This window comes from Pseudomonas sp. B7 (assembly GCF_016735645.1).
GTDB classification, from domain to species: Bacteria; Pseudomonadota; Gammaproteobacteria; order Pseudomonadales; family Pseudomonadaceae; genus Aquipseudomonas; species Aquipseudomonas glycinae.
Map to the genome: position 1 here is coordinate 279,301 of NZ_JAERRE010000002.1, position 461,373 is coordinate 740,673.

The 461,373-nt window shown below is 61.4% G+C and carries 413 protein-coding genes, 2 tRNA genes, 5 pseudogenes and 1 riboswitch (1 of these 421 only partly in view); of the genes and pseudogenes, 175 read left to right on the plus strand and 245 right to left on the minus strand.

The annotated features are described in order from the left end of the window. Window positions 1-35: 35 nt before the first annotated feature. Entirely contained in the window at window positions 36-779 is a 744-nt protein-coding gene (locus tag JKA62_RS06145; protein WP_011332747.1) for a tRNA-uridine aminocarboxypropyltransferase, read from the minus strand. A 189-nt stretch (window positions 780-968) separates the two neighbouring features. Between JKA62_RS06145 and JKA62_RS06150 the strand changes: the two genes are divergently transcribed. Continuing rightward, entirely contained in the window at window positions 969-1,394 is a 426-nt protein-coding gene (locus JKA62_RS06150) for a PA3611 family quorum-sensing-regulated virulence factor (protein ID WP_011332746.1), read from the plus strand. On the opposite strand, the gene JKA62_RS06155 is transcribed toward JKA62_RS06150, so the two are convergent. Then, window positions 1,395-1,589 (minus strand): hypothetical protein, encoded by a 195-nt coding sequence (locus JKA62_RS06155; protein WP_011332745.1) that lies wholly within the window; start codon window positions 1,587-1,589, stop codon window positions 1,395-1,397. Between the two features lie 353 nt (window positions 1,590-1,942). On the opposite strand from JKA62_RS06155, the gene JKA62_RS06160 reads away from it, so the two are divergent. Then, on the plus strand, window positions 1,943-3,061 hold the full coding sequence (locus JKA62_RS06160; protein WP_011332743.1) for a TIGR00730 family Rossman fold protein: 1,119 nt from the start codon (window positions 1,943-1,945) through the stop codon (window positions 3,059-3,061). A 65-nt stretch (window positions 3,062-3,126) separates the two neighbouring features. On the opposite strand, the gene recX is transcribed toward JKA62_RS06160, so the two are convergent. The 43 genes from recX to JKA62_RS06375 form a co-directional block, all read right to left on the minus strand. Then, on the minus strand, window positions 3,127-3,597 hold the full coding sequence (recX, locus tag JKA62_RS06165) for a recombination regulator RecX (RefSeq protein WP_011332742.1): 471 nt from the start codon (window positions 3,595-3,597) through the stop codon (window positions 3,127-3,129). 8 nt (window positions 3,598-3,605) lie between these two features. Beyond that, window positions 3,606-4,664, minus strand: a complete 1,059-nt coding sequence (gene recA / locus JKA62_RS06170; RefSeq protein WP_003222269.1) for a recombinase RecA — start codon at window positions 4,662-4,664, stop codon at window positions 3,606-3,608. Between the two features lie 83 nt (window positions 4,665-4,747). After that, window positions 4,748-5,248, minus strand: coding sequence for a CinA family protein (locus tag JKA62_RS06175; protein ID WP_041475156.1), 501 nt, complete (start codon window positions 5,246-5,248; stop codon window positions 4,748-4,750). Between the two features lie 68 nt (window positions 5,249-5,316). Next, entirely contained in the window at window positions 5,317-5,847 is a 531-nt protein-coding gene (locus JKA62_RS06180) for a lysis system i-spanin subunit Rz (RefSeq protein WP_201816853.1), read from the minus strand. Continuing rightward, window positions 5,829-6,392, minus strand: coding sequence for a glycoside hydrolase family 19 protein (locus JKA62_RS06185; RefSeq protein ID WP_011332739.1), 564 nt, complete (start codon window positions 6,390-6,392; stop codon window positions 5,829-5,831). Before JKA62_RS06185 ends, JKA62_RS06180 begins: the two co-directional genes overlap by 19 nt. Before the next feature lie 56 nt (window positions 6,393-6,448). Beyond that, window positions 6,449-6,691, minus strand: coding sequence for a hypothetical protein (locus tag JKA62_RS06190; protein ID WP_011332738.1), 243 nt, complete (start codon window positions 6,689-6,691; stop codon window positions 6,449-6,451). A gap of 11 nt (window positions 6,692-6,702) precedes the next feature. Next, a complete protein-coding gene (locus tag JKA62_RS06195) occupies window positions 6,703-7,905 on the minus strand; it encodes a carbohydrate binding domain-containing protein (protein WP_011332737.1) in 1,203 nt (400 codons plus the stop codon). Between the two features lie 29 nt (window positions 7,906-7,934). Beyond that, the gene (locus tag JKA62_RS06200; protein WP_011332736.1) at window positions 7,935-8,375 is read right to left on the minus strand and encodes a phage tail assembly chaperone; all 441 of its coding nucleotides are present in this window, start codon (window positions 8,373-8,375) and stop codon (window positions 7,935-7,937) included. Between the two features lie 2 nt (window positions 8,376-8,377). Then, complete coding sequence (locus tag JKA62_RS06205) at window positions 8,378-9,298, minus strand: gp53-like domain-containing protein (protein ID WP_011332735.1); 921 nt, start codon at window positions 9,296-9,298, stop codon at window positions 8,378-8,380. Between the two features lie 14 nt (window positions 9,299-9,312). Further along, window positions 9,313-9,879: a tail fiber assembly protein gene (locus JKA62_RS06210; protein WP_201816857.1), complete on the minus strand. Its 567-nt coding sequence runs from the start codon at window positions 9,877-9,879 to the stop codon at window positions 9,313-9,315. Window positions 9,880-9,886: 7 nt separating this feature from the next. Next, window positions 9,887-10,981, minus strand: a complete 1,095-nt coding sequence (locus tag JKA62_RS06215; RefSeq protein ID WP_011332733.1) for a hypothetical protein — start codon at window positions 10,979-10,981, stop codon at window positions 9,887-9,889. A 127-nt stretch (window positions 10,982-11,108) separates the two neighbouring features. Then, entirely contained in the window at window positions 11,109-11,624 is a 516-nt protein-coding gene (locus JKA62_RS06220; RefSeq protein WP_011332732.1) for a hypothetical protein, read from the minus strand. Then, window positions 11,621-12,772: a hypothetical protein gene (locus tag JKA62_RS06225; protein WP_011332731.1), complete on the minus strand. Its 1,152-nt coding sequence runs from the start codon at window positions 12,770-12,772 to the stop codon at window positions 11,621-11,623. The genes JKA62_RS06220 and JKA62_RS06225 overlap by 4 nt, the downstream gene beginning before the upstream one ends. 11 nt (window positions 12,773-12,783) lie before the next feature. Next, window positions 12,784-13,383 carry a YmfQ family protein gene (locus tag JKA62_RS06230; protein WP_011332730.1) on the minus strand — a complete coding sequence of 200 codons (600 nt, stop codon included), beginning with the start codon at window positions 13,381-13,383 and terminating at the stop codon, window positions 12,784-12,786. Further along, window positions 13,371-14,414 carry a baseplate J/gp47 family protein gene (locus tag JKA62_RS06235; protein ID WP_201816859.1) on the minus strand — a complete coding sequence of 348 codons (1,044 nt, stop codon included), beginning with the start codon at window positions 14,412-14,414 and terminating at the stop codon, window positions 13,371-13,373. Before JKA62_RS06235 ends, JKA62_RS06230 begins: the two co-directional genes overlap by 13 nt. Continuing rightward, a complete protein-coding gene (locus JKA62_RS06240; RefSeq protein ID WP_007954906.1) occupies window positions 14,404-14,802 on the minus strand; it encodes a phage GP46 family protein in 399 nt (132 codons plus the stop codon). The genes JKA62_RS06235 and JKA62_RS06240 overlap by 11 nt, the downstream gene beginning before the upstream one ends. Then, window positions 14,802-15,311 (minus strand): phage baseplate assembly protein V, encoded by a 510-nt coding sequence (locus tag JKA62_RS06245; protein ID WP_115076756.1) that lies wholly within the window; start codon window positions 15,309-15,311, stop codon window positions 14,802-14,804. Before JKA62_RS06245 ends, JKA62_RS06240 begins: the two co-directional genes overlap by 1 nt. 27 nt (window positions 15,312-15,338) lie before the next feature. Beyond that, on the minus strand, window positions 15,339-16,382 hold the full coding sequence (locus JKA62_RS06250) for a phage baseplate assembly protein (protein ID WP_201816861.1): 1,044 nt from the start codon (window positions 16,380-16,382) through the stop codon (window positions 15,339-15,341). Window positions 16,383-16,385: 3 nt separating this feature from the next. Beyond that, window positions 16,386-17,621: a DNA circularization protein gene (locus tag JKA62_RS06255; RefSeq protein ID WP_201816870.1), complete on the minus strand. Its 1,236-nt coding sequence runs from the start codon at window positions 17,619-17,621 to the stop codon at window positions 16,386-16,388. Then, window positions 17,608-19,380 carry a phage tail protein gene (locus JKA62_RS06260; protein WP_201816871.1) on the minus strand — a complete coding sequence of 591 codons (1,773 nt, stop codon included), beginning with the start codon at window positions 19,378-19,380 and terminating at the stop codon, window positions 17,608-17,610. The genes JKA62_RS06255 and JKA62_RS06260 overlap by 14 nt, the downstream gene beginning before the upstream one ends. 130 nt (window positions 19,381-19,510) lie before the next feature. Next, window positions 19,511-19,807: a phage tail assembly protein gene (locus JKA62_RS06265; RefSeq protein WP_003222226.1), complete on the minus strand. Its 297-nt coding sequence runs from the start codon at window positions 19,805-19,807 to the stop codon at window positions 19,511-19,513. After that, entirely contained in the window at window positions 19,804-20,151 is a 348-nt protein-coding gene (locus JKA62_RS06270; protein ID WP_007908779.1) for a phage tail tube protein, read from the minus strand. The genes JKA62_RS06265 and JKA62_RS06270 overlap by 4 nt, the downstream gene beginning before the upstream one ends. 67 nt (window positions 20,152-20,218) lie before the next feature. Then, on the minus strand, window positions 20,219-21,715 hold the full coding sequence (locus JKA62_RS06275; protein WP_011332724.1) for a phage tail sheath subtilisin-like domain-containing protein: 1,497 nt from the start codon (window positions 21,713-21,715) through the stop codon (window positions 20,219-20,221). Next, entirely contained in the window at window positions 21,715-21,894 is a 180-nt protein-coding gene (locus tag JKA62_RS06280) for a DUF2635 domain-containing protein (RefSeq protein WP_007954893.1), read from the minus strand. The genes JKA62_RS06275 and JKA62_RS06280 overlap by 1 nt, the downstream gene beginning before the upstream one ends. Continuing rightward, window positions 21,891-22,475, minus strand: coding sequence for a phage tail terminator protein (locus tag JKA62_RS06285; RefSeq protein WP_011332723.1), 585 nt, complete (start codon window positions 22,473-22,475; stop codon window positions 21,891-21,893). The genes JKA62_RS06280 and JKA62_RS06285 overlap by 4 nt, the downstream gene beginning before the upstream one ends. Window positions 22,476-22,536: 61 nt before the next feature. Next, window positions 22,537-23,565 carry a hypothetical protein gene (locus tag JKA62_RS06290; protein WP_011332722.1) on the minus strand — a complete coding sequence of 343 codons (1,029 nt, stop codon included), beginning with the start codon at window positions 23,563-23,565 and terminating at the stop codon, window positions 22,537-22,539. Between the two features lie 9 nt (window positions 23,566-23,574). After that, window positions 23,575-23,787, minus strand: a complete 213-nt coding sequence (locus tag JKA62_RS06295; protein ID WP_011332721.1) for a tail protein X — start codon at window positions 23,785-23,787, stop codon at window positions 23,575-23,577. Beyond that, entirely contained in the window at window positions 23,780-24,163 is a 384-nt protein-coding gene (locus tag JKA62_RS06300; RefSeq protein ID WP_011332720.1) for a phage tail protein, read from the minus strand. The genes JKA62_RS06295 and JKA62_RS06300 overlap by 8 nt, the downstream gene beginning before the upstream one ends. Continuing rightward, complete coding sequence (locus JKA62_RS06305; protein WP_201816876.1) at window positions 24,160-26,640, minus strand: phage tail tape measure protein; 2,481 nt, start codon at window positions 26,638-26,640, stop codon at window positions 24,160-24,162. Before JKA62_RS06305 ends, JKA62_RS06300 begins: the two co-directional genes overlap by 4 nt. Before the next feature lie 128 nt (window positions 26,641-26,768). Further along, complete coding sequence (locus JKA62_RS06310) at window positions 26,769-27,350, minus strand: phage tail assembly protein (RefSeq protein WP_011332718.1); 582 nt, start codon at window positions 27,348-27,350, stop codon at window positions 26,769-26,771. Between the two features lie 80 nt (window positions 27,351-27,430). Next, complete coding sequence (locus JKA62_RS06315) at window positions 27,431-27,937, minus strand: phage major tail tube protein (protein WP_011332717.1); 507 nt, start codon at window positions 27,935-27,937, stop codon at window positions 27,431-27,433. Then, entirely contained in the window at window positions 27,937-29,103 is a 1,167-nt protein-coding gene (locus JKA62_RS06320; RefSeq protein WP_201816881.1) for a phage tail protein, read from the minus strand. Before JKA62_RS06320 ends, JKA62_RS06315 begins: the two co-directional genes overlap by 1 nt. Before the next feature lie 2 nt (window positions 29,104-29,105). Next, window positions 29,106-29,291, minus strand: a complete 186-nt coding sequence (locus tag JKA62_RS06325) for a hypothetical protein (protein WP_039771239.1) — start codon at window positions 29,289-29,291, stop codon at window positions 29,106-29,108. A 101-nt stretch (window positions 29,292-29,392) separates the two neighbouring features. After that, a complete protein-coding gene (locus JKA62_RS06330; RefSeq protein WP_201816884.1) occupies window positions 29,393-29,938 on the minus strand; it encodes a DUF4376 domain-containing protein in 546 nt (181 codons plus the stop codon). A gap of 9 nt (window positions 29,939-29,947) precedes the next feature. After that, window positions 29,948-32,917 carry a phage tail protein gene (locus tag JKA62_RS06335; RefSeq protein ID WP_236676453.1) on the minus strand — a complete coding sequence of 990 codons (2,970 nt, stop codon included), beginning with the start codon at window positions 32,915-32,917 and terminating at the stop codon, window positions 29,948-29,950. Further along, window positions 32,918-33,553: a phage tail protein I gene (locus JKA62_RS06340; RefSeq protein ID WP_201816887.1), complete on the minus strand. Its 636-nt coding sequence runs from the start codon at window positions 33,551-33,553 to the stop codon at window positions 32,918-32,920. Next, complete coding sequence (locus JKA62_RS06345) at window positions 33,550-34,545, minus strand: baseplate J/gp47 family protein (RefSeq protein WP_201816902.1); 996 nt, start codon at window positions 34,543-34,545, stop codon at window positions 33,550-33,552. The genes JKA62_RS06340 and JKA62_RS06345 overlap by 4 nt, the downstream gene beginning before the upstream one ends. Further along, on the minus strand, window positions 34,542-34,874 hold the full coding sequence (locus JKA62_RS06350; RefSeq protein WP_007954853.1) for a hypothetical protein: 333 nt from the start codon (window positions 34,872-34,874) through the stop codon (window positions 34,542-34,544). The genes JKA62_RS06345 and JKA62_RS06350 overlap by 4 nt, the downstream gene beginning before the upstream one ends. Window positions 34,875-34,888: 14 nt before the next feature. Beyond that, window positions 34,889-35,497, minus strand: a complete 609-nt coding sequence (locus JKA62_RS06355) for a phage baseplate assembly protein V (RefSeq protein ID WP_201816906.1) — start codon at window positions 35,495-35,497, stop codon at window positions 34,889-34,891. A gap of 3 nt (window positions 35,498-35,500) precedes the next feature. Beyond that, window positions 35,501-36,022: a hypothetical protein gene (locus tag JKA62_RS06360; RefSeq protein WP_011332710.1), complete on the minus strand. Its 522-nt coding sequence runs from the start codon at window positions 36,020-36,022 to the stop codon at window positions 35,501-35,503. A 70-nt stretch (window positions 36,023-36,092) separates the two neighbouring features. Beyond that, window positions 36,093-36,431 carry a phage holin family protein gene (locus tag JKA62_RS06365; RefSeq protein ID WP_011332709.1) on the minus strand — a complete coding sequence of 113 codons (339 nt, stop codon included), beginning with the start codon at window positions 36,429-36,431 and terminating at the stop codon, window positions 36,093-36,095. Window positions 36,432-36,556: 125 nt separating this feature from the next. Then, window positions 36,557-36,838, minus strand: a complete 282-nt coding sequence (locus tag JKA62_RS28895) for a tail fiber assembly protein (protein ID WP_236676454.1) — start codon at window positions 36,836-36,838, stop codon at window positions 36,557-36,559. 685 nt (window positions 36,839-37,523) lie between these two features. After that, entirely contained in the window at window positions 37,524-38,258 is a 735-nt protein-coding gene (locus JKA62_RS06375; RefSeq protein ID WP_041475154.1) for an XRE family transcriptional regulator, read from the minus strand. 210 nt (window positions 38,259-38,468) lie between these two features. Between JKA62_RS06375 and mutS the strand changes: the two genes are divergently transcribed. Together mutS and fdxA are read left to right on the plus strand one after the other, a co-directional pair. Then, a complete protein-coding gene (mutS, locus tag JKA62_RS06380; protein ID WP_011332706.1) occupies window positions 38,469-41,051 on the plus strand; it encodes a DNA mismatch repair protein MutS in 2,583 nt (860 codons plus the stop codon). Between the two features lie 163 nt (window positions 41,052-41,214). Next, the gene (gene fdxA / locus JKA62_RS06385) at window positions 41,215-41,538 is read left to right on the plus strand and encodes a ferredoxin FdxA (protein ID WP_007908827.1); all 324 of its coding nucleotides are present in this window, start codon (window positions 41,215-41,217) and stop codon (window positions 41,536-41,538) included. A 489-nt stretch (window positions 41,539-42,027) separates the two neighbouring features. Here fdxA and rpoS read toward each other — a convergent pair whose 3' ends face one another. The 8 genes from rpoS to JKA62_RS06425 form a co-directional block, all read right to left on the minus strand. Continuing rightward, window positions 42,028-43,035 carry an RNA polymerase sigma factor RpoS gene (gene rpoS, locus JKA62_RS06390; RefSeq protein ID WP_007954831.1) on the minus strand — a complete coding sequence of 336 codons (1,008 nt, stop codon included), beginning with the start codon at window positions 43,033-43,035 and terminating at the stop codon, window positions 42,028-42,030. A gap of 106 nt (window positions 43,036-43,141) precedes the next feature. Beyond that, window positions 43,142-44,023 carry a peptidoglycan DD-metalloendopeptidase family protein gene (locus JKA62_RS06395; RefSeq protein ID WP_201816910.1) on the minus strand — a complete coding sequence of 294 codons (882 nt, stop codon included), beginning with the start codon at window positions 44,021-44,023 and terminating at the stop codon, window positions 43,142-43,144. A gap of 212 nt (window positions 44,024-44,235) precedes the next feature. Further along, window positions 44,236-44,871 (minus strand): protein-L-isoaspartate(D-aspartate) O-methyltransferase, encoded by a 636-nt coding sequence (locus JKA62_RS06400; protein ID WP_181457888.1) that lies wholly within the window; start codon window positions 44,869-44,871, stop codon window positions 44,236-44,238. Between the two features lie 41 nt (window positions 44,872-44,912). Then, window positions 44,913-45,662, minus strand: coding sequence for a 5'/3'-nucleotidase SurE (surE, locus tag JKA62_RS06405; protein ID WP_007954824.1), 750 nt, complete (start codon window positions 45,660-45,662; stop codon window positions 44,913-44,915). Next, window positions 45,650-46,708 carry a tRNA pseudouridine(13) synthase TruD gene (gene truD / locus JKA62_RS06410; RefSeq protein WP_201816913.1) on the minus strand — a complete coding sequence of 353 codons (1,059 nt, stop codon included), beginning with the start codon at window positions 46,706-46,708 and terminating at the stop codon, window positions 45,650-45,652. The genes surE and truD overlap by 13 nt, the downstream gene beginning before the upstream one ends. After that, window positions 46,705-47,178: a 2-C-methyl-D-erythritol 2,4-cyclodiphosphate synthase gene (ispF, locus tag JKA62_RS06415; protein WP_085688687.1), complete on the minus strand. Its 474-nt coding sequence runs from the start codon at window positions 47,176-47,178 to the stop codon at window positions 46,705-46,707. The genes truD and ispF overlap by 4 nt, the downstream gene beginning before the upstream one ends. Before the next feature lie 53 nt (window positions 47,179-47,231). Beyond that, the gene (gene fghA, locus JKA62_RS06420; protein WP_085748121.1) at window positions 47,232-48,077 is read right to left on the minus strand and encodes an S-formylglutathione hydrolase; all 846 of its coding nucleotides are present in this window, start codon (window positions 48,075-48,077) and stop codon (window positions 47,232-47,234) included. A 54-nt stretch (window positions 48,078-48,131) separates the two neighbouring features. Beyond that, entirely contained in the window at window positions 48,132-49,244 is a 1,113-nt protein-coding gene (locus JKA62_RS06425) for an S-(hydroxymethyl)glutathione dehydrogenase/class III alcohol dehydrogenase (protein WP_007954819.1), read from the minus strand. A 116-nt stretch (window positions 49,245-49,360) separates the two neighbouring features. Here JKA62_RS06425 and JKA62_RS06430 point away from each other — a divergent pair, with 116 nt between their 5' ends. Beyond that, window positions 49,361-50,257: a LysR substrate-binding domain-containing protein gene (locus JKA62_RS06430; protein ID WP_011332699.1), complete on the plus strand. Its 897-nt coding sequence runs from the start codon at window positions 49,361-49,363 to the stop codon at window positions 50,255-50,257. On the opposite strand, the gene ispD is transcribed toward JKA62_RS06430, so the two are convergent. The 23 genes from ispD to rpsB form a co-directional block, all read right to left on the minus strand. Then, window positions 50,254-50,961 carry a 2-C-methyl-D-erythritol 4-phosphate cytidylyltransferase gene (gene ispD / locus JKA62_RS06435; RefSeq protein ID WP_201816916.1) on the minus strand — a complete coding sequence of 236 codons (708 nt, stop codon included), beginning with the start codon at window positions 50,959-50,961 and terminating at the stop codon, window positions 50,254-50,256. The genes JKA62_RS06430 and ispD overlap by 4 nt on opposite strands. Then, the gene (gene ftsB, locus JKA62_RS06440; RefSeq protein ID WP_003222158.1) at window positions 50,958-51,236 is read right to left on the minus strand and encodes a cell division protein FtsB; all 279 of its coding nucleotides are present in this window, start codon (window positions 51,234-51,236) and stop codon (window positions 50,958-50,960) included. Before ftsB ends, ispD begins: the two co-directional genes overlap by 4 nt. 171 nt (window positions 51,237-51,407) lie before the next feature. Continuing rightward, entirely contained in the window at window positions 51,408-52,697 is a 1,290-nt protein-coding gene (gene eno, locus JKA62_RS06445) for a phosphopyruvate hydratase (protein WP_011332697.1), read from the minus strand. A gap of 156 nt (window positions 52,698-52,853) precedes the next feature. Next, window positions 52,854-53,699 carry a 3-deoxy-8-phosphooctulonate synthase gene (kdsA, locus tag JKA62_RS06450; RefSeq protein ID WP_007954807.1) on the minus strand — a complete coding sequence of 282 codons (846 nt, stop codon included), beginning with the start codon at window positions 53,697-53,699 and terminating at the stop codon, window positions 52,854-52,856. Between the two features lie 5 nt (window positions 53,700-53,704). Further along, entirely contained in the window at window positions 53,705-55,336 is a 1,632-nt protein-coding gene (locus JKA62_RS06455) for a CTP synthase (protein ID WP_011332696.1), read from the minus strand. Between the two features lie 274 nt (window positions 55,337-55,610). Further along, window positions 55,611-56,939: a tRNA lysidine(34) synthetase TilS gene (gene tilS, locus JKA62_RS06460; protein ID WP_011332695.1), complete on the minus strand. Its 1,329-nt coding sequence runs from the start codon at window positions 56,937-56,939 to the stop codon at window positions 55,611-55,613. 146 nt (window positions 56,940-57,085) lie between these two features. Continuing rightward, window positions 57,086-58,033: an acetyl-CoA carboxylase carboxyltransferase subunit alpha gene (locus JKA62_RS06465; RefSeq protein ID WP_011332694.1), complete on the minus strand. Its 948-nt coding sequence runs from the start codon at window positions 58,031-58,033 to the stop codon at window positions 57,086-57,088. Window positions 58,034-58,172: 139 nt separating this feature from the next. Then, window positions 58,173-61,694 (minus strand): DNA polymerase III subunit alpha, encoded by a 3,522-nt coding sequence (gene dnaE / locus JKA62_RS06470; protein WP_011332693.1) that lies wholly within the window; start codon window positions 61,692-61,694, stop codon window positions 58,173-58,175. Window positions 61,695-61,770: 76 nt separating this feature from the next. Next, window positions 61,771-62,397 carry a ribonuclease HII gene (gene rnhB / locus JKA62_RS06475; RefSeq protein ID WP_201817371.1) on the minus strand — a complete coding sequence of 209 codons (627 nt, stop codon included), beginning with the start codon at window positions 62,395-62,397 and terminating at the stop codon, window positions 61,771-61,773. An 11-nt stretch (window positions 62,398-62,408) separates the two neighbouring features. Next, window positions 62,409-63,539 (minus strand): lipid-A-disaccharide synthase, encoded by a 1,131-nt coding sequence (gene lpxB, locus JKA62_RS06480; protein ID WP_201816919.1) that lies wholly within the window; start codon window positions 63,537-63,539, stop codon window positions 62,409-62,411. A gap of 2 nt (window positions 63,540-63,541) precedes the next feature. Continuing rightward, window positions 63,542-64,318: an acyl-ACP--UDP-N-acetylglucosamine O-acyltransferase gene (gene lpxA, locus JKA62_RS06485; protein WP_007954792.1), complete on the minus strand. Its 777-nt coding sequence runs from the start codon at window positions 64,316-64,318 to the stop codon at window positions 63,542-63,544. Then, window positions 64,315-64,755 carry a 3-hydroxyacyl-ACP dehydratase FabZ gene (gene fabZ, locus JKA62_RS06490; protein ID WP_003222142.1) on the minus strand — a complete coding sequence of 147 codons (441 nt, stop codon included), beginning with the start codon at window positions 64,753-64,755 and terminating at the stop codon, window positions 64,315-64,317. The genes lpxA and fabZ overlap by 4 nt, the downstream gene beginning before the upstream one ends. 106 nt (window positions 64,756-64,861) lie before the next feature. Next, on the minus strand, window positions 64,862-65,917 hold the full coding sequence (gene lpxD, locus JKA62_RS06495) for a UDP-3-O-(3-hydroxymyristoyl)glucosamine N-acyltransferase (RefSeq protein ID WP_011332690.1): 1,056 nt from the start codon (window positions 65,915-65,917) through the stop codon (window positions 64,862-64,864). 3 nt (window positions 65,918-65,920) lie between these two features. After that, the gene (locus tag JKA62_RS06500; protein WP_003222140.1) at window positions 65,921-66,424 is read right to left on the minus strand and encodes an OmpH family outer membrane protein; all 504 of its coding nucleotides are present in this window, start codon (window positions 66,422-66,424) and stop codon (window positions 65,921-65,923) included. A gap of 45 nt (window positions 66,425-66,469) precedes the next feature. Then, entirely contained in the window at window positions 66,470-68,860 is a 2,391-nt protein-coding gene (bamA, locus tag JKA62_RS06505) for an outer membrane protein assembly factor BamA (protein ID WP_011332689.1), read from the minus strand. Between the two features lie 74 nt (window positions 68,861-68,934). Beyond that, window positions 68,935-70,287: a sigma E protease regulator RseP gene (gene rseP / locus JKA62_RS06510; protein ID WP_011332688.1), complete on the minus strand. Its 1,353-nt coding sequence runs from the start codon at window positions 70,285-70,287 to the stop codon at window positions 68,935-68,937. Between the two features lie 53 nt (window positions 70,288-70,340). Continuing rightward, window positions 70,341-71,531, minus strand: coding sequence for a 1-deoxy-D-xylulose-5-phosphate reductoisomerase (ispC, locus tag JKA62_RS06515; RefSeq protein ID WP_201816927.1), 1,191 nt, complete (start codon window positions 71,529-71,531; stop codon window positions 70,341-70,343). After that, window positions 71,528-72,334: a phosphatidate cytidylyltransferase gene (locus tag JKA62_RS06520; protein ID WP_201816928.1), complete on the minus strand. Its 807-nt coding sequence runs from the start codon at window positions 72,332-72,334 to the stop codon at window positions 71,528-71,530. The genes ispC and JKA62_RS06520 overlap by 4 nt, the downstream gene beginning before the upstream one ends. Further along, window positions 72,334-73,089, minus strand: a complete 756-nt coding sequence (uppS, locus tag JKA62_RS06525; RefSeq protein ID WP_064379010.1) for a polyprenyl diphosphate synthase — start codon at window positions 73,087-73,089, stop codon at window positions 72,334-72,336. The genes JKA62_RS06520 and uppS overlap by 1 nt, the downstream gene beginning before the upstream one ends. Window positions 73,090-73,103: 14 nt before the next feature. Then, window positions 73,104-73,661 (minus strand): ribosome recycling factor, encoded by a 558-nt coding sequence (gene frr / locus JKA62_RS06530; RefSeq protein WP_011332684.1) that lies wholly within the window; start codon window positions 73,659-73,661, stop codon window positions 73,104-73,106. After that, window positions 73,658-74,401, minus strand: a complete 744-nt coding sequence (gene pyrH, locus JKA62_RS06535) for a UMP kinase (RefSeq protein WP_011332683.1) — start codon at window positions 74,399-74,401, stop codon at window positions 73,658-73,660. The genes frr and pyrH overlap by 4 nt, the downstream gene beginning before the upstream one ends. A gap of 211 nt (window positions 74,402-74,612) precedes the next feature. Beyond that, window positions 74,613-75,476 carry a translation elongation factor Ts gene (tsf, locus tag JKA62_RS06540; RefSeq protein ID WP_011332682.1) on the minus strand — a complete coding sequence of 288 codons (864 nt, stop codon included), beginning with the start codon at window positions 75,474-75,476 and terminating at the stop codon, window positions 74,613-74,615. A 190-nt stretch (window positions 75,477-75,666) separates the two neighbouring features. Next, entirely contained in the window at window positions 75,667-76,404 is a 738-nt protein-coding gene (rpsB, locus tag JKA62_RS06545) for a 30S ribosomal protein S2 (protein ID WP_008052780.1), read from the minus strand. 374 nt (window positions 76,405-76,778) lie between these two features. On the opposite strand from rpsB, the gene map reads away from it, so the two are divergent. The 5 genes from map (at window position 76,779) to JKA62_RS06570 (ending at window position 83,301) form a co-directional block, all read left to right on the plus strand. Beyond that, a complete protein-coding gene (gene map / locus JKA62_RS06550) occupies window positions 76,779-77,561 on the plus strand; it encodes a type I methionyl aminopeptidase (RefSeq protein ID WP_011332681.1) in 783 nt (260 codons plus the stop codon). Window positions 77,562-77,601: 40 nt separating this feature from the next. Next, entirely contained in the window at window positions 77,602-80,304 is a 2,703-nt protein-coding gene (locus JKA62_RS06555) for a [protein-PII] uridylyltransferase (RefSeq protein ID WP_007954768.1), read from the plus strand. Between the two features lie 43 nt (window positions 80,305-80,347). Beyond that, a complete protein-coding gene (gene dapC / locus JKA62_RS06560; RefSeq protein ID WP_108559814.1) occupies window positions 80,348-81,547 on the plus strand; it encodes a succinyldiaminopimelate transaminase in 1,200 nt (399 codons plus the stop codon). Between the two features lie 165 nt (window positions 81,548-81,712). Then, the gene (locus JKA62_RS06565; RefSeq protein WP_201816931.1) at window positions 81,713-82,447 is read left to right on the plus strand and encodes a M12 family metallopeptidase; all 735 of its coding nucleotides are present in this window, start codon (window positions 81,713-81,715) and stop codon (window positions 82,445-82,447) included. A gap of 182 nt (window positions 82,448-82,629) precedes the next feature. After that, on the plus strand, window positions 82,630-83,301 hold the full coding sequence (locus tag JKA62_RS06570) for a hypothetical protein (protein WP_201816933.1): 672 nt from the start codon (window positions 82,630-82,632) through the stop codon (window positions 83,299-83,301). A gap of 24 nt (window positions 83,302-83,325) precedes the next feature. On the opposite strand, the gene JKA62_RS06575 is transcribed toward JKA62_RS06570, so the two are convergent. Beyond that, window positions 83,326-84,957, minus strand: a complete 1,632-nt coding sequence (locus tag JKA62_RS06575) for a Na+/H+ antiporter (RefSeq protein WP_011332677.1) — start codon at window positions 84,955-84,957, stop codon at window positions 83,326-83,328. A 181-nt stretch (window positions 84,958-85,138) separates the two neighbouring features. On the opposite strand from JKA62_RS06575, the gene JKA62_RS06580 reads away from it, so the two are divergent. From JKA62_RS06580 to JKA62_RS06595, 4 genes are all read left to right on the plus strand, one after another. Beyond that, window positions 85,139-85,501 (plus strand): ArsC family reductase, encoded by a 363-nt coding sequence (locus JKA62_RS06580; RefSeq protein ID WP_003222107.1) that lies wholly within the window; start codon window positions 85,139-85,141, stop codon window positions 85,499-85,501. A gap of 31 nt (window positions 85,502-85,532) precedes the next feature. After that, window positions 85,533-86,567 carry a 2,3,4,5-tetrahydropyridine-2,6-dicarboxylate N-succinyltransferase gene (gene dapD / locus JKA62_RS06585; protein ID WP_011332675.1) on the plus strand — a complete coding sequence of 345 codons (1,035 nt, stop codon included), beginning with the start codon at window positions 85,533-85,535 and terminating at the stop codon, window positions 86,565-86,567. 125 nt (window positions 86,568-86,692) lie between these two features. After that, on the plus strand, window positions 86,693-87,898 hold the full coding sequence (locus JKA62_RS06590) for an aminotransferase class V-fold PLP-dependent enzyme (RefSeq protein ID WP_041475152.1): 1,206 nt from the start codon (window positions 86,693-86,695) through the stop codon (window positions 87,896-87,898). Continuing rightward, window positions 87,895-88,299, plus strand: a complete 405-nt coding sequence (locus tag JKA62_RS06595) for a SufE family protein (RefSeq protein ID WP_201816935.1) — start codon at window positions 87,895-87,897, stop codon at window positions 88,297-88,299. Before JKA62_RS06590 ends, JKA62_RS06595 begins: the two co-directional genes overlap by 4 nt. Window positions 88,300-88,323: 24 nt before the next feature. Here the strand turns inward: JKA62_RS06595 and tcdA are convergent, their stop codons facing one another. Continuing rightward, the gene (tcdA, locus tag JKA62_RS06600; protein WP_039762445.1) at window positions 88,324-89,142 is read right to left on the minus strand and encodes a tRNA cyclic N6-threonylcarbamoyladenosine(37) synthase TcdA; all 819 of its coding nucleotides are present in this window, start codon (window positions 89,140-89,142) and stop codon (window positions 88,324-88,326) included. A gap of 274 nt (window positions 89,143-89,416) precedes the next feature. Here tcdA and JKA62_RS06605 point away from each other — a divergent pair, with 274 nt between their 5' ends. The 4 genes from JKA62_RS06605 to JKA62_RS06620 all read left to right on the plus strand — a co-directional run bounded on the left by JKA62_RS06605 (window position 89,417) and on the right by JKA62_RS06620 (window position 94,520). After that, window positions 89,417-92,008, plus strand: coding sequence for a glycosyltransferase (locus JKA62_RS06605; protein WP_163974102.1), 2,592 nt, complete (start codon window positions 89,417-89,419; stop codon window positions 92,006-92,008). Between the two features lie 98 nt (window positions 92,009-92,106). Beyond that, on the plus strand, window positions 92,107-93,258 hold the full coding sequence (gene dapE, locus JKA62_RS06610) for a succinyl-diaminopimelate desuccinylase (RefSeq protein WP_201816939.1): 1,152 nt from the start codon (window positions 92,107-92,109) through the stop codon (window positions 93,256-93,258). Then, window positions 93,258-94,067, plus strand: a complete 810-nt coding sequence (locus tag JKA62_RS06615) for a putative RNA methyltransferase (protein WP_201816951.1) — start codon at window positions 93,258-93,260, stop codon at window positions 94,065-94,067. Before dapE ends, JKA62_RS06615 begins: the two co-directional genes overlap by 1 nt. Window positions 94,068-94,142: 75 nt before the next feature. Further along, complete coding sequence (locus tag JKA62_RS06620) at window positions 94,143-94,520, plus strand: hypothetical protein (protein WP_064378976.1); 378 nt, start codon at window positions 94,143-94,145, stop codon at window positions 94,518-94,520. A gap of 138 nt (window positions 94,521-94,658) precedes the next feature. On the opposite strand, the gene JKA62_RS06625 is transcribed toward JKA62_RS06620, so the two are convergent. Next, entirely contained in the window at window positions 94,659-94,868 is a 210-nt protein-coding gene (locus JKA62_RS06625) for a cold shock domain-containing protein (RefSeq protein WP_007954750.1), read from the minus strand. A gap of 237 nt (window positions 94,869-95,105) precedes the next feature. Between JKA62_RS06625 and plsB the strand changes: the two genes are divergently transcribed. The 3 genes from plsB to JKA62_RS06640 are packed head-to-tail and all read left to right on the plus strand — an operon-like array spanning window position 95,106 to window position 98,774. Next, complete coding sequence (gene plsB / locus JKA62_RS06630; RefSeq protein ID WP_201816963.1) at window positions 95,106-97,610, plus strand: glycerol-3-phosphate 1-O-acyltransferase PlsB; 2,505 nt, start codon at window positions 95,106-95,108, stop codon at window positions 97,608-97,610. Window positions 97,611-97,661: 51 nt separating this feature from the next. After that, complete coding sequence (locus JKA62_RS06635; protein WP_085605193.1) at window positions 97,662-98,060, plus strand: YbaY family lipoprotein; 399 nt, start codon at window positions 97,662-97,664, stop codon at window positions 98,058-98,060. Window positions 98,061-98,084: 24 nt separating this feature from the next. Continuing rightward, window positions 98,085-98,774 (plus strand): DUF4197 domain-containing protein, encoded by a 690-nt coding sequence (locus JKA62_RS06640; RefSeq protein WP_011332665.1) that lies wholly within the window; start codon window positions 98,085-98,087, stop codon window positions 98,772-98,774. On the opposite strand, the gene JKA62_RS06645 is transcribed toward JKA62_RS06640, so the two are convergent. From JKA62_RS06645 to JKA62_RS06655, 3 genes are all read right to left on the minus strand, one after another. Beyond that, the gene (locus JKA62_RS06645; RefSeq protein ID WP_201816966.1) at window positions 98,771-100,165 is read right to left on the minus strand and encodes a Fic family protein; all 1,395 of its coding nucleotides are present in this window, start codon (window positions 100,163-100,165) and stop codon (window positions 98,771-98,773) included. The genes JKA62_RS06640 and JKA62_RS06645 overlap by 4 nt on opposite strands. Window positions 100,166-100,803: 638 nt before the next feature. Continuing rightward, window positions 100,804-103,872, minus strand: coding sequence for an efflux RND transporter permease subunit (locus JKA62_RS06650; protein WP_201816980.1), 3,069 nt, complete (start codon window positions 103,870-103,872; stop codon window positions 100,804-100,806). 6 nt (window positions 103,873-103,878) lie between these two features. Beyond that, complete coding sequence (locus JKA62_RS06655; protein WP_011332662.1) at window positions 103,879-104,979, minus strand: efflux RND transporter periplasmic adaptor subunit; 1,101 nt, start codon at window positions 104,977-104,979, stop codon at window positions 103,879-103,881. A 94-nt stretch (window positions 104,980-105,073) separates the two neighbouring features. Here JKA62_RS06655 and JKA62_RS06660 point away from each other — a divergent pair, with 94 nt between their 5' ends. Then, entirely contained in the window at window positions 105,074-105,709 is a 636-nt protein-coding gene (locus JKA62_RS06660; RefSeq protein WP_201816982.1) for a TetR/AcrR family transcriptional regulator, read from the plus strand. Between the two features lie 45 nt (window positions 105,710-105,754). Here the strand turns inward: JKA62_RS06660 and JKA62_RS06665 are convergent, their stop codons facing one another. Further along, window positions 105,755-106,537 carry a class I SAM-dependent methyltransferase gene (locus JKA62_RS06665; RefSeq protein WP_007954738.1) on the minus strand — a complete coding sequence of 261 codons (783 nt, stop codon included), beginning with the start codon at window positions 106,535-106,537 and terminating at the stop codon, window positions 105,755-105,757. Between the two features lie 93 nt (window positions 106,538-106,630). Here JKA62_RS06665 and JKA62_RS06670 point away from each other — a divergent pair, with 93 nt between their 5' ends. Next, the gene (locus JKA62_RS06670; RefSeq protein WP_011332659.1) at window positions 106,631-107,245 is read left to right on the plus strand and encodes a hypothetical protein; all 615 of its coding nucleotides are present in this window, start codon (window positions 106,631-106,633) and stop codon (window positions 107,243-107,245) included. 4 nt (window positions 107,246-107,249) lie between these two features. Here JKA62_RS06670 and JKA62_RS06675 read toward each other — a convergent pair whose 3' ends face one another. The 7 genes from JKA62_RS06675 to ppc form a co-directional block, all read right to left on the minus strand. Continuing rightward, on the minus strand, window positions 107,250-107,942 hold the full coding sequence (locus JKA62_RS06675; protein ID WP_201816984.1) for an extensin-like domain-containing protein: 693 nt from the start codon (window positions 107,940-107,942) through the stop codon (window positions 107,250-107,252). A 2-nt stretch (window positions 107,943-107,944) separates the two neighbouring features. Further along, window positions 107,945-108,781: an isocitrate lyase/PEP mutase family protein gene (locus tag JKA62_RS06680; RefSeq protein ID WP_201816986.1), complete on the minus strand. Its 837-nt coding sequence runs from the start codon at window positions 108,779-108,781 to the stop codon at window positions 107,945-107,947. Window positions 108,782-108,813: 32 nt separating this feature from the next. Continuing rightward, window positions 108,814-109,674 carry a DUF72 domain-containing protein gene (locus JKA62_RS06685; RefSeq protein WP_201816988.1) on the minus strand — a complete coding sequence of 287 codons (861 nt, stop codon included), beginning with the start codon at window positions 109,672-109,674 and terminating at the stop codon, window positions 108,814-108,816. After that, complete coding sequence (locus JKA62_RS06690; protein WP_201816990.1) at window positions 109,674-109,982, minus strand: hypothetical protein; 309 nt, start codon at window positions 109,980-109,982, stop codon at window positions 109,674-109,676. The genes JKA62_RS06685 and JKA62_RS06690 overlap by 1 nt, the downstream gene beginning before the upstream one ends. 173 nt (window positions 109,983-110,155) lie before the next feature. Next, a complete protein-coding gene (gene tsaB, locus JKA62_RS06695; RefSeq protein ID WP_201817002.1) occupies window positions 110,156-110,830 on the minus strand; it encodes a tRNA (adenosine(37)-N6)-threonylcarbamoyltransferase complex dimerization subunit type 1 TsaB in 675 nt (224 codons plus the stop codon). A 93-nt stretch (window positions 110,831-110,923) separates the two neighbouring features. Beyond that, window positions 110,924-111,574: an adenylate kinase gene (adk, locus tag JKA62_RS06700; RefSeq protein WP_007954716.1), complete on the minus strand. Its 651-nt coding sequence runs from the start codon at window positions 111,572-111,574 to the stop codon at window positions 110,924-110,926. 288 nt (window positions 111,575-111,862) lie between these two features. Further along, window positions 111,863-114,493, minus strand: coding sequence for a phosphoenolpyruvate carboxylase (ppc, locus tag JKA62_RS06705; RefSeq protein WP_201817009.1), 2,631 nt, complete (start codon window positions 114,491-114,493; stop codon window positions 111,863-111,865). Window positions 114,494-114,707: 214 nt separating this feature from the next. On the opposite strand from ppc, the gene JKA62_RS06710 reads away from it, so the two are divergent. From JKA62_RS06710 to JKA62_RS06720, 3 genes are all read left to right on the plus strand, one after another. Further along, window positions 114,708-115,052, plus strand: a complete 345-nt coding sequence (locus JKA62_RS06710; RefSeq protein ID WP_011332654.1) for a hypothetical protein — start codon at window positions 114,708-114,710, stop codon at window positions 115,050-115,052. Window positions 115,053-115,416: 364 nt separating this feature from the next. After that, the gene (locus JKA62_RS06715) at window positions 115,417-115,821 is read left to right on the plus strand and encodes a DUF4398 domain-containing protein (RefSeq protein ID WP_011332653.1); all 405 of its coding nucleotides are present in this window, start codon (window positions 115,417-115,419) and stop codon (window positions 115,819-115,821) included. 55 nt (window positions 115,822-115,876) lie between these two features. Then, window positions 115,877-116,671: an OmpA family protein gene (locus JKA62_RS06720; RefSeq protein WP_011332652.1), complete on the plus strand. Its 795-nt coding sequence runs from the start codon at window positions 115,877-115,879 to the stop codon at window positions 116,669-116,671. A 289-nt stretch (window positions 116,672-116,960) separates the two neighbouring features. Here JKA62_RS06720 and JKA62_RS06725 read toward each other — a convergent pair whose 3' ends face one another. From JKA62_RS06725 to JKA62_RS06795, 15 genes are all read right to left on the minus strand, one after another. Further along, window positions 116,961-117,290, minus strand: a complete 330-nt coding sequence (locus JKA62_RS06725) for a hypothetical protein (protein WP_011332651.1) — start codon at window positions 117,288-117,290, stop codon at window positions 116,961-116,963. Then, window positions 117,287-118,201 carry an alpha/beta hydrolase gene (locus tag JKA62_RS06730; protein ID WP_201817011.1) on the minus strand — a complete coding sequence of 305 codons (915 nt, stop codon included), beginning with the start codon at window positions 118,199-118,201 and terminating at the stop codon, window positions 117,287-117,289. Before JKA62_RS06730 ends, JKA62_RS06725 begins: the two co-directional genes overlap by 4 nt. A gap of 58 nt (window positions 118,202-118,259) precedes the next feature. Continuing rightward, a complete protein-coding gene (locus tag JKA62_RS06735; protein ID WP_129974054.1) occupies window positions 118,260-119,537 on the minus strand; it encodes a flavohemoglobin expression-modulating QEGLA motif protein in 1,278 nt (425 codons plus the stop codon). 33 nt (window positions 119,538-119,570) lie between these two features. Beyond that, window positions 119,571-120,125 carry a hypothetical protein gene (locus tag JKA62_RS06740; protein WP_201817013.1) on the minus strand — a complete coding sequence of 185 codons (555 nt, stop codon included), beginning with the start codon at window positions 120,123-120,125 and terminating at the stop codon, window positions 119,571-119,573. A 145-nt stretch (window positions 120,126-120,270) separates the two neighbouring features. Then, complete coding sequence (locus JKA62_RS06745; protein WP_011332647.1) at window positions 120,271-120,975, minus strand: TetR/AcrR family transcriptional regulator; 705 nt, start codon at window positions 120,973-120,975, stop codon at window positions 120,271-120,273. Window positions 120,976-121,093: 118 nt separating this feature from the next. Beyond that, window positions 121,094-122,593 (minus strand): lysine--tRNA ligase, encoded by a 1,500-nt coding sequence (lysS, locus tag JKA62_RS06750; RefSeq protein WP_011332646.1) that lies wholly within the window; start codon window positions 122,591-122,593, stop codon window positions 121,094-121,096. A gap of 115 nt (window positions 122,594-122,708) precedes the next feature. After that, a protein-coding gene (gene prfB / locus JKA62_RS06755; RefSeq protein ID WP_102621447.1) for a peptide chain release factor 2 occupies window positions 122,709-123,804 on the minus strand; the annotation gives its coding sequence in 2 pieces (ribosomal slippage) (window positions 122,709-123,731 and window positions 123,733-123,804; 1,095 coding nt in all). A gap of 106 nt (window positions 123,805-123,910) precedes the next feature. Continuing rightward, on the minus strand, window positions 123,911-124,912 hold the full coding sequence (locus JKA62_RS06760; protein ID WP_011332645.1) for a response regulator: 1,002 nt from the start codon (window positions 124,910-124,912) through the stop codon (window positions 123,911-123,913). Between the two features lie 48 nt (window positions 124,913-124,960). Further along, the gene (locus tag JKA62_RS06765; RefSeq protein ID WP_011332644.1) at window positions 124,961-125,971 is read right to left on the minus strand and encodes a chemotaxis response regulator protein-glutamate methylesterase; all 1,011 of its coding nucleotides are present in this window, start codon (window positions 125,969-125,971) and stop codon (window positions 124,961-124,963) included. Continuing rightward, a complete protein-coding gene (locus JKA62_RS06770) occupies window positions 125,968-128,262 on the minus strand; it encodes a hybrid sensor histidine kinase/response regulator (RefSeq protein WP_201817016.1) in 2,295 nt (764 codons plus the stop codon). The genes JKA62_RS06765 and JKA62_RS06770 overlap by 4 nt, the downstream gene beginning before the upstream one ends. Further along, the gene (locus JKA62_RS06775) at window positions 128,259-128,942 is read right to left on the minus strand and encodes a chemotaxis protein CheW (protein WP_011332642.1); all 684 of its coding nucleotides are present in this window, start codon (window positions 128,940-128,942) and stop codon (window positions 128,259-128,261) included. Before JKA62_RS06775 ends, JKA62_RS06770 begins: the two co-directional genes overlap by 4 nt. Next, the gene (locus JKA62_RS06780; protein WP_011332641.1) at window positions 128,939-130,216 is read right to left on the minus strand and encodes a CheR family methyltransferase; all 1,278 of its coding nucleotides are present in this window, start codon (window positions 130,214-130,216) and stop codon (window positions 128,939-128,941) included. The genes JKA62_RS06775 and JKA62_RS06780 overlap by 4 nt, the downstream gene beginning before the upstream one ends. Further along, complete coding sequence (locus JKA62_RS06785; protein ID WP_011332640.1) at window positions 130,213-130,749, minus strand: chemotaxis protein CheW; 537 nt, start codon at window positions 130,747-130,749, stop codon at window positions 130,213-130,215. The genes JKA62_RS06780 and JKA62_RS06785 overlap by 4 nt, the downstream gene beginning before the upstream one ends. After that, window positions 130,749-132,371, minus strand: coding sequence for a methyl-accepting chemotaxis protein (locus JKA62_RS06790; protein ID WP_011332639.1), 1,623 nt, complete (start codon window positions 132,369-132,371; stop codon window positions 130,749-130,751). Before JKA62_RS06790 ends, JKA62_RS06785 begins: the two co-directional genes overlap by 1 nt. 259 nt (window positions 132,372-132,630) lie before the next feature. Further along, window positions 132,631-133,353 carry a tellurite resistance TerB family protein gene (locus tag JKA62_RS06795; protein WP_011332638.1) on the minus strand — a complete coding sequence of 241 codons (723 nt, stop codon included), beginning with the start codon at window positions 133,351-133,353 and terminating at the stop codon, window positions 132,631-132,633. 177 nt (window positions 133,354-133,530) lie between these two features. On the opposite strand from JKA62_RS06795, the gene JKA62_RS06800 reads away from it, so the two are divergent. The 8 genes from JKA62_RS06800 to JKA62_RS06835 all read left to right on the plus strand — a co-directional run bounded on the left by JKA62_RS06800 (window position 133,531) and on the right by JKA62_RS06835 (window position 143,442). Continuing rightward, entirely contained in the window at window positions 133,531-134,445 is a 915-nt protein-coding gene (locus JKA62_RS06800; RefSeq protein ID WP_007954670.1) for a LysR family transcriptional regulator, read from the plus strand. Between the two features lie 99 nt (window positions 134,446-134,544). Then, the gene (locus JKA62_RS06805; protein WP_011332637.1) at window positions 134,545-136,032 is read left to right on the plus strand and encodes a gamma-aminobutyraldehyde dehydrogenase; all 1,488 of its coding nucleotides are present in this window, start codon (window positions 134,545-134,547) and stop codon (window positions 136,030-136,032) included. An 82-nt stretch (window positions 136,033-136,114) separates the two neighbouring features. After that, a complete protein-coding gene (ydcS, locus tag JKA62_RS06810) occupies window positions 136,115-137,266 on the plus strand; it encodes a putative ABC transporter substrate-binding protein YdcS (RefSeq protein WP_011332636.1) in 1,152 nt (383 codons plus the stop codon). Window positions 137,267-137,563: 297 nt separating this feature from the next. Further along, window positions 137,564-138,601 (plus strand): ABC transporter ATP-binding protein, encoded by a 1,038-nt coding sequence (locus JKA62_RS06815; RefSeq protein WP_011332635.1) that lies wholly within the window; start codon window positions 137,564-137,566, stop codon window positions 138,599-138,601. Window position 138,602: 1 nt separating this feature from the next. Beyond that, a complete protein-coding gene (locus JKA62_RS06820; RefSeq protein WP_007954664.1) occupies window positions 138,603-139,538 on the plus strand; it encodes an ABC transporter permease in 936 nt (311 codons plus the stop codon). Further along, window positions 139,528-140,337: an ABC transporter permease gene (locus tag JKA62_RS06825; RefSeq protein WP_007954663.1), complete on the plus strand. Its 810-nt coding sequence runs from the start codon at window positions 139,528-139,530 to the stop codon at window positions 140,335-140,337. Before JKA62_RS06820 ends, JKA62_RS06825 begins: the two co-directional genes overlap by 11 nt. 50 nt (window positions 140,338-140,387) lie before the next feature. Then, on the plus strand, window positions 140,388-141,812 hold the full coding sequence (locus tag JKA62_RS06830; RefSeq protein WP_011332634.1) for a gamma-aminobutyraldehyde dehydrogenase: 1,425 nt from the start codon (window positions 140,388-140,390) through the stop codon (window positions 141,810-141,812). Window positions 141,813-141,957: 145 nt separating this feature from the next. Then, window positions 141,958-143,442, plus strand: coding sequence for an APC family permease (locus JKA62_RS06835; protein WP_011332633.1), 1,485 nt, complete (start codon window positions 141,958-141,960; stop codon window positions 143,440-143,442). A gap of 61 nt (window positions 143,443-143,503) precedes the next feature. Here JKA62_RS06835 and JKA62_RS06840 read toward each other — a convergent pair whose 3' ends face one another. Both JKA62_RS06840 and JKA62_RS06845 read right to left on the minus strand, forming a co-directional pair. After that, window positions 143,504-144,130 (minus strand): RloB family protein, encoded by a 627-nt coding sequence (locus JKA62_RS06840; RefSeq protein WP_011332632.1) that lies wholly within the window; start codon window positions 144,128-144,130, stop codon window positions 143,504-143,506. Window positions 144,131-144,132: 2 nt separating this feature from the next. Next, window positions 144,133-145,398 carry an AAA family ATPase gene (locus JKA62_RS06845; RefSeq protein WP_041475508.1) on the minus strand — a complete coding sequence of 422 codons (1,266 nt, stop codon included), beginning with the start codon at window positions 145,396-145,398 and terminating at the stop codon, window positions 144,133-144,135. A gap of 295 nt (window positions 145,399-145,693) precedes the next feature. Between JKA62_RS06845 and JKA62_RS06850 the strand changes: the two genes are divergently transcribed. Both JKA62_RS06850 and JKA62_RS06855 read left to right on the plus strand, forming a co-directional pair. Further along, window positions 145,694-146,206, plus strand: coding sequence for a BRO-N domain-containing protein (locus JKA62_RS06850; RefSeq protein ID WP_011332630.1), 513 nt, complete (start codon window positions 145,694-145,696; stop codon window positions 146,204-146,206). A 99-nt stretch (window positions 146,207-146,305) separates the two neighbouring features. Further along, complete coding sequence (locus JKA62_RS06855; RefSeq protein ID WP_011332629.1) at window positions 146,306-146,509, plus strand: hypothetical protein; 204 nt, start codon at window positions 146,306-146,308, stop codon at window positions 146,507-146,509. 10 nt (window positions 146,510-146,519) lie between these two features. Here JKA62_RS06855 and JKA62_RS06860 read toward each other — a convergent pair whose 3' ends face one another. Continuing rightward, complete coding sequence (locus JKA62_RS06860) at window positions 146,520-146,705, minus strand: hypothetical protein (RefSeq protein ID WP_007954656.1); 186 nt, start codon at window positions 146,703-146,705, stop codon at window positions 146,520-146,522. Between the two features lie 403 nt (window positions 146,706-147,108). Between JKA62_RS06860 and JKA62_RS06865 the strand changes: the two genes are divergently transcribed. After that, window positions 147,109-148,737 (plus strand): glucan biosynthesis protein D, encoded by a 1,629-nt coding sequence (locus JKA62_RS06865; protein ID WP_011332628.1) that lies wholly within the window; start codon window positions 147,109-147,111, stop codon window positions 148,735-148,737. 121 nt (window positions 148,738-148,858) lie between these two features. On the opposite strand, the gene JKA62_RS06870 is transcribed toward JKA62_RS06865, so the two are convergent. The 4 genes from JKA62_RS06870 to JKA62_RS06885 form a co-directional block, all read right to left on the minus strand. Next, window positions 148,859-149,392 carry a GNAT family N-acetyltransferase gene (locus JKA62_RS06870; protein ID WP_011332627.1) on the minus strand — a complete coding sequence of 178 codons (534 nt, stop codon included), beginning with the start codon at window positions 149,390-149,392 and terminating at the stop codon, window positions 148,859-148,861. A 91-nt stretch (window positions 149,393-149,483) separates the two neighbouring features. Continuing rightward, window positions 149,484-150,590, minus strand: a complete 1,107-nt coding sequence (locus JKA62_RS06875; RefSeq protein ID WP_011332626.1) for an NADH:flavin oxidoreductase/NADH oxidase — start codon at window positions 150,588-150,590, stop codon at window positions 149,484-149,486. Between the two features lie 231 nt (window positions 150,591-150,821). Then, window positions 150,822-152,531, minus strand: a complete 1,710-nt coding sequence (recJ, locus tag JKA62_RS06880; protein ID WP_011332625.1) for a single-stranded-DNA-specific exonuclease RecJ — start codon at window positions 152,529-152,531, stop codon at window positions 150,822-150,824. A 54-nt stretch (window positions 152,532-152,585) separates the two neighbouring features. After that, window positions 152,586-153,128 carry a YaeQ family protein gene (locus JKA62_RS06885; RefSeq protein ID WP_011332624.1) on the minus strand — a complete coding sequence of 181 codons (543 nt, stop codon included), beginning with the start codon at window positions 153,126-153,128 and terminating at the stop codon, window positions 152,586-152,588. 146 nt (window positions 153,129-153,274) lie between these two features. Between JKA62_RS06885 and JKA62_RS06890 the strand changes: the two genes are divergently transcribed. Both JKA62_RS06890 and JKA62_RS06895 read left to right on the plus strand, forming a co-directional pair. After that, the gene (locus JKA62_RS06890) at window positions 153,275-154,474 is read left to right on the plus strand and encodes a CaiB/BaiF CoA transferase family protein (protein WP_011332623.1); all 1,200 of its coding nucleotides are present in this window, start codon (window positions 153,275-153,277) and stop codon (window positions 154,472-154,474) included. 13 nt (window positions 154,475-154,487) lie between these two features. Beyond that, on the plus strand, window positions 154,488-155,381 hold the full coding sequence (locus tag JKA62_RS06895) for a TIGR02285 family protein (RefSeq protein WP_011332622.1): 894 nt from the start codon (window positions 154,488-154,490) through the stop codon (window positions 155,379-155,381). A gap of 174 nt (window positions 155,382-155,555) precedes the next feature. On the opposite strand, the gene JKA62_RS06900 is transcribed toward JKA62_RS06895, so the two are convergent. The 7 genes from JKA62_RS06900 to xerD form a co-directional block, all read right to left on the minus strand. Then, the gene (locus JKA62_RS06900) at window positions 155,556-155,837 is read right to left on the minus strand and encodes a DUF3509 domain-containing protein (protein WP_011332621.1); all 282 of its coding nucleotides are present in this window, start codon (window positions 155,835-155,837) and stop codon (window positions 155,556-155,558) included. A gap of 164 nt (window positions 155,838-156,001) precedes the next feature. After that, complete coding sequence (locus JKA62_RS06905; RefSeq protein ID WP_041475150.1) at window positions 156,002-156,409, minus strand: response regulator; 408 nt, start codon at window positions 156,407-156,409, stop codon at window positions 156,002-156,004. Between the two features lie 118 nt (window positions 156,410-156,527). Next, window positions 156,528-157,898: a transporter substrate-binding domain-containing protein gene (locus JKA62_RS06910; protein ID WP_201817372.1), complete on the minus strand. Its 1,371-nt coding sequence runs from the start codon at window positions 157,896-157,898 to the stop codon at window positions 156,528-156,530. A 119-nt stretch (window positions 157,899-158,017) separates the two neighbouring features. After that, window positions 158,018-159,427, minus strand: a complete 1,410-nt coding sequence (gene thrC / locus JKA62_RS06915) for a threonine synthase (protein WP_064382412.1) — start codon at window positions 159,425-159,427, stop codon at window positions 158,018-158,020. Window positions 159,428-159,493: 66 nt separating this feature from the next. Next, window positions 159,494-160,798 (minus strand): homoserine dehydrogenase, encoded by a 1,305-nt coding sequence (locus tag JKA62_RS06920; protein ID WP_201817018.1) that lies wholly within the window; start codon window positions 160,796-160,798, stop codon window positions 159,494-159,496. Window positions 160,799-160,930: 132 nt separating this feature from the next. Beyond that, complete coding sequence (dsbC, locus tag JKA62_RS06925; protein WP_201817027.1) at window positions 160,931-161,662, minus strand: bifunctional protein-disulfide isomerase/oxidoreductase DsbC; 732 nt, start codon at window positions 161,660-161,662, stop codon at window positions 160,931-160,933. Window positions 161,663-161,805: 143 nt separating this feature from the next. Beyond that, window positions 161,806-162,702, minus strand: a complete 897-nt coding sequence (gene xerD, locus JKA62_RS06930) for a site-specific tyrosine recombinase XerD (protein WP_011332616.1) — start codon at window positions 162,700-162,702, stop codon at window positions 161,806-161,808. A gap of 107 nt (window positions 162,703-162,809) precedes the next feature. Here xerD and JKA62_RS06935 point away from each other — a divergent pair, with 107 nt between their 5' ends. After that, on the plus strand, window positions 162,810-164,618 hold the full coding sequence (locus JKA62_RS06935) for a cation:proton antiporter (RefSeq protein WP_011332615.1): 1,809 nt from the start codon (window positions 162,810-162,812) through the stop codon (window positions 164,616-164,618). Between the two features lie 27 nt (window positions 164,619-164,645). Here the strand turns inward: JKA62_RS06935 and JKA62_RS06940 are convergent, their stop codons facing one another. From JKA62_RS06940 to ffh, 6 genes are all read right to left on the minus strand, one after another. Further along, window positions 164,646-165,059, minus strand: coding sequence for an acyl-CoA thioesterase (locus JKA62_RS06940; protein ID WP_201817030.1), 414 nt, complete (start codon window positions 165,057-165,059; stop codon window positions 164,646-164,648). A gap of 90 nt (window positions 165,060-165,149) precedes the next feature. Beyond that, on the minus strand, window positions 165,150-165,500 hold the full coding sequence (rplS, locus tag JKA62_RS06945) for a 50S ribosomal protein L19 (protein ID WP_003175895.1): 351 nt from the start codon (window positions 165,498-165,500) through the stop codon (window positions 165,150-165,152). A gap of 45 nt (window positions 165,501-165,545) precedes the next feature. Then, on the minus strand, window positions 165,546-166,298 hold the full coding sequence (gene trmD / locus JKA62_RS06950) for a tRNA (guanosine(37)-N1)-methyltransferase TrmD (RefSeq protein ID WP_003221981.1): 753 nt from the start codon (window positions 166,296-166,298) through the stop codon (window positions 165,546-165,548). A 3-nt stretch (window positions 166,299-166,301) separates the two neighbouring features. Continuing rightward, a complete protein-coding gene (gene rimM, locus JKA62_RS06955; RefSeq protein WP_011332613.1) occupies window positions 166,302-166,838 on the minus strand; it encodes a ribosome maturation factor RimM in 537 nt (178 codons plus the stop codon). A gap of 5 nt (window positions 166,839-166,843) precedes the next feature. Next, on the minus strand, window positions 166,844-167,095 hold the full coding sequence (gene rpsP / locus JKA62_RS06960; protein WP_003185073.1) for a 30S ribosomal protein S16: 252 nt from the start codon (window positions 167,093-167,095) through the stop codon (window positions 166,844-166,846). 249 nt (window positions 167,096-167,344) lie between these two features. Beyond that, window positions 167,345-168,721 carry a signal recognition particle protein gene (gene ffh / locus JKA62_RS06965; RefSeq protein ID WP_011332612.1) on the minus strand — a complete coding sequence of 459 codons (1,377 nt, stop codon included), beginning with the start codon at window positions 168,719-168,721 and terminating at the stop codon, window positions 167,345-167,347. 209 nt (window positions 168,722-168,930) lie between these two features. On the opposite strand from ffh, the gene JKA62_RS06970 reads away from it, so the two are divergent. From JKA62_RS06970 to JKA62_RS06980, 3 genes are all read left to right on the plus strand, one after another. Beyond that, window positions 168,931-169,743: a cytochrome C assembly family protein gene (locus JKA62_RS06970; protein WP_039769548.1), complete on the plus strand. Its 813-nt coding sequence runs from the start codon at window positions 168,931-168,933 to the stop codon at window positions 169,741-169,743. A 12-nt stretch (window positions 169,744-169,755) separates the two neighbouring features. Continuing rightward, window positions 169,756-170,997, plus strand: a complete 1,242-nt coding sequence (locus tag JKA62_RS06975; RefSeq protein ID WP_201817044.1) for a transporter associated domain-containing protein — start codon at window positions 169,756-169,758, stop codon at window positions 170,995-170,997. Between the two features lie 235 nt (window positions 170,998-171,232). Beyond that, on the plus strand, window positions 171,233-172,549 hold the full coding sequence (locus JKA62_RS06980) for an MFS transporter (protein ID WP_201817045.1): 1,317 nt from the start codon (window positions 171,233-171,235) through the stop codon (window positions 172,547-172,549). Between the two features lie 47 nt (window positions 172,550-172,596). Here the strand turns inward: JKA62_RS06980 and purT are convergent, their stop codons facing one another. From purT to JKA62_RS07005, 5 genes are all read right to left on the minus strand, one after another. Continuing rightward, the gene (gene purT, locus JKA62_RS06985; RefSeq protein ID WP_011332608.1) at window positions 172,597-173,778 is read right to left on the minus strand and encodes a formate-dependent phosphoribosylglycinamide formyltransferase; all 1,182 of its coding nucleotides are present in this window, start codon (window positions 173,776-173,778) and stop codon (window positions 172,597-172,599) included. Window positions 173,779-173,878: 100 nt separating this feature from the next. After that, on the minus strand, window positions 173,879-174,346 hold the full coding sequence (locus tag JKA62_RS06990; RefSeq protein ID WP_011332607.1) for a preQ0 transporter: 468 nt from the start codon (window positions 174,344-174,346) through the stop codon (window positions 173,879-173,881). 64 nt (window positions 174,347-174,410) lie between these two features. Then, window positions 174,411-174,626, minus strand: coding sequence for a DUF1289 domain-containing protein (locus JKA62_RS06995; protein ID WP_007954618.1), 216 nt, complete (start codon window positions 174,624-174,626; stop codon window positions 174,411-174,413). Further along, window positions 174,623-175,147, minus strand: coding sequence for a gamma carbonic anhydrase family protein (locus JKA62_RS07000; protein WP_011332606.1), 525 nt, complete (start codon window positions 175,145-175,147; stop codon window positions 174,623-174,625). Before JKA62_RS07000 ends, JKA62_RS06995 begins: the two co-directional genes overlap by 4 nt. A 47-nt stretch (window positions 175,148-175,194) precedes the next feature. Next, a complete protein-coding gene (locus JKA62_RS07005; RefSeq protein ID WP_011332605.1) occupies window positions 175,195-175,794 on the minus strand; it encodes a CoA pyrophosphatase in 600 nt (199 codons plus the stop codon). Window positions 175,795-175,941: 147 nt separating this feature from the next. Between JKA62_RS07005 and JKA62_RS07010 the strand changes: the two genes are divergently transcribed. From JKA62_RS07010 to nagE, 7 genes are all read left to right on the plus strand, one after another. After that, window positions 175,942-176,493 carry an NUDIX hydrolase gene (locus JKA62_RS07010; RefSeq protein ID WP_011332604.1) on the plus strand — a complete coding sequence of 184 codons (552 nt, stop codon included), beginning with the start codon at window positions 175,942-175,944 and terminating at the stop codon, window positions 176,491-176,493. 102 nt (window positions 176,494-176,595) lie between these two features. Beyond that, window positions 176,596-177,111 carry a L,D-transpeptidase family protein gene (locus tag JKA62_RS07015; protein WP_007954614.1) on the plus strand — a complete coding sequence of 172 codons (516 nt, stop codon included), beginning with the start codon at window positions 176,596-176,598 and terminating at the stop codon, window positions 177,109-177,111. Window positions 177,112-177,442: 331 nt separating this feature from the next. Then, window positions 177,443-178,174, plus strand: a complete 732-nt coding sequence (locus tag JKA62_RS07020; RefSeq protein WP_409438508.1) for a GntR family transcriptional regulator — start codon at window positions 177,443-177,445, stop codon at window positions 178,172-178,174. Between the two features lie 30 nt (window positions 178,175-178,204). Then, entirely contained in the window at window positions 178,205-179,311 is a 1,107-nt protein-coding gene (gene nagA, locus JKA62_RS07025) for an N-acetylglucosamine-6-phosphate deacetylase (protein ID WP_085747015.1), read from the plus strand. Beyond that, on the plus strand, window positions 179,292-180,314 hold the full coding sequence (locus JKA62_RS07030; protein ID WP_102686926.1) for an SIS domain-containing protein: 1,023 nt from the start codon (window positions 179,292-179,294) through the stop codon (window positions 180,312-180,314). The genes nagA and JKA62_RS07030 overlap by 20 nt, the downstream gene beginning before the upstream one ends. A gap of 35 nt (window positions 180,315-180,349) precedes the next feature. Further along, window positions 180,350-182,863 (plus strand): phosphoenolpyruvate--protein phosphotransferase, encoded by a 2,514-nt coding sequence (ptsP, locus tag JKA62_RS07035; RefSeq protein ID WP_201817047.1) that lies wholly within the window; start codon window positions 180,350-180,352, stop codon window positions 182,861-182,863. 23 nt (window positions 182,864-182,886) lie between these two features. Beyond that, window positions 182,887-184,605, plus strand: a complete 1,719-nt coding sequence (gene nagE / locus JKA62_RS07040) for an N-acetylglucosamine-specific PTS transporter subunit IIBC (protein ID WP_011332598.1) — start codon at window positions 182,887-182,889, stop codon at window positions 184,603-184,605. A gap of 688 nt (window positions 184,606-185,293) precedes the next feature. Here nagE and JKA62_RS07045 read toward each other — a convergent pair. Both JKA62_RS07045 and purL read right to left on the minus strand, forming a co-directional pair. Further along, window positions 185,294-185,605, minus strand: coding sequence for a Nif3-like dinuclear metal center hexameric protein (locus tag JKA62_RS07045; RefSeq protein ID WP_201817050.1), 312 nt, complete (start codon window positions 185,603-185,605; stop codon window positions 185,294-185,296). Between the two features lie 5 nt (window positions 185,606-185,610). Then, window positions 185,611-189,507 carry a phosphoribosylformylglycinamidine synthase gene (gene purL, locus JKA62_RS07050; protein ID WP_064382426.1) on the minus strand — a complete coding sequence of 1,299 codons (3,897 nt, stop codon included), beginning with the start codon at window positions 189,505-189,507 and terminating at the stop codon, window positions 185,611-185,613. Between the two features lie 285 nt (window positions 189,508-189,792). Between purL and mltF the strand changes: the two genes are divergently transcribed. Beyond that, window positions 189,793-191,253, plus strand: coding sequence for a membrane-bound lytic murein transglycosylase MltF (gene mltF / locus JKA62_RS07055; protein ID WP_011332593.1), 1,461 nt, complete (start codon window positions 189,793-189,795; stop codon window positions 191,251-191,253). A gap of 53 nt (window positions 191,254-191,306) precedes the next feature. Here mltF and pdxJ read toward each other — a convergent pair whose 3' ends face one another. Next, on the minus strand, window positions 191,307-192,050 hold the full coding sequence (gene pdxJ / locus JKA62_RS07060) for a pyridoxine 5'-phosphate synthase (protein ID WP_201817053.1): 744 nt from the start codon (window positions 192,048-192,050) through the stop codon (window positions 191,307-191,309). Window positions 192,051-192,089: 39 nt separating this feature from the next. Next, window positions 192,090-192,779 (minus strand): DNA repair protein RecO, encoded by a 690-nt coding sequence (gene recO, locus JKA62_RS07065; protein ID WP_011332591.1) that lies wholly within the window; start codon window positions 192,777-192,779, stop codon window positions 192,090-192,092. A gap of 220 nt (window positions 192,780-192,999) precedes the next feature. On the opposite strand from recO, the gene hutH (JKA62_RS07070) reads away from it, so the two are divergent. From hutH (JKA62_RS07070) to JKA62_RS07130, 13 genes are all read left to right on the plus strand, one after another. Continuing rightward, window positions 193,000-194,523, plus strand: a complete 1,524-nt coding sequence (hutH, locus tag JKA62_RS07070; protein ID WP_201817056.1) for a histidine ammonia-lyase — start codon at window positions 193,000-193,002, stop codon at window positions 194,521-194,523. Between the two features lie 117 nt (window positions 194,524-194,640). Then, entirely contained in the window at window positions 194,641-196,173 is a 1,533-nt protein-coding gene (gene hutH, locus JKA62_RS07075; RefSeq protein WP_201817058.1) for a histidine ammonia-lyase, read from the plus strand. A 128-nt stretch (window positions 196,174-196,301) separates the two neighbouring features. Then, the gene (gene hutI, locus JKA62_RS07080; RefSeq protein WP_201817060.1) at window positions 196,302-197,507 is read left to right on the plus strand and encodes an imidazolonepropionase; all 1,206 of its coding nucleotides are present in this window, start codon (window positions 196,302-196,304) and stop codon (window positions 197,505-197,507) included. A gap of 10 nt (window positions 197,508-197,517) precedes the next feature. Beyond that, window positions 197,518-198,318, plus strand: coding sequence for an N-formylglutamate deformylase (hutG, locus tag JKA62_RS07085; protein ID WP_039764730.1), 801 nt, complete (start codon window positions 197,518-197,520; stop codon window positions 198,316-198,318). Window positions 198,319-198,579: 261 nt separating this feature from the next. After that, on the plus strand, window positions 198,580-199,527 hold the full coding sequence (locus JKA62_RS07090; protein ID WP_201817062.1) for a choline ABC transporter substrate-binding protein: 948 nt from the start codon (window positions 198,580-198,582) through the stop codon (window positions 199,525-199,527). Then, the gene (locus tag JKA62_RS07095; RefSeq protein ID WP_085667685.1) at window positions 199,527-200,444 is read left to right on the plus strand and encodes an alpha/beta hydrolase; all 918 of its coding nucleotides are present in this window, start codon (window positions 199,527-199,529) and stop codon (window positions 200,442-200,444) included. Before JKA62_RS07090 ends, JKA62_RS07095 begins: the two co-directional genes overlap by 1 nt. A gap of 104 nt (window positions 200,445-200,548) precedes the next feature. Then, window positions 200,549-201,520 (plus strand): prolyl aminopeptidase, encoded by a 972-nt coding sequence (pip, locus tag JKA62_RS07100; protein WP_007952436.1) that lies wholly within the window; start codon window positions 200,549-200,551, stop codon window positions 201,518-201,520. Then, the gene (gene dtd / locus JKA62_RS07105) at window positions 201,517-201,954 is read left to right on the plus strand and encodes a D-aminoacyl-tRNA deacylase (RefSeq protein WP_064592873.1); all 438 of its coding nucleotides are present in this window, start codon (window positions 201,517-201,519) and stop codon (window positions 201,952-201,954) included. The genes pip and dtd overlap by 4 nt, the downstream gene beginning before the upstream one ends. Window positions 201,955-202,275: 321 nt before the next feature. After that, window positions 202,276-204,090, plus strand: a complete 1,815-nt coding sequence (locus tag JKA62_RS07110; protein ID WP_011332055.1) for a glucan biosynthesis protein G — start codon at window positions 202,276-202,278, stop codon at window positions 204,088-204,090. Then, window positions 204,083-206,653 (plus strand): glucans biosynthesis glucosyltransferase MdoH, encoded by a 2,571-nt coding sequence (gene mdoH, locus JKA62_RS07115; protein WP_064592875.1) that lies wholly within the window; start codon window positions 204,083-204,085, stop codon window positions 206,651-206,653. Before JKA62_RS07110 ends, mdoH begins: the two co-directional genes overlap by 8 nt. Before the next feature lie 248 nt (window positions 206,654-206,901). Further along, window positions 206,902-207,699 (plus strand): transporter substrate-binding domain-containing protein, encoded by a 798-nt coding sequence (locus JKA62_RS07120; RefSeq protein ID WP_011332057.1) that lies wholly within the window; start codon window positions 206,902-206,904, stop codon window positions 207,697-207,699. Window positions 207,700-207,848: 149 nt separating this feature from the next. After that, the gene (locus tag JKA62_RS07125; protein ID WP_007952431.1) at window positions 207,849-208,808 is read left to right on the plus strand and encodes an amino acid ABC transporter permease; all 960 of its coding nucleotides are present in this window, start codon (window positions 207,849-207,851) and stop codon (window positions 208,806-208,808) included. Then, complete coding sequence (locus tag JKA62_RS07130; protein WP_064592877.1) at window positions 208,801-209,535, plus strand: amino acid ABC transporter ATP-binding protein; 735 nt, start codon at window positions 208,801-208,803, stop codon at window positions 209,533-209,535. The genes JKA62_RS07125 and JKA62_RS07130 overlap by 8 nt, the downstream gene beginning before the upstream one ends. Before the next feature lie 167 nt (window positions 209,536-209,702). Here the strand turns inward: JKA62_RS07130 and JKA62_RS29190 are convergent, their stop codons facing one another. From JKA62_RS29190 to ubiE, 11 genes and pseudogenes are all read right to left on the minus strand, one after another. After that, a complete protein-coding gene (locus JKA62_RS29190) occupies window positions 209,703-210,575 on the minus strand; it encodes a methyl-accepting chemotaxis protein (RefSeq protein WP_371850981.1) in 873 nt (290 codons plus the stop codon). Next, window positions 210,558-211,619 (minus strand): annotated as a pseudogene (locus JKA62_RS29195) (methyl-accepting chemotaxis protein); the annotation flags it as partial. The gene JKA62_RS29190 and the pseudogene JKA62_RS29195, both read right to left, overlap by 18 nt. A gap of 92 nt (window positions 211,620-211,711) precedes the next feature. Then, window positions 211,712-212,419 carry a 16S rRNA (uracil(1498)-N(3))-methyltransferase gene (locus tag JKA62_RS07140; protein WP_201817064.1) on the minus strand — a complete coding sequence of 236 codons (708 nt, stop codon included), beginning with the start codon at window positions 212,417-212,419 and terminating at the stop codon, window positions 211,712-211,714. Beyond that, complete coding sequence (gene tatC / locus JKA62_RS07145) at window positions 212,416-213,210, minus strand: twin-arginine translocase subunit TatC (protein WP_011332061.1); 795 nt, start codon at window positions 213,208-213,210, stop codon at window positions 212,416-212,418. The genes JKA62_RS07140 and tatC overlap by 4 nt, the downstream gene beginning before the upstream one ends. Before the next feature lie 256 nt (window positions 213,211-213,466). Beyond that, complete coding sequence (gene tatB, locus JKA62_RS07150) at window positions 213,467-213,913, minus strand: Sec-independent protein translocase protein TatB (protein ID WP_011332062.1); 447 nt, start codon at window positions 213,911-213,913, stop codon at window positions 213,467-213,469. Between the two features lie 10 nt (window positions 213,914-213,923). Beyond that, window positions 213,924-214,202 carry a twin-arginine translocase TatA/TatE family subunit gene (locus JKA62_RS07155; protein ID WP_007952423.1) on the minus strand — a complete coding sequence of 93 codons (279 nt, stop codon included), beginning with the start codon at window positions 214,200-214,202 and terminating at the stop codon, window positions 213,924-213,926. Window positions 214,203-214,227: 25 nt separating this feature from the next. Then, window positions 214,228-214,560, minus strand: a complete 333-nt coding sequence (locus tag JKA62_RS07160; protein ID WP_047699744.1) for a phosphoribosyl-ATP diphosphatase — start codon at window positions 214,558-214,560, stop codon at window positions 214,228-214,230. After that, the gene (gene hisI / locus JKA62_RS07165; protein WP_007909357.1) at window positions 214,553-214,954 is read right to left on the minus strand and encodes a phosphoribosyl-AMP cyclohydrolase; all 402 of its coding nucleotides are present in this window, start codon (window positions 214,952-214,954) and stop codon (window positions 214,553-214,555) included. The genes JKA62_RS07160 and hisI overlap by 8 nt, the downstream gene beginning before the upstream one ends. 80 nt (window positions 214,955-215,034) lie before the next feature. Continuing rightward, window positions 215,035-216,639: a ubiquinone biosynthesis regulatory protein kinase UbiB gene (gene ubiB / locus JKA62_RS07170; protein WP_201817071.1), complete on the minus strand. Its 1,605-nt coding sequence runs from the start codon at window positions 216,637-216,639 to the stop codon at window positions 215,035-215,037. Next, window positions 216,636-217,259 (minus strand): ubiquinone biosynthesis accessory factor UbiJ, encoded by a 624-nt coding sequence (locus JKA62_RS07175; RefSeq protein WP_007952419.1) that lies wholly within the window; start codon window positions 217,257-217,259, stop codon window positions 216,636-216,638. The genes ubiB and JKA62_RS07175 overlap by 4 nt, the downstream gene beginning before the upstream one ends. Then, window positions 217,259-218,029, minus strand: coding sequence for a bifunctional demethylmenaquinone methyltransferase/2-methoxy-6-polyprenyl-1,4-benzoquinol methylase UbiE (gene ubiE, locus JKA62_RS07180; protein WP_007952418.1), 771 nt, complete (start codon window positions 218,027-218,029; stop codon window positions 217,259-217,261). Before ubiE ends, JKA62_RS07175 begins: the two co-directional genes overlap by 1 nt. Window positions 218,030-218,194: 165 nt before the next feature. Between ubiE and JKA62_RS07185 the strand changes: the two genes are divergently transcribed. The 3 genes from JKA62_RS07185 to JKA62_RS07195 all read left to right on the plus strand — a co-directional run bounded on the left by JKA62_RS07185 (window position 218,195) and on the right by JKA62_RS07195 (window position 219,943). Beyond that, window positions 218,195-218,470, plus strand: coding sequence for a polyhydroxyalkanoic acid system family protein (locus JKA62_RS07185; protein WP_011332064.1), 276 nt, complete (start codon window positions 218,195-218,197; stop codon window positions 218,468-218,470). A 161-nt stretch (window positions 218,471-218,631) separates the two neighbouring features. Beyond that, window positions 218,632-219,054, plus strand: coding sequence for a phasin family protein (locus JKA62_RS07190; protein ID WP_007952416.1), 423 nt, complete (start codon window positions 218,632-218,634; stop codon window positions 219,052-219,054). A gap of 10 nt (window positions 219,055-219,064) precedes the next feature. Further along, entirely contained in the window at window positions 219,065-219,943 is an 879-nt protein-coding gene (locus JKA62_RS07195) for a phasin family protein (RefSeq protein ID WP_201817078.1), read from the plus strand. A gap of 70 nt (window positions 219,944-220,013) precedes the next feature. Here the strand turns inward: JKA62_RS07195 and JKA62_RS07200 are convergent, their stop codons facing one another. From JKA62_RS07200 to JKA62_RS07245, 10 genes are all read right to left on the minus strand, one after another. Continuing rightward, entirely contained in the window at window positions 220,014-220,634 is a 621-nt protein-coding gene (locus JKA62_RS07200) for a TetR/AcrR family transcriptional regulator (protein WP_007952414.1), read from the minus strand. A gap of 28 nt (window positions 220,635-220,662) precedes the next feature. Continuing rightward, a complete protein-coding gene (gene phaC, locus JKA62_RS07205) occupies window positions 220,663-222,345 on the minus strand; it encodes a class II poly(R)-hydroxyalkanoic acid synthase (RefSeq protein WP_011332066.1) in 1,683 nt (560 codons plus the stop codon). A 151-nt stretch (window positions 222,346-222,496) separates the two neighbouring features. Beyond that, window positions 222,497-223,351, minus strand: a complete 855-nt coding sequence (gene phaZ, locus JKA62_RS07210) for a poly(3-hydroxyalkanoate) depolymerase (protein ID WP_007952412.1) — start codon at window positions 223,349-223,351, stop codon at window positions 222,497-222,499. 68 nt (window positions 223,352-223,419) lie between these two features. Continuing rightward, on the minus strand, window positions 223,420-225,099 hold the full coding sequence (phaC, locus tag JKA62_RS07215) for a class II poly(R)-hydroxyalkanoic acid synthase (protein WP_011332067.1): 1,680 nt from the start codon (window positions 225,097-225,099) through the stop codon (window positions 223,420-223,422). A 258-nt stretch (window positions 225,100-225,357) separates the two neighbouring features. Then, window positions 225,358-225,735 carry a gamma-butyrobetaine hydroxylase-like domain-containing protein gene (locus JKA62_RS07220; protein ID WP_011332068.1) on the minus strand — a complete coding sequence of 126 codons (378 nt, stop codon included), beginning with the start codon at window positions 225,733-225,735 and terminating at the stop codon, window positions 225,358-225,360. A 76-nt stretch (window positions 225,736-225,811) separates the two neighbouring features. Further along, window positions 225,812-227,149 carry an ATP-dependent protease ATPase subunit HslU gene (gene hslU, locus JKA62_RS07225; protein WP_007952406.1) on the minus strand — a complete coding sequence of 446 codons (1,338 nt, stop codon included), beginning with the start codon at window positions 227,147-227,149 and terminating at the stop codon, window positions 225,812-225,814. Between the two features lie 55 nt (window positions 227,150-227,204). Further along, window positions 227,205-227,735, minus strand: a complete 531-nt coding sequence (gene hslV, locus JKA62_RS07230) for an ATP-dependent protease subunit HslV (protein WP_003196958.1) — start codon at window positions 227,733-227,735, stop codon at window positions 227,205-227,207. A 257-nt stretch (window positions 227,736-227,992) separates the two neighbouring features. Beyond that, window positions 227,993-228,709 (minus strand): SPOR domain-containing protein, encoded by a 717-nt coding sequence (locus tag JKA62_RS07235; RefSeq protein WP_011332070.1) that lies wholly within the window; start codon window positions 228,707-228,709, stop codon window positions 227,993-227,995. 1 nt (window position 228,710) lies between these two features. Then, complete coding sequence (gene argS, locus JKA62_RS07240) at window positions 228,711-230,447, minus strand: arginine--tRNA ligase (RefSeq protein WP_011332071.1); 1,737 nt, start codon at window positions 230,445-230,447, stop codon at window positions 228,711-228,713. A 142-nt stretch (window positions 230,448-230,589) separates the two neighbouring features. Beyond that, entirely contained in the window at window positions 230,590-232,809 is a 2,220-nt protein-coding gene (locus tag JKA62_RS07245; RefSeq protein ID WP_201817087.1) for a primosomal protein N', read from the minus strand. A 168-nt stretch (window positions 232,810-232,977) separates the two neighbouring features. Here JKA62_RS07245 and rpmE point away from each other — a divergent pair, with 168 nt between their 5' ends. The 3 genes from rpmE to JKA62_RS07260 all read left to right on the plus strand — a co-directional run bounded on the left by rpmE (window position 232,978) and on the right by JKA62_RS07260 (window position 235,473). Then, window positions 232,978-233,196, plus strand: a complete 219-nt coding sequence (gene rpmE / locus JKA62_RS07250; RefSeq protein WP_007952398.1) for a 50S ribosomal protein L31 — start codon at window positions 232,978-232,980, stop codon at window positions 233,194-233,196. A gap of 41 nt (window positions 233,197-233,237) precedes the next feature. Next, window positions 233,238-234,020, plus strand: a complete 783-nt coding sequence (locus JKA62_RS07255; protein WP_201817089.1) for a thermonuclease family protein — start codon at window positions 233,238-233,240, stop codon at window positions 234,018-234,020. 184 nt (window positions 234,021-234,204) lie between these two features. Continuing rightward, on the plus strand, window positions 234,205-235,473 hold the full coding sequence (locus JKA62_RS07260) for a malic enzyme-like NAD(P)-binding protein (protein ID WP_007952395.1): 1,269 nt from the start codon (window positions 234,205-234,207) through the stop codon (window positions 235,471-235,473). Between the two features lie 201 nt (window positions 235,474-235,674). Here the strand turns inward: JKA62_RS07260 and JKA62_RS07265 are convergent, their stop codons facing one another. Further along, the gene (locus tag JKA62_RS07265) at window positions 235,675-238,122 is read right to left on the minus strand and encodes a penicillin-binding protein 1A (RefSeq protein ID WP_201817091.1); all 2,448 of its coding nucleotides are present in this window, start codon (window positions 238,120-238,122) and stop codon (window positions 235,675-235,677) included. A 217-nt stretch (window positions 238,123-238,339) separates the two neighbouring features. On the opposite strand from JKA62_RS07265, the gene JKA62_RS07270 reads away from it, so the two are divergent. From JKA62_RS07270 to hemE, 11 genes are all read left to right on the plus strand, one after another. Continuing rightward, window positions 238,340-239,404 carry a pilus assembly protein PilM gene (locus JKA62_RS07270; RefSeq protein WP_011332076.1) on the plus strand — a complete coding sequence of 355 codons (1,065 nt, stop codon included), beginning with the start codon at window positions 238,340-238,342 and terminating at the stop codon, window positions 239,402-239,404. Further along, entirely contained in the window at window positions 239,404-239,970 is a 567-nt protein-coding gene (locus JKA62_RS07275) for a PilN domain-containing protein (RefSeq protein ID WP_011332077.1), read from the plus strand. The genes JKA62_RS07270 and JKA62_RS07275 overlap by 1 nt, the downstream gene beginning before the upstream one ends. Further along, a complete protein-coding gene (gene pilO, locus JKA62_RS07280; protein ID WP_011332078.1) occupies window positions 239,967-240,590 on the plus strand; it encodes a type 4a pilus biogenesis protein PilO in 624 nt (207 codons plus the stop codon). The genes JKA62_RS07275 and pilO overlap by 4 nt, the downstream gene beginning before the upstream one ends. Further along, on the plus strand, window positions 240,587-241,111 hold the full coding sequence (locus tag JKA62_RS07285) for a pilus assembly protein PilP (RefSeq protein ID WP_197869308.1): 525 nt from the start codon (window positions 240,587-240,589) through the stop codon (window positions 241,109-241,111). Before pilO ends, JKA62_RS07285 begins: the two co-directional genes overlap by 4 nt. Window positions 241,112-241,125: 14 nt before the next feature. Further along, window positions 241,126-243,204, plus strand: a complete 2,079-nt coding sequence (gene pilQ, locus JKA62_RS07290; RefSeq protein ID WP_201817092.1) for a type IV pilus secretin PilQ — start codon at window positions 241,126-241,128, stop codon at window positions 243,202-243,204. Window positions 243,205-243,208: 4 nt separating this feature from the next. Then, window positions 243,209-243,727, plus strand: coding sequence for a shikimate kinase AroK (gene aroK, locus JKA62_RS07295; RefSeq protein ID WP_011332081.1), 519 nt, complete (start codon window positions 243,209-243,211; stop codon window positions 243,725-243,727). 152 nt (window positions 243,728-243,879) lie between these two features. Next, a complete protein-coding gene (gene aroB / locus JKA62_RS07300) occupies window positions 243,880-244,980 on the plus strand; it encodes a 3-dehydroquinate synthase (RefSeq protein WP_201817093.1) in 1,101 nt (366 codons plus the stop codon). 10 nt (window positions 244,981-244,990) lie between these two features. Continuing rightward, window positions 244,991-246,592, plus strand: coding sequence for an AAA family ATPase (locus JKA62_RS07305; RefSeq protein WP_201817097.1), 1,602 nt, complete (start codon window positions 244,991-244,993; stop codon window positions 246,590-246,592). A gap of 353 nt (window positions 246,593-246,945) precedes the next feature. After that, window positions 246,946-251,391, plus strand: a complete 4,446-nt coding sequence (gene gltB, locus JKA62_RS07310) for a glutamate synthase large subunit (RefSeq protein ID WP_201817100.1) — start codon at window positions 246,946-246,948, stop codon at window positions 251,389-251,391. A 33-nt stretch (window positions 251,392-251,424) separates the two neighbouring features. Beyond that, window positions 251,425-252,843: an FAD-dependent oxidoreductase gene (locus JKA62_RS07315; protein ID WP_007909438.1), complete on the plus strand. Its 1,419-nt coding sequence runs from the start codon at window positions 251,425-251,427 to the stop codon at window positions 252,841-252,843. 190 nt (window positions 252,844-253,033) lie between these two features. Beyond that, window positions 253,034-254,101, plus strand: a complete 1,068-nt coding sequence (gene hemE, locus JKA62_RS07320; RefSeq protein ID WP_007968321.1) for a uroporphyrinogen decarboxylase — start codon at window positions 253,034-253,036, stop codon at window positions 254,099-254,101. A 69-nt stretch (window positions 254,102-254,170) separates the two neighbouring features. Here hemE and JKA62_RS07325 read toward each other — a convergent pair whose 3' ends face one another. Continuing rightward, window positions 254,171-255,385 carry an MFS transporter gene (locus JKA62_RS07325; RefSeq protein ID WP_236676480.1) on the minus strand — a complete coding sequence of 405 codons (1,215 nt, stop codon included), beginning with the start codon at window positions 255,383-255,385 and terminating at the stop codon, window positions 254,171-254,173. A gap of 178 nt (window positions 255,386-255,563) precedes the next feature. On the opposite strand from JKA62_RS07325, the gene JKA62_RS07330 reads away from it, so the two are divergent. Further along, entirely contained in the window at window positions 255,564-256,460 is an 897-nt protein-coding gene (locus JKA62_RS07330) for a LysR family transcriptional regulator (protein WP_039766450.1), read from the plus strand. On the opposite strand, the gene JKA62_RS07335 is transcribed toward JKA62_RS07330, so the two are convergent. Then, window positions 256,461-256,898 (minus strand): hypothetical protein, encoded by a 438-nt coding sequence (locus JKA62_RS07335; RefSeq protein WP_011332087.1) that lies wholly within the window; start codon window positions 256,896-256,898, stop codon window positions 256,461-256,463. A 44-nt stretch (window positions 256,899-256,942) separates the two neighbouring features. Between JKA62_RS07335 and JKA62_RS28900 the strand changes: the two are divergent. Continuing rightward, window positions 256,943-257,050: pseudogene (locus JKA62_RS28900) on the plus strand (addiction module antidote protein); the annotation flags it as partial. Between the two features lie 48 nt (window positions 257,051-257,098). Here JKA62_RS28900 and JKA62_RS07340 read toward each other — a convergent pair. From JKA62_RS07340 to JKA62_RS07440, 21 genes are read right to left on the minus strand one after another with little or no spacing between them, the layout of a single operon-like run. Beyond that, window positions 257,099-257,539: an excinuclease gene (locus tag JKA62_RS07340; RefSeq protein WP_201817104.1), complete on the minus strand. Its 441-nt coding sequence runs from the start codon at window positions 257,537-257,539 to the stop codon at window positions 257,099-257,101. Between the two features lie 20 nt (window positions 257,540-257,559). Then, window positions 257,560-258,795 carry a beta-ketoacyl-ACP synthase gene (locus JKA62_RS07345; RefSeq protein ID WP_074689577.1) on the minus strand — a complete coding sequence of 412 codons (1,236 nt, stop codon included), beginning with the start codon at window positions 258,793-258,795 and terminating at the stop codon, window positions 257,560-257,562. Beyond that, window positions 258,795-259,523 carry a 3-ketoacyl-ACP reductase FabG2 gene (locus tag JKA62_RS07350; RefSeq protein ID WP_011332092.1) on the minus strand — a complete coding sequence of 243 codons (729 nt, stop codon included), beginning with the start codon at window positions 259,521-259,523 and terminating at the stop codon, window positions 258,795-258,797. The genes JKA62_RS07345 and JKA62_RS07350 overlap by 1 nt, the downstream gene beginning before the upstream one ends. Then, window positions 259,516-259,980, minus strand: a complete 465-nt coding sequence (locus tag JKA62_RS07355) for a hotdog family protein (RefSeq protein WP_011332093.1) — start codon at window positions 259,978-259,980, stop codon at window positions 259,516-259,518. Before JKA62_RS07355 ends, JKA62_RS07350 begins: the two co-directional genes overlap by 8 nt. Beyond that, entirely contained in the window at window positions 259,977-261,173 is a 1,197-nt protein-coding gene (locus JKA62_RS07360) for a beta-ketoacyl-[acyl-carrier-protein] synthase family protein (RefSeq protein WP_201817106.1), read from the minus strand. Before JKA62_RS07360 ends, JKA62_RS07355 begins: the two co-directional genes overlap by 4 nt. Continuing rightward, window positions 261,170-261,652 (minus strand): hypothetical protein, encoded by a 483-nt coding sequence (locus JKA62_RS07365; protein WP_201817111.1) that lies wholly within the window; start codon window positions 261,650-261,652, stop codon window positions 261,170-261,172. The genes JKA62_RS07360 and JKA62_RS07365 overlap by 4 nt, the downstream gene beginning before the upstream one ends. Further along, window positions 261,652-262,377, minus strand: a complete 726-nt coding sequence (locus tag JKA62_RS07370; RefSeq protein WP_127796691.1) for a class I SAM-dependent methyltransferase — start codon at window positions 262,375-262,377, stop codon at window positions 261,652-261,654. The genes JKA62_RS07365 and JKA62_RS07370 overlap by 1 nt, the downstream gene beginning before the upstream one ends. Continuing rightward, the gene (locus JKA62_RS07375; protein ID WP_201817119.1) at window positions 262,374-263,621 is read right to left on the minus strand and encodes an NAD(P)/FAD-dependent oxidoreductase; all 1,248 of its coding nucleotides are present in this window, start codon (window positions 263,619-263,621) and stop codon (window positions 262,374-262,376) included. The genes JKA62_RS07370 and JKA62_RS07375 overlap by 4 nt, the downstream gene beginning before the upstream one ends. Then, entirely contained in the window at window positions 263,608-264,768 is a 1,161-nt protein-coding gene (locus tag JKA62_RS07380; protein WP_201817122.1) for a sodium:proton antiporter, read from the minus strand. Before JKA62_RS07380 ends, JKA62_RS07375 begins: the two co-directional genes overlap by 14 nt. Beyond that, window positions 264,765-267,104 carry an MMPL family transporter gene (locus tag JKA62_RS07385; protein WP_201817127.1) on the minus strand — a complete coding sequence of 780 codons (2,340 nt, stop codon included), beginning with the start codon at window positions 267,102-267,104 and terminating at the stop codon, window positions 264,765-264,767. The genes JKA62_RS07380 and JKA62_RS07385 overlap by 4 nt, the downstream gene beginning before the upstream one ends. Further along, entirely contained in the window at window positions 267,088-267,690 is a 603-nt protein-coding gene (locus JKA62_RS07390; RefSeq protein ID WP_201817129.1) for an outer membrane lipoprotein carrier protein LolA, read from the minus strand. Before JKA62_RS07390 ends, JKA62_RS07385 begins: the two co-directional genes overlap by 17 nt. Then, window positions 267,687-268,112, minus strand: coding sequence for an acyl-CoA thioesterase (locus JKA62_RS07395; RefSeq protein WP_201817131.1), 426 nt, complete (start codon window positions 268,110-268,112; stop codon window positions 267,687-267,689). The genes JKA62_RS07390 and JKA62_RS07395 overlap by 4 nt, the downstream gene beginning before the upstream one ends. Beyond that, the gene (locus JKA62_RS07400) at window positions 268,105-269,649 is read right to left on the minus strand and encodes an HAL/PAL/TAL family ammonia-lyase (RefSeq protein ID WP_201817132.1); all 1,545 of its coding nucleotides are present in this window, start codon (window positions 269,647-269,649) and stop codon (window positions 268,105-268,107) included. The genes JKA62_RS07395 and JKA62_RS07400 overlap by 8 nt, the downstream gene beginning before the upstream one ends. Next, window positions 269,630-270,577 (minus strand): LpxL/LpxP family acyltransferase, encoded by a 948-nt coding sequence (locus JKA62_RS07405; protein WP_039766474.1) that lies wholly within the window; start codon window positions 270,575-270,577, stop codon window positions 269,630-269,632. Before JKA62_RS07405 ends, JKA62_RS07400 begins: the two co-directional genes overlap by 20 nt. After that, window positions 270,574-271,308, minus strand: a complete 735-nt coding sequence (locus JKA62_RS07410) for a glycosyltransferase family 2 protein (protein WP_011332103.1) — start codon at window positions 271,306-271,308, stop codon at window positions 270,574-270,576. Before JKA62_RS07410 ends, JKA62_RS07405 begins: the two co-directional genes overlap by 4 nt. After that, complete coding sequence (locus JKA62_RS07415) at window positions 271,301-272,980, minus strand: acyl-CoA synthetase family protein (RefSeq protein WP_201817134.1); 1,680 nt, start codon at window positions 272,978-272,980, stop codon at window positions 271,301-271,303. The genes JKA62_RS07410 and JKA62_RS07415 overlap by 8 nt, the downstream gene beginning before the upstream one ends. Next, the gene (locus JKA62_RS07420; protein ID WP_011332105.1) at window positions 272,977-273,522 is read right to left on the minus strand and encodes a membrane protein; all 546 of its coding nucleotides are present in this window, start codon (window positions 273,520-273,522) and stop codon (window positions 272,977-272,979) included. The genes JKA62_RS07415 and JKA62_RS07420 overlap by 4 nt, the downstream gene beginning before the upstream one ends. Continuing rightward, on the minus strand, window positions 273,519-273,773 hold the full coding sequence (locus JKA62_RS07425; protein ID WP_007947135.1) for an acyl carrier protein: 255 nt from the start codon (window positions 273,771-273,773) through the stop codon (window positions 273,519-273,521). Before JKA62_RS07425 ends, JKA62_RS07420 begins: the two co-directional genes overlap by 4 nt. Window positions 273,774-273,782: 9 nt before the next feature. Then, a complete protein-coding gene (locus tag JKA62_RS07430) occupies window positions 273,783-274,043 on the minus strand; it encodes a phosphopantetheine-binding protein (protein ID WP_007952344.1) in 261 nt (86 codons plus the stop codon). Then, a complete protein-coding gene (locus tag JKA62_RS07435; protein ID WP_041475120.1) occupies window positions 274,024-274,833 on the minus strand; it encodes a lysophospholipid acyltransferase family protein in 810 nt (269 codons plus the stop codon). The genes JKA62_RS07430 and JKA62_RS07435 overlap by 20 nt, the downstream gene beginning before the upstream one ends. After that, window positions 274,809-275,534 carry a beta-ketoacyl synthase chain length factor gene (locus JKA62_RS07440; protein WP_201817137.1) on the minus strand — a complete coding sequence of 242 codons (726 nt, stop codon included), beginning with the start codon at window positions 275,532-275,534 and terminating at the stop codon, window positions 274,809-274,811. The genes JKA62_RS07435 and JKA62_RS07440 overlap by 25 nt, the downstream gene beginning before the upstream one ends. Window positions 275,535-275,903: 369 nt before the next feature. On the opposite strand from JKA62_RS07440, the gene JKA62_RS07445 reads away from it, so the two are divergent. Further along, on the plus strand, window positions 275,904-276,674 hold the full coding sequence (locus JKA62_RS07445) for a ParA family protein (protein WP_064382864.1): 771 nt from the start codon (window positions 275,904-275,906) through the stop codon (window positions 276,672-276,674). 7 nt (window positions 276,675-276,681) lie between these two features. On the opposite strand, the gene trxC is transcribed toward JKA62_RS07445, so the two are convergent. The 6 genes and pseudogenes from trxC to JKA62_RS29205 form a co-directional block, all read right to left on the minus strand. Next, window positions 276,682-277,116, minus strand: a complete 435-nt coding sequence (gene trxC / locus JKA62_RS07450; RefSeq protein WP_011332109.1) for a thioredoxin TrxC — start codon at window positions 277,114-277,116, stop codon at window positions 276,682-276,684. A gap of 81 nt (window positions 277,117-277,197) precedes the next feature. Then, complete coding sequence (selO, locus tag JKA62_RS07455; protein WP_201817142.1) at window positions 277,198-278,661, minus strand: protein adenylyltransferase SelO; 1,464 nt, start codon at window positions 278,659-278,661, stop codon at window positions 277,198-277,200. A gap of 48 nt (window positions 278,662-278,709) precedes the next feature. Then, window positions 278,710-282,063, minus strand: a complete 3,354-nt coding sequence (gene mscK, locus JKA62_RS07460; RefSeq protein ID WP_201817144.1) for a mechanosensitive channel MscK — start codon at window positions 282,061-282,063, stop codon at window positions 278,710-278,712. A gap of 34 nt (window positions 282,064-282,097) precedes the next feature. Continuing rightward, window positions 282,098-283,840 carry a potassium/proton antiporter gene (locus JKA62_RS07465; RefSeq protein WP_011332112.1) on the minus strand — a complete coding sequence of 581 codons (1,743 nt, stop codon included), beginning with the start codon at window positions 283,838-283,840 and terminating at the stop codon, window positions 282,098-282,100. Between the two features lie 341 nt (window positions 283,841-284,181). Then, window positions 284,182-285,054 carry a methyl-accepting chemotaxis protein gene (locus JKA62_RS29200; protein ID WP_371850982.1) on the minus strand — a complete coding sequence of 291 codons (873 nt, stop codon included), beginning with the start codon at window positions 285,052-285,054 and terminating at the stop codon, window positions 284,182-284,184. After that, window positions 285,037-285,915 (minus strand): annotated as a pseudogene (locus tag JKA62_RS29205) (MCP four helix bundle domain-containing protein); the annotation flags it as partial. The gene JKA62_RS29200 and the pseudogene JKA62_RS29205, both read right to left, overlap by 18 nt. Window positions 285,916-286,087: 172 nt before the next feature. Here JKA62_RS29205 and JKA62_RS07475 point away from each other — a divergent pair. Together JKA62_RS07475 and JKA62_RS07480 are read left to right on the plus strand one after the other, a co-directional pair. Continuing rightward, entirely contained in the window at window positions 286,088-286,318 is a 231-nt protein-coding gene (locus JKA62_RS07475) for a hypothetical protein (RefSeq protein WP_011332114.1), read from the plus strand. Beyond that, entirely contained in the window at window positions 286,315-286,617 is a 303-nt protein-coding gene (locus JKA62_RS07480; protein ID WP_201817150.1) for a cell division protein ZapA, read from the plus strand. Before JKA62_RS07475 ends, JKA62_RS07480 begins: the two co-directional genes overlap by 4 nt. Window positions 286,618-286,709: 92 nt before the next feature. Here JKA62_RS07480 and JKA62_RS07485 read toward each other — a convergent pair whose 3' ends face one another. Beyond that, window positions 286,710-286,928, minus strand: coding sequence for a hypothetical protein (locus JKA62_RS07485; RefSeq protein ID WP_201817153.1), 219 nt, complete (start codon window positions 286,926-286,928; stop codon window positions 286,710-286,712). Between the two features lie 339 nt (window positions 286,929-287,267). On the opposite strand from JKA62_RS07485, the pseudogene JKA62_RS29210 reads away from it, so the two are divergent. Next, window positions 287,268-288,293, plus strand: a pseudogene (locus JKA62_RS29210) (cache domain-containing protein); the annotation flags it as partial. A 135-nt stretch (window positions 288,294-288,428) separates the two neighbouring features. Continuing rightward, the gene (locus JKA62_RS29215; RefSeq protein WP_425273009.1) at window positions 288,429-289,160 is read left to right on the plus strand and encodes a methyl-accepting chemotaxis protein; all 732 of its coding nucleotides are present in this window, start codon (window positions 288,429-288,431) and stop codon (window positions 289,158-289,160) included. 64 nt (window positions 289,161-289,224) lie between these two features. Here JKA62_RS29215 and JKA62_RS07495 read toward each other — a convergent pair whose 3' ends face one another. Then, window positions 289,225-291,027, minus strand: coding sequence for an acyl-CoA dehydrogenase (locus JKA62_RS07495; protein WP_011332117.1), 1,803 nt, complete (start codon window positions 291,025-291,027; stop codon window positions 289,225-289,227). A gap of 143 nt (window positions 291,028-291,170) precedes the next feature. Then, entirely contained in the window at window positions 291,171-295,124 is a 3,954-nt protein-coding gene (gene putA, locus JKA62_RS07500; RefSeq protein ID WP_201817162.1) for a trifunctional transcriptional regulator/proline dehydrogenase/L-glutamate gamma-semialdehyde dehydrogenase, read from the minus strand. A gap of 456 nt (window positions 295,125-295,580) precedes the next feature. On the opposite strand from putA, the gene putP reads away from it, so the two are divergent. The 5 genes from putP (at window position 295,581) to JKA62_RS07525 (ending at window position 301,795) form a co-directional block, all read left to right on the plus strand. Continuing rightward, window positions 295,581-297,065: a sodium/proline symporter PutP gene (gene putP / locus JKA62_RS07505; protein ID WP_011332119.1), complete on the plus strand. Its 1,485-nt coding sequence runs from the start codon at window positions 295,581-295,583 to the stop codon at window positions 297,063-297,065. A gap of 227 nt (window positions 297,066-297,292) precedes the next feature. Then, window positions 297,293-299,308: a type VI secretion system Vgr family protein gene (locus JKA62_RS07510; RefSeq protein ID WP_011332120.1), complete on the plus strand. Its 2,016-nt coding sequence runs from the start codon at window positions 297,293-297,295 to the stop codon at window positions 299,306-299,308. Continuing rightward, entirely contained in the window at window positions 299,298-300,005 is a 708-nt protein-coding gene (locus tag JKA62_RS07515) for a DUF4123 domain-containing protein (RefSeq protein ID WP_041475121.1), read from the plus strand. The genes JKA62_RS07510 and JKA62_RS07515 overlap by 11 nt, the downstream gene beginning before the upstream one ends. A gap of 329 nt (window positions 300,006-300,334) precedes the next feature. Further along, window positions 300,335-300,652, plus strand: coding sequence for a hypothetical protein (locus tag JKA62_RS07520; RefSeq protein WP_201817164.1), 318 nt, complete (start codon window positions 300,335-300,337; stop codon window positions 300,650-300,652). A 303-nt stretch (window positions 300,653-300,955) separates the two neighbouring features. Beyond that, on the plus strand, window positions 300,956-301,795 hold the full coding sequence (locus tag JKA62_RS07525; protein ID WP_201817167.1) for a 23S rRNA (adenine(2030)-N(6))-methyltransferase RlmJ: 840 nt from the start codon (window positions 300,956-300,958) through the stop codon (window positions 301,793-301,795). Between the two features lie 49 nt (window positions 301,796-301,844). Here the strand turns inward: JKA62_RS07525 and msrA are convergent, their stop codons facing one another. From msrA to aceE, 5 genes are all read right to left on the minus strand, one after another. Continuing rightward, a complete protein-coding gene (gene msrA, locus JKA62_RS07530; protein ID WP_102716943.1) occupies window positions 301,845-302,510 on the minus strand; it encodes a peptide-methionine (S)-S-oxide reductase MsrA in 666 nt (221 codons plus the stop codon). Between the two features lie 105 nt (window positions 302,511-302,615). Further along, on the minus strand, window positions 302,616-305,312 hold the full coding sequence (locus tag JKA62_RS07535) for a putative bifunctional diguanylate cyclase/phosphodiesterase (RefSeq protein WP_201817176.1): 2,697 nt from the start codon (window positions 305,310-305,312) through the stop codon (window positions 302,616-302,618). Window positions 305,313-305,551: 239 nt separating this feature from the next. After that, the gene (locus tag JKA62_RS07540) at window positions 305,552-306,949 is read right to left on the minus strand and encodes an alkaline phosphatase D family protein (RefSeq protein WP_041475122.1); all 1,398 of its coding nucleotides are present in this window, start codon (window positions 306,947-306,949) and stop codon (window positions 305,552-305,554) included. Window positions 306,950-307,228: 279 nt separating this feature from the next. Next, entirely contained in the window at window positions 307,229-309,184 is a 1,956-nt protein-coding gene (gene aceF, locus JKA62_RS07545; protein WP_011332128.1) for a dihydrolipoyllysine-residue acetyltransferase, read from the minus strand. Window positions 309,185-309,195: 11 nt separating this feature from the next. Next, window positions 309,196-311,841, minus strand: a complete 2,646-nt coding sequence (aceE, locus tag JKA62_RS07550) for a pyruvate dehydrogenase (acetyl-transferring), homodimeric type (protein ID WP_011332129.1) — start codon at window positions 311,839-311,841, stop codon at window positions 309,196-309,198. A 262-nt stretch (window positions 311,842-312,103) separates the two neighbouring features. Between aceE and JKA62_RS29025 the strand changes: the two genes are divergently transcribed. The 16 genes from JKA62_RS29025 (at window position 312,104) to JKA62_RS07625 (ending at window position 330,115) form a co-directional block, all read left to right on the plus strand. After that, on the plus strand, window positions 312,104-312,229 hold the full coding sequence (locus tag JKA62_RS29025; RefSeq protein ID WP_255261909.1) for a hypothetical protein: 126 nt from the start codon (window positions 312,104-312,106) through the stop codon (window positions 312,227-312,229). Next, a complete protein-coding gene (gene glnE / locus JKA62_RS07555; protein WP_011332130.1) occupies window positions 312,226-315,165 on the plus strand; it encodes a bifunctional [glutamate--ammonia ligase]-adenylyl-L-tyrosine phosphorylase/[glutamate--ammonia-ligase] adenylyltransferase in 2,940 nt (979 codons plus the stop codon). The genes JKA62_RS29025 and glnE overlap by 4 nt, the downstream gene beginning before the upstream one ends. A 51-nt stretch (window positions 315,166-315,216) precedes the next feature. Continuing rightward, on the plus strand, window positions 315,217-316,251 hold the full coding sequence (gene waaF, locus JKA62_RS07560; protein WP_011332131.1) for a lipopolysaccharide heptosyltransferase II: 1,035 nt from the start codon (window positions 315,217-315,219) through the stop codon (window positions 316,249-316,251). Between the two features lies 1 nt (window position 316,252). After that, a complete protein-coding gene (gene waaC / locus JKA62_RS07565; RefSeq protein ID WP_011332132.1) occupies window positions 316,253-317,314 on the plus strand; it encodes a lipopolysaccharide heptosyltransferase I in 1,062 nt (353 codons plus the stop codon). Beyond that, window positions 317,314-318,435, plus strand: coding sequence for a glycosyltransferase family 4 protein (locus JKA62_RS07570; RefSeq protein ID WP_201817178.1), 1,122 nt, complete (start codon window positions 317,314-317,316; stop codon window positions 318,433-318,435). The genes waaC and JKA62_RS07570 overlap by 1 nt, the downstream gene beginning before the upstream one ends. Then, on the plus strand, window positions 318,436-319,242 hold the full coding sequence (rfaP, locus tag JKA62_RS07575) for a lipopolysaccharide core heptose(I) kinase RfaP (RefSeq protein WP_201817182.1): 807 nt from the start codon (window positions 318,436-318,438) through the stop codon (window positions 319,240-319,242). Next, entirely contained in the window at window positions 319,242-319,976 is a 735-nt protein-coding gene (locus JKA62_RS07580) for a lipopolysaccharide kinase InaA family protein (protein WP_201817184.1), read from the plus strand. The genes rfaP and JKA62_RS07580 overlap by 1 nt, the downstream gene beginning before the upstream one ends. Next, the gene (locus tag JKA62_RS07585) at window positions 319,973-320,725 is read left to right on the plus strand and encodes a lipopolysaccharide kinase InaA family protein (protein ID WP_011332136.1); all 753 of its coding nucleotides are present in this window, start codon (window positions 319,973-319,975) and stop codon (window positions 320,723-320,725) included. Before JKA62_RS07580 ends, JKA62_RS07585 begins: the two co-directional genes overlap by 4 nt. Further along, window positions 320,725-322,176 carry a lipopolysaccharide kinase InaA family protein gene (locus tag JKA62_RS07590; protein ID WP_201817186.1) on the plus strand — a complete coding sequence of 484 codons (1,452 nt, stop codon included), beginning with the start codon at window positions 320,725-320,727 and terminating at the stop codon, window positions 322,174-322,176. The genes JKA62_RS07585 and JKA62_RS07590 overlap by 1 nt, the downstream gene beginning before the upstream one ends. A 159-nt stretch (window positions 322,177-322,335) precedes the next feature. Further along, the gene (locus JKA62_RS07595; protein WP_041475123.1) at window positions 322,336-322,671 is read left to right on the plus strand and encodes a YceK/YidQ family lipoprotein; all 336 of its coding nucleotides are present in this window, start codon (window positions 322,336-322,338) and stop codon (window positions 322,669-322,671) included. A 172-nt stretch (window positions 322,672-322,843) separates the two neighbouring features. Further along, window positions 322,844-324,601 (plus strand): carbamoyltransferase family protein, encoded by a 1,758-nt coding sequence (locus JKA62_RS07600; protein WP_007952261.1) that lies wholly within the window; start codon window positions 322,844-322,846, stop codon window positions 324,599-324,601. After that, entirely contained in the window at window positions 324,585-325,715 is a 1,131-nt protein-coding gene (locus tag JKA62_RS07605; protein ID WP_011332139.1) for a glycosyltransferase, read from the plus strand. The genes JKA62_RS07600 and JKA62_RS07605 overlap by 17 nt, the downstream gene beginning before the upstream one ends. After that, entirely contained in the window at window positions 325,715-326,611 is an 897-nt protein-coding gene (locus JKA62_RS07610) for an antimicrobial resistance protein Mig-14 (protein ID WP_011332140.1), read from the plus strand. The genes JKA62_RS07605 and JKA62_RS07610 overlap by 1 nt, the downstream gene beginning before the upstream one ends. An 8-nt stretch (window positions 326,612-326,619) precedes the next feature. Further along, the gene (locus JKA62_RS07615) at window positions 326,620-328,065 is read left to right on the plus strand and encodes a PIG-L deacetylase family protein (protein ID WP_201817188.1); all 1,446 of its coding nucleotides are present in this window, start codon (window positions 326,620-326,622) and stop codon (window positions 328,063-328,065) included. Then, window positions 328,062-329,216 carry a glycosyltransferase family 4 protein gene (locus JKA62_RS07620; protein ID WP_011332142.1) on the plus strand — a complete coding sequence of 385 codons (1,155 nt, stop codon included), beginning with the start codon at window positions 328,062-328,064 and terminating at the stop codon, window positions 329,214-329,216. The genes JKA62_RS07615 and JKA62_RS07620 overlap by 4 nt, the downstream gene beginning before the upstream one ends. After that, the gene (locus tag JKA62_RS07625; protein ID WP_011332143.1) at window positions 329,213-330,115 is read left to right on the plus strand and encodes a glycosyltransferase; all 903 of its coding nucleotides are present in this window, start codon (window positions 329,213-329,215) and stop codon (window positions 330,113-330,115) included. Before JKA62_RS07620 ends, JKA62_RS07625 begins: the two co-directional genes overlap by 4 nt. An 18-nt stretch (window positions 330,116-330,133) precedes the next feature. Here the strand turns inward: JKA62_RS07625 and JKA62_RS07630 are convergent, their stop codons facing one another. Together JKA62_RS07630 and JKA62_RS07635 are read right to left on the minus strand one after the other, a co-directional pair. Beyond that, a complete protein-coding gene (locus JKA62_RS07630) occupies window positions 330,134-331,351 on the minus strand; it encodes an acyltransferase family protein (RefSeq protein ID WP_201817191.1) in 1,218 nt (405 codons plus the stop codon). Continuing rightward, window positions 331,351-333,213 (minus strand): bifunctional O-antigen ligase/aminoglycoside phosphotransferase family protein, encoded by a 1,863-nt coding sequence (locus JKA62_RS07635; RefSeq protein WP_201817193.1) that lies wholly within the window; start codon window positions 333,211-333,213, stop codon window positions 331,351-331,353. Before JKA62_RS07635 ends, JKA62_RS07630 begins: the two co-directional genes overlap by 1 nt. Window positions 333,214-333,367: 154 nt before the next feature. On the opposite strand from JKA62_RS07635, the gene msbA reads away from it, so the two are divergent. From msbA to hldE, 4 genes are all read left to right on the plus strand, one after another. Then, window positions 333,368-335,170, plus strand: a complete 1,803-nt coding sequence (msbA, locus tag JKA62_RS07640; protein WP_011332146.1) for a lipid A export permease/ATP-binding protein MsbA — start codon at window positions 333,368-333,370, stop codon at window positions 335,168-335,170. Between the two features lie 164 nt (window positions 335,171-335,334). Beyond that, window positions 335,335-336,039, plus strand: coding sequence for a sulfotransferase family 2 domain-containing protein (locus JKA62_RS07645; RefSeq protein ID WP_011332147.1), 705 nt, complete (start codon window positions 335,335-335,337; stop codon window positions 336,037-336,039). Further along, on the plus strand, window positions 336,032-336,643 hold the full coding sequence (gene cysC, locus JKA62_RS07650; RefSeq protein WP_201817195.1) for an adenylyl-sulfate kinase: 612 nt from the start codon (window positions 336,032-336,034) through the stop codon (window positions 336,641-336,643). The genes JKA62_RS07645 and cysC overlap by 8 nt, the downstream gene beginning before the upstream one ends. Before the next feature lie 102 nt (window positions 336,644-336,745). Beyond that, entirely contained in the window at window positions 336,746-338,170 is a 1,425-nt protein-coding gene (gene hldE, locus JKA62_RS07655; protein WP_011332149.1) for a bifunctional D-glycero-beta-D-manno-heptose-7-phosphate kinase/D-glycero-beta-D-manno-heptose 1-phosphate adenylyltransferase HldE, read from the plus strand. Window positions 338,171-338,236: 66 nt separating this feature from the next. Here hldE and JKA62_RS07660 read toward each other — a convergent pair whose 3' ends face one another. The 4 genes from JKA62_RS07660 to JKA62_RS07675 form a co-directional block, all read right to left on the minus strand. Next, a complete protein-coding gene (locus JKA62_RS07660) occupies window positions 338,237-339,205 on the minus strand; it encodes a hypothetical protein (protein WP_011332150.1) in 969 nt (322 codons plus the stop codon). 31 nt (window positions 339,206-339,236) lie between these two features. Continuing rightward, window positions 339,237-340,049: an aldo/keto reductase gene (locus JKA62_RS07665; protein WP_011332151.1), complete on the minus strand. Its 813-nt coding sequence runs from the start codon at window positions 340,047-340,049 to the stop codon at window positions 339,237-339,239. Then, a complete protein-coding gene (locus JKA62_RS07670) occupies window positions 340,046-341,221 on the minus strand; it encodes an NAD(P)/FAD-dependent oxidoreductase (protein WP_011332152.1) in 1,176 nt (391 codons plus the stop codon). The genes JKA62_RS07665 and JKA62_RS07670 overlap by 4 nt, the downstream gene beginning before the upstream one ends. Window positions 341,222-341,350: 129 nt before the next feature. Then, a complete protein-coding gene (locus JKA62_RS07675) occupies window positions 341,351-341,683 on the minus strand; it encodes a DMT family transporter (protein ID WP_011332153.1) in 333 nt (110 codons plus the stop codon). Window positions 341,684-341,785: 102 nt separating this feature from the next. Here JKA62_RS07675 and JKA62_RS07680 point away from each other — a divergent pair, with 102 nt between their 5' ends. Next, window positions 341,786-342,688 carry a LysR family transcriptional regulator gene (locus tag JKA62_RS07680; protein WP_011332154.1) on the plus strand — a complete coding sequence of 301 codons (903 nt, stop codon included), beginning with the start codon at window positions 341,786-341,788 and terminating at the stop codon, window positions 342,686-342,688. A gap of 11 nt (window positions 342,689-342,699) precedes the next feature. Further along, a complete protein-coding gene (waaA, locus tag JKA62_RS07685; protein WP_011332155.1) occupies window positions 342,700-343,980 on the plus strand; it encodes a lipid IV(A) 3-deoxy-D-manno-octulosonic acid transferase in 1,281 nt (426 codons plus the stop codon). Window positions 343,981-344,011: 31 nt separating this feature from the next. Here the strand turns inward: waaA and JKA62_RS07690 are convergent, their stop codons facing one another. Further along, window positions 344,012-345,445 (minus strand): TolC family outer membrane protein, encoded by a 1,434-nt coding sequence (locus JKA62_RS07690; protein WP_011332156.1) that lies wholly within the window; start codon window positions 345,443-345,445, stop codon window positions 344,012-344,014. Window positions 345,446-345,641: 196 nt separating this feature from the next. Next, window positions 345,642-345,747, plus strand: a riboswitch (TPP riboswitch). Between the two features lie 147 nt (window positions 345,748-345,894). On the opposite strand from JKA62_RS07690, the gene thiC reads away from it, so the two are divergent. Continuing rightward, on the plus strand, window positions 345,895-347,784 hold the full coding sequence (thiC, locus tag JKA62_RS07695; RefSeq protein ID WP_011332157.1) for a phosphomethylpyrimidine synthase ThiC: 1,890 nt from the start codon (window positions 345,895-345,897) through the stop codon (window positions 347,782-347,784). Between the two features lie 120 nt (window positions 347,785-347,904). Beyond that, entirely contained in the window at window positions 347,905-349,197 is a 1,293-nt protein-coding gene (cytX, locus tag JKA62_RS07700; RefSeq protein ID WP_011332158.1) for a putative hydroxymethylpyrimidine transporter CytX, read from the plus strand. On the opposite strand, the gene JKA62_RS07705 is transcribed toward cytX, so the two are convergent. Continuing rightward, window positions 349,166-349,912, minus strand: coding sequence for an RsiV family protein (locus tag JKA62_RS07705; RefSeq protein ID WP_201817198.1), 747 nt, complete (start codon window positions 349,910-349,912; stop codon window positions 349,166-349,168). The two genes, cytX and JKA62_RS07705, sit on opposite strands and share 32 nt — an antisense overlap. A 221-nt stretch (window positions 349,913-350,133) precedes the next feature. Here JKA62_RS07705 and JKA62_RS07710 point away from each other — a divergent pair, with 221 nt between their 5' ends. The 10 genes from JKA62_RS07710 to JKA62_RS07755 all read left to right on the plus strand — a co-directional run bounded on the left by JKA62_RS07710 (window position 350,134) and on the right by JKA62_RS07755 (window position 360,826). Continuing rightward, window positions 350,134-350,751, plus strand: coding sequence for an NUDIX domain-containing protein (locus JKA62_RS07710; RefSeq protein ID WP_011332160.1), 618 nt, complete (start codon window positions 350,134-350,136; stop codon window positions 350,749-350,751). Then, window positions 350,742-351,194, plus strand: coding sequence for a DUF1249 domain-containing protein (locus JKA62_RS07715; protein ID WP_007952222.1), 453 nt, complete (start codon window positions 350,742-350,744; stop codon window positions 351,192-351,194). Before JKA62_RS07710 ends, JKA62_RS07715 begins: the two co-directional genes overlap by 10 nt. Before the next feature lie 105 nt (window positions 351,195-351,299). After that, window positions 351,300-352,115, plus strand: a complete 816-nt coding sequence (gene cpdA, locus JKA62_RS07720; protein ID WP_011332161.1) for a 3',5'-cyclic-AMP phosphodiesterase — start codon at window positions 351,300-351,302, stop codon at window positions 352,113-352,115. Window positions 352,116-352,211: 96 nt separating this feature from the next. Beyond that, window positions 352,212-352,820: a YqiA/YcfP family alpha/beta fold hydrolase gene (locus tag JKA62_RS07725; RefSeq protein ID WP_064382909.1), complete on the plus strand. Its 609-nt coding sequence runs from the start codon at window positions 352,212-352,214 to the stop codon at window positions 352,818-352,820. Between the two features lie 42 nt (window positions 352,821-352,862). Then, complete coding sequence (gene parE, locus JKA62_RS07730) at window positions 352,863-354,770, plus strand: DNA topoisomerase IV subunit B (RefSeq protein WP_011332163.1); 1,908 nt, start codon at window positions 352,863-352,865, stop codon at window positions 354,768-354,770. After that, entirely contained in the window at window positions 354,770-355,759 is a 990-nt protein-coding gene (locus JKA62_RS07735) for an esterase-like activity of phytase family protein (RefSeq protein ID WP_011332164.1), read from the plus strand. The genes parE and JKA62_RS07735 overlap by 1 nt, the downstream gene beginning before the upstream one ends. Window positions 355,760-356,083: 324 nt before the next feature. Next, window positions 356,084-357,091, plus strand: coding sequence for an esterase-like activity of phytase family protein (locus JKA62_RS07740; RefSeq protein ID WP_041475492.1), 1,008 nt, complete (start codon window positions 356,084-356,086; stop codon window positions 357,089-357,091). After that, window positions 357,088-357,612, plus strand: coding sequence for a retropepsin-like aspartic protease family protein (locus JKA62_RS07745; RefSeq protein ID WP_007952204.1), 525 nt, complete (start codon window positions 357,088-357,090; stop codon window positions 357,610-357,612). Before JKA62_RS07740 ends, JKA62_RS07745 begins: the two co-directional genes overlap by 4 nt. Window positions 357,613-357,619: 7 nt before the next feature. Further along, on the plus strand, window positions 357,620-359,884 hold the full coding sequence (gene parC, locus JKA62_RS07750) for a DNA topoisomerase IV subunit A (RefSeq protein WP_011332166.1): 2,265 nt from the start codon (window positions 357,620-357,622) through the stop codon (window positions 359,882-359,884). A gap of 231 nt (window positions 359,885-360,115) precedes the next feature. Further along, window positions 360,116-360,826, plus strand: coding sequence for a PqiC family protein (locus JKA62_RS07755; protein ID WP_041475125.1), 711 nt, complete (start codon window positions 360,116-360,118; stop codon window positions 360,824-360,826). A gap of 376 nt (window positions 360,827-361,202) precedes the next feature. Here JKA62_RS07755 and JKA62_RS07760 read toward each other — a convergent pair whose 3' ends face one another. Then, complete coding sequence (locus tag JKA62_RS07760; RefSeq protein WP_011332168.1) at window positions 361,203-362,717, minus strand: AhpA/YtjB family protein; 1,515 nt, start codon at window positions 362,715-362,717, stop codon at window positions 361,203-361,205. 134 nt (window positions 362,718-362,851) lie between these two features. Here JKA62_RS07760 and serB point away from each other — a divergent pair, with 134 nt between their 5' ends. Next, the gene (serB, locus tag JKA62_RS07765; protein ID WP_011332169.1) at window positions 362,852-364,066 is read left to right on the plus strand and encodes a phosphoserine phosphatase SerB; all 1,215 of its coding nucleotides are present in this window, start codon (window positions 362,852-362,854) and stop codon (window positions 364,064-364,066) included. Between the two features lie 39 nt (window positions 364,067-364,105). Here serB and JKA62_RS07770 read toward each other — a convergent pair whose 3' ends face one another. Then, window positions 364,106-365,860, minus strand: a complete 1,755-nt coding sequence (locus JKA62_RS07770) for a molecular chaperone (protein ID WP_201817201.1) — start codon at window positions 365,858-365,860, stop codon at window positions 364,106-364,108. 222 nt (window positions 365,861-366,082) lie between these two features. On the opposite strand from JKA62_RS07770, the gene JKA62_RS07775 reads away from it, so the two are divergent. Further along, window positions 366,083-366,484 (plus strand): lectin OAA family protein, encoded by a 402-nt coding sequence (locus tag JKA62_RS07775; RefSeq protein WP_039766619.1) that lies wholly within the window; start codon window positions 366,083-366,085, stop codon window positions 366,482-366,484. Window positions 366,485-366,544: 60 nt separating this feature from the next. Here the strand turns inward: JKA62_RS07775 and asd are convergent, their stop codons facing one another. From asd to JKA62_RS07790, 3 genes are read right to left on the minus strand one after another with little or no spacing between them, the layout of a single operon-like run. Further along, on the minus strand, window positions 366,545-367,405 hold the full coding sequence (asd, locus tag JKA62_RS07780) for an archaetidylserine decarboxylase (RefSeq protein WP_011332172.1): 861 nt from the start codon (window positions 367,403-367,405) through the stop codon (window positions 366,545-366,547). Between the two features lie 18 nt (window positions 367,406-367,423). Then, the gene (locus JKA62_RS07785; RefSeq protein WP_201817204.1) at window positions 367,424-368,239 is read right to left on the minus strand and encodes a rhodanese-like domain-containing protein; all 816 of its coding nucleotides are present in this window, start codon (window positions 368,237-368,239) and stop codon (window positions 367,424-367,426) included. Window positions 368,240-368,278: 39 nt separating this feature from the next. Next, on the minus strand, window positions 368,279-369,817 hold the full coding sequence (locus tag JKA62_RS07790; protein ID WP_201817206.1) for an HDOD domain-containing protein: 1,539 nt from the start codon (window positions 369,815-369,817) through the stop codon (window positions 368,279-368,281). A gap of 167 nt (window positions 369,818-369,984) precedes the next feature. Between JKA62_RS07790 and motA the strand changes: the two genes are divergently transcribed. Continuing rightward, entirely contained in the window at window positions 369,985-370,836 is an 852-nt protein-coding gene (gene motA / locus JKA62_RS07795) for a flagellar motor stator protein MotA (RefSeq protein ID WP_007952169.1), read from the plus strand. A gap of 3 nt (window positions 370,837-370,839) precedes the next feature. Further along, the gene (gene motB / locus JKA62_RS07800; protein ID WP_201817209.1) at window positions 370,840-371,907 is read left to right on the plus strand and encodes a flagellar motor protein MotB; all 1,068 of its coding nucleotides are present in this window, start codon (window positions 370,840-370,842) and stop codon (window positions 371,905-371,907) included. 55 nt (window positions 371,908-371,962) lie between these two features. On the opposite strand, the gene rsgA is transcribed toward motB, so the two are convergent. Further along, the gene (rsgA, locus tag JKA62_RS07805; RefSeq protein WP_007950741.1) at window positions 371,963-372,994 is read right to left on the minus strand and encodes a small ribosomal subunit biogenesis GTPase RsgA; all 1,032 of its coding nucleotides are present in this window, start codon (window positions 372,992-372,994) and stop codon (window positions 371,963-371,965) included. Between the two features lie 107 nt (window positions 372,995-373,101). Between rsgA and orn the strand changes: the two genes are divergently transcribed. Beyond that, the gene (gene orn, locus JKA62_RS07810) at window positions 373,102-373,644 is read left to right on the plus strand and encodes an oligoribonuclease (protein ID WP_011332176.1); all 543 of its coding nucleotides are present in this window, start codon (window positions 373,102-373,104) and stop codon (window positions 373,642-373,644) included. Between the two features lie 83 nt (window positions 373,645-373,727). Continuing rightward, entirely contained in the window at window positions 373,728-374,339 is a 612-nt protein-coding gene (locus JKA62_RS07815) for a trimeric intracellular cation channel family protein (protein ID WP_039766632.1), read from the plus strand. Here the strand turns inward: JKA62_RS07815 and queG are convergent. After that, window positions 374,321-375,400 carry a tRNA epoxyqueuosine(34) reductase QueG gene (queG, locus tag JKA62_RS07820; RefSeq protein ID WP_201817218.1) on the minus strand — a complete coding sequence of 360 codons (1,080 nt, stop codon included), beginning with the start codon at window positions 375,398-375,400 and terminating at the stop codon, window positions 374,321-374,323. The genes JKA62_RS07815 and queG overlap by 19 nt on opposite strands. Before the next feature lie 63 nt (window positions 375,401-375,463). Between queG and JKA62_RS07825 the strand changes: the two genes are divergently transcribed. The 12 genes from JKA62_RS07825 (at window position 375,464) to JKA62_RS07880 (ending at window position 390,456) form a co-directional block, all read left to right on the plus strand. After that, entirely contained in the window at window positions 375,464-376,963 is a 1,500-nt protein-coding gene (locus JKA62_RS07825; protein WP_011332179.1) for a bifunctional ADP-dependent NAD(P)H-hydrate dehydratase/NAD(P)H-hydrate epimerase, read from the plus strand. Beyond that, window positions 376,951-377,421, plus strand: coding sequence for a tRNA (adenosine(37)-N6)-threonylcarbamoyltransferase complex ATPase subunit type 1 TsaE (tsaE, locus tag JKA62_RS07830; protein WP_007950729.1), 471 nt, complete (start codon window positions 376,951-376,953; stop codon window positions 377,419-377,421). The genes JKA62_RS07825 and tsaE overlap by 13 nt, the downstream gene beginning before the upstream one ends. Before the next feature lie 51 nt (window positions 377,422-377,472). Then, complete coding sequence (locus tag JKA62_RS07835) at window positions 377,473-378,858, plus strand: N-acetylmuramoyl-L-alanine amidase (protein ID WP_373423135.1); 1,386 nt, start codon at window positions 377,473-377,475, stop codon at window positions 378,856-378,858. Next, window positions 378,855-380,762, plus strand: coding sequence for a DNA mismatch repair endonuclease MutL (gene mutL / locus JKA62_RS07840; protein ID WP_011332182.1), 1,908 nt, complete (start codon window positions 378,855-378,857; stop codon window positions 380,760-380,762). The genes JKA62_RS07835 and mutL overlap by 4 nt, the downstream gene beginning before the upstream one ends. Then, a complete protein-coding gene (gene miaA, locus JKA62_RS07845; protein WP_011332183.1) occupies window positions 380,762-381,733 on the plus strand; it encodes a tRNA (adenosine(37)-N6)-dimethylallyltransferase MiaA in 972 nt (323 codons plus the stop codon). Before mutL ends, miaA begins: the two co-directional genes overlap by 1 nt. A gap of 93 nt (window positions 381,734-381,826) precedes the next feature. Further along, complete coding sequence (gene hfq / locus JKA62_RS07850) at window positions 381,827-382,087, plus strand: RNA chaperone Hfq (protein ID WP_007902656.1); 261 nt, start codon at window positions 381,827-381,829, stop codon at window positions 382,085-382,087. 12 nt (window positions 382,088-382,099) lie between these two features. Then, window positions 382,100-383,401: a ribosome rescue GTPase HflX gene (gene hflX / locus JKA62_RS07855; RefSeq protein ID WP_011332184.1), complete on the plus strand. Its 1,302-nt coding sequence runs from the start codon at window positions 382,100-382,102 to the stop codon at window positions 383,399-383,401. Between the two features lie 96 nt (window positions 383,402-383,497). Continuing rightward, the gene (gene hflK / locus JKA62_RS07860) at window positions 383,498-384,667 is read left to right on the plus strand and encodes an FtsH protease activity modulator HflK (RefSeq protein ID WP_011332185.1); all 1,170 of its coding nucleotides are present in this window, start codon (window positions 383,498-383,500) and stop codon (window positions 384,665-384,667) included. Beyond that, complete coding sequence (gene hflC / locus JKA62_RS07865; protein WP_007950723.1) at window positions 384,667-385,536, plus strand: protease modulator HflC; 870 nt, start codon at window positions 384,667-384,669, stop codon at window positions 385,534-385,536. Before hflK ends, hflC begins: the two co-directional genes overlap by 1 nt. 313 nt (window positions 385,537-385,849) lie before the next feature. Beyond that, complete coding sequence (locus JKA62_RS07870) at window positions 385,850-387,037, plus strand: ATP phosphoribosyltransferase regulatory subunit (RefSeq protein ID WP_011332186.1); 1,188 nt, start codon at window positions 385,850-385,852, stop codon at window positions 387,035-387,037. Window positions 387,038-387,091: 54 nt separating this feature from the next. Further along, window positions 387,092-388,381, plus strand: a complete 1,290-nt coding sequence (locus JKA62_RS07875) for an adenylosuccinate synthase (RefSeq protein ID WP_011332187.1) — start codon at window positions 387,092-387,094, stop codon at window positions 388,379-388,381. A gap of 140 nt (window positions 388,382-388,521) precedes the next feature. Further along, window positions 388,522-390,456 (plus strand): methyl-accepting chemotaxis protein, encoded by a 1,935-nt coding sequence (locus tag JKA62_RS07880; RefSeq protein WP_041475493.1) that lies wholly within the window; start codon window positions 388,522-388,524, stop codon window positions 390,454-390,456. A 41-nt stretch (window positions 390,457-390,497) separates the two neighbouring features. Here the strand turns inward: JKA62_RS07880 and JKA62_RS07885 are convergent, their stop codons facing one another. The 4 genes from JKA62_RS07885 to JKA62_RS07900 form a co-directional block, all read right to left on the minus strand. Continuing rightward, on the minus strand, window positions 390,498-392,063 hold the full coding sequence (locus tag JKA62_RS07885) for an ABC transporter permease (protein ID WP_201817220.1): 1,566 nt from the start codon (window positions 392,061-392,063) through the stop codon (window positions 390,498-390,500). Then, window positions 392,063-393,073, minus strand: a complete 1,011-nt coding sequence (locus JKA62_RS07890) for an extracellular solute-binding protein (RefSeq protein WP_201817222.1) — start codon at window positions 393,071-393,073, stop codon at window positions 392,063-392,065. Before JKA62_RS07890 ends, JKA62_RS07885 begins: the two co-directional genes overlap by 1 nt. A 192-nt stretch (window positions 393,074-393,265) precedes the next feature. Continuing rightward, window positions 393,266-393,352 (minus strand) — tRNA-Leu (locus tag JKA62_RS07895). Between the two features lie 182 nt (window positions 393,353-393,534). After that, window positions 393,535-393,621 (minus strand) — tRNA-Leu (locus tag JKA62_RS07900). A 225-nt stretch (window positions 393,622-393,846) separates the two neighbouring features. Between JKA62_RS07900 and rnr the strand changes: the two genes are divergently transcribed. The 7 genes from rnr (at window position 393,847) to dnaB (ending at window position 401,146) form a co-directional block, all read left to right on the plus strand. Beyond that, complete coding sequence (gene rnr, locus JKA62_RS07905) at window positions 393,847-396,477, plus strand: ribonuclease R (protein ID WP_064379105.1); 2,631 nt, start codon at window positions 393,847-393,849, stop codon at window positions 396,475-396,477. After that, window positions 396,474-397,241 (plus strand): 23S rRNA (guanosine(2251)-2'-O)-methyltransferase RlmB, encoded by a 768-nt coding sequence (rlmB, locus tag JKA62_RS07910; protein ID WP_007950704.1) that lies wholly within the window; start codon window positions 396,474-396,476, stop codon window positions 397,239-397,241. Before rnr ends, rlmB begins: the two co-directional genes overlap by 4 nt. 306 nt (window positions 397,242-397,547) lie before the next feature. After that, window positions 397,548-397,976 (plus strand): 30S ribosomal protein S6, encoded by a 429-nt coding sequence (gene rpsF / locus JKA62_RS07915; protein WP_007950702.1) that lies wholly within the window; start codon window positions 397,548-397,550, stop codon window positions 397,974-397,976. A 28-nt stretch (window positions 397,977-398,004) separates the two neighbouring features. Further along, the gene (gene rpsR / locus JKA62_RS07920) at window positions 398,005-398,235 is read left to right on the plus strand and encodes a 30S ribosomal protein S18 (RefSeq protein WP_002551829.1); all 231 of its coding nucleotides are present in this window, start codon (window positions 398,005-398,007) and stop codon (window positions 398,233-398,235) included. Window positions 398,236-398,271: 36 nt separating this feature from the next. Beyond that, window positions 398,272-399,162: a hypothetical protein gene (locus JKA62_RS07925; protein WP_085611056.1), complete on the plus strand. Its 891-nt coding sequence runs from the start codon at window positions 398,272-398,274 to the stop codon at window positions 399,160-399,162. Window positions 399,163-399,181: 19 nt separating this feature from the next. After that, window positions 399,182-399,628 (plus strand): 50S ribosomal protein L9, encoded by a 447-nt coding sequence (gene rplI, locus JKA62_RS07930; protein ID WP_003186385.1) that lies wholly within the window; start codon window positions 399,182-399,184, stop codon window positions 399,626-399,628. Window positions 399,629-399,748: 120 nt separating this feature from the next. Beyond that, on the plus strand, window positions 399,749-401,146 hold the full coding sequence (dnaB, locus tag JKA62_RS07935; protein WP_011332193.1) for a replicative DNA helicase: 1,398 nt from the start codon (window positions 399,749-399,751) through the stop codon (window positions 401,144-401,146). Between the two features lie 9 nt (window positions 401,147-401,155). Here dnaB and JKA62_RS07940 read toward each other — a convergent pair whose 3' ends face one another. Beyond that, entirely contained in the window at window positions 401,156-403,735 is a 2,580-nt protein-coding gene (locus tag JKA62_RS07940) for a hypothetical protein (protein ID WP_011332194.1), read from the minus strand. A 157-nt stretch (window positions 403,736-403,892) separates the two neighbouring features. Here JKA62_RS07940 and JKA62_RS07945 point away from each other — a divergent pair, with 157 nt between their 5' ends. From JKA62_RS07945 to JKA62_RS07960, 4 genes are all read left to right on the plus strand, one after another. Further along, entirely contained in the window at window positions 403,893-406,196 is a 2,304-nt protein-coding gene (locus tag JKA62_RS07945; RefSeq protein WP_201817224.1) for a YgiQ family radical SAM protein, read from the plus strand. Between the two features lie 212 nt (window positions 406,197-406,408). Next, window positions 406,409-409,684 (plus strand): transglutaminase family protein, encoded by a 3,276-nt coding sequence (locus tag JKA62_RS07950; RefSeq protein ID WP_201817227.1) that lies wholly within the window; start codon window positions 406,409-406,411, stop codon window positions 409,682-409,684. 88 nt (window positions 409,685-409,772) lie between these two features. Then, entirely contained in the window at window positions 409,773-412,259 is a 2,487-nt protein-coding gene (locus JKA62_RS07955) for a circularly permuted type 2 ATP-grasp protein (protein ID WP_201817231.1), read from the plus strand. Beyond that, window positions 412,259-413,149: a transglutaminase family protein gene (locus JKA62_RS07960; RefSeq protein WP_201817233.1), complete on the plus strand. Its 891-nt coding sequence runs from the start codon at window positions 412,259-412,261 to the stop codon at window positions 413,147-413,149. The genes JKA62_RS07955 and JKA62_RS07960 overlap by 1 nt, the downstream gene beginning before the upstream one ends. 64 nt (window positions 413,150-413,213) lie before the next feature. Here the strand turns inward: JKA62_RS07960 and JKA62_RS07965 are convergent, their stop codons facing one another. Both JKA62_RS07965 and JKA62_RS07970 read right to left on the minus strand, forming a co-directional pair. Beyond that, window positions 413,214-413,393 (minus strand): hypothetical protein, encoded by a 180-nt coding sequence (locus JKA62_RS07965; protein WP_007950694.1) that lies wholly within the window; start codon window positions 413,391-413,393, stop codon window positions 413,214-413,216. Between the two features lie 68 nt (window positions 413,394-413,461). After that, a complete protein-coding gene (locus tag JKA62_RS07970; protein WP_064379113.1) occupies window positions 413,462-414,049 on the minus strand; it encodes a TIGR00730 family Rossman fold protein in 588 nt (195 codons plus the stop codon). A 343-nt stretch (window positions 414,050-414,392) separates the two neighbouring features. Between JKA62_RS07970 and azu the strand changes: the two genes are divergently transcribed. Then, entirely contained in the window at window positions 414,393-414,839 is a 447-nt protein-coding gene (azu, locus tag JKA62_RS07975; RefSeq protein ID WP_007950684.1) for an azurin, read from the plus strand. Window positions 414,840-414,894: 55 nt separating this feature from the next. On the opposite strand, the gene nadE is transcribed toward azu, so the two are convergent. From nadE to JKA62_RS07990, 3 genes are all read right to left on the minus strand, one after another. Then, window positions 414,895-415,722: an ammonia-dependent NAD(+) synthetase gene (nadE, locus tag JKA62_RS07980; RefSeq protein ID WP_064379115.1), complete on the minus strand. Its 828-nt coding sequence runs from the start codon at window positions 415,720-415,722 to the stop codon at window positions 414,895-414,897. A 4-nt stretch (window positions 415,723-415,726) separates the two neighbouring features. Further along, on the minus strand, window positions 415,727-416,950 hold the full coding sequence (gene pncB / locus JKA62_RS07985; RefSeq protein WP_011332202.1) for a nicotinate phosphoribosyltransferase: 1,224 nt from the start codon (window positions 416,948-416,950) through the stop codon (window positions 415,727-415,729). Between the two features lie 107 nt (window positions 416,951-417,057). Next, window positions 417,058-417,963: a LysR family transcriptional regulator gene (locus tag JKA62_RS07990; RefSeq protein ID WP_011332203.1), complete on the minus strand. Its 906-nt coding sequence runs from the start codon at window positions 417,961-417,963 to the stop codon at window positions 417,058-417,060. A 161-nt stretch (window positions 417,964-418,124) separates the two neighbouring features. Here JKA62_RS07990 and amaB point away from each other — a divergent pair, with 161 nt between their 5' ends. From amaB to JKA62_RS08035, 9 genes are all read left to right on the plus strand, one after another. Next, window positions 418,125-419,615, plus strand: coding sequence for an L-piperidine-6-carboxylate dehydrogenase (gene amaB / locus JKA62_RS07995; RefSeq protein ID WP_011332204.1), 1,491 nt, complete (start codon window positions 418,125-418,127; stop codon window positions 419,613-419,615). Between the two features lie 167 nt (window positions 419,616-419,782). Further along, window positions 419,783-421,066 (plus strand): L-pipecolate oxidase, encoded by a 1,284-nt coding sequence (amaA, locus tag JKA62_RS08000; RefSeq protein WP_201817234.1) that lies wholly within the window; start codon window positions 419,783-419,785, stop codon window positions 421,064-421,066. A gap of 364 nt (window positions 421,067-421,430) precedes the next feature. After that, window positions 421,431-422,564 carry an ABC transporter substrate-binding protein gene (locus JKA62_RS08005; protein ID WP_011332206.1) on the plus strand — a complete coding sequence of 378 codons (1,134 nt, stop codon included), beginning with the start codon at window positions 421,431-421,433 and terminating at the stop codon, window positions 422,562-422,564. A gap of 229 nt (window positions 422,565-422,793) precedes the next feature. Continuing rightward, window positions 422,794-423,708: an ABC transporter permease subunit gene (locus JKA62_RS08010; RefSeq protein WP_039766704.1), complete on the plus strand. Its 915-nt coding sequence runs from the start codon at window positions 422,794-422,796 to the stop codon at window positions 423,706-423,708. Between the two features lie 3 nt (window positions 423,709-423,711). Beyond that, on the plus strand, window positions 423,712-425,013 hold the full coding sequence (gene livM / locus JKA62_RS08015; RefSeq protein ID WP_011332207.1) for a high-affinity branched-chain amino acid ABC transporter permease LivM: 1,302 nt from the start codon (window positions 423,712-423,714) through the stop codon (window positions 425,011-425,013). Then, entirely contained in the window at window positions 425,010-425,882 is an 873-nt protein-coding gene (locus JKA62_RS08020) for an ATP-binding cassette domain-containing protein (RefSeq protein WP_007950657.1), read from the plus strand. The genes livM and JKA62_RS08020 overlap by 4 nt, the downstream gene beginning before the upstream one ends. Beyond that, complete coding sequence (locus JKA62_RS08025; RefSeq protein WP_201817235.1) at window positions 425,879-426,595, plus strand: ABC transporter ATP-binding protein; 717 nt, start codon at window positions 425,879-425,881, stop codon at window positions 426,593-426,595. The genes JKA62_RS08020 and JKA62_RS08025 overlap by 4 nt, the downstream gene beginning before the upstream one ends. Window positions 426,596-427,334: 739 nt before the next feature. Then, a complete protein-coding gene (locus JKA62_RS08030) occupies window positions 427,335-428,099 on the plus strand; it encodes an SDR family oxidoreductase (RefSeq protein ID WP_011332209.1) in 765 nt (254 codons plus the stop codon). 129 nt (window positions 428,100-428,228) lie between these two features. Beyond that, window positions 428,229-429,134, plus strand: a complete 906-nt coding sequence (locus JKA62_RS08035) for a cation diffusion facilitator family transporter (protein WP_011332210.1) — start codon at window positions 428,229-428,231, stop codon at window positions 429,132-429,134. 39 nt (window positions 429,135-429,173) lie between these two features. On the opposite strand, the gene JKA62_RS08040 is transcribed toward JKA62_RS08035, so the two are convergent. From JKA62_RS08040 to JKA62_RS08070, 7 genes are all read right to left on the minus strand, one after another. Then, window positions 429,174-430,307 carry an AGE family epimerase/isomerase gene (locus JKA62_RS08040; protein WP_201817236.1) on the minus strand — a complete coding sequence of 378 codons (1,134 nt, stop codon included), beginning with the start codon at window positions 430,305-430,307 and terminating at the stop codon, window positions 429,174-429,176. A gap of 100 nt (window positions 430,308-430,407) precedes the next feature. Then, window positions 430,408-430,980 carry a HupE/UreJ family protein gene (locus JKA62_RS08045; protein WP_201817237.1) on the minus strand — a complete coding sequence of 191 codons (573 nt, stop codon included), beginning with the start codon at window positions 430,978-430,980 and terminating at the stop codon, window positions 430,408-430,410. A gap of 27 nt (window positions 430,981-431,007) precedes the next feature. Next, window positions 431,008-431,622, minus strand: coding sequence for an urease accessory protein UreG (gene ureG, locus JKA62_RS08050; protein WP_008001031.1), 615 nt, complete (start codon window positions 431,620-431,622; stop codon window positions 431,008-431,010). A gap of 22 nt (window positions 431,623-431,644) precedes the next feature. Then, the gene (locus JKA62_RS08055; protein ID WP_201817238.1) at window positions 431,645-432,319 is read right to left on the minus strand and encodes an urease accessory protein UreF; all 675 of its coding nucleotides are present in this window, start codon (window positions 432,317-432,319) and stop codon (window positions 431,645-431,647) included. Further along, on the minus strand, window positions 432,316-432,816 hold the full coding sequence (gene ureE, locus JKA62_RS08060) for an urease accessory protein UreE (protein WP_201817240.1): 501 nt from the start codon (window positions 432,814-432,816) through the stop codon (window positions 432,316-432,318). The genes JKA62_RS08055 and ureE overlap by 4 nt, the downstream gene beginning before the upstream one ends. Window positions 432,817-433,022: 206 nt before the next feature. Then, window positions 433,023-433,655, minus strand: a complete 633-nt coding sequence (locus JKA62_RS08065; RefSeq protein WP_007950628.1) for a TetR family transcriptional regulator — start codon at window positions 433,653-433,655, stop codon at window positions 433,023-433,025. Window positions 433,656-433,829: 174 nt separating this feature from the next. Beyond that, complete coding sequence (locus JKA62_RS08070) at window positions 433,830-434,294, minus strand: hypothetical protein (RefSeq protein WP_011332215.1); 465 nt, start codon at window positions 434,292-434,294, stop codon at window positions 433,830-433,832. Between the two features lie 382 nt (window positions 434,295-434,676). Between JKA62_RS08070 and JKA62_RS08075 the strand changes: the two genes are divergently transcribed. Beyond that, window positions 434,677-436,752: an AsmA family protein gene (locus JKA62_RS08075; protein WP_201817243.1), complete on the plus strand. Its 2,076-nt coding sequence runs from the start codon at window positions 434,677-434,679 to the stop codon at window positions 436,750-436,752. 101 nt (window positions 436,753-436,853) lie between these two features. Here the strand turns inward: JKA62_RS08075 and JKA62_RS08080 are convergent, their stop codons facing one another. Further along, window positions 436,854-437,384 (minus strand): ferritin-like domain-containing protein, encoded by a 531-nt coding sequence (locus tag JKA62_RS08080; RefSeq protein WP_011332217.1) that lies wholly within the window; start codon window positions 437,382-437,384, stop codon window positions 436,854-436,856. 31 nt (window positions 437,385-437,415) lie between these two features. Then, a pseudogene (locus JKA62_RS08085) lies at window positions 437,416-438,385 on the minus strand (LysR substrate-binding domain-containing protein). Window positions 438,386-438,504: 119 nt separating this feature from the next. Between JKA62_RS08085 and JKA62_RS08090 the strand changes: the two are divergent. The 3 genes from JKA62_RS08090 to JKA62_RS08100 all read left to right on the plus strand — a co-directional run bounded on the left by JKA62_RS08090 (window position 438,505) and on the right by JKA62_RS08100 (window position 440,431). Next, window positions 438,505-439,143: an FMN-dependent NADH-azoreductase gene (locus tag JKA62_RS08090; protein ID WP_011332219.1), complete on the plus strand. Its 639-nt coding sequence runs from the start codon at window positions 438,505-438,507 to the stop codon at window positions 439,141-439,143. Beyond that, window positions 439,144-439,449, plus strand: coding sequence for a DMT family transporter (locus JKA62_RS08095; RefSeq protein ID WP_011332220.1), 306 nt, complete (start codon window positions 439,144-439,146; stop codon window positions 439,447-439,449). It abuts the gene before it with no gap. Window positions 439,450-439,540: 91 nt separating this feature from the next. Continuing rightward, window positions 439,541-440,431 carry an esterase/lipase family protein gene (locus JKA62_RS08100; protein ID WP_201817246.1) on the plus strand — a complete coding sequence of 297 codons (891 nt, stop codon included), beginning with the start codon at window positions 439,541-439,543 and terminating at the stop codon, window positions 440,429-440,431. Here the strand turns inward: JKA62_RS08100 and JKA62_RS08105 are convergent. Beyond that, a complete protein-coding gene (locus tag JKA62_RS08105) occupies window positions 440,428-441,321 on the minus strand; it encodes a DMT family transporter (RefSeq protein WP_201817249.1) in 894 nt (297 codons plus the stop codon). The two genes, JKA62_RS08100 and JKA62_RS08105, sit on opposite strands and share 4 nt — an antisense overlap. A gap of 98 nt (window positions 441,322-441,419) precedes the next feature. Here JKA62_RS08105 and JKA62_RS08110 point away from each other — a divergent pair, with 98 nt between their 5' ends. The 3 genes from JKA62_RS08110 (at window position 441,420) to JKA62_RS08120 (ending at window position 443,945) form a co-directional block, all read left to right on the plus strand. Further along, window positions 441,420-442,214: an AraC family transcriptional regulator gene (locus JKA62_RS08110; RefSeq protein WP_201817252.1), complete on the plus strand. Its 795-nt coding sequence runs from the start codon at window positions 441,420-441,422 to the stop codon at window positions 442,212-442,214. 63 nt (window positions 442,215-442,277) lie between these two features. Then, window positions 442,278-442,583: a PsiF family protein gene (locus JKA62_RS08115; protein WP_011332224.1), complete on the plus strand. Its 306-nt coding sequence runs from the start codon at window positions 442,278-442,280 to the stop codon at window positions 442,581-442,583. A 348-nt stretch (window positions 442,584-442,931) separates the two neighbouring features. Continuing rightward, window positions 442,932-443,945 (plus strand): AI-2E family transporter, encoded by a 1,014-nt coding sequence (locus tag JKA62_RS08120; RefSeq protein ID WP_011332225.1) that lies wholly within the window; start codon window positions 442,932-442,934, stop codon window positions 443,943-443,945. 48 nt (window positions 443,946-443,993) lie between these two features. Here JKA62_RS08120 and JKA62_RS08125 read toward each other — a convergent pair whose 3' ends face one another. Next, window positions 443,994-445,268 carry an Hsp70 family protein gene (locus JKA62_RS08125; RefSeq protein WP_011332226.1) on the minus strand — a complete coding sequence of 425 codons (1,275 nt, stop codon included), beginning with the start codon at window positions 445,266-445,268 and terminating at the stop codon, window positions 443,994-443,996. 293 nt (window positions 445,269-445,561) lie between these two features. Here JKA62_RS08125 and JKA62_RS08130 point away from each other — a divergent pair, with 293 nt between their 5' ends. Continuing rightward, on the plus strand, window positions 445,562-446,512 hold the full coding sequence (locus JKA62_RS08130) for a DnaJ C-terminal domain-containing protein (protein ID WP_011332227.1): 951 nt from the start codon (window positions 445,562-445,564) through the stop codon (window positions 446,510-446,512). A gap of 23 nt (window positions 446,513-446,535) precedes the next feature. Further along, window positions 446,536-446,841, plus strand: a complete 306-nt coding sequence (locus JKA62_RS08135) for a chaperone modulator CbpM (RefSeq protein ID WP_201817254.1) — start codon at window positions 446,536-446,538, stop codon at window positions 446,839-446,841. A 9-nt stretch (window positions 446,842-446,850) separates the two neighbouring features. Here the strand turns inward: JKA62_RS08135 and JKA62_RS08140 are convergent, their stop codons facing one another. The 16 genes from JKA62_RS08140 to JKA62_RS08215 all read right to left on the minus strand — a co-directional run. Further along, window positions 446,851-447,978: a sensor histidine kinase gene (locus JKA62_RS08140; RefSeq protein WP_011332229.1), complete on the minus strand. Its 1,128-nt coding sequence runs from the start codon at window positions 447,976-447,978 to the stop codon at window positions 446,851-446,853. A 156-nt stretch (window positions 447,979-448,134) separates the two neighbouring features. Next, the gene (ureC, locus tag JKA62_RS08145; RefSeq protein WP_085685440.1) at window positions 448,135-449,835 is read right to left on the minus strand and encodes an urease subunit alpha; all 1,701 of its coding nucleotides are present in this window, start codon (window positions 449,833-449,835) and stop codon (window positions 448,135-448,137) included. A 155-nt stretch (window positions 449,836-449,990) separates the two neighbouring features. Beyond that, window positions 449,991-450,296: an urease subunit beta gene (locus JKA62_RS08150; protein WP_201817269.1), complete on the minus strand. Its 306-nt coding sequence runs from the start codon at window positions 450,294-450,296 to the stop codon at window positions 449,991-449,993. Further along, a complete protein-coding gene (locus tag JKA62_RS08155) occupies window positions 450,296-450,829 on the minus strand; it encodes a GNAT family N-acetyltransferase (protein WP_201817272.1) in 534 nt (177 codons plus the stop codon). Before JKA62_RS08155 ends, JKA62_RS08150 begins: the two co-directional genes overlap by 1 nt. Before the next feature lie 5 nt (window positions 450,830-450,834). Further along, window positions 450,835-451,368, minus strand: coding sequence for a GNAT family N-acetyltransferase (locus tag JKA62_RS08160; protein WP_201817274.1), 534 nt, complete (start codon window positions 451,366-451,368; stop codon window positions 450,835-450,837). A gap of 9 nt (window positions 451,369-451,377) precedes the next feature. Further along, window positions 451,378-451,680 carry an urease subunit gamma gene (gene ureA, locus JKA62_RS08165; protein ID WP_011332234.1) on the minus strand — a complete coding sequence of 101 codons (303 nt, stop codon included), beginning with the start codon at window positions 451,678-451,680 and terminating at the stop codon, window positions 451,378-451,380. 33 nt (window positions 451,681-451,713) lie between these two features. After that, window positions 451,714-452,553: an urease accessory protein UreD gene (locus JKA62_RS08170; protein WP_011332235.1), complete on the minus strand. Its 840-nt coding sequence runs from the start codon at window positions 452,551-452,553 to the stop codon at window positions 451,714-451,716. A gap of 30 nt (window positions 452,554-452,583) precedes the next feature. Beyond that, window positions 452,584-453,282 (minus strand): urea ABC transporter ATP-binding subunit UrtE, encoded by a 699-nt coding sequence (gene urtE / locus JKA62_RS08175; protein WP_011332236.1) that lies wholly within the window; start codon window positions 453,280-453,282, stop codon window positions 452,584-452,586. A gap of 137 nt (window positions 453,283-453,419) precedes the next feature. After that, window positions 453,420-454,289 (minus strand): urea ABC transporter ATP-binding protein UrtD, encoded by an 870-nt coding sequence (gene urtD, locus JKA62_RS08180; RefSeq protein WP_007950599.1) that lies wholly within the window; start codon window positions 454,287-454,289, stop codon window positions 453,420-453,422. Next, entirely contained in the window at window positions 454,286-455,365 is a 1,080-nt protein-coding gene (gene urtC / locus JKA62_RS08185; RefSeq protein WP_011332237.1) for an urea ABC transporter permease subunit UrtC, read from the minus strand. Before urtC ends, urtD begins: the two co-directional genes overlap by 4 nt. Further along, window positions 455,365-456,867 (minus strand): urea ABC transporter permease subunit UrtB, encoded by a 1,503-nt coding sequence (gene urtB / locus JKA62_RS08190; RefSeq protein ID WP_011332238.1) that lies wholly within the window; start codon window positions 456,865-456,867, stop codon window positions 455,365-455,367. The genes urtC and urtB overlap by 1 nt, the downstream gene beginning before the upstream one ends. A gap of 159 nt (window positions 456,868-457,026) precedes the next feature. Beyond that, window positions 457,027-458,292: an urea ABC transporter substrate-binding protein gene (gene urtA / locus JKA62_RS08195; RefSeq protein WP_011332239.1), complete on the minus strand. Its 1,266-nt coding sequence runs from the start codon at window positions 458,290-458,292 to the stop codon at window positions 457,027-457,029. Between the two features lie 205 nt (window positions 458,293-458,497). Then, window positions 458,498-459,508: a FecCD family ABC transporter permease gene (locus tag JKA62_RS08200; RefSeq protein ID WP_201817277.1), complete on the minus strand. Its 1,011-nt coding sequence runs from the start codon at window positions 459,506-459,508 to the stop codon at window positions 458,498-458,500. Next, window positions 459,505-460,452 carry an ABC transporter substrate-binding protein gene (locus JKA62_RS08205; RefSeq protein ID WP_085655587.1) on the minus strand — a complete coding sequence of 316 codons (948 nt, stop codon included), beginning with the start codon at window positions 460,450-460,452 and terminating at the stop codon, window positions 459,505-459,507. Before JKA62_RS08205 ends, JKA62_RS08200 begins: the two co-directional genes overlap by 4 nt. Beyond that, the gene (locus JKA62_RS08210; RefSeq protein WP_201817280.1) at window positions 460,449-461,237 is read right to left on the minus strand and encodes an ABC transporter ATP-binding protein; all 789 of its coding nucleotides are present in this window, start codon (window positions 461,235-461,237) and stop codon (window positions 460,449-460,451) included. The genes JKA62_RS08205 and JKA62_RS08210 overlap by 4 nt, the downstream gene beginning before the upstream one ends. A 12-nt stretch (window positions 461,238-461,249) precedes the next feature. After that, on the minus strand, window positions 461,250-461,373 hold the 3' portion of the coding sequence (locus JKA62_RS08215; RefSeq protein ID WP_201817283.1) for a TonB-dependent receptor. The gene runs 2,003 nt beyond the window's last position; the window shows 124 of its 2,127 coding nt (coding positions 2,004-2,127); its start codon lies beyond the right edge, outside the window; the stop codon is at window positions 461,250-461,252.

The following is a 461,373-nucleotide window of genomic DNA, read 5'->3' on the forward strand; positions in this document are numbered from 1 at the left end:
CCGCACGGCCACTGCTTTAGCAGTATGGGCCAGGATCAGGCCGGTGCTGGCGCCGCGTTTCGGATATAGGGCAGCAATTCGGCATGGGCCGGCGTCGACACATTGACGTCCAGTTGCTGCTTGGCCCCCAGATAATGCTGGCTGAACACATCGAAATAGGCATCCAGCGCCGATGCGGCGTCAGAATCGCCGGCCAGTTCCAGGCACAGCGCCGCCACTTCGGCGGTGCACAGGTGCTCGCTGCGGGTCGAGCGGCGCAGGCGATAGCGCGACAGCTTGTCGGGCAACAGGCTCAGAATCGGCAAACGGTCGAAATACGGGCTCTTGCGGAAAATCTTCCGGGCTTCGGTCCAGGTCGCGTCCAGCAGGATGAACAGCGGACGCTTGCTGCTATCGAGATCCACGGTGTTGGTCACCCGCGAAGGTTCGACGTACTCGCCGGGGAACACCAGATACGGCTGCCATTGCGGGTCGTTCAGCAGCGCCAGCAGTTGCTCGTCGGGCTCGGTCCGCGACCAGATAAAGGCATGGTTGTCGCGCACGATGTCGGCGATCAACCAGCCGGTGTTGCTGGGTTTGAACACTTCCTTGCCGGTCATGATCAGGCAAACGCCCGAACGCGCATCGACCGTCGGCCGCCAGGCACACAGGCAATGGCTGATGATCACCCGGCAATCGCGGCAACGCGGGGAGCGAAAGCCCCGGGCCTGGATCGGCTTGATGCCCTCGTCCTCGCGCTGATCGCGCAGGCGGGCCACGGCGTTGGGGGCATGATTCATCGCAGACGGCACCGGCAGGCAGGGAAACTCGACACGAACGACACTCAGCAGGGCAATAAAGGCCGGCAGTTTACCAGAGCGACGGGCACAAGCCTGTACCCTCCCGACCGGCTCCCCTATAATTCGCCGCCACTGAACGCACAGTCACGTGGCTGGTCGAACCACCAGTCACTGAACCAGGAGAGTTTCATGCTGCGCCTTATCGTTCCCACCGCTGCCATTCTGCTGGCCTCGTCCTTCAGCGCTCAGGCTGCATCCCTGAGTGAGCAGAATCTGAACCGAGAGCTGCGCAATGTCGCCGCACAAAGCAGCGTCGGCACGCCACGGGCGATCAACGAAGACATTCTTGATCAGGGCTACACCGTCGAAGGCACCACGCTGGTCAATCACCTTAGCGTGCAAAAGAGCCACGCCGACAAAATGCGCGCCGATCCCAAAGCCGTGTATTTCCAGCTGGGCGCTTCGGTCTGCAACAACCCGTCGTACCGCAAGCTGATGGCCAAGGGCGCGATCATGCGTTACGACTTCACCGAAGTGAAAACCAACAAGGCGATCGGCTCCGCCAGCTACCAGGAATCGGATTGCCCGAAAGCGGCTCCAGCGAAGAAGAAGTAATCATCTCGACGTGGCGCGCCGCTGTTCATCCTCGGCGCGCAGTTCGGCCAGCAAGGCCTGCAAGTAACGCGAGCGGCGCTCCCCTCCCGCCAGGCGTCGGCAGCACTCCTCTTCGAGACTCACATGATTGGTCTCGGCTGATGCTTTCAACAATCGATACAGCTGCGCATCGATCTCCAGAATGACTCTGGTCATGTGTCCCGCCTCCTTGCCACCCGCAAATCCTTGAATAGCGTGCACCTTGCGTACGGTCGTTGACGCAAAGTTGTCGTACGGCGCCTTTAACTTAGTAAATCAGAGCATTCAGCCCTCGACGTGGCATCGGACGAGCGGTGAAAACACTTCGAAAAGCGGCAATAAGCAGTTGCCAGGAAAGACTTTGCGGCGTAATGCTCGATGAGCGAAAAATGCTTTGAGGGTCTAGATTCAACGTATTCCCGTTCATTTTTCTAACGGCAGGAAAGGAGCTGCCGGCTGTTTGTTTTCTTGCAGCGCGGCACTGACGCCGCACGTCAGGGCCGAAAGCTCTGTGCAGAAGGAGAAGTTGCATGCCTTACCAACCGAATGACCTGCTCAGCCGTCATTTTCAGGAAAGCGGCCACGACCTCATCAGCAAGGTCGAAGAACAACTCAACCTGGTGTCACCCGACAGCCCGAATTCCCCCATTTACCGAGACATGATCCTGACCGTGCTGCGCATGGCCCAGGAAGACCACAACCGCTGGAACGCCAAGATCACCCTGCAAGCCCTGCGCGAACTGGAGCAGGCCTTTCGCACCCTTGAACAGTTCAAGGGGCGACGCAAGGTCACGGTGTTCGGTTCGGCTCGAACCCCGGTCGAACATCCCCTTTACGCCATGGCTCGGGAACTCGGGGCCTCGCTGGCTCGCTCGAACATGATGGTCATCACTGGTGCCGGCGGCGGAATCATGGCCGCGGCCCATGAAGGCGCCGGCCGCGATCACAGCCTGGGGTTCAATATCACCCTGCCCTTCGAACAACATGCCAACCCCACCGTGGACGGCACCAACAACCTGCTGCCGTTCCATTTTTTCTTCACCCGCAAGCTGTTCTTCGTCAAGGAAGCCGATGCGCTGGTGTTGTGCCCCGGCGGGTTCGGCACCCTGGACGAAGCCCTGGAAGTGCTCACGCTGATCCAGACCGGCAAAAGCCCCTTGGTGCCGGTGGTTCTGCTGGACGCACCGGGCGGGACGTTCTGGCAAGGCGCGCTGGACTTCATCCGCCAGCAACTGGAGGAAAATCGCTACATCCTGCCGACCGACCTGAAGCTGATGCGCCTGGTCTACAACGTTGAAGAGGCGGTGGAGCAGATCAACCAGTTCTACGGCAACTTCCATTCCAGCCGCTGGCTCAAGCGCCAGTTTGTCATTCGCATGAACCACAAGCTGAGCGATCAGGCCCTCGACCATATGCAGGAAGCGTTTGCCGATCTGTGCCTGAGCGATCAGTTCCATCAACACGCCTACAGCGGCGAAGAACACGACGAGGCTCAATTCAGCCACCTCACGCGTCTGGCATTCGCCTTCAACGCCCGGGATCACGGGCGTCTGCGGGAGCTGGTGGACTACATCAATCTGCCGGAAAACTGGGCCCAGTCAAAACCCCAGACCGCGCAACGCACCCGCGAACCGTCGAAGGTAACGTGAAGGCAAAAAAAAACGGCCCGCTATCGAAATAGCGGGCCGTTTTTTTTGATTGAAGCTGGAGCGATTTAATCGTCCATTCCTCTGCCGCTGAACAAGCGGTTGATCATCTCCATCGAGAATCCCCGGTACGCCAGGAATCGACCTTGTCTGGCGCGTTCCTTGGCATCGCCGGGAAGTTGTCCGGAGAACTTCCGTTGCCACGTGTCCGTTAGCTGCTCCTGCCAGTTGATGCCGCTATCGCGCAAGGCGAGTTCGATATCGGCGCGTTGCAAACCGCGCTGGCTCAGTTCTTCGCGAATCCGCAGAGGGCCATAACCGGAGCGGGCGCGATAGGAAACAAAGCTTTCAAGATAGCGGGCTTCGGAAAGCAGCCCTTCTTCCGTCAATCGGTCGAGGGCTGTTTCGATCATCTCGGGGGGAGCGCCACGCTGACGCAGTTTGCGCGTCAGCTCGACTCGACCGTGCTCGCGGCGTGCGAGCAGGTCCATGGCGGTTCGCCGCACCGCGACGAGGGTATCGAGTACGGCGGTTGTCATCGGTGCAATCAGATGTCAGCGTCAGCCAGGTCGTCTTCGGTCTCTTTGACCGCAGAAGCCTTGGAGTCGGCGATCACGGCTGGCGACAGCAGCTTGTCACGCAGTTGCTTCTCGAGCTTGGCCGCGACTTCCGGGTTGTCCGCCAGGAACTTGGCCGAGTTGGCCTTGCCCTGACCGATCTTGGTGCCTTCGTAGGCATACCAGGCGCCGGACTTCTCGACGAACCCGTGCAGAACGCCCAGGTCGATCATCTCGCCGTTCAGGTAGATACCCTTGCCGTAGAGAATCTGGAACTCGGCCTGACGGAACGGCGAAGCCACCTTGTTCTTCACAACCTTGACGCGGGTTTCGCTGCCGACCACTTCGTCGCCTTCCTTCACCGCGCCGGTACGGCGGATGTCGAGACGAACCGAGGCGTAGAACTTCAGCGCGTTACCACCGGTGGTGGTTTCCGGGCTGCCGAACATCACGCCGATCTTCATGCGGATCTGGTTGATGAAGATCACCAGGCAGTTGGCGTTCTTGATGTTACCGGTGATTTTACGCAGCGCCTGGGACATCAGACGGGCTTGCAGGCCCACGTGCATGTCACCCATTTCGCCTTCGATTTCTGCCTTCGGTACCAGAGCGGCCACGGAGTCGACGATGATCACGTCAACGGCGTTGGAGCGCACCAGCATGTCGGTGATTTCCAGGGCCTGCTCGCCGGTGTCCGGCTGGGAAACCAGCAGGTCGTCGACATTGACGCCCAGCTTGCCGGCGTACTCTGGGTCGAGGGCGTGTTCGGCGTCGACGAAGGCGCAGGTCGCACCGGCTTTTTGAGCCTGGGCGATCACGGACAGCGTCAGTGTGGTTTTACCGGAAGATTCAGGACCGTAGATTTCAACGATACGGCCTTTTGGCAGGCCGCCGATGCCGAGTGCGATGTCCAGACCCAGAGAGCCGGTGGAAATGGCCGGGATCGCCTGACGGTCCTGATCGCCCATACGCATTACGGCACCCTTGCCGAATTGACGTTCGATCTGACCCAGGGCCGCAGCCAAGGCTTTCTTCTTGTTGTCGTCCATTAAAGTCCTCACGTAATCAATAAGGCCTGACGGCCAACACCTGTATAAGTAGCCAGTATTATTCCACAGCGTTCACGGATCGCCTACCCCTGATTTTCGATTTCTCGTGCCGCTAGTCGCAGCAAGCCCTCTAGCGCGGCCTTCACCGTTTGTCGGCGGACGTCGTCGCGGTTGCCGGGGAAGTGCTGGACCTCGCTGGAAACCTGGTCGCCCACGCCCCACGCCAGCCAGACGGTGCCCACCGGTTTGTTCGGCGAACCACCGTCCGGCCCGGCCACGCCGCTGACCGCCACGGCAAACCGCGCCAGGCTTTTCTCCCGGGCGCCGCGCACCATGGCCTCGACCACCTCGCGACTGACCGCACCCACAGTGCCGAACAGCTCCGTCGGTACATTCAGCTGCTGGGTTTTCTGGCGGTTGGAGTAGGTCACGTAACCCGCTTCGAACCACGCCGAACTTCCCGGAATCCGGGTGATGGCTTCGGCAATCCCGCCACCGGTACAGGACTCGGCCGTCGTGACGTGGGCATTGAGCAACTGCAGGCGTCGGCCAAGTTCGGCCGCCAATTGAGTGATTTCTTTCACGGCGCGCTCCGGATCGGATGGAATGGGTACCACCGTACACGAGCCGGTTGCGCTTTCAATACACAAGCTTATTCAAAATGTGCGGGCGCCAGCGCTCTGATATAGGCCTGACAAGCCTGCAAGGCAATCAGTCCGCGGTCGCCTTCGCCGGTGATGGCGACAATTCGTCGAGCATGCGCCGGGTCAAGTCGGGCGCGTACGGCTGCATGATCCACGCCGCCGGCGCCGGAGGTGGCTGGCACACCGCAGCCTTGGGCAGCGTCGCCTGCGTCGATGAGGACTGACAGGCGCAGATCAGCAGTGGCAAGACGATCACGCAAGCGATCCTGATCACGTTGGGCATCGTTCAGTGCTCGGTAATGGGTTTGTTCACTGGCCGTGAGTCGTTGCTCCAGGGCCATGCGCTTGTCCTGTTCGGCCTGTTGCGCGGTGGCGGCCGTCAGAGTCAGTTGATTGAGGGTTTCGGCGTGCAACCGCGCCTGTTCGGCCAGTTGGCGGCCGTAGCGCCAATCCTGAAACTGCCAGGCCAGCGCCGCCGAACCTGCGGCCAGCAGCATCAGACCGATCAGCCGCCAGACGCTCAGACCGAAGGCAGGCATAACACCGCCCTCGCCCGCCCCCAGAGTTCCAGGCGATCCTGCAAACCGTTCAACCCTCCGTTGATCCGCCGGGTAATGCTGTTGAACTGATCCTGATCCGCCAGCGCGTTCAAACCGTTCTGCGCCCAGAACCACGCGGCGGACTCGGCCGCCCATTGCGGTTGTTCCAGCAGTTCCGGCAGCGCCAGCAAGCGCTCGTCACCGAACAGCCCGAGGCTGCACTGGCGATAGTTGGCGCGGCCGGTGATCTGGATCAGCCCGCGCCCGCGATACTTCTGCCCGTCGCCATCGGCCTCGGGCGTGTTGCCCAATCGCAACGCCAGCGTACCGGTGTCGTACTTGCTCAGGTATTGGTTGTTGCCCAGTTCACGCACGTACTGCAATTGCCCCGATTCGTGTCCGATCTGGGCGAGAAACGCGGCAATACGCTTGGGCGTGTCGATGCGATGGCGCGCCATCGCATCGTTGAGCGGTGAAACAAAAACGCCCGCTTGGCGGCGGGCGTTGGGCATGATGTTGAGTAGGTTGTCTTCAGTGATTTGCATAATGCTCGGTCCTCCCTGGATGCGCCGATTGAATCACGGATGGCGACCAAAGCTGATCAGCCATTGTTTACCTCAGTTTTCAGCGTGCTGTCCGGGGACACCTGGATCATTCGCTTGAACAACCCCAGCATGCCTTGATTGGCCGTCAGCCTCTCTAGCGGCGGGTCCAGTGGCAGTACCTGTCCTCCGGACACCAGCCACTCCTGGTACTCGAGCCAGTCCCGATTAACGGGATCCTGTGGAATAAACGCTGAATCACTCAGGCGCAGAACGCCATACGATGTGAGCTGATAACTCATGGACTTGTCCCCTAGATTTCCGCGTCCGCGGTCCAATCGACCTGCAATGCCTGCCCGGGAAAGCTGCCTACGGGCGTCACGGTGGCAAGCGCAAACCCTCGCTCGCTCACACTTTGCAGGATGGTTCCTGTGCAGGCCTTCGCAAGCGATGAATGCCAGACTTGATTGCTCGCCTCACCAGGGCAATACGTCACGACCGTTGGCTGAACTCGCTTGGGCACCTGCATATCGATGCACATTCCATATTGGCCGGAATTGGCTGCCGCTACTTGGGAAAAGGTGGCGATACAGGTTCCTGGACCGTTGTTCGAACGGATCGGCAAACGGTTTACAAAAGATTTTTCGAAATAGCGCTGACAGAGAGTCAACTCTTCCGCCGCTGGACGGTATTCAAACGGTGTTGCAACCGGCCCCTCCTCCAATTGCATCTGTGCCAGATCGACGGTCTGCAACACGTTGAGCGGCAGATCGAACGACAAGGTCAGGCAGTCATTCACGCCCAGCATTTTCCCGGCGATGGTTGGCACCTGAAACGTTGCGCTGTATTTCTTCCACGACGTACTCAGTTGAAAGACGTCGACAACCTTCACCACACCCTCCGAACCGCCCGTTCCGAACTGCTGAGCAATCGTGACGCGCAAAGGACGCGTCGCATCGGATCGCGCCCAGAAGCTGACCGTAGCCGTTCGCCCGGCCAGAGTCCTCACCGATTCAATGCTCTGGGCGACTTTATGCACCGTTGCTCCCGTGCCTGCGGTGGCCTGCTGCCAGCGCAGGAAATAAGCGGGTTCACCCACGACTTCCGTTTGACCGAGGGGAAAATCCTGGCGCGAAATGCTGACACCTGCGTTGCCGTTCCAGTCGCACCGGAAACGATCCGCTACATACCCACCGATGTTCGGCGCCTGATTGGTCGTGCCGCGTTGCCAGATATTGAATCCGCCATTGATCAACAGATTCTTGCGATACACCTGCACAGGAAACTGCTGCAGCGGATCGGGCTTGGCCAGTTGCCGAATGGCCTGTGCCAGTTGATCGGTCTGCTCCTCATCCGGCGTCAGGCCGGCGGCCGTGATCGCGTTGAGAATCTCCTGCGTCACACTGTTGCCCCAACTGGCCGGGATCAACGATCCCGGTTTTCCGGCAATCGGGTCTTCATCGACGAACTTGCCATTCTCCAGGCCTGAGCCGGGAACGCTTTTCGGATAATCCACTTTGATTCCTCATTGATCGGGTCAACGGTTCAGCCGTTCGACCGCAGCAAGCCTTCAAGCCAGTCGGGCTCTACAGGGCGAGCCTGGGCATCCGGAAATTCCGGATCATTGGGCCAGTCGCGCAGTGCCTGTCGATAGGCAAGAAGCTGTTTGAATTCTTCGGTACGCAGCGTCGTGCCCTCGCCGACTTCCAGTTCTTCAGCGTCACGCCACACCAGCCATTGAGTGTCTTGCAGGACGTTGTCGCGCCACGCGCGCTCCCGGGAAGCCAGTGCCTGCGGGGAGATGACCGGGTCGTTCAATACGGGCTGACCGCTGGCACTGGCGCTGATGACCTTGCCGCTTGCCTGCCCGGCAAACAGTTCGGCGTATTGGGCGCGGGTGATTTCCACGGCGCCTTCAGGTGGTTCCGGATAGGGGCTGTCGACCAGTTCAAAGCCGCGTGTCTGTGCATGAAAATAAATAGCCATGGTTATCGTCCCCAAACCAATATGCGCCCCGAGATTCCAGGTTCAGCCTTCACACTCGACGCCAGGACATTGCGAACCCTGGCAACAACCGTCGATGTCGTGGAGTTGGCCCCGTCGAATGCCCAGACAGTGACGTTGGAACTGCCCCAGCCTGCCGGATAACCCTCATTGGCGATCCCGCCGAGGACAGCATTGGGAAACATCATCGGCAACGACACCGTCATGACTCCATTCGCATCGGAGCCCCCGGTCACCCACTGCACGATCAAGCCGCTGGGAAGTTTCTGATATCCGGCCGTGGCGAACTGCGACGCATAGAGCGCCGAATACTTCAACGCTGCGGTGCCGTAAACGACCCAGACACCCGACTCCCGGACGAAGGTTGCGCTCTCGCCCGCGTTCATCGTGATCGAACCCAGATAGGCCCCCTGGGGGCTGATCTGCGTACCGGTTTTACTGGCAACCGTGACCGCTGCGCTGTTTCGGCAGTGCAGGCTGATCGTCGCGCCGCTGGGCACTGCAGTGGCGTCCGGCAAGGTCACGGTGTACGCAGCGTTACCGCCCATCCCGATCGAGCAGCCGATATCGGCCAGGGTCAGTTGGGTCGAGCCGGAGATGCCGCGAGCGCTGGCGTAGTTGCCCAGCGCCCGCTGGACAAACTCGGCCGTTGCAGCCGATCGGCTGACATCGAATTGCGCAGCCGTCGTGAACAACCCCGGACTGCGCAGTGCGTCGAGCAGTTGATGAGTGTTCGCCTCGTTGGGCGTCATGCCGGCGGCCTGTACGACACTGAGAATTTCCTGCGTGACGCCGTTGCCCCAAGCGGCAGGAATCAGCGAGCCGGGTTTTCCGGCGACGGGATCCTCATCGACAAATTGCCCGTTCACCAGCCCGACGCTGGGTACGCTTTTGGGATAGTCCAAGATTCATCTCCTTATCAATCGGTGGTGACGGGGCCTGGCAGCGAAGGCCAGGTGATTTCCCGGGGGAAGCCTGTCTGCTTGTCGATGCGATTGAGCTCCACGCTGTAGAGCTTCCATTCGAGCAACTGCATCTGTTCTTCGTGAGTGGCATCGCCGATGTCCTCGGCGTATTGCAGGGGGGCGATGCGCAGGACGGCTTCGCGCAGCAGCGTGTCGCGCTGCTCCAGCATCTGCTGGCTGATGCTGAGCAAACGGGCCTGCTCATCCAGTTGCCAGGCGTCGCCGCGCCACACATGGAATTCCCCAGGCCAGGGCTGCGTTGTGAGGGTATCGGGCAACTCCCCAAACTCACTCCAGATCTGCTGCCCGCCACCGTCCTTGCGGAAAACCGGACCGCGCCGGTCTATCACCTCTCGCGGAACACCGTTGATCAAGGCCCAGATACGACCGGCTTCAGGCGCGGGCAGCTCGAAGGACAACTCCACCGCATTGCCGGGCAGTTGAATACCGATGCCCGGGGTCACAAAAAACTCGACAGGCCCGGACAAGGCGCCCGAGCCGTCAAAAAGATAATTGAACATAGGCACCTCAGATGAGCTTGATACGGCCGGGATAGGCGATGTTGCGAGGGCGCGACTTGAACGCCAGCAGCAGAGCGTTGGCGGCATCCCGCTGATAACTCGTACCGGCAGGGAAGACCGGGCCACCGTTGTACAGCCCGGACACGTATTGCGGTTCTTCACGAGTATCGGCACCAAAACTCGTCAGGCTGTCCGACCACCACGCGCCGACCGCTCCGGCACCATTGGCGCCCATGGCATACGAATGCGTCGAGCCCACCTGAAAAGAACCCATCGCACGTGCCGCATCCACGCCCCGCCCCTCGTCCAGCACTCGCAGAAACTCGCCACGCCCTTCAGGGCCACGAAAGGTTGCTGCACCGTCACCCGACGTCCATTTACCTTCGTTGCCCGCACGAGCGGCTTCGGTACCCAACATTCCGGATAGCTGCGCGTGGTCCCACAACCAGGGCCACTCGGCACGCTTCATGACTGTACCGTTGAGCGCACCGTAGCCACCGGGACTGAGCAGGATGGTCGTTTCAAAAAACGGCCGGCCGAGTGGAGTGTTGTCGAACCGGCCGACTGGCCACCAGCTACCCGCAGCATCGCTGCGCAACTGCCACCAGTCCCCGCCGCCCATCAACACCAGAAACGGATAACCGCTGGGTGACAGGTGCGTGTGAAAACGAATGCGGTCGGAACCTGACGCCTGAACGATCAGACGGTTGCCGCTGTTATCCATGCGCCGAACAATCACATCGCGCACACCCAGCGCCGCGCTTGCCGGCGGCAACGTCACCGTCACGGCACTGGATCCGCCATCGATCAGCACCAGGCCCAGCTCCGGGTCGGTCAGCGCCTTGGAAGCCGTCAGCCGTGTCACCACTGAGCGCATAGGACTGGCATTGCCGACAATCGATTGAATGGCTCTGAGCAACTGACCGGTATCGGCTTCGGCGGCTGTCAGCCCGGCGCCGGTAATCACGTTGAGAATTTCTTGTGTAACGCTGTTACCCCACACCGCCGGTATCAATGAACCCGGCGTTCCCGCCACCGGGTTTTCATCGACGAACCGGCCATCGACCAGGCCGACGCTGGGGACGCTTTTTGGGTAGTCCATTGGTGCTCGTTCCTCTGTAATGACAAATGAAACGTAGCCGCGCGCAAGCTTTTGCTACGACGCCGACGTTTCTGTTCCTGAAAATAAAAAGCCCACACGAAGTGGGCTTGGGTAACCCGAACTGTGCTTACGAGGTCGGGTTGGCGGTCAGTTCACGAATGGCCTGCAGCGCCTCATCGGCGGCAGCTCGGGCCTGATCCATCTGGCTCTTGCTCGCAAACGCACGGATCCGGGTCTTGGCTTTCAGGCGCAAGGTGCGCAGGGTCAGCAGGCTGTCGCTGAGCTGGGCGGCCTTGTCGAGAATCTGCTCGGCCGACTGCTTTGCCGAACGGCCCTTGGCGATCCAGGCAGCGACGGACAGCGGCACTTCCTTTTTTGGATAACCGGCGTCTTGAAAGGCTTGAGCGTCAACAGCCGCCTGGGCGTATTCCAGCGCTTTGAGCGGGTCGCCGGCCAAAGTCGTGCGCGCACTGTCGGCGGCGGCATCGACCCGGTCGCACAGGCGTTCGGTTTCCTGCTGTTCCAGTAACGCGGCTTTGTCAGCGCTGGCATGCCATTGCTCACCGTCCCAGTCATGGGCGGCAGAAGGTGGTACCGGACGCAAGCCGTCTTCGAATTGATGCAGTTCCTGAATGATGTTCATCGGATCAACTCCCAAGACAAATGCACATTCACGGCCGCCGTGAAATTGACTGCGATGCCGTTCGAATAATCGGTTTGAGAAAAGCTTTTGATCCCCATCCCGAATAGCAATTCGTCACTGACGGCATTCCCTGCGTTCCAGGTGTGCTCGGCTTGGTACACCTGCCACAGCGAACGCAGTTCCGAGTGATCGAAACCGGCCGTCAACGTTGAAAGCGTGGTGTCGTTGACGACGTTACTGGTGAAGATTCCCACCGATGCGCCTGCCGTTCCCCAGCCGTCCCAATTATTGGACGTACCGATAGTCGGATTGAGGAAACAGTAATTCCCTCCCAGCCAGCCGCCCGGTGCAAACGACACACCAGTGATAGCCGTCGGGTGCGGGGTCGGATTCCCGACCACCAGACGTGCTGTTCGAGCATGAGGGTCGAGCGGCAGATAGACCACGCCATTGCCATTGACCACCTGAGTCCAGGACAACCGGTTACGGTTGTAGATCTGCCGGACAATCGGCACGGATCCCGGACCCGCCGTGACGACCCAGGCGAGACAAATATCCAGCGGTGTCGACTGGAAACCACCACCTGCCGCCCCATTGACCGTCCCCTTCAAGCTATCGGGGCTGGCGTCATAAATCGTCCCGCGCTGCATGTAAAACGTCAGCGCACCACCCACCACCTGCGCCCGCAGAAAGTAACCCGAGCTCGGCAGCAGATCGGCGCTGCTCCAGGCCTGAGTGGTGAACGTTCGCGAACGTCCCAGCTGCCCCGCCACCACTTCCTGACCGATGCTGACGTAAACACCCGCCGGCACCGAAACTCGCCCGCCACTGGTCGATGCGGCTGCCGGTGTGATCGGCATCCGGGCATCCGACGTGGCCACGGTCGGCAATGGCAATGCTGCCAGCGGCAACGCCAGATCCTGATTCCAGCCTTTGGCCGTCACCGTCTGAATCGCCTGCAACAACTGATCGTATTTCTTCTCGTCCGGGGTAAGATCCCCGGCCTTGATCACGCTGAGAATTTCCTGCGTGACACTGTTGCCCCAGTCAGCGGGGATCAACGACCCCGGCGTCCCGGTCAGCGGGTTCTCATCGATAAATTTCCCGTTCACCAGACCGGCGCTGGGGACACTCTTCGGATAATCCATTGCGTTATTCCCTAGTCATAGTTGATATGCACCTTCGTATGCGCCGGTGCTGCCCGATGAATCAGGCATTCCAGCGCCGAGCCCGGATTCACGCCAAAGCGTTCGCCCCAGTAACTCGCGCCATAACGCCGGCCGAGCAAAAGTCGGCCGCCGGTATTGAGCGTCCACATGAATTGCGCTTCCCAGGTGCCCCAGTGCGCCGCGCCGAAACGCGAACGGCCCATGCGCGGGGCTTCGAGTTCGGTGATGGTGGCGTTGGGGTAACCCTGGCTTTTGGCGATTTCCAGGTAGTAACCGACAGCCTGGCTGCCGACCGCCAGCAAGCGGCGGCGCACGGCGAGGCGACGGTCGTCGAACAGCGGCGTAGCGCCGAGGCACGGGTCGGGCAGGTTCATTACCTGTTCCCAGTCCGGCACCAGTTCGCTGACGCCGGCCGGGTCCATCTCGTTGAGCAGATCGGCGGCACGGGCATCGAGGCGCGCCAGTTCGACGGCGACGCCTTGCAGCACTTCCTCGAGTTCCGGCACGCGCTCCGGATCCCATGCCGGACCGCTCGGCAGCAAGGCGCGCAGTTGCGCCTGGTATTGCGCGGCGGTTCTTATGGCAGCCATACGCAACCCCCGAAGGTCAGCAGTTCGCTGTCACCCGCGGCCACGTTCGCCACCGGGGCCGAGAGGACATGGTCGGTCTCACCTGCCGCGCTGCTGATCGCTTCGCGGATATGGCTGATCAACAGATCCGCGCCCAGATCGGCTTCGCGGTTGTGCAGATCGCGCAACTGGGTTTCGACAGCCGCGCGCACGGCGGTGGTGTCGGGGGTCAGCTTCAGTTGATAGGTCACCGGCTTCTGCACCGGCGGGCGTACATGCACTTCGGCAGTCACCGGGCGCAACGGCTCGATGTAGGCCTGCACTTCGGCCAGTTGATCGGCATTGGGCACCGGTTGCGGATCGTCGTCGCGCATGATGTACACGCCGACGGTGCCCGGCCCGAGGAAGCCGCCACGGCACCAGGCGCGGGTCACGCCCGGCACTTCCAGCGCCCAGGTCTCATAGTCGCTGGCCGAACCGCCGTGGGGGATCACGCGATAGGAACGAATGACCCGCGAGCGCAACGACTCCAGGCTTTCTCGCGCCACGCCGCCGTTCAGTCCGGGCGCCAGCACCACGAAACTGTTGCCGACCACGCCGGCGATCGGCTGTACCGGCGTCAGTGCCAGCCCGGCTTCGGCGTTGCCCAGGCTGCCGGCCTCCAGCGCGGCGATGCTGGTCGTGTTGACGCCATTGACGGTGGTGCGGGTGGCGGTGACCTTGAATGTGCGGCCATCACCCGCCTGCAGCAACGTATCAGCATCCAGCACTGCGCCCGCCGTCGCGTTGAAGCTGACGTTGCCGGTGGCGACCTGGGCCGGTTTGCGCGGCTGGTTCAGGCGCAGCGCGGCGATGCGTTCCAGGGTCGATTCATCGGCGGTGTCGGGCAGGATCTGCTCGGCAATCCAGTCGAGGTAGCCGTACAGGCCATAAGCGGCGCCGCCGAGTGTGCGGGCCAGGACTTGCGCATCGGACTGGCGCAGCGAATCGCCGGCCAGGTCGCTTTGGGTGCGCTTGATCAGCACCGGCAGCGAAGGGGTTTCAAACGGCATAGATCACCTGCCAACTGTTATCGGGGTTGATGTCCAGGCGCTCGCCGTCGGCCAGGGTCAGGACCGTGCGCAGGTTCAGGCGCTGGGCGTCGAGGCGTTCGCTGATGATGTCGATGGCGCTGCAATGGCCGTCGTCGATCAGCCACTGCAAGGCTTCGCGGGCATAGAACTCGGCGTCCATCTGGGTCTGGCGGGTCAGCTTGACCCGGCGCAACAGCCACAGCCGTGAGCCGATGCGATCGTCGGCCACCGTGGGAAAGGTGTCGCCCCACCAGCCGAAGCGCTCCTCGTCGTCGAGGGCATCGTCGTCGGCGGCGCGGCGCCAGGTGAACAGGCTGATCAGCACCGCACGGGTCAGCGCGGCGTGGAGGTTCTGACTGAACAGCATCACTGACCTCCCGCCGGCGCGCCGGTCTGGCCACTGCCCGCCTGCACGCCAACGTGCACGTGCTTGATCTGGCTGATGCCGCCGGCCACTTGATCGCCCTTGGAAACGATCTTGCCGGTCTGGTTGATCACCGGCGTCTCGAAGTTCACGGCGGTGCTGGCGCGGATGTTGAGCGTGGCGGTTTCGATGTCGATGATCCGCCCGCGCTTGAAGTGAATCTTATCGCCCTCGTCGGTGTAGATCGCCACCTCACCGGCCGCCAGCGATTGCAGGCGGTAACGGCGGTCGGCGACCACCAGGGCGATGGCGTGGGAACGGTCGCCGCCGAGAAACGTGACGACGCCTTCGGCACCGGCCAGCGGATGGCTGGTGAAGCCGTAGGGTTCGAAGTGCTCCAGGTCGTCGTTCACTTCACCGGCGGTGAGGCGCATTTGCAGCGATTGCAGCTTGGATGCCGAATTGGCGAGCACGACAGTGCCGCGCGCCAGCAGGCGTGTCAGTAGGCTCATAGGGTTTCCTTGGAGGGAGGTGCCGGCTCAGGCTTTTTTCGGTGGGGTCGGATTGGCGTCGAAGGTATGCGGCGGCGCCACTTGTAGCGTGGTCACCGAGCCTTGTGCCGACAGCGAGTACGTCACCTTGGAGATCAGCATGTCGCCATCGAAACCGAGCACCGGATCCTTGACCTTCACCAGCGTGTTGTGGCGCCACAGATCGCCGTTGGACTGGCGCCAGCCCTGCACCTGATAAGTGGTGGTCAGCGCCCGGCCCATGCGCGTGGCGCTTTCCCACTGGGCCCGTTGCTGGGCCAGTTCGAACGTCAGTTGCGAGCCTTCGTTGATGATCGTGGTGCGCCGACGCTTGAAGCTCAGGTCGGTGGCGCTGGATTCAACCTCGCTGACCGCCGCCCCGCTCTTCTTGTCGCTGCCCTTTTGCTGGCCGATCACCTTGTATTCGGAGAACACCTGGCTGTGATCCATCGGCGCATTGGCCGAGAGAATGTTCTTGCCCAGCTCCAGCGCATCACTGGCACGGCCGCCGCTGCCCGGTTTGGCCAGCACCAGCCGGCCCTCGGCGTCATCGGTGGAAAACACCCGGTACAGCGAGAGCAGACGGTCGATCGACTGAAACACGGTTTCACCCGGAACGATGGTGTGTTTGCTCAGGCGTGCGGTCTCGGGAATCTCGTTGACCACAAACTGCGAGTACTCCCCGGCCAGGGCCTGGACGATGTTCAACAGCGGCTGCTCCTGCCATTGGCCGGGGATGTTTCGCGCCGCACAGTCGACCAGATCCTGGGTCTTGGAACTGCCTTCGATGCTCAGGCTGATCTGCCGCCCGTCATAGCTGATCGGGGCCTTGAACACATAACCGGTGAGCACCAGATCCTGGCCGATCCGCACTTCGCACGGGTCGCCGGCCTTGATCCGCTGATCCACGGTCTGCCCCGGCCATTGCCAGGTGATGTCGAGTTTGAAGGTGCGGAACTGACGCTCCAGGTCCGCGGTGATCTGCACGCTTTTCCAGCCGCCGTACTCCATGTTGTCGACGGTCAGCGTGACGCGGTTGTCAGTCTCGTTCATGGCTCACTCCCGGGAAACCTTGACTTCGTTGGGTGAGTACCCCGGATGAGACAGACCGTTGCGCTGAATGACCTCGGTCACACGGGTGGCATCGCCGAACTGCTTGTAGGCCACGACCACTGCAGGAAAGGTTTCCTGGAACGTTTTGCTGACCAGTCGCACACCGGACGAAGCCACTGCCTTGAGGTGCGCGATCAGCGCCTCCTTCACATCGGCGATGGCTTGATAGTGCGCGGGGTCGGCCTTGTCCTGGGCCTTTTGCAGCGCGTCGTTCAACTCTTTTTGCAGGGCTTGCAGATCGTCGGTGACCGGAACTTCCTGACGGCTGACCGGCTGCTTCGATTGCTGATCCAGCGAAGGTGTCGAGTTGAGTTTCACCGGCGTCGACGCCACCGGCATCGAGGCCACCCACTGCGCCACTTTGACGATCAGCGTGTCCTGCACCAGGTTGGCCATCGCTTGCGCGGCGGCGTTGGTGTCCTTGCCGGTGGTGATTTTCGGCGCATCGGCCTTGCGGATGGCTTCGATCTGTTGGGACACGTCGGCAATCACGCCACGGTAGCCCTCCTTCGCGAATGCCTTCAGCTCCTTGATATCGCCAAGCAACCCCTTGAACTCCGCCGCCACTTCCTTGGGCAGTTCCTTGACGGCCCTGACCAGTTCGGTGATCTGCTTGTACTGCGCGATCAGCGGCTTGAGCTGCTCCTTGATCACGTCGTACACACCGGTGAGGCTGTTGCGCAGATTGGCGATACCGATCCGCGCGGCCTTGATCAGGGTCATCGCCTGTTCGAAGCGCGCCACCGCCGAGCCGAGCAAACCGTCGGCCTTGGCCAGCAGCACTTTCTGCGTGCTGACCGTCGCCGTCGGAAACGGCAGCGGCCGGTCGGGGTAGAACTTCAGGCTGAACGTCACCATCCCGCCGTCCTGGCGGGTGTGAGTCATGTCGCACTCACCGACCTTGACCTGCAAGCGCCCCAACCACGGATGCACCAGTTCGCCGCTGCCCTGTTCCAGCGCCTGGAGCAGCTTGTCGCGCTGTTCCAGGCAATTGGCGCCGATGATGAACGCCGTCAGGTCGTGGGTCTTGGCCTGCTGGCCAAGGTCCTCGAAGAACGGCAGATCCCGTTGCGGATACTCGTGCAACTGCCCCTTGCGACCGACCGGGGTTTTCGCCTGATCGATCCAGAAACCGACACCGCGAAAGGATGCCGGCAACAAACGGTCACGCCAGTTCATTGGAACCTCCCATGGACAGCGAGCGATAGCCGATGCGCGAACTGAGCGCCAGCCCCGGCTGATTGGTTTGCGGTTGATCGGTGCGCAGCCCCGCCGGCGCATTTTCGAAGCGCACCGTCAGGCCGCCTTCGAGTTGCGTGCGGTTGTTGGCGGCGCTTTGCTGGATCAGGGCGCCAGAGGATTGCGGCAACGAACCGCCTTGCAACGCACCGCCACCCTCGGTTTTCGCACTGGCACCGAAGAAGGCCGGCGCCAGTTCGCCCTTGCCTTCGGCATTGGTCTGGCGCTGCGCTTCGGTCAGGGTTTCGACCTTGCCGGTGACCTTGGCGATCAGCCCGGCGAAGCCACCGTCGAACAGTTCCTTGATCGGTGCAATGACGGTTTGCAGCTTTTGCCACAGCTCGCCGAACCATTCGGTGATCGGTCCCCAGTTCTTGATGATCTGCCCCAACGGTGTCCATTCGAACATGTTGTGCAGGAACTCCAGCACCGGTGCGGCCAACGCCTGTACAACGCCCCACAGCGCCGAAAACACTTCGCTGATCGGCTGCCAGTACTGCGCGATCTGCTCCAGCGGCGACCATTCGAACAGGCTCTGGAAAAAGCTTTTGATCGTTTGTGCCGACGTTTGCAGCGCGGCCCAGACCGGTTCGAAAAAGGTCACGACGCTGCCCCAGTTGTTGACGAGCATCCCCAGCGGGGAAGAGTCGAACAGGCTGCCGAAGAAGTCCTTGATGGCTTGCGCCGCCGGCTGCAGCGCGGCCCAGATCGAAGCGAAGAAACCGCTGATCGCGCCCCAGTTGTTGATGATCATGCCCAGTGGCGTCCAGTCGAACAGCCCCTTGAGGAATGAAATCACCGGCACACTCAAGGCCTTGAGCAATTCCCAGATCGCCGAAAACAGACCGGTCAACGGCCCCCAGTTTTCCAGGATCATGCCTGCGGGCGACCACGAGAAAACCGACTTGAAGAAGTCGATCACCGGCGCGGTCACAGCTTTGACCTTGTCCCAGATTCCGGAGAAGAAAGCCGTGACCGGTTCCCACAGCGCCGCCAGTGCCTCCAGCGGCCGCCAGTCGAGCACCGAGCGCAACGTCGCCATTGCACTGGCTCCGGCGTTTTTCACGCCCTCCCACAATCCGCTGAAGAACGCGGAAATCGGTGTCCAGTTGGCCACGATCAGACCGGCCGCCACGGCAATGCCCATGGCGATCAGCATGATCGGATTGGTCTTGAGCACCATGCTCATGACGTCCATCACCTGAGTCATGCCGGTGACGGCGGTCTGCATGGCGGAAAACGCAATCGCCCCCGCTGCCAGGCCTTCGACCAGTTTCGGGTTGTCGGCCAGCAGGCTGCCGACCTGGGTCAGCATCGGCTCCAGCCCGACCACCAATGCGCCCACCGCCGGCACCAGTGCGGCGTCCACCGCAGCGGACACCTTCTCCATGGATGCGCTGAACACGTTCATGTTCTGCGCGGCGGCTTTCGGAGTTTCCGGCAGGTCGACGGTTTTCGCCGTCTCGCTGACCTCGGCAAGCTTGCCCTGAAACGCCGCAGCCGATTTGATGCCGTCCACGAACGGCGTAATCACGCTGCCGCCCTTGAACAGGTCGCTGATGTCCAGTTTGCCGAGGCCGGTCTGTTCGAGGTTTTTCTTGAAGTCATCGACCTTCACTCGCAGGGCGCCGAGTTTGGGTGACAGTTCGTCGATGCCGGTAAGCAGCACCGACGCTTTAGCTTTGGTTTCTTCTGCCATCACTGCACCTGCTGCATCGCATTGATCCGTTGCGCGTGCTCCAGCGATTCGCGAAGCACATCCAGTGGCCTGGCCATCATCTGTTCGGGGTCAACCTTCCAGAACCAGGCCAGGTCATAGGCGACCGAAATCAGGTCGGTGATGGCTCCGACGCCGCACTCATGAAAAAACTCGCAACGGCCCAGCTCAGCGCATTGAGGTCAGCCAGGTCCAGCTGGTTGACCGACGACGGCGGAATGCCGGCGCACACGGCGATGTATTTGGCCGCCACGTCCATGTCGAGGCTGACCTCTTCGCTTTTGTCGATCTTGTACGGCAGCGCCTTGATCGCTCGCACTTCCTGCACCGTTGGACGGCGCAGGACGAGTTCGGTCAGGGGCTCGCCGTGAGCTTCGATCGCAACCTGAAGCTTCACGGCGCCGCTCATTGCCAGGTCCCCTTGATGCCTTCGAATTTCAGTTCGATGGTGGCGTCATCGCCTTTGGAGACTGGCTCTTCGACCAGGTAGGCACCGGCCAGTACGTAGACTTTGCCGTTGCTGAATTCGCAAGTGACGGTGATGTCGGTGCCTTCGATCAGCTTCTTCAGCGGGAAGTCGGCGGTGTGCAGCGCGGTCACCTTGAACGATGGCGCGATGTCGGTTTCCTTGTAGAAGCCCGGCACGACGGTTTCGCGTTTGACGGCCATCAGCGGGGCTTCGCAGCCACCGTTGATAGTCAGTTGTGCACCGTCGACCTTGACGTAGCAGGTGCCTGCAATCAGTTGACCCATGGTGTTACTCCCTTCAAATAAAAAGCCCACGCGAGGTGGGCTGAAATCACAGTGTCAGACGCGCCGATCAGGCGACGTCGTCGTACTGCAGGCGGAACTGGTTGAGCAGTGCGAACACGCGCAGACCGTTGATGTAATCCGGCGGGAACAGCACGTTCACGCGGCTCGGGTCCTGCACGTCGCGCTCGACGATCAGGTGCTCGGCGAACAGCTCGGCGTTTTCCACGTGGCCTTCGAGTTCGAGCTTGGCGTACTGGGCGATCAGCTCGCCGCGAATGGTCGCCGGGGTGACGATCGGCTGGCCGGCGCCGAAACGGGTGCCGTCGGAAGCCAGTTTGTGGCGACCGTACTTGCTGGTGATCACGCTTTGCAGACGACGCACGATGAACGCCGACTGGTGCATGGTTTCGCTGTCCAGGTACGAGTTGTCAGCCTGGCCGTAAGCGTTCTTCTGGTAGGTGGTGATCGAGCGCTGGATGCGCACGTAGCCGCCTTCGTAGTACGCGGTGGCGATGCCGTAGTTGAGCAGCGACTGACGCTCGGTCAGGGTGAAGCGCTCGCTCGCTGGCGCCGGATCGACGCCCGGCAGACTGCCACTCTGGGTCGGACGGCTGGCGTCGGCGGAGATGAACACCGCCGTGCGTGCGGCCAGTGCTGCGGCCTGTACCCACACCGGTTGCGGAACGCCCGGCTCCAGCGCCTGAATGGTCATGTGCTGGTCGTTGCGTGCCTGACCGGCTGCCACCAGCGTGCCGACGGTGCCGCGCTTGGCGCTGTAGACGTGACCGAACAGTTGCTTGGCCCACGACCAGCGACCGGTGCTGTCGTCCATCACCGCTTGCCAGGTGTTGAGGGTGGCCAGGTCGGACCATGGCAGTGCGATGAATTCGAACGGCTCATCGCCCAGTGCTGCAACGGCAGCCACTTGATCCGGTACACCGACGCCGCCGGTCATGGCGGTGATGGCGGTGGTCAGGCCGGCCGGGGTTTCTTCGCCGTTGCTCTTGCCCAGGCGATTGAATTGCAGGCTGATGTCGTTGCCGCTCTCGCCGGTCCATTTGGCGTTCAGAGTGACCACGCCTTCGGCCGCTGCTGCGCTCACCGGCAGATCGGCGGTGGCGTTGATTTTCTGGGCCAGAGCAGTCGCAGCCTGTGCAGCCGTGGCACCGTTGACCACGGTGGCCTGGACGCGGACGCCGCCGACATACAGGTTGAGCACGCCCGCCTGAGTCGCGGTACCGGTCAGGGTCAGCACGCCTTTGGCGATGGCGCCGGTGGCGTTGTGCAGCGGCAGGCACCAGATCTCACCGATCGGGTCGGCCTTGCGGAAGGTCTCGTACATCGACGCCAGCATCGAGCCCTGGCCGCCAATGCTCTTGGCCAGCGCCACGCTGGAGACCAGCACCAGTTTGCCGACTTCGCTCGGAGCGATGTTGTCGTTGACCTGCGCCACGATCAGGCGACGCATGGACGAGGACGCGCTATTGGCGGCCGAGTTGTCCATTTCGGCATAGAACAGCGGTACACGAATGTCCGCAGGGATGTTGCTGAATCCGATCGCCATTATTTGGCTCCCTTTTGTTTGGCTGTTGCGGTTTTGAGGGTGATATCGCCGTCGGCCAGACGCCGGCGCCACCAGGCGCTGTCCAGCACTTCACGGCCTTCCAGTGGCAGCAGGTCGCCGGCTTCCGGGTCCGGCACGGCACGGCCGGCGGCCGGCACTACGGTGATGCGGTTGCTCATGGGGTTACGTCTCCAGAGAAAGTCAGTTCCACGCGCCCGTCAGGGCCCGGGTGTTTCAGGTTGGGGTCGGCCGGGTCGATCGCGTCGACCCGCACGGTGGCCCCGGTAAAGGACGACAAACCGTCCAGTTCGCGTTCGTGCCAACTCTCCGCAGGCTGACTTGGCAGATTGCGGCCCAGCTGGAACTCGGCAAAAAAGCGCAGCCGGTAGAACGCGCGGCTGCTGTTGATCGAGACCGTTTCGCCGCCGTCATAAACGATGGCGCTGTAGTCGGAAGCGGGCTTGAAACCCACCAGCGCACGCCACAGTTCGGCGCGCAGGTCGTGCAACAGATCCAGCGCTTTTGTGGCGTCCGTGGCATCCAGTGCCAGGATGATTTCGAAGCGGTCGCGGATCGGTTGGCTGGGAGAGTTCTGTGCGGTGCTGGCGCTGGCCATGTCGGCCAGCGGTAAAACATGGGCCGAGGGCATCGGCAGATTCGGGTTGCCTTGCAGAAGCGCCAGGTCGACACCTGTCGCGATATGGCCGGCAAGGCTTGGGCATTGCGCACGCAGCTGCGTGAGGATCGGGGAGATCTTCATGGGGAGCGTTCCAGGATGTGGGAGTGGCCACAGTGATGCGTGTGGCGGTGAGACCGGGGAATCAGTCCTTGGCTTTTGCCTCGGGATCCCGGCCGTTGGCTTCGATCAGGCAGCGATAGCTTTCTTCGCGCTTGCCACTGGCGGTGACTTTTTCAATCGACCAGCGACCGCGCATGAAATCCGGCCAGGTATCGTCGAGCACCAGCAGACCTTCGGCCGCCAGCAACGGATCGCCCGGACAGGTGACCTTCAGCTTGTATTTCTCGCGCAGCATCTTGCGCACTTCGGCCTCGCCGATGGCTTTGGCTTCTTCTTCGCTGGCCAGTCTCTGGCGGATGACCTTGTAGGGTTCGGAACCGGTGACCACTTCGCGCAGTTTGCCGAGCGCACTGTCCCAAAAGGAGGTTTTGCAACCCTGATTCTGGGTACGGGCGGTCTCTTCCAGCGTGGCGCTGATGAATGCGTGATCGCCCGGCCGATTGTTGTGGGTGACCGACAGCATGACGTTGGGTATCACCTGGCCCGACAGGTTTTTGAGCTGCGCCGGTTTCGCCAGTACGTAAAGGTCGTTGAACGGTTTGGCCACCGCGTCGTACTTTTTCGCCAGGCGTGTGATGAAGCTCATGTCGGTTTCGTTCGACTGGTCGACATGGGCGATCCTGATCAGCGCCAGTTCGGGATCCACGCGCGGCGAGAATCCGTGTCTCGAGACCAGCTCGCGAAACAGTCCGCCAAGGGTTGTAGGGCCATGACTGGCCGTGCGCCGTTCCTTGAATCCGGAGTCGTCCTTGCCGCTGAAAGGCGCGGCGGTCGCGACCAGCGTCAGGCGCAGCGGGAACAGCGTCGGCGTCAGTCGAGTGACCTTGAACTGGCCTTTTTCCACCAGCCCGGTCTCCAGATAGCCCACCCGCAGGCCGATGGTTCCGCCCAGGGTCGGCAAGCCTTCAAGGCCTTCCAGATCGAGCACCAGCGTCAGTTGATCGGACTCCATCCCGGCGGCATCGATGTGTTCCCAACTGATCAGACGCTGGTTGAGCAGATCCTTGTTGGCCCCGTAGATTTCAATCGCCGGCGTAAATCCCTGTGCCATACAGCCTCCTTAATCCCAGGCAAGGACCGGTTTGATCACGGCTGGTTTCGAGTCGAGTTCCGGCAGCGTCACCCAGACACCTGCCGGCAGGATCGGGCCGTGCTCGGCCAGGGTCGGGTTGAGTGTCCACAGGGCTTCTTCGGCGCTGTCATCGCTGCGACCGGTTTCGCGGTACAGCAACAGATTCACCGAGTCACCGGCCACGCTTCGTACCTTACGCATTGTTGAACTCCGCCAGTTCGATAACCCAGTCGACCACCATCGCCGTGCCGTCATCGATGACGCAGCTTTGGGTTTCCTGAACATTGTTGATTCGCCAGAGACCCCAGTTGCGGCCGATGCCATCGATCAGCGGCAGGGGGACTCGAAGCGATTGCAGGGCCCGCAGCTCATCGAGCCGATCCATGGCCACCGCGTACATCGACTTGCCGGTGATGTTCAGGGTTTCCGGTTTCTGTCCGATCTGACTGGACTTGGGTTTGCTGGTGAGAATCGGCAGTTCCGTCCAGCCGCCATCGGATTTGCGCAGCAATGTGCTGTAGGCAAAGCCGCGGGACAGGCCGAAGATGAAACTGCCCAGTGCCATTTGTTGTTTCATGTGGCGACTCCATCGGTCAGGGCTGCGTCACGTCGTGTGGCGAGGGGGTTGGTCGGCATGATCTGGCCCAATTGACTCATCGTTGTCTGCACCACCAGATTGGCCAGTGCCTGGGCGCTGCCCTGATCCTGACCATTGATGTTAATGGTGGAGTTGAACGTGACAGGCTGGCTGGCAGTTGCGGTGGCAGGTGTCGCGGGAATCGTGAAGGTCGCCGAGGTCGCGATCAGATCTTTACTGACCTGTGCAGGAGAGCCAAGACGATCGACTTGTGTCCCGAGCTTGTCGCCCAGGGACTCACCGATGGCTCCCCCCGCCATGCTTCCGAGCCACCCGCCGACCATGGTGCCCAAACCCGGCAGAATCAACGTGCCCAGTGCAGCACCGACAGCGGCTCCGGCAGACGACCCGGCTAACGATGCACCGGACGACACGACGGAACGCGTATCGCCCTTCATGACGCCGGTCACCATTTCATACCCGGCGCTGAGCAATCGCAGCGGCGGCGCTCGCTTGGCGAGCAACTTGCCTGCCCTAGCGTAAGCACCGGACAGCGGAGCGGCCGGTGCAGCACTGACGGCCGACGAGCCGGAAAATGCCGTCATGCTTCCCGGCCAGGGTGAGCCGGACATGGAAGGCAGAACGGGCCGTGCCGGCACCGCTGGTGGTGCGCTGGTCCGTGGTGGCCAAGGCGTCACCCTGCGTAGACTTCGCACGCTTCGGCCGGTGGGCTCACGTCCGGCTCGCCGCCGGATGCCTGGCCAGCGTGGCTCGAGTGTGTTAGCCGTCCCGCTCCCGCTGCCCAACGGTTTGCAGCAGCAGTCATGATCCGCGCCATTCCTGGCAGACTTGTCCTTTGCTTTGGGGTCTTCAAGATCGGCAATCAAACCGCCAAGACCGAACGGCAATTTTGAAGCGACGCCCTTGAGCAGTTTGTCGGTGAAATTGCCGAACGCCTTGCCCATCACCGCCACCACGATGGCCGACAGTCCAGCGCCCGCAACGGCCAGCGCCGTCGAGGTTTTTGGATAGGCTTCGGCCATATCGGCCACGCCATTGGTCATATTCGTCAGCGAGTCCAACGTGCCGGTCGCATCCGGCGCCAACGCCGTGATCAGACGATTGAGACTGGCATCGAACGCGTTCCAGCTTCGCTGCGGGTCTTTGCCCGCAGGCTCGGCGCTGCGTTCAATCGCGCCGCTGTAAGCCGGTGTCAGTGGATCATTGGGCTTGAGCAATGAAAGCGGCGTCTGTGCCTCGCCGGGTTTGCCCATCCATTGACCCACGCCTCCCTCACCCGCAAATGACGATGCCAGTCTGCTCTGGGCCGCTTGCGAGGACACCAGCGTCGACGTTCCTTCCAGTTTGGCCGGCGCGACCAGCGAAAACGCTTTTTGCAGGTCTTCGGGTTTCGCCAGCAGTTTGCGTACACCATCGTCGCCACTGAAAAGTGTCTTGATCAGCGCCGTTTGCTGCTCTGCCGGTTGTTGCTTCAATGCCGCCAACGCTTTGACAAGGCTGTCCGGTACGTTTTCGGTCAACTTGCCGGGATCAAGCCCCAACGCCTTCCACGCCGACTGCTCGGCCGCCGAGCCTTGGGTGCCTTTGGCCAGGGCTGCGCTGATGCTTTTCACCGCCGCCCCGGCACCGGCCTTGTCGACATCAGCGTTGAGCAATGCGGCGGACAACGCCGCCAACTGCTCGGGAAGGATGCCGGCCGCAACGCCCGACTCGCCGGATTGCTGCACGACCGAACCGATGTCGGCAGCCGTTGCGTTCAGTCCGCTGTTGCCCAGATGCTGAGTCGCATCGGCCAGCAACTGACCTTGAGCGCGATCCAGTTTCATCGAGATTTGCCAGGCCGACAGCATTTCACCGGCCGACTTCAGGCTGATGCCGAACGCCGACGCATTGACCGCCGCATCCCGGGCAAAGTCCAGCAGCACTTGCTCCTTGTCGGCGCCCTTGAGACCAGCGCCAATCCCGGATCTGCCAGCCGCGACTTCGACCTGCACCAGATCCACGACCGTCGCCCCACTGCCAGCAACCCGTTTATCGGTGGCCAGTTTGAGGTTGGCTTTCGACAGCGTGTCGAGGTCGCCACTCAGGCCTTGAACCTGCCTGAGCTGGGCCATGGCGGCTTTCAGGGCCATGTCCGATTGCAGGTAGGCCGGAGGCGAGCGCTGTTCAATCTCAGCCTTGAGCTTAGACTTGCTCTCGCCGCCTGCCGCCGGTGCGGCAGTTACAACCTGCACCTTGAACGATGCCAGAGCTGTGTTCAGCCCCAGGACAACGGCGCCGAGCTTGATCTGTTCACGCACCAGACTGCGGATGTCGACACTGGCCGTGAGCAGCGCCTCTTTCAGTTCGGACAGTGGTTTGATCAGGCTGTCCGTGGCCGATCCCCCTGCCGACAAACCGGAACCCGCGCCTGCGGTTTGCGCGGCGTACATCAGCGAAAACGATGTGTCTGCCATGCCGCTCTACTCCTTTTTCACGCCAAGGCGAGTGATCGCTATGTCGTAGCGGCGCAACGCCTTTTCGGCGTCCCACTCCAGAATTTCCGCCTCACTTACCGGGTAAATGAGCGGCACGATATCGAGGATTACTTCGATGTCGCGTTCTGAAAGAAGGCCGCCGGCTGGTTTAAAAAATCGTCGATGCGCACCTGCAATTGCGTCCAGTCCGGGACGGTCATCAGGGCCAGATCGGGGATCATCAGACCGGTGCAATGGGCGGTGATGAACTCGGCGCGTTCCTTGGCCGTTTTCAGTTTCTTCATCACTTTGGTGGCCCGCAGCGCCGGCATTTCCAGGCTCAGCGAAGTCACGGTGCGGCCGGTGACGGCGAGCGGTTGCAGCAATTGCACCTGGTCGGGATCGTCGGATTTCTCCGCGTCTTCGACCTGATCGAGAAAGTACGACGCCGGACGGGTCGACATCTCGTGCACGTATTGCGCGATGGTCACGTAGTCCGGACGCTTGAGCTGGTCGAGTTCCTTGACCGACAAGCCGGTGGCCAGCAGCGCCAGTTCGAAGAACTGATCGTCTTCATCGTCGCCAGCGCGTTCCAGCGCTTCTTTCTGGGCGGCGTAGAACAGCGGTTTGAGCTGGATCGATTCGATCTGCGAGCCGTCGTCACCGGTGATCGGCGACAACAGGACATGCTTGGGTGGCATCCACGACATGAAAGGAATTCCTTGGGTGTTCTTGAAGATTCCTGTGGGCATGAACGCCCACAGGTTTTGTGCCTGATCTGCCGAAAGGCTTACGGCATCAGCACCGCACGACGGGCATCACCAAGGATGTCGACGCCGTTGAGCACGAACTTCTGGGTGCGCACGTCGATGTCGATCACCGGAATGCCGTTTTCCAGGCGGTTGTAGGTGCGGCAGGAGAACTCAAGAGTCGTCAGGGCTTTGCCACCCATTTTGATTGCTTCCTCACCCATGGTTTTGAGCTTGCCGCCGATGGTGTGATAGGTGAACCAGGTGTTGCCGTCCTGATCCTGTCCGGCTTCGCGCACGTTCAGCAGAATGTCGTCGCCCAGTTTCACGCCCATCGCCAGCAGCACTTCAGCGCCGGTGCCTTGCAGCTTGAGCGTGGCATTCAGTGCCTTGGCGCTCTTGGCCATTTCCTCAACGATGAAGCGCCCGCCCGTCATGCTTTCCATGTCGAAGTCGATCTTCGGCGGAGTGAATTCCTCCACGGTCGCCGACAGCGGCAGGCCTTGCAGGGTGGCCGCGATGGCCTGTCTTACGCGGTTGGTAAACATTAGAGAACGTCCTCCAGGAACTGCTCGATGATTTCATCGCGGGCGTTGAGTTGATAAACCATGTGTTCGTTCGGCGCGTAGCGGCCGTAGTCGATGACCACGTACCAGGTGCCGTTCTTGTACTTCTCGACGCTGTTGAGTTCCGGGTGCAGATATACGCTGCCGCCGGGAATGGTTTCGTCGGCGACCAGGGTTTGCAGCCAGTCGTTGATGCGTTTGACTTCCTGATCCATGAACGACTTGGTCAGGTTCTTGGCCATGGCTTTCTGGCCGGCCTTCACCAGCTTGCGGCTGATGGCGTCTTCCAGACCGACGTAGCTGATGAACTTGCCGGTGATCGAACGGTTGCCCAGCAGCGAGAAGCCGCCAAGGATGGTGCGGGCGTAATAGCTGACGCCGTAGCGGTTGAGCAGATCGCCTTCGGTGGAGGTGTCGAGGATGTTGTATTCCACGACCCGCGACACGTCTTCGGCGTAGGTCACCTGGTTGCCCGGGCTTTCCCATTGCTTGACCTTGGCCAGCGCGGCGATCGCCAGGCTCGATGGCGCGAGGAACACGTTTTTCGTCGCCGCTTTCGAGTACACGGCCGGCATGTTGTGCACCACCAGGCAACGGTCGAAACCGAGGTCAGCGCCGCCCAGTTCCTGGCTATACAGCACCTGATCGGCGACCGAGACGTCCTTGCCGTCCAGCACCACACGGGCCTTGATGCGCTTGCCGAACGAGGCGAACTCGCTGGCCACCGCTTTAGTGCCGGTGAAGCCCGGTGCGCCGATGATGGTCAGGTCTTCCGGGACGCTGCCCAGTGCCGCCAGACCGAGTTTGCGACCGGTGGTTGGATCAACGCCGCCGATCACCGCGTTGACGGTGTCAGCCGGAGTCGCGCCCGCTTCGACGATCACCACGTACACCGGCACCTTGACCACTTTGAGGATCTGGTAGACGGCGTGGTACAGGGTGCCCTCTTCCGAACCGGTCGGATCGAGCAGCGCATGGGTGGTGAAGCTGTTGATGCGAAACGGTGCGTTACGCGGAATCAGCGGATCGGCTTTCGGCGCGGTGCCGACCAGACCGATGACGTTGTCGCCCAGGCCACCCATGGCGTCGGGGGATTCGGTGGCATTGACGGTAATGCCGTTGTGCTCGAAGTTCAGAACCTCAGCCATAGTCAGTCAGCCTTCTTGGCAGCGGCCTTCACGGCCTTGGTGGTAGGTGTTTTCAGCTCCAGTCGACCGGCGCTGTGCAGGGCACTGGCCTCGACGTCGAGCAGATCGAGTTCCTGGCCGACGCTCGACCAGTGCCCACCGCCGGTGGGGAATGGAACGAGCACGGTGTAGGTTTGGCGGGTTGCCATTTTTCGTTTCTCCATAAACGGGAAAGCCCCTCGTTGGGAGGGGCTTGGCGGGTGTTGAATGTGTTGGGCGGACAATAAAACGCCCCGGGGTGCGGGGCGTTTTATTGAGGCTCGGAGGTCGGTGAAGCTGGCATGGAATCGGGCCAGCCTTCCTTGAGCATTTCATCGGAGTACGTGCCATCCTCGATTGCCTGGAGCAATTCCAGTTCGCGGTCGAAACAAGCCTGCACGTGCGCCCTGACAGCTTTGGCAATCGCGAGAATCTGCTGCGCGCCGATCTCGACGAAACCCTCGAGCGTTTTGAAGTTGCAGCGGTAATCAGGATCGAGGATCGCCGAGATGCCAGCGCCATAGATCATCCCCGCGCTTTCACGGGAGGTTGCAACAGTTAAACCTTCCACAGAAACGACCGCGTCCTCCCGCTCATAGCGCTCATCGGCGACCCGTTGCGCATAATCAGGAGTTACTTGTGGGAAAGGCGTTTTGACAATTTCATCGCCTACTCGACGCCAGATGCCGTCGGCTTCCTGGGTCAACCTGATAAACAACTTGTCATCGACTTTGACTGCCGACGCGGGAATCGGGTGAACCCCTTCAATCAGGCAGGTTTGCAAGTTCGAATTCTCGTCAAACAGTGCGTATTTCATGATCTCTCCTTAACTGCCCACCGCGACCCAATGAAAGACCGTGACCCCGGGAAAGGTATGTTTTCCATAAAACGAAGTGAGATTTGACACACCGACATCCACATACCCGTTCACTGCCGACCCTGGTGTGTAGTTCAACGTCGCGTTCAGGCTGTACATGCCATTTGGAAAAGCAATCGGGAAGGCAGTGGCGATGTCCGTACCACCATTTCCGGAGACCCTGCCCCACTGAATGATCAGGCCACCGAGCCAGGACGGGAAAATGATGTACCCGTTGATTTCCTTGAGAATCTGAAATCCCCAGCGGAGTTTTTTGGGTGTCACGATTGTGGTGTCGTCAGCCCCGGCATCGGTCAGCGCCTGAGTGGCGAGTTTGGCTGTGCCGTGTTTGATTTCGGTCGCTTGCTGGGCCAGAGGAGCCAGCGCTGCGACATCAATGCTTCCCTGATTGACCGGTGCGTTCCAGGCTTTGATGCACCACATGACGGCGAGGTTGCGCGGACGGGTGCCAACCAGGTGCCCATCAGTAAACAGCGCCGCCTGATTCAGCGATACAGGGGAGGTGATTTCGCCAGAAGAGAAAAATGCGGAAGGATAGTCGGCCGCAGAGGCAACGTCGCCTCCAAGTACCGGGTGAGACTTCCCACTATTGTCTGGATTGAGTTTCCAAGATGAGGCGGCAGCTTGGATAGCCTGCGCTGTCGAGGTCACCGCATCGTGCGCAACCAACGTCGCTTTTTGCCAGCTACCGATTGTCCGACCAGCGTCAACACCGCGACCATGATCCCAACCACGCAGAAACTCACCGCGAGATTCCGGCAACCGGAAGTTGCCCGCACCTTCGTCCCCCTTGTTGAACTTTGTGCCGAGATAACCCGCCAGATCCGGATAGGTCGCAATGCTTTGCACACTGCCGTCCAGCTCCAAATAACCGGCAGGAACGACGCCCGTTGGAAACGACAGGACAGCACCGACCGGAACGGAAGATTTGAGCTGTGCGACTTCATTGGCCAGTGCGGCGACGTCGATGTTTCCCTGATTGATCGGCGCGTTCCAGGCCTTGATGCACCACATGACTGCAATGCTGCGCGGACGGGTTTCCGAACCGCCAGTGGCAGTCGTCTGTGGTGTTCCGTTGCTGTCGGAGCGGTTGCCACGAGCGACCTTGTCCTGGCCAAATCCGCTCGGATTGGCAGGCGCGTCAACTTGGTGAACGTGAGACTTCAGCTCATCAGGTGCCCAACTGCCAATCGCCCGACCCGGGTCTACACCACGACCATGATCCCAACCTCGCAGGAACTCACCACGCGATTCCGGCAACCTGAAGTTTCCGGCACCCTCATCACCTTTGTTGTAAGTGGTGCCGAGATATGCCGCCAAATCCGGATAAGTCGAAGTGCTCTGCACACTGCCATTGAGTTCAAGAAAGCCGGGCGGCACGATACCTGTCGGGAACGCCATGACGGCACCCACCGGAACGGCAGATCCCAACCGGGATACTTCCTTGACCAGTGCCGCTACGTCAATGTTTCCCTGATTGATCGGAGCGTTCCAGGCCTTGATGCACCACATGACGGCAATATTGCGGGGGCGGGTTTCCGTGGAAGTACGAGCCACCTTTGAAGCATCAAGGATCACACTGTGGTAAGCGTCTTTCTGGTTGAGCGGCGATGGGGACCGGCTCATGTTGCCCATTGTGAACGCACCACTTACGGTGGTGATATCAAGATAGCCATCAAAGGTGCCGTAGATGTTCTGCAGGGTGTCAGTCTGAGAACTGCCGATTGCCCGACCGCCATCGATACCACGGCCATGATCCCAACCGCGCAAAAACTCCCCACGTGCCTCAGGCAACCGGAAATTCCCGACACCCTCATCCCCCTTGTTGAACTTGCCGCCCAGATAGGCGCTCAAGTCCGGGTAGGTCGCGCTGCTCCTGACGCTGTTGTCCAACTCCAGAAAGCCCGGAGGTGGCGAGTCAACCGGGAACGCGACAATCGACCCCACCGGCAACGCCGATGCCTTGGCAATCAGCGCCTCGACTTCAGCCTTGGTGTACGAATCCTTGATGCCGAAACCGGCCAGCGTGTCCGGATTCGAGCCGGCCGTCGCGCGGCCGTATTCGTCGACGCTCAGACTTTTGTAGGTACCGGCAGCAATCCCGGTGCGCCCGGCCAGCATCTTGAATGTCAGCGCGGTAGTGCCGAGCGTGATCGGTGCGTTGGTGGTCAGGTGCCACAGCGAATCGCCGTTGAGCGTGCCCTCTTCCACCATCACCGTCAGGCCCGGTGTGACCTTGGCGCTGACGTTGGCATCGTTGGCCCGAACCCAGTCGCCGTTGGTGACGATCCACAGACCGTTGTCCTTGGCCAGGGTCTGATTCGGCAGCAGCACACGGTCGCCAGCAACCACTGCAACACCGTCGATTTGCTGTGCACCGTTCAACACGACATTGCCAGTCGCAGCTACGCGAACCGACTGTTTGCCATCCAGTTTGCCAAGTTCTTCGGCGAGGTAGCTCATGACCCACGCACGAGTGGCCTTTACCACCGTGTCATCGATCACCAGCGTCACCAGCGAGGCATTGCTGGTCTCGAAAATCGAGCGGATGTAGAACTCTTTGCCCGAGCCGGACGTGGCCAGCACCGGTTTGAACGACTCCGGGTATTTGACGATCGCGTAGAGAATGCCGGTGTCGGTCCACAGACCGGCTTCACGCACGTACCAGCCACCGACGTCCGGCGGGATGGTGACTTCGGCGAGCAGCCAGCTCGGATTTTTCTCGTCCTGGAACAGCGCATTGAGCGGTCCGCGCCAGACTTCGCGTTTCAGCGCGGTAGCCGTCGCGGCCGGGTTGTAGACCGCGCCGCCGCCATCGCCGACGGAAATCTGCGTCAGCTTGATCGGTACGCCCGCTGCCTTGCAGGCGGTTTCGTAGGCAATCCCTGCGTTGGTGAGCAGGGTGTAATAGTCAGCCATTCAGGCCCCCTGAGGATAAATAGTGGATGTTTCGACGGTGTACATGCCCGCGCCCAAGAACGCCTCTCCCGAGGTTTCGAGCCCTTCGATGAACACCGGATAAACCGTGGTCAACTCACCGCAGAAGGTCGCGGCGCCGATGACGTGATTGCCGAAGGCGCTGAGGCCGACCGACACCGACAGCACGTCCCGCTCGCTCTTGGCATCAGCCAGGCGCCGGTCGAGACGGGCGTCGATTTCTTCGCTGTAGGGTTGTTCGCTGAAGGCCCGCACGGAAAAGCTGTAAGGCTCGCCGGGCGGGGTCTGTTCGTACCAGGCGCGGATTTCCGGCCTGAGCTGCAAACCCTTGGCGGCGTTCTCCAGCGCCTTGCGGGTGCCGGCCTGGCGCGCAGTGGGCCAGGCCAGTTCGACGGTCAGGCGCTTTTCCGCTTCCGGTGCGTCGGTGCTCCATTCGGCAACGCCACGATCCGCTGCGAGATACGGCAGGAAGGCGACGGGGGTTGAGGCCGGATTCATCAGTTCGGGAAACGGCGGCGCGACGCGATCAAGCAATGCGCCGAAGCCGATGTCGAGTGCCCGTTCCAGCGCCGAACTGTTGGCTGGCAGCAGGGTCGGACGCGGTGTCTGATCGGTCATAGCGTCTGCACCTCGACCTCAACCGCCGTGCAGTACGGCGCTTGAAATGCGCTGCAGACGATCGGCGCCAGCGGTTCAAGAATCTGCAATTGCACGGCGCCGGCGCTGTGCAGCGTGTAGTCGATCCAGCTCGGATCGACCCGGCCTTCCAGGCGATGGCAACTGTCGGCGTAGGTCTGCAAATGCTGCTGCGCGGCGACCTTGGTCAGGCCCGAATCCGGACCGGAATTGATCTTCGCCACCACGCGGATTTTGTAGCACTGAATCTCGGCGGCCTGCACCGTCACCTTGTCCGTCTCGGGACAAACGTCGGGCCGTGCGAAGTGTCGACGTACGCCTTCGAGCAGCGTCGGGGACGGTGTACCGTCGCCCTCGCGGGAAAGCACGGTGACTTGCACTTCGCCCGGCGCGGTGCGACGGCCGTTACCGTCCTTGACCTGTGCGGCAAGACCGTCCGGGTCAAAGGTGTAGGTGACGTTCACCACACCGGCCTCGGTGGATTCGACTTTCACCGTCGGCCTTTCACCGAGGGTGAAGACCTCCCGGCGATACTGCATCCGCGAACCCGCCGCCGGCGCATGGGGTGCCAGGTAATAGCGCAGCCGGGCGTCATCGTCGCTTTCGTAGATCGCCGGCACCGGCGGGAATGCTGCCGGGTCGCCCGGGTCGAGCAACTGCCGCTCCAGGCCCATGTCCGCTAGCCGCGCATCGAGGTTGCTGCCGGTGGCCCACCACGCCAGCATCTGCTTGATGCGGGCGTTGTATTTGCGTTCGTGGGTTTGCAGGCGAACGCAAAAGGCCTCCAGAGCCAGGGTCAGCAGTTCGCTTTCGTTTTCCAGGCTGGTCTTGAGTTTTTCCGCGCTCTGCGGCGAGCGCGCGCCGACGTACTCGACCACGAAGGTCTTGAACTCGGCGAGCAGATCCTCGAAGGCATCGACCTTGATCAAGGAGGGTTCGGCCAACTGATTCTGGCCGGGGATCAACATGCTCATGTCACGACCTCGAAAGTCTGTTGGCGGTTTTTCCAGGTGCCGGCGAAACGCAACAGCAATCCGGCGCCCTGACGGGTGGCGACAATCACGCCGGGCTGGAAATCGCCGATACCGTTTTGCGGGTTGTAGAACGCCTGGGCCGCGTGGCTCTGGGCGAGTAACAGGATGTCGTCGCCCAGGTTCTGCCCCAGCAGCGTGGGGATCAGCGAACCGTACAAGGGCCGTTTTTGCCGGGTGCCCAGCGGCGTGGTCAGGGCCCGGGTCGCGCGCTGCACGAATTGCAGCCAGTCGTCGACCGTGGCCCCGCTGTCTCTATCGATTCCGATCATGGGAAGCTCTTGATTCAGGGGCTGATGACGCGGCCCTGGTGATCCACCAACGGGCCGCTGAAGTGCACGCCCGAGGCGTCGATGGTCAGGCCGACCGCGCCCAGTTGCAGGCTGATCACTTGCGGGGTCATCGCCAGCCGTGCCGGACCGATGCTCAGCTCAAGCGACTCGCGAGAACCGTTGAAGGCGGCCGGCCCGTTTTGCCAATGCAGCGTGTGCGTGGCGTCGTCGTAGCCGCTTTCGCTGCCGTCCTGATGAACACGACGAGTCAACGTCGGCACCGTCGAGGTTGGTGGAAAACGGTCACTGTTCAGGCCGAACAACGCCACGCTTTGCGCACCGCTTTCACCACTGCCGTAGTTCAGCAGCAGGCACTGCTCGCCCACCGTCGGGATCCGCGACTCGCTCTGTGCTCCAGCGCTCGGGTTGAAAAATCGGATGGCCGGGGTGAGCAATCCACCGTGGCTGACCCGGCAGGTATTGCTCGCGGCGTCGACGTCCTGACAGATGCCGATGCGGCAATAACTCTCGGCACGCCGGTGCAGGTCTTCAATCTCCGCTTCCATTTCCGCCAGTCGCTCGATGATCGGGCCCAGTTGCATTCGCAGTAACGCGTCGAACATCGGTCAGGCCTCCAGCGTGGTGTACTGATCCGGATCGTCGATGTCGCTGACTTCCCAGGTGCGGGCGAATTTCGGTGTACCCAACGGATCGTCCAACAGGGTCGGGCCCAGGTAGAGCGTCTGGTTGAACGACAGCGTCCAGGCTTTGTTCGGCTGGTCGGCGCGGATGAGCAATGACGGCAAGCCATCGATGTTCATCGGCAGATCGCATTGATCGCCGGGCAAGCCCCAGCGGTTGTCGGTGACCCGGTTTTTCAGCGCCGCGATCAGGTCACAGGCGGCAAACGCCGTGGCGGACAGCGCCGGAATAACTTGCAGCGACAGCGTCAGCACATGAGCGATGCGCCCATTGGCGGCACGCTCTCCCGGTGCATTTCGCTCGATGTCGATCAGCACCCAGGCCTGCTCGCCCGGCGCATCAAAATCCCCGCGGCTGCCGACCTTGAGGTCGAGTCCGGCGGTGTTGCGCAGTGTCGTCGCGATGGCGGTGAACAGTTGCGACGGCTGCTGGATCGGTGTGGGCATAGATGACCTCCTTTTCATTCGTCCACGCGAAGCCCTGCCGCCGAAATGGCGGCATGGGGAAAATTGAAATTCAAGGCTGGTCGCGTGGCGGGACTTCGCAGACGCCAATGCGCTTGGCCGCCCAGCGCTCGTACAGACCGATGGCGACGTCGGCCCCGGCCATGGCCGTCAGGCAACCGAATGCGCCGGCAGCCCAGATCGACAGCCCGGCGGCATACAGCAGCATGATCGCCGAGACACCGCAGATCATGCAGGCGCCGGAACGCAAGGCCAGGCGCCGCAACAGTGACCAGCCGCGAGCGCCCTCCTTGTCGGCGCGCCACATTTCGCCGGACACCCCGCCGACCACGGCGAGGAGGATCACCAACCAGATCGGCATGTCCGCCAACGCTTGTTGCTCGTTTGTCATGTCACGCCTCCGGGAGTAATGGGTGAGTGTTGTGTGTAGGGTTCAAACGTTTTCTCTTGAGGCAGGCATTCCAAAAAGCCCGGCGCAAGGCCGGGATTTTCAGTAATGCGCACTCGTGGCTGAAACTAGAAGGGAGCTACCGGCCAGTTGATAGTGGCCGGATAGCCAGGCTGTTTTTTGACTTCGCTGACGGCAACGAAGTATTGCTTGTAAGCAAGTAACGCAGCTTCGTCCGCCGGCGTAGCGACGCCAAGATCCAGCTTGTATTGCAAAGGATTGAATGTCAGCCAGAGTGCAGCGACATCAAACCGCTCTTGCATGCGGGCAGCGTTGATTGCGAGATGCTCTTCGTGGGTCGGCTCGACGAAGAGCAAACCGTCTTCTTCCAGTTTAAAAAAACCTTCCATCCCACGTGAGCCGTAGTATCTCCGGTGATGTCATACCACTCTGCGTCCGCTATCCCAACCGGAAGAGTCGTCGGCATGGGCTCATCCGATTCCAGAATCTGCAGCGCGACTTGATAACCGGACTTATAAACACGTCCTACCAAAACGTAACGATTCATTCGCTTTACCTCTGATGATTTCCAATACACGCTGCGCGTCCTTCTGCACACCTCTTGAATATCAGGCAGGCATTCCAAAAAGCCCGGCAACTCGCCGGGCTTTTCAGTAATGCGCTCCTTCGCCTTCCTTCTGTCCATTGTTCAAAGAAGGAAGCTGACTTTTCGGCGCTACTGGCGCGGTACGAGTCCATTCAAATTGTTTTTCCGACCGCGGTCCCTGCCCGCCGGATAACTGCTTCTGGTGCTTTACGCTGCACACCCGGGTCAGTTGCCAACCCTCTGAACCGTTGAGGCCGGTCCATCGCTGCCTGTTCTTGTGGAACTAAAGAGCTGTTGTTGCCAGCCGCTTTGTCGAGCGGCTTGGTGGCAAGAATATGCATGGATGCATATACAGTCAATGCGTAAATGCATTTATTTATGCACGAGAAATGCGCGGATGCATGGAAGCCCCGCCAATCAAGGGTTGCCCGGTTTTCTACAGGCGAAAAAAAACCCGCCGAGGCGGGTTTTATCCGAAAGGGATCGGGTTACCGGGCGTACATGCCCCACCAGAAAACGTGACCGAGGATGACGATCTGCTCTTCCTGCATGTCCTGGAAGCTGTAGTCCTCGTCCGGATGCTCATCGCGATTGAAGCTGCGCAGACGGATACCGGTAGGCAGGCGATAAAGCTGCTTCACCCGCAGTTGACCGTTGTGGTTGATCGCATAAAGGTCGCCATCGATGATGTCGCCGATCCCGCATTTTCCCGCGTTGACCCCGACCGTGGCACCGTCGCGCAGCACCGGCAACATGCTGTTGCCCCGCACCGTCACGCATTTGGCCTGGTCGAACTGCACACCGTTATGGCGCAGGCTGCGCTTGCCGAAGCGCAGGCTTGAGCGTTCGCTCTCTTCGATGACGAATCTTCCTGATCCAGCAGCCAATTCAACCTCGCGAAGAAAGGGCACCGACACCTCGTCGTCATCGACGGGGGTGTCGTCGTCCCACAGGCTTATGTCCTTGAGTTCGGAATGCAACTCGTCGCGTCCGGCGTTGGCGGCGGGCGCAACATCCGCGCGCCCGCGCAACTGGTCGGTGCTCACGGCAAAGTACTCGGCGATCTTCGAGATGTGCTTATCTGAAGGATCGACGATCTTCCCGCTGAGAATCCGCGAGAGCGTGGATTGAGGCACGCCGGTGCGACGGTGGAGCTCCGTGGGGGAGATCCCGTGCTGGTCGAGCAGTGCTCTTAAGACGGTAGATACGTTGCGTTTTTGCATAACGCGCATAGTGCTTGAAGTTTTTCGCGAAGACAAATGCTGATTTGCATAAATCGTGCATAGTCGACGTTTTTGCACCAGATAGATGTCACCCGGCCGCGATGCCTGCGTCCGACAGACCGCCCATGGTAACCTTGCGCCCATCGCGGAAAAGCCCGGCGACTGCCCCGCTTTTGCCCCACACCTTCCAACGAGTTGCCTGACAATCCGATGAATAAAGCCGTCTCCGACCTGTCCTCCCACACCCCGATGATGCAGCAGTACTGGCGCCTGAAGAATCAGCACCCGGACCAGCTGATGTTCTACCGCATGGGCGACTTCTACGAGATCTTCTACGAAGACGCGAAGAAGGCGGCCAAGTTGCTGGACATCACCCTGACCGCGCGCGGGCAGTCGGCGGGTCAGGCGATTCCGATGTGCGGGATTCCGTATCACGCGGCGGAAGGTTATCTGGCGAAGCTGGTCAAGCTCGGCGAGTCGGTGGTGATCTGCGAGCAGGTCGGCGACCCGGCCACCAGCAAAGGCCCGGTGGAACGTCAGGTGGTGCGGATCATCACCCCCGGTACGGTCAGCGACGAAGCGTTGCTGGATGAGCGTCGCGACAACCTGATCGCGGCGGTGCTGGGCGACGAGCGTCTGTTCGGTCTGGCGGTGCTGGACATCACCAGCGGCAACTTCACCGTGCTGGAGATCAAGGGCTGGGAAAACCTGCTGGCGGAGCTGGAGCGGGTCAACCCGGTCGAGTTGTTGATCCCGGATGATTGGCCGAAGGATCTGCCGGCGGAAAAACGCCGTGGCGTACGTCGTCGTGCACCGTGGGATTTCGAACGTGATTCGGCGCTGAAAAGTCTCTGCCAGCAATTCTCCACCCAAGACCTCAAAGGTTTTGGCTGCGAAACCCTGACCCTGGCCATCGGCGCCGCCGGTTGCTTGCTGGCGTACGCCAAGGAAACCCAGCGCACCGCCCTGCCCCATTTGCGCAGCCTGCGCCATGAACGGCTGGACGACACCGTGGTGCTGGACGGCGCCAGCCGCCGTAACCTCGAACTTGACACTAACCTGGCCGGTGGCCGCGACAACACCCTGCAATCGGTGGTCGACCGTTGCCAGACCGCGATGGGCAGCCGCTTGCTGACCCGATGGCTCAACCGTCCGCTGCGCGATCTGACCGTGCTGCTGGCTCGCCAGACCTCGATCACTTGCCTGCTCGACCGCTATCGCTTTGAAAACCTGCAACCGCAGCTCAAGGAAATCGGCGACATCGAGCGTATCCTGGCGCGGATCGGCCTGCGCAATGCCCGCCCTCGCGACCTCGCTCGCCTGCGCGACGCGCTCGGTGCGCTGCCTGAACTGCAAGTGGCGATGACCGATCTCGAGGCGCCGCACCTGCAACGTCTGGCGACCACCACCAGCACTTATCCGGAACTGGCGGCGCTGCTGGAAAAAGCCATCATCGACAACCCGCCGGCGGTGATCCGTGACGGCGGCGTGCTGAAAACCGGTTACGACAGCGAGCTCGACGAGCTGCAATCGCTGAGCGAGAACGCCGGCCAGTTCCTGATCGATCTGGAAGCCCGGGAAAAGGCCCGTACCGGCCTCGCCAACCTGAAAGTCGGCTACAACCGCATTCACGGCTACTTCATCGAGTTGCCGAGCAAGCAGGCTGAATCAGCGCCGGCAGACTACATCCGTCGTCAGACCCTCAAGGGTGCCGAGCGCTTCATCACCCCGGAACTGAAAGAGTTCGAAGACAAGGCGTTGTCGGCCAAGAGCCGCGCCCTGGCTCGCGAGAAAATGCTTTATGAAGCGCTGCTGGAAGATTTGATCAGCCAGCTGCCGCCGCTGCAGGACACCGCAGGTGCCCTGGCCGAGCTGGACGTGCTGAGCAACCTCGCCGAACGTGCGCTGAATCTCGACCTGAATTGCCCGACGTTCGTCAGCGAACCGTGCATGCGCATCTCCCAGGGCCGTCATCCGGTGGTCGAGCAAGTGCTGACAACGCCGTTCGTGGCCAACGACCTGAGCCTGGACGACAACACCCGCATGCTGGTGATCACCGGTCCGAACATGGGCGGTAAATCCACCTATATGCGCCAGACTGCACTGATCGTGCTGCTGGCACACATCGGCAGCTTCGTGCCGGCAGCCAGTTGTGAACTGTCGCTGGTGGACCGGATCTTCACCCGGATCGGTTCCAGCGACGACCTCGCCGGCGGACGCTCGACCTTCATGGTGGAAATGAGCGAAACCGCGAACATCCTGCACAATGCCACCGAGCGCAGTCTGGTGCTGATGGACGAAGTCGGGCGCGGCACCAGCACCTTTGATGGTCTGTCCCTGGCGTGGGCGGCGGCGGAGCGTTTGGCGCAGCTGCGGGCCTATACTCTGTTTGCGACGCACTATTTCGAATTGACCGTGTTGCCGGAAGCCGAACCGCTGGTGGCCAACGTGCACCTCAACGCCACCGAGCACAATGAGCGCATCGTATTCCTGCACCATGTGTTGCCGGGGCCGGCAAGCCAGAGTTATGGCCTTGCGGTTGCGCAGCTGGCCGGTGTGCCAAGCGAAGTGATCGTGCGTGCTCGTGAACACTTGAGCCGCCTGGAAGATACCGCGCTGCCACATGAGGCGCCGAAGCCGGCCGCCAAGGGCAAACCGGCAGCGCCGCAACAGAGCGACATGTTTGCCAGCCTTCCGCATCCGGTGCTGGATGAGTTGGCCAAACTGGATCTGGATGACGTTACACCGCGTCGTGCGCTCGAAATGTTATATGCACTTAAGAACCGGATCTAAGCACCGACGAACCGGATATAACGCAAACGGCTTCAAGCTGTTAGAATCTCGCGCGGTTCGGGATGCTGCTGGCTAATAGCCTGGCTGGCAGACATCGCTCCCGAACCTGGCGACCCCAACCGTGAAGGGGCAACGCTGCCGCCGCCTGAGGAGAAAATTAGAAATGACCTTCGTCGTCACCGACAACTGCATCAAGTGCAAGTACACCGACTGCGTAGAAGTCTGTCCGGTGGACTGCTTTTACGAAGGCCCGAATTTCCTGGTGATTCACCCGGATGAGTGCATCGACTGCGCCCTGTGCGAACCGGAATGCCCGGCCGTGGCCATTTTCTCCGAGGACGAAGTTCCGGAAGAGATGCAGGAGTTCATTCAATTGAACGTCGAGTTGGCCGAAATCTGGCCGAACATCACCGAGAAGAAAGAATCGCTGCCGGATGCCGAAGAGTGGGATGGCGTCAAAGGCAAGATCAAAGACCTCGAACGCTGATCTGTCCCGCGCTCGAATGAAAAGGCCCCTCGCGGGCCTTTTTGTTTTTGCGGGTCTGGCTTTTCTTCAGGCAAAAAAAGGGGCGGTTTGACCCGCCCACATTTTTTCCCTATTCCCTGTGTTCCTTTTCATCGTCCTGATGAATCGCTTCCTGCGATGTCCATTCCCCTCTTCCTTGAAGGGCGTGTCTATCCGTCGACACAACCCAGATACTAGCGAGTTCCCCGCAGGGGGCAACCGGCCCTCAGCGCGTGAACCTGTTGTCATAAGCCCTTAACATTAAAAAATAACCATATAAATCATTGTGTTACCCGAAGATGATGAGCGCAATCGCCTTCGGCAGCAGTGTAAAAATAACGAACACTTACGATACAGTCAGCAAAGGCTTACAGCGCAAACCTACAAGGTGGGAATACCTGCCGCTTTCAGCACACAAACAAAAAGCCCCGAACCAGTCGGGGCTTTCTGCATGGCGGTCAGGCGGGCGGCTTATTGAAACAGCGACTCGCTCGACAGGCCGTTTTTCTCGAGAATTTCCCGAAGGCGCTTAAGGCCTTCCACCTGGATCTGTCTCACCCGTTCCCGGGTCAGGCCGATCTCCAGGCCTACATCTTCCAGCGTGCTGCTCTCGTGGCCGCGCAGACCGAAGCGGCGTACCACCACCTCGCGTTGCTTGTCGGTCAGCTCCGAGAGCCATTGATCGATGCTCTGCGACAGATCGTCATCCTGCAGCAGTTCGCACGGATCAGTCGGACGGTCATCCGTCAGGGTGTCCAGCAGGGTTTTATCCGAATCCGGACCCAGCGAGACGTCGACCGAAGAAACCCGCTCGTTCAGGCCCAGCATGCGCTTGACCTCGCCCACCGGTTTTTCCAGCAGGTTGGCGATTTCTTCGGGTGAAGGTTCGTGGTCGAGCTTTTGCGTCAGCTCCCGTGCAGCCCGCAGGTACACGTTGAGTTCCTTGACCACATGAATCGGCAGCCGGATGGTCCGGGTCTGATTCATGATCGCGCGTTCGATGGTCTGACGAATCCACCAGGTTGCGTAGGTCGAGAAGCGGAAGCCGCGCTCAGGATCGAACTTTTCCACCGCTCGGATCAGTCCGAGGTTGCCCTCTTCGATCAGATCCAGCAGCGACAGCCCCCGATTGACGTAACGCCGGGCGATCTTGACCACCAGCCGCAGGTTACTTTCGATCATGCGCTTGCGCCCGGCAGGATCGCCACTTTGCGACAAGCGCGCAAAATGAACTTCTTCTTCCGGGGAGAGCAGTGGGGAAAAGCCGATTTCGTTGAGGTACAGCTGCGTGGCATCGAGTGCCCGAGTGTAATCGATGTACTTATGTTGTTTAAGTGAAGCGGAGTGTTTGGATTTGGCACGAACGGAAGGTGGAGCAGCCCCTTCATCATTCGACATCGAATCCGAATCGATGCCGGTCTCCATCAGGAGAACCTCATCGTCGATGTCAAACTCCGGCACTTCTTTACTGAGAGCCATTGTTATAGTCCTTTGGTGAGTTCGACCCCAAGCTCAAGCGGCGCCTTTATCCTTGGCAACGCTGGAGCCTGTCCCCTCTACGTGACGGAACAGGCTGGTCTGCAAATCAACGTCTTGGCAGGAACTGCAGCGGATCTACAGGTTTACCTTGTCGGCGAATCTCAAAATGCAGTTTCACCCGGTCTGTACCCGTTGACCCCATTTCGGCAATTGTCTGTCCGACCTTGACCTGCTGCCCCTCCCGTACCAACAGCCGACGGTTGTGTCCGTAAGCACTGACGTAGGTTTCGCTGTGTTTGATGATGACCAATTCGCCGTAGCCCCTTAAGCCACTCCCGGCGTATACCACCGTCCCATCAGACGCAGCTAAAACAGGCTGTCCCAAATCTCCGGCGATATCAATTCCTTTATTCAAACTACCGTTTGAAGAGAATTTTCCAATGAGAATGCCATTAGATGGCCATCCCCAGCCGGTCGGGGCCGGGCCCGGTGGAGGCAGCGGAGCGGGTGTTTGCTTGTTGGCGACGGACGGTATAACCGTCGTCGAAGCTGCGCCGGAACCCGTGGTCGTGGTGGTTGTCGTGCCATTTGCCTGGCGCCGGATAACCGTGGTTTTGCTGGACGAAGACGCTGAAGAACCGGAGTTGCTGACGACCGCAGTCGACGTTGAACCGGTACGGCCGTCGAAGCGAATCGTCTGACCCGGATGGATCGTGTATGGCGTAGGAATGTTGTTCCGGGCGGCGAGGGCTTTGTAGTCCCAGCCGTAGCGAAAAGCGATGGAAAACAAGGTATCGCCCGGACGGACTACATACTGCCCGGTCGTCACGACCGGACGCTGGGCCACCGCATTGTTGCGATCCACGACCCGAACGTTGCTCGATTTTGTGCTGGAGCAACCGACCAGCAAGGTGCTCAAGACAAGGCCAGTCACCAGGCGCTGAAAGCTCGTGTTACCCATACGCTGCGCAATGACTGTGAGACTCACCCGCCGCTCCCTTTGTGGTGGCTGAAAAAATTTGGAATGCCGATTCCGGCATGAAACTTCGCAAGTATAACGAGCGCAACCGGCTTTACCTTTATAGAAGCGCTATCGCTCGGCGCACACGTTTGCTTGTAGACGATCCTTTCTGTTTAAACACTCGCCGCCGCTGTAAGACAGGCGCGTTCGACAGGAATTCAGCGGCCTCGAACAAATGCTCAGGCCAGCGGACCGTTGAGCAATGGCACGAAACGCACCGCCCCCAGAACGTGTCGGGAGAAACCGTTTTCTTCGCGCACGATCAGCATCAATTGCTGCACTTCGCCCGAACCGACCGGGATCACCATCCGCCCACCCGGTGCCAGTTGATCAAGCAAAGCCTGAGGCACATCGGTGGCGACCGCCGTGACGATGATGCCGTTGTACGGCGCTAGCGCCGGCCACCCTTCCCAACCATCGCCCCAGCGAAATACCACGTTGCGCAGGTTGAGCTCGATCAGGCGTTCCTTGGCCCGATCCTGCAGCACCTTGATGCGCTCTACCGAGAACACCCGCTCGACCAACTGCGACAACACTGCCGTCTGGTAACCGGATCCGGTGCCGATCTCCAGCACCTTATCCAGCGGCCCGGCTTCCAGCAGCAGCTCGCTCATGCGCGCCACCATATAAGGCTGGGAAATGGTCTGGTTGTTGCCGATCGGCAGCGCGGTGTCTTCATAGGCACGATGCGCCAGCGCTTCATCGACGAACAGGTGTCGCGGGGTGCGGCGGATCACTTCCAGCACGCTGGCGTTGGAAACGCCCTCTTCGTACAGACGCTGGATCAGGCGCTCACGGGTTCGCTGGGACGTCATCCCGATGCCGCTGCGCAGCCTGTCGTCTTGTTCACGAGCCATCAGTTGAGCCCCTCCAGCCAGCCGTCGAGACTTCTGAAGGCATCATTGAAGGTGCGATCGAGCTGCAACGGAGTGATGGATACGTAACCCTGCATCACCGCATGGAAATCGGTGCCCGGCCCGCCGTCTTCCGCATCACCTGCCGCTGCGATCCAGTAACCGGCCTTGCCGCGCGGGTCCACGACTTTCATCGGTGCCGCCGCACGGGCGCGATGGCCGAGACGGGTCAGTTGAATGCCGCGAATGTGATCGATCGGCAGATTAGGAATGTTCACGTTCAACACCGTGCGCGGTGGCAGATCGAGCCCGGCGTGGGCCTCGACCAGTTTGCGCGCAAAGTAGGCGGCCGTGGGCAAGTTGTCGACCTGCCGCGAAACCAGCGAGAAGGCAAACGACGGGCGCTCGAGAAAGCGGCCCTCGAGGGCGGCTGCCACCGTTCCGGAATACAGCACGTCATCACCCAGGTTGGCGCCAAGGTTGATACCCGAAACCACCATGTCCGGCTCGCGTTCGAGCAAACCGTTGAGCCCCAGATGGACGCAGTCGGTCGGTGTGCCATTGAGGCTGATAAAGCCGTTGGCCAGGTACTGCGGGTGCAGCGGACGGTCGAGTGTCAGCGAACTGCTGGCACCGCTCTTGTCCTGTTCCGGGGCGATAACCACGCACTCGGTGTAATCCGCCAGCGCAGCATATAGCGCGGCAAGACCGGGCGCAGTCACCCCATCGTCGTTAGAAATCAGAATACGCATGGGCTGTCCGTCTGCCCCACCGGCACCAGATCAACGAGTTCGCGCACCAATACGGTGGCGAAGCATCCGGCCGGGAGGACGAATTCCAGTTGCAGAATGTCAGGCTCGGGATAATGCCACGTCAACCCGCCAATGGGCAGCCGCAGGATGCGACGTTCGTGGCTCATACCGGCATTAATCAACCAATCGCGCAGATCCGCCTCGCGTGCGGCAATCCCCTGCTCCAGATCATGGACAACCCCGGCCGCCGGCGAGTCACCTTCGCCCCACTGCGGACCGGTCGGGTGCAGGTCAAGAATGGCCAGACGCGGATCGCTGCACTCGGCTTCACCGGCCGGAAAAAAGCTGCGGCTGTCGGTGAAGGCCAGCAGATCGCCGACCTGGGCGCGCTGCCAGGTGCCATCGGCCACCCGCGCCGCGAGCACCTGATTGAACAGAAAACTGCGCGCGGTCGACAGCAGGCGCGAGCGCACATTGCGCTGCTCCGGCAGTGCCTTGCGCGCAGCCCACGAACGGGCATCGACCACATTGCCACCGTCATGGCCGAAACGCTGGGCGCCGAAATAATTCGGGATACCTTGTTTGGCGATCAGTCGCAGGCGCTCGTCGATGGCCGCCTTGTCGCCATTGAACTGAGTCAGGCGCAGGGTGAAACCGTTTGCCGAATGCGCACCGCGTTGCAGCTTGCGCTTGTGGCGGGTGGTCTTGAGGATTTTCAGCGTGTCGTTTTCCGCCGCCGACAGATCCGGATCGGCCTTGCCCGGCAATTGCACGCTGAACCACTGACGGGTCAGCGCCTGACGATCCTTCAGACCGGCATAGCTCACCGTACGCAACGGTACACCGGCCGCCTTGGCGATACGGCGTGCAGCCTCTTCGGTATTCAGGCCGCGCTTTTCCACCCAGATCCACAGGTGCTCGCCGTCACCGCTGAACGGAATATCGAGGACTTCATCGACCTGGAAATCTTCAGCGATGGCTTTCAGTACCGCGGTGCCGAGGGCGTCGCCATAGGCCCGTGGGCCGAGCAATTGCAGTTCGTTCATGCGCGCAGCAACAAGGCAACGGAATGCACGGCGATGCCTTCTTCGCGACCGACGAAGCCGAGCTTTTCGGTGGTGGTGGCTTTCACGTTCACCTGGTCCAGTTCTACTTGCAAATCCTCGGCAATCAGCGCGCGCATCGACTCGATATGGGGGGCCATTTTCGGAGCCTGGGCAACGATGGTGTTGTCGACGTTGCCGACCTTCCAGCCTTTGGCGTGGATCAGACTGACCACATGGCGCAGCAGGACACGGCTGTCGGCACCCTTGAATTGCGGGTCGGTGTCCGGGAAGTGCTTGCCGATATCACCCAGCGCCGCCGCGCCGAGCAAGGCATCGCTCAAGGCGTGCAGCAGGACGTCACCGTCGGAGTGAGCGAGCAGCCCGAAGCCGTGTGCGATTCGCACGCCGCCCAGAGTAATGAAATCGCCTTCAGCGAAACGGTGCACATCATAGCCGTGGCCAATACGCATAAAAAAACGCCCCGAATTTTGTCAGGGCGTGATTCTACCTGCTTTGTCAGGCGTTAGGCGCCTAGAGCGCGCGCGTGATGCTGCAAGTGGTCGTCAATGAAGCTCGCGATAAAGAAATAGCTATGGTCGTAGCCCGGTTGCAGGCGCAACGTCAGCGGGTGGCCCGCTTGTTTTGCGGCTTGTTGCAGGGCTTCCGGTTTGAGTTGGGTGGCGAGGAAATCGTCACGGTCACCCTGATCGACCAGCAATGGCAGCTTCTCGTCCGCTTCGGCGATCAGTGCACAGGCATCCCATTCGCGCCATTTCGAACGGTCTTCGCCCAGATAGCGGGTGAATGCCTTCTGGCCCCACGGGCAGTCGATCGGATTGTTGATTGGCGAAAACGCCGATACCGACTGATAACGCCCTGGATTGCGCAACGCACAGACCAGCGCACCGTGACCGCCCATGGAGTGGCCGCTGATGCTGCGCTTGTCCGACGCCGGGAAATGCGCTTCAACCAGTGAAGGCAATTCCTGCACGACGTAGTCATGCATCCGATAGTGCCGCGACCACGGTTCCTGCGTGGCATTCAGATAAAACCCGGCACCGAGGCCGAAATCCCAAGCCCCGTCAGGATCACCCGGTACATCCGGGCCGCGCGGACTGGTGTCCGGCGCCACGATGATCAGGCCTAGCTCGGCCGCCATGCGCATCGCACCGGCCTTCTGCATGAAGTTCTCGTCCGTACAGGTCAGGCCCGACAGCCAGTACAGCACCGGCAACTTGCCGCCCTGCTCTGCCTGCGGCGGCAGGTACACGGCGAACACCATGTCACAACCGAGCACTTCGGAACGATGGCGATAACGCTTGTGCCAACCGCCGAAACTTTTCTGACAGGAGATGTTTTCCAGACTCATGTAGGACTCCTACGCAACCACGGCCGCGCGCTGGCGGCCGTGGTTCGCGATTGATCAGAAATGAATGACGGTACGGATGCTCTTGCCTTCATGCATCAGATCGAAGGCCTTGTTGATGTCTTCCAGACCCATGGTGTGGGTGATGAAAGTATCCAGCGGGATTTCGCCACTTTGCGCCATGTCAACATAGCTTGGCAGTTCGGTACGGCCACGCACGCCACCGAACGCCGAACCGCGCCAGACGCGACCGGTCACCAGCTGGAACGGACGGGTGGCAATTTCCTGGCCGGCGCCGGCAACACCGATGATCACCGACTCGCCCCAGCCCTTGTGGCAGCACTCAAGGGCCGCACGCATCAGTTGCACATTGCCGATACATTCGAAGGAGAAGTCGACGCCGCCATCGGTCATGTCGACGATCACTTCCTGGATCGGACGATCGAAGTCTTTCGGGTTCACGCAGTCGGTGGCACCCAATTGTTTGGCGATTTCGAACTTGGCCGGGTTGATGTCGATGGCGATGATGCGCGAGGCCTTGGCCTTCACCGCGCCGATCACGGCCGACAGTCCGATGCCGCCGAGACCGAAGATGGCCACGGTGTCACCCGGTTTGACCTTGGCGGTGTTGATCACCGCACCGATACCGGTGGTCACGCCGCAACCGAGCAGGCAGACCTTTTCCAGCGGCGCATCCTTGGAGATCTTGGCCACGGAGATTTCCGGCAGCACGGTGTACTCGGAGAACGTCGAAGTTCCCATGTAGTGGAAAATCGTTTGGCCCTTGTAGGAAAAGCGCGAAGTGCCGTCCGGCATCAGGCCCTTGCCCTGGGTGGCGCGAATCGCCTGACACAGGTTGGTCTTGCCCGACTTACAGAATTTGCACTGACCGCATTCCGGGGTGTAAAGCGGAATCACGTGATCGCCGACGGCCACGGATGTCACGCCTTCGCCGATCGCTTCGACGATGGCGCCGCCTTCGTGGCCGAGGATCGACGGGAAGATACCTTCCGGGTCCGCGCCGGACAGGGTGTAAGCGTCAGTGTGGCAAACCCCGGAAGCCACCACGCGCAGCAATACTTCACCGGCCTTGGGCATGGCGACATCGACTTCTACGATTTCCAGCGGCTTTTTGGCCTCGAACGCAACGGCGGCGCGCGACTTGATCATGCTGACTCTCCAGTGAACCCATTGAATAAAAAACCAGACGGTCAGTGTAGTTCAGCGCTGCTTGATGAATAATCCGGACAAAAGCAAAACATTATTGCCATACAGGGATAATCCCCATGTCCGAAAATCGCTGGGAAGGTATCGACGAGTTCGTCGCCGTTGCCGAATGCAGTCAGTTCACAGCCGCTGCCGAACGCCTGGGCGTTTCTTCCTCGCACATCAGTCGACAAATCGTACGACTGGAAGAGCGTTTGCAGACGCGACTGCTGTATCGCAGCACCCGGCGCGTCACCCTGACCGAGGCCGGCCAGACCTTTCTGCAACATTGCCAACGTCTGCAGGACGGACGCGAAGAAGCCTTGCGCGCGGTCGGCGATCTGACCAGCGAACCCAAAGGCATGCTGCGCATGACCTGTGCCGTGGCGTATGGCGAGCGTTTCATTGTGCCGCTGGTGACGCGGTTCATGGGGCACTACCCGCAACTGCGCATCGATATCGAACTGACCAACCGGCAACTCGATCTGGTGCATGAAGGCCTGGACCTGGCGATCCGTCTTGGCCGGCTTCAGGACTCCCGGTTGGTGGCGACCCGGCTGGCACCGCGGCGCATGTATCTGTGTGCGTCGCCTTCCTACCTGGAACGGTACGGGCGCCCACACAGTTTGTCGGAACTGGGGCGGCACAATTGCCTGATCGGCAGCTCGGATATCTGGCAACTTGAACAAAACGGGCGGGAATTTTCCCAGCGGGTGCAGGGAAACTGGCGCTGCAACAGTGGGCAAGCGGTGCTGGATGCGGCGCTACAAGGCGTCGGACTGTGTCAGTTGCCTGACTATTACGTGCTGGAACATCTGCACAGCGGTGCGTTGGTTTCTTTGTTGGAGACGCATCAACCGCCGAATACGGCGGTGTGGGCGCTGTATCCGCAGCAGCGGCACCTGTCGCCCAAGGTGCGCAAACTGGTGGATTTTCTCAAGGAAGGTTTGGCCGAACGGCCGGAATATCGAGCTTAACGACGGTTGGTCCAGCGCTGACGCAACCATTCGAGGTCTTCGGGGCGGGTGACTTTCAAGTTATCCGCGCGGCCCTCGATCAGACGCGGCGCCATGCCAGCCCACTCCATCGCCGAAGCTTCATCGGTGATGACTGCATCCGCCACGAGACTGTCGGCCAAAGCCCGGTGCAGCGCACCGAGGCGGAACATCTGCGGCGTATAGGCTTGCCAGATCACACTGCGATCGACGGTTTCCACCACCCGACCGTGCTTGTCGACCCGCTTGAGAGTGTCCTTCGCCGGCACAGCCAGCAAACCACCGACCGGATCGTTCGCCAGCTCAGCGAGCAATTTGTCGAGATCGTCACGGCTCAGATTGGGCCGCGCCGCATCGTGCACCAGCACCCAGTCCTCGTCGTCGGCACCTTGGGCGTGCAGATGCAGCAAGGCATTGAGTACCGAGCCGGAACGTTCGGTGCCACCGTCGACCCGTTGAATTCGCGGATCACTGGCGCTGGCCAAGTTCGGCCAATAAGGATCATCAACGGCAAGACTGACCACCAACCCCTTGAGTCTCGGGTGATCGAGGAAACAGCCGAGGCTGTGTTCGAGAATTGTGCGCCCGCCCAGTTGCAGGTATTGCTTGGGACGGTCCGCGGCCATACGGGCACCGACGCCCGCGGCAGGAATCACGGCCCAGAAGGCCGGCAGGGAATCGATCATTGGGCCAACTGGTAAAGGGTTTCGCCGTCCTTGACCATGCCCAGTTCGTGACGAGCCCGCTCTTCAACGGTCTCCATGCCTTTCTTCAACTCGCTGACTTCAGCGTCCATCACCCGGTTGCGCTCCAGCAAGGCTTCGTTCTCGGCGTGTTGATCAGCGATCTGCTGATTCAGCTCGGCGACTTGCGCCAGACTGCCATTGCCCACCCACAGGCGGTACTGCAGACCGGCCAGCAGCAAGAGCAAAACGAGAAACAACCAGTAAGGACTGCGCATCGAATATCAGGTATCCAGTGAAAAAAGACAGCCACGCCTAAACTTTGAAGCATCTGATAGCACGAAGCCTGGAATATCCAGGCTTGTGCATATAAGGCATCAGATTAGTGGCAAATCCATCGCTGTCACGACTTTTCCGACACAATCCGGTGTCTTTTTAACATGTAGCAATCAGCCGCGGAACTCGGAGCGACCGTTGTACTTGGCCTTGCCATTCAACTGCTCTTCGATACGCAGCAGTTGGTTGTACTTGGAAACGCGGTCGGAACGGCACAGCGAACCGGTCTTGATCTGGCCAGCCGAAGTACCCACAGCCAGGTCGGCAATGGTGGAATCTTCGGTTTCGCCCGAACGGTGCGAGATCACGGCGGTGTAACCGGCAGCCTTGGCCATCTGGATGGCTTCCAGGGTTTCGGTCAGGGTGCCGATCTGGTTGAACTTGATCAGGATCGAGTTGGCGATCTTCTTGTCGATGCCTTCTTTCAGGATCTTGGTGTTGGTCACGAACAGGTCGTCGCCGACCAGTTGGGTCTTCTCGCCGATCTTGTCGGTGAGGATCTTCCAGCCAGCCCAGTCGGACTCGTCCAGACCGTCTTCGATCGAGATGATCGGGTAACGCTCGGTCAGACCTTTGAGGTAGTCGGCGAAACCTTCAGCGGTGAACACCTGGCCTTCGCCGGACAGGTTGTACTTGCCGTCTTCGAAGAATTCGCTGGCTGCGCAGTCCAGAGCCAGGGTCACGTCGGTGCCCAGTTTGTAACCGGCGTTGGCAACAGCTTCGGAGATCACTTTCAGTGCGTCTTCGTTGGACGCCAGGTTCGGCGCGAAACCGCCTTCGTCACCGACGGCAGTGCTCAGGCCACGGGCCTTCAGCACGGCTTTGAGGTGATGGAAAATCTCGGTGCCCATGCGCAGACCTTCCGAGAAGGACTTGGCGCCAACCGGCTGAACCATGAATTCCTGGATGTCGACGTTGTTGTCGGCGTGTTCGCCACCGTTGATGATGTTCATCATCGGAACCGGCATCGAGTACACGCCCGGGGTGCCGTTCAGATTGGCGATGTGAGCGTACAGCGGCAGGTCCTGATCCTGTGCAGCCGCCTTGGCCGCAGCCAGGGACACGGCGAGGATCGCGTTGGCGCCCAGGGTCGCTTTGTTTTCGGTACCGTCGAGCTTGATCATCGCCTGATCCAGGGCTTTCTGGTCGCTTGGGTCGGTGCCCAGCAGCAGATCGCGAATCGGACCATTGATGTTGGCTACCGCCTTGAGCACGCCCTTGCCCAGGTAACGGCTCTTGTCGCCATCACGCAGCTCGAGCGCTTCACGCGAGCCAGTGGATGCACCGGACGGCGCGCAAGCGCTGCCGATGATGCCGTTGTCGAGAAGCACGTCCGCTTCCACGGTGGGATTGCCACGGGAGTCGAGAACTTCACGACCTTTGATGTCGACGATTTTTGCCATTGTTGTAAACACTCCAAAGTTGACGAAAACGACGCAGCTAGAGGAAATCTTTTTACCGTCGGCAAGTGGTGTGCAGCGGGCAGCTTGCAGACGACAACGCTCATACCCGAGGGCATGAGCGACAAATCGTGCGGTACTTTACCGGAGAATTGAGGTTTACGCGGTTTCTACCGTCGGAAAACTCTTCACCAGTTCGTCCAGGGCTTTGAGCTGGGCCAGGAATGGCTCCAGTTTGTCCAGACGCAAGGCGCAAGGGCCGTCGCATTTGGCGTTGTCCGGGTCCGGGTGCGCTTCGAGGAACAGCCCCGCCAGCGACTGGCTCATGCCAGCCTTGGCCAGGTCGGTGACCTGGGCGCGGCGACCGCCGGCGGAGTCGGAACGACCGCCCGGCATTTGCAGCGAATGGGTCACGTCGAAGAATACCGGGTACTCGAACTGCTTCATGATGCCGAAGCCGAGCATGTCGACCACGAGGTTGTTGTAGCCGAAGCTCGAACCGCGCTCGCAGAGGATCAACTGATCGTTACCCGCTTCCACGCACTTGTTCAGGATGTGTTTCATTTCCTGAGGCGCGAGGAACTGGGCTTTCTTGATGTTGATCACAGCGTTGGTCTTGGCCATCGCGACGACCAGATCGGTCTGGCGCGACAGGAAGGCCGGCAGCTGGATGATGTCGCAGACCTCAGCGACGACCGCAGCCTGGTCAGGCTCGTGGACGTCGGTGATGATCGGCACGCCGAAGGCTTGTTTGATGTCCTGGAAGATGCGCATGCCCTCTTCCAGGCCAGGACCGCGATAGGAGGTCACAGAAGAACGGTTGGCCTTGTCGAAGCTGGCCTTGAACACGTAAGGGATGCCGAGTTTTTCGGTGACCTTCACGTACTCTTCGCAAACCTGCATGGCCATGTCACGGCTTTCCAGCACGTTCATGCCGCCGAACAGCACCATGGGTTTGTCGTTGGCAATCTCGATGTCGCCGACGCGGATGATCTTCTGTGCCATCGGGGTTACGCCTTCTTCTGGTGTTGAGCCAATGCCGCTTTGACGAAGCCGCTGAACAGCGGATGGCCATCGCGTGGCGTCGAGGTGAACTCTGGGTGGAACTGGCAAGCGACGAACCATGGATGATCCGGTGCTTCGACCACTTCAACCAGCGCTGCATCGGAAGAGCGACCGGAAATCTTCAGGCCGGCTTCGATGATTTGCGGCAGCAGGTTGTTGTTCACTTCGTAACGGTGACGGTGACGCTCGACAATCACATCCTTGCCGTAGCAGTCGTGCACCTTGGAGCCGGCTTCGAGCAGGCATTCCTGAGCGCCGAGGCGCATGGTGCCGCCCAGATCGGACGCTTCGGTACGCACTTCAACGGCACCGGTGGCGTCTTCCCACTCGGTGATCAGACCGACAACCGGATGGCCGCTGGCACGATCGAACTCGGTGGAGTTGGCGTCTTTCCAGCCCAGCACGTTACGGGCGAACTCGATGACCGCCACTTGCATGCCCAGGCAGATGCCCAGGTATGGAACCTTGTTTTCGCGAGCGTATTGAACGGCGGTGATCTTGCCTTCCACGCCACGCAGACCGAAGCCGCCCGGTACAAGGATCGCGTCGACACCTTCCAGCAGCGCAGTGCCCTGATTCTCGATGTCTTCGGAATCGATGTAGCGCAGGTTGACCTTGGTACGGTTGGTGATGCCGGCGTGACTCATCGCTTCGATCAGCGACTTGTAGGCGTCCAGCAGCTCCATGTACTTGCCGACCATCGCGATGGTGACTTCGTGCTCTGGATTGAGCTTGGCATCAACGACCTTTTCCCACTCGGACAGGTCGGCGCCATTGCATTGCAGGCCGAAACGCTCGACGACGAAATCGTCCAGACCCTGAGCGTGCAGCACGGCCGGGATCTTGTAGATGGTGTCGACGTCTTCCAGGGAGATCACCGCACGCTCTTCAACGTTGGTGAACAACGCGATCTTGCGACGCGAGGACACATCCACCGGATGGTCGGAGCGGCAGATCAGGACGTCTGGCTGCAGGCCGATCGAACGCAGTTCCTTCACGGAGTGCTGGGTCGGCTTGGTCTTGGTCTCGCCAGCGGTGGCGATGTACGGAACCAGGGTCAGGTGCATCAGCATCGCGCGCTTGGAGCCGACTTCCACACGCAGCTGGCGGATGGCTTCGAGGAACGGTTGCGACTCGATGTCGCCAACAGTACCGCCGATTTCCACCAGGGCCACGTCGGCGTCGCCGGCACCCTTGATGATGCGACGCTTGATTTCGTCGGTGATGTGCGGAATCACCTGGATGGTTGCACCCAGGTAGTCACCACGGCGCTCTTTGCGCAGCACGTGCTCGTAGACACGGCCGGTGGTGAAGTTGTTGTTCTGGGTCATGGTCGTGCGGATGAACCGCTCGTAGTGGCCCAGGTCCAGGTCGGTCTCGGCGCCGTCGTGGGTGACGAACACTTCACCGTGCTGGAACGGGCTCATGGTGCCCGGGTCGACGTTGATGTACGGATCCAGCTTCAGCATGGTGACCTTAAGCCCCCGCGCCTCCAGGATGGCCGCCAATGAAGCCGATGCAATGCCTTTCCCCAAAGAAGAAACAACACCGCCCGTGACGAATATGTAGCGCGTCATGAAAAACCCTAGAAGTCTGCGTTAAAGCGGTCCGAGCCGCCGGGGAAAGCGAAGGAAGGCCGAAGCCCCCGATCACCTGCATTAATCACAGTGCACCTTTCAAAAAAACCGCCGCGTTGGGACAGACCGGAAGTGAAAACACCGGTACGTTGCTCGCTACACATTTTTTGGAATCGCCCAGCAAAGACTGCTTGGTAATCGGCAACTCCTGCAATTCAGGCGAATCCACAGAAGTTGTATCAAGAAGGGAGCGTAGTCTACCGGAATGCCCCCTTCATCTCAAACCTTGATCTTCGTCCGAAGGCTGCCAATGCAATCGCCAGCCTTCCAGCGCATTGCCGTCGAGCCCCGGCAGGTTCGCCACGGCGAGCAATTCTTCACCGCGAAACAGCAGCGGCAATCTGCCACGCACGAAGCCCGGCACCGCGCGCTCATTGAGCAGGCGCTTGAGATCGCGATGACCGCGACCCGCCAGGTCCATTACCTCGCCGCCCTGCCGATAGCGGATGTGCAGCGGCCCGACGGGAGTCTGGCCGCTGAACATGACACGTCCGTTATCGGGCAAGCGTAGCGCTGACGACAGGTCATGCCAGTCGCCGCTGACCACCGGTGTGCGTAGCCATTCTCCGCTGAGCCACCACAAGCGGCCGGCGCTTCGATGCAGCTCGCCATCCGCCAGACGCCAGATCGGCGAGGCATCGTTGCCGGCGTCACGCACATCGACCCAACCCGACCAATGGTCGGTATCCGGCAGTCGGGTCAACGGCTCAAGCCAGTGGCTGAGTGCATTTCGCTGACGGGCATCGGACAATTTCGCGATGGCCGCAAACTCCAGCGATGGCAATCCCGACCATTCGAACTCGCTGGGCAAACTTGCTTGAGTCAGATCGATTTGTGCCAGCTCATCAAGCAAGCCCTGCGCCTCACGCAGATGCGCCGCGCTGCGGGCCATGCTGGCGTGTGCCTGCGGCCAGCGGCCGATCAGCAGCGGCATGATCTGATGGCGCAGATAATTGCGAGAGAACTGTCGATCCTGATTCGACGGATCCTCGATCCAACGCAGGCCATGGTCCCGCGCATAGGCTTCCAACTCTGCGCGTGTGACGTCGAGCAACGGCCGCACCAGACTGCCCTGCCCCAGCGCTCGCGTGGCCGGCATTCCGGACAACCCACGCACGCCGGCGCCACGCAGCAGACGGAACAACAGCGTTTCAGCCTGATCGTCGCGATGCTGCCCGGTCAGCAGCACGTCATTGGCCTGAGTCGCCGCACTGAACGCCGCATAGCGTGCATCCCGTGCCGCGCGCTCTACACTCGCCCCCGGCTGCACCTGCACACGCTGCACTTGCAACGGCACCGCCAGTTCCTCGCAAACAGCCTGACAATGCGCAGGCCATGCGTCGGCCGCAGCCTGAAGACCGTGATGGACATGGATGGCGCTTAGCGCCGGAATGGATTGGTTTTTGGCGAGTTTGGCCAGGAGGTGCAGCAGAACGGTGGAATCGAGGCCACCGGAGAAGGCGATGCGCCAATGGGAAGCACCGAGCCAGGGCTTGAGATTGCGCAGAAGCCTGGAAGGCAAGTCAATCGAGGGCTGACCCATTTTTCTACCTTTTCACAAACCAAATGTGGGAGCGGGCTTGCTCGCGAAAGCGCTGAAACAGCCAACACAGTCGTTGAATGTTACATCGCATTCGCGGGCAAGCCCGCTCCCACAGTGTTTTGCATCGCTGGTCGGAACGGCTCGACTTAGAGACCGTAGCTCATCAGACGATCGTAACGACGCTTGAGCAGCGCTTCGTTGTCGAACTTCTTCAGCATCGCCAGTTGCGAGCTCAGCTCGGCGCGGATCGATGCGGCAGCAGCGGCCGGATCACGGTGGGCGCCGCCCAGAGGCTCGCTGATCACCTTGTCGACAATGCCCAGGCCTTTCAGACGCTCGGCGGTGATACCCATCGCTTCAGCAGCATCCGGCGCCTTCTCTGCGGTTTTCCACAGAATCGAAGCGCAACCTTCCGGCGAGATCACCGCGTAGGTCGAGTACTGCAGCATGTTCAACTGGTCGCACACACCGATTGCCAGTGCACCGCCGGAACCACCTTCACCAATCACGGTGGCGATGATCGGGGTTTTCAGGCGGGCCATGACGCGCAGGTTCCAGGCGATCGCTTCGCTCTGGTTGCGCTCTTCGGCGTCGATCCCAGGGTAGGCGCCCGGGGTATCGATGAAGGTCAGGATCGGCATCTTGAAACGCTCGGCCATTTCCATCAGGCGGCAAGCCTTGCGGTAGCCTTCCGGACGCGGCATGCCGAAGTTGCGGCGTACCTTTTCACGCACTTCACGGCCCTTCTGGTGACCGATCACCATCACTGGCTGGTCTTCCAGACGTGCAACGCCGCCCACAATGGCCGCGTCGTCGGAGAAGTGACGGTCACCGTGCAGTTCGTCGAACTCGGTGAAGATGTGCTCGATGTAGTCCAGGGTGTAAGGACGTTTAGGGTGACGCGCCAGACGTGCGATCTGCCAGCTGGTCAGCTTGCCGAAGATGTCTTCGGTCAGCGTCTTGCTCTTGTCCTGCAGGCGGGAGATCTCATCGCCGATATTCAGCGAATTGTCATTACCGACCAAGCGCAACTCTTCGATCTTGGCTTGCAGGTCGGCGATCGGCTGTTCGAAATCTAGAAAATTCGGGTTCATAGGCGTCCGTCTTGGGTCGTGTCCCAAGTGAGCTTGGGCCGGCCGGTTGTCTATTCGCGCCCTACCATAAGGGAGAGGCGCGCTAAGGTCGAGATTAAAAATTCAGGTTGTGGGCAGGCGCTTTGATTGCACCTGCCGGTCAACGGTATTGGAGGAAGACGTTGTCTCGCCCGAACTGGTCACGCAGGGCTTGAATCAAGGCATCCGCCGGGTCGATCCGCCAGGTCTCGCCAAACTGCAGCAAGGTCTTCGCATCGGGACTGGTGTATTCCATGGTGATCGGGCACGCCCCGCGATGACGCTTGAGCAAATCACCCAACCAGCGTAGCTGATCGCCCTTCAGATCCTGGGTCTGCAACTTCAGGCGCAGGCTCTCGGCCAGATTGGTGCGCGCATCTTCCATGCTCATCACCCGCTTGACCCGCAGGCGCAGGCCGCCGGAGAAGTCGTCGTTGCTGACCTCACCTTCGACCACCACCATCGCATCGGTCTGCAACAGCGATTGCGCAGAATGGAACGCATCGGCAAACAGCGACGCCTCGATCCGCCCGGAGCGGTCGTCGAGGGTGATGAAGCCCATCTTGTCGCCCTTTTTGTTCTTCATCACCCGCAGGGCGATGATCATCCCCGCCACGGTCTGGGTATCCCGGGCCGGTTTCAGGTCGATGATGCGCTGACGGGCGAATCGGCGAATTTCGCCTTCGTACTCGTCGATCGGGTGACCGGTCAGGTACAGGCCCAAGGTGTCTTTTTCACCTTTGAGCCGTTCCTTGAGGGTCAGCTCTTTCGCCTTGCGATGAACCGCGTAAACGTCCGCGTCTTCCTCGACGAACAGCCCGCCAAACAGGTCGGCGTGGCCGCTGTCACGGGTGCGCGCGGTCTGCTCGGCCGACTTGATCGCCTCTTCCATCGCCGCCAGCAGAACGGCACGGTTGCGGTCGATGTTGGCCTGATAGGCCTTCTGCTCGTCGTGGAAGTACGGGCCGAGGCGATCCAGCGCACCGCTGCGGATCAGACCGTCCAGCGTGCGCTTGTTGATACGCTTGAGGTCAACTCGGGCGCAGAAGTCGAACAGGTCCTTGAACGGACCGGCCTGACGGGCCTCGGTGATCGCTTCCACCGGGCCTTCACCGACGCCTTTGATCGCGCCCAGGCCGTACACGATGCGTCCCTCGTCGTTCACCGTGAACTTGAATTCCGACGTGTTCACGTCCGGCGCATCGAGGCGCAGCTTCATCGTGCGCACTTCCTCGATCAAGGTCACGACCTTGTCGGTGTTGTGCATGTCCGCCGACAGTACCGCAGCCATGAACGGCGCCGGGTAGTGAGCCTTCAGCCAGGCAGTCTGATACGAGACCAGGCCGTAGGCGGCGGAGTGGGATTTGTTGAAGCCGTAACCGGCGAACTTTTCCACCAGGTCGAAAATGTTACCGGCCAGATCCGCGTCGATATTGTTCGACGCACAACCCTCAATGAAACCGCCACGCTGCTTGGCCATTTCCTCGGGCTTCTTCTTGCCCATCGCCCGACGCAGCATGTCCGCGCCACCGAGGGTATAACCGGCCATGACCTGGGCGATCTGCATCACCTGTTCCTGATACAGGATGATGCCGTAGGTCGGTGCCAGTACCGGCTGCAAACCTTCGTACTGGTAATCCGGGTGCGGATACGCCAGTTCTGCGCGACCGTGCTTACGGTTGATGAAGTCATCCACCATGCCGGACTGCAGCGGGCCCGGACGGAACAGGGCCACCAGTGCGATCAAGTCTTCGAGGCAGTCGGGCTTGAGCTTTTTGATCAGCTCTTTCATGCCGCGGGATTCGAGCTGGAACACCGCGGTGGTTTCAGCCTTTTGCAGCAGCTGATAAGTCGGCTTGTCATCCAGCGGGATGAACGCGATGTCCAGCGGCGGCTCGTTGACCTTGGCGCGGTCGCGGTTGATGGTCTTCAGCGCCCAGTCGATGATCGTCAGGGTCCGCAGGCCGAGGAAGTCGAACTTCACCAGACCGGCCGCCTCGACGTCGTCCTTGTCGAACTGGGTCACCAGACCGTCGCCGGCCTCGTCGCAGTAAATCGGCGAGAAGTCGGTCAGTTTGGTCGGCGCGATCACCACACCACCGGCGTGTTTACCGACGTTACGCACCACGCCTTCGAGCTTGCGCGCCATCTCCCAGATTTCCGCCGCTTCCTCATCGACCTTGATGAAGTCGCGCAGGATTTCTTCCTGCTCGTAGGCTTTTTCAAGGGTCATGCCGACTTCGAACGGAATCATCTTCGACAGGCGATCCGCCAGGCCGAACGACTTGCCCTGGGCCCGCGCCACGTCCCGCACCACAGCCTTCGCCGCCATGGAACCGAAGGTGATGATCTGGCTCACCGCATTGCGGCCGTATTTTTCGGCCACGTAATCGATCACCCGGTCGCGACCATCCATGCAGAAGTCGACGTCGAAGTCGGGCATCGATACCCGTTCCGGGTTGAGGAAACGTTCGAACAGCAGGTCATATTCCAGCGGGTCGAGGTCGGTGATCTTTTGCACATAGGCCACCAGCGATCCGGCACCCGACCCCCGGCCTGGGCCCACCGGCACGCCGTTGTTCTTGGCCCACTGGATAAAGTCCATCACGATCAGGAAGTAACCGGGGAACCCCATCTGGATGATGATATCCAGCTCGAAATTCAGCCGGTCGACGTAGACCTGACGCTTGGCCTCGTAGTCCTCGGTGGTGTCCTTGGGCAGCAGCACGCTGAGGCGTTCTTCCAGGCCATCGAAAGAGACCTTGCGGAAATACTCGTCGATGGTCATGCCATCGGGAATTGGATAGTCGGGCAGGAAGTGCTTGCCCAGCTTCACGTCGATGTTGCAGCGCTTGGCGATCTCGACGGTGTTCTCGATCGCATCCGGCAGGTCGCTGAACAGCTCGGCCATTTCTTCGGCGCTTTTCAGGTACTGCTGATCACTGTAGTTCTTCGAACGCCGCGGATCGTCGAGGGCCCGGCCCTCACCGATGCAGACGCGGGTTTCGTGAGCGGCGAAGTCTTCCTGCTTGATGAAGCGTACGTCGTTTGTAGCTACCAACGGCGCGCCGAGCTTGTCGGCCAGGGCCACGGCACCGTGCAACTGTTCTTCGTCGTTCGGACGGTTGGTACGCTGAACTTCCAGATAGAAACGATCCGGGAACACCGCCATCCATTCGCGGGCCAGCGCCTCGGCTTCGGCGGGGTTGCCGCCGATCATGGCCATGCCGATCTCGCCTTCTTTCGCGGCGGACAGCATGATCAGGCCTTCGTTGGCCTCGGCGACCCACTCGCGCTCGATGATGACCATGCCGTTACGCTGACCGTCGATGAAGCCACGGGAAATCAGCTCGGTCAGGTTGCGATAGCCCTGGGCATTCATGACCAGCAGGCTGATCCGGCTTAGCGGCCCATCCGGGTCCTTGTTCGACAGCCACAGGTCGGCGCCGCAGATCGGCTTGATCCCGGCGCCCATGGTGTTTTTATAGAATTTGACCAGCGAACACATGTTGTTCTGGTCGGTCACCGCAACGGCCGGCATGCCCATGCCGGTCAGGGCCTTGACCAACGGCTTGATCCGCACCAGCCCGTCGACCAGGGAGTATTCAGTGTGCAGGCGTAGATGAACGAATGAAGCCGGCATAGTGATCCTGTCCAGTTACATAGAGACAACAAGGCCCGGATTGTACCGGGCCCCGAACAAAACATCAGCCTCGCCGCTAAACCTGCACGAGACCTTCCAGCGCTTCATAAGCCTGACGAACCGGGGCAAAAGAACGCCGGTGAATCGGCGTCGGCCCCAGGCGCACCAGCGCTTCCAGATGAACGGGCGTCGGGTAGCCTTTGTGGCCACCGATGCCGTAACCCGGGTAAATCAACTCGAACGCCGCCATCTCGCGGTCGCGGCTGACCTTGGCCAGAATCGAGGCCGCGGCGATGGCCGGAACCTTGCTGTCGCCCTTGACCACCGCTTCGGAACGCATCGGCAGTTTCGGGCAACGGTTGCCGTCGATCATCGCCAGTTTCGGCTGGATGTGCAGGCCAGCGACAGCGCGCTGCATCGCCAGCATGGTGGCGTGAAGGATGTTCAGCTCGTCGATTTCTTCGACCTCGGCACGGGCGATGCACCAGCTGAGCGCCTTCTCGCAGATTTCATCGTAGAGCTTTTCGCGCTTGGCTTCGGTGAGTTTCTTCGAGTCGTTGAGGCCGAGAATCGGCCGGTTCGGATCGAGGATAACCGCGGCCGTGACGACCGCGCCGCACAGCGGGCCACGACCGACTTCATCGACACCGGCCACCAGTTCTTCGACTTCGGCGACCAGGGTAAAATCCAGCCCTATCTGCATGCTTGTCTTGCTCATCGTGTTTGCCCGATCAGGTTGAGAACGGCATCAGCCGCCTGATTGGAAGCGTCCAGGCGCAGGGTGCGATGGATCTCGTCGAAGCCGCGGGTCTGCTCTTCGCCACCGTCGATCAACGGCGACAGGGTCTGGGCAAGCGCCTCGACAGTCGCATCATCCTGCAACAATTCCGGGACCAGCAATCGCTGGGCCAGCAGGTTCGGCAGGGACACGTACGGGCTCTTGACCATGCGCTTGAGAATCCAGAACGTCAGCGGCGCAAGACGGTAGGCCACGATCATCGGACGCTTGTACAGCAGCGCTTCCAGGGTTGCCGTGCCCGACGCGATGAGAACCGCGTTGCACGCTGCCAGAGCCAGGTGGGATTTGCCATCGAGCAGAGTCACCGGCAGGTCGCGGCCAGCCAACAGCTCTTCGAGCTGGGCACGACGCTCGGGATTGGCGCAAGGGATGACGAAACGCACACCCGGGCGCATGGCACGCAGACGTTGGGCGGTATCAAGAAACAGCGCCCCCAGACGACTGACTTCGCCACCCCGACTTCCGGGCATCAATGCCACCAGCGGACCGTCCGGCAGACCGAGTTCGGCACGCGCAGCGGCGCGATCGGCCTCCAGCGGAATGGTGTCGGCCAGCGTATGGCCGACGAACCGCACCGGGACGCCTTTCTCTTCATAGAATCTGGCTTCGAACGGCAGCAGCGTGAGCATCAGGTCGCAGCCTTCGCGGATCTTCAGCACCCGCTTCTGACGCCACGCCCATACCGAAGGGCTGACGTAGTGCACGGTCTTGATTCCGGCCTGACGCAGCTTGAGTTCGATATTGAGGTTGAAGTCCGGTGCGTCGATACCGATGAATACATCCGGTTTTTCAGCGATAAGCGTGGCGATGAGGTCCTTGCGGCGCTTGAGCAGTTCACGCAACCGCCCCAGGACTTCCACCAGCCCCATGACCGACAGACGTTCCATCGGAAAATAGGAGTTCAGGCCTTCGGCCTGCATCAGCGGACCGCCGACACCGATGAACTCCACCGCAGGGTGCTGTGCCTTGAGGGCGCGCATGAGACCGGCGCCCAGAATGTCACCGGAAGCCTCACCCGCCACCAGCGCAATACGCAGATTGGCCATGGTCAGCGGGTGATGCCGCGGGTCGACGACTGGATGGAGTCACGGAACATCGCGACTTCCGGGAACTGTGCAGACGGCTCGGCCAGCTCGGCCAGCGCCTGCTCGACGGTCAGGCCCTGGCGATACACCGTTTTGTACGCACGGCGCAGGGCGTGAATGGCGTCTTCGCTGAAACCACGACGACGCATGCCTTCGAAGTTCATGCTGCGCGCTTCGGCCGGGTTGCCGAATACGGTGACGAACGCCGGAACGTCCTTGCCGATCGCCGTGCCCATGCCGGAAAAGCTGTGGGCGCCGATGTGGCAATACTGATGCACCAGGGTGAAACCGGACAGGATTGCCCAGTCATCAACGTGCACATGGCCGGCCAGCGCGGTGTTGTTGACCAGGATGCAGTGGTTGCCGATGACGCTGTCATGTCCGATGTGGGCATAGGCCATGATCAGGTTGTGATCACCCAGGGTCGTTTCGGAACGATCCTGAACGGTGCCACGATGAATCGTCACGCCTTCGCGGATGACGTTGTGGTCACCGATCACCAGGCGGGTTTCTTCGCCCTTGTATTTCAGGTCCGGCGTGTCTTCGCCTACCGAGGAAAACTGGTAGATGCGGTTGTGCTTGCCGATACGGGTCGGACCTTTGAGGATCACGTGTGGCCCGATGACCGTTCCCTCGCCGATTTCCACACCTGCACCGATGATCGACCACGGGCCGACCTCGACGCCATCGGCCAGGACGGCCGATGGATCGATGATTGCGCGAGGGTCAATCAAACTCATAGCTTGCGTTCCGCACAGATGATTTCAGCCGAGCAGACCGGTTTGCCATCGACCGAAGCCTGGCATTCGAACTTCCAGATCTGACGCTTGCAACTGATGAACTTGGCTTCGAGGATCAACTGATCGCCCGGCAGCACTGGCTGGCGGAAACGCAGTTTGTCGGAGCCAACGAAGTAATAAAGGGTGCCGTCGGCCGGTTTCACGTCAAGCATCTTGAAACCGAGGATCCCGGCAGCCTGAGCCATGGCTTCGATGATCAGCACGCCCGGCATGATCGGGTGCGCCGGGAAGTGACCGTTGAAGAACGGCTCGTTGATGCTGACATTCTTGTAGGCGCGAATGCGCTTGCCTTCCGTATCCAGCTCCACTACCCGATCCACCAGCAGGAACGGGTAACGGTGAGGCAGGTATTCGCGAATCTCGTTGATGTCCATCATTTCGGGGGGAAGCCTATGTAAAGATTGGGAGCGCGACTGACGCGCACTCCTCTAGCAAATCAAGGAGGCAGTCCAGAGGCTGTGCACACTTGATATGGAAATGGTATCAGCCTTCAGATGAAGCATTACCGTCGGGGGTCACTTCCCCGGACCGCTTTTCCAGCTGTTTCAAACGTCGCGCGATGTCATCGAGCTGACGAATACGGGCCGCGCTTTTGCGCCATTCGGCCGCAGGTTGCATAGCTGTGCCGGAAGAATAGGCACCCGGCTCGGTAATCGAGTGGGTCACCATGGTCATCCCGGTCAGGAATACGTTGTCGCAAATATCGATGTGCCCTACCAGGCCAACACCCCCGGCGAGCATGCAGTGCTTGCCGATTTTGGTGCTGCCGGAAATCCCCACGCACGCGGCCATGGCGGTGTGGTCACCGACCTGCACGTTGTGGGCGATCTGAATCTGGTTGTCGAGCTTCACACCATTGCCGATCACGGTATCGGCCAGCGCACCGCGGTCGATGGCAGTGTTCACGCCAATCTCCACATCGTCACCGATGGTCACGCCGCCGATCTGGGCGATCTTCTGCCAAACACCCTTCTCGTTGGCAAAACCGAAGCCTTCACCGCCGAGCACGGCGCCGGACTGGATCACCACCCGCTTGCCGATCCGCACATCGTGATACAGCGTGACTCGCGGGGCCAGCCAGCCGCCCTCGCCGATTTCGCTGCGGGCTCCGACAACGCAATGCGCGCCGAGTGTCACATCTGCGCCGATTCGAGCACCGGCTTCGATCACAACGAAGGGACCGACACTGGCGCTCGGATCGACCACGGCATCCTCGGCAATCACCGCCGTCGGATGAATGCCGGCAGTGGCCTTGGGCTTCGGATCGAATAGATGGGAAATGCGTGCGTAAGCCAGATAAGGATCCGGCACCACCAGCGCATTACCGGCATAACCTTCCGCGTCGGCAGCCTTGAGCAACAGGGCTGCGGCTTGCGTGCCAGCCAGGTATTTACGGTATTGGGGGTTTGCCAGAAAGCTCAACTGAGCTGGGCCAGCCTCCTGCAAGGTGGCTAGCCCAGTGATTTGCTTCTCGGGGTCGCCACTCAGGGTGGCGCCGAGGAACTCGGCCAACTGGCCGAGCTTGATAGTCACGGTCATGGGTTACTTCAGCTGATTCATGCGCTCGATAACCTGGCGCGTGATGTCGTACTGAGGTTTGACATCGATCACTGCGCCACGCTCGAACACCAGGTCAAAACCACCTTTCTTGATGACTTCTTCCACTGCGCTATCCAGTTTCGGCTTCAGTTGCTTGAGCATTTCGCGGTCGGCAACGGCCTTGGCTTCGTTCAGTTCCTTGGACTGGAACTGGAAGTCACGAGCCTTTTGCTTGAACTCAAGCTCCAGACGCTCGCGCTCGCCTTGCTGCATCTTGTCGCCACCGGCCATCAGACGATCCTGAATGCCCTTGGCGCTGCTTTCCAGGGTCTTGAGCTTGGTCAGTTGCGGACCGAATTTCTTCTCGGCATCCACGGCGTACTTCTTGGCCGCGTCGGATTCCAGCAGCGCCATCTGATAGTTCAGAACGGCAATTTTCATGTCGGCAAATGCCGGGCCTGCCACCAGTACGGAGGCCAGGAGAACCAATTGAGTCAACTTACGCACGATGCACTCCTACAAAATCCATTGTCGTTGTCTTGGGTCAGACGCTTAGAACGTCTGGCCGAGGGAGAATTGGAACACTTGAGTTTCAGCGTCATCCGGTTTCTTGATCGGCATCGCCAGTGCAAAGCTCAGCGGGCCCAGCGCAGTGACCCAGGTCACACCGACACCGACGGAGCTGGCCATGTTGCTGAGGCTGATGTCGTTGCATTGGGTGGCAGAAGTCGAGCCGACAGTCGCGTTGGTGGTCTTCTCGCACTTGGAGTCGAATACGTTACCCACATCCCAGAATACCGAAGTACGCAGGGAACGCTGATCCTTGACGAATGGCAGCGGGAACAACACCTCGACACCACCCTGGATCAACACGTTACCACCGAACGGCAGCGGATCCTGATCCGGGTCACGCAACGTACCAGCGTTACCGGTCACATCCGCACCACGGCTAGGGGTACTGCGCGGACCCAGGGTGCTGTCCTTGAAGCCACGTACCGAGTTGAAACCACCAGCATAGTAGTTTTCATAGAACGGCAAGCCATCGGTCGAACCGTAACCGTCGCCATAACCCAGCTCGGTGTGCAGGCGCATGGTGTAGTTTTCGCTCAGTGGCTGGAACAACTGGCCACGGTAATCGAGCTTGAAGAACGACAGGTCGCTGCCTGGAATCGTGGTTTCCAGGGTCAGGCTCTGGGAACGACCACGGGTTGGCAATACACCCTTGTTCAGGGTGGATTCGGACCAGCCGGCCGAAGCCTTGAAGTTCAGGTAGTTGTCGCCTTCACGCTTAACGAAGTCGAAAATCTCGTCAACGGTGTATTGACCGGTCTTGATCTTGTCCTGTTGAGCGGACAGACCAAAGGTCAGACGCGAAGTCTCGCTGATCGGGTAGCCCACGTTCACGCCGGCGCCCAGGCTGTCTACCGCGTAGCTAGCTACGTCGACGTCAAGGTCTTTGTAGTCGGTGGTGCGGTAGAACGCGTTGTAACCCAGGCTCACGCCATCGGCGGTCCAGTAGGGGTCAACGTAGCCAAAGTTGTAGCGGCTCTGGTATTCGCTGCGGGTCAGGCCGACGCTGACGCGGTTACCGGTACCGAGGAAGTTGTTCTGGGTGATCGAACCACCGAGGATCAGACCGGCACTTTGGGCGAAACCGACGCTGGCGGTGATCGAACCGGAGGCCTGCTCTTCCACGCTGTAGTTCACGTCAACCTGGTCGTCGACACCTGGCACGGCCGGGGTTTCGACGTTGACCTCTTTAAAGAAGCCCAGACGCTCCAGACGGGTCTTGGACTGATCGATCAGGTAAGTAGAAGCCCAGCCACCTTCCATCTGACGCATTTCACGGCGCAGCACTTCGTCCTCGGACTTGGTGTTGCCACGGAAGTTGATGCGGTTGACGTAGGCACGCTTGCCCGGATCGACGGCAAACAGGATATCGACGGTGTGATCTTCGTCATGCGGTTGTGGCACGCCGTTAACGTTGGCGAAGGTGTAACCCTCGTTACCCAGACGCCGGGTGATCAGTTCGGAAGTGGTGGTCATCAGCTTGCGCGAGAACACCTGGCCTTTCTGCACCAGCAACAGGGACTTGACCTGATCTTCAGGAACCTTCAGGTCACCGCTGAGCTTGACGTCACGAACGGTGTACTTCTCGCCTTCGTTGACGTTGACAGTGATGTAGACGTGCTTCTTGTCCGGGGTGATGGACACCTGGGTCGAAGCAATATCCATGTTGATATAGCCGCGGTCCAGGTAGTAGGAACGCAGACGCTCCAGGTCACCGGACAGTTTTTCACGGGCGTACTTGTCGTCGTTCTTGAAGAACGACAGCCAGTTGGTGGTTTTCAGTTCGAACAGGTCGGTCAGGTCTTCCTCGGGGAAAACCGTGTTGCCCACCACGTTGATATGCTGAATGGCAGCGACGGTGCCTTCGTTGATCTTCACTTTCAGGCCGACACGGTTGCGCGGCTGCGAGACCACTTCGGTATCGACGGTAGCCGAGTAACGACCTTGTGCAACGTACTGACGTTGCAGCTCGTTACGCACGCCTTCAAGGGTCGCGCGCTGGAAGATCTCGCCTTCGGCCAGACCGGATTGCTTGAGGCCTTTCATCAGGTCTTCGGTAGAGATCGCCTTGTTGCCTTCGATCTCGATGCTGGCGACCGAGGGACGTTCGACGACAGTGATCACCAGAACGTTGCCTTCGCGGCCCAGCTGGATATCTTGAAAGAAACCGGTTTTGAACAACGCACGAGTGGATTCCACCAGGCGACGATCATCCGCCTGCTCGCCGACGTTCAACGGCAAGGCACCAAAGACGCTACCCGCGGAGACCCGCTGGAGGCCATTGACGCGAATATCAGAGATAGTGAAGGACTCGGCGTGAACTTCGGCGATCATCAATACGGTGAGAACCGCAGTTAGCAGCAGACGTTTCATGAAGTCCTTTCTTATTCCAACTGGCAATAAACAAACTGCCGCAAAATGCGGCAGATTCGCAATTCAGCGAAGCGTTACAGACGACCCAGATCGTTGACCAGAGCAAGCAACATCACCCCGACCACCAAACTGATACCGATCTGTATCCCCCAACCTTGCACCCGATCCGACAAGGGACGACCACGCGCCCACTCGATCAGATAAAACAACAAATGCCCCCCATCCAGTACAGGAATGGGCAGCAAATTCAGAACCCCCAGGCTAATACTCAGATAAGCAAGGAAATTCAGGAAATCAGCGACGCCCGACTGGGCAGAAGCGCCCGCCACTTTAGCAATGGTTATCGGTCCACTCAAGTTTTTTACCGAGAGCTCGCCGAAGAGCATTTTCTTCAGTGAATCCAGCGTCAGGACGCTCATGGTCCAGGTACGACGGGCACCCTCGCCAATCGCCGCCAAAGGACCGTAGCTGACCTCGCGGATCATTTCCGGTGGCCAGTCGACAGCCTTGACGCCCGCCCCCAGGTAACCGCTTGGCGACTTCTTCTCGCCACGTGCAGCCAATGTCACAGGGACGTCGATTTGAACACCGTCGCGCTCGACGCGCAGCACGATTTTGGTATCAGGACGCGTACGAACGGTGTCGACCACCTGCTGCCAGTCATCCAGCGCCTTGCCATCCAGTGTCAGCAGACGATCGCCGGTTTTCAGCCCGGCTGCCTGGGCCGGACCTTTGGGATCAAGTTCGGCCAGCACCGGCGGCAATGCCGGGCGCCAAGGGCGAATGCCGAGAGAGCGAATCGGATCCGGCTCGTCAGCCCCCTTGAGCCATTTATCGAGTGCCAGTTCACGAGGCGAATCAGCCGTAGAGCCCTGCTCGCGCACCAGTACCTGCAAGGAACCGCTTTCCCCGAGACGTCGCACCAACTGCAGGTTGACCGCCGCCCAGCCCGAGGTCGGCTCGCCGTCGATCGCGACGATTTCCTGACCGGCGCTCAGCCCAGCCGTAGCGGCGATGCTGCCGGACTCCACCGAACCGATGACCGGGCGAATCTGTTCGCTGCCGAGCATCGCCAGCACCCAGAAGAACACCAGCGCAAGCAGGAAGTTGGCCACAGGGCCGGCCGCGACGATGGCGATACGCTGACGTACGGACTTGCGATTGAATGACTGATGAAGCTGATCGGCCGGTACTTCGCCTTCGCGCTCATCAAGCATTTTGACGTAGCCACCCAGCGGAATGGCCGCGACCACGAACTCGGTGCCCTGCTTGTCATGCCAGCGCAGCAGCGGCATGCCGAAGCCCACGGAGAAACGCAGAACCTTGACGCCACAGCGACGCGCGACCCAGAAATGGCCGAATTCGTGAAAGGTGACCAGCACACCCAGAGCGATCAGGGTGCCGGCAATCATATAGAGCGCGCTCATCTACTTTCTCCGCAATCCTGTCCAGTGCCGCGTGAAGCCATGTATTGCAAGACCTATCGGCCGTGACGACTCAACCACTGCCCGGCCAATGTCCGGGCAGTCGCGTCAGCGGCGAATACCGCATCGAGATTGTCCAGGGCCACCACAGGCTCGAGATTCAAGACTTCCTCGATGATACTCGCGATTTCCAGGTAGCGAACCCGTCCGTCGAGAAACGCGGCCACCGCCACTTCATTCGCCGCATTGAGCATGGCCGGGGCGCTGTTTCCCGCCTCGGCCGCCTGCCGCGCAAGCCGAAGGCACGGGAAGCGCTCTTCGTCGGGCGCTTCGAAATCCAGGCGTGCTACAGCGAATAGATCCAGCGGCGCCACGCCCGAGTCAATGCGCTCAGGCCAGGCCAGGGCATTGGCAATCGGCGTGCGCATGTCGGGATTGCCCAACTGCGCCAGCACCGAACCGTCCACATAATCGACCAGCGAATGAATCACGCTTTGTGGATGAATCACCACTTCGACTTGCGAAGGCTTGGCATCGAACAACCAGCAGGCTTCGATCAATTCGAGCCCTTTGTTCATCATGCTGGCCGAATCCACGGAGATCTTGCGGCCCATCGACCAGTTCGGGTGGGCACAGGCCTGGTCCGGTGAAACATGCGCCAGTTCGGCCATTGGCGTCTGCCGGAAAGGGCCACCGGAGGCCGTCAGCAAAATCCGACGGACCCCGACATTGCTCAACCCGCGAGCAAAGTCCTGCGGCATACACTGGAAAATCGCGTTGTGCTCGCTGTCGATCGGCAACAGGACCGAACCGCTCTTGCGCACCGCCTGCATGAACAAGGCGCCGGACATGACCAGCGCTTCCTTGTTGGCCAGAAGAATCTTCTTGCCCGCCTCGACAGCCGCCAGAGTCGGGCGCAAACCCGCCGCGCCGACAATGGCCGCCATGACGGCATCCACCTCAGGCGCAGCAGCGACCTGACACAAGCCTTCCTCGCCAACCAGCACCTGCGTCGACAGGCCAGCGGCTCGTAAATCGTCCTGCAGGTTGCGAGCAGCACCGGCCTCCGGCACTACCGCATATTCAGGAAGATGACGGACACACAGGGCAAACAGTTCGCTCAGACGGGTAAAACCGCTCAGGGCGAAAGCCTGATAACGATCCGGATGCCGGGCGATAACGTCCAGCGTACTCAGACCGATCGATCCGGTCGCGCCCAGGACGGTAATCTGCTGTGGGCGACTCACGATGCCGCCATCCACAACAGCACCGCAAAGACCGGGATCGCCGCCGTCAGACTGTCGATGCGATCCAGCACGCCACCATGCCCCGGCAGCAGATTACTGCTGTCCTTGATGCCGGACTGGCGCTTGAACATGCTTTCGGTCAGATCACCCACCACAGAGATGAAGACAATCACCGCTGCACCGATCAACCCCTTGAACAGTTGCGCCACCGTCCAGTCACGGAACAGTGCGACCAGCGTGGTGATGACCAGGCTCAGCGCCAGACCGCCATACACGCCTTCCCAACTTTTGCCGGGACTGACTTGCGGCGCCAGCTTGCGCTTGCCGAATGCACGACCGGAGAAGTACGCCCCGATATCAGCCCCCCAGACCAGCACCATCACCGCCATGATCAACCAGTTACCGAGCGGGTACTGCTTGATCAGCACCAGCCCCTGCCAGGCGGGCAACAGAATCAGCAAACCAATCACCAGTTTGCTGGCGGCACTGGACCAGCGCTCGCTGGAACGCGGGTACGTCAGCACCAGCCAGGTCGCCAATGCCCACCAGATTACCGAAGCACCCAGCACCCAAGGCGCCAGCCCCGGAAAGATATACATGACAAACAGCATCAGCGCGACGACCGCCGCGTAGCCGACACGAAATGCCTGCGCGGTGAAACCGGCCAGACGCGCCCACTCCCAGGCACCCAGACTCACGACCAGACCGATGAACAGGGCAAAACCGGAACCCTCGAGCAGGAAAAATCCGCCCAGAGCGATCGGCAACAGAATCAGTGCAGTGATGATGCGTTGTTTAAGCATTAAACCCGGGCTCCAGCTTCGACCTGCTCGCTCGTTTTACCGAAGCGACGCTGGCGCAAAGCGAAATCGGCCAGCGCATTGCGCATGGCTTCGTGTTTGAAGTCCGGCCAGAACAGGTCGGAGAAGTACAACTCGGCGTAAGCCAACTGCCACAAGAGGAAGTTGCTGATGCGATGCTCGCCGCCGGTGCGGATGCACAGGTCGGGCAACGGCAGATCACCAGTGACCAGACAGGTCTGCAGCAGATCCGGCGTGATGTCTTCCGGTCGCAGATGACCCGCCTGAACTTCACGCGCCAGACGCTGCGCCGCTTGCGCAATGTCCCACTGACCGCCGTAATTGGCGGCGATCTGCAGAATGAAGCGGTTGGCACCAGCGGTCATCGCTTCTGCTTCACGCATGGCTGCCTGAAGCTCGGGATGAAACCGCGTACGGTCGCCGATGATGCGCAGACTGATGTTGTTGTCGTTCAGGCGCTTGGCTTCACGACGCAGCGCCTTGAAGAACAGGTCCATCAAGGCGCTGACCTCGTCAGCCGGACGCTGCCAGTTTTCACTGGAAAAGGCGAACAGGGTGAGCACTTCGACCTTGGCCTCGGCACACACCTCGATCACCGCCCGCACAGCATCCACGCCAGCCTTATGCCCGGCGACACCCGGCATAAAGCGTTTTTTCGCCCAGCGATTATTGCCATCCATGATGATCGCGACATGGCGCGGCACCGTGGACGGCGCAGTCTGCTTGGTCTTGTCCATTTAAAACTCGACCCTTATACGGCCATCAGGTCTTTTTCTTTCTCGGCCAGCTTGGCGTCGATTTCAGCCACGAACTTCTTGGTCAGATCGTCGATCTCGCCTGCGGCGCGACGCTCTTCGTCTTCGCTGATTTCCTTTTCCTTGACCAGATCCTTCAGGGAGCTGTTCGCATCGCGACGGATGTTGCGCACGGCAACACGGGCGTCTTCTGCCACGTCACGCGCCTGCTTGGTGAAACCGCGACGGGTTTCTTCGGTCAGGGCCGGCATGCTGATCAGCAGCAGCTCACCCAGGTTGGTCGGGTTCAGATTCAGACCTGCACTGCCGATAGCCTTGTCGACGGCGCCCAGCATGTTGCGCTCGAACGCAACGACTTGCAGGGTACGAGCGTCCTTGACGGTGATGTTGGCCACTTGCTTGATCGGGGTGTCAGCGCCGTAGTAAGGCACCATCACACCCTCCAGGATGCTTGGGTGCGCCTGACCGGTGCGGATACGACCGAAGTTGTGAGCCAGGGACTCAACGGACTTCGTCATGCGCTCTTTAGCGTCTTTCTTGATTTCGTTGATCATTGTTGGACTTCCTCGATCAGAGTGCCTTCAGCGCCACCATGCACGATGTTCAGCAGGGCGCCCGGCTTGTTCATGTTAAATACGCGCAGCGGCATCTTGTGATCGCGGCACAGGCAGATAGCCGTCAGATCCATTACACCCAGCTTGCGATCCAGTACTTCATCGTAGGTCAGATGATCGAACTTCTCGGCATGCGGGTCTTTGAACGGGTCAGCGGTGTAGACGCCATCAACCTTGGTCGCCTTGAGCACGACGTCCGCGTCGATTTCAATGGCGCGCAGGCAGGCTGCCGAATCCGTGGTAAAGAACGGATTGCCGGTACCGGCCGCGAAAATCACCACGTCCTTGGAGTTCAGATGACGCATGGCCTTGCGACGGTCATAGTGATCGGTCACACCAACCATCGAGATGGCCGACATCACGATCGCCGAGATATTGGCACGTTCCAGCGCGTCGCGCATGGCCAGGGCGTTCATCACAGTGGCCAGCATGCCCATGTGGTCGCCCGTGACCCGATCCATGCCGGCCTTGCTCAGCGCTTCACCGCGGAACAGGTTGCCACCACCGATCACCAGACCGACCTGAACGCCGATACCGACCAGTTGGCCGACTTCCAGCGCCATGCGATCCAGCACTTTCGGATCGATCCCGAACTCTTCCGAGCCCATCAGGGCCTCGCCGCTAAGCTTGAGTAGAATGCGTTTATAGCGAGCCTGATAACCACTGCCCTGCTGAGCCATTGCGAATCTCTCCTGCGGCGTATTTTAAAAATTCTTTGCGAGCTGTTTACAGCTGGCGTTCACTCTAGCTTGGCGCTGCTTCAGCGCCATCGGAACATGGCTTTGTAAGTCAGTTCCAAGGGGAAACCAATTAAAAATTGGTAACCCTATCTGAAAAGAGGCTGCGCGCGTGAGCGGGCAGCCTCTTTCGGGCGACAGTTGAAAAACCGTCTTATTGCTTGGCGGCAGCCAGCTGAGCAGCAACTTCTTCAGCGAAGTTGTCGACCGGCTTCTCGATGCCTTCGCCTACTTTGAAGTAGGTGAAGGAAACGATTTCAGCGCCGCCTTTCTTGGCCAGCTCGCCAACCTTGATTTCAGGGTTCTTGACGAACGCCTGCTCAACCAGGCTCGCTTCTGCCAGGAACTTGCTGATACGGCCCTTGACCATGTTCTCAACAATGTTTTCTGGCTTGCCTTTGATTTTTTCTTCGTTCAGCTGCAGGAACACAGCCTTTTCACGCTCGATCGCTTCGTCGGAGACTTGCGAAGGCAGCAGGAACTCAGGGTTGCTTGCAGCAACGTGCATTGCGATGTCTTTGGCCAGCTCGACGTCGCCACCTTTCAGGACAACAGCAACACCGATCTTGTTGCCGTGCAGGTAGGTGCCGACTACGTCGCCTTCTACGCGCACCAGGCGACGGATGTTGACGTTCTCGCCTACTTTGGCAACCAGTGCTTCGCGAGCGGCTTCTTGAGCAGCGATCAGCGGAGCTGCGTCGGTCAGCTTGTCAGCGAATGCTTTGTCAACGCTGGCAGCAACGAAGTTTTTGAAGTCGTCTTGCAGAGCCAGGAAGTCGGTCTGCGAGTTGACTTCGATCAGAACGGCAGCCTTGCCGTCGTCCTTGATGGCGATAGCGCCTTCAGCGGCAACGTTGCCAGCTTTCTTGGCAGCCTTGATGGCGCCCGAAGCACGCATGTCATCAATGGCTTTTTCGATGTCGCCGCCAGCCTTTTCCAGGGCTTTCTTGCAATCCATCATGCCTTCGCCGGTACGCTCGCGCAGTTCTTTGACCAACGCTGCAGTAATTGCTGCCATTTTAAAATTCCTCTTGGATAGGTTTTCAACCATTCCACCCGATCGAACGGGCGTTCAATTCTTCCCGAGCCACCTTGTAGCCGCTGCACGTTACAGATGCTGTAGCTGCGCTGCCGACAAATGGTTTTCAAGGTGGCAAAAAGGGGGCCAAGCCCCCTTTTTGCTTACTGAGTCAACGCCAGGGCGTCAATTACTCAGCTGCAGCCTGAGTTTCTTCAGCTGCGAATTCTACAGTACCGCCAGCAACGTTGTTGCGACCGCGGATCACTGCGTCAGCCATCGAACCCATGTACAGCTGGATAGCGCGGATTGCGTCATCGTTGCCTGGGATGATGTAATCAACGCCTTCCGGGCTGCTGTTGGTATCGACAACGCCGATGACCGGGATGCCCAGCTTGTTGGCTTCGGTGATCGCGATGCGCTCGTGGTCAACGTCGATCACGAACAGTGCGTCTGGCAGACCGCCCATGTCCTTGATGCCGCCCAGGGAGCGATCCAGCTTCTCAAGATCGCGAGTGCGCATCAGCGCTTCTTTCTTGGTCAGCTTGGCGAAAGTACCGTCTTCGGCTTGTACTTCAAGGTCACGCAGACGCTTGATGGAAGCACGGATGGTCTTGAAGTTGGTCAGCATGCCGCCCAACCAGCGGTGATCGACGTACGGCGAACCGCAACGTGCTGCTTCTTCAGCAACGATCTTGCCAGCGGAACGCTTGGTGCCGACGAACAGAATCTTGTTTTTGCCCTGGGCCAGACGCTCTACGAAAGTCAGAGCTTCGTTGAACATTGGCAGGGTTTTTTCAAGGTTGATGATGTGAATCTTGTTACGCGCGCCGAAAATGTACTTGCCCATTTTCGGATTCCAGTAACGGGTTTGGTGACCGAAGTGCACACCGGCCTTCAGCATATCGCGCATGTTGACTTGGGACATGATAGTTCCTTGATAAGTCGGGTTGGGCCTCCACGTATCCCAATGACCAACCATTGATCCGAGGATCAAAGGCACCCAGGCCATCGTGTCGACACGTGTGTGGGTTAATGCTCCCGGGGCTATCCCCGGAAAGCGGCGCATTTTATACCACAGGGACGACGCAAACGGAACCCGGAATCTGCAATCGCGTCAGGGACATGCGCGCCAGCCCCTTGGAATCGGGACAATGCACCGTATTGTATAGAGTGAAGCGATGCACGCAGGCGCGGATTTGCGCCTTTGGTCTGTTAGAATCGCATTTTTCGGGGCCGCCAAATCAACAGCTGCGCCCCTGTTCGTATCAGCAAGCGCCGCCGAGCGCAGAGAGAGTCTGTATGACCGTCACCCTCAAAACTCCCGAGGACATCGCTGGCATGCGTGTCGCCGGCAAACTGGCCGCCGATGTGCTGGAAATGATTGCCGAACACGTAAAACCGGGCGTGACCACCGATGAGCTGAACCAGATCTGCCACGACTATATCGTCGACGTGCAGAAAGCCATCCCTGCCCCGCTCAACTACAAGGGCTACCCGAAGTCGATCTGTACCTCGATCAACCATGTGGTCTGCCACGGCATCCCGAACGACAAGCCGCTGAAAAACGGCGACACCCTGAACATCGACGTCACCGTGATCAAGGACGGCTACCACGGCGACACCAGCCGCATGTTCCACGTCGGCACCGTGCCGGTCTGGGCCGAGCGCCTGTCGCAGGTCACCCAGGAGTGCATGTACAAGGCGATCGAAATCGTCAAACCCGGCTGCCGCCTCGGTGACATCGGCGAAATCATCCAGAAGCACGCGGAAAAGAACGGCTTCTCGGTGGTGCGCGAGTTCTGCGGCCATGGCATCGGCAAGGTATTCCACGAAGAACCGCAAATCCTGCACTACGGTCGCGCCGGCACCGGCATGGAACTGAAGGCTGGCATGACCTTTACCATCGAACCGATGATCAACCAGGGCAAGGCCGACACCAAAGTACTGGGCGACGGCTGGACCGCGATCACCAAGGATCGCAAGCTGTCAGCACAGTGGGAACACACTTTGCTTGTCACCGACACCGGCTACGAGATCTTCACCCTGCGCAGCGACGACACCATCCCGCGCATCTCGGCCTGACCCAGACACCGTTCCCAGCCTATAGAAGGAAAGCCAATCGATGCCGCAGGTGGATCCCGAACTCTTTGACCGCGGCCAGTTCCAGGCTGAACTGGCCCTGAAAGCGAGTCCCATCGCGGCGTTCAAGAAGGCGATCCGCCAGGCCCGCGAAGTGCTCGATGCACGCTTTCGGGCCGGTCGCGACATCCGCCGGCTGATCGAAGACCGGGCGTGGTTCGTCGACAACATCCTGCAAAAGGCCTGGGACCAGTTCGACTGGAGCGAAGACGCCGACATCGCGCTGGTCGCGGTCGGCGGCTACGGTCGCGGTGAGCTGCACCCCTACTCCGACATCGACCTGCTGATCCTGCTGGACAGCGCCGATCACGAAATCTTCCGCGATTCCATCGAGCGCTTTCTGACGCTGCTCTGGGATATCGGCCTGGAAGTCGGTCAGAGCGTTCGCTCGGTCGACGAATGCGCCGAAGAGGCCCGCGCCGACCTGACGGTGGTCACCAACCTGATGGAAAGCCGCACCATCTGCGGCCCCGAGCGCCTGCGCCAGCGCATGCTCGATGTCACCAGCACTGCGCACATGTGGCCAAGCAAGGATTTCTTTCTGGCCAAGCGCGCCGAGCAGAAGGCTCGCCACCACAAGTACAACGACACCGAATACAACCTGGAACCCAACGTCAAAGGCTCGCCCGGCGGACTACGGGATATTCAGACAATTCTGTGGGTAGCCCGTCGTCAGTACGGCACCCTGAACCTGCGCGCCCTGGCCGGCGAAGGCTTTCTGGTCGAGAGTGAAAACGCCTTGCTCGCGTCCTCCCAGGAATTCCTCTGGAAGGTGCGTTACGCCCTGCACATGCTGGCCGGTCGCTCCGAGGACCGCCTGCTGTTCGATCACCAGCGCACCATTGCCGGGCTGCTGGGGTTTGAAGGCGACGACGCCAAACAGGCCGTCGAAAACTTCATGCAGCAGTATTTCCGGGTGGTGATGAGCATCGCCCAGCTCAGCGACCTGATCATTCAGCACTTCGAGGAAGTCATCCTCGCCCCGGAAGACGAAGCGCCGCCGCAGCCGATCAACTCGCGCTTCCAGCTGCACGACGGTTACATCGAGGCACGCAACGACAACGTGTTCCGCCGCACGCCGTTCGCCATGCTCGAGATCTTCGTGCTGATGGCCCAGCAGCCGGAAATCAAAGGCGTACGCGCCGACACCATTCGTCTGCTGCGGGAAAACCGTCACCTGATCGACGACAACTTCCGCAACGACATCCGCAACACCAGCCTGTTCATCGAGCTGTTCAAGTGCAAGATCGGCATCCACCGCAACCTGCGGCGGATGAACCGTTACGGCATTCTCGGGCGCTATCTGCCGGAGTTCGGCTTCATCGTCGGGCAGATGCAGCATGACCTGTTCCACATCTATACGGTCGATGCGCACACCCTTAACCTGATCAAACACCTGCGCAAGTTGCAGTACACCCAGGTGTCGGAGAAATTCCCGCTGGCCGCCAAGCTCATGGCCAAACTGCCGAAGCCTGAACTCATTTATATGGCTGGCCTGTATCACGACATCGGCAAGGGCCGGCATGGCGATCACTCGGAAATTGGCGCAGTGGATGCCGAGGCGTTCTGCCAGCGCCACCAACTGCCGGTGTGGGACAGCCGCCTGATCGTGTGGCTGGTGCAGAACCACCTGGTGATGTCGACCACCGCCCAGCGCAAGGATTTGTCCGACCCGCAGGTAATCCATGACTTCGCGCTGGCGGTTGGTGACGAAACCCGTCTCGACTACCTGTACGTCCTGACCGTGGCCGACATCAATGCGACCAACCCGACCCTCTGGAACTCGTGGCGTGCCAGCCTGTTGCGCCAGCTCTACACCGAAACCAAGCGTGCCCTGCGCCGTGGACTGGAGAATCCGGTGGATCGCGAAGAGCAGATCCGCCAGACCCAGAGCGCAGCGCTGGACATACTGGTACGCGGCGGCACCGATCCGGATGACGTCGAGCAATTGTGGGCGCAACTGGGTGACGACTACTTCCTGCGTCACACCGCCGGCGATGTGGCCTGGCACACCGACGCCATCCTTCAGCAACCGGCTGACGGCGGTCCGCTGGTGCTGATCAAGGAAACCACCCAACGCGAATTCGAGGGTGGCACGCAGATCTTCATCTATGCGCCGGACCAGCACGACTTCTTCGCCGTGACCGTGGCCGCGATGGACCAGCTCAACCTGAACATTCACGATGCCCGGGTCATCACGTCCAGCAGCCAGTTCACCCTCGACACCTACATCGTGCTCGACACCGATGGCGACTCGATCGGCGACAATCCGGTCCGGGTCAAGCAGATTCGCGACGGCCTGACCGAAGCCCTGCGCAACCCGGCCGACTACCCGACGATCATTCAGCGTCGAGTGCCGCGCCAGCTCAAGCATTTCGCGTTCGCCCCGCAGGTGACGATCCACAACGATGCCCAGCGCCCGGTGACGGTGCTGGAACTCACGGCACCCGATCGCCCGGGCCTGCTGGCACGGGTCGGCGGGATTTTCCTCGAATTCGACCTGTCGCTGCAGAACGCCAAGATCGCCACCCTGGGCGAGCGGGTGGAAGACGTGTTCTTCATCACCGACGCCCACAATCAACCGCTGTCCGACCCGCTGCTGTGCAGCCGTTTGCAGGATGCAATCGTCGAACAGCTGAGCGTCAATCAGGAACCCGATATCAAACTGTCGCGCATCAGCATTTGATTGCGCGCCCGGATTCAACCGCTTTGCACGAGATCCCGCACCGATGAACAACGCTCTGTCCCAGCTTCAGCCCTACCCGTTCGAAAAGCTCCGCGCCCTGCTCGGCAGCGTCACGCCAAACCCGGACAAGCGCCCGATCGCGCTGTCCATTGGCGAACCGAAGCATCGCTCGCCAAGCTTTGTCGCCGAGGCGCTGGCGAACAATTTGGAGCAGATGGCGGTGTACCCGACCACCCTCGGCATCCCGGCCCTGCGCGAAGCCATCGCGGCTTGGTGCGAACGTCGTTTCAACGTGCCGAGCGGCTGGATCGACCCGGCGCGCAACGTGCTGCCGGTCAACGGCACCCGTGAAGCGCTGTTCGCTTTCACCCAGACCGTGGTCAATCGTGGCGACGACGCGCTGGTGGTCAGCCCGAATCCGTTCTATCAGATCTACGAAGGCGCGGCGTTTCTCGCCGGCGCCAAGCCGCACTACCTGCCATGCCTGGACGAGAACGGCTTCAACCCGGACTTCGACGCGGTATCGCCTGACATCTGGAAGCGCTGCCAGATCCTGTTCCTGTGCTCGCCGGGCAACCCGACCGGCGCGCTGATTCCGGTCGACGTGCTGAAAAAGCTCATTGCCCTGGCCGACGAATACGACTTCGTGATCGCCGCCGACGAGTGCTACAGCGAGCTGTACTTCGACGAACAGACCCCGCCGCCGGGCCTGCTCAGCGCCTGCGCCGATCTGGGTCGCAAGGACTTCAAGCGTTGCGTGGTGTTCCACAGCCTGTCCAAGCGCTCGAACCTGCCGGGCCTGCGCTCCGGTTTTGTCGCCGGCGATGCCGACATCCTCAAGGGCTTCCTGCTGTACCGCACCTACCACGGCTGCGCGATGCCGGTTCAAACCCAACTGGCCAGCGTCGCCGCATGGAATGACGAAGTGCATGTTCGCGCCAACCGTGCGCTGTACCGCGAAAAATTCGATGCCGTGCTGGCGATCCTCAGCCCGGTGATGGATGTGCAGCGTCCGGATGGCAGCTTCTACCTGTGGCCGAATGTGCAAGGTGACGATGCCGCGTTCTGCCGGGATCTGTTTGCTGAAGAGCACGTGACTGTGGTGCCGGGTTCGTATCTGTCGCGGGACGTCGATGGCGTCAATCCGGGCGCCGGGCGCGTGCGCATGGCGCTGGTAGCCCCCTTGGCGGAGTGCGTGGAAGCGGCCGAGCGCATTCGCGATTTCGTCTTGCGCCATAAGTAATCGCTCACGCCCGTGCCGGGCAATCCGGCACGGGCGATCAAACATGACGTAACACTTCCCCCGCTTTTTCTACCCCACCTTTACGCTGGCCCGACGTTAGTCTTGAGTCGCGTCATTCTGCGCATCACCCAAAATCAATCTGCAACTTCATGGAAGAAGTAAATAATGAAAGAACTTCTGGATTGCCAACTGATTCAATGGCCTGACAACCAGGCGGCTTACATCGCCGCCATCAACGAGAACCCGGCGAATGCCGGCACCCAAAGCACAGCAGGCTCTCGCCGCAAACGCTCTGTGGTCAACTATTCGAAACTCTGGGCAAATGGCCGAACATTGAAAATTGCTTTCATGGACGCACCCAACGCCGATCATAAGACAAGGATTATCAACGCGGCTCGTAAATGGCTGGCTTATATCAACCTGACATTCGAATTCGTCGAAGATCTGAAAGGCGATATTCGCATCGCAACCCGAAACAATGACAACAGTTCAATGCTGGGTACCGATGCCCTGTTGATACATCCCGACCATCCAACGATGAATCTGGGCGTCAAACCAGAGCATCCCGATTTCGAGACCATCGTGATCCACGAGTTCGGCCATGCACTGGGCGCCCTGCATGAACATCAGCACCCTCAAGCCAATATTCCGTGGGACAAACCCAAGGTTTACGAGTTTTACCGGAATCGGGAAATGAATCCGCTGACTCACGAACAGGTCGACCGCAACCTGTTCGCGACCTTCGATACGCTGGATGCGATTTATACGAACTACGACAGGCGTTCGATCATGCACCATCCTGTATCGAACGATTTGACCATCGGCAACTGGGAAGTACCGACAAACCGCAAGATCAGTAAAAAAGACAAACAATTGATGAAGCTGCTTTATCCAAAATAATTCGGAAACCTCAAACTAAAAAGTTTGCCAGGTGCAACGCCTGGCAAACTTGAATTGAAAACACACAACCTTACATCAAACAACTTTCACAAACTAACATCTACCACTAACTTCAACACCACCCGAACCCATCGAGCTCCGGGAAATTCAACTATCAATTCTACAAGCAAGGACACTTGAACATGAATCCGACTTTCACCGCCCCCCGTCGTAAAAAACGTGCAATTGGCAAACCGGCTCACTTCTGGACACCGGGTCAAACATTACGCATTGCCTTCTTAAACGGCGACCAGCCGTTCAAGGACGCGGTCAAGGCTGCTGCCAGCGAATGGCTGTCGTACATCAATTTGAACTTTGATTTCGTCGAGGGTGAATCGGGAGATATCCGAATCAGCAGCGAGCCCGGGATTTACTGGTCGATGATTGGCACCCACGCACTGCTGATCGAGGACGGCCCGACCATGAGGCTGTCGCCGGATCTGCAGGCACCGGCGTTTTTCGCCGCCAACGTCATGCACGAGTTCGGGCATGCGCTGGGGGCCGAGCATGAGCACCTGCATCCGGAATCGAACATCCCCTGGAACAAGGCAGCGGTCTATGCCGCGCACTGGGTCAAAGAAAACGCCGACGAAGACGATTACGCCCGCCGGTCTGTCGATGAACGCTACTTCAACCTGCTCGATGCCAGCGATTTCGACTATTCACCCTACGATCCGAAATCGATCATGCACTACGCCGTGCGTCAGGACTGGACTCACGGCGACTTCAAGATTGATCTGAATCTGGAGCTCAGTGAAAAGGACAAGACGTTCATGTCGAAAGCCTACCCCTACCCTGCTGAACAAGCGGAGTAACCCATTCGGACCAACGTGACGCCATTATTTGACCGACCCCAGATTCGCCTCACTCAAGTCCAGTTCGCCCAACACTTCACGCAGAACGTCATCGCCAATCTGGTGCTGACGACTGAGGCTGTATAACTCAAGGCGTTGCGCGCGCAGTGCCTTGAGGCGCAAGCGGCGTTCGAGCAGATCCATCTGGAACGCCAGCGCCTGGGCTTCCGCCGAATCGTTGAAGACCTCCAGTTGATGGCGATACTCGGACATGATCCGCGCCTTGAGCTCCGCTGCCAGGGCGGCTTGCGCGGCGTCCTGCGGGTTGACCTCTTCGGTTTCCAGCGCATGGATCGCCGCTTCCGCCGTCTTGCGCCAGGCGTCGCGCACTTCCTGACGACGCTTGTCGTCCGGGCTCTTTTCGATGCCGCGCAACAGCAACGGCAGCGCAATACAGGCCGCCACCAGCGACAACAGGATCACCCCGGCGGCGATGAAGATCAGCAAATCACGCTCGGGGAACGCCTCGCTGCCCATCAGCATCGGCACCGACATCACACCCGCCAGGGTCACCGCACCGCGCACGCCGCCGACGGTCAGCAGCCAGCAGGAACGGGCGGTCGGCACCTGCGTCAGATCACCCTTGCCGCGCAAGCGACGCAGCAGCACCGACAGCCGCCAGATGCTCTGCACCCAGATGAAGCGCAACAACACCAGCGCCAGAAAAATCGCCACCACATCGAGACAGCGATAGAACAGGGTCGGCCATAACGATGTCTCGTGGCTGACCACCGCTTTAACGATGTCCGGAAGTTGCAGGCCGAGCAGCAGGAAGATCAAACCGTTGAAGGCAAACTCCAGCAACGACCAGACGCTGCGGTTGAGCAACCGGGTGCTGGTCTGGCGCGGCAGCAGATCGAGCCAGCTCTGCATCATCCCCGCCGCCACTGCCGAAAGAATGCCCGACGCGCCAAGCCGCTCGGCCAGCACGTAAGCGGCGAATGGCAGCAGCAACATGAACACCACGTGGGTCGCCGGATCGTCCCAGCCCCGGGCAATCATCCAGGCGCGCAACCTTCCGACCAGCCAGCTCAGCGCCACGCCGACCGCCAGCCCGCCGACGGCCACCAGCACGAAGGTCAGGCTGGCATTGGCCAGGGAAAACGCACCGGTCACCGCCGCGACCAGCGCGAACTTGAACGTCACCAGACCCGAGGCGTCGTTCATCAACGCCTCGCCCTGCAACATGTGCATCAACGGCGTCGGCAGGCGGTTCTGTGAGATGGCCGAGACTGCAACAGCATCCGTCGGCGACAGCACCGCCGCCAGCGCAAAGGCCACCGGCAAAGGAATCGTCGGCAGCAGCCAGTGAATGAAGTAGCCGGCACCGACCACGGTAAACAGCACCAAACCCACCGCCAGCGTCAGCACCGGCCCGCGCAGGCGCCACAATTCGCGCTTGGGCATGCGCCAGCCATCGGAAAACAGCAGCGGCGGCAGGAACAGAAACAGGAACAGTTCGGGATCGAGGGCCACGTGCAGGCCGAGAGTCGGCCAGGCCAGCAAGGCACCGGCGGCAATCTGCACCAGTGGCAGCGGCAGCGGAATCACCCGTCCCACCAGGCGCGAGACACTGACCAGCATCAGCAGGATCAGGACGGTATAAGCAGTTTGCATAAAGCGGAAATCCCGGACAATCGACAGCGTTGAACTGCCATATTAGCCGCTTAGGCTGTGCGTGACCGTTGCACCTATGTCGCAGCCCGCTCAGCAAAAGCAACCTCGGCGCCGCGAAACCGTCTGGTCATGGCATAATCCGACACCATTTTTTTCCAGCACCTGTAAAGGGGGCAATTCCTTGACCGTTTCAAGCAAAACGTTGCACCTTTTCGGCATCAAAGCCTGCGACACCATGAAAAAGGCGCGCACCTGGCTCGATGAACACGCTGTCAGCTATGACTTCCACGATTACAAGACCGCCGGCATTGACCGCGAGCACCTGACCCAATGGTGCGACGAACATGGCTGGCAAACGGTGTTGAACCGCGCAGGCACGACCTTTCGCAAACTCGACGACGAACGCAAAGCCGATCTCGACCAGTCGAAAGCCATCGAACTGATGCTCGCTCAACCCTCGATGATCAAGCGCCCGGTGCTCGATCTCGGTGACCGAACCCTGATTGGCTTCAAGCCAGACATCTACGCGGCCGCCCTCAAGTAAGCAGCCCGTCACATTTTGTAGAGGTATTCACATGTCCAACTCCCTGTTCAGTATCGCCTTCGGCGTCGGCACCCAGAACCGTCAAGGCGCATGGCTGGAAGTGTTCTACGCCCAGCCGCTGCTCAATCCTTCGGCTGAACTGGTCGCCGCTGTTGCCCCGATCCTCGGCTACACCGAAGGCAACCAGGCCATCACCTTCACCACCGCACAGGCTGCGCAACTGGCTGAAGCCGTGAAAGGCATCGACGCGGTACAAGGCAAACTGCTGACCCGTCTGGCTGAAAGCCACAAGCCACTGGTCGCCACCCTGCTGGCCGAAGACGCTCAGTTGACCTCGACTCCTGAGGCTTATCTGAAGCTGCACTTGCTGTCCCATCGTCTGGTCAAGCCGCACGGCGTGAGCCTGGCCGGGATCTTCCCGCTGCTGCCAAACGTGGCATGGACCAGCCAGGGCGCCATCGACCTGAGCGAACTGGCCGAGCTGCAACTCGAAGCCCGTCTGCGTGGCGAACTGCTGGAAGTGTTCTCGGTGGACAAATTCCCGAAAATGACCGACTACGTGGTACCGGCCGGCGTGCGTATCGCTGACGCCGCGCGTCTGCGTCTGGGCGCCTACGTGGGCGAAGGCACCACCGTGATGCACGAAGGCTTCATCAACTTCAACGCCGGCACCGAAGGCCCGGGCATGATCGAAGGCCGCGTTTCCGCTGGCGTATTCGTCGGCAAGGGCTCGGACCTGGGCGGCGGCTGCTCGACCATGGGCACCCTGTCGGGCGGCGGCAACATCGTGATCAAGGTCGGCGAAGGCTGCCTGATCGGCGCCAACGCCGGTATCGGTATCCCGTTGGGCGACCGCAACACCGTCGAGTCGGGCCTGTACGTGACCGCCGGCACCAAAGTCGCACTGCTGGACGAGAACAACAATCTGGTCAAAGTGGTCAAGGCCCGTGAACTGGCCGGTCAGACCGACCTGCTGTTCCGTCGCAATTCGGAAACCGGTGCCGTGGAATGCAAAACCCACAAATCGGCGATCGAACTGAACGAAGCACTGCACGCTCACAACTAAGCGCCAGAAGCTCACCTGAGGGAGCCAGCCTGTTTGCGATGGCGTTCGACCGATCGTCATCGCGGGCAAGCCCGCTCCCACAGGGTTCGGCGTTAACCCGCCCATCTTCACCAGGGCTTGAAACCGTGATGATTCCCTCCCCCTGGCGCGCCGATTTCCCGGCCATCGCCGCCCTGCAACGGCAAGACCAGACTTACCTGGACAACGCCGCCACCACGCAAAAACCCCAGGCCTTGCTCGACGCGCTGGCGCATTACTACGCCAACGGCGCAGCCAACGTGCATCGTGCCCAGCACTTGCCCGGCGCCCATGCCACGCAGGCGTTCGAGGACAGCCGCCTGAAGGTTGCCCAGTGGCTGAATGCCGGTGACAGCGGGCAGATCATCTTTACCCACGGCGCCACCAGCGCGCTGAATCTCCTGGCTTACGGCCTGGAACATCTTCTCCATCCGGGCGATGAAATTGTCATCAGCGCCCTGGAGCATCACGCCAACCTGCTGCCTTGGCAGCAACTGGCACAACGTCGCGAACTCAAACTGGTGATCCTGCCGCTGGACGATGACGGCGTGATCGACCTCGCCGCCGCCGTTCACCTGATCGGCCCGCGCACTCGCTTGCTGGCGGTCAGTCAGTTGTCCAACGTGCTTGGTGCCTGGCAACCGTTGCCGGCATTGTTGGCGATGGCCAAAGCACACAACGCGCTGACCGTGGTCGATGGCGCTCAAGGCGTGGTCCACGGCCGGCATGACGTGCAGGCGCTGGGTTGCGACTTTTACGTGTTTTCCAGCCACAAGCTGTACGGCCCCGATGGCCTCGGCGTGCTGTTCGGGTGCAACGCAGCGCTTGAGCAACTGCGCCCGTGGCAATTTGGTGGCGAGATGGTGCTGGAAGCCAATTATCACGACGCTCGTTTTCGTCCGGCGCCACTGGGCTTCGAGGCCGGAACGCCACCGATTGCCAGCGTGATCGGCCTGGGTGCGACCCTCGACTACCTGGCCGGTCTGGATCAGGACGCCGTGTCCGCCCACGAAGCCGCGCTGCACGATTACCTTTTGCGAGGCCTCGCCGCCCGCAATGGCATCCGTCTGCTGGGCAAGCCGCAACTGGCGCTGGCCAGTTTTGTCGTCGAAGGCGTGCACAACGCCGATCTGGCGCATTTGCTGACCGAGCAAGGCATCGCCGTGCGTGCCGGGCATCACTGCGCGATGCCGTTGCTCAAGCGCTTTGAACTGGCCGGGGCCATCCGCGTGTCGCTGGCGCTGTACAACGATTCCGAGGATCTGGAGCGGTTCTTTGAGGCGCTGGATCAGGCGTTGGAGTTGTTGCGATGAGCCTGCCGGTAGAAGCCGCCGAGGCGCTGCAAACGTTTCAGAACGCTGCCGGTTGGGAACAACGGGCGCGGCTGTTGATGCAGTTCGGTGATCGCCTGCCGCCGTTGAGCGATGCGGACAAGTGTGACGCCAACCGGGTGCACGGCTGTGAAAGCCAGGTGTGGCTGGTTGGCGAGTTGAGCGACGGCCACTGGCAATTCGCAGCGAGCAGCGATGCACGGATGATTCGCGGGTTGGTGGCGTTGCTGCTGTTGCGGGTCAACGGCTTGACCGCGAGGGAGCTGCAGCAGGTGGATCTGCCGGACTGGTTCAATCAGTTGGGACTGTCGCGGCAGTTGTCGCCGTCGCGCAGCAATGGCTTGAATGCCGTTCTGCAGCGGATGAACGAGCTGGCGCAGTAAAGGGCTGCTGCGCAGCCCTATGCTTCAGGCCTGAGGCTTGACCCGATCCGCCGGGCGCCGAACGCCCGCCACAATCTTGTCCACAGCCTTGGTCGCCGCGACCATGCCGAACGTCGCCGTCACCATCATCACCGCGCCAAACCCGCCGGCGCAGTCCAGCTTCACGCCATCACCGACAAAACTCTTCTGCAGGCAAATGCTGCCGTCCGGTTTCGGATAGCGCAGCTGTTCGGTGGAGAACACGCACGGCACGCTGTAATGGCGAGTCACAGTGCGCGAGAAACCATAGTCACGACGCAGCGTGGAGCGCACTTTCGAGGCCAGCGGGTCGTTGAAGGTGCGGTTGAGATCGCAGACCTGAATCAGCGTCGGATCGATCTGCCCGCCCGCCCCACCGGTGGTGATGATCTGGATCTTGCGGCGCTTGCACCAGGCAATCAGCGCGGCTTTGGCGTTGACCGCGTCGATGCAGTCGATCACGCAGTCGATGTTCGGCGTGATGTATTCGGCCATGGTGTCGCGGGTGACGAAGTCCGCCACGGCGTGCACCGTGCAGTCCGGGTTGATCCCGCGCAGACGCTCGGCCATCACCTCGACCTTGGGTTTGCCGACTGTGCTGTCGAGCGCGTGCAATTGGCGGTTGGCGTTGCTGACGCAGACGTCGTCGAGGTCGAACAGCGAAATTTCGCCCACCCCGCAACGGGCCATGGCTTCCGCCGCCCAGGAACCGACGCCGCCAACGCCGACAATCGCCACGTGGGCTGCACGCAGGCGCTCGAGGCCCTCGATGCCATACAAACGGGCGATGCCTGCAAACCGCGGATCTTCTGTACTCATGACCATTACCCTGAAAACCGGCGCGCATTATAGGGCCGTCGGCGGCCAAGAGCATCTTTGCGCTATGAACGGCGGACGCGCCTGCTTTAATTAAAGCTGCACGTAACAAAGATTTGTCTTACACGCTGAAACGAAAGAACTTAAGTCAGGTTGGATTGCCCAATGTCCGGCATTTCCCTGTCTCTTGTAGGACTTGGCGAACTGCCGGTGTAGGATGCGCGCCCTCTTGGCGTCAACCAGCCGACCCTTCGTTCCACAGCCTTTGGAACCCGACACAGCTATGTCATCGCGTAAATTTGGACTCAACCTGGTGGTGGTTCTGGCAATCGCCGCCCTGTTCACCGGTTTCTGGGCGCTGATCAATCGCCCCGTCTCCGCGCCGAACTGGCCGGAGCAGATCTCCGGTTTCTCCTATTCACCATTCCAGCAAGGACAGTTCCCACAGAAGGATCAGTATCCGTCCGACGATGAAATGCGCCGCGACCTGGAGATCATGAGCAAGCTGACGGACAACATCCGCATCTACTCGGTCGACGGCTCTCTGCAGGACATCCCGAAACTGGCGGAAGAATTCGGCCTTCGCGTGACCCTCGGGATCTGGATCAGCCCAGACCAGGAACGCAACGAGCGGGAAATCACCCGCGCCATCGAACTGGCCAACACTTCGCGCAGCGTGGTTCGCGTAGTCGTCGGTAACGAAGCGATCTTCCGCAAGGAAATCACCGCCGAACAACTCAGCGTGCTGCTCGACCGCGTGCGTGCAGCGGTGAAAGTGCCGGTGACCACCTCCGAACAGTGGCACGTCTGGGAAGAGCACCCGGAACTGGCCAAGCACGTCGACCTGATCGCCGCGCACGTTCTGCCGTACTGGGAATTCATTCCGGTGGACAAGGCCGGGCAGTTCGTTTTCGACCGCGCCCGCGACCTGAAAAAGATGTTCCCGAAAAAGCCGCTGCTGCTGTCCGAAGTGGGCTGGCCGAGCAACGGCCGCATGCGCGGTGGCGCCGACGCGTCGCCGGCGGATCAGGCGATCTACCTGCGCACGCTGGTCAACAAACTCAACCGCCAGGGCTTCAACTACTTCGTGATCGAAGCGTTCGACCAGCCGTGGAAGGCCAGCGACGAAGGTTCGGTCGGCGCTTACTGGGGCGTGTTCAACGCCGCGCGCCAGCAGAAATTCAACTTCGAAGGCCCGGTGGTGGCGATCCCGCAATGGCGCGTGCTGGCCATCGGTTCGGTGGTGCTGGCGCTGTTGTCGCTGACCCTGCTGATGATCGACGGCTCGGCCCTGCGTCAGCGCGGCCGTACCTTCCTGACCTTTATCGCGTTCCTCTGCGGTTCGGTGCTGGTGTGGATCGGTTACGACTACAGCCAGCAATACAGCACGTGGTTCAGCCTGACGGTGGGCTTCCTGCTCGCGCTCGGTGCGCTCGGGGTGTTCATCGTGCTGCTGACCGAGGCCCACGAACTGGCCGAGGCGGTGTGGATTCACAAGCGTCGCCGTGAATTCCTGCCGGTAGTCGGCGATTCGGATTACCGTCCGAAAGTCTCGATCCACGTGCCCTGCTACAACGAGCCGCCGGAGATGGTCAAACAGACCCTCAACGCCCTGGCCAACCTCGACTATCCGGACTTCGAAGTCCTGATCATCGATAACAACACCAAGGACCCGGCGGTCTGGGAACCGGTGCGCGACTACTGCGAAACCCTCGGCCCGCGCTTCAAGTTCTTCCACGTCTCGCCCCTGGCCGGTTTCAAGGGCGGCGCGCTGAACTACCTGATCCCGCACACCGCCAAGGACGCCGAAGTGATCGCAGTGATCGACTCCGACTACTGCGTGCACCCGAACTGGCTCAAGCACATGGTGCCGCACTTCGCCGACCCGAAAATTGCCGTGGTGCAGTCGCCGCAGGATTACCGCGACCAGAACGAAAGCACCTTCAAGAAGCTCTGCTACGCCGAATACAAAGGCTTCTTCCACATCGGCATGGTCACCCGCAACGACCGCGACGCGATCATCCAGCACGGCACCATGACCATGACCCGTCGCTCGGTTCTGGAAGAACTGGGCTGGGCCGACTGGTGCATCTGTGAAGACGCCGAGCTTGGTCTGCGGGTATTCGAGAAAGGCCTGTCGGCGGCGTATTACCACGACAGTTATGGCAAGGGTCTGATGCCGGACACCTTCATCGACTTCAAAAAGCAGCGTTTCCGCTGGGCCTACGGTGCGATCCAGATCATCAAGCGCCACACCCGTAGCCTGCTGCGCGGCAAGGACACCGAGCTGACGCGCGGCCAGCGTTACCACTTCCTCGCGGGCTGGCTGCCGTGGGTGGCGGACGGCATGAACATCTTCTTCACCGTCGGCGCGCTGTTGTGGTCGGCGGCGATGATCATCGTGCCGCAACGGGTCGATCCGCCGCTGCTGATCTTCGCGATCCCGCCGCTGGCGCTGTTCGTGTTCAAGGTCGGCAAGATCATCTTCCTCTACCGTCGCGCCGTGGGCGTGAACCTCAAGGATGCGTTCTGCGCGGCACTGGCCGGCCTGGCGTTGTCGCACACCATCGCCAAAGCGGTGCTGTACGGCTTCTTCACCAGCAGCATTCCGTTCTTCCGCACCCCGAAAAACGCCGACAACCATGGTTTCTGGGTGGCGATTTCCGAGGCCCGGGAAGAGCTGTTCATCATGCTGCTGTTGTGGGGCGCGGCGCTGGGGATCTTCCTGGTGCAGGGCATTCCGAGCAACGACATGCGCTTCTGGGTGGCCATGCTGCTGGTGCAATCGCTGCCGTATGTAGCGGCGCTGATCATGGCGTTCCTGTCGTCGCTGCCAAAACCTGCGGCTGCGCCTGAACCGGCACCAGTGGTCTAAATCCTTCCGGATGCACTAAACGGCGGCCAATGGTCGCCGTTTTGCTTTAAGATAACCGCCATTTTGCGCGCCTTGCCCCCCAGCTTTCGGAGTTTTCCATGACGGCCCACGCCGACCTTTCGCCGACCCTCCAACTCGCCATCGACCTGATCCGCCGTCCGTCCGTGACGCCGGTCGACGCCGATTGCCAGAAGCAGATGATGCAGCGCCTGGGCGATGCCGGTTTCCAGCTGGAACCGATGCGCATCGAAGATGTGGATAACTTCTGGGCGATTCACGGCAAAGGCGACGGCCCGGTACTGTGCTTCGCCGGCCACACCGACGTGGTGCCGACCGGCCCGGTGACTGCCTGGCAGATCGACCCGTTCAACGCGGTGATCGACGAGCACGGCATGCTCTGCGGCCGTGGGGCGGCGGACATGAAAGGCAGCCTGGCCTCGATGACTGTGGCAGCCGAGCGTTTTGTCGCCGACTACCCGGATCACAAGGGCAAGGTCGCGTTCCTGATCACCAGCGACGAAGAAGGCCCGGCGCATCACGGCACCAAGGCCGTGGTCGAGCGTCTGGCCGCCCGTAACGAGCGTCTGGACTGGTGCATCGTCGGCGAACCGTCGAGCACCACTTTGGTGGGCGATGTGGTGAAGAACGGTCGTCGCGGCTCCCTCGGCGCCAAACTGACCGTGCGCGGCGTGCAGGGCCACGTGGCCTATCCACACCTGGCGAAGAACCCGATCCACCTCGCCGCCCCGGCCCTGGCCGAGCTGGCTGCCGAGCACTGGGATCACGGCAACGATTTCTTCCCGCCGACCAGTTTCCAGATTTCCAACGTCAACTCCGGCACCGGCGCGACCAACGTGATTCCGGGCGACCTGGTGGCGGTGTTCAACTTCCGTTTCTCCACCGAATCGACCGTCGAAGGCCTGCAGAAACGCGTCGCCGACATCCTCGACAAGCACGGCCTGGACTGGCACATCGACTGGGCACTGTCCGGTCTGCCGTTCCTCACCGAACCGGGCGCACTGCTCGACGCGGTGTCTTCGAGCATCAAGGACATCACCGGCCGCGAGACCAAGGCGTCCACCAGCGGCGGTACTTCCGATGGCCGTTTCATCGCGACCATGGGCACCCAGGTTGTTGAACTGGGCCCGGTCAACGCGACCATCCACCAGGTCAACGAGCGCGTGCTGGCGGCCGATCTCGACGTGCTGACCGAAATCTACTACCAGACCCTGATCAAGTTGCTCGCCTGATGCTCGCGTGCCCGATCTGCAGTGAACCGCTGAACGCGGTGGACAACGGCGTGGTCTGCCCTGCCGGCCACCGCTTTGACCGCGCGCGCCAGGGTTACCTCAACCTGCTGCCGGTGCAGCACAAGAACAGTCGCGATCCCGGCGACAATCAGGCGATGGTCGAGGCCCGCCGCGACTTTCTGAACGCCGGGCATTACGCGCCGGTAGCCAAGCGTCTGGCGGAGCTGGCAGCCGGTTACGCGCCGGCCCGCTGGGTCGATATCGGTTGTGGCGAGGGTTACTACACCGCGCAGATCGCCGAAGCATTGCTGAACGCGGACGGCTACGCGCTGGACATCTCGAAGGAAGCGGTCAAACGCGCCTGCAAACGCAATCCGGCGCTGACCTGGTTGATTGCGAGCATGGCCCGGGTGCCACTGGCCTCCGGCAGTTGCCAGTTTCTGGCCAGTGTCTTCAGTCCGCTGGACTGGGAAGAAGCCAAGCGTCTGCTCAGTGTTGGCGGCGGCCTGATGAAGGTCGGCCCGACCAGCGGCCACCTGATGGAACTGCGCGAACGCCTGTACGACGAAGTGCGCGAGTACACCGACGACAAGCATCTGGCCCTGGTGCCGGAAGGCATGGCACTGGCGCACAGTGAAACCCTGGAATTCAAGCTGACGCTGGACAAGCCCGAGGATCGCGCCAACCTGCTGGCGATGACACCCCACGGCTGGCGCGCCAGTGCCGAGCGCCGCGCGGCGGTCATCGAACAGGCCGAGCCGTTCGTGACCACTGTCTCGATGCGCTACGATTATTTCGTTCTTCAATAACCTTTGGTCTCGGGCAACGACCCGGGGCCGGCTAAATCCGCGAATGGATTTTTCAGACCCGCAGTGAGGACATCCATGCGCCAACCGGACATCGAGATTTACCTGAAAGACGCCGACGTCGACCACAAGGCCATTTCCGCCTGGCTGGGCGCCGCCCTCGGCCCTTGCAGCGAATGGGTGCAGAAAGGCCAGACCTGGAAGTGCAAGGCCGGCAACATCCCGGTGACCTGGCTGCCGAAAGCCGTGGGCAAGTGGAACAGCCTGTACCTGGAAAGCGACGCGACCCCATGGGACGACGACATCGCCTGCGCCCGCGCAGCGTTTGCCGCGCTGAACGTTGAAGTGCGCTGCGCACCGGGGACGTGGGTCGAGGAAGAAGGTGAGGAGACGGCGGATCGCTGGATCCGGATCAGCGCCGACGGTGAAGAAGAAATCACCTGGAAAACTGCATAAAAGAAGCTTCGAGCTTGATCGTTCCCACGTCGAGGCGTCGAACCGTCCGCGTGGGAATGCAGCCCGGGACGCTCCGCGTCCCAAAGCGGACGCAGAGCGTCCATTGAGGCATTCCCACGCAGAGCGTGGGAACGATCATTACAGGCCTACAACGTCTTCAGCCTGCAACCCCTTCTGCCCTTCCACCACCGCGTATTCAACCTGCTGACCCTCGGTCAGCGAACGGTGGCCTTCGCCGCGAATCGCACGGTAGTGCACGAACACGTCCACCCCGTCTTCGCGCTGAATGAAGCCGTAGCCCTTGGCGTCGTTGAACCACTTCACGTTGCCGGTTTCACGTGTTGCCATCTGTTCATACTCCTTTTTTATTATTGAACAGGCTTTTCGCAGGAAAGCCTTTGCGGAACGTCAGCCTGCGTCCGACGTCCGTAAAAGGGCCCCGGCGACAGATCGCCGAGTATATGACAGGCGGCAAAACTCTCAACAGGAGATTACTTCGCCGCTTTTTTGCCGATTTTCGAGTAATCCGGCAAACTGTCGCCCTCCCGAGCAAACGCTCGGTTTATCCACTCACGCAGAAGCCGTATGACCCGTTCCCCGTTCCGCCGTCTTGTGTTTGGCACCTTGCGCCGACTGTTGTATCTCTGGGTTCGCTCCGAGACGATCAACCAGTCGTCGTTCACCCTCAACCTAGACCGCAGTCGTCCGGTGTTCTACGTCCTGCAAAACCCATCGCTGACTGATCTGGCGGTGGTCGACACCGAGTGCACCAAGGCCGGTCTGCCGCGCCCGGTGCTGCCGGTGTCCGTGGGTTCGCTGATCGAACCGGCGGCGTTCTTCTACCTGACGCCGGACCCGGACTGGCTCGGCCGCCAGGACAAGCGCGGCGCGCCGCCGACCCTGACCCGCCTGGTCAGCGCCCTGAGCCAGAACGCTGCCGAAGATGCACAGATCATTCCGGTCAGCGTGTTCTGGGGCCAGTCGCCGGACAGCGAGAACAGCCCATGGAAACTACTGTTCGCCGACAGCTGGGCCGTCACCGGACGCCTGCGCCGGCTGCTGAGCATCATGATTCTGGGGCGCAAGACCCGCGTGCAATTCTCCGCACCGATCCACCTGCGCGAACTGATCGAACACAACAAGGGCCACGAACGCACCGTGCGCATGGCCCAGCGGATCCTGCGGGTGCACTTCCGCAACCTGAAAGCTGCGGTGATCGGCCCGGACATTTCCCACCGCCGCAACCTGGTCAAAGGCCTGCTCAACCAGCCGCTGGTCAAGCAAGCGATCCTCGACGAAGCCGAGCGCGAAAACATCTCCCCGGAAAAAGCCAAGGCCCAGGCCCTGCGCTATGGCAACGAGATCGCCTCGGACTACACCTACACCGCGATCCGTTTTCTGGAAGTGGTACTGAGCTGGTTCTGGAACAAGATCTACGACGGGATCAAGGTCAACCACATCGAAGGCGTGCAGAAGGTCGCCCAGGGTCACGAAGTGATCTACGTGCCGTGCCATCGCAGCCATATCGACTACCTGCTGCTGTCGTACCTGCTGTTCCGCAACGGCCTGACCCCGCCGCACATCGCCGCCGGAATCAACCTGAACATGCCGGTGATCGGCAGTCTGCTGCGCCGTGGCGGGGCGTTTTTCATGCGCCGCACGTTCAAGGGCAATCCGCTGTACACCTCGGTGTTCAACGAATACCTGCACACCCTGTTCACCAAAGGTTTCCCGGTCGAGTACTTCGTCGAAGGCGGGCGCTCGCGTACCGGGCGCATGCTGCAACCGAAAACCGGGATGCTCGCAATCACCATGCGCAGTTTCCTGCGTTCGTCGCGGATGCCGATCGTGTTCGTGCCGGTGTACATCGGTTATGAGCGCGTGCTCGAAGGCCGCACCTACCTCGGCGAACTGCGCGGCGCGAGCAAGAAGAAAGAATCGATCTTCGACATCTTCAAAGTCATCGGCGCGCTCAAGCAGCGCTTCGGCCAGGTGGCGGTGAACTTCGGCGAGCCGATCAAACTGGCGGAATTCCTCGACAGCGAACAGCCCGACTGGCGCCAGCAGGAACTCGGCCCGCAGTACAAACCGGCCTGGCTCAACGAAACCACCAACCGCCTCGGCGAGAAGGTCGCGCAGCACCTGAACGAAGCGGCGGCGATCAACCCGGTCAACCTGGTGGCGCTGGCGCTGCTGTCGACCACCCGCCTGGCACTGGATGATCGGGCCATGGCGCGGGTGCTGGATCTGTATCTGGCGCTGCTGCGCAAGGTTCCGTATTCGCCGCACACCACCTTGCCGGAAGGCGATGGCCGCGCGTTGATCGAGCATGTGAAGGACATGGATCTGCTGTCCGAGCAGAACGATGCGCTGGGCAAGATTCTGTATCTGGACGAGCAGAACGCCGTCCTGATGACCTATTACCGCAACAACGTGCTGCACATCTTCGCCCTGCCGGCGCTGCTGGCGAGCTTCTTCCAGAGCACCTCGCGCATGAGCCGCGAACAGATCCTGCGCTACACCCGCGCGCTGTATCCGTATCTGCAATCGGAACTGTTCATCCGCTGGACCCTGGACGAACTGGATGCAGTCATCGATCAGTGGCTGGAAGCGTTCGTCGAACAAGGCCTGCTGCGTTTCGAGAAAGACGTGTACCTGCGCCCGGCACCAAGCTCGCGGCATTTCGTGCTGCTGACCCTGCTGTCGAAGAGCATCGCCCAGACCCTGCAACGCTTCTACATGACGGTTTCCCTGCTGCTCAACAGCGGCCAGAACAGCATCAGCGCCGAAGAACTGGAAGACTTGTGCACGGTCATGGCCCAGCGCCTGTCGATCCTGCATGGCCTGAACGCGCCGGAATTCTTCGACAAGAGCCTGTTCCGCCACTTCATCCAGACCCTGCTCGACCTCGACGTGCTGCGTCGCGACGAAGCCGGCAAGTTGAGCTATCACGAACTGCTCGGCGAACTGGCCGAGGGTGCGGCCAAACGGGTGTTGCCGGCGGAGATTCGCCTGTCGATCCGTCAGGTAGCCCTGCATCGCAGCGAAGATGCGGCCGATCAGGTCGCCCCCCCTGTGCAAAACGACTAAATTCCTAAAGGCGCCAGGCTTCTTCTGGCGCCGTCGATACGGAGATCTGCGATGAAAAAACTTTCTCTGCTGGCCGCCGCCACCCTGCTCAGCGCGTGCCAGTCGACCTCACCGGCCGGCAAGGTCAGCCTCGACGGCGAAGTGTTTTACCTGCAACGCATCGCCCTGCCACCCAGCGCGACCTTGAGCGTGAGCCTGCAAGACGTTTCGCTGGCCGACGCTCCGGCCGTGGTACTCGACGAACAGAAAGGCCCGGTCAAAGGCCAGGTGCCGCTGCCGTTCCACTTGAGCTACGATCCGGCCCAGGTCAAACCCGGCCACCGCTACTCGGTCAGCGCACGCATTGAAGTCAACGGCGAGCTGATGTTCATCACCACCGAAAACCATGCCGTGCAGCTCGATGGCAAGGATCCGCAGCCACTGAAGATCCGCGTCGACGCCGCCCGCTGAATCTCTCCCAACAAGGAAGCCGCCATGCTCCGCCCCACCCTTCGCTTCGCCGGCCTGTGCGCGGGCCTGATGATCTCCGCCAACGCACTGGCCCTGTCCCTCAGCGACCTGTCGCAAGGCGACGCCACCGGCGGTCTCAAGGATGCCCTGACCCAGGGCGCGCAACTGGCCGTCAAACAACTCGGCACCCCGGGCGGTTTCAGCAACAACCCGGACGTGAAGATCGAACTGCCGGGCAAACTCGGCAAAGTCGCCGGCAAGATGAAAGCCTTCGGCATGGGCGCCCAGGTCGAGGAGCTGGAAACCGCCATGAACAAGGCTGCGGAAACCGCCGTCACCCAGGCCCAGCCAATCCTCGTCGACGCCGTGAAGAAAATGAGCGTGGAAGACGCCAAAGGCATCCTCAGCGGCGGCAACGACTCCGCCACCCAATATCTGGACAAATCCAGCCGCGAACAGATCCGCACCAAGTTCCTGCCGATCGTCAAACAGGCAACCGACAAAGTCGGCGTAGCCCAGAAATACAACGCCTTCGCCGGCCAGGCCGCGACCTTCGGCGTAGTAGATGCGAAGAGCGCCAACATCGAAAGCTACGTCACCGAACAAGCGCTCAACGGCCTGTTCGAAATGATCGGCAAACAGGAAGAAACCATCCGCAAGAACCCGGCCGCTGCTGCGACGAGTTTGGCGAAGAAAGTGTTCGGTACGCTCTAAACCGGCACCACACGGGAGTGAGTTTTCTCACTCCCGTAGTTCAATCCGTCGCCAGCAGACACACGTAAAAAGTACACCCACTCGCGTCCCATTTTCTTCTTCTCGAAAACCTGCAGCTCAACCAACCCGCTCAACGTCAACACCGCTGTGTTGTAGGCACAACCAAGATGCTCCTTGACGTTCCCCGCCGTGAACTCCTTCGCCACCCCACTTCTGGCCACCTGATAAATCGCTCGCTGCCGCTCTGTCAGCCGATCAAAAAAGCCCGAACAGGTCAGCCAGCGCTCGAAGCCTTCGCTGTACGCCACACGCTTGCGGTACACGTCGGTAAAACCCTCCACCGCCCGCAAAATCACCGAACACTGAAACTCGATGAAGTACGTCAGGTCGAGCTCATCAGCCTCGCTGTGCAAATACGACCGCCCGTACTTTACCGGCGCGTTGCGCAGTAAAAGACTGATCGCGATATAGCGGAATGCCGAAAACTCGTGCTTGAACATGAGCCAGTAAAACAGCGCCCTGGCGACCCGCCCGTTGCCATCGCGAAAGGGATGTTCATAGCCCAGGGCAAAGTGCAGCGTGATCGCCTTGATCAGCGGATGCAGGTAGTTTTTTTGCCGAGGTGAACCCTGTGGTTGATTGATCCACTGCGAGAGCAAATCCAGTCGCCTCACTAATCCGGCGGCAGGCGGTGGCGAGTGGACGGTATTCCCTTCGCCGTCCTGCACCACCACTTCATCGTTGGTCCTGAAAAGCCCGGGGTCGTACTGCTCGTCATCAATACCCTCGACACCGACCCGATGCATCGACGCAATCAACTCCACGCTCAAAGGCTCGTAACGCTTTTCCCAAGCGAAATTCATCATCCGGAAATTACCCATGACCATCCGCTCATCCGGCGTCCGGGGCTGGCGCCGTTGCTTGAGCATGTCCTTGGCAACACGGGTAGTGGTCGCGGCGCCTTCCAGCTGACTGCTGCTGATCGCCTCATCCTCGATCAAATCGTTAAGCAAATAACTGAAATGCGCCCGCTCGCCTATCTGGCTGGTCATGTACTCCAGCGACGCCGTCGTGGTTTGCCGATCAACCACTGAAAGGGCCTTCTGCGCGGTTGGCGTCGGCACAAACTTCCCCCACTGGGCCGGCTCCCCCAAAGGCAGAAGATGAATGTACTGAGCGGCCCGCGCCTTCTTGACCAACGCCCAACACAAACGCGAATCCAGCCCGCTGGCCCAGCGATACCGCAAATCCTCAAAAGGCAGATACCGCCCGTGATCATCCAGCGGCTTGAGCAACGCAAGATAGTCCGCCAGACGCTGCTTGTGAGGCGCGCGCATCAACAACTCAAAGACCGGATCGGCCCGACCTTTCAATACCGGCGGTTTCTTCATCAACGCTGCTCAACCAAGGCTGAAAAACAGCCTCGAGTACAGCACCGCCAACACAGCGACTCAATATCGGAGGCGTCTGAAAAAAACGTAGGAGACGACACAGAGTCCTACACCATTGTTTTGCTCAGCTGTCAGGCTGACATCGCTAGCAGGCCAGCTCCGACAAGATTGAGTCCAACCGATAGAGCATGGTTGGCAGACAGGCCGCCTTCGCGAGCAAGCTCGCTCCCACAGAAACGCGCAAAACCCTACACTCCGATGCGCTTCGCTTCTAACCACTCAACACGATGAGCGTTAGCTCGAGTACCGCTCTTGACGTGCTGGCCCCTTCGGCCGGCTGAGTGGAGGGATTTATCCGGGGTAGGCGCGTAGCGCCGTTCGACGAAGTCGAACACATCGAGAGGAGGTGCAGCGAAGCAAACCGGAGGCGATGCCCCCGGATGAATCCCGGAACGAAGGAACCCCGAGCCCCAGCGAGGGGCCGAACGCCGGGGCCCAGCGTTTTGCTTACTTTTGGGCGTTTGCAAAAGTGAGCCGCTGTAAGAGCGAAACCGCCAGCCGCAACACCCGCAGAAACGGATATTCCCCCAAAACCCCAAGAGCCTGGTCGGCCCAAAGGCCGCCAAGCTCAAACAGCCTCAAGCCTCCTTGCGAACCCGGAACCAAGCCGCATACAACGCCGGCAAAAACAAAAGCGTCAACGCCGTAGCAACAATCAACCCGCCCATGATCGCCACCGCCATCGGCCCGAAAAACACACTGCGAGAAAGCGGAATCATCGCCAGCACCGCTGCCAGCGCCGTCAGCACAATCGGCCGAAACCGCCGCACGGTCGCCTCGATAATCGCCTGCCACGGCTTGAGCCCGGCGGCGATGTCCTGCTCGATCTGATCCACCAGAATCACCGAGTTACGCATGATCATCCCCGACAGCGCGATCGTCCCGAGCATCGCCACAAACCCGAACGGCTGACGGAACACCAGCAGAAACAGCGTCACCCCGATCAACCCCAGCGGCGCGGTCAGAAACACCATCGCCGTGCGCGAAAAACTGCGCAACTGCACCATCAGCAACGTCAGCACCACGACAATGAACATCGGCACGCCCGCATTCACCGACTTCTGCCCACGCTCCGAATCCTCCACGGTACCGCCGACATCCAGCAGATAACCGTCCGGCAATTCGGCGCGGATCGGATCAAGCGTCGGCAGGATCTGCTTCACCAGCGTCGCCGGTTGCTCCTTGCCGTAAATGTCCGCGCGCACGGTTACGTTCGGCAGGCGATTGCGGTGCCAGATGATGCCTTCCTCGAAGCCATATTCCAGCGTGGCAATCTGCGACAGCGCGACGCTGCGACCGTTATCGGTGGGCACCGCCAGACTCGGCAGCAACGACAGTTCGGTGCGCTCGTGCACGGTTCCGCGCAAAAGGATTTCGATCAGTTCGTTGTCCTCGCGGTACTGGCTGACGCTGGATCCGGTCAGCGAACTCTGGAGGAATTTCGCCAGATTCGCCGTGCTCACACCCAGGGCCCGGGCGCGATCCTGATCGATGTTCAGGTACACGACCTTGCTCGGCTCTTCCCAGTCCAGATGCACGTTCACCACATGCGGGTTCTCGCGCACCTTGGCCGCGACTTTTCGGGCCAGCGCACGAACTTCCTCAATGTGCTCACCAGTGACGCGGAACTGCACCGGGTAGCCAACCGGAGGACCGTTCTCCAGACGCGTGACCCGCGAGCGCAGGGCCGGGAACTGCTCGTTCAAGGTGTCGATCAGCCACGTGCGCAGCGCTTCGCGTTCCTCGATGGTTTTCGCCAGCACGACGAACTGGGCGAAGCTCGCCGCCGGCAGTTGTTGATCCAGCGGCAGGTAGAAACGTGGCGAACCGGTGCCGACGTAAGCGACGTAGTTATCGATGCCAGCGTGATCCTTGAGCATCGCTTCCAGGCGTTTGACCTCACCCGTGGTATTGGCCAGCGAGGCGCCCTCGGCGAGCTTCAGATCGACCATCAGCTCCAGACGGCCGGAAGCCGGGAAGAACTGCTGCGGCACGAACCGGAACAACGCCACCGACGCCACGAACAGCAGCACGGTGAGCACGATCACGGTTTTACGCCGACGCACACACCACTCCACCAGACGCCGCACCCATTGGTAGAACGGCGTGCCGTAGGGATCGGTCTGGCCGTCCGCCGTACCGTGTTTGGCCGCGTGAATTTTCGCCAGATCCGGCAGGAGTTTTTCCCCCAGATAGGGCACGAACACCACGGCGGCCACCCAGGATGCGAGCAAGGCGATGGTCACCACCTGGAAGATCGAGCGGGTGTATTCGCCGGTACCGGACTGCGCCGTGGCGATCGGCAGGAAACCGGCGGCGGTGATCAGCGTACCGGTGAGCATCGGGAACGCGGTGCTGGTCCAGGCGTAACTGGCAGCCTTGATCCGGTCGAAGCCCTGCTCCATTTTGATCGCCATCATTTCCACGGCGATGATTGCGTCGTCCACCAGCAGGCCCAGTGCGAGCACCAGCGCGCCGAGGGAAATCTTGTGCAGGCCGATGCCGAGGTAATACATGCAGGCGAAGGTCATCGCCAGCACCAGCGGAATGGTCAGCGCCACCACCATGCCGGTGCGCACGCCGAGGGAGAAGAAGCTCACCAGCAACACGATGGCCAGCGCTTCGACCAGCACCTGAACGAACTCGCCGACACCGGTTTTCACGGCGGCGGGCTGGTCGGAGACCTTGCGCAATTGCATGCCGGCCGGCAGGTTTTTCTGGATCCGGGCGAATTCGATTTCCAGGGCCTTGCCCAGCACCAGAATGTCGCCGCCGTCCTTCATCGCCACCGCGAGACCGATGGCGTCTTCGCCCATGAAGCGCATGCGCGGCGCCGGAGGATCGTTGAAACCACGCCGCACGTCGGCGACATCGGAGATACGGAACGTACGATCACCGACCCGGATCGGGAAGTTCTTGATCTCGTCGACTGTCTGAAAATTCCCCGAAACCCGTAGCTGCAATCGCTCGCTGCCGGTTTCGAAGAAACCGGCGGTGGACACGGCGTTCTGTTCTTCCAGCGCCTGCTGCACCGCCGCCAGCGGCAAGCCGAGGGTGGCGAGTTTGACATTGGACAATTCGACCCAGACCTTCTCGTCCTGCAAACCAAGCAAGTCAACCTTGCCCACATCCTTGACCCGCTGCAGCTGGATCTGGATGCGGTCAGCGTAATCCTTGAGCACCGCGTAGTCGAAACCGTCGCCGGTCAGCGCATAGATATTGCCGAAAGTGGTGCCGAATTCATCGTTGAAAAACGGCCCCTGAATCCCCGGCGGCAAGGTCTGGCGAATGTCGCTGACTTTCTTGCGCACCTGGTACCAGAGATCCGGAATCTCTACCGAATGCATGGAGTCGCGGGCAATGAACGTGACTTGGGATTCACCGGGACGCGAGAACGAGACAATGCGCTCGTACTCGCCGGTTTCCATCAGCTTCTTTTCGATGCGCTCGGTGACCTGACGCGAAACTTCCTGGGCCGTGGCGCCCGGCCAGCGGGTCTGAATGACCATCGCCTTGAAGGTGAACGGCGGGTCTTCGCTCTGGCCGAGCTTGGTGTAGGACAAGGCGCCGACGATCGCCAGCAAAAGCATCAGGAACAGTACGATCTGGCGATTGCGCAGCGCCCAGGCGGAAAGATTGAAACCCATCGGGGATTACTCCTTGTCCGCCAGATTGACCACGCGGTTGGAGCGATCCACCGGACGCACCTGCTGCCCTTCCAGCAGCACATGGACGCCAGCGGCGACCACCCAGTCGCTGGCGTTCAGGCCTTCGAGCACCGGCACGGTTTTCTCACCGAACGGGCCGACGCGCACCGGGGTCTTTTTCAGGGTGTTGTTGGCGCTGACGACCCAGACGTAGGTCGCGCCGTTCTCGGCCGTCAGCGCCGAGAGCGGCACAGACAGCGGGATGACATCGGCGGTCTGCACGAAGACCCGGGCGCTCTGACCCAGTTCCGCAGGGACTTTGCCGGAGGTGAATGAAATGCGTGCGGCAAAGGTGCGGGATTTCGGATCGGCGGCTGGCGACAGCTCGCGGATCTGCCCGGCGAAGCGCTGGTTCTGTTGTGTCCACAGCTCTACCGACACCGGCTGGCCGACCTTGAAGCGACCGAAGCTCTGCTCCGGCAGGCTGATCAGCACTTCCCGTTCGCCGTCAGTGGCGAGGGTGAAAACGGTCTGCCCAGCGGCAACCACCTGCCCGACTTCCACCGAACGCTTGGCCACCACGCCATCCTGGGGCGCACGCAACACGGCGTAACTGGCCTGATTGGTCGAGACGTTGAATTCGGCTTTGATCTGTTTGAGGCGGGCTTCGCCGGAGCGATAGAGGTTCTCGGCATTGTCGTAGGCCGAGCGGCTGACCATCTGCCGTTCCATCAGGGTCTTGTAGCGGTCACGTTCGGCACGCACCAGGTTCAGGTTGGCTTCGGCGGCCGCAACCTGGGCCCGGGTGGCTTCCAGTTGCAGGCGTACATCCTGCGGATCGAGTTCGGCGAGTGGTTGATCGGCCTTCACGCGCTGGCCTTCATCGACCAGTCGTCGGCTGACTTTGCCGCCGATGCGGAACGCCAGATCCGGTTCGTAGCGGGCGCGAACCTCGCCCGGATAACTCTCCATCGCCTGCGCCGAAGGCTCTGGCTGCACCACCATGGCCGGTCGCACGCTGACTGGCGTCACCTCTTCCTTGCCACACGCCGACAACAAAAACGCCAGACTGACTGGCACCGCAAAGGACAACGCATGGCGGAACATGGTGAAGGACCTTTCGCTAAGGAGGCTTGGAATAATTATACTGGCCGGTATGTTATTAATAGCAAACTCACCAGTCCAGTATTAAAAGCGAAGAATGTCGAACAATCTTTCCACTTCAAACGGCCCCGGCCGACCGAAGGATCCGGCCAAGCGCCAGGCGATTCTCGAGGCGGCGAAAATCCTGTTTCTGAGTCATGGCTATGCCAACACCAGCATGGACGCGGTAGCCGCCGAGGCCGGGGTGTCGAAGCTGACGGTCTACAGCCATTTCAACGACAAGGAGACGCTGTTCTCCGCCGCCGTGGTGGCTAAATGCGAGGAGCAATTACCGCCGCTGTTCTTTGAATTGCCGGACGGCATTGCGGTGGAAAATGTGTTGCTGAACATTGCGCGAGGCTTTCACCATCTCATCAACAGTGAGGAATCGGTGAACCTGCATCGCCTGATCATGGCCTTGGGCAGTCAGGATCCCAACCTGTCGCTGATCTTCTTCGAGGCCGGCCCCCAGCGCATGGTGCAAGGCATGGAACGATTGCTGCGGCGGATTCACGAAACCGGCGTGCTGAGCATCGACAACCCGCACAACGCCGCCGAGCACTTCTTTTGTCTGATCAAGGGCGCCGGGAATTTCCGCCTGTTGTACGGCTGCGGTGAGCCGCTGACCGACGAGGCGGCGGAAAGTCATGTGCAGGAAGTGGTCGGGCTGTTCATGCGGGCCTATCGCCCCTGAAAACAAAAATCCCACGCCATGCGTGGGATTTTCTTATGCGACGGCTCAGGCCTTGAGCGCTTTCTTCGGGTAGATGTCATAGCGGCTGGATTTGCCGTCCAGCGCATGACTCGGTTTCGGCCCTTCGATACACGGCGCCTTGCGCGGTCGCTTGACCACCACCCGGTGGGTGGCCAGTGCCAACGCCGCTTCCAGCAAGGCCGGTGCATCCGGATCATCGCCCACCAACGGGCGAAACAGGCGCATTTCCTTCTTCACCAGCGCGGTTTTCTCACGATGCGGGAACATCGGATCGAGGTAGATCACCTGCGGGGGTTCGCCCTCCCAATTGCGCATCACCTCGATGGAGTTGCCCTTGAGCAGCTTCATCCGCGCCACGATCGGCGCCACATCGAAGTCTTCCGCCGCTCGGGCCAGACCATCCTCCAGCAACGCGCCGATCAATGGCTGGCGCTCGATCAGGCTCATCTCGCAGCCGAGACTGGCCAGCACGAAGGCATCCTTGCCCAGCCCCGCCGTGGCATCCAGCACCCGCGGACGTACGCCCTGGGCGATGCCGACCGCCTTGGCGATCATCTGTCCGCTGCCACCGCCGTACAACCGGCGATGGGCCGCGCCACCCTCGACGAAGTCGACCCGCACCGGCCCCGGCGCATCCGGTCCCAGTTGTTGTAGCTGCAAACCCTGCTCGCCGACCTGCAGGGCAAACTCGCCGTCAGCCACCTGCAACGGCAGGTTCAGGCGCTGCGCCCATTGCTCGGCCTGCGCTTCGAACGTCGGGCCGAGGGCCTCGACATGGATGCGGCAGGCCGCGGGTTGCTCAATCATGGAAAACACGCTCAAAAAAGTTAAGGATCGGCAAAAACCGCCGATAACCCAATCAACGCGCATTTTGCCAGAGCTGAGCGTCAACCGAAAAAAATGTCAGGCATTCTTCCCACATCGATTGGCTACCTTTCGCCCACAGGCGATTTCAGCCGTCATAACACTCAAGCATTGGGCGGCGTCAGCCACCTGTGGCAGGATTTTTTTGCCCAGGCGCTGGCCGAACAATCGAGTGATGTGGTGCCGGCCTGCGGCACTTTCCCGCCGGTTGACCTGGAAAGCCCTGAAGAACCGACCGTCGGCAGTGAACTGCATGCGCACATCATCAGCCAGCGCGAATGCGATGTGGTGGAAACCCAGGTGCGTCCGCCGGAGCCGCTGTTCCTGCCGATAGCCGAAATCGACATGACACTGGCCGAGCCGTACCCTCCATTCCCGCCGGAAGCCATCAAGACTCAGCAAAAACAGCAGGAATTCGACAGCAGCTGGGTTCGCCCGATCGTGATCAACAACGGTCAGCCGATTCCGGAGCCGGGCCCTGCCCCGCAGAAAAAACCGCTGTACCTGCCGATTGCCGAATTCGATCTGGATCTGCTGCAGCCTTACCCGCCGTTCCCGCCGGAAGCCATCGTCGAGCAGCAGAAAGCCTTGGACTTCGATAACGGCTGGGTGCGCCCGATCGTTCAGCAGAACCTGCGCATCGCCGCCTGATTTCTCAGCGACACACGCTCCAGCGTCCGACATCGACATGAAAGTGGTTGCGATGGGCGGCGTTGTAATCCGGACTCAACACCACACTGAACGACTCGCAGGCACCATCGCGCACCTGACGTAGAAACTGCGCGTCCTGATTTTGCTTCGGCCAGTCCTTGAGTACGCTGATCGCGCGACCATCCGCCAGACGGAAGCCGGCAATGTCCAGCGCATCGGCGCTGGCGTGGCGACTGAGCGCGCCGTTCTCGCGGTTGTAGACGTTGCGGCAGGCGAAGCTGCCGAGGTGATCGACCCGCGCCACCGGCTGACCGTAGGCCCACTGCGCCGCCGGTTGCAGCGTATGACGCTCGAACATCGCGAACGCCACGGCCAACGGGCAACTGGCGAGAAAGCTGCTGCTGAGCCCCACCCCGCCACCCTGCACGCGCAAAGCACCCATCAGCGGGCATTTGGCATCGCGGCTGTCGGCCTGTGGCGAAACCCGCAGGCCGGAGCTGCCCAATGCCTGCTCGCACAAGAGCGGATTGCTACGCAGACGCATCAACTTATAGCCTGTGAGCCAGTTGGGCGTCGCCTGCACGTCCAGCGGCGCCCACGGATTCCACCGCGGCGGCACATCGAGCCAGCCGCGCCAGACGCCGATCAGGCCGCCACCGATCATCAGCAGCCCCGCCAACAGTAGCCAGCGCCCCATGCTCATCCCTTGAAGAATTGATTGGCCTTGGCGTACGGCATCGAACGAGAGGTGAAGGTGAACGTGCCGGACTGCTGGATTTCTTCAGCCGCGCGGAAAAACTCGCCGAACGCTGCCAGTGCCAGCGCCGAACCGGTACTGATCCGCTTCACGCCCATTTCCTCGAGCTGCTGCACGGTCAGTTTCAAGCCGCCGGACATCAACACATTGACCGGTTTCGGCGCCACCGCGCGCACCACCGCCAGGACTTCTTCGGCGGTGCGCAGGCCCGGCGCGTACAGCACGTCGGCGCCGGCTTCGGCAAAGGCCTGCAGACGGCGGAGGGTGTCGTTGAGATCGGGATTGCCGTGCAGATAGTTTTCCGCACGGGCCGTCAAGGTGAAGGGAAACGGCAAGGTGCGCACGGCAGCGACGGCGGCTTCGATCCGCGCCACCGCGTGTTCGAAACAGTAGATCGGCGAGTCTTCACGGCCGGTGGCATCTTCGATCGAACCACCCACGGCGCCCGCCTCGGCGGCGCGGATCAGACTCTGCGCCGATTCGGCCGGGGCGTCGGCGAAGCCGTTTTCCAGATCCACTGCCACCGGCAGATCAGTGGCCGCGACAATCGCCCGGACATTGGCCAGCGTATCGTCGAGGCTCAGGCCACCATCGGGCTTGCCTTGGGAAAACGCATAACCGGCGCTGGTGGTCGCCAGCGCCTGATAGCCGAGACTGGCGAGCATCTTCGCGGAACCGGCATCCCATGGATTGGGAATCACGAAAATCCCGGGGCGTTCGTGCAGGGCTTTGAAGGCTTCGGCTTTACGGGCTTGTTGTTGACGAGCTTGAGCGTCCATCGGCAGGCTCCTGGGCAGGAAAGAAATCCGCCTCAGAGCAGGCCAAGTTGCTCGGCGGCGGGTTCTCTGTATAGCTCAGGCAAGGGTCGCAGGCCAGGCAAACGTTGCGCCAGTTGTGCGTGAAAACGTTGCGCCAGCTTCGCCGCCAGAATGTTGTCGGCGGTGTGCAGGAAGATGTACGGCGTGCGCCCCTCTTCGATCCACTCGGCGATCTTCGCCACCCACGGCACCAGAAACGGATCGTTGGCCTCAAGCTCCGGATGGCCAATGAAGCGCACCTGCGGGAATTGAGTGAACGCTGCCGGCCGCGTCGGTACGCGGGGCTTTTTCGATTGGGCGTGGATCACCGACGATTCGGTGGACAGGCAACTGAACAACGCGCGGGGATCAAGACAGATACGCTCCACGCCGCGATCCAGCAGCAGCCGGTTGAGCAGTCGCTCACTCTCGCCCTTGGCGAAGAATTGTTCGTGGCGCACTTCCACCGCCAGCGGGCAATCCAGCGCATCGATGAACGCAGCAAGCTCCGGCAAGCGGTGTGGCGTGAAGCTTTTCGACAGTTGCAGCCACATTGGCGAGACACGCTCACCGAGCGGCTTGAGCAACTGGAGGAAGGTTTCGGCGGCGGTCAGTTGATCGCGCAAGTCGCCGCTGTGGCTGATGTCACCGGGGAACTTGGCGGTGAAGCGAAAGTGTTCCGGCATCACCTCGGCCCAGCGCTGCACGGTGGCCGGCGACGGGCTGGCGTAGAAGGTCGTGTTGCCTTCCACGGCGTTGAACACTTGTGAATAGAGGCCGAGCAAATCGGAGGTCTTGGCGTCCACCGGATACAGGTACTCGCGCCAAGCGTTTTCGCTCCAGGACGGGCAACCGAGGTAGTAAGGCAGATCCATCAGATGTACAGATCGAGGCCCAGCACGTCTGCATCCCAATCGACAAAACCGGCGGTGCTCAGGTAGCTGGCCAGGGCCATGGCCACGCTTTTCTTCATCGCGCGGTGATAAATCATGTCTTGTTGGCGGGCGGGCAGATTGCTCAGGCGTTGCGCGGTAGCTTTGGCGACACGGGCAGCCAGTTGCTCTTCGGTCGGGAATTCCAGCTCGCCGTCGATATCGTCGACGGACTCATCCAGCGCCGGATTGCCTTTGCGAGGCTTGCGCTTGATGGGGTAGGAATGAGTGGAAACGCCGTCTATACGCATAAAGTCATGCTCGGTATCGATGATGGCAATTTAGCGGCACCTGACCGACTTAGCAAATCGCCGAGTGATAACTAGAACACATAAAAGACAAAAGGTTTAAAGCGCGGGGTTAGAAACGGACGATTGGCAGGAACAGGGAGAACCCTGCGGCGAATGCCACAGGGTGAATAGCCTCAGCGGGCTTTCGGGGTGGCCACTTTGTCGCGCAGGTAAACCGGCTGGGCATCGTCCGCCGGAATCGCTTCACCGCGCTCCCAGGCAAATCGCGCCAGGGTCAGTAGATCTTCGGCGTGGGGCAGCATGCCAGCATCGGAACCGCTCAGGTTTACAGCGATGCGTTCGCCATAACCCCAGCCAGTACCGGCACCGAACCAGTCGCCCGAGGCATCGTCCGGCAATGCGGCGACTTCCGGCGGCAGCACCGCCTCGGCGCCGACCAGACGCATCTCCCCGGCCGTCTCGCGGTAGCAGCCCCAATAGACCTCATCCATCCGCGCATCGATGGCGGCCGCGACCTGGCTTACGCCGTGCTCGCGATAAGCCCGTTGTGCCAGCACGGCCAGATTCGACACCGGCAACACCGGGCGATCCAGCGCAAAGGCCAGGCCTTGCACCACGCCGATGGCAATCCGCACGCCAGTGAAAGCGCCCGGCCCACGGCCGAAAGCGATGGCGTGCACCGCTTGCAGGGTGGTACCGGCGTCGCCCAGCAGTTGCTGGATCATCGGCAGCAGTTTCTGCGCGTGCAGGCGCGGGATCACCTCGTAATGGCTCGTGACCTTGCCGTCATGCAGCAAGGCAACGGAGCAAGCTTCGGTCGCGGTGTCCAGGGCCAGCAAGGTGCTCATCGATGTGTCCGTAAATCAGGTGGGGAAAAGTGCGCCAGTATAAACAACAACGGCCCGCAAGCGGGCCGTGGATGATGCAGCGGATCAGGTTTTTCAGCTCAGGGCTTCAAGCACCTTGGCAGTGATCGCTTCAACCGAACCGACGCCAGGGATATGGCTGTACTTCGGCTTGCCACCGTTCTTGGCGGACAGGTTCTGGTAGAACTCCACCAGCGGCTTGGTCTGGGAGTGGTAGACCGACAGGCGATGACGCACGGTTTCTTCGGTGTCGTCCTTGCGCTGTACCAGCTCTTCGCCGGTGATGTCGTCTTTACCGGCAATTTTCGGCGGGTTGTAGACGATGTGGTAAACGCGGCCGCTGGCCTCGTGAACGCGACGACCGGCGATACGCTGAACGATTTCTTCGTCTTCAACGGCGATTTCGACCACGGCGTCCAGCTCGACACCGGCAGTCACCAGCGCTTCAGCCTGAGGAATGGTGCGCGGGAAGCCATCGAACAGGAAACCCTTGGCGCAATCGGCTTGAGCGATACGGTCCTTGACCAGCGCGATGATCAGGTCATCCGACACCAGGCCGCCGGCATCCATGATGCTCTTGGCCTTGATGCCCAGCTCGGTGCCGGCCTTGACCGCGGCACGCAGCATGTCGCCGGTGGAGATTTGCGGAATGCCGAATTTCTCGGTGATGAACTTAGCCTGAGTACCTTTACCGGCCCCGGGAGCTCCCAGCAGAATGACGCGCATCGATGTGCTCCTCAATTTTTTATATAAAAAACAATGGATTCGCCTCGTGGGGCCAATCTCATAAAACGGGTCGTGGCCGCCCAAACGGCCAAAGGCTGATCAAGATACACAGCAGGCTGCGCCCACACAAGACGCCAAAAGTCGGAGAAACCGGCGCCCGCCGCGACCTTGCGACGCGGTTCCCCAAGTCGCAACCCCATCATTAACTGTCGCCTGACCGCATTTTTCCTACAGTCAATAAACGGCACCCGAGGTTCGCCCCGGGTGCCCCGCCCCACGCAGAAAACCTTAGCCGGTATTTCGCAAACCGGCGGCAATCCCCGCCACAGACACCAGCAACGCCTGTTCCACCGGGCTGCCCTGCTCGACATTCTGCTGCCGCGAACGCGCCAGCAACTCGGCCTGCAATAGATGCAGCGGGTCGAGGTAGGTGTTGCGCAGACGGATGAATTCCAGGGTGTCTGGGCTATGTGCCAGTAGCTGCGACTGACCGGTCAGGCCGAGGACAACGGAACACGCCTGCGACAATAGGTCGCGTAAGTGCGCACCCAACGGCAACAACTCCGGCTCCACCAGACGCTCGTCGTAGGACAGCGCGATATCGGCGTCGGCCTTGGCCAGCACCATTTCCAGCATGTCGATACGGGTGCGGAAGAACGGCCACTGCTCGCGCATCTGCCCCAGCAACTCGCCTTCGCCGCGCTCCAGCGCATTGTTCAGTGCGGTTTCCCAGCCGAGCCAGGCCGGCAGCATCAGGCGCGTCTGGGTCCAGCCGAAGATCCACGGAATCGCCCGCAGGCTCTCGATGCCACCGGCACGGCGCTTGGCCGGACGGCTGCCCAACGGCAAGCGGCCCAATTCCTGCTCCGGTGTGGACTGGCGGAAATACTCAACGAATTGCGGGTTCTCCCGCACCACCGCACGGTAAGCAGCGACGCCGTCGGCGGCCAGTTCGTCCATCAAATGCCGCCATTCCGGCGTCGGTGGTGGCGGTGGCAACAGGGTCGCTTCGAGCACCGCCGCCAGATACAGATTGAGGTTTTGCTCGGCGATGTCCGGCAGGCCGAATTTGAATCGAATCATTTCCCCCTGCTCGGTGGTGCGGAAACGTCCGGCCACCGAACCCGGCGGCTGCGACAGAATCGCCGCGTGCGCCGGGCCGCCGCCACGTCCCACGGTACCACCGCGACCGTGAAACAGCAGCAGTTCGACTTGCTGCTCGCGGCAGATTTCCACCAGCCGCTCCTGCGCCCGGTACTGCGCCCAGGCCGCCGCAGTGGTGCCGGCGTCCTTGGCCGAATCGGAATAGCCGATCATCACTTCCTGCGGGCCTTGCAGCCGCGCACGGTAACCCGGCAGCAGCAACAGGCGCTCGATCACCGGGCCGGCGTTCTCGAGGTCGGCGAGGGTTTCGAACAGCGGCACCACGCGCATCGGCCGCAGTACGCCGGATTCCTTGAGCAGCAATTGCACCGCCAGCACATCGGAAGCGGCACCGGCCATGGAGATCACGTAGGAGCCCAGCGAAGCGCCCGGCGCGGCGGCGATTTCCTTGCAGGTGGCGAGCACTTCGGCGGTGTCGGCCGAAGGTTTGAAATGCGCCGGCAGCAACGGCCGACGGTTTTGCAGCTCGCGAGTGAGGAAGCTGATGCGCTGTTCTTCGTCCCACTCCTCGTATTTGCCGAGGCCGAGGTAATCGGTGATTTCGGTCATGGCCGCGCTGTGACGGGACGAATCCTGACGTACATCGAGGCGCACCAGGAACAGGCCGAAGGTCACGGCCCGGCGCAGGCAATCGAGCAACGGCCCGTCGGCAATCACACCCATGCCGCATTCGTGCAGCGAGTTGAAACACAGCTCCAGCGGATCGAGCAGGTCGCGGTTGTTGTGCAGCACATCGGCAGGCGCCGGCGTGGTCGCCGTCAAAGATGCATGGGCCCAGTTGCGCGTGGCGCGCAGCCGTTCACGCAATTGCTTGAGCACCGCCCGATACGGCTCGGCACTGTCGCCGGCCCGGGCCTTGAGCGCGTCGCTGGCCTGCTGCATCGACAGTTCGGCGGCCAGGTGATCGACGTCGCGCAGGTACAGATCCGCCGCCATCCAGCGCGCCAGCAACAACACTTCGCGGGTCACGGCAGCGGTCACGTTCGGGTTGCCGTCACGGTCGCCACCCATCCACGAAGCGAAGCGGATCGGCGCGGCTTCCAGTGGCAAACGCAAACCGGTGGCCGCAAACAGCGCCTGATCGGCCTTGCGCATATGGTGGGGAATCGCCTGCCACAGCGAGTGTTCGATCACCGCAAAACCCCACTTGGCTTCGTCCACTGGAGTCGGCCGGGTGCGGCGGATTTCTTCGGTGTGCCAGGCCTCGGCGATCAGGCGTTGCAGGGTGTTGTGGATCTGCTCGCGCTCGGCCGTGGTCAGGTCACGGTGATCCTGAGCCGCCAGTTGCGCGGCGATCGCGTCGTACTTCTGGATCAGCGTGCGCCGGGCCACTTCGGTCGGGTGCGCGGTGAGCACCAGTTCGATTTCCAGCCGCGCCAGTTGCCGCGCCAGGGATTCGGCGCTGTGCCCTTCGTTGCGCAAGCGGGCGAGCAATTCCGGCAGTACGCGGGACTCGAACGGCGCAGCATGGGTCTCTTCGCGGCGATGGATGAGCTGGTATTGCTCAGCGATGTTCGCCAGGTTGAGAAACTGGTTGAAGGCCCGCGCCACCGGCAGCAATTCGTCTTCGCTCAATTGATTGAGGCTGGCGCTGAGTTCGGCGTCCATCGAGCCACGCCGGTCGGCCTTGGCGCCTTTGCGGATCTGCTCGATCTTGTCGAGAAACGCCTCGCCGTACTGGTCACGAATGGTGTTGCCCAACAGCTCACCGAGCAGGTGAACGTCTTCGCGCAAGCGTGCATCAATATCGGTCATCAGCATCTCTCCAGCAGTAATCGGTGACGGATCGCAAGTGAGTGGATGAACAGAGAGTGCCGCTCTGGGACGCTTCTTACAAGCAGACGACGAAGGGACTTTAAACCTTGAGGGTTGAAGCTAGTCTCAAGGGTAAGCCGCACAACGGCTTGCCGCCGGCTGACGGCGGACACTCACCAAGACCTGCCATGAGCAGGTGCGACATGAGGTTTTTATGAAAATCCGTGAACTCGCCCAGCATTGGGAAGAAACCGCCAAGGGTCGCCTGACCGACACCGGCTACACGATTCATCTGGATGTGGAAGCTGCCGCACGCCTGGCGGCAATCGCCGAGATGTACCCCAAACGCCACGCCGAAGAACTGCTCGGCGAGCTGATCGGCGCCGCCCTCGAAGAGTTCGAAGCGAGCCTGCCGTATGTGAAAGGTTCGACCGTGGTCGCCACCGACGAGGAAGGCGATCCGCTGTATGAGGATGTCGGCCCGACGCCGCGTTTTCTCGCCCTGTCGCGGCGTCATCTGCATGACTTGTCGGCCGCTGCCGGCAAGCAAAAACACTGATCCCTGATACTTCAAGACGGTGGGAGATGGTTTGCCTCGATGGCGTCAATTCAGCCACAAACGGGTGAATTTAATGGCCTCATCGCTGGCAAGCCGGCTCCCACAGGGACTGTATTGCCCCTCCGCTTTTGCGCCATTTTTCGCCCGCGCGTACCTCTCTCCCCCGCCAAAGTTCCCGGTTTAGAGCCCTGTCCGTTCGGTCAAAGTTTTTTTTGGCGATGGGCCATCTTTTCTGAACTTTTGAAAAATGCCTTCGGTCGGAACAGGTAACCACGCCTGGAACGAGCGTTTCAAAACGCGCTGACACATGACGGTTGTCACTCCTCGACCAGGATGGATTTCGAAGCTTCCAAGGAGTTAACCAATGGAGTTGAAGACCATGAAGACCCAAACCTCGTTCTCCCACCTGCGCGGTCTGAAACTGGCCGCTCTGGCCATCGGCACCAGCTTCGTACTGGCCGGCTGCGCCGGCAATCCACCGACCGAGCAGTACGCCGTGACTCAATCGGCGGTCAACAGCGCGGTCAGCGCCGGCGGTACCGAGTTTGCCGCCGTGGAAATGAAGCAGGCACAGGACAAGCTGAAACAAGCCGAAATCGCCATGCACGACAAGAAGTATGACGAAGCCCGTCGCTTGTCCGAGCAGGCCGAGTGGGATGCCCGCGTTGCCGAACGCAAGGCTCAGGCAGCCAAGGCCGAACTGGCTGTGAAGGACTCCCAGAAAGGTGTTCAGGAACTGCGTCAGGAAAGTCAGCGCCCAGTGCAGTAAGCGCGCATCCCGACCGCAAGGCTGAAACTCTTATCGATATAAAGGACGAACGATTATGCGTAAACAACTGATGATCCCCGCTCTCCTGGCCGCAAGCGTTGCCCTGGCTGCCTGCTCCACGCCGCCCAACCCGAATCTGGAACAGGCACGCACCAACTACGCCGGCCTGCAGGCCAACCCGCAGGCAAGCAAGGTCGCAGCGCTGGAAACCAAGGACGCCAGCGACTATCTGGACAAGGCCGACAAGGCTTATCTGGATAAAGAGGACGCCGCCAAGGTCGATCAACTGGCTTATCTGACCAACCAGCGCGTGGAAGTGGCCAAGCAGACCATCGCCCTGCGTACCGCTGAAAACAACCTGAAGAACGCCGCCGCCCAACGTGCCCAGGCCCGTCTGGACGCTCGCGATCAGCAGATCAAGCAGCTGCAGGACAGCCTCAACGCCAAGCAGACCGATCGCGGTACGCTGGTGACTTTCGGTGATGTGCTGTTCGCCACCAACAAGGCCGACCTGAAATCCAGCGGTCTGGTGAACATCAACAAACTGGCACAATTCCTCCAGGAAAACCCGGATCGCAAAGTGATCGTCGAAGGCTATACCGACAGCACCGGTTCGGCGAGCTACAACCAGTCGCTGTCCGAGCGTCGCGCGACCTCGGTGCAGGTTGCGCTGATCAAGATGGGTGTAGACCCTTCGCGCATCGTGGTGCAGGGCTATGGCAAGGAATACCCGGTTGCGGATAACGGCAGCGTGTCGGGCCGTGCCATGAACCGTCGGGTGGAAGTGACCATTTCCAACGACAACCAGCCAGTGATGCCGCGTTCGGCCGTGAGCTCGACCGCGCACTGATTCGCTGAGCAGTAAATGAAAAGCCCCGCCTGAGTGATCAGGCGGGGCTTTTTGTTTGGATGCTCGGCTCGGAATGTGTGGGGGATCAGAGATCGCAGCCCCTCACCCCAACCCTCTCCCGGAGGGAGAGGGAGCCGATTGGGGGATGCTCCAGAAATACGCCGACCTGACAGTGTTTTACCGAATCCATAATCGACACGTTTTTTCAGGTCGATGTTTGGCGCGAGACACCTCGGTCGGTTCCCTCTCCCTCTGGGAGAGGGTTAGGGTGAGGGCTGATCCTGCAGAATCACTCCTCCAGCTTCTGCGGGGTTTCCTGGCCCATGCAGCGCACGGCCTTTTTCTGGCTGTTGACCAGCACGCCGGTCAGGCCTTTCTGTTCGGTGTCGAACAGCACCAGCACGCCATCGATACACTGCGCCACTTGCGGCGCCGGGGTCAGGGAGACTTTGTAGTCTTCGCCGGGAACGGTCTTGAGCATGGTGAAGTCGTTGAGCAGCAACGCATCCTCGGGTTTGGCGAAGTGCAGGTAGCCGTAGTACCACAGGGCGCCGACGGTGCCGAGGATGCTGCAGATGCCGGTGATGATCAGCGGGATGGCGTTGCGTTCTTCACTCATTGCGGACTCTCTGGTGGTTCGTCTTCAGAATTCGGGGGTGTTGGATAGTTCGGGATCTCGCCGAGACGGCGCAGGCCGTTGAAGTGTTCGGGGTCGTCGAGGTAACGCAGCATCACCTGACGCCAGACCGGGTCGCCGAAGGTCTGCACATGGCCGCCGCGAGTCAGCTGCAGCACGCGCGGTGGCGGCGCAGCTTGATACAGACGGATGCCGTTGGAAAGGGGCACCAGCGGATCGTCGAGGCTGTGGAAGATCAGTTTCGGCACGCCGTTGAGCTGCGGCATTGCATTGATCGCGCTGTCGCCATCGGGCACCAGCCACGACAGCGGCACCTGGAACGGCCACGTCAGCCATGAGGTGCTGAGGGCGTATTGTCCGACGCTGCGGTAACTGGCGGGCACACCGTCGAGCACCAGGGCCTTGAGCTGTTTTTGTCTTTCCGGATGTTGCACCAGCCAATGCACGGCCATCGCCCCGCCGAGACTCTGGCCCAGCAGTACCAGCGACTTGCCTTTGACCTCCGGCGCCTTGTCCAGCCAGGCGAACGCGGCATCGATGTCCTGATAGATCGCCGGCAGGCTCGGCTCGCCTTCGGACAAGCCGTAACCGCGATAGTCCACCAGCAGCACTTGATAGCCGTTTTTCGGCAACCACCAGCTCCCGCCCAGGTGCATCGGCAGGTTGCCGCCGTTGCCGTGCAGGTGCAGCACTGTGCCCTTGACCTCGACACCGGACTTGGCAGGCAGCCACCAGGCATTCAGCTTGAGGCCGTCGGCGGTGGTCAGGGTGACGGTGCGGTATTCGAGTTTGGCCTTTTCTGGCGTGAAGATCTGACCCGGCTCGGGGTAGAACAGCAAGGAGCTGCAACCGCCGAGGGTCAGGAGCAGGCAAAGGATGCCGAGGATTCTCATCCGGTGAAACCTCGCGTAATTCGAATTCCCACGCGCAGCGTGGGAACCATCAATGGAGTTACAGGATGTTGGAGTAATCCGCCTCGATCCGGTCCAGGCTCAAGTGATTGAGGAAGTTGGAGAAGCACATCCACGCCGACAACGCATTCATGTCGCGGAACTGGTCCGGCAGGTACTTTGGCGGCACCACCAAGCCTTCGTCCACCAGCTGACGCAGGGTTCGCATGTCCTCAAGCGTAGTCTTGCCGCAGAACAGCAACGGGATCTGCTCGAGCTTGCCCTTGCGCACGGCCAACTGAATGTAGTTGTAAACCATGATGAAGCCCTTGAGATAGGACAAGTCTTTGGTGAATGGCAGACCGGTCGGCGTCGATCCGCGGAAAACCCGACTGGCGTTGCCGTAGCTTTCCGCCATCTCGAAGCCCTGCTCGCGGAAGAACTCGAAGATCTGCAGGAAGTCCGCGCCCTCCTCGACCATGTGAATGGCGCGGGTGCGGTTGGTCAGTTTGCGCAGGCGGCTCGGGTAGGAAGCGAACGCGATGATTTCCATCAGGATCGCCAGGCCTTCCTGGGTCACCGTCGACGAGGGCGGGCCCTTGGACAGGAAGGTGCAGATCGGCTGGTTCAAACCGTTGAGCGTGGTGCCGACGTGCACCAGGCCTTCGTGGACTTCCAGCGCACGCACGTCGCGGTCATTGAACATCGCGTCGGTGCGGATCTTGATGTAGTCGGCACCCGCCGCCGCATCGGCGACGATGCCGTCGGACTCGAACACGCGGATGGTTTCCTCGGCCTCGCCGAACACTTTGTTCAGGCGGGTTTGCAGCAGGTGAACGGCGTCCTTGGCGGTAAGGGTCTTCGGTTCGTCCTTCAGGTCGCCACGACCGTCGATGTTGTTCAGATAGTCCGACATCATCAGGCCAAGATCGGCCAGGGTCGGGTCACCGGCGTGAAACGCATCAGACGCGGCGCCGTACAATTCCTGGGAAATCAGACCGAAATCTTCGGTGCCGCGCGCTTCGAGCATGCGCACCACCATCCGGTATTCCTTGCACATGCGACGCATGATCTGGCCGACCGGGTTGAACTGGCCGAGCTGGCGGGTGATGTCGCGCTCGATGTTCTGGAATTCCAGTTTGACCTTGCTCGAATCGAAAGACAGAGGCCGGTTGAGGTAGTAGTCGCGATCCACCGCCGGCAATTCCTTGCCCTTGGCCTTGAGGAAGCCCTTGCGGATGTTCTCGTCCCACTTGACCGCGTCGAGCACGCGGATCGGCGTCTGCGCCAGCACTATGCGATCGGACAGAATGCGTATCGTCTGCTGGTAATCGTCCACCCGAAACTCCTGTAGAAAACGTGACGAACTGAATTATTTGGCTTTGGCCTGATGCTGATAGCGCGCCGCTTCGACGAAAACGTCGGAATTGGCCGGGTCGTCGAGGTAAGCAAAGACCTTTTCAAGCGGGCTGTCGACCTGCACGCCCTCGCCGTCGTCGGTCTGGAAGCCCTGGCCGTCTAGGGTCTTCTGGGCGATGGCCTGGTTGATCTGTTCGAGGTCGAGGTTGTAGATCACCAGTTCGCGCTTGTCGGTGATCTCGAAGCCGGCGATGGTGAAGTGCCCGCCGTATTGCGCCGGCACCTTCGCCGACAGATACCAGCGGTTGCCGTGGCGCGACACCGTGAACGGATAGGCTTCACGCTCGCGGGGTTTGGCTTTGAAATACGCAACCGCCTGATAGCGATCGTTGCCCAGGTGCGTCAGCTCCAGATTCATCGGCTCGCCCCAGGCATTGGTGCTCGACCATTTGCCGAGCAAGCCCTTGGGCGCCGGTTCACTGGCGGGCAGCGGCTCGCGGAAGGTCACCAGACAACCACTGAGCAGCAGGAACGACAAGGCGATCAGCACGCCACGCCAGGCTTTCATTCGACACTCCCTTGAACACCCGTTTCTTCTGATCGTTCCTACGCTCTGCGTGGGAATGCATACAGTGACGCTCTGCGTCACAGTGGACGCGGAGCGTCCATGGCGGCATTCCCACGCAGAGCGAGGGAACGATCAGGGTCGAGAATTACACCGACGCGAGTACCAGGTGCATATAGCGCGTCAGAATGCCGAGCATGTCCTCTTCAGCCAAAGGCTCGGCGTCGTTGAGCAGGCCCTGATATTCCATCCGTCCGATAATCGCCGTCAACACCTTGGCATCCTGCTGCGGCTCGCGCGAGCCCAATACCTGGAACAACTGGCAGGTGCCCTGCAACAGAATCTGCTGATGGGAACGCACCAGTTCCGCCAGACGCGGGTTGAGCAGCGCTTCCTGGCGGAATGCCTGTTCAGCCATCAAATGCTCGCGACGGTTGACCAGTTGCCGATGCACGTAATCAGCCATCAAACGCGCGATATCGTCGGCCAGTTGCGAACGGGACTCCGGGCTGCCGTCACCGCTGACCACCATTTCGCGCAGCAGGCCTTCGTTGTTGATCCACAGCTTGGCCATGTAGGCCGCGCTGCGTTCGACGTACTGGGCGAAGGTATCGGTGAGCAGGTCATCGATGTCCTTGAAGTAATACGTGGTGGCCGACAGCGGCACACCGGCCTCGGCCGCCACCGCACGGTGACGCACGGCCCGCACGCCGTCGCGTACGACAATGCGCATCGCCGCATCGAGAATGTCCTGTCGACGCTGTTCACTGCCCTGCCGGCTGGCCTTGCGGCCCTGGTACTGAACACTTTCAGCGACCGCAGTGGCGATTCCCGCTGCACCCTCTTGAGCCATTGCACCGATCACGACAGGCATACCTCTGTTGTTTTCTTCAAAATTAACCATTTGATACGTTTGTACCAGACAGGCAATAAAAAGCCGCCCATTTCAGGCGGCTTTTTTATTGAAACACTTACGCTTGTGGCCGCATGTGCGGGAACAGGATCACGTCGCGGATCGACGGGGAGTTGGTCAGCAGCATCACCAGACGGTCAATGCCGATGCCTTCACCGGCCGTTGGCGGCATGCCGTACTCCAGCGCACGAACGAAGTCGGCGTCGTAGTGCATGGCTTCGTCGTCGCCGGCGTCCTTGTCGGCCACCTGGGCCATGAAGCGCTCGGCCTGGTCTTCCGCGTCGTTCAGCTCGGAGTAGGCGTTGGCGATTTCACGGCCGCCGATGAACAGCTCGAAGCGGTCGGTGACGTTCGGGTTGTCGTCGTTGCGACGGGCCAGCGGCGACACTTCGAACGGATACTGGGTAATGAAGTGCGGCTGTTCCAGCTTGTGCTCGACCAGCTCTTCGAAAATCATCACCTGCAGCTTGCCCAGACCTTCGAAGCCCAGCACCTTGGCGCCGGCCTTCTTGGCGATGGCGCGCGCCTTGTCGATGTCGTTCAGGTCATCGGCGGTCAGCTCAGGGTTGTACTTGAGGATCGAGTCGAACACCGACAGACGCACGAACGGCTCGCCGAAGTGGAACACCTTGTCGCCGTACGGCACGTCGGTGCTGCCCAGAACCAACTGCGCCAGTTCACGGAACAGTTCTTCGGTCAGGTCCATGTTGTCTTCGTAGTCGGCGTAAGCCTGGTAGAACTCCAACATGGTGAACTCAGGGTTGTGACGCGTCGAAACACCTTCGTTACGGAAGTTGCGGTTGATCTCGAATACTTTCTCGAAACCGCCAACCACCAGGCGCTTGAGGTACAGCTCTGGCGCGATGCGCAGGAACATTTCCATGTCCAGCGCGTTGTGGTGGGTTTCGAACGGTTTGGCCGCGGCGCCGCCAGGAATGGTCTGCAGCATCGGCGTTTCGACTTCGAGGAAGTCACGCTTCATCAGGAAGCTGCGGATGTGCGCGATCACTTGCGAACGCACGCGGAAAGTCTGACGCACGTCTTCGTTGACGATCAGGTCAACGTAGCGCTGACGGTAGCGCTGTTCGGTGTCGGTCAGGCCGTGGTGCTTGTCCGGCAGCGGGCGCAGGGATTTGGTCAGCAGGCGCACGCTGGTCATCTCGACGTACAGGTCGCCCTTGCCGGAACGGGCCAGGGTGCCTTCGGCGGCGATGATGTCGCCCATGTCCCAGGTTTTCACCGCGGCCAGGGTTTCTTCGGACAGGGTCTTGCGGTTGACGTAGACCTGGATGCGACCGGTCATGTCCTGGATCACCATGAACGAGCCACGGTTGAGCATGATGCGACCTGCAACCTTGACCGGGATCGCCGCCTCTGCCAGCTCTTCCTTGGTCTTGTCCGCGTACTGTTTCTGCAGCGCATCGCAGTAGTTGTCGCGGCGGAAGTCGTTCGGGAAGGCATTGCCCTTGGCGCGCTCGGCAGCAAGCTTTTCCTTGCGCAGGGCGATCAGGGAGTTTTCTTCCTGTTGCAGGGCCTGGTCGAGTTGTTGGTCGCTCATGTCTTTAAATATTCCATCACAGGTTCGTTGCCCCCGGGCCTTTCGGCCCGAGGATCGCCAGCAGGCTGGCTCCTACAGGGATCGAGTTGAATCAGCCGATCCTGTATTGCGTTTCTTACAGGCCCGATTTCAGGCTGGCTTCCAGGTATTCGTCGATGTCGCCGTCGAGTACCTTGTCGCAGTCGCTGCGTTCGATGTTGGTACGCAGATCCTTGATCCGCGACGCATCGAGCACATACGAACGGATCTGGTGACCCCAGCCGATGTCCGACTTGGTGTCTTCCAGCGCCTGGGACGCCGCGTTGCGCTTCTGCATTTCCTGCTCGTACAACTTGGCCCGCAGCATTTTCATGGCGGTGTCCTTGTTGGCGTGCTGGGAACGTTCGTTCTGGCAGCTCACCACGGTGTTGGTCGGTACGTGGGTGATACGTACGGCCGAGTCGGTGGTGTTTACGTGCTGACCACCGGCACCGGAGGAACGATAGGTGTCGATCCGCAGGTCTGCCGGGTTGATTTCGATTTCCACCTTGTCGTCGATCTCGGGCGAGACAAAAACCGCGGAGAACGAGGTGTGGCGACGGTTGCCGGAGTCGAACGGGCTCTTGCGCACCAGACGGTGCACGCCGATCTCGGTACGCAGCCAGCCAAAGGCGTATTCGCCCTTGATGTGCACGGTCGCACCCTTGATCCCGGCGACTTCACCGGCCGACAGCTCCATGATGGTTGCGTCGAAACCGCGCTTGTCGGCCCAGCGCAGGTACATGCGCAGCAGGATGTTGGCCCAGTCCTGGGCTTCGGTGCCGCCGGAACCGGCCTGGATGTCCAGGTAGGCGTTGTTCGGGTCCATCTCGTGGCTGAACATACGGCGGAATTCGAGCTTGGACAGGGACTCTTCGAGACCTTGAAGGACTTCGACGACGTCGTTGACCGCGCCCTCGTCGTTCTCTTCAACAGCCATGTCCAGCAGCTCGCGGCAATCGGCCAGGCCACCGTTCAGTTCGTCGAGGGTATCGACGATCTGCGCCAGCGCAGCGCGCTCGCGGCCCAGTTCCTGGGCGTATTCAGGTTTGTTCCAGACGGCAGGATCTTCAAGCTCGCGATTGACTTCGATCAGACGCTCATGCTTTTGATCGTAGTCAAAGATACCCCCGAATAGTTTCGGAGCGCTCGGACAGGTCCTTGATGGTGTTCAGGATCGGGTTGATTTCCATGACGGGCAGCACTCGTTGGCGAACTTTTGAAAGCCGGCGAGTATAACGTAATCACGCTGTCACGGCAGCCCGTCTGGCGGCTCTTGAGGCGAATGAACCCAATGGTTCATTCAATCCCCACCTGATTGCGCCCGTTGTTCTTGGCCAGGTACAGGCCGCGGTCCGCCGCCGAGATCAGCAACCGGCAGTCGCTGCCCGACTCCGGCACCATGGTCGCCAGGCCGATGCTGATGGTCAGGCTCGATCCTTCGGCCGGGGCATTGTGCGGAATCTTCAGCGCCGCGACCGTCTGGCGCAGCTTTTCCGCCACCAGCCGTGCCCCGCCCGGCGAGGTGTTGGGCAGCACCAGCGCAAACTCTTCGCCGCCATAACGCGCCGGCAGGTCGGACGGCCGGGCACTGGCTTCGCGAATCGCCGTAGCAACCTTGCGCAACGCTTCGTCGCCTTCGACGTGCCCGAACGTGTCGTTGTAGGACTTGAAGTAATCGACGTCGATCATCAGCAGCGACAACTGGCTCTGGTCACGCAGCGAGCGGCGCCATTCCAGCTCCAGGTATTCGTCGAAATGCCGGCGGTTGGACAGTCCGGTCAGGCCGTCGGAGTTCATCAGGCGCTGCAACACCAGATTGGTGTCGAGCAATTGCTGCTGGCTGACCCGCAACGCGCGATAGGCCGCGTCCCGTTGCAGCAACGTCATGTAGGAGCGTGAGTGATAGCGGATGCGCGCCACCAGTTCGATGTTGTCCGGCAGTTTCACCAGGTAATCGTTGGCCCCGGCGGAGAACGCCGCGCTCTTGATCAGCGGGTCTTCCTTGGTCGAGAGGACGATGATCGGAATGTCCTTGGTCGCCGGGTGATTGCGGTATTCGCGCACCAGGCTCAGACCGTCGAGGCCGGGCATCACCAGATCCTGCAGGATCACGGTGGGTTTGATCCGCACCGCGTGGGCCACGGCAAGATGCGGGTCGGAGCAGAAATGGAAGTCGATGTTCTCTTCATTCGACAGCCCACGGCGCACGGCTTCGCCGATCATCGCCTGATCGTCCACCAACAACACCATGGCGGCGTTCTCGTCGGTTTTGATGTCATCGATCTGTAAGTCATTCATGGGCGGTCACCTGAGTGTTGCGGGGGCCAGGAATGCGGAGGAACACGTTCATTTGGGGAATATCTCCAGCAATCGTGGCGCTATCTTTTCCAGTGGACGGATTTCTACGGCCGCGTCGATGGCTGCGGCAGCCTTGGGCATGCCGTACACCGCACTGCTTTGCTGATCCTGCGCGATGGTCAGATAGCCCTGTTGACGCATGAGCTTAAGCCCTTGAGCCCCGTCGCGTCCCATCCCTGTCAATAAAACCCCTACTGCGTCACCATTCCAGTAGTTGGCGACGCTTTCGAAAAACACGTCGATCGAGGGGCGGTAGATCTCGTTGACCGGCTCGGCGGTGTAGGCCAGCGTGCCGTTCTTGAGCAAACGAATATGGTGGTTGGTGCCGGCCAGCAACACCGCGCCGGCCTGCGGCGGTTCGCCTTCGCGGGCCAGACGCACATCCAGACCGCTGGCGCTGGCCAGCCATTCGGCCATGCCGGCGGCGAACACCTGATCAACATGCTGCACCAGCACGATGGCCGCCGAAAAGTGGCGTGGCAGGCCCTTGAGCAAGACTTCCAGCGCCGCCGGACCACCGGCCGAAGAGCCGATCGCCACCAGCCGCTGGCGCGAGGCGGTACTGCGCGGTGCCGCAGGTGCGGGGCGCGAGCGGGCGGTTTTCTCGCCGATCAGCCAGCCGATATTAAGGATTTTACGCAGCAGTGGCGCCGCCGCTTCCTGAGGGTTGCCACCGCCGATGGCCGGGGTGTCGACCACGTCCAGCGCGCCGTGGCCCATGGCTTCGAACACCCGGTGCACGTTCTGCTGGCGGTCCACGGTGACGATGACGATCGCGCACGGGCTCTCGGCCATGATCCGGCGGGTGGCCTCGACGCCATCCATCACCGGCATGATCAGGTCCATCAGGATCAGGTCCGGGGTGTTTTCCGCGCACAGGCGCACCGCTTCGGCGCCGTTGCTGGCGACCCACACCACCTGATGCGCCGGCTCGAAGGCCAGCGCACGACGCAGGGCTTCCACCGCCAGAGGCATGTCATTGACGATTGCGATCTTCATGCCCGCGCTCCTCCGATGAGCTCAACCACCGCGTCGAGCAGGGCGTCGTCATGAAAACTGGCCTTGGCCAGATAATAGTCGGCGCCGGCGTCCAGTCCACGGCGGCGATCTTCCTCGCGATCCTTGTAGGACACCACCATCACCGGCAACGATTGCAGACGGTTGTCGCGGCGCAGCAGCGAGACCAGTTCGATGCCGTCCATGCGCGGCATGTCAATGTCGGTGATCAGCAGATCGAAGTCCTCGGAGCGCAGGGCGTTCCAGCCGTCCATGCCGTCCACCGCAACGGCCACGTCGTAGCCGCGATTGAGCAGCAGCTTGCGTTGCAGCTCGCGCACGGTCAGCGAGTCGTCGACCACCAGAATCCGTTTGCGCGCGGCTTCCGCGGCCTGATTACCGTGGCGGGCAATGCGCTCCAGACGCCCGGTATTGAGCAGTTTGTCCACCGAACGCAGCATGTCTTCAACATCGACGATCAGCACCACCGAGCCATCGTCGAGCAAGGCCCCGGCGGAAATGTCCTGCACCTTGCCCAGCCGTTCGTCCAGTGGCAGCACCACCAGCGTGCGCTCGCCGATGAAGCGCTCGACCGCCACGCCGTAGATCGCATCACGCTCGCGGATCACCACGACCTTCAGGGTCTCGCCGCTGTTCTGGCTGGCCGGGCGTTGCAACAACTGACTGGCCGCCACCAGCCCGACGTGCCGGCCTTCGTGCCAGAAATGCTGGCGCCCTTCGACCTGCACGATGTCCTCCGGCGCCAGGTCGCACATGCGCTCGATGTGCGCCAGCGGGAAGGCATAGGCCTCGTCGCCGACCTCCACCACCAGGCTGCGCACCACCGACAGGGTCAGCGGCACTTCGAGATAGAAACGACTGCCCTCGCCCGCCGTCTGCTCCAGCACCACCGCACCGCGCAACTGGCGGACCATGTGCTGAACAGCATCGAGACCGACGCCACGACCCGACACTTCGGTGACCTTGTCGCGCAGACTGAAACCCGGCAGAAACAGGAAGGTCAGCAGTTCCTCTTCACTCAACTGGGCGGCGGTTTCCGCGGGCGACAACTGGCGTTCGACGATGCTGCGGCGGACTTTTTCCAGATCCACACCATTGCCGTCGTCGCTCAGTTCCAGCACCAGCAGACCGGCCTGATGCGAGGCGCGCAGACGGATCAGGCCTTCCTCGGACTTGCCCTTGAGCAGGCGTTCCTGTGGGGTTTCGATGCCGTGATCGACCGCGTTGCGCAGCAGGTGTGTGAGCGGTGCTTCGAGTTTTTCCAGCACATCGCGGTCGACCTGAGTCTTCTCACCCTCGATCTCCAGCCGCACCTGTTTGCCGAGACTACGGCCGAGGTCGCGCACCATCCGCACCTGACCCGACAGCACATCGGCGAACGGCCGCATGCGGCAGGCCAGCGCGGTGTCATAGAGCACTTGCGCACGCTGACTCGCCTGCCAGGCAAACTCGTCGAGTTCGGCGTTTTTCTCTGCCAGCAACTGCTGGGATTCGGCGAGCAAACGTCGCGCGTCTTCCAGCGCCTCTTGAGCTTCAAGGCTCAGGGCGTGTTCCTTGAGATGAACGTTAAGACTTTCCAGCGCCCGCAGGCCGTTGTTCTGCATGCGTTTGAGGCGCTGCATGGTGGCCAGGTGCGGCTTGAGGCGCTGGGTTTCCACCAGGGATTTGCTCGACAGGTCGAGCAGGCTGTTCAGGCGTTCGGCGGTGACCCGCAGCACCCGCTCGCCACCTTCAGTGGTGCGTTTGCTCTTGCGCGGCGCGGGCTCCGGCTCGGTCACCTCGACCGAGACTTCAACCGGCGCTGGCTCAACCACCGGCAGTGGCTGAAGCTGAAACTCGGCCATCGGCGGTGCGCTCTGAGCGGCGGGCACCACGGCCGGTGCCGCCGGGTCGAGCAAACCGCCCATCAACGCCACATAAGCCTCGATGTCCGCCGGTTGCGGGCCGTTGGCCGGGGTGGCGATGCGCATCAGCAAATCGGTGCCCTGCAACAACGCGTCGATATGCTCCGGACGCAGGAACAACCGCCCCTCCTGCGCACTGACCAGGCAATCTTCCATCACGTGGGCGACGCTGACGCCGCTGTCGATGCCGACGATCCGCGCCGCGCCTTTCAACGAGTGCGCCGCGCGCATGCACGATTCGAGCTGATCGGCCTGGGTCGGATTGCGCTCCAGCGCCAGCAGCCCGGCGCTGAGCACCTGGGTCTGGGCTTCGGCTTCGAGGCTGAACAGCTCGAGCAAGGAGGCGTCGCGCATTTGCTCGGGGGTCATGTGAGGCTCCGGGACACGGCGGACAACAGCTGTTCTTCATCCAGCCAACGCAGGCTGCGACCTTTGAAAGGCAACACGCCTCGGGTGTATTTGGCACTGGCCTGTGCGCCGGAACGTGACGCGGCGTCGAGGATTCGCTCGTCGATGGCGTGAATCCCGTCGACTTCGTCAACCGGCACCACCACCGGCCCGCCCTGGGCCGCGATGATCAGCATGCGCGGCATGATCCGCGCGCCGGTCGCCGGGGCTGCGCTGCTGTCGAGATCGAGCAGTTCGACCAGTGACAGGCACGCCACCAGCGCACCGCGCACGTTCGCCACGCCGAGCAAGGCCCGGGAGCGCTGGTGCGGCAGCGAGTGAATCGCCTGCAACGGCGCGACCTCCACCAGACTGCGGGTGGCCAGACCGAGCCATTCTTCGCCGAGGCGGAACATCAGCAGCGAACGGGTCTTCAGCTCGGTCTCGACCTGGATCGCCACCGGATCGCGCTCGTCCTGCTGCAACGCATAGCGGTCGAGCAGGCGCGTGGCGGCGGCGGAATACACCGAGCAATTGCGGCAATGGATGTGCTCATCCAGCAGCGGACAGGACTTGTCGCCGTGGATGCCGATGCGGTTCCAGCAATCGTCGATGGCCCGGGCGTCTTCGTGGGTGACGTTCAAGGTGTCGGACGGGATCATCGTTTACGCTCACTGTCGGCGGTGCGGCCGCTGCGGGCGGCGCGCTCCTGCAATCGTCTGGCGCCGGCCGTGTCGCCCTGGGCCTGCAGCAACGCAGCCAAGTGCATCAAGGCTTCGGGGTGTTGCGGTTCGAGGTAGAGCGCCTTGCGGTAAAAGCCCTGGGCTTCGAGGGCGCTGCCGGCGACATCGCTCAACAGGCCGAGCCAGTAAAACACCTGGGCCACCGGCTCATGGCTGCGCAAATACTGTTCGCACGCAGCCCGGGCCTCTGCGCTTTTGCCTTCGTTGGCCAGGGCGGCGATGTTGGCCAACAAGGTCGTGGCGTCGGGATTTGTGCTTTTAGCCGTCGCGGGCAAAGGCGTCACGCCAGCAAACGGACGGTTGCGCACCGGCGTCGGTGGCGTGCTGCGCAGCGGCTGGCGCACAGGCAACGGCAGCGGAATAGCGGTCGGCATCGGCAACGGTTCGGGCTGCGGTTCGCTGTGACGACTGAAGGCGAACGACTGCGGAATTCCGATCGAACGCATGCCGAGCCGCCCGAGCAGGCTGCCTTCGGCCGGGCCGATAAACAGCACGCCATCGACATGGGTCAGGCGCTTGAGCACGGCAAATACCTGCTGCTGGGTTGGCTGATCGAAATAGATCAGCAAGTTGCGGCAGAACACGAAATCGAACGGCGGCTCGTTGACCAGCAATGACGGATCGAGCACGTTGCCAACATGCAAGCGCACCTGCTCGCGGACGCTTTCACTCACCCGGTAACCTTCGTTCTCGGCAGAAAAATGCCGCTCGCGAAAATCCAGCTCCTGGCCGCGAAACGAGTTCTTGCCGTACAGCGCCCGCCGCGCCTTGTCCACCGACAACGGGCTGACGTCCATGCCATCGACCTTGAACTGATGGGGCTTGAGACCGGCATCGAGCAACGCCATGGCAATCGAATAGGGTTCTTCACCGGTGGAACACGGCAGGCTGAGGATGCGCAGCGCGCGCATGTTGTTCAATTCGCCCAGGCGTTTGCGCGCCAGTTTGCCCAGGGTGGCGAAGGATTCCGGGTAACGGAAAAACCAGGTCTCGGGGACGATCACCGCTTCGATCAGCGCCTGCTGTTCATCCCGCGAGCCTTGCAGGGTCTGCCAGTACTCATCGGCATTCACCGTTTGCGACAGGGTGATGCGCTGGCGCACGGCCCGCTCGATGATCGCCGGCCCGACCGAAGCGACGTCGAGGCCGATGCGTTCCTTGAGAAAGTCGAAGAAGCGCTGGTCGCTGCTCATGGCTGCTCCTCAAGCCGCGCCGGATCCAGCGGCGGTGTCGGGAACAACAGCGTGCGCACCGACTCGTCGAGCAAGTCGTTGACCCGTACCCACTGCACCAGCCCTTGCGCGTCTTCGCGCACCGGGCCCAGGTACGGTGCCTGACGATTGTCGAGGCCGTACGACTGAAACTCATCCGGGTTGCAGCGCAGGGTGTCGGTGGCCTGTTCGAGGATCAGTCCCAACCACTGCGCGGGTTGCGAGTCTTCCGCGCGGTAATGCACCAGCACCAGTCGCGTGCTGGTGCGCGCTTGCGCAGGATGGCCGAAGGTCAGGGCACTGAGGTCGATCACCGGCACCACCGTGCCGCGATAGGCGAACACCCCCGCCACCCAGTGCGGCGCCCGGGCAATCGGCTTCAACGGCAGGCGCGGCAGCACTTCGGCTACTTCCGTGGCGCGCAGGGCGTAGCGTTCGCTGCCGATGCGAAACAGCAGAAACAACGCCTGCTTCGCCACCGGTGCAGCGCTGCGTTTGGCGGTGATTTCGCTCATCAGACTTTGAATCGCGAAACGCCGCTGCGCAGGCCCACGGCCACCTGGCTCAGTTCGTCGATGGCGAAACTGGCCTGACGCAACGACTCGACGGTCTGGCTGCTGGCATCACCCAGCTGCACCAGCGCATGGTTGATCTGCTCGGCGCCGGTGGCCTGGGCCTGCATGCCTTCGTTGACCATCAATACCCGCGGCGCCAGCGCCTGCACCTGATGGATGATCTGCGACAGCTGCTCGCCGACCTGCTGCACTTCAGCCATGCCGCGACGCACTTCCTCGGAGAACTTGTCCATGCCCATCACCCCGGCGGACACCGCCGACTGGATCTCGCGGACCATCTGTTCGATGTCATACGTGGCAACAGCGGTCTGATCCGCCAGACGCCGCACTTCGGTGGCGACCACGGCAAAACCGCGACCGTATTCGCCGGCCTTCTCCGCTTCGATCGCAGCGTTCAGGGAAAGCAGGTTGGTCTGGTCGGCGACCTTGACGATGGTCACCACCACCTGATTGATGTTGCCGGCCTTCTCGTTGAGGATCGCCAGTTTGGCGTTCACCAGATCCGCCGCGCCCATCACCGAATGCATGGTGTCTTCCATCCGCGCCAGGCCTTGCTGCCCGGAACCGGCCAGCACCGAGGCCTGATCGGCGGCGGTGGAGACTTCGGTCATCGTGCGTACGAGATCGCGGGAGGTCGCCGCAATTTCGCGAGACGTCGCGCCGATTTCAGTGGTGGTCGCAGCGGTTTCGGTGGCGGTGGCTTGCTGTTGCTTGGAGGTCGCAGCGATCTCGGTCACCGAGGTGGTGACCTGCACCGACGAGCGCTGGGCCTGGGACACCAGCGAGGTGAGCTCGGTCATCATGTCGTTGAAGCCGGTTTCCACGGCGCCGAACTCGTCCTTGCGCTCGAGATTCAAGCGGCTGCTCAGATCGCCGGTGCGCATGATGTCGAGGATCTGCACGATACGGTTCATCGGCGCCATGATCGCGCGCATCAGCAACAGACCACAGAAACCGGCGGCCAGCACCGCCACCACCAGCGACACAAACATGCTGACTTTGGCTGCCGCCACGGCCTCGTCGATGTTGGCCATGGCCTGGTCGGCGACTCTCTTGTTTTCGCTGATGATGTCGTTGAGCTTCATCCGGCCCGAGTACCAGGTCGGAGTCAGTTGCTCGTGGAACAGCTTGACCGCATCCGCTTCCAGATTTCGCTTGTGCAGATCGAGCACCGCATCCTGAATTTTCAGGTAGGCATCGTGATACTTCTCGAACGCCGCGAATTCGAGCTTGTCCTCGTCCGTGACCACCGTGCCACGGTAATTGGCCATCTGTTCCTGAAGCCGAGATTCGAAAGCCTTGTAATCGGCCGCGTCTTCACTGCTGATGCCCTGCCCTTCCTTGAGCCCCAGCAGTTCCTGGGTCTGCAGGTAGCTGTCGACCCACGCGCCACGAATCATCGAGCTGTAATAGACGCCGGGAATCGCGTCGTCACGGACGCTGTTTTCACTGGCTTCGATCTTCAGCAGCCGCGAATACGAGACGACCACCATCAGCAGCATGATGGCGATAATCACCGCAAAGCTCGCCAAAATGCGTTGGCGCAACGTCCAGTTCTTCACAGTCAGTCCTCGGGGCGGGTCGAAATGCGGGGGAGTATAGCTGAGGGCGGTGTTTCATTTATAAGACGGTTTGCCGCGCTCTGGCCTTTCGCTCATGAAACGCGATGGGCTCTGGACTGGGACTTTCCGGCAATCGGAGGTCGGCGTGCCAGTGACGCAATGGCAAAAAGGGGCGATGGATTGGTCATTTCAGCTGCTGCAACGAAAGAACCCGCCATCCTGTGCGGGATTGCGGGTTCTGATATCGCTGACAACAGTTTTACTGGGTAGCTACACGGACCTGCTTCTCCAGCTCCACCTTCAACCCCGGCTCCAGCTTCAACTGCCGCGCCAGTTCATCCAGATAGCTCTTCTCCATGAAGTTCTCCTCATCCACCAGCATCACGCTCGCCACGTACATCTCGGCGGCCATCTCCGGCGTACTCGCCGCGCGGGCGACGTCGGTGGGGTCGAGGGGTTTGTTGAGTTCGGCGTGGAGCCAGTGTTTGAGTTCCTGATCGTTGTCGAGCTTGGTGAACTCGCCTTCGATCAGTTGGCGTTCGCGGTCGTCGATGTGGCCGTCGGCCTTGGCGGCGGCGACCAGGGCCTTGAGGATCGCCTGGCTGTGTTGTTCGACTTGCGCCGGTGGCAGGCGATCGAGGGTTTGCGGTTCGCTTTGTGGGGCAGTGCCTTTCTGGGCGTTCCAGTTGCCGTAGGCTTTGTAGGCGATCACGCCCAGTGCGGCGAGGCCGCCGTAGAGGGCGACTTTACCGCCAACCTTGCGGGCCTTTTTACTGCCCAGCAGCAGGCCCATGGCGCCAGCCGCCAGGGCACCGCCGCCTGCGCCTGACAGCAAGCCGCCGAGTGCGCCGTTACTGGAAGATCCGCCCAGCAAGCCGCCCAAACCGCCGGCCGCCGGTTTGTTCTGCGCCCCGCCCGCCTTGTTCTGCAGCAGATCCTGGCCGGACTTGAGGAGTTGATCGAGCAATCCACGGGTGTTCATGTTCCGTCTCCAAACAGGGGGTTATCCGGATCAATAAGGCCCTCAGCCTAGTTCGAAAGTGCCCGTCATTTGGGTGCGAGTGTGCTTCCAGATGTTGCCTGGCTCAGAGCAGCCCTTCGCGAAAATAGATATACACTCGAGGCAATCTATAAAAACCGCCCACTGGGTAAACCTTCCATGATGACCTTGCGTCAGATCCGCCATTTCATCGCCGTGGCCGAGACCGGCTCGATCTCCGCCGCCGCGCAAACCGCGTTCATTTCCCAATCGACCCTGACCCTGGCCATCCAGCAACTGGAGGAAGAGATCGGTGTCAGCCTGTTCAACCGCCACGCCAAGGGCATGACGCTGACCCATCAGGGCCACCAGTTCCTGCGCCAGGCGCACCTGATTCTGGCGACCGTAGACAACGCCAAACGCAGCCTGCAACAGAGCACCGATCAGGTCGCCGGGCAGCTGATCGTCGGCGTGACCAGTCTGGTGGCCGGTTATTACCTGGCGGATTTGCTGACCCGTTTCCAGCGCGCCTATCCCAATGTCGAGATCCGGGTGATGGAGGACGAGCGGCCGTACATCGAGCATTTGCTGGTCAGCGGCGAGATCGATGTCGGTGTGCTGATCCTGTCCAACCTCGAAGACCGCCACGCTTTGCAGACCGAAGTGCTGACCCATTCGCCGCACCGTTTGTGGCTACCGGCCCAGCATCCGCTGCTGGAACACGACAGCATCAACCTCGCCGATGTCGCCCGGGAGCCGTTGATTCAGCTGAACGTCGACGAGATGGATCGCAACGCCCAACGCCTGTGGCGCGGGGCCGGACTGCAGCCGAAGATCACCCTCAGAACTGCGTCCACCGAGGCCGTACGAAGTCTGGTCGCGGCGGGTCTCGGCGTTTCGATCCAGCCCGACATGACCTACCGCCCTTGGTCGCTGGAAGGCGACATCATCGAAGCCCGGCCGATTGCCGACCTCAACCAGACCCTCGACGTCGGCCTGGCCTGGCGTCGTGGCACGGCGCGACCCGCACTGGTCGACCCGTTCCTGACCGTGGCCCGCGAACAGCCCCACGGCGGACGCAAGCCATCTATTTAATCGAATGCCACCTTCAATATTTAGAATTTGTCGACCCCGGAGCCGCGCACTAGTCTTGCTGCATCGATAAGACGGTCGGCTCCCGGAACAGGGAGCAACATGGCCATACAAGAAAAGAGATCACGGAAAATGGCTGGCGCGCAGACCCACATGCATACCGCGTTGCTGATCGACGGCGAACTGGTCGCCGGCCAGGGTTTTGTCGAACCGATCCTCAACCCGGCCACCGGCGAAGTCCTGACCCAGATCGCCGAAGCCAGCACCGAGCAAGTCGAAGCCGCCATCCTCGCCGCCCACCGCGCTTTTGCCGAGTGGTCGCGCACCACCCCGCAACAACGTTCGAACCTGCTGCTGGAAATCGCCAACGCCGTCGAAAAGCACGCTGACCACCTCGCCCGCCTCGAAGCACTGAACTGCGGTAAGCCGCTGCATCTGGCGCGGCAGGACGATTTAACCGCGACCATCGATGTGTTCCGCTTCTTCGCCGGCGCCGTGCGCTGCCAGACCGGCCAGCTCAGCGGCGAATACGTGCCGGGTTACACCAGCATGGTGCGCCGCGATCCGATTGGCGTCGTCGCCTCGATTGCGCCGTGGAACTACCCGATCATGATGGCCGCGTGGAAGATCGCCCCGGCCCTCGCCGCCGGCAATACGCTGGTGTTCAAGCCTTCCGAGCACACGCCGCTGTCGATTCTGGCGCTGGCTCCGGCGTTGGCCGAAATCCTGCCGCGCGGGGTGATCAATATCGTCTGCGGTGGCGGCGAAGGGGTTGGCAGTCACTTGGTCGGGCATCCGAAAGTGCGCATGGTGTCGCTGACCGGCGATATCGTCACCGGCCAGAAAATTCTCCAGGCCGCCGCCAAAACCCTCAAACGCACGCACCTCGAACTCGGCGGCAAGGCCCCGGTGATCGTGTGCAACGATGCCGATCTCAAAGCCGTGGTCGAAGGCGTGCGCACTTATGGCTATTACAACGCCGGGCAGGACTGCACGGCGGCTTGCCGGATTTACGCCCAGGCCGGGATTCACGACAAATTGGTCGCCGAGCTCGGTGCGGCGGTCAGCAGCCTGCGCTTCGCCGGCAAACGCGACGCCGACAACGAGATCGGTCCGCTGATCAGCACCCGCCAGCGCGACCGCGTGGCCAGCTTCGTCGAGCGCGCCCTCGGCCAGCCGCACATCGAGCGGGTGACCGGCGCGGCGGTGCATTCCGGCGCCGGGTTCTTCTATCAGCCAACCCTGCTGGCCGGTTGCAAACAGAGCGATGAAATCGTCCAGCGCGAAGTGTTCGGCCCGGTGGTGACCGTGACCCGCTTCGACGAACTGGCGCAAGCGGTGGACTGGGCCAACGACTCGGAATACGGCCTCGCTTCGTCGGTCTGGACCCAGAACCTGGACAAGGCGATGCAGGTCGCCGCACGCCTGCAGTACGGCTGCACCTGGATCAACAGCCATTTCATGCTGGCCAGCGAAATGCCCCACGGCGGGTTGAAACGCTCCGGTTACGGCAAAGACTTATCCAGCGATTCGCTGCAGGACTACAGCGTGGTGCGGCACATCATGGCCCGCCACGGCCAGCATCTCTGACTACGCTAATAACAAGCCGACCACGGCATGCTTCACCGCGTTCACAACTGCCCCGACCATAATTTGAAGAAGAGGGTTCACCATGTTCGTGCACAAGACCGCACTGCTCAGTGCAATCACCATGGCCCTGCTGGCCAGCGCCAGCCTGCAGGCCGCCGAGCCGCTGAAAGCCGTCGGCGCCGGCGAAGGCCAGCTGGATATCGTCGCCTGGCCCGGCTACATCGAACGCGGTGAAAGCGACAAGGCCTACGACTGGGTGACCGGTTTCGAGAAGGAAACCGGCTGCAAGGTCAATGTGAAAACCGCCGCCACCTCTGACGAAATGGTCAGCCTGATGGCCAAGGGCGGTTACGACCTGGTGACCGCGTCGGGCGATGCCTCGTTGCGGTTGATCGTCGGCAAGCGTGTGCAACCGATCAACACCGCGTTGATCCCGAACTGGAAATCCCTCGACCCGCGCCTGAAAGACGCACCGTGGTACGTCGTCAACAACCAGACCTTCGGCACCCCGTACCAGTGGGGCCCGAACGTGCTGATGTACAACACCAACGTGTTCAAGACCGCGCCGACCAGCTGGAACGTGGTGTTCGACGCGCAGAACCTGCCGGACGGCAAGCCGAACAAGGGCCGCGTGCAAGCCTACGACGGCCCGATCTACATCGCCGATGCGGCGCTGTACCTGAAATCCACCAAGCCTGAGCTGGGGATCAAGGATCCGTACCAACTCACCGAAGATCAGTACAAGGCTGTGCTGGAACTGTTGCGCGCCCAGCAGAAGCTGATTCACCGCTACTGGCACGACACCACGGTGCAGATGAGCGACTTCAAGAACGAAGGCGTGGTCGCGTCCAGCGCCTGGCCGTATCAGGTCAATGGGCTGATCAACGAGAAACAGCCGATCGCTTCGACCGTGCCGAAAGAAGGCGCCACCGGCTGGGCCGACACCACCATGCTGCACGCCGAAGCCAAGCACCCGAACTGCGCGTACAAGTGGATGGACTGGTCGCTGCAACCGAAAGTCCAGGGTGATGTGGCGGCCTGGTTCGGTTCGTTGCCGGCGGTTCCGGCGGCGTGTCAGGGCAGTGAGTTGCTCGGGGCTGAAGGCTGCAAGACCAACGGCTTTGATCAGTTCGACAAGATCGCTTTCTGGAAAACCCCGCAGGCTGAGGGTGGGAAGTTTGTGCCGTATAGCCGGTGGACGCAGGACTACATTGCGATTATGGGCGGTAGGTAGCACTCCGGAACGACTCGGTCTGCCCCCTTTCCCCTCGCCCCCCCTGGGGGAGAGGGCTGGGCGGGCGGCGTGCCGATGAGGGGGTAGCTTTTGACTTTGCTTTTGAAATTGGAGCAATGGCTGAAATAGCTGCCCTCACCCCCCGCCCTCTCCCGGAGGGAGAGGGAGCTAAAAGCGAACCGCGTCGCCCTCATCAAAGGTGAGCCAACACGGGCATACACCGCCAAACGATCCAGTTTTTTCAGAAGTCCAGGCAGGGCCGCTGCGACGGCCTTCGCCTTTTCGGAGCACCGCACCATGACGCTTGCAGTCCAGTTCACTAACGTTTCCCGGCAGTTCGGCGAAGTGAAAGCCGTTGACCGGGTTTCCATCGATATCCAGGACGGCGAGTTCTTTTCCATGCTCGGCCCCTCCGGTTCGGGCAAGACCACGTGCCTGCGCCTGATCGCCGGGTTCGAGCAACCGAGCGCGGGCTCGATCCGCATTCACGGTGCCGAAGCCGCCGGCCTGCCGCCCTATCAACGCGACGTCAACACCGTGTTTCAGGATTACGCGCTGTTCCCGCACATGAACGTGCTGGACAACGTCGCCTACGGTTTGAAAGTCAAAGGCGTAAACAAAACCGAACGCCACAAGCGCGCCGAAGAAGCCTTGGACATGGTCGCCCTCGGCGGCTACGGTGCCCGTAAACCGGTGCAGTTGTCCGGCGGTCAGCGCCAGCGTGTCGCCCTCGCCCGCGCCCTGGTCAATCGCCCGCGAGTGTTGTTGCTCGACGAGCCGTTGGGCGCTCTCGACCTGAAGCTGCGCGAACAGATGCAAAGCGAGCTGAAGAAGCTGCAACGCCAGCTCGGCATCACCTTCATCTTCGTCACTCACGACCAGACCGAAGCGCTGTCAATGTCCGACCGCGTGGCCGTGTTCAACAAGGGCCGCATCGAACAGGTCGACACGCCGCGCAATCTGTACATGAAACCGACCACTACCTTCGTCGCCGAATTCGTCGGCACTTCGAACGTGATTCGTGGCGATCTGGCGCGCCAGCTCAGCGGTCATCCGCAGCCGTTTTCGATCCGCCCGGAACACGTGCGTTTCGCCGAAGGCCCGCTGGCCAGCCACGAGATCGAAGTCAGTGGTCTGCTCCACGACATCCAGTATCAGGGCAGCGCCACGCGCTATGAACTGAAGCTGGAAAACGGCCAGACCCTGAGCATCAGCCAGGCCAACAATCAGTGGATCGACACCAGCTCGCAGCACCAGACCGGTCAGCGCATCAGCGCGCGCTGGGCGCGGGAAGCGATGATTCCGTTGCACGACACCGTTGCGAGCGGGGTGTGACATGACCGCCCTCGCCCTCCCGCAATCGGCGCCGTTGCGCAGGTTTTCCAACCTGCTCTATCGCAAGCCGAATCTGTATCTGTCGATGCTGCTGGTGCCGCCGCTGCTGTGGTTCGGCGCGATCTATCTGGGCTCGCTGCTGGTGCTGTTGTGGCAAGGTTTCTACACCTTCGACGACTTCACCATGGCGGTCACCCCGGACCTGACCCTGGCCAATTTCGCCGCGCTGTTTCAGCCGTCGAACTTCGACATCATCCTGCGCACCCTGAGCATGGCCGTCGTGGTGTCGATCGCCAGCGCCATCGTCGCGTTCCCGATTGCCTACTACATGGCGCGCTACACCACCGGCAAGACCAAGGCGTTTTTCTACATCGCGGTGATGATGCCGATGTGGGCCAGTTACATCGTCAAGGCCTACGCCTGGACGCTGCTGCTGGCCAAGGGCGGCGTGGCGCAGTGGTTCGTTCAGCACCTGGGGCTGGAGCCGGTTCTGCAGTTCATTCTGGGGATTCCCGGGGTCGGTGGCAGCACCTTGTCGACCTCGCATCTGGGGCGGTTCATGGTGTTCGTCTACATCTGGCTGCCGTTCATGATCCTGCCGATCCAGGCCTCGCTGGAACGCCTGCCGCCGTCGTTGCTGCAAGCCTCCGCCGACCTCGGGGCCAAGCCGCGCCAGACCTTCATGCAGGTGATTCTGCCGCTGTCGGTGCCAGGGATTGCGGCCGGTTCGATCTTCACCTTTTCGCTGACCCTGGGCGACTTCATCGTGCCGCAACTGGTGGGCCCGCCGGGCTACTTCGTCGGCAGCATGGTCTACGCGCAACAAGGCGCAATCGGCAACATGCCGATGGCCGCAGCGTTCACGCTGGTGCCGATCGTGCTGATCGCCATTTACCTGTCCATCGTCAAACGTCTGGGGGCCTTCGATGCACTCTGAAAAGGCTTCAATAGGCTTGCGCATTGCAGCCTGGGGCGGGCTGGTGTTTCTGCACTTCCCGATCCTGATCATCTTCCTCTACGCCTTCAACACCGAAGACGCGGCATTCAGCTTTCCACCGAAAGGCTTCACGCTGCATTGGTTCAGCGTGGCGTTTTCCCGGCCGGACGTGCTGGAAGCGATCAAACTGTCGCTGCAGATCGCGGCCATCGCCACGCTGATCGCGATGGTGCTCGGCACCCTCGCTTCCGCTGCGCTCTATCGCCGGGACTTCTTCGGCAAACAGGGCATTTCGCTGATGCTGATCCTGCCCATCGCGCTGCCGGGGATCATCACCGGGATCGCGCTGCTGGCGACCTTCAAGACGCTGGGCATTGAGCCTGGGATGTTCACCATCATCGTCGGCCACGCGACCTTCTGCGTGGTGATCGTCTACAACAACGTCATCGCCCGTTTGCGCCGCACCTCGCACAGCCTGATCGAGGCGTCGATGGATCTCGGCGCCGACGGCTGGCAGACCTTCCGCTACATCATCCTGCCGAACCTCGGCTCGGCGTTGCTCGCCGGCGGCATGCTCGCGTTTGCGCTGTCGTTCGACGAAATCATCGTCACCACTTTCACCGCCGGCCATGAACGCACCTTGCCGCTGTGGTTGCTCAATCAACTGAGCCGCCCGCGGGACGTGCCGGTGACCAACGTCGTGGCAATGCTGGTGATGCTGGTGACCATGCTGCCGATCCTCGGCGCCTACTACCTGACCCGGGGTGGCGAGAGCGTGGCCGGCAGCGGCGGTAAATGACTTCCCTGACCTTTCCCACCCTGAATTTGCAGTAGAAAGAGGACAACAACATGCAAACCAAACTCTTGATCAACGGCCAACTGGTCAACGGCGAAGGTCCGGCGCAGCCGGTGCTCAACCCGGCGCGTGGCGAAGTGCTGGTGGAAATCAACGAGGCCACCGAGGCCCAGGTCGATGCCGCCGTGCGCGCCGCCGACAGTGCCTTCGCCGAATGGTCGCAGACCACGCCGAAAGACCGTTCGCTGTTGCTGCTCAAACTCGCCGACGCCATCGAAGCCCACGGCGAAGAACTGGCGAAACTGGAATCGGACAACTGCGGCAAACCCTACAACGCCGCGCTGAACGACGAGATCCCGGCGATTGCCGACGTGTTTCGTTTCTTCGCCGGCGCCAGCCGTTGCATGAGCGGTTCGGCCGGCGGCGAATACCTGCCCGGCCACACCTCAATGATCCGCCGCGACCCGGTGGGCGTAATCGCCTCTATCGCGCCGTGGAACTACCCGCTGATGATGGTCGCCTGGAAAATCGCCCCGGCCCTCGCCGCCGGTAATACAGTGGTGCTCAAGCCGTCGGAACAAACCCCGCTGACCGCGTTGCGTCTGGCCGAACTGGCGTCGGACATTTTCCCGGCGGGTGTACTCAATCTGGTGTTCGGGCGTGGACCGAGCGTGGGCAGTCCGCTGGTGACCCATCCGAAAGTGCGCATGGTCTCGCTGACCGGCTCCATCGCCACTGGTTCGAACATCATTTCCAGCACCGCCGACAGCGTCAAACGCATGCACATGGAACTGGGCGGCAAGGCGCCGGTAATCATCTTCGACGACGCCGACATCGACGCGGCAGTCGAAGGCATTCGTACCTTCGGTTTCTACAACGCCGGCCAGGACTGCACCGCCGCGTGCCGGATCTACGCCCAGCAAGGCATCTACGACAAGTTCGTCGAGAAGCTCGGCGCAGCGGTCAGCAGCATCAAGTACGGCTTGCAGGATGATCCGTCGACCGAGCTCGGGCCGCTGATCACCGCCCAGCATCGCGACCGCGTGGCCGGGTTTGTCGAACGCGCTGTGGCGCAACCGCACATTCGCTTGATCACTGGCGGCAAGGCGGTGGACGGCAACGGTTTCTTCTTCGAACCGACGGTGCTGGCCGACGCGCAGCAGGACGACGAAATCGTCCGCCGCGAAGTGTTCGGGCCGGTGGTGTCGGTGACCAAATTCACCGACGAAGCCCAGGCGCTGGAGTGGGCCAACGATTCGGACTACGGCCTGGCGTCCTCGGTGTGGACGGCGGATGTAGGACGCGCCCATCGCTTGTCCGCACGCTTGCAGTACGGCTGCACCTGGGTGAATACGCACTTCATGCTTGTCAGCGAAATGCCTCATGGCGGTCAGAAACTGTCCGGCTACGGCAAGGACATGTCCATGTACGGGCTGGAGGACTACACCACGGTTCGGCATGTGATGTTCAAGCACTAAAGGCATCCCCCGGCTTCAAGGCAGAAACCGGCATTACGCACCACCAGGCATTCAAAACAATAACTACCGATCCGGGCGGCGCTCACCAAGCCCCGCCACGGCTTCGGCCATCCGAAATCTGCCGATTTCACGGAGCAAAACACACATGAGTGCATTACCCGATCTCTCAGCCGCCGTTGCCGACAGCGATGCCGAACAACTGCGCCAACTGGGTTACACCTCCAACTTCAACCGCAGCATGAGCCTGTGGGAAAACTTCGCGTTGGGCTTCACTTATCTGTCGCCGGTCGTAGGGGTTTATACCCTGTTCGGCCTGTGCCTGGCCGCTGGCGGGCCGCCGATGTTCTGGGCCTATTTGCTGGTCGGTTGCGGTCAATTGCTGGTGTGCCTGATCTTCGGCGAAGTGGTGTCGCAGTTCCCGATTTCCGGCGGTGTCTATCCTTGGGCGCGTCGCTTGGTGGGCAAGAAATGGGCATGGATGGTCGGCTGGATCTACTCCATAGCCCTGTGCGTGACCATCGCCGCCGTGGCAGTCGGTGCCGGCCCGTACCTCGCCGCCATGCTGGGTTTTGAGCCAAGCAACAACACCAACATCGTCATCGCCCTGGTACTGACCCTGTTCGCCACACTGGTCAACCTCAGCGGCACCAAAGTGCTGGCGCGGATCGCCATGTTCGGCTTCCTCTGCGAACTGGTGGGCGCGGTGATCGTCGGCGTGTACCTGCTGATTTTCGAGCGTCACCAGCCGATCAGCGTGCTGTTCAACACCTTCGATATCAGCGTCGACGGCTCCTACCTGCCGGCCTTCCTCACCGCTTCGCTGGCCGGGATGTTCCTCTACTACGGCTTCGAGGCCTGCGGCGACGTCGCCGAAGAAACCCCGAACCCGAGCGCAAAAATCCCGGTGGCCATGCGCATGACCATCTACATCGGCGGCATCGCGGCAATGTTCGCTTGCCTGGCGCTGATCCTCGCTGTGCCGGACATGCAGGCCGTGATCAACGGCACCGACAAGGATCCGGTCACCACCATCCTCAACAACGCCTTCGGCCCGGTGGGTTCGAAAGTGGTGATGGGCGTGGTAATGATTTCCTTCATCTCCTGCGTCATCAGCCTGCAAGCGGCGGCGAGTCGTCTGCTGTACTCCTACGCTCGCGATGAGATGGTCATCGGCAGCCGACTGCTGAAAAAGATTTCTCCTACGACCCAGGTTCCAGTTGCCGCCCTGTTCGTGTCCGGCGTCCTGCCCGGCCTGATCATCGCCCTCGGATTTTTCCTGCAAGACGCCGTGGCGACCATCGTCAGCTTCGCCGCCATCGGCATCTACCTCGCGTTCCAGATGATCGTCCTCGCCGCCCTGTACGCCCGCAGCAAAGGCTGGAAACCCAGCGGCAAATTCACCCTCGGCGCCTGGGGCTGGCCGGTGAACATCGGCGCGCTGGTATACGGCGTCGGCGCAATCATCAACATGGCCTGGCCACGCACCCCGGATGCGGCGTGGTACATCAACTACGCGATGGTGCTGAGCACGGCGATCGTGATTGGGCTGGGGCTGGTTTATATGTGGATTGGCAAGCCGTATGACCATGGGAAGGCGCCGGCTGGGGATGCGTGGAAGGTGGGTCGGTAACTCTCCTCCACCAAAATAAAGTCCCGGTTCTCAAATCACGGATCGGGACTTTGTTTGACTGCTATAGCAACTGAGGTTTAGAAAGGATTTCGAATTCATTCATTAGCAGGTGAATTTCAGTGCTGGGATTAGGTTCCCCACTGACAGCAACATCCTCAAGAACCTTCGGTGCTAAGGCTCGCGCTTTTTGAAATGGCTCACCAAGTAGCTGGGCAAAATAGCTTATATCTTTCCCCTTCTCGTATTTACCCATGTAAGGTTTCTCTCTAAGGCTTTTCGTCACGAGGTCTCCTGGAGAGTTTTTACCCACTGCAGTGAACGGCTTTCTGTTATAACCAAAATGCAACAACAACCAAAATTCGAAGCAAGGAAAGGACGCTATTATCTTTATTTTTTGATGTGGCTTAGCCAAATCAATTGCTCTATCAAAGCATAGATGAGTATCACGATCTAAAGCACAGAAGACCTTATCAAAACTCTTCTGTCGAGCAATCGCCCTTTCGACAATTCCACTTGGATGAGTTACCCCACAGTGAGCAATCTCTACTTGAGCATTAGCTCGAAAATGGTGAGCGGCGTCTTCAAGATAGCGTTTTCCAGACTTAGTATCCTCACACAGAATTAGAATCTTCGGCTGTGGTTTGAACTTCGAGCCTTTCCGATCAAAAGAATTTGCTGAGCGGCCCATGACTATTTCCTCCGGATCAGAGGTAGTCCACGATAGCGCCCTTCAAAATAACGCTTTTCTACATCCTCACCTTCTCGCCCCTCAAAATCATGGATTGAGAAAAGCTTAGTGGCACCATTTTCATCGCGCTCAGTTATCCAAAACTGATCACGCCTTAGCACCTTAGCATTCATCAAGTGCGTATCATGCGTGGTGAAAATCAACTGTGAGTCTATTTTCCTATCTAAGTGCTTCTCTATAAGATCGGCGACAATTTCCGGGTGCAAGCTACTATCAAGCTCGTCAACCGCCAATATGCCGCCTTCACTATCCGACCTAAAATTCATAGTTGTCCAAGGCAACCAAAAACCAATAAGGTTTTTTGTACCACCTGACTCCTCTGAAAAATCAAACTCCGCACTACCCAATAGAGTTGTGTGCGTTAGAGTCGTCTTATCGTTCTGATCTCCTCCAAACACATTTTCTGCCGATAAAGCTTCGGAGGCTTTCATCAGCGCCGTTTCAGCTACTGAATCTTCAAACTCAATGTTGGAAACTGGAATATCTACATCCCGCAAAAACTGTTCCAAATGTTCAGTAAACCTAGGAACTTTTTTCAGAATCCTTATTGACGCGGTAGACCAACGCAACATCGAATCCTGTTCAATTGACCAAAGAGTAGTTTTAAACCACTCAAACGGTTCTCTAAGCTGCCTCAATTCCTCACTACTATTTGCTACTGACTGCGCAATAAAAAGTGTTTTAGGGCTTGTCAGTCTCCTCCAAGCCTCATGGACCTCTTTCCCGCCCTCCAGCCCTTCACCAAAGATATAACGCTCGCCCTTGCTCGTTAGTTCACGACTATATAGCAAAGACTCCTTTCCCTTTGGGTAAGATGTAAGCCTTTCCTCAACAATTCTCTTTTCTGTAACCCCTAAAACAAACTGATAGCGAAGTCCATTTTTTATAAAGTTGTATTCAAAATTACTAGGCAGATCCGCAAGTTCAGGATCAAATCTAAATGCCTTTACAGGCAAGCCCTTATTATCTGCTGTAGGTGTGATACTCAACAACTCTGTCACTACACCCAAGGCCTGAATAAGCGAAGACTTTCCAGAGGCATTAGGTCCATAAATCGCCGCGACCTTCAGGAGATTTGGGAGTTTTTCTCCATCCACAAAAGGCTTAAACACGTTTCTTTTTTTACTAAGGCGTGGGGTTGCCACCATCGAAAGCGTCTGCTTCTCACGAAAGGAGCGATAGTTAGAAACTGAAAATTCAATCAACATGTAAAAAACCTGCACTTCGTGCGAAAAATTGAACTGAATATAGCTATTTTTGAGACGAAGTGCAGTTTTTTTACACATGATAAATTTTCAACGCCGAAAGGTCCTAGCGAACGAAGGACCTCCGCATTTCCTACAGATCACGTCGACTATGTGGACTTGGCGGTGAAACTCCTGCTAGGTAGGCTCTACTCCGGCTGTGATATCAACAGCCCGGTGTCGAAGCCGGAACAAAATCAAAATGGCGCAACCGCACTCATCCGAGTGGCGGCTCTATTCTCAATATTGGAGTCGACAAATGCCCAATCAAACTCAAAATTCCTCTAAAGATCATCCTTACTTCATCCCCACCGTATTCACCCGCCACAACCGCTTCCTCCACGCTCTCCTTCTCGATCACCAAGCCTGGTTCTGCGCTCAGGATCTCGGCCGCATGATGGGCCATCCCTTGAACCCACGCGTCACCCTGAAACTCGACCCCGACCAACGCCGCACCGTCCGGCTGAGCAAGTACGGCAAAGTTGTCGAGACGCCAATGGTCAGCGAATCCGGCATGTTTGCGCTGCTGGTTCACCATTTCATCCCGGAAAACCGCAACCTGCGCCAATGGCTGAGTAATGAAGTCATTCCCATCCTGCGGGAAACCAGCTCAGTAACAGCGGAGAACTGCCCGAGCCTGAGCTCGATGCATTGGGCCGGCGTCACCGTGCCGCTGTTGCACTGGCAACAACAGGCTTGGGTGAAATGGCGTGATATGCCGGAATTAGTGCTTGGTCAGCAGCCCTATCTGGTCGCGGGGACATGTAGCTGACGGCCTCACTTGGGCCAATGAAAAAGGGCCGGACTCCAGAGTCCGACCCTTCAATGTTTACCATCAACCTCGACCAATTTCTGACCGAGTCCCTAACAGATGCACAACGCCATCCCTGCACTACCGCCCATTCTCGAAATCATCCCGAGCGACGAGAATTTTGCTGAAGACTACCTGCAAAAACTCGTCAAACAATGTGCGGTTGCCGAGCATCTGCACGCAATCCATGTCGGCATCGCCGATGCTGACGCGGGTAAGTTGATTGATCTGGCCACCGTGAAAGCCAAATGGCTTTCACGGTGAACCTCCTGTTTCAAAACCGCGAAACACTCCTCATCGCATCCACCAGATACCGCATCGCAATCCGGTCGCTTTCCGACAACTCCCGGTAACGCTCCACCAGTTTCAGTTCGTCAGGACTGAGCCGGCGTCTTCGCCGGACGTTGGTGAGGCAGGGAAAGATGCCCAGCATTTCGGTGATGCCTTGTCCTTTTGTCATGGACGATGTCCTTTTCCAGTACGTCAGAAATTTTCGATAACCGCATCGCCCTGCTCCTTTAAGCAGCGATTTGAGCCCTGCCGGTCGGATGGGTCGTGACCGGCGATGCCCATAGAATAGAAATTAAATCGGCGCTGAAAAGCTGTTTTTAGAGTAATTAGTCGAAAAAAGCAGATATGCCCTATAAATCAGAAAGGTCTGTGAGATAAATAACCGTAACGTCTTGTTTCATTGAGACGCTGTCGCCGTGCCATCAATGAATTTTGCAAAATCGGCGAACCGATTAAGCTAGCGGGCATCTGTTACTAGTCCGTAGCGTTTGGCCGAAGGCTTGTCCGAACCGTAATTTCTGATCCAGTACGTGCCAGGAACGGCGCGGGATTGTCCACGACAGGTTGTATCTATGCACCGCAGGAATTTGCTCAAAGCGTCCATGGCCATTGCGGCCTATACCGGCCTATCGGCTACGGGCCTGCTGGCCTCCCGCGCCTGGGCCGCCTCTGGCGGTGCCGCCGACGGTGAGGCCCAGGCCTTCGACTTTGAAACGCTGAAGCGCCAGGCCAAGCAACTGGCCGGCAGCGCCTATCAGGACACCAAACAGGTGCTGCCGCCGACCCTGGCGACCATGACCCCGCAGAACTTCAACGCGATCCGCTACGACGGCGAGCATTCGCTGTGGAAGGAGAACAAGGGTCAGCTCGATGTGCAGTTCTTCCACGTCGGCATGGGTTTCCGCCAGCCGGTGCGCATGTACAGCGTCGATCCGAAGACCCGCACGGCCCGCGAGGTGCATTTCCGCCCTCAGCTGTTCAACTATGAAAACACCTCGGTCGACACCCAGCAGCTCAAGGGCGACCTAGGTTTTGCCGGCTTCAAGCTGTTCAAGGCGCCGGAACTGGATCGGCATGACGTGGTGTCGTTCCTCGGCGCCAGCTACTTCCGCGCCGTGGATGCCACTGGCCAATATGGCCTCTCCGCCCGTGGCCTGGCTGTCGACACCTACGCCAAGAAACGCGAAGAATTCCCTGACTTCACCAAGTTCTGGTTCGAGACCCCGGATCAGAACGCGACCCGCTTCGTGGTCTACGCCCTGCTCGACTCGCCGAGCGCGACCGGCGCCTATCGCTTCGACATCGATTGCCAGGCTGAGCGCGTGGTGATGGAAGTCGATGCTCACATCAACGCCCGCACCGCCATCGAACAACTGGGCATCGCTCCGATGACCAGCATGTTCAGTTGCGGCACCCACGAGCGCCGGATGTGCGACACCATCCACCCGCAAATCCATGACTCGGATCGTCTGGCCATGTGGCGCGGCAACGGCGAGTGGATCTGCCGTCCGCTGAACAACCCGGCAACCTTGCAATTCAACGCCTTCGCCGACACCGATCCGAAAGGTTTCGGTCTGGTGCAGACCGACCACGAATTCGCCAACTATCAGGACACCGTCGACTGGTACAGCAAGCGTCCGAGTCTGTGGGTAGAACCTACAACCGCGTGGGGCGAAGGCTCTATCGATCTGCTGGAAATTCCTACAACCGGCGAGACACTCGATAACATCGTTGCGTTCTGGACGCCGAAGAAACCGGTAGCCGCCGGGGATTCGCTGAACTACGGCTACAAGCTCTACTGGAGCGCCCTGCCGCCGGTCGGCACGCCGCTGGCGCGGGTGCATGCGACCCGTTCGGGCATGGGAGGCTTCGTCGAAGGCTGGGCACCGGGCGAGCATTACCCGCCGGTCTGGGCCCGTCGCTTTGCCGTGGACTTCACCGGTGGTGGGCTTGATCGCCTGCCACAGGGCACCGGGATCGAACCGGTGGTCACTTGCTCCAACGGCAAGGTGCAGGACTTCAGCGTGCTGGTGCTGGATGACATCAAGGGCTACCGGATCCTGTTCGACTGGTACCCGACCAACGACAGTGTCGAGCCGGTTGAACTGCGGCTGTTTATCCGCACCAATGACCGCACGCTGAGTGAGACCTGGTTGTACCAGTACTTCCCACCGGCGCCGGACAAGCGCAAATACCCTTGATGATTCTCTGACGTCGGATCGGGCCTCATCGCTGGCAAGCCAGCTCCCACATGGATATCGATTGATCACAGAGCTTGTGTACAACCGAAAACCTGTGGAAGCGAGCTTGCTCGCGATGGCGTCAGTCCAGGTGACAGTAAAAGTGGATATCGTGAGGTTCGAGTGCAAACAGCTCGGGATCCGGTTGCGCCAGCAACCGGCAACCCTGGCGCTGATAGAACTCCACGGTATTGCGCGACTCGGTCGCCGAGACGTACAGCGCCTCGGCGCCGATCCTCCGACCATGGGCGCAGGCCAAGGCAAACAACCGCCCGCCCAGCCCCTGTCCACGCCAGCCGCGGCTGATGTGCAGAAACTTCAACTGCCGCATCTTCAAACCCTGATTGTGAATAACCCGGTTATCCACAACCACTGCCGCCACCAGCGTCTCGCCATCGAAAATCCCGTGTAGCCACCCACCGCTGCGCCAGCATTTTTCCAATACCCGCGCATTGTCCTCCGCCTCCCCTTCGGGCCAGCCGCGCATGTCGAAACGCGCCGGATACAGAATCAACTCACCGTTTTCCACGCGATAGCATTCTTCGACCAACTCGCTGCGGTCGATCAGCGCCAGCAGCGGCAAGTCAGACTCAGTCAGCTCACGTTCGATCAACATCGCGTTTCATTCCTTTGCAATTCCGGACGGCAGGCAAGAAAAAACCCGCCGGTTCAATGGCGGGTTTTATAGGCTTTGCGACCGGTCGGAATCAATCCCGCAGATCAGACTCGTGAATCGGCTGATCCCGATGGGTCGCACGCTGATACTGCGCCGGCCACACCGCTTTGCGTCCTCCCAGGTCATCGTCGGCGTGCAGTGGCCAGTACGGATCACGCAGCAGCTCACGGGCGAGGAAGATGATATCGGCCTGGCAGGTTCTCAGGATGTGCTCGGCCTGAGCCGGCTCGGTAATCATTCCCACGGTGCCGGTGGCGATGCCTGACTCCTTGCGCACCCGTTCGGCGAAGCGCGTCTGATATCCCGGCCCCACGGGGATTTCCGCGTTGACTGCCGTGCCGCCCGATGACACATCGATCAGATCAGCCCCCAAGGCTTTCAGGCGTCGCGCCAGCTCCACGGTTTCATCGGGATTCCAGCCGTCTTCCACCCAATCGGTAGCCGAAAGGCGCACGAACACCGGCAGTTCTTCCGGCCACACCGCGCGTACCGCCTCGGTCACTTGCAGCACCAGACGAATACGGTTTTCGAACGAACCGCCGTACTGGTCACGTCGCTGATTACTCAGCGGTGATAGAAACTGGTGCAGCAGATAACCGTGCGCCGCATGCACCTCGACCACACTGAAACCGGCGGTCAGCGCACGTTTGGCTGCGGCCACGAAATCCTGAATGACCTGGGCGATCTGCCCTTCATCCAGCTGTTTCGGTTGGGTGTGTTGCGGGTCGAAGGCAATCGGCGAAGGCCCCACCGGGATCCAGCCACCGTCCTCCGGTTTGACGCTGCCGTGCTTGCCGATCCACGGCCGATGGGTGCTGGCCTTGCGCCCGGCGTGAGCCAATTGAATGCCGGCCACTGCGCCCTGCGCGTTGATGAAACGGGTGATGCGTTGCAGGGGTAGGATCTGTTCGTCGTTCCACAGGCCCAGGTCTTCGGCGGTGATCCGCCCGTCGGCCGTGATCGCCGTAGCTTCGGTAAACACCAGGCCAGCGCCCCCCACGGCACGACTGCCGAGGTGCACCAGATGCCAGTCATTGGCCAGGCCATCGACGCTGGAATACTGGCACATGGGCGACACGGCGATGCGGTTGGACAGGGTCAGTTGGCGAAGGGTAAAGGGTTCAAGCAGCAGACTCATGGGGCACCTCTCAAATCAGTGGGCAGGCTCCAGGGTTCTGTTTGAAAAGTCGACGAGTGACAGGAAAAAGGTGCAGCACCCGCCCCCGCGGGCAAAAAATTCGACAAGACGTCACAAGGCCAATCAAGCAGTGCTTAGAGCCTAGTCGACATCCGGGGATGAGGGAGGGTTCCGAAATGAAACAGCACAATTGAAGATGCCTGCGCCCTTCAGTAAAGGGCGCAATGATCTTTAGCGCGGCTCGATATGAGCAATCATCAACTGCACGGTCTCATTGCCGCGAAACTCGTTGAGGTCGAGCTTGTAAGCCAGTTCGACCCATTTGATCGTCGGGTTCGGCCAGATATCGCGATCAATCCCGAACGCGATGCCATCAAGCTTCACCGAACCGCATTCGGTTTTCAGCACCACTTTCAGGTGCCGCTCACCCACAACCCGCTGCTCGACCAACTGGAACACCCCGTGAAACAGCGGTTCTGGAAAATGCTGGCCCCATGGCCCGGCGTGGCGCAGGGCACGAGCCAGCTCCAGATGAAACTCCTCGACCGCCAGCGTGCCGTCCGACAGCAGGCGCCCGGTCAGGTCCTCTTCGCGAAGTTGCCTACGCACCTCGGCGTCGAAGGCCTCGGCAAACAACGAAAAATTCTCCTGCGGCAAGGTCAGACCGGCCGCCATCGCATGGCCACCGTACTTGCTGATCAGATCCGGATGTTGTGCCGCGACCACGCTCAGCGCATCACGAATATGGAAACCCTGCACCGAACGGCCCGAGCCCTTGAGCAGGCCGTCGCCGGCATCGGCGAAGGCGATGGTCGGGCGGAAATACCGCTCCTTCATCCGCGAAGCCAGAATACCGATGACGCCCTGGTGCCATTCCGGATCGAACAGGCACAAACCGAACGGCATCGACTCGACCGGCAAGTCCTTGAGCTGGGCCAGCGCTTCACGCTGCATGCCTTGCTCGATGGATTTGCGGTCCTGATTCATGCCGTCCAGTTGCGCCGCCATTTCCCGGGCCAGCGCAGCGTCGTGGGTCAGCAGGCATTCGATGCCCAGGCTCATGTCATCCAGACGTCCCGCCGCGTTCAGGCGCGGGCCGACGATAAATCCGAGGTCGGTAGACGTAATGCGCGAAGCCTCACGCTTGGCCACTTCCAGGATCGCCTTGATCCCCGGCCGCGCACGTCCGGCGCGAATTCGCTCCAGACCCTGGTGCACCAGAATCCGGTTGTTGGCATCCAACGGCACCACGTCGGCAACGCTGCCCAGCGCCACCAGATCCAGCAGTTCGCCGATGTTTGGCTGCGGCTTGTTCTCGTACCAGCCAAGGCTGCGCAGACGTGCACGCAAAGCCATCAACACATAGAAAATCACCCCGACCCCGGCCAGCGCCTTGCTCGGGAACTCGCAGCCGGGCTGGTTCGGATTGACCAGTGCATCGGCCTGCGGCAGTTCATCGCCGGGCAAGTGGTGGTCAGTAATCAAGACCTTCAGGCCATGGCGCTTCGCGGCCGCGACACCTTCAACGCTGGAAATACCGTTGTCGACGGTGATCAGCAACTGCGGCTCGCGGGTCATCGCGACTTCGACGATTTCCGGGGTCAGGCCGTAGCCGTATTCGAAGCGGTTTGGCACCAGATAATCGACGTGCGCCGCGCCCAGCAGGCGCAAACCGAGCACGCCCACGGTGCTGGCCGTCGCGCCGTCGGCGTCGAAATCGCCGACGATCAGGATCCGCTGCCGCTGCTCCAGCGCTGTCACCAGCAGGTCAACCGCCGCATCGATCCCTTTGAGCTGCTGGAACGGAATCAGCCGCGCCAGGCTCTTGTCCAGCTCCGCCTCGGACTGCACGCCCCGCGCCGCATACAGGCGGGTCAGCAGGGGTGGCAGTTCACCGAGAAACGGCAGAGTGGCGGGCAACGGGCGAGGATCGATACGCATGGGGTGACAGGAGCTTCTCTTGAATACGTGGGATTTTTCCGGAGTAGCGCGGACTTAACCGCGCTCACCCTGCAGCCAGGTGAGCTGGACTTCGTGTTGGCCACGGTCATCGGTGACGAAGATCGTGCCTTCGCTGATCATTACGTCCCACTTGATGACGCGGGGCATGTCCTTGGCCAGGGTTTCCAGCACTTCCTGCGGGACTGCGGCAATGTTGACGTTCTTCAGGTTCTTGATTGCCGGAATCACTTTGCCTTCCCAGACGCGCAGGCTGCCGTAGGCCAGCAGACTGGTGCGCTCGGTGCGACGGGAGCACCAGGTCAAGCGATCGGCGTCCGGTTGGCCGACTTCGATCCAGTGCAGGACACGGTCGTCCAGGCTCTTTTCCCACAGCGCAGGTTCATCCACGTCCGACAGACCACGACCGAACGACAGTTGCTCGTTGTACCAGAGCGCGTAGGCCAACAGCCGCACGGTCATGCGTTCTTCGGTTTCCGAAGGATGGCGGGCGATAGTCTGCTTCACGTTCTCGTAGACGCTACGGTCGAGGTCGGTGAGGTTCAGTTCGAATTTGTAGGTAGTGGACGGCTGGGCCATGAACGAGCTTCTTGATACGAGGAAAGTCGGCAAGTCTAACCGATGCTGTAGGCAATCCACGAATTGATGGCGATCAACCTTGCGCGACTGACAGCCGGCTATGTTAAAACGCTGTATCCGCTCAGCCTTGTCCTACAGGATCTCGCATGCCGTTCGCCAACAAACCGCTCAGCGGTCTGAAAGTCATTGAATTGGGTACTTTGATTGCCGGGCCGTTTGCCTCGCGCATCTGCGGCGAATTCGGCGCCGAAGTGATCAAGATCGAGTCGCCGGACGGCGGTGATCCGTTGCGAAAGTGGCGCAAGTTGTACGAAGGCACGTCGCTGTGGTGGTTCGTCCAGGCACGCAACAAAAAGTCCCTGACGCTGAACCTGAAACACCCCGACGGCCTGGCGATCCTGAAAAAACTGCTGGGTGAAGCCGATATCCTGATCGAAAACTTCCGCCCCGGCGTGCTGGAAAAACTCGGTCTGAGCTGGGAAACCCTTCACGCACTCAATCCCAAACTGGTGATGGTGCGCCTGTCCGGTTTCGGCCAGACCGGGCCGATGAAGGACCAGCCAGGTTTCGGCGCGGTCGGCGAATCCATGGGCGGCCTGCGCTACATCACCGGTTTCGAAGACCGGCCGCCGGTGCGCACCGGGATTTCCATTGGCGATTCGATTGCGGCTTTGTGGGGCGTGATCGGCGCGTTGATGGCTTTGCGTCATCGCGAGGTCAACGGCGGTCTCGGTCAGGTGGTCGATGTGGCGTTGTACGAAGCCATCTTCGCCATGATGGAAAGCATGGTCCCGGAGTTCGATGTGTTCGGATTCATTCGCGAGCGTACCGGCAACATCATGCCGGGCATCACACCCTCCTCGATCCACACCAGCGCCGACGGCAAACACGTGCAGATCGGCGCCAACGGTGATGCGATTTTCAAGCGTTTCATGCTGATCATCGGCCGTGAAGATCTGGCCAATGACGCGGCGCTGGCCAGCAATGACGGGCGCGACACTCGCCGCGACGAGCTATACGGCGTGATCGACCGTTGGGTCAATTCGCTGCCGCTGCAAACCGTGCTGGACCTGCTGAACCAGGCGGAGGTGCCCGCCAGCCGGATCTTCAGCGCCGAAGACATGTTCAACGATCCGCAGTACCTGGCCCGGGAAATGTTCCTGCAGGCCAAACTGCCGGACGGCAAACCCTTCAAGATGCCAGGCATCGTGCCGAAACTCTCTGAGACACCCGGCTCGTCCGAATGGGTCGGACCGCAGCTCGGTGAACACAATGCGCAGGTACTCCACGATCTTGGCTACGACGAGAAGCAGATCGCCCGGCTGCGCGAAGACGGAGCCATCTGAGCTGAATCGCCTGATGCCCTCGGCCTCGAACCGCGCCCACCATTGGTGGACCTGGCGGTTGTTCGGCCTGCTATTCCTGCTGGTGCTGCCGACGTGGGCGCAGGCCAAGCCAACGCTGATCTGGCTGCTGCGCGACCTGCCGCCGTTGACGATCTTCGAGGGTCCGAAAAAGGGCCAGGGCGTTATCGATCAATTGATGCCGATGCTGATTGCCGGCATGCCGCAATACGAACACACCTTGATGCGGGTCAATCGCGCCCGTGGCACTCAAATGCTGCATGAACATCCCTTCGCTTGCGACCCGTCGCTGATCTGGAACAAGGAACGGGCACAGTGGATCGCGTTCTCCATTCCCGCGTTCCGTGCTGTCAGCAATGGCTTGGTGGTGCGTCAGAGAGATCGCGAAGTGCTGGAGCCATTTCTGGTCGAGGGCGAAGTCGACCTGTCGGCGTTTCTGGCCAACGGCGAGCGAAAAGTCGGAGTGGTCGCGGAGCGCAGTTATGGCGAGTACATCGATACATTGCTGCATCAGGCACCGAGCGGCGCGCTGACGCCTCACTACGGCAACGATGCGCTCATCAGTCTGCTGTCGATGCAGCGTCTGGGGCGTTTGCAGGTGGTGCTGGGTTACTGGCCGGAAATCCGTTATCAGGCGCGCCAGGCCAAGATCGCCGAGGACGAATTGCTGTTCTTCCCGATTCGCGGCACGGGCAAGTATCTGTCGGGCCATGTGGGCTGCACCGACACTACCGCAGGCCGGCAGGCAATCACGGAAATCAATCAGCTGTTGCGCACCCTGCCCCACGAACATCTCAACCAGCTCTACGCCGATTGGCTCGACCCCGAGAGGCGCCAGGACTATCTGGAACAGGCGCGGATTTTCTTCCAGCAACAAGCCGCGCAGTGAAATCCGGGCAAAAAGAAACCCCGAGAAGTGGGGAGACGACTCGGGGTTAAACGTGGTCTGTATCAAAGACCCGTAGCAGCAAGCGACAAGCACCGGAGCACAATGCTTGATCCTGCCGTTACGGGGTCTGACTGACCTGGGTGCAGGAAGGTTCCCACAAAAGAAAAATCAGTTTCAGAGGGTCGGGTGCTTGTCGAGGGCCGCGTTTCGCAACGCCGCGATCACACAAGGCTCCAGCCGGCCTTCGGCAATCAGGATGTCACGGTGCAGACCGTCGACTACATCCGTCAGTTGGCGCCTGTCGCTCAATTGCGCCTGATTGAATTCGCGCTCCACCACGATCGCGCCGCTGCCGTTCTTCAAGGTCACCAGGCATTCGCCATGGCGACCGCGAGGGGTCAACGTCACCTGATACGGGCTCAGAGCCTCACCGAGCAATAGACTGATACTTTCCATCTCGATCTCCACTCAATAGTCCGAAAACACAGTGTCTGGGGCGTGTTCACAGTAAATGACCACCGGCCCGAGAGGAAAGTTCTGCCTGCCGCCGGCCTCTCCCGGAGCGTCACCGGCCTATCGGAGCATGCATGGCGAAGATGACAGAAAAATAACCGGCCGCCTCAGGCACTGACCGGATGTCGGGGTGACGACAGGTAGCGGTCCAGCAACTTGCGCATCAGCACGGCCGAAACCGGCGTAGGCAGGCTGCCCAGAAGCCTCACCCCGTCGTCCTCCATGAGCACCTCAAGATCGGCCAACAGGCTGGGGGCTACCATCCCCAGCAAAATCAGCGACCGTGCCTTTTGTCGAGCGACCAGATGCGTGATCAGTGCCAGTCCGTCACCGCCCTTCAGCTGGGGATTGCATATGGCGATATCGACCGCGCCGCGTCGTTCGAGTGAACGCTTTGCCGAACTCAGCGTGGGAGCGGTCAATACATCGTAGATACCAATGGCGTTGAGCATCTGGTGCAACGCCATCAGCTGGAACGGATTGGGTTCTAGAATCAGGATCTTGAGCGAGCGCATGGGACGACCTCTGGAGCGACAATCGCGGATTCACGCCGCAGTGGCCTGTCACTCTAGGGCAGTGGTCCTAAGCCTCCCATCAGAAAAGGAATCGCTGCTTATAGGACTTTTCCCATCTTTAATGCAGACATCGACACCCGCTCTCCTTCCGCCGCTCGGTGATGTCCGTCCAGCCTCCGAGCAGGCCACGCAGCTTTCCGTCGGCACTGTAAAACGGCACCGTCCACTGATAGATCTGACGGGGGCCGCTCTTGAACATCAACTGTCGTTTGCTGAAGCGTGTTTTACGCGTACCCAGCTGCGCCATGAATTCGTCGTGCAGCATCAATGCCGTAGCCTGCGGAAGTGCATCAAACTCGAACAGCATGCGGCCCAGCACCTGCTCCTGCCGGACCGAAAGAGCATCCTCATAACTGCGGTTGCACATGATCAAGCGTCCCTGCAGATCGCGCACGAACACGGGGTCGGGCATCGCATCGATCAGTGCGTGTTGAAAGGCCAGTTGATCGCCCAGATCCTTTTCCGCCTCACGTCGCTGTTTTACTTGCGCCGCCAGTCGACGGTTCCACAATAGCGACAGCAGCCCAAACAAACCCACAGCGCCCATTGCCCAGCAGCCCCACTCGATCATGCGTGCCCCGATCGAGGGTGCGGGCACAGGGGAAACGCCTCCCAGCCATTTAAGACGCATGGCCCGCAGTTCAGCCCCCGAGAAAGCACCCAATGCCTTGTTGAGGATGCTCAGCAGTTCAGGCATTCCCTTGCGGACGGCCAGATGATCGGCCTCCCACTTGCCCTCCACGAGACCACCGACCTTGAGCAGCCCTGAGGGAAACAGCTGAGCCCCGATCTCGTTTTCGATAGTGGCGTAGGCCTCGCCGCTCTCGACCAGTGCCCGAGCCTCGGCATAGGTCTTGACCGAGCGGATCTGGATCGACGGGTAGTCGCGTCGGATGCTGTCCTCAAGCGCATGCCTGGCCGGCAGCACCAGTACCCGCTTGGTCAGCGTTGCGAGCGACTGTATCGCCGGCTCGTCCGAATGACCGACGAACACCCATCCGGCACCACCGAACGCGTGACTGAAGTCCAGAAATACCTTGCGCTCGTCATTCATTGCCAACGTCGTGCTGATGTCGGCCACGCCACTCTGGAGCCGTTCCAGCATGTGATCGGTGGAAAACGACTCCTGATGGACGAACTGCAATCCGGTCATGGTGCTGATGTGCTTGAGCACATCGTTGTTCAAGCCGCTCCACTGGCCATGCTCGTCCTGAAACAGATACAACGGGTATTGCACCGAGGCAACGACCACTCGGGGATTCTCTCGAATCCACTGACGCTCATGTTCATCCAGCTCGATAAGCTGAACACTCTCCAGCGCCTCGGAATGCTTCGCCAGATGGGCAGCTTCGGCCCACTGCGCCAGCCCGAAGCCTCCCAACAAAAACCACCAGCACAGGGCTGGTTTCAATCCTGAAAAAAACCGCATTGCCACATCCTTCGTCATCGACTCGCCCGTCCTTGGTGGGCGAAACGCGCGCAGTGTGGCATGCAAAAACAAGAAAGCCCGTCAGGAGACGGGCTTCAAAATGTGACAGCTTTGCGCGCTTAAAGAGGCTTGCCGCGGTTGCCATGCTGGCTGACAAAGGCCTGCACGGCTTTGAGCTCATTTGGCAGAACGGTGCAGCGCTCTTCTCTCTCAAACAAATCAGAAAGATGTGCAGGTAGTTCGAGAGCTTTTCCTACACCGGCTTTCTCCACCGCGTCCGGGAACTTGACCGGATGCGCCGTGCCCAGAATCACCATCGGGATATCCAGGCTGCGACGGCATTCGCGAGCGGCTTTCACGCCGATGGCGGTGTGCGGATCCAGCACTTCACCGGTCTGCTCGTAGACTTCGGCGATGGTTTCGCAGGTTTGCGCATCGTCCACGGCCAGAGAATCGAACAGCTTGCGTGCTTCGGTCCAGCGTTCCTGTTCGACGCTGAAACCGCCACCCTGCTTGAACGAATCCATCAGGCCGGCAATCGCCGCGCCGTTGCGACCGTGCAGGTCGAACAGCAGGCGTTCGAAGTTCGACGAGACCATGATGTCCATCGACGGCGACAACGTGGCGTGCAGGGTTTCCTTGACGTACTGGTTACCGCTCATGAAGCGGTGCAGGATGTCGTTGCGGTTGGTGGCGACGATCAACTGGTTGATCGGCAGGCCCATATTGCGCGCCAGGTAACCGGCGAAGATGTCGCCAAAGTTGCCGGTCGGCACCGAGAACGACACCGAACGCGCCGGGCCGCCCAATTGCAGGGCTGCGTGGAAGTAGTAAACGATCTGGGCCATGATCCGCGCCCAGTTGATCGAGTTGACTGCAACCAGGCGAGTGCCCTTGAGGAAACTCTGGTCGGCGAAGCTGGCCTTGACCATTTCCTGGCAGTCATCGAAGTTGCCTTCGATGGCGATGTTGTGGATGTTCTCACCGAGGATGGTGGTCATCTGCCGACGTTGCACTTCGGACACACGGTTGTGCGGGTGCAGGATAAAGATGTCGACGTTTTCGCAATGCTTGCAGCCTTCGATGGCGGCCGAACCGGTGTCACCGGAAGTGGCGCCGACGATCACCACGCGCTCGCCGCGCTTTTCCAGCACGTAGTCGAGCAGGCGACCGAGCAGTTGCAGGGCGAAGTCCTTGAACGCCAGGGTCGGGCCGTGGAACAGCTCCAGCACCCATTCGTTGCCGTTCAACTGACGCAGCGGCGCAACGGCGTTGTGGGCAAACACACCGTAGGTTTCTTCAAGAATCTTTTTGAAATCGGCGTCCGGAATGCTGCCGGTGACGAACGGGCGCATGACGCGGAAAGCCAGCTCGTGATACGGCAGGCCGGCCCAGGAAGCAATTTCTTCCTGGGTGAAGCGTGGCAGGTTTTCCGGAACGTACAGACCGCCGTCGGTGGCAAGACCGGCCAGCAGGACGTCTTCGAAATTCAGGGCCGGTGCCTGGCCGCGGGTACTGATGTAACGCATGACTGACTCCAATGGACAGTGTTCACGACACCGGCCCCGCTGGCGGGACCGGTGAAGGAGATCGGCTTAGTTCAAGTGCTCGACGCGGATCCGCACAACCGGACCGACCACGCCCGCCAGCGCTTCGAGGGCGGCGATCGCGTCGTTGATGTGCTGCTCCAGCACGCGGTGGGTCAGCAGGATCATCGGCACCAGGCCGTCGTGTTCCTCGACTTCCTTCTGCATGATCGACTCGATGTTGATGCCGCGCTCCGAGAGGATGCTTGCCACCTGAGCCAATACGCCCGGATGGTCCTTGGCCTGAATGCGCAGGTAGTAGGCGCTTTCACAGGCTTCGATTGGCAGGATCGGATGGGCCGACAGCGAGTCCGGCTGGAAGGCCAGGTGCGGCACGCGGTTTTCCGGGTCGGAGGTCATGGCGCGAACCACGTCCACCAGATCCGCGATCACCGACGAAGCGGTCGGCTCCATGCCGGCGCCAGCGCCGTAGAACAGGGTCGAACCGGCAGCGTCACCGTTGACCATCACCGCGTTCATCACGCCGTTGACGTTGGCGATCAGACGATCGGCCGGGATCAACGTCGGGTGTACGCGCAGCTCGATGCCGGCGGCGGTGCTGCGTGCCACGCCCAGGTGCTTGATGCGGTAGCCCAGCGCTTCGGCATAGTTCACGTCGGCGGTGGTCAGCTTGGTGATGCCTTCGGTGTAAGCCTTGTCGAACTGCAGCGGAATACCGAACGCGATCGATGCCAGGATCGTCAGCTTGTGCGCGGCGTCGATGCCTTCGACGTCGAAAGTCGGATCGGCTTCGGCGTAACCCAGCGCTTGCGCCTCGGCCAGCACGTCTTCGAAGGCGCGACCCTTCTCGCGCATTTCGGTGAGGATGAAGTTACCGGTACCGTTGATGATCCCGGCGACCCAGTTGATACGGTTGGCGGACAGGCCTTCACGGATAGCCTTGATCACTGGAATGCCACCGGCTACCGCCGCTTCGAACGCCACGATCACGCCTTTCTCGCGTGCCTTGGCGAAAATTTCATTACCGTGAACGGCAATCAGAGCCTTGTTCGCGGTGACCACATGCTTGCCATTCTCGATGGCCTTGAGTACCAGCTCGCGGGCAACGGTATAGCCGCCCATCAGCTCTATGACGATGTCGATCTCAGGGTTCGTGGCCACTTCGAAGACATCGTTGGTAATCGCAATACCGGTCGTCTGGAACTGAGGCTTTGGCGTGCGCATGGCAATTTGTGCCACTTCGATTCCACGCCCGGCACGACGAGCAATTTCCTCGGCGTTGCGCTGAAGTACGTTGAAGGTTCCGCCACCGACGGTCCCTAACCCACAGATGCCTACTTTGACCGGTTTCACTGTGAACTCCCCATAAAACGGCCGACACGAGGCCGGCCGTGAAAACAACCGCAGGTTCGCGGCTCTCTGTTGATGGCCCGGCAATCCTGCCGCCGGACCACGCTCGTCAACGCCTGAGCGTGACGATGCGAATTACTTCGCGCCCAGCGCCAGTTTGGCGACTTGTGGCGCAGGCTGGTAGCCCGGAATGACTTGTCCGTCGGCCAAAACGATGGCCGGTGTACCGTTCACGCCGATCGACTGACCGAGGGCGAACTGTTTGGAAACCGGGTTCTCGCACTTGGCGGCTTTGATTTCCTTGCCGTCGACCATTTTGTCCATGGCGGCCTTCTTGTCTTTCGAGCACCACACGGCTTGCAGCTGTTCGTCACCCGGCGAGCCGAGGCCTTGGCGCGGGAACGCGACGTAGCGCACTTCGATGCCGCGCTTGTTCAGCTCCGGCACTTCGGCGTGCAGCTTGTGGCAATACGGGCAGGTGGTGTCGGTGAAAACGGTGATGTGCGACTTGGTTTCGCCCACGGCCGGGTAAACCACGGTCTCGGCCACCGGGATCGCGTTGATCAGTTTGGAAATGCCCAGGCGCTCGGTCTTCTCGGTCAGGTTGACCGGTTTGCCGTCCTTGAGCTGGAACATGTACCCCTGAACGATGTACTGGCCATCGGCGCTGGCGTACAGCACGCGGCTGCCCTTGAGCTTGACTTCGTAAAGGCCCTGCAGCGGGCTGGCGGTGATGGTGTCCACCGGCACGTCGAGCTGGAGGTTTTCCAGGCTTTGGCGAATCGCTTTGTCGGCCGCGTCATCGGCGACGGCAAAGGTGCTGACCAACGCAATGGCTGCGGCGGCGAAAATCTGGGTCAGACGCATGAGAACTCCTGAAGGCGGACAAATGGAACGATCAGAACGCCCGTGCCGGAACACCGGGTCATAACCGCCCATCGTGCAAACCGGCAAAGCCTACCACATAAGGCTGGCGTGGCCGAATGCGCCTGTCGCAAGACAAACGGCGCTCAGCCGCGCGGGTGATGCTTGGCATGCAGATCCTGCAAACGTGCCCGGGCGACGTGAGTGTAGATCTGCGTGGTTGACAGGTCGCTGTGGCCCAACAGCATCTGCACCACCCGCAAGTCGGCGCCATGGTTGAGCAAGTGGGTGGCAAACGCGTGACGCAAGGTGTGCGGCGACAGCGATTTACTGATGCCGGCGACCTTGGCCTGATGCTTGATACGGTGCCAGAAGGTCTGCCGAGTCATCTGCTCGCCGCGCTGGCTGGGAAACAACACATCGCTGGGGCGCCCGCCGAGCAGCTCGCCGCGACCGTCGCGCAGGTAGCGCTCGACCCAGACAATCGCTTCCTCGCCCATCGGTACAAGGCGCTCTTTACTGCCCTTGCCCATCACCCGCAGCACGCCCTGACGCAGGTTGACCTGCTCCAGGGTCAGGCTGATCAGCTCAGTGACACGCAGACCGCAGGCATACAAGACTTCGAGCATGGCGCGGTCCCGCTGGCCGATGGCTTCGCTCAGGTCTGGCGCCTTCAGCAGCGCTTCGACGTCGGCTTCCGACAGGGATTTGGGCAATGGCCGACCGAGTTGCGGCATATCCACGCGCAAGGTCGGATCGACCGAAATCAGTTTTTCCCGCAGCAGGTAGCGATAAAAGCCACGTACACCGGAGAGAAATCGCGCGGTGGAGCGGGGTTTGTAGTTCTGTTCCAGACGCCAGGCCAGGTGGTCAAGGATCAGTTCACGACCGGCATTGATCAGTTCGAGACCTTTATCCTGCAACCAGCCGTTGAACAGCGCGAGATCGCTGCGGTAGGCGTCGCGAGTGTTGTCGGAGAGACCTTTTTCCAGCCAGAGGGCGTCGAGAAACTGGTCGATCAGTGGGTGGTCGATGGCAGGCATGGGCGCTCAAGACACGCAGGCTTGGCACTGCGCGCAAATAAAGAGTGAACGGTTGAAATGGCCGCTAGTCTTTCATAGCCCGCTATTTCAAGGAACAGGGAGCTTCAATGAACGAGCAGCAAATTCTGTTGGCTTTCGGTGGTATCGGTGCCGCCGCGCTGGGCTGCCAATGGCTCGCCTGGCGCCTGAAGCTGCCGGCGATTCTGTTTCTGCTGCTGACCGGCATTCTGGCGGGCCCCGTGCTGGGCTGGCTCGACCCTCAGGAAATGTTCGGCCCGCTGCTGATGCCGCTGGTGTCGCTGGCGGTGGCGCTGATTCTGTTTGAAGGCAGCCTGACCCTGCACCTGTCGGAGTGGCGCGAGATCGGCAGCGTCGTGCATCGGCTGGTGACCCTTGGCGCGCTCTCGACCTGGATCGTGATTGCGGTCGCGACCCACTGGCTGCTGGGCTTCGACTGGTTGCTCGCCATCCTCTTCGGCAGTCTGACCCTGGTCACCGGGCCGACCGTGATCGTGCCGATGCTGCGCGTGGTGCGGCCGAAGGCTTCGATCGCCAATATCCTGCGCTGGGAAGGGATTGTGATCGACCCGATCGGCGCGCTGCTCGCGGTGGTGGTCTACAGCTTCATCATTGCTCGGGCCGAAGGCCATGGCCTGGAACAGAGCCTGCTGACATTTGGCGGGGTGATTGTCTGCGGCAGCGCGTTCGGCGTCGCCGGTGGCTGGCTGCTCGGCACGATCATCCGGCGCCAATGGTTGCCGGAGTATTTGCACAATCTGGCATCGCTCGCCGCGGTGCTGGGGATATTCATCGCCGCCAACCAGGTCATGCACGAATCCGGTCTGCTGGCGGTGACGCTGATGGGCATGTGGCTGGCGAACATGAAGGGCGTGGATGTGCGGCACATCCTGCACTTCAAGGAAAACCTCAGCGTGTTGCTGATTTCCGGGTTATTCATCCTGCTGGCGGCACGACTGGACCTCAACGCGCTGATCGGTCTCGGGCCGCTGGTGTTGATTCTGTTGCTGGTGATCCAGTTGATCGCCCGGCCGCTGAACGTGGTGCTGAGTACCGCCGGTTCGAGTCTGAGCTGGCGTGAGCGTGCACTGTTGTGCTGGATTGCCCCGCGCGGGATCGTCGCGGCGGCGGTCTCGGCGATCTTTGCGATTCGCCTGGATGAAGCGGGCCATGAAGGCGCGCTGTTGCTGGTGCCGCTGACCTTCGCCGTGATCATCGGCACCGTCGTGCTGCAAAGTGCGACTGCCCGGCCCCTGGCCCGACTGTTGAAAGTTGCGGAACCAGCGCCCAGCGGCTTCCTGATCGTCGGGGCGAACGGGCCTGCGCGCCTGCTCGGCAAGTCGCTGCAGCAGTTGGGCAGCCGGGTGCTGCTGACGGATTCAAGCTGGGAAAATATCCGGGCGGCGCGCATGGAAGGCTTGCCGACCTACTTTGGCAATCCGGCCTCGCAGCACGCCGATGCACATCTGGACCTAGTCGGGCTGGGGCATTTGCTGGCGCTGTCACCGTCGGGCGAACTCAATACGCTGGCAGCCATGCGCTTTCGTCATGACTTCGGCCATCAACGATTGTTCGGGCTCGCCAGTGGTCAGGAAAGCCGTCGCAGCGACAAGCACCGCGCCAGCCTCGAACATCGCGGCAATCAACTGGGTAACGAAGCGCTGACTTACGCCAGACTGGCCAGCCAACTGGGTCAGGGCGCCGATCTGTACAGCACGACGCTGACGGACGGATTTGGCTGGGACGATTACCGGGCGCTGCATGGCAACCGCGCGACACTGCTGTTCATGCGCGATGACAGCGGCTGGGTGCATGTCGTGTCGCCGGAAACCGTGCTGAAACCTGGGCCGGGGTGGACGCTGGTGGCGCTGATTCAGCCGGAGAGCGTCAACGCCTGACCGGCCGGATCGCGACTCGGTGCTGGATCAGGCCGCGAAACCCGGCAGCACCGGCACCGGACGCTTGTCATCATCAATGGCAACGAAGCTGAACTGCCCGTGAATGGCTTTCTCACGGCCATCGCAACTCATGCTTTCGACGAACACTTCCACTTCGACCTTGAGGCTGGTGTTGCCAACCTTGATCACCCGTCCGACCAGTTCGACTATAGAACCCGCCGGGATCGCGTGGTTGAAGTCGATACGATCGGTGGACACGGTCACCAGCGGCAAACGGCAAAACCGTGTGGCGGTGATGAACGACACTTCGTCCATCCAGGCCAGCGCAGTGCCGCCGAACAGCGTGTTGTGGTGGTTGGTGGTCGGCGGGAAAACCGCCTTGGTCACGCGGGTCACCGACAGTTCGGTGCGGAGTTCGATTTCTTGCTCGCGAGGGGTCATGGGTCAGGCCTGAAACGGAATGCTGTGGATAAATTGCGGGCAACAAAAAAGCAGCCCGTAGGCTGCTTTTTTCTGCATCGGAAGCTGGACTTAAGCCAGTTTTTCCTTGATGCGAGCTGCTTTACCCGACAGGTCGCGCAGGTAGTACAGCTTGGCTTTACGTACGTCACCGCGACGTTTGACAGCCATGCTGTCGATCTGCGGGGAGTAGGTCTGGAAAGTACGTTCTACGCCAACACCGTTGGAGATTTTACGAACGGTGAACGCACTGTTCACGCCGCGGTTACGCTTGGCGATTACAACGCCTTCGAACGCTTGCAGACGGGAACGATCGCCTTCCTTCACTTTCACCTGAACGACGATGGTGTCGCCCGGGGCAAAGGTAGGGATTTCTTTGGTCATCTGCTCTGCTTCGAGTGCAAGGATGATTTTGTTGGTCATGCTGTGCTCCTAAGGTAAATCGTCTGATCTACCATCGATACGTTGTTAACTATCGTCCCGCTCGCGGATGTATTCCTCGAGCAGCTTCTTCTCTTCTCCAGAAAGCGAGCGGCTTTCCAGAAGATCGGCGCGTCGTTCATAGGTCCGACCAAGGGACTGCTGTAAACGCCAACGCCGGATATGCGCGTGATTGCCACTCAGCAACACGTCGGGAACACGCTGATCCGCATACACCTCAGGTCGGGTGTAGTGCGGGCAATCCAGCAGACCATCCGTAAAGGAATCTTCCTCAGCGGAATCCGCATGCCCTAAAGCTCCGGGCAGCAGTCGTGTAACCGCATCGATCATGACCATGGCCGGCAGCTCGCCGCCAGACAACACATAGTCACCAATCGACCACTCTTCATCGACATGAGCCTCAATAAAGCGCTCGTCAATGCCTTCATAGCGACCGGCAATCAGGATCAATGCATCCGATTTCGCCAGTTCGCGTACCGCCGACTGAGTCAGTTGACGGCCTTGGGGGGACAGGTAAATCACCTTCGCCGCCTCCCCGGCTGCTGCCTTGGCCTGAACCAGAGCATCTTCCAGGGGCTTGATCTTCATCACCATGCCCGGACCACCGCCAAACGGGCGATCGTCCACAGTGTGATGTCGATCCGTCGTGTAATCCCGCGGATTCCAACAGGTCAGCTGCAAGAGCCCCTGTTTGACCGCACGACTGGTAATGCCGTACTCACTGATGGCCGAGAACATCTCGGGGAACAGCGTAATGACGTCTACGCGCAGGCTGGCCATTGCTTAGAAGTCCGCGTCCCATTCCACCCTCATCACGCCTGCTTCCAGGTCGATTGCCAGCACGCATTGCTCCGTATAGGGCAACAACCGCTCGCGATCATCCAGGCTGCCAACGCAGGGCTTGACCACCAATACATCGTTCGCGCCGGTCTCCAACAGGTGATCAACCTTGCCGAACAATTGTTCGTCCTGGTTGATGACGCTCAGACCCTCCAACTGGTACCAGTAGTACTCGTCGGCAGTCAGGTCGGGCAAAAGGCTTCGCGGGATGCAAATCTCGTAACCGCTCAGAAGACGGGCTTCATCGCGATCGTCGAGGCCTTTGAGCTTTACAACCAGATCCTTTTGAGTGGATCGGCCGCTGACCAGCTCGACCTGTTTCACCACGCCTTCGCGCCGAAGCGTCCAGTTGCGATAGCCCAACAGGTTTTCAATCGGATCGGTAAAGGAAAAGACCTTCACCTCGCCGCGAACGCCGTGAACCGAAAAAATCTTGCCGACAACGATCAGGTCATCAGCTTTTTCTGGCGTCGCGCTCATACTGCTCAGGCTGCAGCCTTGGCAGATTCCTTCAGCAACTGAGCAACACGCTCAGAAGGCTGTGCACCAACGCTCAGCCAGTAGGCAACGCGCTCTTGGTTCACGGACAGACGGATTTCCTGACCACGGGCAACAGGGTTGAAGAAACCAACCTGTTCTTTGTGGGAACCGTCACGCGGGTTGCGGGAGTCGGTTACGGTCAGGTGGTAAAACGGGCGCTTTTTGGAGCCGCCAAGGGCAAGACGGATTGTTAGCATGTGAACATCGTTCCTGTAGTCGGTGCTGCAAATCTAAATGCACAGCGGGCATGGGTGCCCGAAAGGCCGCATATTCTAAGGAATATCCGGACTTTTGCAAATGACTTTTTCCGGCGCCTGTGGCATGCCGTGCAGATTTGCATATGGGGCCGTCGTTTAACACGGCCGGTCAGCTCCCGCCGAGTGCGGGTTTGCTGTGGATCCCGCTTCCTTGCGGGACTGCGCCGGTGCGACGACCGGCGAGTTCTTTTACATCTTTGGCATGCCGCCGCCGGGCAACATTCCGCCCATGCCGCGCATCATTTTCGCCATTCCGCCCTTGGCGGAGAATTTCTTCATCATCTTCTGCATCTGCTTGTGCTGCTTGATCAAGCGACCGATGTCCTGCACCTGGGTGCCGGAACCGAGGGCGATCCGGCGTTTGCGCGAACCGCTGATCAGCTCAGGGTCGCGGCGCTCGGCCGGGGTCATGGAGTTGATGATGGCTTCCATCTGCTTGAACTGCTTCTCTGCGGCATTCTGGGCATTGCCCATTTGCGAGAGATTGACGCCGCCGATGTTCGGCAGCTTGTCCATGAGCCCGCCGAGGCCGCCCATGTTCTTCATCTGTTGCAGCTGATCGCGGAAGTCTTCGAGGTCGAAGCCCTTGCCCTTCTTCAGCTTTTTAGCAAGCTTGTCGGCCTTTTCCTTATCGAGAGTCGCTTCAGCCTGTTCGATCAGGCTGAGCACGTCGCCCATGCCGAGGATACGCGAAGCGATCCGCTCAGGATGGAACGGATCGAGCGCTTCGCTCTTCTCGCCCATACCGATGAACTTGATCGGCTTGCCGGTAATCGCACGAACGGACAGCGCGGCACCACCACGGGCATCACCGTCGACCTTGGTCAGGATCACACCGGTCAGCGGCAGCGCATCACCGAAAGCCTTGGCCGTGTTGGCCGCGTCCTGACCGGTCATGGCATCGACCACGAACAGGGTTTCGACCGGGTTGATCGCGGCGTGCAGCGCCTTGATTTCGCCCATCATCTCTTCGTCGATGTGCAGACGACCGGCGGTGTCGACGATGACCACGTCGATGAATTTCAGTTTTGCTTCTTTAATAGCCGCGTTGGCGATGTCGACCGGCTTCTGGCTCAGGTCGGACGGGAAGAACGTCACACCGATGTCGTTGGCCAGGGTTTCCAGCTGTTTAATAGCAGCAGGGCGGTAGATGTCCGCCGACACGACCATGACCGACTTCTTCTTGCGCTCTTTAAGGAAGCGCGCCAGTTTGCCGGCGGTGGTGGTTTTACCCGCACCCTGCAGACCGGCCATCAGAATGACGGCAGGCGGCACGGCGCTCAGGTTCAAGTCTTCGTTGGCCGCGCCCATCAGGCTTTCGAGTTCGGCCTGGACGATCTTCACGAACGCCTGGCCCGGCGTCAGGCTGCGCGACACCTCGGTGCCGACAGCACGCTCCTTGACCGAATTGACGAAGTCCTTGACCACAGGCAGGGCCACGTCGGCTTCGAGCAACGCCATGCGCACTTCGCGCAGGGTGTCTTTGATGTTGTCCTCGGTCAGTTTCGCCTTGCCGGTGACATGGCGCAGCGTCTGCGAGAGACGGTCGGTTAAGTTTTCAAACATTGCGCGATCCTTTCAGGCCCTGTGTAGACCGGGATAATGGCGGCCCAGACCGGAATCAACATGTGCTCGGCGAGCCTGCGGCGTGGGCAGGTCGCGGATTATAGCGAAGACTGCGACTGGCGGACACCTCGCTGTCAGCTTGCCGGTCTTTCGTGCAACGGCGGTTCTATGCCAAACTCAGCCCCTTTCGGGCTTGCCTAACAGGATTTATGCTCCCCTTGTCACCGAGTTTGCTGACCACCCTCGCCGCCGCCCTTCTCTACGCCGCTGCGACCCTCTATCAGGGCACCCGCCTGGCCACTGGCGCCAAGGCCAACAAGCGCCTGCTGGTCTCGCTCGGCGTTCTCGCCGTGCTGGCCCACAGCGCCAGCCTGCTTACGCATTTATTGACACCGATCGGTCTGGGCCTGGATTTCTTCAGCGCTTCGAGCCTGATCGCTGCGGCGGTCATTGCCCTGACCCTGCTCGCCTGCTCGCGGATTCCGGTGGAAAACCTGCTGGTGCTGCTGTTCCCGCTGGGTGCGATCACGGTGCTGCTGGCGCAGTTCGCGCCGGCCGGTACGGTGCAGATCATCGATGAAGAACCGGGCATCCTCGCGCACATCCTGTTGTCGATCCTCGCCTACGGCATGTTCACCATCGCGGTGTTTCAGGCCTTGTTGCTGCTGGTGCAGGATCATCAGCTCAAGCACAAGCACCCGTCCGGGCTGATCAAGAACTTCCCGCCACTGCAAACCATGGAAAGCCTGCTGTTCGGCTTCCTCTGGGCCGGCTGGACGCTGCTGTCGCTGTCGCTGATCTCCGGCTGGCTGTTCGTCGAGAACCTGTTTGCCCAGCATCTGGTGCATAAAACCCTGCTGGCCTGCCTGGCCTGGATCGTGTTCAGCGTCCTGCTGTGGGGCCGTAACCGCCTCGGCTGGCGCGGACACAAGGCAATCCGCTGGACCCTCGCCGGTTTCTGCCTGCTGATGCTCGCGTATTTCGGCAGCAAACTGGTCCGTGAATACATCCTGCACATCTGACGGGCGGCATAAATGGACGGTTTGCCCATAGGGCCGATGCTCGCGGTATTTGCCCTGCTGATTCTCTGGTCAGGGCTGTTTACCGCCGTCGAAGCGGCGCAACAGCACCTGCTCGCGCAACGCACCGCTTCCCGCGCCAGCGACAAGCCCCTGGCCAGGCTCAGCTTCCCGCTCGACAGCCTGATCCTCTGCAATACCCTGTGCCGCGCCCTCGCCGTCATCCTGGCCACGCTGCTGGCCATCTTTCTCTGTGAAGAAAACGGCCCCTGGGCGGCTTGCCTTGGCGCCGGCGCCCTGCTGCTGGTTTTTGCCGACTATTTTCCCCGCGCCCTTGCCCAGCGTTATCCGGATGCGGTGCTGTCGTTCGGCAATACGCTGCTGGCAGTACCGCTGAAGGTCGTTTACCCGCTTGCCTGGCTGCTCAGCCGCGTCAGTGGTTTGCTGATGCGCCCGTTCATCCGCAAGGCCCAGGTGGTGCAACAGAGCGAAGACGATGTGCCGGCGGAGCGTCATGATGACCCCGATCATCCAGTGCGCCCGCATCCGGTTTCGGGCATCCATGCGCTGGATAACATCACGGTCAACGACATTCTGGTGCCGCGCAGCGATGTCGACGGCATCAACCTCGACGATCCGATCGAAGAAATCACCGAGCAACTGCGCCACAACCGTCGTACTCGTCTGCCGCTGTTTCACAGCGATATCAATCAGGTCGAGGCGGTGCTCAACACCCGGCAGGTCCGCCATTTGCTGGACAATGGCAACCTGACCCGCGAAGCCTTGCTGGCGGCCAGTTACGAGCCCTACTTCGTTCCCGAAAGCACCCCGCTGCAACTGCAGCTGCTGAACTTCCACAAGCAGCAGCGGCGGCTGGGCATGGTGGTGGACGAGTACGGCGAAGTGCTGGGGATTGTCACCCTGGAAGACATTCTCGAAGAGATCGTCGGCGAATTCGAAAGCGAGCACAGCCTCGACAACCCGCACATCCACCCGCAAGCCGATGGCCGCATGGTGATCGATGGCGCGGCGTCGATCCGCGAACTGAACAAATGCCTGGGCTGGCACCTGCCCAGCGACGGCCCCCGGACCCTCAATGGCCTGGTGACCGAAGCGCTGGAAACCATCCCGGAAAGCGCGGTCTGCCTGAAGATCGGCCGCTACCGGCTGGAGATTCTCGAAACCGAAGAGAACCGGGTCAGCAAGGTCCTGATCTGGCACACCTCCTCGGCCCCTGCGCTCACCCCTGTTCGCTAGGCAGCCTCTTGTTCAATCGTTAGCCACCTTCCTATAATCGCGGGGCTTACCCAAGCCCCGCCGAACCGTGTGCTTACCCCGCACCCGACAAGTTCCGGCCGGTTCATCGGCAATATCCGCATCACACCGACGACTGTTCCTACCTGAAGCAGCGATCGCGCCTCATCCCACATCCCTGGGTGTTCGACCATAATAATTCGCTCCAACGGAGCTCATGACTGTCAGGGATCACCGCATGACGACCAGTACCGCTTACAGCGACACCACGCCTGCCCAACCGACCAACTCCGCCACCCGCGTGGCCACGGCAAGCTTCATCGGCACGGCCATCGAGTTCTACGATTTCTATGTCTACGCCACCGCTGCTGCGCTGGTGATCGGGCCGGTGTTCTTCCCGCAGACTTCCGGCACGGCGCAGATGCTTTCGGCATTTCTTACCTTCGGCATCGCCTTCCTGGCCCGACCGCTGGGCTCGGCGCTGTTCGGCCATTTCGGCGACCGGATCGGGCGCAAATCGACTTTGGTCGCTTCGCTGCTGCTGATGGGCGTCTGCACCACGCTGATCGGCGTGCTGCCGGGCTACGACAGCATCGGGGCGTGGGCGCCGATCCTGCTTTGCGTGCTGCGCTTCGGCCAGGGCCTGGGATTGGGTGGCGAATGGGGCGGTGCAGCGCTGCTGGCGACCGAAAACGCGCCGAAAGGCAAACGGGCGTGGTTCGGCATGTTCCCGCAACTCGGCCCTTCGATTGGTTTTCTGGCTGCCAACGGTCTGTTCCTGACGTTGGCCATGAGCCTGAGCGACGATCAATTCCGCAGCTGGGGCTGGCGGATTCCGTTCCTGCTCAGCGCCGTGCTGGTGATGGTCGGGCTGTACGTGCGCCTCAAGCTTCACGAAACCCCGGTGTTCGCCAATGCCATTGCCCGCCAGGAACGAGTGAAAGTGCCGCTGGTCGAGCTGTTCAGCCAATACTGGGTACCGACATTGCTTGGTGCCGCTGCCATGGTGGTGTGCTACGCCCTGTTCTACATCTCGACGGTGTTTTCCCTGAGCTACGGCGTATCCACATTGGGCTACAGCCGTGAGACTTTCCTCGGGCTGCTGTGCTTCGCAGTACTGTTCATGGCAGCCGCGACGCCGTTGTCGGCGTGGGCAAGCGATCGTTACGGGCGCAAGCCGGTGCTGATCGTCGGCGGTGTGCTGGCGATTCTTTCCGGGTTTCTGATGGAGCCGCTGCTGACTCAGGGTTCGACCTGGGGCGTGGCCCTGTTCCTGTGCATCGAGCTGTTTCTGATGGGGGTGACATTCGCCCCAATGGGCGCGCTGCTGCCGGAGCTGTTTCCGACACACGTCCGCTATACCGGTGCATCGGCGGCCTACAACCTCGGCGGCATTGTCGGAGCCTCGGCGGCGCCATTCTTTGCGCAGAAACTGGTGGCGATGGGTGGTTTGAGTTACGTCGGCGGGTATGTGTCTGCGGCCGCGGTGCTCAGCCTGATCGCTGTGCTGTGCCTGAAGGAAACGCGCAATAACGATTTGAATCAGGTGTCGTAAATGCCCTGATCGCTCCCGCCCGATGCGGGAGCGATCAGGTTGCGAGATTACAGCTCTACAACGACAGCCTGAGAAGCACGGGTCGCCTTGGCACGAGCGGCCTCGATCGACTCGTCACGGGCCAGTGCAACACCCATGCGACGCTGGCCATTGACTTCAGGCTTGCCGAACAGACGCAGCGCGGTATCCGGTTCGCTCAGTGCAGCGCCGAGGTTGGCGAATGCAGTCTGGGTCGACTGGCCTTCCACCAAAATCACCGCCGAAGCCGATGGGCCGAACTGACGGATCAGTGGCACCGGCAGGCCGAGGATGGCTCGGGCGTGCAGGGCGAACTGCGACAGGTCCTGGGAAATCAGGGTTACCAGACCGGTGTCGTGTGGACGTGGCGACACTTCACTGAACCACACCTGATCGCCCTTGATGAACAGCTCGACGCCGAACAGACCACGACCGCCCAACGCTTCGGTCACGGCTTTGGCTACACGCTCGGATTCAGCCAGCGCCACCGGGCTCATGGCCTGTGGCTGCCAGGATTCCTGATAGTCGCCCTTCTCCTGACGGTGGCCGACCGGCGCACAGAACGTCGTGCCGCCGACGTGACGCACGGTCAGCAGAGTGATTTCGTAGTCGAAATCGATGAAACCTTCGATGATCACGCGACCTTTGCCGGCGCGACCGCCCTCTTGGGCGTAATCCCAGGCTTTCTGCACGTCATCGGCGCTGCGCAGCAGGCTCTGACCCTTGCCCGACGAACTCATCACTGGTTTCACGACGCACGGAAAGCCGAGGTCCTGAACGGCCTTGCTGTAGTCCTCGAAGGTGTCGGCGAAGTGGTACGGCGAGGTCGGCAGGTCCAGCTCTTCGGCAGCCAGACGACGGATGCCTTCGCGGTTCATGGTCAGTTGCGCGGCGCGAGCGGTCGGGATCACAGTGAAGCCTTCGGCTTCCAGTGCGACCAGCGTGGCAGTGGCGATGGCTTCGATTTCCGGCACGATGAAGTGCGGCTTCTCGGCTTCGATCACTGCACGAAGGGCGGCACCATCGAGCATGTTGATCACGTGGCTGCGATGGGCAACCTGCATGGCCGGCGCGTTGGCGTAACGGTCAACGGCGATCACTTCAACGCCCAGGCGTTGCAGCTCGATCACCACTTCCTTGCCCAACTCACCACAGCCACACAGCAATACGCGGGTCGCGGTCGGCGACAATGGAGTTCCGATACGGGTCATCTCAGGTCCTCAAAGAAGCGGATCATCGAGGAAAGCAACGCCGGACGCGCTTTCCATGGGGAGAAAGCGCGGCATTTTACATGAACCTGAGGGTTTGGCTTCAGCCGGCGACAGCCTGTTTGCGTTCGCGCCAGGCCATGATCAGCCAGACCGCAGTCACGCCGGCGAACTTCGAGGCCAGCGCGGTGATAAGCACTGGCGGCGTCAGCAGGTCGATCATGCCAAAGAAGATGAAGGTATCGAGGGGAATGCTCAGCGCCGAGCTGATCCACAACCGGTCGCGCAACGGGCGCCTGGTGATGGTGAACACCAGCCAGTCGATGCACTCCGAGACCGCGAATGCCGTGGCACTGGCCAGCGCAATCGACGGATCGGACGTGACATAGGACAGCACCAGCGCCGCCAGCATCGCCACGATCGCGCCGTGGCCGAAACGGATCTGCACCATGTCGCGCAACACGAACACCAGCCCGCCCCAGGCCGACCAGATGATGTCCAGGTGCGGCGCGGTGGAGAAGGCGAAGTTGATCAGCACGACGCTGCTGATGTAAGCGATGAGGAAAATCATGGGCGTGACCTGTCAATTTGGCGCACAGGTTACTTCAGCCCTTCGATGACGCCAATCAAATCGGCTATTGCCCCGGCGTTTTGCCGATCATCCAGACCAGGCCACTGGCCTTCGCCCGCTCATGACAGAGCCCGAGAACAACCCGACGTTCATCATTGGTCATCCGGCTCCAGCGAGTAATTTCCTCGACCGTGCGCTGGCAACCGGTACAAATGTCGTCTTCGTCCAGTGCGCAAATGCTCACGCACGGCGAGGCAACGGGTCTTTCCGGGGTTGTCATTCTTCCTGCTCGACCAGATCGCGCGCATAGCGCTGAGAGTTATGCACATAATGCGCGGCACTGGCTTCGAGCATCTTCTTCTGTTGCTCGGTCAGTTCGCGCACGACCTTGCCCGGCGAGCCCATCACCAGTGAACCGTCAGGAATTTCCTTGCCTTCGCCGATCAGCGAATTGGCGCCGATGATGCAGTTCTTGCCGATCTTCGCGCCGTTGAGGATGACCGCGTTGATGCCGATCAGGCTGTAGTCGCCGACCGTGCAGCCGTGGAGCATGGCGTTGTGGCCGATGGTCACGCCGGTGCCGATGGTCAGCGGATAGCCCATGTCGGTGTGCATCACCGTGCCGTCCTGCACGTTGCTGTTCTTGCCGATCAGGATCAGTTCGTTGTCCCCACGCAGCACGGCGTTGAACCAGACGTTGGCGCCCTCTTCCAGTCTGACCTTGCCCACGAGCACGGCGTTGGGGGCGACCCAGCTCTGCGGATGGGTTTCGACGCGGGCGTCGCCCAGGCGGTATTTCATCTTGTTTTCCTCAGGGCTCACGATGGCTGGCCATTCGAGCGATGGCTTCAGGTGTTGATAAAGCTTTTAGGCGGCTGATGCAGGCTGATTTTGGCGTCATAGAGCAGGTTGATCAACTCGACGATCATGATCGCCGTCAGCCCCCAGATCTTGTAGTCACCGTAACGGTAGCTCGGCACGTACCAACTGCGACCCTGGTAGTCGATGCGATGAGTGTGTTCGCGCGGATCCTTGCGGAAGAACTCCAGCGGCACACTGAACACCGCAGCAATCTCGGCATCATTGGCCTGGTATTCGACAAAATCCGGAATCACCCCGACATACGGCGTGACCTTGATGCCATGCAGGGAAATCAGCGGGCTGAGCGGACCGATCACTTCGACCAGTCCCGGCGGCAGGCCGATTTCCTCTTCGGCTTCACGCAGGGCGGTGAACACCAGATCCGGGTCCTCGGGATCGCGTCGCCCACCGGGGAAGGCGACTTCGCCGCCGTGGGTCGAGAGCCCGCTGGCGCGCAGGGTGAGGACAAGTTCGGGTTCGTCACTGCGAGTAATCGGCACCAGGACAGCGGCCTCGGGGAAACGCGTGTCGGTCTCCAGCGTGCGCGGCGTGTGATTGCTTACCCGGTGCAGTAGCTCGTCCAGCATAAGTGTTCTCGATCGGTGCCTTACCCTGCATCATGCACCAATCATTGCGACCGCCCAAGCCCCGAACGGCCGTCATGTCGCGAAACGACAACTTGCCGACTGACACCGCTGCACGCCAAGATAGGCGCAGCATTCAGGAACCCCAGCATGAAATTTTGCAGCCACTGCGGCAACCCGGTGACCCAGCGCATTCCCGAAGGCGACTCGCGGCTGCGATTCGTCTGCGACAGCTGTCAGACGATTCACTACCAGAACCCCAATATCGTGGCCGGTTGCGTACCGACCTGGGGCAGCAAAGTCCTGCTGTGTCGCCGCGCCATCGAGCCACGCCTCGGTTACTGGACGCTGCCCGCCGGGTTCATGGAGAACGGCGAGACCATCGAACAGGCCGCCATCCGCGAAACCGCCGAGGAAGCCTGCGCCCGGGTGCGCAACCTGAGCATCTATACCTTGATCGACGTGCCGCACATCAGTCAGGTGCATGTGTTTTTCCGCGCCGAGCTGGCGGATCTGGACTTCGCCGCCGGCCCCGAAAGCCTGGAAGTGCAACTGTTCGACGAGGAAGACATTCCCTGGGACGAACTGGCTTTCCGCACGGTGGGCCGTACCCTGGAATGCTTCTTCGCTGACCGGCGTGTCGAGGTTTATCCGGTTCGCTCCGAATCGATCCCGCCACTCGCTCAACCGGCCATCACTTGATTTCGACGGCGGCCGGCCGATAACCGGCTGACGCAGACCGCGACAGCGCCTGCACACTATCTATAAATAAAGTATCTGCTTCATTTCTGGGGAATCGTTTCAATGCGCTGGTTGCTTGCCCTGTTCTGCCTGTCGTTCGTCACCGTCTCCCAAGCGTCATTCGTGACCACCGTGACGCCTTCGAACACCCCGCTCATCGAAAAAGTACTGGTGCTCAAATCGGCCCATCAACTGCAGTTGATCGCCGACGGCAAGCCCCTCAAGAGCTATCGCATTTCCCTGGGCAAAGGCGCGAAAAAAGGCCCGAAGCTGATTGAAGGCGACAAACGCACACCGGAAGGTTTCTATTGGATCGACTGGCGCAAGACCAGCGACAAATTCAACCTGTCGATGCACATCTCCTATCCGAACATCAGCGACTCCGCCCGCGCCCGCCGCGAAGGCGTAGAGCCTGGCGGCATGATCATGATCCACGGCACGCCGGACTCCGAGGACAACCCGGAACAACTGTTCCACACCCTGGACTGGACCGACGGCTGCATCGCCATGCGCAACGTCGACATGCGCGAAGTCTGGAATCTGGTGCCGGATGGCACGATGATCGAAATCCGCCCCTGATTCTGTCATCCAGGGAGCACGCTCCCGAGGGGCCGCAAAACGGCCCTTTCTCCCGACCATTGGTCGCCCGCAAAAAATAAATCAAAAAGATCGCAATCTGCGGCAACGTCTGAACGGTGATACCACTTTCACCCGCCAGAACTGCCGCAGACTGCGATCTTTTGCTTTCCAGCGCCCAGCGCTAATACCACTTGAAACCACCGGCCCTGAAACACCCGGTTCCAAAGGACTACAGGCCTTTCCGACGCGTTGACATGGTATGCAAGTGGTATTAGGTTTCGCCCGACTACCGAGCGACAACAATCCTATATCAGCGCCGGAAATGCCTTACATGAATGACCTCCACGCCCTACGCCCTGACGATTCCCAGCCGACGCCGCTGTACCTGCAACTGGCGCGCAATCTGGAAGCGGCGATTCATGCCGGCCAGTGGAAAGCCGAACAGGCGATGCCCTCGGAGCGCAGTCTCAGCGAGAGTCTGGGGATTTCCCGGGTCACCGCGCGCAAAGCGCTGGAAGTCCTGCTCGATCAAGGTTTGATCCGCCGCCTGCAAGGTTCCGGCACCTTCATCACTCCACGCCTCGAACAACCGCTGTCGCGCCTGTCGGGCTTCAGCGAGATGCTGCGCCTCAAGGGCTTCGTGCCCAGCTCGCAATGGCTGGAGCGGGAAATCACCCTGCCGACCCACGAAGAACTGATCCGCCTCGGCCTGTCGCCGAACGACAAGGTCGCGCGCATGAAACGCCTGCGCAAAGCCGACGACACGGTGATGGCCATCGAGATGAGCACCCTGCCCGCCTCGATCATGCCCAAACCACAAGTGGTGGGCGACTCCCTCTACGAACACCTCGACAGCATCGGCAAACCGATCGTCCGCGCCCTGCAGCATATCCAGGCGATCAACGCCTCGGACGAGTTCGCCGCACTCGTCGGCATCGCCCCCGGCACCGCGATGCTGCTGATGACCCGGGTCGGCTACCTGGAAGACAACACGCCGATCGAAGTCACCGACACCTATTGCCGCAACGACTACTACGACTTTGTTGCAGAGCTTCGCCGCTGATCAGCAGCCAGGCCAAACGAGAGAAGCGAAATGTCCGAAGACAACATCCTCACCGCTGACGGCTGGATTCGCGGCCGGCTGATCCACGAACACGGCAGAGTCGTGTCGATCGAAGGCGTGCCTTGCGATCCGGCGACCAATGACCTGCCTTATCTGCTGCCGGGTTTCATCGACCTGCACGTCCACGGCGGTGGCGGCAAGGACATCATGGAAGGCGCCAGCGCGTTCGAAACCATCACCAAGACCCACGTGCGCTTTGGCACCACCTCGCTGCTGGCCACCACGATGACCGCGCCGAGTGCCGAGATTGCCAGCGTGCTCAAGGAGGTCGGCGAATTCTGCGAACAGCGTCCGAAAGGCGCCGCCCGAGTGCTCGGCGTGCACCTCGAAGGCCCGTACATCAATCCCGGCAAGCTCGGCGCCCAGCCGAACTTCGCCCACACCGCGTTGATGGCCGAGGTCGAAGACTATCTGGCGCTGGCGCCGATCCGGGTGATCACCATCGCCCCGGAAATCGCCGGCCATGACGGTTTGATTCGTGAGTTGAGCAGCCGTGGCATCCGCATGCAGATCGGCCACACCCTCGGCAGTTACGAGGAAGGTGTCGCCGCCCTCGAAGCCGGCGCCACCAGTTTCACCCACTTGTACAACGCCATGAGCCCGCTGCATCACCGCGAACCGGGCATCGTCGGCGCGGCCCTCGCCCACGCCAAATTCGCGGAACTGATTCCGGACTTGCTGCACGTACACCCCGGCGCGATCCGCGTGGCTCTGCGCTCGATCCCGTGCCTGTATTGCGTCACCGATTCAACCGCCGCCGCAGGCATGCCCGACGGTGAATACAAGCTCGGCAGCCACACAGTCACCAAATGCCTGGGCGGCGTGCGCCTGCCCGACGGCACCCTGGCCGGCAGCACCCTGACCATGGATCAGGCCCTGCGCAATCTGGTGAAAATCGGTCTGCCGATCGCCGAGGCTTCGCAACGTCTTTCGCAATTCCCCGCCGACTACCTCGGCATCACCGAACGAGGGCGCCTGCAACCCGGCGCCTGGGCCGACTGCGTGCGGCTGGATCGCTCACTCACACTGACCGCCGTCATGGTCGAAGGAGAAGACATTGACTTCAAAAATGCTTGAGGAGGCGCTGTCCTCGTTCGAGGCCGTGCAAGCCCAACTGCAACAGCTCGACCCGCCAATGATCGAGATCGCCGGACGCCTGCGCCGTCAGCCACCGCAAGTGGCGATGACCGTTGCCCGTGGCAGCTCCGACCATGCCGCGAGCTACTTCGCCTACCTGACCATGCAGCAACTCGGCGTACCGGTGGCGTCGTTGCCGATGTCGGTGGTGACCATGCAACAGGCGCCGTTGAAGGTCAGCGGTCAGGTCGCGTTCGCCTTCTCGCAGTCGGGCCAAAGCCCGGATCTGGTCAACAGCCTGCGCCTGCTGCGCAAGCGCGGCGCCTTGAGCGTGTCGATGGTCAACGCCGCCGATTCGCCGCTGGAAGCTGCGTGTGAATTCAGCCTGCCGTTGCTGGCCGGCACCGAAAGCAGCGTCGCCGCGACCAAGAGTTTCATCGCCACCCTCAGCGCCAGCGCCCGTCTGATCGCGCACTGGAAAGAAGACAGCGAATTGCTGGAAGCGCACAACGCCCTGCCCGAAGGCTTGCGCGAAGCTGCGCAACAGGACTGGAGCCTGGCCATCGATGCCCTGCGCGATTGCGAACGCCTGATGGTGATCGGCCGTGGCGCCGGTTTTGCCATTGCCCAGGAAGCCGCGCTGAAATTCAAGGAAACCTCGGCGATCCAGGCCGAAGCCTTCAGCAGCGCCGAAGTCCGTCACGGCCCGATGGCCCTGATCGACGAACACTACCCATTGCTGGTGTTCGCCCCGCGCGGCGCCGAACAGGCCGGTCTGCTGAGCCTGGCAGCCGAGATGCGTCAGCGCGGTGCCCGCGTGTTGCTGGCTGCGCCGGATGACGTGAGCGAACGCGACCTGACCCTCAGCCGTGCCGAACACCCGGCCCTCGATCCGATCCTGGCGATCCAGAGTTTCTACGTGATGGCGGCCGGCCTGGCCGTGGCCCGTGGCATGGACCCGGATCAGCCGCGACACCTGAGCAAAGTCACCCGTACGCACTGAGTTCGAACCGAACGTTTTCCTGATGAGACCGAGCCATGCACAACAACAATAAAGAGCTGACTTTAAGCGCCCCGCTCAGCGGCCCGGTGCTCACGCTCGCCAAAGTCCCGGACGCGGTGTTCGCCAGCGGCGCGATGGGCGACGGCATTGCCATCGATCCGCTGAACGACACCCTGTATTCGCCCTGCGCCGGGGTGGTGATCCACGTCGCCCGCACCGGCCATGCACTGACCGTGCGCGCCGACAACGGCGCCGAGCTGTTGCTGCATCTCGGTCTTGACACGGTGGAGTTGCAGGGCGAAGGCTTCTCGATGCTGGTCAAGGAAGGCGCGCGGGTCAGCAATGGCCAGCCGCTGCTGCGCTATGACCTGGACAAGGTCGGCCGCCAGTGCAAAAGCCTGGTCAGCCTGCTGATCCTGACCAACAGCCAGGATTTCCAGGCGCGCCCCATCACCCTGAAAACGGTCAAGGTCGGCGAACCGCTGCTGCACATCGTCGCTCGTCACAGCGCAGCGGCGAATACAGAAGAACTCGGCGGCCCGGAAGTTCACGGTCACGTAAAGGTCGCCCATCGCGGCGGTCTGCATGCGCGCCCGGCGGCGTTGATCCGTCAGACGGCGCAAGGGTTCAAGAGCCAGTCGCAGCTGCATTTCGCCGGCAAATCGGCACCGTGCAACAGTCTCATCGGTTTGATGGGCCTGGCGATTGGCGAACAGGACGAAGTGCAGGTCCGTTGTCAGGGTTCCGACGCGCAAGAGGCACTGCAAGCCTTGCTCGCTGCACTGGCCACCGCCCTGCCAGAGGATCATCACGCCGCTGCACCGCTTGCCGCCACTCCACGCAATCGCCAGGCCGAGGCCGGCGTGTTGCACGGCGTGTGCGCCGCACCGGGTCTGGTCGGCGGGCCGCTGTTTCGCCTGAACGCGATCAGCCTGCCAGCCGACAGCGGCAATCATCAGCCCGAGCAACAACTACAGATTCTCGACACGGCGCTGAATCAGGTTCGCAGCGAAATCGACGGCACCCTCGCCCAGGCGAAAAAACAGCGCAATGCCGACGAAGAAGCCATCTTCGCTGCGCACCTGGCCTTGCTGGAAGACCCGGCCCTGCTCGACGCCGCCCGGCAATCGATTGAAACCGGCACGGCGGCGACTCACGCCTGGAGCCAGTCCATCGACGCGCAATGCCAAGTGCTGCAAAACACCGGCAGCCCGCTGCTGGCCGAGCGCGCCAACGATCTGCGCGACCTCAAGCAACGGGTGCTGCGCGCCCTGCTCGGCGAAGCCTGGCATTACGACGTACCGGCCGGCGCCATCGTCGCCGCTCACGAACTGACGCCTTCGGATTTGCTGCAACTGAGCGCGCAAGGCGTCGCCGGTTTGTGCATGGCCGAAGGTGGCGCGACTTCCCACGTGGCGATTCTGGCCCGAGGCAAAGGCCTGCCGTGCATGGTCGCACTGGGTTCTGCGCTGCTCGATCAGATGCAAGCCCAATCGGTGGTCCTCGACGCCGACGGCGGTCGCCTCGAACTGACGCCGAATGCCGAGCGTCTGGCCGAAGTCCGCCAGGCGCAGATCGACCGCCAACAACGGCGCGACGCCCAGCAAGCCCAGGCCCATCTGCCAGCCGAAACCCGCAACGGCGTGGCCATCGAAGTAGTCGCCAACGTCGCCTCCAGCCATGAAGCGGCGGATGCATTTGCCAACGGCGCCGACGGCGTCGGCCTGTTGCGCACCGAGTTCCTGTTCGTCGATCGCCACACTGCGCCGGACGTCGAAGAACAACGCGCCGCCTATCAAGCTGTGATCGATGCCATGGGCGACAAGTCGGTGATCATCCGCACCATCGACGTCGGCGGCGACAAACAACTCGACTATCTGCCGCTGCCCGTGGAAGCCAACCCGGTACTCGGCCTGCGCGGCATTCGCCTGGCCCAGGCCCGCCCGGAAATCCTCGACCAGCAACTGCGCGCACTGCTGCAAGTCAGCCCGTTGCAGCGCTGCCGGATCCTGCTGCCGATGGTCACCGAAGTCGACGAACTGCTGCACATCCGCCAGCGGGTCGATGCGCTGTGTCTGGAACTGGGCATCAATCAACGTCCGGAAATCGGCGTGATGATCGAAGTCCCGGCCGCTGCATTGCAGGCTGAACAACTGGCCGAGCACGCCGACTTCCTGTCCATCGGCACCAACGACCTGTCGCAATACACCCTGGCCATGGACCGCGATCACGCCGGCCTCGCCGCACGGGTCGATGCCTTGCACCCGGCGCTGCTGCGCCTGATCGCCATGACCTGCGAAGGCGCGGCGGTGCATAAACGCTGGGTCGGCGTGTGCGGCGCCCTCGCCTCGGACCCGCTGGCGACGCCGGTGTTGATCGGCCTGGGCGTGAGCGAACTGTCGGTGAGCCCGGTACAGATCGGCGAAATCAAGGACCGCGTGCGCCAGCTGCACGAAGCCGAATGCCAACGCCTCGCCCGGGACCTGCTCAAGCTGAGCAGCGCCGCCGCGGTGCGTCATGCCTGTCATCAACATTGGCCTCTGCGCTAACAAAAACAACAAGGACAAACGCCATGTACCAACTCTTCATCGAAGGCCTGCAACGCCTCGGCCGTGCGCTGATGCTGCCGATCGCGATCTTGCCGATCGCCGGCCTGCTGCTGCGCCTGGGCGACACCGACCTGCTGAACATCGCGATCATCCACGATGCCGGTCAGGTGATCTTCGCCAACCTGGCAATGATCTTCGCCATCGGCATCGCCGTCGGTTTCGCCCGGGACAACAACGGCACCGCCGGCCTCGCCGGAGTGATCGGCTACCTGGTGATGATTTCCACCCTCAAGGTGCTCGACGCCAGCATCAACATGGGCATGCTCGCCGGGATCGTCAGCGGCCTGATGGCCGGCGCGCTGTACAACCGCTTCAAGGACATCAAGCTGCCGGAGTACCTGGCATTCTTCGGCGGCCGGCGTTTCGTGCCCATCGTCACCGGGTTCAGCGCAGTCGGCCTGGGCGTGCTGTTCGGCTACATCTGGCCGCCAATCCAGCACGGCATCAACAGCTTCGGCACCCTGCTGATGGAAAGCGGCAGCTTCGGCGCGTTCGTGTTCGGCGTGTTCAACCGCCTGCTGATCGTCACCGGCCTGCACCACATCCTCAACAACATGGCGTGGTTCGTGTTCGGCAACTTCACCGACCCGACCACTGGCGCGCTGGTGACCGGTGACCTGTCCCGCTACTTCGCCGGCGATCCGAAGGGCGGGCAGTTCATGACCGGCATGTTCCCGGTCATGATCTTCGGCCTCCCCGCCGCCTGCCTGGCGATGTACCGCAACGCCCTGCCGGAGCGGCGCAAAGTCATGGGCGGGATCTTCCTGTCGATGGCCCTGACCGCATTCCTCACCGGCGTCACCGAACCGATCGAATTCGCCTTCATGTTCCTCGCACCGCTGCTGTTTTTGCTGCACGCGCTGCTGACCGGGTTGTCGATGGCAATCACCAACGCACTGAACATCCACTTGGGCTTCACCTTCTCCGGCGGCTTCATCGACATGGTGCTGGGCTGGGGACGCTCGACCAACGGCTGGCTGGTGGTGCCGGTAGGCCTTGCATATGCGGTCATCTACTACGCGGTGTTCGATTTCTGCATCCGCCGCTTCAACCTGAAAACCCCGGGACGTGAAGACGTCGCCACTGCCGAGAAATCCGTGCTGACAGAAAACGAGCGCGCCGCTGCGTACATCAAAGCCTTGGGAGGTGCCGAGAATCTGCTCACCGTCGGCGCCTGCACCACGCGTCTGCGACTGGAAATGGTCGATCGCAACAAAGCCTCCGATGCGGACTTGAAAGCACTGGGCGCAATGGCCGTGGTACGTCCGGGCAAGGGCGGCAGTCTGCAGGTAGTCGTCGGGCCGCTGGCCGACAGCATTGCCGACGAAATCCGCCTGGCGATGCCCGCATTGGGTCGAGCCGCAGCGACTACTGCTCCTGTCGCCGTCGTCGAAACCAGCGAGCCCGTTGCTATAGCCGCACCGCAGGCCCAGCAATGGCTGAACGCCCTGGGCGGCAGCGACAACGTGCTGCAACTCGACTGCATCGCCACGAGCCGGATACGCCTGCAACTGGCCGATGGCAAAGCGCTGTCGGAAAGCCGGTTGAAAGAACTTGGATGTTTGGGTGTGAGCGCGCTGGAGGATGGCGTGTGGCACTTGCTGGTAGGTGAGCGGGCGCAGAGTTTGAGTGTGGCGCTGGAAGGGTTGGTTAATCGGAGTGAGGTGAGTGCGAAGGTCTGATGGTCGCCATCCAGTTTTGACGTGAAGCGGTTACAACCAGGGAACCCGGCCTAGGCCGGGTTTCCTGTTCCATTTGAAGCAACCACCGCATGACCGGAGCTTGCGAGAGGCAAGCTCAAACCAAATGGGAAGATTCGGTAAATCCCACACATCTTTAAACATTCGAAAATGGAACGCGGAGCGTCCCAGGCTGCATTCCCACGCGGAGCGTGGGAACGATCAAGCAGTACACAGCTAACTTTTGCTTCCTGCTTCCTGCTTCCTGCTTCCCACCACTCAACATGATGAGCGTTAGCTCAAGTACCGCTTTTGACGTGCCGGCCCCATCGGCAGGCTGAGTGGAGGGATTTATCCGGGGGTGGGAGCGCAGCGACCGTGCGGCGCAGCCGCATGCATCGAGAGGAGGTGCAGCGAAGCAAACCGTAGGCGATGCCCCCGGATGAATCCCGGAACGAAGGAACACCGAGCCAAAGCGAGGTGCCGAACGCCGGGGCCCAGCGTTTTTGGTTACTTTTTTCTGGGCCGGCATTCCGGGCGTTTGAAAAAAGTGACTCGCCGTAAGGGCGAAACCATAAGAAGCCATTACCGCAGCAACGGATATTCACTCAATCCAAACCCAAGCCCCAAAAACCAAAAAACCCGCTGAAATCACTCTCAGCGGGTTTTCCATTTCAGCAGCCAAGGAAGATCAAAAATCCTCCAGCCGCCACACTTCATAAGCCGGCGTCTCGTAGGGATGGCTCAACTTAAGAGCCGCCACTACCGAGCGAATCAACTCATCGCCAACGACAAGCTCGACCTTCCACTCCTCGACCCGCTCAACCTGCCCAGCCTGACCAATGAACGGCTGACTCCCGTCCAGAGGCCGAAACTGACCAGAGCCAAGCACCTGCCAAGCACAGTGGTCATAGTCACCGATCCGCCCGCCACCAGCAGCGAATACAGCGTCCTTGACCACCTCGACATGGCTGTCGGGAACAAAAAACGCGAGCTTGTACACAGCGCTTAGTTCACCCACACACGCGCGTTACGGAACATACGCATCCAAGGTGCGTCTTCGTTCCAGTCTTCCGAACGCCACGAGTTCTGCACAGCGCGGAACACACGCTCCGGGTGCGGCATCATGATTGTCACGCGACCGTCGCGGCTGGTGAGGCCGGTGATCCCGCGCGGCGAACCGTTCGGGTTGGCCGGGTAGGCTTCGGTGACCTTGCCGTGGTTGTCGACGAAACGCATCGCCACGCAACCGGACAGATCGGCTTCGAGCAGTGCCTCTTCGCTTTCGAATTCGGCATGGCCTTCACCGTGAGCGATGGCGATCGGCATGCGCGAACCGGCCATGCCCTGCAGGAAGATCGAGTTCGATTCCTGAACCTGAACCATCGCCACGCGCGCTTCGAACTGCTCGGAGCGGTTGCGTACGAAGTGCGGCCAGAACTCGCTGCCCGGGATCAGCTCGTGCAGGTTGGACATCATCTGGCAACCGTTGCACACGCCGAGGGTGAAGCTGTCGTTACGCTCGAAGAAACCCTGGAACGCATCGCGGGCACGGCTGTTGAACAGTGCGGACTTGGCCCAGCCTTCACCGGCGCCGAGTACGTCGCCGTAGGAGAAACCACCGCATGCCACCAGACCTTTGAACTCGTTCAGGTCGACACGGCCGGCCAGAATGTCGCTCATGTGCACGTCGATCGCGTTGAAACCGGCGCGGTCGAACGCCGCCGCCATTTCCACCTGACCGTTGACGCCCTGCTCACGCAGCACGGCAACCTGTGGGCGAATGCCTTTCTTGATGTAAGGCGCGGCGATGTCCTGGTTGACGTCGTAGCTCAGCTTGACGCTCAGGCCCGGGTTGTCTTCTTCCAGCAGCGCATCGAACTCTTGCTCGGCGCAGTCGGCGTTGTCGCGCAGACGCTGGATCTGGTAGCTGGTCTCGGCCCACTGACGTTGCAGCAGACGACGCTGGCCTTCGAACACGGTGTCACCGTTGAAGGTGATGTTGATCTGACCGTTGTTGATCGGCTGGCCGATCACCGACACGCAGTCGCCCAGACCGGCAGCGCTGAATTGGGCGAGGATGTCCGGGGTCGCGTCCTGGCGAACCTGGATCACGGCACCCAGTTCTTCGTTGAACAGGATGGCGGCGATTTCAGCGGAGCTTTCGGCAACGCTGTCCAGGTTCAGGCTCAGACCGCAGTGACCGGCGAAGGCCATTTCCACCACGGAGGTCAGCAGACCACCGTCGGAACGGTCGTGGTACGCCAGCAGGTGACCGTCGGCGTTGAGGCCCTGGATCACCGCGAAGAACGCTTTCAGGTCTTCGGCGTCATCGACGTCCGGAGCCTGCTTGCCGAGCTTGCCGTGAACCTGCGCGAGGATCGAGGCGCCCATGCGGTTCTGGCCGCGACCGAGGTCGATCAGGATCAGGTCGGTGGTGCCCTTGTCCATGCGCAGTTCCGGGGTCAGGGTCTGACGGATGTCAGCCACTGGCGCGAAACCGGTCACGATCAGGGACATCGGCGAGGTGACGGTCTTGTCTTCGCCGTTGTCGTTCCAGCGGGTGGCCATGGACATCGAGTCCTTGCCGACCGGGATGGTGATGCCTAGCTCAGGGCACAGTTCCATGCCGACCGCTTTCACGGTGTCGTACAGACGCGCGTCTTCGCCGGGGTGGCCGGCAGCGGACATCCAGTTCGCCGACAGTTTGATGTCGGAGAGCTTGTTGATGCGCGAGGCGGCAATGTTGGTGATGGTTTCGCCGATGGCCATGCGGCCCGACGCCGGTGCGTCCAGCAGCGCCAGCGGAGTGCGCTCGCCCATCGCCATCGCTTCACCGGTGTAGACGTCGAAGCTGGTAGCGGTGACGGCAACGTCGGCCACCGGAACCTGCCATGGGCCGACCATCTGGTCACGGGCCACGAGGCCGGTGATGGTGCGGTCGCCGATGGTGATCAGGAAGCTTTTGCTCGCCACGGCCGGGTGGTGCAGAACGCGCTCGATGCTTTCGCCGATGTCGAGGTTCGACGGATCGAAGTCATCGCCCAGCTCGGCTTCGCGAACCACCGAACGGTGCATGCGCGGCGCCTTGCCCAGCAACACTTCCAGTGGCATGTCCACCGGGTTGTTGCCGAAGTGGCTGTCGGTCACGGTCAGTTGTGGTTCGGCAGTGGCTTCACCGACAACGGCGAACGGGCAACGCTCACGTTCGCAGATCGCCTTGAAGCGTTCGAAGTCGGCCGGGCCGACCGCCAGAACGTAACGCTCCTGGGATTCGTTGGACCAGATTTCGTGCGGGGCCATGCCCGGCTCGTCGTTTGGAATGTTGCGCAGTTCGAAACGGCCACCACGGTCGCCGTCGTTGACCAGTTCCGGGAAGGCGTTGGACAGACCGCCCGCACCCACGTCGTGGATGAAGCTGATCGGGTTCTTGTCACCCAGCTGCCAGCAACGGTCGATGACTTCCTGGCAGCGACGTTCCATTTCAGGGTTTTCACGCTGAACCGAAGCGAAGTCCAGATCCGCCGAGCTGGTGCCGGTGGCCATGGAGGAAGCAGCGCCGCCGCCCAGACCGATCAGCATCGCCGGGCCACCGAGGACGATCAGCTTGGAGCCGACAACGATCTCGCCTTTCTTGACGTGCTCTTCACGGATGTTGCCCATGCCGCCAGCGAGCATGATCGGCTTGTGGTAACCGCGAACTTCGTCACCGTGCGGAGTGGTGATCGATTGTTCGAAGGTACGGAAGTAGCCGGTCAGGGCCGGACGACCGAATTCGTTGTTGAACGCGGCGCCGCCCAGCGGGCCTTCGATCATGATGTCCAGCGCGTTGACGATGCGCTCAGGCTTGCCGTACGGCACTTCCCACGGCTGTTCGAAGCCAGGGATCTGCAGGTTCGACACGGTGAAACCGGTCAGGCCGGCTTTTGGCTTGGCGCCACGACCGGTTGCACCTTCGTCGCGGATCTCGCCACCGGAACCGGTGGACGCGCCCGGGAACGGAGCGATCGCGGTCGGGTGGTTGTGGGTTTCAACCTTCATCAGGATGTGCACAGGTTCCTGCACCGCACCGTACTGGCGGGTTTCCGGATCCGGGAAGAAGCGGCCGGCGACGTTGCCGACGATCACCGAAGCGTTGTCCTTGTAAGCGGACAGCACGCCTTCGCTGTGCATCTGATAGGTGTTCTTGATCATGCCGAACAGGCTTTTTTCCTGGCTCTCGCCGTCAATATCCCAACTGGCGTTGAAGATCTTGTGGCGGCAGTGCTCGGAGTTGGCCTGGGCGAACATCATCAGTTCGATGTCGTGGGGGTTGCGCTTGAGACCGTTGAAGGCGTTGACCAGGTAGTCGATCTCGTCTTCGGCCAGGGCCAGGCCCAGTTCGACGTTGGCCTTCTCCAGCGCGGCGCGACCACCGCCGAGGATGTCGATGGCGGTCAGCGGCTTCGGTTCGGCGTGGCTGAACAGACCGGCGGCCTGCTCGAGGTTGGCCAGAACGATCTGCGTCATGCGGTCATGCAGTACGTCTGCAATCTGTTGCGCTTCGGTTTCGCTGAACTGGCCGGCGACGTAGAACGCGATGCCGCGCTCCAGACGCTGGATCTTGCTCAGGCCACAGTTGCGGGCGATGTCGCTGGCCTTGCTCGACCATGGCGAGATGGTGCCGAAACGCGGCAACACCAGGAACAGACGACCGGTCGGCTCTTGAACCGGAACGCTTGGACCGTACTTCAGAAGGCGCGCAAGCACCTGCTGTTCGTCGCCGGTCAGGACGCCGGTGACTTCGGCGAAGTGAGCGAATTCAGCATACAGGCCACTGACAGCTGGAACCTTCTGGCTCAGTTGCTCAAGGAGTTTGCTGTGGCGAAAGGCAGAAAGGGCAGGAGCGCCGCGCAGGATCAACATCTTCGGGACAGCCTCGGGAAGGGGTGTGCTTTGAGGCCGTGCATTCTAGCCTAAACCGCCCTCAACATCACCCGAAACGCTACGCACGGTTGCACCCGGATGTCGAGTGGTGTTCCTGCCTTGAGGGTCAAATTTATGGGGTGCTGCAAGGCGGGTTATTTTTTCTGTCACAAAATACCTTTCGGGCCCGTTTCTGCGGGGTTTCGCGCGGTTTTGTGATGCCTAGCAGACAACCCCGCCACTGTCGAGATATGGCGCCCGTTGTCCTTTGCGTATACTGCGCACATGTTTTCCCCAACGGCTTTGCGTCCGCGATACGCCAAATGGCTGATCGCTACCGGACTCTTCCTGATGCTCAGTGGCTGTGTTGATAAACCCAACACACTCGAGCGCGTAAAGGAGGATGGCGTGCTGCGGGTGGTCACCCGAAACAGCCCCGCCACCTACTTTCAGGATCGCAGCGGTGAAACCGGCTTCGAATACGAGCTGGTGAAGCGCTTCGCCGACGATTTGGGGGTCGAGCTCAAGATTGAAACCGCCGACAACCTCGACGACCTGTTCAACCAGGTCGGCAAGCCGAACGGCCCGGTACTGGCGGCTGCCGGTCTGGTCAGCAGCGAACAGCGCAAGAAACAGGTGCGCTTCTCGCGCTCCTACCTAGAAGTCACCCCGCAGATCATCTATCGCAACGGCCAGTCACGCCCCACCGACGCCGGCGATCTGGTGGGCAAGAAGATCATGGTGCTCAAGGGCAGCACTCACGCCGAACAACTGGCGGAGCTGAAACAGAAATATCCTGGCATCCAGTATGAAGAGTCCGACGCGGTTGAAGTGGTCGACCTGCTGCGCATGGTCGATGAAGGTCAGATCGACCTGACCCTGGTCGATTCCAACGAAGTGGCGATGAACCAGGTGTACTTCACCAACATCCGCGTGGCCTTTGACCTCGGCGACGCGCGCAGCCAGAGCTGGGCCGTGGCCGCCGGCGAAGACAACAGCCTGCTCAACGAGATCAACAGTTATCTGGACAAGGTGCAGAAGAACGGCACCCTGCAACGCCTGAAAGACCGTTATTACGGCCATGTCGACGTCCTCGGCTACATGGGCGCCACCACCTTCGCCCAGCATTTGCAGCAGCGGTTGCCCAAGTACGAACAGCATTTCAAGGCCTACGCCAAGAAAGAGAAAGTCGACTGGCGCCTGCTGGCGGCGATCGGTTATCAGGAATCGCTGTGGCAACCGGCGGTCACGTCGAAGACCGGCGTGCGCGGGCTGATGATGCTGACCCAGAACACCGCCCAGGCCATGGGCGTGTCCAACCGCCTCGATCCGAAGCAAAGCATCATGGGCGGTGCCAAGTACCTGGCCTACATGAAGGATCAGCTCGACGAGTCGATCCAGGAGCCGGATCGCACATGGTTTGCCCTGGCGGCCTACAACGTCGGCAGCGGTCATCTGGATGACGCACGCAAACTGGCTGCCAAGGAAGGGTTGAACCCGGACAAGTGGCTGGATGTGAAAAAGATCCTGCCGCGCCTGTCGCAGAAGCAGTGGTACAGCAAGACCCGCTACGGCTACGCCCGGGGCGGCGAACCGGTGCATTTCGTGGCGAACATCCGTCGCTACTACGACATCCTCACCTGGGTGACCCAGCCGCAGCTTGAAGGCGATCAGGTGGCCGAGGGCAATCTGCATGTGCCGGGGATCGACAAGTCGAAACCCGCTCAAGAGCCCGCCCCGCTTTAACCCATCCCCAAAACAAATGTGGGAGCAAGTTTGCTCCCACAGGATGTTGATACTTAGTGTTTGGCAGCCGCCAGAATCAGCGTCTTCATCTCCGACACCGCCGACTTGAAACCTACGAACAATGCGTGCGCCACCAGTGCGTGACCGATGTTCAGCTCGTTGATGCCCTTGATCGCGGCAACCGCCTCGACGTTGTGATAGTGCAGGCCATGGCCGGCATTGACGATCAGGCCCTGGGCCAGACCGAAGGCCACGCCGTCCGCCACACGCTTGAGTTCTTCAGCCACTTCGGTCGGCGTTTCGGCATCGGCGTAACGCCCGGTGTGCAATTCGATGGCCGGCGCGCCGACGCGCTTCGACGCAGCAATCTGCCGCTCGTCGGCGTCGATGAACAGCGACACTTCGCTGCCGATCTTCGACAAACGCTCGACCGCCGCCCTGATCCGCTCTTCCTGCCCCGCCACATCCAGACCGCCTTCGGTGGTCAGCTCCTGACGGGTCTCCGGCACCAGACAGATGTGCGCCGGACGGATGCGCTCGGCGAACGCCATCATTTCTTCGGTGACGCCCATTTCGAAGTTCATGCGGGTTTGCAGCACATCCTTGAGCAGCAGCACGTCGCGTTCCTGAATGTGCCGGCGGTCTTCGCGCAGGTGCACGGTGATGCCGTCGGCACCCGCCTCTTCCGCGTCCAGCGCAGCCTTGACCGGATCCGGATAGCGCGTACCACGGGCCTGACGCAGGGTGGCGACGTGGTCGATGTTCACGCCAAGAAGAATGCGATTGCTGATGGTCACGGATGCGCTCCTGAAGGGAAAGATTCGGCGCACAGCATATCAGGGCTTGCGAAACAGCTCTCGACTGACGAGGGGACGACCGCCCAGATGCACCGCCAAGGCTTGACGCATCAGGCGCTTGGCGGCGGACAGTGCGCCCGGTGCCGACCAGTCGGCTTCGGCCATGGCCAGCAGTTCGGTGCCGTTGAACAGACCGGGTTGCAGCAGGTAGACACGCTCGAGTCCGGCATCCACCTGCAAACGGTAGAGACCATCAACAGCAACGGGCTCGTCGTTGATGTCGGTGTTCAGGGAAAAACCGTAACCGAGGTCATCAAGCAGCCGCCACTCGAAGGAACGCAGCAACGGTTCCAGCGGCCGGCCTTCGGCCAATGCCAGCAAGGTCGCGGCGTAATGATCGAACACCGCCGGGTGCGGGTCTTCGGCAGGCAACAGGCGAATCAACAGTTCATTGAGATACAGGCCACTGAACAGCGCCTCGCCGACCATCCAGGTCGCGTTGCCGACGCTTTCCATGCGCCCGACATTCTTCAACTCACCCTTGCCGCGAAACTCCACTTCCAGCGGCACGAATGGCCGCGCCAACGTCCCGGCCTTGCCCCGCGCACTGCGCAACACCGCCCGCAGCCGACCTTGCGGCGTGAGGAAGTCCACCAATGCGCTGGTTTCGCGGTAGGCGCGGGAGTGGAGGACGTAGGCGGGTTGGGCGGGAGGCGGGCTTTGCGACATTGAGTTCTCGATGACGAAACGCAGTTTTACACACAAACCCAAAACTACTGTGGGAGCGAGCCTGCTCGCGATGAGGGTGTATCAGACAACAAGGATGTCGACTGAAATACCGCTATCGCGAGCAGGCTCGCTCCCACAGGTGGAATGCGGTCTCCTGTGGGAGCGAGCCTGCTCGCGATAGCGTCGGCAAAGCTGCATCAATGTTCGGATGAGGTTTTAGATGTCCCAGGCTGAAAAAATCGTTATCGCCGACGCTCCGATGCGTTGGCAGGATGTGGTCGCAGTCGCCCGTCACGGCGCGCAGCTCGAGCTGTCGGCGCAGACCTGGGCGCGCATTGAAAACGCGCAGGGCATCGTCCAACGCATCGTCGCCAGCGGCGAACGCGCCTATGGCGTGAACACCGGGCTCGGTGCGCTGTGCAACGTCTCGCTGAAAGACGAGCAGCTCAGTCAGCTGTCGCGCAACACCTTGCTCAGCCATGCCTGCGGCGTCGGTCCGGTCCTGGCCGACGAGCAGACCCGGGCAATCATGTGCGCCGCGATCCGCAACTACAGCCACGGCAAATCCGGCATTCATCGCCGGGTGGTTGAAGCGCTGCTGGCGCTGCTCAATCGCGGCATCACCCCGCAAGTGCCGTCCCAGGGTTCGGTGGGTTACCTGACCCACATGGCGCACATCGGCATCGCGCTGCTGGGCGTGGGTAATGTCAGCTATCGCGGGCAAGTGGTTTGCGCGCAGCAGGCGCTGGCCGAAGAGGGCCTGCAACCGGTGCAGCTCGGGGCGAAGGACGGTCTGTGTCTGGTCAACGGCACGCCGTGCATGACCGGACTCGGTTGCCTGGCGATCGCCGACGCCACGCGTCTGGTGCAATGGGCGGACGTGATCGGTGCCATGAGCTTCGAGGCCCAGCGTGGCCAGATCGCCGCCTTCGATGCCGAAATCATCGCGCTCAAACCGCATCCGGGCATGCAGCAAGTCGGCGTCAATCTGCGCGCCTTGCTCGATGGCAGTGAAGTGATTGCGTCGAGCAAGGGCATTCGCACTCAGGATGCCTTGAGCATCCGCTCGATCCCGCAGGTGCACGGTGCTGCCCGCGATCAACTGGAACACGCGATCAAACAGATCGAAACCGAGCTCAACGGCTGCACCGACAACCCGTTGCTGCTGGGCACGCCGGATGACTTCCGTGTCATGTCCCAGGCCAACCCGCACGGACAATCGGTGGCGCTGGCGGCGGATCTGCTGGCGATTGCGATGGCCGAAATCGGCTCGATTGCCGAGCGGCGTCTGGATCGCCTGATCAACCCGCACGTCAGCGGTCTGCCGGCGTTTCTGGTGGCCAATCCGGGGGTGAACTCCGGGATGATGATCGTGCAATACGTCGCCGCGTCGCTGTGCGCGGAAAACCGCCAGTTGGCGCAACCAGCGGTGCTCGACAACTACGTCACCTCGGGCCTGCAGGAAGACCATCTGAGCATGGGCACCAACGCCGCGCTGAAGCTGCATCGCGCGCTGGAAAACTGCACGCAGATCCTCGCCATCGAGTACCTGCTGGCGGCCCAGGCGTTTGAATTTCTCAAGGAACAGCGATTCGGCGCCGGCACCGATACCGCCTGGCGACTGCTGCGCGAAAAAGTCCCGGCCTACGATCAGGACCGCTGGCTGGCGCCGGACATCGCCGCTGCTGCAAGCGTTCTGAAAGACCCGGATCTGCTGCACAACGCATTACCGAATCTGCACTGACAACTACCCATACCAGCGTGCCAAGGCGCGGATCGTCCAAAAGACGAGAGGCGACGGATAACGGAATGCTCCGGAGCGACTGGTAGTTAATAACAATGCCTCAAAAGGAGCATTTAAATGACTGCGCTGAACCTGATCCCCGGCCAACTGAGCCTGGCCCAACTGCGTGACGTTTATCAGAACCCGGTCAAGCTGACCCTCGACAACAGCGCCAGCGCGCAGATCGAAGCCAGCGTGGCCTGCGTCGAGCAGATCCTCGCGGAAAACCGCACCGCCTACGGCATCAACACCGGTTTCGGCCTGCTGGCCTCGACCCGCATCGCCAGCGAAGACCTGGAAAACCTCCAGCGCTCGCTGGTGCTGTCCCACGCCGCCGGCGTCGGCCAGCCGATCAGCGATGAGCTGGTGCGCCTGATCATGGTGCTCAAGGTCAACAGCCTCAGCCGTGGTTTCTCCGGCATCCGTCGGGTGGTGATCGATGCGCTGATCGCCCTGATCAACGCCGAGGTCTATCCGCACATTCCGTTGAAAGGCTCGGTCGGTGCCTCCGGTGACCTGGCGCCATTGGCGCACATGTCGCTGGTGCTGCTGGGCGAGGGCAAGGCGCGCCACAAGGGCGAGTGGATGGATGCGACCGAAGCGCTGAAAGTCGCCGGTCTGACGCCGCTGACGCTGGCGGCGAAAGAAGGTCTGGCGCTGCTCAACGGTACTCAGGTTTCCACTGCATTCGCGTTGCGTGGTCTGTTCGAAGGTGAAGACCTGTTCGCCGGCGCGCTGGCGCTGGGCGGTCTGACGGTGGAAGCGGTGCTGGGCTCGCGTTCGCCGTTCGATGCGCGCATCCACGCCGCCCGTGGCCAGAAAGGCCAGATCGACGCCGCTGCCGCTTACCGCGATCTGCTGGGCGAGCGCAGCGAAGTCTCCGACTCGCACCAGAACTGCGAGAAGGTTCAGGACCCGTATTCGCTGCGTTGCCAGCCGCAAGTCATGGGTGCGTGTCTGACTCAGTTCCGCCAGGCCGCCGAAGTGCTGGCCATCGAAGCCAACGCCGTATCCGACAACCCGCTGGTGTTCGCGGCCGAAGGCGACGTGATTTCCGGCGGCAACTTCCACGCCGAACCAGTGGCCATGGCCGCTGACAACATGGCGCTGGCCATTGCCGAAATCGGTTCCCTGAGCGAGCGCCGTATCTCGCTGATGATGGACAAGCACATGTCGCAGCTGCCGCCGTTCCTCGTCGCCAACGGAGGCGTGAACTCCGGCTTCATGATCGCCCAGGTGACCGCTGCGGCCCTGGCCAGCGAAAACAAGGCGTTGTCCCATCCGCACTCGGTGGACAGCCTGCCGACTTCTGCCAACCAGGAAGACCACGTGTCGATGGCCCCGGCCGCCGGCAAGCGCCTGTGGGAAATGGCCGAGAACACTCGCGGGATTCTCGCGGTGGAATGGCTGGCGGCGGTGCAGGGCCTGGACCTGCGCAACGGCCTGAAGACCTCGGCCAAACTGGAACAGGCCCGTGGGATTCTGCGTCGCGAAGTGCCGTTCTACGAGAAGGACCGCTTCTTCGCACCGGACATCAATGCGGCGACCGAACTGCTGGCTTCGCGGGTGCTGACGGAGCTGGTTCCGGCGAAACTGCTGCCGAGCCTTTAACCACTACTGATCGTTCCCACGCTCTGCGTGGGAATGCCTCAAGGGACGCTCCGCGTCCAGTGACGCGGAGCGTCACGGGCTGCATTCCCACGCAGAGCGTGGGAACGATCGCAAGACGAGGACTTGGGATGAAAACCCTCTGGCAACACTGCCACGTCGCAACCATGGCGCAAGGCGTCTACTCGATCATCGAGGATGCGGCCATCGTGACGTCCGGTGCACTCATCGAGTGGATCGGCCCGTGCAGCCAATTGCCGTCAGGCGAATACCCGGCGGTCAATGACCTGCAAGGCGCTTGGGTCACTCCCGGCCTGATCGACTGCCACACCCACACCGTGTTCGGCGGCAACCGCAGCGGCGAATTCGAGAAGCGCCTGCAAGGCGTCAGCTATGCCGAAATCGCAGCGGCCGGCGGCGGCATCGCCAGCACCGTGCGCGCCACGCGCGAAGCCTCGGAAGACGAGCTGTTCGCCAGCGCCGCCAAGCGCCTGAAAAGCCTGATGCGCGACGGCGTGACCACGGTCGAAATGAAATCCGGCTACGGCCTCGATCTGGCCAGCGAGCGCAAGATTTTGCGGGTCATCCGTCGCCTCGCCGCCGAGCTGCCGATCAGCGTGCGCAGCACCTGTCTGGCTGCCCACGCCTTGCCGCCGGAATACAAGGATCGCGCCGACGCTTACATCGATCACATCTGCGCCGAGATGCTCCCTGCGCTGGCCGCCGAAGGGCTGGTCGATGCGGTGGATGCGTTCTGCGAATACCTGGCGTTCTCCCCGGAGCAGGTCGAGCGGGTGTTCATCGCCGCGCAAAAACTCGGTCTGCCGGTGAAGCTGCACGCCGAGCAATTGTCGTCGCTGCACGGTTCCAGCCTCGCTGCGCGCTACCACGCATTGTCCGCCGATCACTTGGAGTTCATGGACGAAGCCGACGCCATCGCCATGGCCGAATCCGATACCGTCGCGGTGCTGTTGCCGGGGGCGTTCTACTTCCTGCGCGAAACCCGGTTGCCGCCGATGGACGCCCTGCGCAAACACAAGGTGAAAATCGCCATCGCCAGCGACCTCAACCCCGGCACCTCGCCGGCGCTGTCGTTGCGCCTGATGCTGAACATGGCCTGCACCTGTTTCCGCATGACTCCGGAAGAGGCATTGGCCGGCGCCACGATTCACGCGGCGCAAGCCTTGGGCATGGCCGAGACCCACGGTTCGCTGGAAGTCGGCAAGGTCGCGGATTTTGTCGCCTGGCAGATCGATCGGCCGGCGGATCTGGCGTATTGGCTGGGTGGTGAACTGGACAAACGCGTCGTGCGTCACGGCGTTGAATCAAGTCTGTAGGAGAGCGGTTGTGGATAAGGTTCTGAACTTCAAACAAGGTCGCGTGCCGCTGCTGATCAGCATGCCCCACGCCGGTGTGCGCCTGACCCCGGCGGTCGAGGCCGGGTTGATCCCGGACGCGAAAAGCCTGCCGGACACCGACTGGCACATTCCGCAGCTCTACGATTTCGCCGCCGAACTGGGCGCCAGCACTCTGGCGGCCGAGTACTCGCGGTTCGTCATCGACCTGAACCGGCCGTCCGACGACAAACCGCTGTACGCCGGCGCCACCACCGGGCTGTACCCGGCGACGCTGTTCGATGGCATTCCGTTGTTCAAGGCAGGCCAGGAGCCGTCGAAAGAAGAGCGTGCGACCTATCTGGAGCAGATCTGGACGCCGTATCACCGCACCTTGCAGGAGGAGCTGGCGCGGTTGAAGGCCGAGTTCGGTTACGCGTTGCTGTTCGATGCGCATTCGATCCGCTCGATCATCCCGCACCTGTTCGACGGCAAGCTGCCGGACTTCAACCTCGGCACTTTCAACGGCGCCAGTTGCGATCCGCAGTTGGCCACGCAACTGGAAGCGATCTGCGCCCGCCACGACGCTTACAGCCATGTGCTGAACGGGCGCTTCAAGGGCGGCCACATCACCCGTCACTACGGCAACCCGGCGGAAAACATCCACGCTGTGCAACTGGAGCTGGGCCAGTGCACCTACATGGAAGAGTTCGAACCGTTCCGCTACCGCGCCGATCTGGCGGAGCCGACACGGGTGGTGCTGAAGGAATTGCTGCAAGGGCTGCTCGCCTGGGGCAAAAACCACTACAACTGAGTCAGCTGTGATCGTTCCCACGTCGAGGCGTCGAACCGTCCGCGTGGGAATGCCTCAAGGGACGCTCCGCGTCCAGTGACGCGGAGCGTCACGGGCTGCATTCCCACGCGGAGCGTGGGAACGATCGGGAGAAGTCGCCACCGTGCAAATCCCGGTCGCCACAGTTCGCTTTTCCCGCTCGTCTGCTGCGTAATGTTTCGGCCACGGTGCAAGAAGACACCGATCCGAACAATAACCCGCTGCCGCACGAGACGATCCCACATGAAAAGACTGTTCACTCGTTGTGCGTTAATCCTGACCGGCAGTGCGCTGCTCAGCGCCGGCGCCATGGCTTCCGATGATGCTTCCTGCAAAACCGTGCGCATGGGCGTCGTCAACTGGACCGACGTGATCGCCACCAGCGGCATGGCCGACGTGCTGCTCAACGGCCTCGGCTACGAAAGCAAACAGACCAGCGCCGTGCAGCAAATCATCTTCGCCGGCATCCGCGACAAGCGTCTGGATATCTTCCTCGGCTACTGGAAACCGGCGATGGACAAGAATATTGCGCCGTTCCTCGCCGCCAATCAGGTCAAGGTCATGGACAAGCCCAGCCTGGCCGATGCCCAGGCGACGCTGGCGGTTCCGGACTACGTGGCGGCGGCAGGGCTGAAAACCTTTGGCGACATCGCAAAATTCAAGGATCAGCTCGGCGCCAAGATCTACGGCATCGAGCCCGGCAGCGGCGCCAACACCACGATCAAGACGATGATCGAAACCAACCATTTCGGCCTGAAGGATTTCAAGATCGTCGAATCCGGTGAGGCCGGCATGCTCGCCGCCGTGCAGCGGGCGGTAAACCGCAAGGAGTTCGTGGTGTTCGTCGGCTGGACCCCGCATCCGATGAACATCAACATGAAGATCACCTACCTGACCGGCAGCGAAGACGTCTACGGCCCCAACGAAGGCGCCGCCACCGTTTCCACCGTCACCGCGCCGGACTACGCCGAGCGCTGCCCGAACGTTCATCGACTGCTGGAAAACCTGACCTTCACCGCCGCCCAGGAAAGCCAGTTGATGGTGCCGATCATGGAGCGCAAGACGCCGCAGGAAGTGGCGAAGACCTGGCTGCGTGAACATCCCGAAGACCTGCAACGCTGGCTGGCGGGTGTCAGCAGTTTCGATGGCAAGGACGGCGTGGCCACGGTTCAGGCCAGCCTGAAAAACTGATGGGCACTTATCCACTTTCGCCGTCGATGGCAGCCTTCGTTTCCAGAACCGAAGGCTTTGCCAGCGAGGACAGCAGCCTCGGCGGATTGCGCAAATCCTATGACGCCATGTGCCGCGCCTTCACGCCCGAACGGCCGGCGGGTCTGGAGGTGGTAGATTTCCAGTTGAGCGGGGTGGCGGTGCGTTCGTATCGCCCGCCTGTCCGGCCATCGGCCAGTGGCTGGCCGTGCGTGTTGTACCTGCACGGCGGCGGTTGGGTGGTCGGCGGGCTGGATTCCCATGACTTCATCTGCTGCGAGCTGGCCATGGCGCTCGGGGCAATGGTGGTGGCGGTGGATTACCGGCTGGCGCCGGAACATCCGTTCCCCGCCGGTTTCGAGGATTGCCTGAGCGTCTGGCGCGCGTTGCGCAGCGGGCCGTTCTGGTTCGATCCCGGACGGATGCTGGTAGCGGGCGACAGTGCCGGGGGCAATCTGGCGGCGGCGCTGTGCCTGGCGCTGCGCGATGCCGGCGAGCCGCTGCCGGGTGCGCAGGTCTTGATCTATCCGGGGCTGGGAGGCGACGAGCAGTTACCGTCGCGCAGCGAATGTGCCGATGCGCCGTTGCTCGCCAGCAGCGATCTCGACTGTTATCACGCCTTGTACCTGCGCGGCACCGCCAAGCCGAACGCCTATGCGATGCCGTTGCTGGCCGGGGACTTCAGCGGTTTGCCCCCGGCCTGGATTGCCGTGGCGCAGTTCGATCCGTTGCGTGACGACGGCGTGTGCTACGCCGAACGGCTGAACGCGGCGGGCGTCGACGCGGCGCTGTATTACGGCGAAGGGCTGGTTCACGGCTGCCTGCGGGCGCGAAATCAGGTCGCCGAGGTCGATCGTCTCTTTGAGAACCTGCTGGGGTTCATGGCTGACAAAATGTGACAGCGCACGGGCATGCTCATTGACGTAAATCGGGTTTATGATGCCGGACGGCAGAATAATAGAAGTCCCCCCAGGGATGACCTCGACCCCTTACGGAGCGCGCAATGCAGACTTTGTTTCCGCAGATCAAACCTCACGCACGGCACGATCTGGCCGTCGATGACACCCATACGCTGTACGTCGACGAAAGCGGTTCACCGGAAGGTTTGCCGGTGGTGTTCATCCACGGAGGTCCCGGCGCCGGGTGCGACGCCCAGAGTCGCCGCTACTTCGATCCGAACCTGTATCGCATTGTCACCTTCGATCAGCGCGGTTGCGGTCGCTCCACGCCCCACGCCAGTCTGGAAAACAACACCACCTGGGATCTGGTCGAAGACCTCGAGCGCATCCGCAAACACCTGGGCATCGACAAATGGGTGCTGTTCGGCGGCTCCTGGGGTTCGACCCTGGCGCTGGCCTACGCGCAGACCCATCCGGAGCGCGTACATGGCCTGATCCTGCGCGGGATCTTTCTCTGCCGTCCGCAGGAAATCGAATGGTTCTACCAGGCCGGCGCCAGCCGTCTGTTCCCCGATTACTGGCAGGACTACCTCGCGCCGATTCCGCTGGACGAGCGCGACGACCTGCTCAGCGCTTTCCACAAGCGCCTGACCGGCAACGACCAGATCGCCCAGATGCACGCGGCAAAGGCCTGGTCGACCTGGGAAGGGCGCACCGCGACCCTGCGTCCGAACCCGCTGGTGGTCGACCGTTTCTCCGAGCCGCAGCGTGCCTTGTCGATTGCGCGGATCGAATGCCACTACTTCACCAACAACGCGTTCCTTGAGCCGAACCAGCTGATTCGCGACATGGGCAAGATCGCCCATCTGCCGGGCGTGATCATCCACGGCCGCTACGACGTGATCTGCCCGCTCGACAACGCCTGGGAACTGCATCAGGCCTGGCCGAACAGCGAGCTGCAGGTGATCCGCGATGCCGGCCACGCTGCCTCGGAACCGGGCATCACCGATGCACTGGTGCGCGCCGCCAGCAAAATGGCCCGTCGTCTGCTCGACCTGCCGCCCGAAGAAGCATGAAGGGTCTTTTACAGCGCGTGAAAGGCGCGCGAGTCGAAGTGGCGGGTGAGGTGGTTGGCAGTGTCGATCAGGGTTTGCTGGTGCTGGTGGCGGTAGAGCCCGACGACACGCCGGCCAGCGCCGACAAACTTCTGCATAAGCTGCTTAACTATCGAGTGTTCAGTGACGCCGAGGGCAAGATGAATCTGTCCCTGGCGGATGTGGGCGGCGGGTTGCTGCTGGTCTCTCAGTTCACCCTCGCTGCCGACACCAAAAGCGGGTTGCGCCCGAGTTTCTCGACCGCCGCCCCTCCGGCGCTGGGCGAAGAATTATTCGACTATCTATTAAGCAAAGCGAAACAGATGCATGGCACAGTGGCATCAGGTAGATTCGGCGCGGATATGCAGGTGCACCTGGTCAACGATGGCCCGGTAACCTTCCTGTTACAGACATGAAAGTGCTTGAAACAACTTTTTAAGGGCTTTTCGACTGAAAACAGGGAATTTTCGCGATAAATACTTTGTTACCCCTGATGCGTTGTCACGCGGGCTACTAGATAATCGCGCGCTACGGGGATCAGCGTTCGTTGGTCCATTTTGACTTAGGTAGAGACTTGTCCGGATCCGATTGGGGAATCATTTTGACCCAGCGGAGTCGGAACAATGCTCGCCAACTTGGCAAGGGTGTCCTGAAAGGTCGGTTTTTTTGTACCGAATCCCTCACAGGCACTTCATCTGGCCGTTGGTTTATTGATCTGTTTTCGGCGAGGGTTGCTCGTGATTGTTAGTCCCTGTAATGCAGCAAAATTGTCTGCCAAACGCTTGCGCAGCGCTCTGGTAGCGGGCTCGGCAGTACTCTGCCTGCTCAGCGCCGGCCAGCTTTGGGCATTCAATCTTGACGATGTGTCGGCCAAGGCCAAAGAGCTGGCCGGGCAGAAGTTCGAAGCCCCGCGCAGCAACCTGCCGAACGAATTCCGTGAAATGAAATTCGCGGACTATCAGAAGATTCGTTTCCGCACCGAAAAGGCCGAATGGGCCGACCAGAAGACCCCGTTCAAGCTGTCCTTCTATCACCAGGGCATGCACTTCGATACGCCGGTGAAAATCAACGAAATCACCGCGAACACCGTCGAAGAGATCAAATACGATCCTAGCCGTTTCGATTTCGGCGACCTGCAGTTCGATCCGAAGGCCACCGAACAACTGGGCTACGCCGGTTTCCGTGTGCTGTACCCGATCAACAAGGCGGACAAGCAAGACGAAATCATGACCATGCTGGGCGCGAGCTACTTCCGCGTCGTCGGCAAGGGTCACACCTACGGTCTGTCGGCCCGTGGTCTGGCAATCGATACCGCTTTGCCGTCCGGCGAAGAATTCCCGCGTTTTCGCGAGTTCTGGATTCAGCAGCCGAAGCCGGGTGACAAACACCTGGTGATCTTCGCCCTGCTGGATTCGCCTCGTGCGACCGGCGCCTACCGTCTGATCCTGCGTCCGGGCAGCGACACTATTGTCGACGTGAAGGGCCAGATGTACCTGCGTGACAAGGTCGGCAAGCTCGGCATCGCGCCGCTGACCAGCATGTTCCTGTTCGGCGCCAACCAGCCGTCGAAAGTGCTCAACTACCGTCGCGAACTGCACGACTCCAGCGGTCTGTCGATCCATGCCGGCAACGGCGAGTGGATCTGGCGCCCTCTGAACAACCCTAAACATCTGGCCGTGAGCCAGTTCAGCGTCGAGAACCCGCGTGGTTTCGGTCTGCTGCAACGTGGCCGTGATTTCAGCCACTACGAAGACCTCGACGACCGCTACGACAAGCGCCCAAGCGCCTGGATCGAGCCGAAGGGCGACTGGGGCAAGGGCACCGTTGATCTGGTCGAGATCCCGACTGCGGACGAAACCAACGACAACATCGTTGCGTTCTGGAACCCGGAAAAACTGCCGGAGCCTGGCCAGCCGCTGGACTTCGCCTACCGTATGCACTGGACCATCGACGAGGCCGCGCTGCACGCGCCGGACAGCGCCTGGGTCAACCAGACCCTGCGTTCGACCGGTGACGTCAAGCAATCGAACCTGATCCGTCAGCCGGATGGCAGCGTTGCCTACCTGGTCGACTTCGAAGGCCCGTCTCTGGCCGCTTTGGCTCCGGATGCGGACGTTCGCAGCCAGGTCAGCGTCGGCGACAACGCCGAACTGGTCGAAAACAGCGTGCGCTACAACCCGGAAACCAAAGGCTGGCGCCTGACCCTGCGGATGAAGATCAAGGACCCGAGCAAGTCCACCGAGATGCGCGCAGCCCTGGTGCAGCCAGTGGTCACCGCTGATCTGGCCAAGTCTTCGGTGCCGACGTCCAATTCGTCGGTAGCCAAGGCCGACAAGGTTGCCGCCAAGCAACAAGAGAAAGCCGACAAGGAAGCCAAGGCCGCCGAGGCCAAACAGGCCGACGCCAAGCCGGTTGCAGATGCCAAGGACAAGGCCAACAAAGACGCCAAGCAGCCAGCCGCTGCGGACGCGGCCCCAGCCACACCGGAATCGGCACCGACTGAAGAAGTCCTGACCGAGACCTGGAGCTATCAGTTGCCTGCCGATGAGTAACTCTCAAGTACAGCCAGAGACTCTGTCCGAGTACCTGGCGCATCTGCCGATGACCGACGAGCAGCGCGCGGAACTCGCGGGCTGCCAGTCCTTCAGCGAATTGCATGAACGCCTGTCGTCCAAGACCTTTGACGCACCGACCGAAGCCGCCCAGGCTTCGGTGGGCAAGCGCCTGATCCTGAGCACCGCCGAAGAGCTGCAAGACGCGGAAATGCTGGTGCTCGACGCCAGCGGCCGGGTCAGCATGAAGGCCACGCCGCCGATCCGTCGGACCAAGGTCGTGCCGGAGCCGTGGCGCACCAACATTCTGGTGCGTGGCTGGCGTCGCCTGACCGGCCGGACCAACCCGCCGCAACCGCCGAAGGACGCCAACGTGCTGCCGGCGGCGCGCTGGCGCACGGTCGGTTCGATCCGTCGCTACATTCTGCTGGTGCTGATGCTGGGTCAGACCATCGTCGCCGGCTGGTACATGAAAGGCATCATGCCGTACCAGGGCTGGTCGTTCGTCGATCTGGAAGAAGTCCTGCATCAACCGCTGCTGCAAACCGCCACGCAAGTGCTGCCGTATGCGCTGCAGACCAGCATCCTGATCATGTTCGGGATTCTGTTTTGCTGGGTGTCGGCCGGTTTCTGGACCGCGCTGATGGGCTTCCTCGAATTGCTCACCGGCCACGATAAATACCGGATCTCCGGTAAAAGTGCCGGCAACGAGCCGATTCCGAAAGACGCGCGCACCGCACTGGTGATGCCGATCTGCAACGAAGACGTGCCTCGGGTGTTCGCCGGTCTGCGCGCGACCTTCGAGTCGGTCGCCGCTACCGGTGACCTGGACCGTTTCGACTTCTTCGTCCTCAGCGACAGTAATGACACCGACATCTGCGTGGCCGAGCAGCAGGCCTGGCTGGACGTCTGCCGCGAAGCCAAGGGTTTCGGCAAGATCTTCTATCGCCGCCGTCGCCGTCGCGTCAAACGCAAGAGCGGCAACCTCGACGACTTCTGCCGTCGCTGGGGCGGTGACTACAAGTACATGGTCGTGCTCGACGCCGACTCGGTGATGAGCGGCGAGTGCCTGACCAGTCTGGTGCGCCTGATGGAGGCCACGCCGGACGCCGGCATCATCCAGACCGCGCCGCGCGCTTCGGGCATGGACACGCTGTATGCACGCATGCAGCAGTTCGCCACTCGCGTGTACGGTCCGCTGTTCACCGCCGGCCTGCACTTCTGGCAGCTGGGTGAATCCCACTACTGGGGTCACAACGCGATCATCCGCATGAAGCCGTTCATCGACCACTGCGCCCTGGCGCCGTTGCCGGGCAAAGGGGCGTTCTCCGGTGCGATTCTCTCTCACGACTTCGTTGAAGCGGCGCTGATGCGCCGTGCCGGCTGGGGCGTGTGGATTGCCTACGATCTGCCGGGCAGCTACGAAGAACTGCCGCCGAACCTGCTCGACGAGCTCAAGCGTGACCGTCGCTGGTGCCACGGCAACCTGATGAACTTCCGTCTGTTCCTGGTCAAAGGCATGCACCCGGTGCACCGCGCGGTGTTCCTGACCGGCGTGATGTCCTACCTGTCGGCGCCGCTGTGGTTCTTCTTCCTGGTGCTGTCGACCGCGCTGCTGGCGGTGAACACGCTGATGGAGCCGCAGTACTTCCTCGAACCGCGTCAGCTCTATCCGCTGTGGCCGCAATGGCACCCGGACAAGGCGATCGCGCTGTTCTCGACGACCATCGTGCTGCTGTTCCTGCCGAAGCTGTTGAGCATCATCCTGATCTGGGCCAAGGGCGCGAAAGAGTTCGGCGGCAAGTTCAAGGTGACCGTCTCGATGCTGCTGGAGATGCTGTTCTCCATGCTGCTGGCGCCGGTGCGGATGATTTTCCACACCCGTTTCGTCCTCGCCGCGTTCCTCGGCTGGGCCGCGACCTGGAACTCGCCGCAGCGTGACGACGACTCGACGCCATGGAGCGAAGCGGTCAAGCGTCACGGTCCGCAGACCCTGCTGGGCTTCTTCTGGGCGCTGCTGGTGATCTGGCTGAACCCGAGCTTCCTGTGGTGGCTGGTGCCGATCGTCGGTTCGCTGATGCTGTCGATTCCGGTGTCGGTGATTTCCAGCCGCGTCGGTCTGGGCCTCAAGTCCCGTGACGAGAGCCTGTTCCTCATCCCCGAGGAATACAATCCGCCACAGGCGCTGCTGGCCACCGATCAGTACACCCACGAAAACCGCTGGCACGCACTGAATGACGGCTTCATCCGCGCGGTGGTCGATCCACAGCAGAACGCCCTGGCGTGCTCGCTGGCGACCTCGCGTCACGGTCAGGCCGAGCCGATCGAATGGCTGCGCCAGGAACGTGTGCGTCACGCGATCAAGGTCGGCCCGGCCGGGCTGAACAACCATGATCGCCTGCAACTGCTGAGCGATCCGGTGGCCCTGGCCCGTCTGCACGAGCAGGTGTGGGCCGAAGGCCACGCCGAGTGGCTGGACGCCTGGCGGGCTTCGGTGAAAGCCGATCCCCATGCGCCGCTGCTGCCGCTCAAGCCTGTGAGCTTGCAGGCGCAACCGGCCTGATCAAGAAACCCCGCGAAAGCGGGGTTTTTTTTTGCCTGCCGATTACCGTCGCGGATCACTCGTTCCCACGCTCTGCGGGGGAATGCAGCCCGCGACGCTCTGTGTTCCATCCGGCACCAACCGATCAAAAAACCTTGTGCAAACGGACGAGTGCGTTAGCATCCGTCCCCGAATTGGCGCACCCGGACAATCTTGTCCATTTCTGTCGGTTTTCGCGCCGCAAACGCAATGGTTTTGGGGACTTGAAGATGAAGAAGTATCTGTCGATGCTGCTGGTCGGCGTCACGGCACTGGTTGCAGTCAATGCGGCGCAGGCCGGCGCAATCGACGACGCGGTCAAGCGCGGCTCGTTGAAAGTCGGTATGGATCCGACCTACATGCCGTTCGAAATGACCAACAAGCGCGGCGAAATCATCGGTTTCGAAGTCGACATCCTCAAAGCCATGACCAAGGCCATGGGCGTCAAGCTGGAGCTGGTCTCCACCGGTTACGACGGGATCATCCCGGCGCTGATGACCGACAAGTTCGACATGATCGGCAGCGGCATGACCCTGACCCAGGAACGCAACCTGCGCCTGAATTTCAGCGAACCGTTCATCGTGGTCGGCCAGACTCTGCTGATCCGTAAAGAGCTGGAAGGCACCATCAAGTCCTATAAAGACCTGAACACCGCCGACTACCGCATCACCTCCAAGCTCGGCACCACCGGCGAGATGGTCGCCAAGAAGCTGATCTCCAAAGCCAAGTACCACGGCTACGACAACGAGCAGGAAGCCGTGCTCGACGTGGTCAACGGCAAGGCTGACGCCTTCATCTACGACGCGCCGTACAACGTCGTTGCCGTGAACAAGGTCGGCGCCGGCAAACTGGTGTTCCTCGACAAGCCGTTCACCTACGAGCCACTGGCCTTCGGTCTGAAGAAGGGTGACTACGACAGCCTCAACTTCATCAACAACTTCCTGCACCAGATCCACGAAGACGGCACCTACGATCGCATCCATGACAAGTGGTTCAAGAGCACCGAGTGGCTCAAGGACATGGAATAAGCCCGGTCAGATAGACCGAGTCGCCCCATTCGCGAGCAAGCCCGCTCCCACATTGGAATGCGTTCCCTGTGGGAGCGGCGGTGCGACGATTCGACTTGCCCGCGAAGGCGGCCTCCCCGGCGACATAACTTTCGGATTTCGCTAAACCCATGAAACAGAAAAAAGCCCAATGGCCCTGGCACGTCCTGACCGTGCTGGTGCTGGTCGGCCTGGCCGGCGCGCTGTATTACGCCACGTCGCTGATGTCCTACGAATGGCGCTGGAACCGCGTGCCGCAGTACTTCGCCTATCAGGCCGAGGAAACCCAGCGCGCGACCGACATTTCCACCGTCAGCGAACTGGTGCGCAAAGGTGGCAGCGCGCAGGTCACCCTGCGCAACGATGCCGGTGACGAGCAGCACCTGACCGTCGACGAAAACAGCCTGCAATTCGCTCAGGGCGACGATGTGGCCGAAGGCGACGTCGTGGGCGTGACCCGGCATTGGGCGGCGGGCCCGCTGTTGTGGGGCCTGTGGACCACGCTTTGGCTGTCGGTGGTGTCCGGCGTGCTGGGCTTGCTCATCGGTCTGGCCACCGGGCTGTGCCGGCTGTCGAGCAACCCGACCCTGCGCGACCTGTCGACGATCTATGTCGAACTGGTGCGCGGCACGCCGCTGCTGGTGCAGATCTTCATTTTCTATTTCTTCATCGGCACGGTGATGAACCTGTCCCGGGAGTTCGCCGGGATCGCCGCGCTGTCGCTGTTCACCGGTGCCTACGTGGCGGAAATCATCCGTTCCGGTGTGCAGTCGATTGCCCGTGGCCAGAACGAAGCGGCGCGTTCGCTGGGTCTGAGTGCCGGCCAGTCGATGCGTCATGTGGTGCTGCCGCAGGCGTTCAAGCGCGTGCTGCCACCGCTGGCCGGGCAATTCATCAGTCTGGTCAAAGACACCTCGCTGGTGTCGGTGATCGCCATCACCGAGCTGCTGAAAAGCGGTCGTGAAGTCATCACCACGTCGTTCTCGCCGTTCGAGATCCTGTTCTGCGTCGCCGGCCTCTACCTGTTGATCAACCTGCCGCTGTCGAAAATCGCCAGCCGGCTTGAGCGGAGGCTCGCGCAAAGTGATTGAAGTCCGCGATCTGGTAAAAGTCTTCGACACCCGTGGGCAAGTGGTGCGCGCGGTGGATAACGTCAGCACCTCCGTGGCCAAGGGCGAAGTGCTGGTGGTGATCGGCCCGTCCGGTTCCGGCAAGTCGACGTTCCTGCGTTGCCTCAATGGTCTGGAAGAATTCGATTCCGGCTCGGTGAGCATCGACGGCCTGCAACTGGCCGACCCGAAAACCGACGTCAACGCCTACCGCCGCGAAGTCGGCATGGTGTTCCAGCATTTCAATCTGTTCCCGCACATGACCGTGCTGGAGAACCTGTGCCTGGCGCAGAAAGTCGTGCGCAAGCGCGGCCAGAAGGAAAGCGAGGCCAAGGCTCTGGCATTGCTGGAGAAGGTCGGCATCGCCCAGAAGGCCCGCGAATATCCGTCGCGCCTGTCCGGCGGTCAGCAGCAGCGCGTGGCAATTGCCCGGGCGCTGGCGATGGACCCCAAGGTCATGCTGTTCGACGAGCCGACCTCGGCCCTCGATCCGGAAATGGTCGGCGAAGTGCTGGACGTGATGAAGAACCTGGCCGTGGAAGGCATGACCATGGTCTGCGTGACCCACGAAATGGGCTTCGCCCGTGAAGTGGCGGATCGGGTGCTGTTCTTCGATCACGGCAAACTGCTGGAAGACGCCTCGCCGGCCGAGTTCTTCGATGCACCGAAGGATCCGCGAGCCCAGGCGTTCCTGCGGCAAGTCCTCTAAACGCAGGGCAAAAAAAACGCAGCCATTGGCTGCGTTTTTTATCACTGATCGTTCCCACGCTCTGCGTGGGAATGCCGCCCAGGACGCTCTGCGTCCCTTCGCAAGCGTGACGCGGAGCGTCACAGGATGCATTCCCACGCGGAGCGTGGGAACGATCGGGCGTCCACTTACACCTTGAACCGGCCCACCAGCGTTTGCAGGTGAGTGCCCAAACGCGCCAGCTCGACGCTGGAGGCCGCTGTCTCTTCACTGGCCGCCGAGGTCTGGTCCGAGACATCCCGCACGTTCAGCACGCTGCGGTTGATCTCTTCAGCCACAGCGCTCTGCTGCTCGGCCGCCGCAGCGATCTGCTGGTTCATCGCCTGAATCGCCGAAACGGTGCGGGTGATGCTTTCCAGCGAACCACCGGCACGCCGGGTCAGCTCGACGCTGCTGTCGGTCAGGGTGCGGCTGTTGTCCATGATCGTTGCCACTTGCTGGGTGCCGTTCTGCAGTCCGACGATCAGCTCTTCGATCTCTTCGGTGGACTTCTGGGTGCGCTGGGCGAGGCTGCGAACTTCGTCGGCGACCACCGCAAAACCACGTCCGGCTTCACCGGCACGGGCGGCCTCGATGGCGGCGTTGAGGGCCAGCAGGTTGGTTTGCTGAGCCACGGACTTGATCACGTCGAGCACGCTGCCGATCTTGTCGCTCTCGCGCTTGAGCTCGCCCATGGCCTCGGTGGAGTGGCCGACTTCGGCAGCCAGACGTTCGATCTGGGCGATCGCCTCGCCAACCACCTTGTCGCCTTCACGGGCCTGCTGATCAGCAGCGACCGCGGCTTCCGAAGCTTCCTCGGCGTTGCGCGCGACTTCCTGCACGGTGGCGGCCATTTCGTTCATGGCGGTGGCGACCTGGTCGGTCTCGATTTTCTGATTGTTGACCCCGGCGCTGGTCTGCTCGGTCACGGCGGACAATTCTTCGGCGGCGCTGGCGATCTGGGTCACGCCGTCGCTGATGCCGCCGATCAATTCGCGCAGGCCCTGAGTCATGCTCTGCATCGAGCGTTGCAGTTGACCAAGTTCATCGCGGCGCAGGGATACCAGATTGTGGGTCAGGTCACCGGCGGCCACGCGCTCGGCGACTTTCAGGGTTTGCTCCAGCGGAATGATGATCTGCCGGGTGATCGCCCAGGCCGCCAGCAGACCGAAGGCCAGGGCCAGCAGGGTGGCGATCATCAGCATGTTTTTGGCGTGCGCGGCATCGGTGTCGCGGACGATGGTCTGAGATTCGGTAAGTTTCTTGCTGACGTCGAGCAGGATGTCGCCCTGAGCGGTCATTCGCGCCATGGCCTTCGCGTTGTTCACCTGGGAGTCGCGGAACTGGCTGACGGCAGCGCGGTAAGCCTTCAGCGATTCGGTGGCCTGTTGCAGGTTGGCGATGTGTTGCTCGGGCAGTTTGCTCGGCAGGCTTTCGAGATTGTTCAGGGCCGCGGCGATGGCATCCAGCGCCGGTTGTTCGGCTTCGGCCTTGCCGCTGTAGGTGTAGCCGCGCACCTGATAGCGCGCCTGCTGCAGCAGTTTGCTCAGCTCGATCACGCTGTTGAATTGCGCAACGCTGTCGCCTTGCAGCAGGGATTTCTCGACTTCGCTGACCTTGGCCACGGCGTTATCGGCGCTGGCGCCGAGTTTGCTGCGGGCGTCTTCACGCTGCACGGTGGCCTGGGTCATGTCGGCAAAGGCGCGTTTGTACTCGGCGACCGCCGCGAGTTGCTGGTCGATCATGGCCACGTCGGACGGTTGCTCGATCATGCCGCGCGCGCTTTGCAGGCCGCTGTCGAGCTTGCCGAGCAGGTCGTTGACCGCGCCAGGGCCCTGTTCGCCACGGCGGGCTTCATAGTCCAGGCGTGCCAGGCGCAGGTCTTTGGTCAGCTCGTTGAGGCTGGAGATGAACCCGAGCTTGTCACCCCGGCTGATGATCCCGCTCATGCCGGTCCAGCCGGTGAAGGTGATCAACAGGGTCAGCAGCAGCACCAGGCCGAAACCGATTCCAAGCTTACGTTTGACGCTGACGTTTCCAAGACTCTCGGCTAACCAACGGTACATGCGACGACTCCCCTCGGACCACTAATTGGACTTATGGAGAGGGTATCGGCCAGATGATGGCAATCTGTAACGCCTTTTGTCTGGCGAAGACTTCAGAACAGCCGGGCCAGCAGCGCGGTGACGGCGGTTTCGACCCGCAGGATTCGCTCGCCAAGCTGCACCGGTTGCAGCCCGGCCTTGGCCAGCAGATCGATTTCGTAGGGAATCCAGCCACCCTCGGGGCCGATCGCCAGGGTCACCGGTTCGTTCAGGGCGCGGGGGCAGGGCGGGAAATTGCCCGGATGGCCGACCAGACCGAGGGTGCCGTCGGTGATGGCCGGCAGGCGATCTTCGACGAACGGCTTGAAGCGCTTCTCGATGATGATCTCCGGCAGCACCGTATCCCGAGCCTGTTCGAGGCCGAGGATCAGTTGTTCGCGGATGGCGTCCGGTTCGAGGAACGGCGTCTGCCAGAAGCTTTTCTCGACCCGGTAGCTGTTGACCAGAATCACCTTCGACACGCCCATGGTCGCCACGGTCTGGAACACCCGGCGCAGCATCTTCGGGCGGGGCAGGGCGAGCACCAGGGTCAGCGGCAGTTTGGCCGGTGGCGGTTGATCGAGGTTGACTCGCAGCTCGGCTTCGCCCGCGTCAAGGCGCAAAAGCTCGGCCGAGCCCATCAGCCCGCCAATGCGCCCGACCCGCAGGCTGTCGCCGACTTCCGAACGGTGGACTTCCTGCATGTGGGTCAGGCGCCGATCACGCAGCACGACGCGGTCGGCCGCAATGAAGTCGGCCTCTTCGAGCAGCAGCAGGTTCATGGCTGAGTCGCTGGCGGCTGGTCGTTGTGATCGTCGGCGGTTTCTTCCGGGCGCTCGCGCTTGCTGACCAGACTGCCGAAGAGGATGCCGACTTCGAACAGCATCCACATCGGCACGGCCAGCAGGGTCTGGGAGAAGATGTCCGGCGGGGTCAGGATCATGCCGACCACGAAGCAGCCGATGATCACGTACGGACGGATCTTCTTCAGGTATTTGACGTCGACCACGCCGATCCACACCAGCAGCACCACGGCCACCGGGATTTCGAACGCCACGCCGAAGGCGAAGAACAGCGTCATGACGAAATCGAGGTAACTGGTGATGTCGGTCATCATTTCCACGCCGGCCGGGGTGGCCGAGGCGAAGAACTTGAAGATCAGCGGGAACACGAAGAAGTAGGCGAACGCCATGCCGGTGTAGAACAGCAGGATGCTGGAGATCAGCAACGGCACTGCGACACGCTTCTCGTGCTTGTACAGACCCGGTGCGATGAAGCCCCAGATCTGATGCAGGATCACCGGAATCGCCAGGAACAGTGAGACCATCATCGTCAGTTTCAGCGGCGTCAGGAACGGCGACGACACGTCGGTGGCGATCATCGTCGCGCCGGCCGGCAGGTATTCGCGCAGCGGCGTCGAGACGAAGGTGTAGATCTGCTGGGTGAAGGCAAACAGCCCGGCGAAGATGATGAAGATCGCCGCCACGCAACGCAGCAGGCGGGTGCGCAACTCGGTGAGGTGCGAAACCAGCGGCATGTGCTGGTCGTTTTCGGGGAGGCTAGGGCCTGTCATCGGTCATTTCCTGTGTCGCGCCGAGCCCGTATTTGCGCAGGGCAAGGCGCGAGGCGCGTAGTTTGGCGTTTCAAATAAGCAACGAGTAACGCAGCCCTGCGCAAATACAGGCCGGCCCTTCGGGTTGTGCCTGAAAGCGGGCCAGGCTGCGTTGTAGTCCTTGGAAAGGTAAAACACATTCCCTGCGGACTACGCCTTGCCTGGCCCGCTTTCAGGCGACAACGCGACACAGGAAATGACCGATGACAGGCCCTTGTCATGGGGCTCGCGGCGGCTGAGTGGTGTCGTTTGGCGCTGGTGTGGTCGGCGCGGCGGTTTGGGCTACGTGTTCAACCGAGGCTGGCGCGACGACAGGCGCTGATTCGGTTGGCGCTACAGCAGGTGCCGCTGGCGTTGGAGCGGCAGGGCTGTGAATCGTCTGCTCACCCACGTGCTCGACCGGCGTCGGCTCCTGCTGAACCGGCGTGAAAATCTTCCGCGCCTCCTGTTCCAGTGACAGGATGTGCTCGTTGTGCAGTTGCCGACGGATTTCGTCGGCACCGATTTCACGCTCAACTTCCTGTTTGATCGCGTTGAAGCTGCGCTTCAGCCGTCCGACCCACAGGCCGGCGGTGCGTGCAGCGCCCGGCAGACGCTCGGGGCCCAGCACCAGCAGGGCGACGAGGCCGACGAGCAGCAGTTCAGAGAAGCTGATACCAAACATTAGTCAGTGCTCACACGTCTTTGCGGATCGGCTCTTCGACTTTCTGCGCCTGCACATCGATGGTGTGCGGCGGGTTGGCCTGAGCGGTGGCTTGCGGCTGTACCGGCGGTACCGGTTGCGCAGGCGTGACGGTCGGATCGGCCGGTTTTTCGTCGTCGTTCATGGCTTTACGGAAGCCCTTGATCGACTCGCCAACGTCGGTGCCGAGGTTCTTCAGTTTCTTGGTACCGAACACCAGTACCACGACCACCAGGATGACGATCCAGTGTTTCCAGTCAAAAATGCCCATGTTGCTGTTCCTCTTTTGAAGTTGTTCAGGCGGACGGGCGCGAGGCTTTCTCGACGTGTCCGGACAGGCCGAAACGGCGATCCAGTTCATCCAGCACCGCCTGCGGATGCTGCCCCAACTGGGCAAGCATGACCAAGCTGTGGAACCACAGGTCGGCGGTCTCGTAGATCACGTCGCTGCAGTCGCCGCTGACGGCGGCGTCCTTGGCGGCGATGATCGTTTCGACCGATTCTTCGCCGACCTTTTCCAGAATCTTGTTCAAGCCCTTGTGATACAGACTAGCCACATACGAACTGTCGGCAGCAGCGCCCTTGCGCTCTTCCAGCACCTGAGCGAGGCGGGTCAGGGTGTCACTCATGTTTGTGTCCTGCGGAGTAAATAGCGTGCGGGTCTTTCAGGACCGGGTCGACCGTTTTCCAGTCGCCGTTTTCGAAGACGCGGTAGAAGCAGCTTTGACGGCCGGTATGGCAAGCAATGTCGCCGATCTGCTCGACCATCAGGATGATGACGTCGGCGTCGCAGTCCAGACGCATTTCATGCAGCGTCTGTACGTGGCCGGACTCTTCGCCCTTGCGCCACAGCTTGCCACGGGAACGTGACCAATAGATGGCACGGTTTTCCGCCGCGGTCAGCTCCAGGGCTTCGCGGTTCATCCAGGCCATCATCAATACGCGTCCGGTCTTGTGATCCTGGGCAATCGCCGGCACCAGGCCATCGGCGTCCCACTTGATCTCGTCCAGCCAGTTTTTCATCTTCGACTCCGACAGCGAACCCACACTTAAATAGTCGGGTTCAGGCGTTGAAACAGTGTGCCAGCCGATCACGGAACTGGCTATCGGCGAACGACCAGATACAAGCCGACTGCCACCATGATCCCGGCGGGCCAATGCCCCAGTTCGTGCAACGGGCCCCCGGCGGCGAGGATCGTACCGCCCGCCAGATGGGCGCTGCCGAGCAGGCGCAGGAACCAGTCGTCCTTGCGTTTTTTCCACGGCGGTGGCGGGTCGTTGGCGTGGGGCTGGGACATGCGTTCGAGCAGGTCGCGGGCCATGTTGGCCAGGTGCGGCAGTTGTTGGAACTGGCTCTGGACGTTGCCGATCAAGGCTTTCGGGCTGACGCGCTCGCGCATCCAGCGCTCGAGGAACGGCTGTGCGGTATTCCACAGATCGAGGTCCGGGTACAGCTGACGGCCCAGGCCTTCGATGTTCAGCAACGTCTTTTGCAGCAATACGAGTTGCGGCTGCACTTCCATGTTGAAGCGGCGCGCGGTCTGGAACAGGCGCATCAGCACCTGGCCAAATGAAATATCTTTTAATGGTTTTTCGAAGATCGGCTCGCACACGGTACGGATCGCCGCTTCGAATTCGTTGAGCTTGGTTTCCGCCGGCACCCAGCCCGAATCGATGTGCAATTGCGCCACGCGGCGGTAGTCGCGCTTGAAGAAGGCGAACAGGTTGCGCGCCAGATAGTCCTGGTCTTCCGGGGTCAGGCTGCCGACGATGCCGCAGTCGATCGCGATGTACTGCGGGCTCCACGGGTTGACGGTGCTGACGAAGATGTTGCCCGGGTGCATGTCGGCGTGGAAGAAACTGTCGCGGAACACCTGGGTGAAGAAGATCTCCACGCCGCGCTCGGCGAGCATCTTCATGTCGGTGCGCTGGTCGGCGAGGGTCGCCAGATCGGTCACCTGAATCCCGTAGATGCGCTCCATCACCAGCACTTTCGGCCGGCACCAGTCCCAATAGACTTGCGGCACATACAACAGCGGCGAGCCTTCGAAGTTGCGCTTCAACTGGCTGGCGTTGGCCGCCTCGCGCAACAGGTCGAGTTCGTCGTAGATGGTTTTTTCGTAGTCGCTGACCACGTCCACCGGGTGCAGCAGACGGGCGTCGGCGGAGACTTTTTCGGCGGCGCGGGCGAGGATGAACAGCCACGCCAGATCCTGGGCGATGATCGGTTTCAGACCCGGGCGGATCACCTTGACCACCACTTCTTCACCGGTCTTCAGTTGCGCGGCGTGCACCTGCGCCACCGAGGCCGAGGCCAGCGGTTCGACGTCGAAGCGGCTGAACACTTCGCTGATCTTCTTGCCCAGTTGCTCTTCGATCAGTTTGACCGACAGCTGCGAATCGAACGGCGGCACGCGGTCCTGCAACCGCATCAGCTCATCGGCGATGTCTTCCGGCAGCAGGTCGCGGCGGGTCGAAAGGATCTGCCCGAACTTGATGAAGATCGGCCCCAGGTCCTGCAAGGCCAGGCGCAGGCGTGCGCCACGGCTCAGGTCCAGCGGCTTGCGCGGGAACCAGCGCCACGGCAGGACGTAGCGCAGCGCCAGCAGGAACCACGGCAACGGCAGATCGAACAGCAGGTCATCGAGGCGGTAGCGGATCACGACGCGCTGGATGCGCAACAGACGGCGGACGGCGAGCAGCTTCATGCGTTATCGCTTGGGTCGAGGGATCGGGAAAGGCGCTCGAAGCGCGCCTCGAGACGTTCCAGATCGAGTTTGATCCGGTCCAGTTCGCTGAAGCGGGCTTCGGCTTCGCGCTGCCCGACGAGGGTGCGCGATTCTTCGGCCAGGTATTCGGCGAGGTTCTGGTTGAGGCTGGCAAATCCTTGTTGATACCAGCGGGCGCGGCTGCGCAGGTGGCCGCCGACCAGTTGCGTGGCGACAGGTCCCAGCCAGCGCGAGAGTTCGTACTCCCAGTCCAGCTCCAGGTCCTGCAGCACGCCCGCCAGCTCCAGCAGCACGCCGCTGTCGCCGTCGAGTTCGACTTCCGGCGCGTGCAGCACCGCCGTCTTGTCCTTGCTCAGGGCCAGTTTCACCAGACTCGAGGCCGGGGCGCGCAGGGTGCAGTCGACGCCGGTTTCCCAGTGGGACGCCAGCATCAGGCCTTCGTCGCTCGGCAGAATGAACAGTTGCAGCGCCGGGCTGCGGCAATCCACGGCAATCACTTTGCCGGTCAGGTGCGCCAGTCGCGGCAGCGCCGTGCTGTCGAGACGCAGCACGCGGTTCAGGCCGAGTTCGACGCTGGCGAGCAGCCCGGTCAGCAGCATCAGGGTTTGATACCGCGGTGCAGGGCGACGATGCCTGCGGTCATGTTGTGATAGGTCACGCGATCGAAACCGGCGTCGACCATCATCGACTTCAGGGTTTCCTGATTCGGGTGCATGCGGATCGATTCGGCCAGGTAGCGATAGCTTTCCGAGTCGTTGGTGATCAGTTTGCCCATCAACGGCATGAAGGCGAACGAGTAGGCGTCGTAGGCCTTGGACATCAGCGCGTTGGTCGGCTTGGAGAATTCCAGCACCAGCAGGCGGCCGCCCGGCTTGAGGACGCGCAGCATCGAGCGCAGGGCGTCTTCCTTGTGCGTCACGTTGCGCAGGCCGAAGGCGATGGTCACGCAGTCGAAATGGTTGTCCGGGAACGGCAGCTTTTCAGCGTCGGCCTGGACGAACTCGACATTGCCCGACACGCCGACATCCAGCAGGCGGTCACGGCCGACCTTGAGCATGGATTCGTTGATATCGGCTAGCACCACCTGACCGGTCGGGCCGACCAGGTGCGAGAATTTCTTGGTCAGGTCACCCGTACCGCCGGCGATGTCCAGCACGCGGTTGCCGGCGCGTACGCCCGACAGTTCGATCGCGAAACGCTTCCACAGACGGTGCATGCCGCCCGACAGAAGGTCGTTCATCAGGTCGTACTTGGCGGCCACGGAGTGGAACACCTCAGCGACTTTTTCCGCTTTCTGGCTTTCCGGAACGTTTTTGAAGCCGAAGTGAGTGGTGGGTTCGGCATCGCTGCCTTTGCGCTGATCAGTCATATCGCTGTCACCAAAAGAGAATGCGCGACATTCTAATCCCCAAGCCATGCTTTGTCTTGGAATGGCTAAAGGTAAGATGGGCAACCTTCGGGACGATTTGCCGCAGTGGCGGTCAAGATTCGTTGCAGGCATTCATAGCCCCATTCAAAAAGCAGGAGTCATTCAATGGCCCATATCAGTGTTGAGCGTGCCCACAGCCTGGGCAAGGAAGCGGCCCGCGAGAAAGCCGAAAAACTGGCGCAGAAACTCTCCGATCAATATGGCCTGGAGCCGCAGTGGTCGGGCGATGTCCTGAACCTCAAGCGTTCGGGCGTGAAGGGCGCGGTGCATGTGGCCGAGGATTCGATCCGGGTCGACGTCGAACTGGGCCTGATGATGTCGGCCATGAGCGGCATGATCAAAGCCGAGATCGAAAAGGCGCTGGATAAAGCGCTGGTCTGATCAGGACAAAACGGGGAGCTTTGGGCTCCCCGTTTTTTTCTCGTGCACCTGCCTTTTATGTCAGTTGTTAGGGTGCCGTTTCTAATTTTTCTCCCTACTTTGTGCCTGAGCCCGACACTCGTCAGGGCAGTTCCTCAAACCTTCTGCGCGTGAGGTGCACCATGGCCAAAGTCATTTTGAAGAAAAAAATCGACGCTTCGACTTCCGCTCTGAGCGACGTCAAATCCTATGCCCGCAAGATCTGGCTGGCAGGCCTGGGGGCCTACACCAAGGTCGGTCAGGAGGGCAGCGAGTACTTTCAGGAGTTGATCAAGGCTGGTCAAACTGTTGAAAAGAAAGGCAAAAAAGCCGTCACCGAAAAACTCGAAGCAGCCAACGCCGAGATCGATGAAGCCAAGAGCGAAGTCAGCTCTTTCAAAGGCCGGGTCGAAGTTCAGCTGGACAAGGTCGAGAAGGCCTTCGACACACGTGTCGCCAGTGCCTTGAATCGTATCGGCATTCCGTCTAAACATGACGTTGAGGCACTCTCTGCTAAGCTCGATGAGCTGACGGCATTGCTCGAACGCGTCGCGCGTAAATCTTAAGGAGAACGGGATGGCTGGTAAAAAGAACACCGATAAAGAAGGCAGCTCGTGGATCGGAAAAGTCGAAGACTATTCCCGCAAGATCTGGCTGGCTGGTTTAGGCGTGTACTCGAAGATCGACACTGACGGCAGCAAGCTCTTCGATACATTGGTCAAAGACGGCGAGAAAGCCGAGAAGCTCACCAAGGCTGCAGTCGGCAAGAAAGTCGATGCTGCCAAGGATTCTGCAAGCTCGGCAAAATCGCGCATCAGCGGCGTGAAAGATCGCGCGCTGGGCACCTGGGATCAGCTGGAAGGGGCTTTCGACAAGCGCCTGAACAGTGCGATTTCGCGCCTGGGCGTACCGAGCCGCAACGAGGTGAAGGATCTGCACAAGAAGGTCGATACCCTGACCAGGCAGATCGAAAAACTCACCGGCCTGAAAGCTCAGCCTGTCGCGGCCAAAACCGCAGCAGCCAAGCCTGCGGCCAAAACCGCAGCCAAGCCACTGGCTAAAGCCGCCGCCAAACCGGCCGCAAAAGCAGCAGCCAAAACCGCTGCCGCCAAGCCTGCAGCGAAAGCCGCGGCCAAACCGGTTGCCGCCAAGGCCGCCGCCAAGCCGGCAGCAAAACCAGCCGCCAAACCTGCGGCCAAGTCAGCAGCCAAGCCAGCAGCGAAAACCGCTGCCGCCAAACCCGCTGCCAAGCCTGCCGCCAAACCGGCTGCGGCGAAAAAACCGGCAGTGAAAAAACCGGCCGCGCCGAAAGCCGCTGCGCCGAAAGCTGCAGCACCAAAACCGGTGATCACACCGCAAGCACTGGCAAGCACGTCGAACTCCGCCTCGGCTCCAACCCCGGCGCCTGCTCCGACTGCTGCATCGACTCCGTCGACGCCAACCAGTCAGTCCTGATTTTTCAGGGCTCAAAAAAACGCCCGGCCTGTGAAGGTCGGGCGTTTTTGTTTGGGTAAACGCCGTCGGATTACTCGTGATCTTCGAGGTACTGCAAAGCCATCCTCTCCGTCGCCACCTTCACCGGTGGCAACAGATGCGGCGCCACCAGCATCATGATCTGGTACACCACCAGCCGCACTTCCCCTTCGCGATCGAGAATCCGCTGATAGTCCAGCGAGAACAGCAGCGTCATGGTGATCTGCTCCACCAGTTGCCCTAGCGCCTGGGTGTCGCTGACCAACTGCCCCGACGCCTTCAACCGCGCCAGCAATGACGCGAGCGTACGCTTGAGCACGTTGAGAAACTGGCGAATGCCCTTGGCCAGTTTCGGCAGACGCCCGGCCAGGTTCGACAGGTCCTGGAACAGGAAGCGGTACTGCGCCAGCCGTTCGACGATCAGGTGCAGGAACAGCCAGTAATCCTCCGGCGCCAGTTCGACATCAGCGGGCGGGTCGAGCAGCGGGGCGAGGTCGTTCTGGAAACGCTCGAACAACCCGAGAATCAGCGGTTCCTTGCCGTGGAAGTGGTAGTAGAGGTTGCCGGGGCTGATCCCCATCTCATTGGCAACCTCCATGGTGGAGACGTTCGGCTCGCCCTTTTCATTGAACAACTGCAGGGCACATTCGAGGATCCGTTCGCTTGTTTTCATCCAGTCTTCTTAAAAGGGCTTGGGTCAGTCAGCGCACACGCACATAGGTGCCGGGTGCCGCTTCCATCGGTGGGTAATTGGCGTTGCCGAGGGTCATCCGGGTTTCGTGCAGGGTGCCGGAGCGCTGCTGCACCCACTCCAGCCATTGCGGCCACCAGCTGCCGTCGACTTTCTTGGCGTCGTAGTACCAGGCGCGCGGATCGCTGCTGAGCTTTCCGTTCTCGACGTAATGGGCTTTCGGGTTGCCCGGCGGGTTGAGGATGCTCTGCACGTGGCCGCTGTTGGACAGCACGAAGCGCCGCTCGCCGCCCAGCAACAGTGTCGAGCGATACACCGCGTCCCACGGCGTGATGTGGTCGTTCATGCCGGCCACGCTGAAACTGTCGACCGTGACCTTCTGCAGGTCGATCGGCGTGCCGCACACTTCCAGGCCCCCCGGATGGGTCAACGGGTTGTGCTTGAAGAAGTCCAGAATGTCGCCGTGAAACGCGGCGGGCAGGCGGGTGCTGTCGTTGTTCCAGTAGAGAATGTCGAACGCCGGCGGCTCCTTGCCCAGCAGATAGTTGTTGACGAAATAACTCCAGATCAAATCGTTGGGGCGCATCCAGGCGAACACCTTGGCCATGTCGCGGCCGTCCAGCACGCCTTTCTGATAGGAACGCCGCTTGGCCGCTTCGAGCGTTTGCTCATCGGCGAACAGGGTGGCCGGGGTGTTCATCTCACTGTCGAGCAGGCTCACCAGATAGGTGGCGCTGGAGACTCGCCGCAACTGCCGCTTGGCCTGCAGATGCCCTTGCAGTGCCGCGATGGTCAGCCCGCCGGCGCAGGCGCCCATCAGGTTGACCTCACGGGCGCCGGTGATCGCCCGGCAGATGTTCATCGCTTCCTCCACGGCTTCGACGTAGGTCGAGAGGCCCCATTCGCGATGCCGCACATCCGGGTTGCGCCAGCTGATCATGAAGGTCTGCAAACCGTTCTTCAGGGCGAACTGGACGAAGCTGTTGCTCGGGCTGAGGTCGAAAATGTAGTACTTGTTGATTTGCGGCGGCACCACCAGCAACGGTTTCGAATACTGTTTTTCGCTCATCGGCCGGTACTGGATCAGCTCGAGCATTTCATTGCGAAACACCACCGAGCCGGTGGTGGTGGCGACGGTCTTGCCGACTTCGAAAGCTTGTTTGGTGACCTGGCGTGGCAGGCCGTCGTTGTGCAGCAGGTCATCAATCAGATGGCTGAGACCGCGCACCAGACTGTGGCCGCCGGAGTTGAACAGTTCTTTCACAGCCAGCGGATTGAGCAGGGTGTTGGAAGGCGCCACGGCGTCGTTGAGCAGGGTGAAGGCGAAATGCGCGCGGGCGCGGTCGTCGTCACTCATGCTGCTCTCGTCGATCCAGCTCTTGACCTGTTTCTGCCAGGCCAGATAAGCCTGCAGGCTGCGCCGATAGAACGGGTTCAGGCTCCACGCCGGATCGGCGAAGCGGCTGTCCTGCGGATTGGTCGGGTGCAGGGTTTCGCCGAGTAGCACGCGTCCGAGCGCACCTCCCAGCTTCAAGGCGTGTTTTGCACTGTGGATCGGATTGCGCAAGCCGTGGGCTGCCACGCTGCGCAAGGTCGAGATCAGGTCGCGGCCACGCAGACCGGTCATGGCACTCTGTGCATTGATGAACACGGCGGGGCTGGGCACGACGCCCGTCGCTGGTTTGTCACGCATGACTCAACACTCCTTCGTCTTCAGGCCAAAAACAAACACACCGAACCAGAACACCATAGACGCTGTTGCGGGTTGCTGCTTGCGCGGCCTCCTGCCACGCACCTGTCCAGACGCGCTGCAAAACGCTGTCCAGAAATCCGTGCCGGGACGGTTATCCGCCCAGCGGTGTCGGGTGCGGATGCATCACCGCACGCTGACGTTCCTCCTGGAGGAATTTCATGATGATCGGCGCCACCGCCTCGGCCCTGGTAATCAGGAACAGATGCCCGTCGTCGATGATGTGCAGCTGCGCGTTGGGGATTCGCCAGGCGAGCATGCGCATGTTGATCAGCGGGATCAGCGGATCGTCATCACCGGCCAGCACCAGGGTCGGCTGGTGGATCTTGTGCAGCCAGTGAATGCTGGTCCAGCCCAGGCCCGCGAACAGTTGCCAGTAGTAACCGAGCTTGCCCGCCGAGCGCACCTTGGCCGCATGGCTGGCGGCGAGTGTCGGGTCGCGGCGGAACGAGCCGCCGTAGATCATCGGGGCAATGCGGATCACATGTGACGGCTGGATGTAGCGCCGTGGGCTGGCCATCATCCACAGCACTTTCGGCTTGCCAGGCACCATCACCGCACCGGCAGCGGTCGCCGCCAGCACCAGCTTCTTGCAGCGCTCGGGATAGTCGTAGGCGAACTGTTGCGCCAGCGCGCCACCCCAGGACACGCCGATCACGTTGACCTGTCCGTAGTCGAGGTAATCGAGCATCCGCGCGGTGAGCTTCGCCAGCCCCGGAAAGCGATACGGCCGGCTCGGCGTCGAGGAACCGCCGACACCGGGCACGTCGAAGGCGATCACTTCCAGATCCGGATCCAGCGCCGCGACAAAAGGAAACACCAGCTCCAGGTTGGCGCCGATGCCGTTGAATATCAGCAAGGGCGTCAAGTGAGGCTTGCCGGGGCGGACCGCCGTGCGGATGGTCTGGCCATCCAGCTCGACAGTTCGAAAGATGAACGGGTGCGGCATGCTTCAAGGCCCTGTGGGTCGCAATCTCAGTGATCACCTCACTCCCCGCAGGGAGTGAGGGGTGTCGGTTACCGCTCGTGAACGTAAGTGCCCGGTGAAGCTTCGCCTGCCGGATACGCCTTGTTGCCCAGCTTGGTCGGCGCCTTTTTCAGCTCGCCCGAGCGCGCGGCCTGCCACGCCTGCCAGTACAGCCACCAGGAGTCGGCGTGCTTGGTCGAGTTTTCCTGCCAGTCATCGGCATTGGCGGTCATTTCATCGCTGGTCATGTAGCGCGATTTCGGGTTGCCCGGCGGGTTCAGGATGCTCTGGATATGTCCGCTGCTGGACAGCACGAATTCGACCTTGCCACCAAACAGCTGCGCCGACTTGTAGCAGGACTTCCACGGCGTGATGTGGTCGTTGGTGCCGGCCAGCGAGAAGATGTCGGCGGTCACCTGCTTGAGGTCGATCGGCGTGCCGCACACTTCCAGTGCATTGGGGCGGATCAGTGGGTTGTTTTTGAACATCTCGATCAGGTCGCCGTGGAACGCGGCCGGCAGTCGAGTCGTATCGTTGTTCCAGAACAGGATGTCGAATACCGGCGGCTCGTTGCCGAGCAGGTAGTTGTTGACCCAGTAGTTCCAGATCAGATCGTTGGGACGCATCCAGGCAAAGACTTTGGCCATGTCTTTGCCTTCGAGCACGCCGGCCTGATAGGAGTGTCGCTTGGCCATTTCCAGCGTCTGCTCGTCGACGAACAGTGCGACATCACTGTCGAGGGTGGTGTCGAGCACGCTGACCAGCAGGGTCAGGGCATTGACCTTGTTCTCGCCCGTGGCGGCATAGTGGCCGAGCAGGGCGGTACAGGTGATGCCGCCGGAGCAGGCGCCAAGCATGTTGACGTCCTTGCTGCCGGTGATCGCGGTGACCACGTCGACCGCTTCCTTCAGGGCTTCGATGTAGGTCGAGAGGCCCCACTCGCGCTGTTCCTTGGTCGGGTTGCGCCAGCTGACGATGAAGGTCTGCACATTGTTGCGCAGGCAGAAACGCGCCAGGCTCTTGTCCGGGCTCAGGTCGAATACATAGAACTTGTTGATCTGCGGCGGCACGACGAGCAGCGGGCGCTCGTGCACTTGCTCGGTGATCGGCTTGTACTGGATCAGCTCCAGCACGTCGTTGCGAAACACCACCGCGCCTTCGGTCACGCCCAGGCTCTTGCCGACCTCGAACGCGCCCATGTTGACCTGGCTCGGCATGCCGCCGTTGTGCACCAGATCCTTGGCCAGGTGCGAGAGGCCGTCGAGCAGGCTCTTGCCGCCGGTCTCGAAGAAGCGTTTGACCGCCGCCGGGTTGGCCGCCGTGTTGGTCGGGGCCATGGCCTCGGTCATCAGGTTGATCACGAAGTGGCCGCGCGCGATGTCCTTGGGCGAGAGGCTGCTGTCGTCGATCCAGGCATGGAGTTCCTTGCGCCATGCCAGGTAGGTCTGCAGATAACGTTTGTACAGCGGGTTCTGACTCCAAGCCGGATCGACGAAGCGACGGTCATCGCCCGCCGGTTGCAGGTCGGATTTGCCGAACAGCACGTTCTTCAGTTCGAGGCCGAACTGGGTGACGTGTTTGACACTATGGATCGGTTGTTTGATGGCCTGGGTCAGCACCATTCGAGCAGAGGCCAGCAGATCCTTTCCGCGTAGCCCAACGACAGGATTCAGCCCCAGGGTGTTCTCCGAGGCCTGGTACTTCAAATCATCGTTATTCTTGTTACTCATCTACGACGCTCCATTGTCCTGAGACGAGTACCCGGTTTTCTGCTGTGCAGTTCCACAGCCAATGCCAGGTACTACTGCTCGGGTGACCGTTGATTCTGCATAGCTGCTTTACAGTCGTAGAGCACTGCAGGGAACTTGCCAGTTCCATTGGTTACCCGAGATTGATTTTTTTCGCAAGCAGCCGATCCCGGGCCGCTTTAACGGAGCATTCAAACAGATGAATCTAGAAAATGCCCTCTAAACAGTCCGAGGCGCGGACTAGAGCATCAGCTTGACGACGGACTGGTCCGGGTCGCGGGTTTTGCCGGCGGCTTTGAGTTCGGCCAGATAATCCGCCCAGAGTGCGTCATGACGTCGCCCCAGCTCGTACAGGTAATCCCAGGTGAACAGACCGCTGTCGTGACCGTCGTCGAAGGTCAGTTTCAGTGCGTACTGACCGGCCGGTTCTACCTTGGTCAGGCCGACGTGCAGCTTGCCGAATTGCAGGATCGGTTTTCCGTGACCCTGGACCTCGGCGGAGGGGGAGTGCACGCGCAGGAATTCGGCGGGCAGGGTGTACTCCTCGCCGGACGCGTATTTGAGCGACAGGGTTTTCGAGGCTTTGTGCAGTTTGATGTCGGTGGGGAGTTGGGTCATTGCCGGCGTTCCGTCAGGTGGAAAAAATTGTGGGAGCCGATGGCTCCCACAGTTTCACGACCACTGTAAGTATGGCTTACAGGATATAACGGGACAGGTCTTCGTTCTGCGCCAATTCGCCCAGGTGGCTGTTGACGTACTCGGCGTCGATCTGGATCGCTTTGTCGTCGTGGGCGCTGGCCAGATCGCCGGCACTGAACGACACCTCTTCCAGCAGACGCTCGAGCAGTGTGTGCAGGCGACGGGCACCGATGTTCTCGGTCTTCTCGTTGACCTGCCAGGCGATTTCCGCCAGACGCTTGATGCCTTCCGGCTGGAACTGGATGTTCAGGCCTTCGGTTTTCAGCAGCGCGCAGTACTGCTCGGTGAGCGAGGCGTGCGGTTCGCTGAGGATGCGTTCGAAGTCCTGCGGGCTCAGGGCCTTGAGTTCCACACGGATCGGCAGACGACCTTGCAGTTCCGGCACCAGATCGCTCGGCTTGCTCAGGTGGAACGCACCGGAGGCGATGAACAGGATGTGGTCGGTCTTGACCATGCCCAGCTTGGTGTTGACGGTGCAGCCTTCGATCAGCGGCAGCAGGTCACGTTGCACGCCTTCGCGGGACACATCAGCGCCGCCGACATTGCCGCGCTTGGCGACCTTGTCGATCTCGTCGATGAATACGATGCCGTGCTGCTCGACGGCTTCCAGGGCCTTGGCCTTCAACTCTTCTTCGTTGACCAGGCGACCGGCTTCTTCATCGCGTACCAGTTTCAGCGCTTCCTTGACCTTGAGCTTGCGGGCCTTCTTCTTGCCCTTGCCCATGTTGGCGAACAGGTTCTGCAACTGGTTGGTCATTTCTTCCATGCCCGGAGGCGTGGCGATTTCGATGCCGGCCATTTCGGCGACTTCGATCTCGATTTCCTTGTCGTCCAGCTGACCTTCGCGCAGGCGCTTGCGGAACAGTTGGCGAGTATTGGAATCCTGGGTCGGCGCTTCTTCATTGCTGAAGCCCATGCGTGCCGGTGGCAGCAGGGCGTCGAGAATACGGTCCTCGGCGGCGTCTTCGGCACGGTGGCGAACGCGGGTCATTTCCTGCTCGCGCAGCATCTTGATCGCGGCGTCGGCCAGATCACGGATGATCGATTCGACGTCACGGCCGACGTAGCCGACTTCGGTGAATTTGGTCGCTTCGACCTTGATGAACGGCGCGTTGGCCAGTTTGGCCAGGCGACGGGCGATCTCGGTTTTACCGACACCGGTCGGGCCGATCATCAGGATGTTCTTCGGGGTCACTTCAACGCGCAGCTCTTCAGGCAGCTGCATGCGGCGCCAGCGGTTGCGCAGGGCAATCGCGACGGCGCGTTTGGCATCGTCCTGGCCGATGATGTGGCGGTTGAGTTCGTGGACGATTTCGCGGGGAGTCATGGACATAATAATTGACGGTCCTCAAGCAGAAACAAGCCGTGGCACAGGGGCCGCGTCAGGCTCATTCAGCGAGATCCTGCTCCTCAATGGTCTGGGTGTGGTTGGTGAATACACAGATGTCGCCGGCGATGCCGAGAGCGGTCTCGACGATTTCGCGGGCCGACAGGTCGGTCTTTTTCAGCAGCGCGCTGGCGGCGGCTTGCGCATAGGCGCCACCGGAACCCATGGCGATCAGGCCGTCTTCGGGTTCGACCACGTCACCGTTGCCAGTGATGATCAGGGATGCGTCCTTGTTGGCGACCGCGAGCATCGCTTCGAGGCGGCTCAGGGAGCGGTCGGTGCGCCATTCTTTGGCGAGTTCGACGGCGGCGCGAACCAGGTGACCCTGGTGTTTTTCAAGCTGGCCTTCGAAACGTTCGAACAGGGTAAAGGCGTCGGCGGTGGCACCGGCGAACCCGGCGATGACTTCGCCGTGGTACAGGCGACGAACTTTCTTCGCGTTGCCTTTCATCACGGTATTGCCGAGAGAAACCTGGCCGTCGCCGCCCATGACGACTTTGCCGTGGCGGCGGACTGAAACGATGGTGGTCAAGGGAAGAGTCTCCACACTGCGGGGCGAAAATGCCTTATGCCCATTCATATGGGGGTGGTGGAGAGGATTTCAACTGCGGGGCGGGAGAGGGGACGAGCGGTGGTTTGCGCGGGGGCGTTCCCACGCAAAGCAACGTGATCGTTCCCACGCTCCGCGTGGGAATGCCTCAATGGAGGCTCCGCGTCCCTGCGGCAAGGGACGCGGAGCGTCCCGGGCTGCATTCCCACGCAGAGCGTGGGAACGATCGGTGAGGAGGATCAGCGGCTCTGGCGTTGTTGTAACAACAGGTTGCTGAAGCCGGCGCCCGCCAGTTGTTTCTGGGCGGTGGTCAACTGTTCGCGGTTGCTGAACGGGCCGACCAGTACGCGATACCAGGTTTCATCCTTCACCGTCCCGGATTCAACCGCGACCGCCTGACCGAGCAGAATGATCTGCGCGCGGACCTTGTCGGCATCCGTCTCTTTGCGGAACGAGCCGGCTTGCAGGAAGAACTTGGTCACCGGTGCAGCCTTGGTCACCGGCGGCGCTGGCGGCGGGGTGATCCCGGCCAGTGCAGCCTGTGCCCGTGCGGTGTCGATCTTCGCCGCTTCCGCCGGGGTCACCGGCGTGGTCGGGATTGCCGGCACCTGTGGCGTCGGCAGGGTTTTCTCAGGCACCGCGTCCGGCGGCACGATCACTTCCGATTCCGGCAGCAAGGTGTAGAAGTCGTACTTCGGCTTCACCGGTTGCGTCGGGCTCGGCGGGGTCTTGTTGGCCTCGGCGATCTTGGTGGCTTTCTGTTGTTGCTGTTGCTCGATCTTCTCGCGCTTGACCGTGTCGCTGCCCTTGCCCGGCTCCAGTTTCATCAGGAATACGATGAACGCGCCGACCGTCAGGCCGATGGCCATCCACAGCCAGCCCGGAATCGGCTGCTTCGCTGGAGCTTGGTAACGGCTGGCGCCACGCTTGGGTGCAGGTTTTTTCTTGGCAGCCAACTTACATGCGCTCCAGGGTTTCCAGGCCGAGCAGTTCCAGGCCTTGCTTGAGGGTACGGCCGGTCAGCGCGGCAAGGCGCAGACGGCTTTGCATTTGTGCCGGGGTCTCGGCGGTGAGGATCGGGCATTTCTCGTAGAAGCTGGAGAACAGGCCGGCCACCTCGTACAGGTAGGTGCACAGGGTGTGTGGCGTGCCCTTTTCCGCAACGTTGTTCAGCACTTCACCGAACTGCGCCAGTTTGGCTGCCAGATCGTGTTCCTGCGGCGCTTCGAGGACGATCTGGCCATCGACTTCGCTGTATTCCTTTTCAAGCTTGCGGAACACACCGGCCACGCGGGTGTAGGCGTACAGCAGGTACGGGGCGGTGTTGCCTTCGAGGTTGAGCATCTGGTCGAAGTTGAAGCTGTAGTCGCTGGTGCGGTGCTTCGAAAGGTCGGCGTATTTCACCGCGCCGATGCCCACAACCTTGGCGATGCTGCGCAGTTCGTCGTCGGCCAGTGTCGGGTTTTTCTCTTTTACCAATGCGTAGGCACGTTCCTGCGCTTCGGTTAGAAGATCGATCAGCTTCACGGTGCCGCCATCACGGGTCTTGAACGGACGGCCGTCGGCGCCGTTCATGGTGCCGAAGCCCATGTGCTCCATTTCCATCGGATGGGTCACGAAACCGGCCTTGCGTGCCACGGCAAACACTTGCTGGAAGTGGAGGGCCTGACGCTGGTCGACGAAGTACAGCGCGCGGTCGGCCTTCAGCTTGCCGCTGCGATAACGCACGGCCGCCAGGTCGGTGGTGGCGTACAGGTAGCCGCCGTCAGCCTTGACGATGATCACCGGCAGCGGCTCGCCTTCGGCGTTCTTGAATTCGTCGAGGAACACGCACTGGGCGCCGTTGCTTTCGACCAGCATGCCGGCGGCTTTCAGGTCGTTGACCACGTTGATCAGGTCGTCGTTGTAGGCGCTTTCGCCCATCACGTCGGCCATGGTCAGTTTGACGTTGAGCAGTTCATAGATCTTCTGGCAGTGCGACAGCGAGATGTCCTTGAACTTGGTCCACAGCGCCAGGCATTCAGCGTCGCCGGCCTGCAACTTGACCACCAGGCCACGGGCGCGGTCGGCGAATTCCGGCGATTCGTCGAAGCGTTGCTTGGCGGCGCGGTAGAAGTTTTCCAGGTCCGACAGCTCGTCGCTGGTGATCGGGTTTTCCTGCAGGTACGCCATCAGCATGCCGAACTGGGTGCCCCAGTCGCCGACGTGGTTCTGACGGATCACGGTGTCGCCGAGGAATTCGAGTACCCGCGCCACGCCGTCGCCGATGATGGTCGAGCGCAGGTGGCCGACGTGCATCTCTTTGGCCAGGTTCGGTGCCGACAGGTCGACCACGGTGCGTTGTGCCGGGCCGGCCTTGCGCACGCCGACGTGAGCGTCGGCCAGAGCCGCGTCGAGGCGCGAGGCCAGCGCCTGGGTGTTCTGGAAGAAATTGATGAAGCCAGGACCGGCGATTTCGGCCTTGGTGACGTTCTCGTCAGCCGGCAGGGCGGCAATGATTTTTTCCGCCAGGTCGCGCGGCTTCATGCCCGCAGGTTTGGCCAGCATCATGGCGATGTTGCTGGCGAAGTCGCCGTGGGTCTTGTCCCGGGCGTTTTCCACCTGGATCGCCGGCGTCAGGCCTTCAGGCAACACACCTTCGTTGACGAGTTGGGTGAGGGCTTGTTGGATCAGCTGGCGAATGGTGTCTTTCATGGTCTTCTCTTTCGACCGCAAGCGCGGCGGCGCATCGATGCGCGGGTGGAAAAACTGGGCATTATCCGTTGCGAAGACGGGCTTGCCAACCTTAGCAGGCAGGATGTGGATGTGTGGTGACAATTCGGCCGGTTTTGCCCGGTCAGTACAGATCCACCGGATCGACATCCAGCGACCAGCGCACCGCCCGACCGCTTGGCATCTGCTCCAGCACCAGCAGCCAGCTCGCCAGCAATCGGTGCAGCGGCGCCCGGGCCGTGGCCTGCAACAGCAGCTGCGCGCGGAAGCGTCCGGCCCGACGTTCCATCGGTGCCGGCACCGGCCCCAGCAATTCGATGCCGCTCAGGTTCTGTTCGGCCAGCAAGCGCTCGGCCTCGCTGCATGCCTCATCGAGAAAACCTTCGGCCTGCCCTGGCTTGTGGGCTTCGGCGCGCAGCAGGGCGAGATGGGCGAACGGCGGCAGGCCGGCGGCGCGGCGTTCGCTCAGCGCCTGTTCGGCGAAGGCGAAGTAACCCTGCTCGGTCAGTTGCACCAATAAAGGATGGTCGGCGAGGTGGGTCTGGATGATCACCTTGCCCGGTTCTTCCGCCCGCCCGGCACGGCCGGCAACCTGCACGATCAACTGCGCCATGCGCTCGCTGGCGCGGAAGTCGCCGGAGAACAGCCCACCGTCGGCATCGAGGATCGACACCAGCGTCACCCGAGGGAAGTGGTGCCCCTTGGCCAACATCTGGGTGCCGACCAGAATGCACGGCTGGCCTTTCTGGATCGTGGCGAACAACTGGTTCATCGCATCCTTGCGCGACGTGCTGTCACGGTCGACGCGCAACACCGGATAGTCCGGGAACAGAATTGCCAGCCGTTCCTCAGCCCGCTCGGTGCCGGCGCCCACCGGGCGCAGATCGACCTTGTTGCACTTCGGGCACTGGCGCGGCACACGTTCCACGTAACCGCAGTGGTGGCAGCGCAGCTCGCCGTAGCGCTGGTGCACGGTCATTCGCGCATCGCAGCGCTGGCATTCGGACATCCAGCCGCAATCGTGGCACAGCAGAGTAGGGGCAAAACCCCGACGGTTGAGGAACACCAATACCTGCTGGCCGGCGGCGAGGGTCTGGCCGATGGCTTGCTGCATCGGCCCGGAAATGCCGCTGTCCAGTGGACGACTTTTCACATCCAGGCGCAGGAAGCGTGGCTGCTTGGCGCCACCGGCCCGCTCGTTCAGTCGCAGGAGTCCGTAACGACCGGTGTAGGCGTTGTGCAGGCTTTCCAGGGATGGCGTCGCCGAGCCGAGCACGATCGGGATGTTTTCCTGCCGCGCCCGCACCAGCGCCAGATCCCGCGCGTGGTAGCGCAGGCCTTCCTGCTGTTTATAAGAGCCGTCGTGTTCTTCGTCGATGATTATCAGCCCCGGATTCTTCATCGGGGTGAACAGCGCCGAGCGGGTGCCGATAATAATGTCGGCCTCGCCATCGCGGGCGGCGAGCCAGGCATCCAGACGATCACGATCGTTGACCGCCGAGTGCAGCAGGGCGATGCGGGCGTTGAAGCGTTGTTCGAACCGCGCGAGGGTCTGCGGGCCGAGGTTGATCTCCGGGATCAGCACCAGCGCCTGCTTGCCGGCCTCGAGGGTTTCGCGGATCAGCTGCAAATAGACTTCGGTCTTGCCGCTGCCAGTGACCCCGGCCAGCAGGAACGCGTGATAACTGTCGAACCCGGCGCGAATCGCTTCATAGGCGGCGCGCTGTTCGCTGTTGAGCGGCAGTTCCGGCTGGGCCAGCCAGTGTTCATGGCGTGCGCCGGGGGCGTGGCGGCGCACTTCGACCTGCACCAGATCCTTGGCCAGCAGCAGATCAAGGCTGTCCTTGCTCAGCATCAGTTTGCTCAGCAACTGATGGGCCACGCCGTGAGGGTGCTGGGCCAAAGTCGCCAGGGCTTCACGCTGGCGCGGGGCGCGGGCGATGCGTGGGTCATCGAGGCTGGCGCCGGGAGCGGCGGACCAGAAGCGTTCCTGCCGAACTTCGGCCAGTTCGCCCTGGCGCAACAGCACCGGCAGCGCCCAGCTCAACGTGTCGCCGAGGCTGTGCTGATAATACTGAGACGTCCACAGGCACAGCTTGAACAGCGCTGGCGGCAGTGGTGCGGTGACGTCGAGCAGCGCCAGTGCCGGTTTGAGCTTCTCCACTGGCACTTCGCTGGTGTCAGCGACCTCCACCAGAATCCCGATCATCTCCCGTCGGCCGAACGGCACCCGCAGGCGCATGCCCGGTTGCAACTGCGAACGCAGCACGCCGGCCGGGGCCCGATAGTCGAACAGGCGGCGCAGGGGCGAAGGCAGGGCGAGGCGCAGAATGGCGTCGGGCACGCGGAGGATTCTCATAGGCGGGGCGATGGAGAAGGGCGGGAGCCTAGCAGACGGTCGGTCTCAGTGACAGCTTGCGTGATTGGCATTGTCTGGTAGAATCCGCGGCCTAATTACGTGCGGTATTCAACAATCGTGTTGGATGGCGGCACGCCAGCTGAGGAAAACACCATGAAAGCCGATATCCACCCGAATTACCCAGAAGTTGCAGTAACTTGCAGCTGCGGCAACAAGTTCGAAACCCGTTCGACCTTCGGCAAAGCCCTGGCGATCGACGTTTGCAACGAGTGCCACCCGTTCTACACCGGTAAGCAGAAGACTCTGGACACCGGTGGTCGCGTTCAGAAGTTCGCCGACCGTTTCGGTGCTTTCGGCGCGAAAAAGGCCTAAGGCCCTTCATTCTGGAAAACCTCAGCGGCTTTTCCGGTCTGATGAAAAAGGCGTCCCTTGCGGGCGCCTTTTTTGTGTCCGCGATTTGGCTCTCCGCCGCCCAGGCCTTCTGCCTCGTGCCGGCCAGGCTGGACAGCGCCACGGTGCAGCGGGTGGTCGACGGCGACACCCTGCGCCTGAGCGACGGGCGCAATGTGCGGATGATCGGCCTCAATACGCCCGAACTCGGCAAGCAGGGCCGCAGCGACGAACCGTTTGCGGTAGCGGCGCGCAAGCGCCTTGAAGCCTTGGTCGCCGAGAGCGACGGGCGGGTCGGCCTGCGCCTTGGCGCCCAGTCCAAAGACCATTACGGCCGGACCCTGGCCCATGTTTTCAGCGCCAAGGGTGAGAACATCGAAGCGCAGATGCTCGCCGATGGCCTCGGTTTTCAGGTCGCGGTGGCGCCGAATGTCGATCTGGTCGATTGCCAGCAAGCGGCCGAACACCGCGCGCGACAGGCCGGGCTCGGCCTGTGGAAGCGCTCACCTGTACTGAAAGCGGAGCAGATCGAGCGCTCGGGTTTCGCGCTGGTCAGCGGTCGTGTGAGCAAGGTTCAACGCAATCGCGGCGGAATCTGGATCGAGTTGCAGGACAAGCTTGTACTGCGCGTTGCACCCAATCTGCTGGATCGCTTCGATGGCGCTGCTCTGCAGGCGTTGAAGGGCAAGCAGATCGAGGCCCGTGGCTGGGTGGTCGACCGTTCCCGGCGCGGTGGACTGAAATCAGGTCAGGCGCGCTGGCTGTTGCCGCTGACCGATCCTTTGATGCTCCAGCCGTCCCGTTGAATAAAAAGTTGTAGACATTTTTTCTGTCGATTGTGAACAGTCTAACCCTTGTGCGCCGTGGCTCTTGGCCCAAAGTCTTAGGGCAGGGCGCTTGACAGGGGTGACCGGGCAGTCTTGTGGGGACTTTGCGAGGCGCGTATCCTCGCTGACCAGTCTGTCCAACAGTAAAAAGCGGAATGCCAAAATGTCTGATCTGAAAACTGCCGCTCTCGAATATCATGCCAATCCTCGTCCAGGAAAGCTGAGTGTCGAGCTCACCAAGGCCACTGCTACCGCCCGCGACCTGTCGCTGGCCTACAGCCCCGGCGTAGCTGAACCAGTGCGCGAGATCGCCCGCGATCCTGAACTGGCCTACAAGTACACCGGCAAGGGCAACCTGGTTGCAGTCATTTCCGATGGCACCGCGATTCTGGGCCTGGGTAACCTCGGCCCACTGGCTTCCAAGCCAGTCATGGAAGGTAAAGGCGTGCTGTTCAAGCGCTTCGCCGGCATCGACGTCTTCGACATCGAAGTCGACTCCGAGAGCCCGCAAGCCTTCATCGACACCGTAAAACGCATTTCCATCACCTTCGGTGGCATCAACCTGGAAGACATCAAGGCACCTGAGTGCTTTGAGATCGAACGCGCTCTGATCGAGCAGTGCGACATTCCGGTCTTCCACGATGACCAGCACGGCACCGCAATCGTGACCGCTGCGGGCATGATCAACGCCCTGGAAATCGCTGGCAAAACCTTGGCCGACGCCAAGATCGTCTGCTTGGGCGCTGGCGCCGCCGCCATCTCCTGCATGAAACTGCTGGTGAGCATGGGCGCCAAGGTCGAAAACATCTTCATGGTTGACCGTACCGGCGTGATCCACGCTGGCCGTGACGACCTGAACCAGTACAAGGCTGTGTTCGCTCACCCTACCGAGAAGCGCACCCTGGACGACGCCATCGAAGGCGCTGACGTATTCGTCGGCCTGTCGGGTCCAAACCTGCTGAGCGCCGAGCAACTCAAGCGCATGGCGGCCAACCCGATCGTCTTCGCCTGCTCCAACCCGGATCCTGAAATCTCCCCGGAACTGGCTCACGCCACCCGTAACGACGTGATCATGGCCACCGGCCGTTCGGACTACCCGAACCAGGTCAACAACGTGCTGGGCTTCCCGTTCATCTTCCGTGGTGCCCTGGACGTTCGCGCCAAGCGCATCAACGAAGAAATGAAGATCGCTGCCGCCAACGCCCTGCGCGAACTGGCCAAGCTGCCGGTCCCGCAGGAAGTCTGCGACGCCTACGGCGGTATCTCCCTGGAATTCGGCCGTGAGTACATCATTCCGAAGCCAATGGACAAACGCCTGATCACCGTGATCTCCGACGCCGTGGCCAAGGCCGCGATCGAGACTGGTGTGGCGACCCTGCCGTATCCGAAGAACTACCCGCTGAAAAGCGTGGATGACGTGTTCAACGGCTAAGTCGTTGTAGCGCTTCAAGCGAAAGCCCTGACTCGTGAGAGTCGGGGCTTTTTTATGCCTGTTGATTTTGGGGTGATCTTAAGGGCCTCTTCGCGAGCTTGCTCGCGAAGAGGCCGGCCCAGACAACACAAAAATGAACAGGTAATAAAAAGCCCCGCACTTCAATCGAAGGCGGGGCTTTTTAGCGATTCAGGATCAGGATCAGAACAAATCGATCGGCGCCTGTTCATCCGCCGGCAGCGGGCTACCCGGCACGGCACCATTGCCGATCTCGTTGACCGACGGCGGCGTGTCCTCAGCCTTGAACAGCTCGAAGTACGCACCCGGCGTGCTCGGCGATGCCGCACGACCGCTGACCGGATCCACCCGCAGGCTGAGGATGCCTTCCGGCTCCGGCTGGACATGCGGCGGCTTGTCCTTGAGCGCGGCGGCCATGTAGTTCATCCAGATCGGCAGTGCCACGGTGCCGCCGAATTCCCGGCGACCGAGGCTTTCCGGCTGGTCGAAACCGGTCCACACGGTGGTCACGTAGTCGGCGTTATAGCCAGAGAACCACGCATCCTTGGATTCGTTGGTGGTACCGGTCTTGCCGGCGATGTCGCTGCGGCCCAGAGCCAGTGCGCGACGGCCGGTGCCGAGCTTGATCACGTCCTGCAGCATGCTGTTGAGGATGTAGGTGGTACGGCCATCGACGATGCGCTCGGCGACGGCTGGTGCTTGGGGCACGGCAGCGTTGCCCGGCGCTTCACCTGGAACCGGCGCTGCATTGACCGTGAACGCCTGGGTGGCGGGTGCGGCAATGCCGTCGGTAGCTGCGGCGCCCTGAGGTACGGTCGGCGGGTTGGCGACGAACAGCGTATCGCCGTTGCGGCTTTCGATCTTGTCGATGATGTACGGGGTGATCTTGTAGCCGCCGTTGGCAAAGGTGCTCCAGCCAGTGGCGATTTCCATTGGCGTCAGGGTCGCGGTGCCCAGCGCCAGCGACAGGTTTGGCGGCAGGTCCTGCTTGTTGAAGCCGAAGCGGGTGATGTAGTCGATGGTCTTGCCTACGCCCATCGCCTGCAACAGGCGGATCGACACCAGGTTGCGCGACTTGTACAGCGCCTCACGCAGGCGGATCGGGCCGAGGAAGGTGTTGGTGTCGTTCTTCGGACGCCAGACCTTGTCCAGGTACTCGTCGACGAACACGATCGGTGCGTCGTTGACCAGACTGGCGGCGGTGTAGCCGTTATCCAGCGCGGCGCTGTAGACGAACGGCTTGAAGCTCGAGCCCGGCTGACGCTTGGCCTGCATCGCGCGGTTGTAGTTGCTCTGCTCGAAGGCGAAACCACCGACCAGCGAACGGATCGCGCCGTTCTGCGGATCCAGTGACACCAGCGCGCCTTGCGCCTGCGGAATCTGGCTGAACTTCAGCGAATTGTTCGGCTGGCGCTGCACGCGAATCAGGTCGCCGATCTGTGCCACATCCGACGGCTGACGCGGCGCGGCGCCCATGCTGTTGGTGTTGAGGAACGGTCGCGCCCATTTCATGGTGTCCCACGCCACATGCTCTTCGCCGGTGCGGGTCAGCACTTGCAGGCCGGTCTTGTCGACCTGGGTGACGATGGCCGGCTCGAGGCTGCTGATGGTGCGTTGCTTGGTCAGTTCGGTGGCCCAGGCTTCACGGGTCTTGCCCGGCAGGCGTGATTCAGGGCCACGGTAGCCGTGACGCTGGTCGTAGGTCATCAGGCCTTCATGCAGCGCGGTGTTGGCCATTTCCTGGAGGTTGCTCGGCACCGTGGTGGTAACGCGGAAACCTTCGGTATAGGCGTCGCTGCCGTAGCGACCGACCATTTCCGCACGGGCCATCTCGGCGATGTACGGCGCGTTCACTTCCGGGGTCGGCACGTGATAGCTGGCATTCAGCGGCTCGTTGATCGCGGCGGTGTAGTCGGCTTCGGTGATCTTGCCGAGCTTGTACATGCGGCCAAGGATCCAGTCACGACGCTCCTTGCTGCGCGCCGGGTTGGCCAGCGGGTTGAAGCGCGACGGGGCTTTCGGCAGGCCGGCGATCATCGCCATCTGCGCCAGGCTGACTTCGCGGATCGACTTGCCGTAATACACCTGTGCCGCCGCCTCGATGCCGTAGGCGCGGTTGCCCAGATAGATCTTGTTCACGTACAGCTCAAGGATCTCGTCCTTGGTCAGTTGGCGTTCGATCTGCAGGGCGAGAAGGATTTCAGTGGTCTTGCGCGAGAAGCTGCGCTCGCTGGTCAGGAAGAAGTTCTTCGCCACCTGCATGGTGATGGTGCTGCCGCCGGACTGGATGTGCCCGCTCTTGACCAGTTGGGTCGCGGCACGCATCAGGCTGCTCGGATCAACGCCGTAGTGGTTGGCGAAGTTGTCGTCTTCAGCACTTAGTAACGCATTGATGAAATTGGGGGGAATGTCGGCGAAACGGATCGGTGTGCGGCGCATTTCGCCAAATTCTGCGATCAACTTGTTGTCGCTGCTGTAGACCCGGAGCGGAATCTGCAACTGAATGCTTCTCAGCGCCTCCACAGATGGCAAACCCGGACTAAGGTAAAGAAACGCGCCGCTGAGACCTAAAAGCAGTCCGCAGAAAACGGCGACGATGGACCAACCGAAAAATTTCAGCAGACGAATCAAGGCTTTTGGACATCCACGGCAAAGAATGAATTGGGCGACAGGGTCCCGGCTAACACACAGAACGACCCGCGCCGGCAGTAAAAAGCGGAAAAAAACGCTGGGCATTATAAGCACTTTTCCGCTGGGGGCGTCATTTGCGCTTCTGTCAAGACGGGGCGAGGGAACGCAATGCGCATTACAGAGTCCGTAACTCACGGAAAGTCATAGGGAATTGGTAGTGCTAGGACTCTTCAATAAAAAGGCCAATACGTTACTGGGGATCGACATCAGCTCCACATCGGTCAAGCTGCTGGAGCTGAGCCGTCAGGGTGAGCGCTACCGGGTTGAGGCGTACGCGGTGGAGCCGTTGCCGGCGAACGCCGTGGTCGAAAAGAACATCGCCGAGCTCGAGGGCGTTGGCCAGGCTCTGTCCCGGGTGCTGGTCAAGGCGCGCACCGGGCTGAAAACCGTGGCGGTGGCGGTGGCTGGATCTGCGGTGATCACCAAGGTCATCGAGATGGACGCCGGGCTGTCCGACGACGAGCTGGAAAACCAGCTCAAGATCGAAGCCGATCAATACATTCCCTATCCGCTGGACGAGGTCGCCATCGACTTCGAAGTCCAGGGCGTTTCGCCGCGCAACCCCGAACGGGTCAACGTGCTGCTGGCCGCCTGTCGCAAGGAAAACGTCGAAGTCCGCGAAGCGGCGCTCGCTCTCGCCGGGCTGACCGCGCGGGTGGTGGATGTAGAGGCGTATGCGCTGGAGCGCTCGTTCGGCCTGCTGGCCACGCAACTGGCCGCGTCCCAGGATCGGTTGACGGTGGCGGTGGTCGACATTGGCGCCACCATGACCACCCTGAGCGTCCTGCACAACGGCCGGATCATCTATACCCGCGAACAGCTGTTCGGCGGTCGACAACTGACCGAGGAAATCCAGCGCCGTTACGGCCTGACCCTTGAGCAGGCGGGGCTCGCCAAGAAGCAGGGCGGCCTGCCGGACGACTACGTCAGTGAGGTGCTGCAGCCATTTCGCGAGGCGCTGGTACAGCAGGTGTCGCGCTCCCTGCAGTTCTTTTTCGCCTCCGGCCAGTACAACGCTGTCGATCACATTCTGCTGGCCGGCGGCACGGCGTCAGTGCCCGGCCTTGACCGGCTGATCGAAGAGCGCCTGCACACCCCGACCCAGGTTGCCAACCCGTTTTCCGACATGGCCTTGAGCAGCAAGGTCAACGCCGGGGCCCTGGCGAGCGATGCGCCGGCCCTGATGATTGCCTGCGGGCTCGCGCTCAGGAGTTTCGACTGATGGCGCGGATCAACCTTTTACCCTGGCGCGAGGAGCGTCGCGAAGAACGGCGCAAACGCTTCCTGCTGGCCTTGACCGGTGTGGTGGTCGGTTCGGTGGGGGCGGTGCTCATTGCCGACCAGATCATCAGCGCCGCCATCGCGCGGCAGGTCGCGCGCAATGACTACATCGGCAAGCAGATCGCCGTGGTCGACGAGCGGATCAAACAGATCAGCGAGCTCAAGGCTCATCGCCAGCAACTGGTGGAGCGCATGCGCATCATCCAGGACTTGCAGGGCAACCGGCAGATCAGCGGACGGATCTTCGATCAGCTGGCGCGCACCTTGCCTGACGGGGTGTATTTCACCGACGTGAAAATGGTCGGCAAGACCCTGTCGATCAGCGGCGCGGCGGAGTCGAACAATCGGGTGTCCGACCTGATGCGCAATCTTGATGCCTCGGACTGGTTCGATGCGCCCAACCTCAATGAAGTGAAAGCCACCACAGCCGGACAAGTGGATCAGGCCAACGTCTTTCAGCTGACCGTTCGCCAGACTCGTCCCCGGCTCGAGGAGGACGACCAATGAAGCCGTCCGAGTGGCTGGACAGCCTGCGCAATGTCGATTTCAACGACCTCGACACCAGCAACATCGGCTCCTGGCCGCCAGTGGTCAAAGGTCTGGCCGGCGGGCTGTTGATGGTGCTGGTCCTGGCGCTTGGCTATAACTTTTTCATCAGTGATCTGGAGAGCCAGCTCGAGCTCAAGCGTGAGGAGGAGGTCACCCTCAAGGAGCAATTCGCGAGCAAGGCACACATGGCGGCCAATCTCGAGCTGTACACCCAACAGATGAAGGAGATGGAAAACTCGTTCGGCGTGCTGTTGCGACAACTGCCCAGTGACACCGAGGTGCCAGGGTTGCTGGAAGACATCACCCGTACCGGGTTGGGTAGCGGTCTTGAATTCGAAGAGATCAAACTGCTGCCGGAGGTCACCCAGCAGTTCTACATCGAGCTGCCCATCCAGATCACCGTGACCGGGGCCTATCACGACCTTGCCACCTTCGTCAGCGGCGTGGCCGGGCTGCCACGGATCGTCACCCTGCACGATTTCGAGCTGGCGCCGGCCAATCCCGAAGGCGGGCCGAAGTTGCGCATGAGCATTCTCGCCAAGACCTACCGCTACAACGACAAGGGGCTGCAGAAATGAGCCCGATCCGTTTTATCGCCTTGTCGGCATTGTTATTGGTGCTCGGTGGCTGTGGCGGCGATGACTTCAGCGACCTCGACGCCTACATGAATGAAGTGCGCCTGCGTCCACCGGGCAAGATCGAGCCGACTCCGACCTTCCGCTCCTACCCGACGTTCACCTACAGCGCCGCCAATCTGCGCAGTCCGTTTTCGCGCCAGTTGCGGGTCGATCTGGCCGGGCAGAAACACGGTTCGCGCGACGTGAAACCCGATCCCAACCGGGTCAAGCAATACCTCGAAGGTTTCAACATCGAGCAGTTTGAAATGGTCGGCACGATTGCCAACGCCTCCGGTTCCTTCGCCCTGCTGCGAGGCGCGGGCGGGGTTCATCGGCTCAAGGTCGGCGACTATCTGGGGCGCAACGACGGGCGCATCGTCGCCATCAGCGCTTCACAGGTCGATGTGGTGGAAATCGTTCCGGATGGCCAGGGCGCCTGGCTTGAGCGGCCGCGCACCATTCCTTTGAAAGAGCATTCATAAGTGGAAGTCGAACAATGAACAGGATTTTCTCCACCCTCGGTTTCTCGCTATGGATAGCGCTGCTTTCGCCGATGGTACAGGCAGCCAATCTGAAGGCGCTGGACGTCGCGGCACTGCCGGGCGACCGGGTCGAGTTGAAGCTGTCGTTCGACGGCCCGCCTCCGCAGCCCAAAGGCTACACCACCGATTCGCCGGCGCGGATCGCCCTCGATCTGCCGGGTGTCGCCAGTCAGCTGGCGAGCAAGACCCGTGACCTGGGCAGTGGCAATGCCCGCACGGCCACGGTGGTCGAGGCCAATAACCGGACGCGGCTGATCATCAGCCTGACGCAACTGGCGCCGTACGACACCCGGGTCGAAGGCAATACGGTGTTTGTGGTGGTCGGGCAGGGCAGCAAAGCCGCTGCCCCGCGTACGGCGGCTCGTGCACCGCGTGCGGCACCTGCGGCAGCGCCGGTCCGCACGTATACGCCGACCGCCAGGGCCATTCGCGGCGTGGATTTCCAGCGTGGCACGGCGGGTGAGGGCAATGTGGTCATCGACTTGTCCGACCCGGCTATCGCTCCGGACATCCAGGAACACGACGGCAAGATCATCCTCAACTTCACGCGTACCCAATTGCCCGAACCGCTGCGGGTGCGCCTCGACGTCAAGGATTTCGCCACCCCGGTGCAGTTCGTCAATGCCGGTGTCAGCGGTGATCGGGCGACGATCACCGTCGAACCCAGCGGTACGTTCGACTATTCCACCTACCAGACCGACAACAAGCTGACCGTCAGTATCCGGCCGTTGACCGTCGATGACCTGCAAAAGCGCAACGCCGACCGCAACAGCTATAACGGCGAAAAGCTCTCTCTCAACTTCCAGGACATCGATGTGCGTTCGGTGCTGCAACTGATCGCCGACTTCACCAACCTCAATCTGGTAGCCAGCGATACGGTACAGGGCGGGATCACCTTGCGCCTGCAAAACGTGCCGTGGGATCAGGCGCTGGATCTGGTGCTCAAGACCAAGGGGCTGGACAAGCGCAAGGTCGGCAATGTGTTGCTGGTGGCGCCGGCGGATGAAATCGCCGCCCGCGAACGGCAGGAACTGGAATCGCAAAAACAGATCGCCGAGCTGGCACCGCTGCGCCGCGAGCTGCTGCAAGTGAACTACGCCAAGGCTGCGGACATCGCCAAGCTGTTCCAGTCGGTCACCAGTGCCGAGGCCAAGGTCGACGAACGGGGTTCGATCACCGTCGATGAGCGGACCAACAACATCATTGCCTATCAGACCCAGGATCGGCTCGATGAACTGCGGCGGATCGTGGCGCAGCTGGATATTCCGGTGCGTCAGGTGATGATCGAGGCGCGGATCGTCGAGGCCAACGTCGACTACGACAAGAGCCTGGGCGTGCGCTGGGGCGGCTCGATCCAGAACAAGGGCAACTGGAACACGTCCGGGGTCAGCAACGGTTCCTCGACCACCATCGGCACGCCGGGCAGCACCAGCACCAACTCGCCGTTCGTCGACATGGGCACGGTCAACAACACCTCCGGGATCGGCATCGCGTTCATCACCGACAACGTCTTGCTCGACCTTGAGCTGACCGCGATGGAGAAGACCGGCAATGGCGAAATCGTCTCGCAGCCCAAGGTGGTCACGTCCGACAAGGAAACCGCGAAGATCCTCAAGGGCACCGAGATTCCGTATCAGGAAGCCAGCTCCAGCGGTGCTACGTCGGTGTCCTTCAAGGAGGCGTCGCTGTCGCTGGAAGTGACGCCGCAGATCACCCCGGACAACCGCATCATCATGGAGGTCAAGGTCACCAAGGACGAACCGGACTACCTGAACAAAGTACAGGATGTACCGCCGATCAAGAAGAACGAGGTCAATGCCAAGGTGCTGGTGAACGACGGCGAGACCATCGTGATCGGGGGCGTTTTCTCAAATACTCAAAGCAAGGTCGTAGATAAGGTGCCATTTCTTGGCGATGTGCCGTATCTTGGCCGCCTTTTCCGGCGTGATGTGGTTTCGGAGAAAAAATCCGAGCTGCTGGTATTTCTCACTCCGCGTATCATGAATAACCAGGCGATTGCTGTGAGTCGTTGATTCTGTGCGAAATTTGATTCTTGTAGGACCGATGGGGGCTGGAAAAAGCACCATCGGCCGATTACTGGCCAAAGAGCTGCGCCTGCCGTTCAAGGATTCCGACAAGGAAATTGAACTGCGTACGGGCGCCAATATCCCGTGGATCTTCGACAAGGAAGGCGAGCCCGGCTTTCGTGACCGTGAGCAAGCGATGATCGCCGAGCTGTGCGCGTTCGACGGCGTGGTGCTGGCGACCGGCGGCGGCGCGGTGATGCGCGATGCCAACCGCAAGGCCCTGCACGAGGGCGGGCGGGTGGTGTATCTGCACGCCTCCGTCGAGCAGCAGGTCGGACGCACCTCTCGCGACCGCAACCGGCCGTTGCTGCGCACCGCCAATCCGGAGAAAACTCTGCGCGACCTGCTGGCGATCCGTGATCCGCTCTATCGGGAAATTGCCGATCTGGTGGTGGAAACCGACGAGCGGCCACCGCGCATGGTCGTGCTCGATATTCTCGACCGCCTGGCGCAGCTTCCGCCCCGTTAAAGCATCGCTCGAAATGCGCTATCCTCGGCGTCCTGTTACAGCCCGCCGAGGTTGTGGCGGATGGCGAGCGAGCGGCGTCATACCCGCTATAGGCCGCAGACAACCAATAATTCAGGGCAGGACGCCTGCTTCCATCTTCACTGTGGGGACACATGCAGACACTCAAGGTCGACCTAGGCGAGCGCAGCTACCCGATTCACATTGGCGAGGGACTGCTGGACCAGCCAGGGCTGCTGGCCCCGCATATCCATGGGCGGCAAGTGGCAATCATCTCCAACGAGACCGTTGCGCCGCTCTATCTCGAGCGTCTGACCCGCAGCCTGGCGCAGTTCTCGGTGGTTTCCGTGGTGCTGCCCGACGGCGAAGCCTTCAAGAACTGGGAAACCCTGCAACTGATCTTCGACGGCCTGCTGACCGCCCGTCATGATCGCCGCACCACAGTGATCGCCCTCGGTGGCGGTGTGATCGGCGACATGGCCGGTTTCGCGGCCGCCTGCTACCAGCGCGGCGTCGATTTCATCCAGATTCCTACCACGCTGCTGTCCCAGGTCGATTCGTCGGTGGGCGGCAAGACCGGGATCAACCATCCGCTGGGCAAGAACATGGTCGGCGCGTTCTATCAGCCGAACGTGGTGCTGATCGATACCGCGTCCCTGAAAACCCTGCCAGCGCGTGAGCTGTCGGCCGGCCTGGCGGAAGTCATCAAGTACGGTCTGATCTGCGATGAACCGTTCCTGACCTGGCTTGAAGACAACGTCGACGCCCTGCGTGCGCTGGATCAAACGGCCCTGACCTATGCCATCGAGCGCTCCTGTGCCGCCAAGGCGGCGGTGGTCGGCGCTGACGAGAAGGAAACCGGCGTGCGCGCCACGCTCAATCTCGGTCACACCTTTGGTCACGCCATCGAAACCCACATGGGCTATGGTGTCTGGTTGCATGGTGAAGCGGTCGCCGCTGGCACCGTGATGGCGCTGGAAATGTCCGCGCGCCTGGGCTGGATCAGCGAGCAGGAGCGTGATCGCGGCATCCGCCTGTTCCAGCGTGCCGGTCTGCCGGTGATCCCGCCGGAAGAGATGACCGAAGCCGATTTTCTTGAACACATGGCAATTGACAAAAAAGTGATCGACGGTCGCTTGCGCCTGGTGCTGCTGCGCCGGATGGGCGAAGCGGTGGTGACCGACGATTATCCGAAAGAGGTTCTACAGGCCACGCTGGGAGCGGATTACCGCGCTCTGGCTCAGCTTAAAGGTTAATAAGATTCCGATGACTAGTTTGCATGCCGACGAGGCGTTCCTCGGCCATTTCCAGTTAAGTCACGACCCTTTCGCGCCGCGGGTGCCGGGCTTCAAATTCTTCCCGGCCCAGCGCAAGCCGGTGCTGGGTCAGCTGCATCATCTGGCGCGTTACAGCCAGTTGCTGCTGGTGGTCACCGGCCCGCAGGGTAGCGGCAAGACCCTGCTGCGTCAGGCGCTGGTGGCCAGCACCAACAAGCAATCGGTGCAGAGCGTCGTCGTTTCCGCCCGTGGCGCAGGCGATGGAGCCGGTGTGCTGCGTCAGATTGCCCAGGCGCTGGATGTGGCCCAGGCCGAAGTCGGGGCGATCCTCGATCAGGTCGTGCAGCTCGCGCTGACCGGTCAGGAAGTCTATCTGCTGGTGGATGATGCCGAGCAGCTCGACGAGTCCGCGCTTGAAGCACTGATGGCGCTGGGCGCCGGCGCGCCGGAAGGTCGCCCGCATGTGTTCCTGTTCGGCGAGTCGTCACTGATCGCGCAGCTCGAGGCTTTGCACCTTGAGGAAGAGCGCTTTCACGTCATCGAACTGCAGCCGTACACCGAAGAAGAAACCCGCGAGTATCTTGACCAGCGGCTCGAAGGCGCCGGCCGCGGTGTCGAACTTTTCACCGCGGATCAGATCTCTGATATTCACGAAAGCTCAGAGGGTTGGCCGGGCAACATCAACCAGGTCGCTCGCGATGCTCTGATCGAAGTCATGATTGCCAGCCGCTCTGCGGTCAAGCGTCCAAGTATGGGGTTCAACATGCCGAAGAAACACGTATTGGCGATCTCCGCCGTCGTTGTGGTCGCGGTCGCTGCCGCCTGGCTGATGCCGGGTCGCAACAAGGCACCGACCACCGGTGCGCCGGCCAACGAGCAGGCGCAACTGCCCTTGGGCCAGGGTGCGCCGCAAGCGGGTGGCGCACCGTCCGTCGAATTCAACGGCAATACCCAGCCGATGCCGCTGCCATTGGTCGGCAACTCGCAGCCGGTAATGCGCGGTCCGCTGGCTGAAGCCGCTGGGGGCATCACTGAAGGCGACGACGGCGTGCCGGTCGAAGGTTCCAGCAACACGCCACCGACCGTGACCACCACCGCGCCACCTGCGGGCGTTCAGGCCGGCCCTGCGCCGACACCGGTTCCGGTTCCAGTCCCGGCGGCCAAGCCGACCCCGGCGCCGACCCAGGTCGCGACCGCCAAGCCTGCTCCGGCCGCTCCAGTGGCCAAACCGGCTCCGGCACCTGCCAAGCCTGTTGCCGCCGCGAAACCTGCCGAGAAGCCGGTCACCGTCGCCAAGGCTGCCGGTGGCAGCTGGTACGCCGGTCAGCCGACCAGCAACTACGTGGTGCAGATCCTCGGTACCAGCTCCGAAGCGACCGCGCAAAACTTCGTCAAGGAGCAGGGCGGCGAGTACCGTTATTTCAAGAAAGTCCTCAACGGCAAGCCTCTCTACGTGATCACCTACGGCAACTTCGCCAATCGTGATGCAGCCGTTTCTGCCATCAAGGCCTTGCCAGCGAAGGTTCAGGCTGGTAAACCTTGGCCTCGCACTGTCGCCAGCGTCCAACAGGAACTGGCAACAACTCGCTGAAGATTCGGCGGCCTTACCCAGGCCGCCTCTCCAAGCACCTCAAAATCTCTACAAGTGCGCGCCGTCTTCTCTACAGACCGCGTGCCTTGTGGTGTCTGCGTCACAGTAGTCTTTGAGTCGTTGCGGTCAAAATTAAAAAAGTTTTGACTAGCACAGCAGATCGCTTTAAACCTTTCACAAATGCGACATGAATTTGCGACATTTCGTCGTCAAATTTGTGAGCCTCTGTGTCGCTGTGTACAATGACCACCCTTTTGCCCCCGCAAAGCCGGCGTACGTTCGGCGCGGCAAGCAAGTGGTTGAATTGAAAAGAAATTTGCCTCGGTAAGAGGCAGCCTGGTGAGAAAGTGTCTATGAAAGCAGGTCTGTACCAACCAGATGAATTCAAGGATAACTGCGGTTTCGGCCTGATAGCCCATATGCAGGGCGAGCCCAGTCATACCCTTTTGCAAACGGCCATTGAGGCCCTGACCTGCATGACCCACCGCGGTGGGATTAATGCCGACGGCAAGACCGGTGACGGTTGCGGTCTGCTGATTCAAAAGCCCGACGCGTTCCTGCGTGCCATTGCCCAGGAAACCTTCAGCGTCGAGCTGCCCAAGCAATATGCCGTGGGCATGGTCTTCTTCAATCAGGATCCGGCCAAGGCCGAAGCCGCTCGCGAGAACATGAACCGCGAGATCCTGGCCGAAGGCCTGCAACTGATCGGCTGGCGCAAAGTACCAATCGACACCAGCGTCCTCGGCCGCCTGGCCCTTGAGCGCCTGCCGCAGATCGAGCAGGTGTACATCGGCGGCGAAGGCCTGAGCGATCAGGACATGGCGGTCAAGCTGTTCAGCGCCCGTCGTCGTTCGTCCGTGGCCAACGCCGCCGACACCGACCACTACATCTGCAGCTTTTCCCACAAGACCATCATCTATAAAGGCCTGATGATGCCGGCCGACCTGGCCGCGTTCTATCCGGACCTGGGTGACCAACGCCTGCAAACCGCGATCTGCGTGTTCCACCAGCGCTTCTCCACCAACACCCTGCCGAAATGGCCGCTGGCTCAGCCATTCCGCTTCCTTGCCCACAACGGCGAGATCAACACCATCACCGGCAACCGCAACTGGGCGCAGGCCCGTCGGACCAAGTTCACCAACGATCTGATGGATCTGGAAGAACTCGGCCCGCTGGTCAACCGTGTCGGTTCCGACTCATCGAGCATGGACAACATGCTCGAACTGATGGTGACGGGCGGCATCGACCTGTTCCGTGGCGTGCGGATGATCATTCCGCCAGCGTGGCAGAACGTCGAAACCATGGACCCGGATTTGCGTGCGTTTTACGAGTACAACTCGATGCACATGGAGCCGTGGGACGGCCCGGCCGGCGTGGTCATGACCGACGGCCGCTACGCGGTGTGCCTGCTCGACCGTAACGGTCTGCGCCCGGCACGCTGGGTCACCACCAAGAACGGTTTCATCACCCTCGCGTCGGAAATCGGCGTCTGGAACTACCAGCCTGAAGACGTGCTCGCCAAGGGCCGTGTCGGCCCGGGCCAGATCTTCGCCGTGGACACCGAAACCGGGCAGATCCTCGACACCGACGCAATCGACAACCGTCTCAAATCCCGTCATCCGTACAAGCAATGGCTGCGCAAGAATGCCCTGCGCATCCAGGCGACCATGGAAGACAACGATCACGGTTCGGCTTTCTACGACGTCGATCAGCTCAAGCAGTACATGAAGATGTATCAGGTCACGTTCGAAGAGCGCGATCAGGTACTGCGTCCGCTTGGCGAACAAGGCTACGAAGCCGTCGGCTCGATGGGCGACGACACGCCGATGGCCGTGCTGTCCCAGCGCGTGCGCACGCCGTACGACTATTTCCGCCAGCAGTTCGCGCAGGTGACCAACCCGCCGATCGACCCGCTGCGTGAAGCGATCGTGATGTCGCTGGAGATCTGCCTCGGTGCCGAGCGCAACATCTTCCAGGAGTCGCCGGAACACGCCTCGCGCGTGATCCTCAGCTCGCCGGTCATTTCCCCGGCCAAGTGGCGCTCGCTGATGAATCTAGACCGCCCGGGTTTCGAGCGGCAGATCATCGACCTCAATTACGACGAAAGCGTCGGCCTCGAAGCGGCGATCCGCAACGTCGCCGATCAGGCTGAAGAAGCCGTGCGTGCCGGTCGTACCCAGATCGTCCTGAGCGACCGCCATATCGCTCCGGGCAAACTGCCGATCCACGCCTCGCTGGCCACCGGCGCGGTGCACCACCGCCTGACCGAAAAAGGCCTGCGCTGCGACTCCAACATCCTGGTGGAAACCGCCACTGCACGCGATCCGCACCATTTCGCGGTGCTGATCGGTTTCGGCGCCTCGGCGGTCTATCCGTTCCTGGCGTACGAAGTGCTGGGTGACCTGATCCGTACCGGTGAAGTGCTGGGCGACCTCTACGAGGTGTTCAAGAACTACCGCAAAGGCATCACCAAAGGTCTGTTGAAGATCCTGTCGAAGATGGGCATCTCGACCATCGCGTCGTATCGCGGTGCTCAGTTGTTCGAAGCGATCGGCCTGTCCGAGGAAGTTTGCGAGCTGAGCTTCCGTGGCGTGCCGAGCCGTATCAAAGGGGCGCGTTTCGTCGACATCGAAGCCGAGCAGAAAGCACTGGCCACCGAAGCCTGGAGTCCGCGCAAGCCGATCCAGCAGGGCGGTCTGCTGAAGTTCGTCCACGGTGGCGAATATCACGCGTACAACCCGGATGTGGTCAACACCCTGCAAGCCGCCGTGCAGCAGGGCGACTACGCCAAATTCAAGGAATACACCTCGCTGGTGGACAACCGTCCGGTGTCGATGATCCGCGACCTGTTCAAGGTCAAGACTCTCGACACGCCGCTGGACATCAGTGAAGTGGAACCGCTGGAATCGGTGCTCAAGCGCTTCGACTCCGCCGGTATCTCGCTGGGCGCCCTGTCGCCGGAAGCTCACGAAGCCCTGGCCGAAGCCATGAACCGCCTCGGTGCGCGTTCCAACTCCGGCGAAGGCGGCGAAGACCCGGCGCGCTACGGCACTATCAAGAGCTCGAAAATCAAGCAGGTCGCGACCGGCCGTTTCGGGGTGACCCCGGAATACCTGGTCAACGCCGAAGTGTTGCAGATCAAGGTCGCACAGGGCGCCAAGCCGGGCGAGGGCGGGCAACTGCCGGGCGGTAAAGTGAACGGGCTGATCGCCAAACTGCGTTACGCAGTGCCAGGCGTGACCCTGATTTCGCCACCGCCGCACCACGACATCTATTCGATCGAAGACTTGTCGCAGCTGATCTTTGACCTGAAACAGGTCAACCCGAAGGCGCTGGTCTCGGTGAAACTCGTGGCTGAAGCAGGCGTCGGCACCATCGCCGCCGGTGTGGCCAAGGCCTATGCCGACTTGATCACCATCTCCGGCTACGACGGTGGCACCGGTGCTTCGCCGCTGACCTCGATCAAATACGCTGGCGCTCCGTGGGAACTCGGCCTGGCCGAAACCCACCAGACCCTGCGCGGCAACGACCTGCGCGGCAAGGTTCGGGTACAGACCGATGGCGGCCTGAAAACCGGCCTCGACGTGATCAAGGCTGCGATCCTCGGCGCCGAAAGCTTCGGCTTCGGTACCGCGCCAATGATCGCGCTGGGCTGCAAATACCTGCGTATCTGCCACCTGAACAACTGCGCCACCGGCGTCGCGACCCAGAACGAGAAGCTGCGCAAGGATCACTACATCGGCACCGTCGACATGGTGGTGAACTTCTTCACCTACGTCGCCGAAGAAACCCGTGAGTGGCTGGCCAAGCTCGGCGTGCGCTCCCTCGAAGAGCTGATCGGCCGTACCGATCTGCTGGAAGTCCTCGAAGGCCAGACCGCCAAGCAGCATCACCTGGATCTGACTCCGCTGCTGGGCAGCGATCACATCCCGGCGGACAAGCCTCAGTTCTGCGGCGTCGAGCGCAACCCGCCCTTCGACCAGGGCCTGCTGGCCGAGAAAATGGTCGAGATGGCGACGTCGGCGATCAACGACCTCAGCGGCGCCGAGTTCGATCTGGATATCTGTAACTGCGACCGTTCGATCGGCGCACGGATCTCCGGCGAAATCGCGCGCAAGCACGGCAACCAGGGCATGGCGAAAGCGCCGATCACCTTCCGCTTCAAGGGCACCGCAGGTCAGAGCTTCGGCGTGTGGAACGCCGGCGGTCTGAACATGTACCTGGAAGGCGACGCCAACGACTACGTCGGCAAAGGCATGACCGGTGGCAAGCTGACCATCGTGCCGCCGAAGGGCAGCGTTTATAAGACTCAGGAAAGCGCCATCATCGGCAACACCTGCCTGTACGGCGCCACGGGCGGCAAGCTGTTCGCCGCCGGCACCGCAGGCGAGCGTTTTGCCGTGCGCAACTCCGGTGCCCACACGGTTGTGGAAGGCACTGGCGATCACTGCTGTGAGTACATGACCGGTGGTTTTGTCTGCGTTCTGGGCAAGACCGGTTACAACTTCGGCTCTGGCATGACCGGCGGTTTCGCCTACGTGCTCGACCAGGACAACACCTTCGTTGACCGGGTCAACCACGAACTGGTGGAAATCCAGCGGATCAGCGGCGAGGCGATGGAAGCCTACCGCAGCCACCTGCAGAACGTGCTGAACGAGTACGTCGCGGAAACCGACAGCGAGTGGGGTCGTGAGCTCGCCGAGAACCTCGATGACTACCTGCGTCGTTTCTGGCTGGTCAAGCCGAAGGCTGCCAACCTGAAGTCGTTGCTTTCCAGCACCCGTGCCAACCCGCAGTGATATGCGCCTGAAGAGTTTGATGAGGTTTTAACAATGGCTGAACGTCTGAATAACGACTTCCAGTTCATCGATGTCGGGCGCAAGGATCCGAAGAAGAAACTGTTGCGTCAACGCAAGAAAGAGTTCGTGGAAATCTACGAACCGTTCAAACCCCAGCAGTCGGCCGACCAGGCTCACCGCTGTCTGGGTTGCGGCAACCCGTATTGCGAATGGAAGTGCCCGGTGCACAACTTCATTCCGAACTGGCTGAAGCTGGTGGCCGAGGGCAACATCCTCCAGGCCGCCGAGCTGTCGCACCAGACCAACACCCTGCCGGAAGTCTGCGGCCGGGTGTGCCCGCAGGATCGTCTGTGCGAGGGTGCGTGCACCCTCAACGACGGCTTCGGCGCGGTGACCATCGGTTCGGTCGAGAAGTACATCACCGACACCGCGTTCGCCATGGGCTGGCGCCCGGACATGTCCAAGGTCAAACCGACCGGCAAGCGTGTCGCGATCATCGGCGCGGGCCCGGCGGGTCTAGGGTGTGCCGACGTGCTGGTGCGCGGCGGCGTGACGCCGGTGGTGTTCGACAAGAACCCGGAAATTGGCGGTCTGCTGACCTTCGGCATCCCCGAATTCAAGCTTGAGAAGACCGTACTGAGCAATCGCCGCGAAGTCTTCACCGGCATGGGCATCGAGTTCCGCCTCAACACCGAGGTCGGCAAGGACGTGACCATGGAGCAACTGCTCGCCGAATACGATGCCGTGTTCATGGGCATGGGCACCTACACCTACATGAAGGGCGGTTTTGCCGGTGAGGATCTGCCGGGCGTTTATGACGCGCTGGATTTCCTGATCGCCAACGTCAACCGCAACCTGGGCTTTGAAAAGTCGCCGGAAGATTTCGTCGACATGAAGGGCAAGAAAGTTGTGGTGCTGGGCGGCGGCGACACGGCGATGGACTGCAACCGCACGTCGATCCGCCAGGGCGCCAAATCGGTGACCTGCGCCTATCGTCGTGACGAAGCGAACATGCCTGGCTCGCGCAAAGAGGTGAAAAACGCCAAGGAAGAAGGCGTGAAATTCCTCTACAACCGCCAGCCGATCGCCATCGTCGGCGAAGACAAGGTCGAAGGCGTGAAAGTGGTCGAGACCCGTCTCGGCGAACCGGATGCTCGTGGCCGTCGCAGCCCCGAGCCGATCCCGGGCTCCGAAGAGATCATCCCGGCCGATGCCGTGGTCATCGCGTTCGGTTTCCGCCCGAGCCCGGCGCCGTGGTTCGAGCAGTTCGAGATCCAGACCGACAGCCAGGGCCGCGTCGTTGCGCCCGAGCAAGGTCAGTACAAGCACCAGACCAGCAACCCGAAAATCTTCGCCGGTGGCGACATGGTGCGCGGTTCCGACCTGGTGGTGACGGCGATCTTCGAAGGCCGCAATGCGGCTGAAGGGATCCTGGATTACCTGGGCGTCTAAACCCGGTTCGAAGTTCCACCGCAACACCTGTGGGAGCTGGCTTGCCAGCTCCCACATTGTTTTCAGGGTGTTGCTGAAATCCGCGAAATCATTGCGACAAATTGACCCGATAGACAAAAGGCTGACCTGCATCCGTGCCTTTTGCGTCGCGCTCTGAGAAAATGCCCGCACTTTTTTTCCGGATGCCGACATGACTGCCCTGAAGAACGACCGTTTCCTCCGCGCCCTGCTCAAGCAACCCGTAGACGTCACCCCAGTGTGGATGATGCGCCAGGCCGGCCGCTACCTGCCGGAATACCGCGCCAGCCGCGCCCAGGCCGGTGATTTCATGAGCCTGTGCATGAATCCGGAATTCGCCTGCGAAGTCACGCTGCAACCGCTGGACCGCTATCCGCAACTGGACGCGGCGATCCTGTTCTCCGACATCCTCACCATTCCCGATGCCATGGGCCAGGGCCTGTACTTCGAGACCGGTGAAGGTCCGCGCTTCAAGAAAGTCGTCAGCACCCTGGCCGACATCGAAGCCCTGCCGATCCCGGATCCGCACAAAGACCTCGGCTACGTGATGGACGCGGTCAGCACCATCCGCCGCGAACTGAATGGCCGTGTACCGCTGATCGGTTTCTCCGGCAGCCCGTGGACTCTCGCCACGTACATGGTCGAAGGCGGCTCGTCGAAAGACTTCCGCAAGACCAAGGCGATGCTCTACGACAACCCACAAGCCATGCACCTGCTGCTGGACAAACTGGCGCAGTCGGTGACTTCGTACCTGAACGGCCAGATCCAGGCCGGTGCGCAAGCGGTGCAGATCTTCGATACCTGGGGCGGCAACCTGTCGGCGGCGGCATATCAGGAATTCTCACTGGCCTACATGAAGAAAATCGTCAGCGGCCTGATCCGCGAGCACGACGGTCGCAAGGTGCCGGTGATCCTGTTCACCAAGAACGGCGGCCTGTGGCTGGAAAGCATCGCCGAGGCTGGTGCCGACGCACTGGGCCTGGACTGGACCTGCGACATTGGCAACGCCCGCGCTCGCGTTGGCGACAAGGTGGCACTGCAAGGCAACATGGACCCGACCGTGCTCTACGCCAAGCCGGAAGCGATCCGCACCGAAGTCGGGCGCATCCTCGCCAGTTACGGCAAAGGCAGCGGCCACGTGTTCAACCTCGGCCACGGCATCACGCCGGAAGTCGATCCGGAACACGCTGGCGCGTTCCTGCGTGCGGTGCATGAGTTGTCGGCGCAGTATCACGAGTAATCGACGCTCAGCTCTAATGCTAGAAAACAAAAACGCCCGGCTTATGCCGGGCGTTTTTGTGGGCGTGAATCAGGCTTTGACGCCACCCAGCGGCGGCAGCTTCGCCAGTTTCAACGCCACCAGCAGCGCCACCAGCAACAGCGCGCCGATGAACAGGCCAATCCCGTTCCACCCGGCCATGTGCCAGAACACCCCGCCCGCTGTCCCGGCGATGCTCGACCCGGCGTAATAGCTGAACAGGTACAACGACGACGCCTGGCCCTTGGCCTTGAGCGCCCGGCGGCCGATCCAGCTGCTGGCCACCGAGTGGGCGCCGAAGAAGCCAAAGGTGAAGATCAGCATGCCAATGATCACCAGCGGCAGCGGTGTGAACATGGTCAGGGCGAGGCCGGCGAACATCAGGGCGATGGTGGCCCACAGCACTTTGCGGCGTCCCAGTTTGTCGGCCAGCGAACCGATTTTCGCCGAGCTGTAGATGCCCGACAGGTACACCACCGACAGCAGTCCCACGAACACTTGATCCATGTGATACGGCTCGGCCAGCAGGCGGTAACCGATGTAGTTGAACAGGGTGACGAACGCACCCATCAGCACGAACGCCTCAAGGAACAGCAGCGGCAGGCCGGCATCGCGAAAATGCATGGTGAAGCCGTCGAGCAGGCTGCGCGGATGCAGCGAGCGGGAGCGGAAGTTGCGCGATTCCGGCAGGATTTTCCAGAATACCGCCGCCGCGATCAGCGCCAGACCGCCGATCACCATCATCGCCGTGTGCCAGCTGACGAAGTCGATCAGCACACCGGTGATCAACCGCCCGCTCATCCCGCCAATCGCGTTGCCGCCGATGTACAGACCCATCGCCAGACCGATGTGCTGCGGATGGATTTCCTCGCTCAGGTACGTCATCGCCACCGCCGCCAGGCCACTCAATGACAGCCCGGTCAGCGCGCGCATGATCAAGACGCCGTGCCAGCTCGGCATCATCGAACTGGCGATGGTGCATAGCGCAGCAGCAAACAGCGCGGCGACCATCACCGGTTTGCGCCCGACCCGATCGGAAATCGGGCCGGTGATCAGCAGACCGAACGCCAGCATGCCGGTGGCCACCGACAGGATCAGGCTGCTCTGCGCAGCGTTGATCGAATACTCGTGGGACAGCAGCGGCATCATCGGCTGCACGCAGTACAGCAGGGCGAAGGTGGCGAAGCCTCCGCTGAACAGCGCGAGCACCGTGCGCATGAACGCGGGCGTGCCTTTCTCGATGTAGATCTCTTGCAGTTCGGTCATCACATCGTCCGCCGCAGCGGGCGGGACTTCATGGGCCAGTGGAGCGACGGCGGTTTTCACATCAGACCTCGGAGGGCGCGGGCAGACAGGCAATGAAAAAATCATATAGCTGGCTAATGTTTCTATCCAATATATTGTTCGACCTGTTTGATAGCTTTAACGACCTAATGGGGTGCCCATGGAATTACGTCATCTGCGCTACTTCATCGCCGTCGCCGAAGAACTGCACTTCGGCCGCGCCGCACAGGTGCTGGGCATCTCCCAGCCACCGCTGAGCCAGCAGATCCAGGCGCTGGAACAGGAAGTCGGCGCGCGACTGTTCGAGCGGACCAATCGTCGGGTCGAGCTCAGCGAGGCCGGGCGACTGTTTCTGGAGGAAGCGCGGCTGGTGCTCGCGCAAGTCGATAAAGCGGCCGACGTGGCTCGCCGCGCGCAACTTGGTGAGTTGGGTGAGCTGAAGATCGGCTTTACCTCATCGGCGCCGTTCAACTCGACCATTCCCCAGGCGATATTTTCCTTCCGTCAGCGTTTCCCGGCTGTGCACCTGAATCTGCGTGAGATGAGCAGCACCATGGTGGCCGACGCGTTGGTGGACGAATCGATCGAAGTCGGCATCATGCGCCCGCTGGGTTTGCCGGATTCGCTCAGCGTGGTCGAACTGATGCGCGAGCCCTTGGTGGCGGTGCTCAGCTCCAAACATCCGCTGGCGCAGGGCTCTGAAGAAGGGCTGTTCCTCTCGGCGCTGGCCCTGGAGCCGTTCGTGTTTTTCCCGCGCAGTTACGGCAGTGGTCTGTATTCACAGTTGATCAGCCTGGCCCGCGACGCGGGATTCAGTCCGCACTTTGCCCAGGAGGCCGGCGAAGCAATGACCATCATCGGTCTGGTGGCAGCCGGCCTGGGCGTGTCAGTCATGCCGGCGTCGTATCAGCGGATGCGCATCGACGGCGTGGTCTATCGACCGCTGCTCGATCCCGAGGCCGTGACGGCGGTGTGGCTGGTGCAGCGCAAGGACCAGAAATCGCCGATGGCCAAGGCGTTTGTCGAACTGCTCACGCGCAAGGTCGAAGCCGGTTGATCAGGGCAGCCGCACCAGATCACCCTTCAACGCCACCCGCGTGACAAAGATGCCGGCCCGACATTCGTAAGTGTTCAGATCCTTGCGCACATGCTGGTCGTAGTAGCTGACGATGTTGGTCACCGCATTCGCCCCGACACGCTTGGCCTCGGCCTGCAGCGCAATCAGATTCGACTGCAACACCCACTCGCACGAGTCGTGATCGCTCTTGTTGAAGCCGTTGGTCTTCAAGTCGCTGACCACCCCGCGTTGTAACAACCGCTGAGTGCCCTGAGGTCCGTTGCCGACCAGATAAAACTTCACACTGCCATCCAGCCGCCCGGCGCGCATTGCATCCGACACGACGGTTTCGAACGGCATGTACATCAGATTGGTGGCGTGGCTGGCACTGGGGAGCAGGCTGAAAAGGGCGGCAGCGATCAGGGCTTTCGCTTGCATGGTCATCTCCTTGACGTAACGCGCAGCAAATCATGGGTATGACGAGTGTAGACGCCATATATCGCGCACTGTCAGGCGAGGTAAATCCCGAGTTTGGAACGATCCTCAAAGTCATGAAAGCGCTGGGGCTGAAGTTGCATGCCAGCACATGATCTGAATTGAAAAGGGCGCCGAAAGGCGCCCTTTGTCGTTTCCGGCCGTTACTGAACCGTCGCCAGATCGCCCTTCAACGCTACGCCCGCCATGATGGCGCCCGCGTGGCATTCGTAGGTTTTCGCATCCTTGCGCTCGTTGCTCTTGTAGAAGCTGACGATGTTGGTCACGGCGTTGGCGCCAGCGTTTTTTGCGGCCTGGTGCAGGCTGATGATCGCCGATTGCACGACCCACTCGCAGGCTTCCTGGTCGGACTTGTTGAAGGCGTTGGTCTTCTTGTTGGTCACGGCGCCGGGGCTGACGACAGTGACCTTGCCAGCCGGGGCGTTGCCCGCCAGATAGAACTTCACGCTGCCGTCGATCTTGCCGGTGCGGGTCGCTTCGGCGACGGCCTTGTCGAACGGCAGGTAGACCGCCGTGTCACGGGCCTGGCTGACGGCCGGCATGGCGCAGATGAGCAGGGTGGCAGCGAGTTTCTTGAAGTGCATGGAGGTCTCCTTGACCTGGATTAATTCGGTTGTGACCAGCGACGGAAAATCAGCGAGGTGTTGACCCCGCCGAAAGCGAAGTTGTTGTTCATCACGTATTCGTGGCTCATCTGGCGGAACTCGCCGCGCAGGTAGTCGAGTTTGCCGCAGTGCGGGTCGACCTCGTCGAGGTTGAGCGTGTGCACGTACAGGTCGCGGTTGAGCATCTCGATGCTGAACCACGACTCCAGCGCCCCGCAGGCGCCGAGGGTGTGGCCCAGGAAGCTCTTTTGCGAGCTGATCGGCATGCGTTCGCCGAACAGGGCACTGGTGGCCAGGGTTTCAGCGACATCGCCCTGTTCGGTGGCGGTGCCGTGGCCGTTGACGTAGCCGATGACGTCCGGCGCAAGGCCTGCATCTTCCAGCGCCAGTTCCATTGCCCGGCGCATGGTGATCTGTTCGGGGCGGGTGGTGTGCTGGCCGTCGGCGTTGCTGCCGAAACCGACGATCTCGGCGTGAATGTGCGCACCGCGCGCCAGGGCATGTTCCAGTTCTTCAAGCACCAGCATGCCGCCGCCTTCACCGATCACCAGACCGTCGCGGCCCTTGTCGTACGGGCGTGGCGAGGTGTGTGGCGCATCGTTTTTCAGGCTGGTGGCGTACAGCGCGTCGAACACCATGGCTTCGGTCGGGCACAGCTCTTCGGCGCCACCGGCGAGCATTAGCGGCAGGCGTCCGAATTTGATCGCCTCGTAGGCGTAGCCTATGCCCTGGCTGCCACTGGTGCAGGCGCTGGAGGTCGGGATCAAGCGGCCAGTGAGGCCGAAGAAGATGCTGATGTTCGCCGCCGTGGTGTGCGGCATCATGCGCACGTAGGAGTTGGCGTTGAGGCCTTCGGCCACCGAGTTGAGCAGCATGTTGCCGAACGCCTTGATCTCGTCGGTGCTGCCGGTGGACGAACCACAGGCCACGCCCATGCGCCCGTCCTTGATCGATTCGTCGCCGAGCAGGCCGGCATCGGCCAGCGCTTTTTCCGCCGCGCCGACAGCCAGCCGCGAGACACGGCCCATGCTGCGCAGCTGTTTGCGGGTCCAGTGCGCCGGCACCTGGAAATCATCGATAGGCCCGGCCAGGCGCGTGTTGAGCTCGCTGAAGCGATCCCACTCGTCCATCCGGCGGATGCCGCTGCGGTTGGCGGCGAAATTGCCGGCGATGGTGTCCCAGTCGCTGCCCAGCGAGGTAATGCCGGCCATGCCGGTGACGACGACGCGCTTCATCAGCACAAGCCTCCGTTGACCGCCAGCACCTGGCGGGTGATGTACGACGCTTCCGCCGACATCAGGAAATTCACCGCACCGGCCACCTCTTCAGGCGTGCCCATGCGTTGTGCGGGGATCATTTTCAGCAGTTCTTCCACCGGCACGTTTTCATCGAGCATGGCGGTATCGATCAGACCGGGCGCGACGCAATTCACCGTGATTTTGCGCTTGGCCAGTTCGATCGCCAACGCCTTTGCCGCGCCGATCACGCCGGCCTTCGAGGCGCTGTAATTGACCTGGCCACGGTTGCCGATCAGCCCCGAAACCGAGGTGATGCAAACGATGCGACCAGCGGCGCGGCGGCGGATCATCGGCATCATCACCGGGTGCAGGACGTTGTAGAAACCGTCGAGGTTGGTGCGCAGCACCACGTCCCAGTCATCGTCGCTCAGGGCCGGAAAGGCACCGTCGCGGGTCAGCCCGGCATTGAGCACCACGCCGTAGTAGGCACCGTGGGCTTCAACGTCGGCTTCGAGGATGGCTTTGCAGGTTTCGCGATCCGCCACGTCGAATTGCAGGATGCGCGCGGTGCGGCCGAGGGCTTCGACTTCGGCTTTCACTGCTTGTGCTTCCGTCACGCCGCTGCGGCAATGCAGGACGATATCGTGGCCGGCGCTGGCCAGGCGCAGGGCGATGGCGCGGCCGATGCCACGGCTGGAGCCGGTGACCAGGATGGATTCAGTCATCGTTCGACTCCTTGGATTGTTCCAGATAGTCCGCTGCCTGGGGCGGGCGGAACACGTTCAACCGGGCGCTGGCCTCGATGCCGGGCGCATTGATATGGCATTCGAATACACCCATGCCGTTGTCGTCTTCCAGCGAGCGCAGGCCATGGATGGTCAGTTCGCTGCCAACCGGAAAGGCCGCGACATTGCATTCGAACTTGCGTGTGCCGAGCAGAAAGCCCAGCTCCACCGGGTTGCCTTTCTGCCGCGCATGGCAGCCGGCAAACGCGGCGACGCTTTGCGCCATCAGCTCAACGCCGACCCACGCCGGCAGGCTGCCGTCGGGCAGGCTGAACAGGCCGCCGGGCCGGACGGTGAGCGTGGTGTGGATCTGTTCGTCGTCAAAGCTCAGGATCCGGTCGATCAGGATCATGTCGCCAGCGTGGGGCAGCAATTCGGCGAGCGGCCAGTGGGTCATGGGGCGTCTCCGATAATCAGGCTGACGTTATTGCCACCGAAGGCAAACGAGTTGCTCATCAGGTAGCGGGGTGCAATGGACGCCAGGCGTTCGCTTGCGGTCACCCACTTGAGCGGTGGAAGGTCGGGATCCGGCTGGCCGTCCCAGACGTGCGGCGGCAAGGCGTGGTCGGGATTGTCGGCACTCAGGCTCAACCAGCAGAACGCTGCTTCCAGTGCACCGGCGGCACCGAGGGTGTGGCCGGTCATCGGTTTGGTCGAGGAACACGCCACGCCGTCGGCGAACAGCGCGGCGACGGCCTGGCTTTCCATGGCGTCGTTGTGCTGGGTCGCGGTGCCGTGCAGGTTCAGGTAGCTGATGTCGTCGGCTTGCAGGTGGGCTTGATCGAGGGCTTTTTGCATCGCTTGCAGCGCGCCGCGGCCGGTCGGTTCCGGTGCGGAAATGTGGTGCGCGTCGGAGCTGGCGCCAGCGCCCAGCAAGGCGATGCCCGGCCCTGCGCCGCGTTCTTTGCTCATCACGAACAGCACCGCCGCTTCGCCGATGTTGATGCCGTTGCGGTTGGCGGAAAACGGGTTGCAGCGCTCGTCCGACACCGCTTCCAGCGCACTGAAACCGTTGAGGGTCAGTTTGCACAGGCTGTCGACACCGCCGCACAGCACGGCGTCGCACAGGCCCAGATCGAGCAGGCGTCGGGCGCTCATCAAGGCGCGAGCGCTGGAGGTGCAGGCAGTGGAAATCACATAGGTCGGGCCGCTCAGTTGCAGCCAGTCGGCGAGGAAGTTCGCCGGTGCGCCTAGTTCCTGTTGCCGGTAGTCGTAATCGGCCGGGAACTGCTGGTCGCGAATGTAGTGCGCCAGGCCACGGCTGGCCTCGTCGATGCCCGAAGTGCTGGTGCCGAGCACCACGCCGATGCGCTCGCGGCCGTAAGTCTGGATCGCCTGCTCGATGTCATCGCGAATCTGCAACGCGGCTTCCAGCAACAGTTGATTGTTGCGGCTGCGCTGGTCGGCCAGCGCTTCGGGAATCGGCGCCAGATCGCCGTGCACGGCGGCCACCGGCAGCTCGCGCTCCGGCACCCAGCCGGACTCGCGGCGCATGCCCGAGCAGTCGCCGGCAAACAGGTTGCGTGCCACGGCTTGCTTGTCGCGCCCCAGGGCGCAGATCACGCCGAGGGCATTGAGGTAGGCGGTCATGACGTCGGTTCACCGAGTGGCGTTACGCGATAGTGCGGGCCTTGTGGCAGGTTCAATTCGAAGCTCAAGGGTTGGGTGTAACGGATGTCCCAGCGCGCCGGCAGGGAACGTTGGTCGCCCTGTTGCTGCGCGTCGGGGTAGTTGCGCGACAGCTCGCCCGCGGGGGTCAGGGCGAACAGCAGCGCGGCGAACAGCTCCCGGGCTTCCGGGTTGGGCGGCAGCAGGCCGTCGGCCTGCCAGTGCCCGTCGATCAACTGCTGACGCGCCTGGGGAATGCCCAGCGGATCCATCATCGACCAGCGGATGCCCGGCCCTTCGCGCTGGATCACCAGCAACCAGTCTTGCTGTTGTCCGGCCAGGTGCCGCTCGATATGCAGTTGCATCGGCAGCGGCAGGCTCGGGTTGCCGGCCGGCAGCGGCGCCTGACTGGCGCAGGCACCGAGCAGCAGGACGCAGGCGAGCAGCAGAACACGCAACATCAGACAGCCTCGTTCAAAGGTTTGCGGGCCACTACGTTGACCAAGGTTTCTTCCCGCTGGCCAAAGGGCTTGGGCTGGCGCAATCCAAAACGTTCGAGCAGACCGAAATCCTTCGACCGGCTCCACCACAGATACGGGTACGAAACGTTCTGTTCGGCGAACTCGAAACCCTGCTGGCGAATCATCTCCAGGTACTGCGCCGCGCTCTTTTGCACGTGCATCGGATGACGGAACAGCCAGCGAATCACCCACGTATCAATGTAAGCCTCGGTGGACTCGGCGAACAGCAGATAACCGCCCGGCTTGAGCACCCGATAGAACTCGGCGAGGGCTTTTTCCTGCTCCACCAGATGATGGAACGTCTGGTGACAGAACAGCAGATCGACGCTGGCGTCCGGCACATTGAGCGTCGCACAGTCGCTGCCGATCAGCTCGACGTCGAAGCCCAGGCGCGCGGCCTCGGCGGCGCTCAGTTCAAGGCTGTGCGGATCGGCATCGACCCCGATCAGGCGCTGCGGTGCGAAGGTCTGGCGCAGGTGACCGAACGACTTGCCCTGGCCGCAACCGGCATCCAGCAGCACCGGACTGGCTGGCAACGATTCGCTGAACAGCCCGCGCAGATCGTTGATTGCCACCCGCAGCACATGGTGCTGCCAGGTGTGGCTGCGCAGGAACCAGAAGCCGAAGCGGGTTTCCTCGACGTAATTGTCGCTCAGGTAATTCATGTGTCGTCCCTTGCACAGAGTTCGGAGATCATCTTCAGCCGACGGCGCGCTTCACTGACGAACGGGTTGCGTTCGTCCCAGGCGTAACCGGCGAGGATCGAGCAGATCATGCGGCGGATTTCCGGCGAGCCTTGCTCGTGGAAAATCACGTCCTGAAAGGTGCCGGCGTACCAGCCTTCGACGTAGCAGCGGAAGGTGTCGACCCCACGTTTCAGCGGCTCGGCGAACTCCCGTTGCCAGTCCACCGTTTCGCCCTGCAGCTGTCGGTGCAGCACTGCGGCGGCCATGCTCGCGGAACGCATGGCAATGGTCACGCCCGAGGAGAACACCGGGTCGAGAAATTCCGCCGCGTTGCCCAGCAGCGCGAAGCCCGGGCCGTGCAGGGTTTTGACGTTGGCCGCATACCCGCCGAGAGTGCGCGCCGGGGTATCCCATACGGCGTTGTTCAGCACTTTGGCCAGGCTCGGGGTTTCGGCGATGAACCCGCGCAGGCAGGCGTCGAGGTCGGCATCGCGACCTGCGAAATGTTCAGCGGCAGCCACCACGCCCACCGAGCAGCGACCGTTGCTGAACGGGATCGACCAGAACCAGATATCGCGGTGCTGCGGGTGGGTGGTGATGAGGATCTTCTCGCGGTCGAAGCCGGGGTGGTCGATGTGGTCTTCGACGTGGGTGAAGACAGCTTGGCGAACCGGGAAATTCGACGGCGCTTCGAGGTCGAGCAGGCGCGACAGCACGCGGCCGTAGCCGCTGGCATCGAGCACAAAATCAGCTTCGACGCGGTACTCGCTGCCGTCTTCGCGATGCACATTCAGCTGTGGTCGCGGACGTTCGAAATCAACGCTGACAATCGCGTCGCCATAGCGGATTTCCGCACCCTGCAACGCCGCCTGATCGGCCAGCAACTTGTCGAAGTCGGCGCGTTGCACCTGCAGGGTCGTCGGCTTGCCGGCGGTGAAGGTGTCAGCAAAATCGAAGGCGCTGTAGCGCTCGCCCCAGGCAAACGCCGCACCGTTCTTGCGCTGGAACCCGGCGGCATTTACCGCCTCGAGCATGCCGGCTTCTTCGACGAAATCCAGGCAATGGCAGAGCAGGCTTTCACCGATGGAGAACCTCGGGAAATGCTGGCGCTCGATCACCAGCACGTCGTGCCCCTTGCGCTTGAGCAATGCGGCGGCGATGGCGCCGGAGGGGCCGGCGCCGATGATCACGACCTGACGGGATTCCATTTCAACGATTGGCACGTGAGCTCCTGGGTACGGCAATAGGGTTCAGCGACGCCCGGTGCAGGCCGATGAAGGCCGGCAGCAGCGTCGCGATCAGACCCATCAGCATCAGCGCAAAGTACAGCGCCGGGCTGATGAGTTGTTGTTGCAACAGCAGGTTGAGAAAGACGATTTCGCTCAAGCCGCGAATGTTCAGCAGCACGCTTTCGCGCCAGCGACTGGCGCCTGCGAACGACGCGCCGGCCCATCCGAGGCCGAGCCAGTTGCCCAGGATTTTGCTGGTGATCGGCAACAGCAGCAGCGCCGCCCATTGCACGGCGCCGAGGCTGGCGAGGGCGCTGTGCACGTCGATCTGGACGATGCCGAAAGTCAGGATCAGCGGAATCGCGATCCACGTCTGCAAGCGGTTCATCCAGTGCGCCGGCAGCGGCAACACCAGTGGTACCTTGAGCGCGGCCATGCACAGCAGATAGCCGATGCCGAAAATCAGTGCGTTGAGTTTGTAGTGTTCGGTCAGCACCAACAGCGCAAAAAAACCGAGGCTGTAGGTCAATGGCCGGCGTATGCCGAACACCCGCAGCAGCACCGGCACGCAGGCCAGCCCCAGCGGCAGCAACAGACTGCTCAGGTGCAGGCTGCCCTGAGCGAGACCGAACAGCGTCCAGCAAGTCAGGTCGATCAGGATCGCGGTCTGCACCAGGCGCCGGGTGGCGGCGGGCGGGTAGTCGATGTGGCGCAGGTACAGGTACAACACCGGGATCGCGGTGATGGCGAACACCAGACCGATGGCCAGCGAGTTGATCCACGGTTGTGTCGGCAGCAGCCAGTACGCCGTCGCCAGGCCGCAGGCGAACGGTACGGCGAAACTCGGCAGGGCGATCTTCACGCTCTGACGGTCCAGGCGCAGGTCGATCACGTCGCTGAGGATGTGCCCCAGCAACAGGGCGAAGCTCAGGCTGTAGAGATTTTTCAACCAGCCCGGCGCGATCAGTGCGGCGCCGTTGAGTTGCCAGCCCGGCTCGATCCAGAAGTACATCAGCAGCGGCAGGCCGAAGCTGGCCAGCAGCAATTGACTGACAATCGGGATCAGCCCGAAGTGCCGGCCGACCCGGGTGGCGACGAAGAACAGCGCCAGGGCCATCAGCCAGAAAATCACCACCATCATGCTGCAGGCTCCGTGACGGCAACCGCATGGGTCTGACGCCCGGCCCACGGCGCGAGCATGAAGCTGAACGCCAGGCCGAGGCTCACCGACAGGCCGAAGTTACTCACCGCCGGGGTGCTCGACACCGCCAGCAGGCCGAACGACAGCCAGGTGGTGGCGGCTGCGAGCAAAGTGCCGAGCAGGCTGACGGCCGCGCCGCCGACCTGCTCGCGCATGAGGATCGCATAGTCGACGCTGATCGCCGTTACCAGCAACAGGCCGAACAGGCTGAACAGGGTCAGCGGCTGACCGAGCCAGCCCAGGCTGGCGAGGCTGCACAGCGCAGCGAGCAGCGGCAGGGCGACGATCCGCAGTGCGCCACCAAGACCGAACGGCAGCATCAGCACCAGTACGATCAATACGCAGGAGGCGAGTTTCAGTTCAGCGGCGCTGACTTGAGTCTGGGCGAACACCTTGTTCAGATCGCCGAGCCGGTCCACCAGCGTCACGCCCGGCAGGTCCAGCGCCTGCACCCGCAGCAGCGACGGATTGTTCAGGCCTTGCAGGCTGACCATCGCCGCCACGCCGTCCTCGGTCGGCCCCAGCCACAGCGTGCGGTAGGGCTCGCCGAGCGGGCCGGCCAGCGCCGCATCGATGTCTTCGGCGGGCAGGGCCTGCAACTGTTGCAGCTCGGTTTGCAGCGCCGCCAGCGGCACGCCGACCTCCAGCAACGGCTGCCAGAACTGCGGCAACTTGCTCAGCGCCTCACGCACTTGTTGCTGCTGAGCTGGCGGGCTGACCAGTTGATTGAGCGCCAGATAACCCTGCAACTTGTCGAGGTTGACCAATTGATCCAGGCGCTCGCTCAGGGCCGCTTGCCGCTCCAGCAATTGCTGCTGATCGGCGGCGCGCACCAGGAAGAACTGGCTGGTCGGCTGATAGCCGGTAATCCGCGCGATGGTCTGCGCCTCATCGGTCAGGCGTTGCGGCGCGCCGACCCACTGGCGAATGTCGTTCTTGCTCTCCAGTTGCAGCAGGCCACCGACGCAGAAGGCGATCAGCAGGGCCAGCAACACCGGCGTTCTGACGTGCTCGAGCAGGGTTTCCCGCAACCGCACCAAGCGCTCGGCCAGTTGCAGCGGCCATTGCGCCGGGCGCAGTTCGACGTTTTTCAGCAGCGCCGGCAACAGGCAAACCGCCGACAGGTAGGCGCCGAGCAAACCGGCGGCGGAGAACACGGCGATCTGGGTCAGCGCCGGGAAGGGCGTCCAGGCCAGTGCCAGGTAACCGATGGCGCTGGTGATCAGGCTCAACGTCAGCCCGGACAGGGTCAGGCGCAACGCCGGCCAACTGTGCCACGGCTTGAGGCTCCAGCTCTTGGACAGGTAGTGCAGCGGGTAATCCACTGCCACGCCGATCAGGCTCGAACCGAGCACCAGCGTCATCACATGCATGTGCCCGAACAGCGCGACGCAGGCCACCGCGCCGAACAGCATGCCCACCAGCACCGGAATGAACGCCAGCAGCACCCGCCAGCGGCGGAAGGCGAGCAGCAACAGCAACAGGATGCCGACGGTGGCGCCGCCGCCGACCCAGGTCATTTCCCGGGTCGCCTGCTGCTGACCGTTGGCGGCGTACAGCAAGCCGCTGGCGGCCAACAGTTGCACGTCGGCGCGAGCTGCTTGCTCACGGCTGTGTTGCAGCAGGGCGGCGACTTGCAGCGGTTGATTCATGTCGAAGGCGCTGCCGGTGGTGCGTGCGCGCAGCAGCACCCAGCTCTTGCCGTCGGCGTCGGCGATCAACGCACCGCTGCCGATGTCCAGCTGCACCGCGCCATGTTGTGGCTGGCTGTTCTGGATGCGCCCGGTCAGGCCCAGCCAGTCGTCCTGGCTCGGCACCAGACTGAACCCGGTGAACGGGTCGAACAGTGCCTGCACCCGTTGCTGGATGAAGGCGTCGGGGTGTTCGGTCAGCAGTTGCCGGTCATCCGCCGAGAGCATCGCCAGCCGCCCTTGCAGCAATTGCGTGCGCAGGGCCGGCAGATCGGCCTGCAGGTTCCACTGGACCTTTTCGAACAACCCGCTGGCCTGCCATTGCTCGCCCAGGGTCTGGGCCATGGCGACGGCTTGCTGGCGATCGGTGTGGCCGACCAGCACCAGCATGTCGCGGTTGAGCGGTTCCTGCATGCGTTGTTCGGCGCGCAGTTCGAGGGCGTCCGGGTGGGTGCCGGGCACCAGCTCCATCAGGTTGGCCGACAGCGGCGCGCCGTCGCGCCACTGCCAGGCGCCCAGTGCGACGACCGCCAGCAGCAGGATCAGGAACAGCCAGGGCAGCCTGCGTTCACTCGGCAAAGTCATGTTGCTCCGCGTCGCTCAGAGGTTGGCCGGCGGTGCTGTCCTGCATGCGCAATACGGTGCTGTCGCCCTGGGTTTCCAGCAGTTCGATGGTGTTCACCAACGTGCCGCCGCTGATGTTGATCTGGTTGAAGACCTGCTTGAGCAGCACCGAACGCGGGGTCAGGGTCAGTTGCCATTTCTGCGCATCGCCGCTCAGGGCCAGTTCGAAATCCCGTTGCAGACCGCTGCTGTCGCCTTGCAGCACGGCGAGGAACAGTCGGTTCTGTTCGGCACCGGCACTCTTGTTCGGCAGCAGTTGCCAGCCGGTGGCATCACGTCGGGCGATGCCCTTGGCGCTGATGCGGTAATCCTGTTGCAGCGGGGTTTTCAGCAGCCAGAGCAAACCGTGGTTTTTCGCCAGCACGAAGCTGCCCTTGCTGATCAGTGGCTGAGGCAGGGCGCGCAGGTGTTTTTCCTGGATGAACTGGCCGTGGATCACGTCCGGTTTCGCCAGTTGCTCGCTCAACTGTTGCAGGTCGAAGGCGTTGGCCAGTGACGACAGCGTCAGCAGCGCCAGGGCCCCGAGGGATTTCAACAGCACATTCATCGCAGCATCCTTTCCACGGCATCGGTGAAGACTTTCGGCGAGGCCAGTTGCATCTCGCGGCTGCTCATCTCGACGGCGACCTGAACCGAGCTGGCGCGGGTCAGGCGTTCGCCGGTCTGGGCATCGGTGATCAGGTAGTGGATCTTCAGGCGGTTCTCCCACTCCACCAGACTGGCGCGCACGTTCAGCCGCTGACCGAACACCGCGCCGCGCACGTAGCGCAATTGCAGGTCGATCACCGGCCAGGCGTAGCCCGAGTCGACCATCTGGTTGTAGTTGTGGCCGATCCTGTCGAGCAACGCGCAACGCGCTACTTCCAGGTATTTCACGTAATGGCCGTGCCAGACGACGTGCATGGTGTCGACGTCAAAGAACGGCACGAGGATTTCCGTATCGGCGTGAAGCACTCCGGCACTACGCATGCAGCCTCCAGTGTTGCTCGGCGATGCGTTGCAGGCACAGACGCAGTTCGCCTTCCAGAGCACGGTCTTCGATCACTGGCGGGAAGTCCTGGGCCAGTTGTTCATGCATGGCGGCCAGCGACGGTGGCAGTGGGCGAGCGTCTTCATCACGGCCGCGCAGCCATACACCCTGATTGGCCGCGAGCAGTGTGGCGGCGGCCACCTGTTCGGTCAGCTCCAGCACACGAATGGCGTCGCGGGCGGCGATGGTGCCCATGCTCACCTTGTCCTGGTTGTGGCACTCGGTGGAGCGTGAGAACACGCTGGCCGGCATGGTGTTTTTCAGCGCTTCGGCAGTCCAGGCACTGGCGCCGATCTGCACGGCCTTGAAGCCGTGGTTGAGCATCGCGCGGTCGGCGCTGGCGCCGGACAGGTTGCTCGGCAAACCGTGGTTGTAACGCTCGTCCACCAGCAGCGCGAATTGTCGGTCGAGCAGGTCGGCGACGTTGGCCACGAGGTTTTTCAGGCTGTCCATGGCGAACGCGATATGCCCGCCGTAGAAGTGTCCGCCGTGCAGCACGCGCTCGGCTTCGGCGTCGATGATCGGGTTGTCGTTGGCGCTGTTGAGTTCGGTTTCGATGAACGAGCGCAGCCAGTTCAGGCTGTCGGCCAATACGCCTAGTACATGCGGTGCGCAGCGCAGCGAGTAGCGATCCTGCAAGCGGTGCAGCGGCGCGGTCGGCGCGTCGATTGCCAGATCCTTGCGCAGCCACGCGGCCACCTGCATCTGACCCGGATGCGGCTTGGCGGCGAACAGGCGCTCGTCGAAGTGTTCCGGATTGCCTTGCAGCGCCACCACGTTCAACGCGGTGATGCGGGTGGCCAGTTGCAGCAGGTAATCGGCGCGGGCGTAGGCCAGGCAGGCGAGGCCGGTCATGACGGCGGTGCCGTTCATCAGCGCCAGCGCCTCTTTCGGGCGCAGCACCAGCGGCGTCCAGCCCAGTTCACGGTGCACATCGGCAGCCTGGCGGCGTTCGCCACGGAACATCACTTCACGCTCGCCGGACAGGGTTGCGGCGACGTAGGACAACGGCGTCAGGTCGCCGCTGGCGCCCACCGAACCCTCTTCAGGGATCAGCGGCAAAATGTCGTGTTCAAGGAAGGCATGCAGACGTTCCAACAGCTCGATGCGCACCCCGGACACGCCGTGGCACAGCGACTGCAAACGCGCTGCGAGCACTGCACGAGTGGCCTGGGGGTCGAGCAGTTTGCCCAGTCCGCAACCGTGGAACGTGTAGAGATGACGCGGCAGCGCCTCGACGTGATGCAACGGCACCGCGACCACGCAGGAGTCGCCGTAACCGGTGGTCACGCCGTAGATCACGCCTTCCTTGTCCAGCAGCGAATCGAGGAACCGCGCGCCCTTGGCGATGCGTTCGCGATAAGGCGCGTCGCTCTGCAACTGCACGGGCGCCTGACGGTTGGCCAGAGCCAGCACGTCTTCGATGCGCAAAGGGCGTTCGCCGAAGGTAACCGGCTCAGGAGTTGGCGTTGTCATCGGTTTTCCAGAATGGGTAAAAGTTGAACCATTGGCACGGTGCTTCGAGGCAATAGTGACTCAGGCGTTGCGCATAGCGGGTCGCCCACTGATGAATGACCTGTTCGCGCTCGCGGCGTGACCACACCACGGCGTCGGCGAAAGGCTCGAGGGTCAGGCGATAGTGGCCGTCAGGCTGCTTGAGGCACATCAGCAGGTTGACCGGGCATTTCAGCAGGCCGGCCAGCAGCCACGGCCCTTGCGGGAACGGCGCCGGGTGGCCGAGAAAGTCCACGGTCACGCTGCGCCCGCCATGCAGTGGCACGCGGTCGCCGGCAATCGCCAGCCACTCGCCGCGCTCCAGGCGTTCGTGCAGTTGCAGCATGATCACCGGGTCCAGCTCGCTGACCTGAATCAGTCGCAGATTGGTCGCCCCGGCCTCGCCCAGCAGGCGATTGAACTGCTCGGCATGCTTGGTGTGCACCAGCACGTTCATCGTGACTTTCTCGCCCAGCTCCGCCAGCGCCCGGCACACTTCGAGGTTGCCCAGATGCGCGCCCACCAGCATTTGCCCGCGACTGCCGCGCAACTGGTTGCGCAACAGCGCCGGGTCGATGATTTCGATCTGCTCGATCTTCAGCTTGCCGTTCCACACGTCGAGCTTGTCGAGCAGCGAATCGGCGAAGGCCATGAACTGGCGGAACACCCGCCACCGGGTCGGACGCAGTTCGTGGCGACCGCTCCAGTCGGCGAGGCGCTGCTGATACTGCCAGGCACTGCGCCGCGCAGTGCGGCCGAACAGGAAAAAGTACAGGACGATGCCGTACAGCAACGGGCTCAGCAGGCGTCGACCAAGAACCTTGGCGGCGAACGCGGTGAATTTCATCAGCAGGAAACTGCCGCGCTCTTCGCGGTCGGCCCAGTGCTTCTTGTCGGTCTCGACGGTCATGGACGCCACCGTCGCCAGAGGATCACGGGCAAGCGCAGCAACATGCCGAAGAACAGGCGCGTGTGCATGCTCGAGATCAGCACGTTGTCGTGGAACAGGCGAAAGTGCGACACGCCGTCCAGCGGGTAATGCACGCTGGTCTGCAACCAGCGCATCGGCTGATTGCGCCAGGCCAGGCGCACCAGAATGTCCGAGTCGAAATCCATGCGCTTGCCGATCCGCGCCGAGTCGATCACGCCCAGCGTCGGTTCCAGCGGATACACCCGGAAGCCGCACATCGAATCGCGAATCTGCAGCGACAAGGTGTTGATCCACACCATTACATGGGTCAGGTAACGCGCATACAAACGGCCCTTGGGCACGCTGGCGTCATACAGCGGATAGCCGCAGACCAGCGACTCGGGGTGAGCGCGGGATTCTTCGATGAAACGCGCGACATCCTGCAAGTCGTGCTGACCGTCGGCGTCGACCTGCAAGGCATGGCTGAAGCCCAGCCGCGCCGCTTCACGCAGACCGGTCATCACCGCGCCACCCTTGCCCTGATTGGCAGTGAGGCGCACCAGATAAACCCGTTCGCGCTCGGCCAGGGCGTCGAGCACCGCCGCGCAGGATTTGCTGCTGGCATCGTCCACCAGAATGCACGGCAGATCCTCGGCGAGCAGGGCGTCGACCACCGTGCCGATGGCGGTTTCGTGGTTGTAGACCGGAATCACGGCGCAAGGGTTATGCATCGCCAGCCCCCAGCAGAATCCGCCCGCTGGAGCAGGTGGCGGTGTCGTTGCGGTAGGCGAAATACAACTTGCCGCGTTCCGGATCGAAGCGCAGATGCAGCTGGATTTCATCGCCGGGGCGCACCAGTTGCTGGAACTTCAGCACTTCCATGCCGGCGAACGCGCCGGGCAGGTTCAGCAGTTGCCGACCCAGGTTCAGTGCCCATTCGACCTGCACCACGCCGGGCAGCACCGGGGCCTTGGGGAAGTGGCCGCTGAAGTAGGCAAGGTCCGGCGGAACGCTCAATTGCAGGTTCCATTCACCCTCGGTTTCGGCCTGTTCCAGGATTTCCGGCGCTTTCGGTCGTGGTGCCAGCAGCAAGGCTTCGACGTCGGCTTGAGGCAACTTGCCCTGCGAGGTCAGCGGCATTTGCCGCAGCAGGCGCCAGCGGCGGGGCAGGGCCAGGGCTTCGCAGTGGTCGCCGAGATGACGGCGCAGGGTTTCGGTCAGGCTGCGCCGACCGTGTTCGCGCAGGGCAAACAGGCCCGATTCGCTGAGCACCAGCAGAGCGCCGAGCGACGCGCGGTTTTCCTGCACCACGCCCAGACGCGCTTCGGCGACCCAGTCGTGGGCCACCAGCGCCTGTTCAAGCATCGGCAGGGATATGCGTTTTTCTTCGAGTTTGACGATCCGGTCGAGCCGCCCGAGCAGTTCAAAGCGGCCATCGGCCTGAATGCGCGCCGCATCGGCGGTGTGTTCGACCTGCCCGGCGGGCAGGTAAGGCGAAGCGATCAGCAGGGCGCCGTCGCTGTCCTGGCTCAACTCGATACCGGCAAACGGCTGCCACAACGATTCGCCTTGGCGCCAGGCGATGCCGCCGGTTTCCGAGCTGCCGAGGATTTCCGTCGGCCACTGCCCCAAGCGTTGATGCAGGCTTTTTGCGGCGTCTGTCGGCAATGCGCCTCCAGAGGAAAACACCCGGCGCACGGCGCTCAGCGCTGGCCAGTCGAGGTTGTCGCCCATGCGTTTGAGCAGCGCCGGGCTGGCGACCCAGGCGAAGGCCGGATGCTCGCGGCTGGCGCGTTGCAAGTCTTCCGGGAAGGCCAGTTGCTTGCGCAGGAACAGACGCCCGGCGCACAGCGGCCATAGCACGCGGAACAGCAGGCCGTAGATGTGCTGGGTGGCAACGCTGCCAAGAATGCAGGCTTCACCGAGATCCGCACCCCACAGCTGTTCGAGGGCTTCGACTTCGTTGGCCAGTTGCCGCAGGGATTTGTCGATGCGCTTGGGCTCGCCGCTGGAACCGGAGGTGCACAGGCTGAGGCGGCACTGGTCGAGATCCAGTTCGGCGGCGGGCAGGGCCGGTTGCTGCAGATCGCTCAGGCGAGCGTCATCGGAATGATCGGTCAGCCACAGATCGACGTCGTTCGACCAGCGCTGACGGGTCTGCGCTTGCAGATCCGAAGGCAGCAACACGCTGACGCCGGCACGCCAGGCGCCGAGCAGGGCGACGGCCAGGTCGGCGGCATCTTCCAGATGCACCGCCAGACGTTGCACGCCGCGCGCTTGCAGACCGGCGGCCAGGCTCAGGGCCTGTTCGCGCAGTTGTGCGTGATCGAGTGCCGGTGCGCTTGTTACTGCGCGCGCCGGCAGGGCCTTGAGCAACAGCTGCTCAAGTTTTATCCAGTTCATGGGCGACCTCTTACCCGTTGTCGTATCAGCCATTCAATGGCAAACATCAGGCCGATCAATCCGTAGGAGATCAGGCCGGTGTACAACATCCACCAGTTCAGCGGCGCCCACAGTGTCAGCAGGGCGGCGCACAAACCGTTGCAAAAGAAAAACACGCTCCAGGCCACGGTGACCTGGCGGGTGTAACGAATCGCCTTGGGCGGCAGTTGCGGCTCACGCAGGCGAGCCAGACGCTCGACCATCGGCGGGCCGTATTTCAGGCTCAGGCTGAACAGCACCAGCATGAAGCCGCTGATCAGCACCGGGTACCAACGCAGCAGCAAAGGGCTGTCGAACACCGCCAGCAGCAGGCAGAACACGATCGCCACAAAGGCCATCCACAGGCTGCCGGGCTTGCGTTCGCCGGTCAGCGCGCGGGCCAGCCACAGGCCGCCCAGCAGCAGGCCGAACTGCCATGGCGCGAAATGCTCCATGCCGAAATACACCGCAAAGGGATACAGCAGGCCCGCCAGCAGCAGGCCGAGACCGATCAGTCGGCTCATGCCGCCGGTTGAACCAGACGGTAGACCGCCTCGACCACGTCGCTGACGGTGCGCACCGACTTGAACTCCTCGGCGGCGATTTTCTTGCCGGTCTGGCGCTTGATGTGATCGATCAGGTCGACGGCGTCGATGCTGTCGATTTCCAGATCCTGATACAGGTTGGATTCCAGGCTCACGCGGGCCGGGTCCAGTTCGAACAACTCGACCAGGGCATCGCGCAGGGTGTTGAAGATGTCGTCACGAGTTTGCATGGTCCGGTCTCAAGCTGCCTGTTTTGCCGTGACGAACGCCGCAAGGCTCGCCACGTTGGAGAAATGGTTGCGGGTGTCCTTGGCGTCGGCGTCGATTTTGATGCCGTACTTTTTCTGGATCGCCAGGCCAAGTTCCAGAGCGTCGACGGAATCCAGGCCCAGGCCTTCGCCAAACAGCGTCTGGTCGTCGCCGATGTCCTCTGCGCTGATGTCTTCGAGGCCCAGGGCGTCGATGATCAGCTCTTTGATGTCACGGTTTAGATCGCTCATCTTCGGCGAGCTCCTTGATAAAGAATTGGTGCAAATAGTCGTTGAGCTTGCGCGAAGCCTGAGGCGCGGGGCCCTGCGCGGCGAAAGTCTGTGGGTCTATATCGGCCCCGACGTGAAAACTGAAGTGCACGCGGCGACCGGGAATGCGATACCAGGGCTCGGCCTTGGTCAGGGTGGTCGGACTGACCTTGATGACTACCGGGGTGACGATTTTCGCACCGCGCAGCGCGATGGCCGCCGCCCCCCGATGAAAGGCCGGCGCCTGACCCGGCTGTGTGCGGGTACCTTCAGGGAAAATGATCAGGGTCTGCCCGCTTTGCAGGGCACCGGCGGCAGCGTCGAGCATGTCCATGCTGCCGTCGTTGCTGATGTATTCGGTGCTGCGCAGCGGGCCGCGAGTGAAGGGGTTTTCCCACAGGCTTTTCTTCACCACGCAATTGGCCCCGCGCACCAGACCGATCAGGAACACCACATCGATCAGCGACGGGTGGTTGGCGATGATCATCTGCCCCGGACGGCCGAGACGTTCGGCGCCCTGAATGTCGTAGGTCAGCACGCCGGTACGGGCCATGAAGCGGACAAAAAACCAGAACAGCCGACTGACGGTCTGGCGCGCCCGCTCGCGGTGCGCAATGGCGTCGCCCGGCAGGAAACCGAGCAATGGAAATACCAGCAGGCGCAGGCACAGACCACCGAGCCCGAACAGGGCGAAGCTGGTGGCAGTCGCCAGCAGACGCCAGTAATAGGCATCGCGATTTTTTCCGATCACGGGTTGCGTTGCCAGGTCCATAGACGATTCTTCCAGGCATGTTGGCAATGGGGTTGCTGATCGAGCAGGGTTCGCAGCAGATTCAGCGCATGAGGCCGCTGCGTTTTTGACCGTGCTTCGGGGGCGCTGTTCAGGGTCAGCCGCCAGTCGGTACCGGGGGTGAGCAACAGCCCGACTGCATAGGGAAATGGTACGTCGTCGATCCACGTCGAATAGGCTTCGGGCGGTTGTTCCTCGGTGATCACCAGCAGCACTGCCGGGGCTCCTTCGTTCAACAACGTCGCCGCTTCGAGCATGCCGTGTTCGAGGCCGTCGCCGGCCGCGGCGAGTGCGGTCATTTCGCTGGTTTCGCCGCGCATGATCGACCACAGGCCGATGATCGCGTTATGCACCGACAGGCTGAACTGGGTCGGCGACAGCGGCTGATCGTTGGCCAGATCGCTGAGAATTTCAAAGGTGCGCGGGGTTTCGCCGTGCCGGGAGACGAACACCAGCGGCAGATTTTCCCGACCGTCGGCCAGCGGCCAGCCGACACTGAACGCCATCCGCGCCAGACGGCTGAGACGACGGCGCTGCATGGCCGGCAGAAACGACACATCGGGTGCGGCATCGCTGCTTTCGAGCACGACCGGTTGTCGGCTCCAGGCTTGCCAGGCTTCCACACTGTCGAGCCCGGGAGCCCAGGCGCGCCATTGGGCGATGTTGAAGTTGATCACGGACATTTATCCCGCCCCTGCGGGCTGAGTTGACGCGGTTTCGCCAACGTCGCCGCTGAGCTGATTTAGCCTGAAATGGCATGGCGCGTGGCGCCGGGTGGCGCGCATTATCCCGGTGCGACGAGTGTGTAGCAAATGCTGGTTACATTTTGAACGACGAAATGAACCGAATGGTACGCGGCATGAGCTGTCACTTGGCCATTATCCAGATTGCCGGGTGTCTGTCTGTCAGGCGAATCGGCGATCAACGGGTGTCTTTGCGCCGTATTCATTGGGAGATTGGCGCCTGACTTTGTAGTCCGCGTCCATCGAGGTAGCGAACCGGCACCGGGCACCACTACACTCGGTCATTCTTTGATACACGGAGGTTTTGTCATGCGGCGCGTGGTGTTCAATCAGAAAGGTGGCGTAGGCAAATCCAGCATTGCCTGCAATCTGGCGGCGGTAAGCGCCAGCGAGGGTTATCGCACGCTGTTGGTCGACCTTGATGCCCAGGCCAATTCCACTCAGTATCTGACCGGGCTCACGGGTGATGACATTCCGATGGGCATTGCCGATTTCTTCAAGCAGACCCTGTCTTCCGGGCCGTTCTCGAAAAAGAACCAGGCGGATATCTACGAAACGCCGTTCGACAACCTGCACATCATCACCGCCACCGCCGAGCTGGCTGACCTGCAGCCCAAGCTTGAGGCCAAGCACAAGATCAACAAGCTGCGAAAGCTGCTCGACGAGTTGTCGGAAGATTACGACCGGATCTATCTGGATACGCCGCCGGCGCTGAATTTCTATGCGGTCTCGGCCCTGATTGCCGCCGATCGGGTACTGATTCCCTTCGACTGCGACAGCTTCTCGCGTCAGGCCCTGTACGGTCTGATCGCCGAGATCGACGAGTTGAAGGAAGACCACAACGAAGGCCTGGAAGTTGAAGGCATTGTGGTCAACCAGTTCCAGGCCCGAGCCAGCCTGCCGCAGCAGATCCTCGACGAACTGATCGCCGAGGGCCTGCCGGTGCTGCCGGTCTACCTCGCCAGTTCAGTGCGCATGCGCGAATCGCATCAGGCCAGCATGCCGCTGATCCACCTCGATCCACGGCACAAGCTGACGCAGCAGTTCGTCGAACTGCACAACCTGCTCGAAGACGCCTGAGGCCTCGTCAGATGCCCTGGCTGCGCAGCCAGGCCATCAACTGCGGCAACGGGAAGGCCCCGCTCTGACGGGCCACTTCCCGGCCGTTGCGCAACAGAATCAGGCTCGGAATCGAACGAATCCCCAACTGCGCCGACAACTGCTGATTGGCCTCGCTGTCCAGCTTGGCCAGCCGGCACTTGCCTGCCAACTGCGCAGCCGCCTGCTCGAACACCGGCGCAAACGACTTGCACGGCCCACACCAGTCCGCCCATACGTCCACCAGTAACGGCAGATCGCCCTTGATCTGACTGGCGTAATCGCCTTGCTTGAGTTCGAACGGCTTGTTCAACAGCACCTCGGACTTGCAGCGCCCGCACTTCGGGTGGTCGTTGAGGCGCTCGGCGGGGATGCGGTTGAGGCCGTTGCAGGAGGGGCAGGGGATGAGGAGTGGGTCGGTCATGATCGGCTCGGTGAATAAAACGGGATCGTACGACTGATCTGGAGCCGTACGGATCGATTATCAAGGTTCAGTCGTTCCCGCTTACGACGAACAACTGATCTCCAAATGCTTGCCCCACTCCGGCGGACGTTCCGCGTAACTCTCCATTCCGGGCTGTTCCTCGAATGGATTGCTCAGCACCGCATGCAATCTGCGCACTTCTGAATAGTCACCCTGCTCGGCAGCATCGATTGCCTTCTGCGCCAGGTAATTGCGCAGGATGTACAGCGGATTCACCGCATGCATGCGCGCACGGCGCTGTTCCTGATCGGTCGCGCCTTCGCGTGCGACACGGGCGACATAGCGCTCGCCCCAGGCATCGAAACCCTTGATATCGACGAAGTCATCGCGCAGGCGAGCGACGGCCTGCTTGGCTGACTCTTCGCCCAGTCGGCGGAAGAACAGCGTGTAGTCGACGCCGCTGTTCTGCATCAGTTGCAGCAGTTGTTCCAGGAGCATCTGGTCGTCGTCCTCGGCGGTGGTGAAGCCGAGGCGGCGGCGCATCAGGTCGAGGTAGTGCGCCTGGAACAGTGGCAGGTACAGGCCTAGGGTTTCGCGCAGGGCTTCGACGCTGATGAACGGCGTGAGGGCCTGGGCCAGGGCGCTGAGGTTCCACTGGCCGACCGGCACCTGATTGCTGAAGGAGTAGCGGCCCTGATCGTCGGAGTGGTTGCAAATGAAGTTCGCGTCGAAATCGTCGAGGAAGGCGAACGGGCCGAAGTCAAAGGTGATGCCGAGGATCGACATGTTGTCGGTGTTCATCACCCCGTGGCAGAAGCCGTACGCCTGCCACTTGGCAATCAGTTCGGCGTTGCGCTCGACGATTTCGCGGAACATCGCCAGATACGGTTCCGGCTGTTCCAAACACTCGGGGTAGTGCATCGCCAACACGTGTTCGCCGAGCAGCTTCTGCTGTTCGGGGCGCTTGGTGTAATAGAAGTATTCGAAGTGGCCGAAACGGATGTGGCTCGGCGCCAGGCGCAGCACCATCGCGGCGCGTTCCTGTTTCTCGCGCCAGACCGGGGTGTCGGAGCCGATCACGCAGGCGGCGCGTGAAGACGGGATGTTCAGCGCATGCAGCGCTTCGGAAGCGAGAAACTCGCGGATCGACGAACGCAGCACCGCGCGACCGTCGCCCATGCGCGAGAACGGTGTCTGCCCGGCGCCCTTCAGATGCAAGTCCCAGTGCTCGCCGGCGGCGTTGTAGACCTCGCCCAGCAACAATCCGCGCCCATCGCCTAGTTGCGGGGTGTAGCCGCCGAACTGATGTCCGGAATAGACCATCGCCCGCGGCTCGGCGTCGGCCCATAGCTTGTGGCCGCCGAACAATTCGGCAAATTCCTGGGTGTCGGCCACTGCCGGGTCGAGATCCAGCAGCGCCAGGGCCGCCGGGCTGGCAACCACCAGTCGCGGATTGTCGATCGGTTCGGGCAGCACGTGGGCCGAGAACGCATCGCCCAGGCGGGCGAAGCGGTTGTCGAAGGTCAGTTCGTCGAGGGCTTTCAAGGACCGGCTCCAGCAGAATGTCCGAGCATTCTGCTGGGATTAGCCGGGTTAGTCGAGTTTGGCCGGCGGCGGTTCCTGCAACGGTTTCTGGTCGTCGCTGACGGGCACGATGGTTTTGGTTTCCGGTTCGATCGGCACCATCTTGTATTCCTGGCCGTGGAGGTTCTTCAGGTAAACCTCCATCTGGCGGAACGAGATGTTGATGTGCTGCTTCTTGAACTCGCGGTTGATGAAGCGGTTGACCTCATCGAGCACCGGGTTGCGGTCGCCGAGATCACGCACATGCATGCGCAATTCGTGGTCGAGGGTGCTTTCGCCGAAGTTGAGGAAGTACACATGCGGCTCGGGCTCCTTGAGCACGCGCGGGTTTTCCCGGGCGGCCTTGAGCAGCAGTTCCTTGACTAGATCCAGATCCGAACCGTAATCGACGCCCAGTTTCAGGGTCACCCGGGTGATGGTGTCGGTCAGCGACCAGTTGATCAGTTGCCCGGTGATGAACGTCTTGTTCGGGACAATGATGTCCTTGCGGTCGAAGTCGGTGATGGTCGTGGCGCGGATGCGGATCTTGCTCACCGTGCCCGACAGGTTGCCGATGGTGATGGTGTCGCCGATCCGCACCGGGCGCTCGAACAGGATCATGATGCCGGAGATGAAGTTCGCGAAGATCTCCTGCATGCCGAAACCGAGGCCGACCGACAGCGCCGCCACCAGCCATTGCAACTTGTCCCAGCTCACGCCGAGGGTCGACAGGGTCGAGACGAAACCGACCCCGGCGATCACGTACGACAGTAGCGTCGTGGTCGCGTAGGCACTGCCCTGGGCCAGATTGAGTTTCGATAGCACAAACACTTCAAGCAGGCCCGGCAAGTTGCGGGCGAGCGCAAAGGTGATGCCGATGATGATCAGCGCGCCGAGCATGTCGCCGATGCTGATCGGCACCATGCTCATGTTGGCGCCGGTGCCGCTGGTGTATTCGTAGAGGGTGATGTTGTCGAGGTACGAGAACACGGTGATCAGGTCGGCCCAGACCCAGTACAGCGCGGCGATGAAACCGCCAAGCAGCGCCAGACGGATCAGGCGCAGGGACTGTTCGTTGACCTTTTCGATGTCCAGGGTCGGCTCTTCAATCACCGCTTCGCCGTCGCCGGCTTCTTTCGCGGCCTGACGTTTGGCCAGGGCGCGCTGGTAGGCCAGACGGCGTGCCGCAACCGCGAGTCCACGGACGAAAGTGGCTTCGATCACCAGCCAGAACATCAGCAGGTACAGGGTGTTGATCAAGCGGTCGCTGAGTTTCAGTGCGGTGTAGTAGTAGCCGAAGCACACGGCGACGAACAGCGCGATGGGCAGCAGGGTGAACATCACGCCCACGGCCTTGCGGAACAGCGAGGCGTTTTCGTGGGTCGGGCTGCTGATCAGCAGGCGGCTGAGCAGCCACGCCATCAGCGCATAGCAGGTCAGCACCACCGGCATGCCCAGTACATCGTCGGCCAGCGCCGCCGGTTGCAGTTCGGCAACCGCCACCACCGCCACCAGCGCCATGACCACCAGGCCGAGGCGACGCACCCAGCCTTGCAGAAATTCGACCTGCGGTTTTTCCCAGCGGAAATGCAGTTCGGCCACGCCGCCCGGCGCGAGGATCCGGTAAGCGGTGTAGAACACCAGCCACGCCTGGGCCATTTGCAGCAGCGCCGCGCCCATGTTGGCATTCTGCCCGCGGGCGTCGATCTGCAACGCCAGCCCGCACAGAGCCAGGCCCAGCGCCACCGGCATCGCCAGCAGAATATTGATCAGGATCGCCTGCGGCGTATGCCACTGGCTGTCACGCTTGAAGTGGCCGATGTCCTGGTGAACCTTGTTCAGGCGCGAATACAGTTGCTTGCGCCGCCACAGCAGCGCGCCGATCAGCAGCGCCAGCGGCAGGAACAACAGCGGTCGCTGGGTCAGGCCGTCGGTCAGTTCACTGAGGCTCGAGGCCAGCGGCAACGTGTCGATCTGACGCTTCAGACGCTCCGGCACGCCGCGCATCCATTCGGTGTCCAGCGGCTTGTTGCTCGGAATCCAGAACATCTGCTCGTCAAGGGTCGCGCGCAGGCTTTGCGCGGTGCTCAGCAGTTGTTTCTGGTTCAGTTGCAGGGTGATCGATTCGTTGAGCATCGCGCTCAGTTCGCGGCTCAGCCGTTCCAGCAGATCGACACGGGTGTTGGCCAGCTCCAGCAGACTCTTGCGCAGTTGTGGCGTGACTTGCTCCGGCGGCTGAGTGGACAGCAGGTTGTCGACGTAAGTCGCCGGATTGCTCAGCTGTTCACGTTGTTGATTGATTTCGAACTGGTACAGGCGAATGTCGGCGATCTGGTCCGCGAGGTCGCGGTCGACCTTGAGGCGCGGCAGCGCTTGCTTCTGCTTATAGAGAATCTTCGACAGCAGCAGGCTGCCCTTGAGCACGTTGATCTGCTCGTCGAGGGCCGAATCGCTCTGGGTCACGCTGTCCAGTTGCTGCTTGGTCTGCAGGTTCTGCTGGGTCAGTTCGTTGAGACGGTCGGTGCTTTTGAGCAGGTAGTCGGAGAGCTTGAGGTTGGCCGCGCTTTCCGTGGCGAGCAGGGCGCTGCTGCCGGACTTTTGGGCCTCGATCGACTGCTGCGTCACGGTTTCCTGCGACAGGGTCAGACGCTTCTGGTTGATCAGGGTTTGCAGTTCCTGGATCTCGCGATCCAGACGGTCGGACTTTTCCGAGAGCAGGTCATGCTGACTGTTGCCCAGATCCTGCAATTGGTTGTTGCCGGCCAGTTCCTGACGGCGCAGCGGGATCAGCGCGTTCAGAGCGGCCAGCTCGGCGTTGAGCAGGTCGCGCTGCTCGGCGCTGACGGTCTTGCCGGCGTCCTTGCCGGTCTTGAGGATGTTGTTGATCTGCTGGATGCGCGTCTGGCTGCTGGAAATCTCGGCCTGGGCGCGCTCGGGGCGGGTCTGGGCGGTGATGATCAGGCTGTTGGCGTCGGCGAGGGCCTTTTGCAGATCGCTTTGCTGGGTCGAGCGCTCGGTGAGCATCTGCTCCAGCTGCTGGATGTTTTCCTTGGGGAAGCGCTGCGCTACCGGTACCACGGCGCTGGCCTTGAGACGGGTCAGTTCGCGCGAATTCTCGATGGTCTGCTTCGGCGCAGTGGCCAGTTGCTGCTTGAGGTCGATCAGCTTCTGCTCGTAGTCACGCCGGTTGTTGAGCTGGTTCAGCGTGTTTTGCAGGACCGTCTGCAGGGCCTTCTTGTCGGCTTCGGGCAGTTTGCTGTCGGTGAGTTTGTCCAGGCTGGCCTGCACGGCGTCGCTGGACGGCGGTTCGGCGGCCTGCAGCGGGCCGACAGTGAGACTCAGGCCCAGCAGGGCCGCGACGAAAAAGGAGCGCAGGGTAGGCATAGAGACCGGTCAAGCAAGTGAGAGTGGACGCAGTTTAGAGGAAGAGCCCGGGGCCCGGGCGACTTCCTTCGGGGAATCTGACGCCCACTTTGCCGATCTTGTTCCCGTCCATGACCGCAACCGTCCAGTGGGTGTTGTTCCATTCCACCTGGTCGCCAACGATCGGTGCACCGCCGACTTTCTGGGCAATGAAGTGGCCCAGGGTCATGTCCGGATCGATGCCTTCGGCAGGCAGGCCGTACAGGGCGGCAACCGCTTTGAGCTGGGCATCTCCTTCGAGTACGAAGTCGCCGAAGAAGCGCAGATCGAGGCCGCGTTGCGGCGCCTGGCTGAACAGTTTTCCGAGGGCCGGCAGGTTGTGCTCATGGCCGATAACACACAGCAAATCATCGACTTCCAGCACCGTACTACCCGACGGATGGAGCAGTTGCTGGCCGCGAAACAGGGCTGCGATACGGGTGCCTTCGGGCATTTTCAGTTCGCGCAGGGGCGAACCGATGCACCATTTTTCCGCGCCGAGCTTGTAAACGAACAGTTCCCACTCGCTGGTGACGTGCACTTCGAGGGCGGCGCGGGAAATCGGCGCCGGCTCCGGCGGTACCGTCACCTTGAGCAGCTTGGCGACCCACGGCAGGCTCGTGCCCTGCACCAGCAGCGACACCAGCACGATGAAGAACGCGAGGTTGAAGTACAGCTGCGCATTCGGCAGCCCGGCCATCAGCGGGAACACCGCCAGAATGATCGGCACCGCGCCACGCAGGCCGACCCAGGAAATGAACGCCTTTTCGCGGCCATGGAAGGCCTTGAACGGCAGCAGCCCGACCAGCACCGATAGCGGCCGTGCGAACAGGATCATCCACAGCGCCAGGCCCAGCGCAGGCAAGGCGATCGGCAGCAGATCATGCGGAGTGACCAGCAAACCAAGCACCAGGAACATGCCGATCTGCGCCAGCCACGCCATGCCGTCGAGCATGTGCAGAATGCCGTGACGGCTGCGCACCGGGCGGTTGCCGATCACCAGACCGCACAGGTACACAGCAAGGAAGCCGCTGCCGTGCAGGGCGTTGGTCAGGGCGAACACCACCAGACCGCCGGCGATCACCAGAATCGGATACAGACCGGTGGCCAGGTTGATCCGGTTGACCAGTTGCAGCATCAGCCAGCCGCCACCCAGGCCGATCACACCGCCAATGCCAAACTCGCGGATCAGGTGGGTCAGCAGGCTCCAGTGCAGACCGGTCTGGCCGCTGGCGAGCATGTCGATCAGGGTCACGGTGAGGAACACCGCCATCGGGTCGTTGCTGCCGGATTCGATTTCCAGGCTGGCGGTCACCCGTTCGTTCAGGCCCTTGCCGCCGAGCAGCGAGAACACCGCCGCGGCGTCCGTGGAACCGACGATGGCGCCGATCAGCAGGCCTTGGATCAGATTGAGATCAAACAGCCACGCGGCAGCCATGCCGGTGAGCCCGGTGGTGATAAGGACACCGACCGTGGCCAGCGACAAGGCCGGCCACAACGCCACGCGGAAACTGGACACCCGGGTGCGCAAGCCACCGTCGAGCAGGATCACTGCCAGTGCGAGGTTGCCGACCAGATAGGCCGTCGGGTAGTTATCGAAAATGATGCCGCCGCCATCGACCCCGGCACTCATGCCGACCGCGAGAATGATCACCAGAATCGGGATGCCGAGACGGGAAGACAGGGAGCTGACAAGAATGCTTGCGCCTACCAGCAACGCGCCGATCAAGAACAGGCTGTTGATGGTCGTCGCATTCAAAGGCAGTACTCCAGAAGCGGAAAGACGGGCACAAACTGACCATGCAGTCTGCGTGCCAGCGATTCTAACCTGTTGAAATGTGATGCTGTCAAAAAGGTTTTTGCGGCGGAGTCATTAGCGGTTGTGCCTGGCTTCAGACCGCTGCCCTCACCCTAACCCTCTCCCGGAGGGAGAGGGGACTGATCGCGGCGTTTATGCGAGTTGCACCGACTTGCAATTGCGAGTCGAACTCACGATCTGAAAAGCCCCCCGATCTGCTCCCTTCCCCCTCGCCCCCTTGGGGGCGGTCCGACGTTTCGGGAGGGCTGGGGTGAGGGGGGCTTTTGATCTTGATCTCAAAATTACAGGCTAAACCGCCCAACCATATTGTTCAGATCCAGCGCCAGGCGCGACAGCTCATTACTGGCCGCACTGGTCTGATTCGCGCCGGTTGCCGATTGCACCGACAGATCGCGGATGTTCACCAGGTTGCGATCCACTTCCCGCGCCACTTGCGCCTGCTCTTCGGCGGCGCTGGCGATCACCAGGTTGCGCTCGTTGATTTCAACGATGGCCGTGTTGATCGTGTCCAGCGACAGACCCGCGCCACGGGCGATGTTCAGGGTCGATTCGGCGCGCTCGGTGCTGTTGCGCATCGAATCCACGGCGTGTTCGGTGCCGCTCTGGATGCTGCCGATCATGCGCTCGATTTCGCTGGTCGACTGCTGGGTGCGGTGCGCCAGGGCGCGAACTTCGTCGGCGACCACCGCAAATCCACGACCGGCTTCACCGGCGCGGGCCGCCTCAATTGCAGCGTTGAGCGCCAGCAGGTTGGTCTGGTCGGCCAGGCCACGGATCACGTCCAGCACCTTGCCGATGTCACGGGATTCGTTGGCCAGATCGCCGATCAGGGTGGCGGTGCTCTGCACGTCGGCGCTCATGCGTTCGATGGCGCTGACGGTTTCCTGCACCAGATCGCGGCCGTCGCCGGCGGAGGTGGTGGCGTTCTTCGAGGCTTCCGAGGTGCTGACCGCGTTGCGCGCAACTTCTTCCACGGCGCTGGTCATTTCGTTGACGGCGGTGGCGGCCTGCTCGATTTCGTTGTTCTGCTGGGTCAGGCCTCGGGCGCTTTCGTCGGTGACGCTGTTCAGCTCTTCGGCGGCGGAGGCCAGTTGGGTGGCCGAGCCGGAAATCCGCTGCAGGGTGTCGCGCAGCTTCGACTGCATCTTGGCCATGGCCGCCAGCAGGCGCCCGGCTTCGTCGGTGCCGTCCACGTGGATCGGCTGGGTCAGGTTGCCTTCGGCGATGGTTTCCGCTGCATCCAGCGCCTTGGCGATCGGTTTGGTGATGCTGCTGGTCAACAGCCAGGCGAACAGCAAGGTCAGACCGGTGGCGATCACCAGCAGGGTCACCACCAGATTGAACGACATCGAATACTGATCCGTGGCGCCCTGATTGGTCTCGGCGATCTGTTGGGTGTTGATCTCCAGCAAACGCGCGAGAGCGGTATTCACCGCTTCGGAATTGGCGAGCAACTCGGTGTTGAGCATCTGCCGCAGTTCGTTGACCTGATTGTTGCGCGACAGAGTCTTCATGCGGTCTTCGAGCTGACGGTACTGCGCCAGCAACTGCACGTACTGATCGTAAGCCGCGCGTTCCTGCGGGCCATCGATCAGCGGCTCGTAGGCGCGTTGCGCGTCGGCGATCTGCCGGTTGCGCAAATCGAACAGCTCGATGGTTTTCTGCTGTACGTCTGCTTCACGGTTGATCAGCAGGCGATAGGACAGCACTCGAAGACGCAACGTGAGTTGGGTGAACTCATCCAGAGCCTTGATCGAAGGCACGCTGGCGGTGGCGATATCTTCGCCCGCTGCGCGGATCTTGCTCATCTGATTCAGGGCGAACACACCAAGAGTCAGCATCAGGCCGCCGATCAGGGCGAAACCGGTGAACGCCCGGGGGGCGATATTCATATTGCGAAGGGACATGGAGGCGGATACCAGGGAAGGGCCGCATCCGTGCGGGCTGAGACTGCTGTTGGGTGACTTATCGGTCATACGACTAAAGTCTTGAGGTGGTGTGCGTATTTGTCGCATGGGGCGTCGGGCGACGAAGTGCAGGAACCAGATCGGCAGATCACAGTCTCTAGCACTCGCAAGAACGGTCGAGCCGCCAGGAAAATCAAGGCCTTGCGCCGGTTTAACCCTGGCGTCAACGACGACTTTTCTTTATCGTACGCGCCCTTTGAAAAAGCCCTGGAAGATCAAAATGTTGGAAGCATCCCTCAGCCAATTGGAACAGCTCGTCAGTGATCTGGTGCAACAGAACCAGGCCCTGTCGGAAACCAACCAGACCCTGTCCACGGAACTGGCCCAGGCCAAGGATGAAAACGAAAGCCTGCAACTGAGCCTGATGGAACAGGAAGAAAAGCACGGTGCCACCGCCGCGCGCATCCAGGCGCTGGTTGATCGCGTCAACGCAGGTCCTGTCAGCGCATGAACCACGGCACAGCAGGGGTAAAAGTCATCTCCATCCTGGGGGAGGACTATTCGATCAAGGCACCAGCCGGGGAAGAACAGACCCTGCTGGACGCCGCATTGATGCTCAAGGCCGCACTGGCCGACACCAAGCGCAAATACCCGACGCTGATCGGCGATCGCCTGCTGGTATTGGCGGCGATGAATCTGTGCTCGCAGCAGATTGAAATGAAGAAGCAGCACCAGCAGGAACTCGAGCGTTACCAAGAGCAAGTCAGCGCCACGGTCGAGACTATTGCCAAAGCAATAGATAGAAATTAATTGGTTATAGATTAAATGGCTGGATGATTTATTAAGTTCTGAAGTTTTTAGTATAGGTTAATAATGGAGTCCCCTGAGGGACTCCTGGCTTATTAAAGCAGAATCGCCGTCCAGACTGAGATTTTAAAATCGAACTGATCATTCACCTGAGTATACATTTTTCTATAGATGCGATGGTTCGTTCCATCCGAGAATAGCATTTCATCTCCTATATTCATGAATAGCTCGGCTTTTTTTGGGGGGAGAATAACTTCCTCATAACTATTTGTTGAGTTGTTGATTGCTTTATTGATTACTACTTCAATGCTCATAAAGAATTTCCTTTAATTTTTTTAGTTATGCCTGTCTAAAAATAGGAGATAACTTGAAAGTGATGTTGTGCACTGATTCAAGTTACTTAATTATAAAATGGCATTTGAATTTGTAACCTGTCATATCTGACAGGATGTTTGTATGTACAGTGTTTCTGCGAATTAGCGGTAGCGAATGTACTCACGATGAAATATGCGAATCAGTACAATACTAAAGCGATATTGTCAGCCGGAATGTATACAATCGGCACGGCTGTTGCAGTGTTTCAGCCTCCTATTCTTTGGGGGTGCTCCATGCAGTTCTGGCGTCGCAGTATTCAATGGCAGTTGATCCTCGGCATGGGCACCGCCCTGCTGGTCAGCATTCTGATCGTGGTTGGCATTTATACCCTGGTGGTCAACCGCCTCGCCCAGAGCTATCTGGTCGAACAGGCGCTGCCGTCGAGCATCGAAGCGACGCGCAACGACATCGAACGAATCCTCGTTCAACCCCTCACCGCCGCCAAGGACATCGCCAGTAACACGATGGTCCGCGACTGGCTGGCCAATGGTGAAGACTCCGCCAAAACGCCGGGCTTCGCGCAGTATCTGGAAGGCATCCGCGCCGAACACAAGGCGTTTACCGCGCTGATCATCGGCACTGAATCCAATCACTACATCACCGAAAAAGGCCTGGATCGCACCCTCAGCCGATCCAAACCGGCCGATGCGTGGTTCTACTCCTTCCTCGACAGCAATCAGCCGCGAACCTTGAACATCGACAACGACGGGGCCACCGGAGAGCTGGCGCTGTTCATCGATTTGAAGGTGGAGCAGGCCGGCAAAGTGGTCGGTGTCGCGGGGCTCGGGCTGAGCATGAAAGAGCTGTCGGAGCTGATTCACAACTTCAGCTTCGGCGAGCGCGGGAAGGTCTATCTCGTGCGTTCCGACGGTCTTATCCAGGTCCATCCCGAAGCACAGTTCAGCGGCAAACGCACCTTGAGCGAGCAGATCGGCGGCTCAGCAGCACAAGCGGTCATGGGTCATACAGTGGCCGCCAACAGCAGCTTCCAGCGCGACGGCGAAGACTTCCTCGCCTTCAGCCTGCCTTTGCGCGATCTCGGCTGGACCCTGGTGGCCGAAGTGCCACAGTCGCAGATCTACGCCGAAGCCCGCCGGGCGATGTGGATGAGCAGCGGCATCGGTCTGGCGGTGGCGCTGGTTTGCCTGGCGCTGGTGATCTGGCTGGCCCAGGGCTTGGTGCGACCGATTCGTCAGGTAACAGCTGCATTGGTAGCAATCGGTAGCGGTGGTGGAGATTTGACTCATCGGTTAGATTCCAGCCGCGCCGATGAACTGGGCGACCTCGCCCGGGGCTTCAACCGTTTCCTCGACAGCCAGCGCGGGATGATCGGCGAAGTGCTGACCACCAGCGTGCGTCTGCGCGTTGCCGTGGGCCAGGTGGCCAGGGTTGTGGATAACACCGCCGAGCGCTCCGGCCGCCAGCAGGAAATGACCGACATGGTTGCCACCGCCGTCCACGAAATGGGCCTGACCGTGCAGGAAATCGCCCAGAACGCCGGTAATGCGGCACTCGCCTCGCAAACCGCCCGCGATGAAGCGATGCAGGCGCGGGAAGTGGTCGGCGGCTCGATTCGCCATATAGAAAGCATGTCCGATGAAATTGGCGTCGCGGCGGGCGCGGTGGGTGAGCTGGCGCATCAAGTGGCGTCGATCGATCAGGTGCTGGCGGTGATTCGCGGGGTGTCCGAGCAGACCAACCTGCTGGCGTTGAACGCTGCCATCGAGGCTGCTCGAGCCGGCGATATGGGGCGTGGTTTTGCAGTGGTGGCCGACGAGGTGCGGACATTGGCGCGCCGGACTCAGGCGTCTACCGACGAGATTCAGCAGATGATCGGCAGCCTTAAACAGGGCGCGGAGAATGCGGTGTCATCGATGCGCACCGGGCAGGCCGCGACGGGTACCGGAGTCGAATCGAGCCAGCGTACCGGGGCGTCTTTGACGGCGATTACCGGGCAGGTCGAGCGCATCAGCGACATGAACCATCAGGTGGCGACAGCGACTGAGGAGCAGTCGGCGGTGACCGAGGAGATCAACCGCAACGTACAGGGCATTTCCGATCTGGCCCGGGCGACGGCGGGGGAGGTTCGGGCGTGTCGTGAGGATTGTCAGATGTTGCAGCGGCTGGCGGATGATCTGGCGCGGCAGATGGGTGGGTTCAAGTTGAGCTGATGTGTCGTCAGATTGATCGTTCCCACGCTCTGCGTGGGAACGATCGCTAACGATCACCGTGGGATCAGAACCACGCATCCTGCATTGCCAGACACGTATCATCCCGCGCCTCCAGCAACGTCAGCTCATGCTGGCAGCCCGGCACTTCCCACGTCAGGAAATACCGCGCCGCCTGCAACTTGCCCTTATAGAAGTCGGCATCCGCCGCATTGCCTTTGGCCAACCCTTCCTCCGCCCGAATCGCCTGCTCCAGCCAGCGCCAGCCAATCACCGCATGCCCGAACACCTTCAGGTACAACGCCGAGTTCGCCAGGCTGCTGTTGACCTTGCCCTGAGCCAGGTCGGTCAGCAGACCAATGGTCACGCTCTGCAAGCGCGCCACCAGTTTCTCCAACGGCTCACGCAGTGCGGTCAAGGATTCGTACGGGACTGCGCGCTCGGCGGTGTTGGCGATCAGGCGAATCAGTTGCTTGAGCCCGGCACCACCGTTCTGCGCCAGTTTGCGTCCCAGCAAGTCCAGCGACTGAATGCCGTGAGTGCCTTCGTGGATCGGGTTCAGGCGATTGTCGCGGTAGTACTGCTCCACCGGGTATTCGCGGGTGTAACCGTGGCCGCCGAGAATCTGGATCGCCAGTTCGTTGGCCTTCAGGCAGAACTCGGACGGCCAGGATTTGACGATCGGCGTCAGCAAATCCAATAGCTCGTGAGCCTGTTTGCGCTCGGCTTCGATCTCCAGCGTGGTGGTGTCATCGAACAGGCGCGCCGCATACAGACCGAGATCGAACGCCCCTTCAACGTAGGATTTCTGTGTCAGCAGCATGCGTCTGACGTCCGCGTGCTGAATGATCGCCACCGGCGCCGTCGTCGGGTCCTTGCTGTCCGGCACCCGACCCTGCGGCCGTTCGCGGGCGTATTCCAGCGAGTACAGGTAACCGGCGTAACCGAGCATCACCGCGCCCATGCCGACACCGATCCGAGCTTCGTTCATCATCTGGAACATGTAGCTCAAGCCGTGATGCGGCTTGCCCACCAGATAACCGACGCACTCACCGTTATCGCCGAAGTTCAGCGCCGTAGACGTCGTTCCGCGCCAGCCCATCTTGTGGAACAGCCCGGCCAGCAGCACGTCGTTGCGCTTGCCCAGGCTGCCGTCATCGTTGACCAGAAACTTCGGCACGATGAACAGTGAAATACCTTTCACCCCGGCCGGCGCGTCCGGCAGCTTGGCCAGCACCATGTGCACGATGTTTTCCGAGAGCGGGTGGTCACCGCCGGAGATGAAGATCTTGTTGCCCTTGAGGCGATAAGTGCCGTCGGACGCAGGCTCGGCGCGGGTACGAATATCCGACAGCGACGAACCGGCATGGGGCTCGGTCAGGGCCATGGTGCCGAAGAAACGGCCGTCGATCATCGGTTGCAGGAAGCGTTGCTTCTGCTCTTCGGTGCCGAAACTTTCGATCAGGTTGGCCGCACCCATGGTCAGGAACGGATAGGAGGTCGACGCCGCGTTGGCTGACTGGAAGTGGGCGAAGCAGGCCTGGGACAACAGTGTGGGAAGTTGCATGCCGCCGGCGTCGAAACTGCGCGCCGCGTTGAGGAATCCGGCTTCGAGGAACGCATCCACCGCCGGTTTCACCTCGGGAATCAGAATTGCCTGACCGTTCTCGTAGCGCGGCTCGTTCTCGTCGCCCTTGCGGTTGTGCGGTGCGAAGTACTTCTCGGCGATGTTGCGCGCCGTGCCGATGGCGGCATCGAAGGTTTCGCGGTTGTGCTCGGCAAACCGCTCGCGCCGGGTCAGGCCCTCGGCATCGAGGACTTCGTACAGCTCGAAAGCCAGATTGCGGGAACTGAGCAGCGTCTCGGACATGGCGGCCTACCTTTTTTTGGAATGAGCCGAGTCTAGGCGTGCGAATAAAGGCTGAACAGGAAGATTGATAACGGTGATGGAGAGGCCAAAAAAATGGGCGCCGGTGAGGGCGCCCATTTTTATGTTGCTGACAGAGTTGCTGATTAACCGATGGTCATCAGACTGGCGTTGCCGCCTGCTGCCGCGGTGTTGACGCTCAACGCACGCTCGATCACCAGACGCTCCAGCGCAATGTTGGTCTCGCCCTGGGACAGGCCCTGAACCCCGACGATGGCGCCGGCACGCTTGGCGATCTGCTGGCAGACCGCACGCAACTGGTCGGAATGGCCGTGATGCAGAACCGCGTCGAACACCACGTCGTCCTTGTTCCAGTCGGAAACCAGTTTGATTCGCGCCTGAATTTCCTTCGGCAGGCGTGCGAACAATGCCTTGCTGGTGTCGAATTCCGGCCAGACTGCCGAACCGCCTACCGCCAGTACTGCAGCGAGTTGGGTCAGCAGATCACCTTCGATGTCCGCCAGGCACAGCACGTGCTCGCGCGGCAGGATCGCGTAGCTGTTCTTCTCGCCGGTCGGGCCGGCCAGTACGCGGGTGATACCGCTTTGCGACTGCGCCGCGTACTGCACGCACAGGGTGCTCAGGTCGGCGAACTTGTTGCTGTCGGCCCAGGCTTTCAGAGCGGTCAGCGGTTTGCTCATGGCGTCGCGCAGACGAACGTCCGGCGCCACGGCAGCATCAGCGCGAGCGAAGGATTGTTCGATGGCATCGGTAGGACGCGTCGACAGCAGACGGTACAGGTACAGCGGGCCACCGGCTTTCGGGCCAGTACCCGACAGGCCTTCACCACCGAATGGCTGGACGCCGACCACGGCACCCACGATGTTGCGGTTGACGTAGACGTTACCGGCGTTGACGTTGTCGATCACCTTGGCGATGGTCTCGTCGATGCGGGTGTGCACGCCGAGGGTCAGGCCGTAACCGGAGGCGTTGATCTGGGCGATCAACTGGTCGATCTCTTTACGCTTGTAGCGCACCACGTGCAGCACCGGGCCGAAGATCTCGCGTTGCAGTTCGTCGAAGCTTTCCAGCTCGATCAGGGTCGGCATGACGAAGGTGCCGCGTTTGACTTCCTCGGTATCGGCAATAGCCACCTGGTACACGTTGCGACCTTTGTCGCGCATGCCCTGGATGTGCTTCTCGATGCCGGCCTTGGCTTCGGCGTCGATCACCGGGCCGATGTCCACGGACAGGCGCTCCGGGTTGCCGAGACGGCTTTCAGCCATCGCACCTTTAAGCATTTCGATGACGCGATCAGCGGAATCTTCCTGCAAGCACAGGACGCGCAGGGCCGAGCAACGCTGACCGGCGCTGTCGAAGGCCGACGACACCACGTCGATCACCACCTGTTCGGTCAGTGCCGAAGAGTCGACGATCATCGCGTTCTGGCCGCCGGTTTCGGCGATCAGCGGAATCGGACGGCCCTGGTTGTCGAGGCGACCGGCGATGTTGCGTTGCAGCAGACGCGCGACTTCGGTGGAGCCGGTGAACATCACGCCTTTGACGCGTTCATCGCCGATCAGACCGGCGCCGACGGTTTCACCGCGACCCGGCAGCAGTTGCAGCACGCCTTCCGGAATCCCGGCTTCGAGCAGCAGGCGTACGGCTTGTGCGGCGACCAGCGGAGTCTGTTCGGCCGGTTTGGCCAGCACCGGGTTACCGGCGGCCAGTGCCGCGGCAACCTGGCCGCTGAAGATCGCCAGCGGGAAGTTCCATGGGCTGATGCACACCACCGGGCCCAGTGGGCGGTGGGCGTCGTTGCTGAAATCGTTGCGTGCCTGCACCGCGTAATAACGCAGGAAATCGACGGCTTCGCGGACTTCGGCGATGGCGTTGGCGAAGGTCTTGCCGGCTTCGCGGGCCAGCAGGCCCATCAGCGGCTGGATCTCGCCTTCCATCAAGTCAGCGGCACGTTCCAGAATCGCGGCACGTTCGGCCGGCGGGGTGGCCTGCCAGATCGGTGCGGCGTTCAGGGCGCATTGAATGGCGTTGTCGACGTCTTCGACCGTGGCTTCCTGCACATGGCCGACCACGTCACGCAGATCGGACGGGTTCAGCACCGGTGCCGGCGCTTCGTTGCTGGAGGCGCAACCGAGCATCGGCGCGGCTTTCCAGTTGTTGTGCGCGGTGGCCAGCAGGGCGCAGGACAGCGACGCCAGACGATGTTCGTTGGCCATGTCGATGCCGGCAGAGTTGGCGCGCTCGGAGCCATACAGGTCACGCGGCAGCGGGATGCGCGGGTGCGGCAGGCCGAAACCACCTTCCACGGTCGCCATCTGCTCGATCTGTGCCACCGGATCGGCCACCAGCTCCTGAATCGAAATCGACTGGTCGGCGATGCGGTTGACGAACGAGGTGTTGGCACCGTTTTCCAGCAGACGACGTACGAGGTACGCCAGCAGGGTTTCGTGGGTGCCGACCGGAGCGTACACGCGGCACGGACGGTTCAGCTTGCCTTCGGAAACCTTGCCTACAACCTGTTCGTACAACGGTTCGCCCATGCCGTGCAGGCACTGGAATTCGTACTGGCCCGGGTAATAGTTCTGACCGGCAATGTGATAAATCGCCGACAGGGTGTGGGCGTTGTGCGTAGCGAACTGCGGGTAAATGACTTCCGGCACCGACAACAGTTTGCGGGCGCAGGCGATGTAGGAAACGTCGGTGTACACCTTGCGGGTGTAGACCGGATAGCCTTCCAGGCCTTCGACCTGGGCGCGCTTGATTTCGCTGTCCCAGTACGCGCCTTTCACCAGACGGATCATCAGGCGATGACGGCTGCGGCGAGCCAGGTCGATCACGTAGTCGATCACGTACGGGCAACGCTTCTGGTAGGCCTGGATCACGAAACCGATGCCGTTCCAGCCGGTCAGTTGCGGCTCGAAGCACAGACGCTCGAGCAGATCCAGCGACAGCTCCAGGCGGTCGGCTTCTTCGGCGTCGATGTTCAGGCCGATGTCGTATTGCTTGGCCAGCAGGGTCAGCGACAGCAGGCGCGGGTACAGCTCGTCCATCACGCGCTCGTACTGGGCACGGCTGTAACGCGGGTGCAGGGCCGACAGCTTGATCGAGATGCCCGGACCTTCATAAATCCCACGGCCGTGGGACGCTTTGCCGATCGAGTGAATGGCTTGTTCGTACGAGGCCAGGTACTTCTGGGCGTCGTGTTCGGTCAGCGCCGCTTCACCGAGCATGTCGTAGGAATAGCGGAAACCCTTGGCTTCGAACTTGCTCGCGTTGGCCAGGGCTTCGGCGATGGTTTCGCCGGTAACGAACTGCTCGCCCATCAGGCGCATGGCCATGTCGACGCCCTTGCGGATCATCGGCTCGCCGCTCTTGCCGATGATGCGGCTCAGGGACGAAGTCAGGCCGGCTTCGTTGTGAGTGGAAACCAGTTTGCCGGTCAGCAGCAGACCCCAGGTCGCCGCGTTGACGAACAGCGACGGGCTGTTGCCCAAGTGCGGCTGCCAGTTGCCGTTGCTGATCTTGTCGCGGATCAGCGCATCGCGAGTGCCTTTGTCCGGGATCCGCAGCAGTGCTTCGGCCAGGCACATCAGCGCCACGCCTTCCTGGGACGACAGGGAAAATTCCTGCAACAGGCCCTGAACAATACCTGCACGACCGCCGGCACTCTTCTGGTTACGCAGTTTTTCCGCGATGGTTGCGGCGAGTTTGTTGGTGGCTTCGGCCATCGGCGCCGGCAGGCGCGCCTGCTCGATCAGCATCGGCACCACTTCCGGCTCGGGGCGTCGGTAAGCGGCGGTGATCGAGGCGCGCAGCACCGATTGCGGCAGGATGCTTTCGGCGAATTCGAGGAAGCATTGGTGAGCGTGATCGGTATGGACTTCGCCCGCGTCGTCGGCGTCCTTGGCGGTCAAACCGTTCAGCTCGGTCAGGGTTGCACCACCCTCGAGTTTTTCCAGGTAATTGAAAATTGCCTGCTTGATCAGCCAGTGCGGTGTGCGATCAATCGAGGTTGCGGCGGCCTTCAGGCGTTCGCGGGTCGGGTCGTCAAGTTTGACCCCAAGGGTGGTGGTAGCCATATTTTTATCCTCATAGGTGCCGCAGTTGCGCGACAACAGCTGGCGGCAAGATTAGCCGCGAGCCGAAACAGGTGCAACCGGGTGCAACCCTTTTTTGTCGGAATATTCTGCAGCTCGTCAGGAAATAATTTCTGGTACGAAAGTGCTGCTCTTGCTTGGTGCTTTTGCTTCTAGAAAAGCTGTGCGACTGCGTTAAAAGGGAGCAAAAAACCACTTCCGTAGGATAAATCCGACTGGGTGCAACTAATTCTCAAGAAACTGGTTGCACCTGTTTTGCTTTGTTGCATAGGATTCGCGCCCAAGGTGCAACCGGGGAAACCCGACGCACCGGCCAATGGCTTTCCTGGGGAAACATTGGTCATAAATGCGCGGCCGTGCGAATCGTCTGTCAGGCGTCAGTCTGCAAACGGTGCAACCGCCGCCGCTACATAAAAACAAAGCCAGGGCACGTACGTAATGAGCGCAAGCAATCCAACCCTGATCACGTTCGTGATCTACATCGCAGCAATGGTGCTGATCGGCTTCATGGCCTATCGCTCCACCAACAACCTTTCTGACTATATTCTGGGTGGCCGCAGCCTCGGCAGCGTGGTGACGGCATTGTCCGCCGGCGCTTCCGACATGAGCGGCTGGTTGCTGATGGGCCTGCCGGGCGCCATCTACATGTCCGGCCTGTCCGAAAGCTGGATCGCCATCGGCCTGATCGTCGGTGCCTACCTGAACTGGCTGTTCGTCGCCGGTCGTCTGCGTGTTCAGACCGAGCACAACGGCGATGCACTGACCCTGCCGGACTACTTCTCCAGCCGTTTCGAAGACAAGAGCGGTCTGCTGCGGATCATTTCGGCAGTGGTGATTCTGGTGTTCTTCACCATCTACTGCGCTTCCGGCATCGTGGCCGGTGCCCGTCTGTTCGAAAGCACCTTCGGCATGTCCTACGAGACAGCGCTGTGGGCCGGTGCTGCGGCGACGATTGCCTACACCTTCGTCGGCGGTTTCCTCGCGGTGAGCTGGACCGACACCGTACAAGCCACCCTGATGATCTTCGCCCTGCTGCTGACGCCGATCATCGTGCTGCTGGCTACCGGCGGTGTCGACACCACGTTCCTGGCGATCGAAGCACAGGACCCGAGCAACTTCGACATGCTCAAGGGCACCACTTTCATCGGCATCATCTCGCTGATGGGTTGGGGTCTGGGCTACTTCGGTCAGCCGCACATCCTGGCGCGCTTCATGGCCGCTGATTCGGTGAAATCCATCGCCAACGCCCGTCGCATCTCCATGACCTGGATGATCCTGTGCCTGGGCGGTACCGTGGCCGTGGGCTTCTTCGGTATCGCTTACTTCTCGGCGCACCCGGAGGTGGCAGGTCCAGTGACCGAAAACCACGAGCGTGTGTTCATCGAACTGGCGAAAATCCTGTTCAACCCGTGGATTGCAGGCGTGCTGTTGTCGGCTATTCTCGCGGCGGTGATGAGCACCCTGAGCTGCCAGTTGCTGGTGTGCTCGAGCGCCCTGACCGAAGACTTCTACAAGGCTTTCCTGCGTAAATCCGCTTCGCAAGTCGAACTGGTATGGGTCGGTCGCGCCATGGTGCTGCTGGTTGCACTGATCGCCATCGCGATGGCCGCCAACCCGGACAACCGTGTGCTGGGTCTGGTGTCCTACGCCTGGGCCGGTTTCGGTGCAGCCTTCGGTCCGGTCGTGCTGATCTCGGTGATCTGGAAGAAAATGACCCGTGACGGCGCACTGGCCGGCATCCTGGTCGGCGCGATCACCGTGATCGTGTGGAAGCATTTCGAACTGCTGGGTCTGTACGAAATCATTCCGGGCTTCATCTTCGCCAGCCTGGCGATCTACTTCGTCAGCCTGATGGGCCAGCCGAGCGCCGGTATGGTTCAGCGTTTTGAAGCGGCCGAGAAGGATTTCCATCTGAACAAGTGATGGGAATGAGCTGAGACTCACCAGAAAACGGCCCGCGTCCTAAAGGAAGCGGGCCGTTTTTTATTGCCTGCGATTTTTCTGAAGGAAAAGTCTGTAGTCGAATGCGCCGATTTTTGAAGGGGAGATCGAAGTTTCAAGTAGGGGAAATCTGATTTTTCGGTCACCCCGTCTTCACCCCTCGCGCCTCATGCAGAATCGCCCGCCCTCAATCTGCAGAGAGACATCGGATGTTCGCGCCTGCCAATCAACCGCGTTTCACGTTGACCGTCGAAGGCGCCCAGTTTGACCTCAAAGTCCTTGAGTTCACGGGCAAGGAAGCCATCAGCCAACCCTTTCGCTTTGACCTGGAGCTGGTCAGTGAACGGCCGGATCTGGATCTGGAAAGCCTGCTGCACTGTCAGGCTTTTCTGAGTTTTGATGAAGAAGGTTCCGGTATCCACGGTCAGATCTATCGGGTCGGGCAGGGGGATTCCGGCAAGCGTCTGACCCGCTATCACGTCAGCCTCGTTCCGCGTCTGGCCTACCTGGGTCATCGGATCAATCAGCGAATCTTCCAACATCAAAGCGTGCCGCAGATCGTGACGCAGATCCTCAAGGATCACGCGATCCTACGCGATGCCTTCGCGTTTCGCCTCGGCAGCGATTACCCGCCCCGTGAATATTGTGTGCAGTACGCCGAAAGCGATTTGGCGTTCATCCAGCGCCTGTGTGCCGAAGTCGGTATTCATTTTCACTTTCAGCACAGCCCGGACGGACATCTGTTGGTGTTCGGCGACGATCAGACGGTATTCCCGCGTCTGACCGAGCCGACGCTGTACCTGCCGGGAAGCGGCATGGCTGCATCGGCGCCGGCGATCAAGCGTTTCACCGTACGCGTTGAGACCCGCACCAGCGTGGTCACCCGGCGTGATTACGACTTCACCAAGCCCCGGCTGGCGCTGCAAAGTCGCGCCGAAAGCGAGCAGCGCCCGGTGCTGGAGGATTACCACTTTCCCGGCCAGTTCACCGAGCGCGAAACCGGCAAGCAACTGGCCCAGCGCACCCTTGAACGACATGTCGCCGACTACCGTCAGGCCGAGGGCCGCAGCGATCAATCCGCTCTCGTCAGCGGACATTTCCTGCAACTGACCGAGCATCCGCGCCAGGATCTGAATGACCTCTGGCTGCTGACTGCGATCGAGCACCGTGGCCGACAGCCGCAAGTGCTGGAGGAATCGGTGACCAGCGACGGTGATGACTTCCAGGGCTACCGAAATACCTTTTTCGCCACGCCGTGGGACGTGTTCTTCCGCCCGCCGCTGGGCCCGGAAAAACCACGGATGCTCGGCTATCAACCGGCCGTGGTCACCGGCCCGCAAGACAGTGAAATCCATTGCGACGAGTACGGTCGGGTCAAGGTGCAACTGGCCTGGGATCGCGACGGTGAACTCAACGAGCATTCCAGTTGCTGGCTGCGGGTCGCCAGCGGCTGGGCCCATGATCGTTATGGCAGCGTGCTGATCCCCCGAGTCGGCATGGAAGTGCTGGTGGGTTTCATCGATTCCGACGCCGACAAACCGCTGGTCATGGGTTGCCTGCCGAACGCCGCCACGCCGGTTCCGCTGGAGCTGCCGGCCGACAAGACCCGCAGCATTTTCCGCAGCCAGAGTAGTCCCGGCGGTGGGGGCTACAACGAATTGCGTATCGAAGATCGCAAAGGTGCCGAGGAAATCTACCTGCGCGCCCAGCGAAACTGGACCCAGCACGTATTGAACGATCAGCAGGTGCAGGTGGATAACCAGCGCAGCGTTGTCGTCACTGGTCTCGCTAAACACGAACTGAAGGCCGATGAGCAGCACATCACCCACGGCCAGCGCCAGACTGAAGTGAAGCAGGACGACCACCTCACGGTGACCGGCGACCGGCACATTCGCGTGAGCAATCAGGCGATCAACGCCAGTGCTCAATTCCACGTCAGCGCCGGCCAGCAGGTGGTGATCGACGGCGGGGCGAGCGCAACGATTCAGGCGGGCGGGCAGTGGATCAACATCGGCCCCGGCGGGATCTTCAGCAGCGTGCCGATTGTGGTGGGTGGTGCGCCGATGGCGGCGATAAGTGCGGCGCCGACGGTGCCGGGGTTGCCGGAAAAACTGGCGGCAGCCCCGGCTGCGATTCTGACTGCTGCGCAAATCATGAGCCTGAAAGGTGATGCGCCTTTCTGTGAAGAATGCGAGCGCTGCAAAGGTGGTGTCTGTGCAGCCTGATCAATGGTTGAAGGATGTGCCGCTGAAGCCGTCGGAGCAGTTGTTCGCGATTTTCAGTAGCGCCAGTGCGGCGGAGCCGCTGAAGGCCTGGCCGCTGAAAGCGCAGATGCCGAAACCGGTCTGGGCGGAAACGATCTATGCCGAGTGGGACGCGGTGATGCCCTACGTGGGAATCGTCGACGCGGGCAGTGAGTTTCTGGATTGGGTGGCGACCACGGAGTCTCGGGACTGGGGCTGGCTGGCGGTTTCTTCGGCGGGGCTTGAAGCGGTGGTCGAGCACTTTCGCAGTTTGACTCAGGTGCTGATGCCGGACGGGAAAGCGGTGTTTTTCCGGTTCTGGGATGGGCGGTTTTTGTTGCCGATCCTTGAGTCGTCCGAGGTGGATGCCGGGCAACTACTACCGGTCCTCACGCGAGGCTTGATCAATGGTCAGACCGTCGAGATCGGGGGCAGGGCGCGGGTCTCGGGTCGGGAGTTTCCTTGGTGGTCGGTGCCGGAAAAGCTGCTGGCGCAATTCGGCGATGATGCCCGGATCAACAACGCCTTGCAGTGGTTGAGCGAGGAGCAGCCGGCGTTGTTCGAAGCGTTCCCCGCCGATGTCTTGCGCTGCAAGGTTGTCAGGTTTTTTGCGGTTTCGGCGTCGGACGAATCGTCGGCTTCGGCATTGCTGGACTACTTGCGGGACGAGTCAGAGTGAAATTTCCGGGCAAAGGCTTCGGACGTTTCCCGCGAGTTGCGGCGGTTTGCGTGAACTGGTGGGCGCGGTGCTGCGGGGATAGTCTTTGGCTGTCTCCGCGAGTGGAGACAGGGCGTAGGAGCCCTGATTTCAGAGCAGTGCATAAGCGTCGTTGCCCGATTTGCGGCAGTCTTCGCTCGACCGTAAGATCCTTTGCGGCGGTTATGCGCGGGCACGCTTCGGCGTGGCTGAGTGCTCTGGTCTCAGTCCTCCTACCCCGCGCATGGCTGCCACCCAATCCTGTAGGAGGGAAACGGTGTGCGCCTCTTTCACTACCAGAGGATTAAACAATGAGCACGCTTCATCCAGATCCACCCTACGAGCCCTTCATCCCCCACCCCGACAACCGCCTCATGGCGCTGACCAGCAACTGCAACGACATGCCCACCCTGTTCATCGACACCCACGCCCCGCTCGACATCCTGATGGACGCCGCCAACTACCGCATCCGCGCCGTGATCCAGGTCCTGGAAAACATGTGCATGCGCGGCTCGGTCGAGTGCGACTCGTTCATCCTCAGCGACTTCGCCCAGCTCTGCGTGATTCCGTTGCGTGATGGCTGTGATGTCTTGGATGTGATTGGCCGCAGGTTGCGTGACCGGCCTTAGATCCCATCCCCTCACCCTAGCCCTCTCCCCGAGGGAGAGGGGACCGACCAAGGTGAATAGGTGACGTACGCCGACCTGCAACTTCGGTGGTGAACTTGGCTTGGCCAAGCCTTAGGTCGTGGTGATTTTTCAGGTCGATGCAAACCGAAAGATCACCTCGGTCAGTCCCCTCTCCCTCCGGGAGAGGGTTAGGGTGAGGGGTTTCTCAAGGATGTACCCGACAGCAAGACCACCCACTCAGCCCCCAACCCCTGACTTGCCGCCCGGTAAAAGGTAAACTTCACGGTCCTCGCAGGAGCAGCCATGAATTATCGTCACGCCTTCCATGCCGGCAATCACGCCGATGTGTTCAAACACCTGACCTTGACCCGCCTCATCGCCCTGATGTCGCGCAAGGAGCAGCCGTTTGCCTATCTCGACAGCCACGCCGGCATCGGTCTGTATGACCTGCAGGGTGATCAGGCCAACCGTACCGGCGAGTACCTGGAAGGCATCGCGCGGTTGTGGAACCAGCCGGATCTGCCGGCGCTGACCGCGGACTACATGAACGTGCTGCACGAGATGAACCCGGACGGCCAGTTGCGCTACTACCCGGGTTCGCCGGAACTGGCGCGGCGTCTGACCCGTTCCCAGGATCGTGTGTTGCTCAACGAGAAGCACCCGGAAGACGGCGTACTGCTCAAGGACAACATGAAGGGCGACCGCCGTGTGGCCGTGCATCTGGGCGAGGGCTGGCATGTGGCGCGGGCGCTGCTGCCGGTGGCCGAGAAGCGAGCGGTGATGCTGATCGATCCGCCGTTCGAGAAGCTCGACGAGATGCAGCGTTGTGCGGCGTCGCTGAGAGAGGCGATCTCGCGGATGCGCCAGACCGTCGCGGCGATCTGGTATCCGGTGAAGGATCAGCGCGCATTGCGTCGTTTCTATCAGGATCTGGCCGGCACCGGTGCGCCGAAGTTGCTGCGGGTCGAGTTGCTGGTGCATCCACTGGATACGCCGAACAGCCTTAACGGCTCTGGCCTGGCGATTGCCAATCCGCCGTGGGGGCTGGAGGAAGAATTGCGTGAGCTGCTGCCGTGGTTGTCCAAGAAACTGGGCCAGACCCAGGGTGGGTGGCAGATGGATTGGTTGATCGCCGAAAGCTGATCAACCGTCAATCGCTCCCACGCTAAGCGCGGGAGCGATCAAGGCGGGCTTAGTTACCTGCCAGACTCGGTGGCATGCACACGCCAGTGCCGCCAATCCCGCAATAGCCTTCCGGGTTTTTCGCCAGATACTGCTGGTGATAGGTCTCGGCGAAGTAAACCGTCGGGGCCTGTTCAATCTCGGTGCTGATTTCACCCAGACCCGCCTTCGACAGCTCAGCCTGATAAACGGCTTTGCTCTTCAGCGCCGCATCCAGTTGCTCCGGATGGGTCGCATAGATCACCGAGCGGTACTGAGTGCCGATGTCATTGCCCTGGCGCATGCCCTGCGTCGGGTTGTGCAATTCCCAGAACATCGCCAGCAGCTCTTCGTAGCTGACCTTGGCCTTGTCGAACACCACCAGCACCACTTCAGCGTGGCCGGTCAGGCCCGAGCAGACTTCTTCGTAGGTCGGGTTTGGCGTGTAACCGCCGGCGTAACCGACCACGGTGCTGACCACGCCTTCACGCTGCCAGAAGCGGCGCTCGGCACCCCAGAAGCAGCCCAGGCCGAAGATCGCGAAGTCGACGTCCTGAAAGAACGGACCAAGCAACGGCGTTTCGGTGAAAACAAAGTGTTTTTCAGGCAGGGCCATCGGGGTTTCGCGGCCAGGCAGAGCTTGTTCTTTAGTCGGTAGCACGTTTTTGTTCACCAGAATTTCCGAGCGCAGAACCATGATCGTTCCTCTCAGTCAGGATGGGATGTCTATAAGCTGACCCACAGTGTGCCCAATGATGCCCGGTTAATCACCAGGCAAAATGTGCGGATAGTGTCCTGTGGGTTATAGAGAGAGCGGGCCACGCGGGTAGCGCTTGAGCGCCTGGATCAGCTCGCCGCCCGGAATCGGCCGGTCGAACAGGTAGCCTTGGCCGACGTCGCAGCGGTGCCGGCGCAGGAACGCCAGCTGCTCGGCGGTCTCGATGCCTTCGGCCACGACCTTGAGTTTCAGGTTGTGGGCCATGGCGATCACGGCGGAGGTGATTTCCATGTCGTCCTGGTTGTCCGGGATTTCATGGATGAAGCTGCGATCGATCTTGATGATGTCGATCGGGAATTTTTTCAGGTAGCTGAGCGACGAGTAACCGGTGCCGAAGTCGTCCATGGCCAGGGTCAGGCCCAGGCGCTTGAGCTGGTCGAGCTGCAAGTGGGTGTCTTCGGTGGCTTCCAGCAGCAGGCCTTCGGTCAGTTCCAGTTCCAGCAGATTGGCCGGCAGCGCTTCTTCCTTGAGGATGTTGGCGATCGAGGCCACCAGATCCGGGTCGGAAAACTGCTTGGGCGACAGGTTGATCGCCACTTGCAGATTGCCCATGCCGGCGGCGGTCAGCGCCTTGCTCATGCGGCAGGCCTGGCGGGCGATCCACTTGCCGATCGGGATGATCAGGCCGGTTTCCTCGGCGACGCTGATGAACTGATCCGGGCGGATCATGCCGCGCTCCGGATGATTCCAGCGCAGCAGCGCTTCCATGCCCAGCAGGCGACCGCTGCGCAGGCACAGCTTGGGCTGATAGAACACGTCCAGCTCGTTCTGGGTCAGAGCGCGGCGCAGGTTGTTCTCGACGAACAGTTTGTAGCTGGCCTCGGCGTTCAGCGCTTCGGTGAACACCTGGACCTGATGTTTACCGTTGGCCTTGGCCTTGTGCAGGGCGAGGCCGGCGTTGCGCATCAGGGTCTGCGGGTCGCGGCCGTGTAGCGGCGCGCAGGCCAGGCCCACGGAGCCGGTGACGCTGATCAACTGGTTGTCGACGAACATCGGTTTATCCAGCGTCGCCAGCAATTGATTGGCGATCTGCTGCCCGGTGGCAAGGTCAGTGTCGTCGAGCAACACCGCGAATTCATTACTGGCGAACCGCGCCAGGCTGCCGCTCGGGCTCAGGCTGTTGCGCAGGCGCCGGGCCAGGCTGATCAACAGTTTGTCGCCGGTCTGGTGACCGAGGCTGTCGTTGATCCGCTTGAAGTTGTCGATGTCCACCAGCAGCAGGCTGATCGGGGTATCGCTGTCACGGGCGAAGCGTTCATCCAGGTTGCGGATAAATGCAGGCCGGTTGCCGAGGTTGGTCAGGTTGTCGGTGTAGGCCAGGCGCTCGATGCGCTGCTGCGCCAGTTTGGTCTGGGTGATGTCTTCGTAGATGCCGATGTAGTGCGTCAGCTCACGGTTGTCGCCGTAGACCTTGGAAATCGACAACTGGCCCCAGTAGGGTTCGAGGTTCTTGCGGCGGCTCTTGAATTCGCCTTGCCAGCTATTGCTTTTGGCCAGCGCGGAGGGCGCATCGAACAGCAACTCGCTGAGGTTTTCCAGGGCCGGCAGCTCCGAGAGGCGCTGGCCGTGGACTTCCTCAGTGGTGTACTGGGTGATCGCGGTGAAGCTCGGGTTGACGTACTCGACCACGCCGTCGCAATTGACCAGCAGGAAGGCGTTGGCGCTTTGCTCGACCGCGCGCTGGAACAGGTGCAGGGCGCTGGTGGCGGTGCGGCGGTTGTGGTTGTTGATGACCTGGGCGAACTGGTCGGCCAGTTCACCGGCAAAGGCGATTTCGTCGGACTGCCAGGCGCGGGTGACACCGGTCTGCTCCAGGCACAACACGCCGACCACCTGGCCGTCGACGCGGATGCTGGCGTCGAGCATGGCGTTGACGTCACGCGGGCGCAGGGCTTCGGCCATTTCCCGGGTACGCGGGTCGCGCATCGCATTGTGCGCGTCGATGGCGCGGCTGCCGTGCAAGGCTTCCATGTAATCGGGGAAGCCGCTGACATCAATCACGTCCGGCAGGATGTATTCCTGGGTAGCACGGTGGTACGCCGAAATCGGCACCAACTTCTGGCCTTCGAGGTTCCACAGGCTGGCACAGTCGATTTCGTAGATATCGCAGGCGCAGCGGGTGATCAGCTCGGCCGCTTCCTGCAGGGAGTTCTGGCTGCTGTAGCGCTGGCGGGCCAGCAACAGGATCAGGTCCTGTTGGGCTCGCACCCGTTCCAGATGCTGCAGTTGTTCCTGCTGGGCACGCTGATTGAGCTCAAGGGCGATTTGCAGGCGTGAATTCTGGGTTTCAAGGTCGACGGACGGCAGCGAAGGTGCCTCGTCGAACACATTGTCGACCGCCAGCAAGTAACCGCGCAGCAAGTGGCGGTTGTGCTGTCTGTAGGCTTCACCGAGTTCGAGAATGCTCAGCGCACCGGCGGCGGTGTGCAGGGTATAGCGCACCAGGTAATGCGGGCTTTGGCCGAGTTGTTGCTGGATCGCATCATGCAGTTGATAGCGCGCTTCGGGCTCCATCAGGCTGGCGTAGGGCGAGCCGACCAGGGCGCAGAGCTCGACGGCGGGCTGGCCGAACTGGCGTTCACAGTTGGGATCGAGAAACAACATGGCCCAACTGGCTTCATTCAAGCGCTCGAAACGCAGCATGCCGAGCCGCGAGGGCACAGGCAACTGCGTCACTACCTCGGCCACCATACGGCTGGCGGCATCGGGTTGGCTCTTCATGAAGGGAACTCGCTTGGAAATTTGCTGAACGCGCCGGGCTCGCGCCCTCTTTACTGTTGCCTGCGGCAAGGTTGCATCATTGCGGCACCGACTGACAAGAGACATGAAGGCCAAGTGCTATAAGAATATGTCGGCTGCAGTGAACATTTCTCCAGCGGTAGCCGGAAACTAATGCGATCAAGCGCGCAGATGACCGTTCCAGAGCCTTCCGGCATCCGGAACGGTCGTGCCGCTGGATTTCATCGCAACGGAATATCGATGGATTGCAGGTGCCTGCCATCCCGGTCGTGATAGTTGACCTGGATCCGCTCGGCCTCGACCACCATGTGTGCAAAGTTGTCCTGGCTGATGACCTGGCTGGTCAGCGCGTGCCGGTATGTGCCTGCCTCGGTCTGCGCCAGTGGCTGATCAAGCGTGAAGGTCGCGGCGGTGGCGTAGGGCAGCAGTTTGCTGTTGCTCAGCGGCGAAGACACGACGGTGTGGACTTCAAACTCCGGGTCTTCGCTGTGGCTCAGGCGACTGGTCAGCGAACCATGCACATCGCCGGAAATGAACACGACGTTCCTGATCCGATGCCGGCGGATGGTTTCCAGCAGACGCAGGCGCTGTTCGGGGAAGCCTGCCCAGGCATCATCGCCGTTCAATTTGCGGTCAGGGTAGAACATGACGCTGGTGACCACGAACTTGACCCGCGCCGGGCTTTCGACCAGCCACTTGCACAGGGCCTGTTCCTGTTCTTCGTCGAGGAGGCGGCGGTTGTCCCTCGACAAGTTGCGGCGAGTTCGACTGTCCGTCACAAACCATTCGATATCGCCGTCGCTGAATTGATACCAGTAGTGCTTCAGCGAAGTTAGGTCGATTGTGCCGTTAGTTGTTGTCGAGCAGATCGGGCTATGACTTGCTTGATAGATTTCGTAAGCCGCCATTGCATTGCGAAACAGTATGTCGTCGGATTTTTCGGCGTTCATTGGCCAGTTATCTTCTATTTCATGATCATCCAGAATCATGTAAGTCGAAGTGCCGGACATCAGTCGTCGAATGTTAGGCAGGGAAAACGCCGCACGATACTTTGCAATGATCTCGTCATAGTCGCGGTCCGGAGCGAACAGGTTCAGATCGTCGGCATAGATCTGATCGCCACACATCATGATGGCGCTGATCGCAGGTTGTGCGCCTTCGATCAATTGGCTGATGGAAGCGAAGATCCGGTCGCCCAGATGCGGGAGCACCGGGATGCCGGATGTCATGCGCAGGTAGCGACACGAACCGAGGATGTAGGCGCGGGGTTGTAAGGGCTGATGGCTGCGGGTGCGCAGGCGATAAGTCTCCCGTGGCCATTGCAGCGGCAACTCCGCCACGCTGTGGATGGTATGGACAGGACTCATCGGGCTGAACCAGCCGGTCTGGTATTCGTAGTCCGTGTCGGCTTGCAAATGATCGAGCACCAGCACTTCAGTCATGTCACGGGTTGGATCGAGTTTGACAAACTGGCTCGGTTGCCATTGTTTGGAATCCAATGTTCGGTAACGGATGCCGGCAAATACGGCCGCGTTATGTTGCAGCCCGCCACGAATAAAGATTCGCGCCTGATTAGTTGTTGTGTGACCAATGATCGGGCCGACAGTAGGTTTCAGCATGTTCGAATCCATTCGAATGAATAATAGTAAGGAATAAAGTTTCCCGGTTTTATTGGTTTAACTTTGATGTGCCAAGGTTAGTTGTCTGCCGCTGAAAAATGTCGATAGGATGTGGACTAAGCTCGTGGCTTAAATCAGAAAAAGTTGTGGGAAAAGTGCGGGCGGCAGTTATTTCAGACAAAAAAAAGCCCCGCCAAACTGACGGGGTTGAGGTACGAGCGTGTGGCGCTCGAAAACGTGGAGCGCGGTCGGCCCTCCGTTGCCGGAGGGCCGAGCGCTTTACAGCAGGATGGTGCGGATGTCCGCCAGCAGGTCGCTCAGACGCTTGGTGAAGCGTGCAGCAGCGGCGCCGTTGATCACGCGGTGATCGTAGGACAGCGACAGTGGCAGCATCAGTTTCGGCTGGAAGGCTTTGCCGTCCCAGACTGGCTGGATGGTTGCCTTGGAAACACCAAGGATCGCCACTTCCGGCGCGTTGACGATCGGCGTGAAGCCGGTGCCGCCAATGTGGCCGAGGCTGGAAATGGTGAAGCAGGCGCCTTGCATCTCGTCCGACGAGAGCTTCTTGGTCCGGGCTTTTTCAGCCAGGGAAGCGGCTTCGGCGGCCAGTTGCAGCAGGCTCTTCTGGTCGACGTTCTTGATGACCGGTACCAGCAGGCCATCCGGGGTGTCGACGGCGAAGCCGATGTTCACGTACTTCTTGCGAATGATCGCCTTGCCGCTTGGCGCCAGCGAGCTGTTGAAGTCCGGCAGTTCCTTGAGCAGGTGTGCGCAGGACTTGAGCAGCAGCGGCAGAATGGTCAGCTTGACGCCAGCCTTCTCTGCGACAGATTTCTGTGCGGTGCGGAACGCCTCCAGCTCGGTGATATCCGCCGAGTCGAATTGCGTCACGTGCGGCACGTTAAGCCAGCTGCGGTGCAGGTTGGCAGCGCCGACCTGCATCAGGCGGGTCATCGGCACTTCTTCGATTTCGCCGAAACGGCTGAAGTCGACGACCGGAATCGGCGGGATGCCCGCGCCACCGGTTGCGCCAGCAGCCGCGGCCGGTGCTTCCTTGGCCTTCTGCATCATGGCTTTGACGTAGGTCTGCACGTCTTCTTTCAGGATGCGACCGTGCGGACCGCTGGCGCCGACAGCGCTCAGCTCGACGCCGAACTCGCGAGCCAGTTGACGCACGGCAGGGCCGGCGTGAACTTTCGCACCAGGCTTGGCTGGAGCAGCAACCGGAGCGGCAGCAGCAGGTGCAGCGGCAGCCGGAGCAGCAGCTGGCGCCGGAGCGCTCGGAGCAGCAGCGGCAGCTGGAGCCGGGGCAGCAGCCGGAGCGGCGCCTTTGACTTTCAGCTTGAGGATCAGATCGCCAGTGCCGACTTCGTCGTCCAGCTTGATGGAAATGCTTTCCACCACGCCGGCGGCAGGCGACGGGATTTCCATGCTCGCCTTGTCGGATTCCAGGGTGATCAGCGACTGGTCGGCTTCAACGCTGTCGCCAGCCTTGACCAACACTTCGATGATCTTGGCCTTGCCGGCCGAGCCGATGTCCGGAACGTGGATGTCCTGAACGCTGTCGGCAACCGGTGCGGCAGGTGCAGCAGCCGGCGCCGGCGCAGCGGCTGGCGCAGCAGCCTGGGCCGGAGCGGCAGCCGCAGGGGCCGCAGCACCCGCCACTTCCAGATCCAGGATCAGGTCGCCGGTGCCGACTTCGTCGTTCAACTTGACGCTGATAGCCTTGACCACGCCAGCGGCAGGCGACGGGATTTCCATGCTCGCCTTGTCGGATTCCAGGGTGATCAGCGACTGATCAGCCTCGACAGTGTCGCCGACCTTGACCTGGATCTCGATGATCTGGGCCTTGCCCGACGAACCGATATCCGGCACGTGCACTTGCTGAACCGAAGCGGCAGCAGGGGCAGCGGCCGGAGCAGCCGGTGCAGGAGCGGCGGCCGGTGCAGCTTCGGCCTTGGCGGCAGGCGCAGCAGCCGGAGCAGGGGCCGCTTGCGCGGCGCCCTCGACTTCCAGTTCCAGCAGTTCGTCGCCTTCCTTCAGGCGATCGCCCAGCTTCACTTTCAGGCTTTTGATGACGCCGGCCTTCGGGGCCGGCACTTCCATGCTGGCCTTGTCCGATTCCAGAGTCAGGATGCTCTGGTCGGCTTCGATACGGTCGCCGACCTTCACAAACAGTTCGATTACTTCACCTTCACCGCTGCCGATGTCAGGTACGCGAATGAGTTCGCTCACAGAGTTTCTCCTCAGCAGTCCAGTGGGTTGCGTTTTTCCGGGTCGATGCCGAACTTGGTAATGGCCTCGGCCACGACTTTAGGTTCGATATCACCACGGTCAGCCAGTGCTTCCAGGGCTGCCAACACCACGAAATGACGGTCGACTTCGAAGAAATGACGCAGTTTCTTGCGGCTGTCGCTACGGCCGAAACCGTCGGTGCCCAGGACTTTGAATTCCTTGGACGGTACCCACTGACGGATCTGCTCGGCGAACAGTTTCATGTAGTCGGTAGAGGCGATGACCGGACCCTTACGGCCGCTCAGGCATTCTTCGACGTAGCTGCGCTTAGGCTTCTGGCCAGGTTTCAGACGGTTGCTTCGCTCTACGGCCAGGCCGTCGCGACGCAGTTCGTTGAAGCTGGTGACGCTCCACACATCGGCGCCGATGTTGAACTCTTCACGCAGAATCTTCGCCGCTTCACGGACTTCACGCAGGATGGTGCCGGAGCCCATCAGCTGTACGTGATGCGCCGCATCGCGGGTGTCTTCTTCGAGCAGGTACATGCCTTTCTTGATGCCTTCTTCGGCACCGGCCGGCATGGCTGGCTGCTGGTAGGACTCGTTCATCACGGTGATGTAATAGAAGATGTCCTGTTGCTCTTCGGTCATCTTCTTCATGCCGTCCTGAATGATCACCGCCAGCTCGTAGCCGTAGGTCGGATCGTAGGTGCGGCAGTTCGGGATGGTGGCAGCCAGCAGGTGGCTGTGACCGTCTTCGTGCTGCAGGCCTTCACCGTTCAGGGTGGTACGGCCGGCGGTGCCGCCGATCAGGAAGCCACGGGTGCGGCTGTCGCCGGCAGCCCAGGCCAGATCGCCGATACGCTGGAAGCCGAACATCGAGTAGAAGATGTAGAACGGCAGCATTGGCTGGTTGTGGCTGGAGTACGAAGTACCGGCGGCGATGAAGGAACTCATGGCGCCTGCTTCGTTGATGCCTTCTTCAAGGATCTGACCTTTCTGGTCTTCCTTGTAGAACATCACCTGGTCTTTATCGACTGGCTCGTAGAGCTGGCCGACGGACGAGTAGATGCCCAGTTGGCGGAACATGCCTTCCATACCGAAGGTACGGGCTTCGTCCGGGATGATCGGAACGATGCGCGGGCCGATTTCCTTGTCCTTGACCAGTTGCGCGAGGATCCGCACGAAGGCCATGGTGGTGGAAATTTCACGGTCGCCGGAACCGTCGAGGATCGCCTTGAGGGTGTCCAGATCCGGAGTCGGTACGCTGAAGCTCTGGGCGCGACGCTGAGGCACGAAACCACCCAATGCGGCGCGACGCTCGGCCAGGTAACGGGCTTCGGCGCTGTTTGGCTCTGGCTTGAAGAACGGCAGGTTTTCCAGCTCTTCGTCTTTCACCGGGATGTCGAAGCGGTCGCGGAACAGCTTCAGGCTGTCGACGTCGACTTTCTTGGTGTTGTGCGCGGTGTTCTTCGCTTCGCCCGCACCGGTACCGTAACCCTTGATGGTCTTGGCCAGGATGACGGTCGGTTGTTCTTTGTGGTTGACCGCTTCGTGGTATGCCGCGTAGACCTTGTACGGGTCGTGGCCGCCACGGTTGAGTTTCCAGATCTCGTCGTCGGACAGGTCTGCAACCATCGCCTTGAGTTCTGGCGTGTTGAAGAAGTGTTCGCGCACGAATGCGCCGTCTTTGGCTTTGTAGTTCTGGTACTCGCCGTCGATGACTTCGTCCATGCGACGTTGCAGGATGCCGTCGACGTCTTTGGCCAGCAGTGGGTCCCAGAAACGGCCCCAGATGACTTTGGTCACGTTCCACTGAGCACCGCGGAACACGCCTTCGAGTTCCTGGATGATCTTGCCGTTGCCGCGAACCGGGCCGTCGAGGCGCTGCAGGTTGCAGTTGATGACGAAGATCAGGTTGTCCAGCTTCTCGCGGCCGGCCAGGGAGATGGCGCCCAGGGATTCCGGCTCGTCGCACTCGCCGTCGCCCAGGAAGCACCAGACTTTCTGTTTGCCCGGCTGAATGAAACCGCGGTGTTCCAGGTACTTCATGAAGCGAGCCTGGTAGATCGCCTGGATCGGGCCCAGCCCCATCGAAACGGTCGGGAACTGCCAGAAGTCAGGCATCAGCCAAGGGTGCGGGTAGGACGACAGGCCCTGACCGTCGACTTCCTGGCGGAAGTTGTTCATCTGGTCTTCGGTGATGCGGCCTTCCATGAATGCACGGGCATAAACGCCTGGCGAGGTGTGGCCCTGGAAGTAGATCAGGTCGCCGCCGTGTTCGTCGGTCGGGGCCTGGAAGAAGTAGTTGAAGCCGATGTCGTACAGGGTCGCACTGGAAGCGAAGCTGGAGATGTGACCACCCAGGTCAGAATCTTTCAGGTTCGTACGCATTACCATGGCCATCGCGTTCCAGCGTACCAGCGAGCGAATGCGGCGTTCCATGAACAGGTCGCCAGGCATGCGTGCTTCGTGGGTAACGGGGATCGTGTTGCGGTAAGGCGTGGTGATGGCGTAAGGGAGCTGCGAACCGCTGCGGGTTGCCAGTTCACCCATACGGGTCATCAGATAGTGAGCACGGTCTTCGCCTTCTTTGTCGAGAACCGATTCCAGGGCGTCCAGCCATTCCTGGGTTTCGACGGGATCGAGGTCTTGCATGGCTTGCTCCAGGGCGGAAAGGCTTCCAGAATCGGTTGCCTGAGTTTGCGACTGGCCTTGTGGGCAGACGATTTAAAATTCTTGGATTGCCGACAGGTTGTTCCGGCGGCGTGTAGTTTTACTACAAATCATCCGGCATTTCAGCCTTTCGAATGTATAGACGAGTAGTAAAACTACAGATGAAAGGCTTGTGGCCTCCGACTGCGTTGTGAGAATAATCGTTAAGGTTGGTCTTTGGCCATCCGAAAAAGGTGAAAGTTTGATGCTGGCTGCCAAAGAAAAAGAAATTTCAGCTATTTCTCACTTTTGTTCGACAGTCCTTCGCGTAGCGGTTTTTCAATCATCACTACAAGCGGCTATTTACACGCCGATCAAGGATAGACCATGACCCTGCCCGCGCTTGCCGAACTGCCCGCCATTCTCCTGCCGTTGGTCAGCCGATCGGAGCAGTCGTTCCGTGCGGCTGTCGCGCAACTGGAAGACGATCACGGCTTCTCGTCCTGGACGCCGGAACGCTGGGCGCAGTTCGCCCGCGTCAGCGCCGCCAGCGATTTCGTCATTGAACAGGGCGTTCGTGACCCATTCATGTTGTTGTCGCTGGTGCAGTCCGGCGAACTGGACCGGCCGTTCGCCCGCGGCGAGTTGTGTGGGCAGATTGCAGAGGCGGTGAGCACTGCGCAGACCGAAGATGAGTTGGGCCGCGTCCTGCGTCGCCAGCGCACCCGGCATCAGGTGCGGATCATCTGGCGCGACCTCAACCGCCAGGCGGATCTGGTGCAGACCTGCCGCGATCTCTCGGACATGGCCGACGCCAGCATCGATCAGGCCTATCAATGGTTGTACCGCCGCCATTGCGAGCAGTTCGGCACGCCGACCGGTCGGCGCAGCGGCGAACCGCAGCAGATGGTCATCCTCGGCATGGGCAAGCTTGGCGCGGTTGAGTTGAACCTGTCCTCGGACATCGACCTGATCTTCGCCTACCCCGAGGGCGGTGAAACCGTCGGCGTGAAGCGCCCGCTGGACAACCAGGAATTCTTCATTCGTCTCGGCCAGCGCCTGATCAAGGCCCTCGACCCGATCACCGTCGACGGTTTCGTGTTCCGCGTCGACATGCGCCTGCGCCCATACGGATCGTCCGGCGCGCTGGTGCTGAGCTTCAATGCGCTGGAGCAGTATTACCAGGATCAGGGCCGCGACTGGGAACGCTACGCGATGATCAAGTCGCGGGTGGTAGCTGGCGATCAGGTGGCGGGCGAGCAGTTGCAGGAAATGCTGCGGCCGTTCGTGTACCGACGCTATCTGGACTTCTCGGCGATCGAAGCGCTGCGCACCATGAAGCAGCTGATCCAGCAGGAAGTGCGGCGCAAGGGCATGGCCGACAACATCAAGCTTGGCTCCGGCGGTATCCGTGAAGTCGAGTTCATCGCCCAGGCCTTTCAACTGATTCACGGCGGTCGCGACCTGAGTCTGCAGCAGCGCCCTCTATTAAAGGTGTTGAGTACGCTCGAAGGGCAGGGCTATCTGCCGCCGGCGGTGATCAGCGAGCTGCGCGAAGGTTACGAATTCCTGCGTTACACCGAACACGCGATCCAGGCGATCGCCGACCGCCAGACCCAGATGCTGCCGGACAGCGCTCAGGATCAGGCGCGTATCGCATTCATGCTCGGTTTTTCCGACTGGGATGCGTTCCACGAGAAGCTGATGTTCTGGCGCGGCCGCGTGGCCTGGCACTTCGCGCAAGTGATCGCCGATCCCGATGAGGACGAAGGCGTTGAGAGTGAAGTGGTGGTCGGCGGTGAATGGCTGCCGCTGTGGGAAGAGGCGCAGGACGAAGAGGCGGCCTGTCGCCAGTTGGAGGAGGGCGGTTTCGCTGACGCGACCAAGGCCTTGAAAGCACTGGCGAGCCTGCGCGCCAGCCCGCAGTTGCGGGCGATGCAGCGTTTGGGACGCGAGCGTCTCGATGCCTTTATTCCGCGCCTGCTGGCCCAGGCGGTGGAGCATGAAAATCCCGATCTGGTGCTGGAGCGGGTTCTGCCGCTGGTCGAAGCGGTGGCCCGGCGTTCGGCATACCTGGTGTTGCTGACCGAAAATCCCGGCGCGCTGCGGCGTTTGCTGACGCTGTGCGCCGCCAGCCCGTGGATCGCCGAGCAGATCACCCGTTTCCCGCTGCTGCTGGATGAACTGCTCAACGAAGGCCGGCTGTTCAAGCCGCCGCTGGCGCCGGAACTGGCCGCCGAATTGCGCGAGCGCCTGACCCGGATCCCGGAAGACGACCTCGAACAACAGATGGAAGCCCTGCGTCATTTCAAACTGGCGCACCGCTTGCGCGTCGCCGCCTCGGAAATCGCCGGCAGCCTGCCGTTGATGAAAGTCAGCGATTACCTGACCTGGCTGGCCGAAGCAATTCTTGAGCAAGTGCTGGCCCTGGCCTGGCGTCAGACCGTGGCCAAGTACGGCACGCCGCTGCGCACTGACGGCACGCTGTGCGATCCCGGCTTCATCATTGTCGGTTATGGGAAAGTCGGCGGGATCGAGTTGGGGCATGGTTCGGATCTGGATCTGGTGTTCATCCACGATGGTGATCAGCAGGCCGAAACCGATGGCCCGAAACCGATCGATGGCACGCAATTCTTCACCCGGCTCGGCCAGCGGATCATTCACTTGCTGACGGCGCAGACCAACTCCGGTCAGCTGTACGAAGTGGACATGCGCCTGCGTCCGTCCGGGGCGTCCGGGCTGCTGGTCAGTTCGCTCGGCGCGTTTGCGCGCTATCAGGAAAATGAAGCCTGGACCTGGGAACATCAGGCGCTGGTACGGGCCCGGGTGCTGGTGGGCAGCAAGGATGTCGGCCAGGCCTTCGAGAACGTCCGGGCCCAGGTGCTGGGCAAGGCGCGGGATCTGGCGAAACTGCAACAGGAAGTGAGCGAGATGCGCGCCAAGATGCGCGACAACCTCGGCAGCAAGAGCACCGCCGCCGGTACCGGGGCGAATGCCTTCGAGGCCACGGCGCCGTTCGACCTCAAGCAGGACGCCGGAGGTATCGTCGATATTGAATTTATGGTGCAATACGCGGCCCTGGCGTGGTCGCAGACCCACCCGGCGTTGCTGCGCTGGACGGACAATATCCGCATTCTGGAAGAGCTTGAACACGAAGGGCTGATGCCGGCCGAAGACGCCAGCCTGTTGCGCGAGGCCTACAAGGCCTATCGTTCCGCCGCCCACCGGCAGGCCTTGCAGAAGGACGCCGGGGTGATACCGGGCGATCAGTTCGCGGACGAACGGCGGCAGGTGATGCGGATCTGGCGTGAGCTGGGGCTAAGCTGATTCTCGAGACGGGGAGGCGTAAAGCCTCCCCGGTTCGTTTATGGAAACCACATGAATATTCTGATCGTTGGGCCCAGTTGGGTCGGTGACATGGTGATGGCGCAGACACTGTTTCAGTGTCTCAAGCAGCGCCACCCGCAGTGCGAAATCGACGTGCTGGCCCCGGAGTGGAGCCGGCCGATCCTCGAACGCATGCCCGAAGTGCGCAAGGCCTTGAGCTTCCCGCTCGGCCACGGCGCGCTGGAGCTGGCGACCCGTCGGCGGATCGGCAAATCCCTGGCCGGCCAGTACGACCAGGCGATCCTGCTGCCGAATTCGTTGAAGTCGGCACTGGTGCCGTTCTTCGCCGGCATTCCGAAACGCACCGGCTGGCGCGGCGAATTCCGCTACGGCCTGCTCAATGACGTGCGCACGCTGGATAAAGAACGTTATCCGCTGATGATCGAGCGTTTCATGGCGCTGGCGTTTGAACCGAACGCCGAACTGCCGAAACCCTATCCGCGCCCGAGCCTGCAAATCGACCCGGTGACCCGCGAGGCCGCATTGGCCAAGTTCGGCCTGACCCTCGACCGTCCGGTGCTGGTGTTGTGCCCCGGCGCCGAATTCGGTGAAGCCAAGCGCTGGCCGTCTGAGCATTATGCCAAGGTCGCCGAGGCGCGCATCCGTGAAGGCTGGCAGGTCTGGCTGTTCGGTTCGAAGAACGATCACGCGGTCGGCGAAGACATCCGCGCGCGGCTGATTCCGGGTCTGCGTGAAGAGTCGGTGAATCTGAGCGGCGGCACTTCGCTGGCCGAGGCCATCGACCTGATGTCCTGCGCCGATTCGGTCGTCTCCAACGATTCCGGCCTGATGCACGTGGCCGCTGCGCTCAATCGCCCGTTGGTGGCGGTCTACGGTTCGACCTCGCCGGGTTTCACCCCGCCGCTGGCCGAACACGTGGAAATCGTCCGTCTGGGCCTCGATTGCAGCCCTTGCTTCGACCGCACCTGCCGTTTCGGCCATTACAACTGCCTGCGCCAGCTGATGCCGGACGCGGTCAACGATGCCTTGCAGCGTTTGCAGGGCTCTGTGGTCGAGGTTCATTAACTTGCGGGTATTGCTGATCAAGACTTCATCGCTGGGCGACGTGATTCACGCATTGCCGGCGCTGACCGACGCCGCCCGGGCGATTCCCGGGATCAGGTTCGACTGGGTGGTGGAAGAAGGCTTCGCCGAGATTCCGACCTGGCACCCGGCCGTAAGCAAAGTGATTCCGGTGGCGATCCGCCGCTGGCGCAAAAATATCTGGAAAACCATCACCGGCGGCGAATGGAAGCGCTTCAAACAGTCCGTTCGGGCGAACAAATATGACCTGGTGATCGACGCTCAGGGCTTGCTGAAAAGCGCCTGGCTGACCCGCTACGTCAAAGCCCCGGTGGCCGGTCTCGACAAGGGCTCGGCCCGCGAGCCGATCGCCGCGCGCTTTTATGACCGCAAACTGGCGGTGGCCCGTGGGCAGCACGCCGTCGAGCGCGTGCGCCAGTTGTTCGCCATTGCTTTGGGTTACGACTTGCCCAAAGGCCTGGGCGATTACGGCCTCAACGTCGAGCGTCTGGTCGAGCTGCCGCGCAAAAATGCTTACGTGGTGTTCCTGCATGGCACCACTTGGGACACCAAACACTGGCCGGAAGCCTACTGGCGCGAGCTGACCGAACGGGTCGGCTACCTCGGCGTCGGGATCAAGTTGCCGTGGGGCAACCCACTGGAGAAGGCCCGGGCCGAGCGCATCGCCGCCGGTTTCAAACACGCCGAAGTGCTGCCGAAACTGAACCTGGCCGGGGTCGGCAAGGTGCTGGCCGGTGCCCAGGCCTGCGTCGCGGTGGACACCGGTCTTGGTCATCTGGCCGCGGCACTCGATGTGCCGACGATTTCCCTGTTCGGCCCGACCAATCCCGGCCTGACCGGCGCCTACGGCAAGTTGCAGATTCACCTCGGCAGCGATTTCCCGTGCGCGCCGTGCCTGCAAAAGAAATGTACGTATCAACCGACCGCGCAGGATGCCGGTCAGTTTGACCTGAAACGCGAGTGGCCTCTGTGCTTCACGCGTCTGAATCCCGAGCGTGTTGCCAGCCGACTGAGCACGTTGTTGATGGCTGAGGAGCTGCGCTGATGCAATTGGCTTTTGTCCTGTACAAGTATTTCCCGTTCGGCGGTTTGCAGCGCGACTTCATGCGCATCGCCCTCGAATGCCAGAAGCGCGGCCATCAAATTCGCGTCTACACCCTGATCTGGGAAGGCGACGTGCCGCCCGGTTTCGAAGTGCGGGTGGCGCCGGTCAAGGCGTTCTTCAATCACCGGCGCAATGAAAAGCTCAGCGCGTGGATGGAAGCGGACCTGGCCAAGCGTCCAGTGGATCGCCTGATCGGCTTCAACAAAATGCCGGGGCTGGACGTCTACTACGCCGCCGACGGCTGCTTCGAAGACAAGGCGCAGAACCTGCGCAATTCCCTGTATCGCCGCTGGGGCCGTTATCGCCACTTCGCTGAATACGAGCGCGCGGTGTTCGCCAAGGATGCGAAGACTGAAGTGCTGATGATTTCCGAAGTGCAGCAGCCGCTGTTCATCAAGTATTACGACACGCCGCTGGAACGCTTCCACCTGCTGCCGCCGGGCATTGCCCAGGATCGTCGCCGTCCGGCGGATGCCGACCAGATTCGCGCCGGTTTCCGCGCCGAATTCAATCTGAAGGACGACGAACTGCTGCTGGTGCAGATCGGTTCCGGGTTCAAGACCAAGGGTGTCGATCGCAGCCTCAAAGCGCTGGCCGCATTGCCCGCCGAGCTGAAGAAACGCACCCGGCTGTTTGTAATCGGCCAGGATGACCCCAAATTGTTCCAGATGCAGAGTGCGACGCTGGGCCTGGGCGACAACGTGACGTTCCTCAAGGGGCGCAGCGATATCCCGCGTTTCCTGCTTGGCGCCGATCTGTTGATCCACCCGGCGTACAACGAAAACACCGGTACGGTGCTGCTTGAAGCGCTGGTCGCCGGGTTGCCGGTGCTGGTCAGCGCAGTCTGCGGTTACGCCCATTACATCGCCGAGGCCGACGCCGGGCGAGTGCTGGACGAGCCGTTCGATCAGGCGCAACTGACGCAATACCTGACTGACATGTTGAACGACGACGCTGCACGGGCGGCCTGGAGCCGCAACGGTCTGGCCTTCGCCGAGACGGCCGACCTCTACAGCATGCCGCAGCACGCGGCCGATGTGATTCTGGCGGAGCACGCTTAAATGAAGTTGATGCTGGCTGAACCGTTCAAGAGCCTGTGGGCTGGCCGCGATGCGTTCGTGGAAGTCGAAGGCTTGCAGGGCGAGGTGTACCGCGAGCTGGAAGCTCGCAGGACTTTGCGCACGGAAGTCGACGGCAATGGCTTTTTCGTCAAGATCCACCGGGGTATCGGCTGGGGCGAGATCTTCAAGAACCTGCTGACCGCCAAGCTGCCGGTACTCGGCGCGGGCCAGGAATGGAAAGCCATCCAGCGCTTGCAGGAAGTCGGCGTGCCGACCATGACCGCCGTCGCGTACGGCGAGAAGGGCAGCAACCCGGCGGATCAGCATTCGTTCATCGTTACCGAAGAGCTGGCGCCGACCATCAGTCTCGAAGACTTCAGCATCGACTGGGTCAAGCAACCGCCGCAGCCGAAACTCAAGCGGGCGCTGATCGCCGAGGTTGCGCGCATGACCGGCATGATGCACCGCGCCGGGGTCAACCACCGCGACTGCTACATCTGCCACTTTCTGCTGCACACCGACAAACCGGTCACTCCCGAAGATTTCAAACTTTCGGTGATCGACCTGCACCGTGCCCAGACCCGCCCGGCGATCACCCAGCGCTGGCGCAACAAGGATCTGGCGGCGCTGTACTTTTCCGCGCTGGACATCGGCCTGACCCGTCGCGACAAGCTGCGTTTTCTCAAAGGCTATTTTCAGCAACCGCTGCGCCGGATCCTGGCCGAAGAAGCGCCGTTGCTGAGCTGGCTTGAAGGCAAGGCCAACAAGCTCTACGCGCGCAAGCAGCGTTACGGGGATGCGCTCTGATGGCGGGTTGGAATCTGGAGCCTGAATACAGCGATCTTGCACAACACTTCGGTAGCCTCGAAGCGGTATTCGCCCTTCAGGGCGAGCGCCTGACCCGCGATCCTTTGTCCGAAGTCATTCGCGTGCAGCTCAATGGCGTCAATTATTACATCAAGCGCTACGTCGGCGCCGGCAAAGGCTTGCGGCGTTATCTGGGCAAGCCCCGGGTGAAGATGGAATGGCAGAACCTCAAGCGCTTCGCCAAGTGGGGCATTCCCACTGCCGAAGTGGTGGCGTGGGGCCTGGAGCGCAACGGCATGGCCTACGATCGCGGGGCGATGATCACCCGTGAGCTGCCGCGCACCGAAGACCTGTCGGCGCTGGCCGAACGCAACGATCCCAAGCTCAAGGATCGCGCCTGGGTCGACGGCGTCAGCCGGCAGTTGGCCGGTTACACCCGGGTCATGCACGACCACCGCTTTACCCATAACGATCTGAAGTGGCGCAACCTGCTGATCGACGATCAGGCGCAGCTGTTTCTGATCGACTGCCCGAACGGCGATTTCTGGCGTGGCTTCTGGCTCAAGTACCGGATCACCAAGGATCTGGCCTGCCTCGACAAGGTGGCCAAGTATCACCTGTCGAACACCCAGCGCCTGCGCTTCTACCTGCAATACCGCCAGCGTGACCGGCTGAATGCCGCCGACAAGCAACGGATTCGCCACGTGGTGAGATTTTTCGAGGGACGCGAATGACTGATTTTCTGTCCGCTGAAGACCGTGCGCTGCTGGAGCGCCACGGTCTCGGCACGTTCGATGCGCTGTGGTCCAAGCAGCTCGACGCCGTGGATGAGCCCAACACTGATGGCGGCGGCTGGAGCAGCGTGTTTCGTCTGGACCTGGAAGGGCATGGCTATTACCTCAAGCGCCAGTGCAATTACCTGACCCGCACGTTGCACGCACCCTTCGGCGAGCCGACGTTCGCCCGGGAATTTCGCAACATCAGTCGTTACAACAAACTCGGCATTCCGGCGTTGCAGGCGGCGTTCTTCGGTGAGCGCAAAGTCAATGGTGAAGTCCGTGCGATCCTGCTGACCCGCGCGCTGGACGGCTGGGACGATCTCGATTCGTTGCTGCAGCGCTGGTCGGACCTCGATGCCGCGCAGCAGTCGGCGATTCTCAAGTCTTGCGGACTGTTGGCGCGCCATCTCCACGGCATGCGCCAGGTGCACGGCTGCTTTTATCCCAAGCACATTTTCCTGCGTGCCGAGGGCGACGGCTATCAGGCGCAGTTGATCGATCTGGAAAAGACTCGGCCGTTGCTGTTCGGTATGCGTGATCGGGTCAAGGATCTGGAGCCGCTGCTGCGCCGTGCGCCGGAGTGGAGCGAAGCGCAATTGCGTGAGCTGCTGGCGGCGTATCTCGATCAATCGACGGACAGTTCGCTGGTCGACAGCTGGGTCACGCGGCTGACCGCGCGGCGCAGTCGCAAGGAGACCCGCTGATGCAGTTGTCCGACCTGAAAAATGCCGGGCGCACGCCCAGTCTGCCGCTGACGGTTTCGCTGGCCGATGCAGCCGGAGCGGCAGATCTGCAATTGCTCAGCCTGCTGCGGGTGTTGCCGGGGCAGCGTTACGTCGGTGCCGGTGTGTGGCGCGGGCGTGCGGTGCTGGCCAAATTGCTGGTCGGTAGCAAAGCGGCGCGGCACTTTCAGCGTGAACTGGAGGGTGTGAAGCTGCTCGCCGCTCAGGGCATGACCACGCCGTTGCTGCTGGCCGACGGCCTGAAGGACGGCGAAGGCGGCTGGTTGCTGTTCGAGTTCCTTGAAGGCGCCGAGAGTCTGGGCGATGCCTGGAGCAAGGTCGAATCCCTGCCGGTGCTGGCCGACGAACAATCGGCGGTGCTGGCCGAAGCGCTTGGTGCCATCGGTCAGTTGCACGGCAAAGGCCTGTGGCAGGAAGACCTGCACCTGGACAACCTGTTGCGCCACGGCGGTCAGCTGTATCTGATCGATGGCGCGGGTATCTGCGCCGAAAGCGCCGGCCAGCCGTTGTCCCGGCAGAAAGTGCTGGAAAACCTCGGGGTGTTCTTCGCCCAGTTGCCCAAGTCGCTTGAGCCGTTCACCGAAGAATTGCTGGTGTATTACCTGCTGAGCAACAGCGAGCACGCGCTGCCGCTGGAAGCCCTGCAAAAGCAGATCGACAAGGTGCGCGCCTGGCGCTTGAGGGATTACCTGATCAAGGTCGGTCGTGAATGCACGCTGTTCAGCGTCAAGCGCGGCGCATTTGCTCTGCGCTCGATTCGCCGCGAGGAAGAGGCCGCGATGCTGCCGGTGCTGGAGCAGGCCGATGCCTTGCTCGATCAGGGGCATCTGTACAAGACCGGCGGCGCGGCCAGTGTCGGCAAGGTCGAGGTTGCCGGGCGTGCGCTGGTGATCAAGCGTTACAACATCAAGAATTTTGCCCATTGGCTCAAGCGCTTCTGGCGTCCAAGCCGCGCCTGGCATTCCTGGCGTGAAGGCAATCGCCTGGCGTTCCTTGGCATCGCCACGCCAAAACCGCTGGCGGTGCTGGAAACCCGGTTTTTCTGGCTGCGCAGCAAGGCCTATCTGATCACCGAGCACCTCGCCGGACCCGACATCATCGAGCGCTTTGCGCCGTACGTCGAAAGTGGCGAGGCGCCGGAAGCCGAGTTGCAGGCGCTGGATCAGTTGTTTGCACGGCTGATCGCCGAACGCATCAGCCATGGCGACTTCAAAGGGCATAACCTGTTCTGGCAGGAAGACCGCTGGGCACTGATCGATCTGGATTCGATGTGCCAGCACGGCTCGCTGGGCAGCTTCGCCCCGGCCTATGCCCGGGATCGCGCGCGGTTCATGCGTAACTGGCCTGAGAACAGTGCGCTGTATCAGGTGATTGATCAGCGTTTGCCCAAGGATGTAGCGGGCGCTGCGTGATTATTTTCGTCAGCGTGTAAGACATTTCTGCTGTTGAAATCGGGTGAGGGTTGTAGCGACAAATCCTTGTGACTTGTCCTACGGCCTTTCCGGAACCCATGAACTGCCCCCCGCAAAACCCCGATGCTAGTTTGCCCCGACGTTCCCGGAGGGCAAATCTTGACCATCAAAAACGCTATCGCCATCGGCGCATTTTCCCTGGCACTGTCCGGCTGCGGCACCGCCGTCACGGTCTTGCAGGGCGATGAAGCCGCCACGCGCGGCCTGCGCAAACAGAAGACCTACTGTCAGTCGATTCCGCGCATCTACAGCGGACTCGCCCATGATTTCTGCCTGCTGCACGCGCCGCCCGATCCTACCGGCATTCTGGTACCGGTCGTCCTGCTCGACCTGACCCTGTCCGGTGTGTTCGACACGGCTTTCCTGCCGTATACGATCTATCGCCAGGCGGTGGACGGGAATATCAGTGTTTATTGGCGGCCAAGCCGTGGATAGGCCCATGGACAAGGGTTCTGTGGGTTGAACGACATGGGGCAATTCGCACAGGGTCATTCCCGCCACGTTTACGCTATAATCCCGCCCTTTAGCTGTCTCTCGCCCGGTGCGAGGGCACATCATTTTTCAAGGCGCATCGCGCCTGAATGCAGACTAAAGAGGCTAGACCCCTGTGGCATTGACGATTCTTGGCCTGTCCGGCGCCCTTAGCCATGATCCTTCAGCAGCCTTGTACATCGACGGCAAGCTGGTCGCGGCGGCTGAGGAAGAGCGCTTCGTACGCGATAAACATGCAAAGAACCGCATGCCCTACGAATCGGCGAAGTTCTGCCTGGAGCAGGCAGGCATCAAGCCGTCCGACGTTGACGTGGTCGCGATTCCGTTCGCCCCGATCAGCATTTTCGGCAAGGCGCGCTGGCAGTACGCCAAGCGTTACTGGTACGCCCCGGACCGCGCACTCGACGCGATCCTGATGGGCAACCGTCGCTACAAGCGCTATCGCAACAAAATCGTCTGGTGCCTGGAACAACTGGGCTTCGATCCGAAGAAAATCAAGATCGAGCCGGTTGAACACCACCTGGCCCACGCTTCCAGCGCCTACCACTGCTCGGGTTTCAAAGAGAAAACCGCGATCCTCGGCATCGACGGCAAGGGCGAATACGCCACGACCTTCTTCGGTTATGGCGAGAACGGCAAGATCCACAAGATCAAGGAATTCTTCGATCCGGACTCCCTCGGCGGCCTGTACGGCGCGATCACCGAGTTCCTCGGTTTCGACATGCTCGACGGTGAGTTCAAGGTCATGGGCATGGCGCCGTACGGCGACGCCAGCAAATACGATTTCTCGCGCCTGGCCTCGTTCGAGAACGGCGAGCTGGTGATCAACACCGACTACGCCAACGTGATCGGCCTGCGTCGCTATAAAGAGAAGGGCAAGGGTTACTACTTCTCGCCGAAGCTGATCGAGTGGCTGGGTCCGAAGCGCGAAGGCGACATCGCCGACGAGCCGTACATCCACTACGCCGCCAGCATTCAGGCGCTGTTCGAAAAAATCGCGCTGCAGATGATCGACTACTACCTGGGCGACGTGCTCAAGGAAACCGGCAAGCTGGCCTACGCCGGTGGCTGTGCGTTGAACGTCAAGCTCAACCAGAAAATCATCGCCCGCGACGACGTCAAGGAACTGTTCGTACAGCCTGCCTCCGGCGACGCCGGTACGGCGGTTGGCGCAGCGGCCTATGTGTCCAACGCCCGTGGCGTGCCGGTCGAGAAGATGGAACACGTCTACCTCGGCCCGTCGTACAGCAACGAAGACGTGATCGCCGCGTGCGCCCGTCACGAGAACAAGCCAACCTGGCGCAAGCTCGACAACATGCCGGAGCAGATCGCCAAAATCATGGTCGATGGCAACCCGGTCGCCTGGTTCCAGGGCCGCATGGAGTTCGGTCCGCGCGCGCTGGGCGGTCGTTCGATCATCGGTTGCCCGAGCGTGGCTGGCGTGGCTGACCGGATCAACCACCAGATCAAGTTCCGCGAGCGCTGGAGGCCTTTCTGCCCGTCGATGCTCGACACCGTTGCGCCACAGATGATCAAGATCGACCACCCGGCGCCGTTCATGACCTTCACCTTCGAAGTGGCTGAAGAGTGGAAGACCCGCGTGCCGGAAGTCGTCCACGAAGACGGTACTTCCCGGGCCCAGGTGCTCAAGCGCGAATACAACCCGCGTTACTACGACATGATGAAGGCGCTGGAAGTGCTGACCGGCAACGGCGTGTCCCTGAACACCTCGCTCAACCGTCGTGGTGAACCGATGATCTGCTCGCCGACCGACGCCCTGAACATGTTCTTCGGCTCGGATCTGCAGTACCTGATCATGGAAGACATCCTGGTGGTCAAAGAAGGCGCAAACGCTTATGACACGCTCGGCTGAACGCCATGTGCTGCAGTTCTGTCACGGCTATGACGGGCCGTTCCTCGACTGCGCGCGGCAGTACGCCAGCCTGTTCGCGGGCACCGGTTATCGGGTCACCACGGTCTTTCTGACCGGGGCTGCCGATAGCGAGGTGGCCGCGGCCTGCGCCTCCGATGAAGTGTTGTTCATGGAATACAGCTCCAAGGCCATTCGTGGCCTGAAGCTGGGCGCCATCGGCGATCTGCGCAAGATCGCCGCTTCACGCAATTTCAGTTTCTGTATCGCCCATCGCTTCAAGCCGATCTACATCGCCTTGCTCGGCACTTCGCTGCCGGTGATCGGCGTGCACCACGCGTTTGGCGATTACAAACGCGGTTCGCGCAAACTCTTTGCGCACATTTTCCGCAAGCGTCTGAGCCTGCTCGGCGTGTCCGATGCGGTGCGCGACGACATGCGCCGCTGCCTGCCGAAATGGCCGGCGACACGAATCCAGACCCTCTACAACCGCATCGATGTCTCTGCGTTGCAGATGAGTCAGGTGTCCGCCCGCGAAGCCCGCGAGACCCTCGGTCTTTCAGCGGATGCGTTCATTGTCGGCAACGTCGGTCGCCTGCACCCGGACAAGGATCAGGCCACGCTGCTGCGTGGTTTTGCCGCGGCGCTGCCCGGTCTGCCGGCCAACAGCCAACTGGTGATTCTCGGCAAGGGGCGTCTCGAGGATGAACTCAAGGCGCAGGCCCGTGAGCTGGGCGTTGGAGATCGGGTGCTGTTCCTCGGCCAGGTGCCGGACGCGCGTAATTATTTCCGCGCATTCGATGTGTTTGCCTTGAGTTCCGACCACGAACCGTTCGGCATGGTGCTGCTGGAGGCCATGGCCGCCGGCGTGCCGTTGCTGGCCACGGCGTGCGGCGGGGCGAAGGAAGTGGTCGAAGGCGTCGGGATCCTGTTTCCGCTGGGTGACGCCGAGCATCTGGCCCAGGGCCTGAAACATCTGGCCGGCATGGACGAGCAGCAGCGTCGTCAGTGCGCCGAGATGATGTTCGACCGCCTGCGCGAGCGCTTCTCCGACCGCGCCGTACGCGACACCTTCTGGCATTTGCCGCAAGTTACCGATCTGGCACCGAGGGGCTGATGCTCAACCGATTTCAAGGCTGGCGCGAACGTGGCTGGTCGCCCGTTGACGCCTCAACTTATGCACAGGCCTGGCAGCGTTTTGGCGGTAGCGTCGCGACTCATCCCATGGTCGTCGAGCGCCTGGCGGATCTGGCCGGTATCCCGGTGCGTTATCTGGCCTGGGAGCAGCAGGGCGAAGTCAAAGCCGCGATCCCGACCTGGGGCCGCGACCTGGCCTTGTCCAAGGACGTGCTCAAGCGCAACGGCAAGAAAGGCCTGTTCGACCTCGGCAACGCCGAGCTGATCCTGCCGGCCGCCGCCGATGCCCAGGCCCCGCTGCGTCATCGCGGGCGCTACCTGTCGGCGCTCAACGAAAACCGCTTCAGCGGCCTCAAGTTGCAGACCGAGCAACTGGCCATGGCCCGCACTCCGGAAGAACTGTCGAAGAAGTTTCGTTACAACCAGCGTCGCGAACTGCGCCTGCTGGAAGAGGCAGGCGGGGTGGTGCGGCCGGTCAGCGATTTTTCCAGTGCCGAACTGGCAGCCATTTATTGCGATCTGTTCCAGCGCCGCTGGGGTTTCCCGGCCACTGGCGCAGCACGCATGGCTGAAGTCATCGAACTGTTGCGCGAGCTGTTGATCGGCTCGGTGATCTTCCTCAACGACGCACCGATCGCCATTCAACTAGTGTATCGCGTCGAAGCGCCGGAGTGGATCAGCGTCGAGTACATCAACGGCGGCGTCGACCCTGAAACCCGTGAATTCAGCCCCGGCAGCGTCCTGAGTTTCCTCAATACGCAATCTGCCTGGGAGCACGCGCGGGCACTGGACAAGCCGCTGCGCTTTTCCTTCGGTCGCGCCGACCGTGAATACAAGGATCGCTGGTGCAATCCTGTGCCGGTCTTCACCGTATGAGTCAGCCCATGAGCCGCAAACAGCAACTGCTCAAGCGTCACCGGCGCAATAAGCGCATCAGCCTGTTGATCGCACTGCTCGTGTTGATTGCCCTCGGCGTGCTGGTGGCCTGGTGGTTGCCGCTGGTGCTGGCGGTGGTCGGCTGGATTGCCCACGAAGCGTGGTTCGCCGATCACCTGTTCTATTCGCCGAAAGACGATTACCAATACAGCTTTCCGCCGTTCACACCGCAGCCAAAAGTGCATTTGAACGGCGAGCAATTGCGCCTCGACGAGGGCGTGATGCTGGTGGACGACGCCACACTGATCCTCGCCGTGAAGGTCAAAAGCAGCTTTCTGGGACGCTTCTTCGACCCTCGGGTCGAGTTGGCCGGCGGCACCCATCCCGACGCGCAGACGTTCGAGCGTGGCGTCAACGGCCTGCGTTATCTGAACCTCAGCGGCCAGGCGCAGGCCTTGTCGCAAGGCCAGTTGCGTCTGCGCGGGCGCTTTTGCCGGGTGTCCGGCGAGCCAGTGCTGTGGGCGCTGGAACAACCGGACTACCGCCAGCAGCGAGTGATGGTCATCGCCCCTCACGCCGACGATGCCGAACTGGCCGCCTACGGTCTGTACAGCCAGGCCAAAGAAGCCTGGATCGTGACCCTGACCGCCGGCGAGATCGAAGCCGAACACTATCAACAGATGGGCCTGAACAAGGTCGAAGCGGCGCGTCTCAAGGGGCGTCTGCGTGCCTGGGACAGTCTTGCCGTACCGCGCTGGGCCGGCGTACCGCAGGAGCATTGCGTGCAGCTCGGGTATTTCTGCCTGCAACTGGCGGCGATGCAGGCTGCGCCGAATCAACCCGTTGGCTCGCGGGAAGCCGATCTGAGCGACACACGCCTGTTCCGTCAGCTGAATCCGTTTGCCTTGCCCGGCGATGCCGACGGCGCGCCGACCTGGAACAATCTGCTGGCCGACCTGCGTGATGTGCTGTTGCGTGCGCGCCCGGATGTGATCGTGTTGCCGCACCCGACGCTGGATCCGCATCCCGACCATATCTGCGCCCAAGAGGCGGTGCTGGAAGCCTTGCGCGGTCTCGATTACCAACCGACGCTGCTCGGTTACGCCAACCACTTGCACGACAACGACCGTTGGCCGATGGGTGACAGCGGGCAGGGCATCGCCTTGCCGCCGACGTTCGATGCGACCCACGCGATGCAGCCGCTGTGCCTGCCGCTGTCGATCAAATTGCAACGCGACAAGGCCATGGCGCTGGGCATGATGCATGACCTGCAGCCACCGGCGCCGTTCAAGCGTCGCCTGCGCCGGCTGTTTCAGCGACTGCTGGCTGGTCGGCGTCCATCGGTATACGGCGAGAACGAATTTTTCCGCAAAGCGGTCAGACGCCAGGAGTTGTTCTGGGTACTGAAGCAGAGCGAAACAGGCGCGACGGGATCGCACCGGGGAGAGGTATGAGTCAACGCGCAAAGGTGCTGCAGCTGCAGCCCGATTACAACGTCAAATCCCATGATTTCGCCGACCTTGCCGAGCAAATCGTCAAGGCGCTGCCGACCGATCGTTACGAAGTGACCGCCGCCTTCCTGCGCGGTAAACCCGGACCGGGCGAGGCGGTCAGCCGTGCCGACCGTTCGGTGTATTTCGAGTTTTCCGACAAGTCCCTCAAAGGCATGCGCCTGCGGGCGATGTGGCAGCTGTACAAGTTCTGCCGCCGGGAAAAGTTCGACGTGGTGATCTGCAACCGCTTCAAACCGGTGAACATGATGCTGACGCTCAACCGCTGGTTGAAGGTGCCGTTGTGCATCGGTATTTCCCACGGCTTCGGCGAGTACGACCGCTTCTACCGTCGTCGCCAGACTCAGCGCCTGATCGACCGGCACTGGCGTTTCGTCGGCGTTTCGCCGGCGGTCAAGCAGTATCTGCTGGATTGCGATTGCGGTTTCACTGACCAGAACACGTACGCAATCACCAACGCCATCGACATCGAACAGGCCGAGGGCTTGCAGCACAGCCGCGAACGCGCGCGCGAGTTGTTGGGTATCGATCCGAATGTGCGCCTGATCGGTGCGCTGGGGCGACTGGTGTCGGTCAAGGGCCACACTTATCTGTTGCAGGCTTTCGCCCAACTCAAAGACAAATACCCGAACGCTCAACTGGCAATCATCGGTGCCGGACGCCTGCAGGCGCCGCTCGCCGCCGAGATCGAACAGTTGGGCCTGAGCGGTCGCGCGCACCTGCTGGGCTTCAAGGAAAACGCCCTGCAATACGTGCGTGCGTTCGATATCTGGACCATGCCGTCGCTGGCCGAAGGCCTGGGCCTGGCCTTGCTGGAAGGCATGAGCGGGCACCTGCCGGTGATCGCCTCGAACGTGCCGGCCATGTTGCCGCTGATCGAAGGTGCCGGTGGTTTGTCGATCACGCCCAAGGACGTACCGAGCCTGGTCGCGGCGCTGGACAGCTACCTCGCGCTGTCGGATGACGAGCTCAAGGCCAAGGGCGAGCAGGCCTACCGCTATTTGCAGGAACAGCACGACATCGAGGTCTTCCGCCAGGAATACCTGAACCTGATCGACTCCGGCCTGGAACAGGCCCGCAAGGAACAGCCATGAGCGATTCAGCAGCCACGAGCGCTGAGCAACCTCTCGTTACCGTCATCATTGCGTCCTACAACCACGGACCGTACATCGAGGAGAGCATCCTCAGCGTCATCAACCAGAGCTACAAGAACATCGAGCTGCTGGTCGTCGACGACGGATCGAAAGATGACAGTGTCGAGCGCATCAATGCCCTGCAGGCCCAATACGGCTTCGATTTCCGGGTGCAGCAGAACCAGGGCCTGACCAATACGCTCAACGGCGCGATCGCTCGGGCCAAGGGCAGCCTGATCGTGCCGTTCGGTTCCGACGACATCATGTACCCGGACCGGATCGACACCCAGGTCGCTTATATGGACGGCAAACCGGAAGTGGGTATCTGCGCCGGCAACATCGAATTGATGGACGCTGACGGCAATCTCTATCCGGAAAAGCGTCAGCGCCGGGACGTGCCGTTCCGGCGCCTGGATTTTGATGACATGTTCCTGGAGCGCAAGCCGTATCCGCCGGCGCCGACCCTGATGATCCGCCGTGAGGCACTGGACAAGGTGGGCGGGTTCGACCCGACGATTCGTCTTGAAGATCTGTACATCGAGCTGAAAATCACCCGCGCCGGTTACTTCATCGACGGTCTGAACGTGGTGATGGCGCGCTATCGCAAGCACGCCACCAACTCCTACAAGAATCACCGTTTCATGATCGAGAACATCCTGCGTACCTACGCGTTGTTCAGCGATCATCCGCTGTACGACGAAGTGCGCTACAAGTCGCTCAACTCGATGTTCCTGAAGACTGCCAACCGCGACCGCAAACTGGCGCGGGAACTGCTGGCGCAAATCCCGTTCAAGGCCTGGAACAAGAAGACCTGGCGCGGGTTGGGCCGGTTGCTGTTTTCGCCGCTGGAAAAAGATTGAGGTCGTTGTCGCTCGCACTCAGCGAGCGACTTTTTCCGACAGGTGCTTGCTGCCCTTCTGACGCTGGCGAATCCACTGCACCACTTTCTTGCCCGCGTTCATGCCTGGCTGCTCGATGTAAAGGAACGTTGCGCTGCTGATCAGTATCAGCAGACAGGTGCAGGCTGCCATCAACGGCAGGTAAACCCAGGTCTCACGGGCATCGAGGTGCAGCAACAGCGGCAGGCGCTGAACCATCAGCCAGAGCACGAAACCATGGAGCAGATAAGTGCTGTAGCTGATCTCCCCCAGCCAGCGGATGCTGCGCGGTTTCAAGGCGCCGAACAGGGTGTTGCCCGAAGCCACGATCACGAAAAACAGCGACAGCAGAAACAGCGGTGCGGTCTTGAAGGCCCGGTTGAACGCGGTGAAGGCCAGTGCCAGAGCCGCCAGGGCGATGATGCTGGCCAGTGTCGTGCGGCTCCAGGCCACCAGCTGCGGGCGTCGAACCCAATAGGCGGCGGTGATCCCGCCGAGAAAGCTGGCCAGAAAATGTTTCTTCAGCGAATGCTCCCAACCGACCAGCTGGTACAGCGCGTAAATCCCGATCAGGCACAGCACGACCTGTCGCCAGTTGCCGCGGTAGACGAATACCAGGGCCGCCAGTGGCAGCGCCAGATAGAAAAACACTTCATAGGCGAGCGTCCAGGTGACGTTGGAGATCAGCATGCCGGTTTGCGGATACTGGTTGACGTCCGGGCGATCGAACGTCAGCCACAACAGGCTCTGTTTGAGCAGTTGTGACACCGGTTCCTTCAGTTGCCAGTCCTGCAGGTAGAACACGGTCACGAACACCGCCAGCATCAATGGCAGGTACAGCGGATACAACCGGAACACCCGAGAAACGCCGAAGGCCAGCCAGTCGTGCTGACGGCCCTGGGTCAGCAGACGGCTCCAGAACAGGAAGCCGGTAATCATGAAGAACAGCGCCACACTGCCCTGGCCAAGCATCGAGTAGAAGTTGCTCGGTGGAAATTCGAACACGCCCGTGCGCAGAAAGATCCAGGTGATGACCGAGTGATGCACGAATACACCGAATGCCAGATAGCCGCGCAGGCCGTCGATGCTGGCATAGCGGCTTTCGCCCGAATGCTGCAGATGGCGTGCGATCTTCGGTACGGCCCGCAGCAGTAAAGCGGCGGATACGATGGCCAGCAGATAGGCGGCCGGCGCAATGAACGGACTGGTCTGAATCATCAATGAACCCTAGCCGGCGTGTTGCCGGCCAGCACTTGCCTGTGCAGATTGTCTACGGCGGATTTCGACGCCGTTACGGCGTATCCCTGGAGCAGTGCCTCGAGGTGATCCTCGAACAGCCAGCGTCTGTCGACGGTGTAGCGTTGCATGTGGCGCAGATTACGCTGGCGCAGTGACAGGCTGAGGGGGGAAGGGTAGATCCGCAGGTCGGCCAGATCGATCAGCCCGAACTCTCCGTCTTCCAGCACCAGCACATTGCCCAGATGCAGCGAGCGGAAATACACGCCTTGCTCATGCAGGCTGGCCATGAATTTGCCGAAACGCTCCACCAGCGCATGACGCACTGCAGGCGCGGTGATCCCCTGCAGCACCTGGCGCAGGGTGTGGCCCGGCAGCGGCGTGTAATGCACGGCGCTGCTGCCGTCGTCGAGGCGATAGAGGTTGAGCACCTGTGGCGTGGGAATGCCCATCCGGCGCAGCTGTTCGCTGTTGACGGCAAACCGCTCGGAATACGGGTTGAAGCTGCCCGATGTATACCAGCGGCGACGGCGAAACAGTTTGAGGAAACTGCCATCGGACAGGCGCAGGACCTTGGGCCCCAATCCATCTTCCTCGATGACCTGGGCGTCGCTGCTCAGCTGTTGCAGAGCGGTTGCCGACAGCTTTTGTACCGGCATTGCCAAAAGCCGTCGGGCACGTTGATTGATGCTCAGGGCCGCAATCAGCGCCAAAGGAATCCACAGCAGGAACCAGTGTTCCTTGGGGCGGGAAATGATTCCGCCGCCTTCAGTCAGCCCGGCACCGATGCCGAACACCAGCCAGGTCGAGGCGATGATCAGCAATGGCTGCACGCGCTGACGCCAGCTGCTCAGCAGCCCCCAGGCCTGGAAAAACAGCCAGGGCAGCATGCCGAGGATGCCGACGTAATAAAGCACTCCCAGCGCAAAGCTGTGCGGTTCCTGGAAGTTGTAACCGACGCCTGGGTCAATCGCCAGAACCGCGTTGTAACCGTGGCCGATCCACGGATGCTCGGCGATTTTTTCCAGGGCTTGCTGCCAGATCTCGAAACGATAGGAGTCACCGCGTTCGATGATCATTTTCGAGAACAGCACCACCACCGTTGCGCCACCGATCGCGAGTGTGCCCAGCAGCACCAGTGAGCGACGGTTCCAGCAAATCAGGCTGAGCCACAATGCGGCCATGGTCAGCGCCACCAGCGGGGTGCGGGAACCGGTTCCGATCACGGCCATGAACATGATCAGCATCGCAGGGATGCTGAGCCAGTACAGCCGGCGATTCTTGCAGGTCATGCTCAGACTGAGCCAGTAGGCGCAGAAAAATCCGAACAGATGGGAGCTGAGCAGCGGGTTGTCGAACGCGCCGCCGCCGATCAGGCGCGCGCCGGGTTCGAAGTGGAGCATGAACGGAATCAGGAAGGCGATCGTTGCGATCAGGGCCACCAGTGCGGCGGCGAACAGCAACGGGGTCAGGATGTCGCTGCGGTAGCGGACCAGCAGAAAACACCCGGCGAACAGCATCAGGGTATGCAACGGAGGTTTGAACATGCCGCCTATCGGTTCATCCTGCGGACCCCAGCAAAGACTGAGTAACGCCCAGCCGGCAAACAGCAGCAGTGCGATGAACACCGGTTCACGCAGCATTTCCTTGAGTTCACGCGGGCGCAGGCACAGGGCGATCAGCGTCGGAATGCTGAACAGGCCGTAAAACAGCTTGTGATGAAGGCTGCGGCCCGGCAGGAAGAACAGCGCGCACAAGAGCAGGAAGTAGCCGACGGGAAGAATCCACAGGCTGATGAAATCGAAAATTCGACTGGACGTACTGCTGAAGCCGCTGAATTGCATGCTGTGTGTTTCAATCCTGAGGTTGATCGGCCATTTGGATGATGGCTATTTGACGCTGAAAAAGACGCCTAACAATAACAGCCTTTGGCCGATTGCCAGAACCCTGAAGAAGCTGTGCTAAAGTCAGCGTCCTTTTTATCGACTTTCGCGTGATATGACCGACTCCAGTCCCGCCGCAAGCCCTTCGAGCTTGAAAATCTACTTCCGCCTGCTCGGCTATGTCCGGCCGTACATCAGTCTGTTCCTGATCAGCATCGTCGGTTTTCTGATTTTTGCCTCGACCCAGCCGATGCTCGGCTACATCCTCAAGTACTTTGTCGACGGTCTGTCCAATCCCGAGGCAGTGCTGTTTCCCACCGTGCCTTACCTGCGCGACCTGCAACTGCTGCAGGCCGTACCGTTGCTGATCATCCTGATCGCCGCGTGGCAGGGGCTGGGATCTTATCTGGGCAACTATTTCCTGGCCAAGGTTTCCCTGGGCCTGGTGCATGACCTGCGGGTTCAGCTCTTCAACAACCTGCTGGTCCTGCCCAACCGGTATTTCGACAAGCATAACTCCGGACATCTGATTTCGCGTATCACCTTCAACGTGACGATGGTCACGGGGGCGGCAACAGATGCGATCAAGGTCGTAATCCGTGAAGGCATGACGGTGATCTTCCTGTTCGCCTCCCTGCTGTTCATGAACTGGAAGCTGACGCTGGTGATGGTTGCGATCCTGCCGCTGATCGCCGTGATGGTGCGCACTGCCAGCAAGAAATTCCGCAAGCAGAGCAAGAAAATCCAGCTGGCCATGGGCGACGTGACCCACGTCGCCTCGGAAACCATCCAGGGCTATCGCGTGGTGCGCAGCTTCGGTGGCGAAGCCTACGAGGAAAAACGCTTTCTCGATGCCAGCCAGGGCAATACCGACAAGCAGTTGCGCATGACCCGCACCGGGGCCATCTACACGCCGCTGCTGCAGCTGGTGATCTACAGCGCCATGGCGATCCTGATGTTCCTCGTGCTGTACCTTCGCGGCGATGCGTCGGCCGGTGACATGGTGGCCTACATCACGCTGGCGGGTCTGCTGCCCAAGCCGATCCGCCAGCTGTCCGAAGTCAGTTCGACCATCCAGAAGGGCGTGGCCGGTGCCGAAAGCATTTTCGAGCAACTGGACGTCGAGCCCGAAGTCGATACCGGCACGGTCGAGCGCGATTCGGTCAGCGGTCGCCTCGATGTGCGCAACCTGAGCTTCACCTACCCGGGCACCGAGCGTCAGGTGCTCGACGACATCAGCTTCTCGGTCGAGCCGGGGCAGATGGTGGCGCTGGTGGGGCGTTCTGGCAGCGGCAAGTCGACCCTGGCCAACCTGATTCCGCGCTTCTATCACCACGACAAGGGCGAGATCCTGATCGACGGCGTGGAAGTGGAGCAATACAAGCTGCTCAACCTGCGCCGCCACATTGCCCAGGTGACCCAGCACGTCACGCTGTTCAGCGACACCGTGGCCAACAACATCGCTTATGGCGATCTGGCCGGGGCGCCGCGCGAAGACATCGAGAAGGCCGCGCGTGATGCTTATGCGATGGACTTCATCGCGCAACTGCCTGAAGGCCTGGACACCCAGGTCGGCGAAAACGGCGTGCTGCTCTCCGGCGGTCAGCGCCAGCGTCTGGCAATTGCCCGCGCCCTGCTCAAGAACGCGCCGCTGCTGATTCTCGACGAGGCTACCTCGGCACTCGACACCGAATCCGAACGGCACATTCAGGCCGCCCTGGATCAAGTGATGAAGGGCCGCACCACGCTGGTGATCGCTCACCGGCTGTCGACCATCGAGAAGGCCGACCTGATTCTGGTCATGGACCAGGGCCGGATCGTCGAGCGCGGCACCCACGACGACTTGCTGGCACAGAACGGCTACTACGCGCGTCTCAATGCCATGGGCCTCGATGCCCCGGCGGAAGACATCGCCTGATCCCGCCACGAAAACGCCGGGCGCGCAATGCGCCCGGCGATTTGTATCCAGACCTTTACCCTTCTTGACCAAACCGGCATAAAACCCGGCATCGCGCTTGTTAAGGTTCCTGAACGAACTCTGACTTCAATCGAAGGGGCCATCCTCTTCGCGCGGGTGCTGGCATGCTGCAACGTTATCTCTGGAAATTGCTGCCCAAGCCGCAGCGGGCCTTTTTGCTGGGGCGTCTGTCGGTGGTTGACCGGCAAGTGGTGAACAAATCGATGTCGGCCAGTCTGGCCTTTCCTGCCGCCTTCGAGCAGCGCGACTGTCTGTTTATCCACGTACCCAAATGCGCCGGAAGCAGCTTGTGTGCGGCGATGTTCGACGGCTGGCGTCCCGGACACTTGCCGTTGTACTGGTACGAAGAGCAATTTCCCGAGCAATATGCCGCCGCCTACAAATTCGCCTTTGTGCGCGACCCGCTGGAGCGCGCCTATTCGGCGTACGCCTTTTTGCATGGCAACACCTTGAGCGGGCGTGATCACGCCGCTCAGCAGATGGTTCGACAATATCGGGATTTCGACGATTTTGTCGCACGCTGGCTGCATCCGGAGACGATCTCGCGGCAGCTGCACTTTGCCGCACAGACCGACTTTCTCACCGACTCGCTGGGGCATCTGGCTCTGGATTTCATCGGTTACCAGGAACATCTGGAACAGGATTTCAAACAGGTCTGTGACCGCTTGGGGATGGTGTGTCAGTTGCCGCACGTCAACAGCTCGCGGCAACGTCAACCACTGAAGGCGCGGGAGTTCTGCTCGGCGCGAACCCGTCGGCTGGTGCGTCGGGCCTATCAGCGCGACTACGAGTTGCTCGGTTATGAATGAGGCGCTGCACAGTCTGGCGACAACGCCCGCCATCAGCCCCTATAAACTGGCACTGCCGCGCCAGGCCCGGGCCGCGCTCAACGGGCAGCGGCCGCGTTGCCTGTGGCTGACCGGATTATCCGGCGCCGGCAAGTCGACCCTGGCCAATTCGCTGGAGCTGCACCTGCATCAATTCGGGCGGCACACCTTTCTGCTCGATGGCGACAACGTGCGCAATGGCCTGTGCCGGGACCTGGGTATGGACGATGCCGGTCGCCGGGAAAACATCCGGCGCATGGCCGAAGTCGCCCGGCTGATGGTCGATGCCGGGCTGATCGTCATCGTTGCGGCGATTTCCCCGTTTCGAGCCGAACGGGATGCTGCGCGGCGACTGTTTGCCGAGGGCGACTTCGTCGAAGTGCATGTGAGCACTTCGCTCACGGTGTGCGAGCGCCGTGATCCGAAAGGTTTGTATCAGGCGGTGCGTCAGGGTCGTATCCAGCATTTCACGGGCATCGACAGTCCTTACGAGGCTCCGCTGGCGGCGGAATGCCGTATCGACACGGAAGAGATCGAGCCAAGCGAGGCCTGCGAACGGCTGGCGGCTTTGCTGCTTGAAAAATGAGCAAAAAAGCCAGCTGTTTCATCCTGTTGCAGCCACCGCACAAGCCTTCGCCAACCCTGTGTTAATATCGCGCCCCTGTTCATTTTGTATGTGGGTTGCTCCATGAAGTTGTCCATGCCGCGATTCGATCAAGCCCCTGTCTTGGTGGTCGGCGATGTCATGCTCGACCGTTACTGGCATGGTGGTACCTCACGGATTTCCCCTGAGGCGCCGGTTCCTGTCGTTAAAGTCGAGCAAATCGAAGACCGCCCGGGCGGTGCCGCCAACGTTGCCTTGAACATTGCCGCGCTGGGTGCGCCGGCGTCGCTGGTCGGTGTGACCGGTGACGACGAAGCCGCCGACAGCCTGAGCAACAGCCTCAAGGGTGCGGGCGTACGAGCCTTGTTCCAGCGTATCGCGCACCAGCCGACCATCGTCAAGCTGAGGGTCATGAGCCGGCACCAGCAATTGCTGCGTATCGACTTCGAAGAACCGTTCGCCACCGATGCACTGGCCCTCGGCGCGCAGGTCGACGACCTGCTCGAAGGCATCAAGGTGCTGGTGCTGTCCGACTACGGCAAAGGCGCCCTGAAAAACCATCAGGCCTTGATCCAGGCCGCCCGTGCCAAAGGCATTCCGGTGCTGGCCGACCCGAAGGGCAAGGATTTCTCGATCTACCGTGGTGCCAGCCTGATCACCCCGAACCTCAGCGAGTTCGAAGCCATCGTCGGCGGTTGCGCCGATGAGCACGAGCTGGTGACCAAGGGCGCGACGCTGATGCACGACCTGGATCTCGGCGCACTGCTGGTGACCCGTGGCGAACACGGCATGACCCTGCTGCGTCCGGATCATCCGGCGCTGCATTTGCCTGCGCGGGCCCGTGAAGTGTTCGACGTGACCGGTGCCGGCGACACGGTGATTTCCACCCTGGCAGCCGCGATTGCTGCCGGTGAAGAATTGCCGCACGCGGTGGCGCTGGCCAACTTGGCGGCGGGCATCGTGGTCGGCAAGTTGGGTACCGCGGCGATCAGCGCCCCGGAACTGCGTCGCGCCATTCAGCGTGAAGAAGGTTCCGAGCGTGGCGTGCTGGGGCTGGAGCAACTGCTGCTGGCAGTCGCCGATGCCCGTGCGCACAATGAGAAGATCGTGTTCACCAACGGCTGCTTCGACATCCTGCACGCCGGCCACGTGACCTACCTCGAGCAGGCGCGAGCCCAGGGCGATCGCCTGATCGTCGCGATCAACGACGACGCCTCGGTCAGCCGCCTGAAAGGGCCGGGCCGGCCGATCAACAGCGTCGACCGGCGCATGGCGGTTCTCGCCGGTCTCGGTGCGGTGGACTGGGTCATCAGCTTTGCCGAAGGCACCCCGGAAAACCTGCTGCGCGAGGTCAAGCCGGACGTGCTGGTGAAGGGTGGCGATTACGGCATCGACCAGGTTGTCGGCGCTGATATCGTCAAAGCCTACGGCGGCGCCGTCAAAGTGCTGGGGCTTGTGGAGAACAGCTCGACCACGGCGATTGTGGAAAAGATCCGCAAGTCGGAGTGATGCAAACATAAAGACCGCGTCTGCGATGACTCTCCGGAGTCACTCGCAGGCGCGGTCTTTTGCCGTTCAGGAATTCACTTTCTTGCGCGGCACGATCTTCTTCAGCAGTTGTTTGGCCTTGCCGCGCAACCGTGCCAGCCCCGTGTCCCTGGGCGGCGGCGTCAGACCCTGCTGGCGCAGCCAGTCCTTCCAGCGAATCCGCTCATCGCGCACCAGCCAGCCGTCCTGTCTGGCGAAGCTTTCCGCCAGGTACAGACCGCGAGTGCCGGCCGGGTACAACTGACCTTTCTTCAGCGTGTACAGCTCAGGCAGCGGCTCACCGTCCTGCAACGGCATCAAATACAGATCGGGACGTTTGCGGTCGAGCCGGGCGACCAGTTGATCGCCTTCCAGCCGTTCATCGACATGAAACAGGCTGAGGTTTTTGGCTTCCTTGGGCACGTCGAGGCGCAGGTCATAGATCAGTTGCAGGGACGCGGTCGGCAAATGCACGTAGGCCCGTGGCCGTTCGAGCAGTTGCAGATTGGCGCAGCGCACCGGCCGGGCCGAGCCGGACAGCGGCGTCAGGCGAAAGGGCAGGGCCTCGCGATAATGCAGTGCCGATGCGTACGGCGCTGGCAGCCACGTGTCGTTGAAGCGCCCGCCGAGCCAGCCTTCCGGGGTTTCCAGCAGGCATTCTTCGGCGATCTCCTGGATCGCCGTGTGCAGCGGAATGTTCAGTTCATGGGCTGGCACGTAGCCGGAAATCAGCTTGAGCACGACGTCGCCGCGATCCTGCCGCCGCTGGCGCACCAGCACCCAGTAATCGCGATTCTGCCAGTGCAGGGTCAGGCGCACCGAGACGCCGAGGTTGGCCAGCTCCAGCGCAAAGCGCTCGGCGTCGGCCACGCTGACCGGTTTGCGCCGCTGCAGGGTCTGGGCAAAATTCAGCGGCATACCCACGCTTTGGTAGGTCAGGCCTTCCGGCGTGGCTTCGACGAACAGCGGCAGCGTCTTGAAGTTGCTCGGGTTCTTTCTGATGAGCGTACGCGGCATGTCGGCTCCTGCTTAAGGCCGCGAGGCGGCGTCAGTGACCACGAAGGACCTGGGCAACGGTCGCAACGTTGTGGGCGAGGTGCAGCGGATTGATCGTCCCGACGATGGCACTGGCCACGCCGGGCTGGGCGAACAGCAACTCGAAGCTGGCGCGCACCGGATCCACACCGGGACTCAGGCACACATGACCACTGGCCAGCGCCTTCTTCACCAGAATGGCTTTGCCGTGGGCAGCAGCATAGTCAATGACCGCCTTCTCGTTTTGTTCGTTCAGATTGTAGGTGACCATCGCGCAGTCGCCTTGCTCCAGTGCTTTGAGGCCACCGTCGACGGTTTTGCCGGAAAAACCGAAGCCGCGAATCTTGCCCTCGGCCTTCAGCGCCGCGAGGGTTGCGTAGACTTCGCTGTCGTTGAGGATCGCCAGATCGTTGCCATCGGAGTGCACCAGCACCAGGTCGATAAAATCGGTTTCAAGACGTTGCAGACTGCGCTCCACCGACATCCGGGTGTGAGCGGCGCTGAAATCGTGGGTCGACTGGCCGTCGACGAATTCTTCGCCGACCTTGCTGACGATCACCCAGTCCTGACGCTGGCCACGCAGCAGTGGGCCGAGGCGTTCTTCGCTGCGGCCATAGGCCGGGGCGGTGTCGATCAGGTTGATGCCCAGCTCCCGCGCCTGTTTGAGCAACATGCGCGCAGCGTCATCGTCGGGGATCTGGAAGCCGTTGGGGTATTTCACGCCCTGGTCGCGGCCGAGTTTGACGGTGCCCAGGCCCAGCGGCGAAACCAGCAGGCCGGTGCTGCCCAGTGGGCGATGCAGATCGTGCAGGGTCGGCAGGCTCATGGCAGCAATTGCTCCCAGGCGGGAACGCCCATCGGTGGTTTTGGCAGCTCGGGCAGCGGACCAGGATGGCTCGGCTGGATACCGTCGCGTTCCAGGGAGGCAATCACCCGGTCAGCGAAGTCCGGCGCCAGGGCGAGCTTGGTTGGCCAACCCACCAGCAGGCGACCGTCTTCGGCGAGGAAGGCGTTGTCCGGGCGGGTCAGGCCGGTTTGCAGCGGTTCGGCGCGATCGACGCGCAGGGTCGCCCATTGCACGGTGCTCAGGTCGATCCATGGCAACAACTGGCCAAGTTCTTTCTGGGCGGTGGCGATCTGTTCGGCCGGCTCACGGGCCACGCCTTCGGATTCGGCGATGTCACCACCCAGATACCAGACCCACTGGCCGTCAGCGGCCGGGTGGGTGGTCACGGTGATGCGCGGCTTGGTGCCGCCACCGAGGCAGTGCGCGTACAGCGGCTTCAGGCCCGGACCCTTGGCGATGATCATGTGCAGCGGCCGCCGTTGCATGGCCGGATGAGTCAGGCCCAAAGCGGTCAGCAGATCGGCAGTGCCGGCGCCGGCGCTGAGCACGATGCGCTGGGCACGGATCTCACGGCCATCGACTTTCAGGCCAACCAGCACGCCGCTTTCCAGCAACGGCTCGATGTTCTGGCCGGCGAGCAGACCGTCGCCCGACAGGTCGGCCAGACGCTGGATCAGGCTCGGTACATCGATCACCAGTTCGGCGAGGCGGTAGACCTTGCCTTTGAAGCGCTTGTCTTGCAACGCCAGCGGCAGTTGATCGCCCTTGACCTGATCGACCCGGCCACGCACCGCTTTACTGGCGAAGAAACTGGTGAGGTTGCCGGCGAGGGTGCCCGGCGACCACAGGTAATGGGCTTCGGACAGCAGGCGCACGCCGGTCAGGTCCAGTTCGCCGTTGCCGGCCAGGGCCTCACGCCAGCGGCGCGGCATGTCGGCGATGGCTTCCGAGGCGCCGGTCAACGCACCGTGCAGCGCGTACTTGGCGCCGCCGTGAATGATGCCCTGTGACTTCACACTCTGCCCGCCGCCGAGGCTGGCGCTTTCCACCAGCACGGTCGAGAAACCCTGGCGACGCAGGCGCGCGTTCAGCCAGAGACCGGCGACACCCGCGCCGACAATCAGCACGTCGGTGGAAATTGGAGATGGCATGCAACGACCTCAGTGTTCAAGACGAGGGCGCAGTATACAGACTCGGGGAAAAGGGAATTTGTCGATGATCAACAGAGGGAGGGCATGAGCCTTTGCCGGCGTGATTGCCTGCAAGGGCTCAGGTCAGGATCAATGGCCGGCGGTTTTCGAGAACAGCTGAATCACCACCACGCCGAGCACGATCAGCGCCATCCCGAGCATCGCCGGGATATCCAGCTTCTGCCCATAAATGAACAGCGCCGCGACGCTGACCATCACGATGCCCATGCCGGCCCACACCGCGTAGGCCACGCCCACCGGTACGCTGCGCACCACCAGGGTCAGCATCCAGAACGCGATGCCATAACCGACGACGACCAGCAGCAGTGGCAATGGCGTGCTGAAGCCTTTGACGGCTTTCATCGAGACGGTCGCGATCACTTCGGCACAGATGGCGATGGCCAGGTAGACGTAAGCGTTCATGTTCAAATCCTCGTGTGAAGCGTTGCTTTCTGAGGCGGCATTCTAGTGACTCCCCAGATGGGGTAAAGTCATTACCTATCTGTTTACAAGATGGGTTGGCCGATGAGCATGCAGTGGAATCTGGAGCAATTGCGGGTGTTCGTCGAGGTGGCCGAACAGCGTTCGTTCTCCGCCGTGGCGCGGCAGCAACGCAAGGCACAGTCGGCGATCAGCAGCGCGATTGCCATGCTCGAGGACGATCTCGGCGTGAGTCTGTTCGAGCGTAGCAGCGGCCGCCAGCCGAGTCTTACCGAAGCGGGGGAGGCGTTGCTGGAAGAGGCGCGGGAAGTGTTGCGCCAATGCGAGCGCCTGAACGGCCGGGCCGTGGCCATGATGCGCGGGCAGGAAGCGCAATTGCGGGTGGCCCAGGACGAGGCGATGCCCTATCAGGCGCTGGTGGAAAGTTTCGGCGCCCTGGCCGAGCAGTTTCCCAGTCTTGAAGTCCAGTTGACCAGCGCCGCCCAGGGCGAGGTTTCGCGCAAGCTAGTGGAGCGCCGGGCCGATCTCGGGTTGTTGTTCTATCACGATGAAATCCCTGAAGCGCTGGAGCGCCGGGTGCTGGGCAGTGTGGAAATGGTCACAGTCTGCGGCGTCAACCATCCCTTGGCATCGCAGGCTTACGTCACCTGCCAGCAACTGGCTCAGCATCGGCAGTTGTTGATGTCGACCCAGACCAGCATTTATCCCGGCAACGAACCGGCCAGTCCGCAGGTGTGGCGCGCTGACAGCTTCTATGTGATGGCCGAATGGCTGGTGCGCGATCTCGGCTGGGCCTGGCTGCCGCGTCACGTGGTGCAGTACTCGGCGTATCAGGGGCTGATGGTGGAGCTCGACAGCGAATGGACGCCGCCGGCGCTGGTGGTGGAACTGGTCTGGCGCCGCGACGAACCGCTTGGCCCGGCCGCTCGCTGGCTGGCGGAGCGATTTGCCATACACCTGCGGGCGATCGGCGGCAAAAGCCGATAAACTCCGCCGCCATGAATAGAACTCTCTACACCGCGCTGTTTTACCTGGGGCTGCCATTGGTGGCGATTCGGCTGTGGCTGCGTTCGCGCAAGGCGCCGGCGTATGCCGAGCGGATTGGCGAACGTTTCTCCTGTGGCATGCCGGCCCTGCAACCGGGCGGCATCTGGGTTCACGCCGTGTCGGTGGGCGAAAGCATCGCCGCCGCGCCGATGATTCGTGCACTGCTGCAACGTTATCCACAGCTGCCGATCACCGTGACTTGCATGACGCCGACCGGTTCGGAACGCATCCTGGCGATGTTCGCCAACGAGCCGCGCATCCAGCATTGCTACCTGCCTTACGATTTGCCCTGCGCGGCGGCGCGTTTTCTGGATCGCGTGCAGCCGAAACTGGCAGTGATCATGGAAACCGAACTCTGGCCGAACCACATCCACCAGTGCGCCAAGCGCGGGATTCCGGTGGCGTTGGCCAACGGGCGGCTGTCCGAGCGTTCGGCCAAGGGCTATGGCCGGTTCAGCAAACTGACCGCGCCGATGCTCGCCGAAATGAGCCTGTTCGCCGTGCAGACCGAGGCCGAAGCACAGCGCTTTCGCGATCTCGGTGCGCGCCCGGAGACAGTCGAAGTCACCGGCTCGATCAAGTTCGACCTGACCATCGACCCGCAACTGCTGCAACGTGCCCATGAATTGCGCGGCCAATGGCAGGCGCTGGAGCGTCCGGTGTGGATCGCCGCCAGCACCCATGAAGGCGAAGACGAAGTGGTGCTGAGCGCTCACCGTCGTTTGCTGGCCAACCATCCCGATGCGCTGCTGATTCTGGTGCCGCGCCATCCGGAGCGTTTCAACTCGGTGTTCGAGTTGTGCCAGCGTGAAGGTTTTGCCACGGTGCGTCGTTCCACTGGCGCGAGCGTCGATGCGCAGACTTCGGTGCTGCTCGGCGACACCATGGGCGAGTTGCTGTTTCTCTACGCCCTGGCCGACAGCGCGTTTGTTGGCGGCAGTCTGGTGCCCAACGGCGGACACAATCTGCTGGAACCGGCAGCCTTGGCGAAACCGGTGATCAGCGGGCCGCACCTGTTCAACTTCCTCGACATCGCCGCGCAACTGCGCAGTGCCGGGGCGTTGGCCGAGGTGGATGACGCCGAAGGTCTGGCCACAGAGGTGCAGCGCCTGTTCGAATTGCCCCGCGACGCACAGCGCATGGCCGACGCCGGGCTGAGCGTGATGCGCCGCAATCAGGGCGCGTTGCAGCGCTTGCTCGATGGACTGGGAAGGTTGATCGACCGCCCATAAAAAAACGCAGCCTCAGGGCTGCGTTTCTTGTTTAAGGCCGGGCCTTGAGCTGGGCTTCGGCAGCCTTGGCCAGATCCGGCGGCAGGAAATCCTTGTCCGGGTTGTAGTCGGCCTTCAGGTAGCGGGTCAGATCCTGCAAGTCGCCCGGGTTCAACGTCCCCGCCGCCTGCTTCAAGCGCAGATTGTCGAGGATGTAGTCGTAGCGGGTGTTGTTGTAGTTGCGCACCGAGGTGTACAGCTGACGCTGGGCGTCGAGCACGTCGACGATGTTGCGCGTCCCCACCTGATAACCGATTTCCGTGGCTTCCACCGCACTCTGGTTGGAGATGATCGACTGGCGGCGCGCCTGCACCTGCTCGACGTCGGTGTTCACCGCGCGGTGCAGGTTGCGGGTGTTCTCGACCACTTGCCGACGCAGGCCTTCACGCTGCTGTTCGGTCTGGTCCAGCCGTGAGTAGGACTCGCGCACCTGGGAGCTGGTCAATCCGCCACTGTAGATCGGAATGTTCAGTTGCAGGCCCACGGTGCTCTGCTCGACATTGCCACTGTACGGCGTACCGAACGCATTCGGGTTGGAGAAACCCAGGGCGTCGTTGTCGCCCTTTTCGTATTTGGCCACGGCGTCGAGGGTCGGCAGGTGGCCGGCCTTGCGCTGTTTCAGGGTCTGTTCGGCGGAGCTGACCGCATAGTTGCTGGCCAGCAGATTGAGGTTCTGTTTCGCGGCGGTATCGACCCAGGCCTTGGCGTCGTTCGGTGCCGGCGGCAGGATCGGCAGGGTGTGGACGATGCCCTGGATCGAGTTGTACTGGCGGTTGGTCAGGGTGATCAGCGCTTCGAACGCATCATCGACCTGACGCTGGGCGACGATCCGGTTGGCGCGTGCGGTGTCGTAACTGGCTTGCGATTGCAGCACGTCGGTCTTGTCCGACAGGCCCACATCGAAGCGCTCGTTGGACTGATCGAGCTGGCGCTTGAACGCGGCTTCCTCGGCTTTGGTCGAGGCCAGGTTGTCCTGGCTGCGCAGCACGTTGAAATAGCTTTCGGCGGTTTGCAGGATCAGGTTCTGCTCGGTGGCCGAGAGTTGCAGCGCGGCCTGCTCGTTGACGTCCTTGGCGGCCTGGTACTGGAACCAGCGGTCGGCGCGGAACAGCGGCTGCGCCAGGGTCGCCTGATAGGAGTGCGCGCTGCGGTTGGCGATGGCCGAGGGCTGGTCGATCGACGTGCGTACGTTGGCGACTTCAGCGCCGCCGGACAGGTTCGGCAGCAACCCGGCGCGGGCCTGGGGCACGACTTCTTTCTGCGCACCGTACTGGGCGCGGGCGGCGGCCAGGTCGGCGTTGTTGTCGACCGCTTCCTGATAGACGCTGACCAGATCAGTCTTGGTCGATAAAGGCGCTTCTGCTGCCCAGACCGTTGTGGTGGACGCACAAGACACGGCAACAGCCAGTGAGAGTTTGCGCAGCATGAGGCGATCCCTAGCATGAATATTATGGAAATAATCCGGGCGCCAAAGGTAAGGCGCGGCCCATGCAGCGTCAAGGCGCAGCATGGCGTAGCGAGTGTAGTTGCGCCAGCAGCAGGCAACAATCTGCCAATTGCGCCATTCATCATGGTGTTTGCCGCGGTGTTGGCGTTCTTTGCCGGTTGTGTCTAGACTGGCCGGGTTCTTGTCGGGGTGCCTTGCTATGAGGCTGAGATCGAATAATTTCGGATCCCGTTGAACCTGATCAGGTTAGCGCCTGCGTAGGGAACAAGATTTCTCGTCACCCGGCGAGTCCTCTTGTGCTTCGTCCGGGAAATTGTTCGACAATCGAACGCTCGACGACGATGCACAGCACCCGTTCTGGGTGCGTCCGTGCCTTTCAGGTTCTGCTCCGACAATCCACTGCCTGGATGCTGTCTGGAGAGCCCGTGATGACTACAAAATCTAAAAATGCGATCAACCTGAGTGACTCGGCCAAGGTCGACGAGCAGTCGGTCCAACCGTTCACCCGTTCGCAAAAAGTCTACGTTCAGGGCTCCCGCCCGGACATCCGCGTGCCGATGCGCGAAATCACCCTCGATGTGACCCCGACCGACTTTGGCGGCGAAATCAATGCGCCGGTCACCGTCTACGACACCTCGGGCCCGTACACCGATCCGAACGTGGTGATCGACGTGCGCAAAGGTCTGGGCGACGTGCGTTCGGCGTGGATCGACGACCGTGGCGACACCGAGCGTCTGCCAGGCCTGAGTTCCAACTTCGGCCAGGAACGCCTCGCCGACCCAGAGCTGACCAAACTGCGTTTTGCCCACGTCAACAACCCGCGCCGGGCCAAGGCCGGGGCCAACGTCAGCCAGATGCACTACGCGCGCAAAGGCATCATCACCGCCGAGATGGAATACGTCGCCATCCGCGAAAACATGAAGCTGCAAGAGGCCCGCGCCGCCGGCCTGTTGAAGCAGCAACATGCCGGCCACAGCTTCGGCGCGAGCATCCCGAAAGAAATCACCCCTGAATTCGTGCGCGAAGAAATCGCCCGCGGCCGCGCGATCATCCCGGCCAACATCAACCACGTCGAACTGGAACCGATGATCATCGGTCGCAACTTCCTGGTGAAGATCAACGGCAACATCGGCAACAGCGCGCTGGGTTCGTCCATCGAAGAAGAAGTGGCGAAACTGACCTGGGGCATTCGCTGGGGCTCGGACACGGTGATGGACTTGTCCACCGGCAAGCACATTCACGAAACCCGCGAGTGGATCATCCGTAACTCGCCAGTGCCGATCGGTACGGTGCCGATTTATCAGGCGCTGGAAAAAGTGAATGGCGTCGCCGAGGACCTGACCTGGGAGCTGTTCCGCGACACGCTGATCGAGCAGGCAGAGCAGGGCGTCGACTACTTCACCATCCACGCCGGCGTGTTGCTGCGCTACGTGCCGCTGACCGCCAAGCGCGTGACCGGCATCGTTTCCCGTGGCGGTTCGATCATGGCCAAGTGGTGCCTGGCGCACCACAAAGAGAACTTCCTCTACACCCACTTCGACGAAATCTGCGAAATCATGAAGGCCTACGACGTCAGCTTCTCGCTGGGCGACGGCCTGCGTCCGGGCTCGATTGCCGACGCCAACGACGAAGCGCAATTCGGCGAACTGGAAACCCTCGGCGAGCTGACCAAGATCGCCTGGAAGCACGACGTGCAATGCATGATCGAAGGCCCGGGCCACGTGCCGATGCAGCTGATCAAAGAGAACATGGACAAGCAGTTGGAGTGCTGCGACGAGGCGCCGTTCTACACCCTCGGCCCGCTGACCACCGACATCGCACCGGGTTACGACCACATCACTTCCGGTATCGGTGCGGCGATGATCGGCTGGTTCGGTTGCGCCATGCTCTGCTACGTGACGCCGAAGGAGCACCTGGGTCTGCCGAACAAGGATGACGTGAAGACCGGGATCATCACCTACAAGATCGCGGCGCACGCGGCGGATTTGGCCAAAGGGCACCCGGGCGCGCAGATCCGCGACAACGCCTTGAGCAAGGCGCGGTTCGAATTCCGTTGGGAAGACCAGTTCAACCTCGGTCTGGATCCGGACACCGCCCGTTCGTATCACGATGAAACCCTGCCGAAGGACTCGGCGAAGGTCGCGCATTTCTGTTCGATGTGCGGGCCGAAATTCTGCTCGATGAAGATCACTCAGGAAGTCCGCGAATACGCGGCCAACCAGCGGATCGACGCGGTCGACGTGGACGTCGCCCAGGGCCTGGCGGAACAGGCCGAGCGGTTCAAGAAGGAAGGCAGTCAGCTGTACAAGAAGGTTTGATCCCGCACTGACCGTTCCCACGTCTAGGCGTCGGACCGTCCGCACCGATCGTTCCCACGCAGAGCGTGGGAACGATCAACGGGTCAGCACAACAACAAATGTCCCTCTGAGATAACACCCTTGAGCACTCAACCCGGTACTTATTCCCCCGACCTCGCCGTGCCCGCCAACCAGCGTGTATTCGGCGGTCGCGATCTGTTTTCCCTGTGGTTTTCCCTCGGCATCGGCCTGATGGTCTTGCAGACCGGTGCATTGCTGGCGCCGGGGCTGGGCCTGTCGGGATCGCTGCTGGCGATTTTCCTCGGCACCCTGGTCGGCGTCCTGTTGCTGGCCGCCGTTGGCGTGATCGGCAGCGACACCGGCCTGTCGTCGATGGCCGCGCTGAAACTCAGCCTCGGCAGCAAAGGTGCGAGCCTGCCGGCGCTGCTCAACCTGCTGCAACTGATCGGATGGGGCTCGTTCGAAATTATCGTCATGCGCGACGCCGCCAGTCTGCTCGGCACCCGTGCGTTCAGCGAAGGTTCGCTGTGGGCCAGTCCGATGTTGTGGACGCTGTGCTTCGGCGCATTGGCGACGTTGCTCGCGATCAGCGGGCCGTTGACGTTCGTGCGCAAGATCCTGCGCAAGTGGGGCATCTGGCTGATTCTGGCCGCGTGCATCTGGCTGACCTGGAACCTGTTCGCCAAGGCTGATCTCGCCGCCTTGTGGGCACAGGCCGGGGATGGCTCGATGTCACTCGCCGTGGGCTTCGACATTGCGATTGCGATGCCGCTGTCGTGGCTGCCGCTGATCGCCGACTACTCGCGTTTCGGCCAGCGGGCGAAGAACGTGTTCGGCGGCACGGCCATCGGGTTTTTCATCGGCAACTTCTGGCTGATGAGTCTCGGCGTGGCCTACACCCTGGCCTTCGCGCCGAGCGGTGAAGTCAACGCGCTGCTGCTGGCACTGGCCGGTGCGGGTCTGGGTATTCCGCTGCTGCTGATTCTGCTGGACGAGTCGGAGAACGCTTTCGCCGACATTCACTCGGCGGCGGTTTCCAGCGGGATTCTGTTGCGTCTGAAAGTCGAGCATCTGGCGCTGGCCATCGGTGTGATCTGCACCCTGATCGCCTTGCTCGCGCCATTGGCGCAATACCAGAACTTCCTGCTGCTGATCGGTTCGGTGTTTGCGCCGCTGTTCGGCGTGGTGCTGGTGGATCACTTCATCCTGCGCAAGCGCAGTGCCCAAGTGGCGTCGGCCGCGTTGCGCTGGCCGGCACTATTGGCCTGGTTGGGTGGCATCAGCACCTATCACTTGCTGGCCAATCTGTATCCGGATGTCGGCGCGACCCTGCCGGCGCTGGTGCTGGCAGGGCTGCTGCAACTGGTGCTCGGCCGGGCTTTCAGTTACGGCCGGGAAACAGCTCGGGCTTGAGAATGCCGTTCAGGCGCGGGTAAGGGATCTTCAGTTCGACGTGGCCCAGCGCATAAGGCGCGATAGTGGTCACGTCGTACTTGAGGATCACACCGCCGTAGGTCAGCGCCACGTTCGGGGTTTTGACGAACGGCCAGCTCTTCACGAACTCCGGTTCCTGATCGAGCTTGGTGCTGATCAGCCAGCTGTTGTGCGCCACTTGCGCCGCTTTCCAGAACGCCTCTTCCTGACCCGGCAGCAGCATGTCCGCCAGGGTCAGCACCTTGTGCTGCTGACGCGAATAGTTGATGAAACCACGGCCAGGCGTACCGTGGGCACCGCCGGTGTCCAGGTAGCTCGACGTTTCGATGATCACCAGACCGTCATGCTGCTCGCGTACTTTCGCCTGCAAATAGCTGCTGTTGCGCGGGCCGGCGGTGGCCAGGAACTGCTCGCGATACGCTGCTAGCGTCGGCGCCACCGGGGCGTTCGGTGCGGTGCGGGTCATTTGCAGCAGGCGTTTTTCGATGATGCCGTCCAGCGCCGGTTCTGCCGGGAAGCGCAACGTATCGATGTTCACCAGTGGGCAGTCCTGGTTGGAGCAACCCGGTTTCAGCGTTTCCGAGGCGTCGCGGGTGGTTTCCAGCGGCGTGCGGTAGTTGGGCTGGAACAGGCTGGCGCAAGCGCCCAGAGTCAGGGCGATGGCGGCCACGGAGGCGATTTTGAAAAGCGACATGGGCGTCCTTTCTGAAGCAGGGGAAGGCAAAAAGTTACCGCTTCGACTCTCAACGAAGCGGTCAGTTCGCCACTAAGCTAATTAGAGTGGGTTTCGCCTCCACCGTCCATCCCGCTGACAGTAAAGGGGCTGCATCAAACATCACGGGCGCGTTAGGATGGCGCGAAGTCGAGGTCGCAGGTAAGGCGCCTCGTATTGGATTTGCAGTAAAGAGGATGCTCATGACCGATTTTGCCAAAGCCATTCCGACCGCCGTCGATATCGTGCGACGCGAACAGTGCTACAAGGGCTTCTACAAGCTCGACCGTCTGCACTTGCGCCACGAACTGTTCGCCGGTGGCATGAGCCGCGAAATCAATCGTGAAGTGTTCGTGCGCCACGATGCCGTGTGCATGTTGCCCTACGATCCGCAGCGCGATGAAGTGGTGCTGATCGAGCAGTTTCGCGTCGGTGCTCTGGGCAAGACGGACAACCCGTGGCTGGTGGAGCTGGTCGCCGGTCTGATCGACAAGGACGAACAGCCGGAAGAAGTTGCTCACCGCGAGGCACAGGAGGAAGCTGGGCTGGACATCAAGGCCCTGTGGCCGATGACCAAATACTTTCCGTCGCCGGGCGGCAGCAACGAATTCGTACATTTGTACCTGGGGCGTTGTAGCACCGAAGGCGCTGGCGGCCTGCATGGGCTGGAGGAAGAAGCCGAAGATATTCGCGTCACGGTCTGGGCTTTTGAAGATGCCCTGCAGGCCGTACGTGACGGACGGATTGCCAATGCGGCGAGCATCATCGCCTTGCAGTGGCTGGCGCTCAATCGCGCCGAAGTGAGGGGGCTATGGTCGTAAACAAGTTGCGCGATCGCTACCGCGTCGACCTCGTGGGCCTGCAAGCCGCCTGCGAGGCGAACTACGCGCGCCTGATGCGACTGTTGCCGGACATGCGCAGCGACCCCGAAGCGCGGCGCATCGCCGTGACCCAGGGCGACCAGATGCTCGGTGTGCTGACCCTGGAAGTGTTGCAGGCCTGTCCGTACACCACGACCCTGCAGGTGCGTCAGGAACACAGCCTGCCGTGGCTGCCGGTGCCGCAACTGGAAGTGCAGGTGTATCACGACGCGCGCATGGCCGAGGTGATCAGCGCCGAGCATGCGCGACGCTTTCGCGGCGTCTATCCTTACCCGAATGCGGCCATGCATCAGCCGGACGAGAAGGCCCAGCTCAATCTGTTCCTGGGCGAATGGCTGAGTCATTGTCTGGCGTGCGGACACGAATACGCGGCAGTCCGATAACCAGCGCAAGTTGTGAACTGCGTCCGGTTCGCCGGTTTCTCTTTGTGCTGTCCCCCCGCATAATTGCCGCACCTATCCAGTCCCGCGATCCCGGGGGAGAACGCCTTGCCGAGCGTATCGACTTTGACCACCGCCGACACGGCGTTGCTGGTGCAACTCTCTGACAGTCACCTGTTCGCCGAAGCGGATGGAACGCTGCTGGGCATGAACACCCGCGAGAGCCTGCAAAAAGTCATCGATCTGGTGCTCGAACAGCAACCGCGGATCGACCTGATCGTTGCCAGCGGCGACCTGTCCCAGGACGGTACGCTGGAGTCCTATCAGCTGTTTCGCCAAATGACGGCGCAGATCGATGCGCCGGCCCGCTGGATCCCCGGCAATCACGACGAACCGCAGATCATGGCGCGGGCGACGGTGAAGAGTGCACTGCTGGAGTCTGTGGTAGATGTCGGCAACTGGCGCGTGACCCTGCTCGATTCGGCAGTGCCCGGTTCGGTGCCGGGATATTTGCAGGATGACCAACTGCAATTGCTCGCCCGTTCCCTGAGCGAAGCGCCGGATCGCCATCATCTGGTGTGCTTCCACCACCATCCGGTGTCGATCGGTTGCGCCTGGATGGAGCCGATCGGCTTGCGCAATCCGGAAGCCTTTTTCGAGGTGCTCGACCGCTTCCCGCAGGCCCGCGCCGTGCTGTGGGGGCATGTGCATCAGGAAATCGACCGCGAGCGCAACGGTGTACGGCTGATCGCCTCGCCATCGACCTGCATCCAGTTCGAGCCGGGCAGTGAAGACTTCAAGGTCGGCGAGCAGGCACCGGGGTATCGCTGGTTGCGGCTGCTGCCGGATGGGCGGCTGGAGACCGGCGTGGAGCGTGTCACCGGTTTTGATTTTCAGGTGGATTACGGCTCCAACGGTTACTGATTGACGGGTGCAGCGCTGATTTCCTCGGGTGCTGGCCCAACACCCCCTGACTCCCTGTAAACTCCGCTTTCTTCAGCCGACGCCCAGGGAGCTCAAATGTCCGGTTCGATTCTCTATATCCATGGTTTCAACAGCGCGCCGGCCTCGAAGAAGGCCTGTCAGCTGGTCGAGGTGATGGAGCGGCTGGGTTTGAGCGATCAACTGCGTGTCCCGGCGCTGCATCACCACCCGCGCGAAGCCATCGGTCAGCTGGAGCAGGCAATCGCCGAACTCGGCCGGCCATTGCTGGTGGGAAGCTCGCTCGGCGGCTACTATGCGACTCACCTGGCCGAGCGCCATGGCCTGAAAGCCTTGCTGGTCAACCCGGCCGTCAGTCCACACCGGATGTTCGACGGATACCTGGGCACCCAGAAAAACCTGTACACCGACGAAACCTGGGAGCTGACCCACGACCACGTGACGGCCCTGGCCGAGCTGGAAGTGCCGGCGCCGCAGGATCCGCAGCGATATCAGGTATGGTTGCAGACCGGGGATGAAACGCTGGATTATCGCCTCGCCCAGCAGTATTACCGGGCCTGTGCCTTGCGCATTCAGGCCGGCGGCGACCATAGTTTCCAGGGATTTGTTACACAATTGCCGGCATTGCTCAGCTTTGCCGGGATTGGCGCCGATACCTATCAGGCAATCGATTTCACCGCACTGTGAAGTCTTGCCCCATTTTCATTGAATCACTGACGACGAGACCCTATGGCCACTCCCAGCGCTAGCTCCTATAACGCCGACGCCATCGAAGTCCTCTCGGGCCTCGACCCGGTGCGCAAACGCCCCGGCATGTACACCGACACCAGTCGGCCGAACCACCTTGCCCAGGAAGTCATCGACAACAGTGTCGACGAAGCCCTGGCCGGCCACGCCAAATCGATTCAGGTCATCCTCCACGCCGACCACTCGCTGGAAGTCTGCGACGACGGCCGTGGCATGCCGGTCGACATCCACCCGGAAGAGGGGGTGTCTGGCGTTGAACTGATCCTCACCAAGCTCCATGCGGGCGGCAAGTTTTCCAACAAGAACTACCAGTTCTCCGGCGGTCTGCACGGGGTGGGTATTTCCGTGGTCAACGCCTTGTCGACCCAGGTACGGGTGCGGGTCAAGCGTGACGGCAACGAATACGAAATGACCTTCGCCGACGGCTTCAAGGCCACCGATCTGCAAGTGATCGGCACCGTCGGCAAGCGCAATACCGGGACCAGCGTGTACTTCGCGCCGGACCCGAAATACTTTGACTCACCAAAATTCTCCATCAGCCGCCTCAAGCATGTGCTCAAGGCCAAGGCCGTTCTGTGCCCGGGGCTGCTGATCAGCTTCGAAGACAAAGGCACCGGCGAAAAGGTCGAGTGGCATTACGAGGATGGCTTGCGCTCCTATCTGGTGGACGCGGTCAGCGAATTCGAGCGTCTGCCGGATGCCCCGTTCTGCGGCAACCTGGCCGGCACCAAGGAAGCGGTCGAGTGGGCGCTGCTGTGGCTGCCGGAAGGCGGCACCTCGGTCACTGAAAGCTACGTCAACCTGATCCCGACGGAGCAGGGCGGCACCCACGTCAACGGTCTGCGTCAGGGCCTGCTCGATGCGATGCGCGAATTCTGCGAGTTCCGCAGCCTGCTGCCGCGCGGCGTGAAGCTGGCGCCGGAAGACGTCTGGGAGCGCATTGCTTTCGTCCTGTCGATGAAGATGCAGGAACCGCAATTCTCCGGCCAGACCAAAGAGCGCCTGTCATCCCGTGAAGCGGCGGCTTTCGTTTCCGGTGTGGTCAAGGACGCGTTCAGCCTGTGGCTCAACGCCAACCCGGAAACCGGTCTGGCCCTGGCAGAGCTGGCGATCAGCAACGCCGGCCGTCGTCTGAAGGCCAGCAAAAAAGTCGAGCGCAAACGCATCACCCAGGGACCGGCATTGCCGGGCAAACTGGCCGACTGTGCCGGGCAGGACCCGATGCGTTCCGAGCTGTTCCTGGTGGAAGGTGATTCCGCCGGCGGTTCGGCCAAACAGGCGCGGGACAAGGAGTTCCAGGCGATCCTGCCGTTGCGCGGCAAGATCCTCAACACCTGGGAAGTCGACGGCAGCGAAGTGCTGGCCAGCCAGGAAGTGCACAACATCGCGGTGGCCATCGGGGTCGATCCGGGCGCCGAGGACATGAGCCAGCTGCGCTACGGCAAGATTTGCATCCTCGCCGACGCCGACTCCGACGGCCTGCACATCGCGACCCTGCTCTGTGCCTTGTTCGTCCAGCATTTCCGCCCGCTGGTGGATGCCGGTCACGTCTATGTCGCGATGCCGCCGTTGTACCGCATCGACCTGGGCAAAGAGATCTACTACGCCCTCGACGAAGCCGAGCGCGACGGGATCCTCGACCGTCTGGTCGCCGAGAAGAAACGCGGCAAGCCGCAGGTCACCCGATTCAAAGGCCTGGGTGAAATGAACCCGCCGCAACTGCGCGAAACCACCATGGACCCGAACACCCGGCGCCTGGTGCAGTTGACCCTCGGGGGCGACTTCGCCGAGACCTCGGAAATGATGGACATGCTGCTGGCGAAAAAACGCGCCGGCGACCGCAAGACCTGGCTCGAATCCAAGGGTAACCTCGCCGAGGTTCTGGCCTGATGCGGTTTGGCCGGGCCTTGGCGGGTGCGTTGCTGCTGGGTTCGATGACGGTGTCGGCGGAGCCTGCGCAAGAACTGCGCGTGCTCGCCGAACACCCGGTCGAAGGCATGCGCGGCGGCAACCTGTCGGGGCTGGCCTTGTGCGGCAATGACCTGTGGACCGTTTCGGATCGCGACGATGACCAGATTTATCGTCTCGATACTCGCGATCCCGTCTGGCAGGCGACTGCCGTGCGCATCGACCCGCCGCCAGTACCCGACAGCGGTTTGCCGTGGGGCATCAAGTCGCGGACCTGGGCGGCGTCGTTTGTTCGCGGCGGTGATCTGGATTTCGAAGGGATCACCTGCGACAGCGCCGGCAATCGCTACATTGTCAGCGAAGGCCACGCCGCCGTACTGCAAGTGCCGCCGCAGGGGCCGTCGTCGTGGCTGAAAATCTCGCCGATGATGGTTCGCGAAGCGCGGGCCAGTGGCATGTTGCTGCAATTCAACGCGATATTCGAAGGCCTGGCGATCAATCCGGCGGGCGATCAGATGTGGCTGGCCGCCGAGCGGCAAAGCCGTGGCTTGTTGCTGATCAAGCGCCAGCAGACGGTGTGGGATTGTGACGGTCGCTGCGTACTGCTCAGCGAAGGCGGGATGGAAATGCAACCGCCGCAGTTCCCGAAAGCCCGACCGGTCAATCGGGATTTTTCCGACGTGTCCCTGTTCGACGGCAAACTGTTTACCCTTGAGCGCAACGCCTACCAGATCTGTCGCCGTGATGCGCAGACGGCCAAGGTCGAGCTCTGCTGGTCGTATGCGGCCGAGCTGTTGCAGGCCAATCGGCGTTATTCGCAGAACTTCGGGCTGGAAGAGGCGCTGGTGGTCGATGCTCAAGGTGCCTGGATCGGCGTCGACAACAACTTCGGCCCGCGCGCCGATGGCGAGGTCCGCCCGATCATCTGGCGTTTCGCCGCGCCTGAGGGGGGCTGGAGCGCCAAGCCTTAGGTTTCGATCTTGCGTTGCTGATTGTTCGCGATCCGTAGCAGGACCGGAAAACCCTGTAATACTTTGGTCAGGAAAGATTGGCCTGTTACGGAATGACTGGCCGGGCGTTACCGCCGGACAGGCTTGTGATGCGCACGCTGATGATAAGAAGCGCTCAATGATTTACAGCTTTGCTGCACTGGCCAGTGGTTGAAGTCCTTGGCCTCAAGTGCAGGCAATGAAGCTCTGAAGCAATGCTGTCGAGACAGTAGTGAGGTCGTTGAATTCCGACATGTCGTGCAAGGCTCGGGGAAACTTGAAACGCCGACTGCGGGAGATTCAATGATGAAGCTCAATTATGTTGTTGCGGGTATTTTGTTCGTCTGTAGTTCACTGGTACTGGCCGCTGATCCGGAATTACTGATGCTTTCGGAGCATCCGGTAGATGGCATGCGTGCTGGTAATCTATCCGGCCTGGCCAGGTGCGGTGAGCAGTTGTGGACGATTTCGGATCGAGATGACGATCGCCTGTACAAGCTCGATACACGAGCCACGGTGTGGAAGGCCGAGGCTGTTTTGATTAATGTTCCACCAGCGCCTGACGATGCCGGGCGGACTCTGGGCATGAAAACCCAGAGCTTTTTCAGGTCGCTTGCGGGTAATGGTGCGTTGGACTTTGAGGGGATCACCTGCGACTCTGCCCGGAATCTGTACGTGCTCAGCGAAACGTATTCAGCCATTCTCAAGGTCCCATCAAGTGGAGCCTCGGCCTGGTTTTTGACCATCTCGCCGAACATGCAGATAAAGGCGAGGGAAGCCGGGTTGTTGGCGCACGCCAATGCGCTGTTTGAAGGCTTGGTGATTACTGGCATCGCCAGTACTCAAATCTGGCTGGCAGCAGAGCGGCAAAAAAGAGGGTTGGTAAAAATCGAGCGGCGTATTACTCCGATTTATTACACATGGTATTGCGCTGTCGGTTGTGTGGTGATGACAGAGGGCGGGCTGGCGCCGCAACCGCCCCAATTCCCAGGCTCAAAATTAGTCGAGAAGGACTTTTCGGATATTGCTCTATTCAATAACAAGTTGTTTCTGCTGGATCGCAATGCTTTCAAAATCTGTCGGCATGAAATGTTGACGGGCAAGCAGGAGCGTTGCTGGTCATTCGCTGCGGATGCACTGGTTCCGAGCCGTCAATACGACGCCGAACACGGAATGGCCGAAGCGTTGCTGGTCGATGCGCAAGGCGCGTGGATCGGCGTCGACAACAACTCGGCAACCCGTGCCGATGGCGAGTCTCGGCCGATTGTGTGGCGTTTTGCTGCCCCTGCGGGCGGCTGGGATGCGAGCCCTTGAGTCAGCAACCACCAGGCAAGCGCGCCGGTCGGGTGTTGATGATTCTGGCGTGGTGCGCGGCGCTGTTTCTGGCCACGCGGTTTTTTGGACAGTGGGAAGAACGCCAGCGTAATCCCAATGTGGAAGTGGCTTCGCAGCAGGGCAACGGCTTTATCGAAGTGAAATTGATCGGCAACGCCCAGGGACATTTTGTCGCCAGCGGCCTGATCAACGGTCGGCCGGTGGAGTTCATGCTCGACACCGGCGCGACCGATGTGGCAATCCCGGCCGAGGTGGCGAAAAACCTCAGGCTGGAAGAAGGTTTCGGTGTGACCCTGAGCACGGCCAATGGCCTGAGCCAGGGCTATCGCACCCGAATCGACCGCCTGCAACTCGGCGACATCGTGCTGCGGGACGTCCGCGCACTGGTGGCGCCGGGGCTGCATGGCGATCAGGTGCTGCTCGGCATGAGCGCCCTGAACAAACTTGAATTTACTCAGCGCGGCGGCACCATGCTGCTGCGCCAGACAACGAACCGATGAGGCCCGCATGAGCGACAACCTTGCAGACAGCTTAGATGGCGTAGAACGCCGGTCGCTGGCTGACTTCACCGAAAATGCCTACCTCAACTACTCCATGTACGTGATCATGGACCGTGCCCTGCCGCATATCGGCGACGGTCTGAAACCGGTACAGCGGCGTATCGTCTACGCCATGAGCGAGCTGGGGCTGGACGCCGATTCCAAGCACAAGAAGTCGGCGCGTACCGTCGGCGACGTGCTCGGCAAGTTCCACCCGCACGGCGATTCGGCGTGCTACGAAGCGATGGTGTTGATGGCCCAGCCGTTCAGCTATCGCTACACGCTGGTGGACGGTCAGGGTAACTGGGGTGCGCCGGACGATCCGAAGTCCTTCGCCGCCATGCGTTACACCGAAGCGCGGCTGTCGCGTTATTCCGAAGTACTGCTCAGCGAACTGGGCCAGGGCACCGCAGACTGGGGCCCGAACTTCGACGGCACCCTGCAGGAGCCGTTGGTGTTGCCGGCACGTTTGCCGAACATCCTGCTCAACGGCACCACCGGCATCGCCGTGGGTATGGCCACCGACGTACCGCCGCACAACCTGCGCGAAGTCGCCACCGCGTGCGTGCGCCTGCTCGATGAGCCGAAAGCTACGGTTGAACAGCTCTGCGAGCACATTCAGGGCCCGGACTATCCGACCGAAGCGGAAATCATCACGCCGCGCGCAGACCTGCTGAAAATGTACGAAACCGGCAAGGGCTCGGTGCGCATGCGCGCCGTGTACCACGTCGAGGACGGCGACATCATCGTTACCGCGCTGCCGCACCAGGTCTCCGGGGCCAAGGTACTGGAACAGATCGCCGCGCTGATGCAGGCCAAACCGTCGAAAGCGCCGCAGATCGCCGATCTTCGCGACGAATCCGACCACGAAAACCCGTGCCGCATCGTGATCATCCCGGTCAACAGCCGTGTCGATCACGAAGCACTGATGCAGCACCTGTTCGCCAGCACCGAGCTGGAGTCGACCTACCGGGTCAACGTCAACATCATCGGTCTGGACGGCAAGCCGCAGCTGAAAAACCTCCGTGCGTTGCTGGTGGAGTGGCTGGAATTCCGCGTGCTGACCGTGCGTCGCCGTCTGCAATTCCGACTCGACAAGGTCGAGCGTCGCCTGCACCTGTTGGACGGTTTGCTGATCGCCTACCTCAATCTGGATGAAGTGATTCATATCATCCGCACCGAGGAGCATCCGAAAGCCAAGCTGATCGAGCGTTTTGCCCTCAGCGAAATCCAGGCCGACTACATCCTCGACACCCGTCTGCGTCAGTTGGCGCGACTGGAAGAGATGAAGCTGCGCGACGAGCAGGACGAACTGCTCAAGGAACAAGCCAAGCTGCAAGCCCTGCTGAGCAGCGAAGCCAAGCTGAAGAAGCTGGTTCGCAGCGAACTGCTGAAAGACGCCGAAACCTACGGCGATGACCGTCGGTCGCCAATCGTTGAACGTGCCGAAGCCAAGGCGTTGACCGAACACGATCTGCTGCCGAACGAGAAGGTTACCGTCGTACTGTCGGAAAAAGGCTGGATCCGTTCGGCCAAGGGCCACGAGATCGACGCCACTGGCCTGTCGTACAAGGCCGGAGACGGCTTCAAGACTTCGGCGGCGGGGCGTTCGAACCAGTCAGCCGTGGTCATCGACTCCACGGGCCGCAGTTACTCGCTGGCCACCCACACCCTGCCATCGGCACGGGGTCAGGGCGAGCCGTTGACCGGCCGTCTGACGCCACCGCCGGGCGCAACGTTCGAGTGTGTGCTGATGCCTGAGGAGGACTCGCTGTACGTGATCGCCTCCGACGCCGGTTACGGTTTTGTGGTGAAAGGTGAAGACCTGCAGGCCAAGAACAAGGCCGGCAAGGCCCTGTTGAGCCTGCCCAACAACGCCAAGGTGATCGCGCCGCGTCCGGTGGCCGATCGCGAGCACAACTGGCTGGCCTCGGTGACGACCGAGGGTCGCCTGCTGATCTTCAAGATCAGCGATCTGCCACAATTAGGAAAGGGCAAAGGCAACAAGATCATCGGTATTTCCGGTGAGCGTGTGGCCAGTCGCGAAGAATATGTCACGGACATCGCCGTTCTTCCGGAAGGCGCCACCTTGGTGCTGCAGGCCGGAAAACGCACCTTGTCGCTGAAAGCCGACGACCTCGAACACTACAAAGGTGAACGTGGTCGCCGTGGTAACAAACTGCCACGTGGCTTCCAGCGGGTGGATGCGCTGCTCGTCGAAAACCTCAATTAAGCGGCCAGGAAGCGTTCGTACTGTTTTCTCCTTCGGGGAAAATGACTGAGAACGCCTCTCTAGAGCGTCCGATCTACGATTTAACCCGTAGATCGGCGCTTTGGCGCTGGAGTCGGAACGCATATTCACGGATGATATGGCCTTTCCAAGCGCCGGCGTGGCCGAGCGTTCTTCATATTTGTTGAGTATTTTCACTGTGGTCAGCCTTGTGGCGGCCACCTGGACGGGATGATGACTTCTCTGCGCCCCCTTATTTTCCTGCTCGCCGGCGTTCTTGGCCTGGCGGGTTGCAGTGTTCACCAGCCGGTGTCGCTGTATCAGCTGGACAGCGGAAGTCCGGCTCAGCCTGCGCAAAGCGCGGGCATGGCAGTTTTGCTGGGCCCTGTAATCGTTGCCGATTACCTGCAACGTGAAACCCTGTTGCAGCGTCAGCCGGACGGCAGCCTGCAGGCCTCGGTCGATGGCCGCTGGGCCGGCAGCCTGTCTTCGGACATCGATCAGTTGCTTCTGCGTCAGGTTGCCGGGCATCTGGACAGTCAACGCGTAGTGCTGGCGCCAGCGACCCTGGGCTTCACCCCGGATGTGCAGGTGCTGTTGACCATCACTCGTCTGGATTCCGGTGCCAAGCAACCGGCGATTCTGGACGCGCAGTGGCGCCTGATCGACCGTCGTGGTCAGGTGCGGGACAACCGCATCGTGCATCTGCAGGAACAGCATGCCGGCACCACCGCCGCGCAGGTGCAGGCGCAGGGCGTGTTGTTGCAGCGTCTGGCCGAGCAGCTGTCGGTGGCGCTCAAGCCGTTGGCCAATCAGCCACCGGTTGCCGAAGCACCGCGCAAACCGGCACCGAAGCCGGCAGCACCGGCGGCGGAAGCCGAGAAACAGCCGAAGATCCCGATGGCTTCACCTATTCGTACGGATATGGAAGTGTTTCGCTTCTAAGGCTGGATCGAGTCAGAACAGAGCCCGCCTTGTGCGGGCTTTGTTGTTTCTGAGGTCGGAAGATCAAAAGCTACCCTCACCCCAGCCCTCTCCCGGAGGGAGAGGGAGCTGACCGAGGTGTCTGGCGTCATACGTCGACCTGAAAGATCCAAGCGATTATGGATTTTGCGCAGATTGGTCTTTCGATTATGGATTCGGCAAAGCACGTTCAGGTCGGTGTAGATCCCGAGTATCCCCCAATCGGTTCCCTCTCCCTATGGGAGAGGGCTAGGGTGAGGGGGGCTCCAAAGCCGGGCGCAATCACGAAAACACCACGCACAAAAAAGCCCACAGACAATCACTCGTCTGCGGGCTTCTTCACATCAAGGGCAGGGCCTCAGGCCCGACGCTCATGCATCCGCGCCAGTTGCCGCTCAAGCATCGACGGATAAGGCTCCATCAACCGCTCCACGCAGCAAGCCCCCTCAGGGCTGGCAATCGGCCGGATCCGTGCACGTTGGCGGATCAGCGCGTCGTCACCGATCTTGCGCTCCACCAGCAGCAGGTTGCGGCTGTGTTGCGACAGGGCCAGGGCGTCCTGGGCGGAATCGGTCAGCAACAAGTCGATCTGGCTCAGACCGAACAGTTCGTCACCAAGGGTCAGTCCCAGCTGCAATTGCAGGGTGATGCCGCTGTCGGCGACTTCGATCTGCAACTGGTGGCCCAGCGCCCGCAGCAGCTCGCCGCAGCAGATGGCATTGGTCAGGTAATCGTCGCCGCTGTCTTCGGTATGGAACAGCATCAGCGTGCTGCCGTCGTTCAGGGTTTCGATTTCGCCCTGATACAACGAGGCAGCCTGGTCCAGGCAATCGCGATATCGATCCTGCAACTCTTCCAGGCGTGCACGCGGCAAACGGCGCAGTTGTTCCTGCGAGCCCAGTTGTACCGCCAGCACCGCCGTGTGTTGCGGCACGCTTGGGGTCGGTCGGCGCACCGCCGGTTGTGCAGCTTCGCTCAGCGACTCGTCACGCAGGTCGGCGAACGGGTCTTCGTCATCGTCGTCTTCAACGGTGCTGACCACATGGCGTGGCGCAGGCTTCTGCGCGGCCATCGGGCGGCTCTCGTCGAAGCTCGGATCACGCAGGTTGCGCACTTCGAATTCCGGCTCGATGTCGTCGTCCTCGAACTCGGGTTCCGGCTCGGGCTCCGGTTCAGCCGGCTCCGGGGCATAGTTGGCGTGCAACTGGCGGGCAAGATCGCCGATCTCGTCCTGACGCTCGATCCCCGGCGTGTATTCGTCGATCCGGCGCAGCCATACACGCAATTGCAGCAGCGGCGTGGAGATGTGTCGGCCCAGACGCAGGCTCAGGGCCAGGGACAGCGCCAGCAGGATCGCACTCAGAATGCCCATGCTTTGCAGGCTGATGGTCATCGGCTGCTGGAACTGATCCATGTCCAGGCTGATGCGCAGTTGCCCGGCGGTCACGTCCTGGAAGGTGATCTTGCTCTCGTACATGCCCTCGGCTTCGCCGAGCAGGCCGTGCTTGGGCCGCTGACCGGACTCGGCCAGGATGCGGTTGTCCACGCTGTAGATGGCGGCGTGGGCCACCAGCTTGTTCTTGGTCAGGTTGTTGAGCAGCACGTTGAGGCTGAGGATGTCGTTGGACACCAGCAGCTCGGTGGCGGAGGTGGCGGTCTGCGTGGTCAGGCTTTCGCCCAGCGCATCGGCCTGCTCGTGCATGGCCTGCTTGAACTGCAGGCCCATCACGCAGGCATAGATCACCAGGGCCAGAGCGACCAGGATCACGTTATGGCTGGCAATGCGCAATGCAATCGGTACACGGCGGTGGCGCAGTGCACGGAAGATCAGCAGAAAGAAGTTATCGGTTTTAACTGGCGTGGGCCGGTTCACTGAGCTCGGCTCTTTTGTCCGTGAAGTTGACGCGCAGTATAGCGACAGGCCCTAGACCGGCAAAGCGCTGGCGGTGCCCGATGGTCACTGAAAGTGGGTAGAATGCGGTTTTTTTCCAGTTGCGGGGGTGCGCGTTGCGCGAAATCGTCCTGATTAACATCACGGGAGTCGACCGTCCTGGTCTGACGGCGGCCATTACCGGTGTACTGGCCCAGGGTGGTGTGAATATCCTCGACATCGGTCAGGCGGTGATCCACGACATGCTGTCGTTCGGCATCCTCGTGGAAATTCCCGACTCCGAGCAAGGCAAGTCGGTGCTCAAGGACATCCTGTTCAAGGGCTATGAGCTCGACCAGCAGGTGCGCTTCACCCCGGTGTCCGAAGAGGATTACCAGCAATGGGTGGGCAATCAGGGCAAGAAACGCCACATCGTTACCCTGCTGACCCGCAAGGTCACCGCCGGCCAGTTGCAGGCCGTGAGTTCGATCACCGCCAAATACGGCCTGAACATCGACCATATCGACCGTCTGTCGGGTCGTATGCCGCTGGACACCCCGGCTGACAAGGGCAAGGGTTGCATCGAGTTCTCCGTGCGTGGCGAAGCCGCCGATCCACAGGCCCTGCGCGCCGAGTTCCTCAGCGTGGCTCAGGAGCTGAACGTCGACATCGCCTTCCAGGAAGATTCGCTGTTCCGTCGCAACCGTCGTCTGGCGGTGTTCGACATGGACTCGACCCTGATCGAAGCCGAAGTCATCGACGAACTGGCCAAAGCCGCCGGCGTCGGCGATCAGGTTTCGCAAATCACCGAGCGGGCAATGGCCGGCGAGCTGGACTTCCGCGCCAGCTTCAAAGAGCGCCTGGCGCTGCTCAAGGGCCTGGATGTCAGCGTGCTCGATTCGATCGGCGCGTCGCTGCGCCTGACCGAAGGTGCCGAAACCCTGTTCGCCGAACTCAAGCGTCTGGGTTACAAGACTGCGATCCTGTCGGGCGGCTTCACCTACTTCGCCAAGCAATTGCAGGCCAAGCTCGGCATCGACTACGTGTTTGCCAACGAACTGGAAGTGGTCAACGGCAAGTGCACCGGCGTGGCGATCGAGCCGATCGTCGATGCCCAGCGCAAGGCCGATCTGCTGAAACAGCTGGCCGAAAAAGAAGGTTTGCGTCTGGAGCAGACCATCGCCGTGGGCGATGGCGCCAATGACCTGCCGATGCTGGCGATTGCCGGCCTGGGCGTGGCGTTCCGCGCCAAACCGCTGGTCAAGCAGTCGGCGAAGCAGGCAATATCGACCCTGGGGCTGGATGGCGTTCTGTACCTGCTGGGCTTCCGCGATCGCGACGGACAGCTCTGACGTCGGCGCAGGATCGCAGCCCTCGGCTGCGGTCCTGGCTCAAAGGGATTTCCACAACGAGTCGAAATCCTCTTCACTCTCGCCATTTTTGGCGGTCTCCAGCGAGCGATAGGCGAACTGATTGAAACTGTGTGTGCTCGCCACCCGCCGATCCAGCCCGGCGCGGTGTTCTTCACCCTGGGTGTTGATCAGCACTTTATTGCCTTCCTGAAACGGCAGCCGTGGCGCCAGTAACGTCGCCGGCAAGTCGATCGCACTGATTTCCGGCAATAACAACCCTCGCAGGTAATGGCTGTGATCATCCCGGGTGCGCACCAGCTGCAAGCCGCAGGGCTGAGCGTGGGGCGCCACCAGTTCGATGCCCATTTGCGTACCGGCGCCGCGCACCTGGCGGATCCAGCGCACCACGGCAATGCTCCAGCCCTGATTGAGGCTGTCCTGAATCCCGACCATTTCCCCGGCCTGCAATTCGGCAGGTACTTCTTTTGGCCAGGCCAGGCAGTAACCGCCGGGGCTGTGGTTGATGACGGGCAAGGCATAGGTCGGATAATGCGGCGGGCTGTCGGTGCCGCTTTCGTCGTCGGCCAGCGGTTCGTAGCGGATTTCTTCGTAGGGCAACAATTCGTCGGACGTGCCCTGTGGCGCGGCATCGAACGCCTGGCTCCAGCTGTCCTTTTCCCCCTGAACCACCGCGCGGCTGAAATTCGCCGCGCGGGCCCCGGGGTGCTTGAGCAGTTCGCTGAAGGTGCGTTCGCCGCCGAGGTAGAAGTGCAGGGCGCTCATGCCGACGCACACGGTCAGGTTGCCCTGGCCGACGGTGCGCTGAAAGCTGCGCTCGGCGGTTTCGCCCCAGGTCGCGTGCAGGTGTTGCAGGGTGTCGAGGGTCAGGCCGGCCGGCACGGGCAGCGGCGTCGTTGTGTCCTGATGCTGAAGGTGCGCCTCGATGGCGTTCACCAGCGGTTGCGGATCGAAACCGAGCAGACTGGCCTGTTGCTCGCTACGGAATTGGGAGCGGTAGCGCGGGCCGGCGTCTATCTCTGCCGAGACCGCGAACAAACCCTCGCCCGGATGGGCGGGATGCAGTTTCAGCCACGCGCTCCACGGTTCCACTACTTGGGCCAGGCGCGCGATCTGGTTCTGCCGCAACTGATTGCAACGGGCGCAGCCCAGCAGCAGGGCGGCGAGGTAGGTCTGCTCGACACTCAACTCGCCGGTCAGGCTGGCAAGATCGTCGCGTACCCGGCGATGCTGCAGTTGCAGCTCGCAGGCGCAGCGAAACAATTGATGCAGTTCGAACCACAGCTGTTCCGGCGCCGGGCTGTACAGCTGCGTGGCGCGAACCAGTTGCCCTTTCAGCGCGTGGGCCGCCCGCTGCAGCGCTTCGCTCACCAGGGCTGCGCGATCCCGGGAGTACTTGGGCGCGATCCGCAGAATGATGTGTTTGTAACCGATGGCCAACTGACTTTGCAGGGCCTGGCACAGATTGCTGATCTTGCGTGAGCGCTCATCGAGCATGATCGCCTGATGCAGAAAATGCCGTTCCAGATGCTGGCAGACGAAGTAAACCTCGGGTCGCAACAGTTCCAGCAGATGCAGGCGGTTGTCGCTGGGGGTCAGCAGTTGATTGAGTTCGCCGAGGCCTTGATACAGCAGGCGTGCGGTTTCGCCGATGTTGGCCTTGGGCAGGCCGGCGATCCAGCGCTTGAGGTCGCGCGGGGTGGCTTCACAGAAGGACAGGCGCAACTGCGTGGGCGTCGGGGCGCTCAGTTGGGGGCGGGATCGTGGCTCACTCATGCCGTGGCAAGCTCCGGCGGCGAATAGGGCAATGCCAAAAACTCTAGCAGTTGTGGTTTTTTTCGCAGGCGATTGCCAGGCTTTTTTACCGTTGGTCTGCTGGCCTGATGCCATTTCGGCAGGCGCTACTAGGCTCTCAGACGTGCGATCGGAAACGCACGGTTGCACGGCCTGCCGTCAACGTCGGGGCAGGTCTCCCGAAACTTCAAGGAGATGAGGTTCATGTCTAAATACGCAGTGGCAAATCAATGGGGCGGTAGTTCGGCACCTTGGCATCCGGGTGGAACCTGGGTGCTGGGCGCGCGGGACAACCAGAACGTCGTCGCGATCGAGATCAAGTCCGGCGACGGTGGCAAAACCTTTACCGGCACCATGACCTACGCCGGTGAAGGCCCTATTGGCTTCAAGGCTCAGCGCACTGGCCAGAACCAGTACAACGTCGAGAACCAGTGGGGTGGTAACGATGCCCCGTGGCACCCAGGTGGCAAGTGGGTGATCGGCGGGCGGGATAACCAGAATGTTATCGCGTTGAGCGTCACGTCCAGTGACGGAGGGAAAAACCTCAGCGGCACCAATACCTACGCCAACGAAGGGCCGATCGGCTTCCGTGGGCAGATAGAGTAACGGCGCCACTCAGGTCGTGTCCGCCCCTTCGCAGACGTGCGAAAGGGCGGATCAACAGGTTCAGGCGTTCGACTGTGCCAGGGCCTGACCCATCTGTACCGGCGAGCCGGCTTTCAATTCTTCAACCCATTTCACCTGATCCGGCCCGAACAGCACGATCGCGGTCGAACCCAGCTTGAAGCGCCCCAGTTCCGCACCTTTCTCCAGATGAATCGGCGCACGGGCGGCTTCGTCGTAACGGAAGGTTTTCAGTTCGCGCTTCGGTGGCGTGACCAGACCGGCCCACACGGTTTCGATCGAGGCCACGATCATCGCGCCCACCAGCACCACGGCCATTGGCCCGCGCTCGGTGTCGAAGATGCACGCTACACGCTCGTTGCGGGCGAACAGTTCCGGAACGTTTTCTGCGGTGGTCTGGTTGACCGAGAAGATCCGGCCCGGGATGTAGACCATTTCTCGCAGGGTGCCGGCCAGCGGCATGTGCACGCGGTGGTAGTCCTTCGGCGACAGGTAAACAGTGGCGAATTCACCGCCCATGAACGGTGCAGCATTGGCTGCATCGCCGCCCAGCAGTTCCAGCACGCTGAAGCTGTGGCCCTTGGCCTGGAAGATACGACCGTGTTCGATCGGGCCGAGCTGGCTGATCGCACCGTCGGCCGGGCTGAGGATCGCGCCCGGGGTCTGATCCAGTGGGCGAGCGCCGTCTTTCAAGGCGCGGGTGAAGAAGGCGTTGAAGTGCTCGTAAGCGGTCACGTCTTCAACCAGTGCCTGCGACATGTCCACTTGATAACGCTTGGCGAACCAGGTGGTGAAGGCATTCTTGAACCAGCGCACGCGGCACTCGGCAATGCAGCCGGCAAGGCGCGACAGCAAGTGATGCGGCAGCAGGTATTGGCTGATGATAAACAAACGCTCTTTCATGACTGTCCTTAAAAATCCTTAAAGCTCGACGGGGGTGTCGGGGTGGTTGCCCCATTCGCCCCAGGAACCGGCGTAGCCCTTGACCCGCGGATAACCGAGAGCCTTGGCCACCAGATAAGTGAAACCGGACCGGTGATGGGTCTGGCAGTGGGTAATGATCTCTTTGTCCTTGGTGATCCCGAGGTTTTCGAGGATCTGCGGCATGTCGGTACGGATGCGCAGTTGGCGCGCCTGATCCATGCCCGCCGTCCATTCGAAATTGACCGCGCCGGGGATGTGCCCGCCCTTGGCCGCCAGGACCTTCTCACCGGAATACTCCAGCGGCCCGCGAGCGTCCCAGATCGCCAGGTCAGCGGCGCCGAGACGGCTTTGCAGGTATTCGCGGGTGGCGGTCGGTTCCTCGTGCAGGGTCAAGGCAACCGGGCCGCCCACCGCCGGAGGAATCTGGATCGACATCGGTGAACCCTCCGCCAGCCACGCCGGCAGACCGCCGTCGAGGTAGTGATATTTGTCGTGACCGATCACATCGAGCAGCCAGATGAAGCGCCCGGCCCAGCCGCCGCCTTCGTCGTCATAGACCACGTAAACCGAATCTTTGCGATGGCCCAGCTCACCGAACAGTTCTTCGATTTTTTCCTTGCTCGGCAACAGCCCCGGAGCCGGCGCCTGACCCAGCTGGGTGCGTTTCGGATCGACAAAACGTGCGCCGGGAATGTGTCCTTCGGTGTAGCGGGCGGCACTGGTCAGATCCACCAGAATCAGATCGCGGGATTCGAGGCGCGGCAGCAGATCGCTCGGCTCGATCACCAGGGCCAGGCCAGAGAAATCAGACATGTGAGGTCTCCAGAGCACAAAGGGGAGGGATTGTAGCTGTCATTGGCCGCGCTGGCTAAAACTGTGCAGGGCTTTCTCGATGCACTGCGCGGTTTTGCCGAAGGCTTGCACGGTGATGTCGGCGAACGGACCGCCACCCTGGTCGGCGACCACAATCATGATCACCCGGCCGTTGTTCACCAGTGAACGCAGGAACAGGTGTTCACCACGGAAAAGGGCGCGCAGCGAGGGCGGCAGCAGGGCGGAAAACTGGGCGTTGTTGTCCGGGGTGATCCGCACTTGCGCCTGCTGCGCGAGCAAGCGTTGCAGCACCGAACTCTGGCTGACGACGAAATTCAGCGCAGCGGCGTCCTTCGGCAACCCGGAGGTTTGATGGACGCGCAGATTGGCGTGGCCGCGGTCGGCCATCAGGATCATCACCCGACGCATGCCGCTGGCGACCAGCGCGTCGCGGGCGGCGACGGTCAGGCTCATGGCGTTGGTGAAGCGACTTGGCACCGCCAGCAGTTCGGCGCATTGCCGGCGCCACTGGCTCAGGTCTTCAGCGGACGGCGCGGCAGCCGGCAGCATTCCGGCTGGAAGGCGACGGGTACCCCACGGCCACAGCAGCGAAAGCGCCGGGTGCCAAAGGTCCGGCATGAAATGATGGCGAGCGCTGACGGCGGCCTGTTGGTGCAATTGTTGTTGCACCTCGTCCATCGAGATTTGCAGGTAGAGGCTGGTCAGGAATTGCCAGCGCTCACTGTGCGGACTGTCCCAGGCCTGTTGCGCCGACAGTGCCAGTCCGTTGGCCAGCAACACGGTGTTGGCCGGCTGGTTGAGCCAGCGGCGCAGGGTCGGGTCGTCATCGAGGCGATTCTGCTGGCGCAACGGATGATCGACGTCGCGGGCAATGCGCAGGACTTTGACCAGTTCGCGCTGTTCGGTCAGCAGCAGCCGATAACCTTGCTGCACCCAGACCGGCAGACGCCAGACTTGCACCAGCGCCTCGCCGATCTTCAGCAGGCGTACGCCGAACAGCTGCTTTTCCACGACTCGCGCCGATTCACCCTTGTGGATAACCCGCACTTCCCACTCTTCAAGCAGTTGGGGAAAGGTCAGCGCCAACGGCCACAGCGGCGACAGAAACAACAGGCTGCCCCAATGAATGTCCTGCCACAGTCGCGCCAGGCGACTGGCGAAAAAACCGTTGGCCTGTTGCGTGGCGTGCTGGCTGATCATCTGCAACTGGCGCAGGGCCTGGGGGATCTGCGCGGCAGGTTCGGCGGGCAGGCGGGCGAGCAGTTCTTCGGTACGGGCAAGGCCGAGGCGATTGATCGCCACTTCGAGGTTTTCCGCAGGCGCAGTCATGTTGCCGTGGGTGTGGCGGTTGGCTTCGCGGATGATGCTCAGGGCCAGCGCCGGGCTGTCCTGCATCAGGTCGGCGATGTCGCGCAGCGAGCTGCGGTCATCGCGAATCGCCCGGCAGACCCGGTCATGGGCGTCTTGCGGCACTGGCAGACGAACGCTGTCGAGCAGCTTCACCCAGCCATCGAGTGTGGTCGGTTTTACGTGTGGGACGTTCGTTTCATTAGCCATGTCTGGACGAGATCTTCACTGACTGTAGACGCGCCCGGCATGGGCTAAATTGGCTTTTCGCCTGAACTGGCTATAGTCTGGCGCAGTTTTGCCGATAAGTAGAAGAAGAGATTTTTTAACTTCCGAATATGACCTTGAACCCGACTTAAACAAGTACCTTTCTACCTATGGCTAAAATTATCGGCATCATCGTCGTATTCGCGAGCGTGCTCGGCGGATACGTGCTCTCCCACGGCAAGATTGCCGCCCTGATCCAGCCCTTCGAGGTGATGATCATCGGCGGTGCGGCACTCGGAGCCTTCCTCCAGGCCAACCCCGGCTACATGACGATGCACGTGCTCAAGAAATCCCTGAGCATGTTCAGTTCGCGTTTCAGCCACACGTTCTATCTGGAAGTGCTTGGCCTGATCTACGAGATCCTCAACAAGAGCCGCCGTGAAGGCATGATGGCCATCGAAGGCGACATCGAAGACGCCGCCGCGAGCCCGATCTTCGCCAAGTACCCGGCGGTACTGAAAGACGAACGCATGACCGCGTTCATCTGCGACTACCTGCGCATCATGTCCTCCGGCAACATGGCTCCCCACGAGCTGGAAGGCCTGTTCGACATGGAACTGTACAGCCTGAAGGAAGACCTTGAGCATCCGTCCCACGCGGTGAACGGCATCGCCGACGCCATGCCGGGTTTCGGTATCGTCGCGGCGGTACTCGGTATCGTGGTGACCATGGCCTCGCTGGGTGAAGGCGATCAGAAATCCATCGGCCTGCACGTGGGTGCGGCACTTGTGGGTACCTTCTTCGGTATTCTCGCGGCGTACGGTTTCTTCGGTCCTTTGGCGCACTCCCTGGCGCACGATGCCAAGGAAGAGCTGAACGTCTACGAAGCCATCAAGGCCTCTCTGGTGGCTTCGGCTTCCGGCATGCCGCCGTCGCTGGCTGTCGAGTTCGGTCGCAAGGTGCTGTACCCGGCTCACCGTCCAAGCTTTGCCGAGCTGGAACAAGCCGTTCGCGGTCGTTAAGTCATGGAAAATAACCAGCCGATAATCATCAAGCGCGTCAAGCGCATCGCCGGCGGGCATCACGGCGGGGCGTGGAAGATCGCCTTCGCCGACTTCGCGACGGCGATGATGGCGTTCTTTCTGGTGTTGTGGCTGCTGTCCACCGCGACCCCGGAACAGAAGATCGCCATCGCCGGTTACTTCAAGGACCCGGTCGGTTTCTCCGAGAGCGGCACGCCGTACATCATCGACCTGGGCGGTACGCCGACCCTGGCGCCGGAAAATACCCTCAACCCCGAAGTGAAGTCGCAGCCGCAGCCGGACAAGGTCACGGTCGACACCGAACAGGTTGAAGGCATGGCCGAGCAGGTCGAGAAAGAACGCCTGGAACTGTTGCTGCAAGAACTGCAGAACAAGGTCGACGAGAACCCGCAGTTGCAGAAGTTCAAGGATCAGATTCTGTTCGAAATCACGCCGAACGGCTTGCGTATCCAGATCATGGACGCCGAGAACCGGCCGATGTTCGACTCCGGTTCTGCACGCCTGAAGCCGTACTTCGAAGACATCCTGCTGGCCATGGCCGACACCATCAAGGCGGTGCCGAACAAGATCAGCATCAGCGGTCACACCGACGCCAAGCCTTACGTGGGCAACGGCGATTTCGGCAACTGGGAGCTTTCGGCCAACCGCGCCAACGCCGCCCGGCGTGCGCTGGTGGCGGGCAGTTACCCGGACTCGCAAGTGGCGCGTGTGGTGGGTTACGCCTCGTCGGCGCTGTTCGACAAGGAGAACCCGTTCAACCCGGTCAACCGCCGTATCGACATCGTGGTGCTGACCAAGAAGGCCCAGGCCGCCATCGAAGGTGCGCAAGGTGCCGACCCGTCGAAACCGGCGGATCAAGGCCAGAACGGCGCCGCCCCGGCCACCCCGGTCGACCCGAACGCCTTGCCGGCGGATCAGCAGCCAGTGCCGGCCCACGAGTTGCGCGAACGGCTGAACCTGTTCGACGACCCGCTGCCGAAACCGACCGAACCAGGCAGCGCGGCGCCAGCCCCGGCGCCTGCTGCACCGGCTCCCGCGCCGAAACAGTGACCCACAAAAAAGCCGACAGCGATGTCGGCTTTTTTGTGTCTGGTTACTTGAAAGCCTAGTAACCGTTTTCCGGCAGGCTGGCGATGATCGAGCGGTAGCTGTTCATTCGCTGCTGCTGCACGCGGCCGTCTTCCAGGGCTTTGAGCAGTGCGCATCCCGGTTCGCGGTCGTGCTTGCAGTCGCGGAAGCGGCAGGTGCCGAGCAGATCGTTGAACTCGATGAAGCCGGCTTCGACGTCGGCGCGGCTGACGTGGCCGAGGCCGAATTCACGGATGCCCGGGGAGTCGATCAGCTCGCCGCCGCCGGGGAAGTGGAACAGGCGTGCGGTTGTCGTGGTGTGCGTGCCTTGGCCCGACAACTCGGACAGCGGGCCGACGCGGGTTTCGACTTCCGGCAGCAGGCTGTTGACCAAGGATGACTTGCCGACACCGGACTGGCCGACGAACACGCTGATGCGCCCGTCGAGCTGCTTCTGCAATTGCTCCATGCCGTTGCCGTGGTGCGCCGAGACTTCCAGTACCGGATAACCCAGCGTGCGATAGACCGCCAGCAGGGCATTCAGCGCCGGGGCGTTCTGTTCGTCGATCAGGTCGAATTTGTTCAGCAGGAGCAACGGGCGGATGCCGGCGTGCTCGGCGGCGACCAGATAACGATCGATCAGGTTCGCATGGGGCTCGGGCAGCGGGGCGAAGACGATGACGATCATGTCGACGTTGGCGGCCACCGGTTTGAGCTGGCCACGGCTGTCCGGGCGGCACAGCTCGGTGGTGCGCGGCAGTTGCGCGACGATCACGCCGATGCCCTGGTTGCCGGCGCGCCAGACCACCTGGTCGCCGGTCACCAGCGCTGGCAGGTTGGCGCGCAGGTGGCAGCGGAAGACCTGGCCGGCCAGTTCGCCGTCAACGGCCTCGACCTCGACCTGCACACCGAAGTGGGCGATCACCAGACCGTGCTGTTCCGGGCCCAGATCGCCGCCTTCGAGGGCCTCGACGGCCGAGGACTCGCGTTTGGCGGCGCGGGCGGCGCGCTCGCCCTGAATCTTTTCGATGCGCCAGTTTTGACGACGATTGAGTTGGCGTTTGGCCATGGGTGTTCCGTCTGAAGAATACAGCGATTAGGTAAAACGGCCGCGAGTTTAGCACGCCCGGCAGGCTGCCTAGGCTAAACTGCGCAGCATTGCTCAGGAGCCGAAATATGCAAAACCCGCAGAATCTGATCTGGATCGACCTCGAAATGACCGGTCTCGATCCGGAAAACGACGTCATCATCGAGATGGCCACCATCGTCACCGACAGTGACCTGAACACTTTGGCCGAAGGCCCGGTGATCGCCATCCACCATAGCGACGAAGTCCTCGCCCGCATGGACGAGTGGAACACCCGCACCCACGGCAACTCCGGCCTGACCCAGCGCGTGCGTGAAAGCCGTGTGAGCATGGCCGAGGCTGAAGCCGAAACCATCGCCTTCCTCGAACAGTGGGTGCCGAAGGGCAAGTCGCCGATCTGTGGCAACAGCATCTGCCAGGATCGCCGCTTCCTTTATACCCACATGAAGGCGCTGGAAAGCTACTTCCACTACCGCAACCTCGACGTCTCCACGCTCAAGGAGCTGGCCGCGCGCTGGGCGCCGGACGTGCGTGACAGCTTCAAGAAGGGCAGCACTCACCTCGCACTGGATGACATCCGCGAGTCGATTGCCGAGCTGCAGCACTACCGCAAGCATTTCATCAAGTTCTGAGATCGGCACCCTCGCCGGGGCGCCCTCTTTTGGTGCCTCGGCGAAGTGAGTAGACTGCGCGCCTTCCTGCCAGGATCGCCACCATGTTGCTGATGCTCTACCTCGTCGCCATTACTGCCGAAGCCATGACCGGCGCCCTGTCTGCGGGCCGCCGTGGCATGGACTGGTTCGGCGTGGTGCTGATCGCCTGCGTCACCGCATTGGGCGGTGGTTCAGTGCGCGACGTGCTGCTCGGGCATTACCCGCTGACCTGGGTCAAACACCCGGAATACCTGGTGCTGACGACGATTGCGGCGATGATTACCGTGTTCACCGCACGCTGGATGCGTCACCTGCGCTCGCTGTTTCTGGTGCTCGACGCGGTCGGTCTGGTGGCGTTCACCCTGATCGGCTGCATGACCGCCCTGGAAATGGGCCACGGCATGTTGGTGGCTTCGGTCAGCGGCGTGATCACGGGTGTGTTCGGCGGCATTCTGCGCGACATCTTCTGCAACGACATCCCGTTGATCTTCCGCCGTGAGCTGTACGCCAGCGTCTCGTTCGCTGCGGCGTGGTGCTACATGCTCTGTCTGTTCCTGAATGTGCCGAGCGAACAGGCGATCCTGATCACGTTGTTCGGTGGCTTTCTACTGCGGCTGTTGGCGATTCGCTTCCACTGGGAAATGCCGAAGTTCGTCTATAACGACGCACCTTGACGGTCGGCGTGTTGTTTCAGCGCCCATTCCACATGTTCACGCACCAGTTCTGACGGGTATTCGCGCCGGGCCTTGAGCGCTTCCAGCACTGGAATGCTCGATGGCGCATTACCCAATCCAACCGCCAGATTGCGCAGCCAGCGTTCGTATCCCGCACGGCGCAATGGTGAACCCTCGGTGCTGCTGAGGAATTTGTCTTCACCCCACATAAACAGTTCGGCCAGTTCGGCGTTGTCCAGGTTGTGCCGTGGCTTGAAATCGCTTTCGCCGGACGGGCGGGAGAAGCGGTTCCACGGGCAGCAGATCTGGCAATCGTCGCAGCCGAACACACGGTTACCGATCAGCGGTCGCAGGTCTTCGGGGATGGCGTTCTTCAGTTCGATGGTCAGGTAGGAAATGCAGCGTCGCGCGTCCAGCACGTACGGGCCTACGAAAGCGTTGGTCGGGCAGATGTCGAGGCATGCGGTGCATCGGCCGCAATGTTCGGTGCTATGGGGTTCATCCACCGGCAGGGGCAGGTCGACGAACAGTTCGCTGAGAAAGAAGTAACTGCCGGCCTTGCGGTTCAGCACCAGGGTGTTTTTGCCGATCCAGCCCAGGCCGGCCTGTTCGGCGATGGCCTTTTCCAGCACCGGGGCGCTGTCGACGAAGGCGCGGAAACCGAACGGGCCGATCTCGGATTGAATCCTGTCCGCCAGTTGTTGAACGCGCTTACGGATCAACTTGTGATAATCGCGGCCCAAGGCATAACGCGAGATGTAGGCCTTTTCCGGTTTGGTCAGCAATTGCGCCATTTGCGTGTCGCCCGGCAGGTAGTCCATGCGCAGTGACACCACGCGCAAGGTGCCCGGCACCAGCTCTTCGGGGTGCGAGCGTTTGCTGCCGTGGGCGCCCATGTAATCCATTTCGCCGTGATAGCCGGCCTCAAGCCAGCGTTGCAGGTGCTGTTCATGCTCGGCCAGGTTCAGACCGCTGATGCCGACTTGCTGGAAGCCCAGCTCGCGGCCCCAGTCCTTGATGGATTGGGCGAGGGCAGGCAGATCTGTGGTGATGGCGGACATGAGGCGAGAGAAACCGGAGCTGAGGTGCGTATAATTCTGCCAGACATCGGAGCCCGAAGACGCATGCCGCACACTAAAGATCAATTACCCGACGCACTGTACCGTGCCGCGCAGGTGCGCGAACTCGATGCACGGCTGATCGCCGGGGGCACGCCGGGCTTCGAATTGATGCAGCGTGCCGCCCATGCCACATGGCGCGCGCTGGTGCGCCAATGGCCGGCCGCGAATGAAATGACGGTGTTCGCAGGGCACGGCAACAACGCCGGCGATGGTTATCTGGTGGCGGCGCTGGCCCACCGGGCGGGTTGGCAGGTTCAGGTGCTGGCTGTCGGTGAGCCGCAGCGTTTAAAGGGCGATGCTGCCGTGGCGCACGCCGAAGCCGTGGCCGAGGGTGTCTCGATTGCAGCATGGGATCTGTCCTGCGAGTTGCGCGGCATCGTCGTTGACGCGTTGCTCGGCACCGGCCTGAACGGCGAAGTGCGTGAGCCTTACGCCGCTGCGATTGCGGCGATCAATGCCAGCGGACTGCCGGTGGTGGCGGTCGATATTCCTTCCGGGTTGTGCGCCGATACCGGTCATGCGCTGGGTGATGCAGTGCACGCCGACCTCACCGTGACTTTTATCGGGCTGAAACTCGGGCTGTTCACGGGTGCGGCGGCGGATCACGTCGGCGAACTGCGGTTTAACGATCTGCAGGCCACGGCCGAAAACTTCAGTGACATTCCTGCTGCCGCTCAACGGCTCAGCGCGATTAACCTGCCGCGTCTGGCGGCCCGCGCGCCGGCGGCGCACAAGGGGCGTTTCGGCCATGTGCTGCTGATCGGCGGCGATCACGGTTTTGGCGGGGCGATTCTGCTGAGCACCGAAAGCGCGTTGCGCAGTGGTGCCGGGATGGTCTCGGTCGCGACTCGCCCGGAACATGTGCCAGCGGCGTTGAGCCGGGTGCCGGAAGCCATGGTGCTGGGTACTTCTTCGGCCAATCAGTTGATGGGGCTGCTGGAAAAGGTGTCGGTGCTGGTGGTCGGGCCGGGACTGGGGCAGGCCGCTTGGGGAAGGGCGCTGTTGTCGGCCGCTGCCAATGCCTCGCTGCCGCAGGTGTGGGATGCCGATGCGCTGAACCTGCTGGCCCGCGGTTTTGTCAGTTTGCCCAAGGATTGCGTGATCACGCCGCATCCGGGGGAAGCAGCGCGTTTATTGGGGATCAGTACCGCCGAAGTGCAGGCTGATCGTCCCGCGGCGGCGCTGGCGTTGAGCAAAAAATATACAGCGGTGGTGGTGCTCAAGGGCGCGGGCAGTCTGATTGCTCATCCCGATGGTCGTCTGGCGCTTTGTCATCAAGGCCATCCGGCCATGGCCACTGCCGGGCTCGGCGATGTGCTGGCGGGCCTGATCGGCGCGCTGCTGGCCCAGGGCATGGACGGTTTCGATGCCGCGTGTCTGGCGGTCTGGCTGCACGCCAGCGCCGGGGCGCAACAAGGTAAATTCGGCCGTGGGCTGGCGGCCAGTGATCTGATTCCAGCCATTCGTCAGTTGTTGGAGGAGCATGCACCGTGTCTGAAGTAACCCTGTACCTGGCCGATGAACAGGCCATGAGCGACTTTGGCGCACGCATCGCCCGTATCACCCAGGGCCATGGCCTGATCTTTCTCGAAGGCAACCTAGGGATGGGTAAAACCACGCTGTCGCGGGGCATCATTCGCGGCCTGGGGCACGTCGGGGCGGTGAAAAGTCCGACCTTCACGTTGGTCGAGCCCTACGAGATCGGTGACGTCCGGGCGTTTCACTTTGACCTGTATCGCTTGGTCGATCCGGAAGAGCTGGAGTTTCTCGGGATTCGCGACTATTTCGAAGACGACGCCCTGTGCCTGATCGAATGGCCCGATAAAGGTGCAGGCTTTTTGCCAAAGCCTGACCTGACCATTACCATTAGCCCGCAAGACAGCGGACGTTCGCTGACCATTTTATCCCAGGGCTCGCGCGGCGAGGCCTGGTGTGCCGCTTTGGCATTGGAAACCAATTGAATGATGGGGTTAGGTATGCGCTTTCGCGCGTTGGTGGCTGCCGCTGGACTGATGTTGATGGCAGTAACCGTCAACGCTGTGGCCGAGACGAAGGTCAACAGCGTGCGCCTGTGGCGGGCGCCGGACAACACGCGACTGGTGTTCGACCTGACAGGCCCGGTGCAGCACAGCGTCTTCACGCTGACCGCGCCGGATCGTCTGGTGATCGATATCAACGGCGCCACCCTCGGCGCGCCGCTGAATGTGCAGACCGCCAACACGCCGATTACCGCCATGCGTTCGGCCCAGCGCACGCCGACCGACCTGCGGGTGGTCATCGACCTGAAAAAAGCCGTCACTCCGAAAAGCTTCTCGCTGGCGCCGAATGCGCAGTATGGCAACCGTCTGGTGGTCGACCTGTTCGATAACCCGGCTGACGCCGCACCAGCGCCTACGCCTGCGTCGACCCCAACGGTTGCGACCGTTCCTGCGGTGCCGGTGACGCCGGCCGAGCCTGCGATCAAACTGCCACCAGCCCCGGCCGGCAAACGCGACATCATCGTGGTCATCGACGCCGGCCACGGTGGCGAAGACCCGGGTGCATCGGGCTCGCGCGGTCAGCGCGAAAAAGACGTGGTACTGCAGATCGCCCGTGAGCTGCAGCGTCAGGTCAACGGCATGAAAGGCTTCCGCGCCGAACTGACCCGTACCGGTGACTATTTCATCCCGCTGCGCGGCCGTACCGAGATTGCTCGCAAGAAGGGCGCCGACCTGTTCGTCTCGATCCACGCCGACGCCGCGCCGTCAGCGGCCGCGTTCGGTGCGTCGGTGTTCGCCCTGTCCGACCGTGGTGCCACTTCGGAAACCGCCCGTTGGCTGGCCGACAGCGAAAACCGTTCCGACCTGATCGGCGGTGCCGGCAACGTCAGTCTCGATGACAAGGACCGGATGCTGGCCGGTGTTCTGCTCGACCTGTCGATGACCGCCTCGCTGACCTCCAGCCTCAACGTCGGCCAGAAAGTCCTGACCAACATTGGCCGGGTCACCCCGCTGCACAAACAGCGCGTGGAACAGGCCGGGTTCATGGTGCTGAAATCGCCTGACATCCCGTCGATCCTGGTGGAAACCGGCTTCATCTCCAACGCCAACGAAGCGAACAAGCTTTCGGCAGCGAGCCACCAGCAGGCGCTGGCGCGTTCGATCAGCAGCGGCGTGCGCCAGTTCTTCCAGCAGAATCCGCCACCGGGCACTTACATTGCCTGGCTGCGCGATTCGGGCAAGATCGCTCAAGGGCCGCGTGACCACCGGGTAGGTCCGGGTGAGACCGTGGCAATGATTGCCGTGCGTTATCAGATTTCGCCGGCCACGCTGCGCAGCGCCAACAATCTGAAAAGCGATGATCTGAAAGTCGGTCAGCACCTGACCATTCCTGGCACCGAACTGGCGTCCAAAGAATGAATCAGGTCCTGAACGCTGCCCGCATCGAACTGCTCAGCCCGCGGCTGGCGAACCAGATCGCCGCCGGTGAGGTGGTCGAACGCCCGGCCTCGGTGATCAAGGAGCTGCTCGAAAACAGCCTCGACTCCGGCGCCAAACGTATCGACGTCGATGTTGAACAGGGCGGCGTCAAACTGCTGCGTGTGCGTGACGACGGCAGCGGTATTTCCGCCGATGACCTGCCGCTGGCCCTGGCCCGTCACGCCACCAGCAAGATCCGTAACCTGGAAGATCTCGAGCAGGTGATGAGCCTGGGTTTCCGGGGCGAGGCTTTGGCATCGATCAGCTCCGTGGCACGTCTGACCCTGACCTCGCGCACCCGCGATGCCGATCAGGCCTGGCAGGTCGAGACCGAAGGCCGCGACATGGCGCCGCGCGTGCAGCCAGCGGCGCACCCGGTCGGCACGTCGGTGGAAGTCCGTGACCTGTTCTTCAACACCCCGGCTCGGCGCAAATTCCTCAAGACCGAAAAAACCGAATTCGATCACCTGCAAGAAGTGATCAAGCGTCTGGCGCTGGCGCGTTTCGACGTGGCGTTCCATCTGCGCCACAACGGCAAGACCATCCTCAGCCTGCACGAAGCCCACGATGACGCGGCCCGCGCCCGGCGCGTGGCGGCGATCTGCGGTTCGGGCTTCCTCGAGCAAGCGTTGCCGATCGAAATCGAGCGCAATGGCCTGCATTTGTGGGGCTGGGTCGGACTGCCGACCTTCAACCGCAGTCAGGCGGACTTGCAGTATTTCTTCGTCAACGGCCGCGCGGTACGCGACAAACTGGTGGCTCACGCAGTGCGTCAGGCTTATCGCGATGTGCTGTTCAATGGCCGGCATCCGACGTTCGCGCTGTTTTTCGAGGTCGACCCGGCAGCGGTCGACGTCAACGTGCACCCGACCAAACACGAAGTGCGCTTCCGCGATGGGCGCATGGTGCATGACTTCCTGTATGGCACCTTGCACCGTGCCCTCGGCGATGTGCGGCCGGAAGATCAGCTTGCCGGTTCGGTCACCACCGCGATCGTCCGGCCAACCGGCCTTGAAGCCGGTGAGTTCGGGCCGCAGGGCGAAATGCGTCTGGCCGCCAACGCGCTGCTGGAGCAACCGCAGGCGCAACCGGCGTTCAATACAGCGTCGGGCGCCAGCGCTGGCGGCGCCTATCAGTATCAATACACGCCGCGTCCGCAATCGACCGTGCCGGTTGCCGAGGCTCAGGCCGCGTACCGCGAGTTTTTTGCGCCGCTGCCCGAGGCCAACGCCAATGCGCTGCCGGCCGGTCAGGAAGACATTCCACCGCTTGGCTATGCGCTGGCGCAGCTCAAGGGCATCTATATTCTGTCCGAGAACGCCCAGGGCCTGGTTTTGGTGGACATGCACGCCGCTCACGAGCGGATCATGTATGAGCGCCTGAAAATTGCCATGGCCAGCGAAGGCCTGAGTGGCCAGCCGCTGCTGGTGCCGGAATCGCTGGCGGTCAGTCAACGCGAGGCCGATTGCGCCGAAGAGCATGCGGCGTGGTTCCAGCGTCTCGGTTTCGAATTGCAGCGCCTCGGCCCGGAAACCCTGGCCATCCGGCAGATCCCGGCCTTGCTCAAGCAGGCCGAAGCCAACCGACTGGTGGGCGATGTCTTGTCGGACTTGATGGAATATGGCACCAGTGACCGGATCCAGGCACATCTGAACGAACTGCTCGGCACCATGGCCTGCCACGGCGCAATCCGCGCCAACCGGCGCCTGGCCCTGCCGGAAATGAACGGCCTGCTGCGTGACATGGAAAACACCGAGCGCAGCGGTCAATGCAACCATGGCCGACCGACCTGGACCCAACTGGGCCTGGACGATCTGGACAAACTGTTCCTGCGCGGTCGTTGATGAGCCAGCTTCCTCCAGCGATTTTCCTGATGGGCCCGACCGCTGCGGGCAAGACCGATCTGGCCATCGAGCTGACCAAGGTGCTGCCGTGCGAGCTGATCAGCGTTGACTCGGCGCTGGTCTATCGTGGCATGGACATCGGCACCGCCAAGCCTTCCAAAGAGCTGCTGGCCGAATTTCCCCACCGCTTGATCGACATTCTCGACCCGGCCGAAGCGTATTCGGCAGCGGATTTCCGCCGTGATGCGCTGGAGGCCATGGCCGAGATCACCGCACGTGGAAAAATTCCACTGCTGGTGGGCGGCACGATGCTCTATTACAAGGCTTTGATCGAAGGTCTGGCCGATATGCCGGCGGCCGATCCCGAAGTTCGTGCGCAGATCGAAGAAGAGGCTGCACGCCTTGGCTGGCAGGCCCTGCACGATCAACTGGCAGCAATCGATCCGGAATCGGCGGCGCGCATCCATCCGAACGATCCGCAACGACTGAGTCGTGCGCTGGAAGTTTACCGGGTCAGCGGTCAAAGCATGACTGAACTGCGGCTGAAACAATCTGTACAAAGTACCGAAGCGGCCGCATCGGGACTGCAACAATTGCCCTATACTGTCGCGAACCTGGCGATTGCTCCAACTAATCGGCAGGTACTGCACGAGCGCATTAAACAAAGATTCACAAATATGCTGGAACAGGGATTCATCGACGAGGTCGTAGCCCTGCGTAATAGAAGTGACCTGCATGCCGGGTTGCCGTCTATACGTGCGGTAGGCTACCGCCAGGTCTGGGACTTCCTGGATGGCAAGCTGACGTCGGCCGAGATGCAGGAACGGGGCATCATCGCCACGCGCCAATTGGCCAAACGCCAGTTCACCTGGCTGCGCAGCTGGAAAGATTTACACTGGCTCGACAGTCTGGATTGCGACAATCTGCCACGCGCCTTGAAATACCTTGGGACGATCTCCATATTGAGCTGAGTCCTTGCAATTGCCGTCTATCCTTGGGGGTGTGGCGGCAAAAGCCATCTGTTTACCTATTTTTTATATTGAATCCTTAAAGGAGTGCGGCACATGTCAAAAGGGCATTCGCTACAAGACCCTTACTTGAATACTTTACGTAAAGAGAAAGTGGGGGTTTCCATCTACCTGGTGAACGGGATCAAACTGCAAGGCACGATCGAATCGTTCGACCAGTTCGTTATCCTGCTGAAGAACACCGTCAGCCAGATGGTTTACAAACACGCTATCTCTACAGTCGTGCCGGTTCGTCCAATTCGTCTGCCAAGCGCAACCGAATCCGAAGCAGGTGACGCTGAGCCAGGTAACGCCTGATAGGAGTCTCCTTTGTTCTTTGAGCGCCACGGTGGTGGTGAACGAGTCATCCTCGTTCACTTGGATGGACAGGACCCTGAGGCGCGCGAAGATCCGCAGGAGTTTCAGGAACTGGCAAATTCGGCTGGCGCCGAGACCGTTGCGTTTTTTAACGTGCCGCGTCATCGGCCAACCGCCAAATACCTGATTGGCAGCGGCAAGGTCGAGGAACTGCGCGACCTGGTCCACGCCGAAGAAGCCGATCTGGTGATCTTCAATCACACCCTTACACCCAGTCAGGAACGTAACCTCGAACGTGTTTTCGAGTGTCGCGTGATCGACCGTACCGGTCTGATTCTCGATATTTTCGCCCAACGCGCCCGTACCCATGAGGGCAAGCTCCAGGTCGAACTGGCCCAGCTTGACCACATGAGCACCCGGCTGGTTCGCGGCTGGACTCACCTTGAGCGTCAGGGTGGCGGTATCGGCATGCGCGGCCCGGGTGAAACCCAGCTCGAAACCGACCGGCGACTGCTGCGGGTTCGCCTGCGCCAGATCAAGCGGCGGCTGGAAAAAGTGCGCAGCCAGCGCGAACAGTCGCGTCGCGGCCGCTCGCGTGCGGATATCCCTACCGTTTCTCTGGTGGGATACACCAACGCCGGTAAATCCACGCTGTTCAATAATGTGACGAAGTCCGAGGTGTACGCGGCTGACCAGCTGTTCGCCACGCTCGACCCGACCCTGCGCCGTCTGGATCTGGACGACCTGGGGCCGATTGTCCTGGCCGACACCGTGGGCTTCATCCGCCACTTGCCGCACAAACTGGTCGAGGCATTTCGGTCTACGCTCGAAGAGTCGAGCAACTCCGACCTGCTGTTGCACGTGATCGATGCGGCCGAACCGGATCGCATGTTGCAGATCGAGCAGGTGATGGTGGTGCTGGGCGAGATCGGTGCCCAGGACTTGCCGATCCTCGAGGTCTATAACAAACTCGATTTGCTTGAAGGCGTTGAGCCACAAATCCAGCGCGATGAAAACGGCAAGCCCCAGCGGGTCTGGCTGTCGGCGCGTGATGGCACCGGTCTGGAATTGCTCGAGCAGGCGATTGCCGAGTTGTTGGGCAGCGACCTGTTCGTGGGGACCTTGCGCTTGCCTCAACGGTTCGCGCGTCTGCGTGCGCAGTTCTTCGAACTGGGCGCGGTACAGAAAGAAGAACACGATGAAGAAGGGGTCAGCTTGCTGGCCGTTCGATTGCCACGCTCGGAGCTCAATCGACTGGTGAGTCGTGAAGGCGTTGTGCCGACGGAGTTCATCGAGCAACACACTTTGCAATAAAAGCCTGACAAAGCGGTTGTGCCGCAACGGCAGGCATTCTGTAGCATTGGTCGGCGCGCCGTGGGTGCGTCTTTGCTTTATCAGATGGAGAGCGCTATGGCTTGGAATGAGCCGGGTGGCAACTCGAACAATCAGGATCCTTGGGGTGGCAAGCGTCGCAACAACGGCGACCGCAAGGGACCGCCGGATCTCGACGAGGCCTTCCGAAAGCTGCAGGAAAGCCTGAACGGGTTGTTCGGTGGTGGAAAAAAACGCGGTGATGACGGTGGTGGCTCGGGCAAGAGCGGCGGCTTCGGCGGCCTGCTCGGCATCGGCCTTGTCGTGCTGGCGGCCGTCTGGCTGTACAGCGCGGTGTATGTCGTGGACGAGCAGGAGCAAGCCGTGGTGCTGCGCTTCGGCAAGTACTACGAGACTGTCGGTCCCGGCCTGAACATCTACTTCCCGCCGATCGACAAGAAGTACATGGAGAACGTCACGCGTGAGCGTGCCTACACCAAGCAGGGCCAGATGCTGACCGAAGACGAGAACATCGTCGAAGTGCCGCTGACCGTGCAGTACAAGATCAGCAACCTGCAGGACTTCGTGCTGAACGTCGACCAGCCGGAAATCAGCCTGCAACATGCGACCGACAGTGCGCTGCGCCATGTGGTGGGCTCCACCGCGATGGACCAGGTGCTGACCGAAGGTCGTGAGCTGATGGCCAGCGAGATCAAGGAGCGCCTGCAGCGCTTCCTCGATACCTATCGCACCGGTATCACGGTCACCCAGGTCAACGTACAGAGCGCAGCGGCACCGCGTGAAGTGCAGGAAGCCTTCGATGACGTGATCCGCGCCCGTGAAGACGAGCAGCGTTCGCGCAACCAGGCTGAAACCTACGCCAACGGCGTGGTGCCGGAAGCCCGTGGTCAGGCCCAGCGTATCCTCGAAGATGCCAACGGTTACCGTGACGAAACGGTCTCGCGCGCCAAGGGTGAGGCGGATCGCTTCACCAAACTGGTTGCCGAGTATCGCAAGGCGCCCGAGGTCACTCGTCAGCGTCTGTACCTGGACACCATGCAGGAAGTCTTCAGCAGCACCAGCAAGGTACTCGTGACCGGCAACAAGAACGGCCAGAGCAACCTGCTTTACCTGCCGCTGGACAAGATGATTCAGAACAGTTCGGGCAGCAATGCACCGGTCACCGGTTCGGCTGCCGCCAGCAACAACACGGACGCTACGCCGCATGTCACTGACCTGCCACAGTCGCGTACAAGGGAGACCCGCTGATGAGCAATAAATCGCTGATCGCCCTGATCGTTGGCGTTGTTGTGGTACTGGTTGGCTGGAACTGCTTCTACATCGTCGCTCAGACCGAGCGCGCGGTGTTGCTGCAATTCGGTCGCGTGGTTCAGGCTGACGTTCAGCCGGGTCTGCATGTGAAGGTGCCTTACGTTAACCAGGTGCGTAAATTCGACGCACGTCTGATGACGCTGGATGCGCCGACGCAACGCTTCCTGACGCTGGAAAAGAAAGCCGTGATGGTCGATGCCTACGCCAAGTGGCGCGTGAAGGATGCCGAGCGCTTCTACACCGCAACGTCCGGCCTCAAGCAGATCGCCGACGAGCGTCTGTCCCGTCGTCTGGAATCGGGTCTGCGTGACCAGTTCGGTAAGCGCACCCTGCACGAAGTGGTGTCGGGTGAGCGCGATGCGCTGATGGCCGATATCACCGCGTCGCTGAACAAGATGGCGGAAAAAGAGCTGGGTATCGAAGTGGTCGATGTCCGGGTCAAGGCCATCGATCTGCCGAAAGAAGTGAACCGCAGCGTGTTCGAGCGCATGAGCACCGAGCGTGAGCGTGAAGCTCGCGAGCACCGCGCCAAGGGTAACGAGCTGGCCGAAGGCATCCGTGCCGACGCCGATCGTCAACGCCGTGTGCTGCTGGCTGAAGCCTATCGTGAATCCGAAGAGATTCGCGGTGACGGTGATGCCCAGGCCGCTGCGATCTACTCCAAGGCCTACGGTCAGGATCAGGAGTTCTACGGTTTCTACCGTAGCCTGCGTGCCTACCGTGAAAGCTTTGCGAACAAATCCGACGTCCTGGTCCTCGACCCAAGCAGCGACTTCTTCCGTTACCTGGAAAAGTCCAAGCCTTGATACGACGTTGACCTGAATCATTCCGCCCGGCGGCTAAAACCTCGGGCGGGGTGATCCTTTGGGAAAACGTGTGTATGATGCGGCAGCCGGGAAATTCCCGGCTTTTTTGCGTCTGCACGTTTGATTGCTGTTTTTGTTGCAGAAGATCGGGTTGAATGGCCCGACAGTTTTTCGAGGAAAGTGATGGGCGAAGCCGGTAACAGGCCTTTCGCCGCGTCGTTCATGCGCGTGCGTTTTGAACGGGCCGGTCATTTTCTGCTTCACTCAAGGCTCGCCCTCGGGCTGGCCGCCCGGATCTAAGGGGAATGGCGTAATGGCAACGGTAGACCGCTGGCTGCTGCCAGATGGCATCGAAGAAGTACTGCCACCGGAAGCGGCGCGCATTGAAGTCGCGCGTCGTCAGGTGTTGGATCTGTTCCAGAGCTGGGGTTACGAGTTCGTCGTGACTCCCCATATCGAGTACCTGGAATCCCTGCTGACCGGCGCGGGCCAGGACCTGGATCTGCGTACCTTCAAGGTCATCGACCCGCAATCGGGCCGGCAGATGGGTTTCCGTGCCGACATCACGCCGCAAGTGGCGCGCATCGATGCGCACACCCTGCGTCGCGAAGGCCCGAGCCGTCTTTGCTACGCCGGCAGCGTGCTGCATGCCCAGCCGCGTGCCTTGTCGTCCTCGCGCAGCCCGATCCAGTTGGGCGCCGAGTTGTACGGCGATGCCAGCCCGAGCAGCGACGTCGAAGTCATCAGCCTGATGCTGGCCATGCTGCAACTGGCCGATGTGCCGGACGTGCACATGGACCTCGGGCATGTCGGCATCTACCGCGGTCTGGCCCAGGCGGCCGGTCTGTCGGGTGAAGTCGAGCAGCAGTTGTTCGATGCGTTGCAACGCAAGGCCATCGACGAGGTCATTACCTTGACCGAAGGCCTGCCGGCCGATCTGTCCGGCATGTTACGCGCGCTGGTCGACCTGTGCGGCGGCCGTGAAGTACTGAGTGCTGCCCGCGAGCGTCTGGCCAATGCGCCGGCGCCAGTACTGGCGGCGCTGGAAGATTTGCTGGCGATCGCCGAGCGTCTGTCGGTGCGTTTCCCGGAGCTGCCGCTGTACTTCGACCTCGGCGAGCTGCGCGGTTATCACTACCACACCGGTGTGGTGTTCGCGGTGTTCGTGCCGGGTGTTGGCCAGTCCATCGCCCAGGGCGGTCGCTACGACGACATCGGCGCCGACTTCGGTCGCGCCCGTCCGGCCACCGGCTTCTCCACCGATTTGAAAACCCTGGTGACCCTGGGGCGTGCTGAGATCGAGCTACCGTCTGGCGGTATCTGGATGCCTGACAGTACGGATGCGGCACTCTGGCAGCAGGTTTGCCAGTTGCGCAGTGAGGGTCAGCGTGTCGTTCAGGCATTGCCTGGACAACCTTTGGCCGCCGCCCGTGATGCGGACTGCGACCGGCAATTGATCCAGCAGAACGGGCTTTGGCAAGTATCGCCACTGGCTTCTTGAGTTTTCCTGCCGGCTGACGCCGGCACCAAGTTTGCGCGAATGAGGACAAGTGTTATGGGTAAGAATGTCGTAGTCCTGGGCACCCAATGGGGTGATGAGGGCAAAGGCAAGATCGTTGATCTGCTGACCGAACATGCTGCCGCCGTAGTGCGCTACCAGGGTGGCCACAACGCCGGTCACACTCTGGTGATCGATGGTGAAAAAACCGTCTTGCACCTGATCCCGTCGGGCGTGCTGCGCGAAGGCGTGCAGTGCCTGATCGGCAACGGCGTGGTGGTTGCACCTGACGCCCTGCTGCGCGAGATCACCAAGCTGGAAGAGAAAGGCGTACCGGTGCGCGAGCGCCTGCGTATCAGCCCTTCCTGCCCGCTGATCCTGTCCTTCCACGTGGCGCTGGACCAGGCCCGTGAAAAGGCCCGCGGCGAGCTGAAGATCGGTACGACCGGTCGCGGCATCGGCCCGGCTTACGAAGACAAGGTTGCACGTCGCGGCCTGCGTGTTGGCGATCTGCTCAACATGCCGCGCTTTGAAGACAAGCTGCGTGAACTGGTGGACTACCACAACTTCATGCTGGTCGGTTACTACAAAGAGCCTGCCATCGAGTTCGAAAAGACGCTGGCCGAGTGCAAGGAATACGCCGAGCTGCTCAAGCCGCTGATGCTGGACGTGACTGCCGAGCTGCACGACCTGCGTCGCGCCGGCAAAGACATCATGTTCGAAGGCGCCCAGGGTTCGTTGCTCGACATCGACCACGGTACCTATCCGTACGTGACCAGCTCCAACACCACCGCGGGTGGCGTTGCTACCGGCTCGGGCGTGGGCCCGATGTTCCTGGACTACATCCTGGGCATCACCAAGGCTTACACCACTCGCGTAGGTTCGGGCCCATTCCCGACCGAGCTGTTCGACGAAGTCGGTGCGCACCTGGCCAAGCAAGGTCACGAGTTCGGCGCTACCACCGGCCGTGCCCGTCGTTGCGGCTGGTTCGACGCCGTTATCCTGCGTCGTGCTATCGATGTGAACAGCATCTCGGGCATCTGCCTGACCAAGCTGGACGTACTCGACGGCCTGGAAACCATCAACATCTGCACCGGCTACAAGGATGCGCAAGGCAACGCGGTTGCCCCGACTGACGCTGACAGCTACGTGGGCCTGCAGCCTGTGTACGAAGAAGTGCCGGGCTGGAGCGAATCGACCGTGGGCGCCAAGACTCTGGAAGAGCTGCCGGCCAACGCTCGCGCCTACATCAAGCGCGTTGAAGAGTTGATCGGCGCGCCGATCGACATTATTTCGACGGGCCCGGACCGCAACGAAACCATCGTGCTGCGTCATCCGTTCGCTTGATAAGTCGTTGATGTAAAAACACAAAGGCCCCTTCATCGGGGCCTTTGTCGTTTATGCCTGTTGGACGGCATGACCTTTGCTGTGATTCTGTCTACAAGAGTGCCATCAAATTAATGGCGTCAGAAGTAGAGGGATTCAAAGTGTCAGCCGTTCTCTCACTGTTACAAAGCCGTTTGTTGCGGCCTGTGTTCGTTACCCTTGGTATCGCCCTTTTGGTGCAGGTGCTGGTGGCCGTCGCCCTGACGCGGAGCACCGTCACCGCGCTGGAGGCCGATCTCGGCACTCGCCTGGGCGCCGACAGCCAGAAGTTGTCAGGTGAGCTGGAGCAGGCCGGGCGTGAAGTCACGTCGAGTCTCGACAACCTCTCCTCGAGTACCCGTCAGCGTCTTACCGCCGGTCTTTCCTCGCGTCTGAAGGAAGAGCAGGCGCAGCTGCGTGCGACGTTGGAAAAAGACCTGAAGGATTCAGCCAATGACATGGCCCAGTTGCTGGCCTCGGTGGCGCCCCGTGCCATGTGGGACAGCGACGTGCCGACCCTGTCCGAATTCGCCCGTCGGGCCCAGCGCAATCCCAACGTGCTGTTTGTGGTGTATGACGACGCCACCGGCCAGCATCTGACCCGCTACCTCAACCGCGAAAACCCGATCAACAAGGCCCTTTTGGAAAAAGGCCAGGGCGAGCGGGCGCTGGACAAGGTGCTGGATGCGGCGAAGAACGATCCGTCGGTCTACTACCTGGAAGCCTCGATCAACCCCAATGGCGTGGAGATCGGCAAGGTGTTGATGGGCGTCTCCACCGCTTCGGTTGAAACCGATCTGGCGGCGCTCGACCAGCGCTTCTCGGCGTTGATTGCCAGCAGCGATCAACTGGTCGGCGACAGTCTCAAAGGTGCTGCTGCCGACAGTGCCACCGCCATGCAGGCTCGCCTGCAATCGGCGCAGTCCACGGCTGCCGAGATGAAAGCCAACACCACCAGTACCGTGCAGGATGCTGCTGCAACGCTGCGTTGGCGCATCGGCATGGGCCTGGCGCTGGTCGGGGCTGGGGTGCTGTTGCTGCTGGCCGTGGTGCTCGGTCATCGGGTCGTCAATCGTCTGAAAATGCTGAATGCCGCCATGGATGATCTGGCAGCAGGCGAGGGCGATCTGACCAAGCGCGTGCAGATCAACAGCAAGGACGAGATCGGCGACATGGCGTCGGCGGTCAACCGCTTTGTGGACAAGTTGCAGCCGATCGTGCGCGAGGCCGGGGATGTGGCTCAGCGTACCGGTGTGGAAATCGGCGCCATGACCCTGCGCAACGCCGGTGCCGATGCGGCGGCCGGGATGCAGCGTGATGAAGTGGCCGAAAGTCTGCGGGCGCTGTCGCAAATGGCCGATGAAGCGCAATCGGAAAGCCATGCGATGCAGGCCGCGTTGAAGCAGGTGGTGGATATTCGCCAGGCCACCGACGAGAACACTCGCACCTCGGCCAAGGTCGGCAGCCTGATCGAGGCGCTGGCGGGGCAGGTCGATACCGGGGCGAAAGTCATCGAGCGGCTGGCGCAGCAGAGCGAGCAGATCGAGGTGGTGCTGACGGTGATTCACGGCATCGCCGAGCAGACCAACCTGCTGGCGCTCAACGCGGCCATTGAAGCGGCCCGTGCTGGTGAGACCGGTCGCGGGTTTGCGGTGGTGGCGGATGAGGTCCGGGCGCTGGCGAGCAAGACCCAAAGCTCCACCGGCGATATTCAGGCGCACATCGTGGCCTTGCAGCAGGGCGCCCGTGAAGCGGTCGAGGCAATCGGTCAGGCCGGGCGTCAGGCCAGCGAAGGCTTGCTGGTGCTGCGTGACAGTGCGCGTTTGCAGCAGTCGGTGCAGGCGTCGGTCGAGCAGGTGCATGCGGCGATTGGCCTGGCGACTCAGGCCGCGGCGCATCAGGCGCAAGGCGCGCAAGCTGTGCGTGGGCGCGTCGAGACGATTCATGCCCAGGCCGAGAAAGCCGCTCAGGCCGTGGTCGAGACCACGGCCAGCGGCAAGGTGCTGGATGGTCTGGCGGCGCAGCTCAAGGCCAGTCTGGGGCAGTTCCGGGCCTGATAGTCCGGGCAAAAAAAATCGCAGCCTCGGCTGCGATTTTTTTATCGGCTCAAATACATCCGGGTCGTCAGCAGATACACCGGCAATCCCGACACCACAATCAACAACGCCGCATAAGGCGCCGCCGCTGCGAACTCGACATTCGCGGTGTGTGCCCAGACTTCCGTCGCCAATGTGTTGAGCCCTGTGGGGCTCAGCAGCAACGTCGCCGTCAGTTCCTTCATGGCATCCAGAAATACCAGCGCAAACGCTGCGCCCAGTGCCGGGAAGATGATCGGTAGAGTCACCCGGCAGAACGCCGTGAACGAAGAGGCGCCGAGGGTGCGGGCGGCTTCTTCAAGTTGCGGTGCCGCCTTGTTCAGCGCCGTGCGGATCGGTGCCTGAGCCAGCGGCAGAAACAGCAGCGCATAGGCGATCAGCAACAGCGCGGAGGTCTGGTACAGCGCCGGCACGTAATGCAGGGCGAAATACACCAGCGTCAATGCGATCACCAATCCCGGCAGGGCGTGCAGCAGATAGGGCAGGCGCTCGGCCCAGATCGCCAGTTGGCCTTTGTAGCGCACTACCAGCAATCCGACCGGCACCGCCAGCACGAGGCACAATCCTGCGCCGCCCAGCGATAGAGCCAGCGATGACAGCAATGCTTCGGTGATTGCCGCCACCGGGAAGGCTGCTGACGATCCCACGGCAAGCCAGTAGGCCAGCATGCCCAGTGGGATCCCGCTGCCAACAATCGCCAGCATCAGGCAATACAACTGACCGGCGATCGCCCAAGGGCCCAGTCGCACTTGTTCAGCTCGACGCGCCGCACCCTGGCCGGTGCGTACGTGCCGGCCCTTGCCGCGCACGCGCAGCTCCAGCCACAACAGCATCAAGCACAGCGCCAGCAATACCGCCGACAGCATCGCCGCGTTGGCATTGCTGAATTCCAGTTCGAATTGCTGATAGATCGCGGTGGTAAAGGTTTGCAGGCCAATGATCGACAGTGCGCCGAATTCCACCAGCATGTGCAGCGCAATCAGCAGCGAACCGGCCAGCAGCGAAGGCCAGAGCAGTGGAAGGGTGACGCGGAAAAACACGCCCCAGCGATTCTGACCCAGCGTCCGTGCCGATTCTTCAAGGGAGGGATCAAGATTGCGCAGTGTGGCGGCCACCGGCAGAAAGATCAGCGGGTATTTCGACAGGCTCATCACAAGAATCGCCCCGCCGAGTCCTTCGAACTGCGCGCTGAGCGAAACCCAGGTGAAGCTGCTGACAAATGCCGGCACCGCGAACGGCAGGCAAAGAATCACGCCCCACAGCCGTCGGCCCGGCAGATTGCTGCGCTCCAACAGCCAGGCCAGCGACAGGCCGATCACACCGCAAGTCACGGTCACGCCAACCATCAGTGCCAGTGTGTTGCGCAGCAGGCCAAACACATACGGGCGCCACAGCAAATGCAGCGCTTCAGTCCAGCCCGCCTGCCAGGCTTTGAGCCCGACGTAGGCCAGCGGCAACAGGCTCATGACCACCAACAGCAACACCGGCAGCACCAGCCAGATCGACGGCCGCTTGCGCCGTGGTACGTAACCCTCGCGTGTAGCGGGGGCGGATAACGATGCGGTCATCAGTTCAGGCCAACTTCGCGTTCCAGTTCCAGCGCTTCCTCGGCGTTGCCCAGGTCGGCCGGCGTGACGTCCGGCGCTTCCAGTTCGCTGAACGGCTTGAGACCGCGATCCGATTTCATGCCTTTATGCAGCGGGTATTCGGCGGTGGTCTGGGTGATCACGCGCTGGCCTTCTTCGCTGGCCATGTAGGCGAGAAATTGCTGGGCTTCTTTTGGGTGTTTGCTGGATTTCAGCACGGCTGCGCTGGAAACGGTGATCAGGCCGCCAACGTCACCGCCGGTGAAGTAATGCAGTTTCGAATCAAGCTGGCCTTTTTCTCGTTGCAGGGCAAACCAGTAATAGTTGTTCACCAGCACCGTGGCGACTTCGCCGTTTTCCACAGCCTTGAGGGCGACCATGTTGTTGCTGTAGGTCTTGCCGAAGGCACGCAGACCAGTCAGCCATTCTTCGGCGGCTTCGCGGCCGTGTTTTTTGATGATGGCGACGGCCTGTTCCTGGAACGCGCCGCTGGTCGGTACGAAACCGACCTTGCCTTGCCACTGCGGGTCGGCGAAATCCAATACCGATTTCGGCAGGTCCTTTTCGTCGATCAGTTTCGGGTTGAAAGCCACCACGCGAACCCGGGCGGTGACGCCGATCCAGGTGCCGTTTCCGGCGACATATTCTTTCGGCAGAACGGCCAGGGTCGCGTCGTCAGCCTTGGCCAACAGACCTTGTTCGCCGAGGTTGTTCAGCGGTGGGGATTCTTCGGTGTAGATGACGTCGGCGGGGGAGCGGTCGCCTTCTTCGATGATCTGGCTGGCCAGCTGATTGCTGCTGCCCTTGCGCACGTTGACGTGAATGCCGGTCTTGGCTTCGAAGGCTTTGGCGATCGCGTCGCCGACTTCCTTGTGTTGACCGTTGTAGAGAGTCAGGGAAACCGCGTCGGCAGCCTGGGTGAGGGGGGTGGCGAGTGCCAGGCCGAGCAGGGTGAAGGTCAAGCCGCGGCGCAGGGTATTTCGAAACATCATTCGCAGGGTTCCTCACTGTCGCATTGCAAAAACTTGCAACAATGATAAACGATATTGTTTCTCAAGTGCGCTTTGCGAGGAGAGGTAGTGTTTGCCAGGTGTCGGCTCTCAAGCTTTTCCAAACCCCGGAAACGCAAAAAACCGCTTTCGCGGGTTTTTGTGAGATTCAAGATCGTGACCTTGAATTTGAATTGGTGCCCAGAAGAAGACTCGAACTTCCACGACCGTAAGGTCACCAGCACCTGAAGCTGGCGTGTCTACCAATTTCACCATCTGGGCTTCATCTTCAGCGTTGCCGCTGTTGATGTGGCGCACTATACGGAGCGCCTTTTGATCTGTAAACCCCTGATTTGATTTTAATAAATCAATTTCAGAAAAAGTCCGGGGCGCAGAATGCAAAAAACCCGCTTTCGCGGGTTTTTGTGTGAGTCTTGAAACTGATCTAGTCTCAAACTCGAAATTGGTGCCCAGGAGAAGACTCGAACTTCCACGACCGTAAGGTCACCAGCACCTGAAGCTGGCGTGTCTACCAATTTCACCACCTGGGCATCTCGTCAACGTGTGTACGTCGTCAATGGCGCGCACTATACGGAGCGCCTTTTTAACTGTAAACCCCTGTCAGCAAAAAAAATGATTTTTTTTACCGGCGGTGTTCAAAACGCCCTTCAGGCGACGATACAAGGCCCCAGACGTGCCTTATATAGTCGGAAATTTCCCGTTTGATGGCGCCTATGCCAAACTAACCCGCATATAGACAAGGTGAAAACTCTCTAATGGCCGATTGGCAGTCCCTCGATCCCGAGGCCGCTCGTGAAGCGGAAAAATATGAAAACCCTATTCCCAGCCGCGAACTGATCCTTCAGCACCTTGCTGATCGGGGTTCGCCTGCTGCCCGCGAGCAACTGGTCGAAGAGTTTGGTCTGACCACAGAAGACCAGATCGAAGCCCTGCGCCGCCGCCTGCGCGCCATGGAGCGCGATGCTCAACTGATCTATACCCGCCGTGGCACCTATGCGCCAGTGGACAAACTCGACCTGATCCTCGGTCGCATCAGCGGTCACCGCGACGGCTTCGGTTTCCTGGTGCCGGATGACGGCTCCGATGACCTGTTCATGAGCCCGGCGCAAATGCGTCTGGTGTTTGACGGCGACCGTGCTCTGGCCCGTGTTTCCGGCCTGGACCGTCGAGGTCGTCGCGAAGGCGTGATCGTCGAAGTGGTGTCCCGTGCCCACGAGAGCATCGTTGGCCGCTATTTCGAAGAAGGCGGTATCGGTTTCGTCGTTGCGGACAACCCGAAGATTCAGCAGGAAGTGCTGGTCACCCCGGGCCGCAACGCCAACGCCCAGATCGGTCAGTTCGTCGAGGTGAAAATCACCCACTGGCCGACCCCGCGCTTCCAGCCGCAAGGCGATGTGATTGAAGTCGTCGGCAACTACATGGCGCCGGGCATGGAAATCGATGTCGCCCTGCGCACCTACGACATTCCGCACGTTTGGCCTGAAGCCGTTCTGAAGGAAGCCGGCAAGCTCAAGCCGGAAGTCGAAGAGAAAGACAAAGAGAAGCGCGTCGACCTGCGCCATCTGCCGTTCGTCACCATCGACGGCGAAGATGCCCGCGATTTCGACGACGCGGTCTACTGCGAAGCCAAACCCGGCAAACTGCGCCTGTTCTCCGGCGGCTGGAAGTTGTACGTGGCGATTGCCGACGTTTCCAGCTACGTGAAGATCGGTTCGGCTCTGGACAACGAAGCCCAAGTGCGCGGCAACTCGGTGTACTTCCCCGAGCGTGTGGTGCCGATGCTGCCGGAGCAGCTCTCCAACGGCCTGTGCTCGCTGAATCCACATGTTGATCGTCTGGCCATGGTTTGCGAGATGACCATCTCCAAGTCCGGCGAAATGACCGACTACTGCTTCTATGAAGCGGTGATCCATTCCCACGCCCGTCTGACCTACAACAAGGTCAGCGCGATGCTGGAAACGCCGAAGGCTACCGAAGGTCGCAAGCTTCGCGGTGAATACACCGACGTTCTGCCGCACCTGAAGCAGCTCTACGCGCTTTACAAGGTTTTGCTGGCTGCCCGTCACGTGCGCGGCGCGATCGATTTCGAAACGCAGGAAACCCGGATCATCTTCGGCTCCGAGCGCAAGATTGCCGAGATCCGTCCGACCACCCGTAACGACGCGCACAAGCTGATCGAGGAATGCATGCTGGCGGCCAACGTGGCCACCGCCGAATTCCTGAAGAAGCACGAAATTCCTGCGCTGTACCGCGTCCACGACGGCCCGCCACCGGAGCGTCTGGAAAAACTGCGCGCGTTCCTCGGTGAACTCGGTCTGTCCCTGCACAAAGGCAAGGATGGTCCGTCGCCGAAGGACTATCAGGCCCTGTTGGCCAGCATCAAGGACCGTCCGGATTTCCACCTGATCCAGACCGTGATGCTGCGCTCCCTGAGTCAGGCGGTGTACAGCGCCCAGAACGAAGGCCACTTCGGCCTGAATTACGAAGCCTATACCCACTTCACCTCGCCGATCCGTCGTTACCCGGACCTGCTCACGCACCGGGCGATCCGCAGCGTGATCCATTCGAAACAGGACACCCCGCACGTTCGCCGTGCCGGTGCGATGACCATTCCGAAGGCGCGCATCTATCCGTACGACGAAGCAGCGCTGGAGCAACTCGGCGAGCAGTGCTCGATGAGCGAGCGCCGTGCCGACGAAGCGACCCGCGACGTAGTGAACTGGCTCAAGTGCGAGTTCATGAAGGACCGCGTGGGCGAATCGTTCCCGGGTGTGATCACTGCCGTGACCGGTTTCGGCCTGTTCGTCGAGCTGACCGATATCTATGTCGAAGGTCTGGTACACGTGACGGCGCTGCCGGGCGACTACTACCACTTCGACCCTGTGCATCACCGCCTGGCGGGCGAGCGCACCGGTCGCAGCTTCCGTCTTGGCGATACCGTTGAAGTGCGGGTCATGCGCGTCGATCTCGACGAGCGCAAGATCGACTTCGAGATGGCTGAAAAAACCATCAGCGCGCCGATCGGCCGCAAGAAGCGTGGCACCGAGACGACCGCTCCTGCAGCCAAGGTTGTGGAAGAAAAGGCTCCGGCAAAAACCGCCAGCCGTCGTCCGGCCAAGGAAAAGGCTGTCGAGGCTTATCGCCCAAGCGATGCCGTGGCGAAAAACGCCGAGCTGCGCAAAAGCCGTGAAATGAAGAAGGCCTTGCTGGCCGACGCCAAAAACGGTGGTAAAGCGGCGTCCGGGGGAAAGACCGGACGGTCGGCGCCTGACAAGGCCTCCGGCGGCAAGCCAGCCAAACCGAGCAAACACCGTAAAGGCCCGCCGAAAGCGGGTTCCGCTCCAGCCAAAAGTGGCGGGGCGCGTAAACCGAAGGCGAAGTCATGAGTCAGTTGGAAAAAATCTACGGCGTTCACGCGGTAGAAGCGTTGCTGCGTCACCACCCGAAACGCGTCAAACAGATCTGGCTGGCTGAAAGCCGCAACGATCCGCGGGTGCAGACGCTGATCGAGCTGGCAAACGAAAACCGGGTCCAGATCGGTCAGGCCGAGCGCCGTGAAATGGATGCCTGGGTCGAAGGCGTGCACCAGGGCGTGGTGGCGGACGTCAGTCCGAGCCAGGTCTGGGGCGAAGCGATGCTCGACGAGTTGCTCGATCGCACCGAAGGCGCGCCGTTGCTGTTGGTGCTAGACGGCGTGACCGACCCGCACAACCTCGGCGCCTGCCTGCGTTCGGCGGATGCTGCCGGTGCGCTGGCGGTCATCGTGCCGAAAGACAAGTCGGCCACTCTGACGCCCGTGGTGCGTAAAGTGGCTTGCGGCGCTGCGGAGGTGATTCCTCTGGTGGCGGTGACCAACCTTGCTCGCACATTGGAAAAACTCCAGCAGCGCGGGTTGTGGATTGTCGGCACGGCAGGTGAGGCCGAGGTCAGCATCTATGACCAGGACCTGACCGGCCCGACCATCCTGATCATGGGCGCCGAAGGCAAAGGCATGCGTCGCCTGACCCGCGAGCATTGCGATTACCTGGTGCATTTGCCGATGGCCGGTAGTGTCAGCAGTCTCAACGTCTCGGTTGCGACCGGCGTGTGCCTGTTCGAAGCCCAGCGCCAGCGCGGTGCCAAGGCCAAGGCGGCTGCCAAAAAAGCTTGAGCCTTACGCAGTCCAAAATGTGGGAGCGAGCCTGCTCGCGAAGCGGAGTTACATTCAGCATCATTGTTGGATGTTAAGCCGTCATCGCGAGCAGGCTCGCTCCCACAGTGTTTTCTGGTGTGGCAGAAAGTGTGACTGTTCAAATAATCACCAATTGCCTTGCACCTCTTCAGTCCCTTCTCTACAATTGCGCCCCTTGCTGTGACGGCAGGCATTCATGTGCCCCGCGCCAGCAAGTCCATAAGTGTCATTCACTCCTTGTCTGACCGTTTTTGAGCGGCAGGCTACAACCCGTAAGGAGCATTCATGCGTCATTACGAAATCATCTTTCTGGTCCACCCTGACCAGAGCGAGCAAGTCGGCGGCATGGTTGAGCGTTACACCAAGCTGATCGAAGAAGACGGCGGCAAAATCCACCGTCTGGAAGACTGGGGCCGTCGTCAACTGGCCTACGCAATCAACAATGTTCACAAGGCTCACTACGTGATGCTGAACGTTGAGTGCACCGGCAAGGCCCTGGCCGAGCTGGAAGACAACTTCCGCTACAACGATGCTGTGATCCGTAACCTGGTCATCCGTCGCGACGAAGCCGTTACCGGCCAGTCCGAGATGCTCAAGGCTGAAGAAAACCGCAGTGAGCGCCGTGAGCGTCGCGAACGTCCTGAGCACGATGGCAGCGCCGATGGCGATGACAGCGATAGCGACAGCGACAACAGCGATAACGCTGACGAGTAATCCACGGACCTTTTAAGGAGCCTATCAAATGGCACGTTTCTTCCGTCGTCGTAAATTCTGCCGCTTCACCGCTGAAGACGTGAAGGAGATCGACTACAAAGATCTCAACACTCTGAAAGCCTACGTATCCGAGACCGGCAAAATCGTTCCAAGCCGCATCACCGGTACCAAAGCTCGTTATCAGCGTCAGCTGGCCACCGCTATCAAGCGCGCCCGCTTCCTGGCCCTGCTGGCCTACACCGACAGCCACGGCCGCTGAGACCGGGCAGTCGACAAGTAGCAAAGGATTGAATGCATGCGTGCCTTAGCTGAGTTCATCATGCGCGGCCGTATGCAGGCCACTCTCGTAGTGGCCGGGTGTGCAACATTGCCGTTGTTGTATTGGTTGGGTGCTGCCGCCGGGAGCCTGGTGCTTCTGCGGCGCGGATTGGCCGACGCCCTGGGCGTCGTGTCACTGGGACTGCTGCCGGCATTGATCTGGTGGTTGTATGCCGATGACCCACGGGCACTTCTGGTGCTGCTGGGGTCTTCGGGGCTTGCGTTGGTGTTGCGCGCAAGCGAGTCTTGGGTCCGCACGCTGCTGGTCAGCGTAGCCATGGGGCTAGTGTTTTCAGTGGTGCTCGGGGCGGCGTTTGCGCCCCAGATCGAGATGCTGGCGCAGGCCTTGGTAAAGGTCATGCCCGCGCTTCTCGGTGATGCCTACCAACAATTGTCGGTAGACGAGCAGGCGCGTTTCGCGTCGCTGATCGCACCGGTCCTGACCGGCCTGATTGCGGCCTTGTTGCAGATCGTCAGCGTGCTGAGCCTGATTGTCGGGCGTTACTGGCAGGCGTTGTTGTACAACCCGGGTGGTTTTGGTCGCGAGTTTCGCGCCATCCGGATCCCGCTGGGACCGGCGATGTTGCTGCTGGCGTTAATGCTTCTGGGCCCGAATCTCGGTGCACAGATGGCCATGTTGACGCCGTTGTGCAGTGTACCGCTGGTGTTCGCCGGGCTGGCCCTGATTCACGGGCTGGTGGCGCAAAGGCGACTGGCCGGTTTCTGGCTGGTGGGGTTGTACGTAACGCTGTTGCTGTTCATGCAGCTGATCTATCCGTTGCTCGTGGTTCTGGCCATTGTCGACAGCCTGATTGATTTTCGCGGTCGGGTGTCGAAAGACACCGATAACGCGAACGGTGAAGGTTAAAAGTTAAGAGGATTTCCACATGCAACTGATCCTTCTGGAAAAAATCGCCAACCTGGGCAACCTGGGCGACAAAGTAAACGTTAAGGCTGGTTACGGCCGTAACTACCTGCTGCCTTTCGGCAAAGCCACCGCTGCGACCGCTGCCAACCTAGCTGCGTTCGAAGAGCGTCGCGCTGAGCTGGAAAAAGCCGCCGCAGACCGTAAAGCTTCGGCTGAAAGCCGTGCTGCCCAACTGGCCGAGCTGGAAGTGACCATCACTGCCACCGCTGGCGACGAAGGCAAGCTGTTCGGTTCGATCGGTACTCACGACATCGCTGACGCACTGACCGCCTCCGGCGTTGAAGTGGCGAAAAGCGAAGTTCGTCTGCCGAACGGCACCATCCGCAACGTGGGTGAATTCGACGTGGCCGTGCACCTGCACGCCGAAGTTGAAGCCACCGTACGCGTTGTCGTGGTAGCAGCTTAAGCAACACCCTGATCGACTGGCGGCTTGTCCGGCAGACGGTTAACATCGGGCACGATCCTGTTTACAGGTCGTGCCCTTTGTCTTTCTGCACTCCCTGCTTTTCCTGATTAAAAAGTGGCCATGAACGAAATCTCCGCTCCCGAGCAATACGATCTGCAAACCGCCGCGCTGAAGGTGCCGCCGCATTCCATCGAGGCCGAACAGGCCGTGCTCGGTGGTCTGATGCTGGACAACAACGCCTGGGAACGCGTGCTCGATCAAGTCTCCGACGGCGATTTCTACCGACATGACCACCGTCTGATTTTCCGTGCGATCGCCAAACTGGCCGATCAGAACCTGCCGATCGATGTCGTGACCCTTGCCGAGCAACTGGACAAGGAAGGTCAGACTTCGCAGGTCGGCGGCCTCGGTTACCTGGGTGAGCTGGCGAAAAACACGCCGTCCGTCGCCAACATCAAGGCCTATGCGCAGATCGTCCGCCAGCGCGCGACGTTGCGTCAGCTGATCGGTATCAGCACCGAAATTGCCGACAGCGCCTTCAATCCCGAAGGCCGCACCGCCGAGGAAATCCTCGACGAAGCCGAGCGGCAGATCTTCGCGATTGCCGAGGCCCGGCCAAAAACCGGCGGCCCGGTGGGTGTGAATGACCTGCTGACCAAGGCCATCGACCGCATCGACACCCTGTTCAACACTGCCGACTCGATCACCGGCCTGTCCACCGGCTACACCGACCTCGACGAGAAGACCAGCGGCCTGCAACCGGCCGACCTGATCATCGTCGCCGGCCGTCCGTCGATGGGTAAGACCACCTTCGCGATGAACCTGGTGGAAAACGCCGTGTTGCGCAGCGACAAAGTGGTGCTGGTGTACTCCCTCGAGATGCCAGGCGAATCGCTGATCATGCGTATGCTGTCGTCCCTCGGCCGTATCGACCAGACCAAGGTACGTTCCGGCCAGTTGGAAGACGACGACTGGCCGCGTCTGACCTCGGCGGTCAATCTGCTCAACGACCGCAAGCTGTTCATCGATGACACCGCCGGCATCAGTCCGTCGGAGATGCGTGCCCGGACCCGGCGGCTGGTGCGCGAGCACGGCGACATCGGCCTGATCATGATCGACTACCTGCAGCTGATGCAGATCCCGGGTTCCAGCGGCGACAACCGGACCAACGAGATTTCCGAGATCTCCCGATCCCTGAAAGCCCTGGCCAAGGAATTCAACTGCCCGGTGGTCGCCCTGTCGCAGCTCAACCGCTCCCTGGAACAGCGTCCCAACAAGCGCCCGGTGAACTCCGACTTGCGGGAATCCGGAGCGATCGAGCAGGACGCCGACGTGATCATGTTCGTGTACCGGGATGAGGTGTATCACCCGGAAACCGAACACAAGGGCATCGCCGAAATCATCATCGGCAAACAGCGGAACGGTCCGATCGGCTTCATTCGCCTGGCTTTCATCGGCAAATACACACGTTTCGAAAACCTCGCGCCGGGCAGTTACAACTTCGACGACGACGAGTAACGCAATTGATCACGTCAGCTGATCAAACAGTTTCTGGGCAACCCTGGGGCTGATGAACTCCCGCCATATCCGTTGGTGGGGCCGACCAGCCTGTTCTTCGCGCTGTTGAAACGAGCTGCCGAGCCTGCGCTGTTCAAGGGTTTTCAGGTGTGCGCCCTTGACGGTGTAATCCAGCGCAGCGCGGTCCTGCCTGTCGTAGTGAAAGTGGGCCTCCCACAAGGGCGTGTTATCCGAGCGGTCGATGATCGAGTAAACGTCCAGGAATGACTTGTCTTTACCCTTGCCCAGTTGCTTGCGCTCCACCGTTTTGACCACCTTGAGTTGAGCATGCTCAAGCAGGAAGTTCAGGCGCGGGACGTCCAGCACATCCTTGTTTTTGTACATCCGTATCAAAATATCCTGGCCTTTGGCGCCCATTGAGTCGGCGGCAGCTTTCAGTCGGCTGATCAAGTGGGAGGTTTCAGCGCCTGCTGCCGTTTGCCCGAGGAGCTCGAGGTGTTTCGCCAGACCTGCGAGTCGATCCGTCTCGGCACCCAGATATTCGACAATGGTGGTCGGGTTGTCCTTTCGGCTTTCCATCAATCGAGCCTGGGCCAGGTACGCCTCCACGTTACCAAGGCGCGCCAGCGCTTCGCTGACCAGCTGAGGTCTGGAGGTCGGGGCCGGGGCGGAACGTACGGGCTGCCACTCACCTTCTTTCATTTCGTAGCGTTGAGGGGGATCGTTCGGTTTGAACAGGTCGGGAACGCTGAGGGTGATGCGGCCGTCGGCAGCGGTGTCCGGCACGCCGACCAGCACACGGTAAGTGCCATTTTGACGGGTTCGGAACAACTTTCGCGGCGCCGCGTCTCCGGCGGCTCCGGTAACTTGTCCAGGGAGGAAGTCGAAATCGATTTCCTGATCGTAGCCGGGCAGTTCTTGGTTGTTGTCAATCCGGTCAAAGATATCGTTCAGCCGGGTTTCGATTTTCGATTCAAAGGCATCGAGCAGGGTCAGTGCCTTCCTGACGTACTCTGCCTTGGCCGGCGTTGTCGACGCGAGCAATGCCTCCAGGCCTGCTTTGTCGCTTTTGATGTTTTCGATCGTCAATTGCAATGCAAGAGGTTCGGAGTACCCGAAGACTTCGTTCAGATCCTGCTTGAGCAAGTGCATGGCCATGGCACTGCGCATGCCGTGATCCTGCGGATTCTGCGGATCGTCGGAGATCAGGCGCAGGCAAATGTTGTATTGGCTGGATTGGATCTGATCCACCGTGGGCACTTTGCGATTCATCTCCTCCAGAACCGCCAGGGCGCTGCGGTCAGCCTTCTGAATCTGATCCATCACGGTCTGACGCTCGTCCATGATCTTCAGCTTTTTGTCGAGGTGGACGAGGTTGCGCTTGAGCGACTCGACGGTGATTGCATGCAGGGTTGGCAGAGCTCTGCGGTCCATGACTGCAAGCAGTTTGTTGAAGTAGTCGATTCTGTTGATCTGCTGAGCATGAAGCTCGGCTTTATAGAGTCCGCCTGCCTTGAGCAATATCAGCCAGTCCCGGTTGTCGATGAGTGACTTGACGTAATCGGCCTGCATTCTTGTGTGCTTGATCACATGCACTTCGATCTCGATCAGCGCGGCCTTTTCGGCGTCACTGCCCTCAGGCAAGGGTTGGGCACGGCGCCAGAGTTCGCCATAGCGCGTGTTGGAAGCGGTCAGGGCATCGAAGGCATTCCTGATGGGCTCATGCCGTTGGAGCAGATAGGTTTTGTTGTGCTGAGCGATTGCACTGCGACGCATGCCTCCCTTGAGCCCATGCAGACTGGGAACCCAAAAACCTTCGGCAGTGCGAGTGATGGCCAGGGTGGAGCCGGCCCGACTGGCGCGGTAGGTGTTTTCGCTGTCGGAGGCGACCGGATCCTTCGACGCGACGATGCGCCAGACGGTGTGCGCGGGAGAGGAGGCGTCAACGTCGCGCATCACCTGATAGGCGCGGCTTTCAATGACCACGTAGCGCTTGCCTTCGAAGTTGTGCAGCCCCTCGCTGTCCGGCGCGATGCCAGAGAAATCCAGGCCTGTCCGGAATGCGTCCAGTCGACTGGAAGTCAGTGCAAGGGGCCCGGCTTGGAACTCATCCAGTGGATACCAGCGTTTGCTCTGGGGATCCTGCAAGAGAACAGGGCCCGAGGGGTTCAACTCATTGCTGAGTCTGATGCGGTAGATGCGGCTTTCAGGGTCCAGGCCAACTTGCACAATGCTGCCATCGTACGCTTCGACGAACAGTCGCCCCTTGAAGGTTCTGAAACCCTGTGTGTCGGCCTCCGGCAGTCGGACACCGGAAGGAATGCCATAGGTTTCGAGCCTGAGTCTTCTCGGTGAAGCCGTCGGGTTTGAGAGGCTTTCGGCGAATGTCACGGACGGTGCGGGAGAGATCGTGTCCGGGCCGTCGATTGCCGGGAGGCTGGCGTGTGCGGGACGCGGCGTGAACAGGCGGGTGTCCGCAGGAACCGGAGGCGAAGTGGAGTGCTCCGGAAAATGTCCGGTCACAGGTCTCGAAGGCGGATTGTGCACTTCGACGGTCGTGACGCCTATGGAGGGTGGTTTTGCAGGCATGCGTATTCATCCTTGAATAAGTGAACCCGTTTGTTGAACAGAGAGCGTGGCGGCGGGCGGTGCGACGAGAAACCGACCACAGTCGTCGGAATTGGTCAAAATTTGTGCTATATTCCGCGCCCGCGAAATTCAATGAAAGCCAACACCGGTCATCGACATGCAAGCAGCCAAGCCGTTATTTGACTATCCAAAATATTGGGCCGAATGTTTCGGGCCAGCGCCGTTCCTGCCGATGAGCAGGGAGGAGATGGATCAGCTTGGCTGGGATTCCTGCGACATCATCATTGTCACGGGTGATGCCTACGTCGATCACCCGTCGTTCGGCATGGCGATCATCGGCCGGCTGCTGGAGTCGCAAGGCTTCCGCGTCGGGATCATCGCGCAGCCGAACTGGCAGTCCAAAGACGACTTCATGAAGCTCGGCGAGCCGAACCTGTTCTTCGGCGTCGCGGCCGGCAACATGGACTCGATGATCAACCGCTACACCGCGGACAAGAAAATCCGTTCCGACGACGCCTACACCCCGGGCGGCATGGCCGGCAAACGTCCGGACCGCGCGAGCCTGGTTTACAGCCAGCGCTGCAAGGAAGCCTACAAGCACGTGCCGATCGTGCTCGGCGGCATCGAAGCCTCCCTGCGCCGCATCGCCCACTACGACTACTGGCAGGATCGCGTGCGCAACTCGATCCTGATCGACGCCAGCGCCGACATCCTGCTGTACGGCAACGCCGAGCGGGCGATTGTCGAAGTCGCCCAGCGTCTGTCCTACGGTCACAAGATCGAAGAAATCACCGATGTACGCGGCACCGCGTTCATCCGTCGCGACACGCCGGCGGGCTGGTACGAAGTCGATTCCACGCGCATCGACCGTCCGGGCAAGATCGACAAGATCATCAACCCGTATGTGAACACCCAGGACACTCAGGCTTGCGCGATCGAGCAGGAGAAAGGCCCGGTTGAAGATCCGGAAGAAGCCAAGGTCGTACAGATCCTGGCCAGCCCGAAAATGACCCGCGACAAGACCGTGATCCGCCTGCCGTCGATGGAAAAGGTGCGTAACGACCCGGTTCTGTACGCTCACGCCAATCGCGTGCTGCACCTGGAAACCAACCCGGGCAATGCCCGTGCGCTGGTGCAGAAGCATGGCGAGGTCGACGTCTGGTTCAACCCGCCGCCGATTCCGATGACCACCGAAGAAATGGACTACGTGTTCGGCATGCCTTACGCACGTGTTCCGCACCCTGCGTACGGCAAGGAAAAAATCCCGGCCTACGACATGATCCGCTTCTCGGTGAACATCATGCGTGGCTGCTTCGGTGGCTGCACCTTCTGCTCGATCACCGAGCACGAAGGCCGGATCATCCAGAACCGTTCCGAAGAGTCGATCATTCGCGAAATCGAAGAGATCCGCGACAAGGTGCCGGGCTTCACCGGCGTCATCTCCGACCTCGGCGGCCCGACCGCGAACATGTACCGCATCGCCTGCAAGAGCCCGGAAATCGAATCCGCGTGCCGCAAGCCGTCCTGCGTGTTCCCGGGCATCTGCCCGAACCTGAACACCGACCACTCGTCGCTGATTCAGCTGTACCGCAGCGCCCGTGCGTTACCGGGTGTGAAGAAGATCCTGATCGCCTCCGGCCTGCGTTACGACCTTGCGGTCGAGTCGCCGGAGTACGTTAAGGAGCTGGTGACCCACCACGTCGGCGGTTACCTGAAGATCGCCCCGGAACACACCGAGGAAGGTCCGCTCAACCAGATGATGAAACCGGGGATCGGCACCTACGATCGCTTCAAGCGCATGTTCGAGAAGTACACCAAGGAGGCGGGGAAAGAGCAGTACCTGATTCCGTACTTCATTGCCGCGCACCCGGGCACCACCGACGAAGACATGATGAACTTGGCCCTGTGGCTCAAGGGTAACGGCTTCCGTGCCGACCAGGTCCAGGCGTTCTATCCGTCGCCGATGGCTACCGCCACCGCGATGTACCACTCGGGCAAGAACCCGCTGCGCAAGGTCACCTACAAGAGCGACGGCGTGACCATCGTCAAGAGCGAGGAGCAGCGCCGTCTGCACAAGGCGTTCCTGCGTTATCACGACCCGAAAGGCTGGCCGATGCTGCGTGAAGCGCTGACCCGCATGGGCCGCGCCGACCTGATCGGGCCGGGCAAGCACCAGTTGATCCCGCTGCACCAGCCGGCCACCGACAGCTACCAGAGTGCCCGTCGCAAGAACTCGACCCCGGCCGGCAGCCACAAGGTCGCGAAAGAGAAGACCACCAAGATCCTCACCCAGCACACCGGTCTGCCTCCACGCGCCAGCGACGGCGGCAATCCTTGGGACAAGCGTGAACAGGCCAAGGCCGCGGCATTCGCCCGTAACCAGCAGGCCGCCAAGGAGCGCAAGGAAGCCGCGAAAGGCAAAGGGCCGAAACCGGCACGCAAGCCGGTCGTACCGCGCTGAAACACACTTGAGCTAAAACAGAACGCCAACCTTCGGGTTGGCGTTTTGCGTTGTGCCTCGCAACATTTGCGTGCAACTGTGCCAAAGCATTTCACCGCATCGCCCGATTTTGGTGCTGTACTGCCCTAAGCATTCCGGGAAAGCGCCCAAGCCTCTGCATGGCATAAGTCTTGCGCGCTTTCGAATACGCTTGGGCTCGCAGGAGGCACGCCGTGTCGATTCATGTCGCATTGCATCACGTCACGCATTACCGCTACGACCGCGCTGTCGAACTCGGCCCGCAGATCGTGCGTCTGCGCCCGGCTGCTCACAGCCGCACGCGGATTCTGTCCTATTCGCTGAAAGTCTCGCCCGAGCAGCACTTCATCAACTGGCAGCAGGACCCCCAGGGCAACTACCTCGCACGGTTGGTGTTCCCCGAGAAAACCGCCGAACTGCGGATCGAGGTCGATCTGCTGGCCGAAATGGCGGTGTTCAACCCGTTCGACTTCTTCCTCGAGCCCTACGCCGAGAAAATCCCCTTCGCCTACGCCGCCGACGAACGCAAGGAGCTGGCGCCGTACCTCGAAACCCTGCCGCTGACGCCTAAATTCAAGGCCTATCTGGATGCCATCGACCGCACGCCGTTGCCGGCCGTGGATTTCCTGGTGGCGCTCAATCAGCGTCTGAGCGAAGACATCAATTACCTGATCCGCATGGAACCGGGTGTGCAAACCCCGGAGCATACCCTCGAACACGCCTCCGGCTCCTGCCGGGATTCGGCGTGGCTGCTGGTGCAACTGCTGCGAAACCTCGGGCTGGCGGCGCGTTTCGTCTCCGGTTACCTGATTCAACTGACCGCCGACGTGAAAAGCCTCGACGGCCCGTCCGGCACCGAAGTGGACTTCACCGACCTGCACGCGTGGTGCGAGGTGTATCTGCCCGGCGCCGGCTGGATCGGCCTTGATGCGACGTCGGGGCTGTTCGCCGGTGAAGGGCATATCCCGCTGGCCTGCAGTCCCGATCCGTCCTCGGCGGCGCCGATCAGTGGTCTGGTGGAGCCTTGCGAGTGTGAATTCAGCCACGAAATGTCCGTGGAGCGGATCTGGGAAGCACCCCGGGTCACCAAGCCCTACACCGATGAGCAATGGCTGGCGATCCAGTCGCTGGGCCGGCAGATCGATGCCGACCTGCTGGAAGGCGATGTGCGCCTGACCATGGGCGGCGAACCGACCTTCGTGTCCATCGACGACCCGGATGGCGCCGAGTGGAACACCGCCGCGCTGGGCCCGGACAAGCGTCGGCTCTCCGCCGAACTGTTCCAGCGCCTGCGCAAACATTACGCGCCCAAGGGGTTGGTGCATTTCGGTCAGGGCAAGTGGTATCCGGGCGAGCAACTGCCGCGCTGGTCGCTGAATTGCTACTGGCGCCGCGACGGCGTGCCGATCTGGCATAACAATGCACTGATCGCCGATGAGCAGCAGGATTACGGCGCCACGGGTGAACTGGCCGGGCGCTTTCTGGCGAGTGTCGCCGAACGCCTGAAACTGCCGACACGCTTCGTTTTCCCGGCCTACGAAGACAATTTCTATTACCTCTGGCGCGAGGGCGCCTTGCCGAGCAACGTCAGCGCCGAAGACTCGCGTCTGGAGGAGCCGCTGGAACGTGCGCGACTGCGCAAGGTGTTCAGTCAGGGGCTGGACAAGGTCATCGGCCAGGTGCTGCCGCTGGCGCGCACCGCCAAGGGCGATCAGTGGCAGAGCGGGCGCTGGTACCTGCGCGATGAGCATTGCCGGTTGGTGCCGGGGGATTCACCGCTGGGCTATCGCCTGCCGTTGGGTTCACAGCCCTGGGTGAAGGCGGCGGAGTACCCGTTCATTCATCCGAACGACCCGAATCAGGATTTCCCCGAGCTGCCCGAAACAGCGCAGCTTAACCAACACGGTGAGCCGGCTCCGGCGTACGATCGTGTGCCGAAAATCGACGAGTCCGCCGACTGGCTGACCCGCACCGCCTTGTGCGCCGAGGCCCGAGAGGGCCGGTTGTACCTGTTCATGCCGCCACTGGAGCGGGTCGAGGATTATCTGGAGCTGGTGGCCGCCATCGAAGCCACCGCCGAGGAGCTGCATTGTCCGGTATTGCTGGAAGGCTACGAGCCGCCGAGCGATCCGCGCCTGAGCAATTTCCGCATCACCCCGGATCCCGGCGTGATCGAGGTCAACGTGCAGCCGTCGGCGACCTGGGACGAGCTGGTCGAGCGCACCGAATTTCTGTACGAAGAGGCGCGCCAGACCCGACTGTCCACCGAGAAATTCATGGTCGACGGGCGACATACCGGAACCGGCGGCGGCAACCATTTCGTCCTCGGCGGCGCGACACCGGGCGATTCACCGTTTCTGCGCCGCCCGGACCTGCTGCGTAGCCTGATCAGCTACTGGCACAACCATCCTTCGCTGTCCTACCTGTTTTCCGGTCTGTTCATCGGCCCGACCTCTCAGGCGCCGCGAGTCGATGAAGCGCGCAACGATGCGTTGTATGAGCTGGAAATCGCTTTCGCGCAGATGCCGGCGCCGGGAGAAGAGTGCGCCCCATGGCTGGTGGATCGGCTGTTGCGCAATCTGCTGATCGACGTTACCGGCAACACCCATCGCGCCGAGTTCTGCATCGACAAGCTGTATTCACCGGATGGCGCCACCGGGCGCCTCGGGTTGCTGGAGTTGCGTGGTTTCGAGATGCCACCCCATGCGCGCATGAGCCTGGCGCAGCAGCTGTTGTTGCGAGCGCTGGTGGCGCGGTTCTGGCGCGAGCCCTATGCGCCGCCGAAACTGGCGCGCTGGGGTACGGAGCTGCACGACCGCTTCATGCTGCCGCACTTCATCGAGCAGGACTTCGCCGACGTCATCGTTGAGCTCAACAGTGCCGGTTATCCGCTGCGTGCCGAATGGTTTGCGGCTCATCTGGAATTCCGCTTTCCCAAAGTCGGCGATTACGCCGTCAACGGCATCGAGCTGGAATTGCGTCAGGCTCTCGAACCCTGGCATGTGCTGGGCGAGGAGGGCGCAGCGGGCGGTACGGTGCGCTACGTCGACTCATCGCTGGAGCGCTTGCAGGTCAAACTCACGGGGCTGCCGCCGCAGCGCTATCTGCTGACCTGCAATGGCATCCCGGTGCCGCTGCAACCGACCGGACGGGTTGGCGAGTTTGTCGCGGGTGTGCGTTTCCGCGCGTGGCAACCGGCCAATTGCCTGCAACCGACGATCCCGGTGCATGCGCCGCTGGTGTTCGACCTGCTCGACACCTGGATGCAACGTTCGCTGGGCGGTTGCCAGTACCACGTCGCCCATCCCGGCGGGCGCAATTACGAAACGCTGCCGGTCAACGCCAACGAAGCGGAGAGCCGGCGCATGGCGCGTTTCTTCCGCATCGGACATACGCCGGGGAAGCTTCCGATACCGAACCTGACAATCTCCGACGAGCTGCCGATGACACTCGATTTACGACGTTTCTAAGTCGTACGCGACGCCCGGATTTTTCGTATATCCGGGCGTCATGTGCCTGCGTTAGTCTGACCGTTCCTTGCCGGCTGCCGAGCTTTCCATGCCTGACCTGCTTGACCGCTACCCGCTGACGGCGGGCACCTATCACGAACTGCTCGACGACAGCGGAGCGGTGCGCCCGCACTGGCGGCGACTGGTCGACCATTTGCAGCGCAGCACCCCGGCGCACCTGGTGCAGCGTCAGGCGTTGCTGACCCGGCAGATTCAGGAAAACGGTGTCACCTACAACGTCTATGCCGACCCCAAGGGCGCGGACCGTCCGTGGGAACTGGATCTGCTGCCCCACGTGATCGCCGCTGACGAGTGGCAACAGCTGTCGGCCGGAATCGCCCAGCGCGCGCGGCTGCTCAATGCGGTGCTGGCGGACCTGTATGGCCCGCAGCAGTTGATCCGCGAAGGCTTGCTGCCGGCGGAGCTGGTGTTCGGTCACAACAACTTCCTCTGGCCCTGTCAGGGCATTGCGCCACCGGACGGGGCCTTTCTGCATCTGTATGCCGTGGATCTGGCGCGCACGCCGGACGGGCGCTGGTGGGTGACGGCGGATCGCACTCAGGCGCCATCGGGTGCCGGGTATGCGCTGGAAAACCGCACCATCGTGTCCCGCGCCTTCCCCGAGTTGTACCGGGATCTGAAGGTGCAGCATCTGGCCGGCTTCTTCCGCACCCTGCAGGAAACTCTGGCCCGTCAGGCCCCGTGCGACGATGACGCGCCGCTGGTGGTGCTGCTCACCCCGGGGCGTTTCAACGAGAGCTATTTCGAACATCTTTATCTGGCGCGCCAGCTCGGTTATCCGCTGGTGGAGGGCGGTGACCTGACGGTGCGTGATGCCACGGTCTACCTGAAAACCCTCAGTGGCCTGCGCCGGGTGCACGCGATCATGCGCCGCCTCGACGACGACTTCTGTGATCCGCTGGAGTTGCGCACGGATTCGGCGCTGGGCGTTCCGGGATTGCTGGAGGCGGTGCGTCAGGGCCGGGTTCTGGTCGCCAATGCACTGGGCAGTGGAGTACTGGAGTCGCCGGGGCTGCTGGGGTTCCTGCCGAAGATCAATCAGTACCTGTTCGGTGAAGATCTGATCCTGCCGTCCATTGCCACGTGGTGGTGCGGCGAAGCGCCGGTGCTGGCCCAGGCCCTGGAAAAATTGCCGGAGCTGCTGATCAAACCGGCGTTCCCTTCGCAAAGCTTTACGCCGGTATTGGGTCGGGATCTGAGCGAAAAACAGCGTGAAAGCCTCGCTGCGCGCATGCAGGCCCGCCCTTATGCGTATGTCGCGCAAGAACTTGCGCAGCTGTCTCAGGCGCCGATCTGGCAGCCCGAGGACGGGCAACTGCAACCCCGGGCAATCGGCATGCGCATGTACGCGGTGGCCAGTCACGACGGTTATCGGGTGCTGCCCGGTGGCCTGACCCGGGTCGCGGCCGAAGCCGATGCCGAAGTGGTGTCGATGCAGCGCGGTGGCGCGAGCAAGGACACCTGGGTGCTGGGGGATCGACCGCCGAGCGGGGAACAGTGGAAAGCCCAGCGCAATATCGGCGTGCCTGATCTGGTGCGGCGCGATCCGTACCTGCCGTCGCGGGTGGTGGAGAATCTGTTCTGGTTCGGCCGTTACTGCGAGCGCTGTGACGACAGCGCGCGGTTGTTGCGGATCATGCTGGCGCGGTACGTCGACGGTGATGATCCACAGGCCTTGCAGGCCGCTGTGGATCTGGGCGAGCGGCTGATGCTGCTGCCGGATGAAGGTGAACTTCCGGAACGCTTGCTCGCGGCACTGCTCGGCGAGGACTGGTCGTTCAGCCTGCGCTCCAACCTGCAGCGCTTGCAGTGGGCGGCTTCGCAGGTGCGCGGCAAGTTGTCCCGGGAAAACTGGCAGGCGCTGGTGGAGTTGCAACGTGAGGCTTCGGAACTTGACACCGACGAACCGGACTTCGGCGAGCTGCTGGATTTTCTAAACCGGCTGGTGATGTCGCTGGCGGCGCTGTCCGGGTTTGCCCTCGACGACATGACCCGTGACGAAGGCTGGCGCTTCCTGATGATCGGCCGGCGCATCGAACGCCTGCAATTTCTCAGCAGCAGCCTTGCGGGTTTTCTGCGCGGCGCCGGGGCGTTCGATCAGGCCGGGCTTGAGTGGTTGCTGGAGCTGGGCAACAGCAGCATCACCTATCGCTCGCGTTATCTGGCAGTGGCGCAGTTGATTCCGGTGCTTGACCTGTTGCTGCTGGATGAGCAGAACCCCCATGCGGTGTTGTTCCAGTTGAAACTTGTGACTCGCACCCTCAAGCGTTTGAATGATGACTTCGGAGTGCCGAGGGAGGCAGGATTGCCGACGCTGGTCGAGCGTCTGGCGCGTTTCGACTTGAGCTGTCTGGAGAATCCTTTGTTCGGCGAACCCAGCGTGCGCGCGGCCCTCGACGGTCTGGCGGATCTGCTGCAGGAGATCGCCGACGCCAGCAGTCAGGTGTCGGATCGTCTGGCCCTGCGCCATTTCGCCCATGTCGATGATGTCAGCCAGCGCACGGTGTCCGTCTGATGAGCGCCCATTACCAGATCCTTCACGACACGTGCTATCGCTACGACAGTCCGGTGTCCCTGGCCCAGCAACTGGCGCACCTGTGGCCGCGCGAATGCGAGTGGCAGCGTTGCACCGAACAGCAATTGCTGATCAGTCCGGAGCCGACCACCCGCCGTGACGAGCAGGATGTGTTCGGCAATCCGCTCACCCGCCTGGCCTTCGAACGGCCGCATGATGAATTGCAGGTCAACGCACGGCTGACGGTGGAAGTGCTGGCGCGACCCGTGGTGGATTTCCAGCAGTCACCGGCCTGGGAGTTGACGCGCAACGTGCTGACTTACAGCAGTCAGCCGTTGTCTGCCTCGTTGCTGGAAGCCTGTCGCTATCGATTCCAGTCGCCCTACGTGCACCTGAAGCGCAGTTTCGTCGAGTTCTCGGAGAGCTGTTTCCCGGCCGGCCGGCCGTTGATGCTGGGTGTGCAGGCCCTGATGCAGAAGATTTTCAGCGAGTTCACCTTCGATGCCGAAGCGACGCAAGTCGCGACGCCGCTGGTGGAAGTGCTGGAGCGCCGACGCGGGGTCTGTCAGGACTTTGCGCATCTGATGCTTGCCTGTGTGCGCTCACGCGGGCTGGCGGCGCGTTACGTCAGCGGTTACCTGCTGACGCAACCGCCACCGGGGCAGCCACGGTTGATCGGCGCCGATGCGTCCCATGCCTGGGTCTCGGTGTTTTGCCCGGTGCTGGGCTGGGTGGATTTCGATCCGACGAACAACGTGCAGCCGGCGCTGGAGCACATCACCCTGGCCTGGGGCCGGGATTTTTCCGATGTCTCGCCGTTGCGCGGGGTGATTCTGGGGGGAGGGAGCCATGATCCGGAGGTGCGGGTCACGGTGATGCCGCTGGAGTAAGTGCGATCCATTGTGGGAGCCAGTCAGCTCCCACAATGGAGTGTGTTCAATTTCGCGATTCAGCTCAGGCGTCAGGTGCCTGGTCTTTCGGTGCCTCAACATCATCATCGGTCGCCACTTCACCGTCAGGATTCAGTGCCGCTTCTTCAGCCATCTGTTTCTTGCGCTGAAGCTTTTCCTCTTTCTTCTGTTCCTTGGCCAGGTCACGTTGACGTTTGGCGAAGGAGTAATTGGGTTTGGCCATGGGCGATCCTCTGGGGTCGAAGGTGAGGTTGAGCGGCGCGTATTCTGCCCTGTATCGGTGCCCGGGGGTTAACCGGGTTTCTGGTCGACCCACTTTGGCGTGACGGTCGGCTGCCATTGATCGAGGGCTTCGAGCAGCGTTTGCGGCGATTCGCTCACTTGCAGCATGTCACGGTGTGGCGCGCGAACGAAGCCTTCGCCGACGATGTGATCGAGAAATGCAGTGAGTTTGCTGTAGAAACCGTTCACCTCGAGCAGGCCGAGCGGCTTGCCGTGGTAGCCGAGCTGGCCCCAGGTCCAGACTTCGAACAGCTCTTCCAGGGTGCCGAGGCCACCGGGCAGGGCGATGAACGCATCGCTGAGTTCGGCCATCCGCGCTTTGCGCGCGTGCATGCCGTCGACCACTTCCAGGCGGGTCAGGCTCTTGTGACCGATTTCCTTGTCCATCAGGCTCTGCGGGATGATGCCGATCACTTCGCCACCGGCCGCCAGCGCAGCGTCGGCGACAATCCCCATCAGGCCGACAGCCCCGCCGCCGTAAACCAGCGTCAGCTTACGCTCGGCAATGGCGGTACCGAGGGCGATGGCGGCTTCGGTGTACGCCGGAGTGGTGCCGGCGTTGGCACCGCAAAATACACAAACGGATGTGAGAGACATGCCTTGCTCCTGTGTCGATCAGTCGCACAGGGTAAAGGCTGGCGGGTCTCGATCCAAGGACTAGACTTCGCGTTTCGGGGTTTCATAGGTGCCGCTGGCACCACAGGCGTAGGCGGCAAGCAGACTGCACAACAGGCTGTTGAAGGACATGACGGATGCTCCAGATTAACGTTGAGCCCTGAAGATACGGCCCGGCCAAACGTCTGGCTGTTAGATTGTTTCGATGAGTGTCATAGCCTGAAAGTTGTATACAATTTTTGACTCAAGTCATAGGAACTTGCGAAGATTTCAGGCAGTCTTCCAACCATTCGTGTTTTTGTTAACCCTGCCTTGGAGATTCACCATGTTTTCCAAAGTTGTTGCGGTATCCCTGCTGGCGCTGGCCAGCAGCCAATTGATGGCTGCCGAGTGCAAAACCACCGTTGATTCCACCGACCAGATGTCCTTCAACACCAAGGCCATCGAAATCGACAAGAGCTGCAAGACCTTCACCGTCGAATTGACCCACTCCGGCAGCCTGCCGAAGAACGTCATGGGCCATAACCTGGTGATCAGCAAAGAAGCCGACATGCAGCCGATCGCCACCGACGGCCTGGCCGCCGGCATCGACAAGAACTACCTGAAGGACGGTGACGAACGCGTGATCGCTCACACCAAGATCATTGGCGCCAAGGAAACCGATTCGTTGACCATCGACGTGTCCAAGCTCAAGGCTGACGAGAAGTACGGCTTCTTCTGCTCGTTCCCGGGCCACATCTCGATGATGAAAGGCACCGTAACCCTGAAGTAAGCAACACAAGGTCAAAAAAAAGCGTCCCGAAGGACGCTTTTTTTATGCCCTGGATTCAAGGTGCAAACGGCATGACCCGCTTGTGATGAGTCTTTTTGTAGGTGTTGACGATGATGTCGAACGCCTCCTGACGCACCGGCTCTCCGTGCAGGAAAGCGTCGATCTCGGCGTAGGTCACGCCGTGTGACGCCTCGTCCGGCTTGCCCGGCGACAGGTCTTCCAGATCCGCCGTCGGCACTTTTTCCACCAGTGATTCCGGTGCGCCGAAGCTGCGGGCGATGGCCCGGACCTGGTTTTTCACCAGACCGCTGAGCGGGGCCAGATCGCAGGCGCCGTCACCGAACTTGGTGAAGAAACCCATCACCGCTTCCGCCGCGTGGTCGGTGCCGATCACCAGACCATGAGCCGCGCCGGCGATCGTGTACTGGGCGACCATGCGCATCCGCGCCTTGGTGTTGCCGAGCACGAAATCCACCGACACCGCGTGCTTGCCTTCGAAGGCTGCGACTTCGCTGGCCAGCGATTTGACCGCCGGGCCGATGTTGACGGTGTGGCGTTCGTCCGGGGCGATGAAGTCCACCGAGGCCTGGGCGTCGTGTTCATCGAACTGCACGTCATACGGCAGGCGCACGGCGATGAACTTGTAGGCCTCGTCACCAGTGCGCTCGCGCAACTCGCGCATCGCACGCTGGGCCAGAAGGCCGGCGGTCAGGGAATCGACCCCGCCGCTGATGCCCAGCACCAGGGTCTTGAGTCCGGAACTGGTCAGGCAATCCTGGATGAAGCTGATGCGGCGGGCGACTTCCGCTTCGAGGGCCTGGTCATCGGCGAACGGCGGCTGAACGTTGAGCTGTTCAGCAATCTCACGCTGTACGGCTTGCATGAATTCACTCCTTGCTGGAAAGGCTGGAAACGGCAGGAACCTGGAAAACGTGTCGCAAATAGGCGACGAAATTCGGGTCTTTGCAGTGGGTCTTGCCCGGCTCGTCGGAGATCTTCGCCACCGGTTGGCCGTTGCAGGCGGTCATTTTAAGCACGATGCTCATCGGTTCGACACCCGGAATGTCACAGGTCAGGTTGGTGCCGATGCCGAAGCTGACATTGATCCGGCCGCGCAACGCACGGAAGATCTCCAGCGACTTGGGCAGGGTCAGGCTGTCGGAGAACACCAGGGTCTTGCTCATCGGGTCGATGCCGAGCTTGTGATAGTGGGCGATGCATTTTTCGCCCCACAGCACCGGGTCCCCGGAATCGTGGCGCAGACCGTCGAACAGCTTGGCGAAGAACAGATCGAAATCGCCGAGGAAGGCATCGGTAGTAATGCAGTCTGTGAGGGCGATCCCCAGCAGGCCGCGGTACTCGCGAACCCAGCAATCGAGGGCGGCGATCTGGCTGTCGATCAGTCGCGGGCCGAGTTGCTGGTGGGCCATGATCCACTCGTGGGCCATGGTGCCCAGCGGTTTCATGTCCAGTTCGCGGGACAGGTGCACGTTGCTGGTGCCGACGAAGCGTCCGGGGAAATCGTGCTTGAGCACGTTCACCACTTCTTCCTGCACGCGGTAGGAAAACCGCCGGCGTGTGCCGAAATCGGCGACCTGCAACTGCGACAACTCTTCGGCCGAGGCATTGGCGGTCAACCAGTCGAACTTGCGATACAGCTGTTCGCGGGCCTGTTCCAGCACCGTTTCACGGTAGCGATAGCGGTTGCGCACTTCGCTGACGATCGCCAGCAGCGGCACTTCGAACAGAATCACATGCAGCCACGGCCCGCGCAGGCGGATGAACAACTCGCCGTTCTCGATACCGGTGTGCAGGTAGCGCAGGTTGAAGCGGAACAGGCCGAGGAAACGCAGGAAGTCAGGTTTGAGGAAGCTGATGCGCTCCAGGAAACTCAACTGATCGGCGCTCAGGCTCAACTCGGCCAGACGCTCGACCTGGAAGCGGATCTCCGCCAGATACGGGCGCAGATCTTCACTGTTACGGCAACGAAACTCCCATTCGACTTCGACGTTGGGGTAGTTGTGCAGCACCGCCTGCATCATCGTCAGTTTGTAGAAGTCGGTGTCGAGCAGGTTCTGCACGATGCGATCGGCAAACACACTCTCGCTCATAACGGGGTCTCCAGGCGGGCCGCGCTCTGGCGCGGTATCAATCAATGGCGCTAGTGGCGCATATCCGGGGTGGGGATTGCCAGCGATTTTTATCCCGGCACAGCGCCTCAGACCGCATCAGGACTGTCGATCTGCTCCAGCATCCACTTCACGAAATCCCGCACCTTGGGCACTTCCGCCGCGTGTTCCGGATAAGCCAGGTAATACGCATCGGTGCTGGGCATTGCATGCTGCCAGGGAATGACCAGTTTGCCGTCGGCCAATTCCTCTTCCACCAGAAACCTCGGCAGCAGGGCGACGCCACAGCCGACCTGGGCGGCGCGGATGCACATATAAAAGGTTTCGAAGCGCGGGCCGTGGTAGCTGTGTTCGGTCTGGTAACCCTGGCTGTCGAACCAGTCGTGCCACGCTTGCGGGCGCGAAGCATTCTGCAGCAGGACCAGATCGGTGAGTTGCGTTGGATCAGTCAACGGAGTGTCCGGCAGGCTGCCCGGCGCGCAGACTGGCACCAATTCTTCGCCGAACAGCTTCAGGCATTCGGTGCCGGGGCGAGAACCCTGGCCGAAATAGAACGCCAGGTCGCTGCGCCCTTGCAGCAAGTCATCGGCCTCCTGCTCGTTGCACAGGTCCAGATGAATCGATGGATGACGCAGACGCCAGCCCTTGAGGCGCGGCACCAGCCAGCGGGCGCCGAAGGTCGAGGGCGTGGAGACCCGCAGGACTTCGGTTTCGCCGCCGTAGGAGCGCAGGTAATGGGTCGACATCTCGACCTGGGTCAGGATTTTTCTGACTTCCACCAGATACAGATCGCCGGCCGGGGTCATCTGCAAACGGCGGCGCACCCGGCGGAACAACAAGTGCTGCAGCAATTCTTCAAGCTGCGCCACCTGCTTGCTGACGGCGCTCTGGGTCAGGTTCAGTTCCTCGGCGGCCCGGGTAAAACTCAGGTGCCGGGTCACGGCCTCGAAGCACTGCAACGCGGTGATCGACGGCAAGTGGCGTTTGTTCAGCATGGGCGATCCTTTTCTTGTCTTTCTGCGCAGCATGAATAAACGGAATGATATCTCGCGTAAAGGTCGTTTGTTGCCCAGCCTTCCTGACGCTACAACTAAAGGTCTGCCCGGTCGTGAAAACGCGCCCGCACACATTCAGTTTTTTGCTTGAGGAGTGACCCATGGTTGCCGCATTGCTTGATCGTCTAGGTGTGAACCCGGCCCTGTACCAGAACGGCAAAGTGCCGGTGCATTCGCCCATCGACGGCAGCCGCATCGGCGCCGTGAACTGGGAAGGCCCGGCCGAAGTCGAGCAGCACATCAGTCGCGCAGATCATGCGTTCGAACAATGGCGCAAGGTGCCGGCCCCGCGTCGCGGCGAGCTGGTGCGTCAGTTCGGTGAAGTGCTGCGTGAATACAAGACCGAACTCGGCGAACTGGTGTCCTGGGAAGCGGGCAAGATCACCCAGGAAGGCCTCGGTGAAGTGCAGGAGATGATCGACATCTGCGATTTCGCCGTCGGTCTGTCCCGCCAGTTGTACGGTTTGACCATCGCCTCCGAGCGTCCGGGCCACCACATGCGTGAAACCTGGCACCCGCTGGGCGTGGTCGGCGTGATCAGTGCGTTCAACTTCCCGGTCGCGGTGTGGGCGTGGAACACCACGCTGGCGCTGGTCTGCGGCAACCCGGTGGTGTGGAAGCCGTCGGAGAAAACCCCGCTGACCGCGCTGGCCTGTCAGGCGCTGTTCGAACGCGTACTGAAGAATTTCAGCGATGCCCCGGCGCACCTGAGCCAGGTGATCATCGGCGGTCGCGATGCCGGCGAAGCGCTGGTGGATGACCCGCGTGTCGCGCTGATCAGTGCCACCGGCAGCACCCGCATGGGCCGCGAAGTGGCGCCGAAAGTCGCCGCGCGCTTCGCCCGCAGCATCCTCGAACTGGGCGGCAACAACGCGATGATCCTCGGCCCGAGCGCCGATCTGGACATGGCCGTGCGCGCCATTCTGTTCAGCGCCGTCGGCACTGCCGGCCAGCGTTGCACCACGTTGCGGCGCCTGATCGCCCATGAATCGGTGAAAGAAGAAATCGTCACCCGCCTGAAAGCTGCGTACTCCAAAGTCCGTATCGGTCACCCGTTGGAAGGCAACCTGATCGGCCCGCTGATCGACAAGCACAGCTTCGAAAACATGCAGGACGCGCTGGAGCAGGCCTTGAGCGAGGGCGGTCGGGTGTTCGGCGGCAAGCGCCAACTGGAAGATCAATTCCCTAACGCCTACTACGTGTCGCCGGCCATCGTTGAAATGCCGGAGCAGAGCGACGTGGTGTGCAGCGAGACCTTCGCACCGATCCTGTACGTGGTCGGCTACAGCGATTTCGAAGAGGCGCTGCGCCTGAACAACGCCGTGCCGCAGGGCCTGTCGTCGTGCATCTTCACCACCGATGTGCGCGAGGCCGAGAAATTCATGTCGGCGGTCGGCAGCGACTGCGGCATCGCCAACGTCAACATCGGCCCGAGCGGTGCGGAAATTGGCGGCGCGTTCGGTGGCGAGAAAGAAACCGGTGGCGGTCGTGAGTCGGGCTCGGATGCATGGCGCGCGTATATGCGTCGGCAGACCAATACCGTGAACTACTCGCTGGAATTGCCGCTGGCGCAGGGCATTACGTTCGATTGAGGATTGAGCGGTAAGTCCCTTGCGGGAGCGAGCCTGCTCGCGATAGCGGTGTGTCAGTCGACACCAATGTTGGCTGAAACGCCGCTTTCGTCGGAGCGCCGCCCGGAGCAGGCTCGCTTCCACATTGTTGAACTGTGTGTTTGTTAGGTTTCTGTTGGAGTCTGGCAATGCCGTTACGCGAAGAATGTCTGTGGGAAAAACTCACGCCGCAACGACCGGATAACACGGCGCTCAGGGGCGAGGTCAAAGTCGATGTCTGCGTGATCGGCGCCGGGTTTACCGGGCTGTCGGCGGCGCTGCATCTGCTGGAGAAAGGCAAAAGTGTCTGCGTGCTCGAAGCCCATCGCGCCGGGCATGGTGGCTCCGGGCGCAACGTCGGGCTGGTCAACGCCGGGATGTGGATTCCGCCGGACGAGATAGAGGCCGGCTTCGGCGAGGCGGTCGGCAGTCAGCTCAACCGCATGCTCGGTGCGGCGCCGGCGCTGGTGTTCAGCCTTGTGGATAAATACAACATCGATTGCCAGTTGCGCCGCGAAGGCACCTTGCACATGGCGCACAACGCCAGGGGTGAGGCGGACCTGCGCAGTCGCGAAGAACAATGGAAACGCCGCGGCGCACCGGTCGAACTGCTGACCGGCAAGGCCTGTGAACAGGCGACCGGCACACAGAAGATTGCCGCCGCACTACTGGACCGGCGTGCCGGTACGCTCAATCCGATGGCGTATGTCACCGGGCTGGCCAACGCTGTAATGCGCCTTGGCGGGCAGATGTTCGATCACTCGCCGGTCGCGCGTCTTGAACGCCAGGGGCCGAAATGGTCGGTGCAGACCGAGCAGGGTTCGGTGCTCGCCGAACAGGTGGTTATCGCTTCCAACGCCTACACCGAAGGCGACTGGACCGAACTCAAGCGCAATTTCTTCCCCGGTTACTACTATCAGGTCGCTTCGGTGCCGCTCACCGAAGACGCCGCTCAGGAAATCCTCCCGGGCGGGCAGGGCTCGTGGGATACCCGCCAGGTGCTGAGCAGCATCCGCCGTGACAAGGATGGTCGTTTGCTGCTGGGCAGTCTCGGCAACGGCAATCAGAAACCGACCTGGTTCCTCAAGGCCTGGGCCGACCGGGTGCAGCAGCATTACTTCCCCAATCTCAAGCTTGTGGAATGGGAATGCACCTGGACCGGGCGCATCGCGTTCACTCCCGATCATTTGATGCGCCTGTTCGAGCCCGCGCCGGGACTGGTGGCCGTCACCGGTTACAACGGCCGTGGCGTAACCACCGGCACTGTGGTCGGCAAGGCCTTCGCCGATTACCTGTGTAACGGAAATCCTCAGGCATTGCCGATTCCCTTCGCCCCGATGCAGCCGCTGGCGGGGGTGGGCTTGCGCAGTTGTCTGTACGAGGCCGGGTTCTCGCTGTATCACGCGGGCCAGTGCCTGCGGATCGTCATCTGAGTGTTGAAATATGTTGCCGGAAGCGGCGCTTTTCGATGTAGCGACTAGCCTGTAATGGTGCGGGTTGTAGCAGTCCCGCACCAGCAGTGTGCAGTTCGGTGACGCGGGCTGTTACAGGCTGGTTGCACGTCGTTTGGCGCCGCGGTTGCAATGATGGCGCGTGCGGGTTGCGCCTGAAAAAATAATTGGTTTCACCTTCCGCGGTTTAGACGGTTGCACGCCCAATGAAAATGGGAACGAAACAGTCGAAATAACAAGAAAGCAGCGACTTTTTGAAGAATAAAAAACCGATGGCACGGCCCTTGCTCTGAGCATTCAAGTGAAGTCGCAGTGCCAACTAAAAAAAACCTTGGAGCACCACCTCATGTCCCAGACGTTTTACAAGAAAGGCTTTCTGGCCCTCGCAGTGGCTACTGCGCTGGGTGTTTCTGCGTTTGCACAAGCTGATGTGAAAATCGGTGTGGCGGGTCCGATGACGGGCGCCAACGCGGCATTTGGCGAGCAATACATGAAAGGGGCACAAGCGGCGGCCGACGCGGTCAACGCGGCGGGCGGCGTCAACGGGGAGAAAATCGTCCTGGTCAAGGGCGATGACGCTTGCGAGCCGAAACAGGCGGTGACGGTCGCCAAGGACCTCACCAACCAGAAAGTCGCCGGTGTGGTCGGCCACTTCTGCTCGTCCTCCACCATTCCTGCGTCCGAGATCTACGATGAAGCCGGCATCATCGCCATCACTCCGGGTTCCACCAACCCGCAAGTGACCGAGCGCGGCCTGAGCGCCATGTTCCGTATGTGCGGCCGTGACGACCAGCAAGGCATCGTCGCCGGCGATTACATCGTCGACGTGCTCAAGGGCAAGAAAGTCGTCGTGCTGCACGACAAGGACACCTACGGTCAGGGCCTGGCCGATGCGACCAAGGCTCAGTTGGAAAAACGCGGCGTGAAGCCAGTGTTGTACGAAGGCCTGACCCGTGGCGAGAAAGACTTCAGCACAATCGTCACCAAGATCCGTGGCGCCGGCGCCGATGTCGTCTACTTCGGTGGCCTGCACCCGGAAGCCGGCCCGCTGGTTCGCCAACTGCGTGAACAAGGCCTGAAAGACGTCAAGTTCATGTCCGATGACGGCATCGTGACCGACGAACTGGTGACCACCGCCGGTGGCCCGCAGTTCGTCGACGGCGTGCTGATGACCTTCGGTGCCGACCCACGCCTGCTGCCAGACAGCAAGACCGTGGTAGATGCATTCCGCAAGGCTGGCACCGAGCCTGAAGGCTACACCCTGTACGCCTATGCATCGGTTCAGGCCCTGGCCGCCGCCTTCAACGGCGCCAAATCGAACAAGGGCGAGGAGGCCGCTGCGTGGCTGAAGAAGAACCCGGTCAAGACCGTCATGGGCGAGAAGACCTGGGATTCCAAAGGCGACCTGAAGGTCTCCGACTACGTGGTCTACCAGTGGGACAAGGACGGCAAATATCACCAGCTGGAAAAACAGAAATAACGGCACCTGATCAACCGGACGCCACATTCCCTGTGGGAGCGGGCTTGCCCGCGATGACGGCCTGACAGTCGACAATTTTGTTGAATGTTCTACCGCTATCGCTGGCAAGCCAGCTCTCACAAGGGGGCTGCGGTTTCCTGTCTGACATTGCTCCGACGTAAATCTGTATTTTTCCTAGAAGAACCGCGCGCCTCAGGGTGTGCAGGTTCTCACTGCGTGAGATTGCGTTATGGATGGTATTTTCCTGCAGCAACTGGTCAACGGCCTGACCCTCGGGTCGGTCTATGGCCTGATCGCCATCGGCTACACAATGGTCTACGGCATCATCGGCATGATCAACTTCGCCCACGGCGAGGTTTACATGATTTCTGCTTACCTGGCGGCAATCAGTCTGGCTCTGCTGGCTTACTTCGGTATTGAATCCTTCCCGCTGCTGATGCTCGGCACCCTGGTATTCACCATCGTGATCACGGCGGTGTATGGCTGGGTCATCGAGCGAGTGGCTTACAAACCCCTGCGCAACTCCACCCGACTGGCACCGTTGATCAGCGCCATCGGCATCTCCCTGATTCTGCAGAACTACGCACAGATCGCCCAAGGCGCCAAACAACAGGGCGTACCCACACTGCTGACCGGTGCATGGCGTGTCGAAGTCGGTACCGGCTTCGTGCAACTGACCTACACCAAAGTCTTCATCCTGGTGGCCGCATTCGTCGGCATGGGCCTGCTGACCTACGTCATCAAGTACACCAAGCTCGGGCGCATGTGCCGTGCGACCCAGCAAGACCGCAAAATGGCTTCGATCCTCGGCATCAACACCGACAGGGTCATTTCCTACGTGTTCATCATCGGTGCGGCCATGGCGGCGTTGGCCGGCGTGCTGATCACCATGAACTACGGCACCTTCGACTTCTATGCCGGCTTCATCATCGGCATCAAGGCATTTACTGCGGCAGTACTGGGCGGGATCGGTTCGCTGCCTGGCGCCATGCTCGGCGGGATCATCCTCGGGATATCCGAGTCGCTGTTCTCGGGTCTGGTCAACTCCGACTACAAAGACGTGTTCAGCTTCTCGCTGCTCGTACTTGTTCTGGTCTTCCGGCCTCAGGGCCTGCTGGGCCGTCCTCTTGTGTCGAAGGTGTAAGCGATGTCTTCAACCACTACAAAATCCATTGATGTCAAAAAAAGCCTGGTTGAGGCGATTCTCGCCGGACTGATCGCCCTGATCGTGTTCGGGCCGATTGTCGGCGTGGTACTCGACGGCTACAGCTTCAACCTCGAACCGACCCGCGTGGCGTGGATCATCGCCATCGTCATGGCCGGCCGTTTTGCCCTCAGCCTGTTCCTGCAAACCCCCAAAGGCCTGCGCATTCTCGACGGATTCGAGAGCACCGGTTCCGGCGTGCATGTGCTGCCCCCGGACTACAAATCGCGCCTGCGCTGGATCATCCCGCTGATGATCGCCATCGCCGTAGCGTTGCCGTTCTTCTCCAACTCCTACCTGCTGGGTGTGGTCATCCTCGGACTGATCTACGTGCTGCTGGGGCTGGGACTGAACATCGTGGTCGGTCTGGCCGGCCTGCTCGACCTGGGTTACGTGGCGTTCTACGCCATCGGCGCCTACGGTCTGGCGCTCGGGTATCAGTACCTCGGGCTGGGCTTCTGGACCGTGCTGCCGCTCGCAGCGATCACCGCTGGCCTTGCCGGTTGCATCCTCGGTTTCCCGGTACTGCGCCTGCACGGCGACTACCTGGCGATCGTGACCCTGGGTTTCGGTGAAATCATTCGTCTGGTGCTCAACAACTGGCTGTCCCTGACCGGCGGCCCGAACGGCATGCCGGCGCCACTGCCGACCTTCTTCGGTCTGGAATTCGGCAAGCGGGCGAAGGATGGCGGGGTGCCGTTCCACGAGTTCTTCGGCATCGCCTACAACCCGGACGTGAAGTACTACTTCATTTATGCGGTGCTGTTCCTGGTGGTGCTGGCGGTGCTGTACATCAAGCATCGTCTGGTGAAGATGCCGGTTGGCCGCGCTTGGGAAGCCTTGCGTGAAGACGAGATCGCCTGCCGCTCGATGGGCCTCAATCACGTACTGGTCAAGCTCTCGGCGTTCACCATCGGTGCGTCCACGGCAGGTCTGGCGGGTGTGTTCTTCGCGACTTATCAAGGCTTCGTCAACCCGACCTCGTTCACCTTCTTCGAATCGGCGCTGATCCTCGCCATCGTGGTGCTCGGCGGCATGGGCTCGACCATCGGTGTGGTGATTGCAGCGTTCGTGCTGACGGTTGCTCCGGAACTGCTGCGCGGCTTCGCCGAATACCGCGTGCTGCTGTTCGGCATCCTGATGGTGTTGATGATGATCTGGCGACCTCGCGGGCTGATCCGCATCAGCCGTACCGGGGTCACTCCACGCAAAGGTGCCATTCACTATGAGAGGACTGCGCCATGAGTGAGGTCGTACTCTCTGTTGAAAAACTGATGATGCACTTCGGTGGCATCAAGGCCTTGAGCGACGTCAGCCTGAAGGTCAAACGCAACTCGATCTTCGCCCTGATCGGCCCCAACGGCGCCGGCAAGACCACGGTGTTCAACTGCCTGACCGGGTTCTACAAGGCTTCCGGCGGCAAGATCGAACTCAACGTGCGCGGCCAGCAGACCAACGTCATCCAGCTGCTGGGCGAGTCGTTCAAACCGACCGACTTCGTCTCGCCGAAAAACTTTGCCAGTCGCCTGTATTACAAGATGTTCGGCGGCACCCACCTGGTGAACCGCGCGGGCCTGGCCCGGACGTTCCAGAACATTCGCCTGTTCAAGGAAATGTCGGTGCTGGAAAACCTGCTGGTGGCCCAGCACATGTGGGTCAACCGCAACATGCTGGCCGGCATCCTCAACACCAAGGGTTACCGCAAGGCCGAAAGCGACGCGCTGGACTGCGCGTTCTACTGGCTGGAAGTGGTGGATCTGGTGGACTGCGCCAACCGTCTGGCCGGTGAACTGTCCTACGGCCAGCAACGCCGTCTGGAAATCGCCCGGGCCATGTGCACGCGGCCGCAGATCATCTGCCTCGACGAACCGGCCGCCGGCCTCAACCCTCAGGAAACCGAAGCGCTGAGCGCGATGATCCGGCTGCTGCGCGACGAGCACGATCTGACCGTGGTGCTGATCGAACACGACATGGGCATGGTAATGAGCATTTCCGATCACATCGTGGTGCTGGACCACGGCATCGTCATCGCCGAGGGCGGTCCGGATGCCATTCGTAACGATCCGAAAGTGATCGCTGCCTACCTGGGCGCCGACGAAGAGGAAGTCGTATGACGCAACCCATCCTCGAACTCAAGGATCTGGACGTGTTCTACGGCCCGATCCAGGCCCTCAAAGGCGTTTCGCTGCAGATCAACGAAGGAGAAACCGTCAGCCTGATCGGCTCCAACGGTGCCGGCAAATCCACGCTGCTGATGTCGATTTTCGGCCAGCCACGGGCGGCGGGCGGGCAGATCCTCTATCAAGGCGTGGACATTACCCACAAGTCATCGCACTACATCGCTTCCAACGGCATCGCGCAGTCGCCGGAAGGGCGGCGGGTGTTCCCCGACATGACCGTCGAGGAAAACCTGCTGATGGGCACCATTCCGATCGGCGACAAGTACGCCAAGGAAGACATGCAGCGTATGTTCGAGCTGTTCCCGCGGCTCGAAGAGCGCCGTAATCAGCGGGCCATGACCATGTCCGGGGGCGAGCAGCAGATGCTCGCGATCGCCCGGGCGCTCATGAGCCGGCCCAAGCTGTTGCTGCTGGACGAGCCGAGCCTCGGTCTGGCGCCGATCGTGGTGAAACAGATCTTCGCCACCCTGCGGGAATTGGCGCAAACCGGCATGACCATTTTCCTCGTCGAGCAGAACGCCAACCACGCGTTGAAACTGTCCGACCGGGCGTACGTGATGGTCAACGGCGAGATCCGCCTGACGGGCACCGGCCAGGAACTGCTGGTGAACGAGGAAGTGCGTAACGCTTACCTTGGCGGTCATTGATCGTTTGACGTTGTCCACAAGCCCCGATGCGTGAGTGTCGGGGCTTTTTTGCGCCTGCTCGTACTCGGAAAACGAGGACTTTCGGGAAATTGTGGAAAACAAAATCGCCAACCTGCCAAAGCGCGACATAAAGCCGCTGCAAATGGCTGTTTTTCCACAGTTTTGACTTGTCCCCGTTTGCTGTGGAGCTGGCTGTGAATAACGTGGGTGTAGCTGGCTGTAAGCCTTTGAATACGTGGCTTGCAGCGCTGTGGTTGTTTTTTGAGCAGTGTGTTTTTGCTGAGAGGAAGGCTTGTTTGTCAACCTTTTTGTGGAGGCGCAAAACAGCGCCGACAGCTGTGGTCAATCCTGTGGATAAGTCTGTGATTAAACTCTGGAAAGACTCGGCTGAGGGCCGTAATTGCTGGCCTCGCGCAATCATGGCCATGACCGGTCGGTCGTGCAAAATGCCCTGCCCGGCACAACTGGTTGTTCAGGGTCAAGCAAAAAACTTTCTGAATCGCTCGCAAAGCCTTGTGTGGCGCGGCTTTGCGCTTTTCCACTTGCCCCCGAAAACTGTGGAAGGGCTTGTGGATAACGTGCGTGCACATGGCTACAGGCCACGGCGCATAGGGTGTAGCGGCCGTTGATCAATTAATGAGCAGGATTCGGTGGTTGCCGGTTAAAGCAGGGCCGGGCATGCTGCCCGCTGATTTTCTATTCCAATGGCCGCCCCGGCGGCCGAAGCAAGGAGAACACGATGTCCAACACCCTGTTTATCACCGGCGCGACCTCCGGTTTTGGTGAAGCCTGTGCCCGTCGTTTTGCCGAGGCCGGCTGGAAACTGGTGCTGACCGGTCGTCGTGAAGAACGCCTCAACGCGCTGTGCGCCGAGCTGTCGAAGCAGACCGAAGTGCATGGTCTGGTGCTGGACGTGCGTGATCGCAAGGCGATGGAGGAGGCGATTGCCAACCTGCCGCCATCGTTCGCCAAGCTGCGCGGCCTGATCAACAACGCCGGCCTGGCGCTGGGCGTGGACCCTGCACCGAAGTGCGACCTCGATGATTGGGACACCATGGTCGACACCAACGTCAAAGGCCTGATGTACAGCACTCGCCTGTTGCTGCCGCGCCTGATCGCCCACGGTCGCGGCGCCGGTATCATCAACCTCGGTTCCATCGCCGGTAACTACCCGTACCCGGGCAGCCACGTTTACGGCGCGACCAAGGCGTTCGTCAAACAGTTCTCGCTGAACCTGCGCTGCGACCTGCAGGGCACTGGCGTGCGCGTCAGCAACATCGAGCCGGGCCTGTGCGAGAGTGAGTTCTCGCTGGTGCGTTTCGCCGGCGATCAGGCGCGTTACGACGCCACCTACGCCGGTGCCGAGCCGATCCAGCCGCAGGACATCGCCGAGACCATCTTCTGGGTGCTGAACGCGCCGGCGCACATCAACATCAACAGCCTGGAACTGATGCCGGTGAGCCAGACCTGGGCCGGTTTTGCCATCGAGCGCAACAAGGCTTGATACGGTTTTGCCCTCTTTGTCAGTGGGCTGGCAAAGAGGGCAAATCGGCCAAAATCTGGCAGTAAGGTAGACTCACTCCTCAACAACCCGCCGCACCCAGCGGTTTTCAAGGTTTTTCGAGGAGTCAAAGTGAGTAACCGAGGTGAGCAGTCGCTGCTCAAACAATCGACCATCCTGATGTTCGCCGTGTCGATCGCCGGGATCGCCACCGGTTTTGTTTCGGGTTCCCAGTCCATCCTGTTCGATGGTTTTTTTTCGTTGATTGCAACGTTCATCAAAGTCCTGATGCTGATCACCGCGAAGCTGATCGCCAAGCAAAGCAACCAGCGTTTCCAGTTCGGTTTCTGGCATCTGGAGCCGATGGTGCTGTTGATCGAGGGCAGTTTTCTGTTGCTGATCGCGATCTACGCGTTTCTCAACGGTGTGTTCGGCATCATCAACGGCGGTCGTGAAATCGAGCTGGGGCTGGTGATCATTTACGCGGCGGTGTTCACCGTTGTCGAGTTCGCCTACTTCTTCTACGTGCGCCACCGTAATCGCAAGTTCAAGTCGAGCCTTATCCAGTTCGACAACATCAGCTGGCTTGTAGACGCGATGCTGTCGGTGGGCCTGTTGATCAGTTTTCTCGCGGCGCTGCTGCTCAAGTCCCAGGGCTATGGCGAGTGGGCGAAATTTGTCGACCCGCTGATTCTCATCGTGCTGGCCCTGACCATGCTGCCGCCGGCCTTCAAGATCCTCGGCCCGGCGCTGCGGGACGTACTCGGTATTGCGCCGGACACGCTGGACGATCAGGTGCGCCAGGTGATGGATGCGGCCAAGGTCGAGCATGGTTTCGACGACTACGTGTCCTACGTGCAGAAGCACGGGCGGGCGCGGTTCATCGAAATTCATGTGGTGTTGCCGGCGAATTACCGGCTGCAGAGCGTCGGTCAGCTGGATGTGCTGCGTGAGGAGATTTCCGCGAAGCTGGGCAAACCGGATGCGGCGCGCTGGCTGACCATCAGCTTCACCGGCGACAGGAAGTGGATTGCCTGATGTTGCGTGGCGAGGGAGTCGCCTCCCGCGCCACGGCTGTCAGCTCAGATAGTCGGCGAGGCCGCGGGAGCAGGTCGCCAAGTGATACGGCGTGGTCGACGGCATGTCCTTGCGGCTGACCTCGCCCTGTTCGTCGCGGCATTCATGCCAGCCACCGGCATGCAGGAAGCGCTGCTGCAACGCCTGCAACTGGCGCAGCACGGCGGCTTCGCTGTCCGGACGCAGCGTCAGCGCGCGCAGGTATTCGGCCTGGGCCCAGATGCGTTGGGTCGAATCCTTCGGACGCCCGCCCATATTCAGATCGAGCATGGCCCGCACCGCGCCGGACGGCTGCACCACGCCGTACTGCTCGGTGAACGCAAAGGCCCGGTCCAGCGCGGCATGCAGTTTCGAGCCGCGCAGCAGGGGCGAGGATTCCAGCAGGAAATACCACTCGAACTGGTGGCCCGGCTCATACCAGTTATCCACAGCACCCAGCGGTTTTTCCATCAGCACACCGGCCTGAGGATCGACGAAACGCTTGTGCATGGCTGTGCATAACTCGCTCAGCGCTTGCTTGACCTGTGCATCTTCGCGCACGGCCAGAGTGGCCAGGAACGCTTCGGCCAAGTGCATCAATGGGTTTTGCAGCGGGCCGGTTTCCAGCGTGATCCAGTCGCGGTCGAGGCAGGCTTCGTAGAGGCCGTCACCGGTGGCGAAACGTCGGCCGATGACTTCCAGCGCGGCATTCAGGGTCGATTCGACCAAGGGCTCGCGGGACTTTTCCCAGTAATGCGCGCAGGCAAACAGGATGAAGGCGTGGGTGTAGAGATCCTTGCGCTTATCCAGCGGTTTGCCCTGCGGATCGATGCTGTAGAACCAGCCGCCGTGCTCGGCATCGTGGAAGTGCCGTTGCAGGGAACGGAACAACGCAGCCGCGCGGACTTCGGCGTTATCCACAACCCCGATCAGGCTTGAGAACAAGTACAGCTGCCGTGCGCAGGCCATCGCCCGGTAGCGCTGTGGTGGCAGCGGCTGATGTGCAGCGTCCAGCGCCTCATAAGGCAACGCCATGTCGGCGTTCCAGCCCGGCCCTTGCCAGAGGGGCACGATCACGTCGAGAAAGTGCTGTTGCACTTCACCGAACAGGGCGGTCAGTTCAGGCAGGGAGGTGGAGCGGGAGGCGTGGGGCATGGGCGGACGTCGTCACGGCAGGGGCGATTGCGCGACATGGTAGCAGAGAGTGGCGATCGATCGTTCCCGCGCCATACGCGGGAACGATCAGAGGTGCAATTCAGCCGGCCAGCAACCACGCGCCCGTCACCGCCGAAGCGGCGCCGGCCAATCGCACCAGCGGCGCGGCCGCCTGAGGCAGAAAACGCACGACCGCATAACCCGCCGCATGCAGCGCAGCCGTTGCGACCACGAAACCGGCGGCATACGCCCATGGACTCGACATGTCCGGCAGCTCCAGGCCATGGGCCACGCCATGGAACAGTGCAAACATCGCCGTCGCCGTTACCGCCATCACCAGCGGCGGACGCACCGCCAGTGCCACCGCCAGGCCCAGCGCCAGCACCGAGGCGGCAATCCCGCTTTCCAGCGCCGGCAGCTCCAGCCCTTCAAAGCCGAGCAAACCGCCGATCAGCATGGTGCCGACAAAGGTGCACGGCAGCGCCAAGCGCGCGGCGCCTTGCTGCTGCGCGGCCCACAGACCGACGGCCACCATCGCCAGCAAATGGTCGAGGCCACCGATCGGGTGGCTGATGCCGGCCACCAGGCCAGAGTCGCCGTGGCCGGGGTGAGCGAAGGCCAGGGCCGGGGTCAGCAGCAGCGCGACGGCGCCGAGAATGCGTTTGAGTGTCATGGATAAGCTTCCTTGTTGATCAGTGAATCAGGCTGCAGTCAGCAGGCCCTGGCGTTCGATGAAGGCGATGATTTCTTCCAGGCCTTGCCCGGTTTTCTGATTGCTGAACACGAACGGCTTGCCGTTGCGCATGCGCTGGGTGTCGCTGTTCATCATCTCCAGCGAGGCGCCGACCAGCGGTGCGAGGTCGATCTTGTTGATCACCAGCAGGTCGGATTTGCAAATGCCGGGCCCGCCCTTGCGTGGGAGTTTGTCGCCGGCCGACACGTCGATCACGTAGATGGTCAGGTCGGACAGTTCCGGGCTGAAGGTCGCGGACAGGTTGTCGCCGCCGGATTCCACCAGAATCAGGTCCAGCCCCGGAAAACGCCGGTTCAGCTGATCCACCGCTTCGAGGTTGATCGAGGCGTCCTCCCGAATCGCGGTGTGCGGGCAGCCACCGGTTTCCACGCCGATGATGCGCTCCGGTGCCAGGGCCTCGTTGCGCACCAGGAAGTCGGCGTCTTCGCGGGTGTAGATGTCGTTGGTGACCACCGCCAGGTTGTAACGCTCGCGCAGGGCCAGGCACAGGGCCAGGGTCAACGCGGTCTTGCCGGAACCGACCGGGCCGCCGATGCCGACGCGCAGGGGTTGTGTGTTCATGTGATTCTCCTGATAAAAGGCCCTAGGAACGGAACAGGCGGCTGTACTGGCGCTCATGGGCCATGCACGCCAGGGACAGACCGAACGCGGCGCTGCCGAGGTGTTCGGGATTGATTCGGGTGGCGTCCTGCTGGGCCTGTTGCAGTAGCGGCAGCAGTTCGCTGGTCAGGCGCTGGGCGGCTTGCTGGCCCAGCGGCAGGGTTTTCATCAGCACCGCGAGCTGGTTTTCCAGCCAGCTCCACAGCCACGCGGCGAGGGCGTCCTGCGGGGTGATCTGCCAGGCGCGCGCGGCCAGAGCCCAGCACAGGGCCAGGTGCGGCTCGGCGCAATGTTCGAGAAAATCCCGCGCTGGCTGATCGAGTTCGGGCAGGCCGTTGAGCAATTGCTGCAACGAGTAGCCCATCTGCCGGCTCTCCAGATGCAGCTCGCGGGTTTCGCGGCTGGCGCGGTGGCTTTCGCAGAGCTTGCGCAATTCATCCCAGTGTTCGTCCGCGGCGGCCTGGCAATGGGCGAGCAGCAGGGGCGCTTCAAACCGCGCGAGGTTGAGCAGCAATTGATCGCTGATCCAGCGGCGGGCGCTGTCCGGGCTGTCGACACGGCCGTTATCCACAGCCATTTCCAGGCCCTGGGAATAGCTGTAGCCGCCAATCGGCAATTGCGGACTGGCCAGGCGCAGCAGCGCCCAGGCCGGGTTCACAAACGGACGCCGAACTGATGGAGTTTCGGCGCGTAGTTGAAGTCTTCGTCACCGTGCCGCGAATGATGATGGCCGCCACCGTAGGCGCCGTGTTCCGGCTGGAACGGGGCTTCGATCGATTCGACCTGCGCACCCAGTTGTTCAAGCATCGCCTTGAGCACGTAATCGTCGAGCAGCCGCAGCCAGCCGTCACCGACTTGCAGCGCGACGTGGCGATTGCCCAAGTGATAGGCCGCGCGGGTCAGTTCAAAGGCGTTGGCGCAGGTGACGTGCAGCAATTGTTCAGGGCGGGCACAGACCCGGACGATCCGGCCATCTTCGGCTTGCAGGCACTCGCCGTCATACAGCGGCGGCCGACCGCGCTCCAGAAACAGCCCGACGTCCTCGCCTTCGGCACTGAAACAGCGCAAGCGGCTTTTGCTCCTGGCTTCAAAGGTCAGGTGCAACTCGGCGGCCCAGACGGGGTGGGGCTCGATTCTGCGATGAATCACCAGCATCGGAAAGCTTCCAGCAGTGGACAATGCTCAGGCTAGAGCAAGGGGCTTGCCAATCGGACAAGACGTAGGAAATCCCTGTCGGAGCCTAGTGGATGTTTCAAGATGTTGCAGGATTGTGGGGCGTTTTGGTGCATGAAGTTTTTTACATGCACCAATTTGCGGCGCAAAAAAAATCGCAGCTCCAGGCTGCGACTTTTTTTGCTTTCTCACTCGGTACTGCCGAGCCCTTGCCAGTGCTTCAACCCGATAAAGATGAAGCGCAACTGCTGGGTGATCTTCGCCTGTGGCGTCAGATGCTCCGGCAGAGCTTCGGCGGGCGGGTCGATGATGTCCGGCAGGGTGGCGAACACCGATTTGACGATCAGGTCGGCCATCACGCTCAGACCCTCGCGATTGAGGTGCTGAAGTTTGGGCATCAGGGCCAAGTCCGCCGCCAGGTCGGAGCTGATGTCCTCACGCAAGCGGCCAATGGCCTGACGCACCGGCAACGATCCGCCGTACTGCTCGCGGGCCAGAAACAGAAATTGCGAACGGTTGGCGCTGACCACGTCGAGGAAGATCCGCACCGACGCATCGATGATCCCGCCCATGACGAATTCGTTGTGGCGCACCAGGCGGATGGTTTCGCGGAAGGTCTGGCCGACTTCGCTGACCAGTACCAGGCCGAGTTCGTCCATGTCGGCGAAATGCCGGTAGAAACCGGTGGGCACGATGCCGGCGGTTTTTGTCACTTCACGCAGGCTCAGGCTGCCGAATCCTCGGCCGCTTTCCATCAAGTGGCGGGCAGCGTCCATCAGGGCGTTGCGGGTCTGTTGTTTCTGTTCGGCGCGGGGCAGCATCGCAAGGGTGTGTTCTTAGGCAAGACAAGCGCCGCACTCTAGCAAATCGGCTTTGTCGGCGTCGAACGGCAGCGGGGGAGATGGAGCAGGGAAATCGCGACTTCTTTATACCGGCTTATGAAAAGTCAAAAGCCCAATCCGGGGATTGGGCTTTTTTTCCAGGCCGCCATGGGCTTAGCTCAAAGCGCTGTTGCGTTCGATTACACGGTCACCACCACCTTCGGCCAGGGTTTGACCTTGTGGGGTTTTGTCGTAACCGTCAGCAGCGAGGGTCTGGCCTTGTGGGGTGCGGTCGCCACCGTCAGATGCCAGGGTTTGACCTTGTGGAGTGCGATCCGAACCGTCTTGCACCAGACCTTTTTCTTCCAGACGATCACGGCCGCCTTCAGCTACGGTTTGACCTTGTGGGGTTTTGTCATAGCCATCTTGAACCAGACCTTTTTCTTCCAGGCGGTTACGACCGTTTTCAGCCAGGGTCTGGCCTTGTGGAGTGCGGTCCGAGCCATCAGCGGCAACAGTCTGGCTGAACACCGAGTGGCTGGTTTTGACTTGCGGAGTGGCTTGATCGGCAGCTGGCAGGGCGAAAGCGGTGCTGGCCAGCATCGAGAGGGTAAGACTGAACAGAAGTTGGCGTTTCATGATGGGTTGCTCCTTGGGAGGGCGATAAAGTGGGTACGAGGGCAATGCTACTCTCGATAAGTCGATATAAAAGTTCATAAACACAATGGTAATAATCAACAGAATTGATTGTTCGCTCGGGAGGCTCTAGCTCGGGCGTTTCAGGCGGGCGGTTTTGCACTGGAGTGGGTATTTTCCACCCACTTGCGCTCCGCAAATGTGCGGGCCCGGTAACGCCAACTCGACCGATCGGTCAGAATGGCGACCGTTTTTCCCCCTCGATGGGGCTTTGGATTAAACCTGCGGGCTGTTTGTCAGTCACAGATTTCATGAGGGCCATCGCGGCCCGTCGTTTCAGCTGCGTCGTGCCAATGGATGCAGTCGTCTTCAGGAGCTTTGTGCAATGACGCGCACGCGTAAAATCTTCGTCTGGACCTTCGCCACCCTCGTGCTGCTTCTGGCGGTGTTGGTTCTGATCATCGTGTTTTTCGACTGGAACCGGATCAAGCCGCCGCTCAACGCCAAAGTCTCGGAAGAATTGCACCGACCGTTCGCCATCAACGGCAACCTGTCGGTGGTCTGGCGGCGTGAGCTCGACGAGGGCGGCTGGCGCGCCTGGGTGCCGTGGCCGCATGTGGTGGCCGAAGACCTGACACTGGGCAATCCCGACTGGTCGAAGCAGCCGCAGATGGTCACCCTCAAACGGGTCGAGCTGCGCATTTCGCCACTGGCCTTGCTGGCGCAACGGGTCGCGATCCCGCGCATCGACCTGACCGAACCCAACGCGCAACTGCAGCGTCTGGCTGACGGCCGCGCCAACTGGACCTTCAAGTTCGATCCCAAGGATCCGAATGCCGAGCCCTCGAACTGGGTGGTCGACATCGGCGCCATTGGCTTCGACAAGGGCCACGTCACTCTGGATGACCAGACCCTCAAGACCAACCTCGATCTGCTGATCGATCCTCTGGGCAAGCCGATTCCGTTCAGCGATATCGTCGGTGACAAAGCCGCGAAAACCGCACAGGACAAGGGCGGCGCACCGCAGGATTACGCCTTCGGCCTGAAAGTCACCGGCCAGTACCACGGCCAGAAACTCGCCGGTCAGGGCAAGATCGGCGGTCTGCTGGCCCTGCAGGACGCGAGCAAACCGTTCCCGTTGCAGGCCCAGGCGAAGATTGGCGATACCAGCGTCGAACTCGCCGGCACATTGACCGATCCGCTGAATCTCGGTGCCCTCGATCTGCGCCTGAAACTGGCGGGTGCCAGCCTCGGCAACCTGTATCCGCTGACCGGCGTGACCCTGCCGGACACCCCGCCGTACGCCACCGACGGTCACTTGATCGCCAAGCTGCATGAGCCGGACGGCGCGCAGTTCCGCTACGAACAGTTCAACGGCAAGATCGGCAGCAGCGACATTCATGGCGATCTGGCCTATGTCGCCAGCCAGCCACGGCCCAAGCTGAGTGGCGCGCTGCTGTCCAATCAACTGTTGTTCGCCGACCTCGCACCGCTGATCGGTGCAGACTCCAATGCCAAGCAGAAGGCCCGTGGCGGCGAAAGCAAACAGCCGGCAGACAAAGTGCTGCCGGTGGAAGAGTTCAAGACCGAGCGCTGGCGCGACATGGACGCCGACGTCGAATTCACCGGCAAGCGCATCGTCCACAGCGAAGAACTGCCGTTCACCGACCTCTATACCCACCTGAAACTCAACGACGGCGAACTGAGCCTGGAGCCACTGCGCTTTGGCGTGGCCGGCGGCAATCTCGATGCGCAGATTCGGCTCAACGGACGTACCGAGCCGCTGGAAGGCCGGGCCAGACTGACCGCGCGCAAGTTCAAGCTCAAACAGCTGTTCCCGACCTTCGAACCGATGAAGACCAGTTTCGGCGAGCTCAACGGCGATGCCGACATCGCCGGTCGCGGCAACTCGGTGGCCAAGTTGCTGGGCGGCGCCAACGGCAACCTGAAGATGCTGATCAACGACGGCGCGATCAGTCGTGAGTTGATGGAGCTGGCAGGCCTCAACGTCGGCAACTACGTGGTCGGCAAGATCTTTGGCGACAAGGAAGTGAAGATCAATTGCGCGGCGGCGGACTTCGATATCAAGACCGGTCTGGCGACGACAAGACTGTTTGTGTTCGATACCGAGAACGCAATCATCTACATCGACGGCACGGCGAACATGGCCACCGAGCAACTGGATCTGACGGTGACGCCGGAATCCAAGGGCTGGCGCCTGATTTCCCTGCGCTCGCCGTTGTATGTACGGGGCAAGTTCATCAAGCCGGATGCGGGGGTGAAAGCGGTGCCGTTGATGTTGCGCGGGGCGGGGATGGTGGCGCTGGGCGTGATCGCTGCGCCGGCGGCGGGGCTGCTGGCGCTGGTGGCGCCGAGTGGTGGCGAGCCGAATCAGTGCGCGCCGTTGCTGGAGCAGATGAAGGCGGGCAAGGCGCCAGCGACTGTCAAACCGACCAAATGATTTTGTAGCGTTTAGAAGAAAGCAATCGCGGGCAAGCCCGCTCCCACACGTTAAGTGAAATCCTGTGGGAGCGGGCTTGCCCGCGATTGGATCTGGAGGACTCAGAGGTCTTTCAGAATATCCGCCATGTCATCCGCATGCTCTTCCTCCTGAGCCAGGATGTCTTCGAAGATCCGGCGCGTGGTCGGGTCCTTTTCACCGATGTACTGGATGATTTCGCGGTAGCTGTCGATGGCGATCCGCTCGGCCACCAGGTCTTCGTAAACCATTTCCTTCAAGGTGTTGCCGGCCACGTATTGCGCGTGGGACATCTTCGACAGCAGGTCAGGGTTGAATTCAGGCTCGCCACCCAGTTGCACGATGCGCTCGGCGAGACGGTCGGCGTGTTCGGCTTCCTGAGTGGCGTGCTCGAGGAACTCGTCGGCGGCGACGTTGGCTTTCAGGCCGTTGGCCATGAAGTAGTGGCGCTTGTAGCGCAAGACGCAGACCAGTTCCGTGGCCAGCGATTCGTTGAGCAGGCGCAGCACTTCTTCACGGTTGGCGCTGTAGCTTTCGGTCACCGCGCCATTTTCCACGTGCTGGCGGGCGCGCTCGCGCAGGGTTTGAACATCAGACAATTGCAGGTCACTCATTTCAGTCTCCTGGAGGCTAATCCGATTGGCGTCACGTTCTGCTGACGTGATCGTTACCAGGTTGTGAGTGATGAATGCTGCAAAAAGTTTTGTCGGATTCAGCGCGGCACATGCCCGGAAAGCTGTGCCTCTTCGCGCAGCCAGGCAAAAAACGCCTTCACCGGTGGATGCCGCTCGCGACCCGGTACGCAAAGTGCGCTGTAACCGGCGCCATCGACCTGGACCTCGCCCTTGTACGGCACAAGCAGACCGCTGGCGACGCTTTGCGACACCAGGATGTTGCTCGCCAGCACCAGCCCTTGTCCGGCAATGGCCGCTTGCAGGGCGTAATGCTCTTCATCGTATTCGCGGACGGCCGGGTGCTGATTCAGCCAGTTCTCGCCCGACTGCGCGCACCAGGCCTCCCAGCCGTGGGCGTAGAGCTTCGAATTGTGCCAATGCACGCTGATCAGCGCCGGAGTGCGGCGGGCGGCCAGCGCCACCTGTTCCGGCGAGCCGTATACGCCGAACGATTCATCGAACAGGCACAACCCATAGAGGTTCGGGTAATCGTCGAGGCTGTAGCGCAGCACCAGATCGACGCTGGCGTCCTGATGCAGGTCGATGACTTCGCAATGCGTGTCCAGCCGCACATTGATGTTCGGATGCTTCGCATAAAACCGCCCCAGCCGTGGCACCAGCCACAACGCGGCGAACGCGGCGGTGGTCGACAGCGTGAGGCTGCTGCCGCTGCGTTGCGGGCGCAGGGTGTCGACGCTTTGCGCCACCTCCAGAAATGCGCCGTGCAGGCTGCGGAACAGCCGCTCGCCGCCCTCGGTCAGGCGCACCTGACGCGGCAGGCGTTCGAACAGCGCCACGCCGAGCCAATCCTCCAGCGAGCGGATCTGATGGGAAATCGCCGTCGGCGTCACCGCCAGCTCTTCGGCGGCTGCCTTGAAACTCAGCAGACGGGAGGCGGATTCGAACGCGCGCAGGGCGGTCAGCGGCAATGAAGCGAACATGGAAACTCCACGGATGAAATCAATTCATCCCGACTGATTTTTGCTCATTTGAGGCGATGAGGTGATGCCTGCAATCTGGCGCCACACAGTCACTCAAGTCTAGTCCCAAGGAGATTCAGATGAGCAAGATTCTTGCGATCCATGCCAGTCCACGCGGTGAGCGTTCTCATTCGCGGCGTCTGGCAGAAACCTTTCTCAGCGCCTGGCAAGTCCGCCATCCCCAGGCGCAGGTTACCCGCCGTGAAGTCGGGCGGGCGCTGATTCCGGCGGTTAATGAGGCGTTTGTCGCGGCGGCGTTTTACCCGGAGCCCGAAGCACGACCGCTGACGATGCAGGCCGATCTGGCGCTCAGCGATCAACTGGTGGGCGAGCTGTTCGATCACGACCTGCTGCTGATTTCCACGCCGATGTACAACTTCAACGTGCCCAGCGGCCTCAAGGCCTGGGTCGATCAGATCGTCCGGTTGGGCCTGACGTTCGACCACACCCTGGACAACGGCATCGCCCAATACACGCCGCTGCTGCACGGCAAAAAAGCGCTGATCGTCACCAGTCGCGGCGGCTTCGGTTTCGGCCCGGGCGGCGAACTGGAAGCGCTGAACCACGCCGATCCTTGGTTGCGCACCGCGCTTGGCTTCATCGGCATCAACGACGTCACGGTGGTCGCCGCCGAGGGCGAGGAATCCGCCGAGCGCACCTTCGCGGTGTCGGTGGCCGAGGCCGAGCAGCGCTTGCTCGACCTGGCCCGGGCGTTCTAGGTGGCCTGGCTGTTTCTGCTGATCGCCGCCGGGTTCGAGGTCACCTTCGCCATGGGCATGAAGTACGCCGAGGGTTTCACCCGGCTCTGGCCGTCGCTGATCACCGTGGTCGCGGCGGTGGGCGGGGTGTACTTCCTGACCCTGGCGATGCGCGAGTTGCCGGTGAGCATCGCCTATCCGATTTGGACCGCCATCGGTTCATTGGGCACGGTGTTTCTCGGTTTCGCTCTGCTGGGCGAGAGCCTGACGCTGGTGAAGTTGCTGTCGGTGGGGCTGATTGTGGCGGGGGTGGTGGGGCTGAAGTAGGCTGGTCGTGGAGTTGTCATCATCGAGGCGGATGCTTGGCGGGCGTTTTGCACGCCCTGCATCCACTTACCGACCACAAGGATGTTTGCCCATGTCGCAAGATTCGGCCACACGTTATCCACTGGTGCTGGTGCCGGGAATGCTCGGTTTCATCCGTCTGGTGCTGTACCCGTACTGGTACGGGATCATCAAAGCGTTGCGCCGGGGTGGTGCGACGGTGATTGCGGTGCAGGTGTCGCCGCTCAACTCCACCGAAGTGCGCGGCGAGCAGTTGCTGACGCGCATCGATGAAATCCTGCGTGAGACCGGTGCGGCCAAGGTCAATCTGTTCGGCCATAGCCAGGGCTCGCTGACGGCGCGATATGCGGCGGCCAAGCGTCCGGATCTGGTGGCGTCGGTAACGTCGGTGGCCGGGCCCAATCACGGTTCAGAACTGGCGGACTATCTGGCGAAATACTATCCGGCGGACAGCGCCAAGGGTCGCATTCTTGAGGCGTTGTTACGCTCTGTCGGCTGGCTGATGGCGCTGCTGGAAACCGGCTACCACGGGCCGAAACTGCCGGTCGATATCCACGCCTCGCACCATTCCCTGACCACTGAAGGCGTGGCGCTGTTCAACCAGCGTTATCCACAGGGCCTGCCGCAAACCTGGGGCGGGCACGGGCCGGAAGAGGTCAACGGCGTGCGGTATTACTCGTGGTCCGGCACCTTGCAGCCGGGTAAAACAGACCGTGGTGGCAACCTGTTTGACGGCACCAACCGCAGTTGCCGGTTGTTCGCCAAAACCTTCGTGCGTGAGCCGGGGCAGTGCGACGGCATGGTCGGCCGCTACAGCTCGCACCTGGGCACGGTCATCGGCAATGACTACCCGATGGATCACTTCGACATCGTCAACCAGTCGCTGGGACTGGTCGGCAAAGGCGCGGATCCGGTGCGGCTGTTCGTCGAGCACGCCGCGCGGTTGAAAGCCGCCGGGGTCTAGGCGGCGCTCGGAGTGCGGGAGCGACCGAGGACGGTGGTCCAGCGCTCGGAAAGAATCACCCCGCCCAGCGTCAGCAAGCCACCGACCAGGTGATACAACGCCAGTTGTTCCTTCAGCACCACCGCGGCAATCAGCGCGGTGATCAGCGGCAGCAGGTTGAAGAACAGCGTGGTCCGGCTCGGGCCCAGGCGCTGTACGGCCTGCATCCAGGCCAGCGGCGCGAGCATCGAGGCCAGCAGGCACGCGTACAACACCAGCGGAATGTTCTGCAGAGTCAGGCCGGTTTTCGGCGACGCGGCGTACAGCGGAAACAGCACCACCACCGCCACCAGCACCTGCAAATACAGCAACACCAGCGGCGGCAGGCGCAGCTGCCATTTTTTCAGCAGGGTGCTGTAGATCGCATAGGCGAGGGTGGCGATCAGCATCATCGCGTCACCCAGGTTCACCCCGTGTTGCAGCAAAGCGCCGAGGCTGCCGGACGACACCACCACCAGCACACCGGCGAACGACAGCACCGCACCGACCAGCGCACCGGCAGTCAGTCGCTGGCCGAGGCTGATGATCGCCATGGCCAGCGACATCAACGGCATCAGCGACAGGATGATGCCCATGTTGGTGGCGCTGGTCAGGGTCGCGGCGAAGTAGGCCAGGCTCTGATAGACCGCCATGCCGAGCACGCCGAGGATGAAAATCTTGCCCAGGTTCGGGCGAATCTGCGGCCAGTGCGCGATCACTTTCTTGAGCATGAACGGCGTGAACAGCAGGCCGGCGAGCAGCCAGCGATAGAAGCCGATCTCGGCGGGGAAGATCGCACCGACCGCAAGCTTGTTGATCACGGTGTTGCCGGCCCAGATGAAAATCGCCAGCAGGGGAAACGCGTATTGCATGGGAGGAGAAACCAGAACGTTGATGAACGGTGATTATCCCCTGTCTGGATGCAGGCCTATACTGCGAACCGGACAACCCGCCCCTGATTCCGGACAGCATGAACAGTAAACACATCGATCTGCTGGATTTCAGCGAACTGCCGTCAGCGGTGTATTTCCGCTATGCCGACTTCAACGCCCACGAATACGCCGCGCCGCATCGCCATCCGTGGGGCACGCTGGAATACGCGGCCCACGGCGTGCTGCATATGGATGTCGATGGCAGCCGCTTCATGTCGCCGCCGCAATACGCGGTGTGGGTGCCGCCGCAGGTCGAGCACAGTTTCTACAGTCATCAGCCGGTCAATTATCGGGCGGTGTGCCTGGCGCCGGATGTGTGTTCCGATTTGCCGGCGCAGGCCTGCACCCTGGCGATCAGCGACATTCTCAAGGCGATCCTCAAGGACTTCGCCGCCCGCGATGTGAAGATCCCGGCGTTCGAAGCCGACCAGCGCCTGGCCCAGGTGCTGGTGGACCAATTGCGCCAGGCCCCGGTTCATCAATGCTATTTGCCTTACGCCAGCAGCCCCGGTTTGCTGACCATTCTCGAAACCCTGCAGGCCGAACCTGGCAATAATGAACCGCTGGCGCATTGGGCGGCGCAGGTGCATGTCAGCGAGCGCACCCTGGCCCGGCAATTCGTGCGGGAGCTGGGGATGAGTTTCGGCGAGTGGCGTCAGCGCCTGCGGTATCTCGCGGCCATCGAGGCGCTGGAAAGTTCGCGCAGTGTGCAGGAAATCGCCTTCGATCTCGGCTACAGCAGCGGTTCGGCCTTCATCGCCATGTTTGCCCGGCAGGCCGGATGTACCCCGGAACAGTATCGGCGCAGCCATCTTGAGGCTAGGAAGGTGTAACAAGCTTTGACTACACTCCAGCAGAGGCCACCTCCATCGAGGCGGCGCCAAGGAGAAAACTCCATGAAGATGTTGCGTGTCCCTTTGTTGATGATCGGTCTGCTGCTGTGCTCCCAGGGTTTCGCCGCCACGGCGCAACAGAACAAAATGACCACCTGCAACGCCGACGCCACGGCCAAGAGCCTCAAGGGCGACGAGCGCAAAGCCTTCATGAGCACCTGCCTCAAGGCAGCTCCGGCGGCCAACGACGCCAAGGCCCTGACCCCGCAGCAACAGAAAATGAAAACCTGCAACGCCGATGCGGCCACCAAGGCGCTGACGGGTGATGCGCGCAAGACGTTCATGAGTGATTGCCTGAAGAAAAAATAAAGCGGGTTTGAGTGGTGACCGGCAGATGTGTCCGGCTTGGGATCCAGGCCCTCACCCTGACCCTCTCCCAGAGGGAGAGGGGACCGATTCGGGGATGGCTGGTTTTTGCGCCGACCTGAACGTGCGGCGCTGAATCCGGAATCGACCAGGTCTTTCAGGTTACGGGAGTTCTCTAAATCTACTCGGTCAGTTCCCTCTCCCTACGGGCGGTCCGACGTTTCGGGAGGGCTAGGGTGAGGGGTGGTTCTCAAGCCGAGCCCCAAACCTACAAACACCGCATATCCCTAGTGCTCCCCAAGGATCGCTGGCAGACTGCCAATCCTTTTACGCCGTTCGTTTTGAGGCTGTATGCCAACGTTTTCTGAGCGTCATGTTGTGTTCTGGGTCAGTTGCATCATCATTTTCGGCGGTCTGTTGCTGGTGTTGCCATTGCGTTTGCTGCCCAGTCTGCTGGCCGGGTTGCTGGTGTTCGAACTGGTCAACATGCTCACCCCGCAACTGCAGCGGCTGATCGAAGGCCGCCGCGCGCGCTGGCTGGCGGTGGCGCTGCTGGGCACGCTGGTGGTGAGTGTGCTGACGCTGATCTTCGCTGGCGCCATCAGTTTCCTGCTGCATGAGGCGGAAAACCCTGGCGCTTCCCTCGACAAATTCATGGGCGTGGTCGACCGAGCGCGTGGACAGTTGCCGCCGTTCATCGACGCCTACCTGCCGGCCAGCGCTGCCGAATTCCGGGTGGCCATCGGTGAATGGGCGAGCAAGCATTTGTCCGAACTGCAACTGGTGGGCAAGGACGCGGCGCATATGTTCGTGACCTTGCTGATCGGCATGGTGCTGGGCGCGATCATCGCCTTGCAGCGCGTGCCGGACGTCACCAAGCGCAAGCCGCTGGCGGCCGCACTGTTCGATCGTCTGCACCTGCTGGTTCAGGCGTTTCGCAACATTGTGTTCGCGCAGATCAAGATTTCCCTGCTCAACACCTTCTTCACCGGGATCTTCCTGGCGGTGGTCCTGCCGCTGTTCGGGATCAAGCTGCCGCTGACCAAGACCCTGATCGTGCTGACCTTCCTGCTCGGTCTGCTACCGGTGATCGGCAACCTGATGTCGAACACGCTGATCACTATCGTCGGCCTGTCGCTGTCGATCTGGGTAGCGATTGCGGCGTTGGGTTACCTGATCTTTATCCACAAGCTCGAATACTTTCTCAACGCGCGCATCGTCGGCGGGCAGATCAGTGCCAAGTCCTGGGAGTTGCTGCTGGCAATGCTGGTGTTCGAGGCCGCGTTCGGCCTGCCGGGAGTGGTGGCGGGGCCGATTTATTACGCATATTTGAAGAGTGAGCTGAAGCTGGGCGGGATGGTTTAGAAGCCGCAATGATCGTTCCCGCGCGGAGCGTGGGAACGATCAACTGTGTCAGTTTACTGAGCCGTAACGTTTCATGGCCTCAATCGCCAGACCGCTACCAATGCTGCCAAAAATATTCCCTTCCACATGCCGCGCGTTCGGCAGCATCGCCGAGACGCTGTTGCGCAGTGCCGGAATGCCGCTCGAACCACCGGTGAAGAACACCGTATCGACCTGACCCACCGCCACGTTGGCGTCTGCCAGCAACTGGGTGACGCTGCCGCGCACGCGCTCGAGCTGCGACTCGATCGCCGATTCGAACAGCGCCCGGGTCAGTTCCACGCTCAGGCCCGGCTCGATGCGATCCAGCGGCACATGGCGGCTGTCGTTGTGGGTCAGGTGGATCTTGGTTTCTTCCACTTCCATCGCCAGCCAATGGCCGGCGCGCTGTTCGATCAGCTTGAACAGACGGTCGATGCCGCCCGTGTCTTCGATGTCGTAGCGCATGCTGCCCAGGGCCAGGGTCGATTTCTGCGAGTACACCGAGTTGATGGTGTGCCAGGTCGCCAGGTTCATGTGGTGGCTGGTCGGCATGAACGCGCCGCTTTTCATGCGGCTGCCGTAGCCGAACAGCGGCATCAGGCCTTGCAGGCTCAACTGTTTGTCGAAGTCGGTCCCGCCGATGTGCACGCCGCCGGTGGCGAGGATGTCGTCGTGGCGGTTATCCACACCACGACGCTCGGGCGACAGGCGCACCAGCGAGAAGTCCGACGTACCACCGCCGATGTCGACGATCAGCACCAGTTCTTCCTTTTCGATGGTCGACTCGTAGTCGAAGGCCGCGGCAATCGGCTCGTACTGGAACGACACGTCCTTGAAACCGAGTTTGCGCGCCACTTCCACCAGGGTGTCTTCGGCTTCCTGGTCGGCCAGCGGATCGTCGTCGACGAAGAACACCGGACGGCCCAGCACCACTTGCTCGAACTCACGACCAGCGGCGGCTTCAGCGCGGCTCTTGAGCTGGCCGATGAACAGCCCGAGCAGGTCCTTGAACGGCATTGCGGTGCCGAGAACGCTGGTGTCGTGCTTGATCAGCTTGGAACCCAGCAGGCTCTTGAGCGAGCGCATCAGCCGGCCTTCGTAGCCTTCCAGGTACTCGTGCAGCGCCAGACGGCCGTATACCGGACGGCGCTCTTCGATATTGAAAAAGACCACCGATGGCAGGGTGATCTTGTCGTCTTCCAGCGCGATCATCGTTTCCATGCCGGGGCGTAGCCAGCCGACGGTGGAGTTGGACGTGCCGAAGTCGATGCCGCAGGCACGGGCTGGAGAGGCGTCTTTCATGGTCTTTCGGTTCCGGTCAAAAAAACGGCCGCGCAGTGTATGTCAGTGCGCGTCAGATTCGAAGGCCGGTCATCTGCTATTTCACGACTAAGCTTGCTTGAAACTCGGCGGTTTGCCCCAAACTTGCTGGCATGGGCCGGCAGACATACCGGCGGTCGCAAGAACCGCCGTCCACTGCCGATAAACTTCTGCTGCGCCACCCGGTCACAAACTTGAGATCGGTCAACCCGGCACGCGCGAATAGGCGCATGCTGGGATCGGCGCGAAATCGATAACGGATGGTGATTCCTTCGATGGACTTCAAAGACTATTACAAGATACTCGGCGTGGAGCCGACGGCTGACGACAAGGCAATCAAGGCTGCCTATCGCAAGCTGGCGCGCAAATACCACCCCGATGTCAGCAAGGAAAAGGACGCCGAGGCCAAGTTCAAGGACGCCTCGGAAGCCTACGAAGCGCTGAAAAGCGCCGACAAGCGCGCCGAATACGACGAACTGCGTCGTTATGGTCAGCACGGCCAGCCGTTTCAGGGCCCACCGGGGTGGCAGAGCCGTGGCGGCTTTGGCGGCGGCGGTGGCGACACCGGCGACTTCTCGGACTTCTTCAGTTCGATCTTCGGCAATCGCGGCCCCGGTTTCGGTGGCGGCGCTGGCCGGCAATCCCGCAGCGCCGGACGGCGAGGGCAAGACGTGGAACTGGAACTGCCGATCTTTCTGGAAGAGACGCTTTCGAACGAATCGAAAAAGATCAGCTTCCAGGTGCCGCAATACAACGGTTCGGGCCAGCACGTCAGCAACACCAGCAAGAGTCTGAACGTGAAGATCCCGGCGGGCGTGACCGACGGCGAGCGCATCCGCCTCAAGGGTCAGGGCGCACCGGGCATCGGTGGCGGTGCCAATGGCGATCTGTACCTGACCATCCGTTTCGCGCCGCACCCGAAATTCGACGTCGAAGGCGAAAACCTGATCATCACCTTGCCGCTGGCACCGTGGGAGCTGGCGCTGGGCGCCGAAGTCGCCGTGCCGACCCTGACCGGCAAGATCAATCTCAAGGTACCGGCCGGCAGCCAGAACGGCCAGCGCATGCGTGCCAAGGGCCACGGTCTGCAGAACAAGGCGGGCGAACGCGGTTACCTGTTCGTCCAGCTCAAGGCCGTGATGCCGAAAGCCAACGGCGATGACGTCAAGGCGCTGTGGCAGGAACTGGCGAAGAAGGCCGCCTTCAACCCGCGCGAGAACTTCTGATACTGACGACGGAGTAGCCCATCATGAGCAGCCCCCTGATCGTTCAACTGGACATGGCAGAATTCTGTGAGGCGGCCGACCTGTCGGACGTCTACGTGATCGAAATCGTCGAGCACGGCATCCTCGAACCTCAGGGCACGCAGCCCAGGGAATGGCGCTTCACCGACTACGAACTGGCCCTGGCCAAACGCGCCGCCAAGCTGCGGCGCGATCTTGAGCTGGAGTGGGAGGGCGTCGCCCTGGCGCTGGACCTGCTGGAAGAAGTGCAGGAGCTGCGGGCCGAGAACCGGATGCTCAGGCAGCGCCTGGCGCGGCTGGTGGTCGAATAGTTTCTCTGCTTAAACCTGTCGGGGCAGCATCACGCTGAACAGCGTGCCGTTGGCTGCGCTTGAGCTGACTTCGATCGTCCCGCCATGGGCGGTCACCACTTCCTTGACGATGAACAGGCCCAGACCCAGGCTGGTCGACGGCTGGCCGAGTTCTTCGTCGGCGCTGCGTACCAAGGGGTCGAAAATGGTGCCGATGGCCTCTTCGGAAATGGGGGGGCCGTAATTGTGCACGGTCAGAAGCACCTGCCTGGCTTCCCCCTTCAACGTCACGATCACTTCGCGCGGATCAGAGCCATGCTGCAAGGCATTGCCGATCAGGTTCTGCAGCAGTTGATCGATCCGACCAGCGTCCCAGACACCACGGGTGTCACCCTCGGTGTTCAATGTCGGGTCACTGTCCGGATTGCCGGCGCACGCTTCGGCAATGGCTGCTCGCGCCGCGTCGGCCAGATCCATTGGCGCCGGTTCGATCGGCAGGCTTCTGCCCAGGCGGCTGCGTACCAGTTCCAGCAGGTCGCTGACCATGGCCGCCATGTGCCGCGCGCCCTGTTTGATGTTCAGCGCACAAGTCAGCGCATCGCCTTCCAGCGTGGTTTTGCGCATCAGCAACTCGGTGGACATGCTCACCGCTTGCAGGGGCGCGCGCAGGTCATGGCCGAGAATGGCGAGAAAAATGTCCCGTGAGCGGTTGACCTGTTCGGCATAGGCGGCGGTCGATTCGGCCAGGGCTTCGTCGATGGCTTCGTTGAAGCGGATCATGTCCTGGAAGCAGGTGGTGTCCGGTAATTCGATATGCTCGACCCAGCGTCGGATCACCACGGCGCGCAGGTGGCGAAACTCCGAGGTCATCTGTACCAGATCGAAACCGACGGTGTGGCGCAGCTCGCCATGGCTGGCTCCGGCTTCATCCAGGCTCGGGCTTTTCTCCGGGCCTTCGCCCTTGGCCTTGGCGACCTGTTCGTCGCGGCTTTGCGGTTTGCTCATGTCGCGAGCGGCGGCCCGCAGGATGGCGCTGGCGTGATCGCGCAGACCGGCCGAGTCCAGATGGTCGGCGGGCGGGGTAATGGTAGCGGCAAACTTTTCCCATTCATCGACGATTGCGTCGATATTGGCCAGGATGAACTCGGAAAGACGCATGGGCAGTTCCTGAATAAAGGCGACAGCGAATCGAATATTAGTCCCTTTGGCGAGAAATACACGACCCATTGCCCAGTGGTTTTCCAGCATCACGAAAAAGGCCCCGAGACCGTGCGTCAGGCAGGTGCTCGGGGCCTTTTTTGCGTTTGTCGGTTGTCAGAACAGGAAGTAACGCTGCGCCATCGGCAGGGTTTCGGCCGGTTCACACCAGAGCAGCACGCCATCGGCCTTGACCTGATAGGTCTGCGGGTCGACGTCGATGTTCGGCAGATAGTCGTTGTGGATCAGGTCGGTTTTCTGCACGTCGCGGCAACCTTTGACCACCGCGATTTTCTTCTTCAGGCCCAATGCTTCGGGCAATCCCGACGCCTGCGCCGCCTGACTGATGAAGGTCAGGCTGGTGGCGTGCAGCGAGCCGCCGTAACTGGCGAACATCGGGCGGTAGTGCACCGGTTGCGGGGTCGGGATCGACGCGTTGGCGTCGCCCATCAGGCTCGCGGCGATGGCGCCGCCCTTGAGGATCAGCGTCGGTTTCACGCCGAAGAATGCCGGGCGCCACAGCACCAGATCGGCCCACTTGCCGACTTCCACCGAACCCACTTCATGGCTGATGCCGTGGGTGATCGCCGGGTTGATCGTGTACTTGGCGATGTAGCGTTTGGCGCGGAAGTTGTCGTTGCCTTCGCCGTCCTGCGCGAGCGGGCCGCGCTGCTTTTTCATTTTGTCGGCGGTCTGCCAGGTGCGCGTGATGACTTCGCCGACGCGGCCCATGGCCTGGCTGTCGGAGCTGATCATCGAGAACGCGCCGAGGTCGTGGAGGATGTCTTCGGCGGCAATCGTTTCGCGGCGGATGCGGCTTTCGGCGAACGCCACGTCTTCGGCAATGCTCGGGTCGAGGTGGTGGCAGACCATCAGCATGTCGAGGTGTTCGTCGATGGTGTTGCGGGTGAACGGCCGGGTCGGGTTGGTCGAACTCGGCAGTACGTTGGCGAAACCGCAGGCCTTGATGATGTCCGGCGCGTGGCCGCCACCGGCACCTTCGGTGTGATAGGTGTGGATGGTCCGGCCCTTGAACGCGCCGAGGGTGGTTTCGACGAAACCGGACTCGTTGAGGGTGTCGGTATGGATTGCCACTTGCACGTCGTACTGGTCGGCGACGCTCAGGCAGTTGTCGATGCTCGCCGGGGTGGTGCCCCAGTCTTCGTGCAGCTTGAGGCCGATGGCGCCGGCCTTGACCTGTTCGATCAACGGCTCCGGCAGGCTGGCGTTGCCCTTGCCGGTGAGGCCGATGTTCATCGGGAACGCGTCGGCGGCCTGGAGCATCCGCGCCAGGTGCCACGGCCCCGAAGTGCAGGTCGTTGCATTGGTGCCGGTGGCCGGACCGGTGCCACCACCGATCATGGTGGTGACGCCGCTCATCAGCGCCTCTTCGATCTGCTGCGGGCAAATGAAGTGGATGTGGGTGTCGATGCCGCCGGCGGTGAGGATCATGCCTTCGCCGGCGATCACTTCGCTGCTGGCGCCGATGGCGATGGTCACGCCGGGCTGCACGTCCGGATTGCCGGCCTTGCCGATCGCGGCGATGCGTCCGTCCTTGAGGCCGACGTCGGCTTTGACGATGCCCCAGTGGTCGATGATCAGCGCGTTGGTGATGACGGTGTCGACCACTTCGGCCGCCAGCAACTGGCTCTGGCCCTGGCCGTCGCGGATCACTTTGCCGCCGCCGAATTTCACTTCTTCGCCGTAGGTGGTGAAGTCCTGTTCGACCTCGATCCACAGCTCGGTGTCGGCCAGGCGCACCTTGTCGCCGACGGTGGGGCCGAACATGTCGGCGTAGGCTTGTCTGGAAATCTTCATCTGGCGTCCTTCAGGAAAATAGCGGTGAGCCATCGACCCTCACCCTAACCCTCTCCCAGAGGGAGAGGGGACTGATCGCGGTGGGGCAGTTATCGGTGGTTGGCTCCCTCTCCCCTGGGAGAGGGCTGGGGTGAGGGGCTGCGGTACACGCGGACTCAGAGGTCACCCATGACCCGCCCGGCAAACCCGAACACCCGCCGGTGCCCGGCGTAATCCACCAGTTCTACCTCGCGGCTCTGGCCCGGTTCGAAGCGTACTGCGGTGCCCGCCGGAATGTTCAGGCGCATGCCACGGCTGGCGGCGCGGTCGAAGGTCAGGGCGTCGTTGGTTTCGAAGAAGTGATAATGCGAGCCGACCTGGATCGGTCGGTCGCCGCTGTTCGCCACTTTCAGGCTGACGGTACGGCGACCGACGTTGAGTTCGATCTCGCCGGGCTGGATCCGGTATTCGCCGGGAATCATCAGTTCGCTCCTTGCAGGACTTTGTAATAGAGGGCCGTCGGGCGATAGGTGCCGTTCGGGTCGCAGGCGTAGTCGGGGATTTCCCCGGCGCGGGTGTAACCCAGGGCCTTGTAGAAATCTTCGGCGGGGGAGCCGGCCTCGGTGTCGAGGTAAAGCATGCCGCGCTTGTACTGGCGGGCCGTCAGCTCCAGCGCTTCCATCAATTGCTGACCGAGGCCGCGCCGCCGGGCGTGTTCGCGAACCAGCAGTTTCTGCACTTCGGCGCGGTTCAGGCCGTTGGCCTTCTGGCACAGGCCCAGTTGCACGCTGGCCTGCACCTGTTCGTCCTTGACCACCACCCACAGCAAGACGTTGCCCTTGTTCAGGTTGTCCTGCACTTCATCGAAATAGGCGCGAGCCTGGGTGGCATCCAGATCAGCCATGAAGCCGACGCTGGCGCCATAACCCACGGCGTCCAGCAGCAGCTCGATCAGGCCCTGACGATAGTGCGCAAAACTTTCCGCATTGACGCGTCGCAGTTGGGCGGGGTTCATCGGTGTCACTCCTTGTTGGCGGGCGGCGGCTCCGCGCCAGGATTGAGGGTCAGTTGCATGAACGTCAGGTCGAGCCAGCGGCCGAACTTGGTGCCGACCTGGGGCATCTGCCCGGTGGTGATGAAACCGGCGCGCTCGTGCAGGCGGATCGATGCGGCGTTGCCGCTTTCGATGGCGGCGACCATGACGTGCTTGTCGCAGGTTTTCGCGCGTTCGATCAGCGCGGTCATCAGTTGCGGGCCGAGGCCGTTACCGCGCTGGTCGCTGCGCACGTAGACCGAGTGCTCGACGGTGTGGCGGAAACCGTCGAACGGCCGCCAGTCGCCGAACGAAGCGTAGCCGAGGGTGGTGTTGTCGGCGTTGACGATCACCAGGATCGGATAGCCCTGGGCCTGGCGTGCGCTGAACCACGCCTGACGGTTGCCGAGGTCGACGGCGGATTCGTTCCAGATTGCCGTGGTGTTGAGCACCGCGTCGTTGTAGATGTCGCGGATCGCCGGCAGGTCAGCGTGCAGGGCATCGCGGATGGTGTAGGTCATGGCACGGCCTCAGACGATCGGTTGGTGGACGGTGACCAGTTTGGTGCCGTCGGGAAACGTCGCTTCGACCTGGATCTCCGGGATCATTTCCGGGATGCCTTCCATCACCTGCTCGCGGGTCAGCAGGGTGGTGCCGTAGTGCATCAGCTCGGCCACGGTCTGGCCGTCACGGGCGCCTTCGAGCAGCGCCGCCGAGATGTAGGCCATGGCTTCGGGGTAGTTGAGCTTCACGCCACGGGCCAGTCGCCGCTCGGCCACGAGGCCGGCGGTGAAGATCAGCAGCTTGTCTTTTTCGCGTGGGGTCAGGTCCATCGTTTGAAATCCATTGTCGGCAGTTGAAGAAAATCAGGTGTTCCAGATTCGGGGGGGCAGGGCTTCGCGGCCAAGCAGCGCAGGCCTGAGCAATCGCCACAGATCGATCAGCCACGCCCGCGCCAGCAACGCTTCACTGGCCAGGCAACGGGCGACCAAAAGACCGGGCAATTGCGTCAGATCCCCGCGCACTTCGTGGCCCAGCGAGCGGCAGCGTTCCAGCAATTCAGCATCGATCTCACCGGTCACCAGCAAGGTCGCAAACACCGGATGGCCATCCAGCCCGATCGGCGAATCAAGCAAGCCGTCAGCGCCAACGATGCGCTGGCGCTCATGCCACAACAACCGGCCATCACGGCGAATATCCAGATGTGCCTGGAAATGCCCGAGGTCGAAACGCTCGCCACTGGCCGGCCGCCCGAGGGCTACCACGTCCCAGTAGAACAGCCGCGCATCGCCTTCAAGCTCAATCGATGTCGTGAGTTCAGCCTGGGCGGCGCTGTAGACGATGGTTTCCTGGGGCAGCCATTCCAGTGTCGCGCCATCAGCGACATGCAGGTTCAGTGACTGATAAGCGGGCCCCGCCGCGCGATACCACTTGGCCGCGCCGGGGCTGGTGATCTGTGCCCAGGCGCCTTGTGCGACGCGGGCGCTGATGTCGAGCCGGTCACCGCCGGCAATCCCGCCCGGCGGGTGGACAATGATGTGCTGGCAGACCTCGGGCCCTTCGGCGTACAGATGCTTTTGCACCCGCAGCGGACCGAGGTGGCGACGACGGGTAGGGCGCGTGCAATCGCCGAAGCGGGCATAGGCCAGCTCAAGCTCGGCATGCCAGCTCGGGGTAAACAGGGCAGTCGCAACAGGTAAGTTCATGTTTTCTGATTATCGTTAGGACGCTACAGGTTAGATCGTAACCAGTCCGCGTACACCCTCGCTTTCCATATTTTCTCCACGGCCCTGCTGCACGATCTCGCCCCGGGACATCACCAGGTACTGATCGGCCAGTTCGGCGGCGAAATCGTAAAACTGCTCCACCAGCAGAATCGCCATGTCGCCACGGGCGGCGAGCTTCTTGATTACTGCGCCGATTTCCTTGATCACCGACGGCTGGATGCCTTCGGTGGGTTCGTCGAGGATCAGCAGACGCGGACGGCTGGCCAGTGCACGACCGATGGCCAGCTGTTGTTGCTGTCCGCCGGACAGGTCGCCGCCGCGCCGCTGTTTCATTTGCAGCAGCACCGGGAACAGCTCGTAAATGAACGCGGGAACCTCTTTGGCTTCGCTGCCGGGGAAACGCGACAGGCCCATCAGCAGGTTTTCTTCCACGGTCAGTCGGCCGAAGATCTCCCGGCCCTGGGGCACGTAGGCGATTCCGGCGTGCACCCGTTGATGCGGCTTGTACGTGGTGATCGGTTGGCCTTCCCAGTTCACCGCGCCTTCCTTGGCCGGCAACAGGCCCATCAGGCATTTGAGCAGCGTGGTCTTGCCCACGCCGTTACGGCCGAGCAGGCAGGTCACTTCGCCGACCTTCACGTCGAAGCTCAGACCACGCAGGATGTGGCTACCGCCGTAGTACTGGTGCAGCTTGTCGACTTGCAGCATGTTCAAACTCTCCCCGGTGATCGTTCCCACGCTCTGCGTGGGAATGAATCCCGTGACGCTCCGCGTCACATAACGGCGGACGCGGAGCGTCCATGGCGGCATTCCCACGCAGAGCGTGGGAACGATCCGATTCCTCTTCAGCGACCGAGGTAAACCTCGATCACGCGCTCGTTGTCCTGCACCTGTTCCAGCGACCCCTCGGCCAGCACGCTGCCCTGATGCAACACGGTGACGTGGTCGGCAATCGAGCCGACGAAGCCCATGTCGTGTTCCACCACCATCAGCGAATGCTTGCCCGCCAGCGACTTGAACAGCTCGGCGGTGAACTCGGTTTCGGCGTCGGTCATGCCCGCCACCGGTTCATCGAGCAGCAGCAATTGCGGGTCCTGCATCAGCAACATGCCGATTTCCAGAAACTGTTTCTGTCCGTGGGACAGCAGCCCCGCTGGGCGATTGACCGAGGTGGTCAGGCGAATGGTGTCGAGCACTTCGCTGATCCGGTCTTTCTGCTCGCCGCTCAACTTCGCCCGCAGGCTGGCCCACACTGACTTGTCGGTTTTCTGCGCCAGCTCCAGGTTTTCGAACACGCTCAGCGCTTCGAACACCGTCGGTTTCTGGAACTTGCGACCGATGCCGGCCTGGGCGATCTGCACTTCGCTCATCTGCGTCAGGTCGAGGGTTTCACCGAACCAGGCCTTGCCGTGGCTCGGCCGGGTCTTGCCGGTGATCACGTCCATCAGCGTGGTCTTGCCCGCGCCGTTGGGGCCGATGATGCAGCGCAGTTCGCCGACGCCGATGTACAGGTTCAGATTGTTCAGCGCGCGGAAGCCATCGAAGCTGACGCTGATGTCTTCCAGGGTCAGAATCGTGCCGTGACGGGTGTCGAGGCCCGGACCGACGCGCTGCCCGAGGCCGATCGAGTCGCGGCTGGTGCCTTCGTCCTTGTTCGGTTCCACCGGGAAAAACGCCGGTTCCAGCATGAATTCAGCGCTCGCCGTGACTCTCATGATTCACCTCGTTTCTTCAGCAGACCGATCACGCCCTTGGGCAGGTACAACGTCACGACGATGAACAGCGCGCCGAGGAAGAACAGCCAGTATTCGGGGAACGCCACGGTGAACCAGCTCTTCATGCCGTTGACCACGCCGGCGCCGAGCAGCGGGCCGATCAGCGTGCCGCGCCCGCCAAGGGCCACCCACACGGCGGCTTCGATCGAGTTGGTCGGCGACATTTCACTCGGGTTGATGATCCCCACTTGCGGCACGTATAACGCACCGGCCAGGCCGCACAACACTGCGCTCAAGACCCAGACGAACAGCTTGAAACCGCGCGGATCGTAACCGCAGAACATCAAGCGGTTCTCTGCATCGCGCAACGCGGTCAGCACCCGGCCGAACTTGCTGCGGGCCAGGCGCCAGCCGATGAACAGGCTCGCCACCAGCAGCAGTACCGTCGCCAGAAACAGCACCGCGCGAGTTCCGGGTTCGGTGATGCCGAAGCCGAGGATCGTGCGGAAATTGGTGAAGCCGTTGTTGCCGCCGAAGCCGGTCTCGTTGCGGAAAAACAGCAGCATCCCGGCGAAGGTCAGGGCCTGGGTCATGATCGAGAAATACACGCCCTTGATCCGCGAGCGGAAGGCGAAGAAACCGAACACCAGTGCCAGCAACCCCGGCGCCAACACCACCAGGCACATCGCCCAGAGGAAGCTGCCGGTGCCGCTCCAGTACCACGGCAACTCGGTCCACGACAGGAAGGTCATGAACGCCGGCAGACCATCACCGGCGGCCTGACGCATCAGGTACATGCCCATCGCATAACCGCCGAGGGCGAAGAACAGACCGTGGCCCAGCGACAGCAGGCCGGCATAACCCCAGACCAGATCCAGCGCCAGGGCAACGATGGCGTAGCAGAGAATCTTGCCGACCAGCGTCAGGGTGTAAGCCGAGACATGCAGCGCGCTGTCTGCCGGCAACAGCGACAGCAGCGGCAGGGCGATCAGCAACGCGAGAACGACCACGCCGACGGCGAGGGTGACTTTGGGGCCGGCCTTTTGCGTGGCCGTGACTAGTAGAGGCTGGTTCATCAGTCGATCACCCGTCCTTTCAGTGCGAAGAGGCCTTGCGGACGTTTCTGGATGAACAGAATGATCAGCGCGAGGATCAGGATCTTGCCGAGCACCGCACCGATCTGCGGTTCGAGAATCTTGTTGGCGATGCCCAGGCCGAACGCGGCGAACACGCTGCCGGCCAGTTGGCCGACGCCGCCGAGCACCACCACCAGGAACGAGTCGATGATGTAGCTCTGGCCGAGGTCCGGGCCGACGTTGCCGATCTGGCTCAGCGCCACGCCGCCGAGCCCGGCAATGCCCGAGCCGAGGCCGAAGGCGAGCATGTCGACGCGCCCGGTGGGCACGCCGCAGCAGGCGGCCATGTTGCGGTTCTGGGTGACGGCACGCACGTTCAGACCGAGGCGGGTCTTGTTCAGCAGCAGCCAGGTCAGCACCACCACAAACAAGGCGAAGGCGATGATCACGATGCGGTTGTACGGCAGCACCAGATTCGGCAACACCTGAATCCCGCCGGACAGCCATGCCGGATTTGCCACTTCCACGTTTTGCGCACCGAACACCAGACGCACCAGCTGAATCAGCATCAGGCTGATGCCCCAGGTGGCGAGCAGGGTTTCCAGCGGGCGGCCGTAGAGGTGACGGATCACCGTGCGCTCCAGGGCCATGCCGATGGCGGCCGTGACGAAGAACGCCACCGGCAGCGCAATCAGTGGATAGAACTCGATGGCCTGCGGGGCGTAGCGCTGGAACATCAACTGCACGACGTAGGTCGAGTAGGCGCCGAGCATCAGCATCTCGCCGTGGGCCATGTTGATCACGCCGAGCAGGCCGAAGGTGATCGCCAGGCCGAGTGCCGCGAGCAGCAGAATCGAACCGAGGGACATACCGCTGAACGCCTGGCCGAGCAGTTCGCCGACCAGCAGTTTGCGCTTGACCTGGGCGAGGCTGGTTTCGGCGGCGGTGCGCACGTTGGCATCGGTTTCGATGCCGGGTTCGAGCAAGCCTTCGAGGCGGGTGCGAGCCAGCGGGTCGCCGGTTTCACCGAGCAGACGCACGGCCGCGAGGCGCACCGCCGGGTCAGTGTCGACCAGTTGCAGGTTGGCCAGTGCCAGGCTCAGGGCGGCGTGGACGCTTTCATCGATTTCGCCAGCCAGTTGCCGGTCGAGGAATTTCAGCTGCGCCGGTTTGGCGCTTTTCTGCAATTGCTGCGCGGCAGTCAGACGGGTTTTGGCGTCGGCGGCGAGCAACTGGTGGCTGGCCAGCGCGGTGTCGATCAGACCCCGCAGGCGGTTGTTCAGGCGCAGGGTCTTGGGTTGGCCGTCGACGGTCAGTTCGCCTTGTTGCAGGGCGTTGATCAGTTCGCCACGCGCCGGATCGGGCTGCGCGGCCCAGGCTTCCAGCAGTTTGGCCTGTTGCATCGGGTTGGCGGCGACGAAGTCTTCCGCATCCCCGGCATGGACGGCCATCGGCAGCAAAAGTGCGACGGCCAGGATCAAGCGGTAAAGGGCAGTGGGCATATGAAATGGCCTTGCGTAGTGATCGTTCCCACGCTCCGCGTGGGAATGCAGCCCGGGACGCTCCGCGTCCCAAAAGCGGACGCAGAGCGTCCATTGAGGCATTCCCACGCAGACGGTTCGACGCCTCGACGTGGGAACGATCAGGTTGAGCGGGTTAACTCAGTTGCTCTTCACCGCATACTCCGGCTTCTTGTCATTACCCGGAATGAACGGACTCCACGGTTGCGCCCGAATCGGCCCCTCGGTCTGCCACACCACGTTGAACTGACCGTCGCTCTGGATCTCGCCGATCATCACCGGTTTGTGCAGGTGGTGATTGGTCTTGTCCATGGTCAGGGTGTAGCCCGACGGCGCGGCAAAGGTCTGGCCGCCGAGGGCTTCGCGGACCTTGTCGACGTCGGTGGATTTGGCTTTCTCCGCCGCCTGCGCCCACATGTGAATGCCGACGTAAGTGGCCTCCATCGGGTCGTTGGTCACGGCCTTGTCGGCGCCCGGCAGGTTGTGTTTCTTCGCGTAGGCTTTCCAGTCATCGACGAACTTCTTGTTCACCGGGTTCTCCACCGACTCGAAGTAGTTCCATGCCGCGAGGTTGCCCACCAGCGGCTTGGTGTCGATGCCGCGCAGTTCTTCTTCGCCCACCGAGAACGCCACCACCGGTACGTCGGTGGCTTTCAGGCCCTGGTTGGCCAGCTCTTTGTAGAACGGCACGTTGGAGTCGCCGTTGACGGTGGAGATCACCGCGGTCTTGCCGCCGGCCGAGAATTTTTTGATGTTGGCGACGATGGTTTGATAGTCGCTGTGGCCGAACGGGGTGTAGACCTCTTCGATGTCTTTGTCCGCGACGCCTTTGGAATGCAGGAACGAACGCAGAATCTTGTTGGTGGTGCGCGGGTAGACGTAGTCGGTGCCGAGCAGGAAGTAGCGCTTGGCGCTGCCGCCTTCTTCGCTCATCAGGTACTCAACCGCCGGGATCGCTTGCTGGTTCGGCGCGGCGCCGGTGTAGAACACGTTCGGCGACATCTCTTCGCCTTCGTATTGCACCGGGTAGAACAGCAGGCCGTTGAGTTCTTCGAACACCGGCAGCACCGATTTGCGCGATACCGAGGTCCAGCAGCCGAACACCACCGCGACCTTGTCCTGAGTCAGCAACTGGCGGCCCTTTTCCGCGAACAGCGGCCAGTTCGACGCCGGGTCGACCACCACCGGTTCCAGCATCTTGCCGTTCACCCCGCCCTTGGCGTTGATCTCGTCGATGGTCATCAACGCCATGTCCTTGAGCGACGTTTCGGAGATCGCCATGGTGCCGGACAACGAATGCAGAATCCCGACCTTGATGGTCTCGGCGGCCTGTACGGTCCAGGTCATGCCCATCGCGGCAATGGATGCCGTGAGTGTGAAAGCCTTGATCAAACTGCGACGCTTCATTGTGCGATCTCCATGAACGTTAAAGTTTTTTATGGTTGGCAGATGCGAACGACTGAAGGCTGTTTTGCAAGGGCTGTGCCCGGTCGGGTTTGGGCAGGGAAATGTCGGTTTAGAGCGGTCGCGCGCGGAGACGGCGCACCATGAGGGGACGTGTTGCATGCAAAGGTGCAGCGGGGTGCGCCAGATTGGGGCGCACCCGCAGGATTCAGCGGCGGCGCATCAGGCCGATGAAGAACAGGCCGCCAAGAGCTGCGGTAGCGACGCCGATGGGCAGGTCTTCGGGGGCGATCAGCGTCCGCGCCGCGACGTCGACCCAGACGAGGAAAACGCTGCCGAGCAACACGCACACCGGCAGCAGACGCCGATGCTCGGCACCGATCAGGCGCCGGGCAATGTGCGGCACCATCAGCCCGACAAAGCCGATGGAGCCGCTGATCGACACCAGCACTCCGGTCATCAACGAAGCAATCACGAACACCCGCAGACGCACCGCCCGGGCATTCAGGCCAAGGGTGACGGCGGTCTGTTCGCCGGCCATCAAGGCGTTCAGCGGACGGGCCATGCCGATCAGCAGAATCAATCCGAGCAGGACGCTCAACGCCGGCACCGCCAACAATTCCCAGCGGGCCAGTCCGAGGCCACCGAGCATCCAGAACATCACCGCCGAACTGGCCCGGTGATCGCCCATGAACAGCAGCAGATTGGCGATCGCCATCATTACGAACGACACCGCCACGCCACACAGCAGCAGACGATCACTGTCCAGCCGGCCCTGACGGTTGGCGATGCCCAGTACCAGAAACATGCTCAACAATGCGCCGATGAATGCGGCAATCGGCAAGGTCAGCAGGCCGACGATTTCACCGACGTGCAGCACCACGATCACTGCGCCGAGGGTGGCGCCGGAGGTGACGCCAAGCAGATGCGGATCGGCCAGCGGATTGCGCGTAACTGCCTGCAGCACGGCGCCGATCAACGCCAGCCCTGCGCCGACCAGCGCACCGAGCAACATGCGCGGCACGCGGATCAGCCAGACGATGTGTTCCTGGCCGGCGCTCCAGTCCGGCACGCCGAGGCCGAACAGTTTGTGCAGCAGAATCTGCCACACAACGTCCACCGGCACCCGCGCCGGGCCGAAGCCCAGCGACACCACGCACGACACCAGCAGCACGGCACCGAGGGCGATCAGCAGCAGCGCATAGCGACGATCGATCATTCGCCGTGAAACCCTTTGGCCAGGGTTTCAACCGCCAGCACGTTGTCGATCCCCGGCGTGGCCTGCACGTAAGGGATGACGATGAAGCGCTGGTTCTTGATCGCGTCCACCGATTGCAGCGCCTTGTTCTTCAGCAGGAATTCAATCTTCTGCTCGGCGGTGATTTCGCTGTAGTCGACGATCACGATCACCTGCGGATTGCGCTCGACCACGGTTTCCCAATTGACCCGGGTCCAGCTCGCTTCGACGTCATCGAGCACGTTGCGCCCGCCGGCGGCGTCGATCAGCGCTTGCGGCATGCCGAGGCGGCCGGAGGTCATGGCGCGGTCTTCGCCGCTGTCGTACAGGAATACCCGTGGTTTTTCGGCAGGCAGGTCTTTGCGAATTTCCGCGACCTGACTTTGCATGTCTGCGATCAATGCGTTGGCACGGTCCTGCACGTCGAAAATCTTTCCGAGGTTGCGCAGGTCGTTGTAAGTGTCGTCCAGCGTGGCGGCCGGGCGTTTCATCACGAAGGCGCAGGACTCGGTCAGCTCATAGACGTTGATGCCCAGCGGTTGCAGGGTCTGCGGGGTGAGATCGCCACCGACGCGCATGCCGTAATCCCAGCCGGCGAAGAAGAAATCGACGTTGGCGTTGAGCAGGGTTTCTACCGACGGGTACTTGGCCGCCAGTTCCGGCAAACCGTCGAGCAGCGACTGCATTTCAGGCGTCACCGATTTCCAGCCACTGACGCCGCTATAGCCGGCCATCTTCGATTTGAGGCCGAGGGCGAGCATCATCTGGGTCATGTTGATGTCGTGACTGACCGCGTGTTTCGGCGCTTGCTTGAAGGTCACTTCGCGATTGCAGCTCTGGATCGTCAGCGGGTACTTCGTGGCCTCGGCAAAGGCTTGGGTGGTGCCCAGCAACAGGGCGAGGCAAAGCAGGGAGCGCACAGTCATGGTCGGGTTATCCAGGTGATTCGCGGGTAGCCGTGGAGGGGGTGTGGATCGATCAATGCTTCGACGCCGAACACGTCGCGCAGCAGTTCTACGGTGAGCACTTCCTGCGGCGTGCCGCTGGCGACGATCCGGCCGTGGTTGATCACATACAAACGGTCGCAGAACGCGGCAGCCAGGTTCAGGTCGTGGATGCTCGCCAACGTGCCGATCTGCAAGCGCTTGACCAGTTGCAGCAGCTCCAGCTGATAGCGCGGGTCGAGGTGGTTGGTCGGCTCGTCGAGGATCAGCAGTTGCGGTTGTTGGGTCAGGGCCCGGGCGAGTATGACGCGCTGTTTTTCACCCCCCGACAGCGTGGCGAACGCGTGATCTTCGAAGCCATCGAGGCCCACGGATTTGAGGGCCTGGGTAGCGAGATTGCGGTCTTCCAGCGTGTCGCCATCGAACAGGCCTTTGTGCGGCGTGCGGCCCATGGCGACCACTTCTTCGACGGTCAGGCCGAAGGCGTCGGGGAACTCCTGCAGCACCACAGCGATGCGTTGCGCGCACCAGCGCGAGGATTGTTTCCACACGTTGTGGTGATCGAGCCTGACCTCACCGTGTTCCGGCTGACTGAAGCGATAGGCGCAGCGCAACAGGCTGGTCTTGCCGCTGCCGTTGGGCCCGATCAGCCCGACGAACTCACCGGCGGCCACTTGCAACGAGGCGTCACGCAGCTGGAACTGGTGATGGCAATGGCCGTGGCCCAGAGGTGTCCAGGCGAGATCGGTGAGGGACAGTGAGCTCATTTCGTTCCTGTTCTAGAAGGTGTAGTCAGCGGTGACAAAGAACGAACGAGGCTCACCCAGAATCCACTGCTGGCCCTCATTGTATTGGCTTTGCGCGTACGTCCGGTCAAACAGATTGTTCACCTGCAAGCCCAGC

Coding starts and splice junctions, on each gene's coding strand:
- JKA62_RS06145 (WP_011332747.1), bottom strand. CDS start 779: ATGAATCATGCCCCCAACGCCGTGGCCCGCCTGCGCGATCAGCGCGAG.
- JKA62_RS06150 (WP_011332746.1), top strand. CDS start 969: ATGCTGCGCCTTATCGTTCCCACCGCTGCCATTCTGCTGGCCTCGTCC.
- JKA62_RS06155 (WP_011332745.1), bottom strand. CDS start 1,589: ATGACCAGAGTCATTCTGGAGATCGATGCGCAGCTGTATCGATTGTTG.
- JKA62_RS06160 (WP_011332743.1), top strand. CDS start 1,943: ATGCCTTACCAACCGAATGACCTGCTCAGCCGTCATTTTCAGGAAAGC.
- recX (WP_011332742.1), bottom strand. CDS start 3,597: ATGACAACCGCCGTACTCGATACCCTCGTCGCGGTGCGGCGAACCGCC.
- recA (WP_003222269.1), bottom strand. CDS start 4,664: ATGGACGACAACAAGAAGAAAGCCTTGGCTGCGGCCCTGGGTCAGATC.
- JKA62_RS06180 (WP_201816853.1), bottom strand. CDS start 5,847: ATGCCTGCCTTCGGTCTGAGCGTCTGGCGGCTGATCGGTCTGATGCTG.
- JKA62_RS06185 (WP_011332739.1), bottom strand. CDS start 6,392: ATGCAAATCACTGAAGACAACCTACTCAACATCATGCCCAACGCCCGC.
- JKA62_RS06190 (WP_011332738.1), bottom strand. CDS start 6,691: ATGAGTTATCAGCTCACATCGTATGGCGTTCTGCGCCTGAGTGATTCA.
- JKA62_RS06200 (WP_011332736.1), bottom strand. CDS start 8,375: ATGGCTATTTATTTTCATGCACAGACACGCGGCTTTGAACTGGTCGAC.
- JKA62_RS06210 (WP_201816857.1), bottom strand. CDS start 9,879: ATGTTCAATTATCTTTTTGACGGCTCGGGCGCCTTGTCCGGGCCTGTC.
- JKA62_RS06215 (WP_011332733.1), bottom strand. CDS start 10,981: ATGGACTACCCAAAAAGCGTCCCCAGCGTCGGCCTGGTCGATGGCCGG.
- JKA62_RS06220 (WP_011332732.1), bottom strand. CDS start 11,624: ATGAACATCATTCAGGAACTGCATCAATTCGAAGACGGCTTGCGTCCG.
- JKA62_RS06225 (WP_011332731.1), bottom strand. CDS start 12,772: ATGGATTATCCGAAGAGTGTCCCCAGCGCCGGTCTGGTGAACGGGAAA.
- JKA62_RS06230 (WP_011332730.1), bottom strand. CDS start 13,383: ATGGCTGCCATAAGAACCGCCGCGCAATACCAGGCGCAACTGCGCGCC.
- JKA62_RS06235 (WP_201816859.1), bottom strand. CDS start 14,414: ATGCCGTTTGAAACCCCTTCGCTGCCGGTGCTGATCAAGCGCACCCAA.
- JKA62_RS06240 (WP_007954906.1), bottom strand. CDS start 14,802: ATGCTGTTCAGTCAGAACCTCCACGCCGCGCTGACCCGTGCGGTGCTG.
- JKA62_RS06245 (WP_115076756.1), bottom strand. CDS start 15,311: ATGAGCCTACTGACACGCCTGCTGGCGCGCGGCACTGTCGTGCTCGCC.
- JKA62_RS06250 (WP_201816861.1), bottom strand. CDS start 16,382: ATGAACGAGACTGACAACCGCGTCACGCTGACCGTCGACAACATGGAG.
- JKA62_RS06255 (WP_201816870.1), bottom strand. CDS start 17,621: ATGAACTGGCGTGACCGTTTGTTGCCGGCATCCTTTCGCGGTGTCGGT.
- JKA62_RS06260 (WP_201816871.1), bottom strand. CDS start 19,380: ATGGCAGAAGAAACCAAAGCTAAAGCGTCGGTGCTGCTTACCGGCATC.
- JKA62_RS06265 (WP_003222226.1), bottom strand. CDS start 19,807: ATGAGCGGCGCCGTGAAGCTTCAGGTTGCGATCGAAGCTCACGGCGAG.
- JKA62_RS06270 (WP_007908779.1), bottom strand. CDS start 20,151: ATGGGTCAACTGATTGCAGGCACCTGCTACGTCAAGGTCGACGGTGCA.
- JKA62_RS06275 (WP_011332724.1), bottom strand. CDS start 21,715: ATGGCGATCGGATTCAGCAACATCCCTGCGGACATTCGTGTACCGCTG.
- JKA62_RS06280 (WP_007954893.1), bottom strand. CDS start 21,894: ATGAGCAACCGCATCACCGTAGTGCCGGCCGCCGGCCGTGCCGTGCCG.
- JKA62_RS06285 (WP_011332723.1), bottom strand. CDS start 22,475: ATGAAGATCTCCCCGATCCTCACGCAGCTGCGTGCGCAATGCCCAAGC.
- JKA62_RS06290 (WP_011332722.1), bottom strand. CDS start 23,565: ATGGCACAGGGATTTACGCCGGCGATTGAAATCTACGGGGCCAACAAG.
- JKA62_RS06295 (WP_011332721.1), bottom strand. CDS start 23,787: ATGCGTAAGGTACGAAGCGTGGCCGGTGACTCGGTGAATCTGTTGCTG.
- JKA62_RS06300 (WP_011332720.1), bottom strand. CDS start 24,163: ATGAAACAACAAATGGCACTGGGCAGTTTCATCTTCGGCCTGTCCCGC.
- JKA62_RS06305 (WP_201816876.1), bottom strand. CDS start 26,640: ATGGCAGACACATCGTTTTCGCTGATGTACGCCGCGCAAACCGCAGGC.
- JKA62_RS06310 (WP_011332718.1), bottom strand. CDS start 27,350: ATGTCGTGGATGCCACCCAAGCATGTCCTGTTGTCGCCGATCACCGGT.
- JKA62_RS06315 (WP_011332717.1), bottom strand. CDS start 27,937: ATGTTTACCAACCGCGTAAGACAGGCCATCGCGGCCACCCTGCAAGGC.
- JKA62_RS06320 (WP_201816881.1), bottom strand. CDS start 29,103: ATGGCTGAGGTTCTGAACTTCGAGCACAACGGCATTACCGTCAATGCC.
- JKA62_RS06325 (WP_039771239.1), bottom strand. CDS start 29,291: ATGGCAACCCGCCAAACCTACACCGTGCTCGTTCCATTCCCCACCGGC.
- JKA62_RS06330 (WP_201816884.1), bottom strand. CDS start 29,938: ATGAAATACGCACTGTTTGACGAGAATTCGAACTTGCAAACCTGCCTG.
- JKA62_RS06335 (WP_236676453.1), bottom strand. CDS start 32,917: ATGGCTGACTATTACACCCTGCTCACCAACGCAGGGATTGCCTACGAA.
- JKA62_RS06340 (WP_201816887.1), bottom strand. CDS start 33,553: ATGACCGATCAGACACCGCGTCCGACCCTGCTGCCAGCCAACAGTTCG.
- JKA62_RS06345 (WP_201816902.1), bottom strand. CDS start 34,545: ATGAGCATGTTGATCCCCGGCCAGAATCAGTTGGCCGAACCCTCCTTG.
- JKA62_RS06350 (WP_007954853.1), bottom strand. CDS start 34,874: ATGATCGGAATCGATAGAGACAGCGGGGCCACGGTCGACGACTGGCTG.
- JKA62_RS06355 (WP_201816906.1), bottom strand. CDS start 35,497: ATGTTCGACGCGTTACTGCGAATGCAACTGGGCCCGATCATCGAGCGA.
- JKA62_RS06360 (WP_011332710.1), bottom strand. CDS start 36,022: ATGCCCACACCGATCCAGCAGCCGTCGCAACTGTTCACCGCCATCGCG.
- JKA62_RS06365 (WP_011332709.1), bottom strand. CDS start 36,431: ATGACAAACGAGCAACAAGCGTTGGCGGACATGCCGATCTGGTTGGTG.
- JKA62_RS28895 (WP_236676454.1), bottom strand. CDS start 36,838: ATGGAAGGTTTTTTTAAACTGGAAGAAGACGGTTTGCTCTTCGTCGAG.
- JKA62_RS06375 (WP_041475154.1), bottom strand. CDS start 38,258: ATGCAAAAACGCAACGTATCTACCGTCTTAAGAGCACTGCTCGACCAG.
- mutS (WP_011332706.1), top strand. CDS start 38,469: ATGAATAAAGCCGTCTCCGACCTGTCCTCCCACACCCCGATGATGCAG.
- fdxA (WP_007908827.1), top strand. CDS start 41,215: ATGACCTTCGTCGTCACCGACAACTGCATCAAGTGCAAGTACACCGAC.
- rpoS (WP_007954831.1), bottom strand. CDS start 43,035: ATGGCTCTCAGTAAAGAAGTGCCGGAGTTTGACATCGACGATGAGGTT.
- JKA62_RS06400 (WP_181457888.1), bottom strand. CDS start 44,871: ATGACGTCCCAGCGAACCCGTGAGCGCCTGATCCAGCGTCTGTACGAA.
- surE (WP_007954824.1), bottom strand. CDS start 45,662: ATGCGTATTCTGATTTCTAACGACGATGGGGTGACTGCGCCCGGTCTT.
- truD (WP_201816913.1), bottom strand. CDS start 46,708: ATGAACGAACTGCAATTGCTCGGCCCACGGGCCTATGGCGACGCCCTC.
- ispF (WP_085688687.1), bottom strand. CDS start 47,178: ATGCGTATTGGCCACGGCTATGATGTGCACCGTTTCGCTGAAGGCGAT.
- fghA (WP_085748121.1), bottom strand. CDS start 48,077: ATGAGTCTGGAAAACATCTCCTGTCAGAAAAGTTTCGGCGGTTGGCAC.
- JKA62_RS06425 (WP_007954819.1), bottom strand. CDS start 49,244: ATGATCAAGTCGCGCGCCGCCGTTGCGTTCGAGGCCAAAAAGCCGCTG.
- JKA62_RS06430 (WP_011332699.1), top strand. CDS start 49,361: ATGTCCGAAAATCGCTGGGAAGGTATCGACGAGTTCGTCGCCGTTGCC.
- ispD (WP_201816916.1), bottom strand. CDS start 50,961: ATGATCGATTCCCTGCCGGCCTTCTGGGCCGTGATTCCTGCCGCGGGC.
- ftsB (WP_003222158.1), bottom strand. CDS start 51,236: ATGCGCAGTCCTTACTGGTTGTTTCTCGTTTTGCTCTTGCTGCTGGCC.
- eno (WP_011332697.1), bottom strand. CDS start 52,697: ATGGCAAAAATCGTCGACATCAAAGGTCGTGAAGTTCTCGACTCCCGT.
- kdsA (WP_007954807.1), bottom strand. CDS start 53,699: ATGGCACAGAAGATCATCCGCGTCGGCGACATCGAGATTGCCAACGAC.
- JKA62_RS06455 (WP_011332696.1), bottom strand. CDS start 55,336: ATGACGCGCTACATATTCGTCACGGGCGGTGTTGTTTCTTCTTTGGGG.
- tilS (WP_011332695.1), bottom strand. CDS start 56,939: ATGGGTCAGCCCTCGATTGACTTGCCTTCCAGGCTTCTGCGCAATCTC.
- JKA62_RS06465 (WP_011332694.1), bottom strand. CDS start 58,033: ATGAACCCGAATTTTCTAGATTTCGAACAGCCGATCGCCGACCTGCAA.
- dnaE (WP_011332693.1), bottom strand. CDS start 61,694: ATGCCGGCTTCATTCGTTCATCTACGCCTGCACACTGAATACTCCCTG.
- rnhB (WP_201817371.1), bottom strand. CDS start 62,397: ATGCAGATAGGGCTGGATTTTACCCTGGTCGCCGAAGTCGAAGAACTG.
- lpxB (WP_201816919.1), bottom strand. CDS start 63,539: ATGGCCAATCTGCGTATTGCGCTGGTGGCGGGTGAGGCTTCCGGTGAC.
- lpxA (WP_007954792.1), bottom strand. CDS start 64,318: ATGAGTTTGATTGACCCTCGCGCAATCATCGATCCATCGGCCGTCCTG.
- fabZ (WP_003222142.1), bottom strand. CDS start 64,755: ATGATGGACATCAACGAGATTCGCGAATACCTGCCTCACCGTTACCCG.
- lpxD (WP_011332690.1), bottom strand. CDS start 65,917: ATGACCGTGACTATCAAGCTCGGCCAGTTGGCCGAGTTCCTCGGCGCC.
- bamA (WP_011332689.1), bottom strand. CDS start 68,860: ATGAAACGTCTGCTGCTAACTGCGGTTCTCACCGTATTGATGATCGCC.
- rseP (WP_011332688.1), bottom strand. CDS start 70,287: ATGAGCGCGCTCTATATGATTGCCGGCACCCTGATCGCTCTGGGTGTG.
- JKA62_RS06520 (WP_201816928.1), bottom strand. CDS start 72,334: ATGCTTAAACAACGCATCATCACTGCACTGATTCTGTTGCCGATCGCT.
- uppS (WP_064379010.1), bottom strand. CDS start 73,089: ATGGACAAGACCAAGCAGACTGCGCCGTCCACGGTGCCGCGCCATGTC.
- frr (WP_011332684.1), bottom strand. CDS start 73,661: ATGATCAACGAAATCAAGAAAGACGCTAAAGAGCGCATGACGAAGTCC.
- pyrH (WP_011332683.1), bottom strand. CDS start 74,401: ATGGCTCAGCAGGGCAGTGGTTATCAGGCTCGCTATAAACGCATTCTA.
- tsf (WP_011332682.1), bottom strand. CDS start 75,476: ATGGCAGCAATTACTGCAGCGTTGGTCAAAGAACTGCGCGAGCGTACC.
- rpsB (WP_008052780.1), bottom strand. CDS start 76,404: ATGTCCCAAGTCAACATGCGCGATATGCTGAAGGCCGGTGTGCACTTC.
- map (WP_011332681.1), top strand. CDS start 76,779: ATGACCGTCACCCTCAAAACTCCCGAGGACATCGCTGGCATGCGTGTC.
- JKA62_RS06555 (WP_007954768.1), top strand. CDS start 77,602: ATGCCGCAGGTGGATCCCGAACTCTTTGACCGCGGCCAGTTCCAGGCT.
- dapC (WP_108559814.1), top strand. CDS start 80,348: ATGAACAACGCTCTGTCCCAGCTTCAGCCCTACCCGTTCGAAAAGCTC.
- JKA62_RS06565 (WP_201816931.1), top strand. CDS start 81,713: ATGAAAGAACTTCTGGATTGCCAACTGATTCAATGGCCTGACAACCAG.
- JKA62_RS06570 (WP_201816933.1), top strand. CDS start 82,630: ATGAATCCGACTTTCACCGCCCCCCGTCGTAAAAAACGTGCAATTGGC.
- JKA62_RS06575 (WP_011332677.1), bottom strand. CDS start 84,957: ATGCAAACTGCTTATACCGTCCTGATCCTGCTGATGCTGGTCAGTGTC.
- dapD (WP_011332675.1), top strand. CDS start 85,533: ATGTCCAACTCCCTGTTCAGTATCGCCTTCGGCGTCGGCACCCAGAAC.
- JKA62_RS06595 (WP_201816935.1), top strand. CDS start 87,895: ATGAGCCTGCCGGTAGAAGCCGCCGAGGCGCTGCAAACGTTTCAGAAC.
- tcdA (WP_039762445.1), bottom strand. CDS start 89,142: ATGGTCATGAGTACAGAAGATCCGCGGTTTGCAGGCATCGCCCGTTTG.
- JKA62_RS06605 (WP_163974102.1), top strand. CDS start 89,417: ATGTCATCGCGTAAATTTGGACTCAACCTGGTGGTGGTTCTGGCAATC.
- dapE (WP_201816939.1), top strand. CDS start 92,107: ATGACGGCCCACGCCGACCTTTCGCCGACCCTCCAACTCGCCATCGAC.
- JKA62_RS06615 (WP_201816951.1), top strand. CDS start 93,258: ATGCTCGCGTGCCCGATCTGCAGTGAACCGCTGAACGCGGTGGACAAC.
- JKA62_RS06620 (WP_064378976.1), top strand. CDS start 94,143: ATGCGCCAACCGGACATCGAGATTTACCTGAAAGACGCCGACGTCGAC.
- JKA62_RS06625 (WP_007954750.1), bottom strand. CDS start 94,868: ATGGCAACACGTGAAACCGGCAACGTGAAGTGGTTCAACGACGCCAAG.
- plsB (WP_201816963.1), top strand. CDS start 95,106: ATGACCCGTTCCCCGTTCCGCCGTCTTGTGTTTGGCACCTTGCGCCGA.
- JKA62_RS06635 (WP_085605193.1), top strand. CDS start 97,662: ATGAAAAAACTTTCTCTGCTGGCCGCCGCCACCCTGCTCAGCGCGTGC.
- JKA62_RS06640 (WP_011332665.1), top strand. CDS start 98,085: ATGCTCCGCCCCACCCTTCGCTTCGCCGGCCTGTGCGCGGGCCTGATG.
- JKA62_RS06645 (WP_201816966.1), bottom strand. CDS start 100,165: ATGAAGAAACCGCCGGTATTGAAAGGTCGGGCCGATCCGGTCTTTGAG.
- JKA62_RS06650 (WP_201816980.1), bottom strand. CDS start 103,872: ATGGGTTTCAATCTTTCCGCCTGGGCGCTGCGCAATCGCCAGATCGTA.
- JKA62_RS06655 (WP_011332662.1), bottom strand. CDS start 104,979: ATGTTCCGCCATGCGTTGTCCTTTGCGGTGCCAGTCAGTCTGGCGTTT.
- JKA62_RS06660 (WP_201816982.1), top strand. CDS start 105,074: ATGTCGAACAATCTTTCCACTTCAAACGGCCCCGGCCGACCGAAGGAT.
- JKA62_RS06665 (WP_007954738.1), bottom strand. CDS start 106,537: ATGATTGAGCAACCCGCGGCCTGCCGCATCCATGTCGAGGCCCTCGGC.
- JKA62_RS06670 (WP_011332659.1), top strand. CDS start 106,631: ATGTCAGGCATTCTTCCCACATCGATTGGCTACCTTTCGCCCACAGGC.
- JKA62_RS06675 (WP_201816984.1), bottom strand. CDS start 107,942: ATGGGGCGCTGGCTACTGTTGGCGGGGCTGCTGATGATCGGTGGCGGC.
- JKA62_RS06680 (WP_201816986.1), bottom strand. CDS start 108,781: ATGGACGCTCAAGCTCGTCAACAACAAGCCCGTAAAGCCGAAGCCTTC.
- JKA62_RS06685 (WP_201816988.1), bottom strand. CDS start 109,674: ATGGATCTGCCTTACTACCTCGGTTGCCCGTCCTGGAGCGAAAACGCT.
- JKA62_RS06690 (WP_201816990.1), bottom strand. CDS start 109,982: ATGCGTATAGACGGCGTTTCCACTCATTCCTACCCCATCAAGCGCAAG.
- tsaB (WP_201817002.1), bottom strand. CDS start 110,830: ATGAGCACCTTGCTGGCCCTGGACACCGCGACCGAAGCTTGCTCCGTT.
- adk (WP_007954716.1), bottom strand. CDS start 111,574: ATGCGCGTCATTCTGCTGGGAGCTCCCGGGGCCGGTAAAGGTACTCAG.
- ppc (WP_201817009.1), bottom strand. CDS start 114,493: ATGACCGATATTGATGCACGCTTGCGCGAAGACGTTCACCTGCTCGGT.
- JKA62_RS06710 (WP_011332654.1), top strand. CDS start 114,708: ATGAAAATCCGTGAACTCGCCCAGCATTGGGAAGAAACCGCCAAGGGT.
- JKA62_RS06715 (WP_011332653.1), top strand. CDS start 115,417: ATGGAGTTGAAGACCATGAAGACCCAAACCTCGTTCTCCCACCTGCGC.
- JKA62_RS06720 (WP_011332652.1), top strand. CDS start 115,877: ATGCGTAAACAACTGATGATCCCCGCTCTCCTGGCCGCAAGCGTTGCC.
- JKA62_RS06725 (WP_011332651.1), bottom strand. CDS start 117,290: ATGAGTGAAGAACGCAACGCCATCCCGCTGATCATCACCGGCATCTGC.
- JKA62_RS06730 (WP_201817011.1), bottom strand. CDS start 118,201: ATGAGAATCCTCGGCATCCTTTGCCTGCTCCTGACCCTCGGCGGTTGC.
- JKA62_RS06740 (WP_201817013.1), bottom strand. CDS start 120,125: ATGAAAGCCTGGCGTGGCGTGCTGATCGCCTTGTCGTTCCTGCTGCTC.
- JKA62_RS06745 (WP_011332647.1), bottom strand. CDS start 120,975: ATGGCTCAAGAGGGTGCAGCGGGAATCGCCACTGCGGTCGCTGAAAGT.
- lysS (WP_011332646.1), bottom strand. CDS start 122,593: ATGAGCGACCAACAACTCGACCAGGCCCTGCAACAGGAAGAAAACTCC.
- JKA62_RS06760 (WP_011332645.1), bottom strand. CDS start 124,912: ATGAATGACTTACAGATCGATGACATCAAAACCGACGAGAACGCCGCC.
- JKA62_RS06765 (WP_011332644.1), bottom strand. CDS start 125,971: ATGAAGATCGCAATCGTCAATGACATGCCTCTGGCGGTGGAAGCCCTG.
- JKA62_RS06770 (WP_201817016.1), bottom strand. CDS start 128,262: ATGACCCCCGAGCAAATGCGCGACGCCTCCTTGCTCGAGCTGTTCAGC.
- JKA62_RS06775 (WP_011332642.1), bottom strand. CDS start 128,942: ATGATCCCGTCCGACACCTTGAACGTCACCCACGAAGACGCCCGGGCC.
- JKA62_RS06780 (WP_011332641.1), bottom strand. CDS start 130,216: ATGAGCAGCGACCAGCGCTTCTTCGACTTTCTCAAGGAACGCATCGGC.
- JKA62_RS06785 (WP_011332640.1), bottom strand. CDS start 130,749: ATGAGCGAAATCACCGCCAAACGCAGCGCTGCACCGGTGGCGAAGCAG.
- JKA62_RS06795 (WP_011332638.1), bottom strand. CDS start 133,353: ATGAACACCCGTGGATTGCTCGATCAACTCCTCAAGTCCGGCCAGGAT.
- JKA62_RS06800 (WP_007954670.1), top strand. CDS start 133,531: ATGATGACCTTGCGTCAGATCCGCCATTTCATCGCCGTGGCCGAGACC.
- JKA62_RS06805 (WP_011332637.1), top strand. CDS start 134,545: ATGGCCATACAAGAAAAGAGATCACGGAAAATGGCTGGCGCGCAGACC.
- ydcS (WP_011332636.1), top strand. CDS start 136,115: ATGTTCGTGCACAAGACCGCACTGCTCAGTGCAATCACCATGGCCCTG.
- JKA62_RS06815 (WP_011332635.1), top strand. CDS start 137,564: ATGACGCTTGCAGTCCAGTTCACTAACGTTTCCCGGCAGTTCGGCGAA.
- JKA62_RS06820 (WP_007954664.1), top strand. CDS start 138,603: ATGACCGCCCTCGCCCTCCCGCAATCGGCGCCGTTGCGCAGGTTTTCC.
- JKA62_RS06825 (WP_007954663.1), top strand. CDS start 139,528: ATGCACTCTGAAAAGGCTTCAATAGGCTTGCGCATTGCAGCCTGGGGC.
- JKA62_RS06830 (WP_011332634.1), top strand. CDS start 140,388: ATGCAAACCAAACTCTTGATCAACGGCCAACTGGTCAACGGCGAAGGT.
- JKA62_RS06835 (WP_011332633.1), top strand. CDS start 141,958: ATGAGTGCATTACCCGATCTCTCAGCCGCCGTTGCCGACAGCGATGCC.
- JKA62_RS06840 (WP_011332632.1), bottom strand. CDS start 144,130: ATGGGCCGCTCAGCAAATTCTTTTGATCGGAAAGGCTCGAAGTTCAAA.
- JKA62_RS06845 (WP_041475508.1), bottom strand. CDS start 145,398: ATGTTGATTGAATTTTCAGTTTCTAACTATCGCTCCTTTCGTGAGAAG.
- JKA62_RS06850 (WP_011332630.1), top strand. CDS start 145,694: ATGCCCAATCAAACTCAAAATTCCTCTAAAGATCATCCTTACTTCATC.
- JKA62_RS06855 (WP_011332629.1), top strand. CDS start 146,306: ATGCACAACGCCATCCCTGCACTACCGCCCATTCTCGAAATCATCCCG.
- JKA62_RS06860 (WP_007954656.1), bottom strand. CDS start 146,705: ATGACAAAAGGACAAGGCATCACCGAAATGCTGGGCATCTTTCCCTGC.
- JKA62_RS06865 (WP_011332628.1), top strand. CDS start 147,109: ATGCACCGCAGGAATTTGCTCAAAGCGTCCATGGCCATTGCGGCCTAT.
- JKA62_RS06870 (WP_011332627.1), bottom strand. CDS start 149,392: ATGTTGATCGAACGTGAGCTGACTGAGTCTGACTTGCCGCTGCTGGCG.
- JKA62_RS06875 (WP_011332626.1), bottom strand. CDS start 150,590: ATGAGTCTGCTGCTTGAACCCTTTACCCTTCGCCAACTGACCCTGTCC.
- recJ (WP_011332625.1), bottom strand. CDS start 152,531: ATGCGTATCGATCCTCGCCCGTTGCCCGCCACTCTGCCGTTTCTCGGT.
- JKA62_RS06885 (WP_011332624.1), bottom strand. CDS start 153,128: ATGGCCCAGCCGTCCACTACCTACAAATTCGAACTGAACCTCACCGAC.
- JKA62_RS06890 (WP_011332623.1), top strand. CDS start 153,275: ATGCCGTTCGCCAACAAACCGCTCAGCGGTCTGAAAGTCATTGAATTG.
- JKA62_RS06895 (WP_011332622.1), top strand. CDS start 154,488: ATGCCCTCGGCCTCGAACCGCGCCCACCATTGGTGGACCTGGCGGTTG.
- JKA62_RS06900 (WP_011332621.1), bottom strand. CDS start 155,837: ATGGAAAGTATCAGTCTATTGCTCGGTGAGGCTCTGAGCCCGTATCAG.
- JKA62_RS06905 (WP_041475150.1), bottom strand. CDS start 156,409: ATGCGCTCGCTCAAGATCCTGATTCTAGAACCCAATCCGTTCCAGCTG.
- JKA62_RS06910 (WP_201817372.1), bottom strand. CDS start 157,898: ATGCGGTTTTTTTCAGGATTGAAACCAGCCCTGTGCTGGTGGTTTTTG.
- thrC (WP_064382412.1), bottom strand. CDS start 159,427: ATGCGTTACATCAGTACCCGCGGCCAGGCACCGGCCCTGAATTTCGAA.
- dsbC (WP_201817027.1), bottom strand. CDS start 161,662: ATGCGTCTGACCCAGATTTTCGCCGCCGCAGCCATTGCGTTGGTCAGC.
- xerD (WP_011332616.1), bottom strand. CDS start 162,702: ATGCCTGCCATCGACCACCCACTGATCGACCAGTTTCTCGACGCCCTC.
- JKA62_RS06935 (WP_011332615.1), top strand. CDS start 162,810: ATGAACGAGCAGCAAATTCTGTTGGCTTTCGGTGGTATCGGTGCCGCC.
- JKA62_RS06940 (WP_201817030.1), bottom strand. CDS start 165,059: ATGACCCCTCGCGAGCAAGAAATCGAACTCCGCACCGAACTGTCGGTG.
- rplS (WP_003175895.1), bottom strand. CDS start 165,500: ATGACCAACAAAATCATCCTTGCACTCGAAGCAGAGCAGATGACCAAA.
- trmD (WP_003221981.1), bottom strand. CDS start 166,298: ATGGCCAGCCTGCGCGTAGACGTCATTACGCTGTTCCCCGAGATGTTC.
- rimM (WP_011332613.1), bottom strand. CDS start 166,838: ATGAGCGCGACGCCAGAAAAAGCTGATGACCTGATCGTTGTCGGCAAG.
- rpsP (WP_003185073.1), bottom strand. CDS start 167,095: ATGCTAACAATCCGTCTTGCCCTTGGCGGCTCCAAAAAGCGCCCGTTT.
- ffh (WP_011332612.1), bottom strand. CDS start 168,721: ATGTTTGAAAACTTAACCGACCGTCTCTCGCAGACGCTGCGCCATGTC.
- JKA62_RS06970 (WP_039769548.1), top strand. CDS start 168,931: ATGCTCCCCTTGTCACCGAGTTTGCTGACCACCCTCGCCGCCGCCCTT.
- JKA62_RS06975 (WP_201817044.1), top strand. CDS start 169,756: ATGGACGGTTTGCCCATAGGGCCGATGCTCGCGGTATTTGCCCTGCTG.
- JKA62_RS06980 (WP_201817045.1), top strand. CDS start 171,233: ATGACGACCAGTACCGCTTACAGCGACACCACGCCTGCCCAACCGACC.
- purT (WP_011332608.1), bottom strand. CDS start 173,778: ATGACCCGTATCGGAACTCCATTGTCGCCGACCGCGACCCGCGTATTG.
- JKA62_RS06990 (WP_011332607.1), bottom strand. CDS start 174,346: ATGATTTTCCTCATCGCTTACATCAGCAGCGTCGTGCTGATCAACTTC.
- JKA62_RS06995 (WP_007954618.1), bottom strand. CDS start 174,626: ATGACAACCCCGGAAAGACCCGTTGCCTCGCCGTGCGTGAGCATTTGC.
- JKA62_RS07000 (WP_011332606.1), bottom strand. CDS start 175,147: ATGAAATACCGCCTGGGCGACGCCCGCGTCGAAACCCATCCGCAGAGC.
- JKA62_RS07005 (WP_011332605.1), bottom strand. CDS start 175,794: ATGCTGGACGAGCTACTGCACCGGGTAAGCAATCACACGCCGCGCACG.
- JKA62_RS07010 (WP_011332604.1), top strand. CDS start 175,942: ATGAAATTTTGCAGCCACTGCGGCAACCCGGTGACCCAGCGCATTCCC.
- JKA62_RS07015 (WP_007954614.1), top strand. CDS start 176,596: ATGCGCTGGTTGCTTGCCCTGTTCTGCCTGTCGTTCGTCACCGTCTCC.
- JKA62_RS07020 (WP_409438508.1), top strand. CDS start 177,443: ATGAATGACCTCCACGCCCTACGCCCTGACGATTCCCAGCCGACGCCG.
- nagA (WP_085747015.1), top strand. CDS start 178,205: ATGTCCGAAGACAACATCCTCACCGCTGACGGCTGGATTCGCGGCCGG.
- ptsP (WP_201817047.1), top strand. CDS start 180,350: ATGCACAACAACAATAAAGAGCTGACTTTAAGCGCCCCGCTCAGCGGC.
- nagE (WP_011332598.1), top strand. CDS start 182,887: ATGTACCAACTCTTCATCGAAGGCCTGCAACGCCTCGGCCGTGCGCTG.
- purL (WP_064382426.1), bottom strand. CDS start 189,507: ATGTTGATCCTGCGCGGCGCTCCTGCCCTTTCTGCCTTTCGCCACAGC.
- mltF (WP_011332593.1), top strand. CDS start 189,793: ATGTTTTCCCCAACGGCTTTGCGTCCGCGATACGCCAAATGGCTGATC.
- recO (WP_011332591.1), bottom strand. CDS start 192,779: ATGTCGCAAAGCCCGCCTCCCGCCCAACCCGCCTACGTCCTCCACTCC.
- hutH (WP_201817056.1), top strand. CDS start 193,000: ATGTCCCAGGCTGAAAAAATCGTTATCGCCGACGCTCCGATGCGTTGG.
- hutH (WP_201817058.1), top strand. CDS start 194,641: ATGACTGCGCTGAACCTGATCCCCGGCCAACTGAGCCTGGCCCAACTG.
- hutI (WP_201817060.1), top strand. CDS start 196,302: ATGAAAACCCTCTGGCAACACTGCCACGTCGCAACCATGGCGCAAGGC.
- JKA62_RS07090 (WP_201817062.1), top strand. CDS start 198,580: ATGAAAAGACTGTTCACTCGTTGTGCGTTAATCCTGACCGGCAGTGCG.
- JKA62_RS07095 (WP_085667685.1), top strand. CDS start 199,527: ATGGGCACTTATCCACTTTCGCCGTCGATGGCAGCCTTCGTTTCCAGA.
- pip (WP_007952436.1), top strand. CDS start 200,549: ATGCAGACTTTGTTTCCGCAGATCAAACCTCACGCACGGCACGATCTG.
- dtd (WP_064592873.1), top strand. CDS start 201,517: ATGAAGGGTCTTTTACAGCGCGTGAAAGGCGCGCGAGTCGAAGTGGCG.
- mdoH (WP_064592875.1), top strand. CDS start 204,083: ATGAGTAACTCTCAAGTACAGCCAGAGACTCTGTCCGAGTACCTGGCG.
- JKA62_RS07120 (WP_011332057.1), top strand. CDS start 206,902: ATGAAGAAGTATCTGTCGATGCTGCTGGTCGGCGTCACGGCACTGGTT.
- JKA62_RS07125 (WP_007952431.1), top strand. CDS start 207,849: ATGAAACAGAAAAAAGCCCAATGGCCCTGGCACGTCCTGACCGTGCTG.
- JKA62_RS29190 (WP_371850981.1), bottom strand. CDS start 210,575: ATGCAGAGCATGACTCAGGGCCTGCGCGAATTGATCGGCGGCATCAGC.
- JKA62_RS07140 (WP_201817064.1), bottom strand. CDS start 212,419: ATGAACCTGCTGCTGCTCGAAGAGGCCGACTTCATTGCGGCCGACCGC.
- tatC (WP_011332061.1), bottom strand. CDS start 213,210: ATGACAGGCCCTAGCCTCCCCGAAAACGACCAGCACATGCCGCTGGTT.
- tatB (WP_011332062.1), bottom strand. CDS start 213,913: ATGTTTGGTATCAGCTTCTCTGAACTGCTGCTCGTCGGCCTCGTCGCC.
- JKA62_RS07155 (WP_007952423.1), bottom strand. CDS start 214,202: ATGGGCATTTTTGACTGGAAACACTGGATCGTCATCCTGGTGGTCGTG.
- JKA62_RS07160 (WP_047699744.1), bottom strand. CDS start 214,560: ATGAGTGACACCCTGACCCGCCTCGCTCAGGTGCTGGAAGAGCGCAAG.
- hisI (WP_007909357.1), bottom strand. CDS start 214,954: ATGAAAAACTGGCTGGACGAGATCAAGTGGGACGCCGATGGCCTGGTG.
- ubiB (WP_201817071.1), bottom strand. CDS start 216,639: ATGAAGCTGCTCGCCGTCCGCCGTCTGTTGCGCATCCAGCGCGTCGTG.
- JKA62_RS07175 (WP_007952419.1), bottom strand. CDS start 217,259: ATGCTGCTGACCGGGCTGCTCGCCAGCGTCGAACTCGGCCTGAACCGC.
- ubiE (WP_007952418.1), bottom strand. CDS start 218,029: ATGACTGATCAGCGCAAAGGCAGCGATGCCGAACCCACCACTCACTTC.
- JKA62_RS07185 (WP_011332064.1), top strand. CDS start 218,195: ATGGCCCATATCAGTGTTGAGCGTGCCCACAGCCTGGGCAAGGAAGCG.
- JKA62_RS07190 (WP_007952416.1), top strand. CDS start 218,632: ATGGCCAAAGTCATTTTGAAGAAAAAAATCGACGCTTCGACTTCCGCT.
- JKA62_RS07195 (WP_201817078.1), top strand. CDS start 219,065: ATGGCTGGTAAAAAGAACACCGATAAAGAAGGCAGCTCGTGGATCGGA.
- JKA62_RS07200 (WP_007952414.1), bottom strand. CDS start 220,634: ATGAAAACAAGCGAACGGATCCTCGAATGTGCCCTGCAGTTGTTCAAT.
- phaC (WP_011332066.1), bottom strand. CDS start 222,345: ATGCGTGACAAACCAGCGACGGGCGTCGTGCCCAGCCCCGCCGTGTTC.
- phaZ (WP_007952412.1), bottom strand. CDS start 223,351: ATGCCGCACCCGTTCATCTTTCGAACTGTCGAGCTGGATGGCCAGACC.
- phaC (WP_011332067.1), bottom strand. CDS start 225,099: ATGAGTAACAAGAATAACGATGATTTGAAGTACCAGGCCTCGGAGAAC.
- JKA62_RS07220 (WP_011332068.1), bottom strand. CDS start 225,735: ATGACCCAACTCCCCACCGACATCAAACTGCACAAAGCCTCGAAAACC.
- hslU (WP_007952406.1), bottom strand. CDS start 227,149: ATGTCCATGACTCCCCGCGAAATCGTCCACGAACTCAACCGCCACATC.
- argS (WP_011332071.1), bottom strand. CDS start 230,447: ATGAAAGACACCATTCGCCAGCTGATCCAACAAGCCCTCACCCAACTC.
- rpmE (WP_007952398.1), top strand. CDS start 232,978: ATGAAAGCCGATATCCACCCGAATTACCCAGAAGTTGCAGTAACTTGC.
- JKA62_RS07255 (WP_201817089.1), top strand. CDS start 233,238: ATGAAAAAGGCGTCCCTTGCGGGCGCCTTTTTTGTGTCCGCGATTTGG.
- JKA62_RS07260 (WP_007952395.1), top strand. CDS start 234,205: ATGTCTGATCTGAAAACTGCCGCTCTCGAATATCATGCCAATCCTCGT.
- JKA62_RS07275 (WP_011332077.1), top strand. CDS start 239,404: ATGGCGCGGATCAACCTTTTACCCTGGCGCGAGGAGCGTCGCGAAGAA.
- pilO (WP_011332078.1), top strand. CDS start 239,967: ATGAAGCCGTCCGAGTGGCTGGACAGCCTGCGCAATGTCGATTTCAAC.
- JKA62_RS07285 (WP_197869308.1), top strand. CDS start 240,587: ATGAGCCCGATCCGTTTTATCGCCTTGTCGGCATTGTTATTGGTGCTC.
- pilQ (WP_201817092.1), top strand. CDS start 241,126: ATGAACAGGATTTTCTCCACCCTCGGTTTCTCGCTATGGATAGCGCTG.
- aroB (WP_201817093.1), top strand. CDS start 243,880: ATGCAGACACTCAAGGTCGACCTAGGCGAGCGCAGCTACCCGATTCAC.
- JKA62_RS07305 (WP_201817097.1), top strand. CDS start 244,991: ATGACTAGTTTGCATGCCGACGAGGCGTTCCTCGGCCATTTCCAGTTA.
- gltB (WP_201817100.1), top strand. CDS start 246,946: ATGAAAGCAGGTCTGTACCAACCAGATGAATTCAAGGATAACTGCGGT.
- JKA62_RS07315 (WP_007909438.1), top strand. CDS start 251,425: ATGGCTGAACGTCTGAATAACGACTTCCAGTTCATCGATGTCGGGCGC.
- hemE (WP_007968321.1), top strand. CDS start 253,034: ATGACTGCCCTGAAGAACGACCGTTTCCTCCGCGCCCTGCTCAAGCAA.
- JKA62_RS07325 (WP_236676480.1), bottom strand. CDS start 255,385: ATGACCGAACTGCAAGAGATCTACATCGAGAAAGGCACGCCCGCGTTC.
- JKA62_RS07330 (WP_039766450.1), top strand. CDS start 255,564: ATGGAATTACGTCATCTGCGCTACTTCATCGCCGTCGCCGAAGAACTG.
- JKA62_RS07335 (WP_011332087.1), bottom strand. CDS start 256,898: ATGCAAGCGAAAGCCCTGATCGCTGCCGCCCTTTTCAGCCTGCTCCCC.
- JKA62_RS07340 (WP_201817104.1), bottom strand. CDS start 257,539: ATGCACTTCAAGAAACTCGCTGCCACCCTGCTCATCTGCGCCATGCCG.
- JKA62_RS07345 (WP_074689577.1), bottom strand. CDS start 258,795: ATGAAGCGCGTCGTCGTCACCGGCATGGCCGGCATTACCTCGCTGGGC.
- JKA62_RS07350 (WP_011332092.1), bottom strand. CDS start 259,523: ATGACTGAATCCATCCTGGTCACCGGCTCCAGCCGTGGCATCGGCCGC.
- JKA62_RS07355 (WP_011332093.1), bottom strand. CDS start 259,980: ATGACCCACTGGCCGCTCGCCGAATTGCTGCCCCACGCTGGCGACATG.
- JKA62_RS07360 (WP_201817106.1), bottom strand. CDS start 261,173: ATGACCGCCTACCTCAATGCCCTCGGCGTGATCTGCGCCCTGGGGCGC.
- JKA62_RS07365 (WP_201817111.1), bottom strand. CDS start 261,652: ATGTTGCGTGTTCTGCTGCTCGCCTGCGTCCTGCTGCTCGGTGCCTGC.
- JKA62_RS07370 (WP_127796691.1), bottom strand. CDS start 262,377: ATGAATTACCTGAGCGACAATTACGTCGAGGAAACCCGCTTCGGCTTC.
- JKA62_RS07380 (WP_201817122.1), bottom strand. CDS start 264,768: ATGATGGTGGTGATTTTCTGGCTGATGGCCCTGGCGCTGTTCTTCGTC.
- JKA62_RS07385 (WP_201817127.1), bottom strand. CDS start 267,104: ATGACTTTGCCGAGTGAACGCAGGCTGCCCTGGCTGTTCCTGATCCTG.
- JKA62_RS07390 (WP_201817129.1), bottom strand. CDS start 267,690: ATGAATGTGCTGTTGAAATCCCTCGGGGCCCTGGCGCTGCTGACGCTG.
- JKA62_RS07395 (WP_201817131.1), bottom strand. CDS start 268,112: ATGCGTAGTGCCGGAGTGCTTCACGCCGATACGGAAATCCTCGTGCCG.
- JKA62_RS07400 (WP_201817132.1), bottom strand. CDS start 269,649: ATGACAACGCCAACTCCTGAGCCGGTTACCTTCGGCGAACGCCCTTTG.
- JKA62_RS07405 (WP_039766474.1), bottom strand. CDS start 270,577: ATGACCGTCGAGACCGACAAGAAGCACTGGGCCGACCGCGAAGAGCGC.
- JKA62_RS07410 (WP_011332103.1), bottom strand. CDS start 271,308: ATGCATAACCCTTGCGCCGTGATTCCGGTCTACAACCACGAAACCGCC.
- JKA62_RS07415 (WP_201817134.1), bottom strand. CDS start 272,980: ATGAACTGGATAAAACTTGAGCAGCTGTTGCTCAAGGCCCTGCCGGCG.
- JKA62_RS07420 (WP_011332105.1), bottom strand. CDS start 273,522: ATGAGCCGACTGATCGGTCTCGGCCTGCTGCTGGCGGGCCTGCTGTAT.
- JKA62_RS07425 (WP_007947135.1), bottom strand. CDS start 273,773: ATGCAAACTCGTGACGACATCTTCAACACCCTGCGCGATGCCCTGGTC.
- JKA62_RS07430 (WP_007952344.1), bottom strand. CDS start 274,043: ATGAGCGATCTAAACCGTGACATCAAAGAGCTGATCATCGACGCCCTG.
- JKA62_RS07435 (WP_041475120.1), bottom strand. CDS start 274,833: ATGGACCTGGCAACGCAACCCGTGATCGGAAAAAATCGCGATGCCTAT.
- JKA62_RS07440 (WP_201817137.1), bottom strand. CDS start 275,534: ATGTCCGTGATCAACTTCAACATCGCCCAATGGCGCGCCTGGGCTCCC.
- JKA62_RS07445 (WP_064382864.1), top strand. CDS start 275,904: ATGCGGCGCGTGGTGTTCAATCAGAAAGGTGGCGTAGGCAAATCCAGC.
- trxC (WP_011332109.1), bottom strand. CDS start 277,116: ATGACCGACCCACTCCTCATCCCCTGCCCCTCCTGCAACGGCCTCAAC.
- mscK (WP_201817144.1), bottom strand. CDS start 282,063: ATGCCTACCCTGCGCTCCTTTTTCGTCGCGGCCCTGCTGGGCCTGAGT.
- JKA62_RS29200 (WP_371850982.1), bottom strand. CDS start 285,054: ATGGCCAAGATGCAGTCGAAGCTGCGCGACACCCTGCAGCGGATTTCC.
- JKA62_RS07475 (WP_011332114.1), top strand. CDS start 286,088: ATGTTGGAAGCATCCCTCAGCCAATTGGAACAGCTCGTCAGTGATCTG.
- JKA62_RS07480 (WP_201817150.1), top strand. CDS start 286,315: ATGAACCACGGCACAGCAGGGGTAAAAGTCATCTCCATCCTGGGGGAG.
- JKA62_RS07485 (WP_201817153.1), bottom strand. CDS start 286,928: ATGAGCATTGAAGTAGTAATCAATAAAGCAATCAACAACTCAACAAAT.
- JKA62_RS29215 (WP_425273009.1), top strand. CDS start 288,429: ATGGTTGCCACCGCCGTCCACGAAATGGGCCTGACCGTGCAGGAAATC.
- JKA62_RS07495 (WP_011332117.1), bottom strand. CDS start 291,027: ATGTCCGAGACGCTGCTCAGTTCCCGCAATCTGGCTTTCGAGCTGTAC.
- putA (WP_201817162.1), bottom strand. CDS start 295,124: ATGGCTACCACCACCCTTGGGGTCAAACTTGACGACCCGACCCGCGAA.
- putP (WP_011332119.1), top strand. CDS start 295,581: ATGAGCGCAAGCAATCCAACCCTGATCACGTTCGTGATCTACATCGCA.
- JKA62_RS07510 (WP_011332120.1), top strand. CDS start 297,293: ATGTTCGCGCCTGCCAATCAACCGCGTTTCACGTTGACCGTCGAAGGC.
- JKA62_RS07520 (WP_201817164.1), top strand. CDS start 300,335: ATGAGCACGCTTCATCCAGATCCACCCTACGAGCCCTTCATCCCCCAC.
- JKA62_RS07525 (WP_201817167.1), top strand. CDS start 300,956: ATGAATTATCGTCACGCCTTCCATGCCGGCAATCACGCCGATGTGTTC.
- msrA (WP_102716943.1), bottom strand. CDS start 302,510: ATGGTTCTGCGCTCGGAAATTCTGGTGAACAAAAACGTGCTACCGACT.
- JKA62_RS07535 (WP_201817176.1), bottom strand. CDS start 305,312: ATGAAGAGCCAACCCGATGCCGCCAGCCGTATGGTGGCCGAGGTAGTG.
- JKA62_RS07540 (WP_041475122.1), bottom strand. CDS start 306,949: ATGCTGAAACCTACTGTCGGCCCGATCATTGGTCACACAACAACTAAT.
- aceE (WP_011332129.1), bottom strand. CDS start 311,841: ATGCAAGACCTCGATCCCGTCGAAACCCAGGAATGGCTGGACGCCCTG.
- JKA62_RS29025 (WP_255261909.1), top strand. CDS start 312,104: ATGCTGGCTGCCAAAGAAAAAGAAATTTCAGCTATTTCTCACTTTTGT.
- glnE (WP_011332130.1), top strand. CDS start 312,226: ATGACCCTGCCCGCGCTTGCCGAACTGCCCGCCATTCTCCTGCCGTTG.
- waaF (WP_011332131.1), top strand. CDS start 315,217: ATGAATATTCTGATCGTTGGGCCCAGTTGGGTCGGTGACATGGTGATG.
- JKA62_RS07570 (WP_201817178.1), top strand. CDS start 317,314: ATGCAATTGGCTTTTGTCCTGTACAAGTATTTCCCGTTCGGCGGTTTG.
- rfaP (WP_201817182.1), top strand. CDS start 318,436: ATGAAGTTGATGCTGGCTGAACCGTTCAAGAGCCTGTGGGCTGGCCGC.
- JKA62_RS07580 (WP_201817184.1), top strand. CDS start 319,242: ATGGCGGGTTGGAATCTGGAGCCTGAATACAGCGATCTTGCACAACAC.
- JKA62_RS07585 (WP_011332136.1), top strand. CDS start 319,973: ATGACTGATTTTCTGTCCGCTGAAGACCGTGCGCTGCTGGAGCGCCAC.
- JKA62_RS07590 (WP_201817186.1), top strand. CDS start 320,725: ATGCAGTTGTCCGACCTGAAAAATGCCGGGCGCACGCCCAGTCTGCCG.
- JKA62_RS07605 (WP_011332139.1), top strand. CDS start 324,585: ATGACACGCTCGGCTGAACGCCATGTGCTGCAGTTCTGTCACGGCTAT.
- JKA62_RS07610 (WP_011332140.1), top strand. CDS start 325,715: ATGCTCAACCGATTTCAAGGCTGGCGCGAACGTGGCTGGTCGCCCGTT.
- JKA62_RS07615 (WP_201817188.1), top strand. CDS start 326,620: ATGAGCCGCAAACAGCAACTGCTCAAGCGTCACCGGCGCAATAAGCGC.
- JKA62_RS07620 (WP_011332142.1), top strand. CDS start 328,062: ATGAGTCAACGCGCAAAGGTGCTGCAGCTGCAGCCCGATTACAACGTC.
- JKA62_RS07625 (WP_011332143.1), top strand. CDS start 329,213: ATGAGCGATTCAGCAGCCACGAGCGCTGAGCAACCTCTCGTTACCGTC.
- JKA62_RS07630 (WP_201817191.1), bottom strand. CDS start 331,351: ATGATTCAGACCAGTCCGTTCATTGCGCCGGCCGCCTATCTGCTGGCC.
- JKA62_RS07635 (WP_201817193.1), bottom strand. CDS start 333,213: ATGCAATTCAGCGGCTTCAGCAGTACGTCCAGTCGAATTTTCGATTTC.
- msbA (WP_011332146.1), top strand. CDS start 333,368: ATGACCGACTCCAGTCCCGCCGCAAGCCCTTCGAGCTTGAAAATCTAC.
- JKA62_RS07645 (WP_011332147.1), top strand. CDS start 335,335: ATGCTGCAACGTTATCTCTGGAAATTGCTGCCCAAGCCGCAGCGGGCC.
- cysC (WP_201817195.1), top strand. CDS start 336,032: ATGAATGAGGCGCTGCACAGTCTGGCGACAACGCCCGCCATCAGCCCC.
- hldE (WP_011332149.1), top strand. CDS start 336,746: ATGAAGTTGTCCATGCCGCGATTCGATCAAGCCCCTGTCTTGGTGGTC.
- JKA62_RS07660 (WP_011332150.1), bottom strand. CDS start 339,205: ATGCCGCGTACGCTCATCAGAAAGAACCCGAGCAACTTCAAGACGCTG.
- JKA62_RS07665 (WP_011332151.1), bottom strand. CDS start 340,049: ATGAGCCTGCCGACCCTGCACGATCTGCATCGCCCACTGGGCAGCACC.
- JKA62_RS07670 (WP_011332152.1), bottom strand. CDS start 341,221: ATGCCATCTCCAATTTCCACCGACGTGCTGATTGTCGGCGCGGGTGTC.
- JKA62_RS07675 (WP_011332153.1), bottom strand. CDS start 341,683: ATGAACGCTTACGTCTACCTGGCCATCGCCATCTGTGCCGAAGTGATC.
- JKA62_RS07680 (WP_011332154.1), top strand. CDS start 341,786: ATGAGCATGCAGTGGAATCTGGAGCAATTGCGGGTGTTCGTCGAGGTG.
- waaA (WP_011332155.1), top strand. CDS start 342,700: ATGAATAGAACTCTCTACACCGCGCTGTTTTACCTGGGGCTGCCATTG.
- JKA62_RS07690 (WP_011332156.1), bottom strand. CDS start 345,445: ATGCTGCGCAAACTCTCACTGGCTGTTGCCGTGTCTTGTGCGTCCACC.
- thiC (WP_011332157.1), top strand. CDS start 345,895: ATGACTACAAAATCTAAAAATGCGATCAACCTGAGTGACTCGGCCAAG.
- JKA62_RS07705 (WP_201817198.1), bottom strand. CDS start 349,912: ATGTCGCTTTTCAAAATCGCCTCCGTGGCCGCCATCGCCCTGACTCTG.
- JKA62_RS07710 (WP_011332160.1), top strand. CDS start 350,134: ATGACCGATTTTGCCAAAGCCATTCCGACCGCCGTCGATATCGTGCGA.
- JKA62_RS07715 (WP_007952222.1), top strand. CDS start 350,742: ATGGTCGTAAACAAGTTGCGCGATCGCTACCGCGTCGACCTCGTGGGC.
- JKA62_RS07725 (WP_064382909.1), top strand. CDS start 352,212: ATGTCCGGTTCGATTCTCTATATCCATGGTTTCAACAGCGCGCCGGCC.
- parE (WP_011332163.1), top strand. CDS start 352,863: ATGGCCACTCCCAGCGCTAGCTCCTATAACGCCGACGCCATCGAAGTC.
- JKA62_RS07735 (WP_011332164.1), top strand. CDS start 354,770: ATGCGGTTTGGCCGGGCCTTGGCGGGTGCGTTGCTGCTGGGTTCGATG.
- JKA62_RS07740 (WP_041475492.1), top strand. CDS start 356,084: ATGAAGCTCAATTATGTTGTTGCGGGTATTTTGTTCGTCTGTAGTTCA.
- parC (WP_011332166.1), top strand. CDS start 357,620: ATGAGCGACAACCTTGCAGACAGCTTAGATGGCGTAGAACGCCGGTCG.
- JKA62_RS07755 (WP_041475125.1), top strand. CDS start 360,116: ATGACTTCTCTGCGCCCCCTTATTTTCCTGCTCGCCGGCGTTCTTGGC.
- JKA62_RS07770 (WP_201817201.1), bottom strand. CDS start 365,860: ATGAGTGAGCCACGATCCCGCCCCCAACTGAGCGCCCCGACGCCCACG.
- JKA62_RS07775 (WP_039766619.1), top strand. CDS start 366,083: ATGTCTAAATACGCAGTGGCAAATCAATGGGGCGGTAGTTCGGCACCT.
- asd (WP_011332172.1), bottom strand. CDS start 367,405: ATGAAAGAGCGTTTGTTTATCATCAGCCAATACCTGCTGCCGCATCAC.
- JKA62_RS07785 (WP_201817204.1), bottom strand. CDS start 368,239: ATGTCTGATTTCTCTGGCCTGGCCCTGGTGATCGAGCCGAGCGATCTG.
- JKA62_RS07790 (WP_201817206.1), bottom strand. CDS start 369,817: ATGGCTAATGAAACGAACGTCCCACACGTAAAACCGACCACACTCGAT.
- motA (WP_007952169.1), top strand. CDS start 369,985: ATGGCTAAAATTATCGGCATCATCGTCGTATTCGCGAGCGTGCTCGGC.
- motB (WP_201817209.1), top strand. CDS start 370,840: ATGGAAAATAACCAGCCGATAATCATCAAGCGCGTCAAGCGCATCGCC.
- rsgA (WP_007950741.1), bottom strand. CDS start 372,994: ATGGCCAAACGCCAACTCAATCGTCGTCAAAACTGGCGCATCGAAAAG.
- orn (WP_011332176.1), top strand. CDS start 373,102: ATGCAAAACCCGCAGAATCTGATCTGGATCGACCTCGAAATGACCGGT.
- JKA62_RS07815 (WP_039766632.1), top strand. CDS start 373,728: ATGTTGCTGATGCTCTACCTCGTCGCCATTACTGCCGAAGCCATGACC.
- queG (WP_201817218.1), bottom strand. CDS start 375,400: ATGTCCGCCATCACCACAGATCTGCCTGCCCTCGCCCAATCCATCAAG.
- JKA62_RS07825 (WP_011332179.1), top strand. CDS start 375,464: ATGCCGCACACTAAAGATCAATTACCCGACGCACTGTACCGTGCCGCG.
- JKA62_RS07835 (WP_373423135.1), top strand. CDS start 377,473: ATGTTGATGGCAGTAACCGTCAACGCTGTGGCCGAGACGAAGGTCAAC.
- mutL (WP_011332182.1), top strand. CDS start 378,855: ATGAATCAGGTCCTGAACGCTGCCCGCATCGAACTGCTCAGCCCGCGG.
- miaA (WP_011332183.1), top strand. CDS start 380,762: ATGAGCCAGCTTCCTCCAGCGATTTTCCTGATGGGCCCGACCGCTGCG.
- hfq (WP_007902656.1), top strand. CDS start 381,827: ATGTCAAAAGGGCATTCGCTACAAGACCCTTACTTGAATACTTTACGT.
- hflK (WP_011332185.1), top strand. CDS start 383,498: ATGGCTTGGAATGAGCCGGGTGGCAACTCGAACAATCAGGATCCTTGG.
- hflC (WP_007950723.1), top strand. CDS start 384,667: ATGAGCAATAAATCGCTGATCGCCCTGATCGTTGGCGTTGTTGTGGTA.
- JKA62_RS07870 (WP_011332186.1), top strand. CDS start 385,850: ATGGCAACGGTAGACCGCTGGCTGCTGCCAGATGGCATCGAAGAAGTA.
- JKA62_RS07875 (WP_011332187.1), top strand. CDS start 387,092: ATGGGTAAGAATGTCGTAGTCCTGGGCACCCAATGGGGTGATGAGGGC.
- JKA62_RS07885 (WP_201817220.1), bottom strand. CDS start 392,063: ATGACCGCATCGTTATCCGCCCCCGCTACACGCGAGGGTTACGTACCA.
- JKA62_RS07890 (WP_201817222.1), bottom strand. CDS start 393,073: ATGATGTTTCGAAATACCCTGCGCCGCGGCTTGACCTTCACCCTGCTC.
- rnr (WP_064379105.1), top strand. CDS start 393,847: ATGGCCGATTGGCAGTCCCTCGATCCCGAGGCCGCTCGTGAAGCGGAA.
- rlmB (WP_007950704.1), top strand. CDS start 396,474: ATGAGTCAGTTGGAAAAAATCTACGGCGTTCACGCGGTAGAAGCGTTG.
- rpsF (WP_007950702.1), top strand. CDS start 397,548: ATGCGTCATTACGAAATCATCTTTCTGGTCCACCCTGACCAGAGCGAG.
- rpsR (WP_002551829.1), top strand. CDS start 398,005: ATGGCACGTTTCTTCCGTCGTCGTAAATTCTGCCGCTTCACCGCTGAA.
- JKA62_RS07925 (WP_085611056.1), top strand. CDS start 398,272: ATGCGTGCCTTAGCTGAGTTCATCATGCGCGGCCGTATGCAGGCCACT.
- rplI (WP_003186385.1), top strand. CDS start 399,182: ATGCAACTGATCCTTCTGGAAAAAATCGCCAACCTGGGCAACCTGGGC.
- dnaB (WP_011332193.1), top strand. CDS start 399,749: ATGAACGAAATCTCCGCTCCCGAGCAATACGATCTGCAAACCGCCGCG.
- JKA62_RS07940 (WP_011332194.1), bottom strand. CDS start 403,735: ATGCCTGCAAAACCACCCTCCATAGGCGTCACGACCGTCGAAGTGCAC.
- JKA62_RS07945 (WP_201817224.1), top strand. CDS start 403,893: ATGCAAGCAGCCAAGCCGTTATTTGACTATCCAAAATATTGGGCCGAA.
- JKA62_RS07955 (WP_201817231.1), top strand. CDS start 409,773: ATGCCTGACCTGCTTGACCGCTACCCGCTGACGGCGGGCACCTATCAC.
- JKA62_RS07960 (WP_201817233.1), top strand. CDS start 412,259: ATGAGCGCCCATTACCAGATCCTTCACGACACGTGCTATCGCTACGAC.
- JKA62_RS07965 (WP_007950694.1), bottom strand. CDS start 413,393: ATGGCCAAACCCAATTACTCCTTCGCCAAACGTCAACGTGACCTGGCC.
- JKA62_RS07970 (WP_064379113.1), bottom strand. CDS start 414,049: ATGTCTCTCACATCCGTTTGTGTATTTTGCGGTGCCAACGCCGGCACC.
- azu (WP_007950684.1), top strand. CDS start 414,393: ATGTTTTCCAAAGTTGTTGCGGTATCCCTGCTGGCGCTGGCCAGCAGC.
- nadE (WP_064379115.1), bottom strand. CDS start 415,722: ATGCAAGCCGTACAGCGTGAGATTGCTGAACAGCTCAACGTTCAGCCG.
- pncB (WP_011332202.1), bottom strand. CDS start 416,950: ATGAGCGAGAGTGTGTTTGCCGATCGCATCGTGCAGAACCTGCTCGAC.
- JKA62_RS07990 (WP_011332203.1), bottom strand. CDS start 417,963: ATGCTGAACAAACGCCACTTGCCGTCGATCACCGCGTTGCAGTGCTTC.
- amaB (WP_011332204.1), top strand. CDS start 418,125: ATGGTTGCCGCATTGCTTGATCGTCTAGGTGTGAACCCGGCCCTGTAC.
- amaA (WP_201817234.1), top strand. CDS start 419,783: ATGCCGTTACGCGAAGAATGTCTGTGGGAAAAACTCACGCCGCAACGA.
- JKA62_RS08005 (WP_011332206.1), top strand. CDS start 421,431: ATGTCCCAGACGTTTTACAAGAAAGGCTTTCTGGCCCTCGCAGTGGCT.
- JKA62_RS08010 (WP_039766704.1), top strand. CDS start 422,794: ATGGATGGTATTTTCCTGCAGCAACTGGTCAACGGCCTGACCCTCGGG.
- livM (WP_011332207.1), top strand. CDS start 423,712: ATGTCTTCAACCACTACAAAATCCATTGATGTCAAAAAAAGCCTGGTT.
- JKA62_RS08020 (WP_007950657.1), top strand. CDS start 425,010: ATGAGTGAGGTCGTACTCTCTGTTGAAAAACTGATGATGCACTTCGGT.
- JKA62_RS08025 (WP_201817235.1), top strand. CDS start 425,879: ATGACGCAACCCATCCTCGAACTCAAGGATCTGGACGTGTTCTACGGC.
- JKA62_RS08030 (WP_011332209.1), top strand. CDS start 427,335: ATGTCCAACACCCTGTTTATCACCGGCGCGACCTCCGGTTTTGGTGAA.
- JKA62_RS08040 (WP_201817236.1), bottom strand. CDS start 430,307: ATGCCCCACGCCTCCCGCTCCACCTCCCTGCCTGAACTGACCGCCCTG.
- JKA62_RS08045 (WP_201817237.1), bottom strand. CDS start 430,980: ATGACACTCAAACGCATTCTCGGCGCCGTCGCGCTGCTGCTGACCCCG.
- ureG (WP_008001031.1), bottom strand. CDS start 431,622: ATGAACACACAACCCCTGCGCGTCGGCATCGGCGGCCCGGTCGGTTCC.
- ureE (WP_201817240.1), bottom strand. CDS start 432,816: ATGCTGGTGATTCATCGCAGAATCGAGCCCCACCCCGTCTGGGCCGCC.
- JKA62_RS08065 (WP_007950628.1), bottom strand. CDS start 433,655: ATGCTGCCCCGCGCCGAACAGAAACAACAGACCCGCAACGCCCTGATG.
- JKA62_RS08070 (WP_011332215.1), bottom strand. CDS start 434,294: ATGAAACGCCAACTTCTGTTCAGTCTTACCCTCTCGATGCTGGCCAGC.
- JKA62_RS08075 (WP_201817243.1), top strand. CDS start 434,677: ATGACGCGCACGCGTAAAATCTTCGTCTGGACCTTCGCCACCCTCGTG.
- JKA62_RS08080 (WP_011332217.1), bottom strand. CDS start 437,384: ATGAGTGACCTGCAATTGTCTGATGTTCAAACCCTGCGCGAGCGCGCC.
- JKA62_RS08090 (WP_011332219.1), top strand. CDS start 438,505: ATGAGCAAGATTCTTGCGATCCATGCCAGTCCACGCGGTGAGCGTTCT.
- JKA62_RS08100 (WP_201817246.1), top strand. CDS start 439,541: ATGTCGCAAGATTCGGCCACACGTTATCCACTGGTGCTGGTGCCGGGA.
- JKA62_RS08105 (WP_201817249.1), bottom strand. CDS start 441,321: ATGCAATACGCGTTTCCCCTGCTGGCGATTTTCATCTGGGCCGGCAAC.
- JKA62_RS08110 (WP_201817252.1), top strand. CDS start 441,420: ATGAACAGTAAACACATCGATCTGCTGGATTTCAGCGAACTGCCGTCA.
- JKA62_RS08115 (WP_011332224.1), top strand. CDS start 442,278: ATGAAGATGTTGCGTGTCCCTTTGTTGATGATCGGTCTGCTGCTGTGC.
- JKA62_RS08120 (WP_011332225.1), top strand. CDS start 442,932: ATGCCAACGTTTTCTGAGCGTCATGTTGTGTTCTGGGTCAGTTGCATC.
- JKA62_RS08125 (WP_011332226.1), bottom strand. CDS start 445,268: ATGAAAGACGCCTCTCCAGCCCGTGCCTGCGGCATCGACTTCGGCACG.
- JKA62_RS08130 (WP_011332227.1), top strand. CDS start 445,562: ATGGACTTCAAAGACTATTACAAGATACTCGGCGTGGAGCCGACGGCT.
- JKA62_RS08135 (WP_201817254.1), top strand. CDS start 446,536: ATGAGCAGCCCCCTGATCGTTCAACTGGACATGGCAGAATTCTGTGAG.
- JKA62_RS08140 (WP_011332229.1), bottom strand. CDS start 447,978: ATGCGTCTTTCCGAGTTCATCCTGGCCAATATCGACGCAATCGTCGAT.
- ureC (WP_085685440.1), bottom strand. CDS start 449,835: ATGAAGATTTCCAGACAAGCCTACGCCGACATGTTCGGCCCCACCGTC.
- JKA62_RS08150 (WP_201817269.1), bottom strand. CDS start 450,296: ATGATTCCCGGCGAATACCGGATCCAGCCCGGCGAGATCGAACTCAAC.
- JKA62_RS08155 (WP_201817272.1), bottom strand. CDS start 450,829: ATGAACCCCGCCCAACTGCGACGCGTCAATGCGGAAAGTTTTGCGCAC.
- JKA62_RS08160 (WP_201817274.1), bottom strand. CDS start 451,368: ATGACCTACACCATCCGCGATGCCCTGCACGCTGACCTGCCGGCGATC.
- ureA (WP_011332234.1), bottom strand. CDS start 451,680: ATGGACCTGACCCCACGCGAAAAAGACAAGCTGCTGATCTTCACCGCC.
- JKA62_RS08170 (WP_011332235.1), bottom strand. CDS start 452,553: ATGAACTTACCTGTTGCGACTGCCCTGTTTACCCCGAGCTGGCATGCC.
- urtE (WP_011332236.1), bottom strand. CDS start 453,282: ATGCTGCAAGTCGACAAGCTGCACCAGTACTACGGCGGTAGCCACATC.
- urtD (WP_007950599.1), bottom strand. CDS start 454,289: ATGAGAGTCACGGCGAGCGCTGAATTCATGCTGGAACCGGCGTTTTTC.
- urtC (WP_011332237.1), bottom strand. CDS start 455,365: ATGAACCAGCCTCTACTAGTCACGGCCACGCAAAAGGCCGGCCCCAAA.
- urtB (WP_011332238.1), bottom strand. CDS start 456,867: ATGCCCACTGCCCTTTACCGCTTGATCCTGGCCGTCGCACTTTTGCTG.
- urtA (WP_011332239.1), bottom strand. CDS start 458,292: ATGAAGCGTCGCAGTTTGATCAAGGCTTTCACACTCACGGCATCCATT.
- JKA62_RS08200 (WP_201817277.1), bottom strand. CDS start 459,508: ATGATCGATCGTCGCTATGCGCTGCTGCTGATCGCCCTCGGTGCCGTG.
- JKA62_RS08205 (WP_085655587.1), bottom strand. CDS start 460,452: ATGACTGTGCGCTCCCTGCTTTGCCTCGCCCTGTTGCTGGGCACCACC.
- JKA62_RS08210 (WP_201817280.1), bottom strand. CDS start 461,237: ATGAGCTCACTGTCCCTCACCGATCTCGCCTGGACACCTCTGGGCCAC.